The 345,238-nt window shown below is 52.3% G+C and carries 315 protein-coding genes, 2 tRNA genes and 1 pseudogene (1 of these 318 only partly in view); 176 read left to right on the top strand and 142 right to left on the bottom strand.

From position 1 onward, the window contains the following. Positions 1-262 precede the first annotated feature (262 nt). The 3 genes from ivbL to ilvN all read left to right on the top strand — a co-directional run bounded on the left by ivbL (position 263) and on the right by ilvN (position 2,451). On the top strand, positions 263-361 hold the full coding sequence (gene ivbL, locus FHD02_RS01860; protein ID WP_003827118.1) for an ilvB operon leader peptide IvbL: 99 nt from the start codon (positions 263-265) through the stop codon (positions 359-361). A 107-nt stretch (positions 362-468) separates the two neighbouring features. Next, complete coding sequence (ilvB, locus tag FHD02_RS01855) at positions 469-2,157, top strand: acetolactate synthase large subunit (protein ID WP_137371328.1); 1,689 nt, start codon at positions 469-471, stop codon at positions 2,155-2,157. A 3-nt stretch (positions 2,158-2,160) separates the two neighbouring features. After that, positions 2,161-2,451: an acetolactate synthase small subunit gene (gene ilvN, locus FHD02_RS01850; protein WP_003023914.1), complete on the top strand. Its 291-nt coding sequence runs from the start codon at positions 2,161-2,163 to the stop codon at positions 2,449-2,451. A gap of 1 nt (position 2,452) precedes the next feature. Here ilvN and FHD02_RS01845 read toward each other — a convergent pair whose 3' ends face one another. After that, the gene (locus tag FHD02_RS01845; protein WP_137371327.1) at positions 2,453-3,238 is read right to left on the bottom strand and encodes a DeoR family transcriptional regulator; all 786 of its coding nucleotides are present in this window, start codon (positions 3,236-3,238) and stop codon (positions 2,453-2,455) included. A 324-nt stretch (positions 3,239-3,562) separates the two neighbouring features. On the opposite strand from FHD02_RS01845, the gene rbsK reads away from it, so the two are divergent. The 7 genes from rbsK to uhpT all read left to right on the top strand — a co-directional run bounded on the left by rbsK (position 3,563) and on the right by uhpT (position 11,917). Next, positions 3,563-4,483, top strand: a complete 921-nt coding sequence (rbsK, locus tag FHD02_RS01840; protein WP_042311479.1) for a ribokinase — start codon at positions 3,563-3,565, stop codon at positions 4,481-4,483. Between the two features lie 27 nt (positions 4,484-4,510). After that, positions 4,511-5,827 carry an L-fucose:H+ symporter permease gene (gene fucP, locus FHD02_RS01835; RefSeq protein ID WP_137371326.1) on the top strand — a complete coding sequence of 439 codons (1,317 nt, stop codon included), beginning with the start codon at positions 4,511-4,513 and terminating at the stop codon, positions 5,825-5,827. An 11-nt stretch (positions 5,828-5,838) separates the two neighbouring features. Then, positions 5,839-6,852: an aldose 1-epimerase family protein gene (locus FHD02_RS01830; protein WP_137361452.1), complete on the top strand. Its 1,014-nt coding sequence runs from the start codon at positions 5,839-5,841 to the stop codon at positions 6,850-6,852. 100 nt (positions 6,853-6,952) lie between these two features. Further along, positions 6,953-7,546, top strand: a complete 594-nt coding sequence (uhpA, locus tag FHD02_RS01825) for a transcriptional regulator UhpA (protein WP_038635664.1) — start codon at positions 6,953-6,955, stop codon at positions 7,544-7,546. Continuing rightward, positions 7,543-9,045: a signal transduction histidine-protein kinase/phosphatase UhpB gene (uhpB, locus tag FHD02_RS01820; protein ID WP_137361451.1), complete on the top strand. Its 1,503-nt coding sequence runs from the start codon at positions 7,543-7,545 to the stop codon at positions 9,043-9,045. Before uhpA ends, uhpB begins: the two co-directional genes overlap by 4 nt. Before the next feature lie 9 nt (positions 9,046-9,054). Continuing rightward, positions 9,055-10,383 (top strand): MFS transporter, encoded by a 1,329-nt coding sequence (locus FHD02_RS01815; RefSeq protein WP_137361450.1) that lies wholly within the window; start codon positions 9,055-9,057, stop codon positions 10,381-10,383. A gap of 142 nt (positions 10,384-10,525) precedes the next feature. After that, a complete protein-coding gene (gene uhpT, locus FHD02_RS01810; RefSeq protein WP_038635654.1) occupies positions 10,526-11,917 on the top strand; it encodes a hexose-6-phosphate:phosphate antiporter in 1,392 nt (463 codons plus the stop codon). 47 nt (positions 11,918-11,964) lie between these two features. Here uhpT and FHD02_RS01805 read toward each other — a convergent pair whose 3' ends face one another. From FHD02_RS01805 to FHD02_RS01785, 6 genes are all read right to left on the bottom strand, one after another. Beyond that, on the bottom strand, positions 11,965-12,585 hold the full coding sequence (locus tag FHD02_RS01805; protein ID WP_220393499.1) for a 2-dehydro-3-deoxy-6-phosphogalactonate aldolase: 621 nt from the start codon (positions 12,583-12,585) through the stop codon (positions 11,965-11,967). After that, a complete protein-coding gene (locus FHD02_RS01800; RefSeq protein WP_220393498.1) occupies positions 12,578-13,474 on the bottom strand; it encodes a 2-dehydro-3-deoxygalactonokinase in 897 nt (298 codons plus the stop codon). Before FHD02_RS01800 ends, FHD02_RS01805 begins: the two co-directional genes overlap by 8 nt. A 53-nt stretch (positions 13,475-13,527) precedes the next feature. Then, positions 13,528-14,838, bottom strand: a complete 1,311-nt coding sequence (locus tag FHD02_RS01795) for an MFS transporter (protein WP_042311494.1) — start codon at positions 14,836-14,838, stop codon at positions 13,528-13,530. Positions 14,839-14,901: 63 nt separating this feature from the next. Next, positions 14,902-15,585, bottom strand: a complete 684-nt coding sequence (locus FHD02_RS24830; RefSeq protein WP_375336881.1) for a hypothetical protein — start codon at positions 15,583-15,585, stop codon at positions 14,902-14,904. Further along, positions 15,548-16,417, bottom strand: coding sequence for a UxaA family hydrolase (locus FHD02_RS24825; protein ID WP_375336880.1), 870 nt, complete (start codon positions 16,415-16,417; stop codon positions 15,548-15,550). Before FHD02_RS24825 ends, FHD02_RS24830 begins: the two co-directional genes overlap by 38 nt. 21 nt (positions 16,418-16,438) lie before the next feature. Continuing rightward, a complete protein-coding gene (locus FHD02_RS01785) occupies positions 16,439-17,338 on the bottom strand; it encodes a dihydrodipicolinate synthase family protein (protein ID WP_220393497.1) in 900 nt (299 codons plus the stop codon). Between the two features lie 245 nt (positions 17,339-17,583). Between FHD02_RS01785 and FHD02_RS01780 the strand changes: the two genes are divergently transcribed. Both FHD02_RS01780 and FHD02_RS01775 read left to right on the top strand, forming a co-directional pair. After that, positions 17,584-18,339, top strand: coding sequence for an IclR family transcriptional regulator (locus FHD02_RS01780; RefSeq protein ID WP_042311500.1), 756 nt, complete (start codon positions 17,584-17,586; stop codon positions 18,337-18,339). An 18-nt stretch (positions 18,340-18,357) separates the two neighbouring features. Next, positions 18,358-18,810 (top strand): DUF1198 family protein, encoded by a 453-nt coding sequence (locus tag FHD02_RS01775; protein WP_137361447.1) that lies wholly within the window; start codon positions 18,358-18,360, stop codon positions 18,808-18,810. A 24-nt stretch (positions 18,811-18,834) separates the two neighbouring features. On the opposite strand, the gene FHD02_RS01770 is transcribed toward FHD02_RS01775, so the two are convergent. Beyond that, positions 18,835-19,158 (bottom strand): DNA-binding transcriptional regulator, encoded by a 324-nt coding sequence (locus tag FHD02_RS01770; RefSeq protein WP_087857246.1) that lies wholly within the window; start codon positions 19,156-19,158, stop codon positions 18,835-18,837. Beyond that, on the bottom strand, positions 19,142-19,504 hold the full coding sequence (locus tag FHD02_RS01765) for a type II toxin-antitoxin system RelE/ParE family toxin (RefSeq protein ID WP_165407946.1): 363 nt from the start codon (positions 19,502-19,504) through the stop codon (positions 19,142-19,144). The genes FHD02_RS01770 and FHD02_RS01765 overlap by 17 nt, the downstream gene beginning before the upstream one ends. 211 nt (positions 19,505-19,715) lie before the next feature. Between FHD02_RS01765 and nepI the strand changes: the two genes are divergently transcribed. Beyond that, positions 19,716-20,900 carry a purine ribonucleoside efflux pump NepI gene (nepI, locus tag FHD02_RS01760; protein ID WP_137349159.1) on the top strand — a complete coding sequence of 395 codons (1,185 nt, stop codon included), beginning with the start codon at positions 19,716-19,718 and terminating at the stop codon, positions 20,898-20,900. Positions 20,901-20,956: 56 nt separating this feature from the next. Here nepI and FHD02_RS01755 read toward each other — a convergent pair whose 3' ends face one another. Further along, complete coding sequence (locus tag FHD02_RS01755) at positions 20,957-22,339, bottom strand: glycoside hydrolase family 1 protein (RefSeq protein ID WP_220393496.1); 1,383 nt, start codon at positions 22,337-22,339, stop codon at positions 20,957-20,959. A gap of 93 nt (positions 22,340-22,432) precedes the next feature. Next, positions 22,433-22,726 carry a YicS family protein gene (locus FHD02_RS01750; protein ID WP_023183846.1) on the bottom strand — a complete coding sequence of 98 codons (294 nt, stop codon included), beginning with the start codon at positions 22,724-22,726 and terminating at the stop codon, positions 22,433-22,435. Positions 22,727-22,855: 129 nt separating this feature from the next. On the opposite strand from FHD02_RS01750, the gene FHD02_RS01745 reads away from it, so the two are divergent. The 10 genes from FHD02_RS01745 to nlpA all read left to right on the top strand — a co-directional run bounded on the left by FHD02_RS01745 (position 22,856) and on the right by nlpA (position 32,749). Further along, a complete protein-coding gene (locus FHD02_RS01745) occupies positions 22,856-23,272 on the top strand; it encodes a GNAT family N-acetyltransferase (RefSeq protein ID WP_061380876.1) in 417 nt (138 codons plus the stop codon). A 90-nt stretch (positions 23,273-23,362) separates the two neighbouring features. Beyond that, complete coding sequence (dagR, locus tag FHD02_RS01740) at positions 23,363-26,161, top strand: transcriptional regulator DagR (RefSeq protein WP_220393495.1); 2,799 nt, start codon at positions 23,363-23,365, stop codon at positions 26,159-26,161. A 120-nt stretch (positions 26,162-26,281) separates the two neighbouring features. Continuing rightward, positions 26,282-26,707 carry a PTS sugar transporter subunit IIA gene (locus FHD02_RS01735; RefSeq protein WP_061380878.1) on the top strand — a complete coding sequence of 142 codons (426 nt, stop codon included), beginning with the start codon at positions 26,282-26,284 and terminating at the stop codon, positions 26,705-26,707. Positions 26,708-26,719: 12 nt separating this feature from the next. After that, on the top strand, positions 26,720-27,205 hold the full coding sequence (locus FHD02_RS01730; protein WP_003023959.1) for a PTS system mannose/fructose/N-acetylgalactosamine-transporter subunit IIB: 486 nt from the start codon (positions 26,720-26,722) through the stop codon (positions 27,203-27,205). 25 nt (positions 27,206-27,230) lie between these two features. Continuing rightward, the gene (locus FHD02_RS01725; protein WP_003023960.1) at positions 27,231-27,980 is read left to right on the top strand and encodes a PTS sugar transporter subunit IIC; all 750 of its coding nucleotides are present in this window, start codon (positions 27,231-27,233) and stop codon (positions 27,978-27,980) included. After that, positions 27,977-28,837, top strand: a complete 861-nt coding sequence (locus FHD02_RS01720; RefSeq protein WP_162267365.1) for a PTS system mannose/fructose/sorbose family transporter subunit IID — start codon at positions 27,977-27,979, stop codon at positions 28,835-28,837. Before FHD02_RS01725 ends, FHD02_RS01720 begins: the two co-directional genes overlap by 4 nt. A 3-nt stretch (positions 28,838-28,840) precedes the next feature. Next, positions 28,841-29,950, top strand: a complete 1,110-nt coding sequence (gene dgaE, locus FHD02_RS01715; protein WP_220393494.1) for a D-glucosaminate-6-phosphate ammonia lyase — start codon at positions 28,841-28,843, stop codon at positions 29,948-29,950. Then, positions 29,937-30,680, top strand: a complete 744-nt coding sequence (locus FHD02_RS01710) for a 2-dehydro-3-deoxy-phosphogluconate aldolase (RefSeq protein WP_220393493.1) — start codon at positions 29,937-29,939, stop codon at positions 30,678-30,680. Before dgaE ends, FHD02_RS01710 begins: the two co-directional genes overlap by 14 nt. Before the next feature lie 211 nt (positions 30,681-30,891). Further along, positions 30,892-31,806 (top strand): Rpn family recombination-promoting nuclease/putative transposase, encoded by a 915-nt coding sequence (locus tag FHD02_RS01705; RefSeq protein ID WP_137361444.1) that lies wholly within the window; start codon positions 30,892-30,894, stop codon positions 31,804-31,806. A 124-nt stretch (positions 31,807-31,930) separates the two neighbouring features. Continuing rightward, positions 31,931-32,749: a lipoprotein NlpA gene (gene nlpA / locus FHD02_RS01700; RefSeq protein WP_137371324.1), complete on the top strand. Its 819-nt coding sequence runs from the start codon at positions 31,931-31,933 to the stop codon at positions 32,747-32,749. Between the two features lie 26 nt (positions 32,750-32,775). On the opposite strand, the gene FHD02_RS01695 is transcribed toward nlpA, so the two are convergent. Continuing rightward, positions 32,776-33,678 carry a carboxylate/amino acid/amine transporter gene (locus tag FHD02_RS01695; RefSeq protein WP_038635581.1) on the bottom strand — a complete coding sequence of 301 codons (903 nt, stop codon included), beginning with the start codon at positions 33,676-33,678 and terminating at the stop codon, positions 32,776-32,778. A 25-nt stretch (positions 33,679-33,703) separates the two neighbouring features. Next, entirely contained in the window at positions 33,704-34,648 is a 945-nt protein-coding gene (locus FHD02_RS01690) for a LysR substrate-binding domain-containing protein (RefSeq protein WP_137361442.1), read from the bottom strand. 147 nt (positions 34,649-34,795) lie between these two features. Between FHD02_RS01690 and FHD02_RS01685 the strand changes: the two genes are divergently transcribed. Continuing rightward, positions 34,796-35,572 (top strand): SDR family NAD(P)-dependent oxidoreductase, encoded by a 777-nt coding sequence (locus FHD02_RS01685; RefSeq protein WP_137361441.1) that lies wholly within the window; start codon positions 34,796-34,798, stop codon positions 35,570-35,572. Positions 35,573-35,642: 70 nt separating this feature from the next. Here the strand turns inward: FHD02_RS01685 and FHD02_RS01680 are convergent, their stop codons facing one another. The 3 genes from FHD02_RS01680 to FHD02_RS01670 form a co-directional block, all read right to left on the bottom strand. Beyond that, positions 35,643-36,323, bottom strand: coding sequence for a hydrolase (locus FHD02_RS01680; RefSeq protein WP_042311522.1), 681 nt, complete (start codon positions 36,321-36,323; stop codon positions 35,643-35,645). A 501-nt stretch (positions 36,324-36,824) separates the two neighbouring features. Then, positions 36,825-37,130: a putative quinol monooxygenase gene (locus tag FHD02_RS01675; protein WP_042311525.1), complete on the bottom strand. Its 306-nt coding sequence runs from the start codon at positions 37,128-37,130 to the stop codon at positions 36,825-36,827. A 1-nt stretch (position 37,131) separates the two neighbouring features. Continuing rightward, positions 37,132-38,139: a zinc-binding alcohol dehydrogenase family protein gene (locus FHD02_RS01670; protein WP_204526338.1), complete on the bottom strand. Its 1,008-nt coding sequence runs from the start codon at positions 38,137-38,139 to the stop codon at positions 37,132-37,134. A 104-nt stretch (positions 38,140-38,243) separates the two neighbouring features. Between FHD02_RS01670 and FHD02_RS01665 the strand changes: the two genes are divergently transcribed. After that, positions 38,244-39,146 (top strand): LysR family transcriptional regulator, encoded by a 903-nt coding sequence (locus FHD02_RS01665; RefSeq protein WP_220393492.1) that lies wholly within the window; start codon positions 38,244-38,246, stop codon positions 39,144-39,146. A gap of 36 nt (positions 39,147-39,182) precedes the next feature. On the opposite strand, the gene FHD02_RS01660 is transcribed toward FHD02_RS01665, so the two are convergent. From FHD02_RS01660 to FHD02_RS01650, 3 genes are all read right to left on the bottom strand, one after another. Next, entirely contained in the window at positions 39,183-40,679 is a 1,497-nt protein-coding gene (locus FHD02_RS01660; RefSeq protein ID WP_220393491.1) for a C69 family dipeptidase, read from the bottom strand. Between the two features lie 341 nt (positions 40,680-41,020). Next, positions 41,021-41,485: a hypothetical protein gene (locus tag FHD02_RS01655; protein ID WP_220393490.1), complete on the bottom strand. Its 465-nt coding sequence runs from the start codon at positions 41,483-41,485 to the stop codon at positions 41,021-41,023. Continuing rightward, positions 41,482-42,255: a transcriptional regulator gene (locus FHD02_RS01650; RefSeq protein ID WP_079226201.1), complete on the bottom strand. Its 774-nt coding sequence runs from the start codon at positions 42,253-42,255 to the stop codon at positions 41,482-41,484. The genes FHD02_RS01655 and FHD02_RS01650 overlap by 4 nt, the downstream gene beginning before the upstream one ends. A gap of 577 nt (positions 42,256-42,832) precedes the next feature. Here FHD02_RS01650 and FHD02_RS01645 point away from each other — a divergent pair. Both FHD02_RS01645 and misL read left to right on the top strand, forming a co-directional pair. Then, positions 42,833-43,450, top strand: a complete 618-nt coding sequence (locus FHD02_RS01645) for a helix-turn-helix transcriptional regulator (RefSeq protein ID WP_137361435.1) — start codon at positions 42,833-42,835, stop codon at positions 43,448-43,450. Positions 43,451-43,524: 74 nt separating this feature from the next. Next, complete coding sequence (gene misL / locus FHD02_RS01640; protein ID WP_220393489.1) at positions 43,525-46,329, top strand: intestinal colonization autotransporter adhesin MisL; 2,805 nt, start codon at positions 43,525-43,527, stop codon at positions 46,327-46,329. A 112-nt stretch (positions 46,330-46,441) separates the two neighbouring features. Here misL and FHD02_RS01635 read toward each other — a convergent pair whose 3' ends face one another. Together FHD02_RS01635 and FHD02_RS01630 are read right to left on the bottom strand one after the other, a co-directional pair. Further along, a complete protein-coding gene (locus tag FHD02_RS01635) occupies positions 46,442-46,855 on the bottom strand; it encodes a hypothetical protein (RefSeq protein WP_255596968.1) in 414 nt (137 codons plus the stop codon). A gap of 653 nt (positions 46,856-47,508) precedes the next feature. Continuing rightward, a complete protein-coding gene (locus FHD02_RS01630; protein WP_220393488.1) occupies positions 47,509-47,799 on the bottom strand; it encodes a SymE family type I addiction module toxin in 291 nt (96 codons plus the stop codon). Between the two features lie 126 nt (positions 47,800-47,925). Between FHD02_RS01630 and FHD02_RS01625 the strand changes: the two genes are divergently transcribed. Beyond that, positions 47,926-48,117, top strand: coding sequence for a toxin-antitoxin system HicB family antitoxin (locus FHD02_RS01625; RefSeq protein WP_086538653.1), 192 nt, complete (start codon positions 47,926-47,928; stop codon positions 48,115-48,117). 35 nt (positions 48,118-48,152) lie between these two features. After that, positions 48,153-49,361, top strand: a complete 1,209-nt coding sequence (locus FHD02_RS01620) for a DUF3644 domain-containing protein (protein ID WP_137371320.1) — start codon at positions 48,153-48,155, stop codon at positions 49,359-49,361. Positions 49,362-49,503: 142 nt separating this feature from the next. On the opposite strand, the gene FHD02_RS01615 is transcribed toward FHD02_RS01620, so the two are convergent. The 6 genes from FHD02_RS01615 to FHD02_RS01590 form a co-directional block, all read right to left on the bottom strand. After that, positions 49,504-50,316 carry a hypothetical protein gene (locus FHD02_RS01615; protein WP_003844494.1) on the bottom strand — a complete coding sequence of 271 codons (813 nt, stop codon included), beginning with the start codon at positions 50,314-50,316 and terminating at the stop codon, positions 49,504-49,506. Positions 50,317-50,808: 492 nt separating this feature from the next. Further along, a complete protein-coding gene (locus FHD02_RS01610; protein ID WP_220393487.1) occupies positions 50,809-53,142 on the bottom strand; it encodes a primase-helicase zinc-binding domain-containing protein in 2,334 nt (777 codons plus the stop codon). A 14-nt stretch (positions 53,143-53,156) separates the two neighbouring features. Then, positions 53,157-53,477: a DUF5375 domain-containing protein gene (locus FHD02_RS01605; protein WP_003844498.1), complete on the bottom strand. Its 321-nt coding sequence runs from the start codon at positions 53,475-53,477 to the stop codon at positions 53,157-53,159. Continuing rightward, positions 53,474-53,701: a hypothetical protein gene (locus FHD02_RS01600; RefSeq protein ID WP_021536582.1), complete on the bottom strand. Its 228-nt coding sequence runs from the start codon at positions 53,699-53,701 to the stop codon at positions 53,474-53,476. The genes FHD02_RS01605 and FHD02_RS01600 overlap by 4 nt, the downstream gene beginning before the upstream one ends. After that, entirely contained in the window at positions 53,698-54,249 is a 552-nt protein-coding gene (locus FHD02_RS01595) for a host cell division inhibitor Icd-like protein (protein WP_220393486.1), read from the bottom strand. Before FHD02_RS01595 ends, FHD02_RS01600 begins: the two co-directional genes overlap by 4 nt. Next, positions 54,246-54,512, bottom strand: a complete 267-nt coding sequence (locus FHD02_RS01590) for an AlpA family transcriptional regulator (protein WP_000556587.1) — start codon at positions 54,510-54,512, stop codon at positions 54,246-54,248. Before FHD02_RS01590 ends, FHD02_RS01595 begins: the two co-directional genes overlap by 4 nt. 540 nt (positions 54,513-55,052) lie before the next feature. Here FHD02_RS01590 and FHD02_RS01585 point away from each other — a divergent pair. The 3 genes from FHD02_RS01585 to FHD02_RS01575 are packed head-to-tail and all read left to right on the top strand — an operon-like array spanning position 55,053 to position 56,621. After that, complete coding sequence (locus FHD02_RS01585; protein WP_032939185.1) at positions 55,053-55,796, top strand: hypothetical protein; 744 nt, start codon at positions 55,053-55,055, stop codon at positions 55,794-55,796. Between the two features lie 3 nt (positions 55,797-55,799). Continuing rightward, positions 55,800-56,039, top strand: coding sequence for an ogr/Delta-like zinc finger family protein (locus FHD02_RS01580; RefSeq protein ID WP_000468231.1), 240 nt, complete (start codon positions 55,800-55,802; stop codon positions 56,037-56,039). Positions 56,040-56,054: 15 nt separating this feature from the next. Continuing rightward, complete coding sequence (locus tag FHD02_RS01575; protein WP_171858762.1) at positions 56,055-56,621, top strand: phage polarity suppression protein; 567 nt, start codon at positions 56,055-56,057, stop codon at positions 56,619-56,621. A 212-nt stretch (positions 56,622-56,833) separates the two neighbouring features. Here the strand turns inward: FHD02_RS01575 and FHD02_RS01570 are convergent, their stop codons facing one another. The 3 genes from FHD02_RS01570 to FHD02_RS01560 all read right to left on the bottom strand — a co-directional run bounded on the left by FHD02_RS01570 (position 56,834) and on the right by FHD02_RS01560 (position 59,648). Continuing rightward, positions 56,834-58,210 carry a HEPN domain-containing protein gene (locus tag FHD02_RS01570; protein WP_220393485.1) on the bottom strand — a complete coding sequence of 459 codons (1,377 nt, stop codon included), beginning with the start codon at positions 58,208-58,210 and terminating at the stop codon, positions 56,834-56,836. A 5-nt stretch (positions 58,211-58,215) separates the two neighbouring features. Next, positions 58,216-59,391 carry an integrase arm-type DNA-binding domain-containing protein gene (locus tag FHD02_RS01565; RefSeq protein ID WP_220393484.1) on the bottom strand — a complete coding sequence of 392 codons (1,176 nt, stop codon included), beginning with the start codon at positions 59,389-59,391 and terminating at the stop codon, positions 58,216-58,218. A gap of 162 nt (positions 59,392-59,553) precedes the next feature. Beyond that, a tRNA-Sec gene (locus FHD02_RS01560) sits at positions 59,554-59,648 on the bottom strand. Between the two features lie 290 nt (positions 59,649-59,938). On the opposite strand from FHD02_RS01560, the gene FHD02_RS01555 reads away from it, so the two are divergent. The 9 genes from FHD02_RS01555 to FHD02_RS01515 all read left to right on the top strand — a co-directional run bounded on the left by FHD02_RS01555 (position 59,939) and on the right by FHD02_RS01515 (position 70,011). Then, entirely contained in the window at positions 59,939-61,321 is a 1,383-nt protein-coding gene (locus FHD02_RS01555; protein ID WP_137371319.1) for a glycoside-pentoside-hexuronide family transporter, read from the top strand. A gap of 10 nt (positions 61,322-61,331) precedes the next feature. Continuing rightward, positions 61,332-63,656, top strand: a complete 2,325-nt coding sequence (gene yicI / locus FHD02_RS01550) for an alpha-xylosidase (RefSeq protein ID WP_220393483.1) — start codon at positions 61,332-61,334, stop codon at positions 63,654-63,656. 315 nt (positions 63,657-63,971) lie between these two features. After that, positions 63,972-65,525, top strand: a complete 1,554-nt coding sequence (locus FHD02_RS01545) for a transcription antiterminator (RefSeq protein ID WP_042311540.1) — start codon at positions 63,972-63,974, stop codon at positions 65,523-65,525. Between the two features lie 26 nt (positions 65,526-65,551). After that, positions 65,552-66,022: a PTS sugar transporter subunit IIA gene (locus FHD02_RS01540; RefSeq protein ID WP_003024008.1), complete on the top strand. Its 471-nt coding sequence runs from the start codon at positions 65,552-65,554 to the stop codon at positions 66,020-66,022. Between the two features lie 19 nt (positions 66,023-66,041). After that, complete coding sequence (locus tag FHD02_RS01535; RefSeq protein ID WP_042311542.1) at positions 66,042-66,362, top strand: PTS fructose transporter subunit IIB; 321 nt, start codon at positions 66,042-66,044, stop codon at positions 66,360-66,362. 26 nt (positions 66,363-66,388) lie between these two features. Then, positions 66,389-67,480 (top strand): PTS fructose transporter subunit IIC, encoded by a 1,092-nt coding sequence (locus tag FHD02_RS01530; protein ID WP_042311543.1) that lies wholly within the window; start codon positions 66,389-66,391, stop codon positions 67,478-67,480. A gap of 11 nt (positions 67,481-67,491) precedes the next feature. Next, a complete protein-coding gene (locus FHD02_RS01525) occupies positions 67,492-68,343 on the top strand; it encodes a class II fructose-bisphosphate aldolase (protein ID WP_137397423.1) in 852 nt (283 codons plus the stop codon). Between the two features lie 80 nt (positions 68,344-68,423). Continuing rightward, the gene (locus FHD02_RS01520) at positions 68,424-69,284 is read left to right on the top strand and encodes a ketose-bisphosphate aldolase (RefSeq protein WP_006687642.1); all 861 of its coding nucleotides are present in this window, start codon (positions 68,424-68,426) and stop codon (positions 69,282-69,284) included. Positions 69,285-69,333: 49 nt separating this feature from the next. Next, the gene (locus FHD02_RS01515) at positions 69,334-70,011 is read left to right on the top strand and encodes a D-lyxose/D-mannose family sugar isomerase (protein ID WP_220393482.1); all 678 of its coding nucleotides are present in this window, start codon (positions 69,334-69,336) and stop codon (positions 70,009-70,011) included. A gap of 38 nt (positions 70,012-70,049) precedes the next feature. On the opposite strand, the gene FHD02_RS01510 is transcribed toward FHD02_RS01515, so the two are convergent. Together FHD02_RS01510 and xanP are read right to left on the bottom strand one after the other, a co-directional pair. Beyond that, complete coding sequence (locus FHD02_RS01510; protein ID WP_137360310.1) at positions 70,050-71,759, bottom strand: AsmA family protein; 1,710 nt, start codon at positions 71,757-71,759, stop codon at positions 70,050-70,052. 121 nt (positions 71,760-71,880) lie between these two features. Further along, positions 71,881-73,272 (bottom strand): xanthine/proton symporter XanP, encoded by a 1,392-nt coding sequence (xanP, locus tag FHD02_RS01505; protein WP_137370334.1) that lies wholly within the window; start codon positions 73,270-73,272, stop codon positions 71,881-71,883. Between the two features lie 225 nt (positions 73,273-73,497). On the opposite strand from xanP, the gene gltS reads away from it, so the two are divergent. Then, the gene (gltS, locus tag FHD02_RS01500; protein WP_042311549.1) at positions 73,498-74,703 is read left to right on the top strand and encodes a sodium/glutamate symporter; all 1,206 of its coding nucleotides are present in this window, start codon (positions 73,498-73,500) and stop codon (positions 74,701-74,703) included. A gap of 39 nt (positions 74,704-74,742) precedes the next feature. Here gltS and recG read toward each other — a convergent pair whose 3' ends face one another. From recG to gmk, 5 genes are read right to left on the bottom strand one after another with little or no spacing between them, the layout of a single operon-like run. Next, on the bottom strand, positions 74,743-76,824 hold the full coding sequence (gene recG, locus FHD02_RS01495; protein WP_220393481.1) for an ATP-dependent DNA helicase RecG: 2,082 nt from the start codon (positions 76,822-76,824) through the stop codon (positions 74,743-74,745). A 5-nt stretch (positions 76,825-76,829) separates the two neighbouring features. Further along, positions 76,830-77,519 (bottom strand): tRNA (guanosine(18)-2'-O)-methyltransferase TrmH, encoded by a 690-nt coding sequence (trmH, locus tag FHD02_RS01490; RefSeq protein WP_137360309.1) that lies wholly within the window; start codon positions 77,517-77,519, stop codon positions 76,830-76,832. Between the two features lie 4 nt (positions 77,520-77,523). Further along, the gene (gene spoT / locus FHD02_RS01485) at positions 77,524-79,623 is read right to left on the bottom strand and encodes a bifunctional GTP diphosphokinase/guanosine-3',5'-bis pyrophosphate 3'-pyrophosphohydrolase (protein WP_220393480.1); all 2,100 of its coding nucleotides are present in this window, start codon (positions 79,621-79,623) and stop codon (positions 77,524-77,526) included. An 18-nt stretch (positions 79,624-79,641) separates the two neighbouring features. Continuing rightward, complete coding sequence (gene rpoZ / locus FHD02_RS01480) at positions 79,642-79,917, bottom strand: DNA-directed RNA polymerase subunit omega (RefSeq protein ID WP_000135058.1); 276 nt, start codon at positions 79,915-79,917, stop codon at positions 79,642-79,644. Positions 79,918-79,971: 54 nt separating this feature from the next. After that, complete coding sequence (gmk, locus tag FHD02_RS01475; protein WP_042311556.1) at positions 79,972-80,595, bottom strand: guanylate kinase; 624 nt, start codon at positions 80,593-80,595, stop codon at positions 79,972-79,974. 261 nt (positions 80,596-80,856) lie between these two features. Between gmk and ligB the strand changes: the two genes are divergently transcribed. Beyond that, positions 80,857-82,536 carry an NAD-dependent DNA ligase LigB gene (ligB, locus tag FHD02_RS01470; protein WP_137360307.1) on the top strand — a complete coding sequence of 560 codons (1,680 nt, stop codon included), beginning with the start codon at positions 80,857-80,859 and terminating at the stop codon, positions 82,534-82,536. On the opposite strand, the gene FHD02_RS01465 is transcribed toward ligB, so the two are convergent. Together FHD02_RS01465 and FHD02_RS01460 are read right to left on the bottom strand one after the other, a co-directional pair. Beyond that, entirely contained in the window at positions 82,533-83,150 is a 618-nt protein-coding gene (locus FHD02_RS01465) for a trimeric intracellular cation channel family protein (RefSeq protein ID WP_038635410.1), read from the bottom strand. The two genes, ligB and FHD02_RS01465, sit on opposite strands and share 4 nt — an antisense overlap. 257 nt (positions 83,151-83,407) lie before the next feature. Further along, positions 83,408-84,271 carry a YicC/YloC family endoribonuclease gene (locus tag FHD02_RS01460; RefSeq protein ID WP_042311560.1) on the bottom strand — a complete coding sequence of 288 codons (864 nt, stop codon included), beginning with the start codon at positions 84,269-84,271 and terminating at the stop codon, positions 83,408-83,410. Between the two features lie 125 nt (positions 84,272-84,396). On the opposite strand from FHD02_RS01460, the gene rph reads away from it, so the two are divergent. Beyond that, positions 84,397-85,113, top strand: coding sequence for a ribonuclease PH (rph, locus tag FHD02_RS01455; RefSeq protein ID WP_003024054.1), 717 nt, complete (start codon positions 84,397-84,399; stop codon positions 85,111-85,113). 65 nt (positions 85,114-85,178) lie between these two features. Beyond that, a complete protein-coding gene (pyrE, locus tag FHD02_RS01450) occupies positions 85,179-85,820 on the top strand; it encodes an orotate phosphoribosyltransferase (RefSeq protein WP_020996052.1) in 642 nt (213 codons plus the stop codon). A gap of 72 nt (positions 85,821-85,892) precedes the next feature. Here pyrE and slmA read toward each other — a convergent pair whose 3' ends face one another. From slmA to coaBC, 3 genes are all read right to left on the bottom strand, one after another. Then, the gene (slmA, locus tag FHD02_RS01445) at positions 85,893-86,489 is read right to left on the bottom strand and encodes a nucleoid occlusion factor SlmA (protein ID WP_003024060.1); all 597 of its coding nucleotides are present in this window, start codon (positions 86,487-86,489) and stop codon (positions 85,893-85,895) included. A 116-nt stretch (positions 86,490-86,605) separates the two neighbouring features. Then, on the bottom strand, positions 86,606-87,064 hold the full coding sequence (gene dut, locus FHD02_RS01440) for a dUTP diphosphatase (RefSeq protein ID WP_006687626.1): 459 nt from the start codon (positions 87,062-87,064) through the stop codon (positions 86,606-86,608). Next, complete coding sequence (gene coaBC / locus FHD02_RS01435) at positions 87,042-88,262, bottom strand: bifunctional phosphopantothenoylcysteine decarboxylase/phosphopantothenate--cysteine ligase CoaBC (protein ID WP_137360311.1); 1,221 nt, start codon at positions 88,260-88,262, stop codon at positions 87,042-87,044. The genes dut and coaBC overlap by 23 nt, the downstream gene beginning before the upstream one ends. Before the next feature lie 171 nt (positions 88,263-88,433). On the opposite strand from coaBC, the gene radC reads away from it, so the two are divergent. The 4 genes from radC (at position 88,434) to mutM (ending at position 90,650) form a co-directional block, all read left to right on the top strand. Next, on the top strand, positions 88,434-89,099 hold the full coding sequence (gene radC / locus FHD02_RS01430) for a DNA repair protein RadC (protein WP_220393479.1): 666 nt from the start codon (positions 88,434-88,436) through the stop codon (positions 89,097-89,099). A 218-nt stretch (positions 89,100-89,317) separates the two neighbouring features. Next, a complete protein-coding gene (rpmB, locus tag FHD02_RS01425) occupies positions 89,318-89,554 on the top strand; it encodes a 50S ribosomal protein L28 (protein WP_003024071.1) in 237 nt (78 codons plus the stop codon). A gap of 20 nt (positions 89,555-89,574) precedes the next feature. After that, a complete protein-coding gene (gene rpmG / locus FHD02_RS01420) occupies positions 89,575-89,742 on the top strand; it encodes a 50S ribosomal protein L33 (protein WP_003024094.1) in 168 nt (55 codons plus the stop codon). 98 nt (positions 89,743-89,840) lie between these two features. Continuing rightward, on the top strand, positions 89,841-90,650 hold the full coding sequence (gene mutM, locus FHD02_RS01415) for a bifunctional DNA-formamidopyrimidine glycosylase/DNA-(apurinic or apyrimidinic site) lyase (protein WP_137360304.1): 810 nt from the start codon (positions 89,841-89,843) through the stop codon (positions 90,648-90,650). A 48-nt stretch (positions 90,651-90,698) separates the two neighbouring features. Here the strand turns inward: mutM and coaD are convergent, their stop codons facing one another. Both coaD and waaA read right to left on the bottom strand, forming a co-directional pair. Next, the gene (gene coaD / locus FHD02_RS01410) at positions 90,699-91,178 is read right to left on the bottom strand and encodes a pantetheine-phosphate adenylyltransferase (protein ID WP_003024099.1); all 480 of its coding nucleotides are present in this window, start codon (positions 91,176-91,178) and stop codon (positions 90,699-90,701) included. Between the two features lie 8 nt (positions 91,179-91,186). Then, the gene (waaA, locus tag FHD02_RS01405; protein ID WP_069323706.1) at positions 91,187-92,464 is read right to left on the bottom strand and encodes a lipid IV(A) 3-deoxy-D-manno-octulosonic acid transferase; all 1,278 of its coding nucleotides are present in this window, start codon (positions 92,462-92,464) and stop codon (positions 91,187-91,189) included. 395 nt (positions 92,465-92,859) lie between these two features. On the opposite strand from waaA, the gene FHD02_RS01400 reads away from it, so the two are divergent. Genes FHD02_RS01400 through FHD02_RS01385 form a run of 4 tightly spaced genes read left to right on the top strand, consistent with a single transcriptional unit; the run spans position 92,860 to position 96,864 of the window. Next, complete coding sequence (locus FHD02_RS01400; RefSeq protein ID WP_220393478.1) at positions 92,860-93,984, top strand: glycosyltransferase family 4 protein; 1,125 nt, start codon at positions 92,860-92,862, stop codon at positions 93,982-93,984. Next, positions 93,977-94,774, top strand: coding sequence for a lipopolysaccharide core heptose(I) kinase RfaP (gene rfaP / locus FHD02_RS01395; RefSeq protein ID WP_137360302.1), 798 nt, complete (start codon positions 93,977-93,979; stop codon positions 94,772-94,774). The genes FHD02_RS01400 and rfaP overlap by 8 nt, the downstream gene beginning before the upstream one ends. Before the next feature lie 30 nt (positions 94,775-94,804). Further along, entirely contained in the window at positions 94,805-95,824 is a 1,020-nt protein-coding gene (locus FHD02_RS01390; protein WP_137360301.1) for a glycosyltransferase, read from the top strand. A 47-nt stretch (positions 95,825-95,871) separates the two neighbouring features. Next, entirely contained in the window at positions 95,872-96,864 is a 993-nt protein-coding gene (locus FHD02_RS01385; protein WP_137360300.1) for a glycosyltransferase, read from the top strand. Between the two features lie 27 nt (positions 96,865-96,891). On the opposite strand, the gene FHD02_RS01380 is transcribed toward FHD02_RS01385, so the two are convergent. The 7 genes from FHD02_RS01380 to rfaD are packed head-to-tail and all read right to left on the bottom strand — an operon-like array spanning position 96,892 to position 104,161. Further along, positions 96,892-97,836 (bottom strand): glycosyltransferase family 8 protein, encoded by a 945-nt coding sequence (locus FHD02_RS01380; RefSeq protein WP_137370339.1) that lies wholly within the window; start codon positions 97,834-97,836, stop codon positions 96,892-96,894. Next, entirely contained in the window at positions 97,837-98,892 is a 1,056-nt protein-coding gene (gene rfaQ, locus FHD02_RS01375; RefSeq protein WP_137361684.1) for a lipopolysaccharide core heptosyltransferase RfaQ, read from the bottom strand. Position 98,893: 1 nt separating this feature from the next. Further along, positions 98,894-99,907, bottom strand: a complete 1,014-nt coding sequence (locus FHD02_RS01370; protein WP_137361683.1) for a glycosyltransferase family 2 protein — start codon at positions 99,905-99,907, stop codon at positions 98,894-98,896. Next, entirely contained in the window at positions 99,904-101,184 is a 1,281-nt protein-coding gene (locus FHD02_RS01365) for an O-antigen ligase (RefSeq protein ID WP_220393477.1), read from the bottom strand. Before FHD02_RS01365 ends, FHD02_RS01370 begins: the two co-directional genes overlap by 4 nt. 16 nt (positions 101,185-101,200) lie before the next feature. Further along, positions 101,201-102,169, bottom strand: a complete 969-nt coding sequence (gene rfaC, locus FHD02_RS01360) for a lipopolysaccharide heptosyltransferase RfaC (RefSeq protein WP_137349135.1) — start codon at positions 102,167-102,169, stop codon at positions 101,201-101,203. Between the two features lie 3 nt (positions 102,170-102,172). Further along, the gene (rfaF, locus tag FHD02_RS01355; RefSeq protein ID WP_137361681.1) at positions 102,173-103,219 is read right to left on the bottom strand and encodes an ADP-heptose--LPS heptosyltransferase RfaF; all 1,047 of its coding nucleotides are present in this window, start codon (positions 103,217-103,219) and stop codon (positions 102,173-102,175) included. 9 nt (positions 103,220-103,228) lie between these two features. Further along, on the bottom strand, positions 103,229-104,161 hold the full coding sequence (rfaD, locus tag FHD02_RS01350) for an ADP-glyceromanno-heptose 6-epimerase (RefSeq protein ID WP_003827312.1): 933 nt from the start codon (positions 104,159-104,161) through the stop codon (positions 103,229-103,231). Between the two features lie 214 nt (positions 104,162-104,375). Here rfaD and kbl point away from each other — a divergent pair, with 214 nt between their 5' ends. The 3 genes from kbl to FHD02_RS01335 all read left to right on the top strand — a co-directional run bounded on the left by kbl (position 104,376) and on the right by FHD02_RS01335 (position 107,837). Continuing rightward, a complete protein-coding gene (kbl, locus tag FHD02_RS01345) occupies positions 104,376-105,572 on the top strand; it encodes a glycine C-acetyltransferase (RefSeq protein ID WP_220393476.1) in 1,197 nt (398 codons plus the stop codon). Positions 105,573-105,581: 9 nt separating this feature from the next. Beyond that, positions 105,582-106,607, top strand: a complete 1,026-nt coding sequence (gene tdh / locus FHD02_RS01340; RefSeq protein WP_005120462.1) for an L-threonine 3-dehydrogenase — start codon at positions 105,582-105,584, stop codon at positions 106,605-106,607. A gap of 192 nt (positions 106,608-106,799) precedes the next feature. Then, the gene (locus tag FHD02_RS01335; RefSeq protein WP_220393475.1) at positions 106,800-107,837 is read left to right on the top strand and encodes a glycosyltransferase; all 1,038 of its coding nucleotides are present in this window, start codon (positions 106,800-106,802) and stop codon (positions 107,835-107,837) included. Here FHD02_RS01335 and FHD02_RS01330 read toward each other — a convergent pair whose 3' ends face one another. From FHD02_RS01330 to gpmM, 3 genes are read right to left on the bottom strand one after another with little or no spacing between them, the layout of a single operon-like run. Beyond that, on the bottom strand, positions 107,838-108,758 hold the full coding sequence (locus FHD02_RS01330) for a divergent polysaccharide deacetylase family protein (RefSeq protein WP_220393474.1): 921 nt from the start codon (positions 108,756-108,758) through the stop codon (positions 107,838-107,840). It lies immediately after the preceding gene. A 3-nt stretch (positions 108,759-108,761) separates the two neighbouring features. Then, positions 108,762-110,021 carry a murein hydrolase activator EnvC gene (gene envC, locus FHD02_RS01325; protein WP_233639320.1) on the bottom strand — a complete coding sequence of 420 codons (1,260 nt, stop codon included), beginning with the start codon at positions 110,019-110,021 and terminating at the stop codon, positions 108,762-108,764. Between the two features lie 33 nt (positions 110,022-110,054). Beyond that, positions 110,055-111,599: a 2,3-bisphosphoglycerate-independent phosphoglycerate mutase gene (gpmM, locus tag FHD02_RS01320; RefSeq protein WP_042311597.1), complete on the bottom strand. Its 1,545-nt coding sequence runs from the start codon at positions 111,597-111,599 to the stop codon at positions 110,055-110,057. Between the two features lie 249 nt (positions 111,600-111,848). Here gpmM and FHD02_RS01315 point away from each other — a divergent pair, with 249 nt between their 5' ends. The 5 genes from FHD02_RS01315 (at position 111,849) to cysE (ending at position 115,017) form a co-directional block, all read left to right on the top strand. Continuing rightward, entirely contained in the window at positions 111,849-112,280 is a 432-nt protein-coding gene (locus tag FHD02_RS01315; RefSeq protein WP_003024148.1) for a rhodanese-like domain-containing protein, read from the top strand. 52 nt (positions 112,281-112,332) lie between these two features. Then, positions 112,333-112,584 carry a glutaredoxin 3 gene (gene grxC / locus FHD02_RS01310; protein ID WP_003024152.1) on the top strand — a complete coding sequence of 84 codons (252 nt, stop codon included), beginning with the start codon at positions 112,333-112,335 and terminating at the stop codon, positions 112,582-112,584. 46 nt (positions 112,585-112,630) lie between these two features. After that, positions 112,631-113,098 (top strand): protein-export chaperone SecB, encoded by a 468-nt coding sequence (secB, locus tag FHD02_RS01305; protein ID WP_003024155.1) that lies wholly within the window; start codon positions 112,631-112,633, stop codon positions 113,096-113,098. Beyond that, the gene (gene gpsA, locus FHD02_RS01300) at positions 113,098-114,117 is read left to right on the top strand and encodes an NAD(P)H-dependent glycerol-3-phosphate dehydrogenase (RefSeq protein ID WP_137365854.1); all 1,020 of its coding nucleotides are present in this window, start codon (positions 113,098-113,100) and stop codon (positions 114,115-114,117) included. The genes secB and gpsA overlap by 1 nt, the downstream gene beginning before the upstream one ends. Before the next feature lie 78 nt (positions 114,118-114,195). Beyond that, on the top strand, positions 114,196-115,017 hold the full coding sequence (gene cysE, locus FHD02_RS01295; protein WP_016154965.1) for a serine O-acetyltransferase: 822 nt from the start codon (positions 114,196-114,198) through the stop codon (positions 115,015-115,017). A 93-nt stretch (positions 115,018-115,110) separates the two neighbouring features. Here the strand turns inward: cysE and trmL are convergent, their stop codons facing one another. The 6 genes from trmL to FHD02_RS01265 form a co-directional block, all read right to left on the bottom strand. Further along, positions 115,111-115,584, bottom strand: a complete 474-nt coding sequence (gene trmL / locus FHD02_RS01290) for a tRNA (uridine(34)/cytosine(34)/5-carboxymethylaminomethyluridine(34)-2'-O)-methyltransferase TrmL (RefSeq protein WP_003827329.1) — start codon at positions 115,582-115,584, stop codon at positions 115,111-115,113. Between the two features lie 46 nt (positions 115,585-115,630). Beyond that, complete coding sequence (locus FHD02_RS01285) at positions 115,631-116,971, bottom strand: aromatic acid/H+ symport family MFS transporter (RefSeq protein ID WP_137361677.1); 1,341 nt, start codon at positions 116,969-116,971, stop codon at positions 115,631-115,633. 198 nt (positions 116,972-117,169) lie between these two features. After that, positions 117,170-118,360: an FMN-dependent L-lactate dehydrogenase LldD gene (gene lldD, locus FHD02_RS01280; protein WP_220393473.1), complete on the bottom strand. Its 1,191-nt coding sequence runs from the start codon at positions 118,358-118,360 to the stop codon at positions 117,170-117,172. Beyond that, a complete protein-coding gene (lldR, locus tag FHD02_RS01275) occupies positions 118,357-119,133 on the bottom strand; it encodes a transcriptional regulator LldR (RefSeq protein ID WP_079225820.1) in 777 nt (258 codons plus the stop codon). Before lldR ends, lldD begins: the two co-directional genes overlap by 4 nt. Then, positions 119,130-120,785: an L-lactate permease gene (gene lldP / locus FHD02_RS01270; protein ID WP_220393472.1), complete on the bottom strand. Its 1,656-nt coding sequence runs from the start codon at positions 120,783-120,785 to the stop codon at positions 119,130-119,132. Before lldP ends, lldR begins: the two co-directional genes overlap by 4 nt. Positions 120,786-121,045: 260 nt before the next feature. Continuing rightward, entirely contained in the window at positions 121,046-121,408 is a 363-nt protein-coding gene (locus FHD02_RS01265; RefSeq protein WP_042311608.1) for a YibL family ribosome-associated protein, read from the bottom strand. Positions 121,409-121,700: 292 nt separating this feature from the next. Here FHD02_RS01265 and FHD02_RS01260 point away from each other — a divergent pair, with 292 nt between their 5' ends. Beyond that, on the top strand, positions 121,701-121,907 hold the full coding sequence (locus tag FHD02_RS01260; protein WP_003827334.1) for a hypothetical protein: 207 nt from the start codon (positions 121,701-121,703) through the stop codon (positions 121,905-121,907). 12 nt (positions 121,908-121,919) lie between these two features. Here FHD02_RS01260 and mtlR read toward each other — a convergent pair whose 3' ends face one another. From mtlR to mtlA, 3 genes are all read right to left on the bottom strand, one after another. Continuing rightward, positions 121,920-122,510 carry a mannitol operon repressor MtlR gene (gene mtlR, locus FHD02_RS01255; RefSeq protein ID WP_005120486.1) on the bottom strand — a complete coding sequence of 197 codons (591 nt, stop codon included), beginning with the start codon at positions 122,508-122,510 and terminating at the stop codon, positions 121,920-121,922. Continuing rightward, positions 122,507-123,655: a mannitol-1-phosphate 5-dehydrogenase gene (mtlD, locus tag FHD02_RS01250; RefSeq protein ID WP_220393471.1), complete on the bottom strand. Its 1,149-nt coding sequence runs from the start codon at positions 123,653-123,655 to the stop codon at positions 122,507-122,509. The genes mtlR and mtlD overlap by 4 nt, the downstream gene beginning before the upstream one ends. Positions 123,656-123,793: 138 nt before the next feature. Beyond that, positions 123,794-125,707 carry a PTS mannitol transporter subunit IICBA gene (mtlA, locus tag FHD02_RS01245; protein WP_137361673.1) on the bottom strand — a complete coding sequence of 638 codons (1,914 nt, stop codon included), beginning with the start codon at positions 125,705-125,707 and terminating at the stop codon, positions 123,794-123,796. 530 nt (positions 125,708-126,237) lie between these two features. Between mtlA and FHD02_RS01240 the strand changes: the two genes are divergently transcribed. The 9 genes from FHD02_RS01240 (at position 126,238) to FHD02_RS01200 (ending at position 136,444) form a co-directional block, all read left to right on the top strand. Beyond that, complete coding sequence (locus tag FHD02_RS01240) at positions 126,238-126,600, top strand: DUF3302 domain-containing protein (RefSeq protein ID WP_042311614.1); 363 nt, start codon at positions 126,238-126,240, stop codon at positions 126,598-126,600. 2 nt (positions 126,601-126,602) lie between these two features. Then, the gene (locus FHD02_RS01235) at positions 126,603-127,739 is read left to right on the top strand and encodes an HlyD family secretion protein (RefSeq protein WP_137397409.1); all 1,137 of its coding nucleotides are present in this window, start codon (positions 126,603-126,605) and stop codon (positions 127,737-127,739) included. 70 nt (positions 127,740-127,809) lie between these two features. After that, complete coding sequence (locus tag FHD02_RS01230) at positions 127,810-128,418, top strand: glutathione S-transferase (protein WP_006687581.1); 609 nt, start codon at positions 127,810-127,812, stop codon at positions 128,416-128,418. A 98-nt stretch (positions 128,419-128,516) separates the two neighbouring features. Next, positions 128,517-129,908, top strand: coding sequence for an L-seryl-tRNA(Sec) selenium transferase (selA, locus tag FHD02_RS01225; protein WP_220393470.1), 1,392 nt, complete (start codon positions 128,517-128,519; stop codon positions 129,906-129,908). Then, positions 129,905-131,743, top strand: a complete 1,839-nt coding sequence (gene selB / locus FHD02_RS01220; protein WP_220393469.1) for a selenocysteine-specific translation elongation factor — start codon at positions 129,905-129,907, stop codon at positions 131,741-131,743. Before selA ends, selB begins: the two co-directional genes overlap by 4 nt. 127 nt (positions 131,744-131,870) lie before the next feature. Continuing rightward, positions 131,871-133,016 (top strand): L-threonine dehydrogenase, encoded by a 1,146-nt coding sequence (gene yiaY, locus FHD02_RS01215; protein ID WP_255596957.1) that lies wholly within the window; start codon positions 131,871-131,873, stop codon positions 133,014-133,016. A 92-nt stretch (positions 133,017-133,108) separates the two neighbouring features. Next, the gene (gene aldB / locus FHD02_RS01210) at positions 133,109-134,647 is read left to right on the top strand and encodes an aldehyde dehydrogenase AldB (protein ID WP_137361670.1); all 1,539 of its coding nucleotides are present in this window, start codon (positions 133,109-133,111) and stop codon (positions 134,645-134,647) included. 331 nt (positions 134,648-134,978) lie between these two features. Beyond that, the gene (locus FHD02_RS01205) at positions 134,979-135,302 is read left to right on the top strand and encodes a DUF3302 domain-containing protein (RefSeq protein WP_042311625.1); all 324 of its coding nucleotides are present in this window, start codon (positions 134,979-134,981) and stop codon (positions 135,300-135,302) included. A 5-nt stretch (positions 135,303-135,307) separates the two neighbouring features. After that, positions 135,308-136,444 (top strand): HlyD family secretion protein, encoded by a 1,137-nt coding sequence (locus FHD02_RS01200; protein WP_042311628.1) that lies wholly within the window; start codon positions 135,308-135,310, stop codon positions 136,442-136,444. A 16-nt stretch (positions 136,445-136,460) separates the two neighbouring features. Here the strand turns inward: FHD02_RS01200 and FHD02_RS01195 are convergent, their stop codons facing one another. Continuing rightward, on the bottom strand, positions 136,461-137,411 hold the full coding sequence (locus FHD02_RS01195) for a LysR family transcriptional regulator (protein WP_220393468.1): 951 nt from the start codon (positions 137,409-137,411) through the stop codon (positions 136,461-136,463). A 121-nt stretch (positions 137,412-137,532) separates the two neighbouring features. On the opposite strand from FHD02_RS01195, the gene FHD02_RS01190 reads away from it, so the two are divergent. After that, a complete protein-coding gene (locus tag FHD02_RS01190) occupies positions 137,533-138,273 on the top strand; it encodes a MipA/OmpV family protein (RefSeq protein WP_038635252.1) in 741 nt (246 codons plus the stop codon). Between the two features lie 87 nt (positions 138,274-138,360). On the opposite strand, the gene FHD02_RS01185 is transcribed toward FHD02_RS01190, so the two are convergent. After that, positions 138,361-140,316 carry a glycoside hydrolase family 127 protein gene (locus FHD02_RS01185; protein WP_220393467.1) on the bottom strand — a complete coding sequence of 652 codons (1,956 nt, stop codon included), beginning with the start codon at positions 140,314-140,316 and terminating at the stop codon, positions 138,361-138,363. A 10-nt stretch (positions 140,317-140,326) separates the two neighbouring features. Then, entirely contained in the window at positions 140,327-141,727 is a 1,401-nt protein-coding gene (locus FHD02_RS01180; RefSeq protein ID WP_137361665.1) for an MFS transporter, read from the bottom strand. A gap of 252 nt (positions 141,728-141,979) precedes the next feature. Here FHD02_RS01180 and FHD02_RS01175 point away from each other — a divergent pair, with 252 nt between their 5' ends. Further along, positions 141,980-142,795 carry an AraC family transcriptional regulator gene (locus FHD02_RS01175; RefSeq protein ID WP_137361664.1) on the top strand — a complete coding sequence of 272 codons (816 nt, stop codon included), beginning with the start codon at positions 141,980-141,982 and terminating at the stop codon, positions 142,793-142,795. Between the two features lie 4 nt (positions 142,796-142,799). On the opposite strand, the gene araD is transcribed toward FHD02_RS01175, so the two are convergent. The 8 genes from araD to yiaK form a co-directional block, all read right to left on the bottom strand. Then, positions 142,800-143,495, bottom strand: a complete 696-nt coding sequence (gene araD / locus FHD02_RS01170) for an L-ribulose-5-phosphate 4-epimerase (protein WP_137361663.1) — start codon at positions 143,493-143,495, stop codon at positions 142,800-142,802. After that, entirely contained in the window at positions 143,489-144,349 is an 861-nt protein-coding gene (locus tag FHD02_RS01165) for an L-ribulose-5-phosphate 3-epimerase (RefSeq protein ID WP_137361662.1), read from the bottom strand. The genes araD and FHD02_RS01165 overlap by 7 nt, the downstream gene beginning before the upstream one ends. Continuing rightward, complete coding sequence (ulaD, locus tag FHD02_RS01160) at positions 144,342-145,004, bottom strand: 3-keto-L-gulonate-6-phosphate decarboxylase UlaD (RefSeq protein WP_042311650.1); 663 nt, start codon at positions 145,002-145,004, stop codon at positions 144,342-144,344. Before ulaD ends, FHD02_RS01165 begins: the two co-directional genes overlap by 8 nt. Further along, the gene (locus FHD02_RS01155) at positions 145,004-146,506 is read right to left on the bottom strand and encodes an FGGY-family carbohydrate kinase (protein WP_137361660.1); all 1,503 of its coding nucleotides are present in this window, start codon (positions 146,504-146,506) and stop codon (positions 145,004-145,006) included. The genes ulaD and FHD02_RS01155 overlap by 1 nt, the downstream gene beginning before the upstream one ends. A 100-nt stretch (positions 146,507-146,606) precedes the next feature. Next, positions 146,607-147,926, bottom strand: a complete 1,320-nt coding sequence (locus FHD02_RS01150) for an MFS transporter (RefSeq protein WP_137349117.1) — start codon at positions 147,924-147,926, stop codon at positions 146,607-146,609. A 26-nt stretch (positions 147,927-147,952) separates the two neighbouring features. Further along, positions 147,953-148,885 carry a DUF4862 family protein gene (locus tag FHD02_RS01145; protein WP_042311658.1) on the bottom strand — a complete coding sequence of 311 codons (933 nt, stop codon included), beginning with the start codon at positions 148,883-148,885 and terminating at the stop codon, positions 147,953-147,955. Between the two features lie 13 nt (positions 148,886-148,898). Beyond that, positions 148,899-149,363: a YhcH/YjgK/YiaL family protein gene (locus tag FHD02_RS01140; protein WP_042311660.1), complete on the bottom strand. Its 465-nt coding sequence runs from the start codon at positions 149,361-149,363 to the stop codon at positions 148,899-148,901. An 11-nt stretch (positions 149,364-149,374) separates the two neighbouring features. Beyond that, positions 149,375-150,373, bottom strand: coding sequence for a 3-dehydro-L-gulonate 2-dehydrogenase (yiaK, locus tag FHD02_RS01135; RefSeq protein WP_061380938.1), 999 nt, complete (start codon positions 150,371-150,373; stop codon positions 149,375-149,377). Positions 150,374-150,590: 217 nt separating this feature from the next. On the opposite strand from yiaK, the gene yiaJ reads away from it, so the two are divergent. Together yiaJ and FHD02_RS01125 are read left to right on the top strand one after the other, a co-directional pair. Further along, positions 150,591-151,406: an IclR family transcriptional regulator YiaJ gene (yiaJ, locus tag FHD02_RS01130; RefSeq protein ID WP_038642923.1), complete on the top strand. Its 816-nt coding sequence runs from the start codon at positions 150,591-150,593 to the stop codon at positions 151,404-151,406. Positions 151,407-151,523: 117 nt separating this feature from the next. Beyond that, positions 151,524-151,997: a 4Fe-4S dicluster domain-containing protein gene (locus FHD02_RS01125; protein WP_137361659.1), complete on the top strand. Its 474-nt coding sequence runs from the start codon at positions 151,524-151,526 to the stop codon at positions 151,995-151,997. Between the two features lie 35 nt (positions 151,998-152,032). On the opposite strand, the gene avtA is transcribed toward FHD02_RS01125, so the two are convergent. Together avtA and malS are read right to left on the bottom strand one after the other, a co-directional pair. Next, positions 152,033-153,283: a valine--pyruvate transaminase gene (gene avtA, locus FHD02_RS01120; protein ID WP_042311667.1), complete on the bottom strand. Its 1,251-nt coding sequence runs from the start codon at positions 153,281-153,283 to the stop codon at positions 152,033-152,035. Between the two features lie 176 nt (positions 153,284-153,459). Beyond that, a complete protein-coding gene (malS, locus tag FHD02_RS01115) occupies positions 153,460-155,490 on the bottom strand; it encodes an alpha-amylase (RefSeq protein ID WP_137370349.1) in 2,031 nt (676 codons plus the stop codon). Between the two features lie 316 nt (positions 155,491-155,806). On the opposite strand from malS, the gene FHD02_RS01110 reads away from it, so the two are divergent. Then, a complete protein-coding gene (locus FHD02_RS01110) occupies positions 155,807-156,631 on the top strand; it encodes a protein bax (RefSeq protein ID WP_042311671.1) in 825 nt (274 codons plus the stop codon). A 68-nt stretch (positions 156,632-156,699) separates the two neighbouring features. On the opposite strand, the gene xylR is transcribed toward FHD02_RS01110, so the two are convergent. After that, positions 156,700-157,878, bottom strand: coding sequence for a D-xylose utilization transcriptional activator XylR (gene xylR, locus FHD02_RS01105; protein WP_042311672.1), 1,179 nt, complete (start codon positions 157,876-157,878; stop codon positions 156,700-156,702). A gap of 358 nt (positions 157,879-158,236) precedes the next feature. Here xylR and xylA point away from each other — a divergent pair, with 358 nt between their 5' ends. The 3 genes from xylA to yiaB all read left to right on the top strand — a co-directional run bounded on the left by xylA (position 158,237) and on the right by yiaB (position 161,618). Next, the gene (gene xylA, locus FHD02_RS01100; protein WP_042311674.1) at positions 158,237-159,559 is read left to right on the top strand and encodes a xylose isomerase; all 1,323 of its coding nucleotides are present in this window, start codon (positions 158,237-158,239) and stop codon (positions 159,557-159,559) included. A 72-nt stretch (positions 159,560-159,631) separates the two neighbouring features. Further along, positions 159,632-161,086 (top strand): xylulokinase, encoded by a 1,455-nt coding sequence (gene xylB, locus FHD02_RS01095; protein WP_220393466.1) that lies wholly within the window; start codon positions 159,632-159,634, stop codon positions 161,084-161,086. A 166-nt stretch (positions 161,087-161,252) separates the two neighbouring features. Continuing rightward, the gene (yiaB, locus tag FHD02_RS01090; RefSeq protein ID WP_137361655.1) at positions 161,253-161,618 is read left to right on the top strand and encodes an inner membrane protein YiaB; all 366 of its coding nucleotides are present in this window, start codon (positions 161,253-161,255) and stop codon (positions 161,616-161,618) included. On the opposite strand, the gene FHD02_RS01085 is transcribed toward yiaB, so the two are convergent. Then, a complete protein-coding gene (locus FHD02_RS01085) occupies positions 161,615-162,610 on the bottom strand; it encodes an acyltransferase (RefSeq protein WP_137370351.1) in 996 nt (331 codons plus the stop codon). The genes yiaB and FHD02_RS01085 overlap by 4 nt on opposite strands. A 172-nt stretch (positions 162,611-162,782) precedes the next feature. Between FHD02_RS01085 and FHD02_RS01080 the strand changes: the two genes are divergently transcribed. From FHD02_RS01080 to glyS, 3 genes are all read left to right on the top strand, one after another. Next, a complete protein-coding gene (locus FHD02_RS01080) occupies positions 162,783-163,091 on the top strand; it encodes a YsaB family lipoprotein (RefSeq protein ID WP_137349107.1) in 309 nt (102 codons plus the stop codon). A gap of 95 nt (positions 163,092-163,186) precedes the next feature. Further along, positions 163,187-164,098 (top strand): glycine--tRNA ligase subunit alpha, encoded by a 912-nt coding sequence (glyQ, locus tag FHD02_RS01075; RefSeq protein WP_001168552.1) that lies wholly within the window; start codon positions 163,187-163,189, stop codon positions 164,096-164,098. Between the two features lie 9 nt (positions 164,099-164,107). Then, positions 164,108-166,177 carry a glycine--tRNA ligase subunit beta gene (gene glyS / locus FHD02_RS01070; protein ID WP_061380943.1) on the top strand — a complete coding sequence of 690 codons (2,070 nt, stop codon included), beginning with the start codon at positions 164,108-164,110 and terminating at the stop codon, positions 166,175-166,177. A 66-nt stretch (positions 166,178-166,243) separates the two neighbouring features. Here the strand turns inward: glyS and cueP are convergent, their stop codons facing one another. The 3 genes from cueP to FHD02_RS01055 all read right to left on the bottom strand — a co-directional run bounded on the left by cueP (position 166,244) and on the right by FHD02_RS01055 (position 167,754). Further along, positions 166,244-166,783, bottom strand: a complete 540-nt coding sequence (cueP, locus tag FHD02_RS01065; RefSeq protein WP_137361653.1) for a copper-binding periplasmic metallochaperone CueP — start codon at positions 166,781-166,783, stop codon at positions 166,244-166,246. A 187-nt stretch (positions 166,784-166,970) separates the two neighbouring features. Further along, complete coding sequence (gene cspA / locus FHD02_RS01060; RefSeq protein ID WP_000014594.1) at positions 166,971-167,183, bottom strand: RNA chaperone/antiterminator CspA; 213 nt, start codon at positions 167,181-167,183, stop codon at positions 166,971-166,973. A 280-nt stretch (positions 167,184-167,463) separates the two neighbouring features. Next, positions 167,464-167,754, bottom strand: a complete 291-nt coding sequence (locus FHD02_RS01055) for an HTH-type transcriptional regulator (protein ID WP_003024273.1) — start codon at positions 167,752-167,754, stop codon at positions 167,464-167,466. Between the two features lie 380 nt (positions 167,755-168,134). Here FHD02_RS01055 and FHD02_RS01050 point away from each other — a divergent pair, with 380 nt between their 5' ends. After that, on the top strand, positions 168,135-168,845 hold the full coding sequence (locus tag FHD02_RS01050) for a DUF3053 domain-containing protein (RefSeq protein WP_042311688.1): 711 nt from the start codon (positions 168,135-168,137) through the stop codon (positions 168,843-168,845). A 57-nt stretch (positions 168,846-168,902) separates the two neighbouring features. Here the strand turns inward: FHD02_RS01050 and ghrB are convergent, their stop codons facing one another. From ghrB to FHD02_RS01020, 6 genes are all read right to left on the bottom strand, one after another. After that, positions 168,903-169,877 carry a glyoxylate/hydroxypyruvate reductase GhrB gene (ghrB, locus tag FHD02_RS01045; protein WP_137370352.1) on the bottom strand — a complete coding sequence of 325 codons (975 nt, stop codon included), beginning with the start codon at positions 169,875-169,877 and terminating at the stop codon, positions 168,903-168,905. A 22-nt stretch (positions 169,878-169,899) separates the two neighbouring features. Beyond that, positions 169,900-171,180, bottom strand: coding sequence for an MFS transporter (locus FHD02_RS01040; protein ID WP_042311692.1), 1,281 nt, complete (start codon positions 171,178-171,180; stop codon positions 169,900-169,902). A 64-nt stretch (positions 171,181-171,244) separates the two neighbouring features. Next, a complete protein-coding gene (locus FHD02_RS01035; protein ID WP_220393465.1) occupies positions 171,245-172,183 on the bottom strand; it encodes a sugar kinase in 939 nt (312 codons plus the stop codon). Between the two features lie 3 nt (positions 172,184-172,186). After that, entirely contained in the window at positions 172,187-172,936 is a 750-nt protein-coding gene (locus tag FHD02_RS01030) for a sugar phosphate isomerase/epimerase (RefSeq protein WP_220393464.1), read from the bottom strand. Positions 172,937-173,036: 100 nt separating this feature from the next. After that, on the bottom strand, positions 173,037-174,053 hold the full coding sequence (locus FHD02_RS01025; RefSeq protein WP_061380947.1) for a LacI family DNA-binding transcriptional regulator: 1,017 nt from the start codon (positions 174,051-174,053) through the stop codon (positions 173,037-173,039). Positions 174,054-174,154: 101 nt separating this feature from the next. Then, a complete protein-coding gene (locus tag FHD02_RS01020; RefSeq protein WP_003827397.1) occupies positions 174,155-174,817 on the bottom strand; it encodes an OmpA family lipoprotein in 663 nt (220 codons plus the stop codon). 159 nt (positions 174,818-174,976) lie between these two features. Between FHD02_RS01020 and FHD02_RS01015 the strand changes: the two genes are divergently transcribed. Further along, on the top strand, positions 174,977-177,310 hold the full coding sequence (locus FHD02_RS01015; RefSeq protein WP_220393463.1) for a molybdopterin guanine dinucleotide-containing S/N-oxide reductase: 2,334 nt from the start codon (positions 174,977-174,979) through the stop codon (positions 177,308-177,310). Here the strand turns inward: FHD02_RS01015 and FHD02_RS01010 are convergent. Both FHD02_RS01010 and tag read right to left on the bottom strand, forming a co-directional pair. Beyond that, entirely contained in the window at positions 177,279-177,719 is a 441-nt protein-coding gene (locus FHD02_RS01010; protein ID WP_220393462.1) for an N-acetyltransferase, read from the bottom strand. The two genes, FHD02_RS01015 and FHD02_RS01010, sit on opposite strands and share 32 nt — an antisense overlap. After that, positions 177,709-178,278 carry a DNA-3-methyladenine glycosylase I gene (gene tag, locus FHD02_RS01005; RefSeq protein ID WP_137349103.1) on the bottom strand — a complete coding sequence of 190 codons (570 nt, stop codon included), beginning with the start codon at positions 178,276-178,278 and terminating at the stop codon, positions 177,709-177,711. Before tag ends, FHD02_RS01010 begins: the two co-directional genes overlap by 11 nt. A gap of 158 nt (positions 178,279-178,436) precedes the next feature. Here tag and FHD02_RS01000 point away from each other — a divergent pair, with 158 nt between their 5' ends. The 10 genes from FHD02_RS01000 (at position 178,437) to FHD02_RS00955 (ending at position 190,471) form a co-directional block, all read left to right on the top strand. After that, positions 178,437-179,138, top strand: coding sequence for an autotransporter outer membrane beta-barrel domain-containing protein (locus FHD02_RS01000; protein WP_137361648.1), 702 nt, complete (start codon positions 178,437-178,439; stop codon positions 179,136-179,138). A 251-nt stretch (positions 179,139-179,389) separates the two neighbouring features. After that, positions 179,390-180,592 carry an MFS transporter gene (locus FHD02_RS00995; RefSeq protein ID WP_042311707.1) on the top strand — a complete coding sequence of 401 codons (1,203 nt, stop codon included), beginning with the start codon at positions 179,390-179,392 and terminating at the stop codon, positions 180,590-180,592. Positions 180,593-180,803: 211 nt separating this feature from the next. Next, positions 180,804-182,498 (top strand): kdo(2)-lipid A phosphoethanolamine 7''-transferase, encoded by a 1,695-nt coding sequence (gene eptB / locus FHD02_RS00990; protein ID WP_137361647.1) that lies wholly within the window; start codon positions 180,804-180,806, stop codon positions 182,496-182,498. A 92-nt stretch (positions 182,499-182,590) separates the two neighbouring features. After that, positions 182,591-182,667: transfer RNA gene (locus FHD02_RS00985), tRNA-Pro, on the top strand. A 724-nt stretch (positions 182,668-183,391) separates the two neighbouring features. Beyond that, positions 183,392-184,999 carry a dipeptide ABC transporter periplasmic-binding protein DppA gene (gene dppA / locus FHD02_RS00980; protein ID WP_038635147.1) on the top strand — a complete coding sequence of 536 codons (1,608 nt, stop codon included), beginning with the start codon at positions 183,392-183,394 and terminating at the stop codon, positions 184,997-184,999. A gap of 166 nt (positions 185,000-185,165) precedes the next feature. After that, complete coding sequence (gene dppB / locus FHD02_RS00975) at positions 185,166-186,185, top strand: dipeptide ABC transporter permease DppB (RefSeq protein WP_032940634.1); 1,020 nt, start codon at positions 185,166-185,168, stop codon at positions 186,183-186,185. A gap of 9 nt (positions 186,186-186,194) precedes the next feature. Further along, positions 186,195-187,097 carry a dipeptide ABC transporter permease DppC gene (gene dppC, locus FHD02_RS00970; RefSeq protein WP_042311715.1) on the top strand — a complete coding sequence of 301 codons (903 nt, stop codon included), beginning with the start codon at positions 186,195-186,197 and terminating at the stop codon, positions 187,095-187,097. A gap of 10 nt (positions 187,098-187,107) precedes the next feature. Then, on the top strand, positions 187,108-188,091 hold the full coding sequence (gene dppD / locus FHD02_RS00965; protein ID WP_137361646.1) for a dipeptide ABC transporter ATP-binding protein: 984 nt from the start codon (positions 187,108-187,110) through the stop codon (positions 188,089-188,091). Continuing rightward, positions 188,088-189,092: a dipeptide ABC transporter ATP-binding subunit DppF gene (gene dppF, locus FHD02_RS00960; RefSeq protein ID WP_220393461.1), complete on the top strand. Its 1,005-nt coding sequence runs from the start codon at positions 188,088-188,090 to the stop codon at positions 189,090-189,092. Before dppD ends, dppF begins: the two co-directional genes overlap by 4 nt. Positions 189,093-189,268: 176 nt before the next feature. Beyond that, positions 189,269-190,471, top strand: coding sequence for a sigma-54-dependent Fis family transcriptional regulator (locus tag FHD02_RS00955; RefSeq protein WP_042311720.1), 1,203 nt, complete (start codon positions 189,269-189,271; stop codon positions 190,469-190,471). 33 nt (positions 190,472-190,504) lie between these two features. Here the strand turns inward: FHD02_RS00955 and FHD02_RS00950 are convergent, their stop codons facing one another. Beyond that, positions 190,505-191,803, bottom strand: a complete 1,299-nt coding sequence (locus FHD02_RS00950) for an aromatic amino acid transport family protein (protein WP_042311726.1) — start codon at positions 191,801-191,803, stop codon at positions 190,505-190,507. Positions 191,804-191,920: 117 nt separating this feature from the next. Beyond that, positions 191,921-193,117: a methionine gamma-lyase gene (gene megL, locus FHD02_RS00945; RefSeq protein WP_042311728.1), complete on the bottom strand. Its 1,197-nt coding sequence runs from the start codon at positions 193,115-193,117 to the stop codon at positions 191,921-191,923. Between the two features lie 105 nt (positions 193,118-193,222). Between megL and FHD02_RS00940 the strand changes: the two genes are divergently transcribed. From FHD02_RS00940 to FHD02_RS00920, 5 genes are all read left to right on the top strand, one after another. Further along, positions 193,223-193,456: a hypothetical protein gene (locus FHD02_RS00940; protein ID WP_137365837.1), complete on the top strand. Its 234-nt coding sequence runs from the start codon at positions 193,223-193,225 to the stop codon at positions 193,454-193,456. Between the two features lie 85 nt (positions 193,457-193,541). After that, a complete protein-coding gene (locus FHD02_RS00935) occupies positions 193,542-193,649 on the top strand; it encodes a type I toxin-antitoxin system toxin Ldr family protein (RefSeq protein ID WP_220393460.1) in 108 nt (35 codons plus the stop codon). A 225-nt stretch (positions 193,650-193,874) separates the two neighbouring features. Beyond that, the gene (gene hmsP / locus FHD02_RS00930) at positions 193,875-195,881 is read left to right on the top strand and encodes a biofilm formation regulator HmsP (protein WP_137361643.1); all 2,007 of its coding nucleotides are present in this window, start codon (positions 193,875-193,877) and stop codon (positions 195,879-195,881) included. Between the two features lie 157 nt (positions 195,882-196,038). Then, positions 196,039-197,325 (top strand): C4-dicarboxylate transporter DctC, encoded by a 1,287-nt coding sequence (gene dctA, locus FHD02_RS00925; protein ID WP_006687518.1) that lies wholly within the window; start codon positions 196,039-196,041, stop codon positions 197,323-197,325. A 222-nt stretch (positions 197,326-197,547) separates the two neighbouring features. Continuing rightward, positions 197,548-199,041, top strand: coding sequence for a pitrilysin family protein (locus FHD02_RS00920; RefSeq protein WP_137361642.1), 1,494 nt, complete (start codon positions 197,548-197,550; stop codon positions 199,039-199,041). Between the two features lie 92 nt (positions 199,042-199,133). Here FHD02_RS00920 and FHD02_RS00915 read toward each other — a convergent pair whose 3' ends face one another. Next, a complete protein-coding gene (locus tag FHD02_RS00915) occupies positions 199,134-200,063 on the bottom strand; it encodes a sugar kinase (protein ID WP_137361641.1) in 930 nt (309 codons plus the stop codon). A 229-nt stretch (positions 200,064-200,292) separates the two neighbouring features. Here FHD02_RS00915 and pdeH point away from each other — a divergent pair, with 229 nt between their 5' ends. Further along, positions 200,293-201,060, top strand: coding sequence for a cyclic-guanylate-specific phosphodiesterase (pdeH, locus tag FHD02_RS00910; RefSeq protein WP_137361640.1), 768 nt, complete (start codon positions 200,293-200,295; stop codon positions 201,058-201,060). Positions 201,061-201,137: 77 nt separating this feature from the next. Next, positions 201,138-203,198: an AsmA family protein gene (locus FHD02_RS00905; protein ID WP_220393459.1), complete on the top strand. Its 2,061-nt coding sequence runs from the start codon at positions 201,138-201,140 to the stop codon at positions 203,196-203,198. A 43-nt stretch (positions 203,199-203,241) separates the two neighbouring features. Here FHD02_RS00905 and FHD02_RS00900 read toward each other — a convergent pair whose 3' ends face one another. The 3 genes from FHD02_RS00900 to FHD02_RS00890 all read right to left on the bottom strand — a co-directional run bounded on the left by FHD02_RS00900 (position 203,242) and on the right by FHD02_RS00890 (position 206,887). Next, positions 203,242-204,564, bottom strand: coding sequence for an MFS transporter (locus FHD02_RS00900; RefSeq protein WP_042311748.1), 1,323 nt, complete (start codon positions 204,562-204,564; stop codon positions 203,242-203,244). A 350-nt stretch (positions 204,565-204,914) separates the two neighbouring features. Next, positions 204,915-205,940 carry an inner membrane protein YhjD gene (yhjD, locus tag FHD02_RS00895; RefSeq protein ID WP_042311750.1) on the bottom strand — a complete coding sequence of 342 codons (1,026 nt, stop codon included), beginning with the start codon at positions 205,938-205,940 and terminating at the stop codon, positions 204,915-204,917. Between the two features lie 47 nt (positions 205,941-205,987). After that, positions 205,988-206,887, bottom strand: a complete 900-nt coding sequence (locus FHD02_RS00890; RefSeq protein ID WP_137361638.1) for a LysR family transcriptional regulator — start codon at positions 206,885-206,887, stop codon at positions 205,988-205,990. Between the two features lie 119 nt (positions 206,888-207,006). On the opposite strand from FHD02_RS00890, the gene FHD02_RS00885 reads away from it, so the two are divergent. Beyond that, on the top strand, positions 207,007-207,765 hold the full coding sequence (locus tag FHD02_RS00885; RefSeq protein WP_137361637.1) for an SDR family NAD(P)-dependent oxidoreductase: 759 nt from the start codon (positions 207,007-207,009) through the stop codon (positions 207,763-207,765). Between the two features lie 364 nt (positions 207,766-208,129). Further along, positions 208,130-208,732, top strand: coding sequence for a response regulator transcription factor (locus FHD02_RS00880; RefSeq protein WP_220393458.1), 603 nt, complete (start codon positions 208,130-208,132; stop codon positions 208,730-208,732). 18 nt (positions 208,733-208,750) lie between these two features. On the opposite strand, the gene FHD02_RS00875 is transcribed toward FHD02_RS00880, so the two are convergent. Beyond that, entirely contained in the window at positions 208,751-209,101 is a 351-nt protein-coding gene (locus FHD02_RS00875) for a glycoside hydrolase family protein (RefSeq protein WP_137361635.1), read from the bottom strand. A 410-nt stretch (positions 209,102-209,511) separates the two neighbouring features. Here FHD02_RS00875 and FHD02_RS00870 point away from each other — a divergent pair, with 410 nt between their 5' ends. Beyond that, positions 209,512-211,101, top strand: coding sequence for an STY4199 family HEPN domain-containing protein (locus FHD02_RS00870; RefSeq protein WP_220393502.1), 1,590 nt, complete (start codon positions 209,512-209,514; stop codon positions 211,099-211,101). A 27-nt stretch (positions 211,102-211,128) separates the two neighbouring features. On the opposite strand, the gene FHD02_RS00865 is transcribed toward FHD02_RS00870, so the two are convergent. After that, on the bottom strand, positions 211,129-212,778 hold the full coding sequence (locus FHD02_RS00865; protein WP_137370355.1) for an alpha,alpha-trehalase: 1,650 nt from the start codon (positions 212,776-212,778) through the stop codon (positions 211,129-211,131). Between the two features lie 427 nt (positions 212,779-213,205). On the opposite strand from FHD02_RS00865, the gene FHD02_RS00860 reads away from it, so the two are divergent. After that, complete coding sequence (locus FHD02_RS00860) at positions 213,206-214,600, top strand: cytochrome-c peroxidase (protein WP_220393457.1); 1,395 nt, start codon at positions 213,206-213,208, stop codon at positions 214,598-214,600. Positions 214,601-214,665: 65 nt separating this feature from the next. Here FHD02_RS00860 and FHD02_RS00855 read toward each other — a convergent pair whose 3' ends face one another. Further along, a complete protein-coding gene (locus tag FHD02_RS00855) occupies positions 214,666-215,592 on the bottom strand; it encodes a LysR family transcriptional regulator (RefSeq protein ID WP_137370356.1) in 927 nt (308 codons plus the stop codon). A 183-nt stretch (positions 215,593-215,775) separates the two neighbouring features. Here FHD02_RS00855 and FHD02_RS00850 point away from each other — a divergent pair, with 183 nt between their 5' ends. Then, positions 215,776-216,939, top strand: coding sequence for a mandelate racemase/muconate lactonizing enzyme family protein (locus tag FHD02_RS00850; protein ID WP_137361631.1), 1,164 nt, complete (start codon positions 215,776-215,778; stop codon positions 216,937-216,939). A 225-nt stretch (positions 216,940-217,164) separates the two neighbouring features. Here the strand turns inward: FHD02_RS00850 and FHD02_RS00845 are convergent, their stop codons facing one another. From FHD02_RS00845 to FHD02_RS00830, 4 genes are all read right to left on the bottom strand, one after another. Next, complete coding sequence (locus tag FHD02_RS00845; protein WP_212723240.1) at positions 217,165-217,917, bottom strand: hypothetical protein; 753 nt, start codon at positions 217,915-217,917, stop codon at positions 217,165-217,167. Further along, positions 217,907-219,034, bottom strand: a complete 1,128-nt coding sequence (locus FHD02_RS00840; protein ID WP_220393456.1) for a DUF262 domain-containing protein — start codon at positions 219,032-219,034, stop codon at positions 217,907-217,909. Before FHD02_RS00840 ends, FHD02_RS00845 begins: the two co-directional genes overlap by 11 nt. Positions 219,035-219,528: 494 nt before the next feature. Beyond that, positions 219,529-220,884 carry a glutathione-disulfide reductase gene (gorA, locus tag FHD02_RS00835; protein WP_220393455.1) on the bottom strand — a complete coding sequence of 452 codons (1,356 nt, stop codon included), beginning with the start codon at positions 220,882-220,884 and terminating at the stop codon, positions 219,529-219,531. Between the two features lie 104 nt (positions 220,885-220,988). After that, complete coding sequence (locus FHD02_RS00830; protein WP_061380963.1) at positions 220,989-221,831, bottom strand: 23S rRNA (adenine(2030)-N(6))-methyltransferase RlmJ; 843 nt, start codon at positions 221,829-221,831, stop codon at positions 220,989-220,991. 208 nt (positions 221,832-222,039) lie between these two features. Here FHD02_RS00830 and prlC point away from each other — a divergent pair, with 208 nt between their 5' ends. After that, on the top strand, positions 222,040-224,082 hold the full coding sequence (prlC, locus tag FHD02_RS00825) for an oligopeptidase A (RefSeq protein WP_137370359.1): 2,043 nt from the start codon (positions 222,040-222,042) through the stop codon (positions 224,080-224,082). An 8-nt stretch (positions 224,083-224,090) separates the two neighbouring features. Continuing rightward, the gene (rsmJ, locus tag FHD02_RS00820; protein WP_061380965.1) at positions 224,091-224,849 is read left to right on the top strand and encodes a 16S rRNA (guanine(1516)-N(2))-methyltransferase RsmJ; all 759 of its coding nucleotides are present in this window, start codon (positions 224,091-224,093) and stop codon (positions 224,847-224,849) included. Positions 224,850-224,944: 95 nt separating this feature from the next. On the opposite strand, the gene FHD02_RS00815 is transcribed toward rsmJ, so the two are convergent. Next, positions 224,945-226,144, bottom strand: a complete 1,200-nt coding sequence (locus FHD02_RS00815; RefSeq protein WP_220393454.1) for an NAD(P)/FAD-dependent oxidoreductase — start codon at positions 226,142-226,144, stop codon at positions 224,945-224,947. 232 nt (positions 226,145-226,376) lie between these two features. On the opposite strand from FHD02_RS00815, the gene FHD02_RS00810 reads away from it, so the two are divergent. Beyond that, positions 226,377-226,880, top strand: coding sequence for an Rrf2 family transcriptional regulator (locus FHD02_RS00810; RefSeq protein ID WP_042311782.1), 504 nt, complete (start codon positions 226,377-226,379; stop codon positions 226,878-226,880). 42 nt (positions 226,881-226,922) lie between these two features. Here FHD02_RS00810 and nadS read toward each other — a convergent pair whose 3' ends face one another. The 4 genes from nadS to uspA form a co-directional block, all read right to left on the bottom strand. Beyond that, on the bottom strand, positions 226,923-227,210 hold the full coding sequence (gene nadS / locus FHD02_RS00805) for a NadS family protein (protein WP_087050783.1): 288 nt from the start codon (positions 227,208-227,210) through the stop codon (positions 226,923-226,925). Then, positions 227,207-227,548 carry a type II toxin-antitoxin system RelE/ParE family toxin gene (locus tag FHD02_RS00800; RefSeq protein ID WP_309241610.1) on the bottom strand — a complete coding sequence of 114 codons (342 nt, stop codon included), beginning with the start codon at positions 227,546-227,548 and terminating at the stop codon, positions 227,207-227,209. The genes nadS and FHD02_RS00800 overlap by 4 nt, the downstream gene beginning before the upstream one ends. 110 nt (positions 227,549-227,658) lie before the next feature. Continuing rightward, positions 227,659-229,131: a dipeptide/tripeptide permease DtpB gene (dtpB, locus tag FHD02_RS00795; protein WP_137361624.1), complete on the bottom strand. Its 1,473-nt coding sequence runs from the start codon at positions 229,129-229,131 to the stop codon at positions 227,659-227,661. A 281-nt stretch (positions 229,132-229,412) separates the two neighbouring features. Next, positions 229,413-229,850, bottom strand: a complete 438-nt coding sequence (uspA, locus tag FHD02_RS00790) for a universal stress protein UspA (protein ID WP_003023368.1) — start codon at positions 229,848-229,850, stop codon at positions 229,413-229,415. A gap of 392 nt (positions 229,851-230,242) precedes the next feature. Between uspA and uspB the strand changes: the two genes are divergently transcribed. Continuing rightward, positions 230,243-230,578 (top strand): universal stress protein UspB, encoded by a 336-nt coding sequence (gene uspB / locus FHD02_RS00785; protein ID WP_003023371.1) that lies wholly within the window; start codon positions 230,243-230,245, stop codon positions 230,576-230,578. A 65-nt stretch (positions 230,579-230,643) separates the two neighbouring features. Here the strand turns inward: uspB and pitA are convergent, their stop codons facing one another. Beyond that, on the bottom strand, positions 230,644-232,143 hold the full coding sequence (gene pitA / locus FHD02_RS00780) for an inorganic phosphate transporter PitA (RefSeq protein ID WP_220393453.1): 1,500 nt from the start codon (positions 232,141-232,143) through the stop codon (positions 230,644-230,646). Positions 232,144-232,372: 229 nt separating this feature from the next. Between pitA and FHD02_RS00775 the strand changes: the two genes are divergently transcribed. The 11 genes from FHD02_RS00775 to FHD02_RS00725 all read left to right on the top strand — a co-directional run bounded on the left by FHD02_RS00775 (position 232,373) and on the right by FHD02_RS00725 (position 247,465). After that, positions 232,373-233,569: an NAD(P)/FAD-dependent oxidoreductase gene (locus FHD02_RS00775; RefSeq protein ID WP_042311785.1), complete on the top strand. Its 1,197-nt coding sequence runs from the start codon at positions 232,373-232,375 to the stop codon at positions 233,567-233,569. Positions 233,570-233,809: 240 nt separating this feature from the next. Continuing rightward, positions 233,810-235,300 carry an MFS transporter gene (locus FHD02_RS00770; protein ID WP_309241608.1) on the top strand — a complete coding sequence of 497 codons (1,491 nt, stop codon included), beginning with the start codon at positions 233,810-233,812 and terminating at the stop codon, positions 235,298-235,300. Continuing rightward, positions 235,297-236,841, top strand: coding sequence for an FGGY family carbohydrate kinase (locus FHD02_RS00765; protein ID WP_220393451.1), 1,545 nt, complete (start codon positions 235,297-235,299; stop codon positions 236,839-236,841). Before FHD02_RS00770 ends, FHD02_RS00765 begins: the two co-directional genes overlap by 4 nt. Beyond that, positions 236,838-238,517 (top strand): glycerol-3-phosphate dehydrogenase/oxidase, encoded by a 1,680-nt coding sequence (locus FHD02_RS00760; protein ID WP_220393450.1) that lies wholly within the window; start codon positions 236,838-236,840, stop codon positions 238,515-238,517. Before FHD02_RS00765 ends, FHD02_RS00760 begins: the two co-directional genes overlap by 4 nt. Continuing rightward, positions 238,514-240,073 (top strand): FAD-binding oxidoreductase, encoded by a 1,560-nt coding sequence (locus tag FHD02_RS00755; protein ID WP_220393449.1) that lies wholly within the window; start codon positions 238,514-238,516, stop codon positions 240,071-240,073. Before FHD02_RS00760 ends, FHD02_RS00755 begins: the two co-directional genes overlap by 4 nt. After that, on the top strand, positions 240,070-240,645 hold the full coding sequence (locus tag FHD02_RS00750; protein WP_042311797.1) for a glycerol-3-phosphate responsive antiterminator: 576 nt from the start codon (positions 240,070-240,072) through the stop codon (positions 240,643-240,645). The genes FHD02_RS00755 and FHD02_RS00750 overlap by 4 nt, the downstream gene beginning before the upstream one ends. A 17-nt stretch (positions 240,646-240,662) precedes the next feature. Beyond that, entirely contained in the window at positions 240,663-240,977 is a 315-nt protein-coding gene (locus FHD02_RS00745; protein ID WP_220393448.1) for a putative quinol monooxygenase, read from the top strand. Positions 240,978-241,010: 33 nt separating this feature from the next. Beyond that, on the top strand, positions 241,011-242,177 hold the full coding sequence (locus tag FHD02_RS00740) for an iron-containing alcohol dehydrogenase (protein WP_220393447.1): 1,167 nt from the start codon (positions 241,011-241,013) through the stop codon (positions 242,175-242,177). Between the two features lie 352 nt (positions 242,178-242,529). Then, a complete protein-coding gene (locus tag FHD02_RS00735) occupies positions 242,530-243,597 on the top strand; it encodes an HlyD family secretion protein (protein ID WP_079225861.1) in 1,068 nt (355 codons plus the stop codon). Further along, entirely contained in the window at positions 243,594-246,341 is a 2,748-nt protein-coding gene (gene rbbA / locus FHD02_RS00730) for a ribosome-associated ATPase/putative transporter RbbA (RefSeq protein ID WP_204555586.1), read from the top strand. Before FHD02_RS00735 ends, rbbA begins: the two co-directional genes overlap by 4 nt. Beyond that, positions 246,341-247,465 carry an ABC transporter permease gene (locus FHD02_RS00725; RefSeq protein ID WP_042311808.1) on the top strand — a complete coding sequence of 375 codons (1,125 nt, stop codon included), beginning with the start codon at positions 246,341-246,343 and terminating at the stop codon, positions 247,463-247,465. The genes rbbA and FHD02_RS00725 overlap by 1 nt, the downstream gene beginning before the upstream one ends. A gap of 50 nt (positions 247,466-247,515) precedes the next feature. Here FHD02_RS00725 and nikR read toward each other — a convergent pair whose 3' ends face one another. Continuing rightward, positions 247,516-247,917: a nickel-responsive transcriptional regulator NikR gene (gene nikR, locus FHD02_RS00720; protein WP_006687486.1), complete on the bottom strand. Its 402-nt coding sequence runs from the start codon at positions 247,915-247,917 to the stop codon at positions 247,516-247,518. Positions 247,918-248,008: 91 nt separating this feature from the next. Then, positions 248,009-248,869 (bottom strand): LysR family transcriptional regulator, encoded by an 861-nt coding sequence (locus FHD02_RS00715; protein ID WP_042311810.1) that lies wholly within the window; start codon positions 248,867-248,869, stop codon positions 248,009-248,011. 99 nt (positions 248,870-248,968) lie between these two features. On the opposite strand from FHD02_RS00715, the gene FHD02_RS00710 reads away from it, so the two are divergent. Then, complete coding sequence (locus FHD02_RS00710) at positions 248,969-249,475, top strand: phenolic acid decarboxylase (RefSeq protein WP_137361620.1); 507 nt, start codon at positions 248,969-248,971, stop codon at positions 249,473-249,475. Here FHD02_RS00710 and acpT read toward each other — a convergent pair. Both acpT and FHD02_RS00700 read right to left on the bottom strand, forming a co-directional pair. Next, positions 249,467-250,057, bottom strand: a complete 591-nt coding sequence (gene acpT / locus FHD02_RS00705) for a 4'-phosphopantetheinyl transferase AcpT (RefSeq protein WP_042311813.1) — start codon at positions 250,055-250,057, stop codon at positions 249,467-249,469. The genes FHD02_RS00710 and acpT overlap by 9 nt on opposite strands. Positions 250,058-250,119: 62 nt before the next feature. After that, a complete protein-coding gene (locus FHD02_RS00700) occupies positions 250,120-251,169 on the bottom strand; it encodes an AI-2E family transporter (protein ID WP_042311816.1) in 1,050 nt (349 codons plus the stop codon). Between the two features lie 133 nt (positions 251,170-251,302). Here FHD02_RS00700 and FHD02_RS00695 point away from each other — a divergent pair, with 133 nt between their 5' ends. Next, positions 251,303-252,520, top strand: coding sequence for an MFS transporter (locus FHD02_RS00695; protein WP_220393446.1), 1,218 nt, complete (start codon positions 251,303-251,305; stop codon positions 252,518-252,520). A gap of 3 nt (positions 252,521-252,523) precedes the next feature. Here the strand turns inward: FHD02_RS00695 and FHD02_RS00690 are convergent, their stop codons facing one another. Both FHD02_RS00690 and FHD02_RS00685 read right to left on the bottom strand, forming a co-directional pair. After that, positions 252,524-253,081 carry a DcrB family lipoprotein gene (locus FHD02_RS00690; RefSeq protein WP_016154847.1) on the bottom strand — a complete coding sequence of 186 codons (558 nt, stop codon included), beginning with the start codon at positions 253,079-253,081 and terminating at the stop codon, positions 252,524-252,526. Positions 253,082-253,153: 72 nt separating this feature from the next. Beyond that, a complete protein-coding gene (locus FHD02_RS00685) occupies positions 253,154-253,819 on the bottom strand; it encodes a 7-cyano-7-deazaguanine/7-aminomethyl-7-deazaguanine transporter (RefSeq protein ID WP_061380975.1) in 666 nt (221 codons plus the stop codon). A 168-nt stretch (positions 253,820-253,987) separates the two neighbouring features. On the opposite strand from FHD02_RS00685, the gene tusA reads away from it, so the two are divergent. Continuing rightward, positions 253,988-254,233, top strand: a complete 246-nt coding sequence (gene tusA / locus FHD02_RS00680; RefSeq protein ID WP_038635021.1) for a sulfurtransferase TusA — start codon at positions 253,988-253,990, stop codon at positions 254,231-254,233. 75 nt (positions 254,234-254,308) lie between these two features. On the opposite strand, the gene zntA is transcribed toward tusA, so the two are convergent. Next, a complete protein-coding gene (gene zntA / locus FHD02_RS00675; RefSeq protein ID WP_137370365.1) occupies positions 254,309-256,507 on the bottom strand; it encodes a Zn(II)/Cd(II)/Pb(II) translocating P-type ATPase ZntA in 2,199 nt (732 codons plus the stop codon). 75 nt (positions 256,508-256,582) lie between these two features. Continuing rightward, complete coding sequence (locus FHD02_RS00670) at positions 256,583-257,209, bottom strand: lysoplasmalogenase (protein WP_137361616.1); 627 nt, start codon at positions 257,207-257,209, stop codon at positions 256,583-256,585. 141 nt (positions 257,210-257,350) lie between these two features. Here FHD02_RS00670 and FHD02_RS00665 point away from each other — a divergent pair, with 141 nt between their 5' ends. Continuing rightward, on the top strand, positions 257,351-257,710 hold the full coding sequence (locus tag FHD02_RS00665; RefSeq protein WP_048236961.1) for a DUF2500 domain-containing protein: 360 nt from the start codon (positions 257,351-257,353) through the stop codon (positions 257,708-257,710). A gap of 99 nt (positions 257,711-257,809) precedes the next feature. Here the strand turns inward: FHD02_RS00665 and FHD02_RS00660 are convergent, their stop codons facing one another. Both FHD02_RS00660 and rsmD read right to left on the bottom strand, forming a co-directional pair. Then, positions 257,810-258,085, bottom strand: coding sequence for a DUF1145 family protein (locus tag FHD02_RS00660; protein ID WP_003023415.1), 276 nt, complete (start codon positions 258,083-258,085; stop codon positions 257,810-257,812). After that, on the bottom strand, positions 258,075-258,671 hold the full coding sequence (gene rsmD, locus FHD02_RS00655; RefSeq protein WP_137370366.1) for a 16S rRNA (guanine(966)-N(2))-methyltransferase: 597 nt from the start codon (positions 258,669-258,671) through the stop codon (positions 258,075-258,077). Before rsmD ends, FHD02_RS00660 begins: the two co-directional genes overlap by 11 nt. Positions 258,672-258,822: 151 nt before the next feature. On the opposite strand from rsmD, the gene ftsY reads away from it, so the two are divergent. From ftsY to livJ, 5 genes are all read left to right on the top strand, one after another. Then, positions 258,823-260,346, top strand: a complete 1,524-nt coding sequence (ftsY, locus tag FHD02_RS00650) for a signal recognition particle-docking protein FtsY (RefSeq protein ID WP_137370367.1) — start codon at positions 258,823-258,825, stop codon at positions 260,344-260,346. Positions 260,347-260,348: 2 nt separating this feature from the next. Next, complete coding sequence (gene ftsE, locus FHD02_RS00645; protein ID WP_006687468.1) at positions 260,349-261,017, top strand: cell division ATP-binding protein FtsE; 669 nt, start codon at positions 260,349-260,351, stop codon at positions 261,015-261,017. Beyond that, positions 261,010-262,068, top strand: a complete 1,059-nt coding sequence (gene ftsX / locus FHD02_RS00640; protein ID WP_042311999.1) for a permease-like cell division protein FtsX — start codon at positions 261,010-261,012, stop codon at positions 262,066-262,068. The genes ftsE and ftsX overlap by 8 nt, the downstream gene beginning before the upstream one ends. A gap of 268 nt (positions 262,069-262,336) precedes the next feature. Next, on the top strand, positions 262,337-263,191 hold the full coding sequence (gene rpoH / locus FHD02_RS00635) for an RNA polymerase sigma factor RpoH (RefSeq protein WP_038634997.1): 855 nt from the start codon (positions 262,337-262,339) through the stop codon (positions 263,189-263,191). A 270-nt stretch (positions 263,192-263,461) separates the two neighbouring features. Beyond that, the gene (gene livJ / locus FHD02_RS00630) at positions 263,462-264,565 is read left to right on the top strand and encodes a branched chain amino acid ABC transporter substrate-binding protein LivJ (RefSeq protein ID WP_170972958.1); all 1,104 of its coding nucleotides are present in this window, start codon (positions 263,462-263,464) and stop codon (positions 264,563-264,565) included. Positions 264,566-264,606: 41 nt separating this feature from the next. On the opposite strand, the pseudogene FHD02_RS24820 reads toward livJ, so the two are convergent. Together FHD02_RS24820 and panM are read right to left on the bottom strand one after the other, a co-directional pair. After that, positions 264,607-264,701, bottom strand: a pseudogene (locus FHD02_RS24820) (hypothetical protein); the annotation flags it as partial. Next, on the bottom strand, positions 264,686-265,069 hold the full coding sequence (panM, locus tag FHD02_RS00625; RefSeq protein WP_038634992.1) for an aspartate 1-decarboxylase autocleavage activator PanM: 384 nt from the start codon (positions 265,067-265,069) through the stop codon (positions 264,686-264,688). The gene panM and the pseudogene FHD02_RS24820, both read right to left, overlap by 16 nt. Before the next feature lie 423 nt (positions 265,070-265,492). Here panM and livK point away from each other — a divergent pair, with 423 nt between their 5' ends. From livK to ugpQ, 14 genes are all read left to right on the top strand, one after another. After that, positions 265,493-266,602, top strand: a complete 1,110-nt coding sequence (gene livK, locus FHD02_RS00620) for a high-affinity branched-chain amino acid ABC transporter substrate-binding protein LivK (protein ID WP_191213785.1) — start codon at positions 265,493-265,495, stop codon at positions 266,600-266,602. Between the two features lie 61 nt (positions 266,603-266,663). Then, the gene (gene livH / locus FHD02_RS00615; protein ID WP_079938142.1) at positions 266,664-267,590 is read left to right on the top strand and encodes a high-affinity branched-chain amino acid ABC transporter permease LivH; all 927 of its coding nucleotides are present in this window, start codon (positions 266,664-266,666) and stop codon (positions 267,588-267,590) included. Then, the gene (gene livM / locus FHD02_RS00610; RefSeq protein WP_220393445.1) at positions 267,587-268,864 is read left to right on the top strand and encodes a branched chain amino acid ABC transporter permease LivM; all 1,278 of its coding nucleotides are present in this window, start codon (positions 267,587-267,589) and stop codon (positions 268,862-268,864) included. Before livH ends, livM begins: the two co-directional genes overlap by 4 nt. Next, entirely contained in the window at positions 268,861-269,628 is a 768-nt protein-coding gene (livG, locus tag FHD02_RS00605; RefSeq protein WP_003023438.1) for a high-affinity branched-chain amino acid ABC transporter ATP-binding protein LivG, read from the top strand. The genes livM and livG overlap by 4 nt, the downstream gene beginning before the upstream one ends. A gap of 17 nt (positions 269,629-269,645) precedes the next feature. Further along, positions 269,646-270,359 carry a high-affinity branched-chain amino acid ABC transporter ATP-binding protein LivF gene (gene livF / locus FHD02_RS00600; protein ID WP_137361612.1) on the top strand — a complete coding sequence of 238 codons (714 nt, stop codon included), beginning with the start codon at positions 269,646-269,648 and terminating at the stop codon, positions 270,357-270,359. A gap of 98 nt (positions 270,360-270,457) precedes the next feature. Then, positions 270,458-270,739 (top strand): hypothetical protein, encoded by a 282-nt coding sequence (locus tag FHD02_RS00595; protein WP_042311846.1) that lies wholly within the window; start codon positions 270,458-270,460, stop codon positions 270,737-270,739. A gap of 140 nt (positions 270,740-270,879) precedes the next feature. Further along, a complete protein-coding gene (locus FHD02_RS00590; RefSeq protein ID WP_137370370.1) occupies positions 270,880-271,287 on the top strand; it encodes a dTDP-glucose pyrophosphorylase in 408 nt (135 codons plus the stop codon). A gap of 58 nt (positions 271,288-271,345) precedes the next feature. Next, entirely contained in the window at positions 271,346-271,567 is a 222-nt protein-coding gene (locus tag FHD02_RS00585; RefSeq protein WP_137361610.1) for a type II toxin-antitoxin system Phd/YefM family antitoxin, read from the top strand. Next, complete coding sequence (locus tag FHD02_RS00580; protein ID WP_137361609.1) at positions 271,564-271,932, top strand: type II toxin-antitoxin system death-on-curing family toxin; 369 nt, start codon at positions 271,564-271,566, stop codon at positions 271,930-271,932. The genes FHD02_RS00585 and FHD02_RS00580 overlap by 4 nt, the downstream gene beginning before the upstream one ends. Positions 271,933-272,212: 280 nt before the next feature. Further along, positions 272,213-273,529 (top strand): sn-glycerol-3-phosphate ABC transporter substrate-binding protein UgpB, encoded by a 1,317-nt coding sequence (ugpB, locus tag FHD02_RS00575; RefSeq protein WP_042311849.1) that lies wholly within the window; start codon positions 272,213-272,215, stop codon positions 273,527-273,529. A 99-nt stretch (positions 273,530-273,628) separates the two neighbouring features. Continuing rightward, on the top strand, positions 273,629-274,516 hold the full coding sequence (ugpA, locus tag FHD02_RS00570) for a sn-glycerol-3-phosphate ABC transporter permease UgpA (RefSeq protein WP_038634974.1): 888 nt from the start codon (positions 273,629-273,631) through the stop codon (positions 274,514-274,516). Beyond that, positions 274,513-275,358, top strand: coding sequence for a sn-glycerol-3-phosphate ABC transporter permease UgpE (gene ugpE / locus FHD02_RS00565; protein WP_137370371.1), 846 nt, complete (start codon positions 274,513-274,515; stop codon positions 275,356-275,358). The genes ugpA and ugpE overlap by 4 nt, the downstream gene beginning before the upstream one ends. 1 nt (position 275,359) lies before the next feature. After that, positions 275,360-276,430, top strand: coding sequence for a sn-glycerol-3-phosphate import ATP-binding protein UgpC (locus FHD02_RS00560; RefSeq protein ID WP_220393444.1), 1,071 nt, complete (start codon positions 275,360-275,362; stop codon positions 276,428-276,430). Beyond that, the gene (gene ugpQ, locus FHD02_RS00555) at positions 276,427-277,170 is read left to right on the top strand and encodes a glycerophosphodiester phosphodiesterase (protein ID WP_220393443.1); all 744 of its coding nucleotides are present in this window, start codon (positions 276,427-276,429) and stop codon (positions 277,168-277,170) included. Before FHD02_RS00560 ends, ugpQ begins: the two co-directional genes overlap by 4 nt. On the opposite strand, the gene FHD02_RS00550 is transcribed toward ugpQ, so the two are convergent. After that, complete coding sequence (locus tag FHD02_RS00550) at positions 277,167-277,607, bottom strand: DUF2756 family protein (RefSeq protein ID WP_103769558.1); 441 nt, start codon at positions 277,605-277,607, stop codon at positions 277,167-277,169. The genes ugpQ and FHD02_RS00550 overlap by 4 nt on opposite strands. Positions 277,608-277,724: 117 nt before the next feature. Between FHD02_RS00550 and ggt the strand changes: the two genes are divergently transcribed. Next, on the top strand, positions 277,725-279,470 hold the full coding sequence (ggt, locus tag FHD02_RS00545; protein ID WP_201287298.1) for a gamma-glutamyltransferase: 1,746 nt from the start codon (positions 277,725-277,727) through the stop codon (positions 279,468-279,470). Positions 279,471-279,780: 310 nt separating this feature from the next. Here the strand turns inward: ggt and tssD are convergent, their stop codons facing one another. From tssD to yhhY, 3 genes are all read right to left on the bottom strand, one after another. Beyond that, positions 279,781-280,920, bottom strand: coding sequence for a type VI secretion system tube protein TssD (gene tssD, locus FHD02_RS00540; protein ID WP_061380983.1), 1,140 nt, complete (start codon positions 280,918-280,920; stop codon positions 279,781-279,783). Between the two features lie 270 nt (positions 280,921-281,190). Beyond that, positions 281,191-282,075 (bottom strand): hypothetical protein, encoded by an 885-nt coding sequence (locus tag FHD02_RS00535; RefSeq protein ID WP_061380984.1) that lies wholly within the window; start codon positions 282,073-282,075, stop codon positions 281,191-281,193. Between the two features lie 46 nt (positions 282,076-282,121). After that, entirely contained in the window at positions 282,122-282,610 is a 489-nt protein-coding gene (gene yhhY, locus FHD02_RS00530; protein WP_006687445.1) for an N-acetyltransferase, read from the bottom strand. A 428-nt stretch (positions 282,611-283,038) separates the two neighbouring features. Between yhhY and FHD02_RS00525 the strand changes: the two genes are divergently transcribed. The 7 genes from FHD02_RS00525 (at position 283,039) to FHD02_RS00495 (ending at position 291,475) form a co-directional block, all read left to right on the top strand. Beyond that, positions 283,039-284,076 (top strand): oxidoreductase, encoded by a 1,038-nt coding sequence (locus FHD02_RS00525; protein WP_137370375.1) that lies wholly within the window; start codon positions 283,039-283,041, stop codon positions 284,074-284,076. Between the two features lie 123 nt (positions 284,077-284,199). Then, complete coding sequence (gene yhhW / locus FHD02_RS00520; protein WP_137361529.1) at positions 284,200-284,895, top strand: quercetin 2,3-dioxygenase; 696 nt, start codon at positions 284,200-284,202, stop codon at positions 284,893-284,895. 129 nt (positions 284,896-285,024) lie between these two features. Beyond that, a complete protein-coding gene (gene gntR, locus FHD02_RS00515; protein WP_008786351.1) occupies positions 285,025-286,020 on the top strand; it encodes a gluconate operon transcriptional repressor GntR in 996 nt (331 codons plus the stop codon). A 141-nt stretch (positions 286,021-286,161) separates the two neighbouring features. Next, on the top strand, positions 286,162-286,692 hold the full coding sequence (gene gntK, locus FHD02_RS00510) for a gluconokinase (RefSeq protein WP_003023475.1): 531 nt from the start codon (positions 286,162-286,164) through the stop codon (positions 286,690-286,692). Continuing rightward, entirely contained in the window at positions 286,692-288,032 is a 1,341-nt protein-coding gene (gntU, locus tag FHD02_RS00505) for a gluconate transporter (protein WP_032940610.1), read from the top strand. Before gntK ends, gntU begins: the two co-directional genes overlap by 1 nt. A gap of 141 nt (positions 288,033-288,173) precedes the next feature. Further along, entirely contained in the window at positions 288,174-290,273 is a 2,100-nt protein-coding gene (locus FHD02_RS00500; protein ID WP_220393442.1) for a RecQ family ATP-dependent DNA helicase, read from the top strand. Beyond that, entirely contained in the window at positions 290,270-291,475 is a 1,206-nt protein-coding gene (locus tag FHD02_RS00495) for a DNA-processing protein DprA (protein ID WP_220393441.1), read from the top strand. Before FHD02_RS00500 ends, FHD02_RS00495 begins: the two co-directional genes overlap by 4 nt. Positions 291,476-291,513: 38 nt before the next feature. Here FHD02_RS00495 and yhgN read toward each other — a convergent pair whose 3' ends face one another. Further along, entirely contained in the window at positions 291,514-292,107 is a 594-nt protein-coding gene (gene yhgN, locus FHD02_RS00490) for an NAAT family transporter YhgN (RefSeq protein WP_003023480.1), read from the bottom strand. Positions 292,108-292,297: 190 nt separating this feature from the next. Here yhgN and asd point away from each other — a divergent pair, with 190 nt between their 5' ends. The 6 genes from asd to glgP all read left to right on the top strand — a co-directional run bounded on the left by asd (position 292,298) and on the right by glgP (position 303,047). Further along, entirely contained in the window at positions 292,298-293,404 is a 1,107-nt protein-coding gene (gene asd, locus FHD02_RS00485; RefSeq protein WP_069323790.1) for an aspartate-semialdehyde dehydrogenase, read from the top strand. Between the two features lie 273 nt (positions 293,405-293,677). Then, positions 293,678-295,861: a 1,4-alpha-glucan branching enzyme gene (gene glgB / locus FHD02_RS00480; protein ID WP_042311874.1), complete on the top strand. Its 2,184-nt coding sequence runs from the start codon at positions 293,678-293,680 to the stop codon at positions 295,859-295,861. Beyond that, the gene (gene glgX, locus FHD02_RS00475; protein WP_220393440.1) at positions 295,861-297,837 is read left to right on the top strand and encodes a glycogen debranching protein GlgX; all 1,977 of its coding nucleotides are present in this window, start codon (positions 295,861-295,863) and stop codon (positions 297,835-297,837) included. Before glgB ends, glgX begins: the two co-directional genes overlap by 1 nt. Positions 297,838-297,851: 14 nt before the next feature. Beyond that, on the top strand, positions 297,852-299,147 hold the full coding sequence (glgC, locus tag FHD02_RS00470) for a glucose-1-phosphate adenylyltransferase (RefSeq protein WP_137361526.1): 1,296 nt from the start codon (positions 297,852-297,854) through the stop codon (positions 299,145-299,147). Beyond that, the gene (gene glgA, locus FHD02_RS00465; protein ID WP_038634926.1) at positions 299,147-300,580 is read left to right on the top strand and encodes a glycogen synthase GlgA; all 1,434 of its coding nucleotides are present in this window, start codon (positions 299,147-299,149) and stop codon (positions 300,578-300,580) included. Before glgC ends, glgA begins: the two co-directional genes overlap by 1 nt. A 19-nt stretch (positions 300,581-300,599) precedes the next feature. Then, positions 300,600-303,047, top strand: coding sequence for a glycogen phosphorylase (gene glgP / locus FHD02_RS00460; protein ID WP_061380987.1), 2,448 nt, complete (start codon positions 300,600-300,602; stop codon positions 303,045-303,047). A gap of 91 nt (positions 303,048-303,138) precedes the next feature. Here glgP and glpD read toward each other — a convergent pair whose 3' ends face one another. Then, complete coding sequence (gene glpD, locus FHD02_RS00455; RefSeq protein WP_137361525.1) at positions 303,139-304,647, bottom strand: glycerol-3-phosphate dehydrogenase; 1,509 nt, start codon at positions 304,645-304,647, stop codon at positions 303,139-303,141. A gap of 202 nt (positions 304,648-304,849) precedes the next feature. Between glpD and glpE the strand changes: the two genes are divergently transcribed. The 3 genes from glpE (at position 304,850) to FHD02_RS00440 (ending at position 306,936) form a co-directional block, all read left to right on the top strand. Then, positions 304,850-305,176, top strand: a complete 327-nt coding sequence (glpE, locus tag FHD02_RS00450) for a thiosulfate sulfurtransferase GlpE (protein WP_042311890.1) — start codon at positions 304,850-304,852, stop codon at positions 305,174-305,176. Between the two features lie 75 nt (positions 305,177-305,251). Then, positions 305,252-306,082 carry a rhomboid family intramembrane serine protease GlpG gene (gene glpG, locus FHD02_RS00445; protein ID WP_061380989.1) on the top strand — a complete coding sequence of 277 codons (831 nt, stop codon included), beginning with the start codon at positions 305,252-305,254 and terminating at the stop codon, positions 306,080-306,082. 95 nt (positions 306,083-306,177) lie between these two features. Next, positions 306,178-306,936 carry a DeoR/GlpR family transcriptional regulator gene (locus tag FHD02_RS00440; RefSeq protein WP_042311893.1) on the top strand — a complete coding sequence of 253 codons (759 nt, stop codon included), beginning with the start codon at positions 306,178-306,180 and terminating at the stop codon, positions 306,934-306,936. Positions 306,937-306,977: 41 nt separating this feature from the next. Here FHD02_RS00440 and malT read toward each other — a convergent pair whose 3' ends face one another. Next, positions 306,978-309,683 (bottom strand): HTH-type transcriptional regulator MalT, encoded by a 2,706-nt coding sequence (gene malT / locus FHD02_RS00435; protein ID WP_220393439.1) that lies wholly within the window; start codon positions 309,681-309,683, stop codon positions 306,978-306,980. 630 nt (positions 309,684-310,313) lie between these two features. Here malT and malP point away from each other — a divergent pair. Both malP and malQ read left to right on the top strand, forming a co-directional pair. Beyond that, positions 310,314-312,707, top strand: coding sequence for a maltodextrin phosphorylase (gene malP, locus FHD02_RS00430; RefSeq protein WP_137370379.1), 2,394 nt, complete (start codon positions 310,314-310,316; stop codon positions 312,705-312,707). A gap of 9 nt (positions 312,708-312,716) precedes the next feature. Continuing rightward, complete coding sequence (gene malQ, locus FHD02_RS00425; RefSeq protein WP_137361521.1) at positions 312,717-314,804, top strand: 4-alpha-glucanotransferase; 2,088 nt, start codon at positions 312,717-312,719, stop codon at positions 314,802-314,804. A 46-nt stretch (positions 314,805-314,850) separates the two neighbouring features. Here the strand turns inward: malQ and gntT are convergent, their stop codons facing one another. The 3 genes from gntT to gntX all read right to left on the bottom strand — a co-directional run bounded on the left by gntT (position 314,851) and on the right by gntX (position 317,853). Then, positions 314,851-316,167 carry a gluconate transporter gene (gntT, locus tag FHD02_RS00420; protein WP_003023507.1) on the bottom strand — a complete coding sequence of 439 codons (1,317 nt, stop codon included), beginning with the start codon at positions 316,165-316,167 and terminating at the stop codon, positions 314,851-314,853. A 368-nt stretch (positions 316,168-316,535) separates the two neighbouring features. Beyond that, positions 316,536-317,111 carry a Fe-S biogenesis protein NfuA gene (gene nfuA, locus FHD02_RS00415; RefSeq protein ID WP_003023509.1) on the bottom strand — a complete coding sequence of 192 codons (576 nt, stop codon included), beginning with the start codon at positions 317,109-317,111 and terminating at the stop codon, positions 316,536-316,538. 58 nt (positions 317,112-317,169) lie between these two features. Further along, positions 317,170-317,853, bottom strand: coding sequence for a DNA utilization protein GntX (gntX, locus tag FHD02_RS00410; RefSeq protein ID WP_137361520.1), 684 nt, complete (start codon positions 317,851-317,853; stop codon positions 317,170-317,172). Positions 317,854-317,890: 37 nt separating this feature from the next. Between gntX and bioH the strand changes: the two genes are divergently transcribed. After that, positions 317,891-318,661, top strand: a complete 771-nt coding sequence (gene bioH, locus FHD02_RS00405) for a pimeloyl-ACP methyl ester esterase BioH (RefSeq protein ID WP_220393438.1) — start codon at positions 317,891-317,893, stop codon at positions 318,659-318,661. A gap of 42 nt (positions 318,662-318,703) precedes the next feature. Here bioH and FHD02_RS00400 read toward each other — a convergent pair whose 3' ends face one another. The 6 genes from FHD02_RS00400 to greB form a co-directional block, all read right to left on the bottom strand. Then, positions 318,704-319,654 (bottom strand): Rpn family recombination-promoting nuclease/putative transposase, encoded by a 951-nt coding sequence (locus FHD02_RS00400; RefSeq protein WP_220393437.1) that lies wholly within the window; start codon positions 319,652-319,654, stop codon positions 318,704-318,706. A gap of 194 nt (positions 319,655-319,848) precedes the next feature. After that, positions 319,849-320,085: a [Fe-S]-dependent transcriptional repressor FeoC gene (gene feoC, locus FHD02_RS00395; RefSeq protein ID WP_038634895.1), complete on the bottom strand. Its 237-nt coding sequence runs from the start codon at positions 320,083-320,085 to the stop codon at positions 319,849-319,851. Positions 320,086-320,096: 11 nt separating this feature from the next. After that, positions 320,097-322,415 (bottom strand): Fe(2+) transporter permease subunit FeoB, encoded by a 2,319-nt coding sequence (gene feoB, locus FHD02_RS00390; RefSeq protein ID WP_220393436.1) that lies wholly within the window; start codon positions 322,413-322,415, stop codon positions 320,097-320,099. Between the two features lie 18 nt (positions 322,416-322,433). After that, a complete protein-coding gene (gene feoA, locus FHD02_RS00385; RefSeq protein WP_003023519.1) occupies positions 322,434-322,661 on the bottom strand; it encodes a ferrous iron transporter A in 228 nt (75 codons plus the stop codon). A gap of 375 nt (positions 322,662-323,036) precedes the next feature. Continuing rightward, the gene (locus FHD02_RS00380) at positions 323,037-325,370 is read right to left on the bottom strand and encodes a Tex family protein (RefSeq protein ID WP_220393435.1); all 2,334 of its coding nucleotides are present in this window, start codon (positions 325,368-325,370) and stop codon (positions 323,037-323,039) included. Between the two features lie 98 nt (positions 325,371-325,468). Then, on the bottom strand, positions 325,469-325,942 hold the full coding sequence (gene greB, locus FHD02_RS00375) for a transcription elongation factor GreB (RefSeq protein WP_003023524.1): 474 nt from the start codon (positions 325,940-325,942) through the stop codon (positions 325,469-325,471). 225 nt (positions 325,943-326,167) lie between these two features. Here greB and ompR point away from each other — a divergent pair, with 225 nt between their 5' ends. Both ompR and envZ read left to right on the top strand, forming a co-directional pair. Next, on the top strand, positions 326,168-326,887 hold the full coding sequence (ompR, locus tag FHD02_RS00370) for a two-component system response regulator OmpR (RefSeq protein ID WP_001157751.1): 720 nt from the start codon (positions 326,168-326,170) through the stop codon (positions 326,885-326,887). Further along, on the top strand, positions 326,884-328,236 hold the full coding sequence (gene envZ, locus FHD02_RS00365; protein ID WP_042311918.1) for a two-component system sensor histidine kinase EnvZ: 1,353 nt from the start codon (positions 326,884-326,886) through the stop codon (positions 328,234-328,236). Before ompR ends, envZ begins: the two co-directional genes overlap by 4 nt. A gap of 72 nt (positions 328,237-328,308) precedes the next feature. Here envZ and pckA read toward each other — a convergent pair whose 3' ends face one another. The 5 genes from pckA to igaA all read right to left on the bottom strand — a co-directional run bounded on the left by pckA (position 328,309) and on the right by igaA (position 334,612). After that, entirely contained in the window at positions 328,309-329,931 is a 1,623-nt protein-coding gene (gene pckA, locus FHD02_RS00360) for a phosphoenolpyruvate carboxykinase (ATP) (RefSeq protein WP_042311919.1), read from the bottom strand. A gap of 499 nt (positions 329,932-330,430) precedes the next feature. Next, positions 330,431-331,309, bottom strand: a complete 879-nt coding sequence (gene hslO / locus FHD02_RS00355) for an Hsp33 family molecular chaperone HslO (protein ID WP_016157640.1) — start codon at positions 331,307-331,309, stop codon at positions 330,431-330,433. Between the two features lie 24 nt (positions 331,310-331,333). After that, positions 331,334-331,735 carry a ribosome-associated heat shock protein Hsp15 gene (gene hslR / locus FHD02_RS00350; RefSeq protein WP_220393434.1) on the bottom strand — a complete coding sequence of 134 codons (402 nt, stop codon included), beginning with the start codon at positions 331,733-331,735 and terminating at the stop codon, positions 331,334-331,336. 10 nt (positions 331,736-331,745) lie between these two features. Beyond that, positions 331,746-332,414: a GMP/IMP nucleotidase gene (gene yrfG, locus FHD02_RS00345; protein WP_042311923.1), complete on the bottom strand. Its 669-nt coding sequence runs from the start codon at positions 332,412-332,414 to the stop codon at positions 331,746-331,748. 62 nt (positions 332,415-332,476) lie between these two features. Further along, positions 332,477-334,612 carry an intracellular growth attenuator protein IgaA gene (igaA, locus tag FHD02_RS00340; protein WP_220393433.1) on the bottom strand — a complete coding sequence of 712 codons (2,136 nt, stop codon included), beginning with the start codon at positions 334,610-334,612 and terminating at the stop codon, positions 332,477-332,479. Between the two features lie 322 nt (positions 334,613-334,934). Between igaA and nudE the strand changes: the two genes are divergently transcribed. Beyond that, complete coding sequence (gene nudE / locus FHD02_RS00335; RefSeq protein WP_038634868.1) at positions 334,935-335,495, top strand: ADP compounds hydrolase NudE; 561 nt, start codon at positions 334,935-334,937, stop codon at positions 335,493-335,495. A 56-nt stretch (positions 335,496-335,551) separates the two neighbouring features. Here the strand turns inward: nudE and mrcA are convergent, their stop codons facing one another. Continuing rightward, on the bottom strand, positions 335,552-338,104 hold the full coding sequence (gene mrcA, locus FHD02_RS00330) for a peptidoglycan glycosyltransferase/peptidoglycan DD-transpeptidase MrcA (protein ID WP_042311928.1): 2,553 nt from the start codon (positions 338,102-338,104) through the stop codon (positions 335,552-335,554). Between the two features lie 120 nt (positions 338,105-338,224). Between mrcA and FHD02_RS00325 the strand changes: the two genes are divergently transcribed. The 9 genes from FHD02_RS00325 to dam all read left to right on the top strand — a co-directional run. After that, entirely contained in the window at positions 338,225-339,004 is a 780-nt protein-coding gene (locus FHD02_RS00325; protein ID WP_137361513.1) for a type II secretion system protein GspL, read from the top strand. Then, the gene (locus tag FHD02_RS00320; protein WP_137361512.1) at positions 339,004-339,543 is read left to right on the top strand and encodes a PilN domain-containing protein; all 540 of its coding nucleotides are present in this window, start codon (positions 339,004-339,006) and stop codon (positions 339,541-339,543) included. Before FHD02_RS00325 ends, FHD02_RS00320 begins: the two co-directional genes overlap by 1 nt. Continuing rightward, on the top strand, positions 339,527-339,982 hold the full coding sequence (locus FHD02_RS00315) for a hypothetical protein (RefSeq protein ID WP_137361511.1): 456 nt from the start codon (positions 339,527-339,529) through the stop codon (positions 339,980-339,982). The genes FHD02_RS00320 and FHD02_RS00315 overlap by 17 nt, the downstream gene beginning before the upstream one ends. After that, a complete protein-coding gene (locus FHD02_RS00310; RefSeq protein ID WP_137361510.1) occupies positions 339,972-340,385 on the top strand; it encodes a HofP DNA utilization family protein in 414 nt (137 codons plus the stop codon). The genes FHD02_RS00315 and FHD02_RS00310 overlap by 11 nt, the downstream gene beginning before the upstream one ends. Then, complete coding sequence (gene hofQ, locus FHD02_RS00305; protein WP_170972956.1) at positions 340,300-341,535, top strand: DNA uptake porin HofQ; 1,236 nt, start codon at positions 340,300-340,302, stop codon at positions 341,533-341,535. Before FHD02_RS00310 ends, hofQ begins: the two co-directional genes overlap by 86 nt. Before the next feature lie 405 nt (positions 341,536-341,940). Then, positions 341,941-342,462, top strand: coding sequence for a shikimate kinase AroK (aroK, locus tag FHD02_RS00300; protein ID WP_003023552.1), 522 nt, complete (start codon positions 341,941-341,943; stop codon positions 342,460-342,462). 57 nt (positions 342,463-342,519) lie between these two features. Beyond that, entirely contained in the window at positions 342,520-343,608 is a 1,089-nt protein-coding gene (gene aroB, locus FHD02_RS00295; protein ID WP_220393432.1) for a 3-dehydroquinate synthase, read from the top strand. Between the two features lie 96 nt (positions 343,609-343,704). Then, the gene (gene damX / locus FHD02_RS00290; RefSeq protein WP_042311943.1) at positions 343,705-345,000 is read left to right on the top strand and encodes a cell division protein DamX; all 1,296 of its coding nucleotides are present in this window, start codon (positions 343,705-343,707) and stop codon (positions 344,998-345,000) included. Between the two features lie 117 nt (positions 345,001-345,117). Next, positions 345,118-345,238, top strand: partial view of an adenine-specific DNA-methyltransferase gene (dam, locus tag FHD02_RS00285; protein WP_137361508.1) — the 5' portion only. Its footprint extends 716 nt past the window's final position; the window shows 121 of its 837 coding nt (coding positions 1-121); it begins with the start codon at positions 345,118-345,120; its stop codon lies off the right edge, out of view.

Raw genomic sequence — 345,238 nt, 5'->3', positions numbered from 1 at the left:
GAAGCGGTGTTTATAACAAAACGCCCCCGACCATCAAGGCCGAGGGCGGTCAAGATATCAAAAACCCACTATCCGATAAAACGCAGTACTGCTCCGCTTAAGTGAACAGTATTGCGCTCCGGCGGGGTTTTTTGTTTTTCAACACCGTATAGTGAAATGTGATCGTTGACGCATTTTTGTGCAGATGAAAATTTTTCCATTGTCACGCTGAAAAACCTGTGTTTGTATAAATCCAGTTAATCAACAAACAGACAGGTCCCTAATGAACCCTTCCATGCTGACTGCGACCCTACTAAAAACTGCGCCATCTCGCGCAGCGGTCGTCGTGCGTGTGGTGGTGGTCGTCGGCAATGCGCCGTAGGGTCCGGATCAACACACGATTCCAAAACCCCGCCGGCGCAAACCGGGCGGGGTTTTTCGTTTAAGAGACCTGCCCGGAGCAAAGGCCCAGAATAAAAGGACTGGAGCATGGCAAGTTCGGGCATAACATCCAAGCGTACGCGTTTTACGGGCGCAGAATTCATCGTTCATTTCCTGGAACGTCAGGGAATCCAGGTAGTCACCGGTATCCCTGGCGGATCGATCCTTCCCGTCTATGACGCGTTAAGCCAAAGCACGAAAATCCGTCATATCCTGGCGCGCCACGAGCAGGGTGCGGGGTTTATCGCGCAAGGCATGGCACGAACCGATGGTAAACCCGCCGTGTGTATGGCTTGTAGCGGGCCGGGCGCCACCAACCTGGTTACCGCGATTGCCGATGCTCGTCTGGATTCCATCCCGCTGGTGTGTATCACCGGGCAGGTTCCGGCCTCGATGATCGGTACCGATGCCTTCCAGGAAGTCGATACCTACGGTATTTCTATCCCCATCACCAAACACAACTATCTGGTCCGCCATATCAATGAATTACCTCAGGTCATGAGCGATGCATTCCGCATTGCGCAGTCCGGACGTCCAGGCCCGGTGTGGATAGACATTCCTAAGGATATTCAAACCGCCGTATTTGAAATTGAAGAGATGCCGGAACCCGCGCAGAAAATGGCGGCGCCGGCGTTCAGTCAGGACAGCATTCGCGATGCCGCAGCCATGATTAACGCCGCACAGCGTCCGGTACTGTACCTCGGCGGCGGCGTGATTAACGCGCCCGCACGCGTGCGTGAACTGGCCGAAAAAGCCATGCTGCCTACCACCATGACCTTGATGGCGCTGGGCATGCTGCCAAAGACGCATCCGCTGTCTTTAGGCATGCTGGGTATGCACGGCGCGCGCAGCACCAACTTTATTCTGCAAGAAGCTGATTTACTGATTGTTCTGGGCGCACGTTTTGATGACCGGGCGATTGGTAAAACCGAACAGTTCTGCCCGAACGCCAAAATCATCCACGTGGATATCGACCGTGCGGAGCTGGGTAAAATCAAACAGCCGCATGTAGCGATTCAGGCGGATGTCGATGAGGTTCTGGCGCAACTGATCCCATTGGTTGAGGCCCAGCCGCGAGAGGCATGGCATCAGATGGTGGCCGATTTACAACGTGAGTTTCCTTGCGCCATTCCGCAGGAAAGCGACCCGCTCAGTCACTATGGGCTGATCAATGCGGTGGCGGCATGCGTGGATGACAACGCCATTATCACCACCGATGTCGGGCAGCATCAGATGTGGGCGGCGCAGGCCTACCCGCTGAACCGTCCGCGTCAGTGGCTGACCTCTGGCGGTCTTGGTACCATGGGATTTGGTCTGCCGGCGGCCATTGGCGCGGCGCTGGCGAACCCGGATAAAAAAGTGCTGTGCTTCTCCGGCGACGGTAGCCTGATGATGAATATTCAGGAAATGGCGACAGCCAGCGAAAATCAGCTGGATATTAAAATCATCCTGATGAATAACGAAGCGTTGGGTCTGGTATATCAGCAGCAGAGCCTGTTCTATAAGCAGGGTGTTTTTGCTGCGACCTATCCGGGGATGATTAACTTTATGCAGATCGCAGCTGGTTTTGGTCTGGAAACTTGTGATTTGAATAACGAAGCAGACCCACAGGCAGCGTTGCAGGAAATGATTAATCGGCCTGGACCTGCGCTGATCCACGTGCGTATCGACGCCGAAGAAAAAGTGTACCCGATGGTGCCGCCGGGTGCGGCAAACACTGAAATGGTGGGGGAATAAGCCATGCAACAGCAGACTCATGACAACGTAATCCTGGAACTCACCGTACGCAACCATCCGGGCGTAATGACCCACGTCTGCGGGCTGTTTGCCCGCCGCGCGTTCAACGTGGAAGGCATTCTCTGTCTACCGATTCAGGACAGCGATAAGAGCCGCATCTGGCTACTGGTCAACGACGATCAGCGTCTGGAGCAGATGATAAGCCAGATCGACAAACTGGAAGATGTGGTGAAAGTCGCCCGCAACCAATCCGACCCGTCGATGTTTAACAAAATCACCGTCTTCTTTGAGTGAGTTAGTTGCCGTCTGAATCCGGGGTGATCACTTTGACAGAGCCGTTCCGGCAGTGGGTTGCATAATCTGCCGGTAACGGACGGTCGCTTATCAGTACGTCAAAGGTGGAGAGTGGACCAATGCTGGCGGGGGCGACCTCATCGAACAGGGCGTGGCGCGTCAGCAGAATTTTGCGTAATCCGCGTTCCATCGCTTTGCGTTTTGTGGCCAGATCGTCCGGATTGAACCAGCTAACGCCGAAATGCTCATGGACTCCGCTGGCGGAGATAAAGACTTTTCGTGGGTTGAGTGCATCCAGCGGGGAGGGATTACTGGTGTCGTAAAAGGCGTCACTTTTCGCCCGGTAGGTCCCCCCGCAAAGAATCGCTGTGGCGTTGGGCTTTTCATTTAGCGCTACGAACACCCGGTGCGAGTAGCAAATCCCGGTAAAGGAAATATCGTCCGGGATCATGCTGACCACCAACGGCATTTCCGCACCATTATCAAAAAAGACCAGATCATTTTCACTTACCAGTCCCGCAGCCAGAATGGCAACCGGTAAATCGTCGCGGTGATGCTGTTTTTGCACGGGGAGTGGCGCGTTAACGATGGCAGCAGGTTTGTTCACCATCACAATGTAACCACCGAGCAGCGTGAGTGGTAACGGCTCGTCATCCTGACTGAGATCCCGACGAATAGTCATCACGGAAACTTCCAGCATTCGTGCCGCCTCTTTCAGATGGATTCGGTCGGTCTTCTTCAACAATTCCATCAGACGTCGAATACGTTCTTTTTGCTTAGTTTCCATGTGCTTCTCCACGAATCATGTTTCTATGTTCTTTCAGTAACATTTTTGTGTTTCTGAGAACATGGCATTGCCGCATTACTATACGTCTGACTATTCGGAAATAAAAGCGTGTTTTTTCACGTTTTATTGATTATATACAGTTAACTTTCAGTCAATTGTAAGCAACTTCATCATTTGTAGTGTGATGGGGCTGCAACATTTAGCGTAATAAATAAACAATAAAATGATCTTCCAATCGCGATCCTAGTCACAAATGATACTAAAGTAACATGATAATGTTATTTTAATATCATTGTTGTGTGATTGTTTCTGAGAGGTAGTAAAATGGATATCGCGGTTATTGGCTCCAACATGGTGGATCTCATCACCTACATCAACCAGATGCCCAAAGAAGGGGAAACGCTGGAAGCGCCGGCGTTCAAAATTGGCTGTGGGGGCAAAGGCGCAAATCAGGCCGTTGCGGCCGCTAAGCTCAATTCCAAAGTGCTGATGCTGACAAAAGTCGGTGATGATATTTTTGCGGATAACACTATTCGCAATCTCGAATCCTGGGGAATTAATACCACCTATGTCGAAAAGGTACCCTGCACCAGCAGCGGTGTCGCACCGATCTTTGTTAATGCCAACTCCAGCAACAGCATCCTGATTATTAAAGGAGCGAACAAATTTCTCTCCCCGGAAGATATCGATCGTGCGGCGGAAGATCTGAAAAAATGTCAGCTTATTGTCCTGCAACTGGAAGTGCAGCTGGAAACCGTTTATCACGCGATTGAATTTGGCAAAAAACACGGTATTGAAGTGTTACTAAATCCCGCCCCTGCATTACGGGAATTAGATATGTCTTATGCCTGTAAATGTGATTTTTTCGTGCCGAACGAAACCGAGCTGGAAATATTAACCGGTATGTCAGTAGATACCTATGACCATATTCGCGCAGCGGCACGTTCTCTGGTTGATAAAGGTCTGAACAATATTATTGTCACCATGGGTGAGAAAGGTGCGCTGTGGATGACGCGTGACCAGGAAGTCCATGTTCCGGCGTTTAAAGTGAACGCTATCGATACCAGTGGCGCAGGCGACGCTTTCATCGGTTGTTTTGCTCACTATTACGTTCAAAGCGGTGATGTGGAAGCCGCCATGAAAAAAGCCGCTCTCTTCGCTGCTTTCAGCGTTACCGGGAAAGGCACTCAATCATCTTATCCAAGCATCGAACAATTTAATGAGTTTCTTACCTTAAACGAATAATACTCCTGCACTGTAAAAGGTAGCACTATGAACGATAAAAACATCATTCAGATGCCTGATGGCTATTTGAATAAGACCCCTCTGTTCCAGTTTATTTTGTTATCCTGTTTATTCCCGTTATGGGGATGCGCAGCCGCATTAAATGATATTCTGATTACGCAATTCAAAAGCGTATTTTCACTCAGCAACTTTGCCTCGGCATTAGTTCAGAGTGCCTTTTATGGCGGTTATTTTTTAATTGCAATTCCGGCATCTCTGGTGATTAAAAAGACCAGTTATAAAGTCGCCATTTTAATGGGGCTGACCCTTTATATCGTTGGGTGTACGCTCTTTTTCCCGGCATCGCACATGGCCACCTACACCATGTTCCTTGCGGCGATTTTCGCGATTGCGATTGGTCTGAGCTTCCTGGAAACAGCGGCCAACACCTACAGCTCAATGATCGGCCCAAAAGCGTATGCCACTTTACGCCTGAACATCAGTCAAACTTTTTATCCTATTGGCGCGGCGGCTGGTATTCTGCTGGGTAAATATCTGGTCTTCTCTGAAGGCGAAAGCCTGGAAAAACAGATGGCCGGGATGAACGCCGAGCAGATCCATAACTTTAAAGTGTTGATGCTGGAAAATACTCTTGAGCCATATAAGTACATGATTATGGTGCTGGTTGTGGTGATGGTGTTATTCCTGCTGACCCGCTTCCCGACCTGTAAAGTTGCGCAAACCACGAGTCGTAAACGCCCGTCAGCGATGGATACACTGCGTTATCTGGCCAGCAATGCCCGTTTCCGTCGTGGAATTGTGGCGCAATTTCTTTATGTGGGGATGCAGGTCGCGGTGTGGTCATTTACCATCCGTCTGGCACTGGAATTAGGTGATATCAACGAGCGCGACGCCTCAACCTTCATGGTCTATAGCTTCGCCTGCTTCTTTATCGGCAAGTTTATCGCCAACATTTTGATGACGCGCTTCAATCCGGAAAAAGTGCTGATTCTCTATTCCATCATTGGTGCCCTGTTCCTCGTCTATGTTGCACTGGCGCCAAGCTTCAGCGCTGTGTATGTCGCAGTGCTGGTGAGTGTCCTGTTTGGACCCTGCTGGGCGACAATCTATGCTGGTACGCTTGATACCGTGGATAACGAACATACCGAAATGGCAGGTGCCGTCATTGTTATGGCGATTGTCGGCGCGGCGGTGGTTCCGGCGATTCAGGGCTATGTGGCTGATATGTTCCATTCATTACAACTTTCGTTCCTGGTTTCCATGCTCTGTTTCGTGTACGTCGGCATCTACTTCTGGCGTGAAAGTAAAGTGCGCAACAACCTGGCTGAAGCGACAGTTTCCTGAGGAGAGCGATCATGACAACACGTATAACGCTGTGGCGAGAACTCTTTGCAGAGCATCCGCGAATCTTACTGAAGAATAGCGATTTCACGGTTACCGCATTTCGTTACGCCAGCGGAGTGGAAGGGCTGAAGGTAGAAAACAGTCGTGGACATCTGGTTATTCTGCCCTGGATGGGGCAGATGATCTGGGATGCTCAGTTTGATGGCCATGACCTGACCATGCGTAACATGTTCAGTCAGCCGAAACCGGCGGCGGAAGTGGTGGCGACCTACGGTTGTTTTGCCTTCCACTCAGGTCTGTTGGCTAATGGCTGCCCATCACCAGAAGATTCACATCCTTTGCACGGTGAAATGGCTTGTGCCGCGATGGATGAAGCCTGGCTGGAGCTGGAGGGTGATAATTTGCGCGTGGGTGGACGCTATGAGTATGTGATGGGGTTCGGCCATCATTATCAGGCGCATCCTGCGGTGGTAATGCACAAAGCGAGCGCGCTGTTTGATATTCAGATGGCGGTTACCAACCTCGCTTCAGTGGCAATGCCGTTGCAGTACATGTGCCATATGAACTATGCCTACGTACCGGAAGCCTCCTTCAGCCAGAATATTCCGGATGAGGCCATGAAGCTGCGTGAGTCGATACCCGCGCATGTTAAGCCGACTGAGCAATGGCTGGCGTTTAATCAGCGGATTGTGCAGGGCGAGGCTTCTCTGGCGCGGCTCAATGAACCGCATTTTTACGATCCGGAAATTGTCTTCTTTGCTGACCAACTGGACAGGTACACAGATAAGCCGGAATTTAGCATGATCGCACCAGATGGCACCACGTTCGTTACACGCTTCTCCAGCGCGGAGCTGAATTATGTGACGCGATGGATCCTGTATAACGGCGATCAACAGGTTGCGGCATTCGCCTTGCCTGCAACCTGTCGACCCGAAGGATTCCTGGCGGCACAACGCAATGGCACCTTGATTGAAATAGAACCGCAGCACACCCGGATATTTACCGTCACGACAGGCATAGCCTGATCGCTCAAGGCTTGAACACCAAAGCGCTTATCGTTAAGGTAAGCGCTTTTGCCGGATGGCGCTACGCTTATCAGGCATGCCTTAGCGCCAGGACAAACCCATGATCACCATCGCCCTTATCGACGACCACACTATCGTCCGCTCCGGCTTTGCCCAACTGCTGGGGCTGGAAGCTGATTTGCAGGTTGTGGCGGAATTTGGCTCCGGGCGCGAGGCGCTGGCCGGTTTACCGGGGCGCGGCGTGCAGGTGTGTATTTGCGATATCTCTATGCCCGATATCTCGGGCCTGGAGCTACTCAGCCAACTGCCAAAAGGGATGGCGATTATCATGCTCTCCGTCCACGACAGCCCGGCACTGGTCGAGCAGGCGCTCAACGCAGGCGCGCGTGGCTTTCTTTCAAAACGCTGCAGCCCGGATGAACTGATTGCCGCCGTGCATACCGTGGCGACCGGCGGTTGCTATTTGACGCCGGACATCGCCGTCAAGCTGGCGGCCGGGCGTCAGGATCCGTTGACAAAACGCGAGCGTCAGGTGGCGGAGAAGCTGGCACAGGGGATGGCGGTGAAAGAGATTGCCGCCGAGCTGGGGTTGTCGCCGAAAACGGTGCACGTTCATCGCGCCAACCTGATGGAAAAGCTGAACGTCAGCAACGATGTTGAGCTGGCGCGCCGGATGTTTGACGGCTGGCAATGAACGCACTTTTCTCCCGGTTAATTACCGTTGTTGCCTGTTTCTTTATCTTTTCCGCCGCGTGGTTTTGCCTGTGGAGCATCAGCCTGCACCTGGTTGAGCGCCCGGAACTGGCGGTACTGCTGTTTCCGTTCGGCCTGCGTCTGGGATTAATGCTGCAATGCCCGCGCAGCTACTGGCCGGTGCTGCTGGGCGCGGAGTGGCTGCTGATGTACTGGCTGGCGCAGGAGGTGGCGCTGGCCCATTTGCCACTTTTGATGATCGGAAGTGCCCTCACGCTACTCCCGGTGATGCTGATTTCGCGATACCGCCATCAACGCGACTGGCGCACGTTGCTGTTGCAGGGCGCAGCGCTGACGGCGGCGGCGCTGCTGCAATCGCTGCCGTGGCTGGGGCAGGGCGAGGAAGCGTGGAATGCGCTGCTACTGACCCTGACCGGCGGATTAACGCTGGCGCCGATCTGCCTGGTGTTTTGGCACTATCTGACCAGCACCACCTGGCTGCCGCTCGGCCCGGCGCTGGTGTCGCAGCCGGTGAACTGGCGCGGGCGACATCTGGTCTGGTACCTGCTGCTGTTCACCGTCAGCTTGTGGCTACAGCTCGGTTTGCCCGCCGAACTTTCGCGCTTTACGCCATTTTGCCTCGCTTTACCGATTATCGCGCTCGCCTGGCACTACGGCTGGCAGGGGGCGCTGATCGCCACTCTGATGAACGCCATCGCGCTGATTGCCAGCCAGACCTGGCACGATCACCCGGTCGATTTACTGCTCTCGCTGCTGGCGCAAAGCCTGACCGGCCTGCTGCTTGGCGCGGGTATTCAGCGCCTGCGTGAGCTTAACCAGTCGCTGCAAAACGAGCTGGCGCGCAATCATCGGCTGGCGGAACGTCTGCTGGAAACCGAAGAGAGCGTGCGCCGCGACGTCGCGCGCGAGCTGCACGACGATATCGGCCAGACCATCACCGCCATTCGCACTCAGGCGGGTATCGTACAGCGCCTGGCTCCAGAGAACCCGGGCGTTAAGCAAAGCGGGGCGCACATTGAACAGCTTTCGCTGGGCGTGTATGACGCCGTACGCCGTCTGCTGGGGCGTTTACGTCCGCGCCAGTTGGACGATCTCACGCTGGAGCAAGCCATTCGTTCGCTGATGCGTGAAATGGAGCTGGAAAGCCGCGGTATTGTCAGCCACCTTGACTGGCGAATTGATGAGTCATTGCTGAGCGAAAGCCAGCGCGTGACGCTGTTTCGCGTCTGTCAGGAAGGGCTGAACAACATTGTGAAGCACGCCAATGCCAGCGCGGTGACACTCCAGGGCTGGCAGCAGGATGAGCGGCTGATGCTGGTCATTGAGGACGACGGCAGCGGCTTGCCGCCGGGGTCGAACCCACAAGGTTTTGGTCTCACCGGGATGCGCGAGCGGGTGACGGCGCTCGGTGGTTCACTCACGATATCCTGCATGCACGGCACGCGCGTCAGCGTGTCGCTGCCCCAGCGCTACGCCTAAGGAACGGCCATGTTTCAGTTTTTAAAAGCTCCGGCCAGCGCGCCGCTTATCACCGACAAGCAGGAAGTGGACGCCCGCTACCGTTACTGGCGGCGGCATATTTTGCTGACTATCTGGCTCGGCTACGCGCTGTTTTATTTCACGCGCAAAAGCTTTAACGCCGCGGTGCCGGAAATTATCACCAGCGGTGTGCTGACCCGCAGCGATATTGGCCTGCTGGCGACGCTGTTTTACATCACCTACGGGCTGTCGAAATTTGTCTCCGGTATTGTTAGCGATCGCTCCAACGCCCGCTATTTTATGGGCATTGGGCTAATCGCCACCGGCGTGGTTAACATCCTGTTCGGCTTCTCAACTTCGGTCTGGGCCTTTGCCGTACTGTGGGCGCTGAACGCCTTCTTCCAGGGCTGGGGCGCGCCGGTGTGCGCCCGCCTGCTCACCGCGTGGTATTCGCGCAACGAGCGCGGCGGCTGGTGGGCAATCTGGAATACCGCGCACAACGTCGGCGGCGCGCTGATTCCGATCGTCATGGCGGCGGCGGCGCTGCATTACGGCTGGCGCGCCGGGATGATGATTGCCGGTACGCTGGCGATCGTGGTGGGCGTTTTTCTTTGCTGGCGGCTGCGCGACAGGCCGCAGGCGATTGGTCTGCCGCCGATTGGCGACTGGCGGCACGATGAATTGGAAATTGCCCAACAGCAGGAGGGCGCGGGGTTAACTCGTAAAGAGATCCTCACCAAATATGTGTTGCTTAATCCATATATTTGGCTGTTGTCGCTGTGCTATGTGCTGGTGTACGTGGTGCGCGCGGCGATCAACGACTGGGGCAATCTGTATATGTCGGAGACACTCGGCGTCGATTTGGTCACTGCCAATACCGCCGTGACCATGTTCGAGCTGGGCGGCTTCATCGGCGCGTTGGTCGCGGGTTGGGGCTCGGACAAGCTGTTTAACGGCAACCGCGGGCCGATGAACCTGATTTTCGCCGCCGGGATTTTGCTCTCCGTGGGCTCGCTATGGTTGATGCCATTCGCCAGCTACGTGATGCAGGCGGCGTGCTTTTTCACCACCGGCTTCTTCGTCTTTGGCCCGCAGATGTTGATTGGCATGGCGGCGGCGGAGTGCTCGCACAAGGAGGCGGCGGGCGCAGCGACCGGCTTTGTCGGCCTGTTTGCTTATCTGGGGGCCTCGCTCTCGGGTTGGCCGCTGGCGAAGGTGATGGAAGTGTGGCACTGGAGCGGATTCTTTGTGGTGATCGCCATTGCGGCCGGCATCTCAGCACTGCTGTTGCTGCCGTTCTTAAACGCCCAGGCGCCGCGCGACCTCAGCGAAGCGTGATGCACCTCACCTTTTTGCCCCGAGTGGGGCAAAACTAAGAAATATTCCCGGTTTCACCTGGACGCTGTCTCAGGCGTGTCTCCCGGCTGATTTTTACAATGCCTGCCATTCGCAGGTAAAAAAATCAGCTCGGGAGTGTCAAATGCTGGCCTTTCTCAACCAGGTGCGCAAGCCGACCCTGGATCTGCCGCTCGATGTGCGGCGCAAAATGTGGTTCAAACCGTTCATGCAGTCCTATCTGGTGGTCTTTATCGGCTACCTGACCATGTACTTGATCCGCAAAAACTTCAACATCGCGCAGAACGACATGATCTCCACCTACGGGCTGAGCATGACGCAGCTGGGGATGATTGGCCTGGGATTCTCCATCACCTACGGCGTGGGTAAAACCGTGGTTTCCTACTACGCGGACGGCAAAAATACCAAGCAGTTCCTGCCGTTTATGCTGATCCTCTCCGCCATCTGTATGCTTGGCTTCAGCGCCAGCATGGGCGCGGGGTCAACCAGCCTGTTCCTGATGATCGCTTTCTACGCGCTGAGCGGCTTCTTCCAGAGCACCGGCGGCTCGTGCAGCTATTCCACCATCACCAAGTGGACGCCACGCCGTAAGCGCGGTTCCTACCTCGGCATGTGGAATATCTCCCACAACCTCGGCGGCGCGGGTGCGGCGGGCGTAGCGCTGTTCGGCGCGAATTACCTGTTCGACGGCCACGTCATCGGCATGTTTATCTTCCCGTCAATTATTGCCCTGATTGTCGGCTTTATCGGCCTGCGCTACGGCAGCGACTCCCCGGAATCTTATGGCCTCGGTAAAGCTGAAGAGCTGTTCGGCGAGGAGATCAGCGAAGAGGACAAAGAGACCGAAGAAAACGAGATGACCAAATGGCAGATCTTTGTTGAATACGTGCTGAAAAACAAAGTGATCTGGCTGCTATGTTTCTCGAACATCTTCCTGTACGTGGTGCGTATCGGTATCGACCAGTGGTCCACCGTCTACGCCTTCCAGGAGCTGAAGCTCTCCAAAGAAGTGGCGATTCAGGGTTTTACCCTGTTTGAAGTGGGCGCGCTGGTCGGCACGCTGCTGTGGGGCTGGCTCTCTGATCTGGCGAACGGTCGTCGCGCGCTGGTGGCTTGCGTGGCGCTGGCACTCATCATCGCCACGCTCGGCGTATACCAGCACGCCAGCAACCAGTACGTCTATCTGGCGTCGCTGTTTGCCCTCGGCTTCCTGGTGTTCGGTCCGCAGCTGTTAATCGGCGTGGCCGCCGTCGGATTTGTACCGAAAAAAGCGATCGGCGCGGCCGATGGCATTAAAGGCACCTTCGCCTACCTCATTGGCGACAGCTTCGCCAAGCTGGGTCTCGGGATGATCGCCGACGGCACACCGATTTTCGGCCTCACCGGCTGGGCAGGCACCTTTGCCGCGCTGGATACCGCCGCCATTGGCTGTATCTGCCTGATGGCCATCGTGGCCGTGTTTGAAGAACGTAAAATTCGCCGCGAGAAAAAGATTCAACAATTGAAAGTTGCTTGAGTTAAGTGTGCATTGGTAACTTTTGCCCGCCATAATGGCGGGCTTTTTTATGCCTGAGACTGACAGAAGGTATTATAAGCCTCGATAAATGCCTTCGCATTTGCGGCTGTTTGGTGGATAGATTGTCCGGCACGATACAGATCGCTGCCTAAGCCGGCACCGAAACAACCTGCCTTCAGGTAATGGGACAAATTGTCTGGCCTAATTCCGCCAACGGCATACAAAGGGACTTGAGGAGGCAAAACGGCTTTTAATGCCCGGATGTAATCCGGTCCCAGTTCCCCCGCAGGGAAAATTTTCAATCCGTCCGCGCCATGCCGGAATGCAACAAATGCTTCGCTGACTGTTTGGCAGCCGATGCAGGTCGTCATTTTGGCCGCTCGCGCAGTATCAATTACTTCCGGATCGGTGTTGGGCGTAAGGATAAATGCACATCCCAGCGAAGAGAGTGTGCTGACATCACTGACATTGGTGACCGTTCCGGCACCGATTTTTACCGTATGACCATAATGTTCCACGGCAAGAGCAATACTACGTTGCCAGTCTGGTGAATTCAGCGGTATTTCTATTGTGCTGAATCCGGCTGTGATAAGTGCATCAATATGGGCCAGCACTTCATCGGGCTTCACCCCACGTAAAATAGCGACCAAAGGGTTACAACTATTCATTTAAAAGTCTCCTGATACCATTAACAAATGCGTTTTCACCATTACAGAGCCGACAGCGATAACCGAAATGATGAAACAGGCGTTGATAGCGGCTGAGCAAATCGTCATTGCCCACCAGAATGACTTCTTCTTCAGTGTTAATGGCATAATGCTGTAGCATTTGTGCTATTTCATGGCCAATCAATAACCCTGACAGAGATTCGTAAAGCGTATCAGGTAACAACGCATGGGTGAGTATTCGGGCTCTCAGATCAAATAGGCTGCGTGATAAACATGTTTCCTGCCAGCCGCGTTCGGCTCCTGCTAAAAAAGCCTGTTCGTTCGTGTTTTGTTCCCCGGCGTTTTTTCCAACGATGGAGTAACGTGAAAGTAAGTGGAAAAACTCGCCAGTCATGATGGTTTGAAAATCGCAGACGTTACTCTCTTGTACCTGCACCCATTTGCTGTGTGTTCCCGGGAATACGTACCAGTTCTCATCAGCCAAGGCGCCAAAAAGCTGAGTTTCCTCTCCACGCATGACGTTGTAGTTTTCCGGCCCGTCAATTTGCAGCCCTGGAACGATGAAAGTGGGAAAAGGGCCCGCATCTTCAACCTTTGTTAGATGCTGTGATAATGCACTTAACGGGGTTGGACAACGTAAATAGTGGCTATCTACCCACCCGATATTACTGCCCACCATTCCGCTCATTATGACGGTTGTATCTTTGCTTAATGGCCGGGGACACAAACTGAGCAGTGTTAACCAGGTGTCTTTGAATACACCGGGTTGATGTTTGAGTACCCCATTCTGACTGGCGTGTTGCCAGACACATTGATTCTGTTGATAGACCCAAATGCGCAGGTTAGTTGAGCCCCAGTCTACGGCAATGAAATTCTCTGAATTGAACATACATCGTTCCTGATGTTGAAAGATGGCCCGTAAACGGGCCAGATTCAGGCGGACTATTCGTCGGTAATGACCATTTTTTTATCAAAGTTGATCAGCAACGAGCAGATGAGATAACCCACCGCAGCCAGCGCAAAGAACATCATCGCTGCGTAATAGTTCCCTGTGGATTGCACCAGGAAACCGATAAAAATAGGCAGGATGGCTGCGAACAAGTTACTGGTGAAGTTCATAGTTCCACAAATGGTGCCTGCAACTGATTGTGCGCCCAGCAGTCCGGGTATTGACCAGTAAACGCTGGCCCATCGCAGGGGAAAAAGGGCAATAGTGAGCAAGGTAATTGCGACGGCTGGCGTCGAGCTTTGTGCGCAAAGGAAAATACCTACACCAGCGGTGGTAGCCGAAATCGCCAACATCGTATGCATAACGCGGCTTGTTTTTGCCCCTTTGCTGCGCCATTTATCCATAATGTAGCCGCCAGTCAGTTGGCCGACAAAACACAGCAGGAAGATCAGCGCCATTGCTCCGCCCATCGATTTGATATCAAAACCGTAGGTGGCCTGGAAATAGAGCGGTAGCCATGTCATCAGGCCATAGAACACGAAGCTATAGCAGACCCAGCCACAGATAAGTGCAATCACATTACGTTGTTTCAGGTAAGGTTTGATATCGGCCAGACGGTATTTCTTGCTACTGGTTTCAGCACCGTTTGCCGCAACAATATGGTCTAGTTCAGCTTTATTGATGCTGGGGTGTTCTGATGGATAAGTGCGGATGTACCACCAGGCCAGTAAACCGACAATCATTGTGCCCACACCAGCCACCACGAATGCCATACGCCATGAGTCGAAAAAGGCAATAAGTCCGGCGATGATCACCGCACCCAGCGCCGTACCCAATGGCGCGCCGCCATCAAGTAGCATCGAACCACGTCCACGTTCGGTTGGCGTTAACCATGTGCCCATTAACTTCGCGCCGGCGGGCATGATTGGAGATTCAGTGACGCCTAACCCCAGACGAGAAAGTGAAAGGGTGAAAATGGAGTGACACAGAGCCGCTATGGCTTGAAATGCTCCCCATAAGATAGTGGCCAGAGCAATGATATTTCTGGCTTTGAATTTATCAGCAATGACCCCACTAGGAATTTGCATTAATGCATAAGCCCAGAAAAAGGCACTATGAATCACACCAACAACGCGAGTATCGGTAATACCAAATTCATCTGTAATATAAGGCATGGCAATAGAAAGAGAGGTGCGGTCAATATAGTTAATAGCACCTAATAAGAGCATAATAATAAATATGCGCCACCTTACTGTTGTTGCCTTTAATTTTTCTTCTTCAGTATTTACGTTAACAATAGACATAAGGGCTCCTTGCCATACTCATAATGAGTATGGCGGTACGAGGTATTATTATATTGTGGAGTGTTACATTATGGAGCCAACAGTCCAGGGGACGAATTCTTGACTGCCATAGCCAAATTCCTCACTCTTCGTTTTTTTACCTGATGCCATCTCAAGGATCATCTGGTAGATACGTTCACCGACTTCTGCAATGGATTCTTCCCCCTCGACAATGGTTCCGCAATTAATATCCATATCCTCCTGTTGGCGTTGCCAAAGCGCATTATTGGTAGCCAGCTTCAGGCTTGGGGTTGGCTTGGAACCAAAGGCAGAACCTCGGCCTGTGGTGAAACACAGAAGATTTGCTCCTCCGGCGATTTGCCCCGTAACGGCAATAGGGTCATATCCAGGGGTATCCATAAAGACAAAACCTTTCGCGGTTACCGGTTCTGCATACTCATACACTTCTGTCAGATTGGTTGTACCCGCTTTAGCAATACCACCAAGTGATTTTTCCAGAATTGTCGTCAGTCCGCCGACTTTGTTGCCCGCCGAGGGGTTATTGTTCATTTCACTTCCGGTGCGGCGACAATACTCTTCCCACCAGTGAATGCGGGCAATGAGTTTTTCACCTATCTCGCGAGAAATAGCGCGGCGGGTAAGAAGATGCTCTGCACCATAAATTTCGGAGGTTTCAGATAAAATCGCTGTTCCGCCTTGTTGCACCAGTTTATCTACCGCATAGCCCAGAGCTGGATTGGCTGAGATCCCGGAATAGCTGTCGGAACCGCCACACTCCAGCGCGAGTATGATTTCTGATGCCGGGATAGGTTGGCGTGTTACCGTTAGCAACGGGCAACATTTGGTTAACCAGGGAAATTCCTTTCTCAATGGCGTGACGTGTACCGCCCACATCCTGAATGGTATAACTGTGCATCATGGGGCCATCGGCCAGTCCATGGGCGTTCATCATGTCTTTAATTTGACTGGATTCGCATCCCAGTCCAACGATGATTACTCCGGCAAAGTTGGCATGGGTGGCATAACCGGCCATCGTACGTCTCATGACGTCCATTGATTCACTTTTAGAGCCAATAGCACAGCCAAAACTTTGTGGTAATGACACCACGCCATCAACATTCGGGTAATCTGCAAGACCCTGCAGACGGAAGTGATCCTCAATAGCTCTTACGACCGTGGCACTACAGTTTACGGAGCTTAAAATACCGATGTAATTACGTGTAGCTGCACGACCATCGGCGCGTCGGATGCCCATAAAGGTATCCTGTTGAGGGGCTGGGGAGGGTGAATGGCAATCTTCGCCCCAGGCATAGTCGCGTTCGAAGTCACCCATTCCCAAATTATGCATGTGGATGTGTTCGCCAGGCTTAATGGGCTGAGTTGCGAAGCCAATAATTTGCCCATAACGTCTGACCGCATCGCCAACCCTCAGTGCATGCAGGGCGATTTTATGCCCTGCGGGAATATCACTGAGTACCGTAATGTGCTCTTCGTCAAGCCGGGTGCCTGCGGGGACAGCCTGCCTTGCGATAACCACATCATCTTTGGGATTCAATTTTAATACAGGGTTGATGTTCATTATCTTTGCTCTCATGCTGGTTTATACCGCAATACGGGATAAAATATTTTTAACCTGTTCTCTTTTTTCTTCATTTAACGGTAATGCTGGCGGGACAACTGCAGTTGATATATCCACGCCACTTAATTTAATGGCGGTCTTGATAACGGCAAAGAACGGTTGTTCTAAGGCATATAAAGGTGATAACCCGACAAGTTGTTGTTGAAGTGCTTTGGCGGTAGCAAGATCGTTCTGCTGAACAGCCTGATAAATTCCGCGTGTAATATGAGGCGCAAAGTTAAATGTTGCCGGAATGCCGCCATGTCCACCGAGTAATAATGTATCAAGCAAATATTCGTCATAACCGCTAAAAATGATAAAATCTGGGCGGAAACAGTGAACCTGATTGATAACCTCCCTGGTGTGGCTAATGTTATCAATTGTATCTTTAATGCCAACGATATTTGGTACTTCGCGGGCAAGGCGAGTGATAACGTTTAAACCAATATCCTGGCCAGTTAGTTCTGGAAAATTATATAAGAAGACGGGAATGCTTAGCGCTTCAGCGATTCGTTTGTAATGCGTAAAGCGGGCCTCATCGCTGAGTTTTGCATAATAAGGATTGACTACCAGTACTCCTTTTGCGCCCGCGTTTTCAGCATGCTTTCCAAGTTCGATAGTTTCCGCTGTGCTGGCGCAGGCGATACCAATAAGAACAGGAGCTCTACCAGCAACATGCTGCAGGCTAAACTCTGCAATTTGCTTTCTTTGTTCGGACGAGAAATGGGAAAATTCGCCACCACTGCCCAGAATGAGCATTCCGTCGGCACCATTGCTAATCACATGGTCAATCATTACTGCCATTCCTGCGCGATCCAATTCACCGCTTTCGTCAACGATAGTCGGCACTGGAGGGAAGATGCCCTTAAAAATGTTCAACATTGCTACTCCTTTAGTTCTGTATATGGAACTTATGTTCTGTATATTGAAGTTAGTACAACAAATATCCAAATCGTTCGTCAACGTTTTTTGCAGAACAAATGAACAACTGTGAGATGGATCGGGTTTGTGGGTATAAAATTTAGGTAATAGAGCCCAGTTTGCGTATGTGCAAAAAAGCCGCATTCCTGAGAAAAGTGATTGCGGTATACTGTGCAGAGTCTATGAATAAAAAAGATTAATAGCGCATGAACCAAGACATTACGACCTCTGTTCCCGCATTGGATAAGACAGTAAAAATCTGTAATTATCTTTTTAACTCCCCAGGAGCGACGTTCAGTCAGATTCAGCAGGATCTGGCATTACCAAAAAGCAGCACGTCTTCCCTGCTAAATGCACTGGTTGCGCATCATCTTTTGCGCCTGGAAAAGGGACGTTTCTTTTTGGGCTTGAAGCTGTACGAATGGGGAAATCGTTCGTTGGAACAATTTGATATTCGTAATGCAGCACTTCCTGTTTTGGAAAAACTGCGTCAGCAAACGGATCTGACCTGTCACTTAGGTATATTGGATGAAGTCGCGCCAATTTATCTTATGAAGTTGGAGAATACCCAGCCGATTGGCATTCGGACCTGGGTTGGTAAAAAATTACCGATGCACAGCTCCGGTGTGGGGAAAGCGCTTTGTGCCTGGTTGCCGCAGGACAAAATCGATGAACTGTTGCCTGAGGAAGTGTTGCCACGGTATACCGAAACCACCATTACCAGCAAAAAAGCATTAATGAAGGAATTTGCCAGAATCCGCGAGCAAGGCTGGGTCTTTGATAACGCCGAAGACTCTCCTGGCATCTATTGCATTGCCGCACCGGTTTTTAACCGTAATAAAGACGTGATTGCGGCAATAAGTATCAGCGGCGTTGAATTACAAATGCCAAAAAATTGTATTCCACAATATTCGCAATGGGTGCGCGAAGCCTGTCAGTCCCTTTCGGAAAAATTAGTTTAAGCGGCGGTATCGTCATTAATGATTTGGATAATGCTGGCCACGTTGGTGGTTGTTTTTGTAGTGGGTTTTCGGGTGCTGACGTCTGGATCACGACGGGCCATTCGCCGTCTGAGCGAGCGACTGAATATTGATGTGGTACCGGTAGAATCGATGATTGATCAGATGGGAAAAGTACAGGGTGAGGCGTTTTTACAGTACCTGCACCGCCCTGAGGAATCGCATCTGCAAAATGCCGCCCAGGTATTGTTAATCTGGCAAATCGTCATTGTCGACGGTAGTGAGCAGAACCTGCTGCAGTGGCACCGCCTGCTACAAAAATCTCGCCTGGCCGCCCCGATCACCGACGCGCAGGTGCGCCTGGCGCTCGGGTTTCTACGTGAAATGGATCCGGATATGCAGGAGCTTAACGCGTTCCAGATGCGCTATAACGCCTTTTTCCAACCTGAAGATGGCGTGCACTGGCTGCACTGATAGTGATGCCTGCGCTTATCAGGCCTACGCCAGAACTTGTAATCCGTGCTTTTGAACGACGCTGAGCAGCTTAAGAGACATTCCACTCGGCCGCTTGGCACCGCTCTCCCATTTTTGCACTGTCGACACGCTGGTATTGAGGTAATGTGCAAAAACCGGTTGGCTCACGTTAAATTTTTCGCGGAGCGCTTTGATTTCTCGAGGCTGAAGATCGATGACGCGGCTCAAACACGCTTTGTCGAAATTACGCATGGTTTCCTGCGGGATCGCCTCGACGCTAAACAAGCCGGTTGCCGCACTATGGATAGCTTCAAAGGCCGGGCTTTTGAAATCATTTTTTTCGGTCATTGCAATAGACCTCTACTAGTTCTTTATTTTTCAATAAGATAATAATTTTTTCATCTGTAAGTTTGGCGAAATGCTTCGCCAATTCTCGAAATCCTATCAATTCGCTGTGACTAACATTTGCCATATCCTGTTTGGCATAGAGAAACGTGTAGAACCAATGGTCACCTCCTTTCGCCAGAATGATCGCTCGATCGCGATTCTGGTTCAGGCGTTTCTTATAAACTCCGCCGCCGAGATCCTCCACTTTTCCCTGCAAAGCAGCTGCAATGGCTTTGCACAATTCATTATCTTTTATCGTGTGGGATTTGGCTTCCCTGGCGAACCATTTAGTCTTGAAAATACGCATCGGAGACATCCTGTAACCGTAAGTATAGCACTTAGTGTTATATTATGAGATTCAAGATCCTGTTAAAGCGTTAGTGGAATGGAAATTTTGCTTATGCGAGCTGACTCGAAGGCCGTAATGCAAATAACAAGGTTGTCAAAACGTTAAATACGTCACACTTTTAATGTTACAATGCGTAACTTTTCTACAATAACCCCACGCAGGTAACAAAATGAGTGACGCTGTTGAACAAAAATCCCGCGCTGAGGTAAATACCCGGCCAAACTGGTCGGCGGTATTCGCCGTGGCGTTCTGTGTTGCCTGCCTGATAACCGTTGAGTTTCTGCCCGTTAGCCTGCTGACGCCAATGGCGCAGGATCTGGGCATTTCGGAAGGCGTTGCCGGACAATCAGTGACCGTGACGGCGTTTGTCGCCATGTTTGCCAGCCTGTTTGTGACGCAAATTATCCAGGCGACCGATCGTCGCTACGTGGTGATCCTGTTTTCGATTCTGCTGACGCTTTCCTGCCTGCTGGTTTCTTTTGCTAACTCTTTTACGCTACTGCTGATCGGTCGTGCCTGTCTGGGGCTGGCGCTCGGCGGGTTCTGGGCGATGTCAGCGTCGCTGACTATGCGTCTGGTTCCCGCGCGTACGGTGCCGAAAGCGCTGTCGGTGATCTTTGGCGCGGTGTCCATCGCGCTGGTGATTGCCGCGCCGTTGGGAAGCTTTTTGGGCGGCATCATCGGCTGGCGCAACGTGTTTAACGCGGCGGCGATAATGGGGGTGTTGTGTACCATCTGGGTGGTGAGAGCGCTGCCTTCGCTGCCGGGCGAACCTTCGCATCAGAAGCAAAACATGTTCAGCCTGCTGCAGCGCCCCGGAGTAATGGCCGGGATGATTGCCATCTTCATGTCCTTTGCCGGGCAGTTCGCCTTCTTTACCTATATTCGCCCTGTCTATATGAATCTGGCGGGCTTTGATGTTGATGGCCTGACGCTGGTGCTGTTGAGTTTTGGTATCGCCAGCTTTGTCGGGACGTCGTTCTCTTCGGTGATTCTGAAGCGCTCGGTCAAACTGGCCCTGGCCGGTGCGCCGCTGGTGCTGGCGCTCAGCGCGCTGGTCCTGATTTTGTGGGGTAGCGATAAAGTGGTTGCCGCGGGCATTGCAATAATCTGGGGGCTGGCGTTTGCGTTGGTACCGGTCGGTTGGTCGACGTGGATCACCCGCTCACTTGCCGATCAGGCAGAAAAAGCCGGATCCGTTCAGGTCGCCGTGATCCAGCTTGCCAATACCTGCGGAGCTGCGGTGGGAGGCTACGCGCTTGATAACCTTGGACTGCTGTCGCCCCTGATGCTCTCGGGCAGCCTGATGCTGCTGACAGCGCTTCTGGTTACGATGAAGGTCAGGATTCAGTGAAAACAGTTGCCGGATGGCGCATCGTTTTCAGTCAACACTGTCATCCGGCAACTTAATCAATCAAAACCATTATTTTCGGCGGTATGGGCAAACCATTCGCCGCTCTTTTTCACCGTGCGTTTTTGCGTTTCTAAATCCAGCTGGACAAAACCGTAGCGGTTTTTATAGCCGTTGAGCCATGACCAGTTATCAATAAAGGTCCACATATGGTAGCCAAGACAATGACAGCCTTCGCTAATGCCTTTATGTAGCCATTTCAGATGCTCAGCAACAAATTCGATACGGTAGCTGTCGTTAACTTGTCCTTCCTGAATAAAGCGCTGTTCGTTTTCAACACCCATACCGTTTTCTGAAATAAAGCAGCGTGGGTTACCGTAATTATCGCGAAGATTGGTAATAATATCGTAAATACCCGGCTCATAAATTTCCCAGCCGCGGTAAGGGTTCATTTTACGCCCCGGCATTTCATAGTAATCAAACAGCCACTCCGGCATAAACGGCGCATTCGGATTGACTGCCGTATCGCGACATTTCACACGACGCGGCTGATAATAGTTAATCCCCAGCAGGTCGATTTTGCCGTCGGCGATCAACTGCGCATCGTCAGGCTGGCAGGCCGGAAGCTGATCGTACTCTTTCAGCAATGCCACCAGGTCAGCTGGATATTCCCCTTTCAGCACCGGGTCGAGGAAGCTGCGGTTAAACAGCAGGTCCGCATGGTGCGAGGCTTTGACATCTGCCGGATGCTGCGAGCGCGGATACGAAGGCGTCAGGTTTAATACCACGCCAATTTCACCGTCATGGTTTGCATCACGATACGCCCGCACCGCCGTCGCATGCGCCAGCACGGTATGGTACGCCACGGTGGCCGCACGTTTGAAATCCACCACGTTAGGGTAATGGAAGTCATACAAATAACCACCTTCTACCGGAACAATCGGCTCGTTGAAGGTGAACCAGTGCTTAACACGGTTGCCGAACAATTTGAAACACGTCTGTGCGTAGCGGCCAAACGCCTCGACCACTTCACGGTTTTCCCAGCCGCCTTTTTCCTGCATCACCATCGGCATGTCGAAGTGGAACAGGGTGATAAATGGCTTTATGCCTTGCGCCAGCAGCTCGTCGATGACGTTATTATAGAAATCGACGGCCTCAGGATTAACCTCACCGGTGCCGTCCGGGATCAGGCGTGACCAGCTCAGAGATGTACGGAAGCTGTTGTGTTTCAGCTGTTTGAGCAGTGCGATGTCCTGTTTCCAGTGCTGATAAAAGCCTGAGGTGTTCGCCGGGCCAACCCCCTGATGGAAACGACCTGGCTGACGGTCGAACCACACATCCCACGTGGTCTGGCTTTTACCGCCGTTCAGGCTATCTCCTTCGGTTTGTAGCGCCGAGCAGGCACTGCCCCACCAGAAGTTTTCAGGAAAACGGTATCGCATATTGTTGCTCCATTGCTATTTATCTGTTCTGGCAACAATACGTGTTTTTACGATATAGAAACCGGTTACAGTGCTCATTTTACAACATAATGGCTATAAATCAGGGCATTCCACTTTGCCAAGCGCTTCCCAGTAGTTGTTCTGATTGTTTCTTTGTATTGCCAGAATGGCTTCGCGAATGTGCTGTTGATTGCGCGTATCAGCCATAATTGTTTTTTCCCACACCTCATCTGACGGCGACCCTTGCGGGGTGCAAATCTTACGTAAGTCATTCAGCACGGTATTTTTTTCGTGTACAGCCTGCAGACCGCCATACGCTGAGTCGGCTTGCGCCAGAGCGGGTAGCGTTAAAAGGACGGCAATAATCGGAAAAATGGCTCGTTTCATGATAATAATCCTTGTTGTCTATGCGCATCATCTCAAGAGTAAGTGTAGACGGCATACGACTCACTCATCAGCCTGTGTTAATGCCTAAAACTAAATCAGCCAGACGTTGTAGTTTTTCAGGAGGATAGGATGCAAATACAGATTACCGATACGATTACCGAAGACGATCAAAACGCGCTGCTGAGCGGATTGCGTGCGTACAATCGCCAGTTTCTCAGAACCACCAATTTTGGCGACCTGGCAGTGTACTGGCGCGATGAGCACAATGAAATTCTGGGCGGGTTGATCGGCAAAATTAAAGGGGAATGGCTGTGCATTGAGTTTTTATGGATGCATGATTCGCTGCGTAAAGGCGGTTACGGCACAAAATTGATGCAGGCGGCGGAACAAACCGCGCGTGAGAGAGGGTGTCTGCATGCGCTGGTGGATACGATGAGTTTCCAGGCGCTGCCGTTTTATCAGAAAAACGGCTATCAGCTGCAAATGACCCTCGATAACTTCCCGGAAACCGGTGCCGCGCGCCATTATTTGTCGAAAACGTTTTGATGACCGGAAGGTCTGGATGCCGCCTCACTTTCTTGCGCAGCAGAATAGTGTATGTTCTGAACAATCATTTATTTCTTAAGCGGTAAAGAGATGAGACGGATTGAGATAATACTGGGAGAGCTGGAACGGCTGACGCGAGGACTGAATCTTGCCCAGCTGGCGCAGGAAACGGCGTTCACAGCGGAGGCTATCGGCTTTAATCTTGGGCTGGCGCGAAACTCGGTCAGTAAAGATCTCAATCAACTCTGGAATGATGGTCTGGCGATTAAAAGTCGCGGACGCCCGGTATTCTTTCTGCATCGTCAGGCGATTGAAACGCTGCTGGGACGTCAACTGGATGAGTCCGAACGCGAAGTGCAAACCGTGGCCGATCTGTTGCCTGTTCAGGAAGCTCAGGCGACAGACGATCCCTTTTTCGGCCTGATTGGTTACGATCGTAGCCTGCGTGATGCGGTGGAAAAAGGTCGCGCGGCGGTGCTTTATCCCCACGGGCTGCACGTTCTGCTGACCGGTCCTTCCGGTGTGGGCAAAACCTTTTTTGCCGAACTGATGCACCGTTTTGCCTGCGAACGCGCAACGGGAACACCGCCGCCGCTGGTCTATTTTAACTGCGCGGAATACGCCCATAACCCGGAGCTGCTCTCGTCCCATTTATTTGGCCATCGACAGGGGGCCTTTACCGGCGCAAATGAGAATAAACCGGGTCTGGTCGAGCAGGCTGACGGCGGTTATCTGCTGCTTGATGAAGTGCATCGCCTGCCGTATGAAGGTCAGGAAAAGCTGTTCTCAATTCTCGACAAAGGCGAATACCGACCGCTCGGCTCAAGCGCCGTGGCGCGTTCTATTTCGGTCCGTCTGATTTGTGCAACCACCGAACCGGTCAGCTCGGCGCTGCTGCGCACCTTCCAGCGACGTATTCAGGTGTGTATCGACTTACCCGGCATCCGCCAGCGCTCGGTGGAAGAGCAGGTTGAGCTGATCGTCGGCTTTTTACAGCGTGAGAGCCGCAAAATCGAGCGCACGATAAGCATCGATCGTACCCTGCTGCTCTGGCTGCTGAACAAGCCGCTGGAAGGCAATATTGGTCAGCTCAAGAGCGACATTCAGTTTCTCTGCGCCCAGGCCTGGGCCTCGGGGATGACGGAACACAGCGATACGCTACAGCTGGATAAACGTCTGGCAGAAATGCCGTTTAACGCCACGCCGGAACAACGTCTGCTGGTGGGAGCGCTGTTCGAAGGTAAAGAGCATCTGAGCATCGATGCCCGTACGCTGCCCGCACTGAAAAATTCGCTGGCGACCGGAGCCGAAATTGAAGAGAGCGATCTCTTTTACAGCTTCCTGACCCGGGAATATATCAACCTGCGTAACAGCAACGTACCGCCAGCCGAAACTCTGGCGATACTAAAAAATAAACTCAGCTCGATTTTTGAATACGGTCTCTACAGCCGCGACAGCGTGGCGCATCCCCCGCGCTATGGCGATCAGATAGAAGAACGCGTGACGCTGCTGATCGGCTGCGTTGAGCAAGTGCTTGGCTTCACGCTGCCGGAGAATCTGGTTAACCCGCTGCGCAAACACTTTCTGGCGCTGATTGGCTACGTGCAGCGCGGGCTTATTCCCCAGCTTTATTCTTCCAGCCTGATCCTCGATCGCTGTAAAGATGAATACGAAAACGCCACGCTGTTATGCCGAAAAATCAACGAACTGCTGCATATTCAGTGTCCGGCGACGGAGGTGGTCTGGCTGTGCCTGTTCCTCAAAGAGTGTCGGCATTACCGCCAACGAATTGATGCCAGCCCGGACTGTGGGGTGATTTTGATTGCTCACGGCGCGACGACCGCCACCAGCCAGGCGCAGTATGTGAACCGCGTGCTGGAGCGCGAGCTGTTCAGCGCTATTGATATGCCTTTCGAGCAGTCGGTGCATGATACGCTGGAAGCCCTGACGCAGATGATCCAGGTGCGGCAATATCGCCGACTGATTCTGATGGTGGATATTGGCTCGTTGGTCCATTTTGGCAGCACTATCAGCAAATTATTCCAGATAGATGTTCTGCTGATGCCGAACATTACGCTCACCAGCTTGTTGGAAATAGGACTGGATTTAAGTTATGAAACCAGTGACTTACCGCAGCTGGCGGCATTAATGCAGAGCAAAAATATTCCCTGCCAGCTCTGTACGCCGCAGCAGGAAAACAGCGGCAAAGTGCTGGTCATCTCCTGTATCACCGGTATGGGTACGGCGGAAAAAATCAAAAAGGTGCTGGAGGAGAGCTTCGGTGAGCTGATGTCGCAGGACACGCGGATGGTGATCCTCGACTACAACGAAGTCCGCAGCCTGGAGCGCGTTCAGCAGGCGATTAACGCCAGCGAGCGTCTGGCGGGGATCGTTGGCACTTTCCAGCCGGGACTGCCGGATATTCCGTTTATCTCGCTTGAGGAGTTGTTCTCAGAGCAGGGACCTGAACTGGTGCTCAGCCTGCTGACGCCAGATCTCTCCAGCAGTGAACGCCGTCTGGAGATGGAACGCAGCGCGATGCGTTTCATCAGCGCGTTGACCATGGAAAGCATCATTAACCATATTTCGGTGCTCAACCCGCAGCGCATTCTGAAAGAGATGGAAGGGGTGCTGAATCATCTGACCACCGCGCTTTCGCTGAAACCGAGCCGTCAGGTGACACTGCGCTTCCTGATCCACTGCTGCTGTATGGTTGAGCGTATCGTGATTAACCGCAAACCGTTACAGATGGCGTTAGAGAACAAGCCGGATCTGGATATCCGCGCGTTTAGTGTCATTAAATCTGCTTTCCTGCCGATCGAAGAGGCCTATGCCATTCGCTTATCGGACGCGGAATATTTTTATATCTACGAACTGCTGTATAGCTAATCTCTTGTCTGGTGGGGCTTTGCGCCCCGCCAGCATCCACCACTCCCCCGCGTGACACAAATTCTGGCACAGCCTTTGCTCTGTTTACCTATGTCTATGTAATCGAGCCTGGAGGCCATTTTGACTACCACTGAATCCTTGCCCCAGATCCTGCTGCTGACCCATGGCGGCTGGGGGCAACAGCTTTGCAACAGCCTGCGCATGGTGATGGGTGAAATCAAAGGCGTAACGGAAATTGCGTTGATGCCCGTTGATACGCTCGGCGAGTTTTATCAGCGCGTTGAAGCCGTGGTGAAAACCATGCCGGAAGGTTCACTGATCCTGACCGATTTTATTGGTGGCACCACTTCTAACGTAGCGGCGCGGCTGAGCGCTGATTACCCGGTGGCAGTGATTTCCGGGCTGAACGCCTCTTTGTTACTGGAGGCGCTGGACAAACGCGAGCAGGGCCAACTGACTACCTGTGTGGCCGAACTGGTTGAGGCCGGGCGTAGCAGCTGCCTGGACGTTGTTGCTCACGTACGTCAATTACAACAATCACAATAAGGATTAAACATCATGGCAAACATCGTCTTATGTCGTATCGATAGCCGTCTGATTCATGGACAGGTTGTGACTAAGTGGGTTGGACAATCTCAGGCAAACCGGATTGCGGTGGTTAGCGATGAGCTGGACGCCGACCCATTTATGAAAAATATCTACCTGATGGCAGCGCCGCCAAATATCAAAGTGGATTGCTTCGGTAACCAGAGTTTTGCCGCCGCATGGAAAGAAAATCAGCTTGGTGACGGCAAGGTTCTGGTGCTGTTCCCCTCTCTGGCGGCGGTTCAGGAAGCGGTCCAGTTGGGGTTTGATGTCACCACCATTCAGGTCGGCGGACTGGGCGGTGGGCCAAACCGCAAAGCGGTATTCCAGAACATCACGCTAGATGAAAAAGACGTCGGCATTCTGAGCGACCTGAAAAATCGTGGGATTCAGGTGTTCTTCCAGACTATCCCGGAAGATAAGCCGCAGTCGCTGGACGATATCCTGAAAAAATTCTAATCCTTTGATAACAGGGTAAAAAACTATGGATACTTTAGTTTTCGCAAGCCTGATGGGGTTGTATTACTGGTTTGCCCGATTACGCCTTGGCTACACCTTTTCCGCCATGCTGCTACAGCCGGTGGTGATTGCCGTATTCGTTGGCCTGCTGTTAGGCAATATGGAAACGGCGATGATCATTGGCGCAGGTATGCAACTGGTTTACCTCGGCGTGACCTCTACGCCGGGCGGCAACGTCCCGTCGGATCCGGCGCTGGCTGCCTGTATTTCAATCCCTATCGCCGTGAAGGCCGGAATGGACCCGAACCTGGCCATCGCACTGGCGATCCCGTTTGGTGTTATCGGTGTGTTCCTCGACCAGTTGCGCCGCACGTTAAACGCCGCGTGGGTACATATGGCCGACAAGCACGCGGAAACGGCCAATATGGCGGGCATTATGCGCTGTGCGTTCCTCTACCCGGCATTACTCGGGCTGGTGTTGCGTTTCCCGGTCGTCTTCGCCGCTAACTATTTTGGTCAGGACGTGGTGGAAAGCTTCCTGAAGCTGATGCCGCACTGGCTCACCCACTCTTTTGAAATTATGGGCGGCATTCTGCCGGCGCTGGGCTTCGCCATCACCATTATGGTGATCGGTAAAAAGAGCCTACTGCCGTGGTTTATCGGCGGATTCTTTGCGGTGCTGTACCTGAAGGTGGACATCATGGCGATGGCGATCTTTGGTACCTGCGTGGCCTTCCTGATTAAAGGTCTGGCGAAAAATGAAGGAGCAGCATGATGAGCAGCGACGTAATGCAGCATGAACTGGTGGAGCGCGCGCGTGAAAGCGGCGCGCTGACCAAAGCAGACATCACTAAAGCCTGGTTTATCTACTGGCTGGGCGCGGAAGTTTCCAGCTCCTATGAGCGTTTGCAAAGCCTGATTTTCTGCGCCTCGATGACGCCGATCATCAAAAAGCTTTACCCACAAAAAGAGGAGCAGGTGGAAGCGCTAAAACGCCATCTGAACTTCTTCAACTCTGAACAGACGTTCGGGGCGGTGATTCAGGGGATCTCCATTGCGATGGAGGAGCAGAAAACACGCGGCGAGCCGATTAGCGACGCTTCGATCACTGGGATTAAAACCGGCTTAATGGGGCCACTGGCCGGGATGGGCGACTCCATCATCTGGGCCGCCGTTATGCCGCTATTAATCGCTATTTTCATCCCGTTCGCGGCCAATGGCAGCGCGATGGGCGGAATTGTACCGTTAATTCTTTATCCCGCTATTACGCTGGCTATCAGCTACGGCATGGTGCACAAAGGCTATACGCTGGGGCGTGACTCGATTATCGGTCTGCTGCAGGGAGGGCGGATTAAGGAGCTTATCTACGGTGCGAACGTGCTGGGTCTGATCATGATGGGCGCGCTTTCCGCGAGCTACGTTAAGATCACCACCCCACTAAAACTCAGCGCCCTGAAAGGCTCTGAAGTGGTGGTCCAGCAAATTCTCGACTCTATTGCCCCCGGTCTGTTGCCGCTGGCGGCGGTGTTCGCCATCTACTTTTATCTGGTGAAGAAAGGACCGCGTTACACCACGATTCTGCTGTCGATTGTGGCGCTCAGCGTGGTTTGTTCGCTGTTGGGAGTGCTGTAAGCCATGACACAGAATATTTATCAACAACTGGGGCTAAAACAGGTCATTAACGCCTGCGGCAAGATGACGATTCTGGGCGTTTCCAGCGTAGCGCCGGAGGTGATGCAGGCCACCGCGCGGGCGGCCTCGGCCTTTGTTGAAATTGATCGGCTGGTGGACCGTACCGGCGAGCTGGTTTCCCGCTATACCGGCGCGGAGGACAGCTATATCACCTCTTGTGCGTCGGCGGGCATTGCTATCTCTGTCGCCGCAGCCATTACTCGCGGCGACCCGGCGCGAGTCTCGCTAATGCCCGATAGCACAGGTATGGCGAATGAAGTGGTCATGCTGCGTGGGCATAACGTTGACTACGGGGCGCCAATCACCAGCGCGATTCGCCTGGGCGGTGGTCACGTGGTGGAAGTCGGCTCAAGTAATCTGGCGGCCCGCTGGCAGCTGGAGAGCGCGATTACCGATAACACTGCCGCGCTGTTGTACGTGAAATCGCACCACTGCGTGCAGAAGGGCATGTTGAGCATTGCAGATTTTGTGCAGGTCGCGCAGGTTCACAACCTGCCGTTGATTGTCGATGCCGCTGCCGAGGAGGATTTACACGCCTGGGTGGTGAGCGGGGCGGATATGGTGGTCTACAGCGGGGCAAAAGCCTTTAACGCGCCAACCTCCGGGTTTATCACCGGGAAGAAACAGTGGATTGCCGCGTGTAAAGCGCAGCACCACGGGATTGCCCGGGCGATGAAAATCGGCAAAGAGAATATGGTTGGGCTGGTGTATGCCCTGGAAAACTATCATCAGGGGCAGGCCGTGGTGACAGCTGAGGAACTCCAGCCCGTGGCACAGGCGATATCAGCGATTCCCGGACTGGACGCCGATATTGAGCAGGACGAAGCCGGACGCGCCATCTGGCGGATTCGGATTCGGGTGAACGCGCAGGCGATGGGGCTGGATGCTTATGCTGTAGAAGCGCAACTTCGCGGGGGCGATATCGCGATTTACGCTCGTCGTTACAACCTTCATCAGGGCGTTTTTAGTCTTGATCCGCGTACGGTCGCAGAAGGGGAAATGGCGTTGATCGTAGCGCGATTAAAGGAGATTGCAGACCATGCAGCACATTAATTTTTATCGGAATAAAGTGGCCGTTAACGTACTGGCGAAGGATATCGCCAATGCGCGGGAAATCTATGATGCTGCCGAAGGCCATGCGGTGATCGGCGTGCTTTCCGCGCAGTTTACGTCAGTTGATGAGGGCGTTCGGGAAGTTAAACGCTGGATGACGGAGGTGCCGTCGATCTCCGTCGGGCTGGGGGCTGGCGACCCGGCACAGTATTACAAAGCGGCGATGATAGCTTCAACGGTTCATCCGGCGCACGTCAACCAGACCTTTACCGGCTGCGGGTTTGCGGCAGGGGCGCTGGCGGTAACAGGCGGCGAACAAACCCATATCAATGCGCTGGTCAGCCCGACGGGTACACCCGGAGAGGTGCTGATCTCGACGGGCGTCAGCAGTAGCCAGGGCACGCCAGCCCGCGTTTCCTGCGATGCAGCGGTACGGATGATGTTGGATTCAGGGGCTCACGCGGCGAAGTTCTTCCCGATGGGGGGAGAGCGGTCGCTGCCTGAGTTGTACGCGCTGGCGACGACCGCTGCGCGCAACGGCATGACGCTGATTGAACCGACGGGCGGGATCGATCTCAATAACTTCGGCATTATCCTGAAAACCTGTCTGGAGGCGGGAGTGCCCCGCGTGATGCCGCATGTTTACAGCTCGATTATCGATCCACAAACGGGTAATACCCGGCCTGAAGATGTCGCCAGGTTAATGGAGATAGTGAAAGAGATGGTGTGATGTTGCTATCGCCGGATGGCACATAAAAGATGCCCGGTAAGCGTTAGGTTTCACCGGGCATTTTTGCGAACACCATTCCCGGAAAATGAATACATTGCAAAAGTATGTATTTATTCGCCAGAGCGCCTCGCAGATGAAGAGTTTCCCTGATGTTGGTTGCGCTGCTGGCGAGTAAGGTTCCGTCATCTTGTTCTTTTGGTGACGGATCGCCATGAAAAAACCTACAACTTCTACCCCGCATGATGCAGTTTTTAAAAAGTTCTTAAGCCATCCAGAAACGGCGAGGGATTTTCTTGATACCTATCTTCCAGCGTCATTACGTGAATTTTGCGATCTGAACACACTGAAGCTGGAATCCGGGAGTTTTATTGAAGAAGACCTGCGTGCCAGCTATTCCGATGTACTGTGGTCACTAAAAACAAGGACTGGAAAAGGCTATATCTATGCGTTGATTGAACACCAGAGTTCGCCGGATGCGCATATGGCGTTCCGGATGATGCGTTATGCTATTGCCGCAATGCAGAGCCATCTTGATGCCGGAAACAAAACGCTGCCGCTAGTGGTGCCGATACTTTTTTATCATGGCGTTGCTAGCCCGTACCCTTTTTCACTATGCTGGCTGGATGAGTTTGACGATTCAGAAACTGCGCGGCAGCTTTATGGCGCGGCTTTCCCGCTGGTAGACATCACGGTGGTATCTGATGACGAGATTATGCAGCATCGGCGCATGGCGCTACTGGAACTTGTCCAAAAGCATATACGTGAGCGCGATTTGATGGTGCTGGTCGATAAACTGGTTGCCCTGCTGATTAAGGGACACGCTAATGACAGTCAGGTAGAAACGCTATTTAATTACCTGGTACAGTCCGGCAGCGCACCGCGCTTTGAAGCGTTTATTCGTGAGGTTGCCAGGCGCGTTCCTCAACACAAGGAGAGATTAATGACGATTGCAGAATGCTTACGTGAGTCGGGGCGAAGAACAGGATTGCTGGAAGGCAAACTCGAAGGCAAAAAGGATGAAGCGTTGCGGATCGCCCATGCCATGCTTGAGAAGGGCATCGATCGTGAACTGGTGCTGATGATTACCGGGCTTTCCATCGATGAGCTCACGGCACACTCCGACTAATTATCCTTTTTTCCATTATGCTTTTTTCTTCTTGCTGATGCTTTTTCGTTTTTTAAACCGCAGCTGCCTTCCCGCTATAGTCATTTCATTACTCATCAGGCGGTTATTTCAAAAGGATAAAAACGTGAAACTGAAAATACCTCATTTTGCAGCCGGGACGGTGGTATTACTGGCGGGATTATTGCTGGCAGGGTGCGATCAGCCGAGCAATGACGCGAAACATATCAAAGTGGGCGTCATTAACGGCGCAGAGCAGGACGTGGCGGAGGTCGCGAAGAAAGTAGCCAAAGAGAAATACGGCCTGGACGTTGAGCTGGTGGGCTTCAGTGGCTCATTATTACCCAACGATGCCACTAATCATGGTGAACTGGATGCCAACGTCTTCCAGCATCGTCCGTTCCTCGAACAGGATAATAAAGCGCATAACTACAAGCTGGTGGCGGTGGGCAATACCTTTGTTTTCCCGATGGCCGGTTATTCGAAGAAAATCAAAACTATAGCGGAACTGAAAGACGGCGCAACGATTGCAATACCTAACGATCCGACCAACCTTGGGCGGGCGCTGTTGTTGCTGCAAAAAGAAAAGTTAATCACCCTGAGAGCGGGGACAGGTCTATTGCCTACGGCGCTGGATATTACTGATAATCCACGGCATCTGAATATCATGGAACTGGAAGGCGCACAGCTACCACGTGTACTGGACGATCAGAAAGTAGATGTGGCGATTATCAGTACCACTTATATCCAACAAACCGGACTTTCTCCGGTGCATGACAGCGTATTTATCGAAGATAAGAACTCACCGTATGTGAATATTCTGGTGGCGCGAGAAGACAACAAAGATGCCGAAAATGTGAAAGTATTCCTGCAATCTTATCAATCACCGGAAGTAGCAAAAGCGGCGGAAACCATCTTCAACGGCGGCGCGGTTCCGGGCTGGTAATTAACCCCTTGCCGCGCCGGTTGGGATTAAACCGCTCTGGCGCGGCGACGTGAGTCCATTGAGATCAGCACTACCGATGAGAGGATCAGCATCGTGCCCAGCCAGTCAGGCAGGGTGAACGTAATACCTAACAGCAGCAGAGACAGCAACGCGCTGCTCAGCGGTTCCGCGCAGCTCAAAATGCTCGCTTTCGGGCCGCCAATCATCTGCGCACCTTTCAGGTAAAGGCTAAACGTGAGTGACGTACCGATGACCACGAGATAGAAAAACGCCAGAATCAAACTACCATTGACGACAAAGTTGGTTCCCTGCCCGGCATAAAACGGCAGCAGGATCATCCCGCCAATTAACATACTCCAGCCAACAACCGGCAGCGTACCGTAGCGCGCGATAAGCGTTGAAGGGTAGGTGGTATAAAACGCGGCGGCAAATGCGGAGGCAATTCCCCAGAACAGCGCGGCAGGTGAAATAGACAGCGACGTCGGGTTACCGTGGGTGACCAACAGGAACGTGCCAATGAGCGAGGTCAGGATCGCGGTTAGCACCAAAATACCCGGTCGCGCTTTACGTACAACGGAAAACCACGCCACGATAATGGTCGGTGATAAAAATTGCAGTACCGTCGCGGTGGCGGCGTTAGATTTTTCGATGGTTAACAGAAAGGTCAACTGTACGGTAAGCGCGCCTACCACGGAGAAAATCAGCAGGCTAATCGCGTCTTTGCGGTTTTTGATAATGGAGAATACTTTGTCGCCGTGAACGAAAGAGAGCATCAGCAGAATAAGTCCGGCGAAAATCAGACGCGTCATGGTCAGGAACTGAGATGACATCTGACTTTGCTCCATGATGTACTGTGCACAAACGCCCGAACTTCCCCACAATACGGCGGCAATCAGGACGTTCATCATCCCTCTTCTGGTGGAACCCATCTTTCCCTCGGCATGTTGTTTTGTTTTATTTGTGTGCAGGCATCATAGCAGAGTTAGCCGCGATTTCTGCCAGCACATCCGCAATCAGCCAGTCATTAAAGACTTTCACCTCCGGACGCATTACCGCGTGTTGCGGCGTGACGATGTAGTATGACCACGTCAGTGGCCAACGGGTGTCGGGGTGAAGTTGCACCAGTTGTCCGTCGGTAAGTAACTGCTGAACCAGCGCCCGGCGAACGATAGCCACCCCCTGACCGCTGATTGCCGCCAGGATCACCGCAGAGGTGGAGTTGATGTGCAGTCCACTGTCGCGGACGGTCGGGGCATGGGTAGCGTTCAAGACATCATCCCAGGCAGGAAAATGAGCACCGGGGTGGGGAGTGTCGTCGTGGATCAGCTTTTGCGCGGCCAGCCATTCCCCGCAGGCGATTTTATCTACCGGTACCATTCTTGGGCTGCAGACCAGAACGGCTTCTTCATCCATTAACCAGGTTTTGTTGACGCCGGGCCAGTCACCTTGGCCGCAGCGTACGCCCAGATCGGCTTCGCCGTGGGCGACATCCATCAGCTTTTCCGTCACATTCAAACGTAATTCGATGTTTTCATGCGTTTGTGAGAAACGATTGAGACGACTCATCAACCAGTTCATGACCAGGACCTGCGACGCGGTAATAATTACCACTGAGCGTGCCCGACGGCCGCGCAGCTTGTTGAGTCCGGATTCCAGGTTATCCAGTCCCAGAGTGATGTCGCGTAATGCGTCCTGTGCTTCGCTGACCAGCGTGAGGCGTTCTTTGCCCGTGCGGGTGCGATGTAACAGTGGATGGCCTACCCAATCTTCCAGCGCACGCACCAGTTGCCCAACGGCTGCAGGCGTCACGCCCAGTTCCTGCGCCGCGCCGGTGAAGCTGCCATGACGGGCGGTGGCTTCAAAAGCGTGTAACCATTTTAGCCGATTGAGTGAACGCATCTGCTGTTTTCCATTCTTGTTAACTGTTTTCAGTATACGCCAACGAGATAGATTTTCTTTCTTGAGATGCTATTTCTTCTCAGTCGTCAACCTCTGAAACGAGTGGCATCTTTAGCGCATCAACGGATTCTTTAAACGAGGTTAACGATGAGCGCATTATTTGCCGGAAAGAAATTGTTAGTAGTGGGTGGGACCAGTGGGATGGGGTTCGAAACGGCGAAACTGATCCTTCAGGGCAGCGGTAGCGTGGTGCTGGTAGGCAACCGCGCCGACAAAGCAGAGCAAGCGCGTCAAACTCTGGCGACGTTGGGTGATGTCGCGGTGATTGTTGCGGATTTGATGTCGGAAGCCGGAACGCAGCAGGTGATGGCCAGGTTGAATGCTGATCATAAAGACATCAACCTGTTAGTGAATGCGGCTGGTGTGTTTTTCCCGAAACCTTTTACTGAACATGAAGTTGAAGATTATGAGCTATATATGAGCCTCAATCGGGCGACGTTTTTCATTACCCGCGAGGTGGTGCGCAATATGTTGGCAGACAATATTAACGGCGCCATCGTGAATATTGGTTCAATGTGGGCGCAACAAGCGGTGGGCGCGACGCCTTCATCGGCCTATTCGATGGCCAAAGCAGGTCTGCATGCGTTAACCAAAAATCTGGCTATTGAGCTGGGCGCGCATGGGATTCGCGTGAACGCTGTTTCGCCAGCGGTCGTGCATACACCCATCTATGAAGGATTTATCCCGAAAGAAGATTTACAAGGTGTGATGAGCAGCTTTGACAGTTTCCACCCAATCGGTCGGGTTGGTATGCCGCTTGACGTTGCCGAAACCGTCGCGTTCCTGCTGTCAGACAAGGCAGGTTGGGTGACTGGCGCTGTCTGGGATGTCGATGGGGGAGTTATGGCCGGGCGTAATGCCTGACAGGGGCTGATGCTGCGCATGACAAAACGCCTGCTTATACGAAACAGGCGTTTGTGCACGATCGGAAAAATTAAGTGCGCTGAGAGTCCAGCAGCTCGTTATTTTTCACAACATCCTGGGCTTTGGTATAGCTTTCAATCAGTAACTGATAAGCCGGGAAGATTTTGGTATAGACTTCAGCCCATTCTGCTGCGTCTTCCCGATTCCAGGTTTTCTGCAGTTCGGACGCAACCGCGGCAGTATCCATCGGCACGACGCCAGCCTGTACGACGCGGGCCATGGTGATCTCCTGCGCCATTTTGCTGTAAGTACCGGAAGCATCGATGACGGCAAAGACTTTATAGCCTTCTGCTACCGCGCTGATGGCCGGGAATGCCATGCATACACTGGTGATGGTACCAGCAATAATCAGCGTCTTACGGCCTGTCGCTTTTACCGCCGCAACAAACTCTTTGTTATCCCAGGCGTTAATTTCACCTTTGCGTGCGACATAATGTGCGTGAGGTGCGTTCTCATGAATTTCCGGAATAAGCGGACCGTTTGGCCCCTGCGGCACAGAGGCGGTGGTAATCACCGGCATTTTGCATAAGGTGGCGATTTTTGCCAGAGCCGTAGCTCTTGCACGCAGTTCAGTCATTGGCATATCGCCAACGGTCTGGAACAGGCCGCTTTGATGATCGATAAGCAACATAACTGCGTCATTGACATCAATCACTGGGCGTTGGCCATTAAAATTAGCGGGTGTAGACATGATCCATTCCTTGTTGTTGCTTTTTGCAGGTTATCTAACCTGCAGTAAAGTCTATAATCGCCTGGGCGATATCCATTTTTGCTCTACAGCTAATTAACCATTATTGACATCATCATGGTTAATTTCAGGGGGAGGCTAAAGCTATCTTTATCAGAACAGCCTTAGTGAACTAATTTCCTCCGACCCTATGAAAATAACAATGCCTGTTATTATGAAATTATATTTCTGCATTCATATTATTTTATGGTGTGTGTTGGAAGTAAGAGGGGTAGATATCGGTGGGTATTTCTGACTGATTTGTTTTTATACGGTTATTATTATTGTGAAATAAAATGAATATTAACGATATATCTTCAATGTCAATTTTGTGACTAATGCCACGGTTTTCTTGAGAGTAATGATCATGTCTATTTTATTTACTAAGTCATTATTGAATTAAGTAAATTCTCAGATTGATATTTATTGTGCTCCTCCGAACAGCAGAGGAGCACGGTATTAATATTACGGCTCAATCGGCGTCAGATAATCCAGTCGTAGCGGCTCGGCCAGTAGATCGTTCATTTGCAATACAAACGACTGGAAATGCGGCAGGGCGATATGTTCGTCCAGGCCAGCCTGACCGCGCCAGGATTCACGCACATAAAATACATCTGGCGTGTCGCGTAACTGGAACAGCGCATACTCAATATTGCCCTCCTCCCGGCGCGTGGGCAGTAAGAGAGCCTGTAGCGCCTGTTTCAGGGCATCTATTTTCCCTGGTTTGGCTTTCAGTACTGCAATAATTGAAATCACTTCTGCATCAGACATGTTAAAACCCCTCCAACACAATCTTGCCGACCGAGCGACCCGTTTCAATTTGCGCGTGAGCTTTTTGCAGATTCGCCGCCGTGATCGCGCCAAAATGTTCACCCAGCGTGGTATGGATAGTGTGGTCGTCGATCAACTGGGCCACGCGGGTCAATAGCTGATGCTGGGCAATGATGTCGTGGGTGGTAAACATCGAACGGGTAAACATAAACTCCCAGTGCAGCGAAATGCTTTTGGCCTTCAGCGGACGCGCATCAAGGGTTTGCGGATCGTCAATCAGCGCCAGTTTCCCCTGTGGAGCGAGGGCAGCAATAATTTGCGAGTAGTGCTGTTCGGTATTGTTCAGGCTGGCAACGTGCGTCACCTCTTTAATACCTATCCGTGCCAGCTCTTCCGTCAACGGCTTGCTGTGGTCAATCACATGATGAGCGCCCGCTTCACGTACCCATTTCTGGCTTTCCGCACGTGATGCGGTACCAATGACGGTCATTTTGGTCAGCTTACTGGCCAGTTGCGTCAGAATAGAACCCACGCCGCCAGCCGCGCCGACAATCAGTAACACATCGCCTTCGTTGCCGTTTTCCTCAATGCCCAGGCGGTCGAAAAGCATTTCCCAGGCGGTGATTGCGGTCAGCGGTAGCGCTGCCGCAGAGGCGTTATCCAGCGATCGCGGTTTCAGCGCGGTGATTCGTTCATCAACTAACTGAAATTCGCTGTTACTGCCCGCACGTCCCAGGGCCCCGGCGTACCAGACTTCATCGCCAGGCGAGAACAAAGTAACGGCTTCGCCCACGGACTTCACCACACCAACGGCATCCCAGCCCAGTACGCGCGGCACATCAGCGTTAAAACCTTCGCGGACCTTGGTATCAACGGGGTTGACGGAAATGGCTTTCACTTCAACCAGCAGATCGTGCCCGCTGGCGACCGGCATGGGCAGCTCAATCTCTTGTAAAAATTCAATGTTATTGCCGTCGGTCGCGGCACGGGTAATGGCGATGGCTTTCATATTCTCTCCGGTCACAGGAATCAGTTGAATAATTCGATGGTAAACCGGTAACAGAACGGGAAAAATAGCCCTACGGCGACAGGACTTATACTCGGGGAGTGAAAATGTTCCGGCTTGAAGATCTCACGTTGTTTGTCCGCGCCGCGGCGCTGAATAGTTTTAGCGATGCGGCACGCGAAGCCGGCGTTCAGCCTGCTCAGGTCAGTTCTGCTATCAAGCGTCTGGAGTCTACGTTGACTATCCGCCTGTTCGCTCGCTCCACGCGCAGCCTGCGCCTGACGCCGGAAGGCGAGATTTGGTTGCCCTATGCCCGCCAGATGCTGGACGTGATGCATGCCGGGCTGCAAAAAATTCAGACCCCGGAAGATGAAGTTTCTGGCACGCTGCAAATCGCGGTTCCTTCCGATCTTGGGCGGAATTTGCTGCTGCCGGTCTTTCAATCTTTTCGACGCCGCTATCCTGCGCTGCGTTTGCGGATCTTTTTCTCCGATCAGGTGACGGATGTTTTTAAAGATCCTGTCGACGTCGCATTTCGTTATGGCAATACCGAAGATGCGTCATACATTGCGCTGCCCGTTGCGCCGGGTAACCGACGCGTGCTGGTGGCATCCCCGGATTGGGTTTTACAACACGGAGCGCCGAAAACCCCGGAAGATTTAGCGCAGCTGAACGCCATGACCTTTGTCTTACGTGGACGCCTGCACGACCGCTGGACCTTTACGCACGACGGCGAGGTCAGCAGCGTGCAGGTCAACGGCACGATTATGAGCGATGATGCCGAAGTGATCCGACGGCTGGCGATTGCGGGTGAGGGGATTGCCTACAAGTCGTGGCTGGATGTTAGCGAGGATGTACGCGAAGGGCGATTGCAGTTGCTGATGACGGATTATCAGGGAGAGAAAGTCCCGCTGAATATGATTTGCCCGCATCGTAAGCAGCTTTCAACGGCGGTACGCTTGCTGCATGACGCCGTGAAGGCGCGATGTGAAATGCTGGCGCAGAGCTAAGATACGCTTTGCGCCAGTACATTACTGTGGTGTGACTTAGTCTTTTTTCGCTGCGTTAGCAAAGAAAATATCAGACTGAATGTCTTTGGTGCGGATGGTAAACAGCTGATTAGTGAGATCTTCCGTTAACTTCTCGGCATCGGCCATGATGCGCAGGTTGAAGTCATTCAGCATTTTATCTGCGGCAGGTTTATTGGTTTTCGCCATCTTCAGATATTCTGCTTCGACCTCTTTTTGCTCCTTCGCCACTTTATCTTCCCACGCTTTGTAGGCCTTTTTGACGATTGGCGCGAGCTTCGGATAATCGGTCATCGTCAGCGTCTGCAATTTACGATATTTCCAGTAGATGGATTGATCGTCAGCCTTATCTGTACCCATTGTATAGTTGGCCGGATATGCTTTCAGGCCGCTGTAATACGGAACAAAGGCGGTGAGATCGGCCATACCCAGACCAATGTAGGTGGTTTCACCGATCTCTTTCGGCAACCACGGACGTACCTGCATAACGTGCGCTTCATAGGTGCGGAAGACGCTGACCGGACGCCACGGCTCTTTACCGTTCAGGCCGTTGGTGTACGGGTCATGGCTGGTGCCTTCATAGTGGCTACGCAGCACGGCTTTCACATCGTCCAGCGTCATTTTCTTCTCTGGCTTCATGAAGACCGGGAATTCACGTCCTTTGGCCATATCCTGATTTACGGAAGGATTGAACTCTTTCTGGATGGTCCAGACGCGAGGATCGTTGTACGTACGGTCACGCTCGTCATCACGGGTATAAGCTTTAGAGAAGTTGAATTTGCCGTCTTTCGCCGGGTCGTACAGGCCTTTTTCCGTTGCGAATTGAATCAGATTTTTTGACGCCATCATGTCCGGGTTTTTAGGATCGTAATCCTGTAGGCGGCCCTGATTACCGGTGGCGAAATATTGGTTATTGGGCAGGCGCTGCGCCATCCACTGGTGGCCGCTGCCGGTTTCCAGGTACCAAATTTCGTTATCGTCGACGACGGCAACGCCAAATCCTTCACCAGCACCGACGGTTTCAACAATATGTCCCAGCAGCGCAACGGCCTCACGTGCGGTTTTGCTCTGCGACAGCAGAACATCCGGGATATCGTCTTCAGTGATCCCTTTATCCTCAACGTACGGGTCGGCGGCCAACGCTTTTGGTGAAGCAAAAATAGACTCTGTCCCACTCACGCCGACGCCCAGTTCGTTAAATCCGGTTGCGCCATGCAGTTGAGTTTTCCAGTTTGGGACGGTGGTATAACGCAGAGAGTTTTTCGGCAGTGGCCAGGTAAAATCATTCGCGCCATTATGTGCTTTGGTGCTGTATACCCCGGTCTGATTCTGTTTTGCCGAATGAATGACAAAATGCTGTGCTTTCAGGGCATCGCTGTCTGCGCTACGGGCGACCAACATGGAGCCGTCCGCTGATGCTTCATTGCCGACCAGCAGGGTCGTACAAGCAAAACCTGATGAAACAACCGCCAAATTTATTGAAAGTGCAATCAGGCACTTTTTAAAAGTAAACATTACGTATCCCTCATATGTACGCCAAAAATACACCGGAAACATACCGTTTCCTGAAATGCGATAACGCCTGAACGCTCAGACATTACTCGCGAGAGAGATAAACGTCCCTGCCCACGTCTTCTCCAAATATTCATTCGTAGATTGAAGTCTTCTGGACAAAATAACATGTCCATTTCGCTTAATTATTACGCAACGAATATCCTGATATTCAGGATGTTTCCTGATTCGCGGTGAAGAATAGAATGGCTTATTAGTGGATTCAGTGACCTGTGTCGCGTAAGTTAATGATGACAAATGTGAATCCCGTGGAAGCACCGTGCTTTTTGTTTCCGGATATGACGTTACCTTTTGCGGCAATACAGCGAGGGAACATTGGAACTGGCGAAAATCCATGCGCCCTTATACTCCTCCATGACCAGGCTCAGGCTGCGTCCGGTCTGCCGATAAAACCCGGGCAACGTATTGTTGATATCCGCTTCATCGGCCGTGTCGGCGAAGGTTTTGACAACTTGCATGGCCTGTAATACCCGTGCATCACGCTGTTGGGTGTAGCTGAAATAGATGTTCCTGCTGATGTCTGAGATATTACGCCCATACAGCTTACCGGTAATTGTCGATAATCCTTCCTGGTTGTACATCCGAAATGAAACCGTTCCAGCAAAGCGGTTGCTGCCAATATTCCATTCAACGTTTCCCACGCAACTTAGCGGCTTTTCGGCATAACGTGAATACCATAGCCAACTACCTGAACCGAGTAGGGTAACCAGGCCAATAGTGAGCAAGATTATGTGGCGTGTTTTTTTCATTGCCCGCGCATCCAGTAATAATGGGTAGTACAAAATGCGTGGGCATCTATCCGCGCATCTTTATCGCATACAAATGCTACCATCCTCTCTGCTTTGAGGTAGCCGGATAGAAACACGTGCTTGTTGTTTTCACAGAGTAAAGGATGAAGCTGCATCAGATTGAAATAGCCATGCTGGTCATACTCATTTGGAGAGTAATAAATTTTGCAGTTTTGCCGCGAAGGGATCTGCATGGAAACAGAGACAAACTTACTAAATGGCATAACCGGGCGAGTCTGATACCACACCAGCCAGATAACCAGAGTGGCGATAACAACACTAACGCTAAATAAAATGTTCCACCAGGAGATCTGCGTCGTTTGTTGTGGTGCGGTAAGAATTACCTTTGCAGGCGCGCGCTCCTCAATAACCGGTGACTGGGAAACGTCACTCTGAGGATCCGGTATCACTTCGACCTGAGCGTTTTCATTCAATCTTAGCCCACGGCGGGAAATAGTTTTCACCGTATCGCGCGGTAGTCCCACTTCCGCCAGCGCATTACGTAACGTCAGAATTGCCTGGTAGAACGTGTTGGTGGTGGTGACATTATTTCTCTCTCCCCAACCCACTATCATCAACGTGTTCTGGGAAACAATGTCACTTGCGTGAGTAATTAAATAGAGAAAACAGAGCGAAGCAGGGAGCTGGAGTTGTATTGTGCGCCCGGTCTGACGATTGACCAGACTTTTGCTATCAGGATTAAATTCGACCAACTGATTGATAAGATACAATTGCCCAGCCCTCAGTAACCAAAACGTATCACAGCGTGTCCTTGCACACCCCTTAAATTTTACATCCAAATCGATAAGACGCCTCACTCTTTGTACATGATCGAAGATAAGAATTTCACTTAGGGGATAAAAACCCTTCAAATACAACAAGTTATTAACCTAATTTCTTAGGTTGGAATTAGCTAATGTTAAATAATGAGAATTCATTACAGTTTTATCTGGGTTATCATTATATTTATCCACAGAGCGACAAGGGTGATTAAGTTATCTGAATTGTGTAATTAACATGTAACCTTTACATCGGTTATTTTTTAGCAAATAGTGCTTTTTTAAGATTTATCCTAGGATTTTAATTTATGCATAAAATTCCTAATGCCCAGATTGTTATTCTGAGATAAAACATAAAAAAACTTAGCGGTATGGCATTGCTTACCGTATGTACATATTAGCGCATCAAGAGTTTATTACATTTTTTTAGGGTTGCTGTTATTAACTGACAAGGAATGTCATGCGTGTCGGATTGACACATTTATTTACCGATGAAATATTTATGGAAAAATAACAGGAGTCATTTTTTATGAACAGATCCCCATCACAGAGTATTCGTTGCATAAGCTGTGAATTATCCTGTCAATTATTTCCGGATACTGCGGTACGCGCCAGGTACTGTCACCGTGCCGCTTTTGCGATCTGGCCGGAGGGAAATGGCTTTCTGCAAAGAGGCGTTATTGAAAAACTTCTGCTTAATAATCAAAACCATTTGTCGCGCGGGTTTATTTTTGTGGATTTCTCCTTTCCAAACCTGCGCCTGTTCGCCGACCCGCAATGGGTTGACCGTCTGGCTTATAGCGGCATGCATATTGTTTTGATAGCGGACCGGAACCTGGCGCCGTTAGCCAATTACTGGTTGTCGAAAAGCAATAAAATACAAGGCATTATCTATTCTGATGATGATGATGACGTACAGCATCAGAAAATGAGACGATTATTTACTGGTCATCTCGCTAACAGTAAACGTGGGCGCACACTCAACTACACAGAAATGATATTACTGAAGCGATTTGTCTCAGGAAAAAGTATTCAGCAAATTACCCAAATAGATAATATTGATATTAAGAAAATATATGTCTATAAGCTCCGGCTTGAAGATAAGTTGGGCCATAGTATTCATCAAATACTATCGAATATTTTATAAAGCATTTCTGATTTTTATTATTTCACATCCTTGCGATGTGGTGGACGCTCTACGCCTGATAGCAGGAGGCTACTATGCCAAATCCAAAATCTTACTCTCGTATTGCCATCGCGGTTTCAGCCGCATTAACGTCTATGGTATTTTCAGCCCATGCAGCCTGGGTTGATGTTGATAGTCTTCCTTCCAGCGGTCTGGTTAGCAGTCTGCCCCCGGAATTGCAGGCAATAATCCCTGCGCAGGCCAATGCCAATTTCGCTAAAACCAGTGCCATGCCAAATTATGTTTATCAGTGGAGTGCGGGCACCATTCCCGTTTATGGTAATGGAATAACGTTAAATGGGCCAGGCGCAGAAGCCTTTGAACATTCCCTTACCGTTATTCAAAATAATAAAACAGGGAGTCCTGGCGTTATTTTCGGTGACGACCTGACGATCCGCACCCAGTCGAAAAATGCCGCCAATAATGGTAAAGATGTTGATGGTATTCGCACGCATGGGGCCAATACGCCGGATAACCCGGTCTTTATCATCACCGGAGATCGCACCAGTATTTATGTGGATGGTCAGGATGGTGATGGTATTAACGCCGGTTATAACGCGATAGGCCAGGGCTGGATAGGCTCGGCTAATATCTACGTCGGTGACGATCTGTACATCAAAACGACGGGTAACCAGGGACGTGGTATCACCGCCAATGCCATGCGAGATGCGACGCTTGCCAAAAATACGATTGTTGTTGGTGATCGTGCGCACATTGTCACGACCGGCGACGGCTCTGAAGGCATTCGCTCCGGGCAGAGCGGTTCCTCGATCCTGCTTGGCAATGACGCCACCATTGAGACATCGGGTACCTCTTCCACGGGCATTTATGCCGCCTCATCTTCCAAAACGGAACTGGGTAATAACGCCACTATTACGGTTAACGGCGCGAGCGCGCATGCGGTCTATTCCACCAACGCGACCGTGAACCTGGGCGACAACGCGACGATTAGCGTGAACAGTTCTGGAAAAGCGGCTTCATACAGCAAAGCGCCACGCGGCCTGTTTGCGATTTCACACGGGTCGATAAACCTGGCGGGTGGCACCGCCATTACTATGGTGGGCGACCACAGTACTGAAAGCTATGCCATCAGCACCGAAACGGGCGGCACCGTAGACGGATCCGCCGGTGGACGCTTCCTTATCGACGGCGATCTTCATGCTGCCGGAGGGACAAACGCGACCAGCAGCCTGCCCCAGCAAAACAGTACGATTACGCTCAACATGACCGACAACTCGCTATGGAGCGGGGCGTCTTATATCACCAGCGCGACCGCCGGGACGGGGGTCATCTCGCTGCAAATGAGCGATGCGACCTGGAATATGACCAACAGCTCAACGCTGACCGACCTGACGCTGAACAGTGGGGCAGTGGTTAACTTTGGCCATGTTGGCGGCGAACCGTGGCAGACGCTTACCATTAATGAAGATTTTACCGGGAATGGCGGCAAACTGGTTTTCAATACCGTCCTGAATGACGATGCTTCCGAAACCAATAAATTGACAGTGCTCGGTAACACGACGGGTAATGCCTTTGTGGCGGTGAACAACATTGGCGGTACCGGGGCGCAGACCGTTGAAGGCATTGAGATTATCGAAGTTGCTGGCAACTCTGACGGTACATTTGAGAAAGCGAGCCGTATTGTCGCCGGGGCGTACGACTATAACGTTGTGCAGAAGGGCAGCAACTGGTATCTGACCAGCTTTATTCCTGCTCCGCCCGATCCGGTGGACCCTGTTGACCCTGATCCCGTAGACCCGGACCCGGTTGATCCGATTATCCCTGATCCGGTCGACCCGGACCCGATCGATCCTGTGGACCCGGTTATTCCTGGACCGGAAGAGCCTCATGTTCCGCCGGTCACGGAGCAACAGTATCGTCCGGAAGCCGGCAGTTATCTGGCGAACAACTATGCCGCTAACACACTGTTCATGACCCGACTGCACGATCGTCTGGGTGAAACCCAGTACGTTGACATGCTGACCGGTGAGAAAAAAGTTACCAGCCTGTGGATGCGTAACGTTGGCGCGCATACCCGCTTCAAAGACGGTAGTGGGCAGTTGAAAACCCAAAGTAACAGCTACGTCTTACAGTTAGGCGGCGATCTGGCGCAGTGGAGTAGCGACGGCCTCGACCGCTGGCATATTGGCGCGATGGCAGGTTATGCCAACAGCCAGAACCGCACACAGTCCAGCCTGACCGGCTACCATTCTCGTGGGCAGATTACCGGTTATAGCGTGGGGCTGTACGGCACATGGTATGCCAATGACGCAGACAAGACCGGCACCTATGTGGATACCTGGGCGCTGTACAACTGGTTTGATAACAAAGTGATGGGCCAGGAGCAGGCGGCAGAGAAATATAAATCCAGCGGTATCACCGCCTCGGTCGAAGCCGGTTACAGCTTTAAACTGGGCGAAAGCGAGCGCAACAGCTACTGGCTGCAACCGAAAGCGCAGGTGGTGTGGATGGACGTGCAGGCCGACAGCCATCGCGAAGCGAACGGGACCCGCGTGAAGGATGACACCGATGGCAACCTGATGACTCGTCTGGGCGTGAAAGCCTTTATCAACGGCCATAACGCCATCGATGACGGTAAATCTCGCGAGTTCCAGCCGTTTGTCGAAGCTAACTGGATCCACAACACGCAGACAACCAGCGTGAAGATGGACGATGTGAGCAACGATATGCGTGGCACCAAAAACATCGGCGAGCTGAAAGTGGGTGTTGAAGGTCAAATCACTCCGCGCCTCAACGTATGGAGCAATGTGGCCCAACAGGTCGGCGACAAAGGCTACAGCGATACCCGCGGTATGCTCGGCGTAAAATATAATTTCTAATGTAAGTGAGTAATGGAAAAGCCGCTGATTCACCGATCGGCGGCTTTATTTCTTTGGAATCGTAGGCCGGATAAGCGTTAGCGCCATCCGGCACCAAAAGCTGGAAATTATGCTAGCTATTACTTTTTTTACTACAAGAAAGTTCTTTGCCTAACGCAATCATAGCCAGGGTTGAAGGTGTGTATTTTGTTCTTTCCTTAGGATGAGTTTGGAGATAATTCCCGACAATATCGGCCTCCTGCCCAATGGTTATACTCTCACCGCAGATGATATTCTCTTGAGATAATGTGCCTGCCACTCCTGCGACAAAAGACATATACATCACAGCAATCTGTTCATCCTGAACATTCAAATAATCAAAACCTTTTTCATATAATTGATAGCCGTGATAAAGCGAGTTGCCGTCGATATTTAACGTCGATTTTGCAAGTGCTGGTGTTGAAAGACAGAACAACACGACAGGAATGGAAATTTTATTGATCATACGAGCACCAACCACCCTTATGATGTGAACCTGTACCACCATGCGGATGTTCGCCTTTCGGACATGCAAAAGCGGCGGATGAGGTGGTGATTGTGACGAAAGCGATAACCATTGCCATGCATAATTTTTTCATATGTAACCCAATAAATAATTTATTAGAAACGAGGCCGTCCCTTCCTGATGAAAGAAAAAATGCCTGTGTGTTTTTAGCGGGATTATAATATGGTATTTATTGTGCTGTCATGTTTATCGTTTGGCATAGGCCATCAGGATAGTATTATCATTATGCTTTTTCGTGTAGGGATTGAACAATCCCTGATGCGTTGCCGATTCATGGATAATAAACTAAAATTCCAAATATCATAATTATTGTTCTTCCCCATGAGTTTATAACGCATTTTTATTTATTCGGAGCCATTAATTCATCAAAAAAAATTATCTCCATTAACAATATTGTTAGAATGAATGTCACATTTTGCACATTGAATCTTGGCTTTCAGTAACTGAATTTTTATTTCTTCGACTTTTTCATCGTCGTCAGTCGAAAAGATTGTGTCTGGTTTTTCGTGGTGATTCATTTGTTTGGGTTCCCGTTACACTTTGGCTTCATTTTCCAAGAGAGTAGGCCGGATAAGCGTCAGCGCCATCCGGCATCAGGTTAACATGTAAGCGCCACTTACATGTTAACTCGCAATTCACTGGAGAGTCGCCAGCGTGCTCTCGATTCTGTTCAGCTTCTGACTGGCCTCTTTCAGCTCATTCTGCAACCGTTGCTCCTGTTCGCCATAGACCATCAGGACGATACAACCGTTCATCACTTTTACGGTAACCTGTTGCCCGGTATCAAATCCCGCCGCGCGTAGCCACTTGCCGGAGAGAATGATTTTGGGCGTGGATTTGTCGAAAACATTCGGGCGATATCCCACAATTAGCGAACGCTCGGTTCCGGATTGGTCGGTGTCTGGGGTAGAATGCGAATCAGCCATAATCAACTCCTTGATAGTTGGTGAGGTTAGACGCTCCGGCTGTGTTCCCGCACATCGGGGCGTTGCTAGTGTAGAAGGCTTTTAGGTGGCCTCCTATATGGTTAAGATAGTTGGATAGGTGGCCCTATGTCAATCATATCGCGCGAAAAAAAACCAAAAGGCGGCGGTCAATCACCGCAGTTTAAAATGCGTATTGATCCGGCATTGAAGGAGCAGTTGGATGCTGTGGCGGCAGAAGAAGGGGTAAGTCTCGCCAGTTGGTTAAAGGAACTGGCGAGAGAGGCTTTGCGGAGGAAAGGTATTAAACCCAATGGGTAATTTCATAGGCATTATTATTTGAGAGGGAATTTGAAATGGCTAGAACAGCTAACCAATTGAAATTATTGGATGTGCTAAGAAGATTTGAAAAGTCTAAAAAATTATTCACGATTACTGAGTTAGCTACTGAAACTGGTTATACTGAAAACAGTATAAGAAAATATATAAATGAGAAGTTGAACGGAATATATGTAAATAGTTCGAATGGCAAGCTATGGAAGTGTGAAGGAATACAGAAGATATCAAATGACGATTTTATTTGTTTAATGTCACAATCTTTAAAAGCAAAAAATCTTACACCAGAAATAAAAATTTATAAATCTCTCCTAAAAAGAAGTTTGGATGCATTTGTTTTGTCATTGGAGGTATATAATAGGCCAACACTAGATAATAGAGTGGAAGCATTTTGTATACTATCAGTCAATGCTTGGGAACTATTGTTAAAAGCAGAATTGCTTAAGTATTCAGGCATGGATGCAGTTTTTAAGAAAAATGGATATTCTGTAAGTATAACTGATGCAATTAATAAAAGGTTGCAGCAAAATGATCCTGTTAAGAAAAATCTAGATACCTTAATTGAACTTAGAGATGGGGCTATACATTTATTATTACCTGAGTTACAACCGGAGCTTTCTCGTCTTTTTCAGGCTAATGTTTTAAATTATCAACAGCGTTATTTGAAAGAAACAGGTATGTCACCATTAGCTGGACAGAGCGTTGGAATGTTAAGCTTAGTTGTAGATGGCCCTAAAAGTGATATATCCACTATAAAAGAAAACTATGGTGAGATGACTGCAAATGTTGCACGTGAGTTTCTGACAAGATTTCATAAAGCTTCTAAAGAACAAAACTCGAATGAATTTAGTATATCAATTGACTATAAGCTTACACTTACTAAATGTGAGAAAGATAGTGATTTATCATTGGGTTTAGGAAACCAAGGTAGTAATGCAATAATTATTCGAGAAACTAGAGATCCTGATATAACTCATCCTTATTATCAAGGTTCAGCAATTGAAAAAATAAATAGACAACAGAAGAATGTTGTACTCACGAAATTTTCTTTCACCGCAATAACTAAGAAGCATAATATACAGAAAGCAAAACGATCTGATATGCATTATACCATTGATAATAGACATCGTTATTCTGAGAAATTCATACAATGGGTTATTAAAAACTTAGAACAACCTGGGTGGATAGAAGAGTCAACAGCCCATTACAAAAAAATCATCAAAAAATAAGAATTTTGGCGGAAGATCACAGGAGTTCTTATTGATTCATAACCTAATGTTTTGTATTGTTATTTTTTCTTGATTATGATGTGCTTATACACATAGCTATACACATGTACTGTGGCACAGTGTATAGCTATGTAACTCCAGCTCAATCCAATTTGGTCACTACTTCATTCATTGTATAGTGCACAAATTGCTTTCCTAGTTCGGTCAGTACATAAGATTTTGTGTTCTCGAAAGCAGACTCAAGCGTTGATGTGCCTCGCTTAGCTTGCGGAGCATGCCTTTGTTTTAAGAACTGACCATCTTCTGTGGTATTACGTGCTTGCCTAATCACTCCACCTGTTGACAGATCTCTAATTAACATTTTGTAGAGATCAGCCTCAGCCGAATCTTCGCGCGGAATTATTTCATGCAATTCCATCCATATTTCATAACGCGTTACGCCAGGATTTTGATAAATAATTCTGATAACCTGAAAATGAACTTCGTGATAAATGTTAAGCCAATCTATAAATAAACGAATGATATCATCAGAACATATTTTAGAACTGACAGCATTAGTTATCATATTAGATACTAGCTGTCTTTTTTCTTGTGTATCAGCATCATTCCATACTCGAAAACTTTTGCGAACTAAATCAAGATACTCCTCAGACTCAAGTCTTTCGTTGATATCCTCGCCTAGTTGTTCAAATCTCTTTGCTATAACATTTAAAGTTGAATTTAAATTTTCTAGTTTTTTATGATGTTCTTCAAGCCACTTTGTTTGTAATGAGTTTAATTTTATATTGCCTTCTTCGCTTTTAAAATTTGCAATAGCACCTAAAAAACCTCCAATCCAAGGTATGCTCCCTAATGCTGCAAGAGCAAACTGTTCTGCTAATCTTTTCTTATTAGAAGGGTTTAAACTATCTATTTCATTTCTAAAATCAATAATATCAAAATTATCATCATCCATTTGAATGATTCCTTTTATGTCGCATGATAATACTTAAAATATATGCTTGTTTAACATAAGGATGAATCGATTATTGAGATTTCTATCAAGGATTAACATTTTAGTTACTATGGGCACGCAGTGCTTTCCATTCAAGCACTAGTTTCGACTATGGTTACAAAAAGTTTTTTTGCATTTAACTGTTCACACTGTTCACTTCGGTTATTTATCATTTTATATCATGTGGTTAGGTGGTGATGAGTTGGTGAAGAGTGAACAGTCGACTCTTCACCTTTGTGATTTGTGCTCGTTCTGGATCTGTCCGGTCGGGCAATACGCGGGGTGATAAAAAGTTTTTTCAGGTTTTACTGTTCACACTGTTCACCTCTGGTTTTTTATCAATAATTTCATGGTGATACAGGGTGAATATACGGTGAAGGGTGAACAGTGGATTGTTCACCTTGTGGCAATGACCAGAAAGGAAAAGACCGGCTGTTGCCGGTCTGAGTTAGGTTATGTTGCTGCGGGGTCGTCGCACTTCGGCAGCCAGTCGCCGTAGATTTCCTCTTTCAGCGACAGGTTGGTTTGTATCCCCTGCTTTGTGTGTCGCCTCTCATAATTCAGGCCGTACTCTTTCAACATCATGGGCAGCCCCAGCCCGAACATTTTCAGACTGAGCACGTTTCTGTACCCGTTGGCCTCCATATAAGCCAGATACGCGTGATAGAGATATTTACGGTAATTACGCGGGATGATGCTGGCATTACCCATAAACATCCCGTTGGTCTGCGGGAGCATTTCCAGATAGCCGCAAAAATCAAACGTTGGGTCAGCATCGCGCTTGATACTGAGCGCCTCGTCGGAGTTCTGCTGCGACTGGAGCAGTGCTCGGGCGGTCATCGGGTCGCTGAATTTCTGCATAAGCTGGCGCACAATGACGGCCAGCTCGCGCGCAATTTTATCCCTGAGCTGCGGGTCGCGTTCCTCCGGCGCAATCTGCTCCGGGAAGTGAATAATCACCCGGCGGCGCGACACACCGCCGCTGCGGTCGGTGAAGCGCATCGGGTTATTGTTGACCGCCAGAATGACCGCCGGAATATGTGTTGAGTAGGGGTTCTGGTATTTCGGGTCAACCGAGACCGCATCACCGCCGGTGATGGCCTTAAGCCCTGCGCCGTCACCGCTCCATTTTTCCTGGTCTGGCAGACGGATTAGCGAGAAGCCAATCAGGGATGCACGTTTGCGCGGGTCTTCCAGTGTGTCGATATCGGCTGACGTGGCATTATCTTCCCCGGCAAGCAGGGTCGCGATTTCAGCCAGAATACTTTTGCCACTCCCGCCGGGACCGGTGACTTCGAGAAAGAGCTGCCAGTCGTAACGGTTCGCCAGCACCATAAACAGCGCAGCCAGAATCACGTCGCGTTTTTGTGGACTTTTACCGGCCGCACGGTCGAGCCAGCGCCAGAAGTTCGGCGCGTGCGTCTCCAGCGTTTCCCCTTCCACCGGCGGGGTAAAATCCACATCGCACAAGGTGCGCAGCCAGTGCGATTTGTGGTGCGGGCTGAACAGGCCGCTTTGGGTATCGAGTACCCCGTTGCGAAAGCCAATCAGACGACGCGCCGGTGTATCCTGCTGCGGAATAATCAATTTCAGGGTCTCCACCACCGAGGCAATTTTCCCGGACGAGAACGGGGCGCGTAAGCGCTGGAATAAATCAGCCACATTCCGTGAAAAAGTGGCGGCAGGGATATTTTTCCAGATGCCGTTTTCATAGCGGGACAGGAGCTGGCCGTTCGCATCCACTGCCAGCGCTTCGCCGTAGTGCTCATGCACCCGCAAAGCCTTGTCGCTGGCGCTCATGGCGGTAAATTCCGCCTCGCTCATGGTATCAAAAGGACTTTGTGCCGGAGGCCGGATAGCGTCATAAATGGCTTTCCTGGTGGCCTCTTCACCTTTCTGCATAAACGCATCATTCCAGTCACCGAACACCGGCGGTAGAGCGACAATGCCCTCACAGGCATCTGCGGCCGCAGCGGCTTTGCTCTGGCCATCGCCGTTCAGGTCACGGTCGGCGGCGAGGACAATCTGACAGGCCGGGTACTTCTGACGGGCAAGGCTCGCCAGAGAAAGGAGGTTCACAGAGGACAGCGCCACCATGACGGTTTCTCCGGTCAGGTGATGCACGGTGAGCGCGGTCGCATAACCCTCTGCAATCCACAGGCGTTTTCCGGCCTGTTTTTTCCCTTCGATGACATGACATGCCCCTTTGACCTGACCACCTTTCAGGGTGCGTTTGAGACCGTCAGAATTGATAAGCTGAACGTTAACCTGCGCCCCGGCATCGCCATACAGCGGGACAACCACATCACCGGCACGGAACGTCACGCCGCCGGTTTTGTGTGTGGCCGTCAGCATGACACACTCATGATCGGGGAATCCCTTGCGGGTGAGGTAGGCGTTGCCGCTGGCCGGTCGGGTTTTCTCCATGAGCCTGACCGCCAGCGCGGCCGCTGCTTTGCGGTCAGCCTCCGTTTCAGCTTCTGTGGCCGCAATTATTTCCGGGGCAACCGGCGGCAGGTTGCCGGTCACGGCGTTCACCTTCCCGGCAGCTTCTGACGGGGTCACGCCGAACACTTTCTCTACCAGCTTAAGTCCGTCACCTGCGCCGCACTGGTTGCAGAACCATGTGCCTCGCCCCTCTTTATCGTCAAAGCGGAAACGGTCAGAGCCACCACACACCGGACAGGACTGATGCCGGTTTTTAATGACCTTTACCCCCAGCGCCGGGAGAATGCGCGGCCAGTGGCCGCACGCCTGTTTTACGGTTTCCGTTACGTTCATTTTCATCGTTGTTTTCTCCCTCAGTGCAGTACCGGTGCGGTGATATGACGGGCGCAAAGCTCATCCATCACGGCCAGCCCGAGAAAGGACAGCGACGGCGTGGCTTTGAGTGGTCCGGCTTCCATTAAATCTTCCAGTAACGCACAGGCAATCTGGCGGCCTTTTTCCTCGCCGTGCTGGCGCAGGTAGAAGCCCTCCAGCTCGGCGGCAATGGCGCTTTCCAGCGCGTCGAGGGTGAGGTGCGGGTAGCGGTGCTGGCGTTCGCACAGGGTCAGCCATGCACAGGCCACGGCACGACGATACAGCGCGGCGCGTAATACGGGCGGTAATGGCTTTTTCATACGTTACCCTCCCCGGTCAGCCAGTGCTGATTGCAGCGTTCGACCACACCGTCGAGCTGGGCTGTCATGAGGTAAATCACGGAGGTGAGCTGTAACTGCTGCGCCGGGTCACGACGAACGGTGGCGCAGTCCTGTACCTGCATCAGGTCGCTGACGAGCTGGCCGACATTGCGCATATGCTCCAGACATTCGAGGTCACGGGCGGTAATGGTGGTGTGTCTCATGCGCGCACCTCCGCAACAGGCAGACGGCCAGCAAATGAGAGGACGTAATCGCGAACGAGGGAAAGGCGTGCGGCGTGCTCATCACCGGCAACGGTGCGGAGCATACAAATACGGGGTTTACGGTCTGCACGACGAACGGCGGCAAACACAAAAACAAATTGCGGGTGTAACGGGGTGAGGGTCGTAGCCATAGTGGCAACCTCCAATGTTTGCATGTGACTGCTACCACTGGAAACGCCAATTTCACTGGTGGTAGCCCAGACGGGGTTGGCGTAACCGGCAACATTGGAAACCGGCGCTTCGTGAGAAGCCCCCGCCTGAGCCACCATTACACGAAGGATCCATAGACAGATAAATCTCTGGATCAAAAATGGATGCGCTGAGGCATAGACACAAAAAAAGACGCAAGGCGCGTCCGGTGTCGCCAATGTTGTAAACGGGACGCCAATCCCGGCTGCCGATTTTGCGGCAGCGGGAAAACTATACCTGGAAACGGCGAAAAGAAGCAAGCCAGAAAAAGGAGCTGTTTGCTGAACGGTCATCATCATGCGTCATAGCCCCGGTTACGTTCGGCAATGCGATCCGCCATCCATGCAGTGATTTCAGACTGCGCCCACGCCACATTTTTTCCGCCGAGGGAGATTTGTTTCGGGAAGGCTTCCCGGCTGATGAGGTCGTAAATGGTCGAGCGGGACAGGCCGCACAGATGCATCACTTCGGGCAGACGGATAAAGCGCTCGTGAACGGTATCAGAAACCGGCATCAGCGGGGCGGCAGGGGCAGAAGACGGGGAAGAAAAAGCGGTGTGCATCGGGCTACCTCACAAAGTCCATACAGTGCCGGTCGTGTCCGTCCGGCTTCGGGTAGCTCTCTATTTTGTGAATATTTTCTCTCAGGGCAACAAGTCATTTTGTACTGCTCCACCACACAACAGAGCGTTTTTTATACAGTGGCAAACGTTGGCCGTTTTTTGGCAAACGTTGGCATACCGGTGGCCCATTGCTGATTACTTTTGTTTATATATTTATTATTTTTAATCACTAAAAAGTCTAAGTGGCTGACTGGCTGAAAAAACTGAAGGGTGAACAGTGGTGAACAGACGGTGAACAGTCAGACCTTCAACTGTTCACCATTTAACTTACTGTATTACTTATCTTTTTATTTAAGGTGAACAGTGGTGAATAGTTATAAGTAAAAAAACAAACGGTGAGTAAGGTTTTCCTGCGACCTTTCTCTGGCCAGCCTGATTTTAAGGTCTGTTTGTGCCAGCACTCTGACAACGGCAATGAATCGTGTTGTTGTGCAGGAGGCATCAGAATCATTTCAGGTTGAACACACGGAGAGCCTGAACATGAAACCCGAACTCATTATCAAAGCCATGCAGACCGTTATCAGTAAACAGGATGAAGGCGCGGAACAACGTATTGCCGGTGCGCTGGCCGCACTTAACGAAGCAAAAGACGCACACACGGCCAGCATGGAAAAACTCAGCGACATTGAGGCTTCCATTCAGCGTTGTGAGCAGGAACGACAGACCGCCCTCAGTGAAAGTGCACAGGCCGAACAGGACTGGCGCAGCCGCTTTCGAACTCTGCGCGGCAACCTCACTCCTGAACTGAAAGCTGAACACAGTAAACGTATCGCCAGTCGCGAACTGGCTGATGAGTTCACCGGTCTGATTACCGAGCTGGAGAAAGACAAAAGCCACGCCATGCTTGGCGCATGCTCCTCCGGTACGGCTTATATCAGCGCCCATGAAAAAGCGTTCACTACCTACGCCAACAGCGAGTGGAAGAAGGCGCTGGCCGGTATCAGCCCCGCACTGTTACGTGCCTTTCTGTTGCGTATACGGTCGCTGGAAATGAGCGGAGAAACCTCGCCGCGTGCGACCGTGACCCGCGAGCTGGGTGATGCCCTGAATATGCAGTCAGCCCTGTATCATTTTGATATGGAGCAGGAGCCGGTCCTGTCCGTAACGGGCATGAATCGCCCGGTCATAACCGGGGTTGATATGGCGCTGTTAAGAAGCCCGGCCAGACGGATGAAACTTGCCGCTGAACTGGCCGAAAAATCCCACGAACAGGCAGAGGGCTGAATCATGTTTCACTGCCCGTTCTGCAAAAAGACCGCGCACGTCCGTACCAGCCGTTATCTGTCGGAAAACGTCAAACAGCGTTATCACCAGTGTACCAATATCGAATGCTCGGCCACTTTCCGCACCATCGAGTCGGTTGACGGTGTGATACGTGCCGCACCGGAAAAAACCGACCCCGCCCCGGTGACGCCACCGCCGCCGCGTAAAGTACAGGGCTGCTACAGCTCGCCGTTCCGGCATTAATCAGGAGAGAGACACGTGACCACTGTGACAATACAGCAGGCCTTTGAGGCCTGTCAGGCGAACAAAAACACCTGGCTGAAACGTAAAGCCGAACTGGCAGACCTTGAACGGGAATACCGTGAACAGCTCCTTGCCGGTGACGAACAAATCCCGCGCAGAATGCAGGATTTGCGCGACAATATCGATGTGAAAAAATGGGAGATTAATCAGGCCGCCGGTCGCTATATCCGCTCACATGAGGAGGTGCAGCACATCAGCATCCGCAACCGGCTCCATGACTTTATGCAGCAGTACGGCGCGGAGCTGGCCGCCACGCTGGCACCTGAGCTGATGGGATATCACGAACAGCTTCCCGCAGTAAAACAGAGCGCCATGCAGCACTCGGTTGATTATCTGCGTGAAGCCCTGTCGGTGTGGCTGGCCGCCGGTGAAAAAATTAATTATTCCGAGCAGGACAGCGACATTTTAACGGCGATCGGATTCAGGCCTGATGCGGCTTCGCGGGATGATAATCGCCAGAAATTCACTCCGGCACAGAACCTGATTTACACCCGCCGACGTGCAGAACTGGCCTCACGGTAGCACGCAAAAAAATCCGCGAAAATTCCACTATTTTTCCCGAAAAAAGCCATGCATCCATAAGGTGCATGGTTTTGCATGCAAATCCCCGTATTTTATTTCCCCCACCACGCCAGTTCCGGCGCGGCCTGAGCCGGTTCATGCACCTGCATGAAAACTACCCTATAAAGCGGGCAGGCGTGGCGGGGAGAGCATTGCGCGCAGACGTACACTTGTCATTTATTTTTGTCTATGGCGTTTTCTAGAAAATCAAAGAATTCCTTCACTAATTTATCATTGTTATTTTCAGTAAAGCCTCGCTTGTAAAATCCAATGCATGCAGAAAAAATAGCCCTGCTAGTTAATTCGCTATATTGAGATGAATACAAAGGTTCAACTCCTCGGTATAGAGACCAGGCTCCATGAGCTATGTCAGATCTAATTTCATACATTTCTTTAGCAACCTTATCCCAGTCCTTTTCATTTGGATAATAAATTGAAACTAATGATGAAATGCGTCTAGTAAAGTTCTTTGTAGTTGAAGAATCTTTTTTCTCACTTGGTAGACTCACAAGTCTTTCGAGCGCTGTTGCTAATTTCACTATGCGTGAACTTTCATCCTTATCTTGTTGCGCGCTACTAAATAAATAGATGGCATCAATTAATCGGTCAGAAATGATAGATCTTTCATTAGGCTCTATGGCTAAGTCAATTAGCTGAGATAACACCTCTCCTAAATTGGAACAGTAATCTTCCTCAAATTTATCCCAGAACTTATCACTCCATACAACTCTGCCTATAGATGAATGATTATAGTTGAAATTCCTATTAGATTTCTTTGTGAAATAAAAACCTTCGTAGTTAGGGTAGGGGCTAGTAGATAAGCTTAAAAAGTGTGGCGATATTTTATAGTGCTCGCTAAATAAATGTAGTATCCCAACTACAAAGCCTGCTATATTTTTAGCGATTCGCTCCCTACTCTTTTTAGAACGTTTAGTTATTGGGATTTTTAAGAAATGCTCATAGGGGTATTTATGAGAAAGGCAATATGTCGTTGACAATGCAAGCTGGTCTTCAGTCAATGCATCACCAATTATTGAATACATTTTCTTTGATGATATTATTTCAGCGCGACCAATAGAAACTTTATCTTTAATTAGTCCGTGAGCTAACACAGGGAAATAGAACTCTTCTTCTACCATTTCCCTTTTTATCATTTTAAATGCATTGTTAAGGATTCTTGTGCATCCTTTAATTCCATCTTCACCATCATCGATGAATATATGAATATATAGACTGTCCTTTATTTTTGCCACTAATTCATCCACAGCGACCAACATCTCTAATCTATTCGATTTGATATATCTTGCTGCTATGGAATATAACCTTTCATTTGAAAGGTATGAAAGATGGATTTGCCTTCTTGGGGTGTTATTTTTTTTATCTATAAGCTCATACGGAGTGTCTATAGTCATTCCTATTGAACCAAGGGGACGATCATATTCTTTTCGATAAAAATCTTTAAAATTAGATGAAGCTAATTCTTTATTTATTCGATCTGCTTCAGAAATAATGAAATCAAAATCTGTAACATCTTGTAAACTTGCGCTCATGATTTTCACCACGTTATGTTAATAAGAAGATCACTATACCATTGCAGCATTTTCTTTCGTTCTTCTAAATATTGAGCATGATTATATATGCCGCGTATTTTATTTTTATCTGCATGTGCTAATTGCATTTCAATCCATGCACTTTCAAAACCTTGTTCGTGCAAGATAGTAGACATTGTATGCCTGAAACCGTGGCCAGTAGCACGTCCTTTATAACCTAATAATTCAATTACCTGTGACACAGTTTCTTTAGATATAGGTTTGCTACGGTTATTTCTTCCAATAAATATATAAGGATAACGGCCAGTTATTGGTTTAAGCTGCTTAAAGAGGTCAATAACTTGAGTAGATAAAGGAACAAGGTGAGGCCTACGCATCTTCATGCGTCCTGCTGGAATTTGCCATACCCCTTTTTCTAAATCAACTTCATCCCAAGTAGCAAAACGCATCTCCTGAGTTCGTACACCTGTTAGCATGATTATTTTTGTCGCATTTTTAGTAATAATGCTACCTGTATACGCTTCTAAATCGCGAATAAAATGTGGTAATTCTTCGGCAGATAAAAACGGGTGGTGTTTTTGCTTGGGAACGGCCAACGCTATAGCTAAGTCAGGGGCAGGATTATACTCAGCACGACCTGTTATGATCGCATAGCGAAACACTTCTCCACATCTTTGTCGCACCTTTCGGGTTTTCTCTAAAGCTCCACGTTTTTCAATGCGTCGCAGCACCTCAAGCAACTCTAATGGCTTAATCTCACCTATAGGTCGTTTGCCAATAAAAGGGAAAATATCTTGCTCAAATGTTTTAATGATTTCCTCTCGATAAGCAACTGTCCAACGATCGGCTTTAGTTGAATGCCACTCTCGGCTTACTGATTCGAAAGAATTTTCTGTTGATAGCTTCTGAGCTAGTTTTTGTGATTTGCGTTCCTCAACCGGGTCAATGCCATTAGCAACTTGCTTACGGGCGGTATCGCGTTTCTCACGTGCTTCTGCAAGGCTCACAAGGTCGTAGCTACCCAATGACATTAGCCGCGCTTTACCGGCAAAACGAAAGCGGAAGCGCCAGCCTTTTGAGCCATCTGGATTTATTAGTAATGACAGCCCTTGCCCATCGTTCATTGTGTAGGGTTTGTCTTGGGGCTTTGCTCGTTTGATTTGTATGTCTGTAAGTGCCATGTGTATAAGTCAAAAATGTGTATAAAAAATCTATACACATCACTATACATATTTTTCATGGATTCAGGGAGAACTTGTCGGACGGTTACGGATGAGTAATTCGCTATATGTGTTGAAAATAAAGGATTTTTTAGACTTTCTCGGAAGGGTGTGGAGGAACTTTGGCGGAAGATCACAGGAGTCGAACCTGCCCGGGAACGCTGGCGTCCCCAACTGGATTTGAAGTCCAGCCACCTCACCGGAGATGACGATCTTCCGCGCCTCGATTGCTACATGGAGGCGGGGCGCATTATAGCTACTTCCTCGGGTTTCCACACCCCCTCACTCACTTTTTTAACTTCCGTTTCTCCTTACCATGACCCCTTTCAAATAAATATCTACAAAATCCATCACTTACAATTAGACATATTTTTAGACGCTACTCCGATCACAGAAAACAAGAATCGTAATTTGATAACGAGATATCGGAATACCCGCGCTTAAAGGGATGGTTTACAAGAACTGTAACCGGTACCAGTGCGTGTGAAAGTGCAAACAAGGATGCGTAATGAAAAGTGAGATTCTGTCTGTTAAGGAGAAGATTGGTTACGGCATGGGCGATGCCGCCAGCCACATCATCTTCGATAACGTCATGTTATATATGATGTTCTTTTATACCGATATCTTTGGTATCCCGGCCGGATTTGTCGGCACGATGTTCTTACTGGCCCGCGCGCTGGATGCCATCTCAGACCCCTGCATGGGGCTGCTTGCTGACCGTACCCGTTCACGTTGGGGGAAGTTTCGTCCGTGGGTGCTGTTTGGCGCGCTGCCGTTTGGTCTGGTTTGTGTGCTTGCCTACAGCACGCCGGACTTCAGCCTGCACGGCAAAATGATTTATGCCGTCATCACCTACACGCTGCTAACCCTTCTTTATACCGTGGTCAATATCCCTTATTGCGCGTTGGGCGGCGTGATCACCAATGACCCGACGCAGCGCATCTCCCTGCAATCGTGGCGCTTTGTGCTGGCAACGGCTGGCGGCATGCTCTCCACCGTCCTGATGATGCCGCTGGTAAAGCTGATTGGCGGCGAAAACAAGGCCCTGGGCTTCCAGGGAGGAATCGCAGTGCTCTCGGTTGTGGCGTTCCTGATGCTCGCATTCTGCTTCTTCACCACCAAAGAACGTGTTGAAGCGCCGCCAACCAACAATTCAATGCGTGAAGACCTGCGCGACATCTGGCAAAACGACCAGTGGCGCATCGTCGGCCTGCTGACCATTCTCAACATTATGGCGGTCTGCGTTCGCGGCGGTGCGATGATGTATTACGTCACCTGGATTTTGGGCACACCGGAAGTATTTGTCGCCTTCCTCACCACCTATTGTGTCGGCAACCTGATTGGCTCTGCGCTGGCAAAACCACTGACCGACTGGAAATGTAAAGTTAGCGTCTTCTGGTGGACGAACGCCCTGCTGGCCGTCATCAGCGTGGCGATGTTCTTCGTGCCGATGCACGCCAACATCACCATGTTCGTCTTTATCTTCGTGATTGGCGTCCTGCATCAGCTCGTAACGCCAATCCAGTGGGTAATGATGTCAGACACCGTTGATTACGGCGAGTGGTGTAACGGCAAACGTCTGACGGGCATCAGCTTTGCGGGAACGTTGTTCGTGCTCAAGCTGGGTCTGGCGCTTGGCGGGGCGCTGATCGGCTGGATGCTGGCAGGCGGTGGCTACGATGCCGCGGCGAAAACGCAAAACAGCGCCACCATCACCATCATCATTGCATTGTTCACCCTTATTCCGGCTATTTGCTACCTGCTGAGTGCCGTGATTGCCAAACGCTTCTACACCCTGAAAACACCGTATCTGACTGAAATTATGCGTCAGCTGGCGCAGGGTGCGCACCGTAATCAGCAAGATTTTACGACGAAAGAATTACAGAACTAAGGAACCGATTATGAAAATTAGCGACGGAAACTGGCTGATTCAGCCTGGTCTGAATGTGATTAACCCTGTCCAGGTGTTCGAGGTTGAACAGCAAGGTAATGAGATGCTGGTCTACGTTGCGCCGCGTGACGTACGTGAACGGACCTGGCAACTCGATACCCCGTTGTTCACGCTGCGCCTTTTCTCGCCACAGGAAGGCGTGGTGGGTGTCCGGATGGAGCACTTCCAGGGTGCGCTGGATACCGGTCCGCATTACCCGCTGAACGTGCAGCAGGACGTAAACGTTGAGATGCAGAACACCGCTGAGTTCGCTGAGCTGAAGAGCGGTAATTTGAGCGTTCGCGTCACCAAAGGCGAGTTCTGGTCGCTGGATTTCCTGCGTAACGGTGAACGCATTACCGGCAGCCAGTTGAAAAACAACGGCTATGTACAGGACGCCAACAGCGGACGCAATTACATGTTCGAGCGCCTGGATCTGGGCGTCGGTGAAACGGTGTACGGGCTGGGCGAGCGCTTTACCGCGTTGGTGCGTAATGGGCAGACGGTAGAGACCTGGAACCGCGATGGCGGCACCAGTACCGAGCAATCTTACAAGAACATCCCGTTTTATATCACCAACCGTGGCTACGGCGTGCTGGTGAACCATCCGCAGTGCGTGTCGTTTGAAATCGGTTCTGAGAAAGTGTCGAAAGTGCAGTTCAGCGTCGAAAGCGAGTATCTGGAATATTTCGTCATCGACGGCCCGACGCCGAAAGCGGTGCTGGATCGCTATACCCGCTTTACCGGTCGTCCGGCGCTGCCGCCAGCCTGGTCATTCGGCCTGTGGCTCACCACCTCGTTCACTACCAACTACGACGAAGCGACGGTAAACAGCTTTATCGACGGCATGGCGGAGCGCAACCTGCCGCTGCACGTTTTCCACTTCGACTGCTTCTGGATGAAGGCTTTCCAGTGGTGCGACTTTGAGTGGGACCCGCAGACCTTCCCGGACCCGGAAGGCATGATCCGCCGCCTGAAAGAAAAAGGCCTGAAGGTCTGCGTATGGATCAACCCGTACATCGGCCAGAAATCACCTGTTTTCAAGGAGCTGAAAGAGAAAGGTTATCTGCTCAAGCGCCCGGACGGTTCCGTCTGGCAGTGGGATAAATGGCAGCCGGGGCTGGCGATTTATGACTTCACCAACCCGGAAGCCTGCGAATGGTATGCCGACAAGCTGAAAGGCCTGGTAGAAATGGGCGTGGACTGCTTCAAAACTGATTTCGGCGAGCGTATTCCGACCGACGTGCGCTGGTTCAACGAGGCTGACCCGCAGAAAATGCACAACCACTACGCCTATATTTACAATGAGCTGGTGTGGAACGTGCTGAAAGAGACCGTCGGTGAAGAAGAGGCGGTGCTGTTCGCCCGTTCAGCCTCCGTGGGCGCACAACAGTTCCCGGTGCACTGGGGTGGCGACTGCTACGCCAACTATGAATCGATGGCCGAAAGCCTGCGCGGCGGCCTGTCCATTGGTCTCTCCGGCTTTGGCTTCTGGAGTCATGACATCGGCGGCTTCGAAAACACCGCCTCTGCGGACGTCTATAAGCGCTGGTGTGCATTCGGGCTGCTCTCCAGCCACAGCCGTCTGCATGGCAGCAAATCCTACCGTGTGCCATGGGCGTACGATGAAGAGTCCTGCGATGTGGTGCGTTATTTCACCGAAATGAAGTGCCGCCTGATGCCGTATTTGTATCGTCAGGCCGCGCTGGCGAACGAACACGGCACGCCGATGCTGCGCGCCATGATGCTGGAGTTCCCGGACGATCCTGCATGCGACTATCTCGACCGCCAGTATATGCTGGGTGACTCGGTAATGGTGGCGCCAGTGTTTTCCGAAGTCGGTGATGTGCAGTTCTACCTGCCGGAAGGGCGTTGGACACATCTGTGGCACAACGACGAAATTCAGGGCAGCCGTTGGCATAAACAGCAGCACGATTTCCTGAGCCTGCCGGTATACGTGCGCGACAATACCTTACTGGCGCTGGGCAGTAATAACCAGAAGCCGGACTACGCGTGGCATGAAGAGACCGCATTCCAGTTGTTCCATCTGCAAGAAGGTAGGGAAGCGGTCTGTGAAGTACCATCGATGGACGGCTCGGTTATCTTCACGCTGAAAGCGATACGCACGGGTAACAGCATTACCGTACAAGGTCGCGGTGAAGCGCATAACTGGACGTTGTGCCTGCGTAATATCCCGCAAGTTAGCAGCGTGAAGGGCGGTTCACATGCCAGCAACGAGTGGGGCGTAGTGGTGACCCCTGAAGGTGATGGGCTGACGATTACCCTGAAAATGTAGCCGACGTGGTGCCGGATGCATTTTATCCGGCCCACGATGCGAGCAGCGTTCCAGATCTGAAAATCAAAAATATTCTGACTTAAAAATTTACCTACCCATATTTGCGAGCGCTATCACTCTAATTCCCGTAAAAAATGTGATCTGCGCCGTAAATATCTCACTATTTCCCCGTTTTGTCTTATTTCTGTCCGGAATACAGGACACGATTTAGTATTGTTGGCGCATCGTAGTCCTCTTATATTTATCATCACGGATTACACGTGGAGCATCAATGCTTCTTTAGATATTTAATCTGGTGTGTGATAAGGGTAAATAATGCAAATGATTACCTCGCGACAAAACAGATTATTAAAATTCCTCCTGTCCCGGAAGGAATATGTCACGCTACTGAAAATTGCCGAATATTTAGCTGTTTCAGAGAAAACAGTCCAGCGGGATCTGCGATTGCTGGAACCATGGTTAGCGGAATGGAAAATAGCCATCGATAAGCGTACTGGCGCAGGCGTAATATTAAGCGCCGATAATATTACTGATCTGTTGTATCTGGATCAGTTATTAGGGAGCGAGGGTGATGATACTGACGGCATGATGAATAATTCGCGGCGCGTCAAAATAGCATCGCAATTATTAAGCGAAACGCCGCATGAAACGTCGATCAGTAAATTGTCTGAACGTTATTTCATCAGTAGCGCATCGATTGTTAACGATCTGAAAGTGATTGAATCCTGGATAGCGCCATTGGGCTTATCGCTTATCCGCAGTCAAAGCGGCACGCACATTGAAGGTAGCGAGAGCAGCGTGCGCCAGGCGATGGCATCGCTGATTAACGGTGTGATTAACCATAATGAACCCGGCAGCATGGTGTATTCGCGTCTTGATCCCGGCAGCTATAAAGCGTTAGTGCATTACTTCGGCGAGGAAGACGTTTTATTTGTCCAGACGCTGCTGCAGGAAATGGAGAACGACCTGTGTTGGTCATTGGGGGAGCCTTATTACGTCAATATCTTCACCCATATTTTGATCATGATGTACCGCATCACGCGCGGAAATGCGCTGCCGAGAAAAGATGAAAACATCACCTCATGCGACGAGAATATTTTTTCTATTGCCAGTCGTATGATTCAGCATATCGAAAAACGCATCGCTCACCCGCTGCCGGAAGACGAAGTCTGGTTTATCTATCAATACATTATCTCGTCCGGCGTGGTGATTGAAGAACATAATGATGTGAGCGTAATTGGTCATATGCACTCCAGCGACGAAGCGCGCTTAATTACTCATCGACTGATTGCCATCTTCGCCGAGATGGTCGACAGCGATCTCAGCCAGGATACTGCGCTGTATGACGGATTGCTGATCCATATTAAGCCGCTGATTAACCGCCTGAACTACCAGATCCGCATTCGTAATCCGCTGCTGGAGGATATTAAAGGCGAGTTGCAGGACGTCTGGCGTCTGACCCAATGTGCAGTGAATAGGGTATTTAGCGGTTGGGGAGAGCGGGCCGTTTCGGAAGATGAAGTGGGATACTTAACCGTCCATTTTCAGGCCGCAATGGAGCGCCAGATAGCGCGTAAGCGGGTGTTGTTAGTCTGCTCAACCGGGATTGGCACCTCGCATTTACTTAAAAGCCGCATTCTGCGCGCCTTTCCGGACTGGACGATTGTCGGCGTGGTGTCAGCTGGCAGTTTGCCCTCCGTACTGACGGACGATATTGAGCTGGTGGTATCGACCATTAATTTACCCGCCATTGCTATGCCGGTCGTGTATGTCACCGCCTTTTTCAATGATGCGGATATTAAGCGGGTAACGGAAACGGTTATTACGGAAAAATTACATCGGGCGACGTCGCTGGTCGTTGAAAATTAATGTCTGAACTCCATGAGGTATGATTGATGGACATCACGAAAATTCTCAATACAAATCGCGTTATTTTGGATATGAAGGCTACGAACAAAACGGAGGCTATTGAGGAACTTACTGATATTCTGCAAAAGGATGGGGCAATTAGCTGTCGGGAAACATTTATCCAGGATGTCTGGCAGCGCGAGTCCGAAGGCTCGACCGGATTCGAAAATCATATTGCGATCCCCCACGGGAAATCCTCGGCGGTAGTTAATACCACCCTGGCAATTGGTCGTACCCGCCAGGATATTCCCTGGGAAACCCTGGACGGCAGCAATGTGCGCTGCATCATTCTGTTTGCCGTACGTCTTGAAGATCAAAACACGACCCATATTCGTCTGCTCTCGCAGGTTGCCGGTGCGCTAGCGGATGATGACATTATTGAACAACTCTTAGTTGAAAGTAGTCCACAAAAAATTATTGAGCTGTTTAGTCAATATGCTGAATCCAATGTCTGCTAAATAAAATGTGGAGCATGTTATGAATATTGTTTGTGTTGCCGCCTGTACGGCTGGTATTGCGCACACCTATATTGCCCGCGAAAAATTAATTAAAGGCGCTAAAGCGCTTGGGCATAATATAAAAGTTGAAACCCAGGGCACCATCGGAACGGAAAACGAACTGCTGGCAGATGATATTTCTGCCGCGGATGTCGTGATTCTTGCTGTCGATGTCAAAATAAAAGGGGAGGAACGATTCTCAAATAAACGTATTGTGCGAGTAAAAACCGAAATCGTCATAAAATCGCCCATTCAGTTTCTTGAAAAGGTCGAAAAATCATTAGTTAATACTAACCAGTAGCGATCCTCATTCTGGAGGGATTTCACATGAGTGAAAATAAAATTCCGCTATCTCAGGAAATAAAAAAACATTTATTAACGGGGATTTCGTGGATGATCCCGTTAATTGTAGCCGCCGGGATCTGTATTGCTCTCGGGCAAATACTTGGTGGCACTAACGTAGGCGAAAAAACAGGAACTATACCCTGGATGCTCAACCAGATTGGCGGCTGGGGGATGGGGTTAATCGTGCCGCTGATAAGCGCGGCGATTGCGTACTCCATTGCCGATCGCCCCGGATTCGCGCCGGGTCTGATTGTCGGCTTTGTCTGCGGCGAAATTCATACCGGTTTTATTGGTGGGATGCTGGGCGGCTTTCTGGTTGGCTATACCGTCCTGCTGCTTAAACGCTATATCCGTTTACCGCAGTCGATGCAGGGTCTGATGCCCATCATGGTGCTGCCCGTATTGAGCACCGTCATCGGCGGGTTGCTGATGATGACGCTGATTGGCAAGCCGATAGCCTGGCTGCAGGACGCGCTAATTCATCTGCTGGAGTCCATGCAAGGCGGGTCACGCTTCCTGATGGGCGCCATTCTCGGCGCAATGGCGACGTTCGACTTCGGGGGGCCGGTGAATAAAACCATGTCGCTGTTCGCTGACGGCATGTTGGTCAGCGGCGTGTATGGCCCCGAAGCGGTGAAGTTTGTCGGTTCGATAATCCCTCCGTTCGGTATTACGCTCTCCTTCCTGCTCACGCGCCACAAGTATACCCGTGCGGAACGTGAGGCGCTGAAAGCGGCATTCCCGATGGGGATCTGCATGATAACCGAAGGCGTTATTCCGATTGCTGCGCGTGATCTGCTGCGCGTAGTGGGCTCCTGTGTGGTGGCCTCGGCGATAGCGGGTGGCCTGATTATGGTATGGGGTGTCGAAAGCCCGGTACCGCACGGCGGCATGTTTGTGGTTCCACTCTTTACGCATCCACTGCTGTTTTGCCTGGCGCTGGGGATCGGGACGGTGATTTGCGGCGTTATGCTCTCGCTGTGGAAGAAACCGGTAACCGAGCGTGACGAAGAGTTTGATGAGCTCAGCGATCAAAAGCTGAAAGACGAAGAGATCACCTTCACCCTGGAATAACCGGAGGCCGTATGTTTGCCGATATGAAAAGCATGGTGACGAAAGCCTGGCGCGGGCAGTATGCGCTGCTGGCTATCAACTGTATGAACCTGGAAAGCGCCCGTGCGGCGGTGCGGGTAGCAGAGAAACACCGTGCGCCCATCATTCTGAATCTGTATCAGGGGCACCTGGACCATTTTCCGGCACCGATAGCGGCGGCGGTGGTTAAAACGCTGGCAGAGGAAGCTTCGGTACCGATCGCGCTGGCGTTAGATCATGGAAAGGATCCTGTACGCATCCGCCAGGCTTTTCGCGCCGGATTCAGTGGGTTAATGATCGACGCCTCCGCCTTTGCCCTGGAAGAAAACATTCGCCAGACCCGGGCGGTGGTCGAGCTCGCAGCCAGCGTTTCTCTGTGCGTGGAAGGCGAGTTGGGCCACCTGGCTGACGCCCCGCGTTATGACCATGCCGCTAACGCTGATTTGATGACTCAGGCCGCTGACGTGGAGCCATTTATCCAACAGACCGGGATTGATTTACTGGCGGTGTCGGTCGGTACGGCGCACGGTATGTACGCGCCGGGCGTAACGCCAGCCATTGATTTCCAACGGCTGGAGGAAATCGCCCGTTTATCAACGGTGCCGCTGGCGCTGCATGGCGGTAGCGGGACGCCGTTTGACCAGCTACAGCGCTGCCCGACGTTCGGCGTTGCCAAGATTAACGTTGGCGCGGCGGTTTTCGAAGCTGGAAAGGCCGCGCTATTGCACACCTTGTGTCGCGATACATCCTGCGAACTTGTTGATGCCCTGGCCCTGATGGAGCAGGCCTGCGAGGAAGCCATTATTCCGTATCTACAGGCCAGCGGCGCTATCGACCAGGCCTGATTCATTTTCTGTAACGCCTTTTATGCCTCTGCGATGACGCACTGGCAGGGCTTTCTACACCCTGAAACTGGAGAATTAACATGTTAGTTTCGATGAAAGAATTACTGCAACCGACCCGTCAGCACGGTTTTGCCATCGGCGCATTCAACGTGGCAGATAGCTGCTTTGTACGTGCAGTGGTAGAAGAAGCGGAAGCGACCAACACCCCGGCGATTATCTCCATTCACCCCAGCGAACATGATTTCCTCGGCGATGCGTTCTTTAGCTATGTGCGAGATATCACCCTGCGTAGCCCAGTCCCGTTCACTTTGCATTTGGATCACGGCGCTTCGGTAGAGCATGTTCTGCGGGCGATTCAATGTGGATTTACCTCGGTGATGATTGATGGCTCGCTGCTGCCGTATGAAGAGAACGTGGCGCTGACCCGTGAAGTGGTCAAGCTGGCGCATGCGGTAGGCGTTTCGGTTGAAGGCGAGCTGGGAACGATTGGCCAGACCGGAACGTCCGTGGAAGGCGGCGTGTCGAAGGTTACCTACACCGATCCCGCTCAGGCGCAGGATTTTATCGCCCGTACCGGGGCCGATACGCTGGCAGTGGCGATTGGCACCGCGCACGGGATCTACCCGAAAGGGATGCAGCCAGAGCTGCAAATGAACATCCTGCGCGACATCGCCGGGCGGGTGGACATTCCACTGGTGCTGCATGGCGGTTCAGCGAACCCGGATGCGGAAATCGCTGAATCCGTCACGCTCGGCGTGGGCAAAATCAACATTTCCAGCGATATGAAATACGCCTACTTCCAGAAAGTCCGCGAAATCCTGGCAAAAGAGACCTGGTGGGACCCGAACGTCATCTACCCTGAAGCCATCAGCGCTGCGCGGGACGTGATTCGCCACAAAATGAAACTGTTTGGCTCAACTGGCAAAGCGTCACTTTACTAACGGCATGCAGGCGGGGAGACCCGCCTCTTTCGCAACAAGGAAAAGTGCAATGAAGCGTTCACACATTAATTATGTCATCGATAAAGCGCATGCCATCGCCGAGACCTTTCGGGTCTGTCTGCCAGATTTTGCGTATTTTACGGCCAACGCCTGGCGACAACAGGACCCTGCTTTGTGGCGAGAAGTGCGCGATCTCCAGTTGGGCTGGGACATTACTGACTTTGGGCGCGGAGATTTTGCGCAAACGGGGCTGACGTTACTGACGTTGCGCAATGGTCTGATGGGTTCAGCGGGTTACCCCAAACCGTATGCCGAAAAGATGCTGCAAATTCAGCAGGATCAACAAACACCGTGGCATTTTCATCGCCATAAGATGGAAGATATCGTTAACCGCGGCGGCGGTGATTTGTGTATGCAGCTGGCATGGTCCACGCCCGATGACGAATATGATACCCAGCGCATTGTTGATGTTAGCGTCGATGGTCAGCGGCGTACCGTTAAATCTGGTGATACGTTGGTGCTAAAACCGGGGCAGGGCGTGTGTCTGCCGCCGCGGTTGTATCATCGTTTCTGGGCTGAGAAAGCGTTTGTGCTGGGCTGGGAAATCTCGATGGTCAATGACGACCAGCATGACAATCACTTCCTTGAACCGGGCGGTCGTTTCCCGACGATAGAAGAAGACGAGCCGGTGAAATGGTTATTATGCAGTGAATATATGCGTTTATGAGCGGTAGGCCCGGTAAGCGAAGCGCCACCGGGCAATAATCACTGCGCAACGGGTGGGGCGATAACGTTACTACCTGATACCACACCCGCCTGCATGGTCTGCGTGACCTGCTGCTTCTCTGCATTCACCGCATGTAACTGGCCGTTGACTGTGGGCTTGAGCGACGTATCGGCCTGAATGTTGCCGCTGGCGGTGAGCTGAATGTTACCGTCACCGGAAAGCGGCAGTGCGGGCCAGCCCCACTGTTGCAGGATAGTCATTGGCACGCCGCGCCCGTTCAGGCTGACCTGTGCCTGACGCTGAGGCAGTTGCGAAATGCTGGCGGTGGCCTCCAGCAGCCCTTTTTCTGTATAGGCGCTTAGTTCGCTGATATTGATAGTACTGTTGTTCGCCGTTAGCGCCAGCGAAGGACGGCGCACATCGGTGCGATTAAAGGTGGCAGCTGCAGCGTTGAGCGTGGCGTTGCCGCTCCAGATCCCCCACTGATTATTCTGTACCAGTCCGAGGTTAGCGCCGTAACCGTCCAGTGCGGTGAGTTGCCACGGGAAGGCCGGGTCGATGTCGATCACCAGATTACGGCTGGCGCTGAATTTCTTCAGCGTCAGGCTGTTTAGCCAGGCTGGCAGAGGCTTCATCCATAGCTGTTTCCAGTTTTCCGGTAGCGTATATTCCAGACCGGCAATCGCGGCATCGTCGAGAACCAGCGCTTTGTTGTTACGCATCCAGTTTCCGGATGTTCTGAGCATTCCCCCTTCCCAGCGGGTCGTGAACTGGCGCAGCGCAATGCCCTGCGGCGAGAACTCGGCGTTCAGAATCGGATCGAAGAAATGCAGTGAACCGTAGATAAACTCGCTGGCGTTCATCGACAGTTTTCCTTCCTGTGTTTGCCAGTCATCTTTGCTAAACGTCATGTTGCGCAAGCTCAGATCAAGGTCCGTGACCGCCCAGTCAGGACCTTGCAGACGGGCATCCGTCACTTCCAGACGACCAATTTGCAAGGATGGAATAGTGGTTAGCGGCGCAAAAAAGTCGGCCAGCGATTTGTCACTTTGCAGCCGGATATCGTTCAGGCGCAGATTCTCTACCACCCAGCTACCGTCGGTATTACGCTGCGCCACGCCGGTTAATGCGCCACGCGCGACGTCTGCGCCAATATTACTTAGCATCACCCGACCATGGTCAATGCTGCCTTCAATCAATACGTTGGTGGTGGGGACATCGTTCAGCGTCAATGAGCTGGCGCTGAGCTGAATTTGTGCTTTGCTGCCGAGAATTTTACCTGCCTCAGGGCTCCAGGGGATCACGCCGCCGTTCACGCGCTGGGCGCTCAGGTTCCACTCGCTGCCGGGGCTGTTGAGCGCCATATCCTGTAACTGCAGGCGATCGGCCTGGAACGGCAGCGGTGCGGTTTGTTGGGACAGATTCAGCGTGCCGTTTTGCAAGAGGATAGTGTCTACGTGCAACGGGTCGGTGATTTGGCGACTGCTCAGCCCGATGTCGACCGTTTTGGCGACCAGCGTCGCGGGCTGACCATCCCGGCCAAAGGTGACGTTTTCCAGCAGAATATGGGAAGGGGAAGAAAACCGGTGATCGATGGCATCAAAGGCCAGATGGTAGCTGCTGTTCTCCGAGACCCAGGCGCTGACGTGCTCTGCGCCCCAACGGGTTTGCAGTAGAAAATAAAGGCCGAGAATCGCCACTGCACAGGCGATCAGCACATAAAGAAGCAGCTTTCCAATAAATTTCATGGTCTTCCATCCCGCGAAGTGCACATAGTCAAGTTATGCACGATTTAGAGGCAATGCTCAAGGCGGGAATGGTGAAAGAGCGTTACAGCGGCGTTGATTCAGAACCAACGCCGCATTTTGCTTATTGCTTCTCTGGTGGGAACACCAGATTCAGAACGATAGCGGTGATACCGCCTGCGGCAATGCCAGAAGAGAGCAGATTTTTCACCCAATCCGGGGCAAATTGCAGAATCAGCGGCTGCTGGGAGACACCCAGGCCAACGGCCAGCGACAGCGCAATAATCAAAATAGCGCGGCGGTTCAGCGGCTCGCGAGACACAATACGCACACCAGATGCGGCGATAGTACCGAACATTACCAGGGTTGCGCCGCCCAGTACCGGTTCAGGAATATGCTGTACAAAACCGCTGACTGCCGGGAACAGGCCCAGTGCGATCAGCATCAGCGCCACCACAAAACCGACGTAACGACTGGCTACGCCTGTTAACTGAATGACCCCATTGTTCTGTCCAAAACAAGAGTTCGGGAAGGTATTGAACACAGCGGAAACAAACGAGTTCAGACCGTTCGCCAGCACGCCACCTTTCAGGCGTTTCATGTACAGCGGACCAGAAACCGGCTGTTCGGAAACATCGGAGGTCGCCGTAATATCACCGATGGTTTCCAGCGACGTAATCATAAAGACCAGCATCAGCGGCAGCAGTAAGCTCCAGTCGATGCCGAGGCCGTAGTACAACGGCGTTGGCACCATGATCAGGTCCTGGCTTACCGGTGCGGTATTTTGCGGCAGCATGTCCATAAACCAGGCCAGCAGGTAGCCTGCCGCCATCGCAATCACCAGGGACGCAACACGCAGGTACGGGTTGCGTTGGCGGTTAAGCAGGATGATCAGCGCCAGCACGACGCCGGCCAGCAGTAAATTCTTCGGTGCGCCAAAGGTGTTATCACTCATTGCGGCATAACCACCGCCAATCGACGTCAGACCCACCTGAATCAGCGACAGGCCGATAATCATCACCACCACGCCTGAGACCAGCGGGGTAATAATCCGCCGCGCCAGATGCAGTACACGCGAGATTACCATTTCAGTACAGCTCGCCAACATCAGCGTACCGAACAGGGCCGCCATCATGGTTGGGACATCTGCGCCACCGGTTTTTAGCGCCGTGCCACCCATAATCAGCGGCGCAACAAAATTAAAGCTGGTGCCCTGAATAGATAACAGTCCAGAACCAACCGGCCCCCAGGCTTTGATCTGAATGATAGAAGCTACGCCGGAAGCGAACAGCGACATACTGATAATGTGTTGAGTATCCTGAGCCGGTAAACCGAGCGCCTGGCAAATTAACAGCGCCGGGGTGATCACCGCAACGAACATGGCCAGCAGGTGCTGACAGGCGGCAAACAGGGTATGGGCTAGCGGGGGGCGATCTTCAAGACGGTAAATCAGTTCACTGTTGTGAGTCTGCGCAACCGGTTGCGCATTTGTTGACTCTACGGCGTTAACGGACATCAGAGGCAATCCCATGGTGGAAAAGCGGTGATTTTATCTGACCAGGGCGGAAAAGCAAACGTTTGCCAGCAGTTATTCTTAATATTTAAAACGGATAAACAAACTTTTTTATATAACTTTTCATCATTTTCTGCTTAAAATCCACCCCGAAAACTCAATAAGAGCTAAAAATCGGTCTGGAATGCATCGTGCGTGATTGTGCTAAACGCACTAATGGAGCTGTAAATGTTTTATCTCGATACGTTATCTACTCTGGTTGCGGCAACCCTTGTATTGCTGCTGGGACGTAAGCTCGTCCAGTCTGTCTCCTTCCTGAAAAAATACACCATTCCCGAACCTGTAGCCGGTGGATTGCTGGTGGCGATTGCGTTGCTGGTGCTGAAAAAAAGCATGGGCTGGGAAGTAAACTTCGATATGACCCTGCGCGATCCGCTGATGCTGGCGTTCTTCGCTACCATCGGCCTGAACGCTAATATCGCCAGCCTGCGCGCCGGTGGCCGCGTGGTGGGTATTTTTCTGATTGTCGTTGTGGGACTGCTGTTGATGCAGAACGCCATCGGTATCGGTATGGCGAGCCTGCTGGGCCTGGATCCGTTGATGGGCCTGATTGCAGGTTCGATAACGCTCTCTGGCGGACATGGAACCGGGGCTGCGTGGAGCAAGTTGTTTATTGAGCGTTACGGTTTTGCCAATGCGACGGAAGTCGCAATGGCTTGCGCAACCTTTGGTCTGGTGTTGGGGGGACTGATTGGTGGCCCGGTGGCACGCTATCTGGTTAAACACTCCACCACGCCTGACGGTATGCCGGACGATCAGGCTGTGCCGACCGCGTTTGAAAAGCCGGACGTTGGACGCATAATCACCTCGCTGGTGCTGATTGAAACTATCGCGCTGATCGCTATCTGTCTGACGGTAGGTAAAATCGTTGCGCAAATGCTGGTCGGAACGGTGCTCGAACTGCCGACCTTCGTCTGCGTGCTGTTTGTTGGTGTGATCCTCAGTAATGGCCTGGCACTCATGGGCTTTTATCGGGTGTTTGAACGGGCGGTTTCAGTGCTGGGCAACGTGAGCCTGTCGCTGTTCCTGGCGATGGCGTTGATGAGCCTGAAACTGTGGGAACTGGCATCTCTGGCGCTGCCGATGCTGGCGATACTGGTTGTGCAGACGATTTTCATGGCGTTGTACGCGGTATTTGTTACCTGGCGCATGATGGGCAAGAACTATGATGCCGCTGTTTTGGCTGCCGGCCACTGCGGTTTTGGCCTCGGCGCGACGCCAACGGCGATTGCTAACATGCAGGCAATTACCGAACGCTTTGGGCCATCCCATATGGCGTTCCTGGTGGTGCCGATGGTGGGGGCGTTCTTTATTGATATCGTCAACGCGTTAGTGATTAAACTGTATCTGCTGCTGCCAATTTTTGCGCAATAACGGCTGTGCGGCGGAGTAACATCCGCCGCGATAAGTCGATTATGCGTTGGAGTAACGTTCGGTTTCCGGCATCCAGCGCTCTATCAGCGCGGCAGCCTGTTGCGGATAACGTTCGTGAATATGGCGGGCTATACGCTGAACTTCCGGAATAATAGCCTGATCGCGCAATAAATCCGCTACTTTGAATTCTGCCGTTCCGGTCTGGCGCGTACCTAACAGCTCGCCGGGTCCGCGGATCTCTAAATCTTTTTGTGCAATCACGAACCCGTCATTGCTGTCCCGCAGAACCTGCAGGCGTTTCTGCGCCGTTTTTGACAGCGGCGATTTGTAGAGCAGGACGCAGTGGGAAGCCACGGCGCCGCGGCCTACGCGGCCACGCAACTGGTGCAGCTGCGCCAGGCCTAATCGCTCCGGGTTTTCAATGATCATCAGGCTGGCGTTTGGCACGTCCACACCCACTTCAATCACCGTGGTGGCGACCAGCAGATGTAATTCACCCTGCTTAAAGGCGGCCATCACCGACTGCTTCTCGGCGGGCTTCATGCGTCCATGCACCAGCCCAATATTCAGCTCTGGTAAGGCAAGCTTAAGTTCTTCCCACGTGGCTTCTGCCGCCTGAGCTTCTAATAAATCAGACTCTTCGATTAGTGTACAAACCCAGTACGCCTGACGCCCTTCGTGGGTGCAGGCGTTGCGCACACGGTCAATGATATCGCTACGGCGGGTGTCGGGAATCGCCACCGTAGTGACCGGCGTACGCCCCGGCGGCAGTTCGTCAATCACTGACGTGTCGAGATCGGCATAGGCGGTCATGGCCAGCGTACGCGGGATCGGGGTGGCGGTCATAATGAGCTGGTGCGGGTGGAAACCCTGCTGCTGGCCTTTCTCCCACAGCGCCAGACGCTGATGCACGCCAAAACGGTGCTGTTCGTCGATAATCACCAGCGCCAGCCCGTTGAACTGAACTTGTTCCTGGAAAATTGCGTGCGTGCCGACAATCATCTGCACCTGACCGCTGGCGATGGCTTCCTGCTGTGCCTGGCGTGCTTTACCTTTTTGCTTACCCGCCAGCCAACCCACTTCAACGCCCAAAGGTTCGAACCAGTTGCGGAAATTATTTGCGTGCTGTTCAGCCAGTAACTCAGTGGGTGCCATCAACGCCACTTGCTTACCATGCGCAATTGCACGCAGGGCGGCAAGTGCTGCCACCAGCGTTTTACCGGAACCGACATCGCCCTGCACCAGGCGCATCATTGGGACATCCAGCGCCATATCGCGTTCAATTTCGGCAGTGACCCGAGCCTGTGCGCCGGTTGGCTTAAAGGGGAGCGCCGCCAGCAGTTGATCTTTCAGCCGATTGTCAGGACTCAGCGGTTGGGCGTGAAAACGTTGCGCCCCGGCGCGAAGCGCCAGCATGCTGAGATTGTGCGCCATGAGTTCTTCCAGAATCAGGCGCCGCTGTGCCGGATGTTGCCCGGTTTCGAGATCGCTAAGCTGTAGCGTCGGCGGCGGGCGGTGCAGTGTGCGCAACGCTTCCGGCAGGCTCATCATGCCTTGTAGTAATTCCGGAGGGAGCAACTCGGCAATGGCGCAGGTATCGAGCAGATCCAGCGCCTGATCGGTCAGTTTGCGCAGCGTTGCCTGCTTAACGCCTTCCGTGGTCGGATACACCGGCGTGAGCGTTTCCTGCAGTTCCGGCGTGTTGAGATCGCCCTGTACGCGGTATTCCGGATGGATCATTTCTGCGCCGTACTTGCCACGTTTAGCCTCGCCATAGGCCAGTACCCGACGCCCGGTGGCGAGGCTGTTTTTCATTGCTGCGCTGAAGTTGAAGAAGCGCATAGTGAGAATGCCGGAGCCATCGCTTATCTGGCAGGTCATCATCCGGCGGCCACCGAAAGTGATATTGCAGTTTAGCACTTCGCCTTCAACGGTGGCATAGACGCCCGGCAGCAGTTCACCAATGGGGTACAGATGAGTACGGTCTTCGTAGCGCAGAGGGAGATGGAGCAGGAGGTCCTGCACGGTGTGCAGGCCAATTTTCGCCAGTTTACTGCTTTGTGCTGCGCCAACGCCCGTCAGAGAGTTGAGCGGGATGGCATCCAGTAAACGGCCTTTCATCGCGTTTATTTCGCAGATTGCATAGTGGCCCACCACGTTGCATCGGCTTCAATTTCGCCCTGCGTGTTTACGTGAGGGTAGGGAAGTCCCTTGCGCTTAGCGACATTCGCCAGCACCGGATAACCGCCTTCAAACAGCAGGCGCTGCTGCTCATCTTCCGGCAACATGCTGTTTTCTCGTCGGTACATGCCAGCATTTTGTCGCTGGCGCTGCGCTTCGTACAGAATCAGCGCAGAGGCAACCGAAACGTTCAGTGACTGCACCATGCCAATCATCGGAATGATGATATCCTGGTCCGCCAGATCGAGTGCTTCCTGAGTGATGCCGGTTTTTTCCTGACCCATCAGGATGCAGGTCGGTCGCGTGTAATCAATCTCGCGAAAATCGACGGCTTTATCAGAGAGATGGGTCGCCAGAACCTGCATGCCCTGGCTTTTTAACTGCGTGACCGCATCGCTAATGGTGGGGTGGGTCTTAACCTGCACCCAACTGTTACTGCCCGCGGCAGAAGAGGCCATGGTACGCATACGGCTACCCGGCCAGACGGCGTGGACTTCATGTACGCCGACGGCGTCTGCGGTACGAATGATCGCAGAAACGTTATGAGGTTTATGGACCTGCTCCATGCAGACGGTCAGATCGGGCTGACGCCTGGCAAGCATTTCGCAAATGCGCTCATAGCGTTTTGAGTTCATATCTCTAGTTTCGGTTGCGGGTGACTTTAATCACGTCCGGCATGACGCGGATTTTGCGCATAATATTCGCCAGATGCACGCGATCGCGAGCGGTCAGGCGAATAAAGGCGCTATAAACACGGCCGTCTTTCTCTTCAGTATTCAGACTTTGAATATTGGAGGTCGTCGTGTTGATTGCCGCCGTCAGGTTCGCCAGAGCACCCTGGTGGTTAAACATGTCCACCTTAATTTCGGTGATGAACTCCTGCTCTGTCTCTTTATCCCATTCCACCGCCATAAATTTCTCTGGCTCTTTCTGGTAGCCACGAATGTTACGGCAGGACTCATGGTGAATCACCAGACCTTTACCCGGACTGACGTGGGCAATGATCGGATCGCCAGGAATGGGACGACAGCATTTGGCGAAGGTGATCAGTACGCCGTCTGCGCCTTTGATTGGCAGATGACCATGACCAGATGGCGCAGGAACTTCACCCTGCTGAAGGTTTTTCGCAACCACCACGCTCATGGCGTTGCCCAGACCGATTTCCGCTAACAGATCGTCAAGCGTGGCGAGCTTCATACGCTCAAGCTCACGCTGGATACTTTCCTGCGGGATTTCAGCCAGTTTACGGCTACCACCCAGGGCATGGTTAAGCAGTCGACGCCCCAGACTGACGGAATCATCACGCTTAAGGTTTTTCAGCAGTTGGCGAATTTTTGCTCGTGCTTTCGAGCTGACGACGAAGTTGAGCCATGCCGCATTCGGCCGAGCGCCCGGCGCGGTAATGATTTCAACGGTCTGACCGCTAAACAGCGGTTGGGAAAGCGGATAAGGCTGTCTGTCGACACGTGCGCCAACGCAGGCATGACCGATATCGGTATGCACCGCATAAGCGAAGTCGACAGGCGTCGCACCAGCAGGCAGCTCGACAATGCGCCCTTCTGGTGTGAAAACATAAATCTCATCCGGGAAGAGATCAGATTTAACGCTTTCAATAAATTCAAACGAGCTACCGGCGCTTTGCTGCAGTTCCAGCAGACTTTGCATCCAGCGCTGGGCGCGGATTTGTGCCGTGGTGCTGGTTTCGCCATGCTCTTTGTACGCCCAGTGTGCCGCGACCCCCATCTCCGCCATCTGGTCCATGTCTTCGGTACGAATTTGTACTTCAACAGGCACGCCGTGCGGGCCGATCATTGAGGTATGCAAAGACTGGTATCCGTTCGCTTTGGGAATGGCGATATAGTCTTTCACGCGACCTGGACGCGGTTTGTACAGGCTGTGCATCTGACCGAGTACGCGATAGCAGGTATCGGAGTCATGAACGATGACGCGGAAAGCGTAAATGTCCATGATCGAGTGAAAACGCTGCTCTTTGAGTACCATTTTGCAGTAGATAGAGTACAGGTGTTTCTCGCGACCGCTTACGCGACACGGAATGCCTGCTTCCTGCAAACGCCCTTCGATTTCTGAGAGGATTTTTTGGATCATCTCTTTGCGGTTGCCGCGGGCGGCTTTTACCACTTCTTTAATCACGCGATAGCGGTTCGGGTACAGTGCTTCAAAACCCAGCTCTTCCAGCTCGGTCTTAATGTGATGAATACCTAAACGGTGCGCCAGCGGACTGTAGATTTCGAGGGTTTCACGGGCGATGCGGCGGCGCTTATCGGGGCGTAATGAGCCCAGCGTGCGCATATTGTGGGTACGGTCGGCAAGTTTGATGAGAATGACGCGGATATCCTGCACCATCGCCATAATCATCTTGCGAAAGTTTTCAGCTTGCGCCTCTTTCTTATCGCGAAACTTAAGCTTATCAAGCTTCGATACCCCTTCTACCAGCTCTGCAACGCTTTTACCAAAAAGCTGTTCCATATCCTGGTAGGTGGCCGGAGTATCTTCAATCACGTCATGCAGCAGCGCAGCCATCAGCGTTTCGTAGTCGAGTTTCATCTCGGCCAGAATGCAGGCTACCGCTACCGGGTGCGTGATATAGGGTTCACCGCTTGAACGTGTCTGGCCCTCGTGAGCGTCACGTGCAACGAGATACGCCTGCCGAAGACGCTTAATCTGGTCTTCCGGCAGGTAGTTTTGAATCAGCTGATTCAGGCTTTCAAACAGATACAAGGGCGACCCGCTTTGTGATTAACGACGACCTTCAGCAATAGCGGTAACGGCTTGTAATTCAGCGGCTTCCTGCTCTTGCTGTTCCTGGCGCTCACGCACGTCGAGGATCTGGTTGTTGATCAGACCTTCTTCGATTTCGCGCAGCGCGATAACGGTAGTTTTATCGTTTTCTTCCGGTACGAGCGGATCCTTTCCGCCTACCTGCATCTGACGAGCGCGACGCGCGGCGACCAGTACCAGGTCAAAACGGTTACCAATTTTCTCTACAGCGTCCTGAACAGTTACGCGTGCCATACTTAAAATGCTCCACAGGTGAAGAAATGACTGGGCATGATACTGAATGTGGGTTCAGTCTGCCAACAGTTTGCTGATTAAAGCGTCATGACGCTGCTTTTGGCGGCTCATGCGCAGACGTTCGGCGCGAATGATGGTTTTCAAATCGCCCAGGGCGGTATCGAAATCATCGTTCACAATAAGATAATCATATTCGGCGTAATGGCTCATTTCTGCAACAGCTTGCGCCATACGTTTTGCGATCACGTCTTCGCTATCCTGACCTCGACCACGAAGACGGCGGTCCAGCTCAATCTTAGATGGCGGCAAAATAAAAATACTGCGCGCATGCGGCATTTTTTGACGAATTTGCTGCGCACCTTGCCAATCGATATCTAAAAAGACGTCTACGCCGGATGCTAATACTTGCTCAATGGTCTCACGCGAGGTGCCGTAGTAATTACCGAAAACCTCAGCGTGTTCCAGGAACGCGTCTCTGCCAATCATGGCTCTGAATTCGTCATGGTTCACAAAGAAATAGTGTTCACCGTGCACTTCCCCCGGGCGCGGTGCGCGCGTGGTGTGCGAAACAGAAACCTGGGTGTCATACAACGGTTGGGTCTTTAATAAAGCCTGAATCAGGCTGGATTTACCCGCGCCACTGGGGGCAGAAACAATATAAAGCGTGCCTTGAGCCATGAGTATCTTAATGTATGTGATTGTCGAAAGAGAGCCTACATACGGGCTTATTATACACGTAGCCGCTATGTGACGTAGCCTTTGTCACACTTTTTGCGCATGTTTATTGCGTTTTGCGTACCCGTTTCCCGTTTTACCGGCAATTTGCAGCAATACGTCAAAATGTCAGGGAGGCTGCTCGCACGATGAATTTTTGTCGCTCTGTTTCGGTTGCACTCCGCGCTATACCTGTCGGGAAGCACATTGGTTAACGGAGGTAATATGGGGCGATGGAAATGCCTTGGCATAGTTTTACTGGTCTGGAATTTGCCGGTCTGGGCGGTATGCCCGGTCTGGTCTCCAGCCCGGGCAGGCGAGGAAATTTCACGATTACAGCAGCAGATAACACGGTGGAATGACAGTTACTGGAAACAGGGTGTCAGCGCCGTTGATGACGGCGTTTATGACCAGCTCAGTGCGCAACTCATCCAATGGCAGCGCTGTTTTGGCGATGATGCTCCACCAGATCTGTCTGCGCCTCCAATAAGTGGCACAGTCCCGCATCCAGTGCCTCACACGGGGGTCCGTAAGCTGGCAGATAAGCAAGCGTTACAGCAATGGATGCGTGTGCGCAGCGATCTCTGGGTACAACCAAAGGTCGACGGCGTGGCGGTAACGCTGGTCTATCGCAATGGCAATCTGGTAAGAGCGATTAGCCGAGGTAATGGCCTGAAAGGTGAAGACTGGACGCAAAAGATTCTTCAGATCCCTTCCGTACCACACACAACCAAAGGTCTGCTGGCGAACAGTACGTTGCAGGGCGAGATTTTTTTACAGCAGGAAGGGCATATCCAGCAACAGAGCGGGGGAATGAACGCACGTTCAAAGGTCGCTGGAATGATGATGCGCCAGAGTAACCCGGAATTGTTACGCTCGTTGGCTATTTTTATCTGGGCCTGGCCTGATGGTCCGGCGGTCATGTCGGAAAGGCTGGAACAACTCACTTCTGCCGGGTTCAGTTTCACGCAACGCTATACCCAGCCCGTGAAAAATGCGGACGATGTCGAGCATGCCCGTGCCCGGTGGTGGACTTCGGCACTCCCTTTTGTGACGGATGGCGTCGTGGTGCGATCGGGGAAAGAACCGCAAGCGCGATACTGGTTACCCGGGCAGGGAGACTGGCTGGCGGCGTGGAAATATCCGCCCGTGGCTCAGGTATCCGAGGTCACAGATATTCAGTTTTCAGTCGGTAAAAGTGGGAAAATTGCCGTAGTCGCGCTGCTGGCACCCGTCATGCTGGATGATAAGCGCGTACAACGCGTGAATATTGGCTCTGTACGTCGCTGGAATGAATGGGATATCGCGCCTGGAGATCGGATCCTGATAAGCCTGGCCGGACAGGGGATCCCTCGTATCGACGAAGTGGTCTGGCGCAGCACTCAACGCACTAAGCCAGCGCCGCCTGAGGGGCGCTTCAATTCAATGACCTGCTTTTATGCCACGCCGGCGTGTTATGAGCAGTTTATTGCCAGACTGGTTTGGCTGGGCGCGAAAGGAGTGCTGGAATTAGAAGGTATTGGTGAAGCGGGATGGCGTGACCTTCATCAGGCGTATCACTTTGAACATATCTTTTCCTGGCTCGGATTAACTCAGGAGCAGCTCCAGTCCACATTAGGCGTAAGCAAAGGGGAGAAGATGTGGCATCAGTTCAACCTGTCGCGCCATCTTCCGTTCACACGTTGGGTTATTGCCATGGGAATACCGTTAACACAGGCAACCCTGAATGCCAGTCGGGATGCTTCGTGGCAACAATTGCAGGACCGTGATGAGCAAAGCTGGCGGCAGCTCCCTTTAATGGGGGAACGCCGGGCACGACAGATCATTCAGTGGCTGGAGACCAGGGAGGTCATAGCGCTGAGCAACTGGCTGGCTGCTCAGCGTATTACGGGCTTTATACCTTAATGACCTTCATGGCGATAATAAAATACCGGCAGGCCCAACTTCAGGCGCAGCGCCAGTAACCGGGCGGTAAAGCCGAAGAGTAGGGTAGAGATAACCACCACATCGTGGCTGGAAACGTAATGTTGCAGCACGATGTAAAGCACGGCAGCGGCAAAAGAAACCCCAGCATACAGTTCTTTCTGGAACACTAATGGAATGCGTTTGCAGAACATGTCGCGTAACACGCCACCGAAGACGCCGGTAGTGACCGCAGCGACCACGGCGATAATCGGCCCGTGGCCCATATCCAGTGCCACCTGTGCGCCAATAATAGAAAAGACCACCAGGCCCAGCGCATCCAGTACAAGGAATATTTTACGCAGATAGGGCATGACAGGAGCGATAATGGTGGTGAGTACCGCAGCGGCCGCCACGATAATGACGTATTCAGGATGCTTTACCCAGCCAAGCGGATAGTGGCCGAGAAGAATGTCGCGTACCGAACCACCGCCGATGGCGGTCGCAGTGGCAATAATAATAACGCCAAATGTATCCATACGGCGACGCCCCGCCGCAAGCGCGCCTGTCATGGCTTCGGCAGTAATACCAATTAAATATAAAACGTGTAACAGCATGTATTCCCCCTGATGTGCTGGGGGCTAAGGTTATCGATTTGTGCGCATTGTCACGATTGAGATTTTCTAAGGTGAAACGATTTTAATAACTACAGCTAATGTGAATATGTCAGAAATGCGTTATGGCATGCTGTTTAAAATGTGGTGGATGATAATAAACGATGAGAAAATATAATTCGAAGTAAAGGAGCGGAAGCGAAACGCCGGGAAAAATACGTAGTCCCGCCGTTTACTGGCGGGCTACGTTGAGTAATGGCTTACTCGATGTTCTGAATCTGCTCGCGCATTTGCTCGATCAAAACTTTCAGTTCAATTGCGGAGTTAGTCACCTCAGCATTGATAGACTTGGATGCCAGGGTGTTCGACTCACGGTTGAATTCCTGCATCATGAAGTCCAGACGACGGCCAACCGCCTCTTTTTTCTTCAGAATGTTGTAGGTTTCTTTGACGTGAGCTTCCAGACGATCCAGTTCTTCAGCCACATCGATACGTTGTGCCATCAGCACCAGCTCTTGCTCAAGACGGTTATTTTCCAGTTGTACCTGTGCGTCTTCCAGTTTGGCTACCAGACGCTCGCGCTGCCATTGCAGAATTTCCGGCATATGCGCACGCACCTTCGTCACTTCGGCGCTGACGCCCTCCAGACGCTGCTCGATCAACGCTTTCAGCGCCTGACCTTCGGTTTCACGCGCAACGATAAAGTCATCCAGCGTACCGTCAAGCGCGGCGAGGATTTCGGCGGCGATGGCATCCAGGTCTTGCTCCTGCGCTGCCATTACCCCTGGCCAACGCAGGATATCAACCGGATTAATTTCACCTTCATCACTCTGCATTTTGACCCAGTTAGCAGCGCTCACGAGCTGTTTAGCGAGCTTTTCATTCAGGATCAGCTCGCCTTGCGCGCTGGCATCCGGCTCAAAACGCAGTGTACATTCGATTTTACCGCGCGTCAGACGCGAGCGAATGCGTTCGCGAACCACGGGTTCGAGACTACGGAACTGTTCCGGCAGGCGAAAATAAGTTTCCAGATAACGCTGGTTTACCGAGCGCATTTCCCAGGTTGCGCTACCCCATTCACCCTTGATTTCACGCCGGGCGTAGGCGGTCATGCTGCGGATCATAGACGTTCCTGTTTTTAAAGATGAGATGGGAGGATTATAGCCATCCACGTCTTGTCAGGATAGGAATAACCGTCGGAAGTCCGTATAATGCGCAGCCACATTCGTTTCAAGCCGGAGATTTTATCATGCGTCCAGCAGGTCGTAGTGCCAATCAGGTGCGTCCCGTCACCCTGACCCGTAATTATACAAAACACGCTGAAGGCTCCGTGCTGGTCGAATTTGGTGATACCAAAGTGCTGTGTACCGCTTCTATTGATGAAGGCGTCCCACGTTTTCTGAAAGGTCAGGGCCAGGGCTGGATCACCGCAGAATATGGCATGCTGCCACGCGCCACGCACACCCGTAACGCCCGTGAAGCGGCGAAAGGTAAGCAGGGCGGCCGTACCATGGAAATCCAGCGCCTGATCGCTCGTGCGCTGCGCGCCGCCGTTGACCTGAAGACGCTCGGTGAATTCACTATTACGCTGGACTGTGATGTTATTCAGGCAGATGGCGGTACGCGTACTGCATCGATTACTGGCGCATGCGTTGCGTTGGCGGATGCGCTGAACAAGCTGGTGGCGAGCGGTAAGCTGAAAACTAACCCGATGAAAGGGATGGTTGCCGCGGTTTCCGTGGGGATTGTCAATGGTGAAGCGCTCTGTGATCTCGAGTACGTTGAGGATTCAGCGGCAGAAACTGACATGAACGTGGTGATGACTGAAGACGGTCGAATTATTGAAGTGCAGGGCACGGCGGAAGGCGAGCCGTTCAGCCATGAAGAACTTCTCACCCTACTGGCCTTGGCCCGAGGGGGAATCGAATCCATTGTAGCGACGCAGAAGGCGGCGTTAGAAAATTGATTTTAAAGGCGACTGAAGAGTCGCCTTTTTTTTGTCTGTAATAAAGTGAGATGAGGAGCGAATCCATGAAACCGTATCAGCGCCAGTTTATTGAGTTTGCGCTTAGCAAGCAGGTACTAAAGTTTGGCGAATTTACGCTGAAATCCGGGCGCAAAAGCCCCTATTTCTTCAACGCCGGGCTGTTTAATACCGGGCGCGATCTGGCACTGTTAGGCCGTTTTTATGCTGAAGCGCTGGTGGATTCCGGCATCGAGTTCGATCTGCTGTTTGGTCCTGCGTACAAAGGTATTCCGATTGCGACTACTACGGCTGTAGCACTTGCGGAACATCACGATAAAGATATGCCGTACTGCTTTAACCGCAAAGAGGCGAAGACCCATGGCGAAGGCGGTAATCTGGTAGGTAGCGCACTTGAGGGGCGTGTCATGCTGGTAGATGATGTTATCACCGCAGGTACGGCTATTCGTGAGTCGATGGAGATTATTCAGGCTAATGGCGCTACGCTTGCTGGGGTATTGATTTCTCTCGATCGTCAGGAGCGTGGTCGGGGCGAGATTTCGGCGATTCAGGAAGTAGAGCGTGATTATGGTTGCAAGGTGATTTCTATCATTACCCTGAAAGACCTGATTGCGTATCTGGAAGAGAAGCCTGAAATGGCAGAACACCTGGTAGCCGTGCGGGCGTATCGCGAAGCATACGGCGTATAAGAGTATAAGAACTGTAGATGCCGCTGCGCGTATCCGGCCTACGGGTTACGTAGGCCGGACAAAACGAAGCCGCTACTGCAATTGAGCAGCAACCAGCGGCCAGCGGGTGTCAAAATCATCCGTTGGACGATATTTAAATTCGCTACGTACAAACCGGGACAACATACCTTCGCAGAAAGCCAGTAACTGGCTGGCCAGCAGCGTTTCATCCACGGTGTAACCTTCACCTTCACGCATTCTTTTTTCGCGCAGAACCTGGCGCAGCTGGGCCTCAATACGTTCGAAAAGCTGGTTAATGCGGCCTTGCAGACGATCCTGTTCAAACATGAGCGCATGCCCGGTCAGAATGCGCGTCAGACCGGGGTTACGTTCACCGAAGCCTAAAATCAGCAGAACGATCAGACGCAGACGTGCGCTGGTGTCCTTTTCGTCTTTTAAGATCAGATTGATACGGGTAATCAGACTATCTTCGATAAACTCAATCAGACTATCGAACATGCGGGTCTTGCTGGGAAAATGGCGATACAAGGCCGCTTCGGAAACGCCTACAGAGGCTGCCAGTTTCGCTGTCGTGATGCGTTGGCTTCCATCGCTGGACTCAAGCATCAGTGCCAGAGACTGAAGTATTTCTTCGCGACGATTCCTTTTCGCAGTTTGTTTTTCTACCATGTTACAAAATACCCCTGAAAATAAGCTCTTGCCAGGCAGGCATCCACACAGCGACCGCAAACGGCTGTTTGCGGTGTGTTATTGCGTTATTACGCTGTGGGATACTTTTCTGCGGGTTACTTGCGCCCGGAATGGCCGAAGCCACCTTCGCCACGATCGGTGGCTTCAAACTCTTCCACCAGATTAAATTCAGCCTGCACGACCGGTACAAATACCATCTGTGCGATACGTTCGCCCGGTTCAATCGTGAAGCTGTCCTGACCACGGTTCCAGATAGACACCATCAATTGTCCTTGATAGTCGGAATCAATCAGACCGACCAGGTTGCCCAGTACGATGCCGTGCTTATGACCCAGCCCGGAACGTGGCAACATCACCGCCGCCAGAGAGGGATCGGCAATATGGATGGCTAACCCGGTTGGCACCAGCGTGGTTGCACCCGGCGCCAGCTCTACGGCGTCATCAAGACAAGCACGCAGGTCAAGTCCGGCAGAGCCAGAAGTGGCGTACGTTGGGAGCGGAAATTGTTGCCCTACGCGCGGGTCCAGAATCTTAACGTCGATTTTTTTCATCATAACGGGTCACGATCTCGTCGAGTAATAATTGGCCCAGGAGTTCTTTACGCTCAAGCGGTAAGACTTTATCTCCATCCTGCCAAAAAAGGTGTAATGCGTTGCTGTCGCTGTTAAATCCTTGATTTGATAACGAAACGTCGTTCGCACAGATCACATCAAGGTTTTTGCGGATGCGTTTTTGCCGGGCATATTCTTCCACATTATTTGTTTCGGCGGCAAACCCAACGACAAAAGGACGATTAGCATCCAGTGCGGCAACACCGGCGATAATATCCGGGTTTTTGACCATTTTTACTGTTAATTCATCACCCTGCGTCGCCTGTTTTTTGATTTTTTCGGGGGCGACAGTCTCGGCGCGATAATCAGCGACTGCGGCGCAGCCGATAAAGATATGCTGTTGTTGCACCGCAGATTGCACGGCGGCTTCCATCTCCAGTGCGGTCATCACATCAATGCGCTGCACAAATGGCGGTGTGGGTAACGAAACAGGTCCCGACACCAGTGTGACGTTTGCCCCGCGTTTTGCGGCAGCGGCTGCGATCGCAAACCCCATCTTCCCGGAACTGTGATTGGAAATGTAACGCACGGGATCCAGCGGTTCACGCGTCGGGCCCGCCGTAATCATGATGTTGAGATGTTGCAGATCGTTGACAGGCGAGAAATGTTCTGCGGCCATATCGACAATCGTCAACGGATCCAGCATGCGGCCAGGACCGACATCGCCACATGCCTGGCTACCGCTGTCAGGGCCCCAAATGAGCAAACCTCGCGAGGCAAGAATGCCCAGATTGTGCTGGGTCGCGGCAGCACGGTACATCTGCTGGTTCATGGCTGGCAGCACAGCAACAGGAGCAGGCGTTGCCAGACAGATCGTTGAAACCAAATCGTTAGCCATACCTGCGGCGACGCGGGCAATCAGGTCTGCCGTAGCAGGGGCCAGGATAACCAGGTCGGCCCATTTCCCCAGCTCAATGTGGCCCATCGCGGCTTCGGCCGCGGGGTCAAGCAGGCTGTCGGAAACGGGATAACCCGAAACCGCTTGTAAGCTCAGGGGAGTAATAAACGCTTTTGCCGCTTCGGTCATCGCCACGCGGACGTCAGCGCCGCGTTCCCGCAAACGACGCACCAGTTCAGGGGTTTTGTACGCAGCAATGCCGCCACTGACGGCAAGTACGATTTTTTTACCGGCCAGGCTCATCATGATCTTTCCTGTTGGGTTTCACCAGAAGGCGGATATTTTATCACAATCCGCAATGAGTCGTGCTTTTGCCCGCGCTTCAGTTTGCGAGCCGCTACGAAGAAGTGATAACAGAGCGTCGATTCGCGACAGGCGTTATGCCACTATGCGGACGAGAAAGGAGGGGGAGGCATGGAAAATACAGGACGTATGATGCCCCGGGAAAAGCTATTGGCGCAGGGGCCAGGTTCACTTAGCGATGTTGAGCTACTGGCGCTTTTTTTACGCACCGGGATTCTGGGTAAAGATGTGCTGACGCTGGCAAAAGAGTTGATCCAGCATTTTGACTCGCTGTATGGCCTGTTATCAGCAGACTATATGGCGTTTAGCCACGTTCACGGTATTGGCCTGGCGAAGTATGCGCAGCTTAAAGGGATTGCCGAACTGGCAAGGCGCTACCATAACGTGCGAGTGATGGAAGAGCGTGCGTTACTTAGCCCGGAAATGGCGCGAGAATTTCTGCAAAGTCAGCTCGCGCAAGAGGAGCGCGAGATCTTTCTGGTGATCTTTATGGATTCTCAACATCACGTGATTAAACACAGCAAACTTTTTTCCGGTACGCTTAGCCATGTTGAGGTGCATCCACGAGAAATTGTGCGTGAAGCGATAAAAATGAATGCGTCAGCGGTGATCCTTGCGCATAATCACCCTTCGGGTTGTGCAGAGCCGAGTAAAGCAGATAAACTTATCACCGAGCGTGTTGTGAAATGCTGTCAGTTCATGGATATCCGGGTGCTTGATCATCTGGTCATTGGGCGCGGAGAGTACGTTTCTTTTGCGGAACGCGGTTGGATTTAACGCACTTTACGCGATCCATCGGGATCTTTGTCTGTTCGGGACTTGAGCATAACGCCGGGTCAGCGTATACTACGCCACCTTTGAGAATCTCGGGTTTGGCATTTGGGCCTGGCAATCGAGAGTTCACTTAGAACTATGCGATGACCGGGCTGTAAAGCCTGACGAGGCGCCGATACCCCATACGAAGCTCGAGCTAATTTGATTTTTGGAGAATAGACATGTCCCGAGTCTGCCAAGTTACTGGCAAGCGTCCGGTGACCGGTAACAACCGTTCCCACGCACTGAACGCGACTAAACGCCGTTTCCTGCCTAACCTGCACTCTCACCGTTTCTGGGTTGAGAGCGAAAAGCGTTTTGTCACCCTGCGTGTATCTGCTAAAGGTATGCGTGTTATTGATAAGAAAGGCATCGAAACAGTTCTGTCTGAACTGCGTGCCCGTGGCGAAAAGTACTAAGTACTAAGAGGAAATAAATCATGGCTAAAGGTATTCGTGAGAAAATCAAGCTGGTTTCTTCTGCTGGTACTGGTCACTTCTATACCACTACGAAGAACAAACGTACTAAGCCGGAAAAACTGGAACTGAAAAAATTCGATCCAGTTGTCCGTCAGCACGTTCTCTACAAAGAAGCGAAAATCAAATAATTCTCGCTTTGATGTAATAAAAAACCTCGCTTCGGCGGGGTTTTTTGTTTTCTGGCCGTCCCCATATTAATGTGACCTGATACATCGCCGGAGATACTATGCCTGAATTACCTGAAGTCGAAACCAGCCGCCGCGGTATTGAGCCGCATCTGGTTGGGGCAACGATTATGCACGCGACTGTGCGTAACGGTCGTTTGCGTTGGCCGGTATCAGAGGAAATCTATCGTCTGAGTGATAAACCTGTCCTCAGCGTACAGCGGCGCGCTAAATACCTGCTGCTGGAGCTGCCGGATGGTTGGGTAATCATTCATCTGGGGATGTCGGGGAGTTTGCGTATCCTTCCTGAAGAGCTTCCTGCAGAAAAGCATGACCACGTTGACTTAGTGATGAGTAACGGCAAAGTCCTGCGCTATACCGATCCTCGCCGTTTTGGCGCCTGGTTGTGGACTACCGAATTGGATGGACACAATGTTCTCGCTCATCTTGGCCCTGAGCCACTGAGCGACGATTTCAACGCCAGTTATCTGCAGCAGAAATGCGCGAAGAAGAAAACCGCGATTAAACCCTGGCTGATGGATAACAAGCTGGTGGTGGGGGTCGGTAATATCTATGCCAGCGAGTCGCTGTTTGCCGCTGGCATCCATCCTGACCGCCTGGCGTCATCTTTGTCGCAGGATGAGTACGAACTGCTGGTGCGCGTCATCAAGGCAGTTTTACTGCGTTCGATTGAACAGGGGGGAACGACGCTGAAGGACTTCCTGCAAAGCGACGGTAAGCCGGGCTATTTTGCCCAGGAGTTGCAGGTCTATGGGAGAGAAGGTGAACCCTGTCGCGTATGCGGCGCGCCAATCATTGCGACAAAACACGCCCAGCGCACAACGTTCTACTGCCGTCGCTGTCAGAAATAACATTCGTTGCTGGCCGGGTAAACTTTATGTCTTATCCGGCCAGACGCATTACTTTAGTTTACTCATTAACGCCTGATGGACGTTTTCCGGCAGAAAGTGTGTCACATCACCCTGATGGCGGGCGACTTCTTTCACCAGTGACGATGAGATAAATGACCACTCTTTAGACGGCATCAGAAAGACGCTTTCCAGTTGCGGCATTAAATGGCGGTTCATATGGGCCAGCTGCATTTCATACTCAAAATCTGCTACCGCGCGCAGGCCTCGGATCAGGATGTTAGCCTGATTATCACGGGCAAAATTTGCCATTAAGTCGCTGAATCCCAGAACTTCCACATTGCCGAGATGCGCCGTTGCCTGTTGCGCCAGCTCGACGCGCTCTTCAAGGGTAAACATCGGTTTTTTACTGGGACTTGCGGCAATCGCCAGGATCACGTGATCGAACATGCTGGTCGCACGCGTCACGATATCAAGATGGCCGTTAGTTATGGGATCAAAGGTTCCTGGATAAATCGCCCGTTTTTGCATGATTTGCCTCAATGCGTTTTGGGTGGCAGATAAGGTTCCAGCAGTTGCAGCAGGCGCTGTAGCGCGCCCTGATTTTGATACAGGACTTCAACTGCATGACGGCCATAAAAATTACGATAATCGGCATCGGTCAGTAAAGAAGAGACCTCTTTCACCAGCGTGGTTGCGTCGGTGACGGTGATCAATCCGCTTGCCTGCTCGAGACGAGCACAAATATCTTTAAAATTAAAGGTATGTGGCCCCATCAGTACCGGAATGGCGTGTGCTGCGGCTTCCAGTGGGTTGTGTCCCCCACGTTCAACCAGTGAACCACCGACAAAAGCAAGGTCGGCAATGCCGTACAGCAACATCAGCTCGCCCATGGTGTCGCCGATAACGACCTGAGTATCTGAGGATGGAACTTCGCCAGAAGAACGTGTGGTATAGCTTAGCCCAGCCTGACGTACGAGGTTAATGGCATCCGGGAAGCGTTCCGGATGTCTGGGAACCAGGATCAGCAAAAGATTAGGAAACTGATTTAATAACGCCTGGTGGGCTGCAATGATAATGCTTTCTTCACCATCGTGCGTGCTGGTTGCAATCCACACCGGGCGATGAGGCGCCCATTGACGACGCAACGTAATCGCTTTGGCGGCCAACTGTGGCGTGACGGAAATATCAAACTTCAGGCTGCCGGTGACGGTGACCTGATTGCTCCTGGCGCCAAGGGTAATAAAACGAGCGCCATCTTCTTCGTTCTGTGCGGCAATCAACGTAATTCGACGCAGTAGCTTACCAACAAATTTGCCTAATTTTGCGTAGCCAGCGGCTGAACGCGCAGAAAGCCGTGCGTTGGCGATGACCAGAGGAATACCGCGTTTATGGAGTGCCGCGATCAGATTTGGCCACAGCTCGGTTTCCATGATTAACACCAGCTTGGGGTCAACTTTATTCAGGAAACGGTTCAAAGCATCCGGTAAATCGTATGGCAAATAAATGTGCTGAACGTCAGTACCAAACGCGGATTGTACGCGCTCAGAGCCGGTTGGCGTCATGGTGGTTACCGTGATCGGTAAGTCGGGATAACGATGTCGCAGAGCACGGACTAATGGAATAGCTGCCAGCGTTTCGCCCACAGAAACTGAGTGAAGCATGATGCCGCCTGGTTTTAGCGGACGGCGGTAAAAACCGTAGCGTTCACCCCAGCGTTTACGGTAGGCCGGAGCCTTACGTCCGCGCACCCAAAGCCGTATCCAGATCAAAGGCTGAATAAGGTAGAAAAGGGCGGTGTAAAGCAATTCGAGCATAATGGTAGCTAACTTATGAATGTGCTGGGGATTCTATGTATTTAACTATGGCTTTACCATCATTTTTATCCAGGTTGAAGCAAAACAATGGAATCGTCGGGCACTGTTTTAGCCTACGGCTATTTTAAAAATGCTGATGATCGTACTGACGTGGCTTAACGTCTTGTGCGGCGTGTGTTTTAAGCTGAAAACAGTAATTTTATATCTTTTTGTTTTTAAAGATTTATTTCTTTATTTTGTTCAAAAATTATTCGTTTCGGAATGCGTGATAATAAATGATATACTACTGCGCAATTTCAGGTAGCTAGCCGGCAGAAACATTTCGAAAACATGGGCGGTAAACTTTGGATGTATCAGACCTGCTATGCCTGGCGACGCGATGCGGATATTAATGCATGAATATTGCTTTTTGTTTGTACAAGTATTTCCCCTATGGTGGGTTACAGCGTGATTTTCTGCGAGTAGCGCTCACGGTTGCTGCACGAGGTCATCATGTCCAGGTGTTTACCCAGTCATGGCAGGGCGAACGTCCGGAAGGACTGGAAATTATACTCGTACCCGTCACAGCCAGAACTAACCATGGGAAAAACGAGCAATATTATCAGTGGGTTCAAAATTATTTAAGCCAGCATCCCGTCGATCGTATCGTTGGTTTTAATAAAATGCCAGGGCTGGATGTGTATTACGCCGCCGACGTTTGTTATGCGGAAAAGGTCGCTCGCGAGAAGGGCTTCTTCTATAAGTTGACGCGTCGGTATCGACACTACTCTGCATTTGAAAAAGCGACGTTTCAACAAGGTTCCAGCACCACGCTTTTGATGTTAACTGATAAGCAAATTGGTGATTTCAAACTCCATTATCATACGGAGAGCCAGCGTTTTCGTATTCTGCCGCCAGGTATCTACCCAGACAGAAAATACAGTCTGCAACCTGAAAACAGCAGGAAGATTGTCAGGGAAAAGAATGGTATTGGTCTCGATCAGTTCCTGCTTTTGCAGGTCGGCTCCGATTTCAAACGCAAAGGTGTGCCAAGAAGCTTACAGGCGTTGGCTTCTTTACCTGAGACTATACGTCACCGTACTCAGTTGATGGTTGTTGGTCAGGATAAGGCCGATCGTTATCGTGCTCAGGCCCGCCAATTGGGAATTGAAGAGCAAGTGCAATTCTTCTCGGGGCGAGATGATGTCGCTGAATTGATGTCCGCTGCCGATTTATTGCTTCACCCGGCAGTTCAGGAAGCCGCTGGTATCGTCTTGCTAGAAGCCGTAGTTGCCGGGCTGCCAGTATTAACCACTGAGGTATGCGGCTATGCAGGTTATATCAGTGCCGCCCAATGCGGCGTGGTGATCCCTGAACCTTTTGCGCAGGATAATTTGAATACAGCACTTTTCAATGCGCTGCAAAATAATGAGCAGAGAAGTCGTTGGGCTGGAAATGCGCGACATTTTGCTGATACAGAGGATCTCTACAGCCTGGCAGATAAAGCTGCAGATATCATTTTAGGTCTCGAAAATGATTGAATTAAAAGAACCATTTGCCACGCAATGGCAAGGAAAAGACCCGTTCACGGAAGTCACTAAGCTGGATGGCGAGGTTTTTCGCGCTCTGGAAACTCGGCGTACCCTGCGTTTTGAGATGATGGGAAAAGGTTACTTTCTTAAATACCATCATGGGACCACGCTTAAAGAAGTGGTGAAGAACCTGATTTCTCTGCGCATGCCTGTGCTTGGCGCGGACCGGGAGTGGCTGGCGATTCACCGTTTGCAAGCACTGAATGTGGATACAATGACGGGTGTTGCTTTTGGACAGAAGGGGCTGAATCCGTTAGAGCGAACCTCATTTATTATTACTGAGGATCTTTCTCCTGCCATCAGCCTTGAAGATTTTTGCGCCAACTGGGGCGTTGAACGGCCCGATTTTGTATTAAAACGAACCATTATTACCCGCGTGGCGGAAATGGTGGGTAAAATGCATCGAGGTGGGGTAAATCATCGGGATTGTTATATCTGCCATTTCCTGCTCCAACAGCCGATGCCAGCAGATGTTGCGGAGATCAAACTCTCTGTGATTGATCTACATCGTGCACAAATACGTCAGCAGGTACCACGTCGCTGGCGGGATAAAGATTTGATCGGGCTCTATTTCTCCTCACTGGAGATTGGGCTAACGTCCAGAGATATCTACCGTTTTTTACGTGTCTATTTTTCGATGCCATTGCGTGAAATCTTTCGTCAGGAAGTCAGGTTGTTTGAACAGGCTGTCACAAAAGCGCAAAAAATAAGACAAAGAACAATAAGAAAAGCGCTATAAATTACACATGAAGTTTGAGGCTGTTTTATTATGAACATCGATTTCCAGAAGTTGATCATTCAAAAACATATCATCGACAGCTCGACGCATGACAAGAGTAAAAAACTAAGCGTTGCGTATGGTGTCGATCGTAATTTTTTGTTTGGATCCGGCATTTCTATGACCTCATTATTAGTGAATAATCCTGATATTGATATCCATTTTTATATCGCCACTGACTATCTCGATGACGACTATCTGGAAAGCATAAAACGCCTAATGCAAATGTACAGTACGACAGTGACTGTCCTTGTTTTCGATAATGCGGCCTTTCGTGAACTGCCGAGCACGAAAGCCTGGACTGATGCAATGTACTATCGTTACTTTGCATTTGAATATTTAAGCACCGAATTAAGCTCGGTACTGTATCTGGATGCCGATGTCATTTGTAAAGGTTCTCTACGGGAACTTACAGAGATTAATTTCTGTGGGGAATATGCAGCTGTCATTAATGATGTTGATGAAGTGCGAATTAAATCCGGTACCAGACTTGGTATCCCTGACCTGAGTAAGGGGTATTTTAATTCGGGTGTTGTATTTGCGAATCTCAAAGTATGGCGTGAGCAGCAGTTGTTAACCAAAACATTTTCTATATTAGACAAACGCCAAAAAGAATTACTTTATTTCGATCAGGACGTACTCAATATTTTATTTGTCGGAAATGTTATTTTCCTGAGAAGAGACTTTAACTGTATTTATGAAGTCGATCGGGAACTCAAAAATAAAAACGATAAAACTTATCAGGATTTCATTACCGACGATACGGTATTAATTCACTATGCTGGCGTCACTAAACCATGGCATTCATGGGCCAAGTATCCGGTGGCTAAATTTTTTATTGAAGCATATCAGAAATCCGCATGGGCAGAAAAGTCTCTGTTAAACGCAAATACAGCTAAGTTGTATAAATGTAAGTCACGACATGAAAGAGTGCAGCGAAAATATATCCGCTCTGTGCTAAGTCATGTTATGTATATAAAAAATAAGTTACATAGCTCTAAGGCACATTGAATTTATAAATAGTAACTTATTGATAATAAATTAAATAGGTGTAGCGAATGAACTTTGATTGTCATCAGTCTATAAAAAATATCCTTGACTTTAATCAAGCGCCATCTGAACAACAAACACAGCTCAATATCGCCTGGGGTGTGGACAAAAACTTTATGTTTGGCGCTGCAATCTCGATGACATCGGTGCTATTGCATAATAAAGATCTGAATATTCATTTTCACCTTTTTACCGATTATATTGATGCTGATTACCAGCAACGCATTGCGAAATTAGCAGGGCAATTTGCAACTAACATCTCAATTTACATTATGGATGCTAATGGGTTAAAAATATTGCCTAGTGGTAATGCCTGGTCGCATGCAATGTACTTTAGATTCATTGCCTTTGAATATCTTGCTGAGAAAATAAATTCGCTTTTATACATTGATGCGGATGTGATTTGCAAAGGTTCACTTGACGAGCTAACCCAAATTGATCTTGGTGAGTATGTTGCTGCTGTAATTACTGATGTTGATGATAGCCCTGCCAGAGATATTGAAGAAAATAGGGATTATTTCAATTCTGGTGTCATTTTTGCAAATCTTAAAAAGTGGAAAGAACAAAATTTCATCAACGCAGCCTTTGATATCTTATTGGATAAAAACAATAAGCTTTCATTCCCAGATCAGGATGTTTTGAATATTCTCTTCTTAAAGAAAGTGATCTTTCTGGAAAGAAGGTTTAATGCTATTTACGGCATAAAACAAGAGCTAAAAAGCAAAGATCTTGCAAAATATAAAGAATATATAACATCCGATACTATTCTAATCCATTATGTCGGTGTGACTAAGCCGTGGAACTCTTGGGCAAACTATCCTTCGGCACAGTACTTTGTTGAAGCGTGGAAGGCTTCTCCATGGGCAGATGTTCCTTTGTTACCAGCCAGAACACCAAAGCAATATAAAAAGAAATCACGGCATGAACGGTTACAAGGAAAATATTTTGCTTCAGTAATTAGCTATATCGGCTATTTACGTGCAAAGTTACAAAGCAAGTAAAAAAACTCCCGAAAGGGAGTTTTTTATTTAACGTAGTTTTGTCTTGAGATATTTCATATACCATTTGATAGAAGCGCAGTAATTTCCCCTTTTAGCTTCCTGACGCGAGTAGACCCGATAATCAGTAGGTCTCATGCGTGGAGCGTAGGAACGCATTTCTGTATACCGCCATGGTGTGAAATGATGGTAGAAGAGGTAAAGTTGTTGTGAAAGCCCGGTGTGTTCTTTGTACCAAGGCTTTCTTCCGCCGGTGAAATGGATAATGCGGGGCAGAGTATCTTTTTGATAGAAGAAACACTCTTTTTGTTGGTCGTTAAACCAATTAAATAAAAAATTCCATCGATTATCAATGAATTTTACGTTGCCATCCATTGCAATGTTCAAGGCATCTTGATCCGGATAGGGAAGACTTTCCCCTCGATCAAATAAAATCTGATTGGCTTTTATTTCAATATCATTTTTAAGCCAGTTTTTTATGTTTATGTACAGAAATCCGGAGTTAAAATAAGAAGAGGTGCTAAGTTTCAAGCGTTTCGCATTTTTATTATCATTGTTATTTAACGAATCATGACTGGCAGCACAAATTACTTCACTAATATCAATGCTATTAATTTCATGGATTTTATCGAAGCACAGAGTATCAGCATCTAAATAGATAAAATGCTCTACTTTATCTTTAAGCAGACGCGGTACGGTCAGCCTCATATAAATAGAGCGATTCAGGTGTTTGATTGCAAAGTCATTGTTATACTTTTCAATCTCCTTTTTATCAATATTGATAACCTGAATTTTATCAGTGGTTGAACACAGTTTATTAATTTCGTCGTCTGAGACATCATAGACAAAGACGAAAAATGACAGTTCTTGTCCTGGGTTGTTCATTATGACGGACATAATGGACACAGCTACATATTCCAGATAATTAGCATCTGTACAGTAAGCAATATTAATAACGTTATTTTTGTTGTCCATTTATGCTTTCTCATTACCTTTAACATGGCTACTATCATGAAGTACCCTATCGATAGCGTCAATCACGGCTTGTTCCGGTATCCATGTTAAATATTTTTTTGACCTGTCGAGTTCATTTCTGGAAGGCATTGGATGGTAATCGCCAGCCCAAATCAACACGGCGTTATCTGACCATGGTCTCCATTGCTGATAATTGGTCGCGCCAAACAGACAGACCTGAGGTGTTCCTAATGCTGCAGCCATATGCATAGGCGCAGAATCGACCCCGATGTAAAGAACGGCATGGTCGATTAACGCAGCCAACTGCAGGAAGGTTGTTTTACCAGCTAGCGTCAGGTCAGGGGAAGATTGACACAATTCGGCAATGCGCTGGACTTGCTGCTGTTCACTTTGTGCTGGCCCACAGGTAAGGTAAACATGCAGGCCACGCTGATGCAAATGGTCAATCACATGGGCAAATTTATCATCATCCCAACATTTAAATTCTTGTCTGGCAGTAGGTTGAATCACGACATATTTTTGTGAAGGTAATGCCGGAAGTTGGGAAACCAAATAGTGGTAATCATCCTGCCGATAGTGTAGTGACATCTCTTTTTTCAGATCTGCTTCGCTAAACCCAATGCCCTTCAGAATGGAGAGATTTTGTTCAACTATGTGCGTCCCGGTCAGCGGTGCAACCTGAGAAAAAAGATTGTTCCATTGTTTCTTATCACGCTCAAATGCAATTGACGGGCGACGTAAGGAAGCAATAAGAGCGCCAATCGGCCATTGCTCGGTTAGGTTAACGATCAGGTCATAGTGATTTTTTTTCAGCTGTTGACGCACTGAAAGATAATTTTTTACTGTATCTAAAAGGCCTTTCTTTTTCTCAATGAGATAAAAATCATTGATACTTTCATTTGCTGCCAAAATTGATTTTGTATCCTTATAAAGAAGCAGATCGATTTTAGCATGAGGATAACGAGCCTGAATGCTGGCAATAACAGGTGTTGTTAACAGAACATCCCCATAAAATTTGAGCTTGCAAATAAGAACACGGTCGACTTTATCAAACATGTTAAAATCCCTTTCGAAAAAATAAACTTTTGCAGGCGGATAGTATCTTATATCTAATTTCAGAAATTGAGCGATCGATATGCGGATATTTCATCTTAAGGATTATTTTGTTCTTAACGATTTTTGTATCGCAGCATGCATGTGCATTCTGAATGTCATTTAACATACTTTCGTTATAACGATAGTAGCCTTTCTTCTTGCGTAAAAGTTTGCGGCCTTCCAGGAAACAATTGATAATCATTAACGTGGCAACGGTACGTTTAGCGTTATCTTCATTCACATAGTTATACATTTTTCGCATAGCAAAGAAGATACTGTCCGCATCGCTATCAATAATGTTCTCGGTAATGCTTTTGTCATTTAATCGATAGTAATAAAGCTTGTTCTCTATTTTTAAAATAGAACGACATTTGAAATACTGGAACGGGCAAAAAATGACATCTTCATAGCGACGATGTTCTTCAAATCGGTCCATACCAATCACGTCGCGGTGAAAAATTTTTGTCATGAGATGCCATTGCCCGGCACGAAAAGTTGGCAACAGGGGAGCATAGTTATCATCAGCCAAAATAATTTCGTGTTGAGCCAGGGTATTCTTTGCGCCAGGTTTATTCTGATACAGATTGTTTATATTTCGAGTTAAATTGAATTCCACAATATCATATTTTCCCTCCCTCAATTTAGGGAGGAGGATAGTGAAATAATCTGCACAGACAATGTCATCGCTGTCGACAAAACCAATATACTTTCCCGTTGCCTGGGTCAATCCGACGTTGCGGGTGATTGCAACACCTTGATTTTTCTGGCTTATATATTTTACATTGTTGCAGTTATGCTCATGATAAAATGCCTTGATGTGCTCTTCCGTTAAATCTGTTGAACCATCATTAACAATTATTATCTCCACCTCGTCAGTGATGCTCTGATGGATAGACGCCAACGTCGACGTGATAAATTCGGCATTGTTGTATGCAGGTATTATAATGCTCAATAAATAACCTGAAGCATTAGTCATGGCATTCTTCTCTCGTTGGATTGCGAGTTCAGCATTGCTGCTACACATAACGCCAGCACACTGCTCAAGGCTTCACCTTTGGCATACAATAATAAATCACTCAAGCCATAGATAGCGATAGCGCCTGAGATAACGAACAACAGAGGACTGCGTTGCCAGTAAGCTGTTAAAAACATGGCAGTATAGAGCAAGAGTAGCACAATCACCCCAGGGATGCCCTTCAGCGAGAAGGTATCAACGATTTCGTTATGGAGGTGGACGTTAAGGAAAACAAGCGCCCCTTGCAGAGAGGTATCTTGCACAGCAAGTTGCTGAATTTCTGCCCCACGTTGTTCAAGTGACTGCCCCCCGAGATGTACTTTCCCTGACTCAATACCTGCGCGTTGCATTGCAAGCCGCGCGCCAATAGAGGTTTTACTATTGTTCTGGTTGTAAGAGTGCACATCCCGCATAAAATTTTGGTAGCGATGTTCAAGTACTGGCTTTAAAGGGATGGCCGCCAGACCTATCAGTATCACGAAGCCCAATAATGCTTTAAACAACATGGTACGGTTGTGGCGATGATGCATGAGAAACAGGACGATACTCAGGATCGGGTATACCAAAATCGCCGCCCGGGTTTGCGTGGTAATGATAACCGCCAGCGAGATCAAAAAATGTAACAGATACAGTGAAACGGTATGTTTCATACGCAGGTTGATAATGGCTTGAGATGCCAATAAGCTAATCAATGTCAGCGCATAAGCGGTACCAGTTTGGCGCTCAAAACCAAGTGCTACGCGGTATTTTAAAGGTTCAGTTGCTCCGGCAAGTTGATATCCCGCGAAAAGGTACAAGCCGATTGCTGTAACAATCACCCAGACACTGGTGATGCGGGCTTTATTGGCACACGGCGCTCGCGATGTTAGCGCGGTCATCACCAGTGCGGCAAAAAGCATTACTTTGCCACCGTTCTGGTATGAGCGGTAGGCTCCGGTAAAGGCTGAGCCTGGTTGTTTAAATATTTCTACCCAAAAAATCTGCAGCAAACCGAAGAGCAGCAACATACAAGGCAAAACCAGATTCTTTTTGTTACTGCATACATGCTTTAAGTTTTTACCTATAAGAGGCAGAGACAGAGCCGTGGAAAAAATAAATATCTTCAGTGCTTCATCCGGATTGACCAGTATCATCCCTAAAGTAGCAAGTATCCCGACATAAAATAAGAAGTATATAAAATCAAATGGATTATTTTTTATACTATATATAAAGCGAGAAAACATGTGTTGGTGAAGCATGGTTCATCTCTTAAAGTTAAAGCAAATTATTATCAACCAGCGATGCGTTGACTAAACTAGCATCCAGATCCTGCAATTTTCCGGAATGGCTCTGTTGTGTATATTGGTTTTTCCCATATCCCCCAATCAATCCCGGATCCGTTGGGCCATACAGCGTTATATTGGGGCGATCCAATGCGGCGGTTAAATGGCTCAGGCCTGTATCAACCGACACGACAAATTTAGCCCCCGCCAGAACGCGGGCGACCTCCTCCAGACTCATCCGTGGCAGGACATCAACATAAGTAAACCCTTCCGCCAGTCGCTTGGCACGCGCTTCTTCATGCGCGGCTCCCCAGGGCAGTTTAATGCGTATGCCTGCATTGTTTAACAGGCCAATCAGCTCCCGCCAGTTGGCTTCCGGCCAGTGCTTATCATCACGGGTCGTGGCATGCAGAAACACCGCATACTGCGCTGTATCAGCATTTACTTCCGTCAAAAAATGCTGAGCGATAGCGTAATCACCCTGCGATTGCGGTTTGGTATATCCCAGACTTTTTGCGAACAATTCACGCGTACGTTCTACGGCGTGCTGTTGCCTGGCAATATGGTGCTTGCGATTATAAAACAGGCTCGCCAGCGGTTCACGGGCCGTGCTCCAGTCCATACCATGCTTGATCCCGTGTGCCAGACGGGTAACCAGCGCCGCGCTTTTTACCAGCCCCTGGGCATCAATTATCGCGTCATACTGCTGTAAACGGACGGCATCGCGAAACGCTTTACGCTCGGCTTTGATCGGCGCGGAAAACCACGCTTTACGCCAGCGGCGGATCGCCACCGGTATCACGCGGTCAACGGCCGAATGCCAGGAGGGGATCTGAGCGAACCCTTCTTCCACCACCCAGTCAAAGTGAATATCCGGTATGGCCTGCTGCGCATCGGTTAATGCGGGCAACGTATGCAGCACATCGCCCATAGACGATGTTTTAACGATCAGAACCCGCATCCGTCAGGCTTCCTCTTGTAACAACAGGTCATTCAGTTCTTCCAGTACGCGCTGAGGAGTGATGTCGATCAGGCTCTGGTGATAACCTTCTGCTGCATCGCCCTTGCGCACCTTGTGGTAGCCCGTAATCAGGCGGATGACTCGCGCTTTGTGCGACAACGGCGGGGTAAAGTCCGGACTACTTGGACCATACAATGCTACCAGAGGTCGATTCAACGCGGCGGCAACGTGCATTAATCCAGAATCATTGGTGACAACCGCTTTGCAGGCGGCGAGAAGAATGACCGCCTGCTCCAGCTGTGTCTCACCCGCCAGATTACGGCACCAGGCCTGCTGTTCAAGGCTCAGCGTAGCGAGGATCTCATTTCCGGCTTCGTGGTCTTTTGCCGAGCCAAACAGCACAATCTGATGACCTTCATCGATCAATTGTTTCGCCAGTTCCGCATAGTGATAATGTGGCCAGCGTTTCGCCGGACCAAATTCCGCACCTGGGCAAAAACCGATGATCGGACGTTCGGCAGAAAGCGAAAACTGACTACAGGTCAGAGATTTTTCACCTTCGCTGACCTGCAACTGCGGCCATAGCAGAGGCTGCGGCAAATCTTTGGCCGTCAGCATCACGCCTTTATCATAGGCCAGAGCCACATAGCGCTCGACCATCAACGGCCATGCTTCTTTATCCAACACCCGCGCATCGTTTAGGAGGCCGTAGCGCATCTCTCCACGCCAGCCGGTACGATGGGGAATGCCAGCAAAAAAGGGCACCAGAGCGGATTTAAAAGAGTTGGGTAGCACCCAGGCGCGATCATAGCGTTTCTCACGCAGGCTATGACCGAGCTTACGGCGTTCGCCGATTTCCAGCGCGCCGTGTCCCAGCGGCATGGCGATGGCTTCGTTGACTTCAGGCATACGCGACAGCAGCGGACGGCACCACGCCGGTGCCATCACGTCGATTATCGCCTGGGGATAGCGCGCCTTGAGCGTGCGATAGAGACTTTGCGACATCATCATGTCGCCCACCCATGACGGGCCGATCACCAGTATTTTCATGCTAACTTCTTACGCGTCGCGGTTCAGCCAGGCCATATATTCCGTTACGCCTTCGGCAACGGTCTTAAACGGCTTGTCATAGCCCGCTGCGCGCAGGTTAGTCAGATCTGCCTGGGTAAACGCCTGATAACGACCTTTCAGTTTTTCCGGGAATGGAATGTACTCAATGCTACCTTTTTTATGGTACGCCAGCGTTGCGTCGGCAACGGCCTGGAAAGATTCCGCGCGACCGGTACCGAGGTTAAAGATGCCGGAAACCCCATTTTCGAGGAACCACAGATTTACCGCCGCCACATCGCCAACATAAACGAAATCACGTTTGAAGTTTTCACTGCCTTCGAACAGTTTTGGTGTTTCGCCATTGTTAAGCTGGGTGTTGAGGTGGAAAGCGACGCTTGCCATGCTGCCTTTGTGGCCTTCACGCGGTCCGTAGACGTTGAAATAGCGGAAGCCAACAATCTGAGAGTTGGCTTCTGGCAGGATCTGGCGCACGTATTCGTCGAACAGGAATTTTGAGTAGCCATAGACGTTCAGTGGTTTCTCATATTCACGGGATTCGATGAAATCAGATGTACGACCGCCGTAAGTCGCGGCGGAAGAGGCGTACAGGAACGGAATTTCACGCTCCAGGCAGTAGTGCAGCAGCTCTTTGGAGTATTGATAATTGTTATCCATCATATACTTGCCATCCCACTCGGTGGTGGAGGAGCATGCGCCTTCGTGGAAAATCGCTTCGATATCGCCGAAATCTTCGCCAGCCATAATCTGGATCAGGAAGTCTTCCTTATCCATGTAGTCAGCAATATTCAGGTCCACCAGGTTAACAAATTTAGTGCCGTCTTTCAGGTTGTCCACCACCAGAATATCGGTGATGCCTTTATCATTCAGGGACTTAACGATGTTGCTGCCGATAAAGCCCGCGCCGCCGGTAACGATGATCATAAATGTAACCTTCGAATTATGGAGTCAGAGACAATCTCAGACACGAATACTTCTATCATATCACTACATGGTCCAGGCTTCAGCCATTCACCGATAAGCTGTGCGGGTACGCGTGATTTATGCTTCATTTTGAAGAAGTGATGATGCGTCATCTCGTATCAATGTATAGCTTTGGGTAATATGTGCTGAAATTTGCCCAGTCTGGAGAATTGAAATGCGTAGGGATTTTTACAAACAGTTAACCAACGATCTCGAAACCGCACGTGCGGAAGGATTGTTTAAAGAAGAGCGCATTATTACATCTGCCCAGCAGGCGGATATCACCGTGGCAGACGGAAGCCACGTCATTAACTTTTGTGCGAACAATTATTTGGGGCTGGCTAACCACCTGGAACTGATTGCAGCGGCAAAAGCGGGTATGGATTCTCACGGGTTTGGCATGGCTTCGGTACGCTTTATTTGCGGGACCCAGGACAGCCATAAGCAACTGGAGCAAAAACTGGCGGCTTTCCTCGGTATGGAAGATGCCATCCTTTACTCTTCCTGCTTTGACGCCAACGGCGGCCTGTTTGAAACGCTGTTGGGTGCAGAAGACGCGATCATCTCCGATGCCCTGAACCACGCTTCAATCATTGACGGCGTTCGTCTGTGTAAAGCAAAGCGTTTCCGTTACGCCAACAACGACATGGTCGAGCTGGAAGCGCGTCTGAAAGAAGCGCGTGAAGCGGGGGCCCGTCATATCCTGATCGCCACCGATGGCGTGTTCTCTATGGATGGCGTGATCGCTAACCTGAAAGGCGTCTGCGATCTGGCGGATAAGTACGATGCGCTGGTGATGGTCGATGATTCCCATGCGGTTGGCTTCGTCGGCGAAAATGGCCGTGGTTCGCATGAATACTGTGATGTGATGGGCCGCGTCGACATCATCACCGGCACGCTGGGCAAAGCGCTTGGCGGCGCATCCGGCGGCTATACCGCAGCGCGTAAGGAAGTAGTGGAGTGGCTGCGCCAGCGTTCACGTCCGTATCTGTTCTCCAACTCACTGGCTCCGGCGATTGTGGCTGCTTCCATTAAAGTGCTGGAAATGGTCGAGGAAGGTAGCGAACTGCGCGATCGCCTGTGGGCGAACGCGCGGCAGTTCCGCGAGCAAATGTCTGCCGCAGGCTTTACGTTAGCCGGTGCGGACCACGCGATTATCCCGGTTATGCTGGGTGATGCGGTGGTGGCGCAGAAGTTTGCCCGTGAACTGCAAAAAGAGGGGATTTACGTTACTGGATTCTTCTATCCAGTGGTTCCAAAAGGCCAGGCGCGTATCCGTACTCAGATGTCTGCAGCGCATACCCCTGAGCAGATTACGCGTGCTGTTGAGGCGTTCACACGCATTGGTAAACAACTGGGCGTTATTGCCTGAGGATGTGAAATGAAAGCGTTATCCAAACTGAAAGCGGAAGAGGGCATTTGGATGACCGACGTTCCTGAACCGGAAGTCGGCCATAACGATTTGCTGATTAAAATCCGTAAAACAGCCATCTGCGGGACTGACGTTCACATTTATAACTGGGATGAGTGGTCGCAAAAAACCATCCCGGTTCCGATGGTCGTGGGGCATGAATATGTCGGCGAAGTTGTTGGCATCGGTCAGGAAGTTAAAGGCTTTAAAATCGGCGATCGCGTTTCTGGCGAAGGCCATATCACCTGCGGGCATTGCCGTAACTGCCGCGGTGGGCGTACGCACCTGTGTCGCAATACGACCGGTGTCGGTGTAAACCGTCCTGGTTGTTTTGCACAATACCTGGTGATCCCGGCATTTAACGCGTTTAAAATTCCGGACAATATCTCCGATGATCTGGCGTCTATCTTCGATCCGTTCGGTAATGCGGTACACACGGCGCTGTCGTTCGATCTGGTGGGTGAAGATGTGCTGGTATCCGGCGCGGGTCCAATCGGTATTATGGCGGCGGCGGTCGCGAAGCACGTTGGCGCACGCCACGTGGTGATCACCGACGTGAATGAGTATCGTCTTGAGCTGGCACGCAAAATGGGCATCACCCGTGCGGTCAACGTATCGAAAGAGAATTTGACCGACGTGATGGCTGAGCTGGGTATGACCGAAGGGTTTGATGTAGGTCTGGAGATGTCCGGCGCGCCGCCAGCGTTTCGCACCATGCTGGACACCATGAACCACGGTGGCCGTATTGCTATGCTGGGGATCCCACCGTCAGATATGTCCATCGACTGGACTAAAGTTATCTTTAAGGGGCTGTTTATTAAAGGTATCTACGGTCGTGAGATGTTTGAAACCTGGTACAAAATGGCTGCACTGATTCAGTCTGGTCTGGATTTGTCGCCAATCATCACTCATCGATTCTCCATCGATGAATTCCAGCAAGGCTTTGACGCGATGCGTTCAGGCCAGTCAGGGAAAGTGATCCTGAGCTGGGATTAACCGTATCCACGTAGTGGATTCTGTATGTAATCCCCGGATGTTGACTATCGTTAACTCTCCGGGGATTTTTTTGTTTGCTGCGCTCACTCGTCCGGCGCATTTTCCGCTAAAGTTTTGAGAAATTTTCTCTGAAGATTTACCGCTAAATATGTTAGAAATTGCCGTTAATTATACTGTTTGGCAGGATTTGATATGACCTATACCCCCGGCCTATTGAGCGTCATTATGCCGCTTTACAATACGGGTGAACCATTCATTGCGTGTATGGATTCGCTGATTGCGCAAACGTGGAAAAATCTGGAGATCATCATTGTTAATGATGGCTCTACGGATAACTCTGCGCAGCTCGCACAGGCGTATGTGGATCGTTATCCGCATGTTCATCTACTGCATCAGCGGAACGGGGGAGTCTCAGCGGCGCGTAATACCGGCATGGAAGTCGCCAGGGGCGAGTACATCGCTTATGTTGACGGTGATGATATTGCTTATCCGGAAATGTATGAAACGTTGATGAATATGGCGCTGCAGGACAATCTGGATGTGGCGCAGTGCAATGCCGATTGGTGTATTGCGGAGACGGGGCATACATGGGCATCTATTCCTACCGATCGTATACGTTCTACTGACGTGATGACCGGACCGGACTGGTTAAGAAAAGCGTTAGCCAGCCGCCGCTGGCGGCATGTCGTCTGGATGGGCGTATACCGTCATCAGACGATCCGCGACGCAGGGCTGACCTTCCTGTCTGGCCTGCACCACCAGGATATCATCTGGACCACGGAATTTATGTTTAACGCCAAACGCGCGCGCTACACGGAAGTTCCATTGTACAAATACTTTCTGCACGGCGCGTCCGTGAGTCGTCTGCCGCGTACCGGGCTGAAGAACCTCGCCTATCAGCGCCATTACATTAAAATTACCCGCCTGCTCGACAAGATGAATCACGAGTACGCCGGGCGCATTCCCATTTACCCGGAATTCAAACAGCAGGTGATTTACGAAGCGCTACGCGTTTGTCATTGCATACGTAAAGAGCCGGATGAAAAAATCCGCCAGCGTATGATTGCTGAAGTATTTGTGTCGGGTATGTTCAAACGGATGGTAAGTAATATCTGCAGCGTTAAGCTGGGTTATCAGGTGCTGCTGTGGGCCATCCGTTTTAGCCAGTGGCGCGATAAATCACTGACGCCGCGCCGCCTTGCCCATTTAACGCTGGAACTTAACGACTGATTATTGCCAGCCCTGCCACTGCAGGCGCATATACTGCACCAGCGTGCTTTGGGTGATGCTTTCACCGAGTACGGTGAAGAATCGACTGGCGTAAATGGGTTCTAACGGCTGTTTCGGTTTGCACAATTTCACACCACGGAAAGGATTATGTGGTGCGCTGTTATTCGGCGGCGTGAGGTTGGGTCTGGAGGTATCGACCTGCGGTTCATTGAGCAGACTGCTCGGGCGAACCAGCGTAATATCGGCTGGCAGATTATAAAGCATCTGCTGTAATACTCGCACCGTGGAAGGGTGAGGGTGACCAATGGCGATTGCTGAGCCGTTGCGGCGTGCAAGATCGACGGCGCGAGTAAACTGACGACGAATGTCAGCTTCATTTTGTGTGTCATCCAGGAAGACTTTGCGTTTGATGACCTTCACACCGGTTCCTGACGCTGCGCGCATGGCCTGGCTGTTGCCGATAGTCATGCTGTCCAGAAAGTAGAGATCGTAACGCTCCAGCGCCTGCATCACCTTCTGCATGCCAAACAGGCTGGAAGTCATTGCGCTGCCCATATGGTTGTTCAGCCCCACGGCATTCGGCACTTTACTTACCGCGTCGCGAATAATGCGCTCAATCTCTTCGCTGCTCATTTCCGGGCGCAAAGTATCTTTCTCTAACGGTTGTTTGCTCAGCGGCGCCATCGGCAGATGGATTAACACTTCATGCCCGCTGTTATGCGCTTTAATCGCCATTTCACGCGCGTGTGGGGCATTAGGGAGAACGGCAACCGAGATGGTGGAAGGCATCGCCAGCACCTGGTTTTCAGTTTGTGGGCGATAGCCGAAATCATCAATGACGATGGCGAGTTTGCCAGCAAAAACAGGTGTTACGAAGGCCAGCACGCTGGCAAGAGAGAGTAATAGACGAAATTGAGGCAAAACTTATCTTCCCAACCACGGCTGTGGATTGACCGCCTGACCCTGGCGACGAATTTCGAAATAGAGTGCCGGCCTGCCCTGACCCCCGCTGCTACCCACAAGTGCAATAGGCTGCCCGGCGCGAACCTGCGTACCGACGCTGACCAGCGCGCTCTGGTTATAACCGTACAGGCTCATATCGCCTTTACCGTGCTCAACCACCACCACCAGGCCATAGCCCTGCAACCAGTCCGCCAGAATGACGCGACCATCGGCAATGGCTTTAACTTCGGTGCCTTCGGATGCGCCAATAACCATACCCTTCCAACGTAGCTCACCTTGCAGTTGTTCGCCATAACGATGCAGCGTTGGGCCACGAACGGGCCAGAATGCCTGGCCGCGCGGCGAACCCAAACCGCCGGTACGGGACATCAGTGATTTTTCGCTTTCGGTCGGCTTGTAGGTCGAGCCTTTTCGTGACGCATCCTTCTGCTTATCACGTACGGCCTGCGCCTCGCGCGCTTCACGTTCCGCGCGCGCTTTGGCCGCGGCTTCGGCGCGAGCAATGCTGTTGCGCAGACGGGATTCGTTAGCGCGCATTTCGCCCAGTTGCTGCTGGCCCTGTTGAATTGATGATTCCAGACCCGACAGTGTTTTCTGGCGTTCGTTACGCGCCTGCTCCAGCTTAGCCTGCTGAGCGCGTTGTTCGTACAGCAGGGTCTGCTGTTCGCTCTGCTTATCTTCCAGCTCGGCTTTTTGCGAGTCGACCTCTTCGCGGGTTTGTTTCAGCTGCGCGATAGTTTCTTGCCGCGCCTGGTTCAGGTAGCCGAAATAGGCCTGCAGGCGCTGTCCGCGCTGGCTTTCTTCGCCGCTGAGGATGAGCTGAATGCCGGTGTGTTCACCCTGGCGAAACGCGGCATCTAACTGTGCTGCCAGGCTGCGCTCTTGCGCTGCCCGCTGCTTTTCCAGCTTCGCGAGCGCGGCGTTCATCTCAGCGATTTGTGCGTTCAGCTGTGCCAGTGAGTTTTGTGTTTCGCGCAGTTGCCTTGCGGCGACGGCAATAGCCTGTTCCTGAGCTTTAAGCTGAGCGAGGAGAGTGGAACGTTGTTGTTGCTGTTGGCGTACCGCGCGTTCTTTTGCCGCGATATCGGCCTGAATAGATTTGAGCTGATCGCGTTCGTCCGCGTGGGCGGAAAAGGCGCACAGCAATACGCCAGCGCTAAGCGCGCTGGCGTAGAACAAGGGCCTGACTGAAAACTTTGGCAGTTTCACGGCCCGAGTGATGGTATTAATCGCCTTTCCCCTCATGGGGAGGGATTATTCCACGATGAACAGCGGCTTACCAGTCATCTCTTGCGGGATTTCCATACCCATCAGCGTCAGCATCGTCGGGGCGATATCCGAAAGTTTACCGCCTTCGACCGCTTTTACGTTTTTACCACCGACATAAATCAGCGGAACAGGCAGGTTGGTATGCGCGGTATGCGCCTGGCCAGTAGACGGATCGCGCATTTGCTCTGCGTTACCGTGGTCTGCGGTGATCAGCAGCTGTCCACCAACGGATTCAACGGCTTTTGCTACCTGCTCAACGCAATGGTCCAGCGCTTCAACCGCTTTAACCGCTGCTTCCATCACCCCGGTGTGGCCAACCATGTCGCCGTTCGGATAGTTACAAATGATGGTGTCGTATTTACCACTCTCAATCGCTGCAACCAGCTTCTCGGTCAGTTCAGCAGAACTCATTTCCGGCTGCAGATCGTAGGTAGCGACTTTCGGCGAGTTGATTAGAATACGGTCTTCGCCTTTGAACGGCTCTTCTACACCGCCGTTGAAGAAGAAGGTTACGTGCGCATATTTTTCAGTTTCGGAAATACGCAGCTGCGTTTTTTCGTTCTTCGCCATCCACTCGCCAAAGGTGTTGGCCAGAGATGCTGGTGGGTAAGCAACCGCAGTTTTGATGTCTGCCGCGTATTCGGTCAGCATCACAAAGTTGAGGTTAACGACTTTCTTACGGGCGAAGCCATCGAAGTCAGCGTTAACAAATGCGCGAGTGATTTCACGCGCACGGTCAGCACGGAAGTTCATGAAAATCAGCGTATCGCCGTCTTCCATAGCTGCATCTGCCTGACCTTCGGCACGGATCACGGTCGCTTTGACGAATTCGTCGTTTTCGTCGCGGGCATAAGCAGCCTGCAGGCCTTCAACCGCCGTAGCGAACTGGAACTCGCCCTTTGCCAGCGTCATCAGATCGTAAGCCTGTTCTACGCGATCCCAACGGTTGTCGCGGTCCATAGCGTAGTAACGACCGATGATGGACGCTACGCGACCTTTGCCCAGCGCGGCAAATTTCTCTTCGAATTTCTGCAGTGAATGTTCAGCGCTGCGCGGCGGGGTATCACGACCATCAAGGAAAGCGTGCAGATAGATTTTTTCCGCACCGCGTTCAGCGGCCAGCTCTACCATCGCCATGATGTGATCTTCGTGGCTGTGAACGCCGCCAGCAGAGAGCAGACCCATGATATGTACCGCTTTTCCGGCATTTTTTGCCTGGTCGACCGCGTGGGTCAGCACCGGGTTAGCGAAGAAAGTACGTTCTTTGATTTCGACATCCAGACGGGTAAGGTCCTGATACACGATACGGCCCGCGCCCAGGTTGACGTGACCCACTTCGGAGTTGCCCATCTGGCGATCGGGCAGGCCGACTTCCAGACCAGACGCATCAATCAGGGTATGCGGACGTTTTGCCCACAGTGCATCCATTACCGGGGTTTTAGCACTAAAAATGGCGTTATCCTGGCTGTCTTCGCGATAGCCGTAGCCATCCAGAATCACCAGTACCATAGGTTTTTTAGAAACCGACATTGCGACAACCTCACACTCAATAGATAAAAAATAATTGCGTAATTTTACTACAGCTGAATCGATAAAGTAGCCCCCGAAGATCAAATAATGGGGGATCGCGTGCCAGGGGGAACACCGATTTACATTTTTTTTTCCGTAGCGCCCCGCAAAAATGCAATCCAATGCACGCTCTGGCTGTATTTGCGCCAACGCGCAGGTATACTCCTTTCCTGGTTTTTTTAATCACTGAGTCGGGAGTTGTTACCCCCCATGCAAGAAATTATGCAATTTGTTAGTCGCCACCCTGTCTTGAGTATCGCCTGGATTGCGTTACTGGCGGCTGTATTATTTACCACGTTTAAGAGCCTGACCTCAAAAGTGAAGGTGATTACTCGCGGCGAAGCTACACGTCTCATCAACAAAGAAGATGCCGTTGTTGTGGATTTACGCCAGCGCGACGACTTCCGCAAAGGCCATATCGCAGGCTCCACTAACCTGCTGCCGAGCGAAATCAAAGCCAACAATTTTGGCGAACTTGAAAAACACAAAAACAAACCTGTGATTGTGGTTGATGGTTCAGGCATGCAGTGCCAGGATTCAGCAACTGCGCTGATTAAAGCCGGTTTTGAGCAGGTATCCGTACTGAAAGACGGCGTAGCGGGCTGGAGTGGTGAGAATCTGCCACTGGTTCGCGGCAAGTAATTTACCCGTCTTCTTTCATGCCGCTGGGTAAAAAGAACACTGGAGATAAGTCATGGCCAATATTGAGATCTATACCAAAGCAACCTGCCCGTTTTGCCATCGCGCAAAAGCGCTGTTGAACAGCAAGGGTGTGAGTTTCCAGGAACTTCCGATTGACGGCGATGCCGTAAAGCGTGAAGAGATGATCAAACGCAGTGGCCGTACGACGGTTCCGCAGATTTTTATTGATGCACAGCACATTGGCGGTTGTGACGACTTGTATGCGTTGGATGCGCGTGGTGGACTGGATCCCCTGCTGCGATAAGGCGTACTGAAAGTATTTAAAGGACAACACTAAGGGTTTTCTAAACATGTCAGAACAAAATAACACTGAAATGGCTTTCCAGATCCAACGTATCTATACCAAGGATGTATCTTTCGAAGCGCCAAATGCACCGCATGTTTTCCAGAAAGATTGGCAGCCAGAGGTTAAACTTGATCTTGATACCGCATCTACCCAACTGGCAGATGACGTGTATGAAGTAGTGCTGCGTGTCACCGTAACGGCTTCTCTTGGCGAAGAAACGGCGTTCCTGTGTGAAGTTCAGCAGGGCGGTATTTTCTCCATCAGTGGTATCGAAGGGACTCAGATGGCGCATTGCCTGGGCGCATACTGCCCGAACATTCTGTTCCCGTATGCCCGCGAATGCATCACCAGTCTGGTTTCACGCGGTACGTTCCCGCAACTGAACCTTGCGCCGGTCAACTTTGATGCGCTGTTCATGAACTATTTACAGCAGCAGGCTGGCGAAGGTACTGAAGAACATCAGGATGCCTGATGAACCAAAGTAATGCTTCAATGACTGTGATTGGTGCCGGCTCGTACGGCACCGCTCTTGCTATTACCCTGGCAAGAAATGGCCATCAGGTTGTGCTGTGGGGCCATGATCCAAAACATATCGCGACCCTTGAGCACGATCGCTGCAACGTCGCGTTCCTCCCTGATGTGCCTTTTCCCGACACGCTGCGCCTGGAAAGTGATTTAGCCACTGCGCTGGCCGCCAGCCGTAATATTCTGGTGGTGGTGCCGAGCCACGTCTTTGGCGAAGTGCTGCGTAACATCAAACCGCTAATGCGTCCTGATGCGCGTCTGGTCTGGGCGACAAAAGGTCTGGAAGCAGAAACGGGACGCCTGCTGCAGGATGTGGCGCGTGAAGCGCTGGGAGATGCGATTCCATTGGCGGTCATCTCAGGCCCGACGTTTGCCAAAGAGCTGGCGGCGGGTATGCCGACGGCGATTTCTCTGGCCTCAACGGACGATACTTTCGCTGACGATCTCCAGCAGTTGCTGCACTGCGGCAAAAGCTTCCGCGTTTATAGCAACCCGGATTTCATTGGCGTGCAGCTTGGTGGCGCGGTGAAAAACGTCATTGCGATTGGTGCGGGGATGTCTGACGGCATCGGTTTTGGCGCAAATGCGCGAACCGCATTGATCACCCGTGGACTGACCGAAATGTCGCGTCTTGGCGCGGCGCTGGGTGCCGATCCTGCCACCTTTATGGGGATGGCGGGTTTAGGCGATCTGGTGCTGACCTGTACCGACAACCAGTCGCGCAACCGTCGATTTGGCATGATGCTCGGCCAGGGGATGGACGTGCAGGGTGCGCAGGACAAGATTGGTCAGGTGGTGGAAGGCTACCGCAATACGAAAGAAGTTCGTGAATTGGCGCACCGTTTTGGTGTTGAGATGCCAATAACCGAGGAAATTTATCAAGTATTGTATTGCGGAAAAAACGCGCGCGAGGCAGCATTAACGTTATTAGGCCGTGCGCGCAAGGACGAGCTGAGTCGCCACTAGCTGTAAGGAACTGTTGAATAATAACGACCCGACCCGCGAAGAACGGGTCGGTCGTTTTGCTACCTTCTGGAGTACGCAATGCCGTGTGAAGAACTGGATATCGTCTGGAAAAACATTAAAGCGGAAGCCCGGGCACTGGCGGAATGTGAGCCTATGCTGGCCAGTTTTTACCACGCAACGCTGCTCAAGCATGAAAACCTCGGCAGCGCGCTGAGCTATATGCTGGCGAATAAGCTCGCGTCTCCAATCATGCCTGCCATTGCGATTCGCGAAGTCGTGGAAGAGGCATATGCGGCCGATCCTGAAATGATTGCTTCGGCGGCTTGTGATATCCAGGCGGTACGCACGCGCGACCCGGCCGTCGACAAATATTCCACCCCACTTCTGTATCTGAAGGGCTTTCATGCGCTTCAGGCCTACCGCATCGGCCACTGGCTATGGCATCAGGGGCGTCAGGCGCTGGCAATCTTCCTGCAAAATCAGGTATCTGTTTCTTTCCAGGTAGATATTCATCCGGCGGCAAAAATTGGCCGTGGGATTATGCTCGATCACGCCACCGGTATTGTGGTGGGTGAAACCGCTGTAATTGAAAACGATGTCTCTATTTTGCAATCCGTCACGCTTGGCGGGACTGGTAAAGCGGGCGGCGATCGTCATCCAAAAATTCGTGAAGGGGTGATGATTGGCGCGGGCGCGAAAATTCTCGGCAACATTGAAGTCGGGCGCGGCGCGAAGATTGGCGCGGGTTCCGTTGTTTTACAACCCGTACCGCCGCACACTACCGCCGCAGGCGTTCCGGCACGTATCGTCGGCAAGCCTGACAGCGATAAGCCGTCTATGGATATGGATCAGCATTTCAACGGGATACATCATACTTTCGAATACGGCGATGGCATCTGATTTCGAGCCATGCACGGTGGCGCTGCGTTTACCGGGCCTACGTGGTATTTGTAGGCCGGATAAGGCGTAGCCGCCATCCGGCATTGAATTCTTTTATGACCGTAATACCGCGCCAGGATATCCCAACTGGCGCCAGGCCTCATACACCACCACCGACACCGCATTTGACAGGTTCATGCTACGACTGTCCGGCATCATCGGAATACGAATTTTTTGCTCGGCCGGCAGAGCGTCGAGGATACTGGCTGGCAGACCGCGTGTTTCCGGGCCAAACATAAGATAATCCCCATCCTGATAACTTACCGCGCTGTGCGCTGGCGTACCTTTGGTGGTCAGGGCAAACAGACGCTGCGGGTTTTCTGCGGCGACGAAGGCGGCGTAATCAGGGTGGCGCAGCACGGCGGTAAATTCATGATAATCCAGCCCCGCACGACGCAGGCGCTTGTCGTCCCAGGTAAAGCCCATCGGCTCAATAATATGCAGACGAAAGCCGGTATTGGCGCAAAGACGGATAATATTGCCGGTATTTGGCGGGATTTCTGGTTCGAATAAAACGATGTTAAGCATACTGCCCCCTTAATGACGGGGGGCAGAATAGCAGAAAGAGCGGGTACTATGCGACGGTCAGCGCGTGCGGTTTATAGCGTTGCAGTTTGTAAATCGTCGCCGCAGCAGCGAGCAGCGCGGGAAGGCTAAGGAACATTAAGATACTATCAGCCTGCCATTGCAGGGAAAGCAGCTGGGCGCTCATCATCGTTCCGGCCACGCCGCCGAATCGGCCCACTCCCTGCATCCACGCAATACCCGTCGCGCGGCAGTGGGTAGGATAGAACGTCGCAGCCAGCGTCTGTAGCCCGGACTGCGCACCGTTCATGGTAATCCCCATCAGGAAGATCAGGGCGCCGAACAAGATGATATGGTTATGCTCAAAACCGAGGGCGAGGGCAAACAGCATCGTCAGAATAAAGCCGAGTGATACCACTTTATGTGCTTCCCAGCGATCCATTAACCAACCGGCAAGCAGGATCCCGGCCGTACCACCGAAGGTAAACAGCGAAGTTAACCAGGCCGATTCCGCCAGTGGATAGCCCATGCCCAACATCAGGGTTGGCATCCAGCTCAGCAGTACGTAATAGATAACCAGCCCCATAAAGTAGGTCATCCACAGCATCAGCGTGCCCGGCAGCCAGGGCATACTGAACAATTGCGCCACGCTGCCTTTTTTGACCGTAACCTTGTCTTCATCCAGATAAAACTGGGTGACCTGTTCCAGACTGCCCGACATAAAGCGTTGGGCAATACGTTTCACCTGCGCAACGCTTTTACCACGGTGGACCAAATACTTAACCGACTCCGGTAGGAACAGCACTAACAGCACAGTGAGCGTCAGCGGGGCGATTGCGCCAGCGAGCAGCACGCTGTGCCAACCATAATTGGGGATCAGCCAGGAGGAGATGACGCCACCGCCCGCAGCCCCTAACGGAAAGCCGCAATACATGGTGTTTATTGCCATCGAACGGCAGCGTTTGGGCGCAAATTCTGACACAAGGGTAATGGCATTAGGCATTGCCGCGCCGAGTCCAAGCCCGGTGAGAAAGCGCCAGAACGTTAACATATTCAGCGTCTGTGCATAGGCGGTGCCGAGACTGGCGAGACCAAAGAACAAACAGGAAAAGACCAGAACGCGCTTACGGCCCATCCGATCGGAAATCGGTCCGGCTAATAATGCGCCAAATGAGAGACCCAATAATGCGGCGCTTAAAACAGGCCCGAGATCCTGCTTCTGGATGCCCCAGTCGGCAGAGAGCGTGGGCGCAATATAACCCATCGCCGCGGTATCGAAGCCGTCAATGGCTAACACCAGAAAGCCCAGGACAATAATCACCCAATGAAAGCGTGAAAAAGGACTGTCGTCTATCGCCTGCTGGATATTCACTTTACCGGAATAAGCCATGTCACCCTCGCCAGTTATGATGGTTGTTATCTGTATAAATCGCTCTTGTATTAGCTTGTATATACATTTGGCAGGTGGATAAAAAGTTGTCAAATATATTGGTTGTAAATGTTAACTGGTCGTTATTTTTGCATAAAAAATGGCCGGGCTGAGAACAGGCCGACCATGCAGAAAACGCGATTTTACGGGGGGAGAGTGTTACGCAGCGCTACCCTGGGCCAGAGGCGCTAATGCAGCAGGCAGATTCTGACCCAGCTCCTGTACCAGCGAATCGCGGCTGATTTCGTTAATCGATTTCGCACCGGTCAGGGTCATCGCCACCTTCATCTCTTTCTCAATTAAGTTCAGTAGGTTCGCCACCCCGGCCTGGCCGTGGGTTGCAAGTGCGTACAGATAAGCACGCCCCAGCAGCACGCTATCCGCACCCAGTGCAATCATGCGCACAACGTCCAGACCGTTACGGATCCCGCTGTCTGCCAGAATGGTGATGTCGCCTTTCACCGCATCGGCAATGGCGGGTAGCGCGCGAGCAGAAGACAGCACGCCATCTAACTGGCGGCCACCGTGGTTAGAAACAACAATGCCATCCGCGCCAAAACGGACGGCATCGCGGGCATCTTCCGCATCGAGGATCCCTTTGATCACCATTGGGCCGTCCCAGAATTCACGGATCCACTCGAGGTCTTTCCAGGAAATCGACGGATCGAAGTTATTCGCCAGCCAGCCAATGTAATCCTCAAGGCCGGTAGGTTTGCCAAGATAGGTTGAGATATTACCTAAGTCATGTGGGCGACCGTTCAGGCCCACGTCCCATGCCCACTGCGGATGGGTAACCGCTTGCCAGTAACGGCGCAGCGCGGCGTTGGGACCGCTCATTCCGGAATGGGCGTCACGGTAGCGTGCGCCAGGTGTTGGCATATCGACGGTAAAGACCAGCGTGGAGCAACCCGCTGCTTTGGCGCGCTCCAGGGCATTACGCATAAAGCCGCGATCGCGCAGAACATATAACTGGAACCACATCGGACGCTTGATGGTCGGAGCGACTTCTTCAATTGGACATACGGAAACCGTGGAAAGCGTAAACGGAATGCCTTTGGCGTCAGCGGCAGCGGCGGCTTGCACTTCGCCCCGGCGCGCATACATTCCGCACAGGCCGACAGGCGCGAGGGCCACGGGCATGGAGAGCGTTTCGTTGAACAGCTTTGTCTCGAGGCTCAGATCGGACATATTCTTCAGCACACGCTGGCGCAGCGCCACTTCCGACAGGTCTTCGACGTTGCGGCGTAGAGTGCGCTCTGCATACGCGCCGCCGTCAATGTAGTGGAACAAGAAAGGGGGCAAAATACGTTGGGCTGCGGCGCGATAGTCGCTGGCTGCTGAAATAATCATGTGTTGTTCTCCCTGCTATTCTCACCAGGGTCACCGGGCAGGCGGGTTATACGCGCCTGGCGGGCCTGATCTTCGTCAAATTGTTTAATCGTGGTGTGGACAAAGCTGAGGTGCGCCATCATTGCCTTACGCGCGCCATCGGCATCACCGGCGATAATGGCGTCCAGCACGGCCTGATGTTGTTCTGTAAGCTGTGAAAATACGGGCGGCACAAGATACATACGTTGGCGGCTCTGTTTTACCGAAGACTGCAATACGTCGAAGAAACCGCGCATGGTCTGTAGCAGCACCACGTTATGCGAGGCTTCCGCAATGGCGAGATGAAAGCGCACGTCCGCCTGTGAGGCGAGATCTGGATCTTCGCTTTGCGTAGCCTCGAAACAGAGTCTGATCTTCTCTTTGTCGGCGCTGGTGGCCCGCATGGCTGCGTGCCAGGCGGTACTGGCTTCAATGGCGTGGCGGGCTTCCAGAATATCGAAGCTGTAATCAGGATCGTCCGCCAGCAGGGTCTTCAGCGGCTGAACGATGTTTTGTTCAGACCAGGCTTCATGCTGCCAGCGAACAAACGTCCCGCCGCCGCGACGGCTGATCAACACGCCTTCACTCACCAGCTTTGCTAACGCCTCGCGCAGCGAGTTGCGCGACACGCCGAGCTGTACGGCCAACTGGCGCTCAGCGGGCAACTTCATGCCCGCCTCCAGCTGTTGTTCTTCAATCAGCGCCCGCACACGAGATGCGACCTCGTCTGACAGGCGTCTGGGCATCACAATCATGGAATCATCCAGGTTAAGACATAAGCCTGCAGGGTGGTAATCACCCCCACCATACAGGTGAAAATCAGGCTATGTTTCACGGTAAAGCGGAACAGATCAGACTCTTTCCCCACTAATCCCACTGCCGCACAGGCGATAGCGATAGACTGTGGAGAGATCATCTTGCCGGTCACGCCGCCGGTGGTATTTGCCGCCACCATCAGCACATCCGAAACGCCGATTTGCTGAGCTGCGGTGGCCTGCAGGGCGGCAAACAGGGCGTTAGATGAGGTATCGGACCCGGTTAGGAATACCCCCAGCCAGCCGAGGAACGGCGAGAAGAAAGTAAACGCGCTGCCGGTGTGCGCCAGGGCCAACGCCAGGGTTGATGAAAGCCCGGAGTAGTTAGAGATAAATGCGAATGCCAGCACCATCCCGATGGAATAGATCGGTAGCGCCAGATCTTTCAGCGTGTTGCCAAAGGTCTGCAGCGCAGCGGACGGCTTCATCTTCAGCCAGACGATAGACAGCAGGGCGGCAAACAGAATCGCGGTACCGGTCGCGGAGAACCAGTCAAATTTGTACACCGCCGCGTAGGCTGTGGCTTCGTGTACGACTGGCGGCATACGGGCTACCAGCTTGTCGAGGAACGGAACCGGAATATTGACCACCCAGTGGTACATTGCGCCACCCGGCGTAAACAGCGCTTTAAACGGCGGTATGCTCCACAGCGTGACGGTGGCTGTCAGGAACAGGAACGGGGACCAGGCGCGGATGATTTGCCCTGCAGTGTAGCGGGTGCGCGACAGGTCCATATCGACCTGCGAAGCACCCATATCGCCGAAGCGGAAGATACGTACCGGCTGCCAGCGTTTCAGGAACAGCGTCAGACACACCAGTGAGACCAGCGAAGAGATGATGTCCGGTAGTTCCGGCCCGATAAAATTCGAGCTGAGGTATTGGGCGATAGCAAACGAGCCGCCAGCGACCATTACCGCAGGCCAGGTTTCTTTCACGCCGCGCCAGCCATCCATAATCGCCATAATCCAGAACAGCACGATAATCGTCAGGAACGGCAGCTGGCGACCGACCATCTGGCCAATCTCGAAGCTGTCCAGTCCGGTAACCTGACCAGCAACCAGAATCGGAATACCCATCGCGCCAAAGGCGACTGGCGCGGTATTCACGATCAAGCACAGCCCGGCCGCGTACAGCGGGTTAAAGCCCAGACCCACCAGCAGCGCGGCGGTAATGGCGACCGGTGCGCCAAAGCCTGCCGCCCCCTCAAGGAATGCTCCAAAGGAGAAACCGACGATCAGCATTTGCAGACGCTGGTCTGGGGTAATGGAGAGTATTGATGAACGGATGATGTCGAACTGCCCGGTTTTTACCGAGATTTTATAAACGAATACTGCTGCGATGATTATCCAGGCAATCGGCCACAAACCATAAAAGAAGCCGTATACCACCGAGGCCAGAGCGTGATCGACCGGCATTTTGTAGAACAGTAGGGCGACAGCCAGAGCGATCACCACCGTCCATGACGCCGCAACATAGCCTTTCAGCTTGAGCTTAATCAGGGCGAAGAAAAAGAACAGGATTGGGAGCGATGCGATCAGACTGGAAAGCCAGATGTTACCGGCTGGATCGTAGTTCTGTTGCCAGAGATTCATTGCAGGTCTCCTGGGGGCCTCAGACATAATGAAATGAGTCTTTGCTCATCTCTTCGTCACATTATGTGTAAAAGTGGCCCTGCCAATATTGTTGTGTAGGGGTAATGACAATGAATGGTTAATCAGATGTTATTTATTGGCAACGTTATTGTACGCGAATTTTAATGAAATGTGAGGTGATGGTAGGATCTGGTTATAATTGGTAGGGCCAATTGGCGGGGCAGGAAAGACCGGGCAAACGGATGTTGCCCGGCAGGAGATCAGAACTCGGTTTTTGCAAAGCCTGTCATCTCTTTCAGGCCCATTTCACGGCCCAGTTCGGTCATCGGGTGGACGACAATCAGGCCACGCACACTTTTCTTCAGCTTGCCCATGTCGGCCTGTTCTTTTTTGCTAATGGCGCGGCGGAAGGGAAGTTTCGTTAGCTTTTGCGCTTCTTTGCTCAGCTTCTGGCCGTGGACTTCACGCAGGCGCGCGATCTCGGTTTCCAGGGTTTCTTTCTCTTTTTCCAGCTCGGCATATTTGTCTGCGGCTTCAACCAGCGACAGGTCAGCCTGCTGGTGGCGGATAGCGTCCAGACGATCGCTCAGGCGTTTAATTTCGTTTTTTTCGACTTCTTTCATAGGATAGCTTCTGATAAAAATAGAATGTATATCCTATAGTATGCGCGCAGAGCGGGATTCTTCACAACAAATCGAAGATAAATAATCAAATGCCGCAAGTATTAATCAGCTAATGATAATATTACGCTTTTGATTGATAAGGAATTTTAAGCAATAAGATCGGCCATGGCGCTTTCTGTTGGCGGGTTGATAGCGAAGCACGTTTTCCTCAATATAATCGCCCAACCGATCCTAAACTTAAATGATCAACCGCGCAGGCTAAGCGTGGTTAATACATGGAGGAGGGAAGATTATGGCGAAAATAGGTGAGAATGTTTCGGTCCTTATTGATAAGACTGTTGATTTCATGGCCTCAAGCCAGGCTTTTCGCGAGTATCTGAATAAAACACCGCCGCGCAACGTTGTCCCTTCTGAAATACCGCAGGAGAATGCGCAACTGTATCTGCAACGTCTGGCGTACTATCGACAGCTGTATCGACCGCAGCAGGAAGAGAAATAAGCCTGCATGGACTTATTTTTGAAAGGCTTTTTTTAAGCTGATTTTAGAAATCAGCTCGGTCAGGGAAAGTACCATCGTGGAGCGTACCATTTGCTGGTAGCGCTGGATCTGCATGGCGTGCAAACCTGAGTCTGAGGTATCAAACTGTGGCGGCGGCGGGAGTGCCGTCACGCAGTGAAGCTCGCCAAACGGCCCGAGAATCTCGTCGTCGGTAAACGCATATTCATTGCCGTCGTGATTCAGCTCTTCCCGCAGCGCCATCAGAAGCTCCGCATCTTCATACTCCGGGCGACTGAGTACGCCCAGACCGTAGATTAGCTTCAAGCGAACCGAAAGATCGCCTAATGGCCCGTCGCCGTCGAGCAACGGTTCTACGGCATATTTCACCGCATAGTCATCTTTGCGAAATACCTGAAGCACAAGGATATTCACCGCCTCAGTGAGCAGTTCTACGGCGGTGATGAGGAAGCTGCGTACGGTTTTGCCAGCATTCAGACGCTCAAGCACACGATTTTCAAAGGCCTGCGTTTGTTCCATTATTGCCTGCATATCTGACAATCTGTCATTCGGGCGCAGGCTGACCTGCGCCACATTCTCTATCATTTGGTCGCGTTATATGCGTTAACCGCCTCCGCCACCACATCACTGTTGGCATCCAGACCGGATACCTGCGCCAGCGCGGCTTGCGGACCTTTTTCGTCAATCAGCGCGGCCAGTTCCTGTGCCTGCGGATCTTCTTCACTGCGATAGTGCATTGCAGCAGCAATACCGGTAACCAGATTAACGTGCGGCAGACCATACTCCAGCGTGCCCAGCAGCGGTTTAATCAGACGGTCGCCTGCGCTCAGTTTACGCAGCGGCTGACGTCCTACGCGCTCAACATCATCTTTCAGATACGGGTTTTCAAAACGACCGAGGATTTTCTGAATGTATGCCGCATGTTTGTCGGCATCAAAACCGTAGCGTTTGATCAGTACCGCGCCGCTCTCTTCCATCGCACCTTTGACCACTGCGCGGATTTTCTCGTCGAGAATCGCGTCACGGATGGTCTGATGACCGGTCAATTTTCCGAGGTACGCGGTTATAGCATGCCCGGTGTTCAGCGTGAAGAGTTTACGTTCGACAAATGCCATCAGGTTATCAGTTAATTCCATTCCCGGGATGTTTGGCAGCTCGCCTTTGAACTGCGTTTGGTCGACAATCCACTCGCTGAATGTTTCGACGGTAACTTCCAGCGGATCGTTGGTCGCAGAAGCAGATGGCGGCACGATGCGATCCACGGCGGAATCGACAAAACCGACGTGCTGTTCAACCCAGGCTTTATCGCCATCCGCCAGCGCGTTCATTACGTGGCCTTTCAGCTGTGTGGTGCCGCGCACCATATTTTCACAGGCGATGATATTCAGCGGGGCATCCACGCCCTGCGCCTTACGTTTTACCAGCCCTTTAGCGATGGCCGGAGCGATACGCTCAAGCACAACCGGACCCACGGCAGTAGTGATTAAATCAACGTGGGCAATCAGGTCGACAACATCATCGCCGATGCTGCTGACAGCGTTGACGCCGGAAACGGTATCAACCTGCTCGTTTTCACCCACCACATGAACCTGATAGCTATGATGGGCATTCAGGGCATCGAGCACGACCTGGTTTACATCCGCAAACGTCAGCTGTATCCCCGCGTCCGCCAGCAGTTTGCCGATAAAGCCACGACCGATATTACCTGCGCCAAAATGTAATGCTTTCATAGTATTAACCTTCATTAATGTTTTTACCCAAGAGGGCTGGGGTGAGGGACTGCATAGATTTCCCCTCAACCTAACCCTCTCCACAAGGGAGAGGATTTTGTAGGCCCGATAAGCGCGAGCGCCACCGGGCAATAACGTTTACTTACGACCTGCCAGCAGTTCCAGAACTTCATCCACGCTGGTGGTATGGGCCAGACGTTCGATCACGGATTCATCATCCAGCGCGTTGGTCAAGCTGGTGATGACCTGAATGTGCTCATTGTTACGTGCGGCGATACCAATGACCAGACGGGCAATATCGTCTTCTTCTTCACCGAAGCGTACGCCTTCCGGATACTGGCAGAACACCACGCCGGTTTTCAGCACGCGGTCTTTAGCTTCTACTGTACCGTGAGGTACTGCGATGGATTCACCGAGGTAAGTCGGCGTCAGCTTTTCGCGGTCCAGCATCGCCTCGACGTATTCCGGCTCAACATAGCCGCCTTTCACCAGTTGTTCACCAGCAAAGCGAATCGCCTCTTCTTTGTTAGCGGCTTTCCGACCCAGGAAGATATTCTCCGCGCCCAGCTTGAACAGGTTGTTATCACCCTCCTCAAAGCTGTCTTTCAGATGATCGCGGACTTTCTCTTCGTTCACGTTGTGGCGCTGTGCAGCAACCAGACGTTCGGTCAGGCTGGTGTACAGGCCGCTATCCAGGAAGTTGGTCAGCGAAATATGCTGCGCCTGAGGCACCTGACGCATCGCGCGCTCGGTCAGGTCACGGTGGGTAATGACCAGATCCACATCCGGCGGCAGATTGTTAATCGCGCTGTTGGTGACGGAAATCTGAGACAGACCCGCATCCTGCACTTTCTTACGCAATACGCCTGCGCCCATGGCGCTGGAACCCATACCGGCATCGCAAGCCACGATGATTTTACGTACATGGCTCAGGTCGTTGGTCACGTCGCCAGCCGCCAGCGGAGATGCGCCTTTAGATTCCGCTTTCATGTCATGCATACGACGGGTGGCCGCTTCAATGTCATCTTCTTCTTTCACTTTGCTGGTTTTCAGCAGAATTGCAGAAACCACGAAGGAGACCGCCATTGCCGCCACGATGGCAGCGATGTTAGCGAAGTAAGCGCCTTTTGGCGTCATCGCCAGTACGGCCAGAATGGAGCCAGGAGAAGCCGGAGAAACCAGACCGCCGTTCAGGATGGTCAGGGTGAATACGCCAGTCATACCGCCAAGGATAACGGCCAGGATCAGACGTGGGTTCATCAGCACGTACGGGAAGTAAATTTCGTGGATACCGCCCAGGAAGTGGATGATAGCCGCGCCGCCCGCAGACTGCTTAGCGCTGCCGCGACCAAAGAACATGTACGCCAGCAGGACGCCCATACCCGGACCTGGGTTAGCTTCAATCAGGAAGAAGATGGATTTGCCCATCTCATGGGACTGCTGAATACCCAGCGGTGAGAAAATACCGTGGTTGATGGCGTTGTTGAGGAACAGGATTTTTGCCGGTTCAACGAAAATCGACGCCAGCGGCAGCATGTCATGGACAACCATGAAGTTAACACCTGCCGCCAGAATTTTGGACAGACCTTCAACCAATGGACCAATGCCGAGGAAAGCCAGGATGGCGAGGATCATACCGATGATGCCTGCGGAGAAGTTATTCACCAGCATCTCAAAACCGGATTTGATCTTACCGTCTACCCAGTTATCGAATTTCTTGATGCAGTAGCCGCCCAGCGGGCCTGCGATCATGGAGCCAAGGAACATCGGCATATCCGCACCGACGATAACGCCCATGGTGGTGATAGCACCAACCACGCCGCCACGCTCACCGCCTACCAACTTACCACCGGTATAACCGATCAGCAGCGGCAGCAGATAGGTGATCATCGGACCGACCAGCTTCGCCAGCGTTTCGTTCGGCAACCACCCTGTCGGAATGAATAATGCGGTGATAATACCCCACGCGATAAACGCGCCGATATTTGGCATCACCATATTGCTGAGGAATCGACCAAAGCTTTGCACCTTGATCTTAATATCGGATGACATAAAAACACCCCTTCTTATGTTTGCTATCGCGCAGGCTGAAAGCCCGAGGTTTGTTAATGTAGCGGCAGGAGGTAGCCGGACCCTGTAGATACTGCGAAATCTGGCACTGAATCGTTCAACTGTCCAGTCGATGGCCTTTTATGTGATGTTGGTCACGTAAATATGGGGTGTATGGCGTTAGTTAATGTGATTTTCATCACAAAACACCGGTACAAAAAAACATCACAGCGCGAGAAATCGCTAAAAATGGCAGTTAAATGTGAACTTGTTCACGTTTTTGTATTTGCTGTTTGTTGAATTTTTGTGATGTGATTCACAAAGTATTTTTGTCTGGGTTTAATCAGATGTGATCTGCGACGGGTTCTGGAGCTGACATTTTCCTTGCCAGATTAAGCAACTTAAAACCAGAAAAAATATTTTTTTTGTGGTATGGCGAAAACCGCAAACTGCAGTTATGTTCAAAACATCAGCCTGGGTGCATACGGCTGCCGGCATAAAAAAACTCTAATTAGCGTGAATTCGAGGCAGGTATGTTTCTAAATTATTTCGCGTTAGGCGTGCTGATCTTCGTTTTTCTGGTTCTGTTTTACGGAATCATCGCCATCCATGACATTCCCTATAACATCGCTAAAAAGCGCAACCATCCCCACGCCGACGCTATCCATACGGCAGGGTGGGTAAGTCTTTTTACGTTGCATGTTATTTGGCCGTTCCTGTGGATTTGGGCCACGCTCTACCAGCCCGAAAAGGGGTGGGGAATGCAGTCGCACATCACGCCGACCGGAAAGGAACCTGACCCTGAGATAGCCGTGCTGGCAGCGCGCATCGCCCAGTTGGAAAAAAAGCTGGATGGGGAAAAAAGAATCGATAACTCCACCTTTCCGGAGATTTAATCATGGATTTGTTAATTGTCCTGACTTATGTGGCATTCGCCTGGGCCATCTTTAAAATATTCCGTATTCCGGTAAATCAGTGGACGCTTGCCACCGCAGCATTAGGTGGGGTGTTTATTGTGGCGGGACTCATCTTATTAATGAACTATAACCATCCATATACCTTTACGGCGCAAAAAGCGGTTATTTCAATTCCCGTTACCCCGCAGGTCACAGGAATTGTTAGTGAGGTGACAGATAAAAATAATCAGCTGATTAAAAAAGGCGAAGTGTTATTTAAACTCGATCCTGTGCGTTATCAGGCGCGAGTTGACCGGCTACAGGCTGACCTGGTCACCGCGACTCACAATATCGACAATTTGAAAGCGCAACTGTTGGAAGCGGTCGCGAATACCACTCGCGTGTCTGCGGAACGTGACCGCCTGTATAAAGATTATCAGCGCTATTTGAAGGGTAGCCAGGCGAAGGTTAACCCGTTTTCCGAAAGTGATATCGACAACGCCCGCCAGAACTATCTGGCTCAGGATGCGCTGGTGAAAGGCTCAGTAGCGGAACAGACGCAGATTCAGAGCCAGTTAGACAGTATGGTCAACGGTGAGCAATCCCAGGTCGCCTCCCTGCGCGCCCAGCTTGCCGAAGCCAAATATAATCTTGAGCAGACCGTTGTGCGTGCGCCCAGCAACGGTTACGTGACGCAGGTGCTTATTCGCCCGGGGACTTACGCCGCCGCGTTGCCTCTGCGACCAGTTATGGTATTTATTCCTGAACAAAAACGGCTAATCGTGGCGCAATTTCGCCAGAACTCTCTGCTGCGTCTTGAGCCGGGCGATGAGGCAGAAGTGGTATTCAACGCGCTGCCAGGCCAGGTGTTTAGCGGCAAACTAACCAGTATCCTTCCCGTTGTGCCTGGAGGTTCTTATCAGGCGCAGGGGGCATTACAGTCCTTAACGGTGGTGCCGGGGACCGATGGCGTATTGGCAACCATTGAACTGGATCCGAATGCCGATGTGGAGGCGCTACCGGACGGTATCTATGCCCAGGTAGCGATCTATTCCGACCATTTCGCCCACGTGTCGGTGATGCGTAAAGTGCTACTGCGAATGACCAGCTGGATGCATTACCTTTATTTGGATCATTGAGAACGTCATCACCTGCCATTTGCGCTGTCCTGAGCCATACTGATATTTTTGTTGGCAAAAAGGACCCGGCATGAAACTCATTGGCAGCTATACCAGCCCTTTTGTGCGTAAAATTTCTATTCTGTTACTGGAAAAGGGCATCACCTTCGAATTTGTAAATGAACTCCCCTACAACGCGGATAGCGGCGTGGCGCGCTATAACCCGTTAGGAAAAGTGCCCGCGCTGGTTACTGATGAGGGTGAGTATTGGTTTGATTCTCCAATCATCGCGGAATACATAGAGCTGCTGGATATTGCGCCAGCTATGTTGCCGCGTGAACCGCTGGCGGCGCTGAAGGTACGGCAGTTGGAGGCGCTGGCAGACGGCATTATGGATGCCGGTTTAGTCTCGGTACGCGAACAGGCTCGCCCCGCCGCACAGCAGTCAGAAACTGAGTTGTTACGCCAGCGGGAGAAGATCACACGCAGTCTGGATGTGCTGGAAGGCTATCTGGCGGACGGTACGCTGAAAACGGATACGGTTAACCTGGCCACCATTGCGATTGCCTGCGCTGTCGGCTATCTCAATTTCCGTCGGGTCGCGCCCGGCTGGTGTGTGGACCGCCCGCGTCTGGTCAAACTGGTGGAAACGCTCTTTCAGCGCGAAAGTTTTGCCCGTACGGAACCGCCAAAGGCTTGATACACGTTATGTCCGCCTGAGCAAAGTCACGATACAATCCTTCCTATATCGATATCCCTCTCCACGGTGGAGAGGGCCACCAACAGCCAGGCCCTTTCATGACAACCGACATGCGTTCACTCTACAGCCAGCTTCCTGCTATCGATCGTTTATTGCGCGATAGCGCTTTCTCAGCCTTACGTGAATTCCACGGTCATACCCGGGTAGTTGACCTGCTGCGTCATATGCTCGACGAAGCCAGAGAAGCCATTCGCGACGCCCACGCGCTCCCGGCATGGTGTGAGGACTGGGCGCAAGAAGCCAGAGCCAGGCTGGAAAGAGAATCGCAAAGCGCGCTGCGTCCAGTGATTAACCTGACCGGAACGGTGCTGCATACTAACCTGGGTCGTGCGTTGCAGGCCGAGGAAGCCATCGATGCGGTGGTGCAGGCGATGCGCACGCCGGTGACGCTGGAATACAGCCTGGATGATGCCGGGCGCGGACATCGGGATCGGGCATTGGCGGATTTACTCTGTCGCCTGACGGGGGCCGAAGACGCTTGTATCGTGAATAACAATGCGGCAGCGGTTCTGCTGATGCTGGCCGCCACGGCTAACGGCAAAGAGGTGGTCGTTTCGCGCGGTGAGCTGGTGGAAATTGGCGGCGCGTTTCGTATTCCTGATGTGATGTGTCAGGCCGGATGTATGCTGCGCGAAGTGGGGACCACCAACCGGACCCACGCGAAAGATTACCGTCAGGCGGTGAATGAAAATACCGGCCTGCTGATGAAGGTGCACACCAGTAATTACAGCATCGAAGGCTTTACGAAGTCGGTGGATGAGGCTGAGCTGGCCGCCATTGGCCGGGAGTTGGATGTTCCGGTGGTGGCGGATCTCGGCAGCGGTTCACTGGTCGATCTCAGTCAGTATGGTTTGCCGCAGGAGCCGATGCCGCAGCAACTGATTGCCGCAGGCGTGAGTCTGGTGAGCTTCTCTGGCGACAAACTGCTGGGGGGGCCGCAGGCCGGAATTATCGTTGGTAAAAAAGAGATGATCGCTCGCCTACAGAGCCATCCGCTGAAACGTGCGTTACGGGCAGATAAAATGACGCTGGCGGCGCTGGAAGCAACGCTGCGACTGTATTTGCACCCGGAAGCGTTGGCGGCGAAGTTGCCGACGTTACGCCAGCTCACCCGCTCGCAAGAGGCGATCCACACGCAGGCACAACAATTACAGGCACGGCTCGCTGCGCATTACAGCGACGAGTTTGCTTTGAATGTGATGCCTTGCCTGTCGCAAATTGGTAGCGGTTCGTTACCTGTCGACAGGTTACCCAGCGCGGCATTGACCTTTACCCCATATGACGGGCGCGGTAGTCGCCTCGACGCGCTGGCCGCCCGCTGGCGTGCGTTGCCCGTGCCGATCATTGGGCGAATTTATGATGGCCGCATGTGGCTGGATCTGCGCTGCCTTGAAGACGAGACCCGGTTTATGGAGATGATGCTGAAATGATTATTGCAACCGCCGGACACGTTGACCACGGAAAAACAACGTTATTACAGGCAATTACGGGCGTGAATGCCGACCGTCTGCCGGAGGAAAAAAAGCGTGGTATGACCATCGATCTCGGCTATGCCTACTGGCCGCAGCCGGATGGGCAGGTGTTGGGGTTTATTGATGTTCCCGGACACGAAAAGTTTTTGTCCAACATGCTGGCGGGTGTAGGCGGTATCGACCACGCGCTGCTGGTCGTCGCCTGTGATGACGGCGTGATGGCGCAAACGCGTGAACATTTGCAAATTCTGCAACTGACGGGCAATCCGCAAATCACCGTGGCGCTCACAAAAGCCGATCGCGTGGATGAGGAACGCATCAATACGGTGCGTGAAGAGGTACACACCACGCTGGAAAACTATGGTTTTGCCGATGCGGCTCTGTTTGTGACTGCCGCCAGTGAAGGCCGTGGGATCGAAGAACTGCGTGACCATTTATTGCAATTAACCTCGCGCGAGCATGCCCGCGATCACAGCTTCCGCCTGGCGATTGACCGTGCTTTTACGGTCAAGGGCGCAGGGCTGGTGGTGACCGGGACGGCGCTCAGCGGTGAAGTGAATGTCGGGGATACGCTGTGGCTGACGGGCGTCAACAAGCCAATGCGCGTACGTAGCCTGCATGCGCAAAACCAGGCCACTGAGCATGCTCATGCCGGGCAGCGTATTGCGCTGAATATTGCCGGTGATGCGCAAAAAGAAGAGCTTAACCGCGGCGACTGGCTGCTTTCCGATGTCCCGCCAGAGGCTTTTAACCGCGTGATTGTCTCTTTAGAACATGCCGCGCCGCTGACGCAGTGGCAACCGCTGCATATTCACCACGCGGCCAGCCATGTCACCGGGCGCATCTCACTGCTTGAAGGAACGCTGGCGGAACTGGTGTTTGATACACCGTTATGGCTTGCCGATAACGACCGCCTGGTGCTGCGCGATATTTCTGCCCGCACGACGCTGGCTGGCGCACGCGTCGTCACGCTCAACCCACCGCGCCGCGGAAAGCGTAAACCGGAATATCTGCAGTGGCTGTCGGCGCTCGAAAATGCACGCAGCGACGGCGACGCCCTGGCGCTGCATCTGACGCGTGGGGCGGTGAATATTCCTGACTTTGCCTGGGCGCGCCAGCTCAACGGCAATGGGATGCGCCCGTTGATTGAGCAACATGGTTTTATTCAGGCGGGGTACAGCCTGTTGAATGCGCCCGTTGCCGCGCGCTGGCAGCGAAAAGTCCTCGATACGCTGGCGACCTATCACGAACAGCACCGTGATGAGCCAGGGCCAGGGCGCGAACGCCTGCGTCGTATGGCGTTGCCGATGGAAGATGAAGCGCTGGTATTGCTGCTGATTGAAAAGATGCGCGAGAGCGGCGCTATCCATAGCCATCACGGTTGGCTGCATTTGCCGGATCACAAGGCGGGTTTCAGCGATGAACAGCAGGCTATCTGGCAAAAAGCAGAACCGCTTTTTGGCGATGAGCCGTGGTGGGTGCGCGACCTGGCAAAACAAACGGGAACGGATGAGCAAATGATGCGCGTGGTGTTACGACAAGCGGCGCAGCAAGGCATTATTACTGCGATCGTGAAAGATCGTTATTACCGTAACGATCGGATTGTGGCCTTCGCCAACATGATCCGCGAACTGGATCAGGAGAAAGGATCGACCTGCGCCGCCGATTTTCGCGACAGGCTTAATGTGGGGCGTAAATTAGCTATCCAGATTCTGGAATATTTTGACCGGATTGGTTTTACGCGTCGTCGCGGGAATGATCATTTATTACGCGACAAAACACTATTTACGTGAATAACAATAATAAATAATTATATTTACCTTATGTTTTATATAGTAAGGTAAATATAATTATAAAAATGCTCTACTGTTTATTTTGGCTGTGTAATATATTACTGGTTTTTAAAATAAGGATATAAACATGGCCATTTTCTATATTCCATCTGTGAATATTATTGGTATGAATACCTTAGCAGATGCGCTGGAAACAATGGTAGGTTTTAATTTTAAAAAAGCGTTAATCGTTTGCGGGAAAACATTAAGTAAACAAGGGGTTGTTGATCACATTTGTGAAGAGTTAAGTAATAAAGGTATTGCCAGCGTTGTATACAATGGTTCTTGTCCTAACCCCGGAGTTAAGAATGTAAATGCTGGACTGGAAATATTACGCGAAAACCAGTGTGACTGCGTTATATCAATAGGCGGAGGTTCCCCGCATGACTGTGCAAAAGGGATTGCGCTGGTAGCGACCAATGGCGGAGATATTAGGGATTACGAGGGGATTGATCGTTCATCCCGGCCACAATTGCCATTGATTGCAATTAATACAACTGCGGGCACGGCATCAGAAATGACACGCTTTAGCATCATTACCGATGAAGAACGCCATATTAAAATGGCGATTGTCGACAAGCACGTCACTCCGCTGCTGTCGGTCAATGACTCCTCGCTGATGGTCGGTATGCCGAAGTCTCTGACGGCGGCCACCGGTATGGATGCGCTGACCCACGCTATCGAAGCCTACGTTTCTATTGCTGCGACCCCGATTACCGATGCGTGTGCACTGAAAGCGGTCACCATGATTGCGGAAAACTTGCCGGTTGCCGTTGAAGATGGCAGCAATGCTCAGGCGCGTGAAGCCATGGCTTATGCACAGTTCCTTGCAGGTATGGCATTTAACAACGCCTCTTTGGGTTACGTGCACGCCATGGCGCACCAGTTGGGTGGCTTCTACGATCTGCCACACGGTGTATGTAACGCCGTGCTGCTGCCGCATGTGCAGGTTTTCAACAGCAAAGTTGCTGCCGTTCGTCTGCGTGATTGCGCGACTGCGATGGGCGTTAACGTTGCTGGACTGAGTGCAGAGCAAGGGGCGGAAGCCTGTATCGCGGCGATCCGTGAACTGGCGCAGAAAGTGAATATTCCGGCTGGTCTGCGTGAGCTGAACGTGAAGGAAGAAGATTTTGCCGTTCTGGCGACCAATGCCCTGAAAGATGCCTGTGGTTTCACTAACCCGATTCAGGCGACACATGAAGAAATCATGGCGATTTATCGTGCTGCGATGTAATTCGTGATACCTGTCGTAAAGCAGTAAAAGGCTGGCGAATTATTCGCCAGCCCCGTCTACCCTTGTAGTACCCCTACAGCAAGGAGACGGTCATGACCAATAACCCCCCTTCAACGCGTATTTATCCCGGCGAGTATGGTTACCCTCTGAAGTTAAAAGCCCGATACGATAACTTTATCGGCGGTGACTGGGTCGCGCCGGTGGACGGCGAGTATTACCAAAATCTGACGCCGGTCACCGGGCAATTGCTGTGCGAAGTGGCCTCTTCCGGTAAGAAGGATATCGATCTGGCATTGGATGCCGCGCACAATATAAAAGATAAATGGGCGCAGACATCCGTGCAGGACAGAGCGGCGATTCTGTTCAAAATCGCCGATCGTATGGAACAAAACCTGGAGCTGCTGGCGACGGCAGAAACCTGGGATAACGGTAAGCCCATCCGTGAAACCAGCGCGGCAGACGTGCCGCTGGCGATTGACCATTTCCGCTATTTCGCCTCCTGTATTCGTGCGCAGGAAGGGGGGATCAGCGAGGTTGATAGTGAGACCGTGGCTTATCATTTCCATGAGCCTCTTGGCGTGGTCGGGCAAATTATCCCGTGGAACTTCCCGCTGCTAATGGCCAGTTGGAAGATGGCGCCCGCGCTGGCGGCGGGTAACTGCGTGGTGCTTAAACCCGCGCGCCTGACGCCGCTGTCTGTGCTGCTGCTGATGGAAGTCATCGGCGATCTGCTCCCGCCTGGTGTCGTGAACGTGGTAAACGGCGCGGGTGGGGAAATCGGTGAGTATCTGGCGACGTCTAAACGTATTGCGAAAGTGGCGTTTACCGGCTCAACGGAAGTCGGCCAGCAGATCATGCAGTACGCCACGCAGAACATTATCCCTGTCACGCTGGAGCTGGGTGGGAAATCTCCCAATATCTTCTTTGCAGACGTGATGGATGAAGAAGATGCGTTCTTTGACAAAGCGCTGGAAGGTTTTGCGCTGTTTGCTTTCAACCAGGGCGAAGTGTGTACCTGTCCGAGTCGTGCCCTGGTGCAGGAATCCATTTACGAACGTTTTATGGAAAGAGCCATTCGCCGGGTGGAGAGTATTCGTAGCGGCAACCCGTTAGACAGCGTGACGCAAATGGGCGCGCAGGTTTCACATGGTCAACTGGAAACCATTCTGAATTACATCGATATTGGTAAGAAAGAAGGGGCGGATATCCTGACCGGTGGACGGCGCAAGCAGCTGGATGGTGAGTTAAAGGAGGGGTACTACCTCGAACCGACCATTCTGTTTGGCAAGAACAATATGCGGGTTTTCCAGGAGGAGATCTTCGGCCCTGTACTGGCTGTTACGACCTTTAAAACCATGGACGAAGCGCTGGAAATTGCCAATGACACCCAATATGGACTTGGCGCTGGCGTCTGGAGCCGTAACGGAAATCTCGCGTACAAGATGGGCCGCGGGATTCAGGCGGGGCGTGTCTGGACCAACTGCTACCATGCTTATCCGGCACATGCGGCGTTCGGCGGCTATAAGCAGTCGGGCATTGGGCGCGAGACACACAAAATGATGCTTGAGCATTATCAACAAACCAAATGCCTGCTGGTGAGCTACTCGGATAAACCGCTGGGGCTGTTTTAATATCCCGTCACTTACTGCCCGGTCGCATTTAGCGTACCGGGCATCAAGTTATGTCCTGCAGCTTAAAGTATGAAAAATATACCCTATGGATTTCGTGTTGCTTCGAGGCGGTAAGAGAGGGAATCCCCAGGAGCTTACTCCGGTAAGTGACTGGGGTGAACGTACGCAGCCAACAAAGAAGCAGTTCGAAAGACGACGGGTATATAGAAAGTCATATATCGTTATATAAATAACCCCATTGCATCCAATCTGGTCATTCCACTACTATTATCAACTCTATTTTTTAAATAAATAGCAGCCAAGTTCTTTAATTTAAATCCCTGAGGCAAATATGTTCCTTGATTATTTTGCATTAGGAGTGCTTATTTTTGTATTCCTGGTCATTTTTTACGGGATTATTATTCTGCATGATATTCCCTATCTCATTGCAAAGAAACGTAACCATCCTCATGCCGACGCTATACATGTTGCGGGCTGGGTTAGCTTGTTTACCTTACATGTTATTTGGCCCTTTTTATGGATCTGGGCAACGCTTTATCGCCCGGAGCGCGGGTGGGGTATGCAGAGCGCGGATTCTTCCCTGATCCAGCTTCAGGCGCGGGTTGCCGATCTGGAAAAGAAACTGGGTGAGGTTAAGACCTCTCCGGCGGAGTAATATCGATGGATTTACTGATTGTTCTGACCTATGTGGCATGCGCATGGTCGATATTTAAAATTTTTAAAATTCCTGTAAATAAATGGACGGTACCCACTGCGGCATTGGGTGGTATTTTCATTGTTTGCGGACTTATATTACTGATGAATTATAACCATCCGTATACCTTTAAGGCGCAAAAAGCGGTAATTTCTATTCCCGTGGTGCCGCAGGTCACGGGTGTTGTAACGGAAGTGACGGATAAGAAGAATACGCTGATCAAAAAAGGCGAAGTTCTGTTTAAACTTAATCCAGGACGTTATCAGGCGCGGGTTGATCGTCTGAAAGCCGACATTGTCACCGCTCAGCATAAAGAGCAGGCACTGGTTGCGCAGCTAGACGAAATGAAAGCTAATACGCAGCGGGCAAAGGCGACGCGTGACAAGCTGGCAAAAGATTACCAGCGCTATGCGCAGGGGAGTCAGGCGAAGGTCAACCCTTTTTCTGAACGCGATATCGATGCGGCTCGTCAAAACTATCTGGCGCAGGAAGCATCGGTGAAATCGTCTATTGCGGAGCAACAGCAAATCCAGAGCCAGTTAGACAGCCTGGTACTGGGTGAAAATTCGCAAATTGCCAGCCTGAAGGCACAACTCGCCGAAGCGGAGTTTAACCTTGACCAGACCGTGGTTCGTGCGCCCAGCGATGGTTACGTTACGCAGGTGCTGATGCGCCCCGGAACCTATGCCGCCGCGCTGCCTATGCGTCCGGTGATGGTGTTTATCCCGGAACAGAAACGGCAAATTATCGCCCAGTTCCGTCAAAACTCGCTGCTGCGACTGGAGCCAGGCGATGAAGCAGAAGTGGTGTTTAACGCCCTGCCGGGGAAGGTATTTAGCGGCAAACTGGCTGCTATCAGCCCGGCTGTACCGGGTGGTACATACCAGTCGAACGGGGCGTTGCAATCATTAAACTCTACGCCCGGTTCAGAAGGGGTGATCGCCACGATTGAACTGAACGACAATGCGGACGTGAGCGCGTTACCTGATGGGATTTACGCCCAGGTCGCCGTTTACTCTGACCACTTCGAACATGTGTCAATCATGCGCAAAGTCTTGTTGCGGATGACCAGCTGGGTGCATTACCTGTATCTCGACCACTAGGTGCAGGCTATTTTGCTTACTCAGACAGCTGTAGCGTCTGAGTAAGCTGCTGACGTATCTCCGCTAACATTGCGTCGAGAATAAACTGTACACGCCAGGGCTGATATTCACGCTTGCGGAAAATCGCCACCAAATCCAGCCACCATTCGTGCTGTTCGGAGAAACAGGGAACCAACAATCCGGACTGAACATCTTTTTGTATACTCGCATAGGGCGCAAAAACAATGCCCAGATGATTACGCGCCAGCGCCAGCGCGGATTGTGTATTGTCACAGACGTAGTTTCCGGTTACCCGATAATCATGCATTTCCTTGCCGCCCGCGGCGCTGAAGCGCCAGATATTGGCCTCATCAATCATCATCGAATCGATTAAAATACAGGAATGATTCTCCAGCTCATCAGGGCTGTTAATGGGATGCTGTTTGATATATTCAGGGCTGGCAAACGCCATCACTGCATATTTAGTAATAAAGCTGGCGACCAGTGATTCATCTTTAGGATGCGCATAGGTAATTAAAACGTCACAATCATCCGGGAAGTCTACACCTTCATAAAATGCTTTCCGTTCAAGATTGCAGGTTTTCAGCGAGAGAGTAATACCACCGATATCCTGAATTTTTGCAATAACATGTTGCGATAAGTAAGCAATAATTCCGGTTGGTGCATATACCGTTACCTTGCCACGTTTTTCATGCTTATAATCAGCGATGAAACTATTTAGCTGATCGTTTCTGTCCAGCATGTCATTGATGTAAGGTAGCAGCGCTACACCAAAGGGCGTCAGGGTCAACTGTCGGGTGGTGCGATCAAATACCTTTAGCCCAACTTTTGATTCAAAATCAGCAAGATACTTGCTGACATTAGCCTGTGCGATGCCGAGAACCGTAGCGGCATGACTGATGTTTTCACTGGCAGCAATTACCGAAATAATCTTCAGTTCCCGGTGTTTGAGTTGTAATTTGTTCATCGCCAAACCCAATATATATATGTTTGTATATATTACTATATAAATATGGAAGTTGCATCGATGAAATTGTAAGCATTATTATGCACCCGCTTTGTGGCTTATTTTAAAATGGAATGTTGGCATGTTAATTAAACGCAATATTGTGGCGCTGTTCGCCTTTTCTTTTATGGCGAGTGCAACTGCCGCAGAGTTTTCTATTGGCGGTGGCGCTGTATATAATGAATCTCCTTATCGTGGATATAATGATAATGTTCATGCAGTACCGCTTATCAGTTATGAAAGTGAATCATTTTATTTTAGGCAAACAACGTTAGGCTATATTCTTTCAAAAAGTGAAAGTAATGAATTTAGCATTACCGCTTCTTACATGCCGCTTGAGTTTGATCCCGGTGATAACGACGATCATGCGATGAAGCAGCTGGACAAGCGTGATGCAACCGCCATGGCGGGTGCCGCATGGTATCACCATGAAAAATGGGGCAGTGTGAAGGTCTCTGCCGCAGCGGATGTGCTGGATAACAGCAATGGCTGGGTGGCGGAAATGTCTATGTTCCGCCAAATGCCAATGGGCAAGCTGACGCTGACGCCGGCGATTGGCGTGCTCTACTATGACGAAAACTTCAACGAATATTACTACGGCATCTCTGGCAATGAATCCCGCCGTAGTGGGTTATCAAGCTACTCCCCAGGGGACAGCTGGACACCGTATGTTGGCCTGTCCGCTAAATATGCGTTGACCAGCAACCTGACGCTGCTGGCCAGCGCCAACTATAGCGTGCTGCCGGATGACATTAAAAATAGCCCGATGGTTGATCGCGATGACAGCTTTACCTTGATGTCCGGTCTGACCTGGCGTTTCTGATTCTCACCCGTTTGTCCTCAGGGAGGAGGGCAATCTTTTCATGATGCCTTGACGGATGGGGCTAACTGCCGCCATCCGTCGTCATCGTTACTGCTCGTTTATCCAGATTCGCATTTCGCCTTCACCACGGTTTGCCCAGCTAAACCACGGAATGAACGTCAGCGTATGCGCCTGACGCGAAGCTGGTGAAACATCGTAGTGCCACAACGCTTGTTGTGCCGCATTGTGGGTACTTTGCTTCACGCCTTCCGCCTGAATTAACATCTTATGGCTGAACAGTCCCTTACCCTCAAAGACCCTGAACTCACTCTCTTTTGGCAGCCACAAGTTATGCAATTCTTCGCCGTTGTCGGCCTGCTCCAGGCAATACACCAGTGGCCCGCGCTGAATGGCGACCTTACCGGCAACATGGCGCACCAGTGGGTTTCCGTATACGCGACGCACGGGCATCGGCAGGGTCAGGCTTAGCGTATCCCCCTCCTGCCAGGTTCGGCTGATGTGCAAATAGCCTTTACGTACATCTTGTGCAACCGGTTGACCATTCAGCAAAATCTGCGGCGCGGTACACCAGTCCGGCAGGCGTAACGCCAGGGTATGATCGACCGGTAGCGGTGATTCAATGGCGATTGTTACCTGCTCATGCCACGGGTAATTTCCGTTAATGCGCAGTTTAAGCACGCCGTCTGCCACAGGAACTTCCATGCTATTGCCCACATACATATTGATATACAGTGCGTCCTGACGTGGCGTATAGATGTAATGGCCAATAGAAGTGAGTACGCGGGCGATATTGGGCGGGCAGCAGGCGCAGCCAAACCAGCGCTGGCGAACGGGCTTCACATGGTCGTAAATATGATTGAATTTTAAAGATTTAGGATGCACCTCCAGCGGGTTAACGTAGAAGAAGTGCTTCCCGTCCAGCGCCATGCCGCCAAGTACGGTGTTATACAGGGCGCGCTCCATCACGTCGGCATACTGGCTGTCGGCTTCCATTTCCAGCATCCGGCGGGCGAACATCATTAGCCCGATTGAGGCGCAGCTTTCGGCATAGACGGAATCGTTGGGCAGATCGTAATCGCTGCTAAACGCTTCGCCGCTGCTTTGCGAACCGATCCCGCCGGTAATATACAACTGACGCTGGGCCATATTGTTCCACAGACGCAAACAATCCTGACGCTTGCTTTCGTCCTGACTTAAGCGTGCCAGATGCGCCACGCCGGTCATCAGATAAACAAAACGTACGGCATGACCGATGGCTGTTTGCTGCTCAGAAACAGGCTGGTGTGCCTGACTATAAGGCTTATCTTTCACCATCCACGCCGGACCGTAGGTGTGCCAGTAAGACGTTTGGCCGCGTTTTTCGTACTCTTCGTCATAAAAATGAGGTTGCGCACCGCGTTGCTCAACAAAGTAATTTACCAGCGCCATATAGCGTGGTTGCTGAGTGACTTCGTACAAACGCATTAATGCCAGCTCGATTTCCGGGTGTCCGGGGTAGCCGCGCAGTTGATTCTTTCCCAGCCCAAAAACGCTGTCGATATGATCTGCCAGGCGGCACACCACCTCTAACAGACGACGTTTCCCCGTCGCCTGGTAGAAAGCGACGCCCGCTTCAATCAAATGACCCGCACAGTACAACTCATGACACTCAGCGAGATTAGTCCAGCGTTCATCCGGGGCTTTGACCGTAAAATACGTATTGAGATAGCCATCTTCACACTGCGCGGCGGCGATCAGTTCAATAACTTCATCGGCAGTTTTCTCAAGCTCCGCATCGGGCTTCTGGCACAGCGACCAGGCGACGGCTTCCAGCCATTTCGCCACGTCGCTGTCCTGAAAAACCATCCCGTAAAACTCACCTTGCTGAAGGCCTGCGGCGATGCGGAAATTCTCGATCGCATGGCTTGGCTCCGCTTCTGTAATGCGGTCATTGAGCGCATCCCACTGGTAGGGGATCACCACGTCACGCACCAACTGCTGATATTGTCCGAGAAACGGATCGCTGACCGTGAGCTTGTGCAGGTCGACTTCCAGTACATTCATTTCGTGCTCCTTAAGGCTGTACATGACGTTGACGCAGATCGGTAGCAATGCGCGACATCATCGGGTTATTGAGTTTGCAGATGCGGACAGACAGCGCCAGCAGCAGGTGGAACAGTGCGGGCAGCAGCGTCTCCATGGCAGTAATCCCTTGCAGCGAACTGGCGGTTTGATTACCGGCGCCGGGCTGATAGGCGACAAAAATAAACAACAGGCTGATAATCCCCGCACTGGAGGCCCAGGCCAGTTTGATGAAGAACAGGTTGAAGGCGAAGTTCATCCCGGAGGAACGAACACCGGTTTTCCACTCGCCATAATCATCGGCGAAGGCCATCAGCGAAAAGTGCAGCGGCAGCGTGAAGCCCAGGATAATGCCGTTACCGAGGATAATCGCCAGCCACAATGTCTGATAAGCCGGGCCGGTTGGCAGGAACCACATCAGCACCGCCAGCGCCGCCAACATCAGGTTGGTGTAGTAATAGAGTTTGACGGTATCAATGCGTCGGGTCAGCGGGCTGACGAGCACTGAACCGATGATAGAGGCAAAGGTTACCATGGTGAAAAACAGCGACGTGTAAGCGGTGCTGCCTTCCAGCACATAGGTAATGAAATACATATATCCGCCGCCGCGAATATTGAAGACGTTGATCAGCAGGAACGACATCACCAACATCAGCAGTAACTGGTCATTTTTGCGCAGGCCGCCAATATGCTCGCGCAGGGTAAATTTCCCCATCATCGCCAGCGGCACACGTTCACGCACCCAGAAGAAACAGCACAGGAACATGACCACCGCGATGGCGCACAGGACGCCGACACCGAACTGGTAACCCTGCGCGGCATTGCCCTGGCCCAGCACATCCACCATCCACGGCAGGCCGACGGAGACGAGAAAACCCGCCACGCCGCATAGCACAAAGCGCCAGGACTGGCAGGCGATCACCTCATTATGGCGGGTGGTCATGGTGTTAATCAGCGCACAGTACGGTACGTTGATGGCGGTATAGCCGACGGAGAGCAACAGATAGGTGCCGAATGCCCAGGCGATTTTTACGCCCATGCTGGCGTCTGGGACGGTAAAGGTCAGCACGCCGATAATGCCAATCGGAACCGCGACCCACAGCTGCCAGGGGCGAAAGCGTCCCCAGCGGCTTTGCGTCCGATCGGCGAGAACGCCCATGATGGGGTCGGAAATCGCATCAAACACGCGCAGGGCAATAAACAATGTGCCGACCAGCGCGGGTGTTAACCCGAAGACATCCGTGTAGAAGAACGTCAGGAAGTTCATGATCAGGCAGGTAATCACCGTCCCGCCTGCATCGCCTAACCCATACCCTATTTTTTCACGCAGGGATAATTTGTCGTCTTGCGCACGCTGTGCCAAATCAGATGTCGTAATCGGAGCCGAAGTCATAAATAACTCCTGGAAGTGATATTCGGAATGTATCCCGCAACTCTGCGGATTATTTGGATGTAATTTGCAAAATACATGATTAATTTTGCACGTTATGTTTGGGTCAACAAGGGAAGAGAAAAGTATAAAAAGGTGACAATTCCGACTTCATTGGGAAAATGTGATTTCGATCCGGCGAAAAGCAATTTTATCGTGAATAATCAAATGCAAAGGTCGGTTTAATTAATGCAAAAAGCGGGAATTTGAATATATATGCTCGAATTGTCCATGTCTCTGCCGGTTAAAGTGCAAAACGGCGGATTATTTATTTCACGCGGTATCGGTAGCCATCCTGCGCGGCAATTGCAATCCTGGGAAATAATCTTTGTCGAAAAAGGGACATTAACGATTCGCGAAGGCCATACTGTTTTTTGCGTGAATGCCGGAGAAAGTTTGCTGCTGTGGCCGCATCGCTTACATATTGGCGTCGGGCAATTTCCGCCCGATTTAAAATTTTACTGGCTGCACTTTGAGTTAACGTCAGGAAACGATGCTTCATCAACAGAACCGTTACTTGCGATTCCTCAGCATACCAGGGTGAGCGAGCCGCAATATATTATTTCGCTGTTTCGCCAGTTTTTACGCGAGCAGGAAAACATTCATCGCAGCATGGCGCTGGAACTGATCCTGTTGCTGATTTTGCAGCAAATATCCGCGGCCGCCGGTGAGCAACCTGTTGATAGCCCTGGGAATGCGCTGGCATGGAAAGCGCAGCAAATAATCCACACTCAGTTCCACCTGCCGATTGGCGCTTCAACGCTGGCGAGAGAACTGCATTGCAATGCCGACTATCTGGGACGTGTTTTCCGCGGCGCTTTTCGGCTGACACTCACCGAAGCGTTGCATCGTCAACGGGTGAGGGCGGCAGAAAAACTGTTAATCAGCGATTCGCTGTCGCTCACTGAAGTGGCGAGGAGATGTGGATTTAACGACGTGGGCTATTTTCGCAAAATCTTCCGCAAGCATACCAGCCTGACCCCAGCGGCCTGGAAACGGCGCTATTGTAAGGAACATATCAATAGCGCCTGACCCGTTACTGCCCGTAATAGGCATTCGCGCCGTGTTTACGCAGATAGTGTTTATCCAGTAATTCAGGCTGCATATCCGGTAACTGTGGGGCCAACTGGCGTGAGAACAGCCCCATATAGGCGCACTCCTCTAGTACTACGGCGTTATGCACAGCATCCGCGGCGTTTTTACCCCAGGCGAACGGGCCGTGTGAATGCACCAGTACCACCGGAACCTGCATCGGGTTCAGGTCCCGTTGCTCAAACGTTTTAATGATCACTTCGCCGGTCTGGTATTCATATTCACCGTTGATCTCTTCTACGGTCATCAGTCGGGTACATGGGATCGTGCCGTAAAAGTAGTCGGCATGCGTGGTGCCCCATGCCGGGAGATCAAGACCCGCCTGCGACCAGATTGTCGCGTGGCGTGAGTGCGTGTGCACAATGCCGCCGATCTCAGGGTAACGGCGATACAGCGCCAGATGAGTTGGCGTGTCGGAAGAGGGTTTTTTACTGCCTTCAACCACGTTGCCGCTGGCGATATCCACCACCACCATATCATCGGCGGTCATCACGTCATATTCCACGCCGGATGGCTTGATCACCATCAGCTTGCGTGTTTCATCTACTGCGCTGACGTTACCCCAGGTAAAGGTGACTAAACCATGTGCCGGCAGCGCCAGATTCGCCGCCAGTACCTCGGCTTTCAGTTGTTCTAACATGGGAAACCTCCTTCCTGCATACGGTCTTCTATCCAGCGTCGGGCCTGGATAATTTCCAGCACCGGTTCTTTTGCTTTTTCCGTCCACATTTCAATCAGAAACGATCCGCGATAGTTCAGTTGATGCAGCGTTTTGAAGATGCCCACAAAGTCCACGCATCCTTCGCCAAAGGGGACATCGCGAAACTGGCCCGGATGAGTTTCGGTTACCGGCAGCGTATCTTTCAGATGGATCGCGGCGATACGGTCGATGCCCAACGTCAATTCAGCCGTAACGTCGTTACCCCAGGCGCTGAGGTTGCCCACGTCCGGGTAGACGGTGAACCATGGCGATGAGAGCATGTCATCCCACTTTTTCCACTTGCTGATCGAGTTCATAAAGGCGGTATCCATGATTTCTACCGCCAGCATCACCTGCGCGGCGGCGGCTTGCTCGACTGCCCATGCCAGCCCTTCGGCAAAGCGCTGCTGTGTACCTTCGTCATGTTCTTCGTAATAGACGTCGTAACCGGCCAGTTGAATTGTGCGAATACCTAAATCCCGGGCCAGGCGGATGGCTTTGGTCATGATGTCGCGTGCCCGGGCGCGGACGGCTTCATCGCGACTGCCAAAGGGAAAACGGCGGTGGGCCGACAGACACATAGAAGGAATGGCCACGCCGGTTTCCAGCATCGCGCTCACCAGCGATGCGCGCTGGGCAGGAGTCCAGTCAAGGCGCGACAGACGTTCATCGGTTTCATCTACCGACATTTCAACGAAATCAAAACCGCAGCTTTTCGCCAGCACCAACCGCTCCGGCCAGGAGAGGTCTTTGGCCAGCGCTTTTTCATAGATACCTAACGGATGATTACGCATATTTTGCTCCCCAGATGGCGTCGATTTGCGCATGGAATTCGGCGGCCACCTGCGCCGGGTTTTGTGCTCCCGCCAGCGCGCGTCCGGCGATAAAGGCTTTGACGTTGATGTCGCGAAACAGCGGCAGGTCGGCGGGCGTAATTCCACCGGTAATCGACAGCTCCAGACCGATATCAGAAAGCGCCTTCATCCGCGCCAGATCCGCTTCCCCCCACAGTTGACCGCTGGCCTGCGCATCGCGTCCACGATGGTAAATCGCCTGGCGAACGCCGACGCGATACCAGTCGCGGGCATCATCCAGGGTCCAGTTGCCGAACAGTTCCATCTGAATTTCGCCGCCGCAGGACTGCGCGACGCCATGGCCTTTTTCCACCGTAGCGAGCGGCGCGGCGCAGATGATGGTCATCCAGTTGGCGCCTGCGTCAAACGCCTGCTGTGCGAGGGTTTCGCCCGCATCGGCCACCTTCCAGTCGGCGACGATGATTTTATTCGGGCACTGTGCTCGCAGCGCTTTCACGGCGGAAAGGCCTTCGGTTAAGCAGAGAATCGTGCCTGCCTCAACGATATCGACACTTTCCTGTAGCAGCGCGACATCGCGTTGGGCCGCTTGCAGATTCGTGTGGTCAAGCGCCAGTTGCAGTAATGGTCGACTCATTATTCGTGCTCCTTAATACGGGCGTGATAGCCCTGCAGTGCGGTAATTAAATTCTGGTATTGGCGGTATTTGCGCTGATAGTTCGCATGCGCCGCGGCGTCCGGCAACAGGGTGCGTACCGGGTGCTGTAAGCTGCGCTGGGCATCGCTGAAATTGTGATAAACACCAGTGCCTACGCGGGCGGCGAGCGCTGCGCCAAAGCATCCGGTCTCTTCAACCTGCGGCAGTTCGATACGTAAACCGCTGACGTCTGCCAGCATTTGCATCCAAATGTCGGAGTGTGCCGGACCTCCGGTAACGCGCAGGGTATGCGCCTTGGTAAAGCGCTCACGCATACGGTTGAGGTGGGTCATATGGCTGAAAACCACGCCTTCGTAGATGGCCTGTAACAAGTGGGCACGGGTGTGTATAGCCTGCATGCCATAAAAACCGCTGGTCATCTCCAGCCCGGCGTTACTGCCATACAAAAAAGGCAGGAATAAAAGATCGCTACTGGCTTTTGGCAAGCTGGCAACGGCCTGGTTGATCTCATCGAAAGAGAGTTCGCCCCACTGGGCGGTAAACCACTCCAGATTGCCGGAAGAGGTCGGGCTGGCTTCGTGAACGATGTACTGCCCGTCATTGACATAGCGGCCATAGACGTAAGGATGCGCTTCGTGGTTGCGCAGGCCGTGAGCGATCCCGCTGGTGACGGCCCAGGTTCCCATTACCGCGTTGAGGGTGTGTTCATCTTCGATCCCGGCGCAGAGTGCGGTGGAAACCACATCAAACAGACCGCCGACGACGGGAGTACCCGCCGCCAGACCGGTTATGGCGGCTGTTTGAGCGGTGATTTCCCCGCATATTTCTGCTGAACCGACAATGGGCGGTAGCGCATTGTCGACTTCACTGATGCCTAGCCACTGGGTCAGACGCGGGTCGTACTGACCTGTCGTCATGTTGTAGAGGTTGGACTCGGAGATGTTGCTCTCTTCGCAGCCTTTCACGCCGGTTAAGCACCAGCGCAGGTAGTCATGGCCCATCATGACGCAGCCGATTTGCGCGTAGCGTTGCGGTTCATTTTCTTTCACCCAGCGCAGGAGGGATGCGGGATGTCCGGTCCATAATGTCTGGCGGGTGATCGGGTAGAGCTGCTCGGGGATCCCATCCTGCTGCCAGCGCTGAACGATGTCCATCGCACGTCGATCGGAAGAAAGAATGGCATTGCCCAGCGGCTTATCCTGTTTATCGAGAAGGAACAGTCCCTTGCCCTGAGCGGAAATACCGATGCCTTTGATTTGTTCACCGAATACGCCAGTGCGCTTCAACAGCCCGGCAATTGTGGCAACACACTGTTGCCACAATTGGTGCATATCGCGTTCGGCGTAACCCGGTAATGGCGATACGGTCTGCAACGATTGCCGGTTAATTCCATGCTCATGACCTTTGGCATCATACAAACCGGCTTTCAGATAGGTACCGCCACAATCGATCCCCAGCCAAAAGGTCTCTCTATCACTCATCTTTGTTATCTCATTTTTGCCGGATGGCGCTGCGCGTATCCGGCCTTGGGTATTTATTGATTTTGTAGGCCCGGTAAGCGCAGCGCCCCCGGGCATGGTTTTACGCCGTGCGTTTATGTGGGTTCAGTGTTTTGAGCGGCGCGGAACCCGCGTCACATTTCGCTGGCAGCAGCAGCGCCATCAGCGCGGCCAGAGCCAGTGAGACAGCCAGGCAGTAAACGCCTGCATCTTTGCTGTACAGGGTGATAAGTACGCCGACCGCGTAAGGGCCGCAGAAACCGCCGAGGTTACCCAACGCATTGATGACCCCACGTGCGCCACCGGCCATTTCCGCGCTGAACAAACGCGCCGGAATAGTCCAGAACACGCCTGCAGCCGATTGCAGGAAGAATCCGCAGCCAACCAGCGCGGCATAAGCCAGCCAGACGTTATTTTTCAGGGCTACAGAGAGGAACATGCACAGGGCAAAGCCAATCAGCGGCAGGCAGACGAACAGCTTGCGTTTGCCGGTCCGGTCAGAGAGGGAAGAGAACAGGAACATCCCGGCAATCGCGCCGACGTACGGCAGAATAGCGAGCATGCCAACTTGCCCCATGCTGCTGTGGGTCAACTCTTTGAGGATGGTCGGCAGCCACAGGGTGTAACCGTAAATCCCGGTCTGATAGAAGAAGTTCAGCGCGATAAGTTGCCACATGGTTTTGTCGGACAGCACCGCGCCCAGAGAGGCATTTTTGACCTCTGTTCCGGCAATCGCTTTTTGCTCGGCGGCCAGGGTTTCTACCAAGTAATTTTTCTCCGCCTCAGAGATCCAGCGCGCTTCCTGCGGACGGTCGTAAACGGTATAGGCCCACAGCACCAGAACGACGACGGAGAGTAAACCTTCAATGATGAACAGCCAGCGCCAGTCGAGTACGGTGATTATCCAGCCTGAGAGCGGGGCGGTAATGATCCCGGCAATAGGCACGAACATAATCACAATCGCATTGGCGCGACCGCGTTCGGCGTCGGGGAACCAGTTACTGATCATCGTCAGCACCACCGGCAGCATGCCGCCTTCGGCCACGCCGAGTAAGAAACGCAAAACCAGCAGTTGATACTGATTAGTGATCAATCCCGTCAGAACGGAAATAACCGCCCAGGCAACCAGCGACCAGCCGATAAATTTCTTGCCGCTGCCGTGTACGGCAATTTTTCCGCCGGGAACCTGTAAAAACAGATAACCGATGAAGAAAATTCCCCCGGCCAGACCGGCCATGGTGGCGGAAATACCTAATTCTTCATCCATACCGCCGGGCATCGCAAATGCGATATTAACGCGGTCCATATAAGAGATAATACAAGCGATCAGAATTGGGGGAATAATCCGCAGCCAGCGCTGACGGGGTATATCTTTGAGTGTAGGGCGAGAGGTCATGTTCATATTAATATTCTCGTAGGGTCGTATTTTTATAGTTTTGCTTTGTTTAATGCAGCGATGCCGTCGCGTAATATCGCTACGCGATGGTTCACATCTGCATTGGCATTTATTTCCAGCAATTTAATACCGGCAAACTGCAATGGATCGCTTCCTGCGCAGGCGAATAATTCGCGGGCATGGTCCGTGGTCATCAGGCTCTGCGGACAGAAAGGGGCAAATGGTGCGTGAAGGTCCTGCCACTCGCCGTATTCTCCTGTCAGCGTCGTGCCGGAGAACATCAGCGCGCCCAGTTTCCCGGCCCGTTTGGCCTGCTGCGTGTGGGCCAGCGGTAGGGCGAGGTCCTGCCCTTCAATCGCCGATCGCGCCCAGTTAATACACACGCTGATGTCGTAACCGGCGATCGCGTCCAGTACGTTTTCTAACGGCAAAAATCCTTTGCGTGGTGCGGGGCCAGTCATAGCATCGCAATGTTCCAGTACCAGATCGCAGGACCAGTCCCAACGGGTAATTTCCTGGAGCGAACGGGCAAACGCGTCGGTGGCCTGAGCGACATTTGGGTTGCTTGCCAGTGGAGCGGCATGAAGTTCAAGGGCGATTATTTTCCCGGCACTGGCCGCATTAATATGGTTGATTTTCTGGTGCAGATGGCGGTAATACGCCACACAGGCCTGACGCTGCTCTTCGTTGCTGGAGGCCAGCCCAAAACCGCTATTGTTACCACGACGACGCATGGTCTCCATAATCGCTGTGACCACGATTTGCCACTCGCCTGGCGTATGGCGCAATAACCACTCGTCACCTAACGGATGCAGATGCTCAAGGCAGGGCTGCTCCAGTCCGCGAATATCCGGGGTATCGGAGAGTTGACGCCAGAAGTCCTTCTCTTCCTCTTCACTCTTTTGGTGAAATGAGGGTGCACAAGGGTACGCACCGATAATATAACCGGTAGTGTTAGCTTTCATTTTTGTGCTCCTTTTATAAAACTGAAATAGCAACCTTCACGACTATTTTGCGGATCGGCGTGGCGACAGTTTTATGACATGCTGGACGATGAACATCCTGCGGGAAAAATATGGCGTAACTTCCCGGAATCATTTCAATAAAAGATTCATGTTCGCTGGCGTGATAAAAAATAATATCGCGCTGTTCTAATAACGATTCGCTGATTTGGTTATTTCCGGTATCAATGGCGATACCGATTTTTTCTTCACCCCAGGCTAAAAACTGAATATCCAGATAGCGGCGATGTACTTCAGGGCGATTTTCGGCAGCGTCACGCGTGGTTAAATCGATAATTTGCGCGAAGATATTTTTACCGTCTATCTCCACCACGCCCGGCTCCAGTTTGCGGAAATCCGTGGTGCGCAGGAAATCGAGCGCCCTTTCAATCGCTGCGGGCAAACGACACGGATTAGGCTGAGCAATATGTCCAAAGATCATGGTGTTGCTCCTTACAGCGACTGAATTTTTGCCCAGACGCTGTCATCAATGGTGATACCGTTACGGCGATTTTCTTCCAGTAGCTTTGTAAACTCGTGGCCTGGCAGACGAACAGGCGTGTTTTCATCCGCGCGTTCGGCGGTGGTGATGAAATCCATAATCCGCTGTAGTTTGGCATCGCGCGTGGCGCCATCGATCAGCTTATCCACTTCAATGGCGATGAAAATCTGCGAAACGCCATATTCGTCGCTGTTATCCTGAGTGACCTCCGCAACGGAAGAGCCGTCAGAAAGCAGGGTGGCAATCATATCCAGCACAATCGACAGACCTGAACCTTTCCAGTAACCCATTGGCAGAATGCGACGATTTTTTTCGATAATGCCAGGCTCTTTGGTGAGATTGCCTTCATCGTCAAAGCCACCGTCTACCGGCAGTTCGCGACCGGCCAGGCGATTCACTTCCAGCATGCCGTAGGAGAACATCGACATCGACATATCAACCATGGTGATTGGCGTGGAGGGGATGGCGACAATCAGCGGGTTAGTACCAATGCGGCACTCCTTCGAACCCCACGGCGGCATGACGGCAATTGAGTTGGTCCAGCAGATACCAATGTACCCTTTCTCCGCGGCCTGCCAGCCATAGCTGCCGCCACGCATCCAGTGGTTGGCGTTACGCAGCGCCACCAGACCAATACCGTGATCGGAGGCCAGCTCAATGGCCCGGTCCATCATCTTTTTCGCCGTCAGGTTGCCGATCGAACGCTGGGCATCCCATTGCTCAATCGCCCCCAGGCTGGTGATGCGCTGTGGTTTGGCTTCAGGAATGATGTCGCCGTTATCCAGTTGCTGAATGAAGCGGGGAAAACGGTTGACGCCATGCGAATAGACGCCGGATTCGGTGGTGCGCGCGAACATTTCTGCACAGGCATCGGCGGTTTCAACGGCGATACCGCGTGCCAGCAGTACCCGATTGAACGCATCTTTTAACTGTTCAAAGGTGACTTTCATTCCTGTTTCCTTGTTTAAATTTGATCGCTTTTTTATCTCTAAATTTCACTATGCGAAATCTGATTTCAAATATAGCGATCAAAATTTAACAGATCAACGGGGTGGCCTGTTTTTTAAAATCTGCAAAATCAAATAGTTGTGTTTTTTTGGTTCAGATCGTGAACTGAAACACACTTTGCGCTACCATCAGAGCGCGACGAAAAGGGGAGCGGAAAAAATGGGCACAAAAGAGAGTGAAATGACGCAAGACAAAGAGAGGCCAGCCGGAAGTCAGAGCCTGTTCCGTGGTTTGATGTTGATTGAGATCCTGAGCAACTATCCGAATGGGTGCCCGCTGGCCCACCTGTCTGAACTGGCGGGGCTGAACAAAAGTACCGTGCATCGACTCCTGCAAGGATTGCAGTCCTGCGGCTATGTCACACCCGCACCCGCTGCGGGCAGCTATCGGCTGACCACTAAATTTATCGCCGTTGGGCAGAAGGCGCTGTCGTCACTGAATATCATCCATGTCGCCGCGCCGCACCTTGAAGCGCTGAATATTGCCACCGGCGAAACCATCAACTTCTCCAGCCGTGAAGATGACCACGCTATTTTGATTTATAAGCTCGAGCCGACAACGGGCATGCTGCGTACCCGCGCCTATATCGGCCAGCATATGCCGCTGTACTGCTCCGCGATGGGCAAAATCTATATGGCGTTTGGGCATGCGGATTACGTGGCGTCCTACTGGGAGAGCCATCAGGATCTGATTCAGCCTCTGACCCGCAATACCATTACCGGTTTACCGGCGATGTATGACGAACTGGCGCAAATCCGCGAAAGCAGTATGGCGATGGATCGAGAAGAGAACGAGCTGGGGGTTTCCTGTATTGCCGTGCCGGTGTTTGATATTCACGGTCGGGTGCCGTATTCGGTGTCGATTTCACTTTCTACCTCACGTCTGAAGCAGGTAGGGGAAAAGAATTTACTTAAGCCGCTGCGCGAAACCGCTCAGGCAATTTCCAATGAGCTGGGCTTTACCGTTCGCGATTAGGCGCATGCCTGGCGTCGTTCAGTCACCTGACAAAATTTAACCGTTCCCCCTGTCCGATCAAGGCAGCAGGGAGTCTCTCTCTGGCAATCTGTGGTTTTCACTCTGACGGAGGGGGCAATGAACGAGTTTATTATGGCGGATGCGGCAAAATGTATTGGGTGTCGTACCTGCGAAGTTGCCTGCGTTGTCGCACATCAGGAAAATCAGGATTGCGCATCGGTCTCCTCCGCGGCGTTTATCCCGCGGATTCGGGTGATTAAAGACGATGCCTTTACGACGGCAGTAGCCTGTCATCAGTGCGAAGATGCTCCCTGCGCTAATGTGTGTCCAACGCACGCTATTCGTCGTGAACATGGACATATCTTCGTTGAACAGGCGCAGTGTATTGGCTGTAAAAGCTGCATGATCGCATGTCCGTTTGGGGCGATGAATGTTGTCGCACGAACGGCACGGGCGCAGGCGATAAAATGTGATTTGTGCTGGCATCGCGAGGCGGGACCTGCATGTGTAGAAGCCTGCCCGACCAATGCCTTGCAGTGTATTGATGCTGTCAGTATGCAGCGACAGCGTCTGCGTTCACAGCCGCTGTGAAGCGATCCCGACCCACGCTCGGGTCGGGATTTGCGTTAGCCTTCCAGCCAGGCGCGCTCGATCTCTTCCGCCAGAATCTTCACGCCCGCTTCGATTTTCTCCGGCTCTGGAACGTAATTCATGCGCATGCACTGATGAGTATGCGGCCAGGGTTTATCCAGCCCCGGGAAGAAGTAGTCACCAGGAACCATCAGTACGCCGCGCGCTTTCAGGCGCTGATACAGCAGCTCAGTGGTGATCGGCAAATCTTTGAACCATAACCACAGGAAAATCGCCCCTTCTGGTTTATGGATGAGACAGCGATCTTCAGGTAAATAGCGGCGAATGATCGCAATAGTCTGCTGAACGCGCTGGTAATAAAACGGTTTGATCACTGTCTCAGAAAGGCGCAGAAGATCGTTACGTTTAATCATTTCGCACATCATCGCCGGTCCCATTCCGCCGGGCGCAAGGCTGATAATGCCGTTCATATTGGTGATGGCGGTGATGATTTTTTCATTGGCGATAATGATGCCGCAGCGGGAACCTGGCAGACCCAGCTTAGAAAGGCTCATGCACAGCACAATGTTTGGGTTCCACAGCGGCCGCGCTTCGCTAAAAATGATGCCAGGGAACGGTACGCCATATGCGTTATCGATCACCAACGGGATGCCGTGCTGGTTGGCCAGCCGATCCAGCTTCATCAGCTCTTCGTCGGTGATCACGTTGCCTGTCGGGTTAGTCGGGCGCGACACGCAGATCATCCCCGTTTCTTCACCGATGTGCAGATGTTCAAAATCAACGTGATACTTAAACTGTCCTTCTGGTAACAGTTCGATGTTTGGGCGTGCAGAGACAAAGAGTTCTTCTTCCAGCCCGGAATCGGCATAGCCAATATATTCCGGCGCTAATGGGAACAACACTTTTTGTGTTGTTCCGTCGGCGCGGCGTCCGGCGAAGAGATTGAATAAGTAGAAAAATGCGCTCTGACTGCCATTTGTCAGTGCAATATTTTGTGGCTCGATATCCCAACCCTGCTTCTCACGTAGCAGTTTCGCCAGCTCGGCCAGTAGCTCGGTTTTACCTTGTGGACCGTCATAATTGCAAAGCGCATCAGTGGCTTTGCCGTTTTCCAGCATATCTGCCAGCAGAGACTGAAAGTAATTTTTCATCTCTGGGATTTGCGCCGGATTACCGCCGCCGAGCATGATGGCGCCTGGTGTGCGTAAGCCATCGTTGAGGTCCTCCATCAGGCGTGTGATGCCTGAATGGCGGGTAAATTTGTCGCCAAAAAGTGAGAATGTCATAGCAGGTGGTCTGTCGAACTGAGTAGTAAAGTGGCTAACCATAGCGCTACCTATGGCGGGGTGCAAATCACGGGTATCAGGCTGGATTGATGTTTTGTGCTGCAGATTTTTGTCGGGGTGGTGTTTTATCGTGAATTGGGCTTCTCGCATCAGCGAGTACGAGAAGCCCGTCAGGATCAGTGCTGACCGGCCCACACCACCATAACTTTATCGTTGCCATGTTCACGGACGAATCCGTACCCCTGCTTCAATGTCAGCGTGGTTTGTTTACCGGCGCCAATGGCGGGATGTCTGGCCCTGAACTGGCTGATACGTTGCCAGTGTACGACGCTGGCGGCAGATTTCCCGGTCACATCCAGCCAGTTCATCTCTGAGCGCGTACCCTGCAAGGGATCGGAACCCGTGGGGCCAAAAGGCCGGGCCGACTCGTCACCGTAAAACAGTTGTACTGCCCCTGGCGCCAGCAGCAATAGCTCGGCGGCTTTGTCTCCACCCTCGCGAAACAGCCGGGTATCATGGGAGGAGAGATAGCTCAGGACATTGAAATCCTGCAGTTTTTCTGCCATCTGCTGCCAGGTGAGATCCATATTTGCCAGACAATCAACGGCTTTCGCCGCCTGCTCCTGATAGTCGAAATTGATCATCGCGTCGAAACCGTGACGATAATAGTCGCTTTGCATGACGCCGTGACCCCAGGCTTCACCGGTCATCCAGAAGGGTTTATCATCCAGCGCTTTGTCCGGGTTGGCTTTCTTCCATTCGACCAGCGCCGCGCTGGCCTGTGTTTTGAGCTGCTGCCAGGCGGGCAGCTCAACGTGTTTGGCGGTATCGACCCGAAAGCCGTCAATTCCGTAATCGCGCACCCACTGACTGAGCCAGTGGGTCAGATAGTCACGGGGCGTGTAGCCGGCGATAGCTTTGGCGTGAGTATCTGGTTTGTGCTGATAAAAATTAGGCAGGCCGGAAGGCGTGGTGGATTCGGTTTTCAGATCGGGCAGAAAAGCCAGCGACATGGTCAGGTCGTCAAAGCCAGGGTTGTCGTAATCGCCAATATCGGTGCGGATCCAGTTTTTGCCCCACCATTTTTCCCAGCCGGTTTTATCGCTGAAGTTGATGTAATCATTAAAGCTATGCCAGCTCTGCCCGGCGGCTGGCTTCCAGTCCGTCCAGCGTTCGCCGAGCGTGTTTTTCAGCTCATCGCCTGATAAGTACAGCGCCCCAAACTGATATTCCTGCATATCCGCCAGTGTGGCGTAACCAGCATGGTTCATCACGACATCGAACAGGACACGGATGCCGCGCTGGTGAGCGCCGTCAACCAGCGCGCGCAGATCGTTTTCGTTGCCCATATTGGCGTCGAGCGTGGTCCAGTCCTGAGTGTAGTAGCCATGATAGGCGTAGTGGGGAAAATCGCCTTTGGTGCCACCGCCGACCCAGCCGTGGATTTGCTCAAACGGCGCGCTGATCCATAGCGCATTGACGCCCAGTTGTTGCAGATAGTCGAGTTTGCTGGCAAGACCGCGTAAATCGCCGCCGTGGAAGGTGCCAATTTCCTGCATACCGTCGTTGCGCCGACCGTAGCTGTGGTCATTGCCCGGATCGCCATTCATAAAGCGGTCTGTCAGGACGAAATACACCGTCGCGTTATGCCAGTCGAAAGCTGCGGGGGCGTCGGTTTCCGCCCGTTCCAGCAGCAACAATCCGTTACTGGTTGCGGCGGGCTGCAGGGTAATCGACCCGTTTTTTACCGTCGCCGTTTGGTTACTGTAGTAGTCGCGCACCACGGCGCCTTCCGGGAAGGTCTGACTGACGTCCAGCGTTAATGGCGAACCATCCCATTTCGGACACTGGCGAATTTGGACACTGACGGGGTCTGCGGCGCTTTTGACTGAGAGCATCAGCGTTGGCGTGCCGGAGCGGGTATCGACTTCCAGCGTGTAATCGCCGTCCTTGAATAAACGCCACTGCGGCGGGGCGCCTTCACACGGTTTGAGCGACAGCATCTGGTTGAGTTTTATTGCATCAGCTGGCTGCCAGCACTGTTGGTCAAAATTCAGAATTAAAGGACGAGTACCCTTCGTCAACGCTGCATGGCTGACGAATTTACCCGTACCTTCCGCTTCGAAGGTGGGAAGTCCCTGAGAGGTCCATGTTGAGGCGATGGCAATTCCGGGTATTAGCGCCAGCGCAACGGCTGCAAGTTTCATAATGCTGTCCTTGATGCTGCGATTTTCGCCAGTTTGCCAGTGAAATCAGGCCGGAAACTCCTCCTTTGAGCTGATTCCGCCAGGAGGAGAAGTGAGGGTGAGCTAATGCGCACAAAAAATGAACTTATTTTGCGATAACCCCCACATTTTCATCAAATTAATGGCGCCCCGAATCGTTAACGCGTGACATAGTTTCAGAATTGGACTATTCCTTTGGGTGCTCTTGACCGTTATTTTTGATATGATTTGAGATTCATCTCTCATTTTTGTGAAAAATATAAGGTGTTGGAATGTATAAATCCGACCAGGAGACCTAATGATATTGACTCCCATTCGACGATATGGGGCAATGATTCTTATGTTACTCACCGTTGCATTTTCGGGTGAGGTGCTGGCAAAGACACACACGGCGACAACGAGTCACAAGCCCCAGGTAATCAAGGCAAGTAATAAACAGGTTAGCAGTAAACAAGAGTATTCTCGCAATAGTGCAAAGAGTAGTTCACTTCCTGATTTGCGAAAATACCCTTCCGGAACACCAAGGAAAAAAGCGTTTCTCCGGACGGTTATGCCTTATATTACCAGCCAAAATGCTGCCATTACGGCGGATCGTAACTGGCTGATTTCAAAACAGTACCAGAATCGCTGGTCACCGACAGAGCGTACGCGGATGAAAGACATCGCCAAGCGCTACAAGGTGAGCTGGTCTGGTAACACGCGTAAAATTCCGTGGAATACGCTGCTTGAGCGTGTAGACATTATCCCGACCAGTATGGTGGCAACCATGGCTGCGGCTGAAAGCGGCTGGGGTACGTCGAAGCTGGCGCGGAGCAACAACAACCTGTTTGGCATGAAATGTGGCAAAGGGCGTTGTAACAATGCTCCGGGTAAGGTGAAAGGCTACTCACAGTTTGAATCAGTGAAAGAGTCAGTCAATGCCTATGTCATTAACCTGAATACGCACCCTGCTTACTCTTCTTTCCGTAAGTCACGTGCGCAACTGCGTAAAGCCGATCAGGAAGTCACCGCTACCGCGATGATCCATAAGCTGAAGGGGTATTCTACGAAGGGACAGAGCTACAACAACTATCTGTTCGCAATGTATCAGGATAACCAGCGCTTAATCGCCGCGCATATGTAACGTGTGTAATCCGGTCTACAAGTCATTTGTAGGCCGGATCAAACGAAGCCGCCATCCGGCAATTCCCTCTATAGCAACACTTCACTATTCACATCGCGATACTCTTTTGGCGTCGTGTCGTACTCTTTCTTGAAGACGGAATAGAAGTATTGCAAAGATGGATAACCGCACATTTGTGAAATTTCGTTGATTGAAAGCGTGGTGGAAATCAACAGGCTGCGCGCTTTTTCCAGCTTTTCGGCATGAATCACCGCATGGATAGTTTCTCCGACCTCTTCTTTAAAACGTTTCTCCAGGTTCGACCGCGAAATCCCCACGGCATCCAGTACCTGTTCGACTTTAATGCCTTTGCAGGCATGGTTGCGGATAAAGTGCATCGCCTGAATCACCGCCGGATCGGTCAATGAACGGTAGTCAGTTGAACGGCGTTCAATGACGCGCACTGGAGGGACCAGTATGCGTTGCAGCGGTAGTTCTTCACTAGCCAGTAAGCGGTGCAAAAGCTTAGCGGCCTGATACCCCATCTGCCTGGCCCCCTGAGCAACGGATGACAGCGCCACCCGCGACAGGTAACGGGTCAGTTCTTCGTTGTCGATACCAATCACGCACAGTTTTTCCGGGACCGGAATATGCAAGTGTTCGCACGCTTGCAGGACGTGCCGCGCTCGCGCGTCGGTGACGGCGATAATGCCGGTTTGCGGCGGCAGAGTCTGCAGCCAGTCCGCCAGACGGTTTTGCGCGTGCTGCCAGTTTTCCGGCGCGGTTTCCAGTCCCTGATAGACAACCCCACGGTACTTTTCTTTCGCGACCAGTTGGCAAAACGCATATTCACGTTCAGCGGCCCAGCGTTTGCCGCTTGAAGCGGGCAGTCCGTAGAATGCGAAGCGGTTGATCCCTTTTTCTTTCAGATGCAGGAAAGCGCTTTCTACCAGCGCGTGGTTATCGGTGGCAATGTAATGTACCGGCGGATAATCCTTTTCCGCATGGTAGGAACCCCCGACGCCGATGATAGGAACATCCACATCGGCAAGTAATTGTGCAATGTCATCGTCGTCATAATCAGCAATAACACCATCGCCTAACCAGTCTTTGATATTATCAATGCGGGCGCGGAAATCTTCCTCAATGAATATATCCCACTCTGATTGCGATGCCTGTAAATATTCACCCACCCCTTCTACCACCTGGCGGTCATAGGCTTTATTGGCATTAAATAATAGAGTGATGCGGTGACGTTTATCAAACATAAGAACCTGTCCTGGAAGGTTAACGTGGCCTGTCGATACTAGCAAAACCGCAGGTACGACTGCTTGATGAAGCGTGACAAATTTTTATTTTTCTGATTCTACGCAAAATTCACATACTGAACGCGGGATGACAATTGCCATTTTTTATCTGCGCATTACGGTTTTTTGTTTAATGATGAACCTTCGATCGCGATCGCTTTTTTAATTCTTTTTTCAATGCGATTTTTTGGGAGCCAGCGCACGTTTGGGTATTCTCTTAATGGCGGTGTGAAATAACGTAATTGAGCAATAAATCAGGAAATTCCAGTATAGCTATATCGCAGTTTACTCGCCGTATTACCTGATTATGGAGCTTATTATGCAGGCTTATTTCGACCAACTCGATCGTGTTCGTTTTGAAGGGACTAAATCTACCAACCCGCTCGCATTTCGCCATTACAACCCTGACGAAATCGTGTTGGGCAAACGCATGGAAGATCATCTGCGTTTTGCCGCCTGCTATTGGCATACATTCTGCTGGAACGGTGCGGATATGTTCGGCATGGGCGCTTTCGATCGCCCGTGGCAGCAGCCCGGAGAAGCACTGGCGCTGGCGAAACGCAAAGCGGATGTCGCATTTGAGTTCTTTCACAAACTGAACGTCCCTTACTATTGCTTCCATGATGTGGATGTCTCGCCGGAAGGCGCGTCGCTGAAAGAGTACAAAAACAACTTTGCGCAGATGGTTGATGTACTGGCGGCAAAACAAGAACAAAGTGGGGTCAAGCTGCTGTGGGGAACGGCAAACTGCTTCACCAATCCACGCTACGGCGCGGGCGCGGCCACGAACCCGGATCCGGAAGTGTTCAGTTGGGCTGCCACGCAGGTGGTCACGGCGATGGATGCCACGCATAAGCTAGGCGGCGAAAACTATGTTTTGTGGGGCGGTCGTGAAGGCTATGAAACGCTGCTGAATACCGATCTGCGTCAGGAACGTGAACAGATTGGCCGCTTTATGCAACTGGTGGTAGAGCACAAACACAAAACGGGTTTCCAGGGCACTTTACTTATCGAGCCGAAGCCACAGGAACCAACCAAACACCAGTACGACTACGATGCAGCGACCGTTTACGGGTTCCTCAAGCAGTTTGGACTGGAAAAAGAGATCAAACTGAATATCGAAGCCAACCACGCCACGCTGGCGGGTCACTCTTTCCATCATGAAATCGCCACTGCTATCGCGCTGGGTCTGTTTGGCTCTGTCGATGCCAACCGCGGTGACGCACAACTGGGATGGGATACTGACCAGTTCCCGAATAGCGTAGAAGAGAATGCGTTGGTGATGTACGAAATCCTCAAAGCGGGCGGCTTCACCACCGGCGGTCTCAACTTCGACGCCAAAGTCCGTCGTCAGAGCACCGATAAATACGATCTGTTCTATGGTCATATTGGCGCAATGGATACCATGGCGCTGTCGCTGAAAATTGCGGCCCGTATGATTGAGGACGGTGGCCTGGATCAGCGCGTGGCCAAGCGCTATGCCGGTTGGAATGGTGAGCTGGGCCAGCAAATTCTGAAAGGGCAGATGACGCTGACGGAAATTGCGCAGTACGCTGAACAACATAACCTGGCGCCAGTGCACCAGAGCGGTCATCAGGAACTGCTGGAAAATCTGGTAAACCATTATTTGTTCGACAAATAACAGGTTTCTGAGAACGTCCGTAAGCCCGGAAAGCTATGCGCTGCCGGGCCTTTCTTTAAGGAACGATACGCTATGTATATCGGGATAGATCTAGGCACCTCAGGCGTAAAGGCCATTCTGCTGAATGAGCAGGGCGATGTGATCGCTTCGCAAACGGAGAAACTCACGGTCTCGCGCCCGCATCCGTTATGGTCAGAGCAGGACCCTGAACAATGGTGGCTGGCAACGGATCGCGCCGTAAAAGCGCTGGGCCAGCAGAATTCGCTCAGTGAGGTGAAAGCGTTAGGGATTGCCGGCCAGATGCACGGCGCGACGTTACTGGACAAGCAACAGAAAGTATTACGTCCCGCTATCCTGTGGAACGATGGCCGCTGCGGTGAAGAGTGCATAATGCTGGAGAACCAGGTTCCGCAGTCTCGTGCTATTACTGGCAACCTGATGATGCCTGGCTTTACCGCGCCAAAGTTGCTGTGGGTGCAACGCCACGAACCGGAGATTTTCAGCCAGATTGATAAAGTGCTGTTGCCGAAAGATTACCTGCGTCTGCGTATGACCGGCGATTTTGCCAGCGATATGTCTGATGCGGCAGGTACGATGTGGCTGGATGTCGCCAAACGTGACTGGAGTGATGTCATACTGGCGGCCTGTAAGCTGTCTCGTGCGCATATGCCTGCGCTATATGAAGGTTGTGCGATTACCGGAACATTGCTGCCAGAAGTCGCCCGGAACTGGGGAATGAGTGAGGTTGCGGTCGTTGCCGGGGGCGGTGATAACGCGGCGGGGGCGGTTGGCGTGGGCATGATGAATGCCGGTCAGGCGATGCTTTCGCTGGGTACATCCGGCGTCTATTTTGCGGTAAGCGACGGCTTCCTCAGCAAACCGGAAAGCGCGGTACACAGTTTTTGTCATGCTTTGCCGGAGCGATGGCACCTGATGTCCGTGATGCTGAGCGCAGCATCCTGCCTGGATTGGGCAGCGAAATTAACCGGACAGGCGAGCGTACCTGCGTTGATCGCCGCAGCGCAACAGGCGGATGAACACGCCGAGCCGGTCTGGTTTTTACCTTATCTGTCCGGTGAACGTACGCCGCATAATAACCCGCAGGCGAAGGGCGTATTTTTCGGTCTGACGCATCAGCATGGTCCGGCAGAACTGGCGCGAGCGGTACTGGAAGGTGTGGGTTTTGCGCTGGCTGACGGTATGGATGTGGTGCATGCGTGCGGCGTGCAGCCTGCCAGCATTACCTTGATTGGCGGCGGGGCGCGCAGCGCATACTGGCGTCAGATGTTGTCTGACATCAGCGGATTGCAGCTGGATTACCGTACCGGCGGTGATGTCGGCCCTGCACTTGGTGCGGCGCGACTGGCGCAAATCGCTATGAATCCGCAGCAGCCGTTAGCAGACATACTGCCTCAGCTTACGCTGGAACAGGCGCATTATCCTGATGGTGAGCGCCATGCGCTTTACCTACAGCGTCGGGAAACCTTCCGTCGTATTTATCAGCAATTACAGCCGCTGATGTCCTGACGATTTTCCCCTCTGAATAGCAGAGGGGATTTATCAAATATATATTTCAATGCAATAAATAATTGATGCGAATGGATTTATTCTGAAAATCCAGTGTGGTGGCATATTTCTGTGTTGTCTTTAGCGGGTTATTCATATTGTATCCATGATGGATAAGGAGATCCCAATGAAGACGACCAGGCTGTTGCCATGGATATTATTTTTCTCTGGCATACTGATTTACGTTATCGGCTTATGGCGAGCATGTCCGTTATTAAGCGGCAAAGGCTATTTTCTGGGTGCGCTGATGACGGGAATGTTTGTGACGTACGCTTATCAGCGTGCTGAAAATCTCAATCAGAACGACGAACGCTTCGCTTCCGTGTGTCAGATGGTGGCATTGATAACGCTGGGGCTACTGCTGGTGGGGATATGGAATATACCGTTAACGCCCCTCGAAAAGGGGCTATACCTGGCAGCATTCTTCGTGTGTTTGGCCGGACAAGTTTTACTCCTGCGTCCAGGGCCGAATGAACAAAACGGTGAGTCTTAACTCACCAACCTGCGCGTATCGATACGCTGCAAGAGTATGGACAACAGCAGGCTACCCGCCAGCGTGGCGCTAAAAATCCACAGCATGTCCAGCGGTGGCCAGTTTTTGAGTTCAAGGCCGTTGGTGCGCAGCGCGTGAATGATCAGCGCATGAAAGCCATATATGCCCAGCGAGTGGCGGGAAATAAGGCCCAGTATCGGCAGAGTGCGCTTGCTGAGCGTATTTTTGACCAGCGTCAGGAGCGAGGCGGCACAAATAAACACCGCCGGGCCGCAGTAGAGGTACCAGGTATCGGCAAAATTGCCGCGCCAGCGCAGTTCATGCAACGTGCCCCGAGAAATAACAAACACCGCGGTGATGAACAACGCCGCACAGAGCCAGGTGAGCGTACGCTTTTGCGTATCCATCATGCCAATCGCCCGACCCAGCATGCCGTACAAGATGTAATAGAAGGTATCGCCACTGATGTACAGGTTGATGGGAAGCCACTCAAAACCGCCAATTTTTTGCGAGACGGTGTTGGGATTGGCAATTACCCCAATCACTACCATGAGCGCCAGCAGCATCTTGCCGCTGATATTTTTCACCTGTATCAGCGGGGAAACCAGGTAGATGACAGCGATGGCGAAGAAAAACCACAGGTGATAGAACACCGGTTTTTGCAGCAGGTTTTTCAGCGACAGCTCAGCATTGATCGAGGTAAACAACAGAATATAGGCCATCGACACGCTGCTGTAAAAAAGAATACACAGTGCTATGCGCGTGAAATGGCGCGGTTTGGCGCTGCGCTCACCAAAAAACAGATAGCCCGAAATCATGAAGAACAGCGGGACGCTGACGCGAGAGGCGGAATTGAGCACATTGGCCAGATCCCAATTCAACGGGCTGACGCTGTGCGCATTGGTGATGTACCAGGTCGTGGTGTGGATCATCACAACCATGAGACAAGCTATTCCGCGCAGATTATCAATCCAGAAAATTTTGGGCTGCATCAGTTCCTCTGTCTCCATTAAAAAAAGTCTGACCGATATTTTGCGTACGTAACTCACTGGAATAATCTGAGTTTTTACGCTAAAGCTTGAGATGGTCTGATGAGATTCTCAAAATAGGATCTGTTTCCAGACACTAATAATAAGACTGACCAGCAAACCAGGCGGTAATAAAATGATGATGAAGTATTTCTTTCCCGCGATCGCTACCCTCATGCTGGTAGCCTGCGCCAACACACAGCCGTCTGCACCCGCGCAGAAGGCGCAAAAGGTTAAGGTCAGTGCAACACGCTCGCTGGATATGGAGTCGCTGTGCAAAAATGAGGCGGCACAACTTTATAACATCGGCGCGCAGAAAATTGATATCTCCGGCCTGGAACAATTCCAGGGCAGCTATGAGATGCGTGGTTCGACCTTCCGTAAAGAGAGTTTTGTCTGCTCTTTTGATGCAGACGGGCAGTTTTTGCACCTTTCCATGCGCTAAGTTCCCCCTTTTTCCCGTTTCGTACTGTATATCTTGCAGCCAGCGGGTATACTGACCGCTTCCTTTAAATCCACACGTATCCAGCACGAAATAATATGCAAAAGTTTGATACCAGGACCTTCCAGGGCTTGATCCTGACCTTACAGGATTACTGGGCTCGCCAGGGCTGCACCATCGTTCAACCATTGGACATGGAAGTCGGCGCGGGGACATCTCACCCAATGACCTGCCTGCGTGCGCTGGGGCCGGAACCGATGGCGACTGCTTATGTGCAGCCTTCTCGTCGTCCGACCGACGGCCGCTATGGCGAAAACCCGAACCGCTTACAGCACTACTATCAGTTCCAGGTAGTGATTAAGCCGTCTCCGGACAACATTCAGGAGCTGTACCTGGGTTCTCTGAAAGAGCTGGGTATGGACCCGACCATTCACGATATCCGTTTCGTGGAAGATAACTGGGAGAACCCGACGCTGGGTGCCTGGGGGCTGGGTTGGGAAGTGTGGCTGAACGGTATGGAAGTCACGCAGTTCACCTACTTCCAGCAGGTTGGTGGTCTGGAATGTAAACCTGTGACCGGGGAAATTACCTACGGTCTGGAACGTTTGGCCATGTACATTCAGGGCGTAGACAGCGTTTACGACCTGGTCTGGAGCGACGGCCCGCTGGGTAAAACCACTTACGGCGACGTGTTCCATCAGAACGAAGTGGAGCAATCCACCTATAACTTCGAATATGCCGACGTGGACTTCCTGTTCACCTGCTTCGAGCAGTACGAGAAAGAAGCGCAGCAGTTGCTGGCGCTGGAAAATCCACTGCCGCTGCCTGCGTATGAACGTATTCTGAAAGCCGCCCATAGCTTCAACCTGCTGGATGCGCGTAAAGCCATCTCCGTCACCGAGCGTCAGCGCTATATCCTGCGCATTCGCACCCTGACCAAAGCAGTGGCAGAAGCTTACTACGCTTCCCGTGAAGCCCTTGGCTTCCCGATGTGCAACAAAGAGAAATAAGAGGCGGCCATGTCTGAGAAAACTTTTCTGGTGGAAATCGGCACTGAAGAGCTGCCACCAAAAGCACTGCGCAGCCTGGCTGAGTCCTTTGCTGCGAACTTTACCGCGGAGCTGGATAACGCTGGCATCGCGCACGGCAACGTTGAGTGGTTCGCCGCACCGCGTCGTCTGGCGCTGAAAGTCGCGAACCTGGCTGAAGCGCAACCTGACCGTGAAGTTGAAAAACGCGGCCCGGCAATTGCTCAGGCGTTTGACGCCGAAGGCAAACCGAGCAAAGCGGCAGAAGGTTGGGCACGTGGCTGCGGTATCACCGTTGACCAGGCCGAGCGTCTGACCACCGATAAAGGCGAGTGGTTGTTGTATCGCGCGCATGTGAAAGGCGAAAGCGCTGAAACGCTGCTGCCGAACATGATCGCCACCTCGCTGGCTAAGCTGCCGATCCCGAAACTGATGCGCTGGGGCGCGTCTGACGTCCATTTCGTGCGTCCGGTTCACACCGTGACTCTGCTGCTGGGCGACAAAGTGATTCCGGCAACGATTCTGGGCATTCAGTCCGATCGTGTGATTCGCGGCCATCGCTTTATGGGCGAAGCGGAATTCACCATCGATTCTGCCGATCAATACCCAGAAATCCTGCGTGAGCGCGGTAAAGTGATTGCGGATTACGCTGAGCGTAAAGCGAAAATCAAAGCCGATGCAGAAGAAGCGGCGCGTAAAATTGGCGGTAACGCCGATCTGAGCGAAAGCCTGCTGGAAGAAGTCACCTCGCTGGTAGAATGGCCGGTAGTGCTAACCGCGAAGTTCGAAGATAAATTCCTCGCGGTTCCGTCAGAAGCGCTGGTTCACACCATGAAAGGCGACCAGAAGTACTTCCCGGTTTACGCCAATGACGGCAAACTGCTGCCGAACTTTATCTTCGTTGCCAACATCGAATCGAAAGATCCGAGCCAGATTATTTCCGGTAATGAGAAAGTTGTGCGCCCGCGCCTGGCGGATGCCGAGTTCTTCTTCAATACCGACCGTAAAAAACGTCTGGAAGATCATCTGCCGCGTCTGCAAACCGTGCTGTTCCAACAGCAGCTGGGTACGCTGCGCGACAAGACCGATCGTATCCAGGCGCTGGCGGGCTGGATTGCTGGTCAGATTGGCGCTGACGTGAACCACGCAACGCGTGCGGGCCTGCTATCCAAGTGTGACCTGATGACCAACATGGTCTTCGAGTTCACCGACACCCAGGGCGTGATGGGCATGCACTATGCGCGTCACGATGGCGAAGCGGAAGATGTGGCCGTGGCGCTGAACGAGCAGTATCAGCCGCGTTTTGCTGGCGATGACCTGCCGTCTAACCCGGTAGCCTGTGCCGTGGCGATTGCCGACAAAATGGACACCCTGGCGGGTATCTTTGGTATCGGCCAGCATCCGAAAGGCGACAAAGACCCGTTTGCGCTGCGTCGAGCCGCGCTGGGCGTGCTGCGTATTATCGTTGAGAAGAACCTGAATCTCGATCTGCAAACGCTGACCGAGGAAGCGGTTCGTCTGTATGGTGACAAGCTGACCAACGCGAAAGTCGTGGATGACGTTATCGACTTTATGCTCGGTCGCTTCCGCGCCTGGTATCAGGATGAAGGTTACACCGTTGATACCATTCAGGCCGTGCTGGCGCGTCGTCCGACTCGTCCAGCTGATTTCGACGCGCGTATGAAGGCGGTATCGCACTTCCGTACGCTGGAAGCCGCGTCCGCGCTGGCTGCGGCGAACAAGCGTGTATCAAACATCCTGGCGAAGTCTGAAGAAACGCTGAACGACCGCGTGAATGCGGCAACGCTGAAAGAGCCGGAAGAAATTGCGCTGGCGATGCAGGTTGTGGTGCTGCGCGACAAGCTGGAGCCTGTCTTTGCAGCCGGTCATTACCAGGAAGCGCTGGTTGAGCTATCGGCACTGCGTGAACCGGTCGATGCGTTCTTTGAGAAAGTGATGGTTAACGTGGAAGATAAAGATCTGCGTATTAACCGTCTGTCTATGCTCGAAAAACTGCGCGAGCTGTTCCTGCGCGTGGCGGATATTTCGCTGCTGCAGTAACGGCCCTGAGCTGACGTAGAAAATGCCGGATGGCGGCTCCGCCTTATCCGGCATTTTTTTATGTTGTTATCGCAACTGCAACTTAGTCAGGCAGGTCTGGCTGTCTTCCATTGTCTTAATGGGATACTTGGCTGATTTACCGTTGTAGCTCACTGCGATGGTGCCTTCCATATTGCGCGGTAGCCATACCCCGACGAAGCCGTTTCGACCGCTCTTCATCGCTTTTTGTACCACTACCTCTCCCTTACTGTCCGTCACTTTGACATTGAATGTCTTCTCCGGCATTTCGCCCTGGCAGCCAGACAGACTATGGTTGAAGCAAGGATGTGTTTGCCATTCATAAGGGGCAAATGACAGGTAGAATTTGTCACCGAGCGGCAGGGTATAAACCTGATCGCCAGAAGATAGTTTCAGCGCGGTGCTGGTGACAGACGCTGAGTAAGGCAACGGGCGACTCTGTGGTGACTGGTCAATAGTCTCTACGATTTGCTCAACGGATTTACCGCTGAGTCCATGTTCCGCCAGAAAAGTGGCTTCCGGGGTCGCCGCGAATGCAGTACCCGTTGTGAGCAAACCTAAAACCAGCAGCAGTGAGGATTTCGACATAGCTTCAATTCCTTGTGAACATTATGGAATACAGACTGGCTCACTATAAAGCTTGCCCTTAGGGAAAGGTCAAAGGTACGGCGGGTAAAGTAATGCAAAGACGGGTTTCGGTGGGATGTATTGCGAAATATAGATAAAAAAAATCCCCGCCGTTTGGCAGGGATTCAGAATTTTGAGCTTTTTAAGCTTACAGGCTGGTTACGTTGCCAGCTGCCGGGCCTTTAGCGCCGCTTTCGATGGTGAAGGAAACTTTCTGACCTTCGTCCAGAGATTTGTAGCCATCGTTCTGGATAGCAGAGAAGTGTACGAACACGTCTTTAGAGCCATCGTCAGGAGTGATGAAGCCGAAACCTTTATCAGCGTTGAACCATTTTACGATACCAGTCATTTTACCGGACATAGTGTATTACCTTTTAAAAAATAAGTGTGCCTTTCGGCGATATGGCGTGCTCTACAGATTTTTTAACAGTAAAGGAAATGCTCACTACGAGGGGTATCAATGATAACTCTTGAAGGGACTTGCCTTACTAAACTGCTGTAATGGTCTGTACGTCAAACCGTTGAGAGCATTAACTCATTTTACGCCTGTGGATGCAACTACTATTTTCTTATTTGTGGATACCCTCCGTAAGGGAACGGTCCTTTTACCGGACCGTTCTTCAGCAAAATTAAAAAATAGTTCAGTCCATCAATTGCTTACTTAATCTCGGATCGGCCTGGATCAGGCGCATCAACTTCAATTCGGTAGTGGAAGGCTTTACGCGTTTAGACTCCCATTCATGCACCATCGCGACCGTCACGCCCATCACTCGGGCAAAATCATCTGTTTTTAAACCAGTCCCTCGACGTAGCTGTTCAAATTCGGTGAAAGGGTTGGTTTTTTGCGTCAGAGTAACTGTCTGCGATACATCTTTAAAAACAATCTGCTCCAGACTGCTCAGCAGTTCAAACATTGGATCTTTGTATTCCATTGAGAACTCCTATAAATCACACAGCGGGATCGTGAATTTCATCGAAGCTCCTTAAGAGTAGTCGGAAAAAATGAAGTCGGATCTAAGGTTTGCGTGATGGATTCGTTTCAGCAGAGTATGAGCGACAAGCCTTTACAGGCTAACAAACTGATTAAGGTCGCGATCTCCGAACGATCGCTCCCGATTGTAAAGATGACGAAAATACGACCCTGGGTAATGAATGGCGCATTGTTTAGCCAAAAAAAGGGGGGCGGGAACGGTTATTTTCCCTCACAAGATTACGCGGAAAGGGTATCTTGCGAGCCTGACCTGGACTATCCTTGTCAACGTCTGGCACGCGGGTGTCGTTGTGCGCATTTTTGGGTGAAAGGAGTATTAAAATGGCGACAGGTAAGTCCTGCTCTCGCTGGTTTGCGCCTGTTTTGGCGCTCTTAATGGTAGTTGGCCTGAGTGGGTGTTTTGATAAAGAAGGCGATCAGCGCAAGGCGTTTATCGATTTTCTGCAGAATACTGCAATGCGTAGCGGGGAGCGTTTACCAACGCTGACTGCCGATCAGAAAAAACAGTTTGGCCCGTTTGTGTCCGATTACGCGATTCTGTATGGCTATTCTCAACAGGTTAATCAGGCGATGGACTCCGGTCTGCGCCCGGTCGTTGATAGCGTAAATGCGATTCGTGTTCCTCAGGATTATGTGACTCAGCGTGAACCGCTGCGTCAGGCAAATGGCGCACTGGGTGTGTTAGGGCAACAGTTGCAGAATGCGAAACTGCAGGCAGATGCTGCGCATGGTGCGCTGAAGCAGGGCGAGGATCTCAAGCCGGTCTTTGACCAGGTCTACAATAAAGTCGTCACTGCACCTTCAGAGGCGTTACAGCCGCTGATCCCTGCCGCGCAAATCTTCACGCAGCAACTGGTGCAGGTCGGTGATTTTGTGGCGCAGCAGGATACGCAGGTGAGCTTTGTCGCTAACGGTATCCAGTTCCCAACTTCACAACAGGCAAGTCAGTACAACACGCTGATTGGCCCGTTGGCTGCTCAGCATCAGGCGTTTACTCAAGCCTGGACTGCTGCGGTGAATGCCACTCAGTAAAAGAGTGCTGTAATACATAGAAGGCCGGGTAAGCGTAAGCGCTACCCGGCCTTTTGTTTATTGCGCGACCTGCGGGTTGACGCAGTTCTTCTCCACTCTTCCTTGCAGCGCATCGATTAAGTTATCCACCGCACAGGCCGCCATGTTATAGCGCGTTTCGTGCGTGGCTGAACCAATGTGCGGCACGGCCACCACGTTGGGCAGTGACAGCAGCGGAGAGTCTGTCGCTAATGGCTCCTGCTCAAATACATCCAGACCGGCGGCATGAATGTCGCCGTTTTGCAGAGCGCTAATCAACGCTTTTTCATCGACCACCGGGCCACGTCCAGCGTTAATGAAAATGGCGGAAGACTTCATTTTAGCAAACTGCTCGGTACTGAACAGATGATGCGTTTCGTCGGTTAACGGCAGGATCAGGCAGACAAAATCAGACTCCTGCAACAGCGTATCGAGGTCGCAGTAACGTGCATTGAAGCGTTCTTCTGCTTCCTGATGATGACGGCGCGCATTATAGAGAATCGGCATGCTAAAGCCGAAATGTGCACGTTGCGCCAGCGCCAGCCCAATGCGGCCCATACCGACAATCCCCAGCGTTTTGTGGTGTACATCGGTACCAAACCAGTCCGGTCCGATACTTTTGGTCCATTCGCCGACCTTTACCCGTTCGGCAACTTCCACCACGCGGCGAGCGGTGCTTAGCACCAGCGCCATTACCGTATCGGCGACGGTTTCCGTGAGCACGGTTGGCGTATGCATCAACAGTACCTTACGCGCATTGAGGGCATCGACATCGAAGTTGTCATAGCCTACGGATATTGTGGATGTCGCACGCAGCCTGGGCATTTTCTCCAACAGCGCGGTATTGACGGCTTCACTGGAGCCCAGCAGACCTTCGGCGTTGGCAAAGGCCTCGGCGTGCTGTGCGACCGTTTCCGGACGCAGGTTAGGCACCTGAGTCACAGTAAAATGCTCTTCCAGGCGATGCAGTAAATCGTCAGGTAACGCTTTATAGAGAATAATGGACGGCTTCATGCGAATCTCCGTAAGTTAAAATTTAAGCGTGGCGTGCGCCAACCGGAATTTGGGAATTATTAGCAGGCTTAACAATTAAAGTTAGCCATACTGAGGCAAAAAGCGCTACCCCCATAAAAATGTACGAGGCGGATGGGCTGCCGGTTGCGCCATTGAGGTAGCCGACAAACCAGGAACCAAAGAATGAGCCCAGCGCGCCCATGCTGTTAATCAACGCCATTGCACCTCCGGCGACGTTGCGTGGCAGCATTTCCGGGATGATGGCGAAGAAGGGACCATATGGGGCATACATCGCCGCGCCCGCGATGACTAACAGCGTGTAGGACAGCCAGAAGTGATCCGCGCCAACGGCCCAGGAGCCGATAAAGGCGAAAGCGGCAATCAGTAACAGCGGCCAGACAAACAGCTTACGATTTTGCAGTTTATCAGAGGCCCAGGAGACGAGAATCATCGCTGCCGTCGCCGCCAGATACGGTACGGATGACAGCCAGCCAACTTCCACCATCCCCAGATTTGCGCCGCCGTTGCGAATAATGGACGGCAGCCACAGCACAAACCCGTAGACGCCAATACTCCAGGCGAAATACTGCATACACAGCAGGATGACGTTACGTGAGCGGAAAGCCTCACCGTAGTTACGCACGGCTTTGATCCCTTGTTGCTCTTGTTCCAGTTGGGCCTGAAGCGCAGCTTTTTCGGATTCCGACAGCCAGCCGACCTGAGACGGTTTGTCTTTTACCAGTACCCACCAGCAGAACGCCCAGATGATGGCCGGGAAGCCCTCGATGATGAACATTTCCCGCCAGCCCAGCGCCTGAATGAGATAACCGGAAACGACGGACATCCATAAAACAGTAACCGGGTTACCGAGGATTAAGAAGGTGTTAGCGCGTGAACGCTCGGATTTCGTAAACCAGTTGCTGATATAAATCAGCATTGCGGGCATCACGGCAGCTTCAACGACGCCAAGAATAAAGCGGATAGCGGCCAGCATCGGAATATTGCTGACCATCCCGGTTAACGAGGCACAAGCCCCCCACAGGATCAGGCAGACGAAAATCAGTTTTCGTACGCTGCGGCGCTCGGCGTAAATTGCGCCCGGGATCTGGAAGAAGAAATAGCCAAGGAAAAACAGAGCGCCCAGCAGAGAGGAGATCCCTTTGGTAATGCCGAGATCCTCGTTAATGCCTGCGGCGGAGGCGAAGCTGAAGTTCGCGCGGTCAAGGTACGCCAGGCTATACGTGATAAACACGATTGGCATGATGTACCACCAGCGTTTTGCTGCATTGGTTGAGCTATTCATAGACTGCCCTCTGGTTATGCTGATACGCCGCCTCTGTATGTAGGGTACAGAGTTGGCCGGGGATTTATTCCCCTAATTGTTCACGTGTGGGTAATCCTTCGCTGTCGCCCTGAACCTGAATGGCCAGTGCGCCAATTTTATTGCCGCGGGTCACTGCCTGATGCAGCGAACGGCCTTCCAGCAGAGCGCTGATCACGCCCACGGCAAAGCCATCGCCTGCGCCGACCGTATCAACCACGTTGTCGACTTTTACCGGTGCGACGCAGCCATGCTCGCCGCTGGCGGTTTTGTACCAGGCACCATCTGCCCCTGTTTTGATAATGACTGCCTTCACACCATGGCGCAGATAAAAGTCGGCGATGGCTTCAGGTGTTTGTTGTCCGGTGAGAATCATTCCCTCTTTTAGACCAGGCAAAACCCAGTCAGCCTGGAATGCCAGCCGGTTCAGTTTTTCCACCATCTCGGCTTCGCTTTTCCACAGCACCGGACGCAAATTCGGGTCAAACGCGATGGTTTTCCCCTGAGCTTTCATGGCCCGGGCGGTATGCGCCAGAAGTTCATAGGAACTGGCGGAAAGCGCGGCTGCCACGCCGCTCAGGTGCAAGTGACGCGCGCTGGCAAAATAGTCCTCGTGGTAATCCTCAATACTGAGATGGCTGGCTGCGGAGCCTTTGCGGAAGTATTCCACAATGGGATCGGTTCCATTTTCGACCTTAGATTTAAGCTGAAAGCCGGTAGCGAAACGCTCGTCCTGAGTGACTCCCTGCGCATCAATCCCTTCTTTTTCCAGCGACTTAATAATAAAACGGCCAAAACTGTCGTTACCTACGCGGCTTACCCAGCCTACATTCAGACCCAAACGAGCAAGACCGGTCGCCACGTTGAGTTCAGCGCCTGCAACGCGCTTGATAAACTGCTCTACATCCGCCAGGTCGCCGGTTTGCGTGGCGACAAACATCGCCATCGCTTCACCTATAGTGACCACATCCAGTGAATTCTTCATGCGTTACTCCTCGCGTAACAGCTCGACGTAATGGCGGGTAACCGCCGTCAAATCCTGTCCTTCCAGGGGAAACTCGATGCCGCGCGGAACATCGTCAGGCAGCGTTTTTAACAGCGCCAGCCAGCGCGGATCGGCTGCATCAGGCGGCACTGCACGGTAGCTGTCGCGATGCGTAACGGCGGCTTTGACATGGATGTATCCCACGGTTGGCGCCAGGTTTTTCGCCGCCTCTTCCGGGGAGTCGCCAACCCACAGCCAGTTGCCCATATCAAAGGTCAGCGAGATCGGCAGGTTTTGCATTTGGCAGGCTTCGTTAAAGTGCTGCATTGGCTGCAGGCGTCCGCAGGCGGTCTGATCGTTTTCGACAACCAGCTCCATCCCGCTGTTATCCAGCCATTCGCGTAAAACGTCGAACTGTTCGGTATGGGAAAAATGACCAAGGGAGACTTTTAACCACAGCGCTTGCAGGGTCTGCGCTTCCGCAAATAGCGCCGGAAGACGGGGGTTGAGGTTACCGTCCTCAAGGAACAGCGGCTCAGGCGCTGAATAACAGGCCAGCAGGCCGAAGATTTCGATCGCTGAGGCCATCGTTGACAGCGTGGTGAGTTCGGTGTCAGTTAGCATCTCGCGGCGAATTTCGACGCCGTCAGCACCGGCTTCAGCAATGATGGGCAGCATGGCGGTTTGTCCACCCGCAGCGCGGACCTGCTCATAGCCGTAGGCGGCGGTGACCACCATAATTTTTCTTTTCATGGAAACTCCATAACCAGCGTTCTTGCTATAACGCTAGATGGAACCGGTTCCAAAGAAAAGCCTGGGATGTCGAATTTATGATCACCATCACGAAGGAAATTTAGCGGGCGGTAGAGCCGCGCACGATCAGTTCACCAGAGAAAACCTGTTCCTGAATGGCGTCAGAGCCGCCATCGATCCGGCGTACAACCTGTTCCACAGCGGTGTAGCCAATCTGCCATGTGGGTTGTTTCAGCGTGGTAATACCGACACCCGCCAGCTCGGCCCATTCCAGCTCGTCAAAACCAAGTAGCCCGATATCGCTGCCCCAGTTGAGGCCAATGCGCTTCAGGGCGCGGGCAACCTGTAGCGTAAGGGCACCGTTGGCGGAGATAACGGCTTTGCGCATGCCCCGATGCTGCTGGTGGAACTGGCGCAGCGTGTCATCCAGTTGCGCATTGTCCGTTAGCGGAACTTCGGCATTTTGCGCGATAACGCCGGGATAGCGTGCGAGCGTGGCGCGAAAGGCGCTCAGACGTTCGCGGCGGGTATTCACCATGCCGAGTGGTTCGCTGAGAAACAGAATGGCTTCAAAGCCTTGTTCAAGCAGGTGTTCCGTGGCAACCGTTGCGGCCTGGGTGTTATCCAGCCCGACCATATCGCAGGCGAAATCAGGAATTTTACGATCAATCAGTACCATCGGCAGCGCAGACTGTTGCAGGCGATTCAGCCCCTCTTCGCGCATCCCAACGGCGTTGACCACAATCCCTTCGACCTGGTAACTGCGCAACAGGTCAAGATAGTGCAACTCCTGATCCACTTCGTTATTGGTGTTACATACCAGCGGGGTGAAGCCTTTATCGCGGCAGGCGGCTTCAATTCCGCTTAATACGTTGACAGAGTAGGGATTGGTAATATCTGCGATGATCAGGCCAATCAGGCGGGTGCGACCGTGTTTCAGGCCGCGTGCCATCAGGCTGGGTCGGTAGTCGAGATCGGCAATGGCTTGTTCAATGCGGGCCAGCAGCGCGTCGGATAGCAGGTGCTTTTCACCGTTAAGGTAACGTGAAATGCTGGTCTTGCCGGTTTTTGCGGCCTTCGCCACATCGCTGATGGTTGCCCGTGTTGATTTGCTCATCGCTGATTTCCCTGAATTTGGTGACAACACCTTAACGCGAAAATCAACGATGGCAAGTGCTTCATGCCGGATCGGGCGCAGCCTGTCTCCGGCTTAAAACGTTACTGGATCGGGCTTAAGGTAATCTCTACGCGGCGGTTCTGCGCTTTACCTTCCGCCGTGCTGTTGCTGGCGATTGGATTTGCCGGACCCATACCCTGAGTGCGGATTCGGTTAGCGGCGACGCCTTGAGTGATCAAGGCGCTGGCGACGGAGTCCGCGCGCTGCTGTGACAGGCGCATATTCAGATCCTGGCTGCCGGTGCTGTCGGTGAAGCCCAGCACGTTAACCGCGGTTTTATTGTACTCTTTCAGAACCATGGCCACGCCGGTCAGTGTGTTAGCCCCGGCAGGTTTCAGGTTGGCACTGCTGCTGTCGAAGGTGACGTTGTTTGGCATGTTCAGAATGATGTTATCGCCACTACGCGTCACGCTGACGCCGGTTCCCTGCATTTTTTCGCGCAGTTTTGCTTCCTGCACGTCCATGTAATAGCCGATACCACCGCCAACAGCCGCGCCAGCTGCTGCGCCAATCAGTGCGCCCTTGCCACGATCTTTCTTCGAAGAAGAGAGTGCGCCAATACCCGCGCCGACCAGAGAGCCAATGCCTGCGCCAATACCGGATTTACCCGCTTCGCGCTCGCCGGTGTAAGGGTTTGTTGTGCAGCCAGAAACCGCCAGGGCGCCGCTCACGATGGCAGCAATAACAAAAACACGTTTCTTCATCTCAATTCCTTAATGACTTATTCTTCTTTGCCACAGCGACAGTGGCGGTTGATTATGACGTGTGAACATGAAGAAAATTCCAGGGAAGACTCTGAAATTTGTAAGTAACATTGAACGGCAGAATAAATAAGCCGCCACATCGTATTCAGGAGCGCCATCTTGGCTAATTCACCCGCACACTACTCGGTGTTAACCGCTGCCCACTGGGGACCTATTCTCGTCGAAACCGATGGCGAGACCGTTTTCTCCTCCCGTGGCGCGTTGCCCACCACTCATCCCAACTCTTTGCAAACCGTGGTGCGTGACCAGGTACACAGTAAAACGCGGGTACGTTTTCCGATGGTACGTAAAGGCTTCCTCGCCTCGCCGGAAAGCCCACAGGGCGTGCGCGGGCAGGATGAGTTTGTTCGCGTCAGTTGGGATGACGCGCTGACGCTTATCCATACGCAGCATAAACGTATCCGTGACAGCTATGGCCCGGCCTCGATTTTTGCTGGTTCCTACGGCTGGCGCTCCAACGGCGTGTTACACAAAGCCGCGACCCTGTTACAACGTTATATGGCACTGGCGGGCGGTTATACCGGGCATCTGGGGGATTACTCCACGGGCGCCGCGCAGGCCATCATGCCGTACGTGGTGGGCGGCAACGAAGTTTACCAGCAGCAGACCAGCTGGCCCGTCGTGTTGGAACACAGCGATGTGGTGGTGTTATGGAGCGCCAATCCGCTGAATACCCTGAAGATTGCCTGGAATGCTTCCGACGAACAGGGTCTTGCTTACTTTGAGGCATTGCGTGATAGCGGCAAACGTTTGATCTGTATCGATCCGATGCGATCGGAAAGCGTGGATTTCTTTGGCGATAAGATGGAATGGATCGCCCCGCATATGGGTACCGACGTGGCGCTGATGCTGGGCATCGCGTATACGCTGGTGGAAAACGGCTGGCACGACGAAGACTTTCTCGCCCGTTGTACCACTGGTTATGAGCGGTTTGCCGACTATCTGCTGGGTAAAACTGACAATGTCGCAAAAACGGCAGAGTGGGCTGCTGAAATTTGTGGGATAACTGCGGCAAAAATACGTGAACTGGCGGCGATATTCCACCAAAATACCACCATGCTGATGGCCGGATGGGGAATGCAGCGCCAACAGTATGGCGAGCAGAAACACTGGATGATTGTCACCCTGGCCGCCATGCTCGGGCAAATCGGCACGCCTGGCGGTGGCTTTGGGCTGTCGTACCATTTTGCCAACGGCGGTAACCCAACGCGTCGTGCCGCTGTATTGGCTTCAATGCAGGGCAGCGTTAAAGGCGGCACCGACGCGGTGGATAAAATCCCGGTGGCGCGAATTGTCGAAGCGCTGGAGAACCCCGGGGGTTTTTACCAGCACAATGGAATGGACCGGCATTTCCCGGACATCCGCATGTTGTGGTGGGCCGGCGGGGCCAACTTTACTCATCACCAGGACACCAACCGTCTGATTCGCGCCTGGCAAAAACCGGAGCTGGTGGTTATCTCGGAGTGTTTCTGGACCGCCGCAGCTAAGCATGCCGATATCGTATTACCGGCGACCACCTCGTTTGAGCGCAACGACCTCACCATGACGGGTGATTACAGCAACCAGCACCTGGTGCCGATGAAGCAGGTTGTGCCGCCGCAGTATGAGGCGCGCAATGATTTTGATGTCTTTGCCGAGCTGAGCGAGCGCTGGGAAAGGGGCGGCTATGAACGATTCACCGAAGGTAAAAGCGAGCTGGCGTGGCTGGAGACCTTTTACAATATCGCCGGGCAGCGCGGGGCCAGCCAGCAGGTCACACTGCCGTCCTTCACCGAGTTTTGGCAGCGCAACGCCCTGATCGAAATGCCGGAAAACCCCGCCAGCGCGCACTTTATTCGGTTTGCGGATTTTCGCTGCGATCCACAGGCGCATCCGCTGAAAACGGACAGCGGAAAAATTGAAATCTACTCCGCGAAGATTGCTGGTTACGGCTATGCGGATTGTGCTGGACACCCGATGTGGCTGGAACCTGATGAGTGGTTTGGTAACGCCGAGCCGGGTCAGTTACAGCTGCTTTCCGCCCATCCGGCGCACCGTTTGCACAGCCAGTTGAATTACAGTGCGTTGCGTGAGCAGTATGCGGTGGCGGATCGTGAGCCCGTTACGATCCATCCGCAGGACGCCAACGCACGTGGTATTAAGGATGGCGACACGGTGAGGGTGTGGAACCCGCGTGGGCACGTTCTGGCGGGTGCAGTCGTGACGACAGGGATTAAACCTGGCGTCATCTGCATTCATGAAGGCGCCTGGCCTGATTTGGATCTCACTGCCGGTGGTATTTGTAAAAATGGTGCCGTCAACGTGCTGACCAAAGATCTCCCCAGCTCGAAGCTGGGGAATGGCTGCGCGGGCAACACTGCCCTGGCGTGGATCGAAAAATACAATGGACCCGCCCTGACGCTTACGGCGTTTGATCCGCCTGCCAGCCCATAATCCACGTGGGGTGGTGAGTTTCTTCCTGCCATGCGCCGTCTTCAATGCGAAAACCCAGCGCATGGTAGAAGTTTACCGCTGACTGATTCTTCTGGTAGACCTCCAGGCTGAGTAGAGAAAAGCGCTGCTGCACATGCTGCACCAGCGCTGTACCAATTCCGCTTCTGATGGCCGCAGGCGCGACAAACAACGCGCCAAGAAAGCGTTCGTCAATCACGCTGACAAAGCCTTTGAGTACACCTTCTTCTTCCCACACCCAGGTTTGCGCGGCGGGCAGGTATACATCACGCACGATGGGTTCACTTTCGCGCCAGTAGCCTTCGTCGATAAACGGGTGGGCATGGATCGTGCTTTCCATCCACAGCGCCAGAATTGACGGCAGATCGTCAGCTTTAGATTCACGAATCATGTTGTGCCCCTGGGTAACAGATGCAACTGGTGATATGGTCGTTGACCAGACCACAGGCCTGCATAAAGGAGTAGCAGATGGTGGTGCCGACAAACTTAAACCCGCGTTTTTTTAACGCCTTAGACAGCGCATCTGACGCAGGCGTTGAGGTGGGGATATCGCTCAGGTTGGCGGCGCGGGTCACTTGCGGTTGGTTATCAACAAATGACCAGACGAACTCGCTAAACGATTCACCGTTTTGCGCCATGGCCAGAAATGCGCGAGCGTTACCGATAATGGCCTGAATTTTTCCGCGATGGCGAATAATGCCGGCATCCTGTACCAGCCTTTCCACATCCTCTTCGGTCATGGCTGCCACTTTTTCCGGATCAAAATGGTGGAAGGCGTGGCGATAATTTTCCCGTTTCTTCAGTACGGTGATCCATGATAATCCCGCCTGCTGGCCTTCCAGGCAGATCATTTCGAACAGCTTCTTGCCATCGGTTTCGGGGACGCCCCATTCCTTGTCGTGATAGGCAATGTAAAGTGGGTCCTGGCTGACCCATCCGCAACGCTGCATATTCTTCCTCGCTGTTTTACTGGCGTAAAAATTTCATTCGGCCCGCCTTGACGCGCCAGCTAAAAAGACAATATTTAATACAGGGCCTGATGGCCCCGATTTCCTACACACAATGACAATAATATCGCCGAATTCGGCTCTTTTCTGGAGTCGCGTTGATGATTATAAGAAACAGTAGTGGTCGCCAAAGGTTAACTCTGGCGAGCGTTGTAGTTTGTGCGCTGTCCATCAATACAGCATATGGCTGGCAACAAGAATATATCGTTGATGCGATGTCAGGGCATACGGCTGAACGTTATACATGGGACAGCGATCACCAACCACGTTATAACGACATTCTGGAGGAACGAATTCGTTCTACGCAGAACGTGGCGGGGCCGGTGGTGAATCTGGCCGATCAGACGCTGATGGATACGACCAGCGGCATGAGTATGGGCTGGAACTTTCCTCTTTCCAGGCAGGTAACAACCGGACCGGTCGCCGCCTTACATTATGACGGCTCGACCACGTCTACCTACAACGAGTTTGGTGATAGCGCGACCTCAATAACACCGACCGATCCGATGTGGCATGCCAGCGTCAGCACGTTAGGCTGGCGAGTCAATTCGCAGTTCGGTGATGTGCGTCCCTGGGCGCAAATCAGCTATAACCAACAGTTTGGCGAGAATATCTGGAAGGCGCAGTCGGGTCTCAGCCGCATGACGACAGCAGGACAGGATGGTAACTGGCTGGATGTCACCGTCGGCGCAGATATGCTGTTGAATCCACATATGGCGGCTTACGCCGCACTTTCTCAGGCAGAAAACAGTACCAACAACAGCGACTATATGTACACCATGGGTGTTAGTGCCAAATTTTAACGAAAGCAATCATCGTTTCTACATCTCAGTTACATATTGAGATCAACAATCACACGCTTTCCAGCGATAGCGTGTACTAACACATGCGGTAAAATTCAGTATCCCAACTTTTTGTCTCGTCATTCATTCCGCAATCCAGGCATTTCATTCCGTTCTGACGGCATTTCATGCCGTTTTTTCCTGGTATAAATGGCGCTTCGGTATGGTTGTTGGCAGAGAATTTCCCATTTTGCTTATGCAGGAAGACTGCCATGAAAACTACTGATTATCAGCGTACCCGTTGGCTGACACTGATCGGCACCATCATTACCCAATTTGCCTTAGGTTCTGTTTATACCTGGAGCCTGTTTAACGGCGCACTCTCTTCTAAACTTGACGCACCGGTGAGCCAGGTTGCGTTTTCCTTTGGTTTACTGAGCCTGGGGCTGGCGATTTCTTCTTCCGTCGCCGGGAAGCTGCAAGAACGTTTTGGCGTGAAGCGCGTCACCATGGCCTCCGGTATCTTACTGGGCGTCGGCTTCTTCTTAACCGCCCACTCTGACAGCCTGATTATGCTGTGGTTGAGTGCCGGTGTACTGGTCGGTCTGGCGGATGGTGCCGGATACCTGTTAACCCTTTCCAACTGCGTAAAATGGTTCCCTGAGCGTAAGGGGCTGATTTCCGCCTTTGCTATCGGCTCTTATGGCCTGGGTAGCCTCGGTTTTAAATTTATCGACAGCCAACTGCTTAGCACCGTGGGTCTGGAAAAAACCTTTATGATCTGGGGCGCAATTGTGCTGGTGATGATCGTCTTTGGCTCCATGCTGATGAAAGATGCACCGAATCAGGAAGTGAAGGCGAAAAATGGTGTGGTCGAGAACGACTACAGCCTGGCGCAGTCCATGCGTAAACCACAGTACTGGATGCTGGCCGTGATGTTCCTCACTGCGTGTATGAGCGGGCTGTATGTAATTGGCGTGGCGAAAGATATTGCGCAGAGCCTGGCGCATATGGATGTTGCCACGGCGGCAAATGCGGTGACCGTCATCTCCATCGCTAACCTGTCAGGCCGTCTGGTTCTGGGTATTCTGTCCGACAAAATCTCTCGTATTCGTGTTATCACCATTGGTCAGGTAGTTTCGCTGGTCGGTATGGCGGCGCTGCTCTTCGCCCCGCTCAATGACGTTACTTTCTTTGCGGCAATTGCTTGTGTGGCATTTAACTTTGGCGGCACCATCACCGTGTTCCCGTCACTGGTGAGTGAGTTCTTTGGCCTCAATAACCTGGCTAAAAACTACGGTGTTATTTACCTGGGCTTCGGTATCGGCAGTATTTGTGGTTCCATTATCGCCTCGCTGTTTGGCGGATTCTATGTGACCTTCTGCGTTATCTTTGCGCTGTTAATCATCTCGCTGGCACTTTCTACCACTATTCGCCAGCCGCAACGTAGCGTATATACCGAGGCGCACGCCTAAATCTATTAGTGGTCTGATTAATACCTGGCGCATATATTTACAAAAATATATGCGCCATTTGCATTCTCTATAAGCACTTTTCTTCCCTCCTGTGGTCTACTTACCCGCGCCCGTAGATATTTCACCTCTGCTGTTGTCGCATTTTTCCCCTGTAAAGTCTGTTTGGCCGCTGCGCAGGGAGTTTTTATCCCGATCCCCAGGGTTTGTTTGCATGAGATACATTAAGTCGATGACGCAGCAGAAACTCAGTTTCTTGCTGGCAATCTATATCGGTTTGTTTATGAACTGTGCTGTATTTTTCCGTCGTTTTAGCGGATATGCGCACGAATTCACCGTCTGGAAAGGACTCTCTGCGGTTGTTGAATTAGCCGGCACTGTGCTGGTGACCTTCTTTTTATTACGGCTTCTCTCTTTATTCGGTCGACGGGCCTGGCGTGTGCTGGCCACCTTTGTGGTGCTGTGTTCTGCCGGCGCCAGCTATTATATGACCTTCCTGAACGTGGTTATTGGCTACGGTATTATTGCCTCCGTCATGACCACGGATATTGATTTATCGAAAGAAGTGGTTGGCTGGCATTTCATCGTGTGGCTGGTTTCGGTCAGTATTATCCCATTGGTGTTGATCTGGAGTAACCGCTGCCGCTATACCCTGATGAGACAGATTCGTACGCCGGGCATGAGATGGCGTAGCGTGGCGGTGGTGTTACTGGCAGGTCTGATGGTGTGGGTGCCGATTCGCCTGTTGAGTATGCAACAGAGAAGCGTTGAACGGGAAACCGGCATCGATCTACCCAGCTATGGCGGGGTTGTGGCGAACTCTTATTTACCGTCAAACTGGCTCTCGGCGTTGGGCCTGTACGCCTGGGCGCAGGTGGATGAGTCTTCAGATAACAAATCGCTGATGAACCCGGCCAAAAAGTTTACCTATGTTGCGCCGAAGAACCTCGACGACACCTGGGTGGTGTTTATCATCGGCGAAACCACCCGCTGGGATCATATGGGGATTTTTGGCTACGAGCGAAATACCACGCCAAGGCTCGCCCAGGAGAAAAATCTGGCCGCGTTCCGGGGATATTCCTGTGATACGGCAACCAAACTTTCTCTGCGCTGCATGTTTGTACGTGAAGGTGGGGCGGAAGAAAATCCTCAGCGAACCCTCAAAGAACAAAACGTTTTTGCCGTGCTTACTCAGTTAGGGTTCAAGACAGACCTTTACGCAATGCAAAGCGAGATGTGGTTTTACAGTAATACCATGGCGGAGAACATCTCCTACCGTGAGCAGATCGGCGCTGAGCCGCGTAACCGTGGCAAAAACGTTGATGACATGCTGTTGATTCCCGAGATGCAGCAGTCTCTGCAGCAGAACGATGACGGTAGTAAGCACCTGATTATTCTGCATACCAAAGGCTCGCATTTTAACTATACGCAGCGCTACACCCGTGAATATGCACAGTGGAAGCCGGAATGCGTCAATGTTGATAGCGGCTGCTCAAAAGCTGAGATGATCAACTCATTCGATAACTCGGTAACCTATGTGGATCACTTTATTACGCAAGTGTTTGATCAGCTGCGCGATAAGAAAGCGATAGTGTTCTACGCCGCCGATCACGGTGAGTCGATTAACGAGCGTGAGCACCTGCACGGGACGCCACGTAAAATGGCGCCGCCAGAACAGTTCCGCGTTCCTATGCTGGTGTGGATGTCTGACAAGTATCTGGAAGATCCCGACCATGCGAAGGCGTTCGCGCATCTGAAGCAAGAAGCTGATATGAAGGTGCCGCGTCGTCATGTGGAGCTATACGACACTATTTTAGGTTGCCTCGGTTATACCTCGCCAAATGGCGGTATTAACGAAAATAACAACTGGTGCCGTATTCCGGACGCGAAGAAGGTTGCAGCCCAGTAACGAAGGCTGCTGACTTTCTCGCCGATCAAATGGCATTTTGATGCTAAGGGATTGACGGGCGCGCTGCTGAGCAGTAAGATGCGCCCCGCATTCGGTGATTGGCGCAGCCTGGTAGCGCACTTCGTTCGGGACGAAGGGGTCGGAGGTTCGAATCCTCTATCACCGACCAAATTCAAAACCCTGCTCAACGAGCAGGGTTTTTTGCATTTGTAGGCCTGCGCCATCAGGCAATTCGGGAGGCATCGCCGGATGGCGTCGCAGGTGCCTTATCCGGCCTACAGGCTTAGTTTCATCCCGGCGTGTAAGGCGTTATTCCAACCCCACCTTTGACCTTCATTTTGCCTACAAAAATTGTGCGCCACTTCCCACTGACTGTTAACGATTCTGTGACATATTCCATTGCCTTTTTTTATATTTGCATGAAACTTTTTTTGCGCTACTTATGGCTGAACCTGGCATTTTCCGCTGTGCGTTTTAACGTTCATGGTATTAATCGCTCAGATATGCAGCATTAATTTAGAAAGTTTTAAGAATTTGCATAAATGTTAATCACCAAATGTTGCGAAATATTAAGAAGTTTATTCTGGCACAGAGCGCGTAGCACAAATTTCCCTGCTGAAAATAGCCGTCTGCACTTTTTTTAATCTTTGTTTGTCAATTCTCACCGTTGGTGTAAATCACGGTTACCTGTATTGACGTTTTCACATTCTGTTGACAGATTGTAGGGCATGAGGGGCATTTCATGGAGAATCCGCACTGCAACTCAGTCGCTTATGTGAACGGAATCCCCATCCTCTTAACGCCGACCCGGCCGGGTAAAAAACAAAAAAGGCCAGGCGGTGCAAACCCACTGCAAAGGGTAAAACAACAAACATCACATTTGGAGCAGAAGAATGAGTATTTCCTTGAAGAAGTCAGGGATGCTGAAGCTTGGTCTGAGCCTGGTGGCCATGACCGTCGCAGCAAGCGTACAGGCTAAAACTCTGGTTTATTGTTCAGAAGGATCTCCTGAAGGCTTTAACCCACAGCTTTTCACCTCTGGCACCACCTATGATGCCAGCTCCGTACCGATCTATAACCGCCTGGTTGAATTCAAAATCGGTACCACCGAAGTGATCCCGGGCCTTGCTGAGAAGTGGGAAATCAGCGAAGACGGTAAAACCTACACCTTCCACCTGCGCCAGGGCGTGAAGTGGCAGGACAACAAAGATTTCAAACCGACGCGCGATTTTAACGCCGATGACGTGGTGTTCTCGTTCGATCGTCAGAAAAATGCCCAGAACCCGTACCACAAAGTCTCTGGCGGCAGTTATGAATACTTCGAAGGGATGGGTCTGCCAGATCTGATCTCCGAAGTGAAAAAAGTGGACGATAAAACCGTTCAGTTCGTACTGACGCGTCCGGAAGCACCGTTCCTGGCCGATCTGGCGATGGACTTCGCTTCTATTCTTTCTAAAGAATACGCGGACAACATGCTGAAAGCTGGTTCCCCGGAGAAAGTAGACCTCAACCCAATTGGTACCGGTCCGTTCCAGCTGCAGCAATACCAGAAAGACTCCCGTATTCTGTATAAAGCTTTCCCTGGCTACTGGGGTACTAAGCCGCAGATCGACCGTCTGGTCTTCTCTATTACGCCTGATGCTTCCGTGCGTTACGCCAAACTGCAGAAGAATGAGTGCCAGGTGATGCCGTATCCGAACCCGGCAGACATCGCGCGCATGAAGCAGGATAAAAACATCAACCTGATGGAGCAGGCTGGTCTGAACGTGGGCTACCTCTCTTACAACACCGAGAAGAAACCGTTTGATGACGTTAAAGTTCGTCAGGCGCTGACTTACGCGGTAAACAAAGAAGCGATCATCAAAGCCGTTTACCAGGGCGCTGGCGTAGCTGCGAAGAACCTGATCCCGCCGACCATGTGGGGCTATAACGATGACATTAAAGACTACAGTTACGATCCTGAGAAAGCGAAAGCGCTGCTGAAAGAAGCCGGTCAGGACAAGGGCTTTACCGTTGAACTGTGGGCAATGCCGGTACAGCGTCCGTACAACCCGAACGCGCGCCGTATGGCGGAGATGGTTCAGGCTGACTGGGCGAAAATTGGCGTTCAGGCCAAGATTGTGACCTACGAGTGGGGCGAGTATCTGAAACGCGCCAAAGCGGGTGAGCATCAGGCCGTTATGATGGGCTGGACCGGTGACAACGGGGATCCGGATAACTTCTTCGCCACCCTGTTCAGCTGTGCGGCAGCGAAAGACGGTTCAAACTACTCTCGCTGGTGCTACAAGCCGTTTGAAGACTTGATCCAGCCAGCGCGTGCCACCGACGATCACAACAAGCGTATCGAACTGTACAAACAAGCTCAGGTTGTTATGCACGATCAGGCTCCGGCTCTGATTGTTGCTCACTCCACCGTGTACGAGCCAGTGCGTAAAGAAGTTAAAGGCTATGTGGTTGATCCATTAGGCAAACATCACTTCGAAAACGTCTCTGTCGAATAATTAAAAGCAATCAAGGAAGCGCTGCGCCCCGGTGTTGTGTAGGCCGGATAAGCGCAGCGCCATCCGGCGTAATGCTTTACCCGCGATGCAGTTTGCGTGGGATAAGATTTGTGAGCAATACAGACTCACGGTTCCAGGCCGTGCGTCATTAGAGAGAATCCGGGTTATGTTGCAGTTCATTCTCCGACGTTTGGGACTCGTCATCCCCACGTTTATCGGTATCACTCTTCTCACTTTTGCCTTCGTCCATATGATCCCCGGCGATCCGGTAATGATCATGGCGGGTGAGCGTGGGATCTCCCCTGAGCGTCATGCTCAACTGCTGGCCGAACTTGGTTTGGATAAACCGATGTGGCAGCAGTACCTCCATTATATCTGGGGGGTTATGCATGGTGATTTAGGTATCTCGCTGAAAAGTCGTTTACCTGTGTGGGATGAGTTCGTGCCTCGTTTTAAAGCCACGCTGGAACTTGGTGTCTGCGCGATGATTTTCGCCGTCGCAGTGGGTATTCCGGTGGGTGTGCTTGCCGCCGTTAAGCGCGGTTCCATTTTCGATCACACCGCCGTTGGCCTGGCGCTGACCGGTTACTCGATGCCGATTTTCTGGTGGGGCATGATGCTGATCATGCTGGTTTCCGTGCAGTTGAACCTGACGCCGGTTTCCGGCCGGGTGAGCGACATGGTATTCCTTGATGATTCCAACCCGCTGACCGGTTTTATGCTGATTGACACCGCTATCTGGGGTGAAGAGGGTAACTTTATAGATGCGCTGGCGCATATGATCCTGCCCGCGATGGTGCTGGGTACCATTCCTCTGGCGGTAATTGTGCGTATGACTCGTTCATCAATGCTGGAAGTACTGGGTGAAGATTACATTCGTACCGCCCGTGCCAAAGGCCTGACCCGTATGCGCGTCATCATCATTCACGCTTTGCGTAACGCCATGCTGCCCGTTGTCACCGTTATCGGCCTACAGGTTGGTACGTTGCTGGCCGGGGCGATCCTGACCGAGACTATTTTCTCATGGCCTGGGCTGGGACGCTGGTTGATCGATGCGTTACAGCGCCGCGATTATCCGGTGGTACAGGGCGGGGTGCTACTGGTCGCGACGATGATTATTCTCGTCAACCTGCTGGTAGACCTGCTGTACGGCGTGGTGAACCCGCGTATTCGTCATAAGAAGTAAGGGGCCATCATGTCACAGGTTACTGAAAATAAAGTTATTGCCGCACCGGTGCCGATGACCCCGATGCAGGAGTTCTGGCACTATTTCAAGCGCAATAAAGGCGCGGTTGTCGGGCTGGTTTATGTTGTCATCATGATTCTGATTGCGGTCTTTGCGAATGTTCTCGCCCCGTATAATCCGGCTGAGCAGTTCCGTGATGCGCTGCTGGCACCGCCTGCGTGGCAGGAAGGTGGCACGATGGCGCACCTGTTTGGTACTGACGATGTGGGCCGCGATGTGCTCTCTCGTCTGATGTACGGCGCGCGTCTGTCGCTGCTGGTCGGCTGTCTGGTCGTGGTTCTCTCCCTGCTGATGGGGGTCATTCTCGGGCTGATCGCCGGCTACTTTGGCGGGATTATCGATAACGTTATCATGCGCGTGGTCGATATTATGCTGGCGCTGCCGAGCCTGTTACTGGCGCTGGTGCTGGTGGCGGTATTTGGTCCTTCGATTGGCAACGCCGCGTTGGCGCTGACGTTCGTGGCGTTACCGCACTATGTGCGCCTGACACGCGCCGCCGTACTGGTGGAAGTCAACCGCGACTACGTTACCGCTTCGCGCGTGGCGGGAGCCGGTGCGATGCGCCAAATGTTCGTCAATATTCTGCCTAACTGTCTTGCGCCGCTGATCGTTCAGGCATCGCTCGGTTTCTCTAACGCCATTCTCGATATGGCTGCCCTCGGCTTCCTGGGGATGGGCGCACAGCCGCCTACGCCGGAATGGGGCACCATGCTCTCTGACGTTCTGCAGTTTGCCCAAAGCGCCTGGTGGGTGGTGACCTTCCCGGGGCTGGCGATCCTGCTGACGGTGCTGGCATTTAACCTGATGGGTGACGGTCTGCGTGACGCGCTCGATCCCAAACTGAAGCAGTAAGAGGTTCGAGATGGCGTTATTAAATGTAGATAAATTATCGGTGCACTTCGGCGACGTAGGCTCCGAATTCCGCGCCGTAGACCGCATTAGCTACAGTGTGAACCAGGGTGAAGTGGTTGGCATTGTGGGAGAGTCCGGCTCTGGTAAGTCTGTCAGTTCGCTGGCGATTATGGGGTTGATTGACTACCCTGGCCGTGTGATGGCCGAAAATCTGGAGTTTAACGGTCGTGACCTGAAGCGCATCTCTGAGAAAGAGCGTCGCCAGCTTGTGGGCGCGGAAGTGGCGATGATTTTCCAGGATCCGATGACCAGTCTTAACCCGTGCTACACCGTCGGCTATCAGATTATGGAAGCCATCAAGGTGCATCAGGGCGGCAATAAAAAAACGCGCGTTCAGCGGGCGATTGACCTGCTGACGCAGGTGGGGATCCCCGATCCGGCTTCGCGTCTGGACGTGTATCCGCACCAGTTGTCTGGTGGGATGAGCCAGCGCGTGATGATCGCGATGGCGATTGCCTGTCGTCCGAAGTTGCTGATTGCCGACGAACCGACGACGGCGCTGGACGTGACCATTCAGGCGCAGATCATCGAGCTGCTGCTGGAGTTGCAGCAAAAAGAGAATATGGCGCTGGTTTTGATTACCCACGACCTGGCGCTGGTGGCGGAAGCGGCGCACAAAATCATCGTGATGTACGCCGGGCAAGTCGTGGAAACCGGCGCTGCACAGGATATTTTCCGCGCGCCGCGTCATCCGTATACCCAGGCATTGCTACGCGCGTTGCCGGAGTTTGCGCAGGATAAAGCGCGTCTGGCCTCGTTACCGGGTGTGGTCCCAGGTAAATATGACCGACCGACGGGCTGTTTGCTGAACCCGCGCTGTCCGTATGCAACCGACAAATGCCGCGCTGAAGAACCTGAACTGAATCTGCTGGAAGGCGGTCGTCAGTCGAAATGCCACTACCCACTTGATGATGCCGGGAGGCCCACACTATGAGTACGCATGAGGCCACCTTGCAACAGCCGCTGTTGCAGGCTATCGATCTGAAAAAGCACTACCCGGTGAAAAAGGGCATGTTCGCCCCGGAACGCCTGGTAAAAGCGCTGGACGGTGTCTCCTTTACCCTCGAGCGCGGTAAAACGCTGGCGGTGGTAGGTGAGTCCGGCTGTGGAAAATCCACGCTTGGCCGCCTGTTGACGATGATTGAAGTGCCGACCGGCGGTGAGCTGTATTACCAGGGGCAGGATCTGCTCAAGCACGACCCGCAGGCGCAGAAGTTGCGTCGGCAGAAAATCCAGATTGTGTTCCAGAACCCGTACGGTTCTCTGAATCCGCGTAAGAAAGTGGGGCAGATTCTGGAAGAGCCGTTGCTGATCAACTCCACGCTTAGCAAAGAGCAGCGGCGTGAAAAAGCGCTGGCGATGATGGCGAAAGTCGGGCTGAAAACGGAGCATTACGATCGTTACCCGCATATGTTCTCCGGCGGCCAGCGTCAGCGTATCGCGATTGCCCGTGGTCTGATGCTGGACCCGGACGTGGTGATTGCCGACGAACCGGTCTCGGCGCTCGACGTTTCGGTTCGTGCGCAGGTACTGAATCTGATGATGGATTTACAACAGGATCTTGGACTGTCCTACGTTTTTATCTCGCACGACCTGTCGGTGGTGGAGCACATTGCCGATGAAGTGATGGTGATGTATTTAGGCCGCTGCGTGGAAAAGGGGACCAAGGATCAGATCTTCAATAATCCGCGTCATCCGTATACCCAGGCGCTACTCTCTGCCACGCCACGTTTGAACCCGGACGACCGCCGCGAGCGTATCAAACTGACCGGCGAGATGCCGAGCCCGCTGAATCCGCCGCCGGGCTGTGCGTTCAATGCTCGTTGCCGCCGCCGCTTTGGTCCGTGTACCCAGCTTCAGCCGCAGTTGAAAGACTATGGCGGTCAGCTGGTGGCCTGTTTCGCCGTTGACCAGGATGAAAACCAACAGCGATAAACGTGGGTTATGACCTAATAACCGGAGCCTTGTGCTCCGGTTTTTTTATATTTTGTTTTTACGTCCACAATGTGAGTCCTCTGGCAGAACATTATTCCACAGCGTCTAAAATGTAGTCAGATTCCCTTTTGTCACAGAAATAGCGATTTCGCAGTTGCTAACGATCAGGAGCAAATGTGGTCACGATACGCTGGGATATTAAAACAATTGATCGTCTGTCGATGGTTGAGGATGTCCTGAAGGAGTTTTCCTGCTGTGATATCAATATCATCTCCATGAAAGTCACGCCGGGACGGATCCTGATTAAATCCTGGTGCCGCCAGTTACAGGATATTTCCTGCGTGCAATCCTGTTTAAGCCAGCGCGCCGATATTATTAACGTCGCTTACCTGTGTGAAGAGATAAGCGAACTGTCAACGTCCGAGCCGGAACGCCCGCGCTATTTCTCTGACATTATTTGCAGCAGCCAGAGCATGCGCTTACTTATCGAAAAGGCGATCAGAATTGCCGACAGCAAATATACCGTTCTGATCCGCGGTGACACGGGAACCGGCAAGGAGTTACTGGCCCGGGCTATCCATAATTCCGGGCAGCGGCGGTTTTATCCGTTTATTCCGGTCAACTGCTCTGCATTACCTGAGTCGTTGATGGAGAGTGAATTCTTTGGCTATGAGAAAGGGGCCTTTAGCGGCGCAGATTGTAAAGGCAAAAAAGGGCTGTTTGAAATGGCTGATAAAGGCACCCTATTTCTCGATGAGTTTGGTGAAATGTCGCTGAGCTTGCAGGCAAAATTACTGCGTGTGCTTCAGGATGGTGGGATCCGTCGCGTTGGCGGGGCACAAATTATACCGGTTAATGTACGTATTATTGTGGCGACCAACGCCAATCTGGAAGAGATGGTGGAACAACGTCTGCTGCGTGCCGATCTCTATTATCGCATCAACGTACTTTCACTCACCATTCCTCCTTTAAGGGAGCGTCCGCAGGATATCACTCTACTCATTCGCCACTTTGTGCAGAAGTACGCGAAGGAATTTCAGCGCCGGATAATCCTGGATAAAGCCTGTTTTGCGGCCTTGCACCATCACGCCTGGCCGGGAAACGTCCGTGAACTGGAAAATACCATTATTCGTCTGATGCTGATGGCGGAATCGGATGTCATTACCCTGGACGAACTGGGAATGGTGAATTTACCCGCGGTTGAGCAAGCCCCAACGGAACGCCCTTTTAAAGAACAGGTTCTTAGTGCTGAGCGTCAGCTCATCGAACAAATGGTCGAAGATAATGTGTCGTCGCGGCATATCGCTAAAGCGTTGGGGGTGTCGCATACGACGGTGTTGAATAAAATTCGCAGCTATCAGTTGGAGAGTGTGAGTTAAGCGCCGTCAGTGGCTGACGGCGCGTTAGACGGGTTATTCAATCAGCTTCAATAATGGCGACAGGCATAGCAGAATTCCGTACAGCAGGATCAGCCAGGTTTTAACGCCGCGCAATTTCTCCAGTTGCGTTACTTTATAGATCAGGAAAAAAGGAATAATACACGACACAATCCCGTACAGTGGGCTACCCAGCTGGAAGAAAACCAGTACCGATACGCGGAACGACACCCAAATAACCAGGGTGATCACAATAAATGTGCAAATACCCAGCGTAAGCACCAGCGGATTAATTTTCTCAACGTCAATGACACGACTCAGGACGTTAAGAATAATACCCTTAATCGCCTCATGGAATCCCAGGTAAATACCAAAAAACGCAGTTAATACGGCGAAGATATTCAGTACCGTTGAGGTGATATGAATAATTTGTCCTGGAATAACCTGCGCTGCCAGCGCCAGGGCGGAAATATTTTGTTCAAAGGCCGAAACGGCCTCTTCATGGCTAATCGAAAAGGTAAAAGAGAAGGAGAAAAACAGAATAACTGCAATCAGCGTAATGTAACTGATGCGATGCGTGCGTATCGCCATACGCGTCGCCAGTACCCGGTCAGCCACCCGTTTGCGATAAGCGATGTTCATTGGGTTTAATACCTGTATAAACACCGCAGAGAAGAAGCAGAACGGGATGGTCAACAGCACGTTGCGAAAGAAAACCGAGGCTTCAGGAAATGCGCTGATATTGCTAAAGTTCCAGTGCGGGACCATCGCAAAACCAAACACGATGATGATCCCCACTTTTACTACTACCATCGGACCGGAGATTTTGAACAGCAGCTTTTCTCCCCCGGAAGCAATGGCGACCAGCACGGCAAAAATGGCAACTTTGTAGATTATTGACTGCGAAAGGTCGGCCTCGGTCAGGCCAAAGGTTTTGATATAAGAGGCACTGTCAAATACTACGGATAAGGAATAAATAAATATACCGTGAATAATCATCAGGAAGTAAATGACGCCAAGAAATACGCCCCAGTTTTTCCCCAAATAATGACTTATAATATCGGTATAGTCATTGCAGGTTTCACTTTCTGATAATGTTTTTAAATAAATGTCCTGCACAATATAGGTTGCGGGATAAGCAATAATAAAGGCGACAATAAATACCCAAATACCAGTTAAGCCAATTTGTACCGGCATCAGTACCGTTCCGGCGCCAATTGCCATGCCGATACAGAGTAATACCCAGCCAAAATCGTATTTCGTGAACGGTATTTTTTTTGAGATTGGTACGGCGGTTGCTGTATTGTTGCTTAATTGTAATGTGTTGTCCTGCATAGAACCCCCTGCCCAAAATACACGCTCTCCCCGGAAAAGGATTGCGCGTATAGCCAGACTGTTGTGCCTTGATTCCCAACAGCCTGAACCGATCTGCGTCGGCTCAGGCTGTAGTGGTCAGAATGTTGCCTTTCTGATGGCGTGTTCAAGGTCGTTAATAATATCTTCTGGATCTTCAAGACCCACAGAAAGACGGATAAGCCCGTCGGTAATACCTGCTTTAAGCCGTTCCTCTGGCGCAACGGGCGAATGTGTCATAGACGCTGGGTGCTGAATGAGGGTTTCGGTATCACCGAGACTGACCGCGAGGAGGCACAATTCTACAGAATTGATCATCCGTCTGCCAGCCTCGAGGCCGCCGGCGATTTCGAAGCTAATAATTCCTCCTGGCAGACTCATCTGCCGTTGGCCCAGCTCATACTGCGGATGTGAAGAGAGGCCGGGATAATAAACGTGGGTGATGGACGGATGTCCTTCCAGGAAGCGGGCGATTTTCATCGCATTTTCGCAGTGACGTTCCATTCGAATGCCCAGTGTTTTAACGCCGCGCAGCGTCAACCAGGCGTTGAACGGACTCATGCAGCCGCCGGTGATATCTTTCAACCCAACAAACCGCGCCTGGTCGATAAACTCCTGCTTGCCGACGATAATGCCGCCAATCACATCCCCGTGACCGTTGATATATTTGGTGACGCTGTGCACCACGATGTCTGCGCCCAGTTGCAAAGGCTGCTGACAGTACGGCGACATAAAAGTGTTATCCACCACCAGCAATGCGCCTTGCTGATGGGCAATGCCAGCCACCGTTTCAATATCAACCAATGAGAGCGTCGGGTTGGCGGGCGTTTCGATATACACCACTTTGGTTTCCGGGCGCATGGCGGCGCGAATTTCTTCAGGATTCGCCGCATCGACAAAGCTGACGTTAATCCCGAACTTCGGCATGCTGTGTGACAGAAACGCGTGGGTGCAGCCGTAAATTGCGCTGGCGGAAACGATATGGTCACCCTGCTGGCACAAAGTGAGTAGCGTTGTGGTGATGGCAGAAATACCGGACGCGGTTGCCAGTCCGGCTTCACCTCTTTCCAGCACCGCCAGCTTTTTCTCCAGCGCATCGGTGGTGGGGTTACCCAAACGAGTATAAATGTACCCGGACTCCTCCAGCGCAAAGCGGGCGGCACCTTGTTCGGCGCTGTCAAACACAAACGTTGAAGTCTGGAAAATAGGCGTACTGAGCGCGCCAGTTGAAGGGTCGGGTTGTTGCCCCGCGTGAACGATCTGGGTGTTGAATCCGTAAGTACGACAGTCAGACATGATATCTCCTTTAATTCGGAACAGAACAGCTCACACTCAAATAGCAATCGCTGTGCCAGAAATTGAATTAATAGATATCAATGAGTTATGTATTTTCCTGGATTGATGGTCGGCAGGAATGTTGCCAACTGGCAAGAATCTTTCCAGCGTCCTGGCGAGAAACGGGTGAAATGCGAGGCGCTACGCAAAGCGGAATATTGCGCGGTGATATGGCGAATGGGCTGCCGTAGAATCAGCGGCAAGCTGGGAATTCCCGGTGAGGCGCAATGTTGCGGGGGCTTGATCCCCGGCGGCATCGGTTGCTGGAAAGAGAAAACCCCCGCACGTTGTTCGGTATAAACCTGGCAACAAAACGGGGGCTGACTTGAACCTGAACAACTCAAGGATAGCCGTGAACAGTTGCCATTGCAACACAGGCGGCTATATGACGCTCGCACAGTTAGGCGTGGCCTTATGGCACGATTTAGCGGCTCCGATCATCGCTGGTATTATTGCCAGTCTGATTATGAGCTGGCTGCGTAACAGGAAGTAATGCTCTTAGTGGGCGTCTGCCTGCCGTGATGGCAACATGCGCCCGAACCAGGCCGCAGGGGTGACCTTGCGGCCTTTTTCGGCTTAAATGCAGATAAATCTCGTCGTCAGGTGCCTATCCTGTCGCGATAATGCACGCTGGGAAGTTTTCAGATACCGTCTCTCTTAATACCGCTACGATCGGGTATACTCTGACGGCAGTTTCGTCTATCCGTGGAGAGTCAGTTTGCGTGTCAGTCGCTCGTTAACAATTAAGCAGATGGCAATGGTCGCGGCCGTTGTCATGGTGTTTGTTTTCATTTTTTGCACCGTTTTGTTGTTCCATCTGGTACAGCAGAACCGCTATAACACGGCTACACAACTGGAAAGTATCGCTCGCTCCATCCGTGAACCTCTTTCCGACACTATCCTGAAAGGGGATATTCCCGAAGCGGAAGCCGTTCTACGCAGTATTCGGCCAGCAGGCGTGGTCAGCCGCGCTGATGTGGTGCTCCCCAATCAGTTTCAGGCGCTGCGGATGAGCTTTATTCCCGAACGCCCGGTTCCCGTTACGGTGACCCGCCTGTTTGAGCTGCCGGTGCAAATTTCGCTGCCGGTCTATTCACTTGAGCGTTCAGCGAACCCACAACCGCTGGCGTATCTGGTGCTGCAGGCGGATTCGTACCGCATGTACAAGTTTGTGATGAGTACTCTCTCAACGTTAGTGACCATTTACTTACTTTTGTCGTTAATACTCACGGTAGCCATCTCATGGTGTATTAACCGTTTGATTGTGCATCCATTACGCAAAATCGCTCGTGAGTTGAACGACATTCAACAGCAGGACCTGATTGGCTATCAACTGGCATTACCACGTCTGCATCAGGATGATGAGATTGGTATGCTGGTACGTAGCTACAACCTCAATCAGCAGCTCATCAAACGCCATAGCGAAGAGCAAAGCGACCATTCGATGCGCTTCCCGGTTTCAGAATTGCCCAACAAATCGTTTTTAATGGGATTGCTGGAGCAGGTAGTGACGCGTCAGCAAACGACGGCGCTGATGATTGTCACCTGTGAAACCCTGCGTGATACCGCGGGCGTGTTAACCGAAACTCAGCGAGAAATCCTGCTGCTCACGCTGGTCGAAAAACTGAAATCCGTATTGGCTCCCAGAATGGTGCTTACCCAGGTGAGCGGCTATGACTTTGCCATCATCGCGCATGGTGTAAAAGAGCCATGGCATGCTATTACACTAGGTCAGCAAGTACTCACTATCGTTAATGAGCGGTTACCGATTCAGGGCATTCAACTACGTCCGAACTGCAACATTGGGGTGGCGATGTTTTATGGTGATTTAACCGCAGAGCAGCTCTACCGCCGCGCCCTGTCCGCCGTGTTAACGTCGCGTCATAAAGGTAAAAACCAAATTCAGTTCTTTGATCCGTTGCAAATGGAAGAGGCGCAGCAGCGTTTAACCCAAGAGAACGATATTTTAACTGCTATGGATAACCAGCAATTTGCGCTCTGGATGCAGCCCCAGGTAGAGATGTCCAGCGGCAAGGTATTGAGCGCAGAAGCATTATTGCGGATGCAGCAGCCGGACGGTAGCTGGGAGCTTCCGGAAGGGTTAATCGACAGAATTGAGTCTTGTGGTCTGATGGTGACAGTCGGTTATTGGGTGCTGGAAGAAACATGCCGCCAGCTGTCAGCCTGGCAAGAACGCGGTCTGATGCTGCCGCTCTCGGTGAATTTATCCGCTCTCCAGTTGATGCACCCAAGTATGGTGTCTGATCTGCTGGAGTTGTTGACGCGCTATCGCATTAAGCCTGGCACATTGATTCTGGAAGTGACTGAAAGTCGGCATATTGACGATCCCCACGCCGCAGTGACCATTTTGCGACCGCTGCGCAACGCGGGCGTGCGCATCGCGCTGGACGACTTTGGCATGGGGTATGCGGGTCTGCGACAGCTACAGCATATGAAGTCGCTACCAGTGGATGTACTCAAAATCGATAAGATGTTTGTCGATGGTGTGCCCGAAGATTGCAGCATGATCTCCGCTATCATTCAGCTGGCACACAGCCTCAACTTGCAGATGATCGCCGAAGGCGTTGAAACGGAAGCGCAACGCGAATGGTTATCACAAGCCGGGGTGGAAGTGGCGCAAGGCTTCCTGTTTGCCCGACCCGTTCCGGCAAATATCTTTGAAGAACGTTACCTGGCACCGGAAAGCGCTGATTACAAAAGTTAAAAAAGGTCTCGCTTGTGCGAGCCAGCTCAAAATTTTTAACATTTTTGTATCAATTATGATCCAGGTGCATTTCTGTCATGTTGAGTGGGTGTTACTTTAAGGCCGCAGGTTAAACAAAACCTTACAAGACCTGTGGTTTTTACTTTAAGGACACCCTATGAAGACCTCTATATTCAAAAGCCTTTACTTTCAGGTCCTGACAGCAATTGCCATTGGTATTCTCCTTGGCCATTACTACCCTGAATTAGGCGCCCAAATGAAGCCGCTTGGTGATGCTTTCGTTAAGCTCATCAAGATGGTCATCGCACCTGTCATCTTCTGTACTGTCGTGACCGGCATTGCAGGTATGGAAAGTATGAAAGCAGTAGGCCGCACCGGTGCGGTTGCACTGCTCTATTTTGAAATTGTCAGTACGATTGCGCTGATCATCGGCCTTATCATCGTCAACGTGGTGCAACCCGGTGCCGGGATGAACGTCGATCCGGCAACGCTGGATGCCAAAGCGGTAGCGATTTACGCCGAACAGGCAAAAGACCAGGGGATCGTAGGTTTCCTGATGGACATTATCCCTGCGAGCGTCATTGGCGCGTTTGCCAGCGGTAACATCCTGCAGGTATTGCTGTTTGCGGTAATGTTTGGTTTTGCTCTGCATCGTCTGGGCAGCAAAGGCCAGATGATCTTCAACGTAATTGAAAGCTTCTCGCAGGTTATTTTCGGCATCATCAATATGATCATGCGCCTGGCGCCGATCGGTGCTTTCGGTGCCATGGCCTTTACCATCGGTAAATATGGCGTCGGAACGCTGGTGCAACTGGGTCAGCTGATAATCTGCTTCTATATCACCTGTATTCTGTTTGTGGTTCTTGTACTGGGCTCCATTGCTCGCGCGACTGGCTTTAGCATCTTCAAATTCATCCGCTATATCCGTGAAGAGTTGCTGATCGTACTGGGTACATCTTCTTCTGAATCCGCACTGCCGCGTATGCTCGATAAAATGGAGAAACTGGGCTGTCGGAAGTCGGTTGTCGGGTTGGTTATACCCACGGGGTACTCGTTTAACCTTGATGGAACATCAATCTATCTGACGATGGCGGCGGTGTTTATCGCTCAGGCCACCAACAGTCACATGGATATCTTCCATCAGATAACCCTGCTGGTGGTGCTCCTGCTCTCCTCAAAAGGTGCTGCGGGTGTGACCGGGAGTGGCTTCATTGTTCTGGCCGCGACTATCTCTGCGGTGGGGCATTTACCGGTCGCTGGCCTGGCGCTGATTCTCGGTATTGACCGCTTTATGTCAGAAGCCCGTGCGCTTACCAACCTGATTGGTAACGGTGTTGCAACCGTCGTTGTGGCTAAATGGGTGAAAGAACTGGATACCAAAAAGCTTGATGACACGCTGAATAATCGTGCGCCGGATGGCAAAACGCACGATTTATCCTCTTAATCTCGTCACTTATGCCCGTAGTCCCTTCCAGGACTGCGGGTGTTTGCGCATAATTACCCCCTGTGCCTGAAACCGTCGACTCGGCGGCGTCGGGATTTTTTCACTTCCTCCGTGACATTTTCATGTTCTTGCGGTCTAACACGAAGTGTTTTTAACGTCATATTCAGAGAGCCCTTTCGCGGGCTGTCTTTTTATTACCAGGATAGTTGATCAGGGGTTCACATGCAGGGCACAAAAATTCGACTTTTAGCGGGCGGCTTGCTGATGATGGCCGCTGCCGGCTATGTGCAGGCAGATGCGCTCCAGCCTGACCCGGCGTGGCAACAGGGCACGCTGGCAAATGGTTTACAGTGGCAAGTGTTAGCCACTCCCCAGCGCCCCAGCGACCGTATTGAGGTTCGCCTGCTGGTCAATACCGGTTCACTCACCGAAAGTACGCAACAGAGTGGTTTCAGCCATGCGATCCCACGTATCGCGCTGACGCAAAGCGGTGGCCTCGATGCCACGCAAGCCCGTTCATTATGGCAGCAGGGGTTCGATCCCAAACGTCCCATGCCGCCCGTTATCGTTTCCTATGATTCCACGCTATATAACCTCAGTCTGCCTAACAGCCGTAACGATCTGCTGAAAGAGTCACTTTCTTACCTGGCGAATATTTCCGGCAATCTGAGCATCACCCCTGAAACGATCAACCACGCGCTGAGTAGCGAAGATATGGTCGCAACCTGGCCGTCCGATACCAAAGAGGGGTGGTGGCGCTACCGTCTGAAGGGCTCAACCCTGTTGGGGCACGATCCAGCCGATCCGCTGAAAACGCCTATCGACGCCACGAAAATCCAGTCCTTCTACCAGAAATGGTATACCCCGGACGCGATGACGCTGATTATCGTTGGTAATGTAGATGCGCGCAGCGTAGCTGAGCAAATCAACAAAACCTTTGGCGAGTTAAAAGGAAAACGCGAAACACCTGCGCCGGTGCCGACGCTTTCGCCGCTGCGTGCGGAAGCCGTGAGCATTATGACCGATGCGGTACGTCAGGATCGCCTTTCCATCATGTGGGACACGCCGTGGCAGCCAATCCGTGAATCTGCCGCGCTGTTACGCTACTGGCGCGCTGATTTAGCCCGTGAAGCGCTGTTCTGGCATATTCAGCAGGAACTGACCAAAAACAATGCCAAAGACATCGGCCTTGGATTTGATTGTCGGGTGCTGTTCCTGCGTGCCCAGTGCGCTATCAACGTGGAGTCGCCGAACGATAAGCTGAACGCGAACCTCGGTACGGTTGCGCGTGAGTTGGCGAAAGTGCGTGACAAGGGACTGCCGGAAGAAGAGTTCAATGCGCTGGTAGCGCAAAAGAATCTGGAACTGCAGAAACTGTTTGCCACCTACGGCCGCACCGATACCGACATTTTGATCAGCCAGCGTTTGCGCTCGCTGCAAAATCAGGTGGTGGATATCGCGCCTGAACAGTATCAGCGTTTACGTCAGAGCTTCCTCAACAGTCTGAACGTTGAGATGCTGAATCAGGATCTGCGACAGCAACTGTCGCAAGATATGGCGTTAATTCTGCTGCAGCCGAAGGGGGAGCCTGAATTCAATATGAAGGAACTGCAGGCGACGTGGGATAGCATTATGGCACCCATTACCGCAGCGGCAACGCCGGTAGAAACGGATGAGTCACATTCTGAAGTGACGGATATCCCGCCGGTACAGTAACCTCCAGGCCGGATAAGGCGGTTACGCCGCCATCCGGCCTTGGGTGGGTATGCCGGGGGCGCTTCGCTTGCCCGGCCTACAAGAACAACACGTTATTGCGGCATAGCGTCGCGTGGGATAATCGCCCCGCGATGCTGAATCACCGTGCTTGCCGTCAGGTGACCGCGTTTTGCGGCATCGGCGGCATCGCCACCAGTCAGACGTACCGCCAGATACCCGGCGCTGAAGGAATCTCCCGCAGCGGTGGTATCGATCACTTTCTCTTTCGGCAATTTAACGGCCGGGACGTCGATTAGCGCTTCGCCCTCGATAGAAACCAGGCAAGAGTCTGCGCCGCGCTTCACTACCACTTCCTGGACGCCAGCCGCGTGCGTACGGGCAATTACCTCGGCTACAGGTCTTTCACCCCACAACGCGTCCTCATCATCCAGCGTCAGGAACGCGATATTGGTGCATTCCAGCATCTGCTGATAAACCTGCTGCGTTTCTTCTTTGCTGCTCCACAGGCGTGGGCGGTAGTTATTGTCAAAAATAACTTTTCCACCGTTAGCGCGGCATTCACGCAGTAACGACAGCAGTTTGTCACGGCTGGCCGGGCTTAAAATCGCCAGGCTGATTCCGCTCAGATACAAATAGTCAAACGTCGCCAGCTCTTCGCAAATAGCGGCGGACTGTTCGCTCTCCAGCCAGAATTTTGCTGCGGCTTCATTACGCCAGTAATAGAAGGTACGCTCGCCGGTGCTATCGGTCTCAATGTAGTAGAGTCCCGGAAGGCGGTTTTCCATACGCTGGGTTAATGAGGTATCAACATTTTCACTCTGCCAGGAGTCCAGCATTTGTTGGCTGAAACTGTCAGTACCCAGTGCAGTCACATAGTGTACGGAAAGTGCCGCCGCATCGACCTGGCGGGCGATATAAACGGATGTATTCAACGTGTCGCCACCGAATCCGCGCTGAACGTCAGCGCCTTTCTGTGACAGCTCAATCATGCATTCGCCAATCACGGCAATCTTTCTGGACATAGTCGTAACCTGCTCTGAAAAAAATTAGCGTTAGTGTGCGCTGTGGGTGTTAAGTGGTCAACTATATTAAAACAACGTTCCATTATTTTTTTGAGCCAGCACGTGTTCTGCGCTGTTTTTGCCGCTTAGTTTTTATTTTGCCTGCGGCGGAACGTAAAGTTCTGCGCCCGAGCGCCGATAACCTTTGACGAGTCCGGTCAGTCACACTCTTATTTACAGGACATCTTTGATGATAAAGCAGGTTACCCAGCAGCTCATTACGCCCGATGCGAGTATCGAAAGCTTGCAGGCGAGACGCTATTGGCTGCAGTGCGAGCGTGCTTACACCTATCAGCCGATTTACCAGACCGATGGACGGCTGATGGCCGTTGAACTGTTGACCGTCGTGAGCCATCCTGATAACCCTGCCCAACGTATTGCGCCAGATCGCTATTTTGCTGAAGTGGCCGTCCGACACCGTATAGAGGTGGTAAAAGAGCAGCTTCTGCAGCTTGAGCTGAAAGGTGACTTTTTCAGAGCCAATAACCTGCTGGCATCAGTGAATGTCGATGGCCCAACGCTGATTGCAATGCGCCAGGATCCTGAAATCCTGAAAATCATCGAATGCCTGCCCTGGCTGCGCTTTGAACTGGTGGAGCATATCCGCCTGCCGAAGGGATCGTCTTTCGCCTCGATGTGCGAGTTTGGTCCCCTCTGGCTGGATGATTTTGGTACCGGAATGGCGAACTTCTCGGCCCTGAGCGAAGTGAGTTACGACTATATTAAAGTGGCGCGGGATCTGTTTGTCATGCTGCGCCAGACGCCGGAAGGCCGCAATCTCTTCACGCTGCTGTTACAGCTGATGAACCGCTATTGCCGCGGGGTGATTGTTGAAGGTGTTGAAACACTTGAAGAGTGGCGTGATGTGCAAAACTCACCGGCTTTCGCGGCGCAAGGCTATTTTCTTTCTCGTCCAGTACCTCTGGACACCCTCGAAGAGGTGATTCTGTCGCTTTGATTCGGATGTAACGTCCCTCATTTTGCCCTGCTGGACTATCTTTAGGACAGGCAAGGAAGGAAGTGAGGACGCTAACTATGACAAAAGCAGGCAAAATAACCGCATCAGTAATAGGGGTTTTCTTGTTGTTGATCGTCGTATTCATCATTGTGATTGCGACATTTGACTGGAACCGGCTCAAACCGACCATCAACCAGAAAGTCTCTACAGAACTCAACCGACCCTTCGCCATACGGGGCGACCTGGGGGTGGTTTGGGAGCGCCAGAAGCAGGAAACCGGCTGGCGTAGCTGGGTTCCGTGGCCGCACGTTCATGCCGAGGATATTATCCTTGGCAACCCGCCGGAGATTCCCGACGTCACCATGGTGCATCTTCCTCGCGTGGAAGCCACGCTCGCGCCACTGGCATTACTGACAAAAACCGTCTGGCTACCGTGGGTCAAGCTGGTAAAGCCTGATGCGCGCCTTATCCGCCTGTCGGAGAAAAACAATAACTGGACCTTTACCCTCGCCGAAGACGAAAACCGTGATCCGAATGCGCCGCCATCCGCGTGGTCTTTCCGGCTGGATAATATTCTGTTCGATCAAGGACGTATCGCTATTAACGACAAGGTGACCAGGTCGGAGCTTGAGATCCTGGTCGATCCGCTGGGTAAGCCATTGCCCTTTAGCGAAGTGACGGGCGCAAAAAGTAAAGAGAGTCAAACCCGCGTTGAGGATTACGTATTTGGTTTGCAGGCCAAAGGACGCTATAACGACGAACCGCTAAGCGGTAGCGGAAAAATAGGCGGGATGCTGGCGCTGAGGGGTGAAGGAACCCCTTTCCCGGTGCAGGCTGATTTCCGTTCGGGCAATACGCGGGTAGCATTTACCGGTACGGTAAATGACCCGATGAATATGGGCGGCGTGGATCTGCGGCTTAAATTCTCAGGTGATTCGCTAGGGGATTTGTACGATTTGACGGGGGTGCTGCTCCCGGATACGCCGCCGTTTGAAACCGACGGGCGTCTGGTGGCGAAAATTGACCCGGAAAAATCCTCCGTTTTTGATTACCGCGATTTTAATGGTCGCATTGGCGACAGCGATATTCATGGAACGCTAACTTATACGACCGGTAAGCCGCGTCCGAAACTGGAAGGGGACGTCGAATCACGCCAACTGAGACTGGCTGATTTGGGACCGCTGATTGGTGTGGATTCGGGTAAAGGCGCGGAAAAGGCCAAACAATCTGAACAGCGCAAAGGTGAGAAGAGCGCCCAGCCTGCCGATAAAGTCTTACCGTATGACCGCTTCGAAACTGACAAATGGAATGTTATGGATGCTGACGTACGTTTCAAAGGTCGACGCATTGAGCACGGCAGCAGCCTACCGATTAGCGATCTCTCCACCCATATCATCCTGAAAAATGCCGACCTGCACCTGCAGCCGCTGAAATTTGGCCTGGCGGGAGGCAGCATTGTTTCCAGAATCCATCTGGAAGGGGATAAAAAGCCGATGCGCGGGCAGGCGGACATTCAGGCTCGCCGCCTGAAACTAAAAGAGCTCATGCCGGATGTAGAACTGATGCAGAAAACGCTCGGTGAAATGAACGGTGACGCTAAATTTAGCGGCAGTGGAAACTCGGTGGCCGCGCTGTTGGGGAACAGCAATGGCAACCTGAAGCTGCTGATGAACGATGGCTTAATCAGCCGGAATCTGATGGAAATTGTGGGGTTAAATCTGGGTAACTATCTTGTTGGTCAGATATTTGGTGACGACGAGGTTCGCGTAAACTGCGCGGCGGCGAATCTGGATATCGTTAACGGCGTGGCGCGTCCGCAGATCTTTGCTTTTGATACGGAAAATGCGGTGATCAATGTGACCGGGACCGCGAGTTTTGCGTCTGAGCAACTGGATTTAACCATCGATCCGGAGAGCAAAGGTATTCGTATTATTACGCTGCGTTCGCCGCTGTATGTTCGCGGGACCTTCAAGAACCCGCAGGCAGGCGTAAAAGCTGGGCCATTGATTGCGCGTGGTGCGGTTGCCGCCGCATTAGCCACGTTAGTCACCCCAGCGGCGGCACTGTTGGCGCTAATTTCCCCTTCCGAAGGTGAAACCAATCAGTGCCGGACGATACTGTCGCAAATGAAGAAGTGATGTCAGGCCGGATGCGGTGTTTACACCGCATCCGGCAAAAGAATCACAATGACTGATGACGGGTCTCATGGGTTAACAGCAGCGCGATCAATGTTAACGCCGCCATCGACGCCAGATACGTACCTACCGCTGCCAGACCGTAGTTCGCCTGCAGCCATGCGGCAATATAAGGGGCAACGGAAGCGCCAAGAATCGACGAAACGTTATACGAGAATGAGGCGCCCGTGTAGCGAACCTCGGTTGGGAACAGCTCCGGCAGCAATGCGCCCATTGGACCAAATGTCAGTCCCATCAGACTTAAACCCAGCAGCAGGAAAGCGAACACCAGTGCCGGATTGCCAGAGCCGAGCAGCGGTTTAAAGGCAAACAGCGCAAACAGAATGATAAGCGTGGTGATGATGAGCATGCTTTTGCGGCGACCAAATGCGTCGGCCAGCAGCCCCGCTACAGGCACCATAACGCCAAAGCCAATTACCGCCATCATCAGCATCCACAACACTTCATTACGCGGCAGGCCAAGCCCTACAGGCGCAGCGGCTGTACTGAACGTCATTGAATAGACGGTCATGATATAGAACAGCGTATAGGTCGCCAGCATGATGAACGTACCGAGGATCGTTACGCGAACATGTTTTGTCAGTAAGGTACCCAGCGGGATTTTCACCTGTTTTTTCGCCGCAGCCACTTTGGCGAAGACCGGGGACTCATGCAATGAAACGCGAACGTACAGGCCGATGATCACCAGTACCGCAGAGAAGATGAACGGTACGCGCCAGCCCCAGCTCATAAACTGTTCATCGGTCAGCAGCCAGGAAAGCATCAGGAAGGTGCCGTTGGCGAAGAAAAAGCCGATAGGTGCGCCCAGTTGCGGGAATGACCCGTACAGTGCGCGTTTACGCGGCGGCGCGTTTTCCGTTGCCAGCAACGCCGCGCCGCCCCACTCACCGCCCAGACCTAAGCCCTGACCAAAACGAGCGAGCGCCAGCAGCAACGGGGCGAAAATGCCGATAGTTTCATAGCCCGGCAGCAGGCCAATGACAACCGTTGAAATCCCCATGGTAAGCAGTGAAGCAACCAGTGTGACTTTACGGCCTACGCGATCGCCGAAATGGCCGAACACTGCGGAGCCGATTGGCCGGGCCACAAAAGCGATAGCGAAGGTGGCGAGGGACTGCAGCGTAGCCGCGGTCGGATCTCCCTGCGGGAAGAAAATATGGGGGAACACGATCACCGCGGCGGTCGCGTAGATATAGAAGTCGAAGAACTCAATGGCGGTACCAATGAGTGAGGCGACGACGACTTTATTGCGCGAGTTGACCGGGGTGTGTTCCTGTTCGTTGTCGAGTGTTGTGGCTGTTGCTTGCATAATATTTTCTTATTTTTGGCCGAACGAAAGGCCATATTACGCACAGCAAAAGCGATATTTCAATCTGTAACAAACCCTGTAATTGATCAAAAAGCGAGCAAAAAGGGAATAATATTTATGCTGGAGATTTCACTTCCATGAAATGCTTCACATAATTTAAAACTTAGATGATAAAACTGGTTTTTGGTTAAATAAAAGTTACGGGTTGGATTTATTCACTAAATCAGTAAGAGCGGGCGGCATTATAATTGCCGGATGGCGCTGCGCTTATCCGGGATATAAAATTCACCCGTAGGCCGGATAAGACGGGGGCGTCGCCATCCGGCAATTAACAACTAACCCGGCGGTGGCTATTGCGTTTTTCCCGGCATTCGCGGGTCATCTTTGTATTCCGCCGTGGCTATCCAGGCGGCGCAAAACAGCGTCAGACGAGCGAAGAAGTAGAAGAACGCCATCAGTCCAAGTACGGAACCAAACGCCGCGCCTGACGGCGATTGCACCAGTGATGGCAGCGTGTAGGTCATGATCATTTTGATAACTTCAAACCCCAGCGCCGCGATAAACGTACCGCGAATAAGTGCTTTCTTACGTGGTCGGTGACGTGGCAGTCGCCAGAAAATCCAGAAGAAAAGTAAATAGTTGGCGAAAATAGAGATGGTCAGGCCGATCAGGCGCCAGGCGGGCTTCAGCCATTCGATGCCGTCGAGATACAGCGCAGAGATAATCATCTGCTGGGCGGAACCGGCGATAGAAGTAATGGACAGGGTGACAATCAGCGCAATCAGCAAACCAATCAATGAGACAAAATCACGCAGGTATTTTACCCAAATTTTTTCCTGATCCTGCGGCGTACGCTCCCAGACATCTCGCGACTGGGCACGAATCGCTTCTCTCAGATTGCCCATCCAGTTAATCCCGGAATAAAGGGCGATCCCAAGCCCGACCAGACCCACGGTGGTTCGCTGCTGAACGGCGGTGTTAATGGTGTTTTTCAGCGTGGAGGCGAGCGTCGGGTCGCTGACATTAAGCAGAATTTTGCCGAAGATATCCTGTAACAGCGTAGGGTGCGAGGCGAGAATAAAACCGGCGGCGGCAAATGACACCATCAGGATAGGGATCATCGACAGGAACGAGAAGTAGGTGATAGCGGCGCCAAACTGGTTTCCCATGCGGTCATTAAAACGCTCTGCGGCTCGAATCATATGGGCGATGACGGGCTGACGTTGAATTTTATCGGCGAGGGTCAGGGCTGTTTGCAATGCCTGGTTGGTTGTACCGTTGGTTTCTGTTTTTTCACGCTCCTGGGTCTCAATTTTTGGGATCGGTGCGTGCTCAAGTTCCTGAATGGGGCGTTTTATCTCTTTTTCCTGCGTCATCAGGCCAGTATTCCTTGTTCTGTTCATTCTCAGGACAGTATAGCTTGTCAGTCAACATAGTCTTTCATTACGCCGGTCAGCCATTCCATAAACAGATGAACCCGGCGGGAGAGGTTGCGGCGATGCGGATACAACAGAGAAACCGGCATTGGCGCGGCACGATACTGCGGTAATACCTCGACCAGCGTACCGCTGCGCAGGGCGTCGCGTACGCCGACGCGTGGCACCTGAATAATGCCCAGGCCGGCAAGGCACGCTGCATGATAGGTTTCTGTGCTGTTCACCGTCAGCATGCCGCCGGTTTTAACCCATTGAGTACCGTTGTCTGTCGCCACTTCGAAACCTTGTGCACGGGTTCCCAGGTTCACTGAGTAATGCACCACCGCATGCGAGGCTAAATCTTCCAGGCTTTCCGGGTAGCCAAAGCGGGCCAGATATTTTGGGCTGGCGCAGTTAATCTGCGTGAGTTTCCCCAGCGGACGGGCAATCAGCCCTGAATCTTTCAGCGTACCGACGCGTACCACGCAGTCGAAACCTTCGCGGATCAAGTCCACCAGACGGTCACTGCTGCTGAGTTCGAGTTCAAGTCCCGGATATTGATGCAAGAAGGCTGTCAGGCGGGGCATCACCAGATTTCTCGCAACGCCCACCGGCATATCCACGCGCAGCTTGCCGCTGATGCTGGCCGGATCGTGATGAAATAGCCCATCCAGTTCATCCAGATTACTTAACAGATCTTTCGCGCGTTCATAATAGATCATGCCGTCTTGTGTGAGCTGGACGCGTCGGGTGGTGCGGTGCAACAGCTGCGTGCCAAGATGATTTTCCAGGGCCTGGATTTGTCGCGATACGCTACCTTTAGGTAGTCCAAGGGTGTCCGCCGCACGCGAAAAACTCTCCAGTTCTGCGACGCGGATGAACAACTGCATTGCGTGAATTTTATCCATTCCCATGCCCTATTGTTGTTCTTTACGAAACAGTAATGCGTAGTTAGCGGTATTTATTGTTTTTTTACCACCTAATAAGCTTTGTCTCAATCTTCACTACACAAGAAATGAGGTTTCTTATGACGCAACGTATCGCATTGGTGACCGGCGGCGGTCGTGGACTCGGTAAAAACACGGCGCTTAAGCTGGCGGGCAAAGGAATTGGTATCATCCTGACGTGGAACAGCAATGAAAAAGAAGCGCAGCAGGTTGTGGATGAAATTCGCCAATCAGGCGGTAAAGCCGCGGCATTGCCGTTGAATGTCGGGGATATTTCAACATTCCCTCAGTTTATAAAACAGATGCAGGAAACCTTACAGGCCCAGTGGCAAAGCGACACCTTTGATTATTTATTGAACAATGCCGGGGTTGGTATTAATGCGCCGTATCCGGCGTTCACCGAAGCGCAATTTGATCAACTTTTGAATATTCACTTTAAAGGTCCATTCTTCCTGACGCAGAACCTTTTACCGCTGATGAATCAAGGCGGCAGGATCCTGAATGTTTCAACCGGGCTCGCGCGCTTTGCATTGCCGGGTTACAGCGCATACGCGGCCATGAAAGGGGCGATGGAAGTGTTAACCCGTTATCAGGCAAAAGAGCTGGGAGAGCGCGGAATTACGGCCAATATTATTGCCCCCGGCGCGATAGAAACGGATTTTAGTGGTGGAAATGTGCGGGATAACGCGCAACTGAATGCGTACATTGCATCGCAAACGGCGTTGGGGCGCGTTGGTTTGCCGGATGATATCGGTGACGCGATTGCCGCATTGCTCAGCGATGAGCTGGCCTGGATGACGGCGCAGCGTATTGAGGTCTCCGGCGGGATGTTCCTGTAATCCATAGTGTCTTATTCAGCCAGATATTGGCTGAATAAGCATTTAATGCGATGTTTTATTTTGTAACACATTTGGCTGATAGTATGGATTCCTTATTTTTCGCCACAAATATAGACTGTGTTTAATTAATTTTAATTTGATGGATATAAACGTCAGAATATAAGAATTCACTTAATATGTGTCGCTATTTTTGTTCCTTTGTGTGATTCTGTTGATTGAGCTGTAACTAATCATAATTTCTGCTTCTTTCTTCTGCGGTTATCGGTAGAATGGCCCTCCGCCAAATGGTGACTTCTTATTTTACCCTATGGGTTATACCCTTCCGCGCGTTAAGGCTAATATCTTATTCAGACGGAGATAAATAATGCAGTTAATAATGTTTGACAGGCAGTCAATATTTATTCATGGAATGAATGTAAGTTTACAGCAACGTATTCCAGGAGTGGATGTTCAGGGTGTCAGTCAGGCAGATGACCTGTGGCAGAAGCTGGAAGACAACCCTGATGCGCTGGTAATGCTGGATGGCGATCTTGATGCTGAGTTCTGCCGCAGCTTGCTACAACAGATCGCGCAGAGCTATGCGGCGGCAAAAGTGCTGGTAACAGTAACGGATTGCCGTAAAAGATGGCTACAGGAGGTCACGCAATTAAACGTGCTGGCCATTGTTCCACGTGACTCTGACGCGGAAACCTTCACACTGGCGCTCAATAGTGTCGCGATGGGCATGATGTTTATCCCCAGAGACTGTATTACAGCGACTGAGAGTAGCAGACAAAATATAAAATCGCTCAGTGCGCGTCAGCGGGAGATTCTGACGATGCTGGCTGCGGGCGAATCGAATAAACAAATTGGTCGACTGTTAAATATCAGTACCGGAACGGTAAAAGCCCATCTTGAGTCGCTTTATCAGCGTCTGGAGGTAAAAAACCGTACGCAGGCGGCAATGATGTTAAACGACGCCATTTAATGGCCGCAAATTTCACAGTCAGAACACTTCTGGCTGTGAAATAGCCACAGGCCAAATTTCTGTAGCGCTAAATTGAGTTATTCCCACGCTGAATATCCACGTAATTAATGCTTCCAGTTGAAACCGATCTTTTATTTGCGGTTTTTTCTCATGTATGAATGCCTCACAGAGATGCAGATCGGCGAGCAACAGTGATTCTGCCTGCATTAGCGTAATGGGGGTATCAAAGGTTTCGTCTGCGGCAATTTCATGCCCGTAACCTATCACCCAAACCCCATTTTTATCCTGATACTTTTCCAGCGACAGGCCTTGCCATTGCTTAATAAATGCGACACAGGCGGGTGTGAAATGCGTCGAACGGAGCGGCATAATACTCTCTGAACAAAGAGATATATTTTAAGAAATCCACTCTGTTACGCCAGTTGCCATGTGGCCAGTTTTTACAGCAAAACGCCTTATGGCATTGGCGGCCGATATTCACGTTTTAACAGGCCGAAAATTCAGTCATCGCGCCATATGTGATGCAGCCGCTTCCCGCAGCGTATCTTTGTGAATGTATTCGTTCATCCTCAGTGGACGACAGATCGGGCGCGATGTTTTCAATACAGGCGCGGGCATACCTCCTGAATAATTTTCAATGATTGTGCGGAAGTCACTGTAAAACAGATTTATTTGTTATATGAATGTATTTTAGTCTACGTCGATACATATCTGCTTTTATAAAAAATAACGACATACCATTGTGAGGCCGCACGTTCCGGGTCCTTTTAGGGAAGATGATGACCAATAGCGCGTTACAAGCGACATGTACCCCCTTTGAACGTTGTCTGACTATCATTCGTCAGGCATCGGTAGAAATATTGCTGCTGTTAGGCGTGCATGTAGCAGAAGGCAAAGAGCCGCGATGGTTCCTCGAGCAGCTTGACCAGGCCAGGCTGAATCTGGGCGGTTGGGGAGCTGTCGCCAGACGGTTGCAGATGAATGACGCACAGTTGAGTCAGTTCACATTGAGGCTGCGTCATCTGCAGCAGAGCGTGCCGCAGTATGAAAATGGCCAGGACGTCAGTGAAAACCAGCTGATTTCTGCGCTGCGCTTCGTGGCGTCTCTGGAACAGTTGCGCCAGCAACAGCCCATCCTGAAGTATCAAACCGAAATTGAACGTGTGGAGCCGGATGCGCAGGTCCACGCGCAGCGTCAGCTTCGTGCAATAGAGTTAACGCTCAAATCGCTTATCGCACGAGTATGGCCGGATCAACATCCGCTCAACAGCTTCCTGAAGCAGCACTTCGGGGGTGAACGCCTGCGTCGCTGGTTAAAGCTGGGTGAAAGTCGGGATGCGCTGGACGGCATGATGTTCAGCGAGCTGGCGCTGATGGTCGTGGATAAGAAATTGTTTGTACGCCACTTTACCCAGATTTTTAACGACACCTCGGTGCTGACGCTCTTTGTCGAACCCCGTCTTACGTTGCGTATGTTCCTCGATGATTGTCGGCTGGCCCGTAACGGCGTTATTGCACAGCAGCCGCTGACCTCGGTACAACTGATGCTGCTGGAGTGTCAGTACCGACAGATTACTCACCCTGTACAACGGGCATTTGCAGAACGGCGCACGCGTGTTAATCCCGCGTCGTATATGGAGTCTGATGAGATGACCGTCCGTCAGTTCTGGGAAATGGCAAAGCAAAAGGATGAGCAGGCGGGGGGCGATAAACAGGAAATTGCCGACAGTATTGATCCGCCGGAGAAGCGGGCAAAGCGAAGCGCGGAGGAGCGTGAACAGCTGATTTCCGGCGTGTTGTGGGTCGCGGTCGGCGTGATGGTGCTGGTGATTTCGTTGGGTGCGTTCTGGTTATTCACTTCGCCAGCGCCACAGGCGTCATCCGGACAAGCCGTTGAAATCGTGCAGGAGGAACCACGGCGTGATGCACCTTCCGCACGGGAATCTGTGACCCGAATGGGTATCACTTGGGATGCTTTTAACATGCGCGCGGCTATCGATCGCAACGATACTCGGGTGACGTCACTGTTCCTGCAAGGCGGGATGGACTGGAAGCTGGCGTGGACGGAACAAGCATTCGCTGCGGGCAATACCGAGGTGTTGCGACTGCTGCTGCGCTATCCTGCGCAGATGAACGAGAGCAAACCTTGCAGACAGTTTATGAGTACGCTCAGTCATGCCATGTCGAATGGGGCGTCACTCACTTCCTTGCACAAAAGCTACCTGCAAAGTTTTTGTTCGGTTCCGGCGGTTATCGCGCGTCAGCAGTATGATCTGGAACAGGCTCAGCGGCGCGCTCGTGCAGAGCCCAGCCCGGAGAATAAGAAGTGGCAAAAAATTCATACTGAACTCTACGATGCGATTAACTAACGGCCTGAGGAGTCAGGCCGTTAGCGGCTAAGGTTCGCCATACAGACCGATGAGTCGGCGCACCACGCCGTTTGTCCAGCCAAAGCCGTCCTGCAACGGATATTCTCCGCCGCCGCCTTCGCGCGGCATGCCGTCGGCAATATGGTATTTTTCGATAAGTTTGTGGTGTTCCTGGTAAAAGAGATTCACCGTTTTCAACCAGTTACGGGCTATTTCATCGCCAAGATGGTCGTCGCCATACAGTTTGAAACCTTGAATAGCCATCCATTGCAGCGGTGCCCAGCCGTTGGGTTTATCCCACTGCTCACCGGTTTCATGTTCTGTGGCTAAAATGCCCCCTGGCGTTAGCAGGCGGCTGCGTACCGCATTGGCCAGCCGGTCGGCTTGTTCATGCGTTGCCATGCCGACATACAGCGGTACGATACTGGCGGCAGAGAAGAGGGCCATTTGTTCACGTCGCCAGTCATAATCGCGATAGCAGCCGTTTTCATCATCCCATAAGTAGCGATTCACCGCATCGCGCCGGTCATTGGCTTTCTGGCGAAACAGCGATTCAGCTTCTTTATCACCTTTCAGCGCCGAAATATTGGCGATGGTGCTCTCCAGCTTGTAGAGGAATGCGTTCAGGTCAATTGGGATGAATTGTGTCGTGCGTATGCTGGCAAGGCGACCTGCATCGCGTAGCCAGCGCGAGGAGTAATCCCATCCGGAGGCCGCGCCTGCACGCAAATCGCGATACACCTCATTGGGCGGTCGCCCCGAATGCTTGGCGGTCTCGACGTCTTCAAGCCACGATTCATCGCGCGGCGTATCACGATCGTCCCAATAGCGGTTGAGCAAGGATCCGTCCGACATTCTGATTACGTGGCGGTAGGCCTGGTTGAGCACCAGCGAATCGGCGCCATCCATCCAGAACGCGTACTCCATTTTTAGATGATCAAGATAACGGCGCGCACCACGTACGCCATCCTCTTCAAACAGTTCCACCATCAGCGCAAAGACTGGCGGCTGCGAGCGGCTCAGGTAGTACGTTCGATTACCATTTGGGATGTGACCATAGTTTTCGATCATCCAGGCAAAGTTATCCGCCATACATTTCAGCAGATCTTCGCGACCGCTCTCTGCCAGACCCAGCATGGTGAAATAGGAATCCCAGTAGTAGGTTTCGCTAAAACGTCCGCCGGGCACAATATATGACTGCGGTAACGGCAGCAGAGAGGACCAGGGAATGTGGTCCTGCGGTTCGCGCGTCAGCACTGGCCATAGTTGATCGATATGCTCTTTCAGCGAATTTGCCGGGTCAGAAACGTATTCGCTGGAGGGCGTTTCCGGGAGCCAGAAATGGTTATCAACAAAGCGCTTCAGGTCAAAGTCCCGATGGCGTTTGACCTTGCGATAGCGGATCAAAATGTCCAGCGGGTCCATTTTGGGCGCACAGTCGGGGAAGGTTTTGCTATCGGCAAACAGTTTCGACGACTGAACGTGTTCGAACAGCTCAAGGTAACGATCGGCCGGGGTTAAGGCATCTGAGGCGGGCAGCCCTTCAATCATCTCCGGCTCAGGCTCTGCCTCAATCATTTCATCCAGCTTTAACTCGCACGGATCCATTTCATAAAGCAGATCGATGTCGATCGTCAGTTCTTCAGAAGGGGCGTGGGGTAGTTTCTGGTTGAGCATAATGAGAAAGACCTCCGATGGACGTTGAAATAGTAAGGCTGTTGCCCGGTCGTCAGTTAAGCGTAGACATTCGCTTCGGTATTGGCTGAGTAAAGCGTGCGGTTGATCACGTTTTAGAGTCACGCGTTATTTAAAAAATTAAACTATCTCAATGATAATAATGAATAATTCAGAATCGTACGCGACCTTAAGATATTCCATTTTCAGAACATTCGATTGCAACGAGGTGTGAACGAAACCTGCTAATGGCTTAACGCTATAATAGGCACAGGCTATTCTATTGATAGTTCTCTTCCATGTAATTGCTTGATACTTATCAAAATAGTAATCCCCTCATTTCCTATGATGGTCAAGTCTGACAAAGACTGTGCATTAATTATTCTAATTTTTCTGGGTCACAATAACTCACAACGGTGAGGGTAAAATAATGAAAATCATTACCCGTCTTACCGCGATTGCCATAGCTGGCGTCGTGATTTGTTATTTTGGATTATCCGGTTATGTGTGGTATCACGATAATCAACGGAGCAAACAGGCTGATGTTCAGGCCTCTTCGCTGGAAGCAAATAATAAAGTTTTAGGATTCTTACGCGAAAAAGGATGCGATTATTGTCACACGCCTTCGGCTGAATTACCTTTCTATTCTTCTTTTCCTGTCGCTAAGCAGTTGATGAATTACGACATTCAACTGGGATACAAATCCTTCAATCTTGAGGCCGTTCGTGCGGCGCTGGTCGCGGATAAACCCGTTTCGCAAAGCGACCTGAATAAAATTGAATGGGTGATGCAGTACGACACCATGCCACCGACGCGTTATACCGCGATGCACTGGGCCGGTAAAGTGAGCGATGCGGAGCGCGAAGAAATTCTGGGCTGGATTGCGAAACAGCGTGAACAGTACTACGCCAGTAATGATACCGCCGCGCAGCATCGTAATGAACCCGTACAGCCAATACCAGAAAGCATCCCGACCGATGCCCGGAAGGTGGCGCTGGGCTTTACGCTTTATCACGATCCACGTATTTCCGGCGACAGCACGATCTCTTGCGCGCACTGTCATGCCCTGAATGCGGGTGGTGTGGATGGCCGGAAAACGTCAATTGGCGTAGGCGGAGCGGTTGGGCCGATCAACGCGCCAACGGTGTTTAACTCAGTCTTCAACGTGGAACAGTTCTGGGATGGTCGTGCGCCGACATTGCAGGCGCAGGCAGGTGGTCCGCCGTTGAACCCAATTGAAATGGCGTCTAAATCCTGGGATGAAATTATCCAGAAGCTGGATAAAGATCCGCTATTGAAGCAAGAATTTATTGCGGTTTATCCACAGGGGTTCAGTGGAGATAATATTACTGATGCGATTGCTGAGTTTGAGAAAACGCTGATTACGCCAAATTCGCCGTTTGATAAGTGGTTACGTGGTGATGAGGAGGCGTTAACGGCCCAGCAAAAACATGGCTATCAATTATTTAAAGAAAATAAGTGTGCGACCTGTCACGGAGGTATTATTTTAGGCGGACGCTCATTTGAACCATTAGGTTTGAAAAAGGACTTTAATTTCGGAGAAGTTACTGCCGCAGATATTGGCAGGATGAACGTGACCAATGAACTACGTGACAAACTTCGTCAGAAAGTTCCAGGATTACGTAACGTTGCGCTGACTGCGCCTTATTTCCATCGCGGTGATGTGCCAACGCTTGATGGCGCGGTTAAATTGATGCTGCGTTATCAGGTGGGTAAAGAACTGCCGCAGGAAGATATCGACGATATCGTGGCGTTCCTCGAAAGTTTGAATGGGGTTTATACGCCGTACATGCAGGGTAAATAATTATTGCCCCTATCCAGCCTGGCGCATTTTGCAGGCTGGATAATTCTCCTTTACCTGGCGGGTGTTTACCTCTGCTCGCCCACGAATATTTCCCATAATTCTTCTACCGCTCTGGACATTCTGCCTGCAGGTCGAAACAGTCGGATATCAATGGGTACCCATAACCCGCACTTCTGTGGAGCCGCTGCGGCGATCGTCCCGGCCTGAACGTCCGGAGCCGCCAGATTTTCCGGCAGCCAGGCAATGCCGTCCCCGGCTTTAACCATCGCCAGCAGCGTGGCGGCCAGATCGGCGGTGAAGGCGATGTCCATACCGCGTCGGGCATGATTCACCGGTGACGTATTCGAGAGGATCCTCCCCAGACCGGATTCTGCAGAGAAGGAGAGAAACGGAAACTTTTTGCCCCCCGTAGCCTGCCAGAGCGGCTGATGAGAGCGGGGATCGCATTTGGCGTAAGGTATTAACGTTTCTCGCCCAAGGCGGACGCTGAGATATTTCGTCTGATCAAGGTTGATGTGCATGTGAGGGTGGTAATAACACAGCAGGAACTGCGCATCCCCTTTTTCAATCATCCGTTCACAGGCGCTGAGCGTGTCTGACAGCAGGCGAAATGAGCCGAAACGGGCGATTTTTTCGTTATTACGCATCAGCGCCGGAAAAAATGAGAACGACAGGGAATGCGTTGCGGAGAAAATAACATCCGGTCGGGTATTTCCCGCCGCTTCGATGGTTTCATTTCTCAGGGTGTATAGCGCCCGGATCAGTTCGGGCACCTGAGCGACGAAAACTTCCCCCGCACGAGTCAGGCTGACGCCACGGCGGTTACGTTCAAAAATCGGCGTTCCAAGCCACTCTTCCAGCGAAACAATGCGCCGACTGAATGCGGGCTGCGTCACATATCGGGAAGCGGCTGCACGGGAGAAATTGAGTGACTGCGCCAGTGCAACGCAGTCTTCAAGCCAGGTGAGTTCCAGGTGATGCCGATTTTGCATTACAGCCAGCCTCTTTGGCATTAGATCAGTAAATAAGCACTGCTTAAGATGGAGAAATACAGGACGATGGCGTCCTTAAATGCTGCCTGAGTGCATTATGCCAATAATAAACCGGCATGAGTTATCACTTTTTACAGGCGCGTAAGTGCGAGCATAACTGACTAACAACCCGCCGGAGAAAACATGCGTATCCTCGATGTTGTAGAAATTACCAAACCCATCGCTTCCCCTATTCGTAACGCCTATATCGATTTCAGCAAGATGACGACCAGTCTGGTGGCCGTTGTGACTGACGTTGAGATAGAGGGCCGCCGCGTGGTGGGATACGGATTTAACTCTAATGGCCGTTACGGCCAAGGGGGATTGATCCGCGAACGCTTCCGTAACCGCATTCTGGACGCTAACCCGGAAAGTTTGTTGAATGCCGAAGGCGATAACCTGGATCCGCATAAAATCTGGGACGTCATGATGAGTAATGAGAAGCCGGGGGGCCATGGTGAGCGTTCGGTGGCTGTGGGTACGCTGGATATGGCTATCTGGGATGCCGTTGCCAAAATTGCCAACAAGCCGTTGTTCCGTCTGCTGGCTGAGATGAAGGGTGTTGAGGCGAATCCACGCGTCTTTGTCTACGCGGCGGGGGGTTACTATTATCCGGGTAAAGACCTGAGCGCGCTGCGTCAGGAAATGCGGGGCTACCTGAACCGCGGCTACAACGTGGTTAAAATGAAAATCGGCGGCGCATCGTTGGAAGAGGACCGTCGCCGTATCGAAGCTGTGTTGACTGAAATTGGCGATGAAGCGCGTCTTGCCGTTGATGCCAATGGACGCTTTGATCTGGAAACCAGTATTGCCTATGCCAAAATGCTACGAGATTATCCATTGTTCTGGTACGAAGAAGCTGGCGACCCGCTGGATTATTCTCTCCAGGCCGCGCTGTCAGAATTTTACCCAGGCGCGATGGCGACAGGTGAAAACCTCTTTTCTCATCAGGATGCGCGCAACCTGCTGCGCTACGGCGGCATGCGCCCGGATCGCGACTACCTGCAATTTGACTGTGCGCTTTCCTACGGTCTGGTCGAATATCTGCGTACCCTCGACGTACTGGCGCAGTTTGGCTGGTCCCCATCACGCTGCATACCGCATGGCGGTCATCAGATGTCGCTGAACATTGCGGCGGGTCTTGGTCTTGGTGGGAATGAAAGTTATCCGGATCTGTTCCAACCGTACGGCGGTTTCCCGGATTCAGTTAAGGTGGAAGAGGGTCATATCGTCATGCCAGAGCTGCCGGGCATAGGGTTTGAAGGTAAATCTGACCTGATTAAAGAGATGCGCGCGTTGGCCGAATAGCACTGGCGGCGGTAAGATAACGCCCCTCTGGTTGCCGGAGGGGCGCGTGTTAAGTGAATAGCGTCTACACGTGGGCAATTAGCGCATAGTACTGTAATAGTCTGTCCATTTTAATGGTATGCATCATTAACATGGGGCTATTTAAGAACCAATTTAATCACAGCGCTCGTTTCAGCGATGATGAGGCATGCGTTTAGCGAGCAGTGTTCTTTGATATGATTTCAATTATATATTCTGGCCGGGCTGATTCATAGCTTTAAGATAGTGCTCATATAATGAAATAAAGATGTTATCAATCAGCACTAGCATAGAAAAGTAAATGAAATAATTTTCATATTGATAATTTTCGTTTAATAAAGTTTTTAAAGTTGGAAGGTTTTGTTGATATGAAAGAGTGTTATGAGCGACTCTGTTTCGGTGTTTATATAAATAGTCGTACATATCGACAAGATCTTTCTCACTACCCTTCCCGATGTTCTTTTTATTGATAAAAAGATTTTCTTTGTTAGCGAAATATTTTTCGGTAATATTAGACCAAAGAGACTCGTACTCAAGGTAATGCTTTTTAGCCCAAATTAATAAATTTGTGTTTTCAAAAGAACTTATTATTGCATGATTCGTGTTTTGTAATATTAGACTATTCTCTATCAAGCCGTCTTCGAATCTTAATTCACTGTGTTTTTCTATTTGTTTAACTAAATCTTTGTAAATCTCTTTTTTTTCTTGATAGTTTGAACATTCGCCAAAAGGATTCAAACTGAATCTTTGATATCTATATTCATAATCATTCGTGGCAAGTTCCCAGCAGATGCATTTCATTTTTTGTTCTTGAGCGCCTGTCATCTTAAGTAAAGCTGACTGCATTACATAATCACATAACGGATAGGTCTCTACACCTGAACCTATACCAATACATGCAGAGGTTACATCTACGAGTATATCTTCTATAGGGGATAATATAAATTTATTATGATTCATTGGTTGTATGTACCCCATAGATAGCAATAGAATCTGATATTCTCTTTCTAAGATGGCCTAAGTTGTTAGGGCTTTTTAAATGAGAACTGTCCAACTTATATTCGGCTATTTTATTTTCCAACTTTTCAAGTATACTCTCCTTTTTTGATGTATCAATCTGTTTCTTTTCGAAAAGAATGTGATAAATAATACCAAAAAGGTAAGTATCCAGTTCAATAATGGATGTGTATTTTTTCAGTAAATCCATCTCAGTCAACGTTTTTTCTAGATTATCTAAGTGAACTTTATATTTTTTATCTGGAAAAACACTCAAGAAACTTCCAAATATATCGGAATCCTTCCCGTTTATTGCAAAGAAAATATATTCTTCGTATAGCTTCTCCATTTTCTGCTTGTAGCCACGAGCTATCTTCCAACTATCTCCATCAATATAATATTGTGATAAAAGTGCTAGATATCGAATGAAATCGGCTTTTGATTCACTACTAATAAGTTTGATTATAATTTTTTTAGAAAAATCAGGATCAAATAACCCAACCAATTCTTGGTCTAGAAAGTATAAAGAAGCTCTACTTTCTTGTGGTAATAACGGTTCACCTTGAATATTTATGTTTCTAAATACTGATGAGTAATAACTTTGTTGTGTCTTTTCATCCGATGTTTGAGGAACTAAGTATGAAAACCCAAGGAAATTACTATCTAAGAACTCATCAGTTATGTTCAGATTAGTGTGTTTATAGTTTCCTGGCTGAATGTTACGTAAAATCTCTACTTTGGTTGTTCCCTTTTCAACTAAACTTTTGAAGTTCCACTCTAGAATGTTGTCATAAAGTTCGTCGTTATTGTCATCATCGTTATCGTTGGCAAAAGAATCAACTTTTAATTTATAATTTGCGGCATCAGGGTAGAGACCTAAATATGCCAGTAAAATACTTGTTACCCTCTGTTGGCCATCTAATAGTAAGTTTTTATTACTGTCTCTAAATTTGAAGGCGCCAATAGTTACAGGAGGAACAAACTGCTTTTTTGTAAATGTTTCAATGAGCGTTTCGACCTTCTTCTCATTCCAAACGAAATAACGTTGATAGTCAGGTAAAACAATATTTTTCTTTAACACTAAGTCAATCCAGTGACGTAGTGAGTATTCTCCGTAATATACTCTATTTTCCATTTTCACTAACTCCCAGTTTTTCAATGATTTTCTAATCTTTCCCTGTAATGGTCAACTAAAATTGATCACTTCTTTGGAGTACTAGAAACTCGCTTTGATATTATCTAACATTATGATTTAGTGAATGTTTTCTTTCTTGTGATCACCGCCATTATGACTGGTGACAAGGGTAGATAAGGTGTTCAGGCACACGAAGATGCCAACCAAAGCTGGTTTAAGCAATATGACGAAATCAGAGCTTAAATTTGCCAAAGAGAAAGATATCTTCCTGGCTACTAGCACTACTGAATCTCGTTATCGATGAGCTTGTGCTAGTGAGATTTGGGGCATAAACGCGTTAGAAGAGGCAGTATATCGATGAGTTAAATAAAGGCCAGGGAACGATGCTCTGGCCTCTCAGCTTTTCTACAGTACGAACGCGTGTAGGTGGGTTTTTGACATTAACCCCTCATAGTGACGAATTCTTCTGCCGCCGTTGGGTGAATCGCAACGGTGTTATCGAAGTCTTTCTTAGTCGCGCCCATTTTCAGCGCCACCGCGAAGCCTTGCAGCATTTCGTCCATGCCAAAACCGATGCCATGAATACCAACAATCTTCTCTTCCGGACCCACGCAAACCAGCTTCATGCGGCACGGCTGGCGGTGTGAAGTCACGGCTGTGTACATCGCGGTAAACGAGGATTTATACACTTTCACCTGGTCATCGCCGTGCTGTTCGCGAGCCTGCTGCTCGGTCAAGCCCACGGTGCCAATCGGCGGGTGGCTGAAGACCACGGTCGGGATGTTGTTGTAGTCCAGATGCTCGTCCGGCTTGTTGTTAAACAGACGCTCGGACAGACGACGGCCCGCGGCAACGGCAACCGGCGTCAGCTCAACGGCACCGGTGTTATCGCCAACGGCATAAATCCCCGGTACGCTGGTGTTTTGGTATTTATCAACGACGATGTAGCCTTTTTCGTTGGTTTTCACGCCAGTCGCCGCCAGGTTGAAGTTGTCGGTAGCAGGTTCACGACCAATTGCCCAAATCAGGCAATCTACCGTTTCGCTACGACCATCTTCCAGTTGCAGAGTCAGACTGCCGTCGGCGTTTTTAATGACCGCTTGCGGAATCGCATGAGTATGCAGGGTTGGACCTTCGGTGTTCATCACCTCGACCAGCGTCTCGACGATCATCGGATCAAAGCTGCGCAGCGGCGCGTGTTTACGCACGAACAGGTGAGTTTCTGCGCCCAGGCCGTTAATTACGCCTGCCAGTTCAACGGCGATATAGCCTGCCCCAACAACGGCTACACGTTTTGGCAGCGCTGGCAGCTCAAAGAAGCCATCGGAGTCGATCCCGTATTCCACGCCAGGAATGTTCGGATGGCTCGGGCGCCCGCCGGTGGCGATCAAAATATGATCGGCAGTAATGGTTTCACCGTTCACTTCTATGGTTTTGGCATCAACGAAGCGGGCAAAGCCTTTAATCACATCAACGTTATTTTTACCCAGCACGTTATCGTACGAGGTATGAATGCGATCGATATAGGCGGTACGTGTGGCGATCAGCTTATCCCAGTCGAACTTATTAATGGTGGTATCGAAACCGTAATCCGGGCCGTACATATGAATCGCTTCACGGATTTGTGCGGCATGCCACATCACTTTTTTCGGTACGCAGCCAACGTTAACGCAGGTGCCACCTAACTCTTTGGCTTCAATCAGTGCGCATTTCTGGCCGTACATTGCCGCACGGTTAATGGAGGCAATACCGCCGCTGCCGCCGCCAATAGCGATGTAATCATAGTGCTTGGTCATGACCGCTCCTTCATGTTCATTGTAGGGCGGAGAAGCGTTACGCCATCCGCCAAAATATTCGCGATTGTATACCTGAAATTAAAAGGTTCCACCGATGGCTGCGATTACTCCGGCACGATCCAGCTTACGGAAGTGTGTCCGGTTCCAGCGGGAACCAGCTTGCTATGTAGCCACGGCAGGACGTTGTTCATCTGCTGCTCCAGCTTCCACGGCGGGTTAATCACAATCATGCCGGACGCCGTCATGCCGCGCTGATCGCTGTCCGGGCGCACCGCCAGCTCAATTTGCAGAATTTTGCGGATACCGGTGTCTTCCAGATCGTGGATCATGCGCTTGATTTGCTGGCGCAGAACCACCGGATACCACAGCGCATAGGTGCCCGTTGCGAAGCGCTTGTAGCCTTCGTTAATGCCGGACACTACCGCCTGGTAGTCGGTTTTGATTTCGTATGGCGGATCGATAAGGATCAGTCCGCGGCGGGAAACCGGCGGTAATTTTGCTTTTAGCTGCTGATAACCGTCGGCTTTGGCTACGCGTGCGCGTTCATCTTTTTGAAATTCGCCGCGCAGCAAAGGAAAGTCACTCGGGTGCAGCTCGGTTAATTGCAGGCTGTCCTGTTCGCGCAGCAGCTGACGTGCAATTAACGGGGAGCCTGGGTAGTAGCGCAACTGGCCGCTACGGTTGAAATGCTGCACCACGGAAATATAGGGTTCAAGTTCAGCAGGCAAATCGTCCTGCTGCCAGATACGGGCAATACCTTCCAGGTATTCACCGGTACGTTCGGCATGCTCACTGCTCAGCTGATAACGGCCTGCGCCAGCATGGGTGTCCAGATAGAGAAACGGTTTTTCTTTCTCTTTGAGCGATTCAATGATCAGGCTCTGAACGGTGTGTTTAAGGACGTCGGCGTGGTTGCCTGCGTGATAACTGTGGCGATAGCTGAGCATGGGTAATGAAATTCCGCTGAAATGACGATTTTCGACAGTTTACAGCAGATCGGCACAGATTACCCGTAGGCCCGGTAAGCGTAGCACCACCGGGCGTCTTTCCGTCACGGTGAGCATTGAAATCCTCTACACTTAACCCCATTGTACAAATTAATATGCACAGCGCCGGATACGCGCTTCATTCACTCTTTTCAACAGGACCGCGCTAATGACCAATCCATTGCTGACTCCCTTCGAACTGCCGCCGTTTTCTAAAATTCAGCCCGAACATGTTGTGCCAGCCGTTACTAAGGCGCTGAACGATTGTCGCGAAAACGTTGGGCGAGTCGTTGCGCAGGGCGCGCCGTACACTTGGGAAAATCTCTGCCAGCCGCTTGCGGAAGTAGACGATGTGCTGGGGCGTATTTTCTCTCCGGTCAGCCACCTGAACTCGGTGAAAAACAGCCCGGAACTGCGTGAAGCCTACGAGCAGACGCTGCCGCTGCTCTCCGAGTACAGCACCTGGGTTGGGCAACATGAAGGTCTGTACAAAGCGTACCGCGACCTGCGTGATGGCGACCATTACGCCACCCTGAACACTGCACAGAAAAAAGCGGTCGATAACGCGCTGCGCGATTTTGAACTGTCCGGTATCGGCCTGCCGAAAGAGAAACAACAGCGCTACGGCGAAATCGCCACCCGTTTGTCTGAGCTGGGTAACCAGTACAGCAACAACGTGCTCGATGCCACCATGGGCTGGACCAGGCTGGTGACCGACGAAGCGGAGCTTGCCGGAATGCCGGAAAGCGCCCTGGCGGCGGCGAAAGCCCAGGCTGAAGCCAAAGAGCAGGAAGGCTACCTGCTGACCCTGGATATCCCAAGCTACCTGCCGGTAATGACCTACTGCGACAACCAGGCTCTGCGTGAAGAGCTGTATCGCGCCTACTCCACCCGCGCCTCCGATCAGGGGCCGAACGCGGGCAAGTGGGACAACACCCCGGTAATGGAAGAGATCCTCGCGCTGCGTCACGAACTGGCACAACTGCTGGGCTTCGAAAGCTACGCCTTTAAATCTCTGGCCACCAAAATGGCGGAAAACCCGCAGCAGGTGCTCGACTTCCTGACCGATCTGGCCAAACGCGCCCGTCCGCAGGGTGAAAAAGAGCTGGCCCAGCTGCGTGCCTTTGCCAAAGCAGAATTTGGCGTTGATGAGCTGCAGCCGTGGGATATCGCTTACTACAGCGAGAAACAAAAACAGCATCTGTACAGCATCAGTGACGAACAGCTGCGCCCGTACTTCCCGGAAAACAAAGCCGTTAACGGCCTGTTTGAAGTGGTGAAACGTATTTACGGCATTACCGCCAAAGAGCGTACCGACGTTGACGTCTGGAACCCGGAAGTGCGCTTCTTCGAACTGTATGATGAAAGCAACGAACTGCGCGGCAGCTTCTACCTTGACCTGTACGCCCGTGAACACAAACGCGGCGGGGCGTGGATGGACGACTGCGTTGGCCAGATGCGTAAAACCGACGGCACGCTGCAAAAACCGGTCGCCTATCTGACCTGTAACTTTAACCGTCCGGTGAACGGCAAACCGGCGCTGTTTACCCACGACGAAGTGATCACCCTGTTCCACGAGTTCGGTCACGGCCTGCACCATATGCTGACCCGCATCGAAACCGCCGGGGTGTCCGGTATTAACGGCGTGCCGTGGGATGCGGTCGAACTGCCGAGCCAGTTTATGGAAAACTGGTGCTGGGAGCCGGAAGCGCTGGCGTTTATCTCCGGTCACTATGAGACCGGCGAACCGCTGCCGAAGGAACTGCTGGATAAAATGCTGGCGGCGAAAAACTACCAGGCCGCGCTGTTTATTCTGCGTCAGCTGGAGTTCGGCCTGTTCGACTTCCGCCTGCACGCGCAGTACAACCCGGAGCAGGGGGCGAAGGTCCTTGAGACGCTGGCCGAAATTAAGAAACAGGTCGCCGTGGTGCCTGGCCCAACCTGGGGCCGCTTCCCGCACGCCTTCAGCCACATTTTTGCCGGTGGCTATGCGGCGGGATACTACAGCTACCTGTGGGCCGACGTGCTGGCGGCAGACGCATTCTCCCGCTTCGAAGAAGAAGGCATCTTCAACCGCGAAACCGGTCAGTCATTCCTCGATAGCATCCTGACCCGTGGTGGTTCGGAAGAGCCGATGACGCTGTTCAAACGCTTCCGCGGCCGTGAACCTCAGCTCGATGCCATGCTGGCGCATTACGGCATCAAGGGCTGATTGTTCGCGTGAAAATTTGTTTATTGGATGAAACGGGCGCCGGAGACGGCGCCTTATCTGTTCTGGCCGCCCGCTGGGGGCTGGAGCATGATGAAGACAACCTGATGGCGCTGGTGATGACGCCGGAACATCTGGAATTGCGCAAGCGAGACGAACCGAAACTCGGCGGCATCTTCGTCGATTTTGTCGGCGGTGCCATGGCGCACCGACGTAAATTCGGCGGCGGTCGTGGTGAAGCGGTGGCGAAAGCCGTCGGCATCAAAGGCGATTATCTGCCGGACGTGGTTGATGCCACCGCCGGGCTGGGGCGCGATGCGTTTGTGCTGGCCTCCGTCGGCTGCCGTGTGCGGATGCTGGAACGCAATCCGGTGGTCGCCGCGTTACTCGATGACGGCCTGGCGCGCGGCTATGCCGATGCGGAAATTGGCCCGTGGTTGCAGGAACGTTTACAGCTGATTCACGCCTCAAGCCTGACGGCGTTAACCGATATTACCCCACGCCCACAGGTGGTCTATCTCGACCCGATGTTCCCGCACAAGCAGAAAAGCGCGCTGGTGAAAAAAGAGATGCGCGTGTTTCAGTCGCTGGTGGGGCCGGATCTGGATGCTGACGGTTTGCTGGAACCGGCGCGTCAGTTGGCAACCAAACGTGTGGTGGTGAAGCGCCCGGACTACGCGCCGCCGCTGGCTGACGTGGCCACGCCTAACGCGGTGGTGACCAAAGGGCATCGGTTTGATATTTATGCCGGAACCCCTCTGACGGAGTAACGGATTGCCCGATGGCGCTACACTAGCTTATCGGGCCTACTATTCTCAATTATTTGTAGGCCGGATAAGGCGGTAGCCGCATCCGGCATTACGGCTTAAACAAACGGCGCCAGCGGGTCCGCAATCTCAAACGCCGCTTCGCGCTCCGCCTTCGGCGGGTAAATCAGCTCGCTGACAATCGATAACTTCAGCTTTTTCGCCTCTTCACGCGTCAGCTTCACCTGCTGCTCCCATCCTTCGGTGTATACCGCCCCCCACGCGCCGAGATCCAGACAGGTGACATACATCTCCTGACGATACGGCAGCGGCGCGACGTTCAGCAGACTCGCCGCCGCATTATTACCGGCAAATTTCCCCAGCAGAATGGCGTGCTGGCAGGTCATCAGCGCATGATTGCCTTTGTCATCGGTAGCCGCATAGGCGACGTCGCCGGTGGCGTAGATATCCTCATGACCCAGCACCTGGAGGTTCTTGTTCACATGCAGGCGTCCCTGACGATCGCGTGGGGCGTTAATCTGTGCGGTCAGGTCGCTCGCCTGGACGCCGACGGTCCAGATCACCGTTTGTGAAGCGATAACCTGCCCATCTTTCAGCGTTACGCCAGCCGCGTCGACGCTCTCTACTTCCGCGTTGACCAGCCACTCCACTCCCAGCTCGGCGGAAGCGTCGATAATCACATCGCGCAGCGCCTGACTCCAGCGTCCGCCCGGTTGTGCACTGCGTTCAACTACGACTACTCTGGTCTTAGCATCAGCCCCTAAAATGTTGCGCAGACGGCTGGGTAATTCCAGCGCCATTTCAATTCCGGTAAAGCCGCCGCCGCAAACCACCACGGTATTGCGCGCCTCGCTTTCCGGCTGTAAGGCCAGATCTTTAATGTGCTGCTCAAGCACTGCCGCGCTCTCCAGTTGGTCGAGATCAAAGGCGTGTTCGGCGGCACCGGAAACGGCGTCGCGGTTAACGTGGCTGCCGCTGGCTAGTACCAGGCGATCATAGCGATGCAGATGGTTTTCGCCGTTGGTGTCTTGCCAGCTAACTTCGTGGGATCCGGGTAGAATCTGTTCTACATGCCCTTGTAAAAAGCGTATGCCGGTGACGTCGAACAGCGGCTGTAGCGGAGCGACCAACGTTTGAACGGCATTTTCATAAAAGCGTGGACGCACGCGCAGCTCGGGCTGAGGTGCAATCACAGTAATATCAATATGTTGCTGGTTTTTATCCGCTAAACGCGCGGCGCTCAGCGCTGCCCACATCCCGGCAAAGCCGGCGCCCACGATCAGCATTTGTTTTTGCATGATGCTTATCTCACTGGTGACTCCGATTTATTTACTCGGATTTTATTTGTCGTAGTTAAAGATTGCAATGAGATTTGGATCCTGTCGCGGATCGAGTCCGGTGATTTGTTATTATCTCTATGATAAATATAGTTTTAAATTTTAATCTATTTGCAGGTGTTATCCGGTATCTGGAATGCGTGATGCGAAAAAGCTACAATATACTCAGATTCATTTTGGCTGAGATAAGAGCATGGCATTTTACAGTTCCGGGGTTGAGTACGGCATCCATAGCCTGATGTGTATGGTGGACAGCAAAGGCGACGCACGCGATATGAGCGTGCGCGAAATCGCCGAGCTGCAGCGCGTGCCCTATGACTATCTGGCCAAAATCTTTACCCGCCTGTCGAAGGCCGGGCTGGTACGGAGCAGCGAAGGGAAGGGCGGCGGTTTCCAGCTGGCGAAACCGGCGGAGGAGATCACCGTGCTGGACGTTGCCAACGCCATTGACGGCGATAAACGCATATTTGAGTGCCGCGAGATCCGTCAGCGGCTGGCGGTATTTGAGGAGCATCCACCAGAGTGGGCCTGTGAAGGCATTTGCGGTGTGCGTTCGGTAATGGACATGGCCCAGCAGCGAATGGAAGAAGCGCTCGGCCAGCATACGATTCTGGACCTGGCGCGCAAAATGTACCGAAAAGCACCGGACACCTTTGTGGTGGAAGTGCAGGAGTGGATAGACGCGCGCAAAGGGTAGTGAGTGAAAATGCCCGATAGCGCAAGGCAATCGGGCGGTATCTCAGGCTATTTTGAAAAGATTGACCATCTCCGGGTTGCGCTCTATAACGCGGAGAACCTTTAAATAGGTTCCCGTAGGAATACGCCTTTTTTGTTCCCATGCCTGGATCAAAGAGGATGAAACACCTATCGCCTGTGCAAATTCATCCTGCTTCATTTTAGCTTGTTTACGAATGGCTTTGACGTCCGGAAGTTCATATCGGGTGACCTGGGCGGCAGCTTTACGGCCCTGGCTAATTTCAACGGCCTCGCTTGCCGATTCCATCAGTTCTTTAAAGAAATCATTCATAACGAGCTCTCTTTCAATTGGTGAATGATGGCCTTGAGTGCGTTTTTTTCCTCGCCGCTCAGGCTGTCTTTCCTGCTTTTAGGATAAGCCATGAAAAGCCAGATACGCCCTTCGCCATTTTGAAAATAGTAAATACTGCGAATCCCACCACTTTTGCCTTTGTTGGTACTTTCAGGTGCGAAGCGGACCTTCCTGCAACCGCCTGTACCCTGAATTAAATCTCCCTCCAAGGGATTTATAATGAGCATTTCCTGAAATACTCGGTACTCATCCTCGGTGAGTAGTGCCTTCCGTTGGCGTGAGAAGACTGAAGTCTCAATAAACTCAATATAGTTCATGGTCATGTCCGTCCATGATGACCTGGTTGTACAAACTATACTCTTACAGGGTGGGACTTGAAAGGCAAAAAAACCGCGATATGACTCGCGGTTAATGTTAAAAAATAAGCTTACTTGCTGCTATCTGGCGTATTAATCATGCGGTTCAGCCATGGCACCATAATCGCCATCACTACCGTTACCGCCAGCGTCACCAGGCCTATCTTACTGAAGACATTGGTATAGATAGGCAGCGTTTGCAGTGGGTCGGTGATGTTTTCCGGTACTGCGGTGAACGTCGCGACATAACCTCCCATCAGGAAAGCAGCGGCCTGGGTCAGGAACCACATCCCAAGAATGAAGCCCATCAGGTGCTGCGGTACCAACGCGGCGACCATCGCCAGTCCCAGGGCGCTTATCAGCAGTTCACCCAGACTCTGGAACAGATACACCAGCACGATAAACCACGGCGACGTCAGTCCCTGCGCATCGGCAAACCACATTCCGGCAGCAGCAGCGGTCAGGAAACCCAGCGAGCACAGGAACATACCGAGCGTAAACTTCATCGGCATGGTCAGATCTTTGCCTTTGTTTCCCAGACGGGTATAAATTGCGGCCAGCACCGGACTTGCCACTACCACCCAGAACGGGTTCAGCGCCTGGAAGCTTACCGGGTTGATGGCGAAACCAAGAATTTCATGGTGCACGTTGTTGATAGCAAAGAAGTTAAGTGACGTTGGCATCTGTGCGTACAGCACATAGAACACTACCGCTTCCAGCATCAGGATAAAAGCCACGAACATTTTGTTACGCCCGGTTTTATCCAGTTTGAAGGCCTGACGGAAGAAGATGATCGTCACGGCAATCGACAGGACGATCAGCACCAGGTTGGCAATCTTCACGTTGTGCATCAGCCAGGCGCAGATAAATACCGTCACTACCGTACCGGCCAGCACGCAGAATAGATTACGGAAATTCAGCGGCTTATGATCTGGCTCAGAACCGATATTCTTCACCATCCCACGGCAGGCAAAGTAGACCAGCAGTGCGACGATAAGCCCGGCCCCGCACAGGTTGTAGGTCACCGCGTAGCCAAACTTATCGGCAATCACCGGCGCCAGCGACAGCGACAGCAGCGAACCGATGTTAATCGACATATAAAACAGGGTGAAAGCGCCATCCAGTCGGGCGTCTTTCGGTGGATAGCATTTTGACAGCAGGCTTGCCGGGTTGGCTTTAAACAGCCCGTTACCCACGGCAATGGTACCCAAAGCAATAAAGATCAGATCGGGCTTGAGTAGCGACATCCCGGTCATGAAGTAGCCGATCGCCAGCACAATCGCACCGAGTACCAGCGTGCGCTTGGTCCCTAACAGGTGGTCGCCGACGTAGCCGCCGATCGATATTAGGCCGTAGACCAGTGCGGCAAAAGCACCAAAGGTGACGAATGCCTGTTCCTGAGAAAAACCGAGTTGCTTAACAAAAAATACCGCCAGGATGCCCTGAACGCCGTAATAGCCAAATCGTTCCCATAATTCCACAAAGAAGATCATGAAGAACGGACGAGGTTGCTGCAGCAAGCCCGTAGGTGCAGTTTTATTCATATTCCATCGCCTTTCAAAGCCATCCCGAAAAGTATGAACGCGTATGCTTAAACGCGCCGAAAAAGTCTTGTTTTGTTATAGACTGCGGCGATTAGCCGTGCGGGTAGAGTATTATACAGATAGTTTTCGATCCAATTAGTTGATCACACTAATTATGATTTATTTGTTGGCTTGATGTACTAATTGTGTCCGGATGATAAAAACAAAAACGCCCGCGCGAGCGGGCGTTTACAGGCTTTACTGTTTGCAGCGGGCCGGGTTATCTCCCAGCGGCAAGCATTTTATGCTTCTTCGTCGTCACGTAACGGAACAATCAGCATGTCGACGTGGACGGTGTTGATCAGTTGACGTGCGGAGGACATCAGTTTGCTCCAGAAATCCTGGTGGTGACCACAAACGACCAGATCCATGTCGTATTTTTTGATGGCATCAACCAGAACCTGGCCCAGGTCGCCGCTACCGCTCAGGGTTTCGGTGATAGGGTAGCCTGCGTTGGTGGACAGCTCGGTTAACGCGTGGTGGGTTTCTTCAGAAATACGTTTCTGCATGTCGCCCAGATTCACGTCGATTAGCCCGGTGTACAGGTCGGAATAGTTTACGTCAACGTGGATAAGGGAGACTTTAGCATTGTAAGGCCGCGCCATGGAGACCGCTTTTTCAACCAGAACTTTGCTTTCCGGAGAAAGATCAACCGCGATAAGAATGTGTTTATAAGCCATAGTGTTACTCCTTCCATAAGTTGTCGATGACTAGCCTGCTGGCGTTTATCTGCCGCCGCGTCATTCGCGTCCTGCGAACCTTATGCGCGGGGCTAGCCCAGTCGTAAAAACGTATCATATAAGGACTATCCTTACATTATAGCGACCAGGATAATCCGTCAATCCGCCTTGCTTGCCAAGCAGTTAAACAAATTTTTTAGTTAATTGCATTGATAGCGATTAACCTTCTGGCAAAAAAATTAACTAATCTCCTACACTATTTAGAGAGGCGCTCGGATGCGTGATACTAACACGAGCGGTTTCGGTAGCACTCTTCACTGAATGATTGGTAGGGTATCGGGGAGCGGTAGTCCCGGAAAGGAGTTCCGTGGGCGGGTCGCCGGGGAGGAGATATGATAAGCACCATTGCGTTGTTCTGGGCTTTGTGTGTCGTTTGCATTGTTAATATGGCGCGCTATTTTTCTTCGTTACGCGCACTGTTAGTGGTACTTCGTGGTTGCGATCCATTACTTTACCAGTATGTCGATGGTGGGGGATTTTTTACCTCGCATGGGCAACCCAACAAGCAGATGCGTCTGGTGTGGTATATCTACGCTCAGCGTTACCGCGATCATCATGATGATGAATTTATACGCCGCTGTGAGCGGGTTCGCGGTCAGTTCATTCTTACCAGCGCGTTATGCGGACTGGTGCTTATCAGCATGGTTGCGCTGATTATCTGGCACTGATTACCAACAACAGATACAAAAAAAGCGGGTCAGTTTCCTGACCCGCTTTTTTACCGTGCATCCGCTTAGATAAGCTTCAGGGAGAGCCAGTACAGCACCCCGGAAAGAATAATCGCCGCCGGCAGGGTGAAGACCCAGGCCATCAGAATGCTGGTTACCGTTTTACGCTGTAAACCGCCGCCATCAACAACCATCGTTCCCGCAACGGAAGAGGAGAGAACGTGGGTGGTGGAAACGGGCATACCGGTGTAGCTGGCGAGACCGATAGAGACTGCAGCGGTCATCTGCGCCGACATCCCCTGGGCATAGGTCATGCCTTTCTTACCGATTTTCTCACCAATGGTGGTGGCTACGCGACGCCAGCCAATCATCGTACCAATACCCAGCGCCAGTGCGACGGCCATAATGATCCAGATAGGCGCGTACTCAATGGTGCTCAGCATGTCAGCTTTCAGTTTTTTCAGCAGACGTTGATCGTCGGCGCTTACGCCAGGCAATTTCACCACTTTATCTGTAGTATCAGAGATACACAGCATAATACGGCGCAGCTGACCACGCTGTTCAACGCTTAACTTGTCGTAGGTTTCCAGATTCGCCAGCATACCTTTCGCACGCTCAAGCGCGTTGATGGTATTCGCCGGGTGGCAATGGAACTCTGTCGATGTCGTTGTGACCGTTTCCGTCGGGGACGGAATCAGCTGGTCAACGCCAGTCGCCTGCTTGAGCAGGTCCGGGCGTTGCTGGAAGAAGACTTCGACGTTATTGATAGCATCGCGGGTACGGGTAATTTCGTAACCGGAAGCATTCATATTCACTACGAAGCCCGCAGGCGCTACGCCAATCAGCACCAGCATCACCAGACCAATGCCTTTCTGACCATCGTTCGCGCCGTGAGAAAACGCCACGCCGATAGCGGAGAGGATCAGGGCAATACGCGTCCAGAACGGCGGCTTTTTCTTGCCGTCTTTCTTTTCACGTTCTGCTGGGGTCAGGTGGATACGGGCACGTTTTTTCGTACCACTCCAGTAGCGACGCAGAATGAAAATAAGACCGCCAGCAACCACCAGGCCGACAATCGGCGAGATGATAAGCGAGGCAAAAATCCCCATCACTTTCGGGATGTTAAGTGCGTCCACCACTGAGGTGCCGTTCATCAACGCATTGGTTAAACCAATACCGATAATCGCGCCAATCAGCGTGTGGGAGCTGGATGCAGGTAAACCAAAGTACCAGGTACCCAGGTTCCAGATAATTGCCGCCAGTAGCATGGAGAACACCATGGCGAGGCCATGTGATGATCCCATATTTAGCAGCAGATCCGTTGGCAGCATATGCACGATGGCATACGCCACACTGAGACCACCCAGCAAAACACCAAAGAAGTTGAACAACGCAGCCATGACCACCGCCAATTGCGAACGCATTGCACGGGTATAGATCACGGTTGCGACAGCATTGGCTGTGTCATGGAAGCCGTTAATTGCTTCATAGAACAGCACGAAAGCCAGAGCAAGCAATAGTAAAAGCCCGGTATGTAAATCCAGGCCAGCAAACAAATGTAGCATAGGACGTTACGCCATTTTGAGGACATGAACGCGGCGCATTATCAGTGACTTTGGCGGCGCGGGCAAAGTGAAATATAGAGTTTTTTTGATTTGTCTCCTGCTTTGTTTTACACCACTAAAGAATTATCCTATATATTTCAGATAAATACCCTTTATCGGTAGTTTGGCGCTGGTGCGACCACTGAGGAATCTTTACAATTCACCTCCGCTTTTTAGAGAGGATCGCAACGTGGAAAGGTTTGATACCGTTATTATAGGCGCTGGCGCAGCGGGTATGTTTTGTGCCGCGCAGGCAGGACAAGCAGGTAGTCGTGTGCTGCTGATTGATAATGGTAAAAAGCCGGGACGCAAGATCCTCATGTCTGGCGGGGGCCGCTGCAACTTTACCAACCTTTATGTCGAACCTGCCGCGTATTTGAGTCAAAACCCGCATTTTTGCAAATCGGCGCTGGCGCGTTACACGCAGTGGGATTTTATCGATCTGGTGGGCAAGCACGGTATCGCCTGGCACGAAAAAACGTTGGGTCAGCTGTTCTGCGACGATTCTGCCCAGCAAATTGTCGATATGCTGGTGGACGAGTGTGAAAAAGGTAACGTAACTATGCGGTTACGGAGCGAAGTCCTCAGCGTTGAGCGGGAGGGTGAAGATTTCATCCTGGCGCTGAACGGGATGACTGTCGGCACGAAAAAACTGGTTATCGCCTCTGGTGGTCTTTCGATGCCGGGTCTGGGCGCGACGCCGTTTGGCTATAAAATTGCCGAACAATTCGGTCTAAACGTGTTGCCGACGCGCGCAGGTCTGGTGCCCTTTACTTTGCACAAGCCGCTGCTGGAGCAGCTTCAGGTGCTCTCTGGCGTATCCGTTTCCTCCGTTATCACCGCCGAGGACGGTACGGTCTTTCGTGAAAACCTGCTCTTTACGCATCGCGGGCTTTCTGGTCCGGCCGTGCTGCAGATTTCCAGTTTTTGGCAGCCAGGTGAATTTGTCAGCATTAATTTGTTGCCGGATGTTGACCTTGCGAGCTTCCTTGATGAACAGCGCAGCGCCCACCCTAATCAGAGCTTAAAGAATACGCTTGCTATGCAGTTGCCAAAACGGCTGGTGGAATGTTTACAGCAGTTAGGGCAAATCCCGGATGTCTCGCTGAAACAACTGAACGTGCGCGATCAGCAAACGCTGGTGGAGACCCTGACCGAATGGCGGGTGCAGCCGAACGGTACGGAAGGGTATCGTACCGCTGAAGTCACGCTGGGCGGCGTGGATACCAACGAGCTGTCATCGCGCACAATGGAAGCCCGCAAAGTGCCAGGACTCTATTTTATCGGTGAAGTGATGGACGTCACCGGCTGGCTGGGTGGATACAACTTCCAGTGGGCATGGTCGAGCGCCTGGGCGTGCGCGCAGGATTTGATCGAAAAAAACTAACTTAATACCTCCGACGCAGGTGGCGGGTATAAACGCCTGCCACCTAACTTTTTTGAAATGCTTGATTAACAATTGTGCTACATATCACAAAATCAAAGCCAGCTTAAAAAGTCGCTTTGACACGCTTTGCCTTACCTTCTAGAGTGGAAAAATACAGATTTTAGATAAGAGACTATCTGTGAAATTAAGATGGTCTCTTATTGCATTTTTTTAGCTAATGGCGACCTTCTTCCGAATATTATGAAGGGGAAAGCCATGTCCGCATGCTCATTCTCAAATCCGATAAAAATCCGTGGCGTTGATGACGTTATCAATTGCATCGATTCTCGCGGAAAAATAAGTGGCAGAGCCGGTGTTATTTGGTGGTTAGCATTAGGCGGCCTGTTCCTTGATGCTTTTTCAAATTCAGCTCTGAGTGCTGGATTAAATCCAATGACCCGCAATTTAAATCTGAGCGCAACTGAAGTTGCGTTACTTACCTCATTTTCATCGTGGGTTGCCATATTATTTAATCCCATTGGCGGCTGGATTGCCGATCGCTGGGGGCGTGTACCACCGCTGATTATCGCCAAAATAATGGCGGTGATTGGTGCGCTGTTGGTGATGTCATCCTCCAGTTTCAGCACCATAATCGTGGGCCGCTTCTTTGTTGGCGTGTCTTATGGGATGGATTTTGCCGTGGCCATGGCGATGCTGGCAGAGTTCACGCCGGTGAAACTAAAAAGCCGTTTAAACACCTGGCAAGGAGTCTGGTATGTTGCGGTTTGTTTAAATCTGGCATTAGCGCTGATGTTTTATTCCTGGGATGTTGGGGATGCTATCTGGCGTTATTCTATTGCCGTGACTGCGTTATGTGGACTTATTGTGCTTTTCTTCCAGTTCCGTTATTTAGTAGAAAGCCCGGTATGGTTAGCGAGAAAGTCACGACTTTCTGATGCTGTGACCGCTATGAATAAAATATACGGTGATAATTTTATTCTGGCGCCAAAAGGGGAGCAAAAACCTGTCATTGGGCAAGCAGAGAAAGGGGCGAAAAATGTACTACTAATATTCCGTGGCGTATATTTACCGCGTACGATTCTGGCTTCTACGGTTCAGATCTGCCAGTCAATCCAATATTTTGGTGTCGGCTGGTATTTGCCGGTTATTAGCGCCGCGATGTTCGGTAAAAACTTTGTGTACGCAACCTTGTGTTCACTATTTTTTAACGTATTTGGTATTGTTGGTGGTTTCTTGTCTCCTGCAATCGGTCGTCGTCTGGGCTTGCGCCGCTCTTCGGCGATCGGTTTTGCCGTGGCTTTTCTCGTACTGCTCACGCTGGGACTGTTCAGCGACAGTATGCCGCTGTGGGCCTCTTTGCTGGTTCCCGCGTTGTTTATTCTTTGTCACTCAGGTGGACCCGGTGCAAACGGGAAAAGCCTTTCATCCCTCTCTTTTCGCAGTGAACTGCGGGCAGGCGCGAATGGCGTGGTCGGTGCGCTCGGGGCAATAGGTGCGGCGCTCGGTCTGTTTATCTTCCCCGTTTTCCGTGATCTCTACGGCTTGCAAACGACCTTCCTGATCATGTCCGCCGTGCCGTTGTTCGCCAGCATCGTCTGCTTTGTGATCCCATGGGATCCCACTCGCACCACGATTCAGCCGGATAACGAGCCTGGCGCCCCGCAGTTCGAATCACCCCATTCACCCTATCCCGAGTCGATGGCCCCAGAATCAAACAGGAGTACGAAATGATTGAATATGAAGATGTCATTCTGGCTATTGATGAAGGTACCTCAGGTACGCGTGCGGCAGTGGTGGGGCGAAATAGCCAGGTCCACTGCCTTGAATATCAACCGCTTCAGGTCAGTAGCCAGCGCCATGGCGTTGTTGAACAAGATGCTGATGAAATTTTGCAGGCCACTATTGCGGTGTGTCGTACAGCGATTGCTAATGCGCAGCACAGCAAGATGCGTATTGTGGCGCTGGCGATTGCGACGCAACGTTCAACGGCGGTGCTCTGGGATGCAGACACTGGCAAGACGCTGGCACCTGCGATGGTCTGGCAGGATGCACGTTTTACGGATGAGCTGGCGCAACTGGCTCCCGAATGGGATACGAAACTGCTGCCAGTAATTGGACGACCGGTTGGGATACGTTCACCTTACCTCTGGGCGTCATACCATATCGCCAATACACCGGCAGTGAAGAGGGCGCACCAGGCAGGAACACTGGTTTTTGGCACCGTTGACAGTTGGTTGCTCTGGCATCTGGCGGAAGAAAAAAAATGTGTCACCACCCCCACCAACGCCACCTCTGCGGGCGCGTATTGCCTCAACGAGCATCAGTACCATTTGCCATGGCTGCAGACCCTGAAGTTCCCGACGTCATTGCTGCCTGAATTGCACGATGATACCGATGATTTTGGCTCTACACGTGAAGATATCCTCGGGATCAGCGTCCCGATCCGGGCTTGCGCCGGGGATCAGTTTGCGGGGGCTATTGGGCTGGGTTGCACTGAGCGCGGGCAGGCGTTGTGTATGCATGGGACCGGCAGCTTTGTTGATTTAATGATGGGGCCGACGGTGCCGACATTGAAAAAAAGTTGTGAAAGTACGCTCACCATGACCGCGCGCCGACAAAAAGGACGCTCACACTTCTCTGTAGAAACATTCGTCCCGACGACCGGGTCGGCCCTGAACTGGGTGTGCGAAAAGCTGCGTTGGTTCGACTCACCCGAGCAAATCAGCGAGCTGGCTGCGCAGACCAATGATTCTGGCGGCGTGAGTTTCATTCCAGCATTAACGGGGCTGCGTGTTCCTCATTTGCAGCCGCATGCCCGCGCCTCGCTTAACGGTATTTCAATCTCGACCACGCGTCCGCAGGTGGCCTACGCCATTCTGGAAGGCATTGCGCATTCGGTAGCCGCCTGTATGCGCGCGAATGAAGCGGCAACCGGCATCGCAACGCAAGAGCTGGTGGTAGGCGGCGGGTTGTCCAATAGCGACACGTTATTGCAAATCCAGGCCGATGTTAGCGGGATCCCCGTTCGACGGATGGCCGAAACGGCGAGGGCTAGCTTACGCGGCGCGGCGTTTCTGGCGGGAGCCGATGGGCTGCTGTGGGATTCGTTGTCTGATGCCTGCGCCACGCTGAAAATGGCGCGTCTGTTTGAACCCAAAATCAGTCATGACCTTCGCGAACAAAAAATCAACCGCTGGGAGATGCGTATTGCGCTCGAAATGGAAACCGCCAGCAGCCTCACTACCGCTAATCAGGAGCACGCCGACTCATGAAGTTTTTCCCTTCGCGAAAGCCAAACAAAACACGCAGTGATATGTACGGCGCCGAGCCGTTGCGTCTTCAGCGTCCTGAGCAACTGGACCGGCTGGAGAGCGAAACCTACGACATTCTGATTGTCGGCGGCGGAGTGACGGGAGCCTATGCGGCGCTGGATGCCAGCCTGCGCGGCTATCGGGTGGCGTTAACTGAGAAGAGTGATTTTGCCTCGGGGACGTCATCCAAGTCATCAAAAATGGTGCACGGCGGCCTGCGTTACATCGAGCAAGGGAACCTCGGACTGGTACGTCATTCTTTGCTCGAACGCCAGCGCATGCGCCGCAATGCTCGCCATCTGGTGCAGCGGCTGCCCTTTTTATTTCCGGTACTCGATAAGAATGGCGTGTTTGATAAACGCATGTCCTCTGCGTTTGAAAGTCTGCTCTGGACCTACGATCTCGCCGGGGGATGGCGGGAAGGTATTCTTCACCAAAAATTAACTCCGGCGGAAGTGTTATCGCACTGCCCAACGCTGAAAGAAGAGCAGCTCTCCGGCGGCTTTATGTATTTCGATGCCCGTGTTGATGACGCCAGGTTAACGCTGGCCCTGGTGCGGACGGCGGCGTTTCATGGTGTGACGGTGACAAATCATGCCGAAGTCATCGAAACCACACGCGACCAGCATGGCAAGGTCAATGGGGGCATCGTGTATGCCGATGGCAGGGAAATCCGGGTCAAAGCGCGGGTTGTCATTATGGCGACGGGCGTCTGGTTGCGTGACTGGAGTGGGCTGAAAAAAGGGGAATCATCGCCGCTGAATATCCGTCCGGCGAAGGGGGTTCATGTCGCCATCCCGTGGATGAAAATTCGCAATGATTGCACGGTGACCATTCCGGTGGCCGGACGCAGTCGGCGCGCGACCATTACGCGCTGGGGCAACGTCTCCTATCTGGGCACCACGGATGAAGACTATCAGGGCGATTTGAACGATGTTCACTGCAATCGCACTGAACTGGACTTTCTGCTGGAAGGCGCAAACTCGGCGCTGAAAACGGATCTGCGTCCGGAAGATGTGGTGGGAAGTATCGCTGGTTGCCGCCCGCTTGTCGGTACCGCGGGCGGTAAAACCGTTGAGATGAAGCGTAACCATGAGATCAGGGTTGCAGCGGACGGACTGATTACCATTGTCGGCGGCAAACTGACGACATCGCGCCACATGGCGGAAGAAACCATTGATGCGGCCAGCAAAATACTGGGCCGTAAAAAAGCCTGCTCAACGAAAACTGCGTATTTGCTGGGCGCGGCTGGCTATGACCCACAGGCCATTCTGGCCTCTGGCGGCCTGTCTGCGCATCTGGGCGAGCGCTATGGCACCGAAGCGCATTTTGTCAGTGACATTATTCAGGCCGATCCCTCGCTGGTTAAACCTATTGTGGAAGGGCTTCCCTACACCGAAGCGGAAGTGGTGTATGCCGTACGCCATGAACTTGCCAGCACCGTTGATGATGTGCTGTCGCGTCGAATTCGCGCGCGTCTGATGGCACGCGATGCGTCAGCCACTGCCGCTGAACGCGTTGGGGAAATACTGCAACAAGAACTCCGGTTACAGCCTGAACAGGTGGCAAAACAGGTAGCCAGCTATCAGGCCGCAATTAAACATGAAAAATCAATGCTTATGGGGACATCAGAATGATCAGTAAAGAAGCGATTAAACGTGGTTATAACCGTGGAAACTATACCATTGGCGCACATACTCGCCCCGCATGGGCAACGGATATCACCCGCAGCAATGGCGCAAAAGGAATGCAGGTAGATCCCGTTGCGATTAGCGAAGCGACGTTTGACCGGCTGCGGGTGATTGCTGATGAGGTGCTGACGTCGGAGTCCGATGTGATTACCTGGACCCGCGACTGGTGGGCTGGTTCAATGATTGCGGAAACCCAGGGCGCGCCTGCCACCTCAAAAGGCGTGATTGTACGCGTTTCTACCGTAGAACAGATTCAGGACGTAATGCGCCTCGCCAGTGAATCAGCTATTCCGGTCACAGTTTCTGCCGGGCGCAGTAACGTTACCGGAGCCGCATTGCCGCTGCGCGGGGGGATTGTGCTCGACGTTTGCGAACTCAACAAATTGCTCGATTTTGACCCACAAAGCCAGATTGTTGAGGTAGAAGCCGGCATGTTTGGCGATATTTTCGAGAAAACTATTCAAAAAGAGTATGGCATGACCATGGGGCACTGGCCGTCATCGTTTGGGATCAGTACTGTCGGCGGTTGGGTTGCCTGTCGCGGTGCGGGACAGCTATCTACACGCTACGGAAAAATTGAAGATATGGTTTTTGGCATGGATGTGGTGCTGGCTGATGGGCGCTTAATCACCGTTGGCGGTTATGCCCGCAGCGCTATCGGACCTGATTTACAGCAAATGTTTATCGGTTCGGAAGGCACGCTGGGCGTGATAGTACGTGTGCGTTTGAAGCTACATCGCCTGCCGGATTATGGCCGTGCCATCGCTTGGGGCTTTTCCAGTTTTGCCAGTGGGCTGGAGGCGTGTCGTGAAATCTTACAGCATGGCGCTAATCCAGCGGCACTGCGCTTGTACGATAACCTGGAAAGCGGCGTGCAGTTTGGCCTGCCCGAGACCAATGTCCTGTTGATTGCGGATGAGGGAGAACCTGACATTGTCGACGCGGTGTTGGCGATCAGTGAACGTATTTGTCAGCAGAGCGGAGAAGAACTTGACGGTGAATCCATCTTTGAGCGCTGGCTGGATACCCGTTATCTGACGGGAAAAAGCGCCGAAGGCTTTAAGAAAAGCCCCGGCCTGGTGTCGGATACGCTGGAAATGGTGGGGCGTTGGCGCGATCTCAGCGCGGTTTATGATGATGTGGTGGCAGCGATTAACGCCGTACCGGGCACGCTGGCGGGGTCTGCGCATCAGTCCCATGCCTACGTCGACGGCGCATGTCTTTACTTCTCGCTGCGTGGCGATGTGCCCGTCGAGCAGCGTGCGGCCTGGTATCGTGCGGCATGGGACGCGGCAAATGCGGTGCTGATTAAACACAATACTTCCCTTAGCCATCACCATGGCGTCGGGCTGCTCCGTTCCCCCTACATGCAGGCTTCTTTAGGCGAATCGCTGTCGGTTCTGGCTGATATTAAAAAAGCGCTGGATCCGCAGAATATCCTTAACCCGGGCAAGCTGGGCTTAAGCGCTCAGCTTTACGCACATCAGGCAGGTCAATCATGATAAAAAACCTTGGCGTGCTTCTGGCACGCCAGCCCGTCATCATGGCGATTTACGGTATTGAGCAACTGAAAACCGCACTGTCCAGCAAAGCTGAAGTCTGCATTATTGCCAATATCGATCTGATCAAGCTCCAGCCGGTGATCGAACTGCTGTCGAAGGCGGGAAAGTACGTCATCGTGAATATCGACAGTTGTAATGGGCTGTCCCAGGATAAAGGCGGCATTGATTATGTGGCCGAAACGGGGGCGATGGGGTTGCTTTCCACGCGTCTGCAAACCGTACAGCGCGCGAAAAAATGCGGGCTGATCACTATGCAGAAAATCTTCGTCACCGACCGCTCCACCTGGCTACGCAGCCTGAAAGCCGTGGAGCAAAGCGAACCCGATTATGTGCAATTGATGCCTGCGCAGATGCTGCCGCTGCTGCCGCAGGCCGATCGTAATGTGTTGCCGCCGATTGTAGCCTCCGGTTTTGTCTGCAATGAGGAGCATGCCCGGACGGCGTTATTGCACGGCGCGATAGCTGTATCAAGCAGCGACAGCGCGTTATGGGATGTGAATCTGCTACGTTAAACCACCGGGAGCCAAAAATGGAAAACACGCAGCTGTTTGTCGTTGCACATTATTTTGCCCAACCGACGATGGGTGACAAGGTTAACGACGCGCTCAGAATGCTGGCAGAGGCGACGCGTCAGGAACCTGAAAATATATCGTATGAGTTTTTCCGCTCCACGGAAGACGGCGATCGTTTTGTGATTCTTGAAACTTATCGTTGTGCAGAGGGGCTCGAGCTTCACCGGCAAACGGAACATTTCCAACGTATTGGCACTGGCATTATTGCCCCGATGCTGGCGCGTAAAGAGGTGAAAAGTTTTCACATTCATCCCGATGAACCGCGTGGTTAAAAGCTGTCCATTTATACTGCAAGGAATACCTCAATGAACAATGTCATGAAGGATTTTGCGTTTACGACGGTAGCGGAAATTATCGTCGAGTGGGCGGGTGCGTCACGGTTAGGAGAGATCCTTCAGCAACGGTTTAGCGTGCGTCGTGTATTGCTGGTGACCGATCCCGGTCTGGTCAAGGCTGGCGTTTTACCGCCGGTTCTGCACAGTCTGCACAACGCAGGGTTTCAGGTGACGCTTTATGATCGGGTCCAACCCGACCCACACGAGCGCCTCGTTCGCGAAGCTTTACAGGTTGCCCGCGATGGTAACTGCGAGATAGTTATTGGTCTGGGGGGCGGCTCCTCGCTCGATGTCGCGAAGCTGGTGGCTGTATTAATCAACGCTGAACAAGACCTGGCGGAGCTTTACGGCATCGACAAGGTCACCGGGAAACGCCTACCGCTGGTTAACATTCCCACCACAGCCGGCACCGGGTCTGAAGTCACCAATATTGCAATTTTGACGACCAACGATGACAGCAAAATGGGCATTGTCTCCCCGCAACTGTATGGTGATTTGGTGCTGTTGGATGCACAACTGACCCTCGGACTTCCTCCTGTCCATACTGCCGCCGCCGGGATAGATGCGATGGTGCATGCGATTGAGGCCTATACCGGCAAGCATAAGAAAAACCCACTCTCGGACGCGCTGGCCCGCGAAGCCTTACGTTTAATCAGTCGCCATCTGGTGACCGCATGTCGTGATGGGTACAACCGTGAAGCGCGAGAAAATGTATTGCTGGGCGCGATGCTGGCGGGACAGGCTTTCGCTAACTCTCCGGTGGCGGCGGTGCATGCACTGGCTTATCCCTTGGGTGCCAGACACCATATCCCGCACGGCTTGTCGAATGCGCTAATGTTGGTTCCGGTGCTGCAGTTTAACGTGGCGGCAACTGCCCCACTTTATGCCGAGCTGGCTCCCGTCATTGGGGCGCAGGTGACAGGAAACGTGGATATCGATGCCCAGTCGTTTATTGCCGGGATGGTAAGCATTATTGCGGCAACCGGGGCGCCGAACAGGCTACGTGACGTTGGTGTTCCCGCAGACGGTCTGGCGATATTGGCGCAGGATGCCATGCAGCAGACCCGCTTGCTGGGCAATAATCCCGTTACGCTTAATGAAGACGATGCGTTGCGGCTTTACCAGCAGGCTTATTAAACCCTGAACGTGTCCGGTGAGTGGATCACCTGACACGCTTTGTCGGCGGCGATATACCCACTACAACCGAATAGACATATTGAATCCAGGTGTTAGTATTCAATAGACAGCAGTTATGAGTATGCGTGTTTCATTTCCGGCCAGGAACGCTGATGATGACAACATTACTACCCGATTTCACAGCATTTTCGTCATTCACTTCCTTCGCGGCGCGCGTTGCCTTAACGCCTGCTCGCTCAATGGCCATTGTTTTTCATTCCTTCTCATCCCGGATGGAATCTCCCGCTGAATAGCTGTTCAGTGGGCTTTGTGACACGCAACGTTTGATTACAGGGATTACGGCGGGTCGAATATGGATAAGTTTAAGCGTCATCTGATGTGGTGGGGAGCGGGCATTCTTGTGGCGGTGGCCGCGATAGCCTGGTGGATGCTACGCCCTGCGGGAATACCGGAGGGATTTGCGGCCAGCAACGGCAGAATTGAAGCCACCGAAGTGGATATTGCCACTAAGATTGCCGGGCGTATTGATACCATCCTCGTTTCGGAAGGGCAGTTTGTCCGTCAGGGCGAGGTGCTGGCGAAAATGGATACCCGCGTGCTGCAGGAACAGCGGCTGGAGGCGATCGCGCAAATCAAAGAAGCCGAAAGCGCGGTGGCGGCGGCGCGAGCGTTGCTGGAACAGCGGCAAAGTGAAATGCGCGCCGCGCAGTCGGTGGTAAAACAGCGTGAGGCGGAACTGCAGTCGGTCTCTAAACGTCATGTGCGTTCCCGTTCGCTATCCCAGCGAGGGGCGGTGTCCGAGCAACAACTGGATGACGATCGGGCCGCGGCGGAAAGTGCACGTGCCGCGCTGGAGTCGGCAAAGGCGCAGGTCTCTGCGGCCAAAGCGGCAATTGAAGCCGCTCGTACCAGCATCATTCAGGCGCAGACCCGCGTAGAAGCCGCACAGGCTACCGAACGTCGCATTGCCGCTGATATTGATGACAGTGAACTGAAAGCTCCGCGCGATGGTCGCGTACAGTATCGCGTAGCCGAACCGGGTGAAGTGCTTTCCGCGGGTGGGCGCGTGCTGAATATGGTCGATCTCAGCGATGTCTACATGACGTTCTTCTTACCTACCGAACAGGCTGGCTTACTGAAGATTGGCGGCGAAGCGCGACTGGTGCTGGACGCCGCGCCGGATCTACGTATTCCGGCGACCATCAGCTTTGTGGCCAGCGTCGCGCAGTTCACGCCGAAAACGGTGGAAACCAGTGATGAACGGCTGAAGCTGATGTTCCGCGTCAAAGCGCGTATCCCGCCAGAGCTGTTGCAGCAGCACCTCGAGTACGTGAAAACCGGTCTGCCGGGCATGGCGTGGGTGCGTGTCGATGAAAATCGCGCCTGGCCTGAGGATCTGATGGTGAGGTTGCCGCAATGACGCATCTGGCGCTGGTTCCCGTTCCTCCCGTGGCGCACCTTGACGGCGTGAGTCAGCATTACGGGAAAACGGTCGCGCTGAACAATATCACGCTGGATATTCCCGCCCGTTGCATGGTGGGGTTGATTGGCCCGGATGGCGTTGGGAAATCGAGCTTGTTGTCGCTCATCTCCGGCGCGCGGGTCATTGAACACGGCAACGTGATGGTGCTGGGCGGCGATATGCGCGACCCGCAGCACCGCCGGGATGTCTGCCCGCGCATTGCCTGGATGCCGCAGGGGCTGGGGAAAAACCTGTATCACACGCTGTCGGTGTATGAGAACGTCGATTTCTTTGCCCGCCTGTTTGGTCATGATAAAGCGGAGCGCGAAGCGCGGATTACCGAGCTGCTAAATAGTACCGGCCTGGCGCCGTTTCGCGATCGTCCTGCCGGGAAACTCTCGGGGGGGATGAAACAAAAGCTGGGGCTGTGCTGCGCGTTGATCCACGACCCGGAGCTATTAATTCTCGATGAACCCACCACCGGGGTCGACCCCCTGTCCCGCGCTCAGTTCTGGGATCTGATTGACAGTATTCGCCAGCGCCAGACCAACATGAGCGTACTGGTTGCGACCGCCTACATGGAAGAAGCCGAGCGCTTCGACTGGCTGGTGGCGATGAACGCCGGGGAGGTGTTAGCCACCGGGAGCGCACAACAGCTACGTGAACAAACCGCCAGCGACACGCTGGAGCAGGCGTTTATCGCGCTGTTACCCGAAGCCCAGCGTCAGGCACACAAACCGGTGGTGATCCCGCCGTATCACGCTGAGCGGGAAGAGATTGCCATTGAGGCGAAAGATTTGACCATGCGCTTCGGCAAGTTCGTCGCCGTTGACCACGTTAACTTTCGCATTCCGCGCGGGGAAATCTTCGGTTTTCTCGGCTCCAATGGCTGCGGCAAATCTACCACCATGAAGATGCTCACCGGACTGCTGCCCGCAAGCGAAGGCGAGGCATGGCTGTTTGGGCAAGCGGTTGACCCGAAGAATATCGATACCCGCCGCCGGGTAGGCTATATGTCACAGGCGTTTTCGCTCTACAGCGAGCTGACCGTGCGGCAAAACCTCGAACTCCACGCGCGGCTGTTCCATATCCCCGAGGCAGAAATCCCTCAACGCGTACAAGAGATGAGCGAGCGCTTTAGCCTGGCCGATGTCGAAGACGCGTTGCCCGGCGCTCTGCCGTTGGGGATCCGTCAACGCCTGTCGCTGGCGGTGGCGGTTATTCATCGCCCGGAAATGCTCATTCTTGATGAGCCGACCTCCGGGGTCGATCCGGTGGCAAGGGACATGTTCTGGCAATTGATGGTTGATCTGTCGCGGCAGGATAAAGTGACCATTTTTATCTCCACCCACTTTATGAACGAAGCGGAGCGCTGCGATCGCATGTCGCTGATGCATGCCGGAAAAGTGCTGGCCAGCGGCACGCCGCAGGAACTGGTGAAGCAACGCGGTGCCGCCAGTCTGGAAGAGGCGTTTATCTCCTGGTTACAGGAAGCGGCTGGTCCGGCGCCGGAGACTACGCTTTCGCAAGCGGATACGCCGGTGGTGCATGAAAATAATCAGCCGCTACGCCAGGGCTTTAGCCTGCGGCGTTTGTTCAGCTACAGTCGGCGTGAAGCGTTGGAATTGCGGCGCGATCCGGTACGTTCCACGCTGGCGCTGATGGGGACGGTGATCCTGATGCTGATTATGGGCTACGGCATCAGTATGGATGTGGAAAACCTGCGTTTTTCGGTGCTCGATCGTGACCAGACCGTCAGCAGCCAGGCGTGGACGTTGAATCTGGCAGGGTCGCGCTATTTTATCGAGCAGCCGCCGCTCACCAGTTATGACGAACTGGACAAACGGATGCGTTCGGGCGAGGTGGCAGTAGCCATTGAAATCCCGCCCAATTTTGGCCGCGATATCGCGCGTGGAACGCCGGTGAAGATTGGCGTCTGGGTTGATGGGGCGATGCCGAGCCGCGCAGAAACGGTCAGAGGCTATGTACAGGCGATGCACCAGACCTGGCTGCAGGATGTGATGGCCCGTCAGCCCAATGCCAGCGGGCAAAACGGGCTGATGACCATCGAGACGCGCTATCGTTACAACCCGGATGTGAAGAGCCTGCCGGCGATTGTTCCGGCGGTCATCCCGCTGCTATTGATGATGATTCCCTCCATGCTCAGCGCACTCAGTGTGGTGCGTGAGAAAGAGCTGGGGTCGATTATCAACCTGTACGTTACGCCCACCACCCGCAGCGAGTTTTTGCTTGGCAAACAGCTGCCTTACATTGTGCTGGGAATGCTGAACTTCCTGCTGCTATGTGCGCTGTCGGTGTTTGTCTTCGGCGTCCCGCATAAGGGTAGCTTTTTAACACTGACGCTGGCCGCGCTGCTGTACGTCACCATTGCTACCGGACTGGGCTTGTTAATCTCTACGTTTATGAAAAGCCAGATCGCCGCCATTTTTGGTACGGCGATTATTACGCTGATCCCGGCGACACAGTTTTCCGGGATGATCGATCCGGTGGCCTCGTTGGAAGGGCCGGGACGCTGGATTGGTGAAATTTATCCGACCAGCCATTTTCTGACCATTGCGCGCGGGACGTTCTCTAAAGCGCTGGATCTGGCGGATCTTTGGCAGCTATTTATCCCGCTGGCAATCGCTATTCCTGTAGTGGTTGGTCTGAGCGTATTACTGCTGAAAAAACAGGAGGGGTGATGCGCCGATTACGCAATATTTATAACCTTGGCATCAAAGAGTTACGCAGTCTGCTGGGTGACAAAGCGATGCTGACGCTGATCGTTTTCGCTTTCACGATTTCGGTTTACTCCTCCGCAACTGTCCTACCGGGGTCGCTACATCTGGCGCCGATTGCCATCGCGGATATGGACCAGTCGCAGTTGTCGAACCGGATTGTGAACAGCTTTTATCGCCCGTGGTTTTTGCCGCCGGAGATGATCACCGCCGATGAGATGGATGCCGGGCTGGATGCCGGTCGCTACACCTTCGCCGTGAACATTCCGCCTGATTTTCAGCGTGATGTGCTGGCCGGGCGACAGCCGGATATCCAGGTCAACGTCGATGCCACGCGGATGAGCCAGGCCTTCACTGGCAACAGCTATATCCAGAATATCATTAGTGGTGAAGTGAACAGTTTTGTGGCGCGTTACCGCGATAATAATGAGCCGCCGGTGGCGCTGGAAATGCGCATGCGCTTCAACCCCAACCTGGAGCCTGCCCGCTTTGGCGCGGTAATGGCAATTATCAATAACATTACCATGCTGGCGATTGTGCTTACCGGGTCGGCGCTGATCCGTGAGCGCGAACATGGGACCATTGAGCACCTGCTGGTGATGCCGGTGACACCGTTTGAGATAATGATGGCGAAAATCTGGTCGATGGGACTGGTGGTGCTGGTGGTTTCCGGTCTGTCGCTGATGCTGATGGTAAAAGGCGTACTCGGGGTGCCAATTGAAGGTTCCATTCCGCTGTTTATGCTGGGGGTGGCGCTGAGCCTGTTTGCCACCACCTCGATCGGCATTTTTATGGGGACGCTGGCGCGCTCCATGCCGCAACTGGGGCTGTTGATGATTCTGGTGCTGCTGCCGTTACAGATGCTCTCCGGCGGCTCCACGCCGCGTGAAAGCATGCCACAGGCGGTGCAGGACATTATGCTGACCATGCCGACCACCCACTTTGTCAGTCTCGCGCAGGCGATACTTTATCGCGGGGCCGGGTTTAACATCGTCTGGCCGCAGTTCCTGACGCTGCTGGCGATTGGCGGGGCGTTCTTCCTGATAGCGCTGCTGCGTTTTCGCAAGACGATCGGCACGATGGCGTAAACATTATTGCCGGATAAGGCGCAGCCGCCATCCGGCAACGAAACAGGCAATCACTCTTCTTTCGGCAGGCACTGCAAATGACCGTGGCGTACGCCGCGCTGGGAAATGACGTCATCGGCAAAATGCTGCACATCGCCCATGTCGCCTTTCAGCACGGCGATTTCCAGGCAGTCGTCATGATTGATATGCACATGTAATGTGGCGACCGATAAATCATGGTGGTGGTGCTGGGTGGAAACAATACGGCTCGCCAGGTCGCGTTTCTCATGCTCATAAACATATGAGAGTACCGCGAAGCCTTGGGTGCCGTGCTCCTGGGTGGTTTCTTGCGCCAGTGCGCCGCGCAGAATATCGCGGATCGCTTCGGAACGGTTGTTGTAGCCACGGCGCTGGCTCAGCCCGTCGAGCGTTTCCAGTAAATCGTCATCGAGGGTAATGGTGACTCGTTGCATCTGCAATTAACCTTTCATGTGGCGCGTTGGCGCACAGGGAATAAAGGGAATAGCGTATTTTGTAACATACGTCCGGCATCCGGGGAAAAGGTTAATGCTCTCGCAATAAACGCAGCAGGGTACTGACCTGTTCATCCAGCGGGGCGAGCGTATCTTTAACGATCAGATGCAGCGGCGTGGCGCGGCGAGCGCCATGGCTTAACGGCAGCGGACGTAAAAGCCCCTGGGCCAGTTGCGTCTGAATACGCTCCTCAGGCAGCCAGCCGTAACCGACCTGATACATGACTGCATCAATCGCGGCATCAATGGTAGAGAAGGTCCAGGCATCGCGCACCGGTTGCTGCGGGTTGTCGCGATCGGCAATGCGAATCAGTGGCCACGCGCGTAATGCGTCTTCATCCAGCGGTGCATCAAGAGTGCAGAGCGGGTGATCGCGATGGGCAACGGCCACGAAGTCAATGTTCATCAGCCATTCACCACGCCCGGTAACATCCTGACGCCGGGTCAGGACCATTACGTCCGCATCGGCATGCGCTGCCAGCCTGTCGTCTGCATTTTCCAGTACCTCGGTCAGCCGCACCTGCGTTTGCGGCCACGCCAGCTGAAACTGCTTGAGGATCGCGAACAGGCGTTTGCGTGGGAAGATACTATCCACCAGCAAATCCAGCCGTGTTCGCGTGCCGTTTTGCAACGTTGCTGCCCGGGTCTCCACCCATAAAAAGGCCTTCAGTAACGGTTTGACCTGAGCTAGCAACAACTCGCCCGCCGGGGTTAAAACCGCCCTGCGGCCTTCCGGCGTCAGCAGCGGCACGCCGAGTCGCTCCTGCAGTAGCGCCAGATTGTAGCTTACCGATGACTGGCTACGGTTGGTCTCTTCCGCGGCTTTCGCAAAGCTGCCCAGTTCCACCACTTTCTCCAGCAGGGCCCATTGTTCGAGGGTTGTTTTGTGCATAACTCATCTAAAAATTGAATGAATATGATGTAAACATAGCGTTATTCATCCAATTTTTGAAGCGTTAAGATCTTCGCATCAAGTAAGAGGAGAACGAATATGAGCGCTTTTGATAAACATGATTTGAGCGGATTTGTCGGCAAACATCTGGTCTATACCTACGATAATGGCTGGAATTACGAGATCTACCTAAAAAATGAGACCACGCTGGATTACCGCATTCACAGCGGTATTGTGGGTAATCGTTGGGTGAAAGATCAGCGGGCGTATATTGTGCGGGTAGGGGCGAGTGTTTATAAAATTTCCTGGACCGAACCGACCGGGACCGACGTCAGCCTGATCGTAAACCTGGGCGACAAACTCTTTCACGGCACCATCTTTTTCCCGCGCTGGGTGATTAACAATCCGGAAAAAACGGTGTGCTTCCAGAATGATCATATTCCGTTGATGATGTCGTATCGCGATGCGGGTCCGGCGTATCCAACCGAGGTGATTGATGAGTTCGCGACCATCACCTTCGTGCGTGACTGCGGGGCAAACAATGACGACGTGATTGCCTGCGCGGCGAGTGAGTTGCCGAAAAACTTCCCGGAAAATTTACGCTAAGGCTTCCAGACGCTGCACGGCGTCGGCGGTCAGGGTAAATGGCGTGGGGGTGCACACCGCCAGGCTCAGGGTATCGATCTGGCACTGGCTGACGGAGAGTGAGGAGGTCAGCGCGGTGCTATCGACGCTGACGATTTGCCAGGCGCTGCCGCCACGCTGTTTCACAATAGCTTCTTTACGCGTCCAGATACGCCAGAACGCCGCCAGCTGTTGCTCCGGGCGTTCGGCCTCTACTTCGGCATGTTCTCCGAGACTGAACACCGTGTTTGCCAGCGTCTGCCAGTTATCGCGCGGGCGCACGACTTCAATATCGCAGCCGACTTCCCCTTCGTCGCTGAGCAGCAGGACGATGTCATCGCCGCTATGGCTGAGATTGAACCACAGCGGCGTATCAGCGGGAAAAGCGGGTTTTCCTTGCTCGCCGTAGACAATGTCCGGCAATGGCGAAAGGGCATGGGAAAGCAGCACGCGGCCAGCCAGCCAGCGTGCCCGGCGAGCACCTTGCGGCGCTTGCTCTTTCATCGCGGCAGGCAGTTCGCCAGCGCTTAAAACAGAAACTTTCCCAAGAACGATCTGATACATATCAGGACTAACCTTTAGTAATAATGGGGTTGTGTATCATTCTTCACGTGCCATTTGCAAGTTTATCCCGGTAATCGACTTTTGGGTCTGCCTGGTCCCAGCAAAATTGCCAGTTTGCTGCCGCCTTTGGTGGTTTCCATCCAGATTTTACACACGCTGGTTAACGGCACGGAGAGTAACATGCCGACCGGGCCGAGCAGCCATCCCCATACCAACAGGGAGAGAAAGACGATCAGCGTCGATAATCCCAGGCGGTGCCCCATCATACGGGGTTCGAGAATATTACCAATAACCATATGCACGACCAGAAACAGCGCGCCAACCAGCACGCATTCGTAAATGCCGTTGAACAGCAGCGCCTGAACCATGGGCGGGACGGCGGAAATGACCGAGCCAATGTTGGGCACGTAGTTTAGCAGGAATGCCAGCACGCCCCACATCAGAGCAAACTGAATCCCCATCAGCGCCAGCCCCAGCCAGACAATGGCGCCGGTCCATAAGCTGAGCAACGTTTTCAGCGCCAGATAGTGTGAAACGCCCTTCAGCGCCCGATGCAGCCCCGCAATGTGAATCTGCGGATTGTTTAACGCGAAGCGCAGCTTATAAGGAACATGGCGCACTTCAAACAGCATAAAGACGACCGTCATTACCAACAGGACGACGCTGGCCATGGCGCCGGAAAGACTCGTCATTAGCGTGGTCGTGAAGGTCATCAGTTTGTCGGAGTCCATCCGTTGCAGCATGCGCTCCGGGGACATATGCAGGTTCAGAAAGGGGACCATTTCTTGCAGATACAGAACCTTGCGCGTCAACTCCTTATTGTATTTTGGCAACATGGCCATGAACTCAGTGATCGACGATGCCAGCACGCCAACCAGCGCCGTAAGAACAATCAGCATTACCACGACCACTAACGTAATGGCTACCGGGCGACGCACTCCTCGGCGAATAAACCAGGTGACCAGCGGGTTCAATACGATGGCAAAAAAGAGCGCCAATAGCAGTTGCACAATGATATCCGCCGCGGCATGGATGCCCGCGAGGATCACCACCAAAGCGGCCAGTTTGAGCAAAATATGCATACCCGTTTTATCGGGCTGAGCGGTTGTCATGTTTTCTTCCTGTTTGCGTTTTTGCATTAAGTGTAGCGGTTGGCTTGCGTCTGTTATTCCTAAACTGGCTGCTGATTTATGGTCTGCAACATGGTAGAAATGAAACACTGTTGTGAAAATGTGGTGACCTTCCATGCCCGAACCCGTCGCTGAACCGACGCTAAGCGGTTTGCGCCTTAATCTGCGCATTGTTTCGGTGGTGATGTTTAACTTCGCCAGCTATCTGACCATCGGCCTGCCGCTCGCGGTATTGCCAGGTTATGTCCATGATGTGATGGGATTTAGCGCCTTCTGGGCAGGACTGGTTATCAGCCTGCAATATTTCGCCACGCTGCTAAGCCGCCCTCATGCTGGTCGCTATGCCGATCTGCTGGGGCCGAAAAAAATCGTGGTATTCGGACTGTGTGGCTGCTTTTTAAGTGGTTTGGGCTACCTGCTGGCGGGATCAACGAATGGTTGGCCGTTGGCCAGCTTGTTGCTGCTATGCCTGGGGCGCGTGATTCTTGGGATCGGGCAAAGTTTTGCCGGGACCGGCTCTACGCTATGGGGCGTGGGAGTTGTTGGCTCGATGCATATCGGACGGGTGATTTCGTGGAACGGCATCGTGACCTATGGCGCGATGGCGATAGGCGCTCCGCTGGGCGTTCTGTGTTATGCCTGGGGTGGCTTACAGGGGCTGGCGCTGACCGTGATGGGCGTGGCGCTGTTGGCAATACTGCTGGCGCTCCCCCGTCCGGCGGTGAAGGCCAGCAAAGGCAAACCGTTGCCGTTTCGAGCGGTACTTGGACGCGTCTGGTTGTACGGCATGGCGCTGGCGCTGGCCTCCGCCGGATTTGGCGTGATCGCCACCTTTATCACGCTGTTTTATGATGCTAAAGGTTGGGACGGTGCAGCTTTTGCGCTGACGCTTTTTAGCTGTACGTTTGTGTGTACTCGCTTGTTATTCCCAAATGGTATCAATCGGTTAGGTGGGCTCAATGTTGCGATGATCTGTTTTAGCGTCGAGATTGTTGGGTTGCTGCTGGTGGGCATGGCCTCCATGCCGTGGATGGCGAAAATCGGCGTTCTGCTGGCAGGTGCCGGGTTCTCGTTGGTCTTCCCGGCGCTGGGCGTGGTGGCGGTTAAAGCCGTCCCGCAGCAAAATCAGGGCGCCGCGCTGGCGACCTATACGGTGTTTATGGATTTATCGCTGGGCGTTACCGGGCCGCTGGCCGGGCTGGTAATGACGTGGGCGGGCGTACCGGTTATCTATCTGGCGGCAGCCGGGCTGGTGGCGGTGGCGTTACTGCTGACCTGGCGGCTAAAAAAACGGCCTCAGGTGGTGTCACCGGAGGCCGAGTCATCGCCTTAACCGTTACTGGATAACCAGCGTGTTAATGATGTTTTCTGCGGTCGTTTGCGCTTTTTGCTGATCGTCAGCAGGCAGCGTGATTTGCAGCGTCAGCAGTTGGTTGTCCACTTTACCCAGCACCACGGAAGAGTAAGCGGTCTGGCCTTTGGCCGAGATGATGCTGTCTAACTGTTGCAGTGTGTGGCCTTTCAGCTCAATAGATTTATTGGTGACGACCTGCAACTGCGGGTCGCGGCTACGCTGCTGATCTTCCAGGCGTTTTGCCAGCACCGCCAGATCTTCGTTGGTATTGTCGCCGACAATTACAATCACCGCTTTCTGGCCGGTTGCGTCAGAATACACGTGCATATTGTTCGCCTGGGTACCCAGCTTGCCGCTCTGATCGGTCATATCCGCTGGCAGGGAAAAACTGAGTTTGCCGTCCAGCAGGCTGACCGGTTGTCCGGTGGCGCTACTCTCTGCGGCAGCACCTTCTGCTGGCGCTTTTGTATCGCTATTATCACAGGCCGCAAGCCCCATAACCAGCAGGCCAATACCGACATATTTAACCAGATTGCGCATTGACTTCTTCCTTTCGATAAACGGCCATAACGGCTCATTCGACCATCTTATCACAACTCGGAAAATGAACCTTTAACTCGTCTGCAATGCAGATAATTCAGATTTATCTGCCAGCCTTTTCAGTAACATATTCAGCAGTACGCCGTACATCGGCAGGAAGAAAATAATGCTGATCAGTACCTTGAAGCAGTAGTCGACCAGCGCGATTTCCATCCAGTGCTCGGCCATAAAGGCATCCGGGCTACGCCAGAAAGCGATAAAGAAAAAGGCCAACGTATCGCTGATGTTGCCAAACAGCGTGGAAGCCGTCGGCGCCAGCCACCAGCGGCGGTTCTGACGCAGGCGGTTAAAGACATGCACATCCAGAATTTGTCCCAGCGCGTAAGCCATAAAGCTGGCTGCGGCGATACGGGCGACAAACAGGTTAAAGTGCAGCAGCGCGCTGAACCCCTGCCACGACCCCATATAGAACAGTGATGACACAACATAGGAGATCAGCAGCGCGGGGATCATCACCGCAAAGATGATACGTCGTGCCAACGGCGCGCCAAAAATTCGCACGGTCAGGTCGGTCGCAAGGAAAATAAACGGAAAGCTAAAAGCGCCCCATGTGGTATGGAAACCAAAAATGGAAATCGGTAGCTGCACCAGATAGTTGCTGGAGGTGATCACCAGCAGATGAAATAGCGATAGCCAAAACAACGCTTTTACGCGCTGAGATTGTGTAAACGGAGTCATATTGTGACCTTTTTGTTGGATGGGGTGAGGGAACCCAATAAAAAACCGTCGCATGATACTGCTTTAAGAGCACATTGCAATGGTTGTTTTTCACGCAATCGTTAACCTGATTGGCTTACGCCACAACAGAGCGTAAAATAACGCCGTTTTTGCATGAATGAGACTACGATGAGCGATCTGTTTACCTCTCCCGACCATACGCTTGATGCCCAGGGACTACGCTGCCCGGAACCTGTAATGATGGTGCGTAAAACCGTGCGCGGTATGCAGGCGGGTGAAACGTTGCTGATTGTCGCCGACGATCCGGCGACAACCCGCGATATTCCCGGCTTCTGTACCTTTATGGAGCATGAACTGGTGGCCAAAGAGACCGACTCTCTGCCGTACCGCTATTTAGTGCGCAAAGGGCATTAAGCGAAGCGCCATCCGGCCTACAAAGACGGTGTAACCTGTAGGCCGGATAAGGCAACGCCGCATCCGGCACACACATTACCCTTTACGCAACAACCGCAGCGCATTCGCCGTCACCAGCACCGTCGCTCCCGTATCAGCCAGCACCGCCAGCCACAGTCCGGTTATCCCGAGCAGCGTGGTGACGAGGAAAATCCCCTTCAAACCCAGCGCAATCGCAATGTTCTGGCGAATATTGGCGTGGGTGGCGCGCGCCAGCTGAATCATTTGCACCAGGCCACGCAGACGGTTGTGGGTCAGGGCGGCATCGGCGGTTTCCAGGGCGACGTCGGTTCCGCTACCCATGGCAATGCCGATGGTCGCCGCTTTCATCGCCGGGGCGTCGTTGATGCCGTCGCCGACCATTGCCAGCGGCGACTGTTGGTTGAGAGAGGTAACGGCTCGCACCTTATCCTCCGGCAATAACCCCGCTTTGAATTCCAGACCCAGCTCTCCGGCAATGGCTGCTGCCGCGCGTGGGTTATCACCGGTCAGGATCACCCCTTTCACGCCGATCTGATTGAGCTCGCTGATGGCAGTGCGGGCGTCGTCGCGCAGCGTGTCCTGCAGGGCCAGTACGCCGAGAACGGTATCGTTACGCAGCACCAGCACCACAGTCTGGCCCGCGCTTTCCAGCTCGCTTATCTGTCCGGCAAAGGCATCGGCAGGCTGCTTACCGGCGGCGCAAATCAGCACGCGCTCGCCGTTGACCAGCGCTTCTATTCCGGAACCAACCAGCGCCCGCTGTTCTTTCGCGACAGGAATAGTCAGCTCGCGCGTTTGCGCTTCCCGAACAATCGCCTGCGCCAGTGGGTGCGTCGCGCCTTGCTCTACCGCCGCTGCCAGCGCCAGCAGTTCAGCCTCATTTATACCGCTTGCCGGATGAATCGCCGTCACGCGCGGTTTACCGATGGTCAGGGTGCCGGTTTTATCAAACGCCACCTGCGTGACTCTGCCCAACTGTTCCAGCGCGGCGCCGCCTTTGATTAATGCGCCACGACGCGCCGCGGCGGCAAGACCAGAGGTAATCGCTGCGGGAGTTGAGATAACCAGCGCGCACGGGCAGCCAATCAGCAACAGCGTCAGTCCTTTATAAATCCACTCCTGCCAGGAGCCGGCAAACAGCAGCGGCGGGACGAGGGTAACCAGCAGCGCAACCGCCATAATAGCGGGGGTATAAATTCGGCTGAAACGGTCAATAAAGCGCTCAATGGGGGCGCGGCGTTCTTCCGCTTCTTCAATCAGCTTCAGAATGCGATCGATAGCGCTGGCGCCCGGCTCGGAAAGCACTTCCAGCGTAACCAGACGATCTACGCTGGTGGCCCCCGCCGGGACTTTCTCGCCGGTGGCGCGTTCAACCGGGATCGATTCGCCGGTCAGGGCGCTTTCATCAAAGCTGGCAAAACCGGAGACCAGCTTACCGTCGGCGGGTAAACGTCCACCGGCGGCAACTTCAATAACATCGCCAGGCCGGAGCGTATTGATTGCGACCTCTTCACGTTCGCCATTACGCAGGCGCGTGGCGGTTTCTGGCTTGAGTGCCATCAATGCGCTAACACCTTTGCGGGCGCGGCTGGCGGCCCACCCTTCCAGGCGCTCGCCAATTAAAAACAGCAGTAGCACCATGGCGGCTTCCGCCGTCGCGCCGATAAACAGTGCGCCAATCGCGGCCACGCTCATCAACGTTTCAATGGCGAAGTAGCTGCCGGTTTTCATCAGACGCAGGGCCTGGCGGGCAATGGGATACAAGCCCACCAGCGTGGTGGCGATAAACGCTATCTGACCGAAAGGATGATTGAACTGCTCCAGCCCCCAGCTAATCGCCATCATGATTATCAGCGAAATCAGCGGCAGGTTCTCTTTCAGGCGTGATTCGGAGGCGGCTTCCGGCGCTTGTTCATCGCGTAGGGTATAACCTGCCTTTTGTACCGCGCTTTCAACTTGCTGACGGATATCAGAACCCGCGTCGACGACCAGTTTTTCGGTAGCGAACAGCACCTGGACCTGGTTGACGCCGCTCACCTGGCGGACCGCATTTTCCACTTTCCGGGCGCAGGCGGCACAGTCCATTCCTGCCACTTTCCAGGAATAACGGGTGCCCATTACGCTTTCGGATACGGTGGTAGGGGTGGCGCAACTTCCTTCGCAGCAGCAGTCGTCCGCCTTTTTTGGGGCTGGCGCTGGCTTGAAAGAAGAAAATTGTGGGGCTTTTTTGCCAGGGGCATCGGGCGTCGACATGGCATCCTCCGGTTAATAATCATTTCGTATTAACCGAAGGATACACTCTGGAGTCGACTCCAGAGTCAAGCGATATTAGAGATACAACGAACGAACAATCAGGAAATGTCCGGCGAAGTAGCAGGCGGCGGCAATGGCGTTATCGGCGCGGAAGCGGCGGCGATAATGGCTACCCAGCCAGACAAAATTGCCGATGAACAATAATGAGGCGCCGAGGAATGCCGACAGCGCGGGGCCAGTGGGGCGGAAGAACCACAGCTCACCGGCCATCCAGACCATCATCAGCGTGATGCCGATAAAGGTGCAGATAGCGACACGCAGCTCTTCCAGACGCGTCCAGATCACGGCGATCAGCAACGCCCCCAGCACTACCAGCACCAACGGCAAAGGCCAGAAGAACGACAGCGTCATTTGGCTGGCGAAATAGATGGTATACAGCAGATGCGACAGGAAGAATGCCCCCACGGCGTACAGCAGACGTTGGCGCGGCAACAGCGTCAGCGCATCGCCCAGCAGTGAGGCAAGCAGCCCTGCCAGCACCAGATAGCTGATGGCGTTAAACATTGGCGCCTGCCAGGCCAGCAGCGCCAGCAGGAGTAAAGTTAGGGGTTTAAAGACCCAGCGTTGCCAGGCGGGCCCACGATAGGAAGCATCCACGAACAACCATGCGGAAAGACAGACAGCGATAAACGACCAAAGCATCTTAGTTCCTTGAATTCGTTATTTTTTCGTAAGCGGGGTGCTCACGGCTCTACTGTCCAGTGTAGAGGTCGACACAGCCAGATGACAACACCATAACAGGCGATGTATGCTTATTTCCGCATTTTCTGATGGGTTAATAATATGAGCAAACCACCACTTTTTTTCATTGTTATCATTGTCTTAATCGTTGTCGCTGCGTCGTTTCGCTTTGTTCAGCAGCGGCGAGAAAAAGCCGATAATGATGCGGCGCCGCTGGTGCAAAAGCAGGTGGTGGTGAGTAACAAACGGGAAAAACCGCTAAACGATCGGCGATCCCGTCAGCAGGAAGTGAGCCCGGCAGGAACCAGCATGCGCTATGAAGCCAGCTTTAAGCCACAAAACGGGGGGATGGAGCAGACGTTTCGTCTGGATGCGCAGCAGTACCACGCGTTAACGGTCGGGGATAAAGGCACGCTGAGTTACAAAGGTTCGCGATTTGTTGATTTTACGCTTGAACGCTAAGGTGTCATCTGACTGATGCCGGATGGCGGCTTACGCCTTATCCGGCCTACAGATTTTTCGCCCCGGCCCGCAACGTGCCGCCGGGAGAAAAGATCACAGCTACTTCTTCAACTGATCTTTAATCTTCTTCTGCCACACCAGTAGCTCAAAGACGCCGAACAGAAAAATACGGATTTTCTCTCCGTTGGTCATCTGCGGGCCATCTTTAGGCATGGTGCTTTTTAGCAGCGCCAGCTGCATGCCATGCATCAGCACCATAAATATCAGTGCGACGTTAACGAAGATGTTAAGCGGGCGTGGAAAGGGTTGAAAAATATTCAGTAGTAAAAATGCCCAGACGCACAGCATCAGCAGGCGCCCCAGGTTAATCAGCATCGTGTTCTCCTCGTGCTTCACGTTGGTACAGGCGATAGGCGACCTGTCCGGCGACTTTCTCACGGTATAGCGACCAGTTCACCGGAACCGGCGGTAAGCCGTTTTCGACTTCGCTTTCAACGTAGATATACGCTTCATCTGCCAGCCAGCCATGGGTTTCCAGAAGGGTTAATGTTTCTTCCAGTAATCCTTTGCGAAACGGCGGGTCAACGAACACCACGTTATGCGGCGTACCGGTTTGGGCCAGAAACGCCAGCGTATTGGCATTGACGACGCGGGCATGATTTGCCTTCAGCGTGGCGAGATTCTTTTGTAGCTGCTGCGATACCGTGCGATCCATCTCCAGAAGCGTGGCGTCTGCCGCATAGCGGGAGAGCGCTTCCAGCCCTAGCGCACCGCTACCGGCGAAACAGTCCAGGCACCGGGCATCGACCATTACCGGGGCCAGCCAGTTAAATAAGGTTTCGCGCACGCGGTCGGTGGTCGGACGCAGGCCGGGGCTGTCCGGAACCGGGAGTTTACGGCCACGCCATTGCCCGCCAATAATGCGGATCTGGCCGCTACCAGAGTGATTCGGTTTTTTCATTTCTATTATTGCTCAATCCGCCTATAGCATGTCATTCCAGGCGGTGATGTGAGTTAAGTTAAGTGATAGACTATTTCATCATTTTTTTAGCTGCTATGTACATAGCGTTGACGCTGTGCCATGAAGCAACAGCGGGGGAGTGTAGTCGCAAATGGCGAAAGAGAAAAAACGTGGCTTTTTTTCCTGGCTGGGCTTTGGTCAAAAAGAGCAGGCACCGGAAAACGAGACAGAACTAAAAAACGAAGAACAACAACCGGTTGCTGAAGAAACTACCGTCGTTGACGAACAGCCGCGCGCCGAGGAAACCCGTAGCGAGGCACAAACACAAGCCTTTGCTGCTGAAGTTGTTGAAGTCACTGAACAGGTTGCGGAAATCGAAAAACTGCAGCCGGAAGAAGAACCTGTTGCTGAGCAACCGCAGCCGGAAGTTGAAGCGGTTGCTGAATCCACTGTTGAACCTGCAGTGGAAACCCCTGCGGCGGCGGTTATCGAACACGAAGAATTGCCGCTGCCGGAAGAGGTGAAAACCGCAGATGTTTCTGCCGAAGAGTGGCAGGCTGAAGCAGAAACTGTAGAAATCGTCGAGGCGGTTGAAGAAGAAGCCGAAAACGAACCGCAGCTGACCGATGAAGAGCTGGAAGCGCAGGCCCTGGCCGCTGAGGCGGCGGAAGAAGCCGTCATGGTGGTGCCGGTTGAAGAACCTGCCGTTGAAGAACCGGTAGAAGAGGCGGTCCAGGAGCAGGAAAAACCAACTAAAGAAGGTTTCTTTGCGCGCCTGAAACGCAGCCTGCTGAAAACAAAAGAAAACCTCGGTTCCGGATTTATCAGTCTGTTCCGCGGTAAAAAGATCGACGATGATCTGTTTGAAGAGCTGGAAGAGCAACTGCTGATCGCCGATGTGGGTGTAGAAACGACCCGCAAAATTATTGCGAATCTGACGGAAGGCGCCAGCCGCAAGCAGCTCAAAGATGCAGAAGCGCTGTATGGCCTGCTGAAAGATGAGATGGGCGAGATTCTGGCGAAGGTTGATGAGCCGCTGAACGTTGAGGGTAAAACGCCATTTGTTATCTTAATGGTTGGTGTCAACGGCGTGGGTAAAACAACTACCATTGGTAAGCTGGCGCGTCAGTTTGAGCAGCAGGGTAAAACGGTGATGCTGGCGGCGGGCGATACCTTCCGTGCGGCAGCGGTAGAGCAGTTGCAGGTCTGGGGTCAGCGTAACAATATCCCGGTGATTGCGCAGCATACCGGCGCGGATTCCGCCTCGGTTATCTTTGATGCCATTCAGGCCGCGAAGGCTCGTAACGTAGACGTGCTGATCGCTGATACCGCAGGGCGTTTGCAGAACAAATCGCACCTGATGGAAGAACTGAAAAAAATCGTTCGTGTCATGAAGAAGCTCGACGAAGAGGCGCCGCATGAAGTTATGCTGACTATCGACGCCAGTACCGGGCAGAATGCGATAAGCCAGGCCAAACTGTTCCATGAAGCGGTGGGCTTAACCGGTATCACCCTGACCAAGCTGGACGGTACGGCGAAGGGGGGGGTCATCTTCTCGGTTGCCGATCAGTTTGGCATCCCTATCCGTTACATTGGTGTGGGCGAACGTATCGAGGATTTACGTCCGTTTAAAGCGGACGATTTTATTGAGGCACTTTTTGCCCGAGAGGATTAACAATGATTCGCTTTGAACATGTCAGCAAGGCCTATCTCGGTGGGAGACAAGCGCTGCAGGGAGTGACCTTCCATATGCAGCCTGGCGAGATGGCGTTTCTGACCGGCCACTCTGGTGCGGGTAAAAGTACCCTGCTGAAGCTGATCTGTGGAATTGAACGGCCCAGCGCCGGAAAAATCTATTTCAGCGGGCATGACATCAGCCGTTTGAAAAACCGTGAAGTGCCGTTTCTGCGTCGTCAGATTGGCATGATTTTTCAGGATCACCACCTGTTGATGGACAGAACCGTGTTTGACAACGTGGCAATTCCGCTGATCATCGCGGGCGCCAGCGGGGACGATATTCGTCGTCGCGTGTCAGCGGCACTGGATAAGGTCGGGCTGTTGGACAAAGCGAAAAACTTCCCGATTCAGCTCTCTGGCGGTGAGCAACAGCGTGTGGGTATCGCCCGTGCGGTGGTGAATAAACCTGCGGTACTGCTGGCGGATGAACCGACGGGGAACCTGGATGACGCGCTGTCGGAAGGGATCCTTCGCCTGTTCGAAGAGTTTAACCGCGTCGGGGTCACGGTATTAATGGCCACGCACGATATTGGTCTGATCTCCCGTCGCTCCTACCGCCAGCTGGTCCTGAGTGATGGACACCTGCATGGAGGCCTGGCGCATGAATAGACGTGACGCTATCAATCAAATCAAACAGTTCGGTGGCCGACTGGATCGTTTTCGTAAATCAGGCGGCGCGCCGGGTGATGGCGGTCGTAATGCGCCGAAGCGTGCGAAAGCCGCGCCAAAACCGAACTCACGTAAAACCAACGTTTTTAACGAGCAGGTGCGTTACGCGTTCCAGGGCGCGTTGCAGGACCTGAAAAGTAAGCCGCTGGCGACGTTCCTGACGGTGATGGTGATCGCCATCTCCCTGACGCTGCCAAGCGTGTGTTACATGGTTTATAAAAACGTAAACCAGGCGGCAAGCCAGTATTATCCCTCGCCGCAAATCACCGTCTATCTGCAAAAAACGCTAGATGATGACGCGGCGGCGCGGGTGGTGGGTCAGTTGCAGGCCGAACAGGGCGTCGAGAAAGTAAATTATCTTTCCCGCGAAGATGCGTTGGGCGAATTCCGTAACTGGTCCGGCTTTGGCGGCGCGCTGGATATGCTGGAAGAGAATCCGCTTCCAGCCGTAGCGGTGGTGATCCCGAAACTGGACTTCCAGGGGACGGAGTCGCTGAACACCCTGCGTGACCGTATTGCACAAATCAACGGTATTGATGAAGTGCGGATGGACGACAGCTGGTTCGCTCGTCTGGCGGCGCTGACGGGACTCGTGGGGCGCGTATCCGCGATGATTGGCGTGCTGATGGTGGCGGCGGTCTTCCTCGTCATCGGTAACAGCGTGCGCCTGAGTATTTTTGCGCGTCGCGATACCATTAACGTGCAAAAGCTGATTGGCGCAACGGACGGATTTATCCTGCGTCCATTCCTTTACGGCGGCGCGCTGCTCGGTTTTTCCGGCGCATTTCTTTCACTGATTTTGTCAGAAATTTTGGTGATGCGTTTGTCGTCAGCGGTAACTGAAGTGGCGCAGGTTTTTGGAACAAAGTTTGATATCAATGGTTTATCATTCGACGAGTGCCTGTTATTGCTGCTGGTGTGCTCAATGATCGGCTGGGTGGCAGCCTGGCTTGCCACGGTTCAACATTTACGCCACTTTACCCCCGATTAAAAAATCTCTGGTATAATCTTTCCCTGCACTGAGTAGTTCGCTCTGCAGGGAAAGAGTCCCTGTTATCTCTTCCCGGCGTATTCATTGTGATGTCACATTTTGTGCGTAATTTATACACATTACGACATGGAACTTGTGGATAAAATCACTGTCTGATAAAAGATTGAATGATATTCTCGTTGCTCATAAGCTCTGGCATGGTTGTTGCTACTGGTTTTTGTTAATTGGTTTTGCCAACGCGCCAGATGAAAAGATTGAGAGGATTTGAATGACCAAAGAAATGCAAAATTTAGCTTTAGCCCCTGTTGGTAACCTGGAATCTTACATCCGGGCTGCGAACGCGTGGCCGATGTTGTCGGCTGACGAGGAGCGGGCACTGGCTGAAAAGCTGCATTACCAGGGCGATCTGGAAGCAGCTAAAACGCTGATCCTGTCTCACCTGCGCTTTGTTGTTCATATTGCTCGTAACTACGCGGGCTATGGCCTGCCGCAGGCGGATCTGATTCAGGAAGGTAATATCGGCCTGATGAAAGCCGTGCGCCGTTTCAACCCGGAAGTGGGTGTGCGCCTGGTTTCTTTCGCTGTGCACTGGATCAAAGCTGAGATCCATGAATACGTTCTGCGTAACTGGCGTATCGTGAAAGTCGCGACCACTAAAGCACAGCGTAAGCTGTTCTTTAACCTGCGTAAAACCAAGCAGCGTCTGGGCTGGTTCAACCAGGACGAAGTTGAAATGGTGGCTCGTGAGTTGGGTGTTTCCAGCAAAGACGTGCGTGAAATGGAATCCCGTATGGCGGCGCAGGACATGACGTTTGACATGTCTTCGGACGACGAGTCTGACAGCCAGCCGATGGCGCCGGTTCTGTATCTGCAGGATAAATCCTCTAATTTTGCCGATGGCATTGAAGAAGATAACTGGGAAGATCAGGCCGCGAACAAACTGACTCACGCAATGGAAGGTCTGGACGAACGTAGCCAGGATATCATCCGCGCTCGTTGGCTGGACGAAGACAACAAGTCCACGTTGCAGGAACTGGCCGACCGCTACGGCGTCTCCGCTGAACGTGTGCGTCAGCTTGAGAAAAACGCCATGAAAAAACTGCGCGCGGCGATCGAAGCGTAATCTTCCAGGAAACCTGGAAATGCTGATAAACCCTGGATGAAAATCCGGGGTTTTTTGTTTTTATCTCTCCCTCTATCTCCTGACGTTTAGGCTTTTTGTCATCAAGTTGTTATCTGCATGTCAAATTTAGCTATTCCAAAATAATAAAAATCGGGTATGTTTTAGCAGAGTATGCTGCTAAAGCACGGGTGGCTATCCAATAATCGAAATAAAGTGCTGAACAACAACATCACAACATACGTAATAACCACAATAATGGGGATTGTCAGGATGAATACGAAGGGTAAAGCGTTATTGGCAGGATGTATCGCCCTGTCTTTGAGCAATATGGCGTTTGCTAAGGATATTAAAGTGGCCGTTGTCGGCGCAATGTCCGGTCCGGTAGCACAGTATGGCGATCAGGAGTTTACTGGCGCAGAGCAGGCGATTGCGGATATCAACGCCAAGGGCGGGGTGAAAGGTGACAAACTGGTCGTGGTGAAATACGACGACGCCTGCGACCCGAAACAAGCGGTAGCGGTCGCGAACAAAGTGGTCAACGACGGGATTAAATACGTTATCGGTCATCTGTGCTCATCTTCTACCCAGCCCGCGTCAGATATCTATGAAGATGAAGGCATTCTGATGATCACTCCGGCAGCAACGGCGCCGGAGCTGACTGCGCGTGGTTATAAGCTGGTGATGCGTACCACCGGCCTGGATTCCGATCAGGGGCCAACTGCCGCCAAATACATTCTGGAAAAAGTGAAGCCGCAACGCATCGCCATCATTCACGATAAGCAGCAGTACGGTGAAGGTCTGGCGCGTGCGGTGCAGGACGGCCTGAAGAAAGGCAACGCCAACGTGGTGTTCTTTGACGGAATTACCGCCGGTGAAAAAGACTTCTCGACGCTGGTAGCGCGCCTGAAGAAAGAGAATATCGATTTCGTTTACTACGGTGGTTATCACCCGGAAATGGGGCAGATCCTGCGTCAGTCTCGTGCCGCAGGTCTGAAAACCCAGTTTATGGGACCGGAAGGGGTAGCGAACGTGTCGCTGTCTAACATTGCGGGTGAGTCTGCGGAAGGCTTACTGGTAACTAAGCCGAAGAACTACGATCAGGTGCCTGCAAACAAACCGATTGTGGATGCTATCAAGGCCAAGAAACAGGATCCAAGTGGCGCATTCGTGTGGACCACTTACGCCGCGCTGCAATCCTTGCAGGCCGGCCTGAACCAGTCTGACGATCCGGCTGAAATTGCCAAATACCTGAAAGCAAACTCAGTAGAAACCGTAATGGGGCCGTTGTCCTGGGACGAGAAGGGCGATCTGAAAGGCTTCGAATTCGGTGTGTTTGACTGGCATGCTAATGGTACGGCGACCGACGCGAAGTAATTGAGTGCCGGGTGGCGGCTTCGCCTTACCCGGCCTACATACCTGGAAAATTGCGAGGTGGTTTTTTATTTTTTGTTCCCAGCATGTAGGCCGGATAAGCGTCAGCGCCATCCGGCTTTTTTATCTTTTTTCCCAGCCATCCGCCTGGGCCGTAAACCCTAATGCCTGCATAAACGCGGCCATCACGCTGCGGTCTTCAACGCCTACATCAGCCATCCACCATGAACTCACACTTGGGTTTTCGCGGATCACCTCTTCGATTAAATACTGCCCGACGCCGCGACGACGGGTGATTTCACGTACGCGCAACGAATCCAGAGCGCCTTGGGTACCGCTCAGGGTGACACGTACAGCGCCTAACAGACGCTCGTTAAAACGCGCGGCGTAGATCCGGTGCGTTTCATCTACGCTTAACGATGAGGCGGAATATTCCGGCCAGATTTTGCCCAGATCAATCAGATCCTGGGCGCTAAAGTTGTTTAAACGAACGATGGTCAGCTTCATTAGCAGCATGTCCAAATCACAAAAGATGGAAGCAGTGTACCGAAATAATTCACCCGGATGCTTTCTCTTTTTTATGTGATTAACCAGGTTAATCGTTTTGCGACAACGGTAATGACAGTTTGAAACATTAGAGATTGAAAAACAGGCAGGATAATACCCTGGGATGCAGCATTTTATTCCGCTCTTTGTACCGTTATTTTATGCTGACAAACGTGCTTTTTTTTGTTTATCTATAGTGAAAAGCAGAATATTATCTTTTCTTAATCGACTGAAATATAGAGATTTTAGCCTGATTTTGCTTAAAAAACTGTGCTAAACCATTAATGAGATTGGTAAAAATAGTACAGTTCAAAAAAAGCACAGTCTGCTTTTTAACCACATAAATACAAAATATTAATTACGTCACGAATGGGGATTCAGGTAATGAAACGGAATGCGAAAACAATCATCGCAGGGGTGATAGCACTGGCAATGTCACACGCGGTCATGGCGGAAGATATCAAGGTCGCTGTTGTCGGCGCGATGTCAGGCCCGGTCGCGCAGTGGGGTGATATGGAATTTAATGGCGCACGTCAGGCCATTAAAGATATCAATGCCAAAGGCGGGATCAAAGGCGACAAACTGGTCGCTGTGGAATATGACGACGCTTGCGATCCGAAACAGGCCGTGGCGGTAGCGAACAAAATCGTCAATGACGGCATTCAGTACGTTATTGGACATCTGTGCTCATCTTCCACGCAGCCTGCATCAGATATTTATGAAGATGAAGGCATTCTGATGATTTCTCCGGGTGCCACTAACCCGGAACTGACCCAGCGCGGTTACGCACACATCATGCGTACAGCGGGTCTGGACTCCTCTCAGGGGCCGACCGCCGCGAAATACATTCTGGAGAAGGTGAAGCCGCAGCGTATCGCCATCATTCACGATAAACAGCAATACGGTGAAGGCCTGGCGCGTTCAGTGCAGGACAGCCTGAAAGCGGGCAAAGGTAACATCGTTTTCTTTGACGGGATCACCGCCGGAGAAAAAGATTTTTCTGCGCTGATCGCCCGCCTGAAAAAAGAAAATATCGACTTTGTTTATTACGGCGGCTACTACCCGGAAATGGGGCAAATGCTGCGCCAGGCGCGTTCCGTCGGGCTGAAAACCCAGTTTATGGGACCAGAGGGCGTCGGCAATGCGTCGCTGTCTAACATTGCCGGTGATGCTGCTGAAGGCATGCTGGTAACCATGCCAAAACGCTATGACCAGGATCCGGCGAATAAAGCTATCGTCGATGCGCTCAAAGCTGACAAGAAAGATCCAACCGGACCGTACGTGTGGATCACTTATGCAGCCGTCCAGTCATTGGCGACAGCAATGGATCGCAGCGGTAGCAAAGAGCCGTTGGACCTGGTGAAAGATCTGAAAGCACACGGGGCTGATACCGTGATTGGGCCGCTGAAATGGGACGAAAAAGGCGATTTGAAGGGATTTGAGTTTGGTGTCTTCCAGTGGCACGCAGACGGTTCATCGACCGTTGCGAAGTAATACCTGAAGACGAGTTATCCCACCGCCCGTGCAAAACGGGCGGGTTAAGAAAGGTTACCTTATGTCCGAGCAGTTCCTCTATTTCTTGCAGCAGATGTTTAACGGCGTCACGCTGGGAAGCACCTACGCGCTGATCGCCATCGGTTACACGATGGTGTACGGCATTATCGGCATGATCAACTTCGCCCACGGCGAGGTGTATATGATCGGCAGCTATGTCTCCTTTATGATCATCGCAGCGCTAATGATGATGGGCATTGATTCCAGTTGGCTACTGGTCGCGGCGGGCTTCGTCGGCGCGATTGTGATTGCCAGCGCCTACGGCTGGAGCATTGAACGTGTGGCGTATCGGCCCGTGCGCAGCTCCAAGCGCTTGATCGCGCTGATTTCCGCTATCGGGATGTCCATCTTCCTGCAAAACTACGTCAGCCTGACGGAAGGTTCGCGCGACGTGGCGCTGCCCAGCCTGTTTAATGGCCAGTGGACTGTCGGCAGTAGCGAAAACTTCTCTGCTTCCATCACCACCATGCAGGCGGTTATCTGGATTGTAACCTTCCTGGCGATGCTGGCGCTGACGATTTTCATCCGCTATTCGCGTATGGGCCGCGCCTGTCGCGCCTGCGCTGAAGACCTGAAAATGGCCAGCCTGCTCGGGATTAACACCGACCGCGTGATTGCGCTGACCTTTGTGATTGGTGCGGCTATGGCGGCGGTAGCGGGCGTGCTGCTCGGTCAGTTCTACGGCGTAATTAACCCGTACATCGGCTTTATGGCCGGGATGAAAGCCTTTACCGCGGCGGTACTGGGCGGCATCGGTAGCATCCCTGGGGCGATGATCGGCGGTCTGATTCTGGGCGTCGCGGAAGCGCTCTCCTCTGCTTATCTGAGTACTGAATACAAAGACGTGGTTTCATTCGCGCTGCTGATTCTGGTGCTGCTGGTGATGCCAACCGGTATTCTGGGTCGCCCGGAGGTAGAGAAAGTATGAAACCGATGCATTTTGCAATGGCGCTGCTCTCTGCCGCTATGTTCTTCGTCCTGGCGGGCGTCTTTATGGGGGTCCAACTGGAGCTTGACGGCACCAAACTGGTGGTCGATACCGCCGCGGATATCCGCTGGCAGTGGGTGTTTATCGGCACTGGTGTGGTCTTTCTCTTCCAGCTGTTGCGTCCAGCCTTCCAGAAAGGCCTGAAGAGCGTCTCTGGACCGAAATTTATTCTGCCGGCGATTGACGGCTCCACCGTTAAACAGAAGCTGTTCCTGGTGGCGCTGCTGGTGATTGCCGTGGCGTGGCCGTTTATGGTGTCGCGCGGTACGGTGGATATCGCCACGCTGACGATGATTTATATCATCCTCGGCCTCGGCTTAAACGTGGTGGTGGGGCTTTCCGGCCTGCTGGTGCTGGGCTACGGCGGCTTCTATGCCATCGGCGCTTACACCTTCGCGCTGCTGAACCACTATTACGGTCTGGGCTTCTGGACCTGTCTGCCGCTGGCGGGGCTGGTTTCAGCTGCTGCGGGCTTCCTGCTTGGCTTCCCGGTACTGCGCCTGCGCGGTGATTATCTGGCGATTGTGACGTTAGGCTTCGGCGAAATCGTCCGTATCCTGCTGCTCAACAACACCGAAATCACCGGCGGCCCGAACGGTATCAGCCAGATCCCGAAACCCACCTTTTTCGGTCTTGAGTTCAGCCGCAGCGCGCGTGAAGGTGGCTGGGATACCTTCAGCAACTTCTTTAACGTGAAGTATGACCCGTCCGATCGCGTGATTTTCCTCTATCTGGTGGCGTTGCTGCTGGTGGTGTTCTCGCTGTTTGTCATCAACCGTCTGCTGCGTATGCCGCTGGGACGTGCGTGGGAAGCGCTGCGTGAAGATGAAATCGCCTGCCGTTCGCTGGGCTTAAATCCTACACGCATCAAGCTGACCGCCTTTACCATCAGCGCCGCGTTTGCCGGTTTTGCTGGTACGCTGTTTGCCGCGCGCCAGGGCTTCGTCAGCCCGGAATCCTTCACCTTTGCCGAGTCGGCCTTTGTGCTGGCGATTGTGGTACTGGGCGGAATGGGCTCACAGTTTGCGGTGATCCTCGCGGCCATCCTGCTGGTAGTGTCACGCGAGCTGATGCGTGATTTCAACGAATACAGCATGTTAATGCTGGGTGGTTTAATGGTACTGATGATGATCTGGCGTCCGCAGGGCTTGTTGCCGATGACCCGTCCACAGTTGAAGCTGAAAAACGGGGAAGCAAAAGGAGAGCAGGCATGAGTCAGCCATTATTATCCGTTAACGGCCTGATGATGCGCTTCGGCGGTCTGCTGGCGGTAAACAATGTTGAACTGGAACTGCGGCCGCAGGAGATTGTCTCGTTGATCGGCCCGAACGGCGCGGGAAAAACCACGGTTTTCAACTGCCTGACCGGTTTTTATAAGCCGACAGGCGGGACGATTAAGCTACGCGACCAGCACCTGGAAGGGTTGCCGGGTCAGCAAATCGCGCGTATGGGCGTGGTGCGTACTTTCCAGCACGTGCGTCTGTTTCGTGAGATGACGGTGATTGAAAACCTGCTGGTGGCGCAACATCAGCAACTGAAAACCGGCGTCTTCTCCGGCCTGTTGAAAACTCCGTCGTTCCGTCGCGCGCAGAGTGAAGCGTTGGATCGCGCCGCCACCTGGCTGGAGCGTATTGGCTTGCTGGAGCATGCCAACCGTCAGGCCAGTAACCTGGCCTACGGCGACCAGCGTCGTCTGGAGATTGCCCGCTGCATGGTGACGCAGCCGGAAATCCTGATGCTCGACGAACCAGCGGCGGGCCTGAACCCAAAAGAGACCAAAGAGCTGGACGAACTGATTGCCGAGCTGCGTAACCATCACAACACCACTATCCTGCTGATTGAGCACGATATGAAGCTGGTGATGGGGATTTCCGACCGTATTTACGTGGTGAACCAGGGCACGCCGCTGGCGAACGGGACGCCGGAACAGATTCGTAATAACCCGGACGTGATCCGCGCCTATTTAGGTGAAGCATAATGGGGGCGAGGCATAATATGGATAAGGCGATGTTATCGTTCGATAAAGTCAGCGCCCACTACGGCAAAATTCAGGCGCTGCACGAGGTTAGCCTGTATATCAATCAGGGTGAAATCGTAACGCTTATCGGCGCCAACGGCGCGGGTAAAACCACCCTGCTCGGTACGTTATGCGGCGACCCACGCGCGACCAGCGGGCGAATTGTCTTTGATGGTAAAGACATTACCGACTGGCAGACAGCGAAAATCATGCGCGAAGCGGTGGCGATCGTCCCGGAAGGGCGTCGTGTTTTTTCGCGCATGACGGTGGAAGAGAACCTGGCGATGGGCGGCTTCTTTGCCGAGAAGGACCAGTTTCAGGAACGTATCAAGTGGGTTTACGAACTGTTCCCGCGCCTGCATGAACGTCGCATTCAGCGTGCGGGCACCATGTCCGGCGGTGAACAGCAGATGCTGGCGATAGGCCGCGCGCTGATGAGCCAGCCGCGCCTGTTGCTGCTGGATGAACCTTCTCTGGGGTTGGCGCCGATTATCATCCAGCAGATCTTTAACACCATTGAGCAGTTGCGCGAGCAGGGGATGACCATCTTCCTCGTCGAGCAGAACGCCAACCAGGCGCTGAAGCTCGCCGACCGCGGCTACGTGCTGGAAAATGGTCATGTGGTACTGGAAGACACCGGCGATGCGCTGCTGGCGAATGAAGCGGTGCGTAGCGCTTATCTGGGCGGTTAAGATTTCTCTTAAGAGTTAAGGGGCCTGATGGCCCCTTTTTATCGCGTTATGTTATTATTGAGAATGGTTATCAATAATAATATGAACATGGAGAAAGGATGATACGTTCAGGTACCTGCATGATGATTGGAACTCTGTTATTGGCGTTTGCATCTGGCGCTCAGGCATTGGAACCGCAAACGTTCGACCCGCGCGATCCGTCTATCTGGGAAGAGAAACCAACCAACCCGTTGGCACAGTCCAGCTCGCCCTGCGAAGTATTCACCAGCTCGGTATGCCCTGGCTGGGAAGATGAGAAATCAGATATCCAGCGTGAACGTGAGCGGCGGGAACAGCAGCGTTTACAGAATGAATTTGAACGACGCTGGCGTCGGGATTAACGTTACCGGAGTGAATGGGCAGCGTGTCAGGTAACGTCGCTAGCTAAATCTGCAGGTATTGCGAGCCTTGTCCCAGCAAGCATAGGTTATTTGCTGCATAATCAACGGCTTGATGTATATCTTGAGTCAATGGTAATTGAATGAATGATTTACCGCGTCAAACTGACGTGCTGCCCATGCCCGCAATAGACGGTGTTACGGTCTCTTTTAATGGACTGCACTATCTGCGCCCCGAGCTACTTCTGGATTTTGTGAGTATCAGTAGCGCGCCGTTGCTTGCCGTTACGCCTGTCGCATTGCTGTACTCTTCTGTTGGTGTGCTGCAACAGGTTGACTTACGCAAGTTGCCGGTTGAAGTCGTTGGCCGTGTGGTTTACCCCATCTCTTCGCTGAAGCTTCCTGCGTTACGAGGAAAGCTCATCATTAACGCCCAGTCGCGACGACTCAAGTTTCTGGAAAGTCTGGTGGCGATATCGCCGGAAGATAATATCCACGGTATGCAGATCCTGGGACTGGCGCTGGAGTTTACGTTCGCACAACCTGAGTAATACTTCTTTTTTGTACATCTTAGATGTACAATTGAGTTGTACATCTGAGGAGGTTTTGATGCGTACCATGAACTATAGCGAAGCCCGACAAAATCTGGCTGAAGTACTGGAGAGCGCTGTCACCGGCGTTCCTGTCACTATTACACGTCGTGGTCATAAGCCTGCCGTAATCATCAGCGCGGAAGAGTTCGAACGCTATCAGGCTGCAAGACTTGATGATGAATTTGCCGATATCATGATGTTACATGGTAATGAAATCAGGGAGCTGGCGGATAAATGACCCTACAAATTATCTCAGCGGAAGAGATAATCCAGTTTCACGACAGGCTGCTACGCGTAACGCCTGGCGTTGCGGGCATGCCTGATCCTGGTCGTGCTGAAGCGCTGATGTATCGAGTGTTAAATCAAATTGAATACGAAGGTGTGACCGACGTGTGGTTGCTGGCCGCAATGCATTTACTGGCTATCTCACGTGGGCATATTTTTAATGACGGTAACAAACGTACCGCTTTGTTTATTACGTTACTGTTTTTAAAGCGTAACGGGATAGCTTTGCCTGCAAACCCGGATTTTGTCGCCATGACGGTTGAAGCGGCTGCGGGCCAACTGACGCTGGAACAAATAGCCTCCCGCTTACGTGCATAACCCCGGTGGCGCTTCGTCTGGACGGGCTACCCAAGCCATTGTAGGCCGGATAAGATGCGTTAGCATCGCCATCCGGCGGTTCGTAGGCACTTTCTCTATAAGTGTTACAGCTCCCACTTTGCTTCCTTAGCACCGTCACCGCCTTGCCATCTGTTTGTCGCCTTACTATCTTTTTTTTGTAATAAAAAAGTTATTTTTCTGTCATTCGAGCATGTCATGTTACCCCCGCGAGCATAAAACGCGTGATATCGCGCATCCGGCACAACAAGAGAGATAACCGATGATATCGTTACGACATACAGCTTTAGGACTGGCACTTAGCCTGGCATTTGCAGGTCAGGCGATGGCAGTTACCACCATCCCGTTCTGGCACTCAATGGAAGGCGAACTGGGTAAAGAAGTTGATTCACTGGCGCAACGTTTTAATGCCGCCAACCCCGACTACAAAATTGTTCCACAGTACAAAGGTAACTACGAGCAGAGCCTGAGCGCAGGTATTGCCGCCTTCCGTACCGGAAACGCCCCTGCGCTGTTGCAGGTTTATGAAGTGGGTACGGCAACGATGATGGCCTCAAAAGCCATTAAACCGGTCTATGAAGTATTCAAAGAGGCTGGCATCAACTTCGATGAATCTCAGTTCGTGCCGACGGTTTCCGGTTATTACACTGACTCGAAAAGCGGACATCTGCTCTCCCAGCCGTTTAACAGCTCCACGCCGGTGCTGTATTACAACAAAGACGCCTTCAAAAAAGCCGGTTTAGACCCTGAGCAACCGCCAAAAACCTGGCAGGATCTGGCGGAATACACCGCGAAGCTGAAAGCCGCAGGTATGAAGTGTGGCTACGCCAGCGGTTGGCAGGGCTGGATTCAGATTGAAAACTTCAGCGCCTGGAACGGTCTGCCGGTCGCCACCAAAAACAACGGTTTTGACGGTACTGACGCGGTGCTGGAGTTCAATAAACCGGAGCAGGTGAAACACATTGCACTACTGGAAGAGCTGAATAAAAAAGGTGATTTCAGCTACTTCGGACGTAAAGATGAGTCCACCGAGAAGTTCTACAATGGGGATTGCGCCATTACCACTGCTTCTTCTGGTTCTCTGGCCGACATCCGTCACTACGCCAAATTCAACTATGGCGTCGGCATGATGCCGTACGATGCCGACGTGAAGGGCGCGCCGCAGAACGCGATTATCGGTGGAGCTAGTCTGTGGGTGATGCAAGGCAAAGACAAAGCCACCTACGAAGGCGTGGCGCAGTTCCTTAACTTCCTCGCGAAACCAGAGATTGCTGCCGAATGGCATCAGAAGACCGGCTATCTGCCGATCACCACCGCCGCGTACGATCTGACTCGCGAGCAGGGCTTCTATGATAAGAACCCCGGGGCCGATATCGCCACCCGTCAGATGCTGAACAAACCGCCGTTACCGTTCACCAAAGGACTGCGTCTGGGCAACATGCCGCAGATCCGTACCATCGTGGATGAAGAGCTGGAAAGCGTGTGGACCGGAAAGAAAACCCCACAGCAGGCGTTGGACGCCGCGGTAGAGCGTGGCAATCAGTTACTGCGCCGCTTTGAGCAATCGACCAAATCTTAAGTGTATAAGTGCCTGATGGCGCTACGCTTATCAGGCCTACAGCGTTTGTAGGCCGGATAAGCGTAGCGCCATCCGGCACCTTCCAGGAAAAGAACCTTCATGTCCTCATCCCGTCCGGTGTTCCGCTCGCGCTGGCTTCCCTATTTACTGGTGGCCCCGCAGTTGGTTATCACCGTTATTTTCTTTATCTGGCCCGCCGGTGAAGCGCTATGGTACTCGCTACAAAGCGTTGATCCTTTTGGTCTTTCCAGCCAGTTTGTCGGACTGGAAAACTTTGTCGCGCTGTTCCATGACCCGTACTACCTTGATTCGTTCTGGACGACGATAAAGTTCAGTACGTTGGTTACGGTAAGCGGCCTGCTGGTGTCGCTGTTTTTTGCTGCGCTGGTGAATTACGTCGTGCGCGGTAGCCGTTTTTACCAGACGTTAATGCTACTCCCCTACGCCGTTGCGCCTGCCGTCGCCGCCGTACTGTGGATCTTCCTGTTCAACCCGGGTCGCGGGCTGATTACCCATTTTCTCGGTGAGTTTGGCTATGACTGGAACCACGCGCAAAACAGCGGTCAGGCAATGTTTCTGGTGGTGTTCGCGTCTGTCTGGAAGCAGATTAGTTACAACTTCCTGTTCTTCTTTGCCGCACTGCAATCTATTCCCCGATCGCTGATCGAAGCCGCCGCGATTGATGGCGCGGGGCCGATTCGCCGCTTCTTTAAGCTGGCATTGCCGCTGATTGCGCCAGTCAGCTTCTTTCTGCTGGTGGTGAATCTGGTGTATGCCTTCTTCGATACCTTCCCGGTGATCGACGCCGCCACGGCAGGTGGACCGGTACAGGCGACCACCACGTTGATTTATAAGATCTATCGTGAAGGCTTTGTCGGCCTGGATCTCTCTGCGTCAGCCGCGCAGTCGGTGGTGCTGATGTTCCTGGTCATTATTTTGACAGTGGTGCAGTTCCGCTATGTGGAAAGTAAGGTGCGTTACCAATGATTGAGAACCGTCGTGGGCTGACAATATTTAGCCATGCCATGCTGATTATGGGGATCATGGTGATCCTGTTCCCGCTGTACGTCGCGTTTGTCGCGGCGACGCTGGACAACAAAGCGGTATTTGAAACGCCGATGACGCTTGTTCCCGGCACGCAGTTGCTGGAAAACATGAAATACATCTGGGTCAACGGCGTGGGCGTCAACAGCGCGCCGTTCTGGTTGATGATGCTCAACAGTTTCATCATGGCGTTCAGTATTACGGTGGGGAAAATCACCGTTTCTATGATCTCCGCGTTCGCTATCGTCTGGTTTCGCTTTCCGCTGCGCAACCTGTTCTTCTGGATGATTTTTATCACCCTGATGCTGCCGGTTGAGGTGCGTATTTTCCCGACGGTGGAAGTGATCGCCAACCTGAAAATGCTCGACAGCTACGCGGGTCTGACGTTGCCGCTGATGGCATCGGCTACTGCGACCTTCCTGTTCCGTCAGTTTTTTATGACGCTACCGGATGAGCTGGTTGAAGCGGCGCGTATTGACGGCGCGTCACCGATGCGTTTTTTCCGCGATATCGTGCTACCGCTGTCAAAAACCAATCTGGCGGCGCTGTTCGTGATCACCTTTATCTACGGCTGGAACCAGTATTTGTGGCCGTTGTTAATTATTACCGATGTCAACCTGGGCACTGCGGTGGCGGGCATCAAAGGCATGATCGCCACCGGCGAAGGTACCACCCAATGGAATCAGGTGATGGCAGCCATGTTGCTGACGCTCATCCCTCCGGTAATCATCGTGTTAGCCATGCAGCGTGCCTTCGTGCGTGGTTTAGTGGACAGTGAGAAATAAAATGGCTGGTTTAAAACTACAGGCAGTAACCAAAAGCTGGGATGGCAAAACCCAGGTGATTAAACCGCTGACGCTGGACGTTGCGGACGGTGAGTTTATCGTGATGGTCGGGCCATCCGGCTGCGGCAAGTCTACGCTGCTGCGGATGGTGGCTGGGCTGGAGCGGGTCAGCGGCGGCGATATCTGGATCGATAATAAGCGCGTTACCGAGATGGAGCCGAAAGATCGCGGCATTGCAATGGTGTTCCAGAACTATGCCCTCTACCCGCATATGAGCGTGGAAGAAAACATGGCCTGGGGATTGAAGATTCGTGGAATGGGCAAGGAGCATATTGCCGAACGGGTGAAAGAGGCGGCACGTATTCTCGAACTGGGTGAATTGCTAAAACGTCGCCCGCGCGAACTTTCAGGCGGCCAGCGTCAGCGCGTGGCGATGGGGCGGGCGATTGTTCGCGATCCGGCGGTATTCCTGTTCGATGAGCCGCTTTCTAATCTCGATGCCAAGCTGCGCGTACAGATGCGTCTGGAGTTACAACATCTGCATCGCCGACTGAAAACCACCTCGCTGTATGTGACGCACGATCAGGTTGAAGCGATGACCCTTGCCCAGCGGGTGATGGTGATGAACAAAGGCATTGCCGAGCAGATCGGTACGCCGGTTGAGGTGTACGAGAAACCTGCCAGCCGTTTTGTGGCGAGCTTTATCGGCAGCCCGGCGATGAACCTGCTGGACGGGCGCATTAGCGCTTCGGGTACGCATTTTGAACTGGATGACGGCATGGCCCTGCCCATTGCCAGGAACGTCCGGAAATATATTGGGCGTAACATGACGCTGGGTATCCGCCCGGAGCATATTGCGTTAAGCTCGCAGGCCGATGGCGGTGTGCCGTTGGTTGTCGATACGCTGGAAATGCTGGGCGCGGATAACCTGGCGCACGGACGCTGGGGTGAGCAAAAGCTGGTGGTGCGACTGGCGCATCAGCATCGCCCGACGGCAGGCAGCACGCTATGGCTGCATCTGCCAGAAAATCATTTGCATCTCTTTGATGGCGAAACAGGACAACGCGTATGAGTAACTGGCCTTATCCCCACATTGCCGCCCATCGCGGCGGCGGTAAGCTGGCACCGGAAAACACCCTGGCGGCGATCGACGTGGGGGCGCGATACGGGCATACCATGATTGAGTTTGACGCTAAGTTGTCGAAAGACGGTGAGATCTTTTTGCTGCACGACGACAATCTCGAACGGACCAGTAACGGCTGGGGCGTGGCGGGTGAACTGAACTGGCAGGATCTATTACGCGTGGACGCAGGCGGTTGGTTTAGCGGCGAGTTTAAAGGCGAACCGCTGCCGCTGCTCTCGCAAGTGGCCGCGCGCTGCCGTCAGCACGGCATGATGGCGAATATTGAAATTAAACCCACGACCGGCACCGGAACGTTAACCGGCAAAGTCGTGGCGCTGGCTGCGCGTGAACTATGGGTGGGAATGACGCCGCCGCTGTTGTCGTCTTTTGAAATTGATGCGCTTGAAGCAGCGCAGCAGGCGGTTCCAGAACTGCCGCGCGGTTTACTGCTTGATGAATGGCGTGACGACTGGCGTGAGCTGACCACGCGGCTTGGCTGCGTCTCGATTCATCTTAATCATAAGCTGCTGGATGAAGCGCGCGTGGATGCGCTGCGCGACGCAGGGCTACGTATTTTGGTTTATACCGTCAACCGACCCCAGCGCGCGGCGGAACTGCTGCGCTGGGGAGTGGACTGCATCTGTACCGATGCCATTGATACGATAGGGCCGGATTTCCAACCCTATTAAGGCCCAATCGTTTTTAACGGAACGTTAGGCTGCGGCGTGCTGGAGGGCTTCAGCATGTCGCCGTTCTTTTTCTCCGACAGCATATGTTGCTTATTCAGCGAGCTGTCCGGATTACGGGTTCCGTTCAACATGCCACCGTTGCTGTTGGGCAGCATCTGCTGTTGACCCGAATTCAACTCGCCAGGCTGAGACTGAAGGACTCGCTGGGAGTTCGTGTTGATTTGGTTTTCCATATGCTGTTGCTGCATGCGGGTTTGCGTTTGCAACTGCTGGTTGAGCATCCCTTTTTGCTGAATTTGCTGCGTTTGCATTTGGGTCTGCATACGCTGCTGGCTCGGGATCTGGTAACCCGGTTGATTCGGGTTATTCATGGTGTTGATGGGCTGTGCAAAGCCTGCAAACGGCAATAGCATGGCTAAAAGTAAGAGTCGTTTCATCGCTTTTCTCCTCTCGGGGATCGTTTAAGTTTACTCCTTTCTCGCCGTTACGATGATTATTTCAGAGTTATGCACCAGGCTTAGTGGGGGCCGACCCCATACATCTGGAGAATAACGATGATAAAACCGACGTTTTTACGCCGGGTAGCCATTGCTGCTCTGCTCTCAGGAAGTTGTTTTAGCGTTGCTGCCGCGCCGGCAGCGCCACCACCGGTATCCTACGGTGTCGAGGAAGATGTGTTCCATCCCGTGCGTGCGCAGCAGGGAATGGTGGCCTCGGTGGATGCATTAGCCACCCAGGTTGGGGTGGATATCCTCAAACAGGGGGGCAATGCCGTCGATGCCGCCGTGGCCGTTGGCTATGCGCTGGCGGTGACGCATCCGCAGGCGGGTAATCTGGGCGGTGGTGGTTTTATGCTGCTGCGTACCAAAGACGGTAATACTACGGCGATTGATTTTCGTGAAATGGCGCCTGCTGCCGCGACCCGTGATATGTTCCTCGACGATCAGGGTAACGCCGATGCGAAAAAGTCGCTGACGTCGCATCTGGCATCCGGTACGCCGGGTACCGTGGCGGGTTTCTCGCTGGCGCTGGAGAAATACGGCACGATGCCGCTGAACAAAGTGGTGCGCCCGGCGATGAAGCTGGCGGAAGAGGGTTTTGTGGTTAACGATGCGCTGGCCGATGACTTAAAAACTTACGGCAGCGAAGTGATCCCTAATCATGAGAACAGCAAAGCCATTTTCTGGAAAGACGGTGAGCCGCTGAAGAAGGGCGATAAGCTGGTCCAGAAGAATCTGGCGAAAAGCCTGGAAATGATTGCCGAAAATGGCCCGGATGCGTTTTATAAAGGGGCGATTGCCGACCAGATTGCCGGGGAAATGCAGAAGAACGGCGGTCTGATGACCAAAGAGGATTTAGCCAGCTATAAAGCCGTTGAGCGTACGCCAATCAGTGGTGACTATCGCGGGTATCAGGTCTTCTCCATGCCGCCGCCATCCTCGGGCGGTATTCACATCGTGCAGATCCTTAATATTCTTGAAAACTTCGATATGAAGAAGTACGGCTTTGGCAGTGCCGATGCCATGCAAATCATGGCGGAAGCGGAAAAATACGCCTATGCCGACCGTTCAGAGTATCTGGGTGACCCGGACTTTGTGAAAGTGCCGTGGCAGGCGCTGACCAACAAAGCCTATGCGAAAACGCTGGCCGATCAAATTGATATCAACAAGGCCAAACCTTCCAGCCAGATAAAACCGGGCAAGCTCGCCCCGTATGAAAGCAACCAGACCACCCACTTCTCGGTGGTGGATAAAGACGGCAATGCCGTGGCGGTGACCTATACCCTGAATACTACCTTCGGCACCGGGATTGTGGCGGGTAATACCGGTATTCTGCTCAATAATGAAATGGACGATTTCTCTGCCAAGCCAGGCGTGCCGAACGTATACGGACTGGTGGGCGGCGACGCCAACGCGGTTGGTCCGAAGAAGCGTCCGCTGTCGTCTATGTCGCCGACTATCGTGGTAAAAGACGGGAAAACCTGGCTGGTGACCGGCAGCCCTGGCGGGAGTCGAATCATCACTACCGTGCTGCAAATGGTAGTGAACAGCATTGATTTCGGAATGAACGTCGCCGAAGCGACCAACGCGCCGCGCTTCCATCATCAGTGGTTGCCGGATGAGCTTCGCGTCGAGAAGGGCTTCAGCCCGGATACGCTCAAGTTGCTGGAGCAAAAAGGACAGAAAGTGGCGCTGAAAGAGGCGATGGGCAGCACCCAGAGTATTATGGTGGGACCGGATGGCGCACTGTATGGCGCGTCCGACCCGCGTTCCGTAGATGACTTAACGGCGGGATACTAAGCATAACGGCCCTCTTCGATGGGAGAGGGCTTGTCGGGTAGTTTTCACTATAGTGAATGGTCTTGGTGATGCTGGTCAATTTCGATTAGCAACTTATGGCCTTGGGCAGATACGCGATAATAATCCATTCCTGAGGGGGTCCTTGCTACTATATCGACTAAACCCGCTTTAGATAGGTTATTTATGAGCCTGACTACGTTACCAACTCCATCCATTTTCCTACTGGTCATTGCGCGATCAAGATTATACCAGGTCCAATTTACGTCATCTCTGGAAGCTAATAATTTCAAGATGTTAAGTTCAGTATTGTTTACCATGATGGTGCATCCGGGTGATAAAGGTCATTACCAGTTATTCTATAATCTTCGAGTGTTGATGTATGCGTGTTATTCCATAGATCATAAGCCTCTTGGTTATCGCTTGGCCTGCCAGTTTCCCAACCTAAATTGCAATAACGTTGATACTCTCGACATTCATGAGTGTAGTAGTTTAAATCCACTTGTTCTGGTAACAACTCACCGTTCGCTATCTTTTTTAAACGGCTTACCATAAATTCATTACCAGGATCTGGATCGAAGCGAGATATGTGTTTTTCTACAATTGCAATTCCTTCATGGGTAATATTTACGCCTTCAGTTGTAAGATGTTCAACAGGGCCTCCCGCTTTATCTGGATCAAATGGCCTTGATGTATAAGTTCCTTTCGCTCCAAACTGCTCCAGTTCTTCTAATTCAGGAAATTTCATCCTTCCCATAGTTAAGCCTGCAGCTACTGAAGCACCAAGAATCAGCAATCCTTTGTTATCCATAACCTGCTCGTAACCCGCAGGAGCATCGCCACCCAGCTTTTCCGCCGTTTCCCTGAAACCGTCGATATTGCCGTTGTAGATCCCTCCGGCGGCAAGCAGTCTGCCAACCCCTTTGCTGTTTAACGTTTTGAGGCCGTTGTCTGCGGGGGTTTTTGGTCGGGGGATAAACAGGCGGTTGTAGTTTTCGGGCAATGCCAGGTAGCTGAACTCAGTGTTGGCAATAAGATGTTTGCAAAGGATATATTCATAGCTGATGGTTATTGTTTCTGTATCTAAATTATTTTCACTGAATTGGTGTTGAATACCTGATAAGAATGCTCCCCGCAGTTGAATATAATAATACTTCTCCCATCTACCGAATCTATTGATACGGTAGAAATAAAACTCCATATACAACTGTTCGTTGTTATTAATCGTATTAACAAACAACGGTGTACTTTTATCGATAAGTTTACAAAATCGCAGTCCGTGCAAATGTGAACCTCTGCCAGTACTGGTTATACTATTAGAGAGCGAAAAGGCAAAAATCTCGTCTTCGTGCCCTGATTGCCAGCGGTTACCCACAGATGCAACGGTTCCACATCCGTCAGAAATAGCGCCCTGCTGTTGTCCAGAAACCATCAGATAGACGATATCACTCATGACATCCTTATCCTTTTATTACGTGTTGTCGTGAAAAGGGTAATTCTTTCTTTGTTGTAATTACGCTTTCTGATGGCGTTCGTATATAGCAGAAATAAAACGTTTCACTTTAAGTGAGTTTTTTTTGAGGGGAATCTGAATATACATAATGTGTTAGATGAGAATTTATATATTCAATAATTTGGAGTTATAGATGGAGTATTGGTCGATATTGTTTTATCCATATCGATAGCCTACAGCATTCTGAACGATGTAGGCCTGACTGGTAGGTTATGGCGCATATTGCTGAAGTGATTCGGACCAGCGGAATATTTGGCTGCTTTTATCCTGTAGATTAACGCGCTCTAAGTCATAAAACCCGTGCGTCTTTGCCGAGCGCATTTTGAGAATGTACTTACTTTCGCTGATGTCGTGCTGCCTTGTGCCGTCTTTATTCCAGTCTCCGGCGATGTCTGAATAGTAATAAACAAGGTCAGAAAACACGTTGATTATTTTGCTGTCTTTGATGGTGTAGAGTTCCAGCACTTCATAAAATGCGCCACCGCCGGAGTAGGCATCGGAGTATCCACCCCGTACCCCGAATGCCAGGGTATCGGGTGCTATCCGGTACGGTGCCAGATCCAGCTTTGTATAATAAGCCAGCGGTCTGACGGACTCATCATCGCTCTCTTTTTCAGCGGCTTTATTCCACTCTGAGAGCTGGTTTAACGGTTTTTCCGAGCGTGCAATCGGCGTTAGCTGTGGATTCTGCCAGGAAAAAACGCCGAGATATAATTTATTAGCGCGCCCGTTGCTGTAGTTTTCCGGGCAGGTGTTATCCGCGTATTTTTTTGCTTGCTCGGCGTCAGCCTTATTATCGGCAAAACAGGCAATGCCAATATATTTACCGTCTTTTCCCCAAGATTTAGCACCAGTCAGGATCAGGTTGTCAGGATCTTCATTCGGTGCAACCCAGGCAATCCACTGCTTTTCAGATAAGCCCTGAGGAAGCTCACCAAATCCTTTTGCAGGGGTTGCTCCCGCCATTTGTTCAGCGAAAATCTGTTTACCTTCCGGATGTTGGATGGCACTGGGTACGGAATCGAGATTTTGTACAGTAGTGGCAAAAGCAGGGGAGAGCGAGGCCAGCAAAACCAGGGGAAGAAACTTTTTCACTATTGCGTCCTTTCAATAATCAGGGCGATATGACTCGCCCTTAAATTTATTTCACGCGCGCCATAAAGTAGGCATCAACGTACTCACCGTTGCGCAGGCCGTATTTTTTACCGGTGCCTTCGATTTCAAAACCGTACTTCTTATAGACCGCTACGGCGGGCTCGTTATCAACAAACACCGTTAACTCGATACGGTCAACGCGCAGCCAGTTGTCACACATGTCGATCATGGTGCGGATCAGCGCGCTGGCGACGCCGCGGTTTTGCCAACGAGCGTCAACGCAAATACCGAAATCAGCAACGTGGCTGCGGCGCGGGCGCTGGGCAACTGCAATGGAAAGATGTCCCACGACGATATCATCGATGCAGGCAACCAGCTGTTTGATCCCCGGCTGATCGGCGAGTCGCGTTTGCCACATCTCCATGGAAGGATGAGGAACCTGTAGCGTGTTGTGGTACACCTCCGGCTGGGCGTGGATCTGACGAATGGCGTCGTAATCTTTCGGTTCAGCGTGGCGTATCACTATCTCACTCATTCCTTATCTCCTGCAGGGTTAATTGAGCATTTACACTCGCTGAGAAAGAAAATTCCGTCAACTGCATTTTTTTGCAAAAAAGAAGTAGACAAGTGCGAATGAGAATGATTATTATTGCTCTGCGTTCAGGGGAACCCCTACGGAGAACCTGAAAGCACGACATTGCTCACATTGCTTCCAGTATTACTTTAGCCAGCTTTTGCTGGCTTTTTTTTTGCGTTTTGTTTCAGCCTGGCTTACTTGTCAATTTGTCCCCGGGGCGGGGCGACTGATGCCGGATGGCGCTTGCGCTTATCCGGCCTACAGCTGAGACCTGGGTTTTGTAGGCCGGATAAGGCTCCGCCGCATCCGGCACGATGACAGGATGGATTCAGTCTCCAGCCGCTTTGCGCTATGGTGTAGACAATCACCTTCAAAAGGATCGTCTCATGACCTTACACTGCGCATTTATTGGATTCGGTAAAAGCACCACCCGTTACCATCTCCCTTACGTTCTGAATCGGAAAGATACCTGGCATGTCGCGCATATTTTCCGTCGTCACGCTAAACCGGAAGAGCAGGCGCCGATCTATTCTCACATTCACTTCACCAGCGATCTGGATGAGGTGTTGGGCGATCCGCAGGTAAAACTGGTGATCGTCTGTACGCATGCTGATAGCCATTTTGAATACGCCAAACGCGCGCTGGAAGCGGGTAAAAGCGTGCTGGTTGAGAAACCGTTCACGCCGACGCTGGCGGAAGCAAAAGTGTTGTTCGAACTGGCGAAAAGCAAAGGACTGACCGTCACGCCGTATCAGAATCGGCGTTTTGACTCCTGTTTTCTCACTGCTAAAAAAGCGATTGAGAGCGGCAAACTGGGTGAAATAGTGGAAGTTGAAAGCCATTTTGACTACTACCGACCGGTGGCGGAAACCAAACCGGGCCTGCCGCAGGATGGCGCATTCTATGGTCTGGGCGTACACACCATGGATCAGATTATTTCCCTTTTCGGGCGTCCCGACCATGTAGCCTATGACATTCGCAGTCTGCGCAACAAAGCGAACCCGGATGATACCTTTGAAGCGCAATTGTTCTATGGCGACCTGAAAGCCATTGTGAAAACCAGCCATCTGGTGAAAATCGACTATCCGAAGTTTATCGTTCATGGCACCAAAGGCTCGTTTGTGAAGTACGGCATTGACCAGCAGGAAACCAGCCTGAAGGCCAATATCATGCCGGGTGAGCCAGGTTTCGCTGCTGATGATTCCATTGGGATGCTGGAGTACGTTAATGATGACGGCGTTACGGTGAAAGAAGAGGTGAAACCGGAATTGGGGGACTACGGTCGCGTCTATGATGCGCTGTACCAGACGCTGACCGTCGGTACACCTAATTACGTCAAGGAATCTGAAGTTCTTACCAACCTGGAAATCCTCGAGCGTGCCTTCGAACAGGCAACGCCTGCCACGATAACCCTCGCTAAATAGCCTGCGCAGACTCCTCTGGGCTTGTTCATATTTTTTGAACAGAGGAGTCAATTTTCACCCTCTATGATCCCAGGCGGATTGAGTCCACACTTACTCCATCGAAAACATCTGGGGGTGAACATAATGATCTATTTACGCAAAGCTAACGACCGTGGCCATGCTAATCATGGTTGGCTCGATTCCTGGCATACCTTTTCTTTTGCCAACTACTATGACCCGAACTTTATGGGATTCTCGGCACTGCGCGTGATTAATGATGACGTGATCGACGCAGGTCAGGGCTTTGGTACTCACCCCCATAAAGACATGGAAATCCTGACTTATGTGCTGGAAGGCGCGGTGGAGCATCAGGACAGTATGGGCAATAAGGAACAGGTTCCGGCCGGTGAATTCCAGATTATGAGCGCCGGTACGGGGATCCGTCATTCGGAGTACAATCCGAGCAATACTGAGAAACTGCACCTGTATCAAATCTGGATCATCCCACAGGAAAACGGGATTACGCCACGCTATGAACAACGCCGTTTCGATGCGGTGCAGGGCAAACAACTGGTGCTGTCGCCGGATGCCCGTGATGGTTCGCTGAAAGTGTACCAGGATATGGAGCTGTATCGCTGGGCACTGCTCAAAGATGAGCAGTCGATGCATCAGATTGCCGCCGAGCGCCGCGTCTGGATCCAGGTGGTAAAAGGCAATGTCACCATTAACGGCACCAAAGCCACCACCAGCGATGGTCTGGCAATCTGGGATGAGCAGGCGATTTCGATTCATGCCGATAGCGACAGCGAAGTGTTACTGTTTGACCTGCCACCAGTATAACGTGCTGTAGCCCTTTGTAGGCCGGATAAGACGCGAAAGCGTCGACATCCGGCTTTTCATCGTTTGTCATTAATTCCGCACGTCCGTGGTAAACTGGGCAAATCTATCCCTTTTTAACGCTTCAGGACGATGAAAAAGAAAAGACCCGTACTTCAGGATGTAGCCGACCGCGTGGGCGTGACTAAAATGACGGTCAGCCGCTTTTTGCGTAACCCGGAGCAGGTCTCCGTGGCGCTGCGGGGCAAAATTGCCGCTGCACTTGATGAGCTGGGTTATATTCCCAATCGCGCACCTGATATCCTTTCTAACGCCACCAGTCGCGCTATCGGCGTGCTGTTACCGTCTCTCACCAACCAGGTTTTTGCTGAAGTGTTACGCGGCATTGAGGCCGTCACCGACGCGCATGGTTATCAAACCATGCTGGCGCACTACGGCTATAAGCCCGAAATGGAGCAAGAGCGCCTGGAGTCGATGCTGTCGTGGAATATCGATGGTCTGATCCTCACTGAACGTAGCCATACACCCCGTACGCTGAAAATGATCGAAGTCGCGGGTATCCCGGTCGTCGAGCTGATGGACAGTCAGTCCCCGTGTCTGGATATCGCCGTTGGCTTCGACAACTTCGAAGCCGCTCGTCAGATGACCGCCGCTATCATCGCCCGTGGACACCGTCATGTTGCTTATCTTGGCGCGCGTCTTGATGAACGTACTATCATCAAACAGAGGGGCTACGAACAGGCTATGCGCGATGCCAATCTGGTGCCGTACAGCGTGATGGTGGAGCAGTCTTCATCTTACTCATCCGGCATTGAACTTATCCGTCAGGCGCGGCGTGAATATCCGCAACTGGATGGTGTGTTCTGTACCAACGATGACCTGGCGGTAGGGGCGGCATTTGAATGTCAGCGTTTAGGGCTGAAAATCCCTGACGATATGGCGATTGCCGGTTTCCACGGCCATGATATCGGTCAGGTAATGGAGCCGCGTCTGGCGAGTGTGCTCACGCCGCGTGAACGGATGGGCAGCATTGGCGCAGAACGCCTGCTGGCGCGCATCCGAGGTGAAGCAGTCACACCTAAAATGTTAGATTTAGGTTTCACCTTGTCACCGGGTGGATCTATTTAAGCCAACAACTTTGAAGTAGCTCACACTTATACACTTCGGGCACGAATGGATATTGCTTCTCCATTTATCCGGCTGGACAATGTTACCGATAACAGTTACCCGTAACAATTTCCTGATTCTTGTACCAGTGGGGGCAACGCTTTGAGCACGACTAATCATGATCACCACGTTTACGTTCTGATGGGCGTATCGGGCAGCGGTAAATCTGCTGTCGCCAGCGAAGTGGCGCATCAACTGCAGGCCGCGTTTCTTGATGGCGATTTTCTCCATCCGCGCAGCAACATCATGAAAATGGCTTCCGGTGAGCCACTCAACGATGACGACCGTAAACCGTGGTTACAGGCGCTGAATGACGCCGCCTTTGCGATGCAGCGTACCAATAAGGTGTCGCTGATCGTCTGTTCCGCGCTGAAAAAAGTCTATCGCGATCAGCTGCGCGACGGTAACCCGAACCTTTCATTCATTTACCTGAAGGGCGATTTCGACGTAATCGAAAGCCGCCTGAAGGCACGTAAAGGCCACTTCTTCAAAACGCAAATGCTGGTAACCCAGTTCGAAGCGCTGGAAGAACCAGGTGCGAATGAAAATGATGTTCTGGTGGTTGATATCGATCAGCCGCTGGACGGTGTGGTAGCTAGCACCATTGAAGTGATTAACCAGGGCAGTAAGTAGTGACTACATTAACGCTTGTTTTAACAGCAGTAGGGTCTGTTTTATTACTGCTGTTTTTGGTGATGAAGGCGCGTATGCATGCCTTTGTTGCTTTGATGGTGGTGTCCATTGGTGCAGGTCTCTTTTCCGGTATGCCGCTTGATAAAATCGCGGCGACCATGGAAAAAGGGATGGGAGGCACGCTCGGCTTCCTGGCGATTGTGGTGGCGCTGGGGGCGATGTTTGGCAAGATTTTGCACGAGACCGGCGCGGTCGATCAGATTGCCGTCAAGATGCTGAAATCTTTCGGTCACAGCCGCGCGCATTATGCCATTGGCCTGGCCGGTCTGATTTGCGCGCTACCGCTGTTCTTTGAAGTGGCGATTGTGCTGCTGATAAGCGTGGCGTTCTCAATGGCGCGCCACACCGGCACAAACCTGGTGAAGCTGGTCATTCCGCTGTTTGCGGGCGTGGCGGCTGCCGCAGCGTTCCTGCTGCCGGGACCTGCGCCGATGCTGCTGGCATCCCAAATGCACGCTGACTTTGGCTGGATGATCCTGATTGGCCTGTGCGCAGCCATTCCGGGCATGATTATCGCCGGGCCGCTGTGGGGCAATTTCATCAGCCGTTACGTTGAACTGCATGTACCGGAAGACATTACCGAGCCGCATCTGGGCGAAGGCAAAATGCCCTCCTTTGGCTTCAGTCTGGCGCTGATCCTGCTGCCGTTAGTACTGGTTGGCCTGAAAACCATCGCCGCGCGCTTTGTACCAGTTGGTTCTTCAACCTACGAATGGTTCGAGTTTATCGGTCACCCGTTTACCGCGATTCTGGTTGCCTGTCTGGTGGCGATTTACGGCCTGGCAGTGCGCCAGGGCATGGCAAAAGATCGGGTGATGGAAATCTGCGGCCACGCGCTGCAACCGGCGGGTATTATTCTGCTGGTGATTGGTGCGGGCGGCGTGTTCAAGCAGGTGCTGGTTGATTCCGGCGTTGGCCCGGCACTGGGGGAAGCGTTAACTGGTATGGGGCTACCCATTGCCATTACCTGCTTCGTGCTGGCGGCGGCGGTACGTATCATTCAGGGTTCCGCGACCGTGGCCTGCTTAACGGCGGTCGGTCTGGTCATGCCGGTGATTGAGCAACTGAACTACTCTGGTGCGCAGATGGCGGCGCTGTCTATCTGTATCGCAGGCGGCTCAATCGTCGTCAGCCACGTTAACGACGCCGGTTTCTGGCTGTTCGGGAAATTCACCGGTGCGACCGAAGCGCAAACGCTGAAGACCTGGACGATGATGGAAACTATCCTCGGCACGGTCGGCGCGATTGTCGGTATGATTGCTTTCCAGCTGCTGAGCTAGTTAAGCTGTTACATATTGCTGCGAGTTTCCTCGCAGCAATAATTGCATTCATTAAATCCTTCCTGACTTTTTGATTTCTATCACAAATTCCAGTACGTCCTTTGGGCTAAATACCAGCATCTTTTGTTGAGGGAGATTGCTATGGATAGGCTCGGCGCTGAATTACTTTTACGTCAGATGCTTGGAAGTGAGGACGCTTGCTTCAGAGATGGGCAATGGGAAGCGATTGATGTTCTGGTTAATCAGCGCAGAAAACTACTGGTTGTGCAGCGGACGGGGTGGGGTAAAAGCGCCGTATATTTTATCAGTACAAAAATTCTTCGCGACAGAGGATTGGGACCCACAATTATCGTTTCGCCACTACTGGCTTTAATGCGTAATCAGGTAGCTGCTGCAAAACGACTCGGTATCAGAGCCGAAACGCTTAATTCTGCTAACAGGGAAGAGTGGCACTTAATTACCGGAAGGTTGCTGAGTGATGAATTAGATTGCTTGCTTATCTCACCTGAACGTCTGGCTAATTCGGAGTTTATTGAGGCTGTTTTACGACCTGTAGCCGATCGTATCGGTTTGCTGGTTGTGGACGAAGCCCATTGTATCTCGGATTGGGGCCATGATTTCCGCCCGGACTATCGCCAAATTCTGCATATTCTTCGTCAGCTGCCGCCCAATACGCCAGCATTGGGAACGATGGCGACGGCAAATAATCGGGTCGTTGACGATATTCGCCAACAATTAGGGGATATCATCATTCAAAGGGGGACTTTAGCGCGAGATAGTCTGGCCCTGGATGCGATATCGCTGGCCGATCAACCCGCGCGCCTCGCATGGCTTGTCACAATAATTCCGCAACTAACTGGCTCGGGTATTGTGTACACGCTTACAACCCGAGATGCGGAACTCGTCGCTGCATGGCTACGGAAAAATGATATTACCGCCTATGCTTACTATAGTGGCGTTTCACTACCGGAAATCCCTGACACCAATTCTGCGCGAGAATTTCTCGAACAATCATTGCTGACTAATGAGATTAAGGTTTTAGTTGCGACGACGGCGCTGGGTATGGGATATGACAAACCTGATTTAGGGTTTGTTATTCATTATCAAATGCCTGGCTCCATTATTGGCTATTACCAGCAGGTAGGGCGTGCAGGGCGTGGAATCAATCATGCTGTCGGTATATTGCTCAGTGGTATCGAGGATCGCGCTATTCATCATTTTTTCCGTGAAAGCGCATTTCCTTCTGAAGAGCAAGTGGTGGAAGTTTTACAGGTGCTGGAAGGGAATAATGGATTAACGCTGCGCGATATTGAAGCTCATACTAATTTGCGTAATAAGCAGATTGAAAAAATCTTGAAATTACTCGTGACGGAGAATCCTGCCCCTGTTGTTTATGAAGATAAACTGTGGCGCAGAACAGCTGTTCATTTTTCAATGGATCATCAGCGCATTGCGCACCTGACCGAACAAAGAGTCAGCGAGTTATCTGAAGTTGAGCGCTATATTGCTACGGATGAATGCAAAATGTTATTTCTTCGGCGTGCGCTTGATGAACCTACAACCGAACGCTGTGGGAAATGTAGTTCTTGCCTGCGGCGACCATTAATGAATACATCTTTGGATCCTGTGCTGGTTAATTGCGCGAATGTTTTTGTCAGGCATGCGGATTTACCTTTAATTCTGAATAAGCAAGTTGCGCCCGGCGCATTTGAACACTATGGCTTCAGAGGTAACTTTCCTCTCAACATGCGGGGACATGAAGGTCGGATTTTATCTCGCTGGGGTGATGCCGGTTGGGGGGAAATGGTTGCCGAGGGCAAGCACGCTGGTTGGTTTCATGACGAGTTGGTCGACGCTTGTGCAGAAATGATTCTCGAACGTTGGCTACCTGACCCCGCTCCGACGTGGGTGTGTTGTGTGCCTTCGATAGCTCATCCACATCTCGTGCCGAATTTTACCCAACGTTTAGCGGAAAAACTTGCTTTGCCCTTTGTTGATGTTATCGATAAGGTCATGGACAATTATCCGCAGAAATTACAGCAAAATCGCTATCATCAATGTAAAAATCTTGATGGTATTTTTAGAATTAGTCAGCCATTGCCAGCTGGTCCTGCTTTACTCGTAGATGATGTAGTGGATTCAGGCTGGACGTTAACTGTGCTGACAGCACTATTGAGACAGTCAGGCTGTCCGGATGTTTATCCTGTCGCACTGGCATCAACTTCGGTAAAAAATGGATGAATCTTACAGCCACTGCACAAGCGACACTCTTGCTGACCAGCTATTTCTCCAGCTCAAAAACAAATGAGCATAAGCCGCTGAGTAATACTGAATGGGGAAGATTTGCTTTGTGGCTGAAGCATCAACGTGTAGCGCCTGCTGAATTATTGATCCCCAATCCAGAAAAATTACTGACTGGCTGGAACGATCCGCGTATTCCTCTGAATCGCATAGTAAACCTGCTTGGGCGCGGTAACAGCTTGGCTCTGGCAGTTGATAAATGGCAAAGAGCAGGCTTGTGGATTTTGACCCGAGCGGATGCTGACTATCCTGTCCGGTTAAAAAATATTTTGCGTAATGACTCCCCACCCGTGCTTTTTGGCTGCGGTAATAAGGCGTTACTGCAGACTGGCGGTATCGCCATTGTGGGGTCGAGAAAGGTTGCGGAGGATGACCTGGTATTTACTCGACAGCTCGCGTCAAATCTTGCGCATCAGGGCATTACAGTGATTTCTGGTGGGGCAAGAGGAACCGATGAAGGCGCGATGCTAGCGGCGCTAGAGAGTGGGGGACGGTCAATCGGCGTACTAACCGATAGCTTGCTTAAAGCGACAACATCTCCAAAATGGCGTAACGGATTGATGTCAGACAATTTAGTGCTGATCTCACCTTTTTATCCAGAAGCTGGCTTTAGTGTCGCCAATGCGATGGCGCGAAATAAATATGTTTACTGCCTTTCGGAAAGCGCAATGGTTGTTCATGCGGGTCTGAAGGGGGGAACTGTCACTGGCGCTCTTGAGGCCTTAAAAAATCAGTGGGTGCCGGTATGGATAAAACCTACTCAGGATGATGAATCAGCTAATGAGTTATTAGTTGAAAAGGGGGGGATGTGGAGTGCCGGACGAGCCGAGGAGATTGATTGTCAGCAGCTTCTGACTGCGGCTAAAACGGACAGTAACATCAATTCGATGTCTCAGCACGACCTCTTTGCTTTGCAAGAAAATGTGGTGGAGTATGCAGTAAAACAGGCTCGGGTTCCTGTTGACTACTACCAACTGTTCATAAGTGAACTTCCTTTTCTGGCGGCTGAGCCAATCAGTCTGGAGAATTTGATAAACGTTACAGGACTTACATTGGAACAGTTGACGGTTTGGCTGCGACGAGCAAAAGAAGAAGGAGTGGTAACGAAATTACCTGAGTCGGATTATTATCTGGCGCAATGAGAGAAGCCCGCTGCGCTCAAAAAGCGCAGCGTGTAAAATTACCCCTTCATCCACATCCGTACGCCATCGAGGAACATCTGGGTTGCCATCATCACCAGAATCAATCCCATCAGACGTTCCAGCGCGTTCACCCCTTTCTCGCCCAACAGACGTAAAAACAGCGAAGATTGCAGCAAAATTACAAATGTCCCGCCCCAGGCGATGAGCAGCGCAATCACCAGATGCCCCATTTGATTTGGGTACTGATGTGATAACAGCATCAACGACGCCAGGATTGTCGGCCCGGCCACCAGAGGGATTGCCAGCGGTACGATAAACGGCTCTTCGCCTGCCGGCAGGCCGGTGCTGTTCCCGGTGGCGCTGGGGAAAATCATCTTAATGGCGATCAGGAACAAAATGATGCCCCCGGAGATCGAGACGGTTTCTGCGCGCAGGTTAAGAAATGCCAGAATTTTCTCGCCCGCAAACAGGAATATCAGCATCACCAACAGCGCAATGAACAGCTCGCGAATCATAATCGCGCGGCGGCGTTTTGGTTCGGTATGTTTCAATACGGACATGAAAATGGGCAGATTTCCGAGCGGATCCATAATCAGGATCAATAAAACTGCCGCTGAAATGATTTCATTCATAACTCAAATTCCCTGATAATTACCGCGGACTTTCTGCTTGCTTGCGCAGCGGGATAAGTCGCATTACTGATGGCTTCGCTATCATTGATTAATTTCACTTGCGACTTTGGCTGCATTTTGTATGGTGAAGGATATGCCACCAGGACGCTGGCATACATACACAGCACACATCTTCGCAGGAAAAAACGCTATGAAAAATGTTGGTTTTATCGGCTGGCGCGGTATGGTCGGCTCTGTTCTCATGCAACGCATGGTTGAGGAGCGTGACTTCGACGCCATTCGCCCTGTTTTCTTTTCTACTTCCCAGCTCGGGCAGGCGGCACCGACGTTCGGTGGAACCGCGACCGGCACGCTTCAGGACGCTTTTGATCTGGACGCGCTGAAGGCGCTCGATATCATCGTGACCTGTCAGGGCGGCGATTATACCAACGAAATCTATCCAAAGCTTCGTGAAAGCGGTTGGCAGGGTTACTGGATTGACGCGGCCTCTTCGCTGCGCATGAAAGACGATGCCATCATCATTCTCGATCCGGTTAACCAGGATGTCATCACTGACGGTCTGAATAAAGGTATTAAGACCTTTGTCGGCGGTAACTGTACCGTTAGCCTGATGCTGATGTCTCTCGGTGGCCTGTTTGCCAATGACCTGGTCGACTGGGTTTCCGTGGCGACCTATCAGGCGGCTTCCGGCGGCGGCGCACGTCATATGCGTGAACTGCTATCCCAGATGGGCCATTTGTATGGCCATGTGGCCGATGAACTGGCGACCCCTTCTTCTGCTATTCTCGATATCGAACGTAAAGTGACGACCCTGTCCCGCAGCGGTGAACTGCCGGTTGATAACTTTGGCGTACCGCTGGCCGGGAGCCTGATTCCGTGGATCGACAAACAGCTCGATAACGGTCAGAGCCGTGAAGAGTGGAAGGGACAGGCGGAAACCAACAAAATTCTCAACACCTCTGCTGTGATCCCGGTAGATGGCCTGTGTGTGCGCGTCGGCGCGCTGCGCTGCCACAGCCAGGCGTTCACCATTAAACTGAAAAAAGATGTGTCTATTCCGACCGTGGAAGAGCTGCTGGCGGCACACAATCCGTGGGCCAAAGTGGTGCCAAACGATCGGGAGATCACCATGCGTGAGTTAACCCCGGCGGCCGTTACCGGTACGCTGACCACGCCAGTAGGCCGTCTGCGTAAGCTGAATATGGGACCGGAGTTCCTGTCAGCCTTTACCGTGGGCGATCAGTTGCTGTGGGGAGCTGCGGAGCCATTGCGCCGTATGCTGCGCCAGTTGGCGTAATAATTTGTTAACGATCAAGGGGTGAGGAATCACCCCTTTTTTTGCGTAATACAGGAGTAAGCGCAGATGTTTCATTTTTTACCAGGAGTAAGATAAAGCATTGGCTATTCTTTAAGGGTGACTTAGTACCGGAGGTATTAAGTTGTTGCCTGAAGGTGGGACGACGCAGAGAGGATGCACAATTGTGCTGCGCCGTTCAGGTCAAAAAAAGTGTCACTACCTGATGTCGAAAATCAGTTGGAAGGCGTGACACCATAAAACAGGATGACAACCATGTCCGTTCGTATCGATAGAGACGTGATTAATGCGCTAATTGCAGGCCATTTTGCGGATCCTTTTTCCGTACTCGGTATGCATCAAACTGACGCGGGACTTGAAGTCCGCGCCTTACTTCCAGACGCCACAGAAGTGTGGGTGATCGAACCCAAAACCGGACGTAAAGTCGGCAAGCTGGACTGCCTCGACTCTCGCGGTTTTTTCTGTGCTGTACTTCCCCGCCGTAAAAATTTCTTTCGTTATCAGTTAGCCGTTGTCTGGCATGGCCAGCAGAATCTGATTGATGACCCTTATCGTTTCGGTCCGCTAATCCAGGATATGGATGCCTGGCTGTTATCTGAAGGTACGCACCTGCGTCCTTACGAAACGCTGGGCGCGCATGCGGATACCATGGATGGCGTAACCGGTACGCGTTTCTCAGTCTGGGCGCCCAACGCCCAACGTGTTTCAGTGGTCGGGCAGTTCAACTACTGGGATGGCCGTCGTCATCCGATGCGTCTGCGTAAAGAGAGCGGTATCTGGGAGCTGTTTATTCCCGGCGCACAGCATGGTCAGCTGTATAAGTACGAGATGATCGATGCTAACGGTAAGTTGCGCATTAAAGCTGACCCTTACGCCTTCGAAGCGCAGATGCGCCCGGAAACCGCGTCGCTTATCTGCGGCCTGCCCGAAAAAGTGGTGCAAAGCGAGGAGCGCAAAAAAGCCAACCAGTTTGATGCGCCGATCTCTATCTACGAGGTGCACCTGGGTTCATGGCGTCGTCATACTGATAACAACTTCTGGCTGAGCTACCGCGAACTGGCGGATCAACTGATTCCTTACGCCAAGTGGATGGGCTTTACTCATCTCGAGCTATTGCCGATTAACGAGCATCCGTTCGACGGCAGTTGGGGCTACCAGCCAACCGGCATGTATGCGCCGACCCGTCGTTTCGGGACGCGTGATGATTTCCGCTATTTTGTGAATGCCGCGCATCAGGCGGGGCTGAACGTCATTCTGGACTGGGTGCCGGGCCATTTCCCGTCGGACGATTTTGGTCTGGCAGAGTTTGATGGCACCAGGTTGTATGAGCACAGTGACCCGCGTGAAGGGTATCACCAGGACTGGAATACGCTGATCTACAACTACGGCCGCCGTGAAGTCAGCAACTATCTGGTGGGTAACGCCCTGTACTGGATAGAACGTTTTGGTATTGACGCGCTGCGCGTGGATGCCGTGGCGTCGATGATTTATCGCGACTACAGCCGTAAAGAAGGGGAATGGGTCCCGAACGAATTTGGTGGTCGTGAGAACCTCGAAGCGATTGAATTTTTACGCAATACCAACCGTATTCTTGGCGAGCAGGTGCCTGGCGCCGTGAGCATGGCGGAAGAGTCAACCGACTTTGCCGGCGTATCAAGACCGCAGGACATGGGCGGTTTAGGGTTCTGGTATAAGTGGAACCTCGGCTGGATGCACGACACGCTGGACTACATGAAACTGGATCCGGTCTATCGTCAGTATCATCACGACAAGCTGACCTTCGGCATGCTGTACAACTACACCGAAAACTTTGTTCTGCCGCTGTCGCACGATGAAGTGGTGCACGGTAAAAAATCCATTCTCGACCGCATGCCGGGAGACGCATGGCAGAAGTTTGCCAACCTGCGCGCTTACTACGGCTGGATGTGGGCCTTCCCGGGTAAGAAACTGCTGTTTATGGGCAACGAGTTTGCTCAGGGACGTGAATGGAATCACGACGTCAGTCTGGACTGGCACTTACTGGAAGGCGGCGATAACTGGCACCACGGGGTGCAACGTCTGGTGCGTGACCTGAACCATACCTACCGCCATCACAAGGCGCTGCATGAACTCGACTTTGACACCTATGGTTTTGAATGGCTGGTGGTTGACGATAAAGAACGTTCGGTGCTGATTTTTGTTCGTCGTGACAAAGCCGGAAACGAAATTATCGTTATCAGCAATTTTACGCCAGTACCTCGCCACGGCTATCGCTTCGGTATCAATCAGCCGGGCAAATGGCGTGAAATCCTCAATACCGATTCGATGCATTACCACGGTAGCAATACCGGCAACGGCGGCGCGGTACATAGCGATGAAATCGCCAGTCATGGCCGCCAGCACTCACTGAGCCTGACGTTGCCGCCGTTGGCGACGATCTGGCTGGTTCGGGAGGGGTAATGACGCATCTGGCAACCGGCAACGCCACCCCGCATGGTGCAACGTATGACGGCCATGGCGTTAATTTCACGCTTTTCTCGGCCCACGCCGAGCGCGTTGAATTATGTGTATTCGATGAGCAAGGCTGTGAACTCCGCTACGACCTGCCGGGACGTAGCGGCGATGTCTGGCACGGTTATCTGGCCAACGCCCGTCCGGGCCTGCGCTATGGCTATCGCGTACATGGTCCGTGGCAACCAGAGCAGGGCCACCGGTTTAACCCGGCGAAACTGCTGCTCGATCCTTATGCGCGCCGGGTGGATGGCGAGTTAAAAGATAACCCGCTGCTGCACAGCGGGCTAAATGAACCTGATCATCATGATAATGCCGCCATCGCGCTGAAGGGCGTGGTGGTGTCTGACCATTATGACTGGGAAGACGATGCCGCGCCGCGCACGCCGTGGGGCAATACCGTGATTTACGAAGCGCATGTGAAAGGACTGACGTATCTGCATCCTGAGCTGCCGGAAGAACTTCGCGGGACCTATAAAGCGCTGGGTCATCCGGTAATGATCGACTATTTCAAGCGCCTTGGCATTACTGCGCTTGAGCTGCTACCGGTGGCGCATTTCGCCAGCGAACCGCGTCTTCAGCGGCTGGGCTTGTCGAACTACTGGGGCTACAACCCGGTCGCTATGTTCGCGTTGCATCCGGCTTACGCCTGCTCGCCGGAGAGCGCGTTGGATGAGTTCCGTGATGCGGTGAAAGCGCTACACAAAGCGGGGATTGAGGTCATTCTCGACATCGTTTTGAACCACAGCGCCGAGCTGGATCTCGAAGGCCCCGTCTTCTCGCTGCGCGGAATTGATAACCGTAGCTATTATTGGATCAGGGATGATGGCGATTACTACAACTGGACCGGTTGTGGGAACACCCTCAATCTGAGCCATCCCGGCGTTGTGGAGTACGCGTGTGAATGCCTGCGTTACTGGGTTGAAACTTGCCACGTGGATGGTTTTCGTTTTGATTTAGCGTCCGTTATGGGGCGTACGCCTACGTTTCGTCAGGATGCGCCGTTGTTTACTGCAATTAAAAACTGTCCGCTGCTCTCACGCGTCAAACTGATTGCGGAACCGTGGGATATCGGTGAAGGCGGGTATCAGGTGGGGAATTTTCCACCGCCGTTTGCCGAGTGGAATGACCATTTTCGCGATGCGACGCGACGTTTCTGGCTCCAGCGTAATCTCTCTTTGGGAGAATTTGCCGGGCGTTTTGCCGCCTCCAGCGACGTGTTTAAACGCAATGGCCGCAAACCCAGCGCCACGGTCAATCTGGTGACAGCGCATGACGGTTTTACCCTACGTGACTGTGTGTGCTTCACAAATAAGCACAATGAAGCGAATGGTGAGGAAAATCGCGACGGCACTAGCAATAACTACAGTGATAATCATGGTAAAGAAGGGTTAGGCGGCACGCTGGACCTGATTGAACGGCGGCGCGACAGCATTCATGCGCTGTTGACCACGCTGTTGCTCTCACAGGGAACGCCGATGCTGCTGGCCGGTGACGAGCATGGTCATAGCCAGCACGGCAACAATAACGCTTACTGTCAGGATAACGCCTTAACCTGGCTGGACTGGCAGCAGGCAAACGGTGGGCTAACCACATTTACCGCCGCGTTGATTCATCTTCGCCAGCAAATTCCCGCATTAACAGGCGATTGCTGGTGGGAAGAGGGTGATGGCAATGTTCATTGGCTGAATAAGTACGCACAACCCTTAAGTGCGGATGAGTGGCAAAACGGCCCTAGGCAGATGCAAATCCTGCTTTCTGGCCGTTTCCTGATTGCAATTAACGCCACGCTTGAGGTGACAGATATCGTTTTACCTGAAGGGGAATGGCGAGCTATTCCCCCATTTGCCGGAGAGGACAATCCGGTGCTTACGGCTGTCTGGCAGGGACCTGCGCACGGACTGTGTGTGTTCCATAGAGGATAAAAAAGGAGTTAGTCATGGTGAGTTTAGAGAAGAACGATCGTGTTATGTTGGCGCGCCAGCTGCCATTAAAATCTGTTGCCCTGATCCTGGCCGGTGGCCGCGGTACCCGCCTGAAAGATTTGACCAACAAACGTGCCAAGCCGGCCGTGCACTTTGGCGGTAAATTCCGCATTATCGATTTTGCTTTATCCAACTGTATTAACTCCGGCATCCGCCGTATCGGCGTGATCACGCAATACCAGTCGCACACGCTGGTACAGCATATTCAGCGCGGCTGGTCGTTCTTTAGCGAAGAGATGAACGAGTTTGTCGATCTGCTGCCTGCCCAGCAGAGAATGCAGGGTGAAAACTGGTATCGCGGCACGGCGGATGCGGTAACTCAAAACCTGGACATCATTCGCCGTTACAAAGCGGAATATGTGGTGATCCTCGCAGGCGATCATATTTATAAGCAGGACTACTCGCGTATGCTGATCGACCACGTCGAGAAGGGCGCGCGTTGCACCGTGGCTTGTATGCCGGTGCCTATCGAAGAGGCCAGCGCGTTTGGCGTAATGGACGTGGACGACAGCGACAAAATTATCGAGTTTGTTGAAAAACCCGCTAACCCGCCGGCCATGCCAGGCGATCCGACCAAATCTCTTGCCAGTATGGGGATCTACGTTTTTAACGCCGACTACCTGTATGAATTGCTGGCGGAAGATGATCTCGATGAAAGCTCCAGTCACGATTTTGGTAAAGACATCATTCCAAAAATCACTGAAGCTGGCATGGCGTATGCACATCCCTTCCCGTTGTCCTGCGTACAGTCTGACCCGGAATCCGAGCCGTACTGGCGCGATGTGGGAACGCTGGAAGCTTACTGGAAGGCCAACCTCGATCTGGCCTCGGTGACGCCTGAACTGGATATGTATGACCAGAACTGGCCAATCCGTACGCATATGGAATCTCTGCCGCCGGCGAAATTTGTGCAGGACCGTTCCGGTAGCCACGGAATGACGCTGAACTCGCTGGTTTCCGGCGGCTGTATCATTTCTGGTTCGGTGGTAGTGCAGTCCGTTCTGTTCCCGCGAGTGCGGGTGAATTCATTCTGTAACATTGATTCGGCAGTGTTGTTGCCTGAAGTATGGGTAGGACGTTCATGCCGTTTACGTCGCTGTATCATTGACCGCGCCTGCGTTATCCCTGAAGGCATGGTGATTGGTGAAAATGCGGAAGAGGATGCACGTCGCTTCTACCGCTCAGAAGAAGGCATTGTGCTGGTCACGCGTGAAATGCTGCGCAAACTGCAAATCAAACAGGAGCGATAATGCAGGTTTTACACGTATGTTCAGAGATGTTCCCCCTGCTAAAAACCGGGGGACTGGCGGATGTGCTTGGGGCGTTACCGGCCGCGCAAATTGCCGACGGTGTAGATGCCCGCGTGCTGCTCCCGGCGTTTCCGGATATCCGTCGCGGCATTCCTGATGCTCAGGTAGTGACGCGTCGCGATACCTTTGCAGGCAGAATCACGCTGCTGTTCGGGCATTACAACGGTGTCGGCATTTACCTCGTTGACGCGCCGCATCTCTATGACCGTCCGGGTAGTCCGTATCACGACACCAACCTGTTCGCTTATACCGATAACGTCCTGCGTTTTGCGTTACTCGGCTGGGCCGGATGTGAAATGGCCTGCGGCCTTGACCCATTCTGGCGCCCGGATGTGGTGCATGCGCACGACTGGCATGCCGGTCTGGCCCCGGCGTATCTGGCGGCGCGCGGCCATCCGGCGAAATCGGTGTTCACCGTACACAATCTGGCGTATCAAGGCATGTTTTATGCAAAGCATATGGATGACATCCAATTGCCATGGTCGTTCTTTAATGTGCACGGGCTGGAGTTTAATGGGCAGATTTCGTTCCTGAAGGCCGGGTTGTACTACGCAGACCACATTACGGCGGTGAGTCCGACTTACGCTCGGGAGATTACCGAGCCGCAGTTTGCCTACGGCATGGAAGGTCTGTTGCAACAGCGTCATCGGGAAGGACGGCTTTCCGGCGTGCTGAACGGCGTGGATGAAAAAATCTGGAGCCCGGAAACCGATCTGCTACTGGCCTCGCGCTATACGCGCGACACGCTGGACGAGAAGGCGGAGAACAAACGTCAGCTACAAATTGCGATGGGACTTAAGGTCAACGATAAAGTGCCGCTGTTTGCTGTCGTGAGCCGTCTGACCAGTCAGAAAGGGTTAGATCTGGTGTTGGAGGCTCTGCCGGGTCTGTTAGAACAGGGGGGGCAACTGGCGCTGCTTGGCGCGGGCGACCCAGTATTACAGGAAGGCTTCCTGGCCGCTGCGGCGGAACATCCAGGACAGGTAGGGGTACAAATTGGTTATCACGAAGCCTTTTCGCACCGCATCATGGGCGGGGCAGACGTTATTCTGGTGCCCAGCCGCTTTGAACCGTGCGGCTTAACGCAGTTGTATGGACTGAAGTATGGCACGCTGCCGCTGGTGCGGCGTACCGGTGGGCTGGCGGATACGGTCTCTGACAGTTCGCTGGAAAACCTGGCGGACGGTATCGCCAGTGGGTTTGTCTTTGAAGACAGTAATGCCTGGTCGCTGCTACGCGCGATCCGGCGTGCTTTCGTATTGTGGTCCCGGCCTTCGCTTTGGCGGTTTGTACAACGCCAGGCCATGACCATGGATTTTAGCTGGCAAGTCGCGGCGAAGTCTTACCGCGAGCTTTACTACCGCTTGAAATAGATATCCAGGAATCACCTATATGAACGCTCCATTTACTTATGCATCGCCCACACTCAGCGTCGAGGCACTTAAGCATTCTATTGCCTACAAGCTGATGTTCACGATTGGTAAGGACCCGGTCATTGCCAACAAACATGAGTGGCTGAACGCCACGTTATTCGCGGTGCGCGATCGTCTCGTGGAGCGCTGGCTGCGTTCTAACCGTGCGCAATTATCCCAGGAAACCCGTCAGGTTTATTATCTGTCAATGGAGTTTCTGATTGGGCGCACGCTTTCCAATGCGCTGTTATCGTTGGGGATTTACGACGATGTTAAAAGTGCGCTGGAAGGTATGGGATTAGATCTGGAAGATCTGATCGACGAAGAGAATGACCCCGGTCTCGGTAACGGTGGCCTCGGACGCCTGGCAGCCTGCTTCCTCGACTCACTGGCAACGCTGGGTCTGCCCGGACGTGGTTACGGTATCCGTTATGACTATGGCATGTTTAAACAGAACATTGTCGATGGTCGACAAAAAGAGTCCCCGGACTATTGGCTGGAATACGGTAACCCGTGGGAATTCAAACGCCACAACACGCGCTACAAAGTGCGCTTTGGCGGCCGCGTGCAGATGGAAGGCAAGAAAACGCGTTGGATTGAGACCGAAGAGATCCTCGCAGTGGCCTACGACCAGATTATCCCCGGTTATGACACTGACGCCACCAACACGCTGCGCCTGTGGAATGCCCAGGCCAGTAGCGAAATCAACCTCGGTAAATTTAACCAGGGCGACTACTTTGCGGCGGTGGAAGATAAAAACCACTCCGAGAACGTCTCCCGTGTACTGTATCCGGATGACTCTACCTATTCGGGACGCGAGCTGCGGTTGCGCCAGGAGTATTTCCTCGTCTCGTCAACGGTGCAGGACATCCTGAACCGTCATTATCAACTGCATAAAACCTACGACAACCTGGCCGATAAAATCGCCATTCACCTTAACGACACCCACCCGGTGCTGTCGATCCCAGAGTTGATGCGCCTGCTGATCGATGAACACAAATTCAGTTGGGACGATGCGTTTGAGGTGTGCTGTCAGGTTTTCTCGTATACCAACCACACTTTGATGAGCGAAGCGCTGGAGACCTGGCCGGTGGATATGCTGGGCAAAATTCTGCCGCGCCATCTGCAAATCATTTTTGAGATTAACGACTACTTCCTGAAGACGCTGCAGGAGCAGTATCCGAACGATACCGGTCTGCTGGGACGGACGTCGATTATCGATGAATCTAACGGTCGTCGTGTGCGTATGGCATGGCTGGCGGTCGTGGTGAGCCACAAAGTTAATGGTGTGTCTGAACTGCACTCCAACCTGATGGTGCAGTCGCTGTTTGCTGACTTTGCGAAGATTTTCCCGACGCGTTTTTGTAACGTGACCAACGGCGTGACGCCGCGTCGCTGGCTGGCGTTGGCGAACCCATCGCTTTCTGACGTACTGGATGAGAACATTGGCCGCACCTGGCGTACCGATCTCAGCCAGCTCAGCGAGCTTGAGCAGCACTGTGATTTCCCGTTAGTGAATCAGGCTGTGCGGCGTGCGAAGCTGGACAACAAAAAGCGACTGGCAACGCTCATTGCCCAGCAGCTGAACGTGGTAGTGAACCCGAAATCGCTGTTTGATGTGCAGATTAAGCGTATTCACGAGTACAAACGTCAGCTAATGAATGTGCTGCATGTGATCACTCGCTACAACCGTATTAAGGCCGATCCGGACGCCGAGTGGGTGCCGCGCGTAAATATCTTCGCGGGTAAAGCGGCTTCAGCCTATTACATGGCGAAGCACATCATTCATTTGATCAACGATGTCGCGAAGGTGATCAACAACGATCCGCAAATTGGCGATAAATTGAAGGTGGTGTTTATCCCCAACTACAGCGTCAGTCTGGCGCAGGTGATTATTCCTGCCGCCGACCTGTCTGAGCAGATTTCGCTGGCCGGGACCGAAGCCTCCGGAACCAGTAATATGAAATTTGCGCTCAACGGCGCGCTGACTATCGGGACGCTGGATGGCGCCAACGTTGAGATGCTGGAACATGTGGGAGCGGAGAATATCTTTATCTTTGGTAATACGGCGGAAGAGGTCGAGGCTTTACGTAGCCAGGGCTACAAGCCGCGTGAGTATTACGAGAAAGACGAAGAGCTGCATCAGGTATTGACGCAGATCGGCAGCGGCGTGTTCAGCCCTGAAGAGCCGGGACGCTACCGTGATTTGGTCGATTCATTGATCAACTTTGGCGACCACTATCAGGTGCTGGCGGATTATCGCAGCTATGTCGATTGCCAGGATAAGGTTGATGAGCTGTATCGCCATCCGGAAGAGTGGACCACGAAGTCGATGATAAACATCGCCAATATGGGGTACTTCTCATCGGACAGGACGATCAAAGAGTATGCCGAAAACATCTGGCATATTGATTCGGTGCGGTTGTAAAACACGAGGCCGGGGGCGCTGCGCTTGCCCGGCCTACGTTTATGCACTTTTGAAGGCCGGATAAGGCGTTAGCCGTCATCCGGCATTTTTATCAGGAGGCCAGCGACAGCTGGTGCTTCTCGACATACTCCGTCAGCCACTGGGTCATGCGGGACTGCTGTTCTGCATTCAGCCACATGCCTTCTTTCGTACGACGCCACAGCGCATCTTCCGCGCGGCGCACCCATTCGTGCTCGACCAGATACTTCAGCTCGGCTTCATAGAACTCATGGCCGAAGTCTTCGCCTAACTCAGCAATTGACGTGGCGTCGCCGATAATCCATTCAGTATTGCTGCCGTAGGTACGTGAATAATGGCGTGCCAGCGATTCGGTCAGGAATGGATAGCGACGGCGCAGTTTTGCTGCGTAATCTTCGCGATCGCCGCCAATATCACCGCCAGGCAGGATGCACTCTTTGGTCCATGCCGGGCCAATGCCCTGATAGTATGACGACAGTTTTTCCATCGCGTGCTCGGCCAGCTTACGATAGGTTGTCAGCTTACCGCCAAACACCGACAACAGCGGAGCTTTGCCGTTTTCGTCGTGGATGTCCAGCGTGTAATCACGAGTAATAGCCTGCGGCGAGTCGGACTCGTCATCACATAGCGGACGCACGCCCGAGTAGGTCCAGACGATATCGTCCCGGCCAAGCTGTTTCTTAAAGTGCGCGTTGTAGACCTTCAGCAGGTAATTGATTTCGCTCTCATCAATTTTCACCGCTTTCGGGTCGCCTTTGTATTCGACGTCAGTCGTCCCGATGATCGAGAATTCGTCCATCCATGGGATGACAAACACAATACGTTTATCTTCGTTTTGCAGAATATAAGCTTGTTTCTGGGTATGTACGCGCGGCACCACGATGTGGCTACCTTTAATCAGGCGAATACCGTACGGCGAAGGCAGATGCATGCCGTCGTCGAAGAACTCTTTCACCCACGGTCCGGTGGCGTTGACCAGACCACGCGCCTGCCAGGTGTGCTTTTTACCGGTATCGATATCTTCGGCTTCAACTATCCACAGGCCATTCTCACGGCGAGCGGAGGTGGCACGGGTGCGGGTTAATACTTCACCGCCTTTGCGTACGACCATTTGGGCGTTTGCCAAAACCAGACGCGCATCGTCTACCCAGCAGTCAGAATATTCGAAACCGCGCACAATCTCAGGTTTCATTACGGAATCCGCGCCAAAACGCAAACCGGTAGAGCTCGGCAAACTGGTGCGTTTGCCCAGATGATCGTACATAAACAAACCAATACGGATCATCCATGCCGGACGCAGGTGCGGGCGATGGGGCAGACGGAAGCGCATCGGGAAGGCGATATGCGGTGCCATTTTCAACAGCACTTCACGTTCTGCCAGCGCCTCGCTCACCAGGCGGAATTCGTAGTGTTCCAGGTAGCGCAGGCCTCCGTGGATGAGTTTGGAGCTGGCGGAGGAGGTGGCGCAGGCTAAATCCTGAGCTTCCAGCATCAGCACGGATAAACCGCGTCCAGCGGCATCTGCCGCGATACCGGCACCGTTAATGCCTCCACCTATCACAATCAGATCTTTGGTTTCCATGCTGGCCTCTCGCACTTTCGTTATAGCTCATTAATGTTCGTTATCGAGCATAATAGCAAAGAATCGCGCCATTGGTAACATCGGATAAACAATTTACAGTGATACATATAACATTATGGCGTTTACCTGCTCAGGCAACGTACACTGGAGGGTAATATTGGTTACCTGCCAGAATATAAGTAGAACTTAACAAGAGAACGCCATGGATCAGTTTGAGTGTATTAATGTCGAAGAAGCCCATCAGAAACTACTGCACGGAATGGCGGTGCTGGTGGACATCCGCGATCCGCAAAGCTATGCGATGGGCCACGCGCCGCAGGCCTTTCATCTGACGAACGACACGTTGGGGACGTTTATGCGTGACCATGATTTTGATACTGCCGTAATGGTGATGTGTTACCACGGCAACAGCAGTAAAGGCGCGGCGCAGTATCTCCTCCAGCAGGGCTATGACGCGGTTTACAGCGTTGACGGCGGCTTCGACGCCTGGCATCGACATTTTCCTGCAGAAGTGACATACGGTTCGTAAGCTAACAAAGATGCAGCCTGAAACGGACAGGATATATATACTGTCCTCTTTTGTGTGGAATAAGCGACAGCAATAATGTTGATGATTACCTCTTTTGCTAACCCCCGCGTGGCGCAGGCATTTGTTGATTATATGGCGACACAGGGCGTTATCCTGACGATTCAACAACATCAGCAAACGGATGTCTGGCTGGCGGATGAGTCCCAGGCTGAACGCGTGCGTGCTGAACTGGCGCGATTTCTCGATAACCCGGGCGATCCGCGTTACCTCGCGGCCAGTTGGCAGTCAGGTCATACCGACAGCGGTCTGCGCTATCAACGTTATCCGTTTCTGGCCACATTGCGCGAACGTGCCGGCCCGGTAACCTGGGCGGTAATGGCGGCGTGTGTGTTGGTGTTTATCGCGATGAATGTGCTGGGCGACCAGGCGGTAATGCTCTGGCTGGCCTGGCCGTTCGATCCTTCGCTGAAATTTGAGTTTTGGCGTTATTTCACCCACGCTTTTATGCACTTCTCGCTGATGCACATTTTGTTCAACCTGCTGTGGTGGTGGTATCTCGGCGGTGCGGTTGAAAAGCGCCTGGGCAGCGGAAAGCTGATTGTCATTACTGTGATCAGCGCCTTGCTGAGCGGTTATGTGCAGCAGAAATTTAGCGGCCCGTGGTTTGGCGGGCTGTCTGGCGTGGTATATGCGCTGATGGGCTACGTGTGGTTGCGCGGCGAGCGCGATCCGCAAAGCGGTATTTTCCTGCAGCGTGGTTTGATTATCTTTGCCTTGATCTGGATTGTTGCCGGCTGGTTTGATCTGTTCGGCATGTCGATGGCGAACGGCGCACATATCGCCGGGCTGGCCGTGGGTCTGGCAATGGCGTTTGCCGATACACTTAATGTGCGAAAACGAACTTGATGCAAGTTTTGTGGTGCCGGAAGGCGGTGTGCGTTTGGACCAATTTGTAGGCCGGATAAGCGTCAGCGCATCCGGAAAAATTCCAGGGAACAATAATGAAGCAAACACAACGACATGACGCGATCATTGAGCTGGTAAAAAAACAGGGATACGTCAGTACCGAGGAGCTGGTGGAGCATTTCTCCGTCAGTCCGCAGACGATTCGCCGGGATCTGAATGACCTGGCCGATCAAAACATGATTTTGCGTCACCACGGCGGCGCGGCGTTGCCATCCAGCTCGGTCAATACCCCATGGCATGATCGTAAAGCGACGCAGACGGCGGAAAAAGAGCGCATTGCGCGCAAAGTTGCCACGCAGATCCCTAACGGTTCAACGCTGTTTATTGATATTGGCACCACACCGGAAGCGGTGGCGCATGCGCTGCTTAATCACAGCAACTTACGCATCGTGACCAATAACCTCAATGTGGCAAACACGCTGATGGCGAAAGAGGATTTTCGCATTATTCTGGCCGGGGGCGAACTGCGTAGTCGTGACGGCGGCATTATGGGCGAAGCGACTCTCGACTTTATTTCCCAGTTCCGTCTGGACTTCGGCATCCTGGGGATCAGCGGCATCGACAGCGATGGCTCCCTGCTGGAGTTTGATTATCACGAAGTGCGCACCAAACGCGCGATCATTGAGAATTCACGTCACGTCATGCTGGTGGTGGATCACTCGAAGTTCGGACGTAACGCGATGGTGAATATGGGCAGTATCAGCATGGTGGATGCTGTGTATACCGACACGCTACCGCCAGCCAGTGTGATGCAGGTTATTGCCGACCACCATATTCAGTTAGAGCTGTGTTAAGTTAATTCCAGGCCTGATAAGCGTAGCGCATCAGGCATTAACTATACCCCATAGCCCATCATCTTCAGCAGTTTCTGCGCATGCTGCACCGCATCCTGGCGGTGGGCGACGCCGAGCTTTTGGTACAAATTGCGGATGTGCGTCTTAATGGTCGTGGCCGCAACGGCCAGCTCACCGGCGATCTGCTCGTTGCTGTAGCCCGAATAAATGAGTCCCAGAACCTGCCATTCGCGCTGGGTCAGCGGGCTGGTGCGGATAAGCTCCGGCACTTCCGGATGGGTAAGCAGACGCTCAACGAATCCTTCATCAAAGTGGGCGAATTTATGGCGGTGGTGCTGGTTAATCTCCCGCAAAACGCGCTGGGCGCGGTGCTGGTCGAGTTCTGGCAGCGTATTGAGCTGAATCAGTTGGCGCAACTGCTGCGCCATCGCCTCACCTTCGATAACAAAGTGGCTGATAAATCCGGTGCGGTTGGCCAATTGCAGCGCTTCCAGTAAGACGCGCTGCGCGTCATTTTTGCGTCCGGCCTGCCAGTACAGCTGATTAAGCAGCAACAGGTTACGGTTCAGATCGCTCATCAGGCGCAGGTTACGCGCATTTTCATTTAACTCTTCCAGCACGATTTCCGCCGGTTCAAACTCACCCAGCAGGATCTGCGCACGAGCGATGTTGCGCCACTGACTTTGCAGGAAGTGGTTATTGGCGAACTCCGGCTTCGGCGTGTGGCGCAGCCAGTTGGCGGCTGATTTTTTATCGCCTACCATTTGCCAGTAAATCACCCGTACCTTATCGGCGTTCGAGATCCAGTCGCTATGATAGCGGCCATTGCCCAATAAGTTTTCCAAACGGTTGAGTAGGCTACGCGCGTTGTCTAAATCGCCCCGGGCCAGCGAACACTGAATCAGCAGCGCCAGGCACTGTAGCTGTTGCTGTGGCTGGAATGTGGAAAGTAACTCAATGCCCGCGCGGGCAGACGCTTCGGCTTCGTCCAGACGTGCCCATGCCCACAGGAGTTGCGCGCGAATGCGCACCAGGAACTCGTGCATCGGCAACTGTTCCAGGTGCTGCTCTTTGATCAGTTGGAACGCCTTTTCCTGCGTCTCCCAGGCCGCCTGTAAAAAACCCTGGGCAAATAAAATTTCGCTTTGCTGGATCAGACTCCACAGCGCGTAATGCCAGACATCATGATGGCGCGCCATTTGCTCGGTTTGCTGCATCAACGCCAGTGAACGCGTGAGATCACCCTTACAATGCAGGACTTCACCATGCACCGAGGTGGCGACGATACGGCTATAGAACCAGGCGATGGGTAATTCATCCAGCGCCAGTTTTGCCAGACGTTCTGCTTCGTCAGGGTTACCGTCGTTAATCGCTACCTGTGCCCGCAGCGCGTTAAATTCAGCGTACAGCGTCGGCTCCATGTCGCCTTTCATCTCTTGTTCCGCACGGGCCAGCAGGGTATTAACCTCGCTGTAGCGGTGCTGGCTTTGCATCAGCCAGGCTTGCAGCAGAACCAGACGCGGATTTTCCAGTAGGCTTTCCCACGGCAGGGCTTTCAGCGACTCTTCCAATAGCGCCAGTTCGCTGTGGTTAAACAGGCCCCACGCATGGTTAAGCAGGATATCGCGTAGCATGTGGGCATCGCCTGCCGCCAACGCGTGGTGGATAGCTTCGCTAGGGAAACCCTGCGCCATCCAGCTTTCTGCGGCGGCGCGGTGTATTTCAGGCAGCTCGCTCGCCAGTTCCCACTGGCAACGCTGGCGTAAAAAGCTGCCAAACAGTGGGTGATAACTGAACCACTCGCCGACGTCATCCATCCGCTGCAGAAATAACCCCTGCCGCTCAATTTCCTCAAGTCGCATTTGCCCGTTTTCTTCGCCGGTCACCCGAACGATCAGCGCATCGTTCATCGAACGCAGGATGGCGCTTTTTAGCAGAAAGTGACGGGTGCCGAGGTCAACGCTGTCCAGCACTTCATCCACCAGGTAGTCGGATAAATGGCTGGCGTTGATTCCGGCGAGGCGTCGTGCCGACTGGTGCGCAGAGTTATTGTTCTGGCGAGCGGAAAGAGCAATCAGTTGTAACGCAGTAGCCCAGCCAGCAACGTCATCGCACATCCGGCTGCTTTCAGCTGCTTCAATAGGGGAGGATAAACGACGATCGAAAAATTGTTTCGCTTCCTGATGGTTAAAGGCCAGCTGTTGGCTGCCTATTTCCAGCAACTGATCGCGCACCCGCAGGTTGGCAATGCCCAACTGCGGCAGATTACGCGACAGAACGACCAGTGTGAGATTTTCAGGCTGGTGACGCAGGAAAAAGCGCATTGCCTCGTGAATGGCCGGATTGGAGATCAGGTGATAATCATCCACCACCAGATAAAGTGGACGATGCCACTCGGCCAGTTCAATAAATAGCTGCGCAAACAGTGACGTCAGGCTGGCATACTGGCGTTTTTGCACCAGCGCTTCGCTGGTGGTGCAATGTCCACCGGTCGCCTGCTGGATCGCGGCAATCAGATAGCTGGCAAAGCGCTCCTGCTGGTTATCGCCTTCATCCAGAGAGTACCAACCTAACTCGGTCTTCCCCGCCGCCCATTGTGAAACAAGCGTTGTTTTTCCATAACCAGCAGGACTTGTGATCAGGGCGAGCCTGAAATTGTTCGCGCCGGAAAGTTTAGCCAACAGGCGCTCACGAACCACCGTATGGTCGAGACGAACCGGACGACTTAATTTAGACGGAATCAGCATAAGTTAGTCACTTCACTGTGTGAAAATGGGGAAGAATGATTTTTTTTGCGCTTCGTAATTAATAGATATAAGGTCGGCCAGATTGGTATTTTATGCAAGCTAAGCGGGCTTTTTGTGTGTCTGATTTTGCACTATGTCACAAATCTATACATCTATTGCAATAATTTCTTTAAAGAGTCGCAACAGGCGTGGTGACTGGATCCAGCGTGACTTTCACCCAGCGGAAAGATTCCACTTTTTTATGTTGTTACTGTATCGTTTAATAAAAAGACGATGAGTTTTGTGCTCGACTTAAAACTTTCATGTGAAATAACTCAAGCAGAATGCGTATTTCAGGTGAGAAACTATTTCTCTGTTTACATATTTTTTCTAAATATCATCTTACTGTTTGATATTGTCTGGCTAATCTCTTTAGGTTAATGCGAAAACCGTGATGCATTTCAGGGGAATGCGGGGGAAACCTACGTATTGACCGGCAATGCCTCTCTTCTTTAAGTGGCGGCGATCACACTTTTATGCTCATCCCCGCCCCTCCTCCCTCCCTAATCCGTGCCAGGATGAGGAAGGTCAACAACGAGCCTGGCAAACTAGCGATAACGTTGTTTTATTACCTAAGGACCTGGAATCCCTATGTCACAGCCAACCTTCAACAAAGATCAATTTCAGGCAGCCCTGACGCGTCAGTGGCAGCGTTTCGGTTTACTGTCGGCTCACGAAATGACGTCGCGCCAGTGGTGGCAGGCAGTGAGTGGGGCGTTGGCTGAGTTACTCAGCGCCCAGCCAGCGGTGAAACCGGCAAAAAATCAGCGCCATGTTAACTATATCTCGATGGAGTTTTTGATTGGTCGTCTGACCGGCAACAACTTACTCAATCTGGGCTGGTATCAGGGGGTGAGCGATGAGCTGAAAGCGCACGACATCAACCTGACCGATCTGCTGGAAGAAGAGATCGATCCGGCGTTAGGTAACGGTGGGTTGGGGCGCCTGGCGGCCTGCTTCCTTGATTCGATGGCGACGGTCGGCCAGTCGGCGACGGGCTATGGTCTCAACTACCAGTACGGCCTGTTCCGCCAGTCTTTTGCCGACGGTCAGCAGATGGAAGCCCCGGATGACTGGCATCGCGGTAGCTACCCGTGGTTCCGTCACAACGAGGCGTTGGACGTGCAGGTCGGCATTGGCGGTAAAGTCACCAAAGAGGGACGTTGGGAGCCTGGGTTTACCATCACCGGCCAGGCCTGGGATCTGCCGGTTCTCGGCTACCGTAACGGCGTGGCGCAACCGCTGCGTCTGTGGCAGGCCAGCCACGCGCATCCGTTTAACCTGACCAAATTTAATGACGGCGATTTCCTGCGTGCTGAGCAGCAGGGCATCGACGCCGAAAAACTGACCAAAGTGCTGTACCCGAACGATAACCACACCGCGGGTAAAAAGCTGCGCCTGATGCAGCAGTACTTCCAGTGCGCCTGCTCCGTAGCCGACATTTTGCGTCGTCATCATCTGGCCGGGCGTAAGCTGCACGAACTGGCTGATTACGAAGTGATTCAGCTTAATGATACTCACCCGACTATCGCGATCCCTGAGCTGTTGCGTGTGCTGATTGATGAGCACCAGATGAGCTGGGACGATGCGTGGGCCATTACCAGCAAAACCTTCGCTTACACCAACCATACCCTGATGCCGGAAGCGTTAGAGTGCTGGGATGAGAAGTTGGTGAAAGCGCTACTGCCGCGCCACATGCAAATCATCAAAGAGATTAATGACCGCTTTAAGAAACTGGTCGATAAAACCTGGCCGGGTAATGCTGAAGTGTGGGCGAAACTGGCGGTGGTGCATAATAAACAGGTACGTATGGCCAATATGTGTGTGGTCAGCGGTTTTGCGGTTAACGGCGTGGCGGCGCTGCACTCTGATCTGGTGGTGAAAGATCTATTCCCGGAATATCACCAGCTCTGGCCGAACAAATTTCATAACGTCACCAACGGGATTACTCCGCGTCGCTGGATTAAGCAGTGCAACCCGGCGCTTGCCGCACTGCTGGATAAATCGCTGAAAAAAGAGTGGGCCAACGATCTCGACCAGTTGATTAACCTGGAAAAATACGCCGACGACGCGAAGTTCCGTCAGACTTATCGTGACATTAAGCTGGCGAATAAAAAGCGCCTGGCAGAGTTTGTGAAGGTACGGACTGGTATCGAAATCAATCCGCAGGCAATCTTTGATATTCAGATCAAACGCCTGCATGAGTACAAGCGTCAGCATCTGAACTTGCTGCATATTCTGGCGCTGTATAAAGAAATTCGTGAAAACCCGCAGGCGGAACGCGTGCCGCGCGTATTCCTGTTTGGCGCAAAAGCCGCTCCGGGTTACTACCTGGCGAAAAATATTATCTTCGCTATCAACAAGGTGGCGGAAACCATCAATAACGACCCGAAAGTTGGCGACAAGCTGAAAGTTGTCTTCCTGCCTGATTATTGTGTCTCGGCGGCGGAAATGCTGATTCCGGCGGCGGATATCTCTGAGCAGATCTCAACCGCCGGGAAAGAAGCTTCCGGCACCGGTAATATGAAACTGGCGCTGAACGGCGCGTTAACCGTTGGTACGCTGGATGGTGCCAACGTCGAAATCGCCGAGAAGGTGGGTGACGAGAATATCTTTATCTTTGGTCATACCGTGGAAGAGGTGAAAGCGCTGAAAGCGAAAGGCTATGACCCGGTGAAATGGCGTAAGAAAGATAAGGTGCTGGATGCTGTTCTGAAAGAATTGGAAAGCGGGAAATACAGCGACGGCGATAAACATGCCTTTGACCAGATGCTGTACAGTATTGGCAAGCAGGGCGGTGATCCGTATCTGGTCATGGCGGACTTCGCGGCCTACGTTGAAGCCCAGAAGCAGGTTGACGTGTTGTACCGTGACCAGGAAGCCTGGACCCGGGCGGCGATTCTGAATACCGCGCGTTGCGGCATGTTCAGTTCAGATCGCTCTATTCGCGATTATCAGGCTCGTATCTGGCAGGCGAAACGTTAAGGAAGCGCGATGGAAAGCAAACGTCTGGATAATGCCGCGCTGGCGGCGGGGATCAGCCCTAATTACATTAATGCCCACGGTAAACCGCAGTCTATTGGCGCCGAAACCAAGCGGCGTTTGCTTGACGCCATGCATCGCACCACCGCCGCCACGAAGGTGGCGGTGACTCCGGTGCCGAACGTCATGGTTTATACCGCTGGTAAAAAAATGCCGTTGGCGGTTGAGGGAAGTGGAGAGTTTAACTGGCTGCTAACTACCGAAGAGGGTGTACAGCACAAAGGGCATGCCGTCGGCGGTAAATCTTTCAACCTTCCGGCGAAGCTGCCGGAGGGGTATCACACGCTTACCCTGACTCAGGGGGAGTTGCGTGCCCATTGCCGCATCATCGTGGCGCCGAAACGCTGTTATGAACCGCAGGCATTGTTGGCCGGGCAGAAGCTGTGGGGGGCATGCGTTCAGCTTTACACCCTACGTTCAGAAAAAAACTGGGGGATTGGCGACTTTGGCGATCTCCGCGCCATGTTGGTGGATGTGGCACAACGCGGCGGCGCGTTTATCGGCCTGAATCCTATTCATGCGCTGTATCCGGCGAACCCGGAAAGTGCAAGTCCATACAGTCCGTCGTCACGCCGCTGGCTGAATATTATTTATATTGATGTCAATGCAGTAGACGATTTCCACCACAGCAAAGAGGCGCAGGCCTGGTGGCAGAAGCCGGCGACTCAGCAAGCCCTGCAACGCGCGCGCGACGCCGTATGGGTTGATTACTCTACCGTTACCGCACTAAAGATGACCGCGCTACGTATGGCGTGGAAAAGCTTCTCTGCGCGCGATGATGAGCAGATGGCGGCATTTCGCCAGTTTGTGGCTCAGGAAGGCGATAGCCTGTACTGGCAGGCGGCCTTTGACGCTCTGCATGCACATCAGGTGAAAGAAGACGCCTTGCGCTGGGGCTGGCCGGTGTGGCCAGAGGCTTTCCAGTCGGTGGACTCGCCAGAGGTCAAACAGTTCTGCGAAGCGCATCGTGATGACGTGGACTTCTACCTGTGGCTTCAGTGGCTGGCGTATACCCAGTTCGCTGACTGCTGGAAAACCAGCCAGGGCTTTGCGATGCCTGTCGGGCTGTATCGCGACCTGGCGGTTGGCGTGGCTGAAGGCGGGGCGGAAACCTGGTGCGACCGCGAGCTGTACTGCCTGAAAGCCTCGGTTGGCGCGCCGCCGGATATTCTCGGTCCGCTGGGGCAAAACTGGGGGCTGCCGCCGATGGATCCGCACATCATCACGGCACGTGCTTACGAACCGTTTATCGAACTGCTGCGCGCCAATATGCAGAACTGCGGTGCGCTGCGTATCGACCATGTTATGTCGATGCTGCGTCTGTGGTGGATCCCTTACGGTGAAACGGCCGATCACGGTGCCTACGTGCATTATCCGGTCGACGACCTGCTTTCAATTCTGGCACTGGAAAGTAAACGTCATCACTGCATGGTGATTGGTGAAGATTTGGGTACGGTGCCGGTGGAGATCGTCAGCAAGCTGCGCGATAGCGGCGTGTACTCCTACAAAGTGCTTTATTTTGAGAATGACCATGAGAAAAACTTCCGTGCGCCGAAAGCGTACCCGGAACAATCAATGGCAGTCGCGGCGACGCATGACCTTCCTACACTTAAAGGTTATTGGGATAGCGGCGATCTGACGCTGGGTAAAGCGCTGGGGCTATATCCTGATGAAGTCGTACTGCGTGGCTTGTATCAGGACAGAGAACTGGCCAAACAGGGGCTGCTGGACGCGCTGCACAAATATGGTTGTCTGCCAAAACGTGCGGGTCACAAGGCCTCATTGATGTCGATGACGCCGATTCTTAATCGTGGCATGCAACGCTACATCGCTGACAGCAATAGTGCGCTGCTGGGCCTGCAACCGGAGGACTGGTTAGGAATGGCGGATCCGGTCAACATCCCGGGGACCAGCGACCAGTACAAAAACTGGCGGCGTAAGCTCACCGCCACGTTGGAGCAGATGTTTGCCGATGACGGGGTGAACAAGCTGATTAAGGATTTGGATAAGCGCCGCAAAGCCGCTGCGAAGAAGAAGTAAAAAAGCCGGGGATTTCCCCGGCTTTTTTGTCTGGGATATGTAGGGGTTAAACCACCATACCCAGTAGCAGACAACCCACCAGACCGCAGACGGAGATAATGGTCTCCAGCATTGACCATGACTTGATGGTCTCACCGATAGTCAGGTTGAAGTACTCCTTGAACAGCCAGAAGCCAGGATCGTTCACGTGGGAGAAAATGACGGAACCGGAACCGACTGCAATAACCATCAGCTCAGGGCTTACGCCGGTTGTCGCAATCAGCGGCGCCACAATCCCACCTGCGGTGATAGCTGCAACGGTCGCGGAACCCAGCGCGATACGCAGTACCGCAGCGATAGACCATGCCATCAGCAGCGGAGAAACGTTCGAACCGTGCATCATTGAAGCGATGTATTTGTCCACGCCGCTATCAACCAGAACCTGTTTGAAAGCACCGCCACCACCGATGATTAACAGCATCATCGCGATGATTTTGATTGAGGACACCAGCGTGTCGTTAATCTGATCCATCGAACGTCCACGGTTCAGACCAAAAGTGAACATCGCAATCAGCACCGCGATAAGCGTAGCCATGACCGGGTCGCCAAGGAATTCTGCCACCGTCAGGAAAGCATGACCTTTTGGCAGAATCATCTCCGCGACGGCGCGCATCGCCATCAGGATAACCGGAACCAGAGAGGTCCAGACGCTGACGCCAAAGCCTGGCATCTCTTCTTCAGTGAAGGTTTTTGCGCTGTATAAACCTTCCGGGATTGGCTTATCGATGCCTTTCAGGAAGCGCGCGTACACCGGACCGGCGAGAATCACAGTCGGGATGGCCAGAATCGTACCAAACAGCAGGGTTTTGCCCATATCTGCGTGGAAAATGGTGGCGATAGCAGTCGGACCCGGGTGCGGCGGCAGGAAGCCGTGCGTGACGGACAGCGCAGCAGCCATCGGTACGCCGACGTACAGCAGCGGGATATTTGCGGCTGCGGCAATCGTGAACACCAGCGGCAGCATCAGTACGAAGCCGACTTCGTAGAACAGGGCGAAACCGACGGTGAAACCGGTTAATACCACCGCCCACTGAATGTGTTTTTTGCCGAATTTAGCAATCAGCGTGGTAGCGATGCGCTGTGCGCCACCGCAGTCCGCCAGCATTTTGCCCAGCATGGCGCCAAAACCCATAATCAGGGCGAGGCTGCCAAGGGTTCCGCCGACGCCGGCTTTAATCGAACCGATGACTTTATCCAGTGGCATCCCTTGCATCAATCCGACAGCAAGCGCCACCAGGACGAGAGCGATGAAGCCGTTCATTTTGAAACGGATCATCAGGAGGAGTAACAAGATTACACCGATAGCAACGATGACTAATGGCATGATTTACCTGGCCTTTACTTTGTTATGGGTAACGTCAGTGTTTAGATGACAAATTCCGATTGTCCCGACCGGGAACAGAGTATTTACAGCACCAATGCTGATTACCTTCAAAACTAATCAGTTTAGCTGGCTATTATGTGTGTGTTAGGTGCTGATACGAATGATACGGGTAACATGCAGCGCTTGAAAATCACCTGGGCAGGCAAAATTTAAATTATGAGAGGCTGGTCAAATTATGCAGGGGATTGTTGCAGGGCATAGGCAGAGAAATGCAGGGTTGTAGGCCGTTACGCTGCCATTCGGCAGCAATGCCCGATAGCGACGCGGGTGCGTCTTATCGGGCCTACGGCAACGCTACAGCTTAGGGCTTAGTAGTAAGAGTGCTCACCGCGCTGGTGTTCGGTTAAATCGCGAACGCCTTTCAGTTCAGGGAATTCAGCCAGCAGCTGTTTCTCGATACCTTCTTTCAGCGTTACATCTACCATTGAACAGCCGTTACAGCCGCCGCCAAATTGCAGAATGGCGTAGCCTTCATCGGTGATCTCCATCAGAGAGACACGGCCGCCATGGCCTGCCAGCTGTGGGTTGATCTGCGATTGCAGCATGTACTCTACGCGTTCCATCAGCGGCGCATCATCGGCAACTTTACGCATTTTGGCGTTTGGCGCTTTCAGCGTCAGCTGGGAGCCTAACTGGTCGGTAACGAAATCGATTTCTGCATCTTCCAGATACGGTGCGCTCAGTTCATCAACATATGCGGTCAGCAGGTCAAATTTAATGGCGGTGTCGGTTGCTTCCACGGCGTCTGGCGGACAATAAGAAACGCCGCATTCAGCGTTAGGCGTGCCGGGATTAATCACAAATACGCGAATTTGTGTCCCTTCTTCCTGATTTGCCAGCAGTTTGGCAAAGTGCGCTTGTGCAGCATCGGAAATATGGATCATAGTAATGGCCTAATAGTTGACTATTTTACTTGGTTATAATACGCCCATCATCGAGGCTCTACAAGGTTCGACACAGGCACCATACCTGGACAGTCGCCGCGCCGTTGCGCAAAAGCAGCTGCGCGATTTCCGCGACGGTACTTCCGGTAGTGACGACATCATCCACAATAACCATATGGAGTCCCTGCACTGGCAATTCAAGGCGAAAGGCATTTTTCAGGTTACGTTTGCGTAATCTGGCGCTGAGATGGTGTTGTGTAGCGGTGGCCCGAACCCGTGTGATGGCCTGCCTGTCCCAGTCGCAGCCAAGCCAGTGTGCCAAAGGGCGACACAGTAAGTCGCTCTGATTAAATCCTCTGCGCCAGTGTCGACGTTGCCAGAGCGGGACGCTAACGATCCTGTCCGGCAGAGGAAGACCGCTGACGCGCCGGGCCTGTAATACCTCCAGCAACAGTAAACGTGAAAGGGCAATGGCCATTTCGCTGCGGCGTGAAAACTTAAACTGGTGGATAAGTCCGCTCAGCGGAGGAATATAGTCACTGACGGCGATCAGACGCTGCCACGGCGGGGGTTTTTGCAGGCAACGGCCGCAGGGAAGCGAAGGATGCGCGGCAGGTAGTCCGCATTGAGGACATCGGCTGAGGGGGGGACGCGTTGCCCGCGAGCAAACCGAACAGATCCCCCAGTGCCCCAACGTCAACGGCATTCGGCATAGCCAGCACAATCCTGGTACTGTTAGCATAGATGCATCCTTTCAGGCTAAAAGAGAACAATAACTGATGAATGACATCTGGTGGCAGACCCAGGGTTCGGGAAATTGCCATCTTGTGCTGCTGCACGGATGGGGACTGAATGCGGAAGTATGGCATTGCATAAGTGAGGAACTGAGCTCGCATTTTACGCTGCACCTTGTCGACTTGCCGGGATTTGGTCGCAGTCAGGGTTTCGGCGCAATGTCGCTGGAAGAGATGGCTGAACGGGTATTAAGACAGGCGCCGGAGAACGCTATCTGGCTCGGCTGGAGTCTTGGCGGGCTGGTCGCAAGTCAGGTGGCGTTAACGCACCCTGAGCGTGTTCAGGCGTTGGTGACCGTCGCGTCTTCACCTTGCTTTAGCGCGCGCGCTGAATGGCCGGGCATTAAGCCGGAAGTGCTGGCAGGCTTCCAACAGCAGTTGAGCGAAGATTTCCAGCGTACGGTGGAACGTTTTCTGGCGCTACAAACGATGGGCACGGAAACCGCGCGTCAGGATGCGCGAGCGCTGAAGAAAACGGTGCTGGCTTTACCCATGCCGGACGTCGCGGTGCTTAATGGCGGGCTGGAGATCCTGAAAACGGTCGATCTGCGTGAGCCGTTATGCTCTGTGGGAATGCCTTTCCTGCGGATGTACGGTTATCTTGATGGTTTGGTTCCGCGCAAAGTCGTCCCGATGCTTGATGCGCAGTGGCCACTGAGCGAATCTTTAGTGTTTGCCAAAGCCGCACATGCGCCGTTTATCTCACATCCTGGGGAGTTCTGTGCTGCACTCGTAGCATTAAAACAGCGGCTATAAATCCGTTGTGTTACCCGGGGAGCCATTCTGCCGGGCTGGTGATTAATGGCTGTACGTAGGCAGATCCTCAGCGGTCAGGCCGGTGATTCTGCAGATGGTTAGCGGGTCTATGCCATCAGCCAGCATGGTTGTTGCAATGCGTAAAGCTTCCTCACGTTTGCCTTGTTGCAAGCCCGTTTGTAGCCCCTCTTGTAACCCTTTCCTATGACCTTCCTGTAGACCATTAAGGTGCCCTTCCTGACGTAATCTTTCGGCAATAGTCATCAACTTTTCCTTGTGTTGAGGTAAACGTTCGGCGACCTGGTGAATAAATTCGCTAAAATGCGCGGTGTTCCCAGCCTGCATCAGGTAATTAAACAGTGCTTTCAATTGGTTGTCATTAGCGTGTCCTTTAACAAGCAGGATGGCGAGCTTTTCTACTAACCCCATCAAATCGCGTTTACGAATATGTTTTTGGATGAGTTCCAGCAACGCCATCCGGCGATGCTGCATGATCTCGTCATCGGGCACAACGGTGATATCGACCAGTGGAAATGCTGTGGCATAAAGTGGTCTGGCAGACTTCGGGTCGGCAAATTCGTCCAGCCAGCAGAGTGAATATGGATATGGGCTGACGGTACCATGATAAAAAAGTATGGGGATTACCAACGGTAGTTTCTTATGGCCCGCGTCCAGATGACGTTGCATTACGGCAATGGCGTAGCGCATGAGGCGAAATGCCATATGAGCATCTGCGGTACTCTGATGTTCAATGATGGTGTAAATGTAGCCATCGCCTTCGCGAGTTTTCAACGACCACAATACATCGGAATAGTACGCGCGCAAATCGTCTTCAATAAAGCTGCCCGATTCCAGTTGCAGTGTGTTCAGATCGCAAAGTGCGCGCAAAGAGTCGGGTAGATGAAGTTGCAGGAAATCGCGGGCGGTCGAGGGGTGGTTCAAAAACGTTTTGAAAATCGCGTCATGCGGCGTAGCTGTCGAGTCAGTATTCATGGCGATCCGTCACCGGAGAAATAAGATGACGAGACTCTACTTGCCCGATCGACGGTAATCATCCACGAGTTGATAGTTCTGCGCGAAAGGCTGAGGGATAGATCTGTTTTGCTGAAACAGTGAAATGGTTGTGGGAGCCGTTACGCAAAAAGCCGGATATCAGCATAAACACTGTATCCGGCAGAAGCGGCAAACTAGCGCAACGCCCACCACTCGCGCAGGCAGGCTTTACCTTCCGGGCAACTCTTGCAGCTTCCGGACAGACACCCATCGGCATCTTCCTGAATCCGCACCGCTTTGCCCATCTTTTCTAACTGATTCAGCATGGCGTCAATCATTGGCTGCGGGGTATGCAGCGTGTGGCTAATTTGCTTTGCCTCCATACGCCCCCGCAGCGCCAGTAAATCACGAACCTGAATAAGCGATGCCATTGTTGACAACCTTAGTGGCAATCGCCAGTGGTGCTGGAACAGCAGGAGCTAGCCGTTCTGTTGGTTGACAGCAGTGAGAGATCCACCCGGCTGCGGGCACGGCGTAGCAGACCCAGCAATACGATGTTAAACAGAATGACGGCTAAGATGCACACAAGACTGTAAGTCGGATGCTCTTTGTAGCTGACGGTCTGATAAAACAGCGTTGACAGTGAATAAGCGATGTTCAGGCCCCACAGGATCGAGAAGCCCATCCAGCCACGGCTGGATTCACGTGCGATAGCCCCCATCACTGAAATGCACGGGACATACAGCAGAACGAAAATCAGGTAGCTGTATGCGGCGGCGGCGCTGCCAAATTTCTCGCCCATCACGCCCATTGCGCCTGTAGCCATCTCGCCGTCGCCTTTGCTGGCTTCGATAGGGTTGGCCAGAACGCTCAGGCTGAAGGTGTCTTTCAGGCTTTGCCAGGTTTCATCCACCGCACTGAACAGCTCGTCACCGAGGTGGAAATCTGCCGGATTGAACTCTTCTTCCTGAATATTTTCTGCGGTATAGAGCGTGTTCAGCGTACCGACAACCACCTCTTTTGCCATCGCACCGGTGAACAGACCTACGGTTGCCTGCCAGTTATCTTCGTGAACGCCGATCGGCTTGAAGACGGGGGTGATGACGCGGCTGACGGAAGCCAGAGCAGAGTCGTTGATGTTATCGACGATTTTCCCGCTCAGCGAGAAGCTGTTAAACGCGCTGAGGAAAATACTGACGATGATAATGACTTTACCGGCACGCAGCACGAAGCCTTTCAGACGTTGCCAGGTCTGAATAATCAGGCTCTTGATGTGCGGCACATGGTACACCGGCAGCTCCATCACGAACGGCGTTGCTTCGCCACGCATGATGGTATGTTTGAGCATCAGACCGGTCAGCACCGCCATGATGATACCCAGTACGTACAACGAGAAGACCGCCAGCGCACCGTTCTGACCAAAGAAAGCCGCGGCAAAGACGGCGAAAATCGCCAGACGTGCGCCACAGGACATAAACGGTGCCATCATAATGGTCATCAGACGTTCACGTGGGGCATCCAGCGTACGGGCACCCATCACCGACGGTACGTTGCAGCCAAAGCCGACGATCAGCGGGACAAACGATTTGCCCGGCAGTCCCAGCGCCTGCATCAGACGGTCCATTACAAACGCAGCGCGCGCCATGTAACCGGAGTCTTCAAGGAAGGAGAGGAACAGGTACATCATGCCGATTTGCGGCACCAACGGCAGCACGGTGTTGATCCCGCCGCCAAGTCCTTGCGCCAGGAAGATGGTCAGCCAATCCGGGAAGTGCAGCGTATAGCCAATCCATTGAATACCATGAATAAAGAGCGCCACGGAACCCACATCGAATAACGGCTGCAGTGCGCCGCCAATGTTAATGGCGAGCAGGAACATCAGGTACATCACGAACAGGAAAATCGGCAGCCCGAGGAAGCGGTTGAGGACAATTTTATCCACCGCGGTGGTGAAACGGCTCGGCTCTGCCGTCAGGGTATTACTGACGGTATCGCAGATTGCGGCGATGCATTGGTAACGCGCATCGGCGATATGCAGCGCGGGATCGTCCATTGTTTCGCTCAGGCGCGCAATAGCGGCATCGAGGTTTTGCGCGGCGTCACCGGCGTAGGCACGGCTGTAGATATCGCCTTCCAGCATTTGCAGGCCCAGCCAGCGGCGCTGTTTTAGCGGCTTATCTTTGGCCATCGCGTCAGCGAGGGAATCGGCTTCCTGTAGCAGCGGCTGGGCATAATGCACCAGTTCGACGGTGTCGTTTTCTTTATAGCGATCGATCGCCAGTTTCAGCGCTTCAATGCCGCGGGCGCGGGTGGAGACCAGCGGAACCACCGGGCAGCCAAGACGGGCGGAGAGAGCGTCGATATCAATACGGATTTGCTGTTTCTCAGCAATATCCAGCATGTTCAGGGCGACGATACAGGGAATACCCAGCTCAAGCAGTTGCAACGTCAGGTAGAGGTTGCGCTCAAGGTTTGAGGCATCGACCACGTTGATCAACAGATCCGCGTCGCCGCTTAAAATGTAGTGACAGGCGATTTGCTCATCGAGAGAGGTCTGTGATGAGATTGTCGTCAGTGAATAGGTGCCGGGTAAGTCGACCAGCGTGACCTGATGGTCCGTCGTGGCGAAATGACCTTCTTTGCGTTCAACGGTAACGCCAGCCCAGTTGCCTACACGCTGACGCGCGCCGGTGAGCTGGTTGAATAAGGTTGTCTTGCCGGAATTAGGATTACCAATTAAACCAATGGTTAGTTTTTTCATTTTTATAGACTCACTGTATTAACAGGACACCGCTTCCACTTCTAATAACGCCAAATCCTTTTTACGCAATACCAGACTTACGCGACGCGTTTCAATATGGATAGGATCGCCGAGCGGGGCGACGCGAACCACGTTGAAGGATGAGCCGGGTAGCATGCCAAGTGACAACAATTTCTGACGATAAGCCGGGCTGATTTCACGGGCAAAACCGGTAATTTTCCACGCACTGTCAGGAGTGAATTGCATAGGGACCTACTTATATCTCGCTAACTGGGTGATTACCTCATGGGGCGACAGGGCGGCATGAGACCAGATGATTAGCCAACGTAAGGAAAGAGTAAATAATCAACAAACCAATGATAATGAGAATGGTTTCTATCATCAATAGAATAAGTGTGACGGAATGTACAATTAGATAATAATTTGAGCCAATTTTGATATTCCTCAATATTTATTCTGGTTGGGGGCGAATGATTTGCGGCAGCAATTATTGAAATCCTTAATGTTTAATTAAGGTTTCATCTGTTAATGAAGTGATAAATATAATGAGGAAGAGAGAAGATAATATAGTAAATATGCCGGATACGGTATTTACACCGCTATCCGGCACATGATCCAAACTTAGCGCTTTTTACCCATTGCCGCTGCCAGCGCATCCATCATCGCGCTGTTGCCCGCAGGCTGAGCGTCACGGCCACGAGGTTTCGCGGCTTTTGGTGCCGGACGATTGCCCTGAGTACGATCGCTATTTCCGCTGCTGCGACGCGCGTTGGTTTCGCCTGGCTGCTCATCCAGACGCATAGTCAGCGCGATACGCTTACGCTGCAGGTCTACTTCCAGCACTTTTACCTTCACAATATCACCCGCTTTCACCACGGTGTGTGGATCTTCGACAAACTTATTCGACAGTGAAGAGATATGCACCAGACCATCCTGGTGTACGCCGATATCGACAAATGCGCCGAAGTTAGTGACGTTGGTGACAGCCCCTTCCAGAATCATCCCCGGTTGTAGATCGTTCATGGTTTCTACGCCATCAGCAAACTGTGCGGTTTTGAATTCAGGACGCGGGTCGCGGCCCGGTTTTTCCAGCTCTTTGATAATGTCGGTGACGGTTGGTACCCCGAAACGTTCGTCGGTAAAATCAGCAGCTTTCAGATTGCGCAGTTCGCTGCTGTTGCCCATCAGATCGCGCAGCGATTGCTCGGTGGCGGCCAGAATGCGTTCCACAATCGGATACGCTTCCGGGTGAACGGTGGAGGCATCCAGCGGATTATCGCCGTGGTTGATACGCAGGAAACCCGCGCACTGTTCAAAGGCTTTAGGGCCCAGACGGCTGACTTTGAGCAGTTGCTGACGGTTCTGGAACTGGCCGTTCTCGTCACGCCAGGCCACGATGTTCTGCGCCATCATGCGCGTCAGGCCCGCCACGCGGGTCAGCAGCGGTACGGAGGCGGTGTTCAGATCCACGCCGACGGCGTTTACACAGTCTTCCACTACCGCATCCAGCTTACGTGCCAGCTGCGTCTGGCTGACGTCGTGCTGATACTGGCCCACGCCGATAGATTTCGGATCGATTTTCACCAGCTCAGCCAGCGGATCCTGTAGACGACGGGCGATAGACACCGCCCCACGCAGCGAAACATCGAGGTCCGGGAACTCCAGCGCCGCCAGCTCTGAAGCGGAGTACACTGACGCGCCGGCTTCGCTGACGATCACTTTCTGCGCGGTAACTTTCGGGAACTGTTTCTGTACGTCTAGGAAGAAACGCTCGGTTTCGCGCGACGCCGTACCGTTACCAATCGCCACCAGCTCAACGTTGTATTTTTCACACAACGCCGCAACGGCGACGGCGGCTTTGGCGGCCTGACCGGTATGCGGATAAATGGTATCGGTAGCGACCAGTTTGCCGGTACCGTCAACCACAGCCACTTTCACACCGGTACGCAGACCAGGATCGAGGCCCATAGTGGCGCGCAGTCCGGCCGGAGCGGCCATCAGCAGGTCATGCAGGTTACGAGCAAATACGTTAATTGCTTCGTCTTCCGCACGTTCGCGCACGGTACCCATCAGCTCGGTTTCAAGGTGCATCAGCACTTTGATGCGCCAGGTCCAGCTAACCACGCCTTTACGCCAGCTGTCTGCTGGGGCGTTGTTCAGACGCAGTCCCAGGTGATCCTGGATAATCTGCTCGCCGTGGCTCTCTTTTGGTGGCTCATCGAATTGCGGATCGGCATTCAGTGAAAGTTGCAACACGCCTTCGTTACGACCACGGAACATGGCCAGCGCACGGTGGGATGGTACTGTAGAAATCGGCTCGTGGTGATCGAAGTAGTCGCGGAACTTAGCGCCTTCCTCTTCTTTACCGCTTACCACGGTGGCGACCAGGTGGGCGTTTTTCCACAGATAATCACGCACTTTCGCCAGCAGCGCGGCGTCTTCTGCGAATCGCTCCATCAGAATGTAGCGTGCGCCGTCGAGGGCGGCTTTGGTATCCGCCACGCCGTTTTCGGCGTTAAGGTATTTTGCGGCTTCCGTTTCCGGGTCGTGTGAGGGGTCGTTCCACAGCAGGTCAGCCAGCGGCTCCAGCCCGGCTTCAATGGCGATTTGCCCACGGGTGCGGCGCTTGGGTTTGTACGGCAGATAGAGATCTTCGAGTTCGGTCTTACTTAACGTACCGTTGATCGCATTCGCCAGATCATCGGTCAGTTTGCCTTGCTCGCCGATAGATTTCAGGATCGCCTGACGGCGGTCTTCCAGTTCACGCAGATATCCCAGACGGGTCTCCAGATTACGCAATTGCGTATCGTCCAGACCGCCGGTGATTTCCTTACGATAACGTGCGATAAACGGCACGGTGTTCCCTTCATCAAGCAGGCGAACGGCAGCTTCTACCTGTTCAGCACGAGCCTGAATTTCACCTGCGATAATGCGGCAGAAAGAATCATTCATCATGGATAGCTTCGTCTATAGGATAAAAAATCAGGGGATAGTTATACGGATTGACTGGCAAAAATGCCAGTCATCTACGGGGGCTTCGGATTGTTCCGGTCTCACTTCACGTATTCGATCTCGTTTACATACCAACTGGCTTCGCCGCCAGGGGTGTTGACTACCGCGAGATCGCCGACCTCTTTTTTCAGCAGCGCCCGCGCCATTGGCGAATCGATAGAGATGTAATCTTTACGACCGAAGATCTCATCGTAGCCGACAATGCGGAATTTGCGGATGTCGCCATCGTCATTTTCAATCTCGACCCATGCGCCGAAGAAGACTTTGCCTTCCTGTTGCGGGGAGTAATCGACGATTTTCAGATTTTCCATGCACTTGGTCAAATAACGAACGCGGCGGTCGATCTCGCGCAGGCGCTTTTTATTATACTGGTAGTCGGCATTTTCGCTGCGGTCGCCCAGACTTGCGGCCCAGGTGACCTTTTTGGTGACTTCCGGGCGCTCTTCACGCCAGAGATAATTCAGCTCTTGTTTGAGTTTTTCATACCCTTCACGGGTTATCAGGGGCGTTTTCATCTTATTGTTTTACCTTCGACTCTGTGATGATGCGCACAATTAGTATTACGTGAGCATATCAACAGAATAAATAATGTATTGCGAGAAACATTGTATACTTAAGCTGCTGTTTAATATGCTTTGTAACAATTTAGCCTGGAATTCATACCAGAATTCGCTGGTGACTCACGTGAGCTTTCTTAAGAATATACACTTAATTGTTGCGAACCTTTGGGAGTAATAACAATGCAAGAGAACTATAAGATTCTGGTGGTCGATGACGACATGCGCTTACGTGCGCTTCTGGAACGTTATCTGACCGAGCAGGGCTTCCAGGTTCGAAGCGTCGCAAACGCTGAGCAGATGGATCGTCTGCTGACCCGTGAGTCCTTCCACCTGATGGTGCTGGATTTAATGCTGCCGGGTGAAGACGGCCTGTCTATTTGCCGTCGCCTGCGCAGCCAAAGCAACCCGATGCCGATCATTATGGTGACCGCGAAGGGTGAAGAAGTTGATCGTATCGTAGGGCTGGAAATCGGCGCTGACGATTACATTCCGAAACCGTTTAACCCGCGTGAACTGCTGGCGCGTATTCGTGCCGTACTGCGTCGTCAGGCGAACGAACTGCCGGGCGCACCTTCTCAGGAAGAGGCGGTTATTGCCTTTGGTAAGTTCAAACTGAACCTCGGTACGCGTGAAATGTTCCGCGAAGATGAGCCGATGCCGCTCACCAGCGGGGAGTTTGCGGTACTGAAAGCGCTGGTAAGCCACCCGCGTGAGCCGCTCTCTCGCGACAAGCTGATGAACCTGGCCCGTGGTCGTGAATACTCGGCGATGGAACGTTCTATCGACGTACAGATTTCTCGTCTGCGCCGTATGGTGGAAGAAGATCCGGCGCATCCGCGTTATATTCAGACCGTATGGGGCCTGGGCTACGTTTTTGTTCCGGACGGTTCTAAAGCATGAGGCGAATGCGCTTCTCGCCACGAAGTTCGTTTGCCCGCACATTATTGCTCATCGTCACCTTGCTGTTTGCCAGCCTGGTGACGACTTATCTGGTCGTGCTGAACTTCGCGATTTTGCCGAGCCTCCAGCAGTTTAATAAGGTCCTGGCCTACGAAGTTCGTATGCTGATGACCGATAAACTGCAGCTGGAGGACGGTACACAACTGGTGGTGCCTCCCGCGTTTCGTCGGGAAATTTATCGTGAGTTGGGTATTTCCCTCTATTCCAACGAGGCCGCTGAAGAGGCCGGACTGCGTTGGGCGCAACACTATGAATTCTTAAGCCATCAGATGGCGCAGCAGTTGGGTGGCCCGACCGAAGTCCGCGTTGAGGTCAACAAAAGCTCGCCGGTCGTGTGGCTGAAAACCTGGCTGTCGCCCAATATCTGGGTACGTGTGCCGCTCACTGAAATCCATCAGGGTGATTTCTCGCCGCTGTTCCGCTATACGTTGGCGATCATGCTGCTGGCCATTGGCGGCGCATGGCTATTTATTCGTATTCAGAACCGACCGCTGGTGGATCTTGAACATGCGGCGTTGCAGGTAGGGAAAGGTATCATTCCGCCGCCGTTGCGTGAGTATGGCGCCTCAGAGGTGCGCTCCGTAACCCGAGCCTTTAACCATATGGCCGCAGGTGTGAAGCAACTGGCCGATGACCGTACGCTGTTAATGGCGGGCGTGAGCCACGATTTACGTACCCCGCTGACGCGTATTCGTCTGGCGACGGAAATGATGGGCGAAGAGGACGGTTATCTTGCGGAGTCCATCAATAAGGACATCGAGGAGTGTAACGCCATCATCGAGCAGTTTATCGATTATCTGCGTACCGGTCAGGAGATGCCGATGGAGATGGCAGATCTGAACTCGGTGTTAGGCGAAGTGGTCGCGGCGGAAAGCGGCTATGAGCGTGAAATTGAGACTGCGCTGCTGCCGGGCAACATTCAGGTGAAGATGCATCCGCTGTCGATCAAGCGTGCGGTTGCCAATATGGTGGTTAATGCCGCCCGCTATGGTAACGGCTGGATTAAGGTCAGTAGCGGTATGGAGCCGCATCGCGCCTGGTTCCAGGTGGAAGATGATGGTCCGGGTATCAAGCCGGAGCAGCGTAAACATCTGTTCCAACCGTTTGTCCGCGGGGACAGCGCGCGTAGTACCAGCGGTACCGGTCTGGGGCTGGCGATTGTGCAGCGTATTATCGATAACCATAACGGTATGTTGGAAATTGGCACCAGCGAGCGGGGTGGGTTGTCGATTCGCGCCTGGCTTCCGGTGCCCTTCACTCGTGCGCAGGGCACCACGAAAGACGCATAAAAAAGGGGAGGCGAAATGCCTCCCCTTTTGTTGTAGGCCGGATAAGGCGAAACCGCCATCCGGCAACGTCAATTACAGCTTCGGCCCGGCGCTAACCAGTGCTTCACCTGCTGGAGTGTCGGTGTACTTCTCGAAGTTCTCGATAAACAGTTTCGCCAGTGCGTTGGCTTTTTCCTGCCACTGCTCCGGTGATGCGTAGGTATTACGCGGATCGAGAATGCGAGTATCCACGCCCGGCAGTTCGGTTGGGATAGCCAGGTCAAACATCGGCAGACGGAATGTTTCTGCGTCGTCCAGTGAACCGTTCAGAATGGCGTCGATAATCGCGCGAGTATCTTTGATGGAGATACGCTTACCGGTACCGTTCCAGCCGGTGTTAACCAGATACGCCTGCGCACCTGCCGCCTGCATACGTTTCACCAGCACCTCTGCGTACTGCGTTGGGTGCAGCGTCAAAAATGCTGCGCCAAAGCAAGCAGAGAAGGTTGGGGTCGGTTCAGTGACGCCACGCTCGGTACCGGCCAGTTTAGCGGTAAAGCCAGACAGGAAGTGGTACTGCGTTTGATCGGCGGTCAGGCGAGAAACCGGCGGCAGCACGCCAAACGCGTCGGCGGTCAGGAAGATAACCTTAGTGGCATGACCCGCTTTTGACACCGGCTTAACAATATTCTCGATGTGATAAATCGGGTAGGAAACACGGGTGTTCTCGGTTTTGGAACCGTCGTCGAAATCGATGGAACCATCTCCGCGCACGGTAACGTTTTCCAACAGCGCGTCACGACGGATCGCGTTGTAGATTTCCGGCTCGGCCTCTTTAGACAGTTTGATGGTCTTGGCGTAGCAACCGCCTTCGAAGTTAAACACGCCATCGTCATCCCAACCGTGTTCATCATCGCCGATCAGGCGGCGTTTGGGGTCGGTGGACAGCGTGGTTTTACCGGTGCCGGACAGGCCAAAGAAGACCGCCACATCACCTTTTTCCCCGACGTTTGCCGAGCAGTGCATAGAGGCGATGCCCTTCAGCGGCAGCAGGTAGTTCATGACGGAGAACATCCCTTTTTTCATCTCGCCGCCGTACCAGGTACCACCAATTAACTGAATGCGTTCAGTCAGGTTGAATGCCACGAAGTTTTCTGAGTTCAGACCCTGCTCTTTCCATTGCGGGTTGGTGCATTTAGCGCCGTTCATTACGATAAAATCAGGTTTAAAATCAACCAGTTCTTCGTCGCTTGGGCGGATGAACATGTTTTTGACAAAATGCGCCTGCCAGGCAACTTCGGTAATGAAGCGCACGGAAAGACGGGTATCGGCGTTTGCGCCGCAGAACGCGTCAACGATAAACAGGCGTTTGCCAGAGAGTTGCTGGGTGACTAACCCTTTCAGATGTTGCCAGGTTTCCGGGGAGAGCGGTTTGTTGTCGTTCTTGCCTTTACCTTTGTCTGACCACCACAGCGTATCTCGCGTGGTGTCGTCGCGGACAATGTACTTATCCTTCGGCGAACGCCCGGTAAAGATACCGGTATCAACAGCAACGGCGCCCAGATCCGTTAACACGCCACGCTCATAACCTTCCAGATTTGGATCAAGTTCTTCCTGATACAACAGGTCGTAGCTGGGATTGTAAACGATATCCTGAACGTCATTGATACCATAAGCCTTGAGATCTTGCGGGGTTAAACTGTTGTTCACACGCATTTCACTGCTCCTTAGCCAATATGTATTACCTGGAATAGTAAGGTTTTTTTGGGATTGCTAACCGCGACAAGGCTCATAGATTTACGCATCCGGAAAAACCACGGGCGACCGAATGCGCTGCGACTCCTGTCACAAAGAGGCAGATATTATGGCAGGAAACCCTTTTTTGTTGTGGAAAATGTTCTTAAAACGTTAATAGAGAGTGTTTTTGGCGGGAATCTTGTGAGTGTAATCGCATTCACGTAAGAAAAATACGTAACTCATACATAAACAATATCGATTCACTTCCCGTCGTCATGGTTCGAAAAAGGTCAGTCAATACTCAAAATTGTGAAGTTGATGCGATTATGGGGCTTTCTCGTGATGCTGGATGACGACATGGATAGCGTTGAACTTTCACGCACGACTAGCTGAAGTATGAGATCTATTGGTCTGCGGCAGGTGGGGGCGAATGAGCAAGTGGATTTAGCCCGGCAGAGTACACTACCGGGCTAATAACTTAATGGACCTGTGGGTCTGCTGGAGAAGCGTTGCTGCGGATCTCAGCAATATCCATGGCGTTAAACAGATAGTGGCTACCGCAGTAATCGCAGTGCATATCGATCTCGCCTTCTTCCGCCAGAATGCTGTCCACTTCTTCGTCCGGCAGCGTTTTCAGTGCGCCTGCACAGCGTTCGCGTGAACAGGTGCATTTGAACTCAACGTCCTGCGGATCGTAGAGGGTGACTTCCTCTTCGTGGTACAAACGCCACAGTACTTCGTTGGCTGGCAGCGTCAACAGCTCTTCCGTTTTGATGGTTTCGGTCAGCGCGGTCAGGTGATCGAAATCATCTGCCTGCGCGTTTTGCGCCGGCATCACCTGCAGCAGCATTCCGCCAGCTGCGGGTTTGCCATCGACGTCGCCAGTACGGATAAACAGACGTGTTGGCAGCTGTTCAGAACGCATGAAGTAATCTTCCAGACAGGCGGCCAGCGTGTCGCCTTCCAGACCGACCACACCCTGATAACGCTCGCCTTCTTCCGGCGTAATGGTGATCACCAGGTAGCCGTTGCCTACCAGCGTTTTCAGATCCGCGCCTTCAGGGATATCGCCCTGCATGCGGGCCACGCCGCGCATCTGCTGATTGTTGTTGCCGTTGATGACGGCCAGGCTCAGCGGGCCATCGCCCTGCAGTTGTACGGTGATATCACCAGCAAACTTCAGCGTAGCGGTGAGCAGGCTGGTGGCGACCAGCAGTTCAGCCAGCACGTTTTTGACCGGCTGCGGGTAAGTATGGTTTTCGAGGATCTGTTGCAGGGTTTCCGAAACGGTCACCAGCTCGCCGCGCACGGCAAAGTTTTCAAACAGATAACGATGTAATTGGTCATGTTGCGGCATAATCATCTCTCTTGCAGGTGACAGTCACTCGCTGTCGCCGTGTTTAAATCGTAACAGGTCGCGGCGTTCTTTCTTGTCCGGTCGTCTGTCCGGGTGCGGCATGGTTAACGCGTTAAGTTTACGCGCCAGCGCCATTTTTTCGCGTTTTTCCACGCTTTCCGCGGTTTCTTCATACAGCGTAACGGCTTCCGTGGCCGGGCGACGCTGCTCGGTAATGGTCTTGATAATGACCGTTCGCTCGTCATTTCCCTGGCGCAGGGTGAGGGTGGCGTTCAGCTCGACAATCTTGCTCGGCTTACTGCGCTGGCCGTTGTAATGCACCTTACCGCCTTCAACCATTTCACGGGCCAGCGCACGCGTTTTATAAAAGCGTGCGGCCCATAGCCATTTATCCAGCCTGACTTCAGCAGAGGGCTTTTCTTTCATGGCGTCTCCTTCACATCAGTGAGGGGATCAGTCGGCGGTAGTCATTCAATGACGGATGGCGTGCGTACTGTTTTTCCGCAATACCTGAGTCGGGATTGGTTACGCCGAGGCAGTAACGAATGCCGAACAGAGCAGCGGCGTCGAGAATGGGTTCGCTATCGTCAATAAACAGCGTCTTCTCTGCACTCATTCCCGTTTCTTCAGCCACAGCGTGCCATAACCGCTGATCCTCTTTGGGATAACCAAATGTGTGGGTGGAAAGTAATAAATCAAGGTGCGAGGCCAGACCGGTATGCTCCAGCTTGACCGCGAGGTTATGCGGATGCGCGTTGGTGAGCAAAATACGGCGCTTGCCGCTGGCTTTCAAAGCATCAAGAAACGGTACGGTATCTTCACGCAAAACGGCGCGTGGTCCTTGTTCCGTTGTCATGGCGCAAATATCCAGATCCAGGCACTCGCTCCAGTAATCCAGGCAGTACCAGTTTAGCGTATGCTGCACGGCATGATACTGCTGGCGAATATAGTCCTGGGCTTCCTGGGGAGAGATGCCCTGCTTCGCGCCGTAGGTTTCCGGCACCAGTTTTTGCCAGAAATAATTGTCGAATGCCAGATCGAGTAGCGTGCCGTCCATATCCAGCAACACAGTGTCGACATCCTGCCAGGCAATATTGATATGCATGGAAACTCCCCAGAAGAAAACATGATGCGCGACAGGGTAGCATATCCTGGCGCGCGAGCGTGTTATCGAATCAGGCTTTCCGGGTCATCAATCAGCGTTGGGTTGAGGCAACTTTCGTAGTAGCTCTGAATTTCCGCGATGCGCGAACGATGGCGCTGGTAGCGTCTGAATGCCTGAACGCTGTTATAGATAGTGCATCCGAGCATGGAGAGCATCAGCAGTGTCGTGCCAAGGTAGCGCCATAATCCTGAACGATCCGGGATTCGGTGCAGGCCAATGTGCTGAGTACCGTTAGCGTCGGTAGAGATATTGGTGACAATCCCCTCCGCGCGAAATGGTGTTTGCATTAGCATCTGAGCCAGACGCTGGAAGGCGTTCCATTGTTCTTGCGGCGGGTAGTCATACAGAGAGGTCGACGGCCAGGGCTGATCCACCAGATCGCTGCCTTCGTCGCTGATAATCAAAAAACCGCCAGGGGCAGGGCTATTCAGCGCCTGGGCCGCACGCGCTGTCTCGCGAGCAATAAACGGCGCCGTAGAGGTATTCACCAGATTATCCAGCGACTCTGCGCTTACTGGACGCAACAACACGTTTACGCCATCCAGTTTTCCGGCGTTAGCGCGTTTCACCAGCGCAGCCCAGTCTTTACTGTTACCGAGGTTAACCAGCGCATTTTTTAAGCGTACGCATTCATCTTTGGCTGCGCACAAATCGGCTGTTTTCAGGACAATTTCACCAAAATCGTCCAGTAACACCATGCCGGACTTTTGGATTGCCGAACGTAACGACGCGCTGACGCGGGAATCATCATCCGGTTTGGGGTGCAACTGGCGGTTTACGGCCTGCGTGAGCGCGGTGGCTTTATTCACCAGATCGGATTCTGGAAGTGGTAGCGTGCGCGCGTCATTCCAGATAATTTGCGTGCAATCAAAAGGCATGAACGGCGTGGCGGGCTGTGTATTCCAGCTCCCCTGGGTATGAATGTTACACATACCTGTGCCGCTCAGGTGTAGTGTGTCCCCCACGCGGACGCCCGCGTTCTCAAGTTGTTTCACGCTGGTGGCTTCGATAGTCTGTGCACCTTTCATCCACGAAAGCGTGAATTTTATCGGCATATCTAACGGGATCCAGAACAGTAGCATCAGCAGCACCAGCAGCGAACCGCCTGCGATAACGGCATTGCGTAGCCAGTGTTGCAACGGGAAATTTTTAACTTCGTCGTGCAGGGATAAAAAACGCCCCTGGCGAACAACGTGGCGATCGAGATAAATATCGATATCCGTTTGCTGACCGAGATCCTGCGCAATGTATGGCTGCCAGTGAGGGGGGTAGATCAGATCAATAATACCCAGAGAGATATTGTTAATTTGCTCCTGGTCGTTCTCGCCAAACAATCCCCAGCGACGCGGTGTCCCGCGCAGACAATGAATTTCTCGCAGGGCAGTTTTAGATGGCGGAGCGAACAGCCCCCACAGACCTGCACCCAGCAACAGCACCGCGCCACCGACTGCCCACGGCACAAACGTATCCGGGATGATTAAACATAAAAAGAACAGCAGGAATGATGCGGCGATCAGTAACGCTTCGCGTAATCCAGAAGGGCGGCTGAGCGCATATTCTTCATGGGTTTCCTGACGAATATTCAGTAGTTCGATTTGTTCACTTTCTTCACCGCGAATGGACGCCTGGGTAGAGGCGGTATGCTGCAACGCATAGCCACGCGCTTCCTGCATATATTCCTGCAGCGTGTGGCCGTTTAGCGAAATAACCAGCGGCAACGTATTGGTGTGGATCAGCTCAACGCTGTTTTCGTCATTGATGTATTGTTCCCAAAAAGGCGGCAAATGCACCTCAACGGAATCAAGATAATAGCGCCATTTGTTAGGATCGTCGGTGGTAATGCCGTAACGTGTAATCGCGTGCGTAAGCACAATGACGCTGTTACTTTGGGCATTCAGCGTTAACGATACCGGCGCAGAGCTGGCGCCCGTTGGACCTGGTACTTGCTGAATTTGACTCAGGTTTTCGAGATAGTTTTCGACAGCGCTGCGTTCTTCAGGCGTAAGTTTACGCTTCGCGGCGTCTGAAAAGACGTTGCTCAAGGGTAAATTTTTCCGTCTGGATTTCGTTCTGAGTCGCCACCCTGCAAGCAATGAGCAGGCCAGCAAAGCAGCTAAAAAAATCAGAATGGTGCTCATGCTTTCCCCATCTTACTTAGTCTGTCAGGCGTGGTCAGTCGCACCCTGTTCAATATTCGTGATTCTTTAGTTGGCTATCGGCAAGTGTGGAGTTGAACTTGAGCATCTTAAAGCGCAGCCCAGTAAATGCGAATCATAGCAAAATCACTAAAAATGGAATATCAGCAAATTCCTGGAGTTATTTCAACCTATTGACTTTTAATTTGAAATAGGGATTAACTTTTAGTACGTTACATAAATGTAAATAAACGGCAATTCACGTTGCCGAAACCGTGCGGTATATCGCACAATGACCTCAGATTTCACAGCAAAGATCCTCACAATGAGCAAATCATTACAAAAACCCACGATTTTGAAAGTGGAAACCGTCGCCCAATCCCGGCTGTTTAAGGTCGAAAGCGTGGACCTTGAGTTCAGCAATGGCGTACGCCGCGTTTATGAACGTATGCGGCCCTCCACGCGTGAAGCGGTAATGATTGTGCCGATTGTGGACGACCACCTGATCCTTATCCGCGAATACGCGGTCGGGACCGAGTCCTACGAACTGGGTTTTTCCAAAGGATTAATCGATCCCGGCGAAAGCGTATTTGAGGCGGCGAATCGGGAACTGAAAGAAGAGGTGGGATTTGGCGCGAAAGATCTGACGTTTTTGAAGAAACTCAGCATGGCGCCGTCTTATTTCTCCAGCAAGATGAACATTGTGGTGGCGGAGGATCTTTATCCTGAATCGCTGGAGGGGGATGAACCTGAGCCATTACCGCAGGTACGCTGGCCACTCGCGCATATGATGGATTTGCTGGAGGATCCTGATTTCCACGAAGCTCGCAATGTGAGCGCGTTGTTCCTCGTACGCGAATGGCTGAAAGGGCAGGGACGGCTTTAATATCTATCCCGCTAAATACACAAACAATAAAAAAGGCGCCGAAGCGCCTTTTTTGATCAGAACAGTTCGTGTGTCTCACCATTATCGATAATGGTTGTCCCTACCTCGTGTACCGCCTGCTGCGTTGGCTGAGTACCTTCAATGAAATACTCTGCACGGCTGTTACCGCCGCTCGCCAGTTGACCGGTACTGCGATCGATATTGACTGTCACAATACCCGGCGGCGGCGTCAACGGCTGCTCAGGCACTCCTTCCAGCACGGATTTCATGTAAGCATCCCACGCCGGCTGTGCGCTCTTCGCGCCGCCTTCATAGCCGGAGATTTGATCTTTGATCGCCCCGGAAGCTGTCGTGTGACCCAGATTGCGGCGATGATCATCAAAGCCGATCCATACTGACGTCACCACGCCTGGCCCGTAACCGGAGAACCACGCATCTTTAGAACTGTTGGTGGTCCCGGTTTTCCCGCCGATATCATGACGCTGTAAATCGCGACCGGCACGCCAACCAGTTCCCATCCAGCCTGGTTCACCAAAGATATTGGTGTTCAGCGCGCTTTTAATCAGGAAGGCCAGCGGCGTGTTGATCACGTGCGGAGCGTACTCCTGCGTTCCACTTTGCGCGACCAACGCCTGATTCGCCTGCTCAAGCTGCGGCATAGGCACGGCAGCATTCTGCTGTTCCTGCGAGACAGCGACATCTTCTACATTGCTGTTTTCCAGCACGTTAGATTTCTGGGTATCGCCATAAATCACCGGGATATCACAATCCGGGCAGGCAATTTTTGGCTTCGCTTCGAAGATAACGCCGCCCATATCGCTTTCGATCTTACTGATGAAATACGGATCGACCAGGAAACCTCCGTTCGCCATCACCGCGTAACCGCGCGCCACCTGCATTGGCGTGAACGAGGCGGAACCCAGCGCCAGCGACTCGGTGTGCACAATGTTCTGTGCCGGGAAGCCGAAACGTTGCAGATACTCTGCCGCGTAATCCACGCCCATGGCGCGCATGGCGCGGACCATCACCACGTTTTTCGACTGGCCCAGACCCTGACGTAAACGGATAGGACCAGCATACTGCGGCGGTGAGTTCTTCGGCTGCCAGTCGGAACCGGCACCAGCATCCCAGCGGGAGATCGGCACGTCGTTGAGCATGCTCGCCAGCGTCAGACCTTTATCCATCGCGGCGGTATAGAGGAATGGTTTGATGTTGGAACCCACCTGGCGTAGCGCCTGGGTTGCACGGTTAAACTTGCTCTGGTTGAAGTCAAAACCACCCACTAACGCCAGCACCGCGCCGTTTTGCGGATTAATAGAAACCAGGGCGGAGTTAACGTCCGGCACTTGCGCCAGCCACCAGGCATCGCCAACCTGGCGTACCCAGATTTGCTGACCGGCCTGTACCACATCTGTCACTTTACGCGGTGTCGGACCTTGCTGGGTATCCGAGCGGTAAGGACGCGCCCAGCGCATGCCATCCATCCGTAATGACACTGACGTACCATCCGCCAGCGCGGCAATGGCTTCCTGCGGATTGGCGCTGGTGACAACCGCCGGCAACAGTGGCCCATATGTTGGCAGCGCTTTCAGCGTATCGGTAATTTTTTTGCTGTCCCAACTGCCTTCGCCCACTTTCCACAGCACGTTTGACGGGCCGCGGTAGCCGTGGCGCATGTCGTAATCCATCACGTTGTTACGTACTGCCTGCTGAGCCGCCTGCTGCACTTTGCGCGTAATGGTGGTGGTGATGCGATATCCGTCTTCATAGGCTTTCTCGCCATAGCGGTTATACATCTCCTGGCGCACCATCTCAGACAGATACGGCGCAGAGAAGGCGATTTCCGGCGCGTGGTAGTTGGCGTCAATGGCTTCATTACGCGCCTGATCGTACTGGGCCTGCGTAATGTAGTTTTCACTCAGCATACGCGACAGCACGACGTTACGTCGCGCGGTGGCCCGGTCCATCGAATAGAGAGGGTTGAAGGTTGACGGTGCTTTTGGCAGACCGGCAATCACTGCAATCTCACTTAAGCTGAGCTGATCGACCGTCTTACCGAAATAGACCTGTGCGGCAGCACCCACGCCATAGGCGCGATACCCCAGGTAGATCTTGTTCAGATACAGCTCGAGGATCTCATCTTTACTCAACAATTGTTCAATGCGGATCGCCAGAAACACTTCTTTGATCTTACGCATCAGCGTACGTTCCGGGCTCAGGAAGAAGTTTCTCGCCAACTGCTGGGTAATAGTACTCGCCCCTTGTGAAGCGTGACCGGAGAACAATGCGACGCTGGCTGCACGGAAGATCCCCACCGGGTCTACCCCGTGGTGCTCATAAAAGCGGCTGTCTTCTGTGGCGATAAAAGCTTTGACCATCACTGGCGGCATCTGATCCAGCGTGACGGGGATTCGACGTTTCTCGCCATATTGCGCGATCAGCTCGCCGTCAGCGCTGTAAACCTGCATCGGGATCTGTAAACGCACATCTTTGAGCGTCGCGACGTCAGGTAATTGCGGCTCAATATAGCGATAGAGGCCATAAATCGAGCCTGCTCCCAGCAGGATGCAACATACTGCAAGGATTAATAAATACTTTACGAACTTCACTGGAGATTTCCCATTTAGTGGCATTTGGGCAGTTTATAAACAAACGCGCGGTAGTATAAAGGCAAGCCAGACGCATTGATATACCCGTTAAAGCAACGGGTGATAAGGAGATCATCAGCAATGGCTTTCAATATCTGGAAAATTGGTCTGCATATTCAGCAACATGAAGCGCTGGCTGCCGCTGTCGTTCGCGACGCGACCGGTTGGTTTCTACAGCGCTGGTGGCGTATGCCGCTGGCACCTCAGGTTATCGTTGATGGCCACATTCGCGAGCCTGAACAGCTTGTCGCAACGCTACTGCCATGGAGCCGTGAGCTTCCTCGCCGACATCATATTCACCTCTCCTTTCCCGCCAACAGGACGTTACAAAAAAAGTTCCCTCTCCCGGCAATGGCCTTGCGAGAGCCAGCGCAAACCGCATGGTTGTCCGGTTCGATGGCGCGTGAACTGGATATGTCGCCGGATGCGCTGCATTTTGATTATAGCGAAGACACGTTGAGCCCGGCGTTTAACGTCACCGCCGCGCAAAGCAAAGAGATTTCAACGCTGCTGACGTTAATACAAACGCTGAAAGTACAGGTTAAAGCGATTACGCCGGACGCCAGCGCCTTACAACGATTTATTCCTTATTTACCCGAAGATCAACAGTGTCTGGTATGGCGTGATGATACCCAGTGGCTATGGGCGACCCGCTCGTCATGGGGGCGAAAATTGACGAGCGATATTAGCCGTCTCGACGAACTCGCCGCTACGTTATCTCTTTCCCCGGCAGCCATTGCGCTATGCGACCCCAGCGGATTCGATCCTTTAAATGTCGTGTCCGTTCGCCAGCCGCCAATTCCACCGCAAAGTCACCGCTTTGCCATTGCATTGGGACTGGCTATGGGAGGAACGTATTGATGATAGCGACCATCAATCTTCTGCCCTGGCGTCAGACACGGCGGTATGCCTGTTTGCGCTTCTGGGGTGTCTTCTTTAGCGCTTCGCTACTATTGAGCATTGGCGTGACGTTAATCTATTACAGTGTTTTTAGCATGGAAAACCGGGTCGAACTCCTGCTGGTAGAGGCTGAAAATAAGCGGATAGCGGCGCTGACGGCGCTAAAGCCTCGTTTGCAGCAGCGTCTGCAACAATGGCAACAGGTACAAGCGCGAAACAAACAGCGTGACCAGACCCAAAGCTGGCAACAGATTCTGCAACAACTGGCGGAATTACTCCCGGAACAGGCGTGGTTAACCAAAATGACTTGGCAGCAAGGGACGCTGGAGCTGACCGGAAATACGTTGAACTTTGCCGCCCTTAAGTCACTGGAAACGCAATTACGCCAACAGCCGTGGTTTACGTTAAATCGCCCCGGCGAAACGCAGCAGGATGCCCAAGGGCGCTGGCAATTCCACTATCGTCTGACGCGGAGTGACACGCATGATAACGCTCTGTGATGCCTGGCTGGCGCAGTCGCCGCGCTTTCGATTTATGTGCGCATGCGGCTGGATTTTAGGGCTGCTTATGATGGTAGCGCTATGTCTTCACCCCGCCACCAGGCAGCGGGGTATGCGACAACAGGCGCTAAACCAGCAACGTGCCGCCATTCAGACGCAATGGCGAAACGTGTATCTGCTGGCGTCATCGATTGAAGAGTCTGAAGAGACGTTTATTCCTTTCTCTCCGTTGCTGTTTCAGACACCCCTTGCACGTCTTGTTCACTGGCAACCCACCATTAAGGGCGGGGAGATGACGCTGAGGCCAGCGTGGGATGCTATCCCGCCGATGTTTGCCCAACTGGCGGAACAAGGGATGAACGTCAGCCGGTTTTCTCTCAGTGTAGAAGGCGCTGAACTGCTGTTAACGCTACAGCTGGAACATCTGAATGACGGTTGAACGCTGGCTGTTGGCGTGCATTAGCGTGCTGATCCTGACCGGTTTGCGCAATCCCTTCTTACCGCCGGAAGACCCTTGCCAGATAGCCGAGCTGTCGACGTGGCGCTATCAGGGCATGGTGAGCGTGGGTGAGCGACCGATCGGCATCGTGCAGGATGGGCAGCACAAATGGCGGCGAGTTGAGCGAAACGACGTCCTGAAAAACGGCTGGACGATTTCGCAGATAACGGCTGAAAGCTTAACTCTCAACACAGAGAAAAGCTGCGAGCCTGCTCAATGGCAGTGGCAACGACAGGGAGCGATAAATGAATCGATGGATGAGATGGATAGCCATGATGCTGCTGGTCGTGGTGCCCGGCGAGCTGGCGGGAAAACCGCAAAACGTAACGCTGGTGGTGGATGATGTGCCTGTTGTGCAGGTTTTGCAGGCCCTGGCGGAACAAGAAAAGAAAAACCTGGTGGTTTCACCGGATGTTGGCGGGGTGCTGTCACTTCATCTGACCGATGTGCCCTGGAAGCAGGCGTTGCAAACGGTCGTGAAAAGCGCCGGATTGGTGCTACGTCAGGAGGGCAACATTCTGCATGTGCATTCTGTGCAATGGCAGAGTGAAAATGCGGCCCGCCAGGAAAATGAACAGGCGCGGATTCAGGCCAGCCTGCCTTTGGAACAACGCAACATCATTTTGCAATACGCTGACGCCGCCGAGTTGGCAAAAGCTGGAGAGAAGCTGCTGAGCGGCAAAGGCAGCATGACGGTTGACAAACGAACCAACCGCTTACTGCTGCGTGATAATAGCGTGGTGCTTAACGCGCTGGAAAAATGGGTGGCGCAAATGGATCTACCCGTTGAACAGGTCGAACTGGCAGCGCATATCGTCACGATTAATGAAAAAAGTTTGCGCGAGCTGGGGGTTAAATGGTCGCTGGCTGACGCGCAACAACCGGGGGCGGTGGGGAATGTCACCACGCTTGCCAGCGATCTTTCGGTGCCCGCGGCGACATCCCGTGTGGGATTTAATATTGGTCGTATTAACGGTCGGTTACTGGAACTGGAGTTGTCGGCACTGGAGCAAAAACAGCAGCTTGATATCATCGCCAGCCCGCGATTACTGGCTTCTCATCTGCAACCTGCCAGTATTAAGCAGGGCAGCGAGATCCCGTATCAGGTCTCCAGCGGAGAAAGCGGGGCGACATCCGTCGAGTTTAAAGAAGCAGTCCTGGGGATGGAGGTTACGCCCACTGTTTTGCAGAAAGGTCGAATCAGGTTGAAACTGCATATTAGCCAGAATGTTCCCGGGCAGGTGCTACAACAAGCTGATGGTGAAGTTCTGGCTATCGATAAGCAGGAAATTGAAACACAGGTTGAGGTAAAAAGTGGAGAGACGATCGCGCTGGGCGGCATTTTTTCACATAAAAATAAATCTGCGGCTGACAGCGTGCCGTTGTTAGGCGACATCCCCTGGCTTGGCTCTCTTTTTCGTCACGATGGAAAAGAAGATGAACGTCGGGAGTTAGTGGTCTTTATTACGCCCAGACTGGTGTCAACGGAATAACTTATGCATGAAAAACCGTTGTTTTTGCACTGAACACGTTTCAGGGATTTGACGTGGGGGTGTATTTAGCATACAAGGAGTACCGATTTGAGCGTCGGTACTTTTCTTTACTTGTGCGGCAATGAATACGCTTTGCCTTTCTGGTGGTGTGTCATAGGCTTATTTAGCCGTCATTTGACTGCGCGATATGTCGCCAGGTCTGATGTTTGCAGGGCTGCATGCCTGTCACGACCAGAAATGCGTAGGGTTTGGTGATTTATTCAGTTGCCAAACCCGCTTGAGTATTGAGATAATTTTCAGTCTGACTCTCGCAATATCTTATGAGGTTTCAGTTCATGTCCTGCTGCGCTGGGTGTCTGCGAAGCGGGTTTACCATTAACGAATAGTCTTAGTAGTACCGAAAAAATGGCAGAGAAACGCAATATCTTTCTGGTTGGGCCTATGGGTGCCGGAAAAAGCACTATTGGGCGGCAGTTAGCTCAACAACTCAATATGGAATTTTACGATTCTGATCAAGAGATTGAGAAACGAACCGGAGCTGATGTGGGCTGGGTCTTCGATGTAGAAGGTGAAGACGGCTTCCGTGATCGCGAAGAAAAAGTCATCAACGAGTTGACGGAAAAACAGGGTATTGTGCTGGCAACTGGCGGTGGCTCTGTAAAATCACGTGAAACACGTAACCGTCTCTCCGCGCGTGGCGTCGTGGTCTATCTTGAAACGACAATTGAAAAACAACTTGCGCGTACTCAACGTGACAAGAAACGCCCGCTGCTGCAGGTAGAATCACCGCCTCGTGAAGTTCTGGAAGCGTTGGCTGACGAACGCAATCCTCTGTACGAAGAGATTGCAGACGTGACCATTCGCACTGACGATCAGAGCGCAAAAGTCGTAGCAAACCAGATTATTCATATGTTGGAAAGCAACTAATTCTGGCCGAATACACACTCGTCTGCGGGTACAAGTAACTAAGGTGGATGTCGCGTAATGGAGAGGATCACAGTCACTCTCGGGGAACGTAGTTACCCTATCACCATCGCGGCTGGTTTGTTCAATGAGCCAGCTTCATTCTTACCGCTGAAATCGGGCGATCAGGTTATGTTGGTGACCAACGAAACCCTGGCTCCCCTGTATCTCGATAAGGTTCGCGGCGTACTTGAACAGGCGGGTGTTAACGTTGATAGCGTTATCCTTCCCGATGGCGAACAGTATAAAAGCCTGACGGTTCTGGACACGGTCTTCACCGCGTTACTGCAAAAACCGCACGGTCGTGATACCACGTTAGTCGCACTTGGCGGCGGCGTGATTGGCGATCTGACCGGTTTTGCGGCAGCCAGCTATCAGCGCGGTGTTCGTTTCATTCAAGTCCCGACAACCCTCTTGTCGCAGGTCGACTCCTCCGTTGGCGGCAAAACTGCCGTAAACCATCCCCTCGGTAAAAACATGATTGGCGCGTTTTACCAACCAGCCTCCGTGGTGGTGGATCTCGATTGCCTGAAAACGCTTCCTGCGCGTGAGCTGGCATCGGGGCTGGCGGAAGTCATCAAATACGGCATCATTCTTGACGGTAAGTTTTTCAACTGGCTGGAAGACAATCTGGACGCGTTATTGCGTCTGGACGGTCCGGCAATGGCGTACTGTATTCGCCGTTGTTGTGAGCTGAAAGCAGAAGTTGTCGCAGCAGACGAGCGCGAAATGGGCTTACGTGCTTTACTGAATCTGGGACACACGTTCGGCCATGCGATCGAAGCTGAAATGGGTTATGGCAATTGGTTACATGGTGAAGCCGTCGCAGCAGGTATGGTAATGGCTGCTCGTACGTCAGAACGTTTGGGTCAGTTTACCTCCGCGGATACGCAGCGCATTATTACGCTGCTACAGCGAGCAGGCTTACCGGTTAATGGTCCGCGTGAAATGTCTACCGAGGCTTATTTGCCGCACATGCTGCGAGATAAAAAAGTGTTAGCGGGAGAGATTCGTTTAGTGCTTCCGCGGGCAATAGGGAAGAGTGAAGTGCGCGGCGGAGTGTCGCACGAGGTGGTTCTTAACGCTATTGCTGATTGCCAGCAGGCGTAACAACAAGAAAGGTCCGACGTACGTTGCAAAACGTAGGTCTTTTAGCTTCAGGTTACGTGCAAAGTTGTAAGCATTAACCTTTGAGTGGGGTGTTAAATGGATGAATTCAAACCAGAAGACGAGCTGAAACCCGATCCCAGCGATCGTCGTACTGGTCGTTCTCGTCAATCGTCTGAACGCGATAATGAGCCGCAAATCAATTTTGATGATGTTGATCTGGATGCTGACGATCGCCGTCCTGCGCGCGCACGTAAAGAGCGTGAAGAAGAGCGGGACATCGAGGAAGACTATGAATCTGATGACGATGCGGTGGATGAAGAGCGTGTAGAACGTCGTCCGCGCAAGCGTAAGAAAGCGGTCAGTAAACCTGCCTCTCGTCAGTATATGATGATGGGTGTCGGTGTTCTGGTGCTGCTGCTTCTGATCATCGGTATTGGTTCTGCGCTGAAAGCCCCCTCATCTTCTTCCAGTGAACAGACTGCGTCTGGCGAGAAGAGCATCGATCTTTCTGGCAGCAATGCGACGGATCAGGCGAACACGAATACGCCTGCAACGGGCGCAGAGCAGACTGCGGGCAATACCCAGCAGGATGTTTCCTTGCCGCCGATTTCCTCTACCCCAACTCAAGGGCAGACGCCTGCGGCAACTGAAGGCCAGCAGCGTGTTGAAGTGCAGGGCGATCTGAACAATGCGCTGACGCAACCGCAAGGTCAGGAGCAGGTTAACAACGTTGTGGTGAACTCTACGCTGCCGACCGAACCTGCGACCGTCGCACCAGTTCGTAATGGTACTGCTGCGCGCCAGACTGCGAAAACGGAAACGGTTGAACGTCCTGCTGCTACGCACCAGGAACGTAAACAGGCCGTCATTGAGCCGAAGAGCAAACCGCAGACCACGGTGAAAGCGACGACGACAGAGCCAAAACCTGTTGCTCAGGCAAAACCAACCGCGACTGCGCCGACGACCACAACCAAAGCGCCTGTGGTAACCGCTGCGCCAAAAGCGACAGCAGAACCGAAAGCAACCGCGACGACGACACCTGCACAGACCGCAACTCCTGCGCCAACCGCGACGGCAACGCCTGTTGCTGGCGGAGCGAAAAGCACAGGGAATGTTGGCGCGTTAAAATCTGCGCCGTCCAGTCATTACACGTTGCAGCTCAGCAGTTCTTCTAACTACGACAACCTGAACGGTTGGGCGAAGAAAGAAAACCTGAAGAACTACGTGGTGTATCAGACGACGCGCAACGGTCAACCGTGGTATGTTCTGGTGACGGGCGTGTATGCGTCTAAAGAAGATGCGAAACGTGCAGTGTCTACGTTACCCGCCGATATTCAGGCGAAAAACCCGTGGGCAAAACCGCTGCACCAGGTTCAGGCCGATTTGAAGTAAGATAGGATATGTTCTGCAATGGTTTGCTGTTTCGCCCAATTGCGGGACAAAGACTAAAGCGCAGGATGCTGTCGGAGCTTTCTCCACAGCCGGAGAAGGTGTAATTAGTTAGTCAGCATGAAAAAAAATCGCGCTTTTTTGAAATGGGCAGGGGGAAAATACCCCCTGCTTGATGATATCAAACGGCATTTACCTCAGGGTGAGTGTCTGATTGAACCCTTCGTCGGGGCCGGGTCGG

It is taken from the genome of Citrobacter sp. EC_71 (genome assembly GCF_019584005.1).
Lineage (GTDB): Bacteria > Pseudomonadota > Gammaproteobacteria > Enterobacterales > Enterobacteriaceae > Citrobacter > Citrobacter werkmanii.
This window is presented reverse-complemented; position numbering and strand designations above follow the sequence as displayed.

Bases quoted from the DNA above. Each gene is read 5' to 3' on its own strand.
- ivbL (WP_003827118.1), top strand. From the start codon at position 263: ATGAACCCTTCCATGCTGACTGCGACCCTACTAAAAACTGCGCCATCT.
- ilvB (WP_137371328.1), top strand. From the start codon at position 469: ATGGCAAGTTCGGGCATAACATCCAAGCGTACGCGTTTTACGGGCGCA.
- ilvN (WP_003023914.1), top strand. From the start codon at position 2,161: ATGCAACAGCAGACTCATGACAACGTAATCCTGGAACTCACCGTACGC.
- FHD02_RS01845 (WP_137371327.1), bottom strand. From the start codon at position 3,238: ATGGAAACTAAGCAAAAAGAACGTATTCGACGTCTGATGGAATTGTTG.
- rbsK (WP_042311479.1), top strand. From the start codon at position 3,563: ATGGATATCGCGGTTATTGGCTCCAACATGGTGGATCTCATCACCTAC.
- fucP (WP_137371326.1), top strand. From the start codon at position 4,511: ATGAACGATAAAAACATCATTCAGATGCCTGATGGCTATTTGAATAAG.
- FHD02_RS01830 (WP_137361452.1), top strand. From the start codon at position 5,839: ATGACAACACGTATAACGCTGTGGCGAGAACTCTTTGCAGAGCATCCG.
- uhpA (WP_038635664.1), top strand. From the start codon at position 6,953: ATGATCACCATCGCCCTTATCGACGACCACACTATCGTCCGCTCCGGC.
- uhpB (WP_137361451.1), top strand. From the start codon at position 7,543: ATGAACGCACTTTTCTCCCGGTTAATTACCGTTGTTGCCTGTTTCTTT.
- FHD02_RS01815 (WP_137361450.1), top strand. From the start codon at position 9,055: ATGTTTCAGTTTTTAAAAGCTCCGGCCAGCGCGCCGCTTATCACCGAC.
- uhpT (WP_038635654.1), top strand. From the start codon at position 10,526: ATGCTGGCCTTTCTCAACCAGGTGCGCAAGCCGACCCTGGATCTGCCG.
- FHD02_RS01805 (WP_220393499.1), bottom strand. From the start codon at position 12,585: ATGAATAGTTGTAACCCTTTGGTCGCTATTTTACGTGGGGTGAAGCCC.
- FHD02_RS01800 (WP_220393498.1), bottom strand. From the start codon at position 13,474: ATGTTCAATTCAGAGAATTTCATTGCCGTAGACTGGGGCTCAACTAAC.
- FHD02_RS01795 (WP_042311494.1), bottom strand. From the start codon at position 14,838: ATGTCTATTGTTAACGTAAATACTGAAGAAGAAAAATTAAAGGCAACA.
- FHD02_RS24825 (WP_375336880.1), bottom strand. From the start codon at position 16,417: ATGAACATCAACCCTGTATTAAAATTGAATCCCAAAGATGATGTGGTT.
- FHD02_RS01785 (WP_220393497.1), bottom strand. From the start codon at position 17,338: ATGTTGAACATTTTTAAGGGCATCTTCCCTCCAGTGCCGACTATCGTT.
- FHD02_RS01780 (WP_042311500.1), top strand. From the start codon at position 17,584: ATGAACCAAGACATTACGACCTCTGTTCCCGCATTGGATAAGACAGTA.
- FHD02_RS01775 (WP_137361447.1), top strand. From the start codon at position 18,358: ATGATTTGGATAATGCTGGCCACGTTGGTGGTTGTTTTTGTAGTGGGT.
- FHD02_RS01770 (WP_087857246.1), bottom strand. From the start codon at position 19,158: ATGACCGAAAAAAATGATTTCAAAAGCCCGGCCTTTGAAGCTATCCAT.
- FHD02_RS01765 (WP_165407946.1), bottom strand. From the start codon at position 19,504: ATGCGTATTTTCAAGACTAAATGGTTCGCCAGGGAAGCCAAATCCCAC.
- nepI (WP_137349159.1), top strand. From the start codon at position 19,716: ATGAGTGACGCTGTTGAACAAAAATCCCGCGCTGAGGTAAATACCCGG.
- FHD02_RS01755 (WP_220393496.1), bottom strand. From the start codon at position 22,339: ATGCGATACCGTTTTCCTGAAAACTTCTGGTGGGGCAGTGCCTGCTCG.
- FHD02_RS01750 (WP_023183846.1), bottom strand. From the start codon at position 22,726: ATGAAACGAGCCATTTTTCCGATTATTGCCGTCCTTTTAACGCTACCC.
- FHD02_RS01745 (WP_061380876.1), top strand. From the start codon at position 22,856: ATGCAAATACAGATTACCGATACGATTACCGAAGACGATCAAAACGCG.
- dagR (WP_220393495.1), top strand. From the start codon at position 23,363: ATGAGACGGATTGAGATAATACTGGGAGAGCTGGAACGGCTGACGCGA.
- FHD02_RS01730 (WP_003023959.1), top strand. From the start codon at position 26,720: ATGGCAAACATCGTCTTATGTCGTATCGATAGCCGTCTGATTCATGGA.
- FHD02_RS01725 (WP_003023960.1), top strand. From the start codon at position 27,231: ATGGATACTTTAGTTTTCGCAAGCCTGATGGGGTTGTATTACTGGTTT.
- FHD02_RS01720 (WP_162267365.1), top strand. From the start codon at position 27,977: ATGATGAGCAGCGACGTAATGCAGCATGAACTGGTGGAGCGCGCGCGT.
- dgaE (WP_220393494.1), top strand. From the start codon at position 28,841: ATGACACAGAATATTTATCAACAACTGGGGCTAAAACAGGTCATTAAC.
- FHD02_RS01710 (WP_220393493.1), top strand. From the start codon at position 29,937: ATGCAGCACATTAATTTTTATCGGAATAAAGTGGCCGTTAACGTACTG.
- FHD02_RS01705 (WP_137361444.1), top strand. From the start codon at position 30,892: ATGAAAAAACCTACAACTTCTACCCCGCATGATGCAGTTTTTAAAAAG.
- FHD02_RS01695 (WP_038635581.1), bottom strand. From the start codon at position 33,678: ATGGGTTCCACCAGAAGAGGGATGATGAACGTCCTGATTGCCGCCGTA.
- FHD02_RS01690 (WP_137361442.1), bottom strand. From the start codon at position 34,648: ATGCGTTCACTCAATCGGCTAAAATGGTTACACGCTTTTGAAGCCACC.
- FHD02_RS01685 (WP_137361441.1), top strand. From the start codon at position 34,796: ATGAGCGCATTATTTGCCGGAAAGAAATTGTTAGTAGTGGGTGGGACC.
- FHD02_RS01680 (WP_042311522.1), bottom strand. From the start codon at position 36,323: ATGTCTACACCCGCTAATTTTAATGGCCAACGCCCAGTGATTGATGTC.
- FHD02_RS01675 (WP_042311525.1), bottom strand. From the start codon at position 37,130: ATGTCTGATGCAGAAGTGATTTCAATTATTGCAGTACTGAAAGCCAAA.
- FHD02_RS01670 (WP_204526338.1), bottom strand. From the start codon at position 38,139: ATGAAAGCCATCGCCATTACCCGTGCCGCGACCGACGGCAATAACATT.
- FHD02_RS01665 (WP_220393492.1), top strand. From the start codon at position 38,244: ATGTTCCGGCTTGAAGATCTCACGTTGTTTGTCCGCGCCGCGGCGCTG.
- FHD02_RS01660 (WP_220393491.1), bottom strand. From the start codon at position 40,679: ATGTTTACTTTTAAAAAGTGCCTGATTGCACTTTCAATAAATTTGGCG.
- FHD02_RS01655 (WP_220393490.1), bottom strand. From the start codon at position 41,485: ATGAAAAAAACACGCCACATAATCTTGCTCACTATTGGCCTGGTTACC.
- FHD02_RS01645 (WP_137361435.1), top strand. From the start codon at position 42,833: ATGAACAGATCCCCATCACAGAGTATTCGTTGCATAAGCTGTGAATTA.
- misL (WP_220393489.1), top strand. From the start codon at position 43,525: ATGCCAAATCCAAAATCTTACTCTCGTATTGCCATCGCGGTTTCAGCC.
- FHD02_RS01635 (WP_255596968.1), bottom strand. From the start codon at position 46,855: ATGGTGGTACAGGTTCACATCATAAGGGTGGTTGGTGCTCGTATGATC.
- FHD02_RS01630 (WP_220393488.1), bottom strand. From the start codon at position 47,799: ATGGCTGATTCGCATTCTACCCCAGACACCGACCAATCCGGAACCGAG.
- FHD02_RS01625 (WP_086538653.1), top strand. From the start codon at position 47,926: ATGTCAATCATATCGCGCGAAAAAAAACCAAAAGGCGGCGGTCAATCA.
- FHD02_RS01620 (WP_137371320.1), top strand. From the start codon at position 48,153: ATGGCTAGAACAGCTAACCAATTGAAATTATTGGATGTGCTAAGAAGA.
- FHD02_RS01615 (WP_003844494.1), bottom strand. From the start codon at position 50,316: ATGGATGATGATAATTTTGATATTATTGATTTTAGAAATGAAATAGAT.
- FHD02_RS01610 (WP_220393487.1), bottom strand. From the start codon at position 53,142: ATGAAAATGAACGTAACGGAAACCGTAAAACAGGCGTGCGGCCACTGG.
- FHD02_RS01605 (WP_003844498.1), bottom strand. From the start codon at position 53,477: ATGAAAAAGCCATTACCGCCCGTATTACGCGCCGCGCTGTATCGTCGT.
- FHD02_RS01600 (WP_021536582.1), bottom strand. From the start codon at position 53,701: ATGAGACACACCACCATTACCGCCCGTGACCTCGAATGTCTGGAGCAT.
- FHD02_RS01595 (WP_220393486.1), bottom strand. From the start codon at position 54,249: ATGATGATGACCGTTCAGCAAACAGCTCCTTTTTCTGGCTTGCTTCTT.
- FHD02_RS01590 (WP_000556587.1), bottom strand. From the start codon at position 54,512: ATGCACACCGCTTTTTCTTCCCCGTCTTCTGCCCCTGCCGCCCCGCTG.
- FHD02_RS01585 (WP_032939185.1), top strand. From the start codon at position 55,053: ATGAAACCCGAACTCATTATCAAAGCCATGCAGACCGTTATCAGTAAA.
- FHD02_RS01580 (WP_000468231.1), top strand. From the start codon at position 55,800: ATGTTTCACTGCCCGTTCTGCAAAAAGACCGCGCACGTCCGTACCAGC.
- FHD02_RS01570 (WP_220393485.1), bottom strand. From the start codon at position 58,210: ATGAGCGCAAGTTTACAAGATGTTACAGATTTTGATTTCATTATTTCT.
- FHD02_RS01565 (WP_220393484.1), bottom strand. From the start codon at position 59,391: ATGGCACTTACAGACATACAAATCAAACGAGCAAAGCCCCAAGACAAA.
- FHD02_RS01555 (WP_137371319.1), top strand. From the start codon at position 59,939: ATGAAAAGTGAGATTCTGTCTGTTAAGGAGAAGATTGGTTACGGCATG.
- yicI (WP_220393483.1), top strand. From the start codon at position 61,332: ATGAAAATTAGCGACGGAAACTGGCTGATTCAGCCTGGTCTGAATGTG.
- FHD02_RS01545 (WP_042311540.1), top strand. From the start codon at position 63,972: ATGCAAATGATTACCTCGCGACAAAACAGATTATTAAAATTCCTCCTG.
- FHD02_RS01540 (WP_003024008.1), top strand. From the start codon at position 65,552: ATGGACATCACGAAAATTCTCAATACAAATCGCGTTATTTTGGATATG.
- FHD02_RS01535 (WP_042311542.1), top strand. From the start codon at position 66,042: ATGAATATTGTTTGTGTTGCCGCCTGTACGGCTGGTATTGCGCACACC.
- FHD02_RS01530 (WP_042311543.1), top strand. From the start codon at position 66,389: ATGAGTGAAAATAAAATTCCGCTATCTCAGGAAATAAAAAAACATTTA.
- FHD02_RS01525 (WP_137397423.1), top strand. From the start codon at position 67,492: ATGTTTGCCGATATGAAAAGCATGGTGACGAAAGCCTGGCGCGGGCAG.
- FHD02_RS01520 (WP_006687642.1), top strand. From the start codon at position 68,424: ATGTTAGTTTCGATGAAAGAATTACTGCAACCGACCCGTCAGCACGGT.
- FHD02_RS01515 (WP_220393482.1), top strand. From the start codon at position 69,334: ATGAAGCGTTCACACATTAATTATGTCATCGATAAAGCGCATGCCATC.
- FHD02_RS01510 (WP_137360310.1), bottom strand. From the start codon at position 71,759: ATGAAATTTATTGGAAAGCTGCTTCTTTATGTGCTGATCGCCTGTGCA.
- xanP (WP_137370334.1), bottom strand. From the start codon at position 73,272: ATGTCCGTTAACGCCGTAGAGTCAACAAATGCGCAACCGGTTGCGCAG.
- gltS (WP_042311549.1), top strand. From the start codon at position 73,498: ATGTTTTATCTCGATACGTTATCTACTCTGGTTGCGGCAACCCTTGTA.
- recG (WP_220393481.1), bottom strand. From the start codon at position 76,824: ATGAAAGGCCGTTTACTGGATGCCATCCCGCTCAACTCTCTGACGGGC.
- trmH (WP_137360309.1), bottom strand. From the start codon at position 77,519: ATGAACTCAAAACGCTATGAGCGCATTTGCGAAATGCTTGCCAGGCGT.
- rpoZ (WP_000135058.1), bottom strand. From the start codon at position 79,917: ATGGCACGCGTAACTGTTCAGGACGCTGTAGAGAAAATTGGTAACCGT.
- gmk (WP_042311556.1), bottom strand. From the start codon at position 80,595: ATGGCTCAAGGCACGCTTTATATTGTTTCTGCCCCCAGTGGCGCGGGT.
- ligB (WP_137360307.1), top strand. From the start codon at position 80,857: ATGGGGCGATGGAAATGCCTTGGCATAGTTTTACTGGTCTGGAATTTG.
- FHD02_RS01465 (WP_038635410.1), bottom strand. From the start codon at position 83,150: ATGCTGTTACACGTTTTATATTTAATTGGTATTACTGCCGAAGCCATG.
- FHD02_RS01460 (WP_042311560.1), bottom strand. From the start codon at position 84,271: ATGATCCGCAGCATGACCGCCTACGCCCGGCGTGAAATCAAGGGTGAA.
- rph (WP_003024054.1), top strand. From the start codon at position 84,397: ATGCGTCCAGCAGGTCGTAGTGCCAATCAGGTGCGTCCCGTCACCCTG.
- pyrE (WP_020996052.1), top strand. From the start codon at position 85,179: ATGAAACCGTATCAGCGCCAGTTTATTGAGTTTGCGCTTAGCAAGCAG.
- slmA (WP_003024060.1), bottom strand. From the start codon at position 86,489: ATGGTAGAAAAACAAACTGCGAAAAGGAATCGTCGCGAAGAAATACTT.
- dut (WP_006687626.1), bottom strand. From the start codon at position 87,064: ATGATGAAAAAAATCGACGTTAAGATTCTGGACCCGCGCGTAGGGCAA.
- coaBC (WP_137360311.1), bottom strand. From the start codon at position 88,262: ATGAGCCTGGCCGGTAAAAAAATCGTACTTGCCGTCAGTGGCGGCATT.
- radC (WP_220393479.1), top strand. From the start codon at position 88,434: ATGGAAAATACAGGACGTATGATGCCCCGGGAAAAGCTATTGGCGCAG.
- rpmB (WP_003024071.1), top strand. From the start codon at position 89,318: ATGTCCCGAGTCTGCCAAGTTACTGGCAAGCGTCCGGTGACCGGTAAC.
- rpmG (WP_003024094.1), top strand. From the start codon at position 89,575: ATGGCTAAAGGTATTCGTGAGAAAATCAAGCTGGTTTCTTCTGCTGGT.
- mutM (WP_137360304.1), top strand. From the start codon at position 89,841: ATGCCTGAATTACCTGAAGTCGAAACCAGCCGCCGCGGTATTGAGCCG.
- coaD (WP_003024099.1), bottom strand. From the start codon at position 91,178: ATGCAAAAACGGGCGATTTATCCAGGAACCTTTGATCCCATAACTAAC.
- waaA (WP_069323706.1), bottom strand. From the start codon at position 92,464: ATGCTCGAATTGCTTTACACCGCCCTTTTCTACCTTATTCAGCCTTTG.
- FHD02_RS01400 (WP_220393478.1), top strand. From the start codon at position 92,860: ATGAATATTGCTTTTTGTTTGTACAAGTATTTCCCCTATGGTGGGTTA.
- rfaP (WP_137360302.1), top strand. From the start codon at position 93,977: ATGATTGAATTAAAAGAACCATTTGCCACGCAATGGCAAGGAAAAGAC.
- FHD02_RS01390 (WP_137360301.1), top strand. From the start codon at position 94,805: ATGAACATCGATTTCCAGAAGTTGATCATTCAAAAACATATCATCGAC.
- FHD02_RS01385 (WP_137360300.1), top strand. From the start codon at position 95,872: ATGAACTTTGATTGTCATCAGTCTATAAAAAATATCCTTGACTTTAAT.
- FHD02_RS01380 (WP_137370339.1), bottom strand. From the start codon at position 97,836: ATGGACAACAAAAATAACGTTATTAATATTGCTTACTGTACAGATGCT.
- rfaQ (WP_137361684.1), bottom strand. From the start codon at position 98,892: ATGTTTGATAAAGTCGACCGTGTTCTTATTTGCAAGCTCAAATTTTAT.
- FHD02_RS01370 (WP_137361683.1), bottom strand. From the start codon at position 99,907: ATGACTAATGCTTCAGGTTATTTATTGAGCATTATAATACCTGCATAC.
- FHD02_RS01365 (WP_220393477.1), bottom strand. From the start codon at position 101,184: ATGCTTCACCAACACATGTTTTCTCGCTTTATATATAGTATAAAAAAT.
- rfaC (WP_137349135.1), bottom strand. From the start codon at position 102,169: ATGCGGGTTCTGATCGTTAAAACATCGTCTATGGGCGATGTGCTGCAT.
- rfaF (WP_137361681.1), bottom strand. From the start codon at position 103,219: ATGAAAATACTGGTGATCGGCCCGTCATGGGTGGGCGACATGATGATG.
- rfaD (WP_003827312.1), bottom strand. From the start codon at position 104,161: ATGATCATCGTTACCGGCGGCGCGGGCTTTATCGGCAGCAACATCGTT.
- kbl (WP_220393476.1), top strand. From the start codon at position 104,376: ATGCGTAGGGATTTTTACAAACAGTTAACCAACGATCTCGAAACCGCA.
- tdh (WP_005120462.1), top strand. From the start codon at position 105,582: ATGAAAGCGTTATCCAAACTGAAAGCGGAAGAGGGCATTTGGATGACC.
- FHD02_RS01335 (WP_220393475.1), top strand. From the start codon at position 106,800: ATGACCTATACCCCCGGCCTATTGAGCGTCATTATGCCGCTTTACAAT.
- gpmM (WP_042311597.1), bottom strand. From the start codon at position 111,599: ATGTCGGTTTCTAAAAAACCTATGGTACTGGTGATTCTGGATGGCTAC.
- FHD02_RS01315 (WP_003024148.1), top strand. From the start codon at position 111,849: ATGCAAGAAATTATGCAATTTGTTAGTCGCCACCCTGTCTTGAGTATC.
- grxC (WP_003024152.1), top strand. From the start codon at position 112,333: ATGGCCAATATTGAGATCTATACCAAAGCAACCTGCCCGTTTTGCCAT.
- secB (WP_003024155.1), top strand. From the start codon at position 112,631: ATGTCAGAACAAAATAACACTGAAATGGCTTTCCAGATCCAACGTATC.
- gpsA (WP_137365854.1), top strand. From the start codon at position 113,098: ATGAACCAAAGTAATGCTTCAATGACTGTGATTGGTGCCGGCTCGTAC.
- cysE (WP_016154965.1), top strand. From the start codon at position 114,196: ATGCCGTGTGAAGAACTGGATATCGTCTGGAAAAACATTAAAGCGGAA.
- trmL (WP_003827329.1), bottom strand. From the start codon at position 115,584: ATGCTTAACATCGTTTTATTCGAACCAGAAATCCCGCCAAATACCGGC.
- FHD02_RS01285 (WP_137361677.1), bottom strand. From the start codon at position 116,971: ATGGCTTATTCCGGTAAAGTGAATATCCAGCAGGCGATAGACGACAGT.
- lldD (WP_220393473.1), bottom strand. From the start codon at position 118,360: ATGATTATTTCAGCAGCCAGCGACTATCGCGCCGCAGCCCAACGTATT.
- lldR (WP_079225820.1), bottom strand. From the start codon at position 119,133: ATGATTGTGATGCCCAGACGCCTGTCAGACGAGGTCGCATCTCGTGTG.
- lldP (WP_220393472.1), bottom strand. From the start codon at position 120,785: ATGAATCTCTGGCAACAGAACTACGATCCAGCCGGTAACATCTGGCTT.
- FHD02_RS01265 (WP_042311608.1), bottom strand. From the start codon at position 121,408: ATGAAAGAAGTCGAAAAAAACGAAATTAAACGCCTGAGCGATCGTCTG.
- FHD02_RS01260 (WP_003827334.1), top strand. From the start codon at position 121,701: ATGGCGAAAATAGGTGAGAATGTTTCGGTCCTTATTGATAAGACTGTT.
- mtlR (WP_005120486.1), bottom strand. From the start codon at position 122,510: ATGATAGAGAATGTGGCGCAGGTCAGCCTGCGCCCGAATGACAGATTG.
- mtlD (WP_220393471.1), bottom strand. From the start codon at position 123,655: ATGAAAGCATTACATTTTGGCGCAGGTAATATCGGTCGTGGCTTTATC.
- mtlA (WP_137361673.1), bottom strand. From the start codon at position 125,707: ATGTCATCCGATATTAAGATCAAGGTGCAAAGCTTTGGTCGATTCCTC.
- FHD02_RS01240 (WP_042311614.1), top strand. From the start codon at position 126,238: ATGTTTCTAAATTATTTCGCGTTAGGCGTGCTGATCTTCGTTTTTCTG.
- FHD02_RS01235 (WP_137397409.1), top strand. From the start codon at position 126,603: ATGGATTTGTTAATTGTCCTGACTTATGTGGCATTCGCCTGGGCCATC.
- FHD02_RS01230 (WP_006687581.1), top strand. From the start codon at position 127,810: ATGAAACTCATTGGCAGCTATACCAGCCCTTTTGTGCGTAAAATTTCT.
- selA (WP_220393470.1), top strand. From the start codon at position 128,517: ATGACAACCGACATGCGTTCACTCTACAGCCAGCTTCCTGCTATCGAT.
- selB (WP_220393469.1), top strand. From the start codon at position 129,905: ATGATTATTGCAACCGCCGGACACGTTGACCACGGAAAAACAACGTTA.
- yiaY (WP_255596957.1), top strand. From the start codon at position 131,871: ATGGCCATTTTCTATATTCCATCTGTGAATATTATTGGTATGAATACC.
- aldB (WP_137361670.1), top strand. From the start codon at position 133,109: ATGACCAATAACCCCCCTTCAACGCGTATTTATCCCGGCGAGTATGGT.
- FHD02_RS01205 (WP_042311625.1), top strand. From the start codon at position 134,979: ATGTTCCTTGATTATTTTGCATTAGGAGTGCTTATTTTTGTATTCCTG.
- FHD02_RS01200 (WP_042311628.1), top strand. From the start codon at position 135,308: ATGGATTTACTGATTGTTCTGACCTATGTGGCATGCGCATGGTCGATA.
- FHD02_RS01195 (WP_220393468.1), bottom strand. From the start codon at position 137,411: ATGAACAAATTACAACTCAAACACCGGGAACTGAAGATTATTTCGGTA.
- FHD02_RS01190 (WP_038635252.1), top strand. From the start codon at position 137,533: ATGTTAATTAAACGCAATATTGTGGCGCTGTTCGCCTTTTCTTTTATG.
- FHD02_RS01185 (WP_220393467.1), bottom strand. From the start codon at position 140,316: ATGAATGTACTGGAAGTCGACCTGCACAAGCTCACGGTCAGCGATCCG.
- FHD02_RS01180 (WP_137361665.1), bottom strand. From the start codon at position 141,727: ATGACTTCGGCTCCGATTACGACATCTGATTTGGCACAGCGTGCGCAA.
- FHD02_RS01175 (WP_137361664.1), top strand. From the start codon at position 141,980: ATGCTCGAATTGTCCATGTCTCTGCCGGTTAAAGTGCAAAACGGCGGA.
- araD (WP_137361663.1), bottom strand. From the start codon at position 143,495: ATGTTAGAACAACTGAAAGCCGAGGTACTGGCGGCGAATCTGGCGCTG.
- FHD02_RS01165 (WP_137361662.1), bottom strand. From the start codon at position 144,349: ATGCGTAATCATCCGTTAGGTATCTATGAAAAAGCGCTGGCCAAAGAC.
- ulaD (WP_042311650.1), bottom strand. From the start codon at position 145,004: ATGAGTCGACCATTACTGCAACTGGCGCTTGACCACACGAATCTGCAA.
- FHD02_RS01155 (WP_137361660.1), bottom strand. From the start codon at position 146,506: ATGAGTGATAGAGAGACCTTTTGGCTGGGGATCGATTGTGGCGGTACC.
- FHD02_RS01150 (WP_137349117.1), bottom strand. From the start codon at position 147,926: ATGAACATGACCTCTCGCCCTACACTCAAAGATATACCCCGTCAGCGC.
- FHD02_RS01145 (WP_042311658.1), bottom strand. From the start codon at position 148,885: ATGAAAGCTAACACTACCGGTTATATTATCGGTGCGTACCCTTGTGCA.
- FHD02_RS01140 (WP_042311660.1), bottom strand. From the start codon at position 149,363: ATGATCTTTGGACATATTGCTCAGCCTAATCCGTGTCGTTTGCCCGCA.
- yiaK (WP_061380938.1), bottom strand. From the start codon at position 150,373: ATGAAAGTCACCTTTGAACAGTTAAAAGATGCGTTCAATCGGGTACTG.
- yiaJ (WP_038642923.1), top strand. From the start codon at position 150,591: ATGGGCACAAAAGAGAGTGAAATGACGCAAGACAAAGAGAGGCCAGCC.
- FHD02_RS01125 (WP_137361659.1), top strand. From the start codon at position 151,524: ATGAACGAGTTTATTATGGCGGATGCGGCAAAATGTATTGGGTGTCGT.
- avtA (WP_042311667.1), bottom strand. From the start codon at position 153,283: ATGACATTCTCACTTTTTGGCGACAAATTTACCCGCCATTCAGGCATC.
- malS (WP_137370349.1), bottom strand. From the start codon at position 155,490: ATGAAACTTGCAGCCGTTGCGCTGGCGCTAATACCCGGAATTGCCATC.
- FHD02_RS01110 (WP_042311671.1), top strand. From the start codon at position 155,807: ATGATATTGACTCCCATTCGACGATATGGGGCAATGATTCTTATGTTA.
- xylR (WP_042311672.1), bottom strand. From the start codon at position 157,878: ATGTTTGATAAACGTCACCGCATCACTCTATTATTTAATGCCAATAAA.
- xylA (WP_042311674.1), top strand. From the start codon at position 158,237: ATGCAGGCTTATTTCGACCAACTCGATCGTGTTCGTTTTGAAGGGACT.
- xylB (WP_220393466.1), top strand. From the start codon at position 159,632: ATGTATATCGGGATAGATCTAGGCACCTCAGGCGTAAAGGCCATTCTG.
- yiaB (WP_137361655.1), top strand. From the start codon at position 161,253: ATGAAGACGACCAGGCTGTTGCCATGGATATTATTTTTCTCTGGCATA.
- FHD02_RS01085 (WP_137370351.1), bottom strand. From the start codon at position 162,610: ATGCAGCCCAAAATTTTCTGGATTGATAATCTGCGCGGAATAGCTTGT.
- FHD02_RS01080 (WP_137349107.1), top strand. From the start codon at position 162,783: ATGATGATGAAGTATTTCTTTCCCGCGATCGCTACCCTCATGCTGGTA.
- glyQ (WP_001168552.1), top strand. From the start codon at position 163,187: ATGCAAAAGTTTGATACCAGGACCTTCCAGGGCTTGATCCTGACCTTA.
- glyS (WP_061380943.1), top strand. From the start codon at position 164,108: ATGTCTGAGAAAACTTTTCTGGTGGAAATCGGCACTGAAGAGCTGCCA.
- cueP (WP_137361653.1), bottom strand. From the start codon at position 166,783: ATGTCGAAATCCTCACTGCTGCTGGTTTTAGGTTTGCTCACAACGGGT.
- cspA (WP_000014594.1), bottom strand. From the start codon at position 167,183: ATGTCCGGTAAAATGACTGGTATCGTAAAATGGTTCAACGCTGATAAA.
- FHD02_RS01055 (WP_003024273.1), bottom strand. From the start codon at position 167,754: ATGGAATACAAAGATCCAATGTTTGAACTGCTGAGCAGTCTGGAGCAG.
- FHD02_RS01050 (WP_042311688.1), top strand. From the start codon at position 168,135: ATGGCGACAGGTAAGTCCTGCTCTCGCTGGTTTGCGCCTGTTTTGGCG.
- ghrB (WP_137370352.1), bottom strand. From the start codon at position 169,877: ATGAAGCCGTCCATTATTCTCTATAAAGCGTTACCTGACGATTTACTG.
- FHD02_RS01040 (WP_042311692.1), bottom strand. From the start codon at position 171,180: ATGAATAGCTCAACCAATGCAGCAAAACGCTGGTGGTACATCATGCCA.
- FHD02_RS01035 (WP_220393465.1), bottom strand. From the start codon at position 172,183: ATGAAGAATTCACTGGATGTGGTCACTATAGGTGAAGCGATGGCGATG.
- FHD02_RS01030 (WP_220393464.1), bottom strand. From the start codon at position 172,936: ATGAAAAGAAAAATTATGGTGGTCACCGCCGCCTACGGCTATGAGCAG.
- FHD02_RS01025 (WP_061380947.1), bottom strand. From the start codon at position 174,053: ATGAGCAAATCAACACGGGCAACCATCAGCGATGTGGCGAAGGCCGCA.
- FHD02_RS01020 (WP_003827397.1), bottom strand. From the start codon at position 174,817: ATGAAGAAACGTGTTTTTGTTATTGCTGCCATCGTGAGCGGCGCCCTG.
- FHD02_RS01010 (WP_220393462.1), bottom strand. From the start codon at position 177,719: ATGATTCGTGAATCTAAAGCTGACGATCTGCCGTCAATTCTGGCGCTG.
- tag (WP_137349103.1), bottom strand. From the start codon at position 178,278: ATGCAGCGTTGCGGATGGGTCAGCCAGGACCCACTTTACATTGCCTAT.
- FHD02_RS01000 (WP_137361648.1), top strand. From the start codon at position 178,437: ATGATTATAAGAAACAGTAGTGGTCGCCAAAGGTTAACTCTGGCGAGC.
- FHD02_RS00995 (WP_042311707.1), top strand. From the start codon at position 179,390: ATGAAAACTACTGATTATCAGCGTACCCGTTGGCTGACACTGATCGGC.
- eptB (WP_137361647.1), top strand. From the start codon at position 180,804: ATGAGATACATTAAGTCGATGACGCAGCAGAAACTCAGTTTCTTGCTG.
- dppA (WP_038635147.1), top strand. From the start codon at position 183,392: ATGAGTATTTCCTTGAAGAAGTCAGGGATGCTGAAGCTTGGTCTGAGC.
- dppB (WP_032940634.1), top strand. From the start codon at position 185,166: ATGTTGCAGTTCATTCTCCGACGTTTGGGACTCGTCATCCCCACGTTT.
- dppC (WP_042311715.1), top strand. From the start codon at position 186,195: ATGTCACAGGTTACTGAAAATAAAGTTATTGCCGCACCGGTGCCGATG.
- dppD (WP_137361646.1), top strand. From the start codon at position 187,108: ATGGCGTTATTAAATGTAGATAAATTATCGGTGCACTTCGGCGACGTA.
- dppF (WP_220393461.1), top strand. From the start codon at position 188,088: ATGAGTACGCATGAGGCCACCTTGCAACAGCCGCTGTTGCAGGCTATC.
- FHD02_RS00950 (WP_042311726.1), bottom strand. From the start codon at position 191,803: ATGCAGGACAACACATTACAATTAAGCAACAATACAGCAACCGCCGTA.
- megL (WP_042311728.1), bottom strand. From the start codon at position 193,117: ATGTCTGACTGTCGTACTTACGGATTCAACACCCAGATCGTTCACGCG.
- FHD02_RS00940 (WP_137365837.1), top strand. From the start codon at position 193,223: ATGGTCGGCAGGAATGTTGCCAACTGGCAAGAATCTTTCCAGCGTCCT.
- FHD02_RS00935 (WP_220393460.1), top strand. From the start codon at position 193,542: ATGACGCTCGCACAGTTAGGCGTGGCCTTATGGCACGATTTAGCGGCT.
- dctA (WP_006687518.1), top strand. From the start codon at position 196,039: ATGAAGACCTCTATATTCAAAAGCCTTTACTTTCAGGTCCTGACAGCA.
- FHD02_RS00920 (WP_137361642.1), top strand. From the start codon at position 197,548: ATGCAGGGCACAAAAATTCGACTTTTAGCGGGCGGCTTGCTGATGATG.
- FHD02_RS00915 (WP_137361641.1), bottom strand. From the start codon at position 200,063: ATGTCCAGAAAGATTGCCGTGATTGGCGAATGCATGATTGAGCTGTCA.
- pdeH (WP_137361640.1), top strand. From the start codon at position 200,293: ATGATAAAGCAGGTTACCCAGCAGCTCATTACGCCCGATGCGAGTATC.
- FHD02_RS00905 (WP_220393459.1), top strand. From the start codon at position 201,138: ATGACAAAAGCAGGCAAAATAACCGCATCAGTAATAGGGGTTTTCTTG.
- FHD02_RS00900 (WP_042311748.1), bottom strand. From the start codon at position 204,564: ATGCAAGCAACAGCCACAACACTCGACAACGAACAGGAACACACCCCG.
- yhjD (WP_042311750.1), bottom strand. From the start codon at position 205,940: ATGACGCAGGAAAAAGAGATAAAACGCCCCATTCAGGAACTTGAGCAC.
- FHD02_RS00890 (WP_137361638.1), bottom strand. From the start codon at position 206,887: ATGGATAAAATTCACGCAATGCAGTTGTTCATCCGCGTCGCAGAACTG.
- FHD02_RS00885 (WP_137361637.1), top strand. From the start codon at position 207,007: ATGACGCAACGTATCGCATTGGTGACCGGCGGCGGTCGTGGACTCGGT.
- FHD02_RS00880 (WP_220393458.1), top strand. From the start codon at position 208,130: ATGCAGTTAATAATGTTTGACAGGCAGTCAATATTTATTCATGGAATG.
- FHD02_RS00875 (WP_137361635.1), bottom strand. From the start codon at position 209,101: ATGCCGCTCCGTTCGACGCATTTCACACCCGCCTGTGTCGCATTTATT.
- FHD02_RS00870 (WP_220393502.1), top strand. From the start codon at position 209,512: ATGACCAATAGCGCGTTACAAGCGACATGTACCCCCTTTGAACGTTGT.
- FHD02_RS00865 (WP_137370355.1), bottom strand. From the start codon at position 212,778: ATGCTCAACCAGAAACTACCCCACGCCCCTTCTGAAGAACTGACGATC.
- FHD02_RS00860 (WP_220393457.1), top strand. From the start codon at position 213,206: ATGAAAATCATTACCCGTCTTACCGCGATTGCCATAGCTGGCGTCGTG.
- FHD02_RS00855 (WP_137370356.1), bottom strand. From the start codon at position 215,592: ATGCAAAATCGGCATCACCTGGAACTCACCTGGCTTGAAGACTGCGTT.
- FHD02_RS00850 (WP_137361631.1), top strand. From the start codon at position 215,776: ATGCGTATCCTCGATGTTGTAGAAATTACCAAACCCATCGCTTCCCCT.
- FHD02_RS00845 (WP_212723240.1), bottom strand. From the start codon at position 217,917: ATGAATCATAATAAATTTATATTATCCCCTATAGAAGATATACTCGTA.
- gorA (WP_220393455.1), bottom strand. From the start codon at position 220,884: ATGACCAAGCACTATGATTACATCGCTATTGGCGGCGGCAGCGGCGGT.
- FHD02_RS00830 (WP_061380963.1), bottom strand. From the start codon at position 221,831: ATGCTCAGCTATCGCCACAGTTATCACGCAGGCAACCACGCCGACGTC.
- prlC (WP_137370359.1), top strand. From the start codon at position 222,040: ATGACCAATCCATTGCTGACTCCCTTCGAACTGCCGCCGTTTTCTAAA.
- FHD02_RS00815 (WP_220393454.1), bottom strand. From the start codon at position 226,144: ATGCAAAAACAAATGCTGATCGTGGGCGCCGGCTTTGCCGGGATGTGG.
- FHD02_RS00810 (WP_042311782.1), top strand. From the start codon at position 226,377: ATGGCATTTTACAGTTCCGGGGTTGAGTACGGCATCCATAGCCTGATG.
- nadS (WP_087050783.1), bottom strand. From the start codon at position 227,210: ATGAATGATTTCTTTAAAGAACTGATGGAATCGGCAAGCGAGGCCGTT.
- FHD02_RS00800 (WP_309241610.1), bottom strand. From the start codon at position 227,548: ATGAACTATATTGAGTTTATTGAGACTTCAGTCTTCTCACGCCAACGG.
- dtpB (WP_137361624.1), bottom strand. From the start codon at position 229,131: ATGAATAAAACTGCACCTACGGGCTTGCTGCAGCAACCTCGTCCGTTC.
- uspA (WP_003023368.1), bottom strand. From the start codon at position 229,850: ATGGCTTATAAACACATTCTTATCGCGGTTGATCTTTCTCCGGAAAGC.
- uspB (WP_003023371.1), top strand. From the start codon at position 230,243: ATGATAAGCACCATTGCGTTGTTCTGGGCTTTGTGTGTCGTTTGCATT.
- pitA (WP_220393453.1), bottom strand. From the start codon at position 232,143: ATGCTACATTTGTTTGCTGGCCTGGATTTACATACCGGGCTTTTACTA.
- FHD02_RS00770 (WP_309241608.1), top strand. From the start codon at position 233,810: ATGAAGGGGAAAGCCATGTCCGCATGCTCATTCTCAAATCCGATAAAA.
- FHD02_RS00765 (WP_220393451.1), top strand. From the start codon at position 235,297: ATGATTGAATATGAAGATGTCATTCTGGCTATTGATGAAGGTACCTCA.
- FHD02_RS00760 (WP_220393450.1), top strand. From the start codon at position 236,838: ATGAAGTTTTTCCCTTCGCGAAAGCCAAACAAAACACGCAGTGATATG.
- FHD02_RS00755 (WP_220393449.1), top strand. From the start codon at position 238,514: ATGATCAGTAAAGAAGCGATTAAACGTGGTTATAACCGTGGAAACTAT.
- FHD02_RS00750 (WP_042311797.1), top strand. From the start codon at position 240,070: ATGATAAAAAACCTTGGCGTGCTTCTGGCACGCCAGCCCGTCATCATG.
- FHD02_RS00745 (WP_220393448.1), top strand. From the start codon at position 240,663: ATGGAAAACACGCAGCTGTTTGTCGTTGCACATTATTTTGCCCAACCG.
- FHD02_RS00740 (WP_220393447.1), top strand. From the start codon at position 241,011: ATGAACAATGTCATGAAGGATTTTGCGTTTACGACGGTAGCGGAAATT.
- FHD02_RS00735 (WP_079225861.1), top strand. From the start codon at position 242,530: ATGGATAAGTTTAAGCGTCATCTGATGTGGTGGGGAGCGGGCATTCTT.
- rbbA (WP_204555586.1), top strand. From the start codon at position 243,594: ATGACGCATCTGGCGCTGGTTCCCGTTCCTCCCGTGGCGCACCTTGAC.
- FHD02_RS00725 (WP_042311808.1), top strand. From the start codon at position 246,341: ATGCGCCGATTACGCAATATTTATAACCTTGGCATCAAAGAGTTACGC.
- nikR (WP_006687486.1), bottom strand. From the start codon at position 247,917: ATGCAACGAGTCACCATTACCCTCGATGACGATTTACTGGAAACGCTC.
- FHD02_RS00715 (WP_042311810.1), bottom strand. From the start codon at position 248,869: ATGCACAAAACAACCCTCGAACAATGGGCCCTGCTGGAGAAAGTGGTG.
- FHD02_RS00710 (WP_137361620.1), top strand. From the start codon at position 248,969: ATGAGCGCTTTTGATAAACATGATTTGAGCGGATTTGTCGGCAAACAT.
- acpT (WP_042311813.1), bottom strand. From the start codon at position 250,057: ATGTATCAGATCGTTCTTGGGAAAGTTTCTGTTTTAAGCGCTGGCGAA.
- FHD02_RS00700 (WP_042311816.1), bottom strand. From the start codon at position 251,169: ATGACAACCGCTCAGCCCGATAAAACGGGTATGCATATTTTGCTCAAA.
- FHD02_RS00695 (WP_220393446.1), top strand. From the start codon at position 251,303: ATGCCCGAACCCGTCGCTGAACCGACGCTAAGCGGTTTGCGCCTTAAT.
- FHD02_RS00690 (WP_016154847.1), bottom strand. From the start codon at position 253,081: ATGCGCAATCTGGTTAAATATGTCGGTATTGGCCTGCTGGTTATGGGG.
- FHD02_RS00685 (WP_061380975.1), bottom strand. From the start codon at position 253,819: ATGACTCCGTTTACACAATCTCAGCGCGTAAAAGCGTTGTTTTGGCTA.
- tusA (WP_038635021.1), top strand. From the start codon at position 253,988: ATGAGCGATCTGTTTACCTCTCCCGACCATACGCTTGATGCCCAGGGA.
- zntA (WP_137370365.1), bottom strand. From the start codon at position 256,507: ATGTCGACGCCCGATGCCCCTGGCAAAAAAGCCCCACAATTTTCTTCT.
- FHD02_RS00670 (WP_137361616.1), bottom strand. From the start codon at position 257,209: ATGCTTTGGTCGTTTATCGCTGTCTGTCTTTCCGCATGGTTGTTCGTG.
- FHD02_RS00665 (WP_048236961.1), top strand. From the start codon at position 257,351: ATGAGCAAACCACCACTTTTTTTCATTGTTATCATTGTCTTAATCGTT.
- FHD02_RS00660 (WP_003023415.1), bottom strand. From the start codon at position 258,085: ATGCTGATTAACCTGGGGCGCCTGCTGATGCTGTGCGTCTGGGCATTT.
- rsmD (WP_137370366.1), bottom strand. From the start codon at position 258,671: ATGAAAAAACCGAATCACTCTGGTAGCGGCCAGATCCGCATTATTGGC.
- ftsY (WP_137370367.1), top strand. From the start codon at position 258,823: ATGGCGAAAGAGAAAAAACGTGGCTTTTTTTCCTGGCTGGGCTTTGGT.
- ftsE (WP_006687468.1), top strand. From the start codon at position 260,349: ATGATTCGCTTTGAACATGTCAGCAAGGCCTATCTCGGTGGGAGACAA.
- ftsX (WP_042311999.1), top strand. From the start codon at position 261,010: ATGAATAGACGTGACGCTATCAATCAAATCAAACAGTTCGGTGGCCGA.
- rpoH (WP_038634997.1), top strand. From the start codon at position 262,337: ATGACCAAAGAAATGCAAAATTTAGCTTTAGCCCCTGTTGGTAACCTG.
- livJ (WP_170972958.1), top strand. From the start codon at position 263,462: ATGAATACGAAGGGTAAAGCGTTATTGGCAGGATGTATCGCCCTGTCT.
- panM (WP_038634992.1), bottom strand. From the start codon at position 265,069: ATGAAGCTGACCATCGTTCGTTTAAACAACTTTAGCGCCCAGGATCTG.
- livK (WP_191213785.1), top strand. From the start codon at position 265,493: ATGAAACGGAATGCGAAAACAATCATCGCAGGGGTGATAGCACTGGCA.
- livH (WP_079938142.1), top strand. From the start codon at position 266,664: ATGTCCGAGCAGTTCCTCTATTTCTTGCAGCAGATGTTTAACGGCGTC.
- livM (WP_220393445.1), top strand. From the start codon at position 267,587: ATGAAACCGATGCATTTTGCAATGGCGCTGCTCTCTGCCGCTATGTTC.
- livG (WP_003023438.1), top strand. From the start codon at position 268,861: ATGAGTCAGCCATTATTATCCGTTAACGGCCTGATGATGCGCTTCGGC.
- livF (WP_137361612.1), top strand. From the start codon at position 269,646: ATGGATAAGGCGATGTTATCGTTCGATAAAGTCAGCGCCCACTACGGC.
- FHD02_RS00595 (WP_042311846.1), top strand. From the start codon at position 270,458: ATGATACGTTCAGGTACCTGCATGATGATTGGAACTCTGTTATTGGCG.
- FHD02_RS00590 (WP_137370370.1), top strand. From the start codon at position 270,880: ATGAATGATTTACCGCGTCAAACTGACGTGCTGCCCATGCCCGCAATA.
- FHD02_RS00585 (WP_137361610.1), top strand. From the start codon at position 271,346: ATGCGTACCATGAACTATAGCGAAGCCCGACAAAATCTGGCTGAAGTA.
- FHD02_RS00580 (WP_137361609.1), top strand. From the start codon at position 271,564: ATGACCCTACAAATTATCTCAGCGGAAGAGATAATCCAGTTTCACGAC.
- ugpB (WP_042311849.1), top strand. From the start codon at position 272,213: ATGATATCGTTACGACATACAGCTTTAGGACTGGCACTTAGCCTGGCA.
- ugpA (WP_038634974.1), top strand. From the start codon at position 273,629: ATGTCCTCATCCCGTCCGGTGTTCCGCTCGCGCTGGCTTCCCTATTTA.
- ugpE (WP_137370371.1), top strand. From the start codon at position 274,513: ATGATTGAGAACCGTCGTGGGCTGACAATATTTAGCCATGCCATGCTG.
- FHD02_RS00560 (WP_220393444.1), top strand. From the start codon at position 275,360: ATGGCTGGTTTAAAACTACAGGCAGTAACCAAAAGCTGGGATGGCAAA.
- ugpQ (WP_220393443.1), top strand. From the start codon at position 276,427: ATGAGTAACTGGCCTTATCCCCACATTGCCGCCCATCGCGGCGGCGGT.
- FHD02_RS00550 (WP_103769558.1), bottom strand. From the start codon at position 277,607: ATGAAACGACTCTTACTTTTAGCCATGCTATTGCCGTTTGCAGGCTTT.
- ggt (WP_201287298.1), top strand. From the start codon at position 277,725: ATGATAAAACCGACGTTTTTACGCCGGGTAGCCATTGCTGCTCTGCTC.
- tssD (WP_061380983.1), bottom strand. From the start codon at position 280,920: ATGAGTGATATCGTCTATCTGATGGTTTCTGGACAACAGCAGGGCGCT.
- yhhY (WP_006687445.1), bottom strand. From the start codon at position 282,610: ATGAGTGAGATAGTGATACGCCACGCTGAACCGAAAGATTACGACGCC.
- FHD02_RS00525 (WP_137370375.1), top strand. From the start codon at position 283,039: ATGACCTTACACTGCGCATTTATTGGATTCGGTAAAAGCACCACCCGT.
- yhhW (WP_137361529.1), top strand. From the start codon at position 284,200: ATGATCTATTTACGCAAAGCTAACGACCGTGGCCATGCTAATCATGGT.
- gntR (WP_008786351.1), top strand. From the start codon at position 285,025: ATGAAAAAGAAAAGACCCGTACTTCAGGATGTAGCCGACCGCGTGGGC.
- FHD02_RS00500 (WP_220393442.1), top strand. From the start codon at position 288,174: ATGGATAGGCTCGGCGCTGAATTACTTTTACGTCAGATGCTTGGAAGT.
- FHD02_RS00495 (WP_220393441.1), top strand. From the start codon at position 290,270: ATGAATCTTACAGCCACTGCACAAGCGACACTCTTGCTGACCAGCTAT.
- yhgN (WP_003023480.1), bottom strand. From the start codon at position 292,107: ATGAATGAAATCATTTCAGCGGCAGTTTTATTGATCCTGATTATGGAT.
- asd (WP_069323790.1), top strand. From the start codon at position 292,298: ATGAAAAATGTTGGTTTTATCGGCTGGCGCGGTATGGTCGGCTCTGTT.
- glgB (WP_042311874.1), top strand. From the start codon at position 293,678: ATGTCCGTTCGTATCGATAGAGACGTGATTAATGCGCTAATTGCAGGC.
- glgX (WP_220393440.1), top strand. From the start codon at position 295,861: ATGACGCATCTGGCAACCGGCAACGCCACCCCGCATGGTGCAACGTAT.
- glgC (WP_137361526.1), top strand. From the start codon at position 297,852: ATGGTGAGTTTAGAGAAGAACGATCGTGTTATGTTGGCGCGCCAGCTG.
- glgA (WP_038634926.1), top strand. From the start codon at position 299,147: ATGCAGGTTTTACACGTATGTTCAGAGATGTTCCCCCTGCTAAAAACC.
- glgP (WP_061380987.1), top strand. From the start codon at position 300,600: ATGAACGCTCCATTTACTTATGCATCGCCCACACTCAGCGTCGAGGCA.
- glpD (WP_137361525.1), bottom strand. From the start codon at position 304,647: ATGGAAACCAAAGATCTGATTGTGATAGGTGGAGGCATTAACGGTGCC.
- glpE (WP_042311890.1), top strand. From the start codon at position 304,850: ATGGATCAGTTTGAGTGTATTAATGTCGAAGAAGCCCATCAGAAACTA.
- glpG (WP_061380989.1), top strand. From the start codon at position 305,252: ATGTTGATGATTACCTCTTTTGCTAACCCCCGCGTGGCGCAGGCATTT.
- FHD02_RS00440 (WP_042311893.1), top strand. From the start codon at position 306,178: ATGAAGCAAACACAACGACATGACGCGATCATTGAGCTGGTAAAAAAA.
- malT (WP_220393439.1), bottom strand. From the start codon at position 309,683: ATGCTGATTCCGTCTAAATTAAGTCGTCCGGTTCGTCTCGACCATACG.
- malP (WP_137370379.1), top strand. From the start codon at position 310,314: ATGTCACAGCCAACCTTCAACAAAGATCAATTTCAGGCAGCCCTGACG.
- malQ (WP_137361521.1), top strand. From the start codon at position 312,717: ATGGAAAGCAAACGTCTGGATAATGCCGCGCTGGCGGCGGGGATCAGC.
- gntT (WP_003023507.1), bottom strand. From the start codon at position 316,167: ATGCCATTAGTCATCGTTGCTATCGGTGTAATCTTGTTACTCCTCCTG.
- nfuA (WP_003023509.1), bottom strand. From the start codon at position 317,111: ATGATCCATATTTCCGATGCTGCACAAGCGCACTTTGCCAAACTGCTG.
- gntX (WP_137361520.1), bottom strand. From the start codon at position 317,853: ATGCTAACAGTACCAGGATTGTGCTGGCTATGCCGAATGCCGTTGACG.
- bioH (WP_220393438.1), top strand. From the start codon at position 317,891: ATGAATGACATCTGGTGGCAGACCCAGGGTTCGGGAAATTGCCATCTT.
- FHD02_RS00400 (WP_220393437.1), bottom strand. From the start codon at position 319,654: ATGAATACTGACTCGACAGCTACGCCGCATGACGCGATTTTCAAAACG.
- feoC (WP_038634895.1), bottom strand. From the start codon at position 320,085: ATGGCATCGCTTATTCAGGTTCGTGATTTACTGGCGCTGCGGGGGCGT.
- feoB (WP_220393436.1), bottom strand. From the start codon at position 322,415: ATGAAAAAACTAACCATTGGTTTAATTGGTAATCCTAATTCCGGCAAG.
- feoA (WP_003023519.1), bottom strand. From the start codon at position 322,661: ATGCAATTCACTCCTGACAGTGCGTGGAAAATTACCGGTTTTGCCCGT.
- FHD02_RS00380 (WP_220393435.1), bottom strand. From the start codon at position 325,370: ATGATGAATGATTCTTTCTGCCGCATTATCGCAGGTGAAATTCAGGCT.
- greB (WP_003023524.1), bottom strand. From the start codon at position 325,942: ATGAAAACGCCCCTGATAACCCGTGAAGGGTATGAAAAACTCAAACAA.
- ompR (WP_001157751.1), top strand. From the start codon at position 326,168: ATGCAAGAGAACTATAAGATTCTGGTGGTCGATGACGACATGCGCTTA.
- envZ (WP_042311918.1), top strand. From the start codon at position 326,884: ATGAGGCGAATGCGCTTCTCGCCACGAAGTTCGTTTGCCCGCACATTA.
- pckA (WP_042311919.1), bottom strand. From the start codon at position 329,931: ATGCGTGTGAACAACAGTTTAACCCCGCAAGATCTCAAGGCTTATGGT.
- hslO (WP_016157640.1), bottom strand. From the start codon at position 331,309: ATGCCGCAACATGACCAATTACATCGTTATCTGTTTGAAAACTTTGCC.
- hslR (WP_220393434.1), bottom strand. From the start codon at position 331,735: ATGAAAGAAAAGCCCTCTGCTGAAGTCAGGCTGGATAAATGGCTATGG.
- yrfG (WP_042311923.1), bottom strand. From the start codon at position 332,414: ATGCATATCAATATTGCCTGGCAGGATGTCGACACTGTGTTGCTGGAT.
- igaA (WP_220393433.1), bottom strand. From the start codon at position 334,612: ATGAGCACCATTCTGATTTTTTTAGCTGCTTTGCTGGCCTGCTCATTG.
- nudE (WP_038634868.1), top strand. From the start codon at position 334,935: ATGAGCAAATCATTACAAAAACCCACGATTTTGAAAGTGGAAACCGTC.
- FHD02_RS00325 (WP_137361513.1), top strand. From the start codon at position 338,225: ATGGCTTTCAATATCTGGAAAATTGGTCTGCATATTCAGCAACATGAA.
- FHD02_RS00320 (WP_137361512.1), top strand. From the start codon at position 339,004: ATGATAGCGACCATCAATCTTCTGCCCTGGCGTCAGACACGGCGGTAT.
- FHD02_RS00315 (WP_137361511.1), top strand. From the start codon at position 339,527: ATGATAACGCTCTGTGATGCCTGGCTGGCGCAGTCGCCGCGCTTTCGA.
- FHD02_RS00310 (WP_137361510.1), top strand. From the start codon at position 339,972: ATGACGGTTGAACGCTGGCTGTTGGCGTGCATTAGCGTGCTGATCCTG.
- hofQ (WP_170972956.1), top strand. From the start codon at position 340,300: ATGAGATGGATAGCCATGATGCTGCTGGTCGTGGTGCCCGGCGAGCTG.
- aroK (WP_003023552.1), top strand. From the start codon at position 341,941: ATGGCAGAGAAACGCAATATCTTTCTGGTTGGGCCTATGGGTGCCGGA.
- aroB (WP_220393432.1), top strand. From the start codon at position 342,520: ATGGAGAGGATCACAGTCACTCTCGGGGAACGTAGTTACCCTATCACC.
- damX (WP_042311943.1), top strand. From the start codon at position 343,705: ATGGATGAATTCAAACCAGAAGACGAGCTGAAACCCGATCCCAGCGAT.